Source organism: Paraburkholderia sp. GAS38, assembly GCF_050434965.1.
Classification (GTDB): Bacteria; Pseudomonadota; Gammaproteobacteria; order Burkholderiales; family Burkholderiaceae; genus Paraburkholderia; species Paraburkholderia phenazinium_A.
Window position 1 is genome coordinate 285,915 of the sequence record NZ_JBNDJO010000003.1, and the last position, 365,457, is coordinate 651,371.

Below are 365,457 nucleotides of genomic sequence, written 5' to 3' on the forward strand. Positions count from 1 at the left end.
GCTCGGCCGTCGCCGCGGGTGCTTCGGCTAGCACTTTGCCAGTGGCCGGATTGATGACATCGAAGCTGTCTTTCGATTCGACGAGCTTGCCGGCGATGCTGAGATAGTACGGGCCGTCAAAAACGCCGTTGGGTTGAGTTGTTTGAGGTAATGCAGACATGTACGATTCTCCGGTGAGTACTTTCCGTTGATTCCCGCGGTCGGGAACTGACCGCTCGGGAGATAAGCGCGGCGCGCAATACGCGGCGCCGCTGCGACTGATTGGTGTGCTGCGCGACGTTCGCCTCCTCTGGCCATCCTGCATCGACGACGGCTGGCCAAGGTCGCGATTTCACGCAAACGCCGGTTGGTTCTTGACGCTCGGACGTTCCCGCATTTTCGTGTACCAGGCTAGAAGTGCTTCGCACTCCTCAGGCACCGGCAGCTTCACGATCGACGCGAAGACCAGGCCGCCAATGACGGTGATGTCGGCCATCGAGAAAGCATCCCCTGCGACAAACGGCTGCTTTTTCAAAACGTCATTGAAGTAGTGCATGCCTCTCAAGGCTTTGTCGCGCTGACGAAACCCCCATTCGGCGTTCTGATAGCGCTCGACGTTGGGCCCGAGCCCTGGCGTGGCGTGGTGGAAATAGACACTGATGGCGTCGAGCAACTCCAGCTCGGCTCGCTTGCTCATCATGTGGATCACGCCCTTTTCGAACGGTGTTCTGCCGGTCAGCGTGGGTGCACCATCGAGCGTATCGAGGTATTCGGTAATGGCGGTGCATTCCGCGATACAGGTTCCGTCGTTGAGTTCGAGGACCGGCAGCGTGCCTGAGTAGTTTTTCCCGGAGATGAACTCGGGCGTTTTGTGCTCACCCTTGTAAAGATCGACCATCACGAACTCGACATGCGATTGCAGATTTTTCTCGGCGAGAGCGATACGGACGCGTGTCGGATAAGGCCCTTTGGGGAAATCGTAAATCGTCATGATTGGGAGTTTGGCTAAATCGAAATTGATGCTGCTGGTTGTCATGTTTGCCTCTCTAAGCGGTCTGTTACATGCGTCCGGACGTATGGGAGGCATGGATCGTCTCTCTACCTAACGTTCGTTAGGTTTACGATAGGGGGTATAATTGCATCTGTCAACAGTCATTCCAGCTTGCGGAGGCGGTAGCAGTGAAGAACAACTCGGGCTTGAGTTCCAGGGAGCAAATCCTGATGGCCGCCACAAAGATTGCGCAGGCGCACGGCTATGGCGGCTTGAATTTTCGTGATCTCGCTGAAGATGTCGGCATCAAGGCTGCGAGCATCTACCATCACTTCGCAAGCAAGGCCGATCTCGGCGCAGCGGTAGCGAGGCGCTATTGGGAGGACTCAGGAGCTACTCTGGATGCACTTTTGGCCGGATCCGCAAATCCGATCGACTGCCTGCGCCACTACCCCGATACGTTTCGCAAGGCGCTTGAGAGCGGTAATCGCATATGCCTCTGCAGCTTCATGGCCGCGGAAACTGATGACCTGCCAGAAATGGTGACGAGAGAAGTCCAGACCTTTGCGGATGTGAATGTTGCGTGGCTGAGTAAGGTGCTATCCGCTGCGGGCGTCGTCAGCTCCGAAGATAGCGAACGGCGTGCTCGCGCCATCTTCGCGGCCGTGGCAGGCGCTCAGCTTATTGCCAGGAGTCGCTCGGATATTTCTCTATATGACGGCTTAATTGAAAGCTATCGCGTTGCGGGTCTTCTGCCGGCTTAACAGTGGCGAGAAAATCGGTCCATGTGGATTTTCGGATCCACGAAGTGCGGACGACCGCTTTTTCCGCAGGAGCAGACCCACGAACGTCGGATCAGGTGTCAGCCTCAAGGTCGCCTCATGCTGCGAAGCCGAGTTCGACAAATGTCCGAATCTGCGGCAACTCGCGATAACGGCCGACCTTCGGGCGGTCTTGCGGATCGGGCGGACTACCGTGACTCAAAACGATCAACGGAAACGGTCCGGGGCCATCAGGCATATAGGTGGTCGCGACTATGTCACGTTCGTGATCGCCAAAGAGTCCGTGCTCGGTCATCGGCACCTTGACGACCGTTTCGTGGAGGTCCGTTGCGATAGGTTGGGACTCGTCGGCAGCGCGCGCAAGACTTGAAACAGAAGTGATCAATGCGCCTGAGATCATTAATTTGATCAGACGGACGCGAATCTGATTTCGGCAAGTGATTGGTCCCATGTGTTATTTCTGATTAACCTTGCGTCAAGATTTTTGTTGTCGCGGCGTAAGGCAGGTGCGGATTCCAAGCCTTTTTGTACTATAAATCCCCTAGGCAGGTTTCTCCGGTACTGGGCGCATTGGTGGTGCGCCTGCGCGCGAGACCGCGCTTCGGGTGCATTCCCCACGCCGGTCGATGTATGCGTTTTGGTTCACGCGCCGAGAGCGAAGGGGGACAAAATGGTAGCAAACGATGGTACGCGGGCGGTCGATCCCTCGCAATACGTCGCTCAACATCTGCAGCATTTCACCGCGTCCGGGCCGACCGCTTTTGCTACCGGAGATTACGCGCGAACCTTCATGTGGAGTGCCAACGGGCTCGTTGTGGCGAGCGTACTGCTTGTCGTCGTCACGGGCCTCACGTTGCTTACGGACCGATGGCCTCTGTTCAGGCTCAACCCGGTCATGGGCTTCGGCAAGCGCCTGTACCTATGGTGGTCCTGCGCCTGGCGTCAATGGCTTGCGAGCACGCTGTTTGTCGTCATCGGCTTTTTCGCCTTCCACTCTCTGGTTGCGACGGCAACTCTGCCGCTCATGGCATTCGCGACGCATCTGATGACGTCTGGTGCAACGAGGACGGCGTTCGCATGGCCGTTTACGCTCATGGAGATACCGGTCGTTCTGGCCATCCTGATCTACCTTCTGCTGAGCCTGCCGCTCGCGGGATACATGGTACGAAGTGGACTCATTGCGCACGCCATTTCCGGCACTGAACCATTCGGCCTCTGGCGAGCAACGTTGCTAGGCGTGACCACCTATGTGTGGTCCGTCCCAGGCAGTCTGCTGATCGCCGAACTGGCCATCTGGTTTCCCCATCATGTCGCCGAGATACTTCGCGGGCTAGGCCTCGTGGCGTGGGGCATGTACATCGTGTTGCCGCGCCAACTGCGCAGGATGACGCGCTCTATCCAACCCGGGTAGCAGGGCCGGCCAGGAGCGGGGCGCCGTTCCACCGCCGCAAGTCGTTGAGAGACTAGCGATAGTTCACGAGGTTGATGATGTCGTTGAGGAACCACGGCAGAATCAATTGAGTATTGGGATCGCTGACACCGACGGTGAGCCTCGGTGGCCTTGACGCGGAATCGCCGGATGTTGCGCCGTCGGGCGAATGCAGGATGTAGCTATCCGTTTCGGCTGAACCCGGCTGGTTGGTCTGGCTGGTCGCGGGCGACGATGTCGAGGCGCAGCCGGCGGTGAGCACGACGAGGGTCGCCGCGAGGTAAAACGACTTCATGATGGTCAACTCCAGCACGTCACTTTGACAATATGACCGGTGACGAATGCGTCCACGGTACGTGGCTAGATTCTGCGGAACATTGGAGGCGCAGTCCGCCCCTGCAGCGAGCTTCGAAATTACCACAAGCGCCGGTTCAAAACGCTGTCGTATGGTCGCTTATCGCGTGTTTTTGCTTTCGAATTCCAACAGCGTGACGCGCTTCCGGTTCTGCGCGGTCTGCGTGACTCCCGAAACTCGATCAAGGCGGACGGTTTCAAGCGGCATGGTCAGTGTTGGGTCCGATCGTTAAGAAGAGGCTTTTCGTAGTTGACCCGCGGGCAGTAGCGGCACGCGCCACTACCCGCGGGTCAGTTGCAGAAGTATCTTGCACCGTCTCGTCAGGTCTCGCAGAACTCAGTGAGCCACGAGCCCGCTAGCCGAGGCATTTCAAGGCCCGCGCGCCAGGTGGAACAAGCGCGTCGCACAATCGTGCAACCACGCGAGAACGATCACCGGCCGCGTGAAGCGCCTGCCCTGGATTGCTCGGCCATGATGTGAGTCAGTCGGGACATCTTCCGCGGCATGTCGAGTTCCCGCCGGTTCCTGCACCCAGTATTCGAATGGATGGAAAATCCGTGTCCGCGCCACCGGCATGGTTTGTCCGGTCGCATATCGATCGTGGATGTCCTCGTCGATTTTCGATTCGGTGGGATGCCGAGTCGGGTAGATCGTTTGGACGGGCTGGCCGTGCAGGGCGCGGGGCGATGCTTTCTTGTTCATAGTTATCTCCGTTAGTAAGACCGGAAACGGAGACGCTAAAAACAAAACAGGCCTCATCCGTTTCCGGAGAGGCCTGTTGATTAACACTTCCTGAATCTAACGCGAACGGGCCCCCCGCAGTGCATCCTGATGGATGTACGTGCCGCCTTGCTCCGCGAATGAGGGGAAGTGGTTCGTCAACATAGCGTGAAGTGTCTATGTGAACGCGTCGTCTGTCAATCGACGCCATGTTGTTCCTGCACGACATTTCATCAGATTGCGATAGATGCCGCGGGACAATTGCCCCGCATCGCACACACCGGTTTCTCAACTAAAGGGCGGCTAATCGGTACGTCACAAAGTGCTCATCTTTTGACACGATGGAGAAGCCGAGCTTCTGATAGAAGCGCATCGCCCCTTGATTGCACAAGAAACATGACAGCGTCAGTGGCCGGCCGGATTCGGACGCACGTGCCATCAACGTTTGCATCACCTGTCGACCGATCCCTCGACCGCGATAGTCTGGTTGCAGGAGCAAGAGCGACAAGTGAACTTCCTCGATCTCATCCTTGAGCGCGACATACCCCACCGTTACCGATCCGAAGGTTATCGAAATGAATTCCGGATCTCGATAGGAGGTGTTGAATCGCTCTTGCTGGAAGCTCTCGTCCCAACCGAATGTCTGCTCGATATGTTCGTGCAGCGACAGTTTGTAGAGCGCAAATAGCGCTTGTCTATCCACAACACCTTCGGACATCTGACGCAATCGAATTGCGCTCGCGTCAGAGGTATCCGGTCGTAGTGTGATACTCATCGTGCCGTCCGGCTGACTGATGCGCTCATCCTCCGGCTCGCTTCGCCCGGTGGCCGTATTTTTTGAGCGTTTCGATGACCTGCTCGCAGTGGTCGCCCTGTACTTCAATCACGCCATCCTTGACCGTGCCACCAGAACCGCAGGCCGTGCGTAGTTGCTTGCCTAGCAAGGTCAAGGCTGGAGGATCGAGCGCCAGTCCCTTGACGATCGTCACGCTCTTTCCACCTCGGCCTTTAGTCTCGCGAGTCACTCGCGCCACGCCATCGCCTACCGGTAGTTTCGCGCCAACCGCTTTGCAGACACATGCCGCGATCGCCTGCCTGCATTCGGGACACATCTGCCCGCCGTCGGTGGAATAAACAAGGCCGCCTTTTGAACTGCTCTTCATGATTGGCTTACTCAAAGAAACTAAGGTCGGGGATGCAGGCGAGTTTAGCAGGTACGCCTTGGCAGCCGCTTCTGGCGGCGCGCCGGCTCTCTCGATCGACATGAGCCCTTCTGGCAACCTACAGGCTACAAAGGAGTTCCGGAAGGAACGACAGGCTGTCGATCGTATGCAGAGGGATGGGGAAACGCCCCGATGCAGATTGCACGTGTGCCCACGGGCCGCGGCGGAGAAAAACCGGAGTCATTCCGGCACGCCGCGCCGGTTCGATATCGTTGTCGAGTCGATCGCCGACATATGCAATCTCGGCTGGGTCTAATCCATGGGTAGAGGCGATGATGCGCTCAAAAAATGCCGGCGCCGGTTTCTGCACGCCCCATGACGCGGAGGACGCGACAAGGTCAGCCGGAGCGCCGAGAGCATGCAGTGCCCGTTCGATTTCAAGCGGCTGGTTTCCCGCGATCCCAACAAGGACTCCCTCATTCCGCAAGCGGCTCAAACATGGGATGGCGTCGGGATAGAAGTCGTCCGCTGCGAGTGAAAAGGCGCTGCCAGACAACTCGCGTTGGCGCTTCAATTCCGCAAAGTCGGCATCCGGCCGAAAGAGCTTAAACACAGTTCGGTGATGTTGGCCGCGTTCGATGGTCGCGCCCAGCGCGGCAAAAAACGAGAGCCGCGATACGCCCAAATAGTCGGCCCAGTCGCCCCAATCGCGACTCTCGTCGATCAAGGTCTCGCCGACATCGAAGAACACCGCTCTTATTCTCATGACTGAAGGAGGAGAATGGATGTCAAAACCCGATTGTCGTCCACAATCTTGCTGCTTCGCTAATATAATTTTCGCCGGACCACCGTGTGGAGACCCCATGCATATCCCAACCAGATGGCGTAAGAAATTCGCAGGGGCGCGGGTCGAACGACAAGTGATTGGAGAATCAGGCGCGGAAGTATTGCGCATCCGCTGCCGCAGTGGAGAGTATTTGTTCCTGAAGTCCGAGCCTACCGGCTTGCCCAGTGAGCTTCCTGGGGAGGTTGAACGCCTTCGCTGGATGAAACGGCTAGACCTGCCGGCACCTACCGTGCTTGATGACGCGGTGGAAGACAACCGCCACTGGCTGCTCATGACGGCGGTCCCCGGGTTCGATCTGGCCAGTGCTAAAGACCTGTCTCCATCCCAGGTCGTCGGCATTCTGGCGATGGCATTACGTAGCCTGCACCAGGTACCGATTGCGGAATGTCCCTTCAATCACCGCATCGAAGAGCGTATAGCCGCCGCCAGCAATCGTGTCGACGCTGGGCTCGTTGATAAGGCAGACTTCGACACTGAGCGGCGAGGGCGAACCGCCACGGATGCGCTCGCTGAGCTGCTGTCGACGCGCCCGGAGACGTATGACCTTGTCGTGACCCACGGGGACGCATGTCTGCCGAATTTCATGGCTGAAGGAAGTGGCTTCACCGGCTTCATCGACTGCGGTCGCCTCGGCGTTAGCGACCGCTATCAAGACCTTGCTCTGACCGCGCGAAGCATTGCGCGCAATCTCGGCCAGGCGTGGGTGGAGCCTTTCTTTCGCGACTATGGTGTAGAGCCGGATCACCGGCGCATGGCGTTCTACTGCTTGCTGGACGAGTTCTTCTGATTGCCGCCATCAGGCATGAGCGAAGCGACTAATTCCGCCCAACGTCGTTCGACACATGCCGGAGAATCCGCGTTGCGCACTGACCCGATGAAGCAAGCGGATCCCAAACGTACGCCACGCTCCCATTACGTACCTCAATGATTATCGGGCGGTTTCGCGGGACTCGGCCTCGATATGTCGTTGGCAGTTGCAACTGCTGACACACAGTCCGCTGCGAGTCGCTCAACAATGGAAACGGCAGCGCCAGTATCTCGACGACCAGTTTCTGTACAAGTGGCGATTGAGTCGTAATGCCAAACAGCCGGATGTCTCGCGATTCGAACTGCTCATACAACCTCGCAAAGCCAATGAGCGCCTCGAGTCCCGCGATGGCGGACTCGTCTCCCTCCCAGGGGCACGCCATCGACTCGTCCTGCGGAAGGACGAAGGGCGTGAAAATCAGGAGCGCGTGGGGTAATTCCGTGAGTTCACAGATACTCCCCGCCGTGGACGTCAAGTGCATGGCCGGCAGACGCAGGCCCGCCAGATGTGGGATGTTCACGTTCTGATCCTGTTTGATCTATGCGGAGTCATCGAAATCCGTGCACCTGAAGCAGAGCAAACATGTACATGAACATTAGACCTCCGAAGAATCCAATCACCATCCCAACGAGCAACATCGTCGTCTTCCTGTTCAGAGCCCGGTCGCCGACCGTGACGCGCATCGCCTTAGAGAAAAACTACCCACGACCACTGTCCACTCGTACGGGAACCAATCCCGGAAATTATGAGGGAGGAACATTGCCGGAACATTAACGCTCGCCAGGGGCGCCGCAAGCCCGCTCAAGAATGTTGCAGGGCGACAACCGATCCGTTCCGATGATGCGGGCAGGCGCGGCGCGCAATGTTTGCACAATGTAGGGTCCATAGAATCCGGGTCGTCGTCGAACTCTTACCCTCAGAAGCCGACTGTCGATGCTTCGCGACGTGTCGTCGCGGACACGCCCATCAACGCGCGGTGAGTGGCTTTACCGTTTCCGGATCCCTCGAATGAAGTCAAATTTTGCTTTCTACCTCGCTTCGGCGGTGGTTGGTTTTACTGTTTCGTCTGTTGCATTTGCCGACGGGTACGACGTCACTGTGGGCGCCGGCATTGACCTCGCACCGCGATATCTCGGGAGCAACGAGTACTACTTCTTGCCGGTCCCGCTCCTCAATGTGACGACGCCGTCTGGCGTCTATATCGGCACGACAAGCGGTGTCGGATACAAGCTGGATTTGCCGCACAACTTTTATATCGACAGCTCGCTGAACTACGCCGTCGGCCGCAAAGATACGAACGAGACCTTCGAAAGCGGGTCCGACGCGCTGCGCGGCATGGGCGACGTGCCGAATGCGCTGGTCGCGACTGTGACGGCGGGATACCGCTTCGCGAGTGTCGGCTCGGTAAGCGTCGCCGCAGACGTGCCGTTGAGCAATCGCAGCATCGGCGACTCATGGCGCGTTGCTTTCGAGGTGCCGATGCTGGTAACCGCGTCGGATGTGCTGACGACGAAAACCGCGGTGCATCTCGGGTCGGCGACTTACAACCAGACGCAGTGGGGCGTGAACGCGTCGCAGAGCGCAGCCTCCGGATTCCGGCAATACAGTCCCGGAGGCGGCATCAATGCAGTCGACCTGGGCCTGACCTGGGTGCACCTGTTGAATCGCAAATGGTCGGTTACAACGTCGGGTCAGGTGACACGCCTCGTCGGCGATGCGGGGGGAAGCCCGATCGTGCAGCGTCGTGTGTCATTGAACGTTGCAACGATCGTCGGCTATAAATTCTAGACGTAGTGGACGTCTGCGCATCGCTACGCGTCTGCCGTGGCTCCAATGCGCGGCAGGCTCACGCGAATACCCGTGCCATGCGTCGGCGGTTCGAAATAACTCGCACGACCACCGTGCATCGTGGCGATCTCGCGCACGATACTCAGGCCGAGACCGGCGCCGGCTCCATGGCGCGTGTAGCGCGAGAAGGACTCGAAGATCTGGTCTCGCCATGCAGGCGGTATGCCTGGACCGGTGTCGACGAACTCCATGAGAACGTAGGCGGCATCGGCTTTCACGGTGACGGTGAGCATCGTTGCATTGCCGCCGTGTTTGATTGCGTTCTGCACGAGATTGACGATGACTCGCTTCAGCGACGCGGCGTCGCCTGAGACGTCGAGTTGCTCGGTGTCGCAGACGAACTCGACGTCGTGTCCCGCGGTCAGGACAACGGGCGCGAGATCGCCCAAAGTGTCGCGGACCAAGGCGACGAGATTCAGCACTTCCATTCGCAGCGTCGTGCTTTTGAGTGCCTGGAGGTCGAGTAGGGCGTCGCTCAGTTCACTGAGACGCTCTACGTCCTGCTCGAGTTTTGCCTTCAGCGGCCCGCTCTCCAACGCATCGAGACGTGCCCGGATGACGGCGACCGGTGTGCGCAGTTCGTGCGCCGCGTTCGCAATGAAGCGGTCCTGCTGGGTCCTTCCGGCGTCGAGGCGCTCGAGGGCCGCATTGAACGCGCGTACAAGCGGCGCAATCTCGCGTGGCAGGCCTTCCTCCGGTAAGCGCAGGCCGCGACGGTCGATGTCGACATAGCGCGCGAGTTGCACGACGTCCTTCAGTCTGCGCAACGCCAATGCCACGACAACCGGGATAGTTACGATATTGACGAGCAGCAGGGGCAGAAAAAACGGTGCTTCAAGATATTGAAGCACCGCGAGGCCGACACCTTTCCACGCCGGTATCAATGGGCCGCCGCCATACGCGATCTGTACTTCGCCGAGATCGGTACGCATCGTCTTGATTCTGCACGAGAGGTTGTCGTACTGATTATTGTCTGTGATATCAGCGCTGTAAATACGAGGCAGCGAGGCGACCGCGGATGCACAAGGCGCGGAGACGCGACCGACGCTGACCTGTTCGCCCTCCTGGTCGCGCACGATAAACCACAAGCCAGGCGCCGCACGCTCGAGCGAGTCGAGCTGCGCGGAGTGTTGCAGGGCGAGATGGCCGTCGGATGTGCGCGCCGCCGCTGCGACGATGATGTGATCGAGGCGAGTATCCATCACATAGCCGGTGACGTCCCAGTGCAGAAAATCGGTAACTAGCAGCAGTCCCGATGCAATGGCAACCGTTAGCAGGGTCCCGACCAGCGATAAGGAAATGCGCTGAGAGATGGACAGGTTCCGGAGATAGCTCATTCAGTGGTGGAAAGCAGATAGCCAATGCCGCGGACGGGCCGAATCTCGATCCCTGCGTCATGCAGCGCAAGCTTGCTGCGCAGCCGGGAGATATGAGCGTCCAGCGCGTTCGATTGAATGTCCTCGCCGAGGCCATAGACACGCGCGATCAACTGGTCACGCTGGACGGTTTTGCCCGCTCGCTCAACGAGGGCCTGCAGTGCCAGCAGTTCGCGCCGCCGCAAGCCGAGCGGCTCGCCACGAACGGTGGCCGTGAGCGAAACGAGGTCGATTTCGAGCGCGCCCACGCTGACTTTGTGTGTCTGCATGGTCGGCGCACGTCGCGCCAGAGCGCGCAGACGAGCGGTAAGCTCGTCCATCGAAAATGGCTTGGCGAGGTAGTCGTCGGCGCCGGCATCGAGCCCTTCGACGCGCGCCGCAATTTCGCCTGCGGCGGTCAACACGATCACCGGAATGCCCGGCGCTGCCGCGCGCAGATCGGGGATGACGGTGAGTCCGTCGCCATCGGGCAAGAGCCGGTCTAGCAGCACCACCTTGTATTGACACTCGCGGATTGCATAGCGCGCCTCGCTCAGGCTGGACACGCAATCGACAGCGATGTTGCGCTTGCCTAGCGCGCTCTCAATTGCCGAAGCCAGTTCCAGTTCGTCTTCGATCAGCAGGATGCGCATGATTTCATGGTGGTGACGCTTACGGGCAAGCGTTCAGTTCAGTATACCTTGGTCGATCCGGCCGGCGCGCTATGCAAAAGCAAGGTTGCTCCGTGCCTGATTCATCACGGACGGTGTTGTTGAGGCTCGCCATGATGCGCCTCAGGACGGGGCGCAGACGGATGCGGCGCGGGTGCCGGGGGATGAGGCTGCGTACGCAGCGGTTGTTGTTGTGACTGCGGGTGTGTGAAGTGTTGCCCATCCTGTCGCAGTCCGGCCGGATGCACCTGTGTCGCGTCTTCGTGAACTGCCTGCAGATGGGGTTCAGCGTTTTCCCGATGCTGCACGGCTTGCGGCTGTGGTGGGTGGTCAGGTGCTTCGGCCTGCCGCTCGCGTCCGAGGTGTTCCGCATATTGCGACGTGGGGTGTGGCACCTGCTGATGTTCGACCTGCATTGAATCTTCAAGGTGTCCTTGAGATCGCGTTTGAGTCGTCACGGGGTTGCCGTGCGTGACTGATGTCCGCGTGTGTTCCATTGCCACCGCGCTCGAATGGTTGGGGACGAACTGCGGAGACGAATGTGTGCCAGGACGGGCGTCGTTCGGCCTGAAACGCGGGATCGTCATGGGCGTGGACGAACGTGTGCCGAAGCCGGGTTGCTGCGCGTGCATTTGCGCCATCGCAGGCTGCTGCGGCGCGCCGTTGCGCACGAGTGAGCGACTTACCGTGCCGTTGTAGTTGTCGCTGATGTGCGTGTTGTTGATCCGGTTGATCACCGTGGTCGACCGGGAGATGTAGGTATTGTTGTTATAGACCACCGCCGGACGCTGCCATCCATCCCGTGCACCGTGGGGCGAGCCACCCCAGTGCATGCCCCAGGCGTGCCAACCCCATCCTACGTGCCCGAAGACTGCGCCGATCGCGACGCCGACGCCAAACGTGATCACGCCTGCGGTCACCACGGCGCCTGGCCCATAGACCGGCGGACGATAGAGGTACCCAGGATAGGCGGCGACCGGTGCGCCATAGACGACCGCAGGGTTGTAGACGGGAACATAGACGACATCCGGCTGTGCCGGCGCGATCACGATGGTCTGGGGCGGCGGCGGGATGATAGCCGGCCCCTCGTACACGGGAGTGGCGGACGGCGCCGGCGTCTGGTCTGCCGGTGCCGAACTCCGTTTTGCGCGTGTGACCCGTATCTCGCCGGTCGTGCACAGGTTGCCGGAGGCCTGCGCACGCTGGCGCATGACCTGAATCGCGTTCAGCACATCAGTCGGATCGTTGTAGTACGCCTGTCCGAGCGTCGTGGTCCATGCGATGTTCGTCGCCATCTGTGACAGCACGGCGGGAAATGCCGTCAGCGCTTTAACCGAGGGATCCCAGGACTGCTGGTCGGCGGACGTGACAAGCGCCTGCCCCTTGAGGTTTGGATTCTGCGCAAGCCACGTGTTTGCCGCGGCGATCTGGTCCGGATAAGTAGAACCTGCCAGCACCAGTGCGACGAGCTTGTCCGGAAAGAGGGCGATCGGCGCAACCATCTGGTAGAGCTGATCTGCGCCAGGCGGTGTGTAGGCGACAGGTGTGGCAGAGGCCGCCTGGGCGATGGACGCCGCGGTCGCCGCACCGGTTGCGGACGCGTCGGCGGGGGCCGGCTGCCCGGGTTCCTCACGGTTCTTCCCGCATGCACTTAGGCCCAACAGCGACAGCAGCAGCGACGAAGCGATGAGCCTTTGAGCGAGCCGGTGGTTTTCATTCATGGTCTTTCTGCGTTGTCGGTATGCATTGTTGCCAGGTGCCCGGCCCATGCCGAACGTGCCGATAGCGTCGAGACGCGCCCGGACAGCACGGCGCGGCAACGATGCTCACGAGCGTTCGAGGTCGGATGCGAGTAAGGCCGCTTATCGCGCGTCGCCGGCGGTACCGGGAACGACAGGTCGCGAAGCGGAGAAAGGTGGGGTCTGAGGGTGGAGGTCCGACGCCGATCCGGATTCTACGGACCGTAGATTGTGCGAACATTGCGTGCCATACCGGATCGTGGGTTCGGTATGGGGGGCGTCACTCATGCGCTCGTGCATGTTTCCAGCACGGAAACGCAGTGGCGTCTTCTAGTTGCCGTTTCACGACGAGCTACCCAGCCAGGCTCGTCGACGCTCGGAGGGATGGCGCCGGATGTTCGCGCGCTCCTGCATTCGGGACGCAGGAGCATCCAGGCTTGCGATCAACTTCCGTGAATATCGATGTCGAAGTACTTCTGCTCGATGCGCTGGTACGTGCCGTCTTTCAGCATCGAATCAATGGCCTGATCGATTTTCTGGCGCAGGGCAACGTCGTCCTTGCGAAAGCCGATACCCGCCCCTTTGCCGAGTGTTGTCGGATCGCTAACATTTTGACCGGCAAAGCCGTAGCCGCTGCCCTGCGGTGTCTTTAGAAAGCCGTTGATGCCTGCAAGCACATCCGTGAACGTCGCATCGAGGCGACCGGAGCGCAGATCCGGATATACCTGTTCCTGATTCGCGTACGACACGACGTTGATGCCCGCTGTCGCCCAGTTCGCCTTCGCGTACGCTTCCTGTGTCGAACCCTGAGCGACGCCAACGGCCTTACCCCGCAACGACTGAACGGTAGGCTGCAAACCGGAGCCATCCTTGGCGATCAGACGGCTCGGCGTGTTAAAGAGCGGCTGGGAGAATGCAACCTGCTCTTCGCGCTTCGGCGTAATCGACATCGCCGACAGGATTGCGTCGAATTTTCTGCCTTGCAGAGCAGGAATGATGCCGTCGAAGCCTGTTTCAACCCATACGCAATGCATCTGCAAGCGTCTACAGATTTCGTTGCCCAGGTCGATCTCAAAGCCGACGAGTTGCCCTGAAGGCGATTTCGACTCAAACGGCGCATAGGTCGGGTCGACGCCGAAGCGTAACTCCGTCATATCCTTTGCCTGCGTGGCCAGCGCGGCGATTGCCAGCACGGCACCCACAATGATGCGTTTCATATGCGTTCCCGTTCGTGTGTTACGCCGCGGACGTGTGCCGCCGGTGCGTGGGGTGAAAGAACCGTGTCGTAAGAACGTCTTCGCCGACTACCTCTTCGTCAGTGCGTCGAGTGCCCGCTGCCAGATCTGCCGCGTGCGCAGCGCGATCAAGGCGCGCCAGTCGGCATCGGCGGGATAGTAGTGTTCCAGCAGCGCGGCCTTGATCCGCCGCCCCGTCGCGTCGAAAGGATCGCCGTGCAGATGCAGCCAATGGTCGTCGCGCAGCAATGTGTGTCCGCGCGCGCCGTCGTAGGTGCCGCATTCGATCACAAGCGGCATCAGATCCACCTCGGGAAGCTGATCGATTAGTGCCTGCGAGGTATAACCGGTCGCCGTCGCTGCGACGCCGCTGTCGGACGACGCGTCCGCCGCGGTGAGAATCCTGTACAGCCAGGGCCCATACAGCGATTGCGCGGCGTCGTGCGCGGACACCTTGCGCTCGGCAATGGCCATCAGCATTGGATGTCCGTACGCGCCCGCGCCGGTGTGCAGATCGAAGGCGATGGCAGTGCGAGCACCTGAAACATGTGCCTGCATGATCTGACGCACCGTGCGGTTCGTCCATGTCTGCTGCGTGCCGCCAAAAAAGACGCCGTCCGGATGCCGGTACTGTCCCGCTTCGATGATATTGCGCACCCGTGCTTCCCCGAGATGGCGCATGTGCATGGCGAGTTGCTCGTCCGCACGCCGACGCGCCGGTCCGTCGAGATCGCGGCATAGATAGATTTCGTGCAGCGTTTCGTATGCCGAGTTCGCCGGTGGTGCGTGAGTAAAGTCGATGTAATTGCGGTTGACGTCAGCGTTGTCTTCGTTCACCCGGCGCAGCCACGCCGTGCCCCACGGGTTGACGAGGTGCACGAGCACGACACAGGTATCTTCCGGTAAGGCGTGGTCCCGCAGATTATCGAGTAACGCGATCTGACTGTCGGAGCCGTAATAACCCTCGACGCCGTGGGTTCCCGACAGCAGCACGAGGCGCTTTTGCGCGCCGGCGGAGCCGACGATCGCGACGTCTGTGGACAGCGCCTCGCCGCGTGGTCCTTGCAGCGGGTGAGGATAGACGACGTGCGTCGCCTTGACGCTCGCAGCGGCCTCGAGAAAGCGCTCGCGCTGATTGGCGAAACTCGGCGTGTCGAAAATAGTTGCGCTCATTATCGCTCCTGTGTCTTCGTTGCCGGGGGCGACACGCGCACAAGCGGCGCCTGTTCCAACGCGGCATACTCGGCATCGATTAGCCGCTGCACACCGCGACGGAACCTGAGTGGTCCGGCGTCGATTCCAAGGTCGAGATTCGGCGTGCGCCGGTTTGACATGCCTTCATGCACGGCTTCAAGGATGACGCGGTCCTCGTCGAATGCGTGGCGCACGTCCTCGTTGAACTGTTGCGACACGGCTTCGTTTTGCTGGTCGAAATTGCGCATCTGAAACCAGAAGTAGCGCGTATGCGATTCGTCGATCGGCGTCATGAAATTGTATGAATTCATCAGGAACACGTGATCGTGCTGCGCGCCGTCGTCGGCGCCTGTACCCGCCGGCGTGAAGACTGCCTTGATGATCGCGTGTGAAGGAAACCGGACCTCGTAGTGCTGCTTGCGGTCGCAGCGTCCCGAGAATTTGACGAACTTCGCATAGAACGGTGCGACGTCGACATCGCGCATCCAGCGCGAGACGGTCACGCCGACATCGCTTGCAACGGTTTTCAAGGGCTCGGCTTCACACGCGGCGTTGCCGAACGAACCCGGATGCACCCACGCGACGTGCGACGGATCAAGCAGGTTGTCCGTCACGTAGAGATAGTTGCAGGCTACCGTCATCGCGTCGCCTTCGTTCAAGCCCCATGCCGGATCGCCCCACTCGGGAACATCGAAAATCTGGGCCGTATCGGCGGCTTTGGCCTCGCCCATCCAGATCCAGACGAGACCATAGCGCTCTTCGATGGGATAGCTGCGTACCTGTGCCGCCCGTGGAATGCGAGCCAGGGCCGGCGCGCGTACGCATGCACCGGCGCAGTCGAAGGTCAGGCCGTGATATCCGCATTCGATTCGATCGCCAAGCAATCGACCCATCGACAACGGCAGCTTGCGATGCGGACACGCGTCTTCGAGCGCGGCCACGACCCCATCCGGCGTGCGAAATAGCACGACCTGTTCGCCGAGCAGTTTCAACGGCATGAGGCTCTGCTGGACTTCGGCGCTGCGCGCCGCAACGTACCACGCGTTTCTGACGAACATCGCTGCTTCCTCTGTTTGCATTGCCAGCGGGCCTGCGCGTGACCCCACGCAACCTTTGCATCGACTGTAGAAAGTCAAAATAGAAAAGAACAGCAGTTAGAAAGTACGATTTAGTTTAGAATTTCTAAACCGTCTTTATCGATCAAACTCGATATGAACAGGCTTGCACCGCTTCGCGCGATCCAGATTTTCGAAACACTTGGCCGTTGCGACGGCCTTGTCGAGAGTGCGCGCCGACTCGATATCTCCGCCGGCGCGGTGAGTCAGCAAATCAAGCTGCTCGAAAATGCGCTCGGCGTGAAGCTCGTGACGAAAGAAGGGAAACGGATGCGCTTGACCGCGACGGGCCGCCGATATCATGAGAGTTGTCTCGCGGCGCTCGAAACTTTGCGCATCGCGCAGGACGACATCGAGCGCTCGAAAAACGTACGCAGCCTCAACATCAGCGCCTTGCCCTCGCTGCTATCGAAGTGGCTTGCGCCGCGCATCAATGCCTGGCAAAAGGAGCATCCGGACATCAGCGTCTATCTGGACGGCTCGCATGCGGAGCCGTCGCCGGATGCCTATGAGATGGATTTTCGAATCAGCTACGGGGATCGTATCGACGACGCAGGCACCTCTATCGAACTGTTCCGCGATAGCGTCGTGCCTGTATGCAGCCCGCGGATCTTGCCGCGCAAGGGCAAAGTTGCGCTTAAGCCGGCTGATCTCGCGGCGTTTGAGTTGATCGCGGTTGACTGGCTGCCAAAGTTCGCTTCGCCGCCGTCGTGGCGTGACTGGTTCGCCGCGAACGGTGTCGAGACAGCGACGCTGCGCGAGCCGCATCAGGTGCATTCCCTTTCGAGTGTCGCGATTCAGGCCGCGATCGACGGCCATGGTTTCGTGCTCGCCCAGTGCTCGATGGTCGCAGACGATCTGGCCGCGGGAAGGCTCTCGATGCCCGTTGTTTCGACCATTCCGTTGCCGTCGCCGTACCTTCTTACCTGGAGCGAAAGTACGTTCGATCGCCCGCAGTGCCGCGCCTTTCAGCGCTGGTTGCTCGCGAGGGCAAGGGAACAGCAGCGCGATATCGATCTGTTGGCAGGTCGCGCGTGACAGGCGTTATGCCGCATCCGGCAACACCCCCAACAACTGCAACGCACCACCCGCCACCGCACCAAACACCGGCCCGGCCACCGTACCGCCATAAAACGCCCGTCCAGCCGGATCGTCGATCATGACGGCGACGATCAAACGTGGATCGCTCATGGGCGCCATGCCCACAAACAGCGCGCGATAGCGGTTCTTCGCATACGACACACCGATCTGCTTGCGCGCGGTTCCGGTCTTGCCGCCAACCCGATACCCTTCGACCGCCGCCGCCCGCCCAGTGCCGCCCGGTCCCGTAGCCATTTCCAGCATCTCGCGGATCGCACGCGCGGTAGCCGGCGTCGTCACCGCGCGCTCGGCACCGGCGACGAGCGGCGCATCGCCCCCGTCATTCAGGATACCTGCCTGAATTCCGCCCTGATGATCCACGCCGTCCGTCAACAGCAAGCGCGCCGGATGTAGCGTGCCGTCGCCGGCGTACGCGGTGTACACCTGTGCGAGTTGCAGCAGAGATGCCGACAGCCCATAACCATAAGCCATCGTAGCCTGCTCGATCGGCCGCCAGCGCTTGAACGGCCGCACCTTGCCCGCCGCGGCGCCGGGGAACGTCAGCTCCGGCCGGCGCCCCAGTCCGTACTCCTGGTACTTGTTCCAGATCGTCTCGGCCGGCAGGTTCAGCGCGAGTTTCGCCAGCGCGATGTTGCTCGACTTCTGGACCGCTTCGGCCACGGTCATCACGCCGTGATTCGAGGTGTCGTGAATCACAGCCGGTCCGATCTTGTACCAGCCTGGAGAAGTGTCGATGAGCGTTTGCGGCCCGGCCTTACCCTTGTCCATCGACAAGGCCACCACCACGGGCTTGATCGTCGAGCCCGGCTCGAACGTATCGACCACCGCGCGGTTGCGCAACTGCCGGCCGCTTAGACGCGTGCGGTCGTTCGGATCGAAGCTCGGGTAGTTGGCGAGCGCGAGGATCTCGCCGTTGCGCGCATCCAGCACGACCACGCTGCCGGCCTCCGCGCTGTGTTTCTCGATCGCGGTCTTCAATTGCGCGTAGGCGAGCTGCTGGATGCGACGGTCGATGGTCAGGTGGATCGTCGCGCCGTTCAGGGCCGGCACGAGCGGCCGCGTGTCCGACACCGCGCGGCCCAGGCGATCGCGGATCACTTCGCGCTGGCCGGCTGCGCCGTTCAACTGCCGGTCGGCGGCGAGCTCGACGCCTTCCTGGCCCTGGTCCTCGATATCCGTGAAGCCGACCACGTGCGCCGCCGACTCGCCTTCCGGATAGAAGCGCTTCGAATCGGCGATCTGCGTGATACCCGCCAGCCCGAGTTTGTCGAGCTGGCTGGCCGTGTCCGCATCCACCTGGCGCTTGAGCAGCACGAACGCCTTGTCGCCCGCCAGACGCCGGCGCAACTCCGCGAGCGGCAACTCGAGCAGTTTGGCGAGCGGTGCGAAGCTGGCCTCGTCGAGCAGCTTCGGCGTGGCCCAGATCTCGTACGTGGCGAGGCTGACCGCGAGCATCGAACCGTTGCGGTCGACAATCCCGCCGCGGGTGGCGCCGAGCTCGATGGTGCGCTGGTAGCGCTTCTGCCCCTGCACGACATAGAAGTCCTGATTGACCACCTGGATCCAGAAGGCACGCGCCGCCAGCGTCCCAAAGGCCGCGAACACCAGCAGGATGACGAATCTCGAACGCCACATCGGCAGACGCGACGCGAGGGCAGGGTGTTGGGCGAGCGTCGCGTACGGGTCGTGCGGCTGCGATTTTTTCTGCTGGATCATGAATACGGATACGGGCAGCGAACCCGGACGGCGCCATCGAGGCTCAACCGGCCAGGCGTTGCGACGCTGCTCGAGCGTGCTCCTTGTACGGCGGCTCATGCGCTGGGCATGGGCCGGGTTAGTGTGCGCCGCCTGTATTGGCGGCGGTGAAGACCTTGAGCTGCTGGTGCAACCGCGCGGCCGGCAAGCGGACCGCGAAGCCATGATTGTAATAAGAACGTAATATAGATGCGAGGCCTATGCAAGGCGCGCGTGACGTGTGTGCGGCACGCCAAAAGAAAAAGCCGCGCGGACTGAAAAATCCGTGCGGCTGCTTCGTTCGATTAATGCGTCTTCTCCGACGCGGCGTGTTTAGGGGCGCCCGACCAGCAAGCACTTCGCAATGACGTGCCTCCCGGGCGCCCTCTTTTCAAGGACGGTGCGCGTCCTGGAGCCAGGCGTTCAGGCCGGCAGCGCGAAACTCGAGATGGCTTCGCGCAACACACCCACCTGGTCTTTCAGCGAATGCGCGGCGGCGGCGGCTTGTTCGACGAGCGCGGCGTTTTGCTGCGTGACCTGATCCATCTCGCCCACCGCGCGGTTGACCTGTTCGATGCCCGCGCTCTGTTCACGCGAGGCGTGGCTGATTTCCTCGAGAATTTCGTTCACGCGACGCACCGACTGCACGATCTCGCCCATCGTAGAACCAGCGTTGGCCACGAGCGACGCACCGGCTTCGACGGTGTGCGTCGAGGTTTCGATGAGCGCCTTGATTTCCTTGGCGGCGGTGGCGGAGCGTTGCGCGAGGCTGCGCACTTCCGCGGCGACGACGGCGAAGCCGCGGCCCTGTTCGCCGGCGCGGGCGGCTTCGACGGCTGCGTTGAGCGCGAGGATGTTGGTCTGGAAGGCGATGCCGTCGATTACGCCGATGATGTCGCCGATCTGGCGCGAGCTATGGGTGATTTCGCCCATGGTGCGGACCACGTCGTCGACGACGCGGCTGCCGCGCGTGGCGACGTCGGCGGCCTGACCGGCGAGCTGCGCGGCCTGGGTGGCGCTTTCGGCGTTCTGCTTCACGTTGACGGTCATCTGATCCATGCTCGACGCGGTTTGAACGAGCGCGGCGGCCTGTTCTTCGGTGCGTTGCGAGAGATCGGTGTTGCCGGCGGCGATTTCGGTGGCGCCCACATTGATGTTTTCGGTGCCGGTGCGCACGCGCGAGACGGTTTCGACGAGGCCGGCCTGCATCGTGTGCAGGGCGTGCAGCAGACTGCCGGTGTCGCGCTGATGGACTGGCACGCCGACGGCGAGGTTGCCGCTTGCCATGCGTTGGGCGGCGACGACGGCGACTTCGAGATCGCCGCCGAGGCTGCGGCGCACGCTACGCAACACGAGGATCATGACGAGGGTGGCGATGCCGCCGAGGATGGCGGTGATGATGAGCCACAGGACCAGATTGGCGTAGAAGGTTTGCTGGACGTCGTCCATGTACATGCCGCTGACGACGTACCAGTCCCAGGGGGCGAAGCGCAATGAGAAGCTGGTTTTGTCGACGGGCTGATCGTGGCCGGGTTTGGCCCACATGTACTGGACGAAGCCGCCGCCGTCGTGGTTACCGGCGTTGACGATGTTGACATACAGATGATTGCCGGCCGGGTCGGAGAACTGGGCCATGTTTTTGCCGTCGAGTTCGGGCTTGATGGGGTGCATCAGCACGACTGGCTGGGAGTCGTTGACGGAGACGTAGCCGTCTTTGCCGTAGCGGACGGAGGCGAGGGCGGCGAGCGCCTGTTTCTGGGCGTCGGGTTCGCTGAGGGTGTGTTGCTGGGAGAGCGTGTAGTAGTGGTTGATGACGCTGACGGATTCCTGGACGACGGCGGTGAGTTGATCACGGCGCTCGGCGATCATGGAGGCGCGGTTCTGCCACGCGCCGAAGCCGCCGATCAGGATCAGGCCGATCCATAACACGACGATCATCGACCCGAGTTTTCTGTTCAAGGTCATGGTGTGCATTGCGCGGGTTCCATCTGGGGTTGGGTTTGGTCGGTTTTCTGTGGCTGCTTTTTTTCGCCTGCGGCGCTGGGGTGCAGCAGGTGCCTGTGCTGTTTAACGGCTTCGGTGGGTTTGTTGCGTAGTAGGGGGGAACCCTAGTTTTTCGCCTTTTTTTCATTTGTCTGATTTATTGCTTTTTTTGGTTTTCTTCTGGGGTGGGTTTGCTCTTTGGTTGTTTTACTAGAATTTTGGCCTTTCCTTGTATTCTTAGTGGTCTATTGGCGTTGCCCCTGTGCGGGGCGGCACTTACTTTCTTTGCCGCCGCAAAGAAAGTAAGCAAAGAAAGCGGGCTGCAACCGCTAGCTCGTAGTGAGCCATCTAGGTCTGCTACTGGGAACGGCCCAAAACGAGACGCTCTCTCGCACCACACGTGCCGGTGACAAAGTAGTCATCCGTTCCAGCGTTGCGCTACGCGCCCCGCCGCCCGGCATAACGGGTTCGGCGAAGGCCGGAGATAATGCAACTCCACCGGTTTCCCATGCAAACCCATCCGCGACGCACGGAGTGTGGAGTGGGGTGGATGAGCCCTTTGTCACTAATGCGGGTGGTGCGATAGACGGTCTTGTCTCGGACCACTTCGGGTTATTTTGAGTGGTGGACATCTAAAAGCTGGCGGGGTGAGCCCGCTTTCTTTGCTTACTTTCTTTGCGGCGGCAAAGAAAGTAAGTGCTGCCCCGCACAGGGGCGACGCCAATAGACCACTAAGAATACAAGGAAAGGCCAAAATTCTAGTAAAACAACCAAAACAAAAAAATAAAAAACCCAAAAGCAAAACAGAATAAAACCCATAAAATAATAAAAACCAGAAAAAGCAAAAAAGCCAGATAGTGAACAACAAAAAACCCCACATTTCACCAAAAATCGCCATAAAAAGAGAGCAAAAAAGCAAAAACCAACCGCATCCGTTATAGTCACTTTTTTCGCCGGCAGGAGAGGTGCATAGGAGAGTGACACGCCCATGAAAAGTGTGCATCTCCCCAAACCGCCGAAGGCAATAAAAGAGCCCCAACCGGCAACCAAACAGCAAACAAGCAGCCAGCACCCCGACAAGCAGGAGAACCCACCCCTATGAACGCCCGCGAACCCGCCTTTATCGCCGCCTCCCGCAGCAGCCGTCTGCGCCAGATGCTCACCAGCACCCAGCTCGAATTCATGATGGAAGCCCATAACGGCCTCTCCGCTCGCATCGTCCGCGAAGCCGGCTTCAAGGCCATCTGGGGTTCCGGGCTCGCCATCTCCGCCCAGTTCGGCGTGCGCGACAACAACGAAGCAAGCTGGACCCAGGTCGTCGATAACCTCGAATTCATGGCCGATGCCAGCGATCTCCCCATCCTCCTGGATGGCGATACCGGCTACGGTAACTTCAATAACGTCCGCCGCCTCGTCCGCAAGCTAGAACAGCGCGGCATCGCCGGCGTCTGCATCGAAGACAAGCAGTTCCCCAAGACCAACAGCTTCATCAACGGCGAACGTCAGCCGCTCGCCGAAATGGACGAGTTCTGCGGCAAGATCAAAGCCGGTAAAGACTCCCAAAACGACGAAGACTTCTCCATCGTCGCACGCGTCGAAGCGCTCATCGCCGGCTGGGGGATGGACGAAGCCCTGCGTCGCGCCGAAGCCTATCGCCAGGCCGGCGCCGACGCGATCCTGATTCACAGCAAGCTGTCGCGTCCCGACGAAATCCTCGAGTTCGCCCGCGAATGGGCCGGCCGCGGTCCGCTCGTCATCGTGCCGACCAAGTACTACAGCACCCCCACCGAAGTGTTCCGCGAAGCCGGCATCAGCACCGTCATCTGGGCAAACCATCTGATCCGCGCCTCAACTTCGGCCATGCAGGCCGTCGCCAGGGAAATTCACGCCAGCGAAACGCTCGTCGACGTCGAAGACCGCATCGCCTCCGTCAACGAAATCTTCCGTCTGCAAGACGCCGATGAGTACTCGGAAGCCGAAGACCGCTACCTGTCGGCTTCGCGCGCCTCGGCTTCCGCCGTCGTGCTCGCCGCCAGCCGCGGGGTCGGTCTGGAAGCCGTGACGGCGGATCGTCCCAAGGTCATGCTGCCGATCGCCGGCAAGCCGCTGCTGCGCTGGCTCGTCGACGCGTTCAAGAAGCAGGGCGTCAACGACATCACCGTGGTCGGCGGCTATCGCGCCGACGCCATCGAAACCGCCGGCATCAAGCTGGTCGTCAACGAACGCCACGCGGAAACCGGCGAACTGGCCTCGCTCGCCTGCGCCGTCGACGCCCTCAAGTCGGACACGGTCATCTCCTACGGCGACCTGCTGTTCCGCAGCTACATCGTGCGCGATCTGGTCGAAAGCGAAGCGCCGTTCAGCGTCGTGGTCGATTCGTCGCTGACCGAGCCGGTCAACAAGAGCGTGCGCGACTTCGCATGGTGCTCGTCGCCCGACGATCGTGGCCTGTTCGGCAACAAGGTACTGCTCAAGCGCGTGTCGAGCGAACTGCAGGACGCGGATTCGAGCGAAGCCAAGCTGCCGGACGGCCGCTGGGTCGGTCTGCTGAACGTGCGCGGCGAAGGCCGTGAGCGTCTGCACGCCGTGCTGACCACGTTGCGCGCGCGCCCCGATTTCGACAAGCTCGATATGCCCGCGCTGCTCAACGCACTGATCGAAGCCGGTGAAGCGATCGAAGTGCAATACGTGCACGGCCACTGGCGCGGCGTCAACGATCTGGAAGACTTCCGTCGTGCCGGCGATTTCGCCCACGCCCAAGCGCCGCTCGCAACGGGCGCCGCCGGCGGAGAGGCGCAATGATCGAGGCTGCACAGTTTGTCGAAGCGGCGCGCGAGCGTGGCTTCGACTGGTATGCCGGGGTGCCCTGCTCGTACCTGACGCCGTTCATCAACTACGTGCTGCAGGATCCATCGCTGCATTACGTTTCCGCAGCGAATGAGGGCGACGCAGTCGCGCTGATCGCCGGCGTCACGCTCGGCGCGCAGAACGGCCGTCGCGGCGTCACGATGATGCAGAACTCCGGCCTCGGCAATGCGGTGAGCCCACTCACGTCGCTGACGTGGACGTTCCGTCTGCCGCAACTGCTGATCGTCACGTGGCGCGGCCAGCCCGGCGTCGCCGACGAGCCGCAGCATGCGCTGATGGGCCCGGTTACGCCCGCGATGCTCGACACCATGGAAATTCCGTGGGAGACCTTCCCGACCGAAGCCGACGCCATCGGCCCGGCGCTCGACCGCGCAATCGCCCACATGGACGAGACCGGCCGTCCGTACGCGCTGGTGATGCAGAAGGGCAGCGTGGCGCCGTATGAGTTGAAGCAGGGCGCGAGCGGCGCGCGCCGCACGCCGTGCGTGCCGCAAACGCAGTGGCACGGGGTGGCGACGGATGCGCTGCCGACGCGTCAGGCTGCGTTGCAGCGCGTGATCGCGCACACGCCGCCGGAGTCGACGGTGGTGCTCGCATCCACCGGCTTTTGCGGCCGTGAACTGTATGCGCTCGACGACCGTTCGAACCAGTTGTACATGGTCGGCTCGATGGGTTGCCTCACGCCGTTCGCACTGGGTCTCGCGCTCACGCGTCCGGACCTGCATGTGGTCGCCATCGACGGTGACGGCGCCGCGCTGATGCGCATGGGCGCGTTCGCGACGATCGGCGCGTACGGCCCGGCCAATCTGACGCACGTGCTGCTCGACAACGGCGCGCACGATTCGACCGGCGGCCAGGCCACGGTGTCCGCCCAGGTGTCGTTTGCCGGCGTCGCGGCGGCTTGCGGTTACGCGTCGGCAGTCGAAGGCGACGACCTCGCCACGCTCGACGAAGTGCTCACGTCGCCCAAGCTCGACGGCCCGCGTTTCGTGCGCCTTGCGATTCGCCGCGGCACGCCCGACGGTTTGCCGCGTCCCACCATTACCCCGCCGGATGTGAAGACGCGTCTGATGCGCCACATCGGCACCGCTCAAGGAGCCTAATGATGCTGCTGCTCAATCCCGGTCCGGTGACGTTGACGGAGCGCGTGCGGCAGAGTCTGCTGCAACCTGACCTGTGCCATCGCGAAAGCGAGTTCTTCGATCTGCAGGAAGAAGCGCGCACGCGTCTGCTGGACATCTACAAGCTCGACCCCGCCGAATGGCAAGCCGTGCTGATGACCGGTTCGGGTACGGCCGCGGTCGAAAGCATGATTGCCGGCCTTGTGCCGGAGAACGGCAAGCTGCTGGTGATCGAGAACGGTGTGTACGGCGAGCGCATTACGCAGATTGCCAGGCAGTACCGCATCGCGCACGAAGCGCTGAAGCACGACTGGATGCAGGGCCCCGATCTCGAGCGGATCGCCGCACGACTCGATGCCGGCGAGGGCTTTACGCATGTGGCGGTGATTCATCATGAGACCACCACCGGCCGCCTGAACGATCTGCGGTCGCTGGCGGCGGTGTGCCGCGCGCGCGGCGTGCGTCTGCTGGTGGACGGCGTCAGCAGCTTTGCGGCCGAGGCGATCGACTTCGCCGACAGCAGCATTGCTGCCGTGGCGGCGACCGCCAACAAGTGTCTGCATGGCGTGCCGGGTGCATCGTTTGTGGTGGTGCGGCGCGAGGCGCTGAAGCAGGCGGCGAGCCGGACCTACTATCTGGACCTGGGCCGTCTGGCGAAGCTGCAGGATCAGCGCAATACGCCGTTCACACCCTCGGTGCATGCTTACTACGCGCTTGTCGAGGCGTTGCGCGAACTGGCCGACGAAGGCGGTTGGACCGCGCGTCACGCGCGCTATGCGGCGCTCGCGGAGCAGGCGCGCGCGGGTCTGGCCGAGCGCGGTATCGAGAGCGCGTTGCCGCCGCAGCAGTCGTCGGTGGTATTGCGGGCTTATCGCTTGCCGGCGGGTATCAGCTATGTGCAACTGCACGATGCGCTGAAGGCGCGCGGCTTCGTGATTTATGCGGGGCAGGGTGGGCTGTCGGCGGAGCTGTTCCGGATCTCGACGATGGGCAACATTCATCCGGCGGATGTGGAGCGGTTGCTGCAAGGGTTTAGCGAGTTGACGCGGTAAACCGCGCTGCCGCTAACTCCAAACGGATGTCCCGCGCAACGGAAGGCCTCCGATTGCGCGGGGTCTTGCCGTTCTTTCCTTTAGTTAGGAAAGCGAATGCTCGCTGACCTTGCTATAGGTCAAGCGACTAGGGCGAACGCGCATTCGAACAAGGGAAACGAGGAAACTGAAGCCCGTGCGGTCTCCACGCCGCACATATCGAAGTCCGTCAGCCAGATGCCGTCAAAGCCATCCCGCTCGATGGCTTGCGCCAGTTCGACCACGGTCATACCCACATGCACCCATCAACGCGATTGAGTTTTGACGACGGTCCAGGACCGTCGACACCTGCACTGCTGGACGTATTGCGCGCGAGCGCATGTCAGGCGCTGTTCTTCGTGCTGGGAAGCAAACTGGCGCAGGCGATGGACGTGGCAACCCGCGCGGTCCGCGAAGGACACGTGCTGGGTAATCACACGTATTCGCATGGCCGGCCGGGTGCGGTGTCGGATGCCGTGTTGAGCGATGAAATCGAGCGAACCGATGCGCTGATCCGCGAGGCCTATCGGCTCGCGGGCGTGCCGGAGCCGGCCTCGATTCCGTTACGGCTTCCTTATGGTCTGGAACCGCAGGATGTGCGCAGCGACGTGCTGACGCGCCTGAAGCGCAGCCACACGGGATGGACGGCCATCCTTGACGACTGGTGTCGGCCGCCGCCGCCGCCCCATGCGCTCGCGGAGAGCATGCGTCGGCATATCGCGGACAGGATGGCGCTAGGGCAGGATGTGCTGTTTTGCCTGCACGACGGTTCACGCTTCGCGGAAGCGCGGCCCGCGACCGTCGAGGCAGTGCGGTTGCTGCTCAGCGATCCGGGCTGGCAGACCGGCCCGTTAGCGAACGGGCGAGGGGCTGGCTAGTAACTGTCGCCAGCAGGCCAGGAAGCCCATGCCGGGACCTGGCATCCAGAGGCCGCGCTGGGCGGCTTCCAGATGGATCAACAACTGGTCCGCGCAGAACAGGTCCACGAGCGCGTCGCGTTTCAGGCGTATCAGCTCAGATGCCTCGTCGTCAGGCTGCAGTGCGGCGTAGGCACGCAGGCCCGTATCCCAATGCCGGACGTCGAAAGTGAAACGGTCTTCATCGGTCGCGTCGCGCGAGAGTGCGAATAGTGCAAAGGCGGCTTCCAGCCAGTGCGCGCCTTGCCCGACGTCGTCGAAATCGAGCACACCCGTCACCGTGTCATTGGCGAACAGCAGGTTGCCGGCGTGATAGTCGCCGTGCAGCCAGCGCGCCGGTCCGCGAATCCACGCAGCCGCCGCTGCCAGATGCATGCCGATACGCCGCAGCACCCCATCGTAGTGCTCCGGAAGGATCGCGGGCAAAGGCGGCGCCGGTCGTGAAGAAACGCGTGCGTAGCGCTCGTTGAGCCACGCGAGCGGATCGGACGCGTTCGCGGAGATCGTCGCCATCGCCGCATGCAGATGGGCGAGCGTATGCATCGCGTCGGCGATGGCTGACTCCGCCCCGTCAGGCAGACCGGGCGTGCCGTCAATGTGCTCGAACAGATGCAACCAGCTTCCGTCGTCGGCTTGCGCGTACGGCTGTGCGTTCACGGTCGATTGAAACCGCGGCAGCGTGGGCAGTCGCGGCGACGAGCCGAGACGATCCAGCATCGACGCTTCGCGCTGGACCTGTTCCGCGGATTTGCCGGGCCATGAGACGCGCAGCACGGCAGCGCGCGAGCCGCAGTCGATGCGATAGGTTTTGTTAGTATGGCCCGTCGATAGCGCCTGAATCCGCGTCGGCCGGATGTCCCAGTGCTTCATCAGCAGCAGTTCGAGTCTTTCCACGTCATTCATCATTGCATCGATCATGTCCGAGCGAATTTCGTCCCGCATGCGGGACATCAATATCGAATGGCTTACGCGCGCAGCCGAGTTCGACCATCTGTTCCATACGCGCTGGCTGGGTGAGCGCTTCTTTCATCTGCCAGGCGACATGCTCGCGATCCAGGAACTGATCTGGCGCGAACGCCCCGACTGCATCGTGCAAACGGGCATCGCGGCGGGCGGTGGCGTCGTGTTCTCCGCATCGATGCTGGAACTGACGGGCAACGCGGGCCGCGTCGTCGCCATCGAGCCGCGCCTGCGCGACGAGGTCAAGGCGCGTCTGCAATCGAACCGGCTGGCGCATCGCATGGTGCTGATCGAAGGCGAATCGTGCTCGGCCGCGACGCTGGCGTCGGTCCGCGAACAGATCGACGGCTGCGCCTCCGTGATGGTGATTCTCGACCTCACGCACACGCACGAGCACGTCCTGCGCGAGCTGGAATGCTACGCGGGACTCGCGACGCCTGGCAGCTACGTGATCGTCATGGACACCATCATGGAATACCTGCCGGAGCGGATGTTTCATGGCAAGCCTTACGGAAGGGGCAACAACCCCGCCACCGCCGCGCAGGCTTTCCTCGCTCGCGACACGCGCTTCGAAGTCGACGGCGATATCGAAGACCGCGTGCTCATGACGCTGTCGCCGGGCGGCTTCCTGAAGCGAGTTCGATGACCAGGCGCGCAGCCTGCGCCGAGCCGTCGCGCTGGTAGCTCGCTGCGATCTGCGCGGCTCGCTCGCGCAGCGGACCCGGGCGTAGCAGATCGCCGAGCGCGGTGGCGATATCCTGCACCGTTGCCTGCTCCAGATCGAGGCAACGTCCCGCGCCGGCCCGTTCGACGAACCACGCGGAATGGAACTGGTCGTTGCAGAACGGCGACAGCAGCATGGGGACGCCGCATGCCAGCGCTTCCATCACCGAGTTGGCGCCGCCGTGGTTGATGAACGCGTGCGAGCGCCGCAGCAGGGCCAGTTGCGGCGCGTAGCGTACGGCGATGACCCGCTCGTCCGCAGCCGGCAGCAGGTCGGTGTCGATCAGTTCGCCGACGGACAGCACGAGCTGCGCGGAGGTGGCGCGCGTCGCCTCGATGACTTTCGCAAACAGCTCCGGCTGGTAGTACAACTGGCTGCCCAGCGACATATAGACGAGTGGACGCGACGCGTCGATGCGTTCCCACGGAAAAGGCGGCTCGTCGCCGCGCGGGCCGGCCGGCAGCGCGGGACCGACCAGCTCGACGCCTTGCGGCGGCTCGCCGACGAGATCCTCGGTGGTGAAGGCGAGCGTCAGGTGCGGCGAGAGCACGTCGCAGCAGCGAAAGCGCGCTTCGATTCCATAGCGTGCGAACAGGCGGTCGCGTTCCGGCGCGAGCCATCGCACCGTGCTGAGCAGTTCCGAGTCGAGCGAATCCGGCAGCACCGGATTCAGCGAGTTCGACATCGCGACCCACGGCAAGCCCTCCAGCTCCGCGGCGATAGCCGATGCGTAGAGCAGCGGATCGATCACCACCACGTCGGGTCGCCACTGCCGCAAGATTGCGCGCAGGCCGTCCACCTGCGCGGGCGTCTGTTCGATCAGCAGCGTGTGAATCCAGCGTCGCAGCCACGCGGCGTCGCGAATGTTCGCGGCGAAACTCGCACCGCGCGACAGATCGTGGCGCTCGGGTGTTTCGCGCGGTCCGAGAAAAGCGAAGGCGCCCGCAGCATCGAGTTGTGCGCTGATGTCGGCGGGGGCGTAGAACGCGACTTCGCAGTCCGCCGCCTGCAGATGCTGGGCGGGGCCGATGCACGGGTTGACGTGTCCCTTTTCGGGCACCACGCAGAACAGGATACGTTTCATGGTCGTTTTATAGTGGGCGCGTGATCGCGCCCAGGTGGTCCAGGGTGAGTGTCAAGGTCGTCCACAGCACGCGTTCCGTGTCGGCTTCGAGCGTGGGAGCGGGCAGCTCGAGCGAGTCGGCCAGGGCGCGGATGCGGTCGCGCTCGAGCCACTCGCCGAGGTCCATCGCAGGCGCCAGCCGGCCACGCTTCGGACCGTGCACCAGCCGCTCCGGCAGGTGCAAACGTCCGCCGAGTTCGCGCAGACACTGCTTGTTCGGATCGGGTGGAATGCTGGTCAGATGCGCGACGACGTTCGGGTCCACAAACGGCGGACACAGGCTAACCGACGCCGCCCCGAACAACGCGTTGCATAGCGGCAGATAGTTGGCGGACTGATCGCGGCGCAGCACCTGGTCGGCGCCGTCGCCGGTAATGGCGAGTTCGATGCCGTCCTCGGCCATCGCTTCGGCCAATAGCAGCTTCGCGACCGGGTGCAGGTTGAACATCGGTTCTTCGACAATGTGCGTCGCCCTGGGCAGCGCGGCAACGAAGTCGGCTTCGCTCACCCGCACGATCTTCACGTTGGCCTGCATCTGCGTCGCCAGTTCGAGCGCGGCGTCCTCCTCGCAATAGTCGGGCATGCCGGTTGCCAGAATGTACGAGGTCACGTGCCGCTGTGCGCCGAGTTCGCGCAGCAGTGCAAGCAGAAGCGCGGAGTCGAGACCGCCGCTCAAGGCGAGTGCGACGCGCTTGCCGCTTTCGAGCGCACGTTGCAGCGAATCGCGCAGCACGGTCTCCAGATCGCTGGAGACCGGTTGGTTGAATGCGTCGCGTACTTCGAGGCCGAGCGGCGACTGGAGCAGGGCATGGCCGGGCGGAACGGCCAGCACGTCGCGCAACACCGTGCGTGCGACGGGGCGAGCGCCGCTTAGATAGCCGGCGATAGCGGCCACGTCGGGTTCGCCGGCGGCATGCCCCGATGCCAGGAGTACTTGCCGGATGCTGGGCGCCCACGTGCCGCTGCGCGGATGGTAGAGCAGGCGCTGGAAGCCGAAGAGATCTCGCGCGCCGACTATCATGGATAGCGCGCCTTCAAGGCGTCCACTTCAATGCGCCGCATGATGCGGTGGGGCGCCTGCGGCGCACTGCCGCCGTAGCAATGCATGCAGGCTTCGAGCGGCGCTTCGCGTTGCAGATAGGCTAGCAGCGCATCGAGCATGCCGGCGTCGTCGCGCAGCGGCAGACCGTCGGAGCGAAAGTTGCGCTCGCCCTGGTACAAGGTCTGAAAATGCGCCGGGCGCGTACAGGTATAAAACATGCCGTCCCGGATCATGTGACATCGTTCGCGAATCCAGCAGTCGTGATAGATGCGCTTTGCCTCGGCGATGTCATCGGATGGCTGCGTGCGGGTCATGCTCGAGAACGCGTCCTGTATCTTCCAGTTCAGACGCACGTCGAAGCGTGCTGCCTGGGCTTCGATGTGCGCGATCAGAGCGGGCGCGAGCGACGGCTTCGGATAGCGCGAGATGGTCAGCGCATCGACCGCTTGCCAGAAATCGTCCGTCATGTCGCCGAGTTTCAGGCCATTGGTCGTGATGGAGACCACCGGCGCGATACCTGTCGTGCGCACGCCCCGGATCACGTCGACGAGTTGCGGATGCAGCAGCGGTTCGCCGCCCACCAGCTTGAAGACGCGCGGATTCAGCACCTTGACGGCCTTGCGCAGGTCGTCGACAACCGACTCGGGCGTCGCATACCACGTGGGCAGCAGCGGCGACAGCGAACAGCATTCGGCGCAGGTCAGATTGCAGTGATCGACGATGTGCGCCTCCAGCGAACGCGTCTCTACGCGTCCTGCGGACACGCGATAGTGACGGTCCATGGGCGGTGGAAAGACATGCGTTCGTCCATCGGGCGACGTCGTGCTCACGGGAGCGTTCAGGTTCATGGGCGTCCTGCGTCCAGACAACGGGAAAAGAAATCGATCAGGCGGCCGCGCGCGCCGAGCATCGTCGAGACCATCTTCATCGCGCCGTGCAGATGCGAGGCGAAGCGCGGTGGATCGTTCAGCCAGCCTTGCACGACCCAGCGCTTGAGGGCGTGCTGCAGACAGGCGGCATCGACGGCCCACGCGATCCGGTCGGGCTGCAGCGGCCGGACTTGCAGATAGGCGCGTACGAACGCCACGGCGAGCTCTGGCGCTTCCAGCGGCAGATGATTAAGACAACGCACCACTTCGAATTCGCGCGGCGCACCGATTGCCGCTTCCCAGTCGAGGATGACCGGCGGCAGGGCGCCGTCGAACAGATAGTTGAACTGGTTATAGTCGTTGTGGATCGGATGCTGCGGATCGTCGGCGGGAAAGGCGTCGATGCTGCCGGGGTAGTGCGCGTCGAGCATGCGCAGGCACGCATCGACATACGTGCGTAACAGCGCCGCGTCGCCCTCGGGCGGCATGCGGTCGAGGGCGTCTAGCAGGCTGCGGCGGATGTCGTCGGCGTCGATGGCAGTGAGGCGCGCGCGAATCGTGTCGAGCGCCGGCAGCGTCAGCCGGTCGAGGCTCAGATGCAAGGCCGCGAGGCTCGCACCGAGCGCGCGCCACTCGGACGGCGTGAAGGTGTTGTAAGTGCGGAATTGCCCGGTTTCCCAGCGTGTGAGCATCGCCTGACCGTCGAAGCCGGTCCATGCCGGTTCGCCCGCTGCCGTACGTTGCAGCGCCTGGACGCGAAAGCGCGCGTCGCCATGCGTCGCCAGATGCGCGAGGACGGCGGCTTCCTTGTGCGCTCGCGTGTGCTGCTCGACGGTGTAGAGCTTGACGGCGAGGTCGCCGCTTTCGGTCGGCAGATGCCAGACGCGCTCGCTGATGCGGCGCGCGGGCCCGCTTTGCTTCAGCGCATAGGACTCGCAGATCGCGTCGAAGGTGGCGCGGGGTGGCTGGTCCATTCAGATCTGCTCGGCAGGGCCGTAGCGATACGGATGGCCGCTCAGGAACGTGTTGTGGCCGACATAGCGCAGCTTGTACATCGCCGGACGGAACAGCACTGAGGGATCGTTGCGGGCGATGCCGAGGAGCGGATACAGATCGCGGCGGACGAAGAAGGCGTTATTGCCCATGTCGTCGCAACACACCAGTTCGTAGCCTTTGCGTTTGGCGAGATGATGCAGCGATTCCAGGCTGGCTCCGTAATAGGTCGAGCCGTCCCATTCGTGCTCGGGGTTGAAGCACATGACCCAGCGCTCGGGCGGCGCGTAGTACGGGTTGTATTCGACGACCACGATGCGCGGCTGGAAGGCTTCGATGCCCTGCCAGACCCAGTAATCGTTGCCGTCGATATCGATCGACAGCAGATCGAACGCTTCAGGCACGCCTGCATCGACGAGCAATCGGTCCACGCTGTCCGGCTGGACGCGTTCATGGCGAAGCTGGACACCATCGGCACTGCCGTAGTTCGCCTTGAGTTTGCCGTAACGGTAGTCGCTGCCTTCGACCAGCAGCCCTTGCCATCCGCCTTCACGCAGCAGTAACGCGGTGTTGCTGTTGCGCATGCCGTCGCTCGCGCCGATGTCCACGCAGAAGCGGTTGGTCGGCGCAATCCGCTCCATCAGGCGCGCGAGAATGGGTTCTTCGCTGCCCTGGGCGTACAGGCTTTGAGCGAGACCCGACAGGTCGAGTGGGACAGCGGAGTCCTGCATGGCTGGTTGCGCGGCAAAGAGAGTTTTTGATCGAAGGGTAATGTACCCGAAATCCACTGCAGTCACGACCTCGGCGCGACCGCGGCCGCCGCCTGTATGCCGGTTGGATAGGGTCCATCGCCGCTGCGTTACGTAACGCTCGCCTGCGCGTACCGGTTACGACGGCCGTCGCGTGGCCGGATGCCATCCATCCGGCTAGCGGTGAAAGCGTTTTCGTCGATTGGATGAGGGCGGTTGACGTTGGCACGGAGTTCGCTTACTGGGAGCGCCACTTCCATTCGACCTTGCCTTGAGAAGAGACCGTCGCCGATGCCCGACCATAGCTTCGCCAAACCGCTCCTTAAAAACGCTGTGAAGCTCGTCGTCTGGGATCTGGACGAGACCTTCTGGAACGGGACGCTATCCGAAGAGGGCATCACGCCCATCGCCGAGAATGTCGAGATGGTCAAGCAACTGGCCCGCCGCGGCATTATCTCGTCGGTCTGCTCGAAGAACGAACCCGACCGCGCGTTGGCGGCTTTGCGCGAGCTGGACGTGCTGGATTACTTCGTGTTGCCCAGCGTGAGCTTTCAGCCGAAGGGCAGGTCGATTGCCGGCATTGTCTCGGCACTCCAGCTCCGGCCGGACAACGTCGTCTTCATCGACGACAATCCGTCTGTCCTCGCGGAAGCCGGCTACTGTTGCCCAGGCATGGTCTGCCTGGAGAGTCCACATCAGCTTGCTGCGTTGATGGACAGTCCGTTCCTGCAAGGTGCGCCCGACAGCGAGCTGACCCGGCTGCGGCAATACCGCCTGCTGGCCGAGAAGCAGAACCTCAAGCAAACAGAGGGAGGCAGCGACGAGCGCTTCCTGCGCGCGAGCGAGATCCGCATCGAGATCGACTTCGCGGTTGAGGAGAACATTGAGCGCATCGTCGAGCTCATCAATCGTTCAAATCAGCTCAACTACACGAAACGCCGCATCGAAACCGAAGAGGCGCGCCGCCGTCTGCTTGCGGACCTCCGGGCCTTCGGTTTCAACGCCGGCGTCGTGCGCGTCTGGGACAAGTTCGGCGACTATGGCATCGTTGGCTTCTTCATGACGCTGGCCACCTTGCGCGAGTATCGACTGGAGCACTTTGTCTTCTCGTGCCGCATCATGAATATGGGCGTGGAGCAGTACGTTTATGAATACCTGAACCGGCCCGGCATCGAGATTGTCGGTCCGGTCGCCAATCCCATTGAAACCTTCGCGAGCGTGGACTGGATCAAGGACGGTTCGCGCAGCGCAGTGATTTCCACGCTGCGCCGGTACAAGCTGGTTGTCGTCGGCGGTTGCGACATGCTTCAACTGTCGACCTACTGCTCGGCCGACTCGAGTGAATTCACGAACCGGCAGCAAAACGGCTTCATGAAGCGCCTCGACGATCCGTTCCTCATCCTCGACGATCCCGAGCGCGTCCGGAAGAGCGAACTGCGACCGTACATCCCCGCCTTCAACGCCGACGACATGCTGGCCCTGAAGCATGCCGCGCAGGAGGGCGACCTGATTGTCCTGTCGCTCTACCGGATGATGGAAGTCAACTACTTTCGCGGTACGGACGGCTTGACGGTTCGGCTCGACGAGGACGCCGTACGCGACATCCTGAAGTCCGAGCTTGCCCTCTGGTTCGTGCGGAATTTCAACTTCGTCCCGTCGAGCAACGAGGAGCGCCACGAGATCATTCGCATGGCCCTTCACACACTCTCGTCCTGGATCAAGCCGGGTGCGAAGATCGTGGTGCTGCTCGAAAACACCCGCAAACTTGAGAACAATCCGGACGAGAAGGCGCTTCGACAGCGCTACAACGCGTTCATCGTCGACATGTGCAAGGCACTTGATAATCTGACCTATATCGACGTCAACGCCGTCACGGGCATTGAGTGGCTTTTCGACGACGGCTTCCACATGCGTCGCGAGGGCTACTACGAACTGGCTCAGGCAGTGACCGGCGTCCTGGACGAGTCCCGGCAGGAATATCAGCCGGCCATGGCTCTAGCCAGCGTCGGTTGAAGTTGGGGCGCACGTCGTACCGGTCGCCCTCAACCCCCATCCTCAAACCGGATCTTTATCCGGCGGCCCCTCGGGCCGCTGCGGCTCGTCGTTGTGATGGCCCGGCGAGGGCGGCGCGAGCGGATCGCCTTCCGGGTCGCGCGTCGGGTCCGCAATGGGGTCGGGGATCGGACTGGTATGCATGCGGTCATTCATGACATCACCTCGCGGGATGGGAGCGGCGCACGGGCGTGCGGGACACGCTCAGCTGCCAGTAGTGTTCGGCGTTAAACACATCGTCATAGCCCTGCGGCCCGAACGCGCGCAACTGGCTGGCGTACGCCGCGACCGCCTCGCGCTTGAGCGACGTCTGGCGCCCGGCGTCGATCGTGTGATCCGCCGACGGATGGGCCGGCGTCGCCACGATGCCGCGTCGCTCCAGATCATCGAGGCGCGCCGCCACGACGCCCGGCTGGCGGCGGTGGATCGCATCCTCATACGCAAACCACGCGAGGTGCGACAGCCGCGGCAGGATTTCGCAGCAGGCGTCGAACACCAGCACGTGATCCGCATGGTGCAGGCCGAGCGGCATCAGCAGCGTATTCGCGGTCGAACGGTAAATGGTTTCTTCGAGCGCCGCCGCCAGCCGGCTGATCGACGGCGAGTCGAGATACTGGCCGTCGCGAAACGGCATGCGCACCGGCACCGCATCGAACAGCTCGAGCGCACGATTGTCTTCCAGCGTACGCGCATTGACCGATTCGTGCGCGCCAGGAAAGCCGGCCTTGCTGTCCCAATCGGTCTGCATATTCTGCTCGGGCGCTGCGGCGAACACGGTGCAGACGACGGCGTCGGAATGGGTGGCGAGCAACGCGCCGCAACTAAAGACGGCGTCGTCGAAGTGGGGCGAGACGATAAAAAGACGCGGGCTGGTTTCGCTCATGGATCGAAATGGGTTCTCGGAGGCGCGCGGGCGGCTGCATCCGGTATGTCGACGGGACAGCGTCACATCAGCTTAGACCGTATTGAAGCCGCTTGCGCAGAAGCTGGCCGTCGCAAGGCGTGTGCCTGACGGCGCCGCCTGAGCTAGCGTCCTGGCTGCGCCGGCGCTGACGCCGACGCGGCGCGCCGCTCACAGGCCGTGCAGATCCTCGGGCGTATCGACGTCGCGCAAAATACCGGGATCGTCGACATCGAGCCGTGCGACCTGATGCGTGGACAGCAGGGCCCGCGCGCCGGTGTCGCCGTCGAGTCTCATCAGGGCGTCGCGATGCTCCGGGCCGAAGCCGACCGGGTGACCGCGCTGACCCTGATAGAACGGCACGACGATCGAGGCGCCGCCGTCGAGCGTGCGCGCGACCGCTTCCACCGTGGCGACCGCAATGCGCGGCATATCGGCCAGCGCGACGATCCAGCCTTCCGAGTCGGCGCTGGCTTCGATGCCCGCCGCGAGGCTCGCGCCCATGCCGCGCTCGGCGTCGCTGGAGAACACCACGTCGCAGCCCGCGTCGTTCAGCATGCGGGCGAGCGCCTCGGAGCCGGGACGCACCACCGCGAGTACGTGCGACACGACCAGCAGGAGTCGATGAGCCGCCTCATGGGCCACGATGCCGCCGTCCGGCATGCGGGCGAGCAGCTTGTTGTGCAGGCCGTCCGGGTCGAAGCGCGACCCGTAGCCGGCGGCAAGCAGCACGCCGGTGGCGAGCGAGGCGTAGGCCATGGGGCGGCACCTGGAAAGGGAATGAGGTCGATTGTGCGGCGCAACCGGCGAGCAGGCAAGCACCAATATGTCGACCCCGTGCGTTCCCGCTCACACCTCCGTCGGCCTCATCACCTTGTCCAGCGTGATGGGCAGATCGCGCACCCGCACGCCGGTCGCGTGATAGACCGCATTCGCCAGCGCGGCCACCACGCCGGTCAGGCCAATCTCGCCAATCCCACGCACCCCGAGCGAGTTGATGTGCGGATCGGGCTCGTCGATAAAGCTGACGTCGAGCGTGCCGATGTCTGCATTCACCGGCACGTGGTACTCGGCAAGATTCATATTGACGAAGCGGCCGTAGCGCGCGTCGAGCAACGTGTCCTCTTCGAACGCGGCGCCGATGCCCCAGACCATGCCGCCCATCATCTGGCTGCGCGCGGTTTTCTGATTCAGGACCCGGCCGACGTCATAGACGCCCACAATGCGCGGCACTCTGATCGTGCCGAGGTCCGCATCCACGTGGACCTCCGCGAACACCGCGCCGAACGAATGCAGTGAATAGTCACTGCGCTCCTGGCCGGGCTTCACGCTGACCACCGCCTCGATGGGCTTGCCGCCGGCGCGCGCGAGAATCGCCGCCGCGGGGTCGCGCAACGACGCGTTCGCCCGGCTGACCACCCAGCCGTTCGCCACGCTCACATCGGACGAATCCATGCCGTGCAGCGGCGAGGCGGCGTCGGCCAGCGCGAGCGAGATCAACTGGTTGCGCACCTGCAGGCAGGCGTCGCGCACCGCCGGCGACACGCTCGCGGCCGACTGCGAACCGCCCGAGCCGGGTGCTTGCGGCAGGGTCGAATCGCCCAGCGCGAAATGGATTTTTTCGGGCGGAAAGCCGAGCGCGTCGGCGGACACCTGGGTCATCACCGTGTATGTGCCGGTGCCGAGATCCTGCGTGCCGGACGCGACCATCGCGGTCCCGTCCGGCAGGATGCGCGCAATCGCCGCGGCCGGGCTACGGTTGGCGGGATAGGTGGCGGTCGCCATGCCGAGGCCGATCAGCGTGTTGCCGGAGCGCATGGAACGTGGCGTCGAAGTGCGTCGCGACCAGCCGAATTTCTCCGCGCCGATCTCGTAGCATTGCCGCAGCGCCTTGCTCGAAAACGGCTTGTTCTCCTGCGGATCGACCTCCGCATAGTTTTTCAGCCGCAGCGCGACGGGGTCCATCTTGAGTTTCCACGCGAGCTCGTCCATCGCGGATTCGAGTGCGAACGAGCCGGTGGTTTCGCCCGGCGCGCGCATGAACGTCGGCGTCCCCAGGTTCAACTGCACGAGCCGGTGCGTCGTCAACTGATTCGGCACCGCGTAGAGCATGCGCGTGACCATGCAGCAGGTCTCGGTCCAGTCCTCGAACGTCGACGTGTTCGAGAAGCTGTCGTGCCGCATCGCGGTGAGCGTGCCGTCGTGGCGCGCGGCGAGCGTGAAATGCTGCTCGGTACGCGGCCGCGCGCCGACCGAACCGAACATCTGCGGGCGCGTCAACGCGAGGCGCACCGGACGCCCGGTCTGCTTCGCGGCCATCGCGCAGAGCGCCACATGCGACCAGGACGAGCCCTTACCGCCGAACCCGCCGCCGATGAACGGCGAGATCACGCGCACGTCGTCGGGCGAGACGCCCAGCGTTTTCGCCACGGCGATGCGCGCCCCGCTCACGCCCTGGGTGGAGTCGTACAGCGTCAGTTGCGGGCCATCCCAATGCGCCATAGTGGCGTGCGGTTCCATGGGATTGTGATGTTCGACCGGGGTCGTATAAACGGCGTCGACGCGCACGCTGCCGCTCGCGAGGCCCGCTTCGAAGTCGCCGCGCTGCGTGTCGGTCTGGCGGCCCTGCGGCGTGATCGGCGCGTGCGCATTCGCCTTGGCGCTGGTGAAGTCGAGCGCGCCAGGCGTGCTTTGATAGACGATGCGCAGTTGCTGCGCGGCGTCGGTGGCGCGTTCGAGCGTGTCGGCCACCACGACGGCAACGGGCTCGTTGCTGTAGTTGATCTGATTGCTCTGCAACAGCGACAGATGACGGCCGGCCGGCGGCGTCAGCGGCGGACGCCCGCCGTTGGGCAGGCGCGGCGCGTTCTGATACGTCATCACCAGCAGCACGCCCGGCAGGGATTGCGCGCGGCTCGTGTCGATCGACGCAATGCTGCCGCTCGAGATGGTGCTCGTCACCAGCACCGCGTGTGCCAGGCGCGCCTCGGGGAATTCCGCCGCATAGCGGGCCTCGCCGGTCACTTTCAGCAGGCCGTCGGTGCGGTCCATCGGTTGACCGACCAGTGGGGCATCCAGGTTCAGGTTCATGCGACACCTCCGGTCCGGCCCGCGGCCTGATTCACGGCGCGCACAATCGAGCGTTGCGCGAGTTGCACCTTGAAGCGGTTGCCGCTGAGCGGCTGCGCTTCGCCCATGGCGGCGGCTGCAGCGGCGCGCAGCGTCGTATCGGTGAGCGGCTTGCCGCTCAGCATCTGTTCCGCGACGCTCGCACGCCAGGGCTTATGCGCGACGCCGCCCAACGCGATGTGCGCAGTCCGCACCATATGGCCGTCCATCTGCAAGGCGGCAGCCACCGAGACGAGCGCAAACGCGTAACTCGCGCGGTCGCGCACTTTCAGGTAGTGGGAGTGGTCGCTAAACAGCGGCGGTGGCAGATCGACGGCGGTGATCAGTTCGCCGGGTTGCAGGGTGGTATCTACCTCCGGACGGTCGGCGGGCAGGCGGTGAAACTCTGCAATCGGAATCGTGCGCTCGCCGCGCAGACTGCTCACGCGCACCACGGCATCGAGCGCCACCAGCGCCACGCTCATATCCGACGGGTTCACGGCGACACATTGCGAACTGGCGCCGAGAATCGCGTGCGTGCGGTTTTGTCCTTCTATGGAGGCGCAGCCGCTGCCCGGCTGGCGCTTGTTGCATTGCGTAAAGGCCGTGTCGTAGAAGTAGCCGCAACGGGTGCGCTGCATCAGATTGCCGCCCACGGTGGCCATATTGCGCAACTGCGGCGACGCCCCCGACAGAAACGCCTGCGAGAGCAGCGGATACTGTTCGCGCACCAGCGCATGATTGGCGGCGTCGCTGTTGCGCACCAGCGCGCCGATGCGCAGGCCGCCGTCAGGCAGCGTGCCGATCGTATCGAGTCCGCGCAGGTGCGTGATATCGACGAGATGCACGGGCCGCTCCACGCCGCCCTTCATCAGATCCAGCAGATTGGTGCCGCCGCCGATAAACATCGTGCCGGGTTGCTGCGCCGCGCGTAGCGCGCTGCTGACGTCGCCAGCGCGTTCATAGGAAATCGCGTCCATGGCCGTGCTCCGTCAGGCGTTGCCGGTGTTGCCGTCGTGCACGGTGCGCACGGCGGCGACGATGTTGGCGTACGCACCGCAGCGGCAGATATTGCCGCTCATGCGTTCGCGGATTTCGTCGTCGGAGAGTTGGGGCGGACGGGTACGGACGTCGGCAGTGACGGTGCTCGCGGTGCCGCTATTGAATTCGTTGAGCAGCGCCGTCGCGGAACAGAGCTGCCCGGGCGTACAGTAGCCGCACTGAAACGCGTCGTGTTCGATGAAGGCGCGCTGGATCGGACTCAGCACGCCCTGGCTCGCGAGGCCTTCGACAGTCGTGATGGTTTCGCCTTCGTGCATCACCGCCAGCGTCAGGCACGAGTTGATGCGCCGGCCTTCGACCAGCACTGTGCACGCGCCGCATTGCCCGCGGTCGCAGCCCTTCTTGGTGCCCATCAGGCCGGCGTATTCGCGCAGCGCGTCGAGCAGCGTGACGCGCGGCTCCAGTTGCAACGCGTAAGCGCGGCCGTTGATGTTGAGCGTGACCGGCTGCGGCGGCTCGGGCGCGCGCACTTCAGCGGGCGATGCAGGCGCCGGCGGAGCGGCCGGCTGGGTCTGTGCATGTAGATGCGGCGCCACGCCGACGGTCGCCGCCGCGGCGGCGGATTGCAGGAAGCGTCGGCGCGAGGGTTGATCGGCAGTGGGGGTGGGTTCTTCGTCCGAACCCGGAGGGACTCGATTCCTGGACATAACGTTCTGTTTGCTCCATGAAAGGTCGATGCAAACCCGCGACGCCTCGGCAGTCCGATGCATGCGCGTACAACGAATCAGCCAGCAATTTCAGTGCCCCGTCCGCGCGTACCACGGCGCTGGCAGGTCGCGCTTCACTATAGTCAATGTAAAACACCATCAACCGCCGTTTACCGGGGCAAAAAGGAAACACAGTGTTGTGCGATACAGGTCAAGGTCTCGCGCAACCACACCAGCGCCGGGTCGGCATGATTGCGCGGATGCCACGCGGCGAACGCCGTGAAGCCGCGCGCCTCGAACGGCAGATCGAAGACGTCGAGCCGGTCCCGATGGCGCGCTGCAAAGCGCGACGGCAGCGTCGAGACATAGTCCGTATGCGCCAGCAATTCGGGCACCAGCGTGAAATGCTGCACCGATAGCGCCACCCGCCGCGTGCGTCCGAGCGCTTCCAGATGCTCGTCCATGAAGCCGTGGAAACTGCCGCCGCTGGTGGACGCGAGCACATGGTCGAGCGCGCAGTACGTGTCGAGATCGAGCGGTGCGGTGCCGCGTGGATGCCCCTTGCGCTGGACCACGACGAAACGCTCGTCGAACAGTTTGCGGGCGCGCATGGTGGCCGGAACCATCCGCTCGGAGCCGATCAGCAGATCGATTTCGCCGCGTTCGAGGCGCTCTGTCGTCGACGGCTGGTCCGCCACGATAAAGGCGATCCGCACGCCCGGTCCCGCGAGTTCAGGCAGGCGCTCCATCAACGGCAGGCCGAGCACCGCGGTGCCGTTGTCGTTGGCGGCGATAACGAAGCGGCGCGTGTCCGTGTGCGGATCGAAGGCCGGCTGATGGCGTACCACCACTTCCAGATTTTTCAGCGCCGCATGCAAGGGCTCCATCAACGCCAGAGCCCGCGCGCTGCGCGTCATGCCGCGGCCGGTCTCAGCGGGGATCAGCAGCGGATCGCCGAAGATCTGCCGAAGCCGCGCGAGCTGCGTCGACACCGCGGGCTGCGTCAGGTGCAGGCGCTCGGCGGCGCGGGTGACGTTGGATTCGGCGAGCAAGGCGTCGAGCGACACCAGCAGGTTCAGATCGATACCGCGGAGATCAATCATATTGATGGGTCACATTCCAGTAATTGATTTCAAGAATACGTAGCCGGGCCCTAGAGTTCAAGCGTGCCACCCACTTTGAGAACCTGACTGAGGAGTCAACCATGAAAGCCTGGATGCTCGATGAACCCGGCCAGCCGCTGGCCCTGCGCGAAGTCGCGCAACCGCAGCCGCGCCGTGGCGCCGTGCTGGTGCGGATGGAAGCCGTGCCGCTGTTGAGTTACACGCGCAGTTATCTGGAAGGGAAGCTGCCCTATGCCTATCCGCCGGGACCGTTCTCGCCGGGGACCAACGGCGTCGGCGTGGTGGCGGCGGTCGGCGAGGGTGTGGTGTCGTTGCGGGCCGGTCAACGCGTGGCCGTCAACCCGTACTGGATCGCCGACGAAACAGTACGCGAGCCGGCCCAGGCGCTGATCGGCCTGACGGCCATCAGCGCCGACAGCGGTGCGCTGATGGCCGATTTCCCGCACGGCACGCTGCGCGAGTTTGCCGAATTTCCGGCTTCGACGCTGATTGCGCTGGATGGACTGGACGACCTCTCGTCCGAGCGGCTGGCCGTGCTCGGCAAGTTCGCGGTGCCGTTCGGCGGACTGCGGCGCGGCCGGCTGGCGGCGGGCGAGGTCGTGGTGGTGAACGGCACGACCGGCTACTTCGGCTCGGCGGCGGTGCTGGCCGCGCTCGCCATGGGCGCGAGCCGGGTGGTGGCGCTCAGCAGGCGCGCGCAGCCGCTGCAGCGCCTGATCGAACTCGGCAAGGGGCGCGTCGTACCGGTCCTGTTGACGGGCGACGCCGCGCAGGACGTGGCGGCGATCCGCGCCGCGTCGGGCGGCGGCGCCGATCTCGCGTTCGACATGGTCGGCCAGGCAACCGATCCGAACGCGACGCTCGCCGCGCTGCGCAGCTTGCGCCGGGGCGGCCGGCTGGTGCTGATGGGCAGCATGCAGGTGGACCTGCCGATTGCGTATCAGGAGATGCTGCTGAACAACTGGGAGTTGATCGGCAACTTCATGTACACGCGTGCCGACTATCTGGCGTTGGTCGCGTTGGTGGCGTCCGGTCAGTTGCCGCTCGATGCGGTCGAGTTGCAGGCGTACCCGTTTGCCGGGCTTGAAGCGGCGATCGATGCGGCCGGGCAGATGGCGGGCCTGCAGTGCACGATGGTGGTCGCAGGGGCCGGGGAGGGCGCGTTGGCTATGTGAGCGTGAGCATTGGCCCTGGCGTTGGCGGTTGCCAACGCCAGGCTGTTGCGTTCAATGCGAGTGGCGCGGCACCTCCGCGCCGCGGCAGCCCACCAGGAAGTCGAAGTCGCAGCCCTGGTCGGCTTGCAGGACATGCTCGACATAGAGCTGGCGATAGCCGCTCGCATCCGCCGGTATCTTCTGCTGTGTTTCCGCCCAATCGGCCAGACGTGCCGTCAGCTCGTCCGCGCCGATGTCGAGATGCAACCGTCCAGCGAGGCAGTCCAGTTCGATCCAGTCGCCTTCGCGGACCACGGCGAGCGGACCGCCGGCGCGCGCTTCGGGCGACACGTGCAGCACGACCGTGCCGTACGCGGTGCCGCTCATGCGCGCATCCGACACCCGCACCATATCCGTCACGCCTTGTGCGAGCAGTTTCGGCGGCAAGCCCATGTTGCCCACCTCGGCCATGCCCGGATAACCCTTCGGTCCGCAGTTCTTCATCACGAGGATGGAGTCGGCCGTCACGTCGAGTTCGGGGTCGCCGATGCGCGCCTTGTAGTCGTCGAAGTTCTCGAATACCACGGCGCGCCCACGGTGCTTGAGCAGGGCCGGCGTCGCGGCAGACGGCTTCACCACCGCACCGTTCGGCGCGAGATTGCCGCGTACGATGCACAGACCGCCGTCGGCGACGAGCGGTTTGTCGAGCGGACGAATCACTTCGTCGTTATAGATCGGCGCTTCCTTGTTGTTGTCCCACAGCGACTGGCCGTTCGCGGTCAAGGCATCCGGATGCGGCAGCAGGCCCGCTTCGCCGAGGCGCTTCAGCACGGCCGGCAAACCGCCCGCGTAATAGAACTCTTCCATCAGGAAGCGGCCCGACGGCTGCAGATCGACCAGCGTGGGCGTGCCGCGGCCTATGCGCGTCCAGTCGTCGAGTTCGAGGTTCACGCCAATGCGTCCGGCGATCGCCTTGAGGTGGATTGCGGCATTCGTCGAGCCGCCGATTGCCGCGTTCACACGGATCGCGTTTTCGAAGGCCTCGCGCGTCAGCAGCTTCGACAGTCGCAGGTCTTCAAGCGCCATCTCGACGATGCGCATGCCCGACATATGCGCGAGGACGTAGCGGCGCGAGTCGACCGCGGGAATCGCCGCGTTGTGCGGCAGCGTGACGCCGAGCGCTTCGGCCATGCACGCCATTGTCGAGGCGGTGCCCATGGTGTTACAAGTACCCGCGGAGCGCGACATGCCCGCTTCGGCGGACATGAATTCATGCAGCGAGATCTTGCCCGCCTTCACCTGCTCGCTGAGCTGCCAGACAACGGTGCCCGAGCCGATGTCGCGGCCCTCATGCTTGCCGTTGAGCATCGGGCCGCCGCTCACCATGATGGCGGGCACGTCGCAACTGGCCGCGCCCATCAGGAGTGCCGGGGTGGTCTTGTCGCAACCCGCGAGCAGGACCACCGCGTCGATCGGATTGCCGCGGATCGACTCCTCCACATCCATGCTCGCGAGGTTGCGCGTGAACATGGCGGTGGGGCGCAGGTTCGACTCGCCGTTCGAGAAGACCGGGAATTCGACCGGGAAGCCGCCCGCTTCGAACACCCCGCGCTTGACGTGCTCCGCGATCTTGCGGAAGTGCGCATTGCACGGCGTTAGCTCCGACCAGGTATTGCAGATGCCGATGATCGGCTTGCCCTGGAACTCGTGATCAGGAATGCCCTGATTCTTCATCCAGCTGCGGTACATGAAGCCGTTCTTGTCGGCGGTGCCGAACCACTGCGCCGAGCGCAGCGCTCGTTTTTTGTCTGGCATAGTGCCCTCCTGATCCCACATTATAGTAAGACTATTTAGAGTGTTCACTAGGGTATTCACGAATATTTGCCGCAAAACGCGCACAATATAGTGTGACTATTGAATATGGTGGGGGCCGAGACATGCCGAAGCAGATTTCGATAGGCATTGTGGGCGTGGGCAAGATCGCACGCGACCAGCATTTGCCGGCTATCGCGGCAAACGACGGATTCAAGCTTGTCGCGTGCGCGAGCCGTAACGCGCAGGTCGATGGCGTGCGCAACTACAGGACGCTTCAGGAGATGCTCGCGGCCGAGCCCGAACTGGAGGCGGTCTCGCTTTGCGCGACTCCGCAAGTGCGCTTCGAGCAGGCACGCGCCGCCCTCGTCGCGGGCAAGCATGTGATGCTGGAGAAGCCGCCCGGCGCGAGCGTCGTCGAGGTGAGCCTGCTTGCCGAGCTTGCCCGCGAACACGGTTGCAGTCTGTTCGCTTCGTGGCATTCCCGCTATGCGCCTGCGGTCGAGGCCGCCCGGACATGGCTCGCAGGACACGACATCCAGTCCGTGAAGGTCCTGTGGAAGGAAGATGTCAGGAAGTGGCATCCGAATCAGGACTGGATCTGGCAGCCGGGGGGACTGGGCGTCTTCGATCCGGGCATCAATGCCTTGTCGATCATCACACGCATCTTGCCGCACGCGTTTTTTCTGAAGTCCGCCGAGCTCTGGGTGCCGTCCAACCGGCAGACCCCGATTGCCGCCAACCTGGATTTCACCGACGAACGCGATACGCCGATCCGCGCGGAGTTCGACTGGCGCCATGGTTCCGAAGAATTGTGGCAGATCGAGGCGACGACCGGCGACGGGGTTCTGCGCCTCGCGCAGGGCGGCAAGCAGATGCATATCGACGGCGTGGCTGTGGAGATCGGTCCGGAGCGGGAATACCCCGGATTGTACGAACGCTTTGGCGAACTGATTACTGCCGGTCATAGCGACGTGGATATCCGGCCGCTCGAACACGTGGCCGACGCGCTGCTGCTGGGCCACCGGCACGCGGTCGAGCCGTTCGTCGAATAAGCGGCGCCGCTGAAACGCCGCACAGCCCATACGCAGTCAAACTCAAGTTGTTAATTTTAGGAGACCTACATGAACCAGAAGCTTCGCCGTTTGACCTTGTCCGCCATGGCGGCCGCCGTCCTCGCGGTACCGTTCGCGACCCAGATGTCGGTACGCGCAGACGAACCGCTCAAGATCGGTTTTCTGGTGAAGATGCCGGAACAGGCATGGTTCATCAACGAACAGAAGGCCGCTAGCGCGCTCGGTCAGAAGGATGGCTTCTCGGTGGTGAACATCGGCACGCCGGACGGCGAAAAAGTGCTGGCTGCAATCGATAACCTCGGTGCACAAGGCGCAAAGGGTTTTGTGATCTGCGCGCCAGACGTGCGGCTCGGACCGGCAATCGAGGCACGCGCCAAGCGCTACAACATGAAGTTCGTCACCGTCGACGATCAACTGGTCGACTCCACCGGCAAGCCGCTTGCCGATGTGCCGCACCTCGGGATGTCGGCCATCAAGATCGGCAATCAGGTGGGCCAGGCGATCTCCGATGAAATGAAACGGCGCGGCTGGAAGCCGGAAGAGGTCGGCGCGCTGCGCATCACCGACTACGAACTGCCGACCGCCAAGCAACGCACCGACGGCGCCACGCAGTCGCTGCTCGCCAACGGCTTCAAGAAGGACAACATCTTCGACGCGCCGCAGAAGACCACCGATGACGAAGGCGGCTTCAACGCCGTCTCGCCGGTGCTGGCGCAGCATCCGAACATCAAGAAGTGGGTGATCTTCGCGCTCAACGAAGAGACCGTGCTGGGTGGCGTGCGCGCGACCGAGCAACTGCACATTCCCGCTTCCGATGTGATCGGCGTCGGCATCAACGGCGCCGGCGAAGCGTTCGCCGAATTCCAGAAGAAGGAGCCGACCGGCTTCTACGGCACGATCGCCGTCAGCTCGACGAATCACGGCAAGGAGAGCACGGAGAACCTCGTCGACTGGATCAAGACGGGCAAGCAGCCGCCTGCCGACACGCAGACCACGGGCAAGCTGATGGTGCGCAGCAACTGGGAGGATGTGCGCAAGGAACTCGGTATTTAAGTCTGCAAATGAACGTGCAATGAGCGTTCGCGTGAGCGTGCCGGCACGATTGGCAACGCTCACGGCGCGGGCGGGCGGTACACCGCCGAAGGATTGAACGGTCCGGCCCGCGCGTTGTGTTCACCAGCAAGAGGCATTCGATGACGGTTTCCCAACCCGACGCAGCGCATCTGGACTCCAGCGCCGGTTCCAGTGATACAGAGGCGTATCTCCAGCTTGCCGGCATCACCGTGCAGTTTCCCGGTGTACTCGCGCTCGACCAGGTCTCGCTCGACGTGCGGCGCGGAGAAGTGCACGGCCTGATGGGCGAAAACGGCGCCGGTAAATCCACGCTGCTGAAGGTGCTGTCCGGCGTGAATCAGCCCGCTGCGGGCACGCTCTCGCTGAACGGCGTGGTGCAGCAGTTCACCACCACCAAGGCCGCGATCGAGGCCGGCGTCGCGATCATCTATCAGGAACTGCATCTGGTGCCTGAGCTGACCGTAGCGGAAAACCTGATGTTGGGCGCGTTGCCTAACCGCTTCGGTGTGCTGGACGAAAAAGCGCTGCTCGCGCGCGCCATGCGCGAACTCGAGCGGCTGGGCGAGAAGATCGATCCGGCGCAGCAGGTGAAGTATCTGTCCATCGGCCAGCGCCAGATGATCGAGATCGGCAAGGCGTTGATGCGCGATGCGCGCGTGATTGCGTTCGACGAACCGACCAGTTCGCTGTCGTCGCGCGAGACGACGCAACTGTTCCGCATCATCCGCGCGCTGAAGGCAGAAGGGCGCGCAATCATCTACGTCACGCATCGCATGGAGGAAGTCTATGAACTCTGCGACCGCGTGACGGTGTTTCGCGACGGACGCCATATCGACACCTTCGAAGCCGGTGAGGGACTCGATCGCGACCGCCTGATCAGTTGCATGGTGGGCCGCTCGATTGCCGACGTCTACGGCTACCGGCCGCGCGCGGCAGGCGACGTGCAGCTCGAAGTAAAGGGGCTGCTGGGGCCGGGTCTCAAGGAGCCCGCGTCGTTTTCCGCGCGAGCCGGCGAGATTGTCGGCTTCTTCGGTCTGGTGGGTGCGGGCCGGTCCGAATTGATGAAGCTGATTTACGGTGCGGTGAAGCCGGCTGCCGGCGAGATCGTGCTGAAGGGCCGGCGCGTGCGTTTTGCGACGCCGCGCGACGCGGTGCGAGCGGGCGTCGCACTGTGCCCGGAAGACCGCAAGCAGGAGGGCATCGTCTCGATCGCGTCGGTCTCGGACAACCTGAATATCAGTTGCCGCCGGCACTTTAGCCGCTTCAACGTGCTCAACAGCCGCAAGGAAGCGCAGACCGCGAAGGAGTTCATCGCGAAGCTGGCGATCAAGACGCGCAACGGCGAGACACCCATCGGCACGCTCTCGGGCGGCAATCAGCAGAAGGTGATCTTGTCGCGCTGGCTCGCCGAAGAGATCGACGTGTTCCTGATGGACGAGCCGACCCGCGGCATCGACGTGGGCGCACGCAGCGAAATTTACGGCCTGCTTTATGGACTGGCCGAAGCGGGCCGCACCGTGATAGTCGTCTCGAGCGATCTGGCGGAAGTGATCGGGATCGCGGATCGGGTGCTGGTGATGAAAGAAGGCCGCATCGTCGGCGATTTGCCGAAAGCCCAGGCGACGCCCGACGCGCTGATCAAGCTTGCACTCCCGCGCTGAGGCCGGATTCACCGAATGGAAACAGACACAATGCAAACTCAAGACCAACCTACCCACACGGCTGCCACGAATCCGGCGGCGAACGTCGCGGCCCGTCCGCGCGCCATGCAGGCCTGGGACTTCATCAACAAGTCCGGCATCGTGATGGTCTTCATCATCCTGTTTGGCGTGCTTTCGCTGACGGTGCCGGACTTCATCAGCGCACGCAATATTCAGGGGCTGTTGCTTTCGGTCACGCTGATCGGTTCGATCTCCGTCACGATGATGTTCGTGCTGGCGCTCGGCGAAGTGGACCTGTCGGTGGCGTCGATCGTCGCGTTCTCGGGCGTGGTGGCCTCCACCCTGATCACCGCGACGCACAGCGTGCTGTTCGGCATCGCCGGCGGCGTGCTGGCGGGAGGCGCGGTTGGCCTCGTCAACGGGGTGCTCGTTGCGCGCTACAAGATCAACTCGCTGATCGTGACGCTGGCCATGATGGAGGTAGTGCGGGGCCTGGCGTACATCACTTCGAACGGCGATGCGGTAATGATCTCCGAAGAACGCTTTTTCGATCTCGGTGGCGGCTCGTTCCTCGGCATCTCGTATCCGATCTGGAGCAATATCGTCGGCTTCGTCTTGTTCGGATTCCTGCTTAAAAAGACCGTGTTCGGCAAGAACGTACTGGCGGTTGGCGGCAATAGCGAAGCCGCGCTGCTCGCGGGGTTGCCCGTCACGCGCATCAAGATCGTGGTGTTCGTGCTGCAAGGCCTCGTCACCGGTTTCGCCGGTGTGATGCTCGCGTCGCGCATGAGCCTCGGCGATCCGAAGACCTCGGTCGGGCTCGAGCTCGGCGTGATTTCGGCATGTGTGCTCGGTGGCGTCTCGTTGACGGGTGGGGTGGCGACCATCTCCGGTGTGCTCGTCGGCGTGCTGATCATGGGTTCGGTGCAGGACGCCATGAGCCTGCTGAACGTGCCGACCTTCTATCAATACCTGATTCGCGGCGGCATCTTGTTGCTCGCGGTGCTGTTCGACCACTACCGGCGCAGCAAGCGGGTAGCGTGAGGGCGCTTTCCTCGTCCGCTCGCTTACCGACGTAATGCCGGGTAATTCCGCTTAATCAACGTTAATCATAATTCGCGTATTCTTTTGAGTGGAATAGAGCGACCTGGATTTTCAGGTGATCGAATGGCGATTCGAGGGAATGATTTAAAGGAAAGTTGGCGAAATATTAGGAGGTGTTACCGGGGACCCTGCTGGCCGATATTCATGTCACGCTAGACCGGTCTGATTTCTCCGGGAAAGGCTTCCATTCAGGCACTTGGGGTGCGCTCGCGAGAGGAGCGCACCCCATTTCATTTGGGCTGCCGCAATGGTGCGTCTCATGCGCAATGTTACAAATAAAATAAATCCGACGGCATAAATGTGAAGCGTAAGGGATTCTGAAATACAGTATTGAGAAAATTGCGATATTCTCCGCCACTCGATAACGACCGATACAAGGTTCATGGAGAAGCAATGAAGAAATTCGTACTGTCCGGCCTCTCGCTGGCGATGCTTGGCGTTGCAGGCGCAGCTCACGCGCAGAGCAGCGTCACGCTTTACGGCCTGATCGACGCGGGCATCACCTACACGAGCAATCAGGGCGGCTCGCACAACATCCAGGAAACCAGCGGCACGGTGAACGGTAGCCGTTGGGGCCTGCGCGGTTCGGAAGACCTGGGTGGCGGCCTGAAGGCGATCTTCACGTTGGAAAACGGTTTCAGCATTACGAGCGGCAAGCTCGGCCAGAACAGCCTCGAGTTCGGCCGCCAGGCGTTCGTCGGCCTGTCGAGCGACCAGTACGGCGCCGTCACGCTGGGTCGTCAGTATGATTCCGTCGTCGACTACCTGGCGCCGCTTTCGCTGACCGGCACGTCGTCGGGAGGCACCGAGGCGGCTCACCCGTTCGACAACGACAACCTCGACAACTCGTTCCGTATCAACAACTCGATCAAGTACTCGAGCGTGAACTACGGCGGCTTCAAGTTCGGCGCCCTGTACGGTTTCTCGAACGATTCGGGCGGCTTCTCCACGAACCGCGCCTACAGCCTGGGTACCTCGTATAACTACGGCCCGTTGAACCTGGCAGCCGGCTACATGGAGTTGAACAACGCAGGCGTATCGCTCAATTCGAGCGGCGCAGTGACGAACGACGCCACCTTCGCGGCAGGCACGCAACGCACTTACGGTGCGGGCCTGAACTATGCCTTGGGCCAGGCGACGCTGGGCTTCGTGTTCACGCAGACCCACCTCGACAACGCAACCGGTATTGGCGCGTCGGCCTCGGGTACGTCGTCGGGCCTGACCTTGATCGGCGGCAGCGCAAGCTTTACCAACTATGAAGTGAACGCGCGCTACAGCTTCACGCCGGCCTTGTCGCTGTCGGGCGCTTACACGTTCACCGATGCGCGTATCGACGGCGTGAGCCCGAAATACAACCAGTTCAGCCTGCAAGCGGCGTATGCGTTGTCCAAGCGTACCGACGTCTACCTGATGGGCGTGTATCAGCACGTCAGCGACACGGGCGATTCGGGCCTGACCGCCGACATCAACGGCCTGAGCGCATCGTCGACCAACAGCCAGTTGGCGGCGACGATCGGTTTGCGTCACCGCTTCTAACGCGACGTTTCGCCTCGCGCAATGCAAAGACCCGGCACGTGCCGGGTCTTTTTTCATTCGAACATGCTGTGACGCGGTGCTTCAGCCGTCCTGGTCTTCGAGATCCGGGTCGAGCCGATAGCCGACGCCATAGATCGAGCGGATCATGTCCTGCCCCGGGCGGACGACTTGCAGCTTGCGGCGCAGATTCTTGACATGGGTATCGACGGTGCGGTCCGTCACGACACGGTGATCGTCGTAGAGCTGGCGCAACAGATGATCGCGCCGGTAGATCCGGCCCGGCGTGGACTGCAGCAGCGCGAGCAGTCGCAGTTCGATCGGCGTGAGCTGCAGGTCCTTGTCGTCGAGCCGCGCGACGTGCCGTTCGACATCGACGACGAGCGGTGGCTGCGGCGCGATTTCCGGCTGCGGCGTCGCGGCCGGTTTGCCGGCTCGCCGCAGGATGGCCTTCACGCGCGCGACCACTTCGCGCGGACTGAAGGGCTTGCAGACGTAGTCGTCCGCGCCGAGTTCGAGGCCCAACAGACGATCGATCTCGTCGACACGCGCGGTCAGGATGACCACCGGTATCGTCGAAAACGTCCGCAATTCGCGGCATATTTCGAATCCACCGCGTCCCGGCAGCATCAGGTCGAGCAGAATCAGCGCGGGCGGATGGGCGTGCACGAAGGGAATCACCTGCAGGCCGTCGGCGAGCGTGGTGGTTTGATAACCCTCCGCCCGCAGATAGTCCGCAAGCAGCGCGGCGAGCTTCGGTTCATCCTCGACGATCAGGATCGGAATGGTAGGGAGCGTGTCAGTCATGGTGAGAGGATTGAAGCGGAAAGCGCAGCTTGATCCAAAGACCGCCGAGCGGCGAACGCGCGGCCTCGATGGTCCCGTCGTGGGCTTCGACGATATGGCGGCATAACGCGAGTCCCAGACCCGCGCCGCCGCTTTGCCGGCTGCGCGAGATGTCGACGCGGAACAGGCGCTCGAACAGATGCGGCAACAAGGGTTCGGGCACGCCTGGGTAAGAGTCCTGAACGTCGATATGCAATCGTTGCGCGTGCACCGATACGCTGACGCATACCTTGCCGCCGGGATCGGTGTAGCGCAGGGCGTTTTCCAGCAGATTCTTCAGCAGTTGCGTGAGGCGGTAGGGGTCGGCCACGATCACCGCCGGCCGCTCGGCGATGGCGGTTTCAAGCGCGATATGCCGCGTATTGAGCCGTTCCTCGAAGGCGTCGGCGGCGGCTTCGACGATGCCCGCCGCGTCCACCGGCACCTTTTCGAACGACAACGCGCCGATATCGGCAAGGGACAGCTCGTACAGGTCGTCGATCAACTGGCTCAGCATCGTCACCTCCGTCTGCAACGACGTCAGCGAGGCGCGATCGAGATGGCGCACGCCGTCCTCGATCGCTTCGAGCTCGCCCCGTAGCACGGCCAACGGTGTGCGCAATTCGTGCGAGATATCGGCGATGAAGTTGCGGCGCGAGCGTTCCGCTTGTTCCAGCGATACGGCTAGCTGGTTGAAGTCCTTCGCCAACTGGTTGAATTCGTCGCGGCTGCCTTCCGGAACGCGGGTCGCGTAGTCGCCGCTGGCGAGGCGGTGGGTGGCGTCTGCGAGGCGGCGGATCGGCGCGAGGAAGATTCTTGCCAGCACCATGGCCACCACGGCGGCCAGCACCGCGGCCAATGCGACGATGATCCAGGTGGCGCGCAATTGCCGGACCTGGAAGCGGCGGTCGGCCGTATAAAACATGTTCTCGGGCGAGGCGACCGACAGCCAGCCCACCACCTGTCCCGCCACCTTCAACGGTTCGAGCGATGTCTCGGGCGGGGGCAATGGCCCGTTACTCACGACGGCATGCTTGTGCACGTCATAGAGCGCGCAGGGCGGAAGCGGTCCGAAGCCGCCGTGGCCCGCCTGATCCGGCGAATCGGGCGGCGGACCGTCGGGTGGCGGCATGTCCGAGCCGGGACCGCCGGGCCCTCCCGGACCACCAGGACCACCCGGACCGTCAGGACGGTTCTCCGCTCCCCACGGGCCACGCTGCGACGAGCCGATGTGCGCATTTTCGACGAATGTCCGCCATGCATTGCGGTCGTTACGCAGGAAGTCCCAACTGCCGTGCTGCGCGTAGGCGCCTTCGAGAGCCTTCTCCAACTGGATCGCACTGCTGGTGTTGCGCTCGCCGAGGTAGTCGAAAAAGCCGTTTTCGAAGCTCACGCGCATGGCCGCACCCATCGTCACCGCAATCGCGACGCACGAGGTGGAGATAGCCAGAAACAGCTTGGACGTGATGCCTAATTTCATGTGGATTCCCTGCGGCCACTTCTTCGAATGACCGCCTGCCCAGGGTCAGTGCCCGCCAATGCCGCGACGCTGCCGCAGCGGATGCACCCATCGGAAGCGGCGTATGGTGCCTGATTTTCGCACCCGCGTGCACCCGCCAATTCGTGTGGCGAGCGTTCTTCACAGTTTCTCCTTGGTTTCCCCATTATGGATGCGCATTTCCTCCCTACTATCGGCCCTGATGGTCCCGGTGGCCGTTTTGACTGCAACGCCCAACTGCAAGGTTGAAGCAGGGTCGAACCGGGTTAATTTTCACGGCAGTGTAGAGGGTTTCGAACGTGATGAACATGCGGCTTCTTGTGGTCGAGCCAGATCAGGCGGTACGTGATGAACTGCGTGCCCATTTTCACAGTGAGCACGTCGAAATGTCCGTGCTGTACAGCGCGAGCTTCCTGGTTCGGCGGGTCGAGCAGGAAATGCCCTCTGCGATCGTGATGCGGGCCGACTTGCCGCCCTCCGAGGCGCACAAGGCGATCCGGAATCTGCGCGCCGCCGGCCATGATCTGCCCGTCATCATGATCAGCAAGTCTGCCGACGTGATCGACAAGATCATTGCCCTCGAACTAGGGGCGGACGATTACCTGGTGGAACCCTTCGATCCCCGCGAACTGTCGGCGCGGCTCCGTTGCGTGATGCGGCGCCGCACCTCGGTGGTGTATGCGGCGCCGGAAATCCGCGATCGCTATTCGTTCGGCGACTGGCAGATCGACTTTGCGACCCGGCGCCTGATCAGGGACGACGAAGACGTCGGCCTGCGTTCGAGCGAATTCGCCCTGCTTAAAATCTTCGCGGTCAATCCGTTGAAGATCATGTCGCGCTCGAGCATCATCGCCTTGCTCGGCATGCGCGATACCGGTCAGACGGAGCGCGGTCTGGATGTATTGGTGTTTCGTCTGCGCGCGGTGATCGAGCCGGACGTTGGGAGTCCGCAATATATTCAGACCGTGCGTGGCCGCGGTTATATTTTTGTGCCCTGCGGCGAGGTGAGCGAAGCAGCCGACGCGCGCGAAACGCGCTCGCGCCGCGCCAAGCTCCAGCGCGTGCAGGCCGGCGCGGACCATGTGCAGATGAGTTAGTCGCGGGGAACACGCTCGTGGGATGGCAGGGCTGCCATGCGCGGAAGTGCATTCCGCGCGCGGGCAGCCCCGCTAGCCGTTATCCCTCGGCGTGTTCAATCGATACCGTGAAACACCGCGTCGTCCGGGCCGAGGTAAGCCGGCGGACGCCATGCCGCATCGCGCATGGAATGCTGCACCAGTTTCTCGACGCCGAGCAGCACCGCGAAAATCGCCATCCGCACCGGGATGCCGTTGTCGGTCTGACGGAAGATGGCGAGACGCGAATCGTGATTCAGGTCGACGCTCAGGTCGTTGGCGCCCGGGCGGCTGTCGCGCGGCAGCGGGTGCATGATCAGCGTATCGAGTCCGCAGACGCTGTCGACCAGCGCCTGGTTGATCTGGAAGTCCGGCGTGTAGCCTTCGAACGACTCGTCGGCAAAACGCTCTTTCTGGATGCGGGTGGCGTACACCACGTCGGCGCCGCGCAAGCCCGCGTTCAGGTCGTGGGTCTGTTCGACTACGTGATCGTTGCGCGAGATCTGTTCGACGATGTAGCTGGGCATTTCCAGCGAAGGCGGCGAGATCAGTGTGAACTTGATGCCGCGATACAGCGCCAGCAGCTTGACGAGCGAGTGCACCGTGCGCCCGTATTTGAGGTCGCCGACCAGCGCGATATGCGCACCGTCGACAATCTTGCCGAGGCGCGAGAATTCGCGCTGGATTGTGTACAGATCCAGCAGCGCCTGGCTCGGATGCTCGCCGGGGCCGTCGCCGCCGTTGATCACCGGCACGTTGGTGGCGCGCGCGAATTCAGCCACCGAACCTTGCTCCGGGTGGCGGATCACCAGCGCGTCGACGTAACCGCTCATCACGCGGCTGGTGTCGTAGATCGACTCGCCCTTGGCCATCGAGGAAAACGTGAAACCCGTGGTGTCGCACACGGAACCGCCGAGCCGGCAGAACGCCGCGCCGAAACTCACGCGCGTGCGGGTGCTGGCTTCGAAGAACAGGTTGCCGAGCACCGCGCCTTCGAGCACCCGGGAGATTTTGCGGCGCCGCGCGATGGGCTGCATGATGTCGGCGACGCGGAAGAGGGCTTCGACGGAGTCGCGCGAGAACTGATCCACGGAGAGCAGTTGCGGCTTGCCCTCGAACAGCATCTGGCTGGCGAGCGATTGTGAGTCTACGCTTTGCGTATATTTTTCGCCAGGCTCGCCGTGTACGACGATCTCCGACACGAAACGCTCGACAATCTCCGGCATGGCCCGCGATTCGGCCGAATCGTCCGGCAGCAGCCAGGTGTCCAACGCCCGGCGCGATACGCCGATGCGGCTCGCGAAGGTATCGCGGGTCATATTCAGGCGGCGCATGGCGTCGCGGAGGAAGGCTTGTTGCGGGACGCTCATGCAGGTCACCTCGGTCAGGTTAATGTACGCGGTGCGTATATTAGTTCGGCGGTGGAAGAAGTCAAGCAATTTTGGCAAATCCCGCCAAGGCCGGTTACACTGCCGGACATGGAAACCGGCCGACTGCTCCGCTCAACCGCATCCCGCCTCGCGCTCGCGAGCGTGGTGTGTGCCTGCGCGGCCGCCAGCGCCAAAGCCAAAAAACAGCTGCTCATCTGACCGGAGCCTGCTGTTCCGTCAGATGTGCGACGGAACAGTCACCCAGGGCCCGCGTTTTCTTCCCGCTTTTGACCTCTCCCTCGCAACGCTGAACGGAATCGATACGGTCGCGTTCGAGGTTTAGTCATGTCTATCTTTTCGGGTATCTGGGTTCCTGTTGTCACGCCGTTCGCCGACGGCGCCGTCGATCACGTCGCGCTGCGCCGGCTGGTGCGTTTCTATGCCGATGCGGGCGTCGCGGGTCTGGTCGCGCTCGGCACCACCGGCGAGCCGGCGGCGCTCGAGGCCGCCGAGCAGGACGCGGTGCTGGCGACCATCCTCGCCGAAGCCGGCGCGTTGCCGGTGCTGGCGGGTGTGGCGGGCAACCAGGCCGCGCATCTGCGCGAGCGTATAGCGCAGTTGAACGAGTTGCCGGTGGCCGGTGTGCTGATCTCGGCGCCGTATTACATCCGGCCTTCGCAGGCGGGACTGATCGAGCACTTCACCGCGCTGGCCGATCTCAGCGTCAAGCCGGTCGTGCTGTACGACATTCCGTATCGCACCGGCGTGCGTCTCGAACTCGCAACGCTGCTGACGCTGGCGGCGCATCCGCGAATTCAGGCGGTGAAGGACTGCGCCGGTTCGCTCGACACCACGCTGGCGCTGATCCTCGACGGCCGCCTGCAGGTGCTGGCCGGCGACGACATCCATCTGTTCAATACGCTCTGCCTGGGCGGCAGCGGTGCGATTGCGGCGTCGGCGCACGTGCATCCGGAGCGCTTCGTGGCGCTGTACCGTGCGCTGACGGAGGGCCGCCTCGAAGAGGGCCGGGGGATTTTTCATGGGCTTGCGCCGTTGATCGGGGCATTGTGTTCGGAACCCAATCCCGGCCCGGTGAAGGCGGCGCTCGCGAGCCAGGGGTTGATCCGCGACGAACTGCGTGCGCCGATGACGCGGGCGACGGACGCGCTGCGCGAGCGTCTGCGCGAACTGGTGGCGGCTTGAGGGCAAACGCGTGGATGGGCTGGGTAATTGATTCGGTATCCTGTGAAATGCAGAAGCCTCTCGCTCATTAGGCTTCCGAATTTGAGATGATGTCCGGCGGGACAGAGGGATAATTTGCGCCCTTCTTTCCTCTCATGTCGGCGCTTGTCCGACTCACGTTGCATGCCGGCTAGCACCTTCTTCGCTGCTGATGTCTTCCCTCCTTCGTCTGTGTGCCGGACTCGCCCGCGCCGTTGCGGGTCCGTCAAGCGCTGCGCGCCGCGGACGGGGAGCCGCTGATGGCTTCCATCCTCGGCGCCGGCAGCCGGCTCAGCAGCGGCGAGATCCGCTTCGTCACCCGGCGCACGGCGTTGAGCATCGCCATCGCGGCGGCGGTGGGTGCGGCGGCGCTGTCGCTCGCAGCGGGCATCGCTATCGGCCTCTATCTGCCCACGCATCGTGCGGCGGGTCTGGGCAGCGAGGCCGTGAGCCGTGTCGAGCACAACTATGCGATCGATCAGCTCGGCAAGCTCGATGCGTCAGTGGCGCAGATCGAGCCGCGGATCGAGCGCTTGACGAACGAGGTCGGCGCCTTGCGCGATTTCGAAGCCCGCCTGAACACGCCGAAAGCGCCGCCACGCGCGCCTGCCAACCCGGCGGATCAGGACACTTCCGACGCCGACGGCGAAGGCGGCCCGTCGCTGCCGCCGCAGCGCTGTGTCGAAGTGGCGACGCAGTCCTCGCGCGACGATGCCGCTACCACTCGCCAGCAACTCGAGTGCATGAGCGCGACACTCGCCGCGCTCGAACATGCAACCGACCTCCACCAGGTCGCGTTCAACGCGTTTCCGGGCCGCATGCCGGCCGACGGCGCGCGCTTCGGCTCGCCGTTCGGCAACCGCGTCGATCCGTTCACGGGCAGGCTCAGTTTCCATCCGGGCGTCGATCTGGTCGCGCAAAGCGGTACGCCGATTCTCGCCGCAGCCGGTGGCCGCGTGATCTTCGCGGGGCCGAAGGGCGGCTACGGCAACGCGGTCGAGATCGATCATGGCAACGGCCTTATCACGCGCTACGGTCACGCCTCGCGCATCCTCGTGCATGAAGGCGATCTGGTGCTGCCGCGCCAGCATGTCGCCGATATCGGCACCACCGGCCGCTCGACCGGACCGCATCTGCACTTCGAAGTGCTGGTGAACGGCGCCCCGGTCGATCCGACCGGCTACCTTGCGCTGTTCGGCGCCCATCCTCATGGTTGATCTTCGTTCGACCCGCGCGGCGGGCAGTCTGACGCAGCGCGTCTACGCGTTGCAGCCGGTGCGTCCGCGTGCCGTGCGCGTCGCGCTCTGGGCTGTCGTCTGCGCATGCAGCGTGGCCGTGGGCGCCGCGGCGATGAGCGGCTACGCGACCCGGCGCGCTGCGTTGCCGGCCGCATGCGCGAGCACGCCGGTCTCGCCGGACGGCGTGCAAGCCGAACTCGAGCGCACCCGGCTTGCGCTCGCGCAGGAGTCGACGGCGCGCGCGGCCGTCCAGAAGGCCGCCGACGCCTCAGCCGCCGAAGCGGCGCGTCTGAATACCGAATTGCTGTTTCTGCGCGGCCAGAGCCAGAAGCACCGTTGACCGTGCCATTTGACGCACGGTTGAACCGGCAAGCCGGCGCGTCGCCCGGTCACGCATGCCGCGACGAATCGTTCCACTCATCAGTTAGAGACCCGTTATGTTTAGCAAGAAGAAAGCCACGAGCATCCAGCACACCAAGCTCGCCACCCTGATCGCCCACGACGTGCGCATTACCGGCGACCTCGAATTCAGCGAAGGCCTGCGCATGGACGGCCACGTGCATGGCAATGTCAGCGGCAAGGCGGGCACGCAGACATTGCTCGTGCTGAGCGACCGCGGCTCGATCGAGGGCAACGTGCATGGCTACGACGTGGTGGTGAACGGCAAGATCGTCGGCGACGTGATTGCCGATCATTTCGTCGAGCTGCAGCCCAACGCGCATGTGACCGGCAACATCCAGTACCAGCAACTGCGCATGGATTGCGGCGCGTCGGTGGACGGCAAGCTGACGCGGCGCGACCCGGCGCTTGCGCCTGTTATGGTCGGCGGTGCGGCGGTCGACTCCGAACCGCAACCGGTTTGAGCGCCCGAGTCCCTTCGCTTTAGCTCGCCCGCTGCATGGGAACGCTCCGCTCGGGCAAGTCGGCCCGATCGGGTAAATCAGGCAACTCGCGCGACTCGCGCGGCGGATCGGAGCGCAGCGCCGGATTGAGCGGATTGGGCCGCTGTGCGGCGCCCTTGTCGAGATTCGCGAGCATGCCTTGCTCGGCGATCAGATGCTGCAAGGCGAGCACGATCAGGCCGATGACCAGCAGCAGATCGCCCGCAAACACAACGGCATATACCGCCGACGTGGTCTGCGGGTTGCCGAGCAGGAGCGAGGCGTTGCCGCGATGCAGCAGCACCAGCGTCAACGGCACCGCGGCATTGAGGCTGGCAATCACACTGGCGATCGCCACCAGCATGCGCGCCGGTCCGAGATCGGGGCGGCGTCTGCGGCACACCTCGTAGAGCGTCAGGGCGCGGCACGGCAGGAAGAACAGCGTGAGGAGCGCGGCGCGATAGACCGGCGGCGCCTTCAACGCATGCGCAAGCGAAAACAACGCACAGAACAGTGCGGTGACGGCGAAGCCTTTGCGCAGCGAGGCGGATTCGCCGAACAGGACGCGCGTGCCGGTCCACACCAGAATCCGCGCCTGCAGGGCAAGGGTGGCCGTTGCGATCAGCAGCAGCGTGGACGGCCACACCGAATGCAGTCCGAAACAGGCGGCCGCCGCGCTCATCATGAAGAATGACGCCGACCACAAGCGAAACGCCGCGACTCGCGCAAGGATGCGCGAGAGTGCCGCCGTCACGATGCCGCTACAGAGGAACGTCATCAGGCAAAGCGAATTGAACGTCGCTACATCGAATTTCATGAATTCTCCAGCGGGCGAAACCTGTGTGCCGCAACGCGTCGTTCGAAAGCGGTTTGCGCCGGACTCCGGCGGCCCGATCGAATCGGCGCTCCGCCTGCCGACCTGCTGCCCATACCGTCTACACCACGGCCATCCGTGCCTTCAGTAAAGCGCTGAAGGCATCCGCCGCCAGCGGTTTGCCGAGCAGAAAGCCCTGCATCTCGTCGCACATCATGGCTTTGAGCTTGCCCAACTGCGACGCGGTCTCGACGCCCTCGGCCACCACGTCCATGTCGAGCGAATGCGCAAGCGCGATGATCGCCGACACGATTGCCGTGCCTTCCGGACCTTGGTCGTCGAGACCGCTGGTAAAGAAGCGATCGATCTTCAACTGCTTGACGCGGAAGCGCTGCAGATACGCGAGGCTCGAATAGCCGGTGCCGAAGTCGTCGATGGCGATCTCAAAGCCGCTCGTCTGAAATTCGCGGATCATCTCGATCGTGCGGGGCGCATCCTGCATGGCGACGGTTTCGGTGATCTCGAACATGATCCGGTCGCAGTCCACCTGTTCGGCCTGCACGATCTCGAGCACGTTGGCGACGAGATTCGGCTGCGATAGCTGGCGCGGCGACAGGTTGATGGCGATCTTCATCGACGGCAGCCCGGCGTCGACCCAGCGGCGGATCTGCCGGCACGTCTCGCGGACCACCCAGTAGCCGATCTGCACGATCTGGCCGGAGCGTTCGGCAATCGGAATGAACTCCATCGGCGCCAGCACGCCGAGCAGCGGATGGTTCAGGCGGATCAGCGCCTCGGCGCCCGCCAGTTCATTGCTGTCGCCGCGGAATTTAGGCTGGAAGTGCAGGGTGAAATGGCCCGCGGCGAGCGCTTCGTGCAGCGCATGCTGAATTTGCAGCGTGCGTGTGGCCGCTTCGTTCATGCTCGCCTCGAAGAAGCGATATGTGCTGCGTCCCGCGCGCTTGGCTTCGTACATGGCGGCATCCGCGTGCTTGAGCAGGGTGTCGACCGTGTCGCCGTCCTGTGGAAACAGCGCAATGCCGATGCTCGGCATGACCTGCAACGGCTCGCTGTCGCTCCATACCCCTTCGCGCATCCGTTCGAGCACGCCTTCGGCGATCATCCCGGCGTCTTGCTGCGCGAGCAGATTTTCCGACAGCACCACGAATTCGTCGCCGCCGAGCCGCGCCACCGTGTCGGTAGCGCGAACGCAGGCCTGCAGGCGTTGTCCGAAGGCGGCGAGCACCTGGTCGCCGGCCGAATGACCGAGCGAGTCGTTGATAGTCTTGAAGCCGTCCAGATCCATGAACAGGATCGCGAATATGTTGTGACGGCGGCGCGCCAGTTCGATGGCGGTTTCGATCCGCTCAGTGAGCGTCGCGCGGTTCGGCAGGCCGGTCAGCGTGTCGAGCGTGGCGAGGCGCACGATCTGGCCGTTCAGGTTCGAGACGGCGCTCACCAGAAAGGTTGTGCGCGCATCGAAGCGCGACAGCATCAGCGTGACGATCAGGATCGAGAAGGTGAAGAGGGTCACCGCCGTGGCGAGCCACTCGGTGTTGACACCCTTGGCGGCGCCGCAAATAGCGCCGACGGGAAAATCCGCCGCCATCATGCCGGCATAGTGCATGCCGCTGATCGCCACGGCCATGACCAGCGCTGCGCCGGAGCGCGTCCACTTGACGTTGCGCTCGGCGTCGTCGCGCAGCCTGCGGGCAATCAGCAGCGCGGCCATCGAGGCGGCGACCGCAATCGCAAGCGACGCGGCAAACCACGCCGGCTGGTACTGGATACCGGGTTGCATGCGCATGGCCGCCATCCCGGTGTAGTGCATCCCCGCAATGCCGATTCCCATCAGCACGCTGCCGCTCACCAGGTGAACCGGCGTGAGCCGCGCACGTGTGGTGACGAGCAACGCAAAATACGACACCACCACCGCGATGGCGAGCGAGTCGCCCGTCAGCGCGAAGTCGTAGCCGAGTGGAATGGGCAGCGACAGCGCCAGCATCGCGATGAAATGCATCGACCAGATGCCGACACCCATCGCGGCTGCGCCGCCGGCCAGCCACGCGTGCCGCAGTCGTGACGACGCCAGCAACGCGATGCGTCCGGTCAGGTCGAGGGCGGTGTACGACGCAAGCGCCGCGACGATGAACGACACCGCCACCAGCCAGAAGTTGTATGTGCCAAGCATGTTTAGTCCAGCCGTGTAAGGAGAGACGGCTCAACTGGTTATCGACCGATGGCAGGTTTTGTTTAATTAATTTGCGTGAAGCGGTGCTCGGTTTTGCGAGGAGGCCACGTGGCCGCTGCGATTTAACAATTCAACCCGTTTTTGACCGGTACCTTGCATAAACAAATAGACGCTGATACTGTCTGGCCCAGACCAAATAGGCGTTCTAGCTCCATCTATCTATTGTGCATAGCAAGGTTCCTTGCTATGCACGGCACGTCCTGCGGACAACGATGAAGACGCAGTTGAAGAAAGGGGCGCTCGATATGTGCGTGTTGGCCGTTCTGGCGCGCAGGGACAGTTACGCCTATGAACTGGCGTCGACGCTCGCGACCGCGATGGACATGGGCGAAGGCACGATCTATCCGTTGATGCGCCGTCTGCAGGCCGAGTCGTGCGTGTCGACCTATGTCGTCGAATCGACTTCGGGGCCGCCGCGTAAGTACTACTCATTGACCGGCATCGGCCGTCGCCGATTGCTGGAAATGCAGGCGGAGTGGCGCAGTTTTGTCGACGAGGTCGACGGCGTGTTGCGGCATCAAATTGAGCAGTAGGCGGCGATCGGTGGAAGGCCCCGGGGGCATCGGGGTTCGGTCGTTTTCATTCAGTCAAAAAGTAAAAGCAAGCAGGCGATATGGCTCTCTTCCAGTGTCTTGATGTGCATGGGCGATGTGCGACGCGCCCAGGTTTCTGCCTCGGCTCGATGCTCCTTCTGTTGACGCTTGCCGGATGCGCAAAACATCAGGCCGGCGGTGCGGGCGATGCGGCATCGGCAACCGAAGTCGGTGTGCTGGTCATGGCGCCGCAAAAGATCGTCGAGCGCACCGAGTTGTCCGGACGCCTGTCCGCACTCAATGTCGCCGACGTGCGTCCGCAGATTTCGGGCATCGTGCAAAAGCGGCTGTTTACCGAAGGTGCCGACGTCGCGGCCGGGCAGCCGCTTTACCAGATCGATCCGGCGGTCTACCAGGCCACCTACGATCAGGCCCGCGGCGTGCTGGCGAAGGCTGAAGCGGTGTTGTCGGACGCGAAGGCGAAGTCGAGCCGCTATGCGGAGCTGGTCAAGATCAACGCGGTGAGCAAGCAGGACTACGACGACGCCGTGGCCGCCGTGAACGAAGATCAGGCCGACGTGCTGGCCGATCATGCCTCGCTCGAGTCGGCGCGTATCAATCTGGGCTATACGCGCATCACGAGTCCGATCTCCGGGCAGATCGGCGTGTCGAGCGTGACGGCCGGCGCGCTCGTCACGGCGGAACAAACCACCGCGCTTGCGACGGTCCAGTCGATTGACCGCATGTATCTCGACGTGACCCGTCCCAGCATCGATTGGTTAAGACTCCGAAAGGCATTCAATGCGGGTCATCTGAAGCGGGTGGGCGCGCAGGGCGCGGCCGTGCATATCGTGATGGAAGACGGCTCCGATTACGCGCAGCCGGGCACGCTGGCCTTCTCGGACATCACCGTCGATCAGACCACCGGATCGGTCACGCTGCGCGTGGTGGTGCCCAATCCCGAGCACGAGCTGCTGCCTGGGATGTTCGTGCGGGCCGATCTGGAAGAGGGGGCCGACGACCAGGCCATGCTGGTTCCGCAACTGGCCGTCACCCGTACGCCGGACGGTCAGGCAACGGTCTGGCTGGCCGGCGCCGACGGTAAGGCGCACGCGGCGACCGTCAAGGCCGAGACGGCCTACGGCGACCGCTGGATCGTTTCGCAGGGCCTGAAAATCGGCGATCGCGTGGTGATCAGCGGCGCCAGCCAGCTTCAGGATGGAGCACCGGTCACGGTGACCGACACGCATGCCTCCAACGCGCCCGCGGCTAGCGGTGCAGCAGTACACGGTTAACCGGGGAAGAAATGGCACGTTTTTTCATCGATAGGCCGGTACTGGCCTGGGTCATCGCGTTCGTCATCATGATCGCCGGCGTGCTGGCCGTGCGTTCGATGCCGATCGAGCAATACCCGTCGGTCGCGCCGCCCGTCATCCAGATTGTCGCTACCTACCCGGGGGCATCGGCCGACACCGTGGCCGCCAACGTCACGCAGGTGATCGAGCAGAGCCTGAGCGGCATCGATCACCTGCTCTATATGTCGTCGACCAGCAGCAATGCCGGCCAGGCCACCATCACGCTGACGCTCGAACCAGGGGCCAACGCCGACATCGCGCAGATGCAGGTGCAAAACAAGGTGAGCCAGGTGTCCGCCTTGCTGCCGCTGGTGGTCGAGCAACAGGGCATCAACGTTTCGAAAGCGAGCAGCAGCTTTCTGATGGTGGTGTCGCTGTCGTCGCGTAGCGGGCGGCTGAACTCGATCGAACTCGGCAATCTGCTGGCGAGCCAGCTTCAGGACCCCATCACCGAAATCAACGGCGTCGGCGGCGTGAACCTGTTTTCGCCGCAGCACGCGATGCGCATCTGGTTGAACCCGCTCAAGCTGCATAGCTTCGGCTTGACGGCGAGCGACGTGACGACCGCGATCGCCAACCAGAACGTCGAGACCTCGGTCGGTGAACTGGGCGGGTCGCCGGCCACCGCATCCCAGGCGATCAACGCCACCATCACCGCCTCGAGCCTGATGCGCAACGCGGAGCAGTTCGGCGACATTCTGCTGCGCGTGAACAGCAACGGTTCCAAGGTACGGCTGAAGGACGTCGCACGCGTCGAGGTGGGCGGCGATACCTACGACATCGTGTCGCGCATGGGCGGCAGGCCGGCAGCAGCCCTCGCGATCGAGCTGGCCACCGGCGCCAACGCGATGGCCGTGGCGACCGCCGTGCGTGCACGCGTCGACGAACTGAAAGCGCAGCTACCCGCCGATGTCGAAGTCGACTACCCGTTCGACACGACGCCGTTCGTGAAAATTTCGATCGTCGATGTCATGAAGACGCTGATCGAATCGGTGGTCCTCGTGTTCCTCGTCATGCTGGTTTTTCTGCGCAGCGTGCGCACGACGCTGATTCCGGCCGTGGTGATCCCGATTGCGCTGCTCGGCACCTGCATCGTGCTGTGGGTGGCCGGCATGTCGCTCAACGTGCTGTCGATGTTCGCCGTGGTGCTGGCGATCGGCCTGCTGGTCGACGACGCGATCGTGGTGGTCGAGAACGTCGACCGGATGATGCGGGAAGAAGGATTGAGTCCGCGCGACGCCACCCGCAAGGCGATGAAGCAGATCACCGGCGCACTGGTGGGCATCACGACCGTGCTGACCGCGGTGTTTATCCCCATGGCCTTCTTCTCCGGGTCGACCGGCGGCATTTACCGTCAGTTCTCCGTGACGATTGTGGCGGCGATGGTGTTGTCGTTGCTGCTGGCGCTCACCTTGACGCCCGCCCTGTGCGCCACCGTGCTGAAACCGGCCCGTAACGACGATGCGGCCCATACCGGACGTGTGGCCCGCTTCATCGAGCACGGCATCGAGCGTTATCGCGGCTGGCTGGCGGCGTTTCTTGCGCGCCCGGTGCGCTTCGTGGTGCTTTTCGGTGTGATCGTCGTGGCGCTCGCCTGGCTGATGAGTGGGCTGCCCACCTCGTATCTGCCCGACGAGGATCAAGGCGTGGTGGTGGTGCTGGTGTCGACGCCGGTCGGCACGCCGATGTCCGTGACGGACCGGACGGTCAAGCTGGCCGAGGACTACTTCATGCATCATGAGCCGGGCACGGACAAGGTGTTGGCGATCGACGGCTTCAGCTTCAATGGACAAGGCCAGAACAATGCGATCCTGTTTGTCAGCCTGAAGGACTGGAGTCAGCGCAGCGGCGCCGATCAGCAGGCGAGCGCCATCCTGAACCGCGCGAACGCGCATTTCGCTTCGTTGCGCGACGCGCAGGTGTTTGCCGTGAACCTGCCGGCTATCCCGAGTCTGGGCAACCAGAGCGGTCTCGATTTCGAGGTCGAGGATCGCGCGGGGTTGGGACACGAGCGGCTATTGCAAGCGCGCAATATGCTGATGGGACTCGCCGCGAAAAATGCCACGCTTGCGCAGACGCATCCGGCCGGACTGGACGACACGCCGCAATTCCATGTCGACATCGATCGCGAGAAGGCCAGCGCGCTCGGCCTGTCGATCGCGGATATCAACAACACGCTCGAGATCGCTTTCGGCTCGGCCTACGTGAACAACTACGTCGACACGGGGCGAATCCAGCGTGTGTTCGTGCAGGCCGACGCACCGTACCGGATGATGCCGGACGATATCGGCCAATGGTACGTGCGAACGGTCGCGGGGGATGGGCTGGTGTCGACATCCGGTCCCGGCACGGTCAGCTATGACGGGCAGATGGTGCCGTTCTCCGCCTTCTCGACCACCCGCTGGACATTCGGCTCGCCGCAGATCGAGCGCTACAACCATATGCTGTCGATGGAAATGACCGCGCAGACAGGCCCAGGTGCGAGTACCGGCGACGCGATGAAGGCGATCGAAAAAATCGCCGCGCAACTGCCCAAAGGCTTCTCCGTGGAATGGACCGGCCAGTCCTACCAGGAGGTCTTATCCAACTCGCAGTCGCTGTATCTCTACGGCATCTCGATCGTGATTGTGTTCCTGTGCCTCGCCGGCCTGTATGAAAGCTGGAGCATGCCGTTCGCGGTGCTGCTGGTGGTGCCGCTGGGGGCTCTGGGGGCCGTGCTGGCCGTGACGCTGCGAGGCATGCCTAACGACATCTATTTCAAGGTGGGGCTGCTCACGACGATCGGTCTCGCCACCAAGAACGCGATTCTGATCATCGAGTTCGCCAAGGAGTTGCACGAGCAGGGGCGCGACCTGATGGATGCGGCGCTCGAAGCGGCGCGCTTGCGGGTCAAGCCGATCCTGATGACGTCGATCGCGTTCGTATTCGGCGTGCTGCCGCTCGTTTTCAGCGACGGCGCCGGTGCCGAGAGCCGGCGCGCGATCGGCACGGCAGTGGCGGGCGGCATGTTTGGCGCGACGGTGCTGGCGGTCTTTTACGTGCCGCTGTTTTTTATTCTGGTGCGCAAGCTATTCAAGGCGCGCAAGTTGCATTCCGATACGACTAACCCGGCGGAGTCCGAGCAATGAAGCGGCGTCTTCTTGGCAGCGTGTTATGCATCATCGGCCTGTGCTCCTGCACGCTGGAGCCTGACTACAAGCGCCCCGCTTTGCCGGTGGTGTCGGCCTGGTCCGATGCGGCGGGCGTAGCGGGCGCGTCGTCCGCCGCGGCCGCGGATGCGGCGAATCCTCCGGCGCCGCTCGCGGCCGACGTGGACTGGCGAACCTTTTTCCAGGATCCCACGTTGCAGCAGTTGATCGGCCTCGCGCTCGACAACAATCGCGACCTGCGCGTGGCTGCGCTGAATGTGGCCCAATACGAAGCGCAATACCGCATCGCGCGGTCGGCACTCCTGCCGACCATCGACGCCACAGGCGCGGTGGACAACACGCGCGCGCTCGGCCTCACATCGAAAGAAAGCAGCGTGACGCTGGGCGAGACGTCGTGGGAGCTCGATTTTTTCGGGCGTCTGCGCAGCCTCAAGCACCAGGCGCTCGAGCAATATCTGGCAACCGACGCTTCGCAAGCCAGCACGCGCATCAGCCTGATTGCGACCGTCGCGACCGATTATTTTCAATGGCTGGCCGATCAATCGCTGCTCGAGGTGGCGACCGCGACGGCCGAGGCCGACCGGCAGACGTATGAGGTCAATCTGAAAAGCGAGCAGATCGGCAATGCGTCGATGCAGGATGTGCGGCAGGCGGAATCGGAATATGCGAGCGTGCGTTCGAGCCTGATCGCCGACCGCCGCGCGGTGGCGCAGGACCTCAACAACCTGGTGGCGGTGATCGGCTGTCCTGTTCCCGACGGCCTGCTGAAGAGCGGTGCGCTCGACGCCGCACAACTGCCGCCGGTGAGCGCCGGTGTACCCTCCGACCTGTTGACGCGGCGGCCCGACATCCTCGAGGCGGAACATACGTTGAAAGCCGCCAACGCGAACGTGGGGGCGGCCCGCGCGGCCTTTTTCCCCGCGATCCAGTTGACCGCTTCGGCGGGCACGGCGAGTACCGCGCTGTCCGGGTTGTTCAAGGCGGCGACCGGCGCGTGGACCTTCGCACCCACGGTGACAATGCCGATCTTCGACTATGGGAACAATCGAGCCGCGCTCGACGTCGCGAAGATCCAGACGCAGATCGACGTTGCCAATTACGAAAAGGCGATTCAGACGGCCTTCAAGGAAGTGGCGAACGCGCTTGCCGGACGCACGACGTATGTCGATCAGGTGGCGTCGGACCGCGAATACGTATCGGCGTCGACGCATTACGACGAGCTGGCGCAGGCGCGCTATCGAGCGGGGACCGACAGTTTCCTGGTCCTGCTCGATGCCGAACGCACGCTTTATACGGCGAGGCAGCAACTGGTCAACGACCGCTTCGCGGAACTGAGCAATCTGATTACGCTCTATAAGGCCCTGGGCGGCGGGTGGACTAGTCCTGCCGCATAGGGGCAATCGCTTCGCTGCTGTCATTGGCCAATTCGAAGCCTTCGTCCAGCCAGCCGGCGATGCCGCCGATCATCAGCTTGACCGGCCGCCCCAATTGCGCGAGACGGATCGCGCCACGTGTCGCGCCGTTGCAATGCGGCCCGGCGCAATAGGTGACGAACAGTGTGTCGTCAGGGTAATCCACGAGCTTCGAAGCGACGATCTTGCCGTGCGGCAGATTGATCGCGCCGGGGATATGTCCTTGCAGATAGAGCGTGGGGCTGCGCACGTCGAGCAGCACGAAACCGGGCGTGCCGCTGGCGTACGCGGCGAACACGTCCGAGCAATCGGTTTCGAAGCGCAGCGAGGCCTCGAAGTGTGTGAGCGCGCTGGCGCTGTCCGCTGCGGCGAGGGTTGTGACGGCGTTGCTGGACGACATGGCCGGACTCCTGAATGAGCGACGAGTGAACGATAGATAAGCGATAGACGAGCCGTCATTGTTGACGATAGCCATTCCGTGCGACAGTGGCGCAATCGTCAATCTCCGGTAACATCGCGCCATGCAAGATCATCTCGTCGTCGCGCTGGTTTACGACCGGCTCTGCACCTTCGAATTCGGTTGCGTCGCCGAACTGTTCGCGCTCGAGCGGCCCGAACTGGAACTCGACTGGTACCGCTTTGCGGCCTGCGCCGTCGAGCCGGGACCGCTGCGCGCCGCGGGCGGCATCACCGTTGCGGCGCCGTACTCGCTGCGGCTGCTCGATCGCGCCGCAACGATCGTCGTGCCAGGCTGGCGCGATGCCGACGAGTTGCCGCCCGCCCCCTTGCTGAAGAAAATCCGCGCCGCCTACCAGCGTGGCGCACGGCTCTGCTCGATCTGCTCGGGCGTCTTCGTGCTGGCCGCGGCGGGCGTGCTCGACGGCAAAACGGTCACTACGCATTGGCGCTATGCCGACAAGCTGCAGCAACGCTATCCGCAACTGCGGGTGCAGCCGGACGCGCTGTACGTCGACGAAGGGCAGGTCATGACCTCGGCGGGCTCGGCGGCCGGCCTCGATATGCTGCTGCATCTGGTGCGGCGCGACTACGGCAGTGCCGTCGCCAACCGGGTGGCCCAGCGGCTGGTGGTGCCGCCGCATCGCGAGGGCGGTCAGGCGCAGTTCGTGCCGCGGCCCATGTTGCCGGACGAGGGCGGCCGGGTCGCAAGGCTAATGGACTGGATTCGGGCTAACCCTGCCTTGCCGCACACCTTGCGCTCGCTAGCCGAACGCGCCGCCATGAGTCCGCGCACGCTGCAGCGCCAGTTTCACGATGCAACAGGAATGGCGCCCTATGAGTGGCTCGTGCGTGAACGCGTGGCGCTTGCGCGCGAGTTGCTGGAGTCGCAGAACGCGATGTCCATGGCGCGGGTCGCGCAAACGGCCGGGTTCGGCTCGGAAGAGTCGCTGCGCCGTCACTTCCGCCGCATTGCCTTGACGAGTCCGGGGGCCTACCGCAAGAAGTTTGGCGTGGAGGTGGGGGGAGGGTGATTGGGGTTCGCGCAATCGTCAATTTTCTGTCAGCATCACTAGCAGCGCCCGAACCTGCGACGATGTCCTCATGGAGCGAGGCGCTGATGCAAGATGCCTGTTGTCGAGTGCGCGATTCCCAACCCGTCCACCCATGCGTGCAAACCCTTTCGCCGTTGTTGCTGTTCTCGCCGTGCTAGTGCCGTCGCTCGTTGCCGCTCAGGCATTCGAGAGCGGTTCGCGCGCCGAGTTGTACCGGCGCTACGTACTCGCCGGCAAGGATGTGCAGTGCCGCACCAATGCCTCGTGCGCGGCACTGGGCGTCGCGGCGCTCGATGCGGGGCGCATCAAGGATGCGCAGTCGCTGGTCGATATGGAATCCATGCTGGCGGATGCCACCACCTTGCAGGCCGAAGAGGACAACTCGCCGAAGGCGATCAACTCGGCGCACGCGCGGGTGGCGATGGCGCTGATCCATCAGGGCGATGTGCAGGCGAGCCTGGGTGCGTTTTCGAACGCCCGTTTGTACTACCGCACTGCCGCAAGCAGCGGCAAGGACGCGCCGGACGACGTCATGCTGAGCCGCGTCGTCGCGCTCGCGCAGCAACGTCTTGCAGGGGTCGCGGACAAGCAGGTGGTGCAGGGCTTGCCTGCCTCCGGCGTGCAGTTTGCGCGCTATCTGAAGCTGGGCGCGTGGAGCAACCTCACGTTGACGCCGCTCAAAGGGCGTCGCGGCGTGTACCGGCTCCTGGCCGAGTTTCTCTATCCGAGCGTCAGCGGCGACGGCCAGCCGGTGGCCAGTCGCGGGATCCTGCTGGCGAACGTGCGCTTTTATGGCGCGATTGCGCGGGTCGTCATTTCGGATCAGCCGCAAGGTACGCCGCTCGATGCGACCGCGAAAGTGACCAACCTCGCCGCGTACGATGGACACGCCGACAAGTGCCTCGTCGAGTTCAGGCTCGCCGAGCCGGAGACGCTCGATGTGGCGACGCACGGTTCCGCGGCGGCATGCGGATTCGGTCCCAAAGTGACGGCCGACGGCCGATATTATCTAAAGACGGGTTCCTGAACCTGGGTCTCTGACTATCGGGGTGAGCGTATGCGCAATGCAATGGACTACCCATCGGTGGTGTTCGTTTCGACGCTGGTGGCGATGTCTTTGTCGGCATGGATTGGGGCGGGCGTGCTCCGGCGCGTGAAAAGCCTGACGGCGGAATCGCGCGAGGATTTCAATGTGGTTCAGGCGGCCACGCTGACGCTGCTTGCGCTGATGATCGGCTTCAGTTTTTCGATGGCGGTGGGCCGTTACGATCAGCGCAAGAACTACGAAGAAGAAGAGGCCAATGCCATCGGCACGGAATATGTGCGGGCCGATCTGCTGCCCTCCGCGGATGCGCAGCAGGTGCGTGCGCTCTTGAGCCGCTATATCGAGCAACGCGTGTTGTTCTATCAGACGCGCGATGTTCAGGAGCTCGAACGGATCAACGCCACCACCATGCAACTGCAAGCCGGACTCTGGGCTGCGGTTCGCGACGCCGCCGCGGCCCAGCCGAATCCCGTGACCACGCTGGCGGTGGCCGGCATGAACGAGGTGCTGAACTCGCAGGGCTACACTCAGGCCGCGTGGTGGAACCGCATTCCGCTTGCTGCGTGGGGGTTGATGGTGGCGATTGCGGTGTGCTGCAATCTGCTGGTCGGTTACGGCGCGCGCACGGCCAAAGTGGGCCTGACGCTGCTGGTGGTGTTGCCGGTGGTGGTCGCCACCTCGTTTGCGCTGATCGCGGATATCGACAGCCCGCGTGGCGGCATCATTCGTGTGAGCCCGATCAACCTCGTCAGCACGGCGCAATCGCTGCGGCCGAGCTAACAGACTTCATGCGACTGCCCGCCGCATGGCGGGCAGTCGCGACGAGCTTACTTCGGATGCTCGTCCTTATGCTCAGCCTCCGGCTTGTGCTGCTGCGCCGGATGCGGCTGTTGCTGCGGGTGAGGGTGCTGCGCCGGCGCCGGATGCGGTGCCGGGTGCGGAGCGGCATGCTGCTGCTGGGCCGGATGCGGGTTCGCATGTGGAGCCGGTGCGGCTTCCTCGGCGTGCTGCTTCGGCGCCGCTTCTTCCGCGTGTTGCGCTTCGCCGCCGGGGGCCTGGCCGCGCGGCGCTTCGGCTGCGTGTTGCGCTTCGGGCTGTGCGTGCTCGCCTTCCGGTGCACGCGGCGCCGGCGCAGCGCCTTCAGCCGGCCGTGCGTCGTGCGCTTGTGCTTGTGCTTGCGGTTGGCCGTGCTCAGCTTCGCCTTGCGGACGGGGCACACCGTTCTCGTGTGCTTCGTTGGCCGGGTTAGCCTCATTCGTGCGCGGCGGCTGTTCAGCTTCCGGCTTCGGTGCCGCGGCGTTCGGCGCGTGCGCTTGCTGCTCGGCCGGGTTCGGCGCATGAGCCTCAGCCTGCGCGGCATTGCCGTGTCCCGGCGCGCCTTGCGGACCCACCGGGTGCACCTGCGCCCGGTTGATCACGCGAAAGCCTGCCGGGGCCGCGACCGCACCCGCTTTGCCCGGATGGGCCGCCGCAGCCGCAGCAAAGGCTGCCGGCGCCGCGGTGCGCACCACCGGGTCACCCGCACCCGGCACCTTGCCGCCACCCGCCGCAAAGCGTTGGGCGAGCGCGTCGTGATACGCGGCCGGTACGACAGGCGCGCGGGTCGCCACGACCTGGCGCTGTGCGAGCGCCGCCGGTGCGCCGACATGGGCCGGCCGCAAGGCGCCGGCAAAGCTCTGCTGAACCGGTGCGATGGCCGGCGCGCCGGCGCCGATCTGCGCATGAGCCAACGCCTGCGCATTGAACGGACGTGCCGCCTGCGCGACGGACTCGCCGCGCACGAAGGCATTCGCCGGCACGGCGGTGATGGCGCCCGGCGCGTTCTGATTGATGTACGTGTTGTGAATGTTGGTGACGTTGTTGATGATCGTCGTGTTGTGAACGTTGGTGATGTTCACGTTGTTGATGCGGTTGTAGTACGTCGGGCTGTAGTGATACGCCGGATGCCACGGCTCTCCCGGTCCGAGTGCGAACCACGCCACGCCTGCGCCGATTGCGCCGCCGATGGCGAGATCCACGCCCCAATGCGCGCCGCCACCGCCACCGCCGCCCACAAACGCCACCAGTGCCGGTGCATACACCGGCGGCTGCGTTACCACCACCGGACCCGGCACCCAGGCCCACGAGCGGTCGATATACGCCCAGCGGCCATAGTGGAAAGGCGCGAAGCCCCACGGCGCATCGTCCACCCATGTCCAGCCCCACGGCGCGACCCAGGCCCAGTGGCCCTCGTGATACGGCGCCCAGCCGGTCGCGACGGTGGTCGGCACCCACACTTCGCCGTAGTTCGGCTCGCTGCGCCACGTGCCGTTGGCGTCGAGGTCCTCATAGCCGGGGATTTCGCGCGACACGTAGCGGGCGGAGATCGAGTTGTCTTCCGCGCGATCGCGGGTAGCGACCCACTGGTCGAACGCGTCGAGCGCGGGAGCGGAGCCGCCGGTCTGTTGCTGCAGACTGGTGCCGACAAACTGGATCTGCTGACCGGCGCTCATCTGGAACGAACCGCCGTCGCCATACAGCGTGGCGTTGCCGGCGCGCACCGTGACGGTGGTCGAACTGCCGTCGGCCGCCACGTCGACGCGGAACAGGCCAGGCGCGGTGGCGACGAGCGCCACGTTGGGCGTGTCGATTTCGAAGTTCTGGCCGGCGGGCAGCGCGCGCACATGCGCGGACAGCGTGCCTTGCGTGACCTTCAACTGCGTGATCGTGTCGTTCAGGTTGACGATGTCGAGGGCGGTCTGCTGATCGAGCCGCAACGCGGTGGACCCGGCGTGCAGCTCGGCTCGCGCATTGGCGTCGGCCCACAACTGGTCACCCGTCGTGAGCGGCCGGTTCAGCACGGCGTAGGACCAGTCGGTCAGGCCGGCCGGTTCCAGCGTGACAGTGCCGGCAAAGTAATTCAGACGTGCGACGCGGTCAGGCGGATCGCCGGCCGCGGCAGCGGCGGGGGCGGTGGGCGACGGCACCTGAGCCAGCCCCGTGAGCGGGATCATGGCAAGAACGGCAGAGACCGAGAGCGCGGTGGCGCGGATGCGGTGGAAGGTTGTTGTCATTATCGGCTGCTCCGAAGGTTTCATTTTGGTCAGGCCCGAAGGCGGCCCTTATGCATGCGTCCAACTGGCTAACGCCGCGAACGTGGGAGCGGATGACATTCGCGTTGTAACCGGGACGCGAGTTTGCAACGAAATGTGAGCGCTGCATAGTGGGCTGTGAGCGGGCCGTAAGCGTGACCGCTACGGCAGCACGTTGCGTTCCTGTAAGGCCCGATCTCGACGCGGGCTGGATTGTAAGGACATGCAATCAATGCGTAATCGGATCGATGCAAAGATGCCTTGTGCGTGGTGTATGGCGTGTGGCGTCGCGACTCGTCTGGACGCCGCGCGATAGGCGCGTGTTGATGGTATCGTCGTTGCCCTGGCCGCATGGGCCAACAGACATCCGACACATTCATCGACGTCCTGCGACGCTCATCGAAACGCATCGAAACTCATTGAAACAGGGAAAGGAAACCGGACATGATCGACATCGCCACGGAGATTGCAAGCTTCAACACGGGGCGGGAACCCGAGCGGCTGGCGATGAAATACCAGCTTATGCGGACCTCGCCGTTCGTCTTTCTGCGCGGCACGTGCCATCTCTTCTACCATCGGCTGCCGCACGGCAGCGTGCTGGAAGCCGCGCCGCCGGTGTGGATCTGCGGCGACCTGCACCTGGAGAACTTCGGCAGCTACAAGGCCGATAACGGTCTCGTCTATTTCGACATGAACGACTTCGACGAAGCCTGTCTCGCGCCGAGCCTGTTCGAACTGATTCGCTTGTTGACCAGTGTGCTGGTGGGCGCCGCCGATCTGCATGTGAGCCGCGCCGAAGCGCTCGCGCTGTGTCACACCGCAGTCGATGCGTACGCCGCTGCATTGAGTGTCGGCAAGGCGCGCTGGATCGAAGAGGAAACCTCGCAGGGCATGGTGCGCGATCTGTTCGATGCATTGCGCAAGAGTTCGCGTGTCGACCTGTTGAACCGGCGCACGGAGTTGAAGGGCAAGAAGCGCGTGCTGCGGGTCGACGGGAAAAAGGCGCTGCCGGTCAGCGACAAGGCCCGCGCCGAGGTCACGGCGTTCATGGACGAATTCGCGAGCCATCAGGACAGCCCGGAGTTTTACCGCGTCATCGATGTGGCCCGCCGCATTGCCGGCACGGGCAGTCTCGGCGTCGACCGCTATGTGATGCTGGTGGAGGGCAAGGGCTCGCCCGACGGCAACTATCTGCTCGACCTGAAGCAGGCGCTGCCATCGTCGGTGTCGCCGCGTGTCAAGACGAAGCAGCCCGGATGGGGCACCGAAGCCGAGCGCGTGGTGGCGATCCAGCGGCGCTCCCAGGCGGTCTCGCAGGCCTTTCTGCATGCTGTCGCGTTCAGGCAGCAGCCGTATGTCCTGCGCAGCCTGCAGCCTTCGGAAGACCGCGTCGCGTTGAGCGACTGGGACGGCAAGCTGCCGCGGCTCGAAGCGGTCGTCAACAACATGGCGGAATTGAGCGCGTGGGCGCAGTTGCGCAGCGGCGGCCGCCAGGGTTCGGCGATTGCGGACGAACTGATTGCGTTCGGCTGTCGCAAGGACTGGCAGATGCCGCTAGTGGAACTGGCGGTGCAATGCGAGGCGCAGGTGATCGACGACTGGAAGGTGTATTGCGCGGCGTACGACAGCGGCGCGTTCGGCACATTGGGTGCGGCCGCGAAGACGCAGAAGGCGTAGGCGTAAGAGACGGCGAGGATGAAGCGCGCGGGACGGCAGGCCGCCCCGCGCGAACAGATCAGTTTGCGGCGTCAGTGGTGCCCGGCGCATAAGCACGCCGGCCGGTCAGGCGCGCGACAATGCGTGGAAGCGCCAGCCATTGTTGCGCGAGCAGGCCCTGGCCGTAGGAACGGCCGTCGCCATGCGGTGCCGGCAGTTGATCGCGAATGCCGGTCGGCTCGACCGTGCGGTTCCACGAAGCGGTACGGAACAGCATGTCCCACCACGGAAACAGCACGCCGAAGTTGCAGCCGTACTTCGTGCCTTCATGGCCGTAGCCCACCGCGTGGTGACGGCGATGAAAGATCGGGCTGACGATGAGGCGCTCGAGCAGCCAGCCATACGGCAAGCGTGCATTGACGTGCTGGATGCTCTGCATGAAGTTGCTGACGGCGACCAGCACGACGAACTGGTTCGGCTGCACGCCGATAAACAGCGAGATTGCCGCAAAAAACGCCGCCTGGATGATGTCGTCGAGAAAGTGGTTGCGGTCGTCGTTCCACAACGACATCTGCTGCTGGCTGTGATGCACCGCGTGCAATTCCCACCACACGCCGAACCGATGCTGCCAGCGGTGATACCAGTAGCCGGCGGAATCGAGTATGACCAGGTAGATCAGGAACGACACGATCGGCTGATCGGTGACGCCTGGCCACAGGCTGTCGATATCGATGTTCGGGACGTTGTAGATCGAGATCAGGCTCTGCCAGTGATCGAACAGCGGCTGGAGCATGAAAAAGAACGCGATATTGATGATGCCCAGCTTGGCGATCCAGGTGTAGATCACGTCGGCGCGCAGCGCCTTGCGGTCCTGCCACTGTTCGATAGGGCGCAACGCTTCGAGCGGCCGCAACGCCAGATAGGTGACGACGATCTCAAGCGCGCCGATGATCACCCAGTAGAGCGCGTCATAGGTGTCTTCGTCGTAACCCATCAGGCCGAAGCGATAGAAAAACGGCTGCACTACGTCGACATACAGCAGCGTCTGCAGCGCCGACACCATGTTGTCGAGTTGCGCGACGATTTCATGGAACATCAGAATCCCCGTGAATAGCGAGTCATGCAAGGCTTGCAACAGCCAGGCGGTTTAGTCTGGGTTCGGCGCAATGACCGGCGCACGGTTGTCGAAATAGATGCCGTGCGGCGAACGGCCCACCGCAATGGTGTCGATCAGCTTGCGCGTCGTCAGGTCGATGACGCCGACGTGCTTCGCAAAACGGAACCCCACCCATAGATAGCGCTTGTCCGGAGTAAGTTCCATGTCGTCCGGTCCGGGCATCAGGCCGGTGATGTCGCCGACGTTGGTGAGCGTGGTGTAGTCGATGATGCTGATGGTGCTTTCGACGCGATTCGAGACCACCACATGCTTGCCGTCGTCGAGATTGCGGAAGTTGTGCGCGCCGCGGCCCGTATGGATCTTCTTGACGATCTGCTGCTTGCGCCAGTCGACCACGGCCACGTCGTCTTCACCCGTCATGCCGACCAGCAGGTACTTGTCGCCAGGCGTCATCCACAGGCCTGCCGGTTCGTTGCCCACGTGCATTTTCCACAACACCGTCTGGGTGGGCAGGTCGATCGCGGCGAGCTCGCCGGAGTCCTGCAGCGTCATGAACACGGTACGGTTGTCGGAGCCGAACGTCATGTGGCTGGGCGTCTTCGCAAGCGGGATGTGCTTGACGAGCGTCATGTTGGTGCCGTCATAGTGATAGATGTCGGCGCGGTCCATGCGCAGCGCCGCGGTGACAAACCACTTGTGATCCGGCGAGAAACCGAGTTGGTACGGGTCTTCAATCCCGTCGACGGTGCGCTGCACCTGGCCCGTATGCGGGTCGATGAACATCAGGTTGTTCGAGACCGAGTCCGCGACAATTAGCGACTTGCCATCCGGCGTGATCATCAGGTGATGCGGCTCTTTGCCGGTCGGCTCGGTGCCGACGACCTTATGGGTGGCTTCGTCGATCAGCGAGAGTTCGGACTCGCCCGAGTCCAGCACGATGACGCGGTCGGCGGCGTAAGCGGTGTTCAGGTGGCCGATCAGGGAGAAGACGGCCGCGGCGGCCAGGGTTGCTCTCGAAAGGAATGTAACCGGCGAGTAAGGCATTCTGTAAAGTATCCGAAGGTGTAAAGCGACACCGAAAAGCTGTGCCTTCATGGAAGTGCAGCGGAGCTGCAGTTCATTAACGCTTCGCGCGCGGGTTTCGATGACGCACGCTCGCGGCAAATGTGAGAAATTAGCACGCATGGGCCGATTCAAAACGCCCGGATACGTTCTTTTACTCTCCGGGCGAACCGCGCGAGGCATGGATGGACGAACGGGTTCGCGACAAAACCGCTCCCGCAACGGTCACAGGGCGTACCGCGCTTGCGATCCGGGAGGTGCTGGAAGGCCGCCGCCGCGGCGCCGCGATGGTGTTGCCGTTCGCGGGACCGGCCGTGGTGGTTTCGGTCGCGTATATGGACCCGGGCAACTTCGCCACCAACATCCAGGCGGGCGCCCGCTACGGCTACGCGCTGCTGTGGGTGGTCCTGCTCGCCAATGTGGTGGCGATGCTGTTTCAGGCGCTCTCCGCCAGACTGGGCATCGTCACGGGGCGCAATCTCGCCGAATTGTGCCGCGACAATTTTCCCGCGCCGCTGGTCTACGCGATGTGGGCGGTGAGCGAAATCGCCGCCATGGCCACGGACCTGGCTGAGTTTCTGGGCGGCGCAATCGGCCTCGCGTTGCTGTTTCATATGCCGTTGCTGGCCGGCATGATCGTCACCGCCATCGTCACGTATGGGCTGCTGCTGTTCGAGAAGGCCGGCTTCCGGCCCCTTGAGCTGGCCATCGGCGCGCTGGTAGGTATCATCGGCCTCTCGTATCTGGCGGAACTCTTCATCACGCCGGTGGCCTGGCCCAGCGTCTTCGGCCATCTCTTCACGCCGCAGTTGCCGGATGCGGACGCGGTGACGATTGCGGTCGGCATCATCGGCGCCACCGTTATGCCGCACGCGCTCTTTCTGCATTCGGGTCTCACGCAAAACCGCACCGTTGCCAGAAACGAAGGCGAGCGGGTCAAGCTGCTGCGGTTCTCCAATATCGAGGTGGTGATCGCCCTCAGCATTGCGGGTCTGATCAATATGGCCATGGTCATCATGGCGTCGGGCGCGTTTCACGCAGGTCACCCGGAAGTGGCCGAAATCGAAACCGCGTATCACACGCTCGCGCCGCTGCTCGGCATCGGTGCGGCGGGGATTTTTCTGCTGTCGCTGATTGCCTCGGGCATTTCGAGTTCCGTGGTCGGGACCATGGCGGGCCAGATGATCATGCAGGGCTTCGTCGGTTTTCAGATTCCGTTGTGGTTGCGCCGCCTTATTACGATGCTGCCGTCGTTCGTGGTGGTCGCATTGGGGGTCAATGCGACGCATGCGCTCGTGCTCAGCCAGGTGGTGCTGAGTTTTGCGCTTCCGGTGCCGATGGCGGCTCTGGTATGGTTCACCTGCCGCGAGAAGGTGATGGGCCGGTATCGCAACGGCCCGCTGATGATCGTGGCGGCCTGCGCCTCGGCGGTGGCCGTGCTGGCGTTGAACGTCGTGCTGCTGCTGCAAACCTGACGCCGGAACCGCAAACACGAACCGCAAACCTTAACCGCATGAAGTTGAACTCAGACGTGATCACGCGCGCGGCGACGTCCGCGGATGTCGGGGGTGTCACCGACGTATTTCTCAGGGCCCGCAAGGAATTGATGCCGTTTGCGCCGCTCCAGCACACGGATTACGCCGTGTGCTGCTGGATCGCCGACTGGTTGATCCCAACCGGCCGCGTGACGGTCGCGGTGGCCGGGCAGGGGTTGATCGTCGGCATGGCGGCGACCTCCGAAGCGGACGGTGTGCTGTGGCTCGATCAGCTCTATGTTTTCCCCTCCAGGGTGGGCCAAGGTATTGGCACGCGTCTGCTGAGCGAAGTGTTGTCGAACGCGCACTTGCCGGTCCATCTGCATTGTTTCGCGGAGAACATAAGGGCTCGTGCGTTTTACGAGCGGCACGGGTTCGTGGCGATTGCCTTTGGCGACGGCAGCGATAACCAGGAAGGCTGTCCCGACGTGGTGTATGCGTTACAGCCGCGCGAGGTCAGGACCGATTGAGCCGCACGCGGGACGCATGAATTTTCACCTGCCTGTCACGCTGGCGACTTCTTCATATGGTCCTCTGCACGGCAGTCCTGAAACAGATGACACCGTCACAAAGCACGGTCACAATCGGCTGTCCGCCGTTCCCAAACGCCGCTTGTCCGGGCTGTCCTTCTCCCGCAATACGACGACTATTTCTATGCCATCCAGAGGTCACCGCGTTTCGTGCATCATTTGTGCTTATAACGAGGCCCCGCGTATCGCTGCTGTTCTGGCGGTGGCGTCGGTTCATCCCCTGCTGGGCGAGGTCATTGTCGTGGACGACGGTTCGACCGACGGCACCGCCGACATCGTGCGGCGCTTCCCCTCGGTACGCCTGATCGAATGCGCGGAGAACGGCGGCAAGAGCGCGGCGATGGCCGTTGGCATCGCCGCCGCCGAACACGAATGGCTCATGTTGCTCGACGCCGATCTCAAAGGGCTGGCGCCCGACCACATCACGGCGCTTGCCGCTCCCGTGCTGAGCGGCCGCGCCGACGTCAGCATGAGTCTGCGGCAAAACAGCCTGTTGATTTTCCGCTTTATCGGCCTCGATTTCGTCTCGGGCGAGCGCGTCGTCAGAAAGCAGTTGCTGGACGAAGCGCTCAAGGAGATTCACGGCTTGCCGCGCTTCGGCATCGAGGTGTTCATGAACCGGCGCATCATCGCGCGCCGGCTTTCGATTGCGGTCACGCATTGGCCGCATGTCACGCAAGCCCGCAAGACAGAAAAGCTCGGCTACTGGAAGGGCGTGCGCGCGGAATGGCGCATGATCGCCGACCTGCTGAAGGTCACGTATCCGCTTGCGCTGATTTCGCAGACGCTGCAGCTATTCGCATTGCGGGTCGATCATCCGGGCCGTGCGCGACTCTCGGTACGGATCAGGAAGCCGCGCGATACGGCCGCTTGATCGCCCGTTGTCCCGCACCGCGCGAATCGCAGGGTGAGCTGGGAGCGTGGTACGAAATGAGGTCTGCCGGATGAGCGGTAAGACCTTACTGCGCCACGGTCGAAACAGGGCGGCGCCGCCAGGCCAGCGCAATGAAACCCAGCGCACCGAGCAGCAACGGGCAATAGAGCGTCGCAAAGCGCCATAGCACCAACGCGGTGGCCATCGCCGCGCGTGGAACCCACGGCGCGAACGCGGCCGCCAACGCCAGATCTCCGCCGCCACCGCCGGCCGGCACGCCTGTCCAGAGCGCCGCGTGCAAGACGACGGCCTGCACGGCGAGCACAAAGCCAAGCGGCAAGCGGTAGCCGAGTTCATGCAGGATGAACCACAGCGCGCTATAACGCAGCAGCCATTGCAGCGTGGTCAGCAGCAGCAGGGCGGCGAGCCGCCCGCGGCCGCCGGTGAGCAGCAGCACCCATTGCTGGCGCACGCTTTGGCGAAACCGGGTCCAGCGGGCGCGCCACGCACGCAGCCAGACTATGCGGCGTCCGGCTGCGTCCAGCGCCGCCGCGGCAGGACGCCGGCACAGCCACAGCACACCCGCGAGGAGCGCGAGGCCTGCCAGGGTGCCGACGATCGCAGGCAACGGAAAGTTCGGCGTCACCTGGGTGAGCGGACCGAGCGCGAGCAGAAACGAGATCGGCACGGCGATGGCGAAGAAGGTCAGATCGAGCGCCTGATCGGCGCCGACCACCGTCGTGGCGAGCGCCCACGACGCGCCCGCCCGCTGCAGCAAACCCATGTTGACGCCATAGCCCGCCGCGCCCAGTGGCGAGACGAGAAATGCGAAATCGGTGACGACGGTCACGGTGAAGGTGCGCGCGAAGCGCAGCTTGAGTCCGAGCGCCGTTTGCATCAGGTGCAGCTTGCCGGCCTTCGCTGCGGCGCTTAGCGCGGCGCTCGCAGCCAGCACCGCGAAGATCTGCACGGAGACGCTGCGCAGTCCGGCCAGCACCGCGTGTGCGCCCAGGATGAAAGGCGCGCCCATCGCCAGTCCCACGCCGAGCACAGCCAGCAGCGTCGCCGCATGGCGCACGGGGAGGCGGGTCATGTGTTGGGCACGCTCCAAGTTGTCTTGACGGGAGTGGGTTCGTTGGGGGACGTGAGATCGCGGTTATCGGCCGGCTGCTCCGCGAATGCGAACAGTGAATGCTAGATTGCCTGGATGAATCTTTTAAGTCAACGACCGCACAGGCGCAAGTGCGCGCCGCCTGCGCCCGTTTTCCGCATTGCGTAGGGCTGCTGCGACGCACTCGCTTGCTTGCTCACTCGCTTGCGATCGAAGGCGGCGCGTGTTCGTCCATCGAATTGACCGCGACACGTTGCTCGCCTGCCTGCATGGACTGCAGCGGAAGCGCAACGAACACGCTGATGCGGCGCAGGATCTGCCGGAACACCTGCTCGAATACGCGCTTCTGTTCAGCCTCGTCGCCCGCTGCTTCCAGGGGATCCGCGAAATTCCACTGGCAAAAAACCGGCTTGCCCGGGAAAGCCGGCGCGTGCGCCTCGCCGGCTTCTTCGCACATGGCGATCACCACATTCATCACCGGGGCGTCCGCCGTCGTATAGACGTTCCAGCTTTTGGGCCTGACTTTGCCGAGGTCGCCCATGGTGGGGCGCAGTTGCGCGAGCGTGAGCGGGTGCACGTCTGCCGCGGGTTCAATGCCGGCGCTGAATGCTTCGAAGCGCTCGGCGCCCAGTTCGCGAAGCAACGCTTCGGCCATGACGCTGCGCGCCGAATTGGCGCGACACAGGAACAGCACATTGCACTTCCGGCTCATTGAACCACCCCGTAATATTCTGGTGACAAACTTTGTTGAGAATTCTCCGAGAAGAGTTTTGCGTGCCGATGACAGACATCGCGCCGCGCGACACGTTTAGAACAAAACTATCGTCTGAGGGCCGTTTGAATCACTCTGCCAAATCGATCTCCGTGCATTTGCCGATGCATCGAACCGTAGAAGAGCTGTCGTTTGCGTTTGTTGTCCTGTTGAACCAGCCGCTTGCCAGAACGGAGGCGGCAAATCGTTTCGAGCGCTTGTGGAACGAAACGAACGAAGCCGCAAGTGCGAGCCTCGGCACCGAGCATGCCGTCAGCTACATTGCGTTGCTCAAAGATATGGATGCGCGATGGCGCTGTCTCAGGGTGTTGAACTAGCGTACGACGAACACGATGAGAGACCCGTCCGAGCCGGAATGAGGGAGGAGGTTAACGGCACGATTGAATAAAACTTTAGGAGAAACTTTAGAGAAATATCGTGCATTCGGAATGCGCAACAATTACTTTCTATTTATTGCGGATTCCTCAGTTGATTTGATCGGGGACCGATCGTTGGTCATCGATCGGTCACATACCATCCCGGATAATCGTGGCGCTCGACGAAACCGACCAACATCACAAGGTCGAGCCGCTCTCATGAAGAGCAGGCCACGCACGTTACACCCGGGGAATTGCATACATGACTATCCGTCATCGCATCACGCTATTGGTCATCCTGATGTTCGTCGCACTGTCCGCGATTGGCGGCTATGCGGTCTACCAGACCCGGCACAGCGCCGCCGAGGTCAAGCAGGTGACGGAAGGGGTGGTGCCTAGCGCGCTCGCTTCGGCCGATCTGGTTTCGCAGGTCAAGGACGTGCAACTGGCCATCATGACGCTGGTCTACGCGCCGGACGGCAATGTGGTCGCGCAGGCACAGGACGAACTCAAGGCCAAGAAAGCGGCGCTGCAGCAGGCTCTCGCGCTGCAGGCACGTGACGCGGCGAGCCAGGCCCAGAAGGGTCTCGTCTCCCAGGCCGCCGACAGCATCGAAAACTACTTCTCGGCCATCGACGATACGGCCAAGATGAAGGCCGCCGGCAAGAACGAACTGGCGCAAGCGTATCTGTTCGCGAACGTGGCGCAGTATCGCGACGAGCTCGAAGGCATCGTCGAGACGCTGCGTATCGAAAAGAATCGCGAGAAGGATGAGGCGATCACCACGCTGAACGGCACGCTTTCGACCACCACCACCGCGATTGCCATCGTCACCGGTATTGCGATCATCCTGTTGACCTCGATCGGCTCGCTGCTGTACCGCCAGATCACGCGTCCGCTGACCCGCATGCAGGCCATGATGAGCGAGATCGCTTCGAGCCAGGACTTTACGCGCCGGGTGCCGGTGGGCCGGATGGACGAAATCGGCCATTCGATCGTGGCGTTCAACGGCATGATCGAAAAAATTCAGGAAAGCTCGCTCCAGCTCAAGCAGAAGACCGCCGATATTCAGGCGATGTTGCAGAACATGCAGCAGGGTATCCTGACGGTGATCGAAGGCGCGGTGATTCATTCGGAGTACTCGGCGTATCTGGAAGCCATCTTCGAAACCCGTGACATTGCCGGGCGCAGCCTGATGGATCTGGTATTCGCGGATACGGACCTCGGCGCGGACGTGTTGTCGCAAGTCGACGCGGCGAGTTACGCCTGCCTCGGCGAAGACGCCATCAACTTCGCGTTCAACGAGCATCTGCTGGTTACGGAAATCTCCAAACGCATGCCGGACGGCCGCGTGAAGATTCTCGACCTGAACTGGTCGGCGATTACCGACGATAGCGATACGATCGTGCGCCTGATGCTGTGCGTGCGCGACGTGACCGAACTGCGCAAGCTGGCCGCCGAAGCGGGCGAGCAGAAGCGCAGGCTGGAAATGATCGGCGAGATTCTCGCGGTGAGCGAAGAGAAGTTCCACCACTTCATCGAGAGCTCGGCTGGTTTTATCAACGAGAACGAGCGCATCATCCGCCAGCATTCGCAGGCCGACCGCGAAGCGATCTCCGAATTGTTCCGCAACATGCACACCATCAAGGGCAATGCGCGGACCTATAACCTGCAGCACCTGACCAACATCGTGCACGAGACGGAGCAGCGTTACCACGAACTGCGTCACGCGGAAGCCGACGAGGTATGGGACCAGGACAGCCTGATGCAGGAACTGGCGCGCGTGCGTGCCGCGGTGGAGAGCTACGCGACGATCAACGAAGTCAGCCTCGGACGCAAGGGCGCGAGCCGCCGCGAAAGCGCGGAGCGCTACCTGATGGTCGACATCGCGCATATCCAGGAGAGCTTGCGTCTGATTGAAACGGCCAGGTCCGACGATCTGCACGCGCTGCAGTCGATGCGCGAGAACGTGCGGCAAACCTTGCGCGTGCTGGGGACGGAAACGGTGGGCGAAGCGCTGTCCGGTGTACTCGAATCGCTGCCGTCGCTGGCTCAGGAGCTGGGTAAGGAAGCTCCGCGCGTCCGTATCGACGACAACGGTTACCGCCTGCGCCGCGAGGCCGGCAGCGCGTTGAAGAACGTGTTCATGCATCTGCTGCGCAACTCCGTCGACCACGGTCTCGAAGCCGCCGACGTGCGTAGCGCGCAAGGCAAGCCTGCCGCGGGTGCGATCGATATCGAAGTGGGCGTCGACGAAGGCGCGCTGCAGATCACGCTCAGCGACGATGGCCGGGGTCTCGCGCTGAAGCGGATCCGCGGCATGGCGATCGAGAAGGGCTGGATTGAAGCGGACCAGCATCTGAGCGACGAGGATATCGCCGAGCTGATTTTCCGTCCGGGTTTCTCCACGGCCGATCAGGTTACCGAAGTATCGGGGCGCGGTGTGGGCATGGACGCGGTGCGCGATTTCCTCCGGCGTGAGCATGGCAGCATCGCGCTGCGCTTTACCGACCATCACGAGGGCGCGGATTTTCGTCAGTTCCAGACCATCGTGAATCTGCCGGAAAAACTCGCGGTGGACACGCTCGGCACGCCGGCGCGCGGCGAGGCGGACGAGCTGCCGCTCGATACGCTGGCTGATTAAGCCGCTCAATGGTCTGCTAACTGAGCGACCAACTACGCGCTCATCGCTGCGATGGGCTCTCGGAAGGATGGGTTGTGATTCAACAGTATCTTTTAGGCGCATTGGCAGGCGGCGTCGTCACCGCCCTTGTGGCGCTGGCGGCGCACCGGCTGGCTAGCGCACGGGCAATGCGCCGGCTGCGTTCCGAAGCGGAGCGGCAGGTGCACACGCTGACGCAGGCAGGCGACGCGCAAAGCGAGCTGATCGGTTTGCACGAGCAGCAGACACAGGCGCTGGAAGCCTCGATCGCGCAGTTGCGTACGGAACTGACGCAGCAGTCGGCGAGCGCCGACGAAGTGCGCGCAGAACTGAAGGCGGCCCTGGAGGGTAAGGACCAGCTTGCTCACAAGGCCACTCAACTAGCCGCCGAAGCCGCACGTCTGAAAGGTCTCGCTGGTACGTTCGAGCGCTGGCACGAGCAGATGATTTCGTTGATGACGCAAAACCAGGACATGCACGCGAAGAATCGCGAGCTGTCGTCGATTGTCCGCCATGTGGTCATCGTTTCGCTGAATGCCTCGATCGAAGCGGCGCGCGCCGGCACGGCAGGGCGTGGCTTTGCGGTGGTGGCGAGCGAGGTGCGGGCGCTGGCGGCGCGCTCCGAAGAACTGTCGAAAAGCTACCGCGATAGTCTGCATCGCAACGACCTGACGACCACGGCGACCTTCCAGGACATCCAGGCGGGCGGCAAGATGATTACCGCTTCGCTCTCCAGCGTCGAGTCGTTGGCTAACCAGTTTCAATCCACGCTTCATTAGGCATCGACGTGATCAGTGCGCATGCGAAGGACAGCATCGAACGCATCGTTTTCAAGGCGGCGAAATCGCGTCTGACGATGGATGCGGGCGACGTCTGCGAGATCGTGCCGGCCGGCGCGCATGGCGCGCACAGTCTGCCCGATGCGAACCTGGTGGTGCTGACGATCTCGGGCATTGCATTCCGGCTGCTCCTGATCGTTCATTTCGACGAGGACGAGCGTACGCATCAGTACTTCGTCAAGGAAGAGTCCGAACGCGCGTTTCTCGAAGTCTTTCTGGAGATCTGCAACCTGTGCTGTGGCGCGGTGAACCAGGAACTACTGAATTATTTTCCGGATCTGGGCATGTCGACGCCCTATGTGCTGAGCGCGCGTTGCATGCCCTACCTGGAGGCGCTCAAGCCGGAGTTTCTGGCCTCGTATGCGGTCACGATCAACGATGCTATCGGTTTAGGGGCAACGGTCTGCGTGTGCGCGCATGCCCCGATCGACTTTGTTGCCGACGTAAGCGCAGTCGAAGATACCAGTGGTGAACTCGAGCTGTTTTGAATGGTGCAGGAAGCAGGGAAGCGAGATGAACGAGAACAAGCCAGTCAGCAAGGTGTTGGTCCTTGAGGATTGTCCGGCGCACGTCGAAGCGATAAGGCAGTTCTGCGACGAGAACAACCTGATTGGCGTGAAGGTGGCCAAAAGCCGGCTCGCGTCGGCATTGCGCTCGAACTTCGATCTGGGGGCGATCTTCGTTTCCGGGAGCTACGGCGGATCGAGCGAAGAGAGCGCCGCGATTGCGCGCAAGATTCACGCGGCGCGGCCTGAGTTGCCGATCATCATGCGACGCGGCACGGACGCCGGGCCCGGCGACGTGCCGGCGGCGCTGGATGCGGTGGTGTGCGGCAGCTACGTGGCGAGCGATATGGCGTCGCTGCGCAAGCTGATCGACGAATATATTTTCAACCGCGAGTATCCGAATGCGCTGGTGCGCGGCATTGCGGAGCTGACGAGTGCGGTGCTGGCGAATCTCTTCAGCGACATGGACGTCGCGGTGGATGCGCCCTGTATCGTGCGCGATCGCATTATCTTCGGCGAAGTGTTCAGCCTGATTCCGCTGGAGAGCACCTGGTGCCGCGGCTACATGATGATCCAGGCGGAAGAGGAGCCGATTCTCGATCTGCTCAACCGGCGTGAGACGTCCCAGGGCGCGGCCGATTTCCGCGATCTGAACAGTCTGCTCGGCGAGTTGACCAATCTGATCTGGGGCGCCTTCAAGAATCGCTACGTGGGCGACGCGGACGGCCTGTCGCATAGTCAGGTGCAGGTGCCGCTCCTGATCAACCATAAGCAGAAGTACATCTCATTCGGTTCGGAGAGCCCGCATTTGTGCTTTACGTACCGGTTGAAGGATGAGCAGTCGGGGCGCACGGTGAAGCTGCATCAGCGTTTTGCCTTCAGCCTGAGCTGGTCGCCGGAAGACTTTCAGGAATTCGAACAAGCTGCCGGCGCGACGATAGGCGCGGGCGAGCTCGATTTATTTTGACTGATGCCATAGGAAACAGACATGTCGAAAATTCTGGTTGTGGATGACTCGAGCACGGTGCGCGACGAAGTGGCCGGCTTCCTGAGAAAGAACGGGCTGGACGTCGATACGGCCGTGGACGGCAAGGACGGCCTCACCAAGCTCAAGGGCAGCCCGGGCATCAAGCTCGTGATCAGCGACGTCAACATGCCGAATATGGACGGCCTGACGATGGTCGAGAAGATCCGCGGCGAACTCGGCAACAGCACGGTCAATGTGATCATGCTGACCACCGAGAGCAGCCCGGCCATGAAGGAACGCGGCAAGGCCGCCGGCGTCAAGGGCTGGATCGTCAAGCCGTTCAAGGGCGAGGCGGTGCTGGAGACGTTCCGCAAGCTGGCGGGCTGATTGCGGCGGTTGGAGTGATTCGGCGCATGCACGTAAAATCCGTGCATTCTGAATCGAGGAACCCACTCCATGGTGCCGGGCGCGGATAACCGGGTGGTGGGCAGCACGCGCTTCTGGAAAATCGACCGCGGCAATCGCAAGCTCGAAATCGGTCATACGTGGCTGTCCGCCTCGGTGCGGCGCTCAGGCGTGAATACCGAGGCCAAATTCCTGCTGCTGCGCCACGCGTTCGAGGTCATGGACTGCGTGCGCGTGCAATTCACGACCGACGAACTGAACCACAAGTCCCGTGCGGCCATCCTGAGGATTGGCGCAAAGCAGGAGGGTATCGTGCGTCACGAACGCATCATGCCGGACGGGCGTAAGCGAAATTCCGTGCGCTTCAGTATCATTGACGCCGAGTGGCCCGAGGTGCGCGCCGGCTTGGAGCAGAAGATGGCGCGCCCGGAGGGCTGAAAAGCCGCTGCGAGCGACAATCCGCCACCCCCGCATGACCTGCACGCGGCTGCGATAAAAACCGGAGAACCCATTTGACATCCGAGCCAATGATCGAGACATGGCTGGCCGAGGAGGCAGAAGTGCGCAGCCGGCTGGAGGCGGGGCCTGGCCCCGGGCTGGCGAGCCCCGGCCAGTTGGCCGGCAAGACGGGGCTTGAAGTCTTGCAGGCCATGCTGCGCGGCGAAATCCCGTATGCCGCGATTGCGAAGACGCTCGACTTCACGCTGATGGAGGTCAGCGAAGGCGTGGCCGTGTTTCAGGGCACCCCGCTCGCGCAGCACCTGAACCCGCTCGGCACGATTCACGGCGGCTGGTTCGCGACGCTGCTCGATTCGGCGCTCGGCTGTTCCGTGCATACCATGATGCCGCCGGGCCGCGGCTACACCACGGCCGAACTCAGCGTGAACTATGTGAAGGCGCTCACGCCCCGCGTGGCGCGCGTGCGCGCGCAGGGCAAGGTGATTCATTGCGGCCGCCAGCTGGCGACTGCCGAGGCGCGTCTCGTCGGTCCCGACGGCACCTTGTATGCCCACGCCACGACCACCTGTCTCGTGTTCGAGATTCCCCAACGATAATCCAGCGCGCTGCGAGGCGCGTTTGCCTGCCGTCGGCCGGGCCGCTGCGTTCCTATGCGGCGCAGCCCGGACGTTCAGCGGATTCCATTTACTTTGCGAGGGTCATCATCGATTCTGGATCACCCCTCCGGGCTGCGGCCCGGCATACCCAACCGGCGTCCGCCTCTGCACCCGTGTCCTCCATGCAGCCTATCGTCTCCGTCACGAATCTCTCCAAAACCTACGCTTCCGGCTTTCATGCGCTGAAAAACATCAATCTGTCGATCCGTCGCGGTGAGATTTTCGCGCTGCTGGGACCGAACGGCGCCGGCAAGACGACGCTCATCAGCATCATCTGCGGGATCGTGAAGGCGACCGAAGGCGCGGTGCTGGTGGATGGCCGCGATATCGCCACCGAATACCGCGCCGCGCGTTCGCTGATCGGACTGGTGCCGCAGGAACTGACCACCGATTCCTTCGAAACGGTCTGGGCCACGGTGTCGTTCAGCCGTGGACTGTTCGGCAAGCCGGCGAATCCCGCCTACATCGAGAAGGTCCTCAAGGATCTCTCACTGTGGGACAAGCGCAACAACAAGATCATCACGCTCTCGGGCGGCATGAAGCGGCGCGTTCTGATCGCCAAGGCGCTCTCGCACGAACCCCGCGTGCTGTTTCTCGACGAGCCTACTGCCGGGGTCGACGTCGAACTGCGGCGCGACATGTGGCAACTGGTGCGCTCGCTGAGCGAAAGCGGCGTGACCATCATCCTCACCACGCACTATATCGACGAAGCCGAGGAGATGGCCGACCGGATCGGCGTGATCAACGGCGGCGAGATCATGCTGGTCGAAGAGAAGGCCGAGTTGATGCGCAAGCTCGGCAAGAAGCAACTGACGCTGCAACTCGAAAGCCCGCTGCAAGAGATACCGGCGACGCTCGCGGACTATCGTCTCGCGCTCTCGGGCGACGGCAACGAGTTGATCTATACCTACGACACGGAACGCGAGCGCAACAGCATCATCGCGCTGCTGAAGGCGCTGGAAGACGCAGGCATTCGCTTCAAGGATCTGCAGACCACGCAGAGTTCGCTTGAAGACATCTTTGTCAGCCTGCTGAGAGGTGACCAATGAACATTCACGCTATCAAGGCCATCTACAAGTTCGAGATGGCGCGCACCTGGCGCACGCTGATGCAAAGCATCATCGCGCCGGTGATCTCCACCTCGCTGTATTTCGTGGTGTTCGGCGCGGCCATCGGCTCGCGCATCAAGGAAGTGGATGGCATCAGTTATGGCGCGTTCATCGTGCCGGGTCTGATCATGCTGTCGCTGTTGTCGCAGAGCATCTCGAACGCGTCGTTCGGGATTTACTTTCCAAGGTTCACCGGCACGATCTACGAGTTGTTGTCGGCACCGGTCTCCTACCTGGAGATCGTGGTGAGCTATGTCGGTGCGGCCGCAACCAAATCGATCCTGCTCGGACTGATCATTCTCGCCACCGCGGGCCTGTTCGTGCCGCTGCAGGTGCAGCATCCGTTCTGGATGGTGCTGTTCCTGGTGCTCACGGCGGTGACCTTCAGCCTGTTCGGTTTCATCATCGGCATCTGGGCGGACAGTTTCGAGAAGCTGCAACTCGTGCCGCTGCTGATCATTACGCCGCTGACGTTTCTCGGCGGGAGCTTTTACGCCGTCAATATGCTGCCGCCGTTCTGGAAGATCGTGACCTTGTTCAATCCGATCGTCTATCTGGTGAGCGGCTTTCGCTGGAGCTTTTACGGCATGGCGGATGTGGACGTCGCCGTGAGCCTCGGCATGACCGCGCTGTTTCTGGCGATCTTCCTCGCAATCGTGGCGTGGATCTTCAAGACGGGTTACCGGTTGAAGACGTAGCCTTGCCTTGCCCGGCCGGCGGACCGGATGCGGCGCAACGTGAGACACTTTGGGCACTCTTAACACGATAGAAAGAGGTCCCGCCCATGTCCGTTGACGCCTCCCTGATCGACCGCTCCGCTCACGAAATCGTCGGCCTGCTGCAACGCGAAGAGGTCACGCCCCACGATCTGCTCGACACGCTGGCGTGGCGCGTCGAGCAGGTCGAGCCGCGCGTCAACGCGCTGCCCACGCTCTGCTGGGAGCGGGCGCATGCTCATGCCGACGCGTTGCTCAAGCGCCCGGTCGCCGAGCGCGGCGTGCTGTGCGGGCTGCCGGTGCCGATCAAGGACCTGACCGACGTGGCCGGGGTTCGCACCACCCGCGGCTCGACGGTTTACGCCGAGCGGATACCCGAACGCTCCGACGCCGCCGTGACCCTGCTCGAAGCACGCGGCGGAGTCGTCTACGCGAAATCCAATACGCCCGAATTCGGCTCGGGCGGTCATACCTACAACAGCGTGCTCGGCATCACGCGCAATCCATGGGACCTGTCGCGCTCGGCAGGCGGCTCGTCCGGTGGGGCAGCGGCCGCGCTGGCCTCGCGGACCGCGTGGGTGGCTCACGGCTCGGACCTGGCCGGCTCGCTGCGCACGCCCTCGGCGTTCTGCGGTGTGGTCGGCTTGCGGCCCACGCCGGGCCGGGTGGCCACCGGGCCGGCCGCCAACCCGTTCGACACGCTCGCGGTCAACGGACCCATGGCGCGCAACGTGACCGACACGGCACTGCTGCTCGACGCGATGTGCGGCGAGCTTCCCGGTGCGCCGCTGGCGCTCGCCGAGCCCACGCGGCGCTTTCTCGACTGCGCGTTGCAACCGCAGCGTCCTGTGCGCATCGCGTTTAGCGAGGGGCTTGGCATTGCGAAGCCCGAGGCGGAGATTCTCGCGGTCTGCCGCAAGACCATGGACCGCCTGAGCGCGGCGGGTATCGGCGTGGATACGCCGGACATCGATCTCAGCGCTGCGCACAAGGCATTTCACGTGCTGCGCGGCGTCTCGTATGCGATGAACTACGAAGAGGTCCTCGCGCAGCATCGCGATGTGATGAACCCGGACGTCATCTGGAACATCGAGTTCGGTCTGCAGCTTGAAGGGCGCGCGGTGTCCGCGGCCTATCGGACGCGCGGCGAGCTGTTCAACCGCACCGCGGCGCTGCTGGAACGCTATGACGTGCTGATCTGTCCGGCGACGATCGTGCCGCCGTTCCCCGTCGAAGAGCAATACGTCAAGGAAGCGGCAGGGCGGCAGTTCGACACCTATATCGACTGGCTCGCCATTACCTACGGCCTGACGATGCTCGGTGTACCCGTGATGGCGATTCCGTGCGGGATGACCGCGAGCGGTTTGCCGGTGGGCATCCAGATTGCCGGCAAGCCACGTGGCGAAGCTGCGTTGATATCGGCCGCGCGGGCGATCGAAGAGATCATCGGCACGTGGACGACAGGTCAGCCTGCGCTTTGACCGCCTGGCGTGCGAAGGCCGATGGGGCACCCGGCGCGAATCGCCGCGTGCCGGCCTACCATGCTTGCTGCATGCTTCGGCGGCAGTTATTGAAAACATCAATCGGACAGACTAGAGTTGTTCGGTCAGTCTTTGGCGAGGTCGCCCGAACCGGCCGGTGAGCGCGGGCGAAGCAAAGGCGCGTCCATGCGCGAAGCCCCCTGGAGTCACAGACGATGGAACAGAAGCACGAGAAGTACCAGCGCCTGATTGCGGCGTGTCAGGCGCTCGAACCGATGCCATGCGCGGTCGTCCATCCTTGCGATGAGAGCGCCTTGCGCGGCGCGGTGGATGCCGCAAAGCAGGGCCTGCTCCGTCCCATTCTCGTTGGCCCCGAGCAGAAAATCCGCGCCGTTGCGGCGCATTGCGAGCTCGACATCTCGGGTTACTCGATCGTCGACACCGCGCACAGCCACGCCTCGGCCGAGGCCGCGGTACGGCTTGCGCGCGAGGGCGCGGTCAGCGTGTTGATGAAGGGCAGCCTGCATACCGACGAATTGATGGGCGCTGTGGTCCATCGCGACGGTGGGCTGCGCACGGAACGGCGCATCAGCCACTGCTTCGTGATGGACGTGCCGGCGCTGAAGCAGCCGCTGATCATCAGCGATGCGGCTGTCAACATTGTCCCGACCTTGCTGGACAAGATGCACATCATCCAGAACGCGATCGATCTGGCCCATGCGCTGGGCTGCGCGTTGCCGAAGGTGGCGATACTTTCGGCAATCGAAACAGTCAACCCCAGTATGCCTACAACGGTTGAAGCCGGCGCGCTGTGCAAGATGGCCGATCGCGGACAGATCACCGGTGGACTGCTCGACGGGCCGCTCGCGCTCGACAATGCCATCGATCTGGCGGCTGCCAGGATCAAGCATATCGATTCGCCGGTAGCGGGCCAGGCCGACATTCTGATCGCGCCCGATCTCGAAGCGGGCAACATGCTCGCCAAGAGCCTGACCTTTCTGGCCGGCGCCGACGCGGCGGGGATCGTGCTGGGCGCGCGTCTGCCGATCGTCCTGACCAGCCGCGCCGACTCCTTGACCGCACGCCTCGCGTCCTGTGCGGTCGCCGCGTTGTTCGCGCAGTGGAAGCGGGAGCAGCCTGCCAAAGCGCTCGTCTGACGCGCAAGGTTGCGTTATCTTCAATCAGGGCTGCCAGGCGTTGCCGAGCGGCGCATGCCCGACTGAACCGGGTACTGAAGCCGATGCCAAACCAGGTATTGAACCGAGGCCGAGGCCATCATGGAGTTCGTCAAGACATTGCTTGAGCAGCAGCCGATGTTCGCCCTGTTCCTCACGATTGCGATCGGCTATGGCGTGGGAGAAATCAACATCAAGGGATTTTCTCTCGGCGTGGGAGCGGTTTTGTTCGTCGCGCTGGCGATTGGCTGGTTTGCACCCAGGTCGGCACCCGCGGCCATGATCGGCACGTTGGGCCTCGCGCTCTTCCTGTATGCGGTGGGGGCGCAGTACGGCAAGCAGTTCTTTCTCGGCTTCACCAGCGCCTATGGACGAAGGGCGAACCTGATCGCGCTGGTCGGCGTGTTGTTGTCCGGCGTGACGAGCCTCGTCTGCATGAATATCTATCAACTCAATCCCGGCCACGCGCTCGGGTTGTTCGCGGGTTCGGGCACGAGCACCGCCACGCTGCAGGCGGCCATTGCCGAGCTCGGCAACGACGATCCCGCGGTGGGCTATTCGGTCGCCTATCCGTTCGGCGTGGCCGGGCCGATCGTGTTGCTGTACATCGCGTTTGCTATTTTCAAGCCGAAGATCGTCGCGCCTTCGGGCGGCGGCATGGAGATACTGGAGGTCTCGCTGGGCAATCCGCAATTCGCGGGCAAAACGGTGGCCGAACTGATGAGCGGTCTGCCGGGCGACGTGCAGGTCGTGGCGCGGCGGCGCGCGCATCACAACGAACCCGCCACGCCCGATGTGGTGCTGGCCGAGCATGACGTCCTGCTGATGGTCGGCCCGAACCGCGCGACGCTCGATCTTGCGGGCAAGCGTCTCGGCGAGCCGGAGCCGGGCCGGATGCTCAAGGACCGCAAGCATCTCGACTACCTGAGGGTATTCGCGTCGCGACCGGCGATTGTGGGCCGGACGCTCGGCGAGCTCGGCCTGCCGGGCGACAACGCCGCGGTCGTCGCCCATGTGCGCCGTGGCGACACCGATCTGCTGGCACACTCGGACCTCGTGCTCGAGTTTGGCGACCGCGTGGGACTGCTCGCGAGCCCCGCGGATTTCGCGGCGTTGCGCAAGTTCTTCGGCAATTCGATCAAGGGGACCGCGGAGTTCAGCTATATCTCGATCGGTATCGGCATGGCGCTCGGCTTCCTGCTCGGCGCGCTCAGCATTCCGCTACCGGGAATCGGCAAGGTCGGGCTAGGATTATCTGGAGTGCTGATCGTCGCGTTGATTCTCGGCAAATTGCGCCGCACCGCCGGCCTGAACTGGACCATTCCGCTCTCCGCCAATCTCGTGCTGCGCAATCTGGGGCTGACGGTGTTTCTGGCCCAGGTCGGCATGACCTCGGGTCCGCGGTTTGCCGCGACCGTCTCGGAGACTGGGCTGCTGATGCTGGGGCTCGGCGCCGTGGTGCTGCTCGCGCTTGCCGTCCCGGTGATTCTGCTGGGGATGTTCGTCTGCCGCATGTCGTTCGATCAGGTGGCGGGCATCGTCGCCGGCGCCTGCGGCAATCCGGCCATTCTGGCGTACGCCAACAAGCTGGCGCCGACGGACGAGCCCGATATCGGCTACGCGATGATTTTTCCGGGGATGACGATCGTCAAGATCCTGTTCGTCGACATCGTGCCGGTTTTCTTGCAGCATTGAGAGGGGCGGTCGCTGTTGCTGCCGCTGCTGACCAACTGGCCTGACCGGCGCTGCCGAAACTGTCTCTGTCGGCTAGCGCCCCGCGCCCACAAAATGACGGCTGGCCGACCATCCCGTTCAACCTGATCAAGCGGACAGACTGCAATGACACGACTTCGAATCACCTCCTGCGGCCACGAATTTATCGCCGAGACCCACCCGGACGCACCGCAGACGGTGGCCGCCTTCCTGAAACTGCTGCCATATCGCCAGAAGCTGATCCACGTCCGCTGGAGCGGCGAAGGCTGCTGGGTGCCGCTCGGCGACTTCAAGCTGGAAAACGACGGCCAGGCCGTGGGTTTCGAGAACCATACGAGCCACCCGTCGGTCGGCGACATTCTGTTTTACCCCGGCGGCTACAGCGAAACGGAGATCATCCTCGCCTATGGCTCGTGCTGCTTCGCCAGCAAGATGGGGCAACTGGCCGGCAATCACTTCCTGACGGTCGTCGAAGGCAAGGAACACCTGCGCGAACTCGGTACCAAGGTGCTGTGGGAAGGCGCGCAAGACGTGCTGTTCGAACGGGTCTAATCACGGCCCATTTGTCTGAGGTAAGCCTCCCGGTGCGGGGCGCAAGCCGGGCGTGATACGCTGATGAAGCAGGTGATCGAGCGAGCCCCGGCCGGGTCGGCGGGGTCATTTTTTCTCCTCCTTCATGGCGGTAGGCCCCGATTCATGCCCGATACCCAACTCCGTCCGCTGCGCGCCTTTGCCGAGAGCCTTCGTCTGGACCAGGTCAATCTGACCGAGCGATGGATGCGGGCGGTGTTCCACGACACCGAACTGAGCGACGCCGACCGGCTGACCTACGAGCAGCTCTCCGACCATATTCCGGCCATCCTCGAGGAAATCTGCGGCGCGCTGGAGGAGCAGGACCTCGATCAGGTCGAGCCGGCCATCGAGCGTAACGCGCGCAAGCACGGCAAGCTGCGCTGGCGGCAAGGCTACCGGATCGACGAACTGGTGCGCGAACTCGATCTGTTTCGCCAGATGCTGGCCGGCCAGATTGTCCAGTTCAGCGAATCGCGGCCGTTTTTCACCCGGCGTCACGAGGAACGGGCCCGCCACTTCATCGACGAGGCAGTCAGCTTCGTCACGCTTACCTCGATTCGGGAAGTGCTCACCGAGCGCGACCGGAAAATCGACGAATACACCGGCCGGCTGGAACGCGCCAATCACGAACTCACCTTGAAGCAGAGGCTGGTGGGCGATCTGTACGAGTCGCGCATGCAGATCACGCGCAGCGTCGTGCACGATCTGCGCAACTTCCTGAATGTCTTTTCGATGGCGCTGCAACTGATGTCGCGCGCGCCGGCGAAGGTCGAAGCGGCGCTCGCGCTGGCGAACCGTCAGGCAGCGGACATGAAGGCGCTGGTGGACGAACTGGTCGAATATTCAGTGGTGCTTGGCGATAATCATCAAGCGGCTGTGGAGTGTTTCGACTTGCGCGGCCTGTTCGACGAACTGGTGGCTTCGTGCAGTCCCGCGGTCGAAGCCAAGGGTTTGCGCCTGACGGCTGCCTTCGACGATACATTGAGCACGATCGTGTCGAACCGGCTCAAGCTGAAGCAGGTGGCGCTCAACCTGCTGACCAACGCCGCGAAATATACCAAGGTGGGCCAGGTCGAACTGGCGATGACGGCGGCCGGCGAGGATCAATGGCGGTTGCGGGTGTCGGATACCGGCGTGGGAATCGGCGCATCGGATCGCGAACGGGTGTTCAAGGAATTCGAGCGGGCGACCGGGGACGATATTCCGGGCGCGGGTCTGGGGCTCGCGATTGTCCGCGAGTTGACGCGGGTGCTGGGCGGACAGATCCGCTTCGACTCAAATGAGGGCGAGGGGACGAGTTTTGAAATTACGTTTCCGGTGAGGCTCGAGGCGCGCGAGGGAGGGGAAGGGGGGCCTGCGTGAGCGGTTCGGTATGCTTGATAAGTTTTCGTGTTGTTGATCTGCCGTTTTTGATTGCCTGCCGGTTGCGCGTCATGGAGCCCTACGTCTTTGCCGACGTGGGGTTTTTTCTTTGGCCGACCTGATATGACCCGGCCCGGCGGGTAGTACCGGGGTATCACCTTATGACCTTCCCTTCTGACGATGATGTTGGCTGTGGGATGGGTGCTGTGTGTGCTGGGTTTGCTGTGTAGCACGCGTACGCGTTGGCCGTTTGGCCAGGCTGAAATCCTGGGCCGCGCCCGATAGACTGGAATTGGGCTGCAACTTTCGGGTTCCGGTTCTTGCGCCAGGACGGACGGCGATCGCGCCGGGATTCTCGCGGTAGTTTCCCTGGATCCTTGTGGCACTTCGATCGAATTTCGGAGTTTTCGTATGTCCTATTTGTGAAATTTAGCGTAAAAGAGATAAATTTATCTTTGTGAGGATATTTTGTCTTGATCAATCGTGTCTGCTGATTCGGTCCGTGGCGTAGAAACGGTATCGGCATCGCCAACGGTGCGTGGCGATTCTTAAGTGGTTAAAAATTTCTGCAGATAATTTCGGAATCCATAAGAAATGCGACTGCTATGCGAGTTGCATTGTTCATAAGAGGAAGGGAGGAAATCTTGAGTAAATATCGTAAGACCGTGTGGAACGCTTCGCCGGGTACCTCTGTGGTTGCCCCAGAGAAAACCCGTCGGCATGACAAAAGGTCACGCCGCAAGGTGCGCAGCGTGGCCAGGCTCGCTGCTGCCGTGGCGTCAGGCTGGTCGCTACAGATCGCTGTGCTTCCTGCGCTGTTCGCGGGTACGGCGGTTTTTGCGAACGAGGCTCAGGCGAATCCCGACGATTCACTTGCGCTTGGCAACGGCGCACAGGCAAGTGGCGCCGGTGCAGTCGCTGTCGGTTATATGGCGTCGGCGACGGACTTTGCGGCGCTGGCCGCCGGTACCCGAGCCGTCGCGGACAGTTCAGGCTCGACGGCGGTTGGAACGGACGCTGCGGCGCTGTCGACGAACGCAACCGTACTCGGTTCCGGCGCATCGACCGCCGACAATTCGGCGAATGCCATGGCGATGGGGCACAACGCCGCCGCTGCCGCCCCAAACACGCTGGCTATCGGTACGAGCAGCACGGCCGCCGGCGATAGCTCGGTTGCTTTCGGGTATGGCGCTTATACGTCGTCGGGCGCGTCCGGTTCGATGGCGCTGGGCACGAACGCGGTGGTCAATGCCCCGGATGCCGTTGCCCTGGGCGCGAATACGTGGGTCAACGCTCCAGCTGCGGTTGCACTCGGCGCGAACGCATCGGTCAGCGCGCCGGCGTCCGTTGCGCTTGGTGCGAATACGTCGGCGAGCGCTGCGGGTTCCGTTGCACTCGGTAACGGCTCGCTTGCCGATCGCGTGAATGCCGTCTCAATAGGTACGAGCTCGCAGCAGCGTCAGATTGTCAACGTGGCAGCGGGTACGCAGAATACCGACGCGGTCAACGTCGGCCAGCTCAAGGGTGTCACCACGGCAATCGGAGGCGGTGCGACCGTCAACCCGGACGGTACGCTTCAGCAACCCGCGTTCGCGGTGAACGGCCGCACTTATGCGGACATCTCCGCGGCGCTCGCGGCGGCCGGTAGCGCTTCGGATGACACGGTGCGGTACGACTCGGCGCTGCACAAAGTCGTGACGCTAGGCGGTGCCGGCGCCAAGACACCGGTGTTGCTGACCAACGTGGCAGCGGGTGCAAAGAACACGGATGCGGTGAATGCCGGTCAGTTGAAGAGTCTGGGGGCTAGCCTGGATACCGGCGGCAATGTCCTGAATAGTTTTGCTGCTTACGACACTGTGGTGCAAGATTCCATCACGCTCAAGGGAGCCGCCGGCACGAAGATAACCGGTCTCGCGGCGGGCAGCCTGGGAGCAGGGAGCACGGACGCTATCAACGGTTCGCAGTTGTACCAGACGAACCAGGATGTGGCGAATCTGGCAGGGGTGGCGGCGACTACGCGGGGTAACGTCGCGAACGTGACCAACGCGATGAATAGCATCGTCAACGGTGGCGGGGTCAAGTATTTACATGCGAATTCCACGCTGGCCGATTCGTTGGCGACAGGCTTGAACGCGGTTGCCATCGGCGGTAACGCCAGTGCAACGGCAACCAGCTCGGTGGCCATCGGAAGCGGTGCGCTGGCGGATCGGGTCAATGCCATCTCTGTTGGCAGCAGCTCACAGCAGCGTCAGATCATCAACGTGGCAGCCGGCACGCAGGATACCGACGTGGTGAACGTCAGCCAGTTGAAGAACCTTGGAGCCCAGATGGACTCCAGCGGCAATCTGGTGAACAGTTTCGTTACGTACGACGACTTGTCGAATAGCACCGTGACATTGGGCGGTACTGCTGCAACGGTGCCGGTCACGCTCACGAACGTGGCTTCCGGCGCGGTGAACGCGCGCAGCGCGGACGCCGTGAACGGCTCGCAGTTGTACGCGCATGCTGCCAGCACGGCGGCGGCTTTGGGCGGCGGCTCGAAAGTGAACGCAGACGGCACGTTGAGCGCGCCTGCCTACAGCATTGGCGGCAACACTTATGGCGACGTGGGCGCAGCACTCGCGGCTACCGTGATGTACGACTCCAGCGAGCACGGCAGTGTGACGCTAGGCCATGCCGGTACGCCTGTGCGGATCGCCAACGTCGCGGCAGGGACGCTGGCGGCCGACAGTTCCGATGCGGTCAATGGCACCCAGTTGTACGCCACCAACCAGAGTGTCGACCAGAACACCAGCAACATCACCCAAAACACGAACGACATCGCAAAGAACGCCGGCGATATCACCCAACTCGATACGCGTGTCACGACGGTCGAAGGTTCGGTCACTAACCTGACCAGCCAGATCAACACGGGGACAGTGGGTCTGCTGCAACAGGATCCAACCTCGCGCAATCTGAGCGTGGGCAAGGAGACGGACGGCGCTCAGGTCGACTTCACGGGGACAGCCGGCGCGCGTGAATTGCTAGGCGTCGCCGCGGGTACGACCGAGGGTTCCGCGGTCAACATGGGCCAACTCAAGCCGGTCGTCTCGGCGTTGGGCGGCGGCGCGCAGATCAATGCGGACGGTTCCGTGACGGGGCCCACTTACCACATGCAGGGCGGCACACAAACCACCGTAGGCGACGCCCTTGGCTCGCTCGACAACGGTCTGACGACCCTGCAGCAGAACATCGCCGCGGGCAACATCGGTCTCGTCACACAAGACGCGACGAGTCGAATCATCAATGTAGGTGGGGCGACCGACGGCACGCTGGTCAATCTGGCCGGCACCGCGGGTAACCGCGTCGTGACCGGCGTAGCGCCCGGAGCGGTCAATGCCGCCAGCACGGACGCCGTTAACGGCTCGCAACTGTATGCGCATGCCGCGAGCACGGCGGTGGCGCTTGGTGGCGGCTCGACCGTGAACGCCGACGGCACGATTACGGCGCCGAGCTATAGCGTCGGCGGAACGAGCGTGAACAGTGTGGGCGGTGCGCTTGGCAATCTGGATGGCCGCGTCACGCAGAACACTTCGGACATCGCGAGCCTGCAAACCACAGTCGGCTCCATCAGCGGAACCGTGGCGAACGCGGTGCAGTACGACAGTTCCGCCCACAACTCGGTCACGCTGGGCGGCTCGGCCAGCGCGCCGGCGGTGAAGCTAACCAACCTGCAGGCCGGGACCTTGTCGGCGACCAGCACGGATGCTGTCACCGGCGCGCAACTCTGGACCACGAACCAGCAGGTCAACGATCTCACGCAAGCGGTGCAGAACGTGCAAACGACCGGCAACACCGGTATCTCGACCAATACCGACGGCACCCCGGCGGCGGCAACCGGTAAGGATTCGATGGCGATTGGCGGCGGTGCAACGGCAAGCGGCGCGAACTCGGTTGCCATCGGCCAGGGTTCGGTGGCCGATCAGCCGAACACGGTGTCGGTGGGGGCGCCCGGCAACGAGCGGCGCCTCACCAACGTCGCGAACGGCGTGGCGCCGACTGACGCCGTCAACATGGGGCAGTTCCAGTCGGGCATGAGCGATCTGGCGCGCAACGCCTACAGCGGGACCGCATCGGCCATTGCGCTGACCATGATCCCGGATGTCGATGCGAACAAGAATCTCGCCATCGGCGTGGGTACGTCGGGATACAAGGGCTATCAGGCGATGGCGGTGGGATTGTCGGCGCGCGTCACGCAGAACCTGAAGGTCAAGCTCGGCGCCGGTATCAGTTCGGCCACGACGACGGTCGGTGCCGGTGCGGCGTACCAGTGGTAGCGCATTGAGCGACACGTCAGGCGCCGGTCTGCGCGCCCGACGCCGAATGGCGAAGGCTTAAGCGCCACCCCACACGCGTTCTCCAGTGGGGTGGCGCTCTAGCCGCCGCGATCAACCAAACAGCTTCACCGCTTGCAGCAGCGTATTCACCACGCCCCACGCAAGCGGGATCAGCACATACAACCAGAAGACGGCAAGTTTGGCCGTGGAGGTAGGCTGGTGATTTTGAATCGTGCTCATATCGATCTCCCTTTATTGGCCGCTCTTGAGCTGCGCATCGCTCATGTGGTGTTTCTCGTGCACCCCTTTGACCAGCAGATTGCAGACAAAGCCGACGACCAGCAGGACCACCATGATATGCACGGTCATCGTGTACGCGTCCGCTTTGGCTACGCCATGCGCCACTTCATAGGCACGGATGTAGTTCACCAGCACGGGGCCGGCTACGCCCGCGGCCGCCCATGCCGTCAGCAGACGGCCGTGAATGCCGCCGACGAAAGCCGTGCCGAACATATCCGCCAGGTAGGCAGGTACCGTCGCGAAGCCGCCGCCGTACATCGACAGGATCACGCAGTAGGCGAGCACGAACAGCGCAATCTGCCCCGAGGCGGCGAAGCCCGGCACGAGGTAGTACAGCACGGCGCCGAGCGCGAAGAAGATGAAATAGGTGTTCTTGCGGCCAATCCAGTCGGACGCGGAGGCCCACACAAAGCGTCCACCCATGTTGAAGAGCGACAGCAGTCCGACGAAGCCCGCGGCCGCCGCGGCCGTCACCGTGTTCTTGAAGCTCTCCTGAATCATCACCGAGGCCTGACCGAGAATGCCGATGCCCGCCGTCACGTTGAGAAACAGCACGAGCCAGATCAGATAGAACTGCGGGGTCTTCAACGCCTCGTCGATATGCACGTGATTGCGCGAGATCATCTTCTTCTGGGTGGCGACGGGCGGTGTCCAGCCGTCCGGTTTCCAGTCGGCGGGCGGTACGCGGATGGCGAGCGCGCCGATCGACATGGAGATGAAATACGCAATGCCCAGTACTACGAAGGTTTCGGCCACACCGTTGCTGGTCGCGTTGCGGAAGTGATTCATCAGCGCGACGGACAGCGGGGCGGCAATCATCGCACCGCCGCCGAAGCCCATGATCGCCATGCCGGTCGCCATGCCGCGACGGTCGGGGAACCAGCGGATCAGTGTCGAAACCGGCGACACATAACCGAGCCCCAGGCCAATGCCGCCGATCACGCCATAGCCGAGATACAGCAACGCGATCTGATGCATCCAGACCCCGAGCGCCGCGACCAGAAAGCCGCCGCCGAAGCAGCATGCGGCGGTAAACATCGTGCGGCGCGGTCCCACCCGTTCGAGCCACTTGCCCGCGAATGCCGCCGACAAACCGAGGCACACGATCGCCAGCGAAAAGATCCAGCCGAGCGTGGTGAGCGACCAGTCGTCCGGCGCGGATTGCGTGATGCCGATCACCTTCGTGAGCGGCCCGTTGAACACCGAGAACGCGTACGCCTGGCCGATACACAGATGCACGGCGAGCGCGGCGGGCGGCACCATCCAGCGCGAGAAGCCCGGGCCTGCCACGGTGGCCTGTTTGGAAAAGAATGGGGCAGAGCCTGACTTCCCCCTCGGCTCGGTAATGCTGCTCATGATCAGTCTCCGTTTGCGTGTCTTGTTTGGTTTGTTATCGGCGCTTGCTGCCAACGCTTGAGCGTCGCAGCGTGACGGGCATGCTCCGCCTCGTCGCGCGATATATGCTTCCAGGTTTCATATTGGCCCAGGAGGCGCACGCAGAACAGGTGGTAGTCACACCGTCTACCAAACGATATGTTGTGCCTCATGCATTAGCAATATGAGATAGGAGTGCATAAGGTGTTCGCCTGGTATGGGACTGGAGTTCGAGAGGCGGCCGGCGTCACCCCGTTTTGCAGCGCGCAAAAAAGCAGAATGCCGCGCAGGGCGGCATGGCGGGAGCTCAGTCAGCGAGCGGGACAAGGGGACGACGGTGTCCTCGGACACCGTCTCGCCGCCGCGCAATTCTGCGCCGCAGCATGGAGTCAGGAAACGTTGCGGCCGGTTTTCATGCGCGCGGCGACCAGCAGCGAGATCAGGCAACCGACGCCGAGATAAGCCGCCACCGGATGCCACGATCCGTCCGCGAGGTTGACCAGCCCGACGGCGATAAACGGCGTGAAGCCGCCGCCGACCACGCTCGCCACCTGGTAGCCGACGCCCGCGCCCGAGTAGCGGTACTCGGTGCCGAACAGTTCGGTGAACATCGGCTGCTGCACGCTCACCACCATGTCGTGCGCAACGTTGGCCAGCATCACCGCGAAGATCACGATCCACACCGTGGCGCGCGCCTCGAGTGCGAGGAAGAACGGCACCGCGCTCAGCATGCCGACCAGCGCGCCGACCATGTAGACGCGCCGGCGGCCGAAGCGATCGGCGGCCATCGCGAAGCACGGGATCGTCACGCAACTGAGCGCGCCGACCAGCAAGCCGATGTTCAGGAAGAAGGTGCGCGGCATGCCCAGGTTGGCGGTCGAATAGTTCAGCGCGAAAGCGGTCACGATATACATCGTGAAGAGCTCGGCGAGGCGTAGCGCGATGATCAGCAGGAACGCCTTGGGGTGCGTGAGCAACGCCTCGACGATCGGCAGCCGCGGCCGGGTCGTACCTTTTTCGACGACCTTCTCGACGAACTCCTTCGACTCTTCCATGTTCGAGCGGATCCACAGCGCGATCAGCACCAGCACCACGCTGAACAGGAACGGCAGACGCCAGCCCCACGCAAGGAAGGTGGCGTTGTCCATCGAGTGGCTGATGATCGACACGAGCCCGGTGGCGAGCACGAGGCCAACTCCGTAGCCCACCTGCACGCCGCTGCTGTAGAACGCCTTCTTTTTCTCGGGCGCGCTTTCGACGGCCATCAGCGCCGCGCCGCCCCATTCGCCGCCGACCGCAAAGCCCTGAATCGCCCGCAGCGTCACGAGCAACACCGGCGCCCACCAGCCGATGCTGAGAAACGACGGCAGCAGCCCGATCGCGGCCGTCGACAGGCCCATCATCATGACGGTCAGCACCAGCATGCGCTTGCGGCCGAGCCGGTCGCCGTAGTGGCCGAAGATGAAGCCGCCGAGCGGCCGGAACAGGAAGCCGACACCGAATGTCGCGAATGCCGCGAGTGTGCCCATTGCCGGGCTGACGTGCGGAAAGAACTGGCTGTTGAAGACGAGGGCGGCGACGATGCCGTACAGGAGGAAGTCGTACCAGTCGACCACTGCGCCGACAAAACTGCCCAGGGCTGCGCGGCGGGCCCGGCTTCCGTTGATGGTCCCGTCGGCTCGGGCCGCTGTCGATACTGCTAGGGTCATGACGTGTCTCCTTCCTGATATCTGAACTGCAGACGAGGGGTCGCGCTGAAGGCGGTGCCCGATGCCAAGTGGCCGCCGCTGTGCGTGATCTGCTGCAAGAGTCCCCGAAGAATAGTGAGGCGCGGCGCCGTCGACAATCCATGGTTAGGGCAAATTGCGCGATTGGCGCACGGAGATGCGCGCATAGCGCGCGTTTTCCGCGTTAACACCGAGACACCCGTAAGCGGCGGAGCCGGCTTACAGCGCAGCAGTGAGCACATGCTTACCGCCCTGGCTACGTGGTATTTGCTTGTGTCTGCACTGTCGGGCGGCCGCCATGGTACCTTGATGTTGCTGTCGAAGAGCATAGCGAGTTGATATACTACATACGAAATATTGATATTTGCGGCAACGCAGCATATGATTGACCGATCTACGGATTCAATCATTCGGAGTTGCAAATGGAGTGCGTTCCTCTTGCCCTGCTCGCCATAGCCGTCGTAGGTTTGGGGGCAGCCGCCACGGTGTTGTTGACCCGGTGGATTCCGCAGCCGGTTGCCGAACTGGCAGCACAACATGGCCGTTTCGCCGGCCTGGGCGAATGGGACAGCGCGGCCGCGGCGCCTTGTGGTGTCCATCCGGGCGCCACTGCGGGCGCAAACCCGGGCAGCCAGGCGGGTGCACGTGTTCAACAAGAGGCGATGAATGTCGTCAGAACTTCAAACTGAAGCAGTGGCTACCCCATTGACCCTGACCTTGCAGCCGATCGGCGCGAGCGCGAGCCTGCGCGACCAGGCTTATGCAATGCTGCGCCAGGCTATCGCCGACGCGGATATCTACCAGTCGCGCGACGAGATTCGCCTCGACGAGCGGGTGCTGAGCGAGTCGCTCGGCGTCAGCCGCACGCCGGTGCGCGAAGCGATGACGCTGCTGGAACAGGAAGGCTTTCTGCGCATGGTGCCGCGCCGCGGCATCTACATCGTGCGTAAGAGCAAGCGCGAAATTGTCGAGATGATCCAGATGTGGGCCGCGCTCGAAAGCATGGCCGCACGTCTTGCCACGCTGCACGCCACGGACGAGGAAATCGCCGGGCTGCGCCACATGTTCGACAATTTCCAGGACACGACGCCCGCTGAGCACATTGCGGAGTACTCGGACGCGAACATCGCGTTCCATCAGGCGATTGTCGAGTTGTCGAAGTCGCAGATCATCCTCGATACGATCAAGAACATCTTCATCCATGTGCGGGCCATCCGCCGGATGACGATCTCGCAAAGCGACCGCGCGTCGCGCTCGATTGTCGACCACCTGCGCATCATCGAGGCACTCGAGAAGCGCGACACCGAACTGGCCGAGCGGCTCACACGCCAGCACTCGCTGGATCTCGCGACCTTTGTCGAAGCGAATTGCGACTTCCTGGATTGAGCCGCTGACGGCTTCTCTCCGCTACTGACGTCGATGCTCAAACAAGGCCAGTGGTGGTGACACCGCTGGCCTTTCTGCATGGACGCGCGGTGCGGAACGCCTGGTATTCCTTAGCGTTTTTTCTCTCTCTACCGTCACGCCACCGCTCGCCGCGGTGCGCAACAAGTCTTCCTTGACGTTGTTAAAAATATGGTATGTGATATATCAACACAAACGGACTTGTATCGTTCATCGGTGTTTTCCCTTGATCAGCTATGCCATTGAGCGGGATTTCGCCTCAAAACCGGCTCCTGGCAAGCGTCAGGAACACGAATCTCAAGTTAATCCTCACACGGAATTTGTCCTTGATTGAATCTGATATATCACATACCGTATGGAGCAGAGCCTGCCAGACTCCCCAGTAAGGTGTCATTGAAGCGGCCGCGTCCGTCGAGCAACGTTGAACAACCGATTGACCAGGACAGGAGACGACCATGTCTGCAGTTGTTTCATCCCTCAACCCCGCCACGGGCAGCACGACGGCCGACGACACGCTCAAGCAGAAGACCCGCAATGCCGGTGTCGTCTCGGGCGGTCACCTGGTCGCGAGGGCGCTGAAAAACGAAGGGGTCGATACGATCTTCACGCTGTGCGGCGGCCACATCATCGACATCTACGATGGCTGCGTCGACGAGGGGATTCGCATTATCGACGTGCGTCACGAGCAGGTCGCGGCGCATGCGGCGGATGGCTATGCGCGGCAAACCGGCAAGCTGGGCTGTGTGGTGACGACAGCAGGACCCGGTTGCATGAACGCCGTCACCGGCATCGCCACGGCGTTTCGTTCGGAAAGCCCGGTCCTGCATATCGGCGGTCAAGGCGCGCTGACGCAGCACAAGATGGGCTCGCTGCAGGATCTGCCGCATGTGGACATCATGGCGCCTATCACCAAGTTCGCCGCCAGCGTGCCGAGCACCGAGCGGGTAGCGGACATGATTTCGATGGCGGTGCGCGAATGCTACAACGGCGCGCCAGGTCCTGCGTACCTCGAAATTCCGCGCGACGTGCTCGATCGCGAAGTCGAGTTGACGCGGGCCGTCGTGCCGCAACCGGGTCACTATCGCGCGTCGACGAAATCGATCGGCGACCCGCGCGACATCGAGAGGCTGGCCGATCTTCTCGTCGCCTCAGAACGTCCGGCGATCCTGTACGGCCAGCAGGTCTGGACGGCACGCGGCCATGAAGAAGCGGTGGCGCTGCTGCGCGGACTCGATATCCCCGGTTACTTCAACGGTGCGAGCCGCGGCTTGCTGCCGCCGGGCGATCCGCATCATTTCGACCGTACCCGTTCACAGGCATTTGCGAATGCAGATGTCCTGATCGTCGTTGGGACTCCTTTCGATTTCAGAATGGGCTACGGCAAACGCATCAGCAAGGAACTGAAGCTGGTGCAGATCGACATGGACTATCGCACGGTGGGCAAGAACCGCGACATCGATCTCGGTCTCGTCGGCGATCCCGGTGCGATTCTCGCTGCGGTGCTGCAAGCGGCGAGCGGCCGCCTGAAGGACGACAAGCGCCAGGCGCGCCGCAAGTGGATGGCGCAGTTGCAAGACGCCGAAGCCGCCGCAACGGAAAAATTGATGCCGTTGTTCAGGTCGGCCAACACGCCGATCCATCCCTATCGCGTCGCCTACGAACTGAACGAGTTCCTTTCCGACGATACCGTGTACATCGGCGACGGCGGCGACGTGGTGACGATCTCTGCGCAGGCGGTGCGGCCGCGCCGTCCGGGGCAATGGATGGATCCTGGCGCGCTCGGTTCGCTGGGCGTAGGCACCGGCTTTGCACTCGCCGCGAAGCTCGCGCATCCGCACAAGGAAGTGCTCTGCTACTACGGCGACGGTTCGTTCGGCATGACCGCCTTCGACATGGAGACGGCCAATCGCTTCGGTGCGCCGTACCTTGCCGTGATCGGCAACAACTCGGCAATGAACCAGATTCGCTACGGCCAGCTTGCGAAGTACGGCGAGGAGCGCGGCAACGTCGGCAATCTCCTGAGCGACGTGCCGTTCAGCAAGTTTGCGGAGATGCTGGGCGGCTATGGCGAAGAGGTACGCGATCCGGCGTCCATCGCGGGTGCGTTGCAACGCGCCCGTGAGGCGATTCATCGTAGCGGACGCTCGGCGGTGGTGAACATCTGGGTCGACCCGCGCGAATACGCGCCGGGCACCAAAAACCAGACCATGTACAAGTAAAGCAGCCGGATCTAAAGGAGAAACAGGACATGGGTAAAGCACTCGACGGCGTACGCATCCTCGATTTCACGCATGTGCAATCGGGTCCGACGTGCACGCAATTGCTGGCGTGGTTCGGCGCCGATGTGATCAAGGTGGAGCGGGCCGGCGCAGGGGACATCACGCGCGAGCAACTGCGCGACATCCCCGATGCGGACAGCCTCTACTTCACGATGCTCAATCACAACAAGCGCTCGGTTACGCTCGACACGAAGAATCCGGAAGGCAAGCAGGTGCTCGAAGCGCTGATCCAGAAATGCGATGTGCTGGTGGAGAACTTTGCACCGGGCGCGCTGGACCGGATGGGCTTTACCTGGGAGCGCATCCAGGAGCTCAACCCCCGCATGATCGTGGCGTCCGTCAAGGGCTTCGGTCCGGGCCCTTATGAAGACTGCAAGGTGTACGAGAACGTCGCGCAATGCGCGGGCGGGGCGGCATCGACGACGGGTTTCGACGACGGTCCGCCGGTCGTGACGGGCGCGCAGATCGGCGATAGCGGCACCGGTTTGCATCTGGCGCTGGGGATCGTGACGGCGCTCTATCAACGCACCCAGACCGGCCGTGGCCAGAAGGTGCTGGCAGCGATGCAGGACGGCGTGCTGAACCTGTGCCGGGTGAAATTGCGCGATCAGCAGCGCCTGGATCGCACCGGTGTCATGAAGGAGTACCCACAATATCCGAACGGCACCTTTGGCGAAGCGGTGCCGCGCGCCGGCAATGCGTCGGGCGGCGGGCAACCTGGCTGGATCCTGAAGTGCAAGGGCTGGGAGACGGACCCGAACGCCTACATCTATTTCATCGCCCAGGCGCCGGTGTGGACGAAGATCTGCAACGTGATCGGCAGGGAAGAATGGACCACCGATCCCGATTACGCAACACCTGCCGCACGCTTGCCGCGGCTGAAAGAAATTTTCGCGGAGATCGAGCGCTGGACCATGACGCGGACCAAGTTCGAGGCCATGCAGATCCTCAATCAATACGATATTCCGTGCGGCCCGATCCTGTCGATGAAGGAACTGGCCGAAGAGCCGTCGCTGCGCAAGACGGGAACGATCGTCGAGGTGGATCATCCGGTGCGCGGCAAGTATCTGACGGTCGGCAATCCTATCAAACTGTCGGACAGCCCGACGGACGTCCAACGCTCGCCGCTGCTAGGCGAACACACCGACGAAGTGATGGCCGAACTCGGCTATTCGCACGACCAGATCAGCGCGTTGCGCGCGGCCGGTGCGATCTGAGGGCTGCGCGGTCTACACGAGGGAGCAGGATATGGATACATGGATGCGCTTCATGTCGGGCGATGGCGGCATTGTGTTCGGCCGTGTCGAAGGCGGTTATCTGCACGAGTACGCAAGCCTCGATCAGCGGGTGCCGACCGGCGAGGTACTGTCGACGCGCGCGCTGACGCCGCTCGCACCGTGCGCGCCGGGAAAGATCGTCGCGCTGTGGAACAACTATCACGCGCTGGCCGCGAAACTCGACAAACCGGTGCCGGCGCATCCGCTGTTCCTGCTCAAGTCCGCGGGCTCGGTAATCGCTGACGGCGCAACCATCCGGCGGCCGGCGAGCTACGCGGGCAAGATCGTCTACGAGGGCGAACTTGGCATCGTCATCGGACGACGCTGTCGCGACGCGGATCTGGCTGAGGCGGCTGCGTCGATCTTCGGCTACACGATCGTCAACGACATCACCGCAGCCGATCTGCTCAACGAAAATCCGCATTTTCCGCAATGGTGCCGCGCCAAGGGCTTCGACACGTTTTGCGGTCTCGGACCGGCCATCGTCTCGGGCTTCGACTGGCAGGCGGGCCGCGTGGTCACCACGCTCGACGGCGTGGAGCGGCAGAACTACCCGTTGGCCGACATGGTGTTTTCGCCGGCGCAACAGGTCAGTTTGATTTCGCAGGATCTCACGCTGGAGCCGGGTGACGTGATTGCTTGCGGCACCTCGCTAGGTGTCGGTTCGATCAAGGACGGCGCGACGGTGGCGGTCACGATCGCGGGCATCGGTACCTTGAGCAATACTCTGGCCGCGAGGCAGGACACCGGTGATGCCACTGCTGCCGCGCGCGCAGCAGCAAACGCCGCCTGAGTGAGACCGCAGCACAGCAAGCACGAGGGGACGCAGATGCCGGAGTTACGAGGCGATACCGTATGGGTGGCAGTCAGCTTTCTGCTCTCCATTCTGCTGGCTGCGGTGCTGGCAGGCGTCGCACAACTGGCTGGCGTGTCCCGTTGCGAACACGAAAGCCAACGTAAGCCATGGCGCGCCATGGTCGCGACGGCCATGTTGGCCGGCGTGCTCGCCGCGGGCATTGGCATGGCTGCCGAGGGTGTCGTGGCCGCGGTCGCAGGCGCGGCGCTCGGCGCGCGCTTTGTCCGACTGCATGACTTTAGCGCGAGGCCGCAGCGGGTTGCGTTGCTCGGCGGCGGCGTTGGCCTCGCTGCAATGTCAGGTGGATTCGAGCGCTATCTGTCTTCGGCATCTTGCGGAGAATGGGCGTGTATCGAGGTGTATGCCGCGGTGTTTATCGGCGCATTGATCTTTGCCGTCTCGGCGATGCTCTGGTGTATGTCGCGCGGCTGGCTGGTTGCGCAGGCAGGTGTGCATCCAGGTACGGACGTGGTCAATCTGATGGCGCTCCTGCTCTGTGTCTGGATGGGCTACGGCTTCGTGACCGCGCAAGCGCAACCGTTTGGACTCGCCGTGCTGCTGGCGATGAGCTTGCTCTCAACCGCGCTGGGCGCGCATCTGATGATGAATGCGGGCACCGGCCGCGGACGTTATGCGTTCGCGGCAGGGTGGGTTGGTCAGCGTTCGACGGTTCGCTGCGGCGTCGTGCAGCGGCGCAGTGTCGTCGATGTACTGGAAGGCTTCGAATGGCCCGACGATCATATGCCTGCGCTGTTGGACGACGACTTCGCGCAATCGTGGGCGCTGCTTGACGATCCGCATGCTGTGGTCGAGACGCTGCGCGTCGGCGCTTGCCGGCGTGAGCGCAGTGTCGGTCACGCGTTAGCGCGGGGCGATCGCGGTCGCTATCGCTTGCGCTGCCGGCAAAGTCATCGCGGGGCGCGCCATGGCGCGATGCGTCAACTGAAGCACAGCGAGCCGGAAGATGAGTCGGAAGCGTAATGACCCGGCCAGCAACATGGCCGGGCGAAAGGAGAAACCCGGATCGGAGCTTGAGTCGCGTCAGAAGCCGTCGCCCAAGGACGCGAACTCGCTGAAGTACTGGGTCTTCTTGCGCAGGATGAGTTGGGCAAGAAATTCAGCGTCATAAGCTTTGTGAAGATGGGCGTGATGCCGCTCGATGTAGGCGGTGATACGCGCGCTTTCACTGTTGAATTCATTGAGCGCGTTAAGCGTGTCGCGATCCCAGCGAAACCGCAGGCCAAGGTCGCTGAAGGCTGCGTTGTAGGCGCTCAGATGAGCATCGTCGGGACTGTCTTGAGAAACGCGGGCGGTATGCATGCCGGCATGCGGGACAAACGAGGCGTGATTCATGATCGGACTCCTATGCAAGTGAGTGAGATGACTCGACTGAAGCATAGGACCGGCGATGGATTCGCAATAGTTAAAGTTTTATTGGAAATCCATAGCTCATTGCTTATGCACGCTCAACTCCTTGGCCCGCGTAATTTTCTCGATGAGAGGCGCGCCTTCCTCCATCAGGAAACGCTTGAACGCCACCGCGACAGGCGGCAAGCGTTTGTTGCGCCGATGCACGACGTACCAGTTGAGCATCACCGGGAAGGTTTCGACATCGAGCACGACGAGGTTACCCACCTGCAATTCGAGGCTGATGGTGTGCGCGGACAGAAACGCGATGCCCATGCCGGCAATCACGGCCTGCTTGATCGTCTCGGTGCTTCTGATCTCCATGGCGATCTTGAGGTTGGTGAGCCGGCCGGCAAAGCCTTCCTCCATCGAATTCCACGTATCCGAACCGCGCTCGCGAACGATAAACGCTTCGTTCGCCAACTGGCTCATCTTGATGTTGCGCTTGTGCGCGAGCGGATGGCTCGGCGCGGCGACGATCACATAGGGATGCGGGGCAAACGGCTCGTTGGTCGCGTCCGTTTCGTGCGGCGGCCGCACCATGACCGCGAGGTCGGTCTGGTTGGTGGCAAGTTGATGCAACAGTTCCTCGCGGTTATGCACCGCCAGGTTGAGCACGACGCCCGCATGGCGGCGCGTGAACTCGGCCAGCAGGCGCGGAAAGAAGTAGTCGCCCGCGCTGATGACGGCAACATTCAGCTTGCCCCCGGAGACGCCCTTCAACTGACTCATCGCTTCGTCGACTTCGTGGAACTGCTGGATGATCGCGCGACTGTAGTGAAGCATCTCGGTGCCGGCAGGCGTCAGGTAGATTTTCTTGCCCAACTGCTCGAAGAGCGGCAGCCCGGCATGCTCCTCGAGCTGACGCACCTGAGTGGAGACGGCCGGCTGCGTCAGATGCAGCTCCTCGGCTGCGCGCGAGAAGCTCAGGTGGCGCGCCACCGTCTCGAAGACCTTCAATTGCCGCAGTGTTGCGTTTCTCATCGTCATGGCCGATGTATAAACGAATGTGAATCAACATAATAACAAACTTTAATTATTCGTAATTCAGCAATGACCCTAGCATGGATTCAGATAAAGAAGCGGATTGGACAGGAGCGACTCTCGGGTTAACGTGGATTGGCAAGCGCAGCAAGGCGATGGCCGGAAAGGGTTAACGCCATTGATGCACAGGAAGACCGATTTATCTAACTAATAATTCCGATTTCCGCGTCGCCCGATTTAAATGGCTGGAATGGGCGGCGTAAATATTAAATTTACCCGATGGCGGTTTTTTCGGGGCGCAACCATAAGGTGGGCTGCATACAGCACGGCGAAAAGGCCGGCTGCTCTAAATAGATAGCGGAGACAAGGCACATGGACGATATCACTCAGCGCACGCCGGCCCACGCAGCCGGCGTGAACCGGTGGTGCCAGCTCGTCATCGGCATGCTATGCATGGCGCTGGTGGCGAATCTGCAATACGCGTGGACGCTCTTCGTGACACCGATGAGCACGCGGCATCACTGGAGCGACGCATCCATTCAGCTGGCGTTCTCGATCTTCATTCTGACCGAGACGTGGCTTGTGCCGATTGAGGGCTGGCTGGTCGATAAATTCGGTCCGCGTCCGGTGGTGGCAGGGGGCGCCGTGTGCGCCGGGCTTGCGTGGGTGATCGATTCGTATGCGACATCCTTGCCGCATCTCTATGTGGCGGCTGTCGTCGGCGGGATCGGTGCGGGTTGTGTGTACGGCACGTGTGTCGGCAATGCGCTGAAGTGGTTTCCCGACCGGCGCGGTCTTGCAGCAGGGTTGACCGCCGCGGGCTTCGGCGCCGGCGCCGCGGTGACCGTGATTCCGATTGCCGGCATGATCGTGCGCTCGGGCTACGAGCAGGCGTTCTTCTTTTTCGGCATCCTGCAGGGCGTCTGCATGCTTGGGCTCGCGATGCTGTTGAAAAAGCCCGATGCGCGTCAGGCGAAGGCGCCGAACAAAAAATTCATCGTCACCAAGGTCGACTACACGCCGGGTCAAATGATCAAGACGCCGTTGTTCTGGGTGATCTACGTTTCGTTCGTTGCCGTAGCGGCGGGCGGTCTGATGGCCACTGCCCAGCTTGGCCCGATCGCCAAGGATTGGGGGCTCGCCCGAATTCCCATGAGCTTCTTCGGTTTGACCGTGCCGCTGCTGACGGCGACGCTGTCCATCGACAATATCTGTAACGGCTTCACGCGGCCGCTATGCGGCTTTATCTCCGACAAGATAGGCCGCGAAAACACCATGTTCGTGATCTTCATCGGCGAAGGGCTTGCGTTGCTCGGCCTCATGGAATACGGCAGCAACCCGTATGCGTTCATGACCTTCGCAGCCCTGATCTTTTTGTTTTGGGGCGAAATCTTCTCGATCTTTCCCGCAATCTGCGCGGATACCTTCGGCAGCAAGTATGCAGCGGCCAACGCGGGAACACTGTACACGGCGAAAGGAACCGCTTCGTTGCTCGTGCCGCTCGCCTCGGTGCTGTCCGCAACCGGCGGCTGGAGTCTGGTCTTTACCGTCTCCGCCGTCGTGACGATCGCGGCAGCCATCGCGGCGAAGTTCATTCTCGCGCCGATGCGCGCGCGCTGGATCGGTTTGCGCAATCAGCCCGCCGTCGTCGCCAATAGTCAAACACGGCTCAATCACTGGCCGGAGCAGACCGGTGAGTAACGCAATACCCCCAAAGCAAGGAGCACCACGATGGACTCTGAACTCGACCTCAGGCGCTATGACCTTCTGATCGACGGCAAACGCGTACCGCCCAGCGGCGGCGAATACTCGGTTGACATCAACCCCGCCACCGAAGAGCCGATCGCGCTCGTCGCGCAAGGTAGTGCCGCCGATGTCGACACGGCAGTGCGTGCCGCCCGTGCCGCGCTGAAGGTGTGGAATGCGCTGCGCGCGTCGGAACGGGGCCGCATTCTCGGCCGCTTCGCGGAATTGTTGCGCACGCATCAAGATGAACTGGCGACGCTTGAAAGTCTCGATGCAGGCAAGCCGATTGCCGCCGTGCAACGTCAGGATTTACCCGCTGCAATCGACACGCTCGCCTACTACGCCGGTTGGTGCGACAAGATCACCGGGCAGGTGGTGCCGGTGCGCCCCGACGCCTTGACGTACACGATCCGTGAGCCGGTCGGTGTGGTCGCGGCAATCGTGCCGTGGAATTTTCCGTTGATGATCGGCATGTGGAAAATTGCGCCCGCACTTGCATGCGGCTGCACGATGATCGTCAAGCCCGCCGAGATCACGCCGCTGACGGCATTGCGGGTGGGCGAGCTCGCGCTGGAGGCAGGCGTGCCGCCCGGCGTGCTGAATATCGTCACAGGCAAGGGACGCGTGGTCGGTGATGCACTGGTCGCGCATCCGGGTGTCGACAAGGTGACGTTCACCGGGTCGCCTTCGGTAGGGCGCGGCATTCTGCAGGGCGCTGCGGTCAACTTCAAGCGCGTGACGCTGGAGCTAGGCGGCAAGTCGGCCAACGTGATTTTCCCCGATGCGAATCTGGACAGTGCCGTGCGTGCGGCGGCATCGGGCATTTTCTTCAACACGGGACAGGTGTGCTCGGCGGGCTCGCGTATTCTGGCGCATCGCGACATCTATGACGAAGTGGTCGAACGGTTGGCGGCGCGTGCGAAATCGATCAAGGTCGGCGATCCTGCCGCGCGCGAAACCTCGATGGGGCCGGTTGTTTCGGCTGCGCAGATGAAGACGGTGCTCGACTATGTGGACATAGGTAAGGAAGAAGGCGCAACACTGGTGACCGGCGGTGCGCGTCTGGGCCAGCGTGGTTTCTACGTCGAGCCGACCGTGTTTGCGAATGTGGAACACGAGATGCGGATCTCGCAGGAGGAGATCTTTGGACCAGTGGCCAGCGTGATCCGCTTCGATGATGAGGCCGATGCGATACGGATTGCTAACGGTACGCTCTATAGCCTGGCTGCAGGCGTGTGGAGTGCGGATATCGGACGTGTGCACCGGGTGGCGCATGCGCTCAAGGCGGGTACGGTGTGGATCAATACGTATGGCTACACCGATGTGCGCCTACCTTGGGGCGGAGCGGGCGATTCGGGATTCGGCCGTGAACACGGCGATGTGGCCATCGAGAACTTCACGGAACCCAAGGCGGTGTGGCTGTCGATCGATCAATGAGGTTTGGGTAAGCGGTAAAGAAATCGAGCCCGTTGGGCTCGATTTCTTTCGCGGCAGGTCCGTTCTTCGTGGAGAAAGCGGACCGCCCGCGCGTCGCGAATCATCCGCCCTGTAACGCAATGCGTTCGCGCAATTTGACCAGCGCCAGCACGACGTCGATTGTCGGCGTGGGTTCGCCGACGAGCCGGCCCATTTCCTGCACGACCGTGAGCAACGGGTCGATTTCCATGGGCCGGCGGTTTTCCAGATCGACCAGTGTCGAAGTCTTGTGTGCGCCCACCGCACCCGCGCCGTCGATGCGCTTCTCGACGTCGACGCGAAAATGCACGCCGAAGTGATCCGCGATCTGCTTCGCCTCGAGCATCATCGTGCGCGACACGGCACGCGTGCCGGGGTCGCTCGTGAGGACGTCGAGCGTGGCGTGGGTCAGGGCGCTGATCGGGTTGAAGCACAGATTGCCCCACAGCTTGAGCCAGATTTCATCGCGGATGTTCTCGCGAATCGGCGCATCGAAACCGGCCGCCTGCATGATCTCGTGAAGCTGCTGGATACGTGGCGTGCGCTCGCCGCTGGGCTCGCCAATGGGGAATTTCTTGCCGTACACGTGCTTGATCAGACCCGGCTCGACGATCTCCGCTGCGGGATACAGCACGCAGCCTATCGCGCGTTCAGGACCGAGCCGCGTCCATTGCGAGCCGTCCGGGTCGATACTGGACAGACGTGTGCCCGCGAATTTGCCGCCGTGCTGATAGAAGTACCAGTAAGGGATACCGTTGACGCCAGTGACGATCGCCGTGTGTTTGCCGAGCAACGGCTGCATCGACTCGACGACGCCAGGCAATGAGTGTGCCTTGAGCGTCACGATGACGTAGTCCTGCACGCCGAGTTCACGGGGATCCGACGTACAGCGCACGCGTGCGCTGAGTTCCTCGCCATCCATCAGCACGCGTGCGCCGTGTTCGCGCATCGCGGCAAGATGAGGACCGCGTGCCACGAAGCTCACGTCGGCGCCTGCCCGCGCCAGTTGCACACCCATCAACCCGCCGATTGCCCCTGCGCCGAAGATACAGATCTTCATGATTTATCGCCTCAGTCACAATGAAAAACCGCTTGCCCGTCAGCGCGCGAGGCGCGGCCGCGTGGGCTGGGCCAGCGATGAGGCCGGCGCAGCAGGACGCGGCCGGAGAGGGCCACGGTTCGAGCATAAGGTGAGGCTACGATTGGGGATAGTTAAAGTTTCTGTAGCGATGCATTAGCGATGGGTTATGGATCGTCGAGGTGAATGCGAACTGGACGGCCAGTGGAAAAGCGGCAACGCCAGCGCGGCCAGCTCCCAGGCGCATACACGGCAGTGGCTTACTTAGGAAATCTGAGGAAAGCTCGGAAAACCGGAGCCCACCCGGCGCGGCAAAGCGTCGCGTCGGTGCTCAGGCTCAAGTCGCTTAGACAGGACTAGTCCTATTTTTTCATTCCACCTCCTTCAGTAAACTGCTGTTTCCTGTTGCCGGGCTGTGCAGTCCGATGTCGTAGTCTTTCCAGGGGCTGCTCACCCATCTCTTCTGCGCCGTTGCCAAGTGTCATCGCACTACCACGTATGCCCGCAGCCTTCTTTCTGTTTCGACTGCGAGAGTTCTACGTCATGTGGCAGTACCTACGTAACATCCTCGCGCGCGAGCAGCTCACTTCCACTGATTCGAGCCGTCAGGCTCAGCTCAAACGCAAATCCTCGAAGGGTGTTGCCGCCAGTGCGGCCTTGCTGAGCAGCGCGATCGCCGCGTTGGGCACACCGGTCGCATCAGGTGTCGCGGCGAATCCGCTCAGCCGGCCTGTAGCGGCCAGCGCGAGCGGACTCGCAGTGGAGTGGGCCATGCTGGGCGCGCAACACCCTGTGTCCGGCGCCGCGAACCTGCGTGAATGGTTCGGGCGAGTCGGCGTAAGCGCGGGCAGCGACGTCGCTAGCGTCAAGCTGGCCGACCAGCGCGTCACGAATGGCGCTCGTTCCACACTGTCGGGCGCCGCGCCGTTGAACATGCGGGCCGCTGGGAGCGGCGTCTATGCCGGTCCGATCAAGCGTGATTCGCGCGCGACGTGGACGCCCGTAGGGTTGCCCGCGGACCTCGCGGCGCAACTTGCCCGCATTCTCGCGGGGCAACTGGACACCACACGGCCAGCTCAAGCCGACGATTACTACCGCATCGTCTACGAACCCGTCGCGGGCAATCAGGGCGTTACGCGCAGGCGCGTAACCGCGCTCGAAATTCGATTCGCGGGTCGCACTTATCGGGCGGTGTGGTTCGTCGCACGCGGGCAGGCCGCCGGAGACTATTACTCGTTCGATGGCCAGCGTCTCACTGCTGAGCCATTTGCCATGCCGTTGAACTACGTTCGCGTGAGTTCGCCGTTCGGTTACCGGATTCATCCCGTGACCGGAGAACGCGTGCTGCATACCGGCGTGGATCTCACCGCCGCACGGGGAACGCCGGTTGTTGCCGCCGCGGCAGGGACGGTGCAGTTCGTCGGTGTCGATAGTGGCTATGGCAAGCATGTCGTCGTGCGTCACGCGCGCGGCTACACCACTTGCTACGCGCATCTGTCGGCGTTCGCCAGTCGTTTGCGGGTCGGCACGCAGGTCAGCGAGGGACAGCCATTGGGCGCGGTCGGACAGACAGGCGTTGCGACCGGACCGCATCTGCATTTCGAAGTACGCCTGAACAATCAGCCGACTGATCCGCTCAAATTGACGAACCGCTTCAGCGCGGTGCCGCTGACTGCCAGCCAGCGTGCTGCGTTCGATCATGTGGCGAGCGTCGCACGTAATCAGCTAGCGGGATTGTCTGCCGATATCCGTACTGTATCGAACGCACCGGTCGCCGCGCACTGAGTCTTTACGGCCTCGGCAAAGCAAAACACGCCGAGGCCACGTCGCGACACACCAGGGCGCGCCATGCGCAGCATGCCGGATCAATGAGGACGACTCATTGGCCTCCACGCATGGCATAATTTGTCAGCTTTCATTTTTCTGACTACGCCGCATGTTGCGTCGCCATCTGCAGAAGATCGGCTCGATCCTCGGATTGCTTGCGATCCTGATGGCGACTCTCGCACCCACGGTTTCGCAGGCGCTGAGCGCGCACAACAGACTCGACGCGGCGCTTGCCGAGCGTTGTTCGGCGACCGCGGGCGCGACGGATGTGGGGCGCGCCGCACCGCAGCCGCTCATCTTCCATTGGCAGGCCTGCGGTTATTGCAGTCTGCTCGCGCAGGTCCCCGTCGTGCCGCCGGCCAACTTCGCATTCGCCACGCAAGCGCCGTTTGCGCACAGTGCCATCGTGCGCGTGACTGCGAGCACGCTGTCCATCTTTCCCGTCACCTCGGCGCAGCCTCGTGCGCCGCCTGTCGTTCCCTGATCCTTTCCGGTCTTGCAGTTGCAACGGTTCCGCTGATCCGCCCTGCGTTCTCATAACGCAAACGCGGACGCGCTGCGGCATGCGTTACGCATTTAGCGACGGTCCACGCCGTCTTTATCATGGAGGTCACGATGAAACGAGGTCAACGCCTGCGCCGCTGGCTCGTGCGTCACCGGATGCACCTGAACCTGGCGGCGCTGTTTGTTTGCGGTTTATGGGCTGGCGGGCTCGCATGGATGACACGTCCCGATGACATTGGCATGACATCGGTCGCGTCGCCGATCTGCTGCTTCCGCGCGGTGAAGTAGCGGCGCGGGAAGATAAGGGACGCTCGCGCCGGGGCGGCGCACGCCCCTTTGCCGTATCTGGGGGCTCGGCACTTGCGCCCGCGTTCACCAGAGGATTTAATACGGCAACGCGATGGCGCTTGCCAGCGTGGTAGTAAGGCGGTCTTCGAAGAACAACGAACAAGTGCAATCCGGCGCGCGCCCAGGTGGGGCGCATCGGCACGGTAGCGGCGCGGCGAGGCCGGCTACGGCGAGTCACCCAAAACGGAGAGAGCATGAAAGCCAGCACCATCGCGGAGCGGGAAGCCATCGGCCGCGCAGCTCGCGAGCATTCAAAGCGTTCGAGTCATCGCGCGCTGGGCGAGATCCACCGCAATCCGATCGATCTGCTCAAGCAAAGCAGCGAGGGGCGGGTTCAGAAGCTGGTGCCGTTGCGCTACGGCCGCATGTCCGTGTCGCCGTTCACGTTCTTTCGCGGCAGCGCGATCATCCAGGCTCACGATCTGAGCCGGGTGCCCGATACCGGCATCGTGATGCCGATCTGCGGCGACGGTCATCTGATGAACTTCGGCGGCTTTGCGACGCCCGAACGGCAACTGATATTCGATCTGAACGACTTCGACGAAGTGGCGCTCGGGCCGTTCGAGTGGGACCTCAAGCGCCTGACGGCCAGTCTCGTGGTGGCGGCGCGCCATATGCGCCTGAGCCGGAGCTTCGCCGGCGAGCTGGTGATGACGGCGGTGAGCGAGTACCGGGACCGCATGACGCAGTATGCGCAATGCGGGGCGCTGGAGCTGTGGTACGACCGCATTACGTTCGAACGGATGGCCGAGACGGCGTTGACGCCGGAGCGTCGCCGCACGGTCAGACGCGGCATGGAGAAGGCGGCGGGGCGCACCCAGGAGAGCATGCTCGACAAGATGTGCGAACACGACGGCGACCAACTGATCATTCGCGATGCGCCACCCGGACTCTTTCATGTGCATGGCGCCAATACGATGTTCGAGGCCGAAGACGACTGGTTCACGCTCGGCGACTGGCGCAAGCTGATCGGCCCGATGTACGGCGAATACCTGAAAACGCTGACCCATGACCGGCGCGAACTGCTCAGCCATTTTTCGATGCAGGACCTGGTGTTCAAGGTGGTCGGCGTCGGCAGCGTGGGCACGCGCTGTCTGGTGTTGCTCAGCACCGATCACATGGGCAAGCCGCTGTTTTTGCAGATCAAGGAGGCGCGCCAGTCGGTGATCTCGCAGTACTTCAAAGGCCAGACCTTGCATCACGATGGCGAACGCGTGGTGCGCGGGCAGCGGGTGTTGCAGGCGGCGAGCGACATTTTCCTCGGCTGGGCAACCGGTCCGTCGGGCCGGCATTTCTATTTCCGCCAACTGCGCGACATGAAGCTCTCGGCGAACATCGAACTGTTCGATAACGACCTGCTGCTGGGTTACGCCAAGCTGTGCGGCTGGGTCATGGCGCGCGCCCATGCCAAGGCGAGCGGCAAGGCGATCGAGATCAGTGCGTATATCGGCCGGGGCGATCAGTTCGGCGAGGCGCTGACCGAGTATGCGCACGGCTGCGCGGATCAGGTCGAGAAAGACTACGAGGCGTTTATGAAAGCCTGCCGCAGCGGCGAGCTCGAGGCGCGTAGCGATGAGGACATGGCGGCGGACTTCCGTATGTAGTCCTGTTCAACTCAACTCAGATCAGCTTACCGAGAAATGCACCCGCACGTCCTGATCGCTTTCAACCGGATGGCCGTTCTCCATGGCCGGGTAGAAACGCCAGCGGTGCAAGGTCTCCAGCAGGATCTGGTTGAGTCGCGGATTTTGCGTCGGCTTGATCAGTTCGACGTCGAAGGTGCCGTCTGCGTGTACCTTGAAGCGCGCGACGGCCGTGAGCTGATAGCCCTGTTCGCGCAGGTCGTCGGGCAAAACCGGCACCGGTTGCGAGACCAGGCGTGCCTGGGTGCTGCCGGCTGAGGCAGGTGGCGCCGAGAAGACCGTGCCGTTCGATGGCGTTGCTGTCGCGCTCGATGCGGTCTGTGTGGCGGCGGGCGCTTGCGCTGGCCCTTGTTCTTGCGATTGCGCTGCAGGTGCCACAGGTTGATCGTGCGTGGCCGGTTCTGTGGGTGAGCGCGCCTCTTCACGCGGCGGCGTTGTGGGGGCTTGACTGCTGCGCGACGGGACCGCGTGCGTAAGCGGCTGTTGCTGCGCTTGCACCTGGCTCGAAGTGCGCTTTGCAGCCTGGGGCGGCGGTGCCGCTGGTGGGTGCGTGGCCGGGACAATGGCTGCCGGTGCCGGCGTTGGCGCGAGTTCAACCAGACGCATTTCCATCGTCGTCGGCGCGTGCTGCGGCGGCGCACCGCTCGACAACCACCCCACGGATCGCGCCAGCAGTGCCAGGCACAGCACCGCAGCCAGCACGAACGTCATCGAGAACCGTACGCGCTCGCGGTCGACGAACCCCAGCAGCCGTTGCACGCTGCTACTCACGATGCACGGCGACCAGAAAGTGTTCGGCCCCGGCCGCGCGTGCGGCCAGCATGGCCTGCACGACGACGCCATGCGAAGCATGATCGTCGGCGGCGACCACCACATTGGCGTCGGGGCGCAGCAGCCGTGCGATCGTTGGCGTCACCTGATCGAGCCGCACGGCCTGCTGATTGATAAACACCTGATTGGCTTCGTTCACCGAAAGCGTCAGCGGCTTGTCCTGTGACAACTGCTGCGCGTGTCCTTGCGGCAGATTGATCCGTACCGCGTCGAGACGCTGCATCGCCAGCGAGGTCAGCATGAAGGTCGCCAGCAGAAAGAACATCACATCGATCATTGGGATGATCTCGATGCGGCCGCGCTTCGAGCGGCGTGAGCGCCGCAGTTTCATGACGACAATCCGGCGGTTTCGCTCGCGAGGCGCAGATCGCAGAGGGCTTCATTGGCGAACGATTCGAGGTCGTCCATCAACCGGTCGATGCGGCGCGAAAAGAAGTTGAACGCAAACAGCGCGACGAGGGCAATGACCAGACCGATCGCAGTGGCGATCAGCGCCTGCGCGACGCCGCCCGTGACGCCCGACGGATTGACGAGGCCATCGCCGCCGATCAGCTTGAACGAATGCATCATGCCGACGATCGTGCCTAGCAGTCCCAGCAACGGCGCCGCCGTCACGATGGTTTCGAGCAGCCAGAGGCCACGGCTCATGTCGCGTTCGATCTGCGCCGCGGCGGCTTCGACCCGCGTTTCGATGCGCCACAGCGGCGCGCGCGCGTCGCCGAGCAGACGGCCAATCCGGCTAAAGGCATGCTGTTGCGGCAAGCCGTTGGAAAGCTGCGCGAGCCCGGCCAACCCCGCCACTTCCGTTGCTTGCGGCATCCGCGCGAACCGCCAGAACGCATAGCCCCGGTCGAGCGTGATGGCGAGCGCAACGATCGCCAGCACGGTCAGCGGATAGATCACCCAGCCGCCGAGGCGCGCGGCCTCGGCGAGATTGGTCCAGTCGTTCATGCTCAAACTCCTCGTATTGCCTGGCCGTCGCCGACGCGATCAGAACCGCTTGGTGATACCGGCGTAGATGGCGCGCTGCGGACCGTATTGCGGCGCTTCGACGCCGATGCCCGAACCGTCGCGCAGTTCATACACGCTATTGATCGCATTGATCAGCACGACACGGGCTTCGAATTTGCCGACGATCGGTTCGTTGAAATGCTGGATCACGGCGAGATTGAGTTGCCCGTACCACGGCAGCTTGTCGGTGTTCGCAAAGCCGCTGCGCAGGCCGCTGCCGACGAGCGCATCGGCCGTGAAAGTGGTCTTGCCCAGGTCGTAGGCGCCGCCGAGCGAAACGGTCACGCGCTGGTCGTGATCCAGATACACCCAGTTGTTGGCGATGTACGCAAGCTCCGCCGCGCTGAAGTTGAACTGCGCCGAGTCGACGTCCTTACCCTGCGCCTTGCTGTACGCGACATTCAGATACGCGGATACGTTGCCCTGTTTATAGTTGGTGGTGAATTCGAGTCCGTAGACGCGGCCGTACTGGTAGTTGAACGGCGTGTAGATCAGCGCGGTGCCGAACTGACCTTCGTCGAGCAGGTTCCTCGCGATCTTGTAGTACGCGTCGAGCCCGACGGTCAGCGCAGGCGTGAGGCGCTGCGTCACGCCAATGTCGAAATAGTCGCTGCGCTCGGGCTGCACCGGGCTGTCCTGGGTGACTTCGCTCTGGTTGGTGGTGCCGTTAAAGCGCGTGACCGTCGAAGCCGAGACCAGTTCGAAATCCGGCGGCGTGAAGTAGCGCGAGTAGCCGGCGTGCAGCGTGGTGGCGTTGGTCGGCGTGAACACGAGACCGATGCGCGGGCTCAACTGGCTCGCATGCACGTATTCGTCCATGCCGTCGTAACGCAGACCGTAGTTCAGCGTCAGCTTGTTATTGAGCTTCCACTCGTCCTGCAGGTACGCGCTATACAGATAGCCGGTGCTCGCGCCCGAGTCGTTGATCGTGAAGGGGACGTCGGAGAGCTGGTTGCCGTTGGCGTCGGCCGGGAACACGGAGACGCTGTCGTTGAAGACGGCGCGTTCCTGCTCGAGCCACACGCCGGCGCGCAGTGTGTGCGCGTCGTTGAGCCGGAACGTCGTATCGGCCTGCGCGCCTTCTGCCTGGTTGCTGCGGAAGTCGCTCGACGCCACGCCGTTGAACATCAGATCGCCGATCGGGTCGGGATTGAACTGGGTCCGCGTATAGCGCGTGAACAGCGACACCTGGTAGTCGAGCGCACCGCCATTGGTGCCCTGCAACGCCAGCACGGCGAAGTTGTTCAACTCCGATTGCGTTTCGTTGAGGTTGGCGGAATTGAACGTCGTCTGGCCGGCGAGCGCGAAATTGGTCGGCAATCCCGGCGTATTCGGCAGTTCGAACTGATTGGCCGCGGTGCCCGCCATCAAGGTCACGCGCGTGAGCGGGTTGATGATGTACGACAGATAGCCGAAGCCGTTGCCCTGGCGCGTGTGGTCGTGCAATGGACTGCCGTCCGAGGTCGGCGCCTCGATGCCGAGGTTGTTCACGCCCAGCGTGCCGGTAAAGAAATAGCTTAGCGGTCCTTGCGAGCCGTAGACGTCGGCACTGCTCTGCAGCGTCTGATGACTGCCGCCGTACACGTCGACCGCGCCGCCGTTACCGAGGTCGCCTGATTTCGTCGTGATGTCGACAATCCCGGCGGTTTTATAGCCATATTGCGCGGGCAACGCGCCGGTGATCAGGTTGACCTGATCGACGATGTGCGTGTCGAGCGACTGCCCAAAGCCGCTGATCGGCTCGGGAATGATGATGCCGTTGATGCGGTATTGCAGGTCGGCGTGGTCGCCACGCACGTGGAGCTGACCATACGAATCGTTGGCGACGCCCGGCGCCTGCAGCAGGACCTGGTTGATCGGCGTGTTATCGCCTTGCGGCAAGGCCTGAATGTCCGCTTGCGTGAAACGGTAGACGCTCGCGCCGACGTCCGGCTGCAGGCCGTTACGCGCCACGTTGAGGCGCTGCGCCTGAACGTTGACGTCGATCGTGCCGTCTTTTTGCGGCGCTGCGCTCAACGGTTGAGGCGTGCTGCCGTCGGCGCTAGCACTTTCAGCCGCAGTCCCCTGGGTATCGGCGACGCTGCCTGTCGCGGGAGCACCCGCGGTGGCGGCGAGGACATGCAGGGAAGCTGTCTGCGCGAACAACAGCAATGCGGCACGCGAAATCAGTGTGTGATGTTTCATGTTCTTGTTGTGCGGTGGAAGATCCTCTTGTCGCACCGGGCTATCTGGCGCCGCATTGCCTGGCAGGCGAGCCCGATCTGCGAATTGTGGGATGTTATAACATAACAATTTGTTTCCGCAATCACCCATTTGCACGGGTGTGGTGGATCAGCGGGTAACGCCGACTGGCAGATGGCAGGGAACTGCCCTACATTTCCAATGCGTAGTCAGTTGACGACATCCCTCGCGAGGAGACGCCATGACAGCGGTCAACAAGGTGTGGCAACTGCTCTTCGGCAAGCCCCTCGATCCCCTCGATCCCCGCACCCGCCACGCGATCGCGGTCACACCGATACTCGCGTGGGTGGGGCTCGGCGCCGATGGTTTGTCGTCGTCGTGCTACGGGCCGGAAGAAGCGTTTCTTGCGCTCGGCCAGCACACCCAGCTCGCGCTATTTCTCGCGCTCGCCACTGCGGCGACGGTGTTCATCATCGCGCTCGGCTATAACCAGGTGATCGAACTGTTTCCGACCGGTGGCGGCGGCTACCGCGTCGCGACCGCGCTGCTGGGCCCGCGTCCGGGCCTGGTGTCCGGCGCGGCGCTGCTGGTCGACTATGTGCTGACGGTGGCGACGTCCCTGGCGAGCGGCGTCGATGCCTTCTTCAGTCTGTTGCCGATCGGCGCGCAGGCGTTCAAGCTCGCCACCGAGCTGATCCTCATCGTACTGATGACCGGTCTCAACTTTCGCGGCATGCGCGAATCCATCATGGTGCTGCTGCCTATTTTCATGGGCTTTGTCGTGCTGCACCTGGGGCTGATCGTCTACGGCGTGGCCGTGCACGGCAATCATCTGGCCGCCGTGGTGCCGGGCGCCGTGGGTGAAGCGCATAGCATGTCGCATGCGTTGGGACCGCTCGTGGTCGCGGCGCTGCTGATGCGGGCCTTTTCGCTCGGCGGCGGCACTTATACCGGCCTCGAAGCGGTCTCGAACAACGTCAACATGCTGGCCGAGCCGCGCGTGCCGGCCGGCAAGGTGACGATGTTCTATATGGCCTCATCGCTCGCGTTCACCGCGGGCGGCATCATCCTGCTCTACATGCTGTGGCATGCCCAGCCGGTGGAAGGGCAAACGCTCAACGCGGTGGTGTTCGGCAGCGTGATCGACCATCTGGGCCTCGGCTCCGCATTCGCGCGTCATGCGTTGCTGGCGGCGGTGCTCGCCTTCGAGGCGGGTCTGCTGCTGGTCGGCGCGCAAACCGGCTTTCTCGACGGGCCGGCGGTGCTCTCGAACATGGCGGCCGATTCATGGGTGCCGCGTCATTTCCGTGACCTGTCGACGCGCCTCGTGCGGCAGAACGGCATCGTCGTGATGGGCGTAGCGAGTCTCGCGATCCTGATGTGGACGCGCGGCAACGTGGACATTCTCGTCGTGCTGTACAGCATCAACGTGTTTCTGACTTTCAGCCTGTCGTTACTGGGTTTGTGCACCTACTGGTGGAAGCATCGCCACGAACGCGGCTGGGTGCGGCACTTTGCGCTGTCGGCGCTCGGGCTGGCGGTGACGAGCACGGTGCTGGTGATCACGCTGATCGAGAAGTTCACGGAAGGCGGCTGGCTGACCGTGCTGGTGACGAGCGCTGTAGTGGCGTTGTGCTTTCTCATCAAACGCCATTACAGCGATACGCGCACGCAGCTTGCCAAAGAAGATGCGCTCTTTGCCGGCGAGCCGCCTGCGCTAACCGACGAAGCGGCCCTGCTCAAGCCCGATCCGGCGCAGCCTACGGCGATCCTGCTGGTGGGCAAGCATCGTGGCGCGAGCATGCATGCGTTGCTATGGGTCAACCGGCTGTTTCCCGGCCACTTCAAGAGCATCATCTTTCTCGCGGTGGGGGAAGTGGACGCGAAGAGCTACGAGGGCGAAGAAAATCTGCAGCGCTTGCAGCAGACCATCAGCGCGTCGCTCGCCTATTACGTCGGGTTTTGCCGTCAGCATGGCATCGCCGCCGATTACCGCATGGCCTTCGGCACGCATCCGGTCATCGAGTTCATGAAGCTCGCCGACACGACCATGGACGAGTTTCCAAACAGCGTGTGCTTTGCCAGCAAGCTGATCTTCAAGCGCGTCAACTTTCTGACCGCGTGGCTGCATAACCAGACCCCCGTCGAAATCCAGACGCGCCTGCATCAGCAGGGCAGGCAGATGGTGCTGTTGCCGATGAACGTCGGCTGAGCGGCCTTCGCAGGTCGGTTAAGCTGCCTGCGGACTTCGCTGCCGTCAACGCGCAGACGTGGTACGTTGCTGGACGCGATTCATCCCGTGGATGTTGCCGGCATGCGCGGCCGTCCACCTTGAGCTGAAAACCCACCCTGAACCTTTCGCGCGCGGCGTATCCGACGTCGCCGCGCGCGAACGCCGGCCACCCGTTAGCATCGTCACGCGTGACGGGTCGTGTGCGGCGCATCCGCAAGGAGACTCGTTGTGACTGCAACAAACAAAGTGGCGCTGGTAACCGGCGCGGGCAGCGGCATTGGCCTCGCGACGGCGCGCAGGCTGCTTGAACACGGCTATAGCGTGGTGCTGACCGGACGCCGCCAGGCGCCGCTCGATGCGCTCGCCGACGAGGCGCGGCAACGCGGCGCGGACGCGCTCGCGGTTGCGTGCGACGTGAGCGACGCGGCGGGCGTCGCTGCGCTGTTCGATGCGATCCGCCAGCGCTATGGCCGCCTCGATGTGCTGTTCAACAACGCAGGGCGCGGCGGACCGCCGGTGGAGATCGACGAACTCAGCGTCGAAGACTGGCGCGCCGTCGTCGACATCAACCTGACCGGTGTGTTTCTCTGCACCCGCGCAGCGTTCGGCCTGATGAAAACGCAGACCCCGCGCGGCGGCCGCATCATCAACAACGGCTCGATCTCGGCGCATGCGCCGCGTCCGAACAGCATTGCCTACACATCGACCAAGCACGCCATCACCGGGCTGACCAAGTCCGTTTCGCTCGACGGTCGCAAGTACGACATCTGCTGCGGGCAGATCGACATCGGCAACGCGGCCACCGAGATGGCCGAGCGGATGGCGCGTGGCGTGCCGCAGGCAAACGGCGAGATCGCGATCGAGCCGTTGATGGATGTGGAACTGGTCGCCGATGCGGTGTTGCATATGGCGAATCTGCCGCTGTCCGCGAACGTGCAGTTCATGACCATCATGGCAAGCAAGATGCCGTTTGTCGGGCGTGGGTGAGGGCGGCGAAACGGCGTTGCCGCCGTTCCCGCCGCACGCCGCGTGTCGGATCAATTTATACTGACTGATCCCTGTCACCCGGATAGTGCCGTGCCTCAAGCTTCGCCGAAGGACGCACTGCGCGACCAGCCGCAGGACCACCCGCTCGACGATCCACCCCCGGTGCCGCCTGTGCGGCCCGGCCCCGACGATTGCTGTCATAGCGGATGCAGCCCCTGTGTCTTCGATCTGTACGATGACGCGCTCGATCGCTATCACGCGGCGCTCGCTGCGTGGCAAGCACGCCAGCCATCCCCGTCTAGCTCCGACCGTCCGCGCTCATGACCGACCTCCAGCCCGACACGCCCGCCCCACCCGACATGCCCACGCTCGACGAACTGCATGACTTCGTGCGGCGCCACCCGCGTCTGTTCGTGCTGTCCGGCGCGGGCATCAGCACCGACTCCGGCATCCCCGGCTACCGCGACGAAAACGGCGAATGGAAGCGCTCGCCGCCGATCACCCTGCAGGAGTTTCTCGGCTCGCTGGCCTCGCGGCAGCGCTATTGGGCGCGTAGCATGATCGGCTGGCCGGTGGTGGCCGAGGCTCAGCCGAACGCCGCGCATCGCGCGCTGGCCCGACTCGAAGCCGCCGGGCATGTGCCGACGCTGGTCACGCAGAACGTCGACGGGCTGCATCAACGCGCGGGCAGCAGCGACGTGATCGAACTGCACGGCAGCATCGGCGCCGTGACCTGTCTGGATTGCGGCACACGGCATGCCCGCGCGACGATCCAGCAGACGCTCGAAGCCGACAACCCTGCGCTGCTCGACGTGGTCGCCGAGCCCGCCGCCGACGGCGACGCGCACCTCGAATGGCACGATCTGGGCGGCTTTCGCATTCCGGCGTGTCCGAATTGCGGTGGACTGCTGAAACCGTCGGTGGTGTTCTTCGGCGAGAACGTGCCGCGGGTGACGGTCGACGACGCCACCCGCGCGCTCGAAGCCGCCGACGCGATGCTGGTGGTCGGCTCGTCGCTGATGGTCTATTCGGGCTATCGCTTCTGCGTGTGGGCGCAAAAGATGGGCAAGCCGATCGCCGCGATCAATCTCGGCCGCACGCGCGCCGACCCGCTGCTGGCGCTGAAGGTCGCCGCGCCGTGCGCCGGGACGCTGACGGCGCTGGCCGCGCGCCTGGCGCTGGATTGACGGCTCGCCAGATGGACCTCAGATCGCCGATAATGGAACGCGGCGAAACCTTCGATGCCGTCAGCCACGACCGTTCACCAGTCGAGAGACCGCGCACGAGCCCTTATCGAACATGACCCTATCCGATCCCACGCAGCGCCAGCATGCCCCCGCCGCCGAACGCAATCGCGAGCCGATCCTCGCCGTCCTGCGGCGCGTCTTGCCCGCCAGCGGCGTGGTGCTGGAAATCGCCAGCGGCACGGGCCAGCACGTGACGCATTTCGCGGCGGCGCTGCCCGGCCTCGTCTGGCAGCCGAGCGACCCCAATCCCGACGCACGCGCCTCGATCGCCGCGTGGACCGCTCATGCCGGCCTCGCCAATGTGCGCGCGCCGCTCGAACTGGACGTCGAGCGCCCGTCGTGGGGTATCGATTCGGCTGAGGCGCTGATCTGCATCAACATGATTCACATCTCGCCGTGGACGGCCACTCAGGCATTATTCGACGGCGCGAGCCGCCTGCTCGGCAGCGGCGGTGTACTGTATCTGTATGGGCCGTACCGCCGTCACGGCGCGCACACGGCGCCGAGCAACGAAGCGTTCGACCAGCAGTTGCGCAACCGCAATCCCGCCTGGGGCGTGCGCAATATGGAAGCCGTGGCGGCGCTCGGCGAGGCGCAAGGGTTTGCGTGCGGGGAGCCGGTCGAGATGCCGGCGAATAATTTCAGTCTGGTGCTCACGAAACGCTAGCGGGCGAAGCGGCTGCGAAGGAGATTCGAACGCAGGGGCCACAGCTAGCGAGCGGCAATCGGGCATTTCTTTTATGCTTTCATCCTCGACGTCCCGCCGACGGCAATTCCGGCGCGGCGTCACGACAATCTGGAATCTGGAGAATTCAAATGGGCAAACAGGCAATCGGCGTAGTGGGGCTAGCGGTCATGGGCCGCAATCTGGCACTCAACATCGAGAGCCGCGGCCATGCGGTGTCCGTGTTCAACCGCAGCCGCGAGAAAACCGATGAACTGATCGCAGAATTTCCTGACCGTAAGCTGGTGCCGACTTTCACGTTGGAAGAATTCGTCGAGTCGCTGGAAAAGCCGCGCCGCATCCTGATGATGGTCAAGGCCGGCGCCGGGACCGACGACACCATCAACCTGCTCAAACCGCTGCTGGACAAGGGCGACATCCTGATCGATGGCGGCAATACGCATTTCACCGACACGATTCGCCGCAACCAGGAACTGGCCAAGGCCGGCCTGCATTTCATCGGCACGGGCGTGTCGGGCGGCGAAGAGGGCGCGCTCAAAGGGCCGTCCATCATGCCGGGCGGCCAGCGCGACGCCTACGACCTCGTTGCACCGATCCTCACCGAAATCGCCGCCAAGGCGCCGGACGGCGAGCCGTGCGTCGCCTACATGGGGCCGGACGGTGCGGGCCACTTCGTGAAAATGGTGCACAACGGCATCGAATACGGCGACATGCAACTGATCGCCGAAAGCTACGCCGTGCTGAAGCAGGTGGTGGGCCTGTCGAACAAGGAACTGGGCGACGTCTACACCGAATGGAACAAGGGCGAACTCGACAGCTACCTGATCGAAATTACCTCGAAGATCTTCAGCAAGAAGGACGACGAGACGGGCAAGGACCTGGTCGACGTGATCCTCGACCGCGCCGCGCAAAAAGGCACCGGCAAGTGGACCAGCCAGAATGCGCTCGACCTCGGCGCGCCGCTGCCGCTGATTACCGAAGCCGTGTTTGCGCGCGTGCTGTCGTCGCTGAAGACGGAGCGTGTTGCGGCGTCCAAGGTCATCAAGGGACCGGAAACCAAAGCGTTCGACGGCGATCGCACCGCGTTTATCGAATCCGTGCGCCGCGCGCTCTACTTCAGCAAGGTGATCTCGTACGCGCAGGGCTTCGCGCAATTGCGGGCCGCGTCGCAAGAGTACAAATGGGATCTCGACTTCGGCACGATCGCGAAGATCTTCCGCGCAGGCTGCATCATCCGCGCCCGCTTCCTGCAGAAGATTACGGATGCCTATACGAAGGACAAGGCCATCGCCAACCTGTTGCTCGATCCGTACTTCAACGACATCGCGTCGAACTATCAGGCCGCCCTGCGCGACGTGGTGATCGCCGCGATCAAGGCCGGCGTGCCGGTGCCGGCGTTTGCCTCGGCGGTGGCGTATTTCGACGCTTACCGTTCCGAACGTCTGCCGGCCAACCTCGTGCAGGCGCAGCGCGACTTCTTCGGTGCGCACACCTTCGAGCGCGTCGACAAGCCGGGCAGCTTCCACGCCAACTGGTCCTGAACGCAGGACTTCGGTCCGCCAAACGTCGCAGCCCGGCCCGCCCCGTCATGGGGTGGGCCGGGCTGTTTGTTTTGGCGCCCCGGACGCGGTAAAGGATGCCCGGGCGGCATCCCACTTGTCGGGTTGCGACGTCACGGTTGCGTCAACGGCCGGGCAAATGCGGCACCCCTTCGTTGCTGGTCAGATTCAGTTGGTGGATCTGCCGGTGCGCCTTGTTCAATTGCGCCTGCGCCGCCACCCGCTGCGCTTCCAGTTGCGCGACCTCCTTGCGCACCTGATGCTGCCGTCCCGTCACCACCTGTTCCTGCGCGGCGTTGCGCTGCAGGTCGCAGCGCAAGCGTTCCGCCTGGGCTTCCGATTGCGCGATCATCCGCGCGAGCTGTTCGTTCTGGGCCGCCAGTTGCGCGCGGCGGGTTTCGCCTTCGGACAGGCGGGTGGCCTGTTCTTCGAAGTGGTGGAAAGCGGCCTCCGCGGCGTCCAGGTCTGCGGCTTTGAGCGCTCGCCATAGCGCGCTTTCCTGGTAGAGGGCCACGTAGTAGGTCAGTTCGCGGGCATGGAACAACAGGCTCACCGAGTAGTCGAAACTTCGGAAGACCCGGAACGGAATCAGCGCTTCTTCCTCGGCGAGCCACTCCACTTCAGCGGTATCGGCCATCTGCACGGGCCGGCCGCTCACCTGCGAGGGTACGACCGGCACGGGCCGCAAGGTGGTCACGGGCCGCGCGGTCTCGGTTGCCTCGGCGGAGGCGGGCGCCGGCGCGGCTGCGATGGACGTGGCCGCGTCGTCGTGCGCGTCGTGTGCGCCGCGTGACGACGCGGCGCTGTCGTGGGCCACCTGGACGAGGTGGGAGGGGCCAGTGGCAAGCAATGCACTGCGTCGGTTCAGGAGACTTTTCACGGCAGTTCCTCAGAGTGACCCGCCCGACACCGCGAGGCAGCGCCGACGTGGAACATGCCGGGGCCGCAAGGCAGTGCGTGCGGTGAACGAAAGCGGAGGGGCGCAGGGGCAGAAGCCGCCGGCCCGCAGCAGTGCGAATCAGTCCAACTCAGTCCAACTCAGTCCAACTCAGTGCAACGTGCGACGCCGGCGCGCGATATCGTCGAACAGCTCGCTGCTGGGCTCGAGTGCGAGCAGCCACGATTCGTCGTAGCCGCTCAGGTTGTCGAGCGCCTCGCGCAGCCGCTCGAGCGCGACGGCGGGAAGCTCGACGCTTGCCTCGACACCGCTCGAGAGCCGGGCAATGCTGGCTAGCTGGACCAGGGCGTCGGCCGCCTCGGCCACGTCTGCCGCGAACACGAGGTGAGTATTGAGCAGCTCGACCAGACCAGGGGATGCCGCGACATCTTCGATGTTTAACTGCACGGCCAGAAACGTGGCTTTGTTCATCCCCGAGCTCCTCACGGACAGGACATGGCGGCGAGCGGTTCGCCTGCTGTGCGTTGCGTCAGCAAGACCCAGTATAGGCGAGGCGGGGAGGGATTCAATGCTCACACGAATTGCGGCCGCGCGCGGTGGGGCTCCGCCGGGCGCGGCCCGCAAACGGCGCACCCTATAATGGCGCGAGCGGATTCGACGGCGCAGGTTGCGCCGCTGCGCTGCACAAGCCGGTCCGGCGTGGGTCTGCCGCCGCTTCTGTGCAGCGCACCATGACCTTGCCGATCAGGTCGATTCATTTGGCATACCCGGACATCATGAAGATTATCCGTAGCAAGACATTTACGGCGCAGCGTCCCTGGGGCGCGCTCGATATCGCCAACATGCGGGGCATCACTACGCGGCTGCACTGGACGGATCAGCCGTACAAGTGGCACGTCAACGACGGCGAGGAAGTGTTTGCGGTGCTCGACGGCCGGGTGGAGATGCGCTACCGCGAAGCGGGCGAGGAACGCTCCGTGCTGCTGGAGACGGGCGATGTCTTCTTTGCTTCGGTCGGGACCGAGCATGTTGCGCATCCGCAGGGCGAAGCGCGCATCCTCGTGGTCGAGTCCGAGGGTAGTGTTTGAGCGTGGCGGACGGGATTGTTTCGGAGCGCCAAGCAAAGTGCGGACCCAGGCGCCGGGCGAATGACCCGCCGGGGCGCGGACGCTTGAAGATTGATTGACTCACGTGCCGAGGATTATCAGATGACAGAAAAGTCGCAACGTGCAGCTTCGCAGGTTCTGATTGCTGTTTCGGTCGTGGCCGCGCTCAGCGGTTGCACGATGACGCCGTGGGGCGAGAACTCATCCTCGTACAACGGCACCTCCGGGAGTTATCAGACCGGCAACGTGCCTACCGGGCAGGTGGCCGCGGGCTATTACCGCGTCAACCCCGGCGACACGCTGCCGGGCATCGCGGCCGCCTACGGCCAGCATCCCCAGGATCTGGCGCGCTGGAACGGTCTGCTGCCCAACGCTAGCGTGACGGTCGGCCAGGTGCTGCGGGTGGCGCCGCCGCCGGCCGGCGTGAGCCCGCCTGCTCCGGCAGGCGGCTCGGTCGCGCAGCAGGGCGCCTTGCTGTGGCCGCTGCGTGGACCGGTCCTCAAGCCCTTCATGCCGGGTAGCAGCAAGGGCATCGTGATCGGCGGCAGGATCGGCGATCCGGTCAAGGCCGCGGCCGCGGGACGTGTCGTGTACGCGGGCACCGGTATCGAGGCCTATGGGCCGTTGATCATCATCAAGCACAGCGATTCGCTGATTACGGCGTATGGCCAGAACAGCACCTTGCTGGTCAAGGAGGGCGACGCCGTCACCCAGGGGCAGGTCATCGGCGAGGTGGGCGCGGACAGCCGGGGCGTCGGCTCGATCCAGTTCGAGGTGCGTCAGGACGGCCATCCTGTCGATCCGCTGACGTGGCTACCCAGAACGGGCGGCTAAGTGTGACGATGTGACGGGACGGGTGTCGGGACGCGCGCTTTTTTCGCCTGGTTTGCAGCGCGGTCGTAATTGAATACACTCGTTGGTTCACGCGCCGCCACCCCACGCCGGGAGCGCGCGAAAGCGACCCCGGCCCAGGCGCTCTCACACACAGGAATGTCAGATGATCGATTTGCGCAGCGATACCGTCACCCGTCCGAGTCAGGCCATGCTGGCGGCCATGACCTCCGCCGAAGTCGGGGATGACGTCTGGGGCGACGACCCGACCGTGTTGCGCCTGCAAGCCACCGTCGCCGAGCGCGCGGGCAAGGAAGCGGGCCTGTTCTTCCCGAGCGGCACGCAAAGCAATCTGGCCGCGCTGATGGCGCATTGCGCGCGCGGCGACGAATACATCGTCGGCCAGGCGGCGCACACCTACAAATACGAAGGCGGCGGGGCCGCGGTGCTGGGCAGCATCCAGCCGCAGCCGATCGAGAATGCCGCCGACGGCTCGCTGCCGCTCGACAAGATCGCCGCCGCCATCAAACCTGTCGACGACCACTTCGCGCGCACGCGGCTGCTGGCGCTGGAGAATACGATCGGCGGCAAGGTGCTGCTGGCGGGCTATGTGGCCGAGGCGGTCCAACTCGCGCGTGAACACAAGCTGGCCACGCACCTGGACGGCGCGCGCGTCTGCAATGCCGCGGTGGCGTCCGGCCAGCCGCTGGCCGCGCTGTGCGCACCGTTCGACTCCGTCTCCATCTGCTTTTCCAAGGGGCTGGGGACGCCGGTGGGGTCGGTGCTGGTCGGCAGCAAGGATCTGCTGCAGAGCGCGCATCGGTGGCGCAAGGTGCTGGGCGGCGGCATGCGCCAGGCCGGCGTGCTGGCGGCGGCCTGTATCTATGCGCTGGAGCACAACGTCGAGCGCCTCGCCGAGGATCACGCCAACGCCGCGCATCTGGCCGCGGGTCTGGCGCAGATCGATCAGGTCAAGGTGCTGTCGCAAGCCACCAATATGGTGTTCGCACAATTTCCCTCGCAGCATTGCGTGCCGCTCGAAGCGTGGCTGAAAGAGCGCGGCATCCTCACGCAGATGCTGTATGCCTCGCGTTTCGTCACGCATATGGACGTGTCGCGCGCGGACATCGACACGTTCCTCTCAGCGGTGAAGGGGTATTTCGCGGCGCATTGAGGGGCGGGTCACTTCGCCGACGTCGGCGCACTCACCGCCGCGCGATGCGACGGTGCGAATAGCCGCAAGCCGCTGGCAATACTCGCGGCCCCTGCGAACACCGCGCCGGCCGTTAGCGCCAGCGTCGGACCATGCCGGCCGGCAAGCCCGAAGCTCAGCGCCACCAGCGCCGCGCCCGTCGTCTGACCAATCAGGCGCGCGGTGGCGATGATGCCGCTCGCGCCGCCGCTACGCTCGGGCGGCGCGCTGGCCATCAACGCCTTCAGGTTCGGCGACTGGAAAAAGCCGAACCCCGCCCCGCAGACCGCCATCCGGATGCCGATGTCGAGCACGTGCGGATGCGCCGGCAATAGCGCGAGCGACGCCATGCCCGCGGACAGCACCGCCAGTCCGACTGCCCCCAGCAGACCGGGCGGATAGCGATCCGACAAGCGTCCGGCAAGGGGCGCGGCCAAGGCAACCACGACCGGCCATGGCGTCATCAGAAAGCCCGTCTCCACCTGGCTGCGATGCAGCACATCTTCGAAGTAGAACGGCAGCGAAACGAACGCGAGACCTTGTGCGGCGAACGAGCAGACGGCAGTCACCGCGGACAGCGCGAACACTGGCAGCTTGAACAGGTCGACGGGGAGCATCGGCGACGGGTGTCCGGCTTCGCGCCGCATCAGCAGCAGCCCGAACACGACGGCCACCGCCGCCGCGCCCAGCACGTATTGGGTCGGCTCGCGCTGCGCCGCCTCGCCGAGCGCGAAGATCAGCGCTGCAAACGTGATCACGTTAAGCAGGGCGGCAACCCGGTCGAAATTGTGGCCGCCGCGCGTGGTATGGGGCAGCGCAGGCAGGGCGAACGCCAGCGCGACAATGCCCAGCGGGACGTTCACTGCGAACAGCCACGGCCAGGTGGCGAGCGACAGGATCAGCGAAGCCACCGTCGGGCCGACCGCGAACGACACCCCGACCACCAGCGCATTGAGCCCGAGGGCGCGCCCCAGCCGGTGCTGCGGATACAGGTAGCGGATCAGCGCGGCATTGACGCTCATGATCGCGCTGGCGCCCAGGCCCTGCAGCACCCGCGCCGCGGCCAGCAAGGGCAGCGTGCCGGAGAGCGAGCAGGCGAGCGAGGCCACGGTGAACACCGCAATCCCAGCAATGTAAATGCGCCGGTGGCCGACGATATCGCCAAGTGCCGCGAGCGGCAGCAAGGTCGCGACCATCGCCAGCTGGTAGGCGTTGATGATCCAGACCGACGCGGCGGGCGCCGCGTGCAGGTCGGCGGCGATGGCCGGCAAGGCGGTATTGGCGATCGCGGTGTCGAGCGTGGCGAGCGCGACGGCCAGCATGATCGCCGCCATCGCGCGGCGGTTGCTGGCCGACATCGGGGCATCGCCTGGCGGCGCGTAGTCGGGGGAAAGCGGGGTCTTCGCGGACACGGGCTCGGCTCGTCGGATGGCGCGCGTCGTTCGGCGAAGCGGCTCGCGAGCGCCTCGCGGGATCGATGCAATCGCGCGGATTAAAAGGATGAAGCGGATTTGAAAGGCTGCACGCGTGGCGTGCGTGGCCAATGGACAGGCCGCACGCTCGGGCACGCCGCGTTAAACAGATTGTTACAGAGCCGGCGAAATTCTGCTGGCGGCCGGGCAGGGGCGCGGCATGACTTCGTAACGCAACTAACGGTCAAGCCCGGCCGCCGCCCCCGGACACGGGTGCTCGCGGCAAAATCAACCTCAACTAAACGAAGCCAGCAAGATCGACAGCTTGCGAATATGCGCCTTGAATGCCTCCGTCGTCTCGCGCTCGTGTCCGGCGCTCAAATGCGGTGCTTCGGCCAGTTCGACCTGCTGCTGGAATTCGTCGGCGATCCGGCGGCGCGTCTCCGGCGGCAGGGCGCGAATCAGCGAGACCAGCAGCAGTTCCTGGGCGTGGAACATTCCGAGCATGGATTGTGCGTTCATCTCGACCTCCGTCGGAGCAGGATGAAGAGGGCGGGCGCGGCGTCGGCATGCGCAGGGCAAGCGGTCGTCGAGCTGCCTTCTTCTTCCTCCATACTAGTGCAGGCAAGCGGGCTGATTGAGGCGCGCCTGCACCGTATCTGTGCTTGACGTGCATGGTGCGGGCGTTGACCCACCGCGCGAGGCACGCTGCGCGCGGCGCCGTGGGCCGAGCGTCCCGGTGACGGAGAGCCGGAAATGTCCTACTCTGCATATTTACCCGCCTGACCGGCACGCGCCTCCCGTCCGTCAACTGTGCGGTTCGCGTGTACTGTGTCGCACTTACCGGAGGCTTCAATGACAGCCGTGGATCTGGAGTTTGACCAGCTCAACAGCACTGTCGATGCGCTACGGCGCTCTATTTCCAATCGCATGATGTACGGTGTCGGTAAGGACGCCGTCACGGCCCGTCCGCATGACTGGCTGCACGCCGCGGCGCTCGCGGTACGCGACCGTCTGGTCGCACGCTGGATGAAGACCACGCGCCTGCAATACGAGCAGGACGTGAAGCGCGTGTACTACCTGTCGATGGAATTCCTGATCGGCCGCACCTTCACCAACGCCTTGCTGGCGCTCGGCATCTATGAGCCGATGCGCGAGGCGCTGGCGAGCCTTGGCGTCGATATGGAAGTCCTGACCGATATGGAGCCGGACGCCGCGCTCGGCAACGGCGGCCTGGGGCGTCTCGCCGCCTGCTTTCTCGATTCGATGGCCACGCTCGGCATTCCCGGTTTCGGCTATGGCATCCGCTACGAATACGGCATGTTCCGCCAGCAGATCGTCAACGGCGAGCAGGTGGAAGCGCCGGATTACTGGCTGCGCGCCGGCAATCCCTGGGAGTTTCCGCGCTCCGAGATCCAGTATCTGGTCCACTTCGGCGGCCGCACGGTGCAGCGCGGCGAGCATGTCGAATGGATCGACACCGAGCATGTCAACGCGATGGCCTACGACACGGTCATCCCCGGCTATGCGACCAGCGCCACCAACACGCTGCGCTTGTGGTCCGCACGGGCGAGCGAAGAGCTCGATCTGTCGGCGTTCAATCGCGGCGATTACCGCAGCGCCGTGGACGCGAAGACGATGTCGGAGAACGTCTCGCGCCTCTTGTACCCGGACGATTCCACGCCGGCGGGTCGCGAGCTGCGGCTGCGTCAGGAGTATTTCTTCGTTTCGGCGACCATGCAGGATCTGATCCGCCGCTATCAGCGCACCCACAGCACGTTCGGCCGCTTTGCCGAGAAGGTGGCGGTGCATCTGAACGATACGCATCCGGTGCTGGCGATCCCCGAACTGATGCGCCTGCTGGTGGACGTGCATCACGTGCCGTGGGACAAGGCATGGCACCAGATCCAGCAGATGTTCTCGTACACCAATCACACGCTGATGCCCGAAGCGCTCGAGACGTGGGATGTCGAGACGCTCGCGCGCCTGTTGCCGCGTCACCTCGAGATCATCTTCGAGATCAACGCGCAGTTCCTCAAGCACGTCAGCGAACAGTCCGGCCACGACGCCGAAATGATCCGGCGCATTTCGCTCGTCGACGAATACGGCCAGCGCCGCGTGCGGATGGCCTATCTGGCGATCGTCGCGAGCCAGAAGGTCAACGGGGTGTCGAAGCTGCATTCGCAACTGATGACGCGCGATATCTTCGCGGACTTCGCGCGCATCTACCCTGAGCGCTTTACCAACGTGACCAACGGCATCACGCCGCGCCGCTGGCTGGCGCAGGCGAGTCCGTCGTTGTCGTCGCTGATCGACCAGCAGATCGGCACCCACTGGCGCCGCGATCTGTTCGAGCTGGAGAAGCTGCGCGACCTGCGCAACGACAGCGGATTTGTCGACGCGTTTCGCGAAGCGAAGCGGCAGAACAAGCTGCGCCTCGCGCAGCGTCTTGCGCATCATACGAAGGTCTCGTTCGACCCCAACGCCTTGTTCGATCTGCAGGTAAAACGGATCCACGAATACAAGCGGCAACTGCTGAACGTGCTGCATGTGATCGTGCGCTACAACCAGATCCGCGCGAATCCGGAACGCGACTGGGTGCCGCGCGTCGTGATGTTCGCGGGCAAGGCGGCCTCTGCTTACCGCATGGCGAAGACCATCATCAAGCTGATCGGCGACGTCAGCGAAAAGGTCAATCACGACCCGCTGGTCGGCGATCGCCTGAAGGTGGTGTTCGTGCCGAACTACGGCGTGAGCGTCGCGGAGCTGATCATTCCGGCCGCCGACCTGTCCGAACAGATCTCGATGGCGGGCACCGAAGCGTCGGGCACCGGCAACATGAAACTGGCGCTCAACGGCGCGCTGACGATCGGCACGATGGACGGCGCCAACATCGAGATTTGCGATGCCGTGGGACGGGAGAATATCTTCATCTTCGGCCATACCGCCGACGAGGTGGACGGCTTGCGTGCAGCCGGCTACCGTCCGCGCCAGCTCTACGAAGAGAACCCTGAACTGCGCATGGCGCTCGACCAGATTCGCACAGGCTTTTTCTCACCCGACGATCCGCTGCGCTTCGCGGACATCTTCCATACGCTGGTCGACTGGGGCGATCACTACATGGTGCTGGCGGATTTCGCGGCGTTTGCCGAGGCGCAGAACGCGGTGGATGAGCGTTTTCGCAATCCGCGTGCGTGGGCCGAAAGTGCGATCGAGAACGTGGCCGGCATGGGGCAGTTCTCGTCCGATCGCACGATCGGCGAATACGCCCGCAATATCTGGCACGTGAAGCCGCTCGATATGTGAGGACATCGAGGATATCGACGATGTCGATGATGTAAAATCGCCGCCGGGCCGCATGGAGGAACATGCGGCCCGGCGGCGTTTCGCGCTTGCGGTGTCGCGCGCGGGATTACGGCGCAAGCGTTTCCGACGTTGTGGCAGCATGCAGCCCAAGCTGCCCGTGCGGGAAATCGAGCAGCACGTCGAGGTTCTGCATCGCCATCAGGCCGATCACGATGCGGTTCGCGCCGGGTTTCGACTTGGCGATCGTCACCTGCGCGCTTTCATAACGATGCCCCCACGAGCCGACGCCGAGCGCGACGTCGTAGTTGCCTTGCGCGAGCACGTCGTTTTCGTCGCCGTCGCGGGTCCAGTTCGGCGCCTTGTCGGTTTCCACACGAATCATTTCAGTGCTGCCGGTGGAGAACACCACGGGCGCGCAGAAGCGCATCTTGTCGCCTACCTGGACGCAGCCCACTGGCCACTGCGCCGCGCCGTTCTGCGCCGCCGTCATCGGCACCAGCGTGAACTCGCGCGTGAGGCCCGTCGACGGACTCAGAATCACAAACGGCTTGCCGAAATTGGCATGTACCAGATAGCGCTGACCGATGTTGCCCGGCAGCGCGCGCAGCGGCTGCGTGCAGCAGTCGTCGTTCGGTTGCGCGGCGCCTGCGCCGACGATGCCCGAGAACGCCCAGCCGAATTCGCCGGTGTAGCCGTCCATGGCCAGGCAGTGTTTCTGGCTGCGCTGGCAGCGCACGTCGTTGACGGTCTGCGCGGTGACATCCACCGGCTTCGTGCCGACCATGCTAAACGGCAGCTTGACCGACGGCCCCGACACCTGGGCGCCATTGGCGAACGTCAGCGAGGTGGCCGCGCCGGTGACGGGATAGTTCACGCCCGGCAGCACCGACGACAGCACGCGCACGCCTTGCGTGCCGGTGTCGAACGCCATGTACACGGCTTTGCCGTCGAGCTGGACAGGCAGGCCGAGCCGCGCGTGACCTTCGTCGGCGCGTTCGACATGCAGCGGAATCAGCACGCCGTCATTGCCGCCGTTGATCAGCGAGGCGGCGGGGGCGGGCGGCGTGGGAACCGGAAAGGTGACGGCGCAGCCGCCGAGCGCCGCCGCGCCGACCAGTGCGGCGGTGGTGCAGGCGCTCAAACGGCCGCGCAGGAAACGAAGGCAATATTGGGACAGCAGGAACATAGGGCCACACTTTGCAAAAGAGCGTGTCCCTGACGAAGGCGGTGTAGCGTGGACTGCAAGGCGTGCCGCAGTGGCGACAATCGCAAGGGCCGTTTGCCTTGTGGGCAGTGGAGCGGAGGCGCTTGCGAGGCCTGCGGGAGGGAACGCGGGATAAGAGAGCCGCAGACTGTACCTGCTTCGCTATACCGAATTGCAAATATGTGTAAATACTTGATCTTGATCAAAGATCGCAGGCGAGATCGAGTGGGCGGCGGATCACGCTTTCCACTGCGCGGCCGAGGATCGCCCGGTCGAGTGCGCGCGCTAGCGCGCCGATCACTTCATCGAGGGTGCGGGAGATGACTTCGACGCGGAAGGTGATGCGCTCGTTGCGTTTGTCGATGGTGACGACGTAAAGCCGCAGATTTTTGCCTAGCGCTGCATGCAACGCGCGCCTGCCGGTAGCCGAGGAGGTGCCGGGTACGGTGACGTCGAGTGTGACGAGGGGGACTCGGACGGGTGCCGAGGGCGCAAGCGAGCGCAAACCTCGGGGGACAACCGTGGCGGTGGACTGTAACATCGTGATGCGCCGCTACGGATTGGGGCGGCGTGTTGTGGAGACGAGTCCACTGTATCCGCGCGAGTCTCAAGCGAGTGCAAAAGCTCGCGGCGTTCAGGTTAATTTTGTGTTAACGCCGAAGCCGCGAGCGGCGTGGTTCTTTGGCCCGCAAGCTGGCTGGATCAGGCTTTTGGCGCTGCAGCCGGAGCGCTTGCAATGGTATCGCGGACGGTTTGCGCCACCCGTTCGACAAACTCGAGGTCGATGCTCGACAGCGCTTCGCGCTCGCCGCTGCTGGTTTCGACGATCAGGCGGTGCGTGACGTCCTGGGTGGACCACGTGAGCCAGCCCACCACCGCCAGCATGACGCCGCATACGATGCCGGCCGACGAGCGGAACACGCCGCCGACAATGGCACCCACCAGCCCGATCACCGAGATGGCAATGGGCAGTACCTTGTTCTTCTGCACGGTGACGACGCGCACGTTGAGGATCTCGCGGAGCGGGAAGACCTGGCCGGCGGCGGAAAGCGCATTGCGCGTGACCGAGACGCCACGGTCGTTGAAAGGGGTTTCCATCGGGTTCAATGCAAGCGGTGGCAAAGGGCGCAGGGTACCAGAAGCGGCGTGAGAGCAGGAAGGGGTGGGGTGACGCAGAGTGGTTGTTTGTTGCGCAAGTTGTGAATACTCCCGGCGACTGTTGACAATAAGTCACTTCGATTCGCATGACGTGCGAAATAATACGCGATAGGCGTCTGGACTTTTCGCCGGGAAGTCCGATAATCAATTGCACGAATTGGGATCTGACGAAAGTTGTTCTCTTTGGAGGTTAAATGGCCGCCATCGCGTGCAACGGCACATCTCCTCCAGCAACTCGGGTTGTTCACAACCGGCAAGGTGGGGTGCGGCGGCCAACGCGCCGGGCGTTGCCAAAGCGGACAGCGTTATCTCTATGCGTGGCGACTATGCTGACGCCGCCTGCCCATGCGCAGGTCACCATTCCCAACTCCACCGCGACCGTGCAGTTGCAGGTTCTGAGCCCGGGCTCGAGCACGTTCCAGGCGCCGGCCGGCGGCGTCATTAACGTCGCCAGTGGCAGTGCCATCGTCGGAGACAATACCCAGAACTGGCAGCTTACCAATTCCGGGCTGATTCGCTCCACCAGCGGCGGGGGAGGCTTTGGCGTCGTCCAGTTGAACTCCGCCACGTCCGGTGGCGCCCGCCTCGACAACTTCGGCAGCATAGTCTCTACAGCGGACGCTTCGAATAGCGTCGAGGGTGTTTATCTGCTTAAAGGCGGAACGGTTAACAACCATGCAGGGGCAAGCATCAGTGGCGCCAGCCAGTACGGCATCCTCGCGACGGGGGTGGCCAACGTTTCGAATGACGGCAATATATCCGCTGTCGCCGGCGGCATCCGGTTGGGATCCGGGGGCTCCGTCACACAGAGCCAGACCGGAACAATTACCGCCAGCAGTGGTCCCGGCCTGTTGAACGACAACGGGCCGCTGACAGTCAGCAATGCCGGAACCATCACGGGCACAAACGCCCCCGCCGTGCTGATTCGTGGTACGAGCACCGGCACGCTCGTCAATAGCGGTTTCATCTCGGGCCTGGTCGGGGTGCAGCTGCAAAGCAGCGGGATGGCGCTAACCAACACCGGCACGATCACCGGCACGGGCGGCACCGCCGTTACCATTAGCGGTAGTAACAATTCGCTGACGCTGGGAACGGCTTCGGTACTCAACGGCAATGCTGTGGTCACATCCGGAACCGGCAACACCCTCGTGCTGCAGGGCACCGGTAGCACAGGAAGCAGTTTCACCGGTTTTAACAGCCTGACCCTGTCCGGCTCGAACTGGACGCTGAGTGGCCCGGTCTCGACTACCGGCACGACGGCTGCGGCGACGAATGTGCAAAGCGGCACGTTGATACTCGCCGGTGCACTCGCTAACAACGGTACCGGCGGCGGTACCACCATCGGCGCAGGCGCCACCCTGCAGGTCGGTAACGGCGGCACCAGCGGCAGCGTCGCCGGTGACATGACCAACAACGGCGCGCTGGTGTTTGATCGTTCGGATAGCCTGATCTATGGTGGAACCATCAGCGGTACCGGATCGGTGACGCAGTCCGGCAGCGGCACGGTGATATTGAACGGGGTGCAGACTTATAGCGGCAAGACCGCTGTCACGGCCGGCACGCTGGCCATCGGGGAGGCTTCGCACACGGGCGCGGAACTGGCCGGAGGCGGTCAGACGACGGTGAGCGCCGGGGCGGCGTTCGGCGGCTACGGCACGGTCACCGGAACGGTGATCAACGATGGTCTGATGGGTGTCGGCAATGCGCTCCCGGCGCTCTCCAACGGGCCGGATGCGATCTTTACGGTTATCGGCAACCTCGACAATCGCGGCACGATCACCATGGCTAACGGCGTCGCCGGTGACCGTATGATCGTGACGGGAGGAACCTACACTTCCGACGGCGGACAACTCCGGATCGACACGGTACTGAACGAAGGCGGCGCCAGTTCGCAAACCGATACGCTGGTGGTTGATGCAACCGCCGTGGGCGTGGGCGGTGCAACACGTATTACGGTTCAACGCGTAGCAGGCGACGGGGCGGTCACGCAGGCTGACGGCATCCAGGTGGTCGATGTGGTCGATCCGAGCCGCTCGGCCAGCGGTGCCTTTACGCTGGATGGCCGGGTGGTTGCGGGACCCTATGAATACCGGTTGTTCCAGGGGGGTGTCAGCGATCCGGACAATGGCCAGTGGTATCTTCGCTCCGAGCAGCCGCCGACCCCCACTCCTACGCCTACACCTACACCCAACCCCACGCCGGTCCCGCCGAAGCTGCTGCGACCGGAGGCGGGGGTGTATCTGGGCAACCAGTACGCGGCGCAGACGATGTTCCTGACCACGCTGTACGACCGGCTGGGCGATCCGCAGATCCCGGACGACGATAAACCGGACGGCAACGCGAGACTCGCGGCAGGATGGGCGCGCATCGCGGGAACGAGCGTGCGCAGTCAGGGTGCCGACGGACAGTTGGAGGTGAATACGCAGGGCGAGGTATTGCAGGCGGGGGGAGATGTTGCGCAATGGTCCGCCATACAAAGTGGTGACCGTCTGCATCTTGGTGTGATGACCGCCTACGGCAACATGCGCACGAACGCGAGCGCGGCAGGTAACCCTTACGATGCGTACGGCACGGTCAATGGCTACGCGGTGGGAACCTATGCGACGTGGTTTGCCAATGAGAAGAGCCGGCTCGGCGCATACGTCGACGGCTGGATCCAGTACGGCAATTTCGACAACCAGGTGCAGGGCGATCTGCTCCCCGGTGAAAGATACAGTTCACATAGTTGGACCAGTTCGCTGGAAACAGGCTACGCGGCGAAGCCGTTCGGTAACGATTGGGTGATACAACCGCAAGGACAACTGATTTATATCGACTACAGTGCCGGCACCCACACGGAGGTCAACGGGACGCAAGTGGCGGCCGATAGCTCAGGCGGCCTGGTGACGCGTCTCGGAGCGCGCCTCTACCGGGATTTTGCAAAGGACAGCGGCAAGATCATTCAGGCGTCGTTTGAAGCCAACTGGTGGTACACCAATCGCAAGAATGCAATCGCGATGGACGGCGTGAACGTCCCGCTCGATGGTGTCGCGAAGAGTACCGGCGAAGTCAAGGCAGGCGTCCAATACCGGTTTGCTCACCGGTGGCAGACCTGGGGTAACGTGGCGTGGGCCTTTGGCGGTAACGACTTCCAGCGGCTGACCGGCATGGCCGGCGTGCACTACGCCTGGTAGCGCTCACACGGCGTCGTCAAGCTGCTGAAGACGAGCCCATGCGATGACTTGCACGCCGCGAAGGAACCCCCTTCGCGGCGTTTCCCACTTCGCGCTCCGGGAAACCAGCAGCCTCCCGAAGACGCGAATTCAGCTTAGAACTTGTGACGGATGCCCACGCGAACGGCCAACTGCGTGTCCGCACCGGCTGTCGGCAGGTAGCTGCTCGTGCTCACACCGATCTGCGACTGCAGGGCGGCGCCGTTCGAAGCCTTGCCCTTGGCGTCCTGGAACACGCCGAGCAGGTACACGTCGGTGCGCTTGCTCAGTGCGTAGTCGACGCTGGCGTCAACCTGGTTCCAGTGACCGTTGGTCAGGTCCTTGGCTTGCATGTACGTGTAGCCCAATGCGCCCGTCAGTGCCGGCGTGAAGGCGTACTTGGCGCCTGCTTCATACGCATTGAACGTCGTCATGTGGCCGACGATCTGCTCGATGTTCGTGTGGGTCCACAGGGCCCACATCGTAGCCGCTCCGATCGAGTACTTGGCGCCGACGCCTGCCGTAGCCAGATCCTTCACAACGCCAGCTGCGCCCGTGGTCGACGACGAACCCGCCACCGTCGTCGTGAAGGCTGCCGGCGTTGCCGAGGCCGGGAAACGGATGTCCGTGTACGCAGCGCCAATGCCGAACGGACCGTTCACATAGTTCAGGCCGAAGCTATAGGCAGACGAACCCGAGTTCGATGCGGTCGTCGGTGCGCCCTGGAACGCGCCAGCCGAGTTCGAGAAGCCGTACATCGCGCCGAACGTCAGGCCGTAGAAGTTCGCGCTGTTGAACTTGACGGCGTTGCTGATACGGCTCGACGTGAGCTGGTCGATATCGTTGATGTGGTAGCCGTAGTTGCCGGCGACGGTTTGGCCGCCGTTGGCATACGAGCCGCCCAGATAGTCAGTCGAGAACGAATACTGACGGCCGAGCGTGAGCGAGCCGACGCCGTCTTGCGTCAGGCCGACATAGGCCTGGCGGCCGAATTCCGAGCTGCCTTGACCCAGCGCGCCGGTACCGACGTTGAAGCCGTTTTCCAGGTTGAAGATGGCCTTCAGACCGCCACCGAGGTCTTCGGAACCGCGCAGGCCCCAACGGCTGCCTTGAGCGACGCCGTCGCCGAACTGGACGAGGTCCTTGCCGCCCGTGCCGGCGTGGTTCACATACGTGACACCCGCGTCGATCAGGCCGTACAGCGTGACGCTGCTTTGCGCGTGAGCGGCGCCTGCGAAGGAGGCGAGGATAGCGGTGGCTAAAACTTTCTTGTTCAAGAGATTCTCCGGTTTAAAAGAGGCAATCGCGTGCCTGGCTCTGTTGGCAGGTCATGCGATGGCCGCAATTTAAGGGAGCGGGGCGAAAGGAATGTGACAGCTAGATTATTTGGAGAATCTGTCGTACGAATGCGACATCTGAAACGCGGACCTAAAGAAAGTCGTGCACAGGCGCGTCGCTTATGCAGCCTGGAGAATCACGATTATTGCGTAAAACAAGGTATATAACGATTCTGCAATGCGGTTTGTTATCGAAAAATAGAGTGCTAAGTGAAGCGGGAAAATCGCGGTGTGAGACGCCCATTATTCAATAACGAATCGCAGACAACGTTTGCGCGATGCGATGAATAATGGCAAGCATGACTAATCATCTTGCGTCGATTTAATCTCATTTGAAAATGAGCGGACGGTAGCGGCGGCGGCATCTCTGCCGCCATCGCTACCGTCCGCATCGATCAGTTGGACAACAACGATCCCGAGCGGAAGGACTTTGCGCCGGCAATGCGGGCGAATTCGATGCCTGCGGTCGCGAAGCGCGTCAAATGCCGCGCATACAGCACGCCGGCGACGCTGCTCTTGAGTGTCACGACGCGATCGGTCAGCGGGTCGACGATATCGGCGATCTCGTGACCGGCGTCGACCCAGGTGCCCACTTCGGTGCGATACACCAGCACGCCGCTGATAGGCGCGACGATCGGCTCGGCGCCGGCGAGCGGGGTGGCGGCGAATTCGAGCGCGGGCATCGGCGCCGCCGTGCCGTCGATCACGCCACGATGCGTCAGATATTCGATGATGCCTTGCGCGTCGTGTTCGGCGAGTTCATACGAGACGTTGCGCTGGCCGCGCAGTTCGATTGTCACCGAGACCGAGCCGTTCGGAATCGGGAACCGCTCGCCGTAACGGCCGCGCAGATCCGACCAGCAGAAGCTGTGGATTTCGTCGAACGGATTGCCCACCGAATTCAGCGCCAGCAGCGAGGCCTTGGCTTCCAGATAGCGCGCGAGCGGTTCGACTTCCGTCCACAGGTCCGGATTGGTGTAGATGTGCATGGCCGCTTCCCAGTCGCAGTGCAGGTCGAGCACGACATCGGCGTCGTACGAGAGCTTCTGCAGCGCGAGGCGTTGCGATTCCAGCTCCGTCTCCGGTTTGATCGCCTCCAGCGCTTCGCGCATCGCCGTGCGGATGGCCTTGCGGTTCTGGTCGATGTTGTCGGTCAGGCGCGCTTCGATTACCGGCTGCACGAGGGCGGACAGATCGTGGAAGTTGCGGTTGAAATTCTGCGCCGTGCCGGTTTCGAAGCGTCCCGTGTGAAGGCCGAGAAAATGCTGGTTCAGACCGATCGGATTCGCCACCGGCACGATCACGACCTCACCCTTGATCTTGCCCGCGGCTTCGAGCGCAGCCAGCTTGTTGCGCAGCGTCCAGGACACCAGCATGCCGGGCAGCTCGTCGGCATGCAGCGAGGACTGGATGTAGATTTTTTGCCCGCCGCCGGGACCGTAGTGAAAACTCGTCAGGTTGCGTGCGGTGCCGAGTGTCGGGGAAATCAGCGGATGGGTTTGGGTTTGCATGATGTCTGAAGCGCGGCGGCCTCGCGAGGGGTCGCGCTATGTTGTTGATTTCAGATTGAAAAGTGGACTTGCTGGGACGCTTGCCGCAGCGTCGAGGTGGCTCGCGCCGCGCGGCGTAATCGTTCGATCTTAGCCGATAAGCCAGCCGGATGTGAATCGATGCGCTGAATCCATACGCGATGACGGGGCGCCAAACGAAACGGGCTCCGCGTGTTGCGGAGCCCGTCTGTGCAAGCGCAGTGGCGCGGCGAGCCGCGCCGGCCGCGCTTAGCTGCCGTACACGTCGAACGTGAAGTACTTGTTCTCGAGCTTCTTGTACGTGCCGTCCTTGATGATGTCGGCAATCGCCTTGTCGATCTTGGCCTTCAGGTCGGTGTCTTCCTTGCGCAGGCCAATGCCCGCACCGTTGCCGAGGACCTTCTCGTCGACGATGTCTTTGCCGGCAAACTCGTAGCCGGCACCGCGCGGGGTCTTCAGGAAGCCGATGTCAGCTTCCACGGCGTCTTGCAGCGAGGCATCCAGACGGCCCGACAGCAGGTCGGTGTAGACCTGGTCCTGGTTCTGGTACGAGACGACCTTGGCGCCCTTCGGCTCCCAGTAGGTCTTCGCGTACGTTTCCTGGATCGTGCCCTGTTCGACGCCCACCGACTTGCCTGCCAGCGATGCCGCCGTCGGCTGCAGCCCCGAGCCCTTCTTGGTCACGAGGCGCGTCGGCGTGTTGAACAGCTTCGCCGAGAAGGCGATCTGTTCCGCACGTTGCGGCGTCATCGACATGGACGACAGCACGCCGTCGAACTTCTTGGCCTTCAGTGCCGGGATCATGCCGTCGAAGTCGTTTTCGACCCAGACGCACTTCGCATTCAGACGCTTGCAGATTTCGTTGCCGAGGTCGATATCGAAACCGACGAGCTTGCCGTCCGAACCCTTCGATTCGAACGGGGGATAGCTGGCGTCAACGCCGAAACGGATCGTGGTCCAGTCCTTCGCATGTGCGCCAATCGAGACGGTGGCAAGCAGAGCAACCGTCAAAGCCGCTAGCAGTTTTTTCACTGTTTTACTCCTCGGAGTGGTTCGTATTACACCCGCATGCGGTTGTGCCGCTGCGAGATCGTGCCCGGCGCGACTCACGACCGGGCAGGGTTAAAAGGCTGCGGGCCGGAGCGGCCTGCAGCGCGGGCAAAGCTTATCAGGTCAAAAAGATTACGTACTCAGTAAAACACCGGATGGCGCTTGATCCCGGCGTCTAAAGTTCGCCGGCGACCCGCCGTTAAATCACCTTGACACGCCGCCGTGCGGGCCAGCCGGCGCGGGTCTCCGCCGAGTGCGTCGTCATGCTGGTTGCATAGGATGAGGGCATGAAGCGTGGCTGCGATTGACGCGGGATTGTGCGAGTTTCACCACTAAATCAACAACATTGGACCTATGAACCTTCTGATACGTGTAGGCGGCTGGCTTGCGCCGACTCTTCTCGCAACGGCCTGCTCGGTCGTGGCGCCGCCGTATACCCCTTCCATCGACAACGTGCAGGCGCTTAAAAATGCGCAGACTGCACAAGCGCACCTGGGCACGTTCGACTCTCAAGCGGGCACGTCCAACACTTACCCCGTGGCAGTGCGAGCCAACCTGATGCGCTCGCCGGTGGGCGATTCGTTTGGCCCCTACCTGGCCGATGCGATGACCCGCGAACTGACGATGGCCGGACGCCTCGCGCCGCAAAGCGACATCGAAGTCAAAGCGACCTTGCTGAAGAACAACGTGGATGCCGGCATTGCCACGGGAGAGGCTACGGTGTCGGCGCGCTTCGTGGTGACGCGAGCCGGCGCGGTGCGCTACGACCAGGTGAAGACGGCGGGCGCGAAGTGGGATTCGTCGTTCGCGGCCGCGATTGCGGTGCCGAAGGCGGTTCAGGAGTACCCGACGGCCGTGCAGAACCTGCTCGGTCAACTGTATGCCGATCCTGCCTTCATCCAGGCAATCCAGTAAACCACAACAACATACTCAAGACAGGAAGACCTACACCATGGCTATGATTCGCATGATTGCGGCGGCAAGCGTCGTCGCGGTGCTCTCGGGTTGCGCCCACCAGATTTCGCTCAGCACAGACGAGTCGAAAGTGCCGGCGCTGTCCACCCAGCCGCTCGACAAGAACGTGGCGATCGTCATCACCGAGGAGCAGTCGACCCAGGAAGTCATCACGCCGGGTGGCGGTGGCGACAAGGTCAGTTATCGTCCGTATCACGATCTCGAGCTGCCGATGTACGTGAGCCTCGGTCACGTCTTCAGGAACGTGACGAAGCTGAAGAGCGCGCCGGATGCGGCGACCATCCAGGCGCAGCATCTGGACTACGTGATCACACCGACAATCAAGACGACTTCGTCGTCGCCGAGCCTGCTGACGTGGCCGCCCACCGACTTCTCGGTGACGCTCACGTGTACCGTGACCGATCCGACCGGCCAGAAAGTCGTGACCGAAGACGTGACGGGTACGGGTCACGCCGAGTTCTCCGAGTTCAAGCGCAACTTCGGTCTCGCAGGCCAGATCGCGACCACCGATGCGGTGACGAAGCTGCAGACGGCGTTGGAGAATGCGCCTGAGCTGAAGAAGTAAACAGCAGAACCCGCTTGTTCAAGCCGCGTAAGCGGCGATCGCGCTGCGCGCGCCGTTGCCCAACACCTGCAACGCGTCGCGCAGCGCGCTTCTGAAGAGCGGCTGGGCGGCCAGCTCGGCGGGGAATACTTCGCGGACTTCGAGCAGGGCCGCAACGAGGGCGTCCGGTTCATCGTGCGCGGCGGCGGCGAGTGTCTGCAGCCGGGCGGCGAGCGGGTCTTTCACCTCAAAGCGCGTGCCGTCGTCGGCATGGCCGCGCAAAAACCTCATCCATGCGGCGACGGCCAGTGCGAGCCGGGCAAACGGCTGTCCGGCGTCGATGCGTGCCGCGATCGTGCCGAGCAGGCGCGGCGGAATTTTCTGGCTGCCGTCCATCGCGATCTGTGCGCAGCGATGTTTGAGCGCCGGGTTGGCGTAGCGTGCGAGCAATGCGTCGCGATAGCTTAGGATGTCGAATGATCTGGGCACGCTCAACGTGGGGGCGATTTCGTCGCTCATCATGGCGTGGATCAGACGCCGCATGTCGGGGTTGCCGATGGCCGAATCGATGGTGTCGAAGCCGGCCAGCATCGACAGGTAGGCAAGCGTCGAATGCGTGCCGTTCAGCATGCGCAGCTTGGCGAGTTCGAACGGCGTGACATCGTCCACCAGTTGCGCACCGACGGCGTCCCATGCAGGGCGTCCGGCCGGAAAGCGGTCTTCGATCACCCATTGCCGGAACGGCTCGCACGGCACCGGCGCGGCGTCGTAGTAGCCCAGCACGCGTGCCGCCGACTCCCGCTCGCTCTCCGTGGTGGCGGGAACGATGCGGTCCACCATCGTCGAAGGAAACGCCACGACGTCGGCAATCCAGTCCGCCAACGACGGATCGAGTTGCCTTGCGAACGAACACACCACCTGACGCAAAGCGGCGCCGTTATGCGCGAGGTTGTCGCACGACAGCACGGTGAACGGGTTGTCACTGGCGCGCCGCCCGCGCAACGCGGCGGCCAGAATGCCCGGCACGCTGCGCGGCGTATGCGGATTCGCCAGATCGTGCGCCACCAGCGGGTCGTCCAGTGCGACCTCGCCCGTCTTCGGATCGCGGCAATAGCCCTTCTCCGTCACCGTCAGCGAGACGATGCGCACCTGTGGATCGGCGAGGCGTCCGAACAACGCGTCGTGGTCGTGCGGCATCGCCAGCACTTCGAGCAGCGCACGCGCGAGCGTCACCTTTTCGCCAGCGGGGCCGCGCTCGACGACGCTATACAGACCCTGCTGCGCCATCAATGCGTCGCGTTTGCTCACGTCGCCCTGCAGCGTGACACCACAGATGCCCCATTCGCCGCCTGCGGCGAGCATCGCCTCTTCGGTGTACAGCGCCTGGTGGGCGCGATGAAAGTTGCCGATCCCGAGATGCACGATGCCGATTCGCGGTTCGCGCCATGACGTGGACAAAACGTGCGCATCGAGTGCGGGCAGGGCGTGGCGAGTCAGGCGAGGCAGGGCGGACGAGGTCATGAGCGTGAGATCCGGGAGTGAAGCAAACGGTGCAACCGAACGGTAACGCGGGCATCCCGGTCCGAAGCACGGGGGAAACCCTCATTTGACGTGTTGCTATACTTGTATGGTAGCATCGTTTCAAGCTGTTCTTCGCCGTCCCTGAACCTGCAAGGAAGCCTTCATGAAGATCGTTCGCGCCGACGTCATCGTCACCTGCCCAGGGCGCAATTTCGTCACCTTGAAGATCGTCACGGACGAAGGGGTCCACGGCATCGGCGATGCGACCCTCAACGGCCGCGAGCTGGCAGTGGCGTCGTATCTGAAAGACCACGTGTGTCCCACCTTGATCGGCCGCGATCCGGGCCGCATTGAGGACATCTGGCAATACCTGTACAAGGGCGCGTACTGGCGCCGCGGTCCGGTGACAATGACGGCGATTGCCGCCGTGGACGTGGCGCTGTGGGACATCCTCGGCAAAATCACGGGCATGCCGCTGTACCGCCTGCTGGGAGGCGCGTCGCGCGACGGCGTGATGGTCTACGGGCATGCCACGGGCCGGGATATTCCGGAAGCGCTCGATCGCTACGCGGAACATCTCGAAGCGGGCTACAAGGCGATCCGCATCCAGTGCGGCGTGCCGAACATGCGCTCGGTGTATGGCGTGTCGAAAGGCAAGGGCATGTATGAGCCGGCTACCAAAGGCGCGGTCGAAGAGCAGAGCTGGTCGTCGGAAAAGTACCTCGACTTCGTGCCGAAGCTGTTCGAAGCGGTGCGCGAGAAGTTCGGCTTCGAGTCGCATCTGCTGCATGACGTGCATCACCGTCTCACGCCGATCGAAGCGGCACGTCTCGGCAAATCCGTCGAACCCTACCGCCTGTTCTGGATGGAAGATCCGACGCCGGCCGAGAACCAGGCGGGCTTCCGCCTGATTCGCGAGCATACGGTGACGCCGATTGCGGTTGGCGAAGTGTTCAACAGCATCTGGGACTGCAAGCAACTGATCGAAGAGCAACTGATCGACTACATCCGCGCCACGCTCACGCATGCGGGCGGGATTACCCATTTGCGGCGCATTGCGGATTTTGCTTCGCTGTACCAGGTGCGCACCGGTTGTCACGGACCGTCGGATCTGTCGCCGGTCTGCATGGGCGCTGCCCTGCATTTCGACCTGTGGGTGCCGAACTTCGGCGTGCAGGAATACATGGGCTTTCCCGAGCAGGCGCTCGACGTGTTCCCGCATGCGTGGCGTTTCGATCAAGGCATGATGCATCCGGGCGAGGCGCCGGGGCACGGCGTCGATATCGACGAAGCGCTGGCCGCCCGCTATCCCTACGATCCGGCCTATTTGCCGGTGGCGCGCCTCGAAGACGGCACGTTGTGGAACTGGTGAGCTTGAGTCTGCCTGACGCCTTGCGACGTCGCTGCGCGTCCCGTCTTCTTCTTCAGTCGCGCCACCCTGAACGCGCGGCCTTACCGATTGGAGTCTCCCATGCTGGCAGCCGTTCTCCACGAACCCAAACTGATCCGCATCGACGCGCTCGATGCACCCGAACCCGGCGCAGGACAAGTACGCGTGCGGGTCCGCGCGGGCGGCATCTGCGGCTCGGATCTGTCGTACTACTTCAAGGGCAAGAGCGGCGATTTCGCGGTACGCGAGCCGTTCGTGCTGGGTCATGAAGCCGCCGGCGAAGTGGATGCAATCGGCGAGGGCGTAACGGGTCTCGCTATCGGCCAGCGTGTGGCGGTGAATCCGGGGCTCGCATGCGGCGCGTGCCGGTTCTGCGTGAGCGGCATGCCGAACCACTGCCTGCACATGCGCTTCATGGGCAGCGCGTCGACGTTCCCGCATACGCAAGGCATGTTCCGCCAGTTCATTGTCGTGACGGCGCGTCAATGCGTGCCGGTGCCGGACGGCGTCGACTTTGCCCAGGCCTCGATGGCCGAGCCGCTCGCGGTCGCATTGCACGCGGTCCGGCGAGCGGGGTCGCTGGTCGGGGCGCGGGTGCTGCTGGTCGGCTGCGGGCCGATCGGTTGCATTCTGCTCTCCGTGGCGCGGCGTGCCGGCGCGCATCGTCTCGTCGCGGTGGATATTTCAGACGCCGCGCTGAAGATGGCCCGTGCGCTAGGGGCCGACGAAACCGTCAATGCCATTGACGGCGCAACCATCAACACGTGGGCCGAGCAGCGCGGTCACTTCGACGTGGTGATCGAGGCATCGGGTAGTCCCGCGGGTCTCGATACCGCTTTGCGTTCGGTGCGAGCGGGCGGCACGGTGATTCAGGTCGGCAATCTGCCCGCCGGGCAGTCTCCGGTGGCCGCCAATCTGGTGATGGCGAAGGAAATCCGCTATCAGGGGTCGTTCCGCTTCACCGACGAATATGCGATTGCCGCCGAGGAAATCGCTGCGGGCAAGGTCGATCTGCGCCCGCTCATGACGCATGCGTTTGCCATGGAGGAGGCTAACCACGCCTTCGAAGTGGCGCTGGACCGTTCGCAGTCGATGAAGGTCCATTTGCATTTCGACTGATTGCCGCCGCGCCGCACCCCGGCAAGCTGTTCACAACGCGCGGTTCCCGAACACGCCGTCAATCATCGCCCGGCAAGAGGCGACACGTAGGAGACACTTCATGATCAAGAGCCAGCGCTGGTTCGTCGTCGCACTGTTTTTCCTCGCGGGCGTTATCAATTACCTCGACCGCTCCGCGCTTTCGATTGCCGCGCCGCTGATCCAGAAAGACCTGCACTTCTCGCATGCGCAAATGGGCATCGTGTTCAGCAGCTTTTTTATCGGTTATGCGTTGTTCAATTTCGTCGGCGGCGTGCTGTCCGACCGCATCGGCGCGAAGCGCGTGTTCGGCGCCGCCATGGGCGTCTGGTCGATCTTCTGCGGCGCGACCGCGCTGGCGGGCGGGATCGTCTCGCTGATCGTGTTGCGGGTGCTGTTCGGCATGGGCGAAGGGCCGTTCAGTTCGTCGAACAGCAAGATGGTCAACAACTGGTTTCCGCGCAAGGAAGTGGCGAGCGCGATCGGCGTGATCAGTTCGGGCACGCCTTTGGGCGGCGCGATCGCCGGTCCGGTGGTGGGCTACATGGCATTGCGCTTCGGCTGGCGCTGGGCGTTTGTCGCGATCATGCTGCTGGGTCTCGCGTGGCTGGTGTTGTGGGTGACCATGACCACGGAGCATCCGCAGGACCATCCGCGCATTGCTCGCGAGGAGGTCGAACTCATCAAGTCAGGGCAAGCCGACGAGCACGCCATTTCGCACGCGGCGGACGGCGAGCGGCTGGGCCTCGGCCACTTCATCCGCCAGCCGGTGATTCTCGCCACCGCATGTGCGTTTTTCGCCTACAACTACGTGCTGTTCTTTTTTCTGTCGTGGTTTCCCACCTACCTGACTGAAGCGCATCATCTGAGCCTGCGCGACATGAGCTTCGCCACGGTCATCCCGTGGCTGCTCGGCAGCATCGGGCTGGCTGCCGGCGGCTTCGTTTCGGACGGCATTCTGCGGCTCACCGGCAAGCCGCTGCTGTCGCGCAAGATTGTGCTCGGCGTATGCCTCGGCGCCGCTGCCGTGTGCGTGGCGCTGGCCGGACGGGTTGCCAGCACGCAGGGCGCGGTCGCGTTGATGTCGGTATCGATCTTCTTCCTGTATGTGACCGGCTCGGTCTATTGGGCGGTGATCCAGGATACCGTGCCGCGTGAACATGTCGGCGGCGTGGGCGGCTTCGTTCACCTGCTGGCGAACCTGGCAGGCGTGATCGGGCCTGCGGTGACGGGCTTCATTGTGCAGGCGACGCACGGCGCTTACGGCAGCGCGTTTGTGCTGGCCGGCGCGATTGCCGTCCTCGGTGCGCTTTGCTCGCTGGTCTGGATTCGCGAGCCCCGTCCAGCGGCTTTGATGAAACGTGCATGGTAGTATGGTGCGGTGCCTGAGGCGACTGCCTCGGGCGCCTTTCTGTCGTCTCCCACACTCTCCCGCTGTTCCGTCCGATGCCGATCAAGAACTCCCGCGCTATCGCGCCCTCCGTGCCTGTCGACGCATTGCTCGCGACCCCGCGTGGCCGCCGCCGCGCCAGTGCGGCGGCCGAGCCGCGCGCTGCGTTGCCCGATCTCACCGAAAGCGTTTCGTTCGACTCGCACGAGCCGATCAGCAAGCAGATTTTCCGTGCCTTGCGCGAGGCGATCTTTGCCGGTCAGATGGTGCCGGGCACACCGCTCTCCGAGAAGGAAGTCTCGGATATGTTTCAGGTGTCGCGGCAGCCGGTACGTGAGGCCTTTATCAAGCTGGTGGAGACCGGTGTGCTGCAGGTGCTGCCGCAGCGCGGCACGCTGGTGAAGCGGATTTCGCCGCGCAAGGTGCGCGAGGGACGCTTCATCCGCGAGGCGATCGAAACGGCGGTGGTGCGCAAAGCGGCGCTGGCGATTACCGACGCTCAGCTCCAGACGCTAGCCGACAATCTGCGCGACCAGAAACTCGCGGCGAAATCCAACGACACGGCCGCGTTCCTCGCCCTCGACGAAGCGTTTCACTACGGTATCGCGCAGGCGATCGACTGCACCGCGGCATGGGAAACGATTCAGGACATCAAGGCCCAGATGGACCGGGTGCGCTATCTGAGCCTGCCCGATGTGTCGCCGCTGGATCTGCTGATCCGGCAGCATGCGAAGATTCTCGCGGCACTGCGCATGCACGATGCCGGCGCAGCGGAAGAGGCGATGCGCCGGCATCTGCGCGAGATTCTGGTGTCGCTTGGGCCGATTGCCGCGCGCAATCCGGACTGGTTCGAAGCGGACGAGCCGGAACTCGTGCCGCTATCGGTCTGATCTCACGGGCCTGCTGCGCCTAGACGATCCGCGCCCCTTCGCGATAGGTGGCGCGCGGCACCGGCAGCGTGTCGAGCATCGTTACGCGCACGAAGTCGGCCCGCAGACCCGGCGCAATCGCGCCGCGATCGAGCAAGCCGGCGGTGCGCGCCGGTTCGGCCGACACGGTCGCCATGGCGCGCGGCAGCGTCCAGTCCGCTTTCTCCACCAGATCGAACACGGCCGTGAGCAGGCTCGACGGCACGTAGTCCGACGACAGGATGTCGAGCAGATCCGCCTTGGCGAGTTCGAGCGCGGACACGTTGCCCGAGTGCGAACCGCCGCGCACGATATTCGGTGCGCCCATGATCGTGGAGATGCGATGCGCGCGAGCCGCTTCGGCGGCGATGCGGGTGGTCGGAAATTCCGCCAGCACGATGCCCTCGGCGGCCGCCTGTTCGACGTGCTCGACGAGCGTATCGTCGTGGCTCGCCACCGGCAGGCCGAGCGTCTTGCAGCGTGCGACGATCTCGCGCCGGTGCGTGTCGGCGTAACGTTCCTGTTCGACGCTTAGTTCGGCCAGCGCCGTCGTCACATGCTCGTCGCTCAGCTTGCCGTTGCGTTCCTGGAAGCGGCGCCATTGTTCGCGGTCGTGCCATTGACGCTGGCCCGGCGTGTGATCCATCACCGAGGCAAGGCGCAGCAGTGGATGCCGGCAGAGCGAGTCGAATACTTCGACCACGTCGGCGGTGGCGATCTCGCAGCGCAAATGCAGAAAATGCTCGGCGCGCAGCAGGTGCCGTTCGGAGAAGCGGGTGAGGGCTTCGGCACACTGCGTCTGCAAGTCGCGGCCACGCAGACCGACGTTCGAGCGCGAGCCGATGGCGAGCGCGTCGAACACCGTGGTGATGCCGGCCGCAGCGACCTGCGCGTCGTGGATCACGAAGGCGGCATCCGTATTCCACTGCACGCCGGGGCGCGGCGCCAGATGCTTCTCGAGATTGTCCGTATGAAGCTCGATCAGACCGGGCAGCAGATAATCGCCGTCCCAGTCTTCGGCTTCGCGTGCCGAGGTCGTGCCGCGTTCGACGTCATGAATCTTGCCGTCTTCGATGCGCACCACGCCGGTAAATACTTCGTCTCGCGTCACGATGCGAGCGTTCCTGATCAACATCGACATGCTCCGTAGTCAGTCTGCGGTTGTACGTCAGTGCAGCGCCGGCTGACGACGCAGCGGCGGCTGGAGTTCAAGGCGGCGCGTGGCCACTTTGGTGCGGGTATCTTCATCATGAAAGATACCGACAATCGCCGCACCGCGCTCGCGTGCCTCGATAATCAGATCGGCTACCACGTCGCGGTTTTCGGCGTCGAGCGAAGCGGTGGGCTCGTCGAGCAGAAGCAGCGGATGTCCGGCGATCAGGCCGCGCGCAATATTCACGCGCTGCTGCTCGCCGCCGGAAAACGTTGCGGGTGCAAGCGACCACAGCCGTTCGGGCACATTCAGCCGCGCCAGCAGCGCGGCGGCGCGCTCGCGCGCTTCGTCTTCGGGCACACCGCGGGACACCAGCGGCTCGGCGACCAGCGTGAGTGTCGTCACACGCGGAATCACCCGCAGGAACTGGCTCACATAGCCCACCACGTTGCGTCGCAAGCGCAGCACGTCATGCGGCTCGGCGCCGGTAATGGCGACATGCTGCGCGTCGTGTGCCTGCGAGCGGATCGCAATGGAACCCGAGCTTGCCAGATAGTTGCCGTACAGGCAGCGCAGCAGCGTACTCTTGCCCGCCCCGGAAGGGCCGACCAGCACGACGCATTCGCCCTGTTCGACGTCGAGCGAGACGCCTGCAAGCGCATCGATCTGCACGCCGCCCTGGGCATGCAGCGTGAAGGTCTTGCCGATGTTGACGGCGCGCAGCATCAGCGCTGCGTTGTCGATGAAAGCGCGTTCGGACGCGCGTGATTCGATGGATGACATCGTGGACCTCAAACCGGCAGGACGGAAGAAACCAGCGTTTGCGTGTACGGGTGTTGCGGATCGTCGAGCACCTGATCGGTCAGACCCGCTTCGACGACCTCGCCACCTTGCATGACCATCAGACGATGCGCAAGCAGGCGCGCCACGCCAATATCGTGCGTGACGATCAGCACCGACAGATGCAGCGTGCTGGTGAGCGTGCGCAACAGATCGAGCAGACGGGCCTGCACGGAGACGTCGAGACCGGCAGTCGGCTCGTCCATGAATACGAGGCGCGGTCCGGTGACGAGATTGCGGGCAATCTGCAAACGCTGCTGCATGCCGCCGGAAAACGCGGCCGGCAATTCGTCGATCCGTGTGGCGTCCAGTTCGACCCGTTCCATCCATTGCGTCGCGGTATGGCGAATCTGGCCGTAGTGGCGCGCGCCGACCGCCATCAGCGGTTCGCCGATATTGGCGCCGGCCGACACGCCGCTACGCAGGCCGTCGCGCGGATTCTGCTGGACGAAGCCCCATTCGGTGCGCATCAGCAAGCGGCGGCGCGGCTCGGACAACGCTCGCAGATCGAGCCGGTCGCCGTGCGTGGCGTGGTAGTGCAGGGTGCCGCTATCGGCTTCCGTGCGCAGCGCGAGCGTGTTCAGCAAGGTGGTCTTGCCCGAACCCGATTCGCCGACGATGCACAGCACCTCGCCCGGATAGAGATCGAAGCTCACGTTTCTGCAGCCGTTACGGCCGCCGTATTGCTTCGTGATGGCGCGGGCGCTCAGAAGCGGGGTCATGCGCGCGGTCATGCGGACTCTCCTTCAGCAATGGCACCGGTCTCGTCGCCCTGCTGGTCGCGCCGGTCGTGACAATAGTCGCTATCCGAGCAGACGAACATGCGCTTGCCCGCATCGTCGACGATCATTTCGTCGAGGAAGCTCTCAGTCGATCCGCACAGCGCGCAAGCATGTTCCCAGCGCTGGATTTCGAACGGATGATCGTCGAAGTCGAGACTGCGCACTCGCGTGTACGGCGGAATGGCATGGATGCGCCGCTCGCGGCCGGCGCCGAACAACTGCAGCGCGGCGTTCATGTGCATCTTCGGGTTGTCGAACTTCGGGATCGGCGAGGGCGAACTCAGATAGCGCTCGTTGACGATCACCGGATAGTCGTACGTCGTGGCAATGCTGCCGTGATGCACGATGTCCTCATACAGCTTCACGCTGATCAGGCCGTAGTCCGCCAACGCATGCAGCTTCTTGCATTCGGCGACGCGCGGTTCGAGCCGGTATAGCGGCTCGGGCATCGGCACCTGGTAGACGAGAATCTGCTTGTCGGTGAGCGGTGTTTCGGGAATGCGGTGACGGGTCTGCACGATCGTCGCTTCGGACGTGCGGCGCGTCGTCGCCACGCCGGTGGTGCGTGCGAAGAAGCGGCGGATGTTGACCGCGTTGGTGGTTTCGTCCGAACCCTGGTCGATCACCTTCAGTGTGTCGTCGCGGCCGATGATGGCCGCGGTCACCTGGATGCCGCCGGTACCCCAGCCGAACGGCAAGGGCATTTCGCGCGAGGCGAACGGCACCTGATAGCCGGGCACCGCGACGGCTTTCAGCAGCGAGCGGCGGATCATCCGCTTGGTCTGCTCGTCCAGATAGGCGAAGTTGTAGCCTTCAGCCGCGCTATCGTACGACGCGCTGGTCAGTTGTGTGTCGGGCGCGTTCATGCGGCTTGCTCCTGCTGATCGTGGCCGTGGTCGGGTTGCGCTGCTTCTGCGGCATGCTGCGCACGCAAGCGGCGCACGAGTTCGAGCTCGGCCTGGAAGTCGACGTAGTGAGGCAGTTTCAGATGCTGGACGAAGCCGGACGCTTCGACGTTATCGCTATGCGACAGCATGAATTCGATATCCTGGGTCGGCGACCCCAGCGTTTCGCCGAGTTCTTCGGCACGCAGCGCACGGTCCACCAGGGCCATCGCCATCGCCTTGCGTTCCGAATGACCGAACGCGAGGCCGTAGCCTTGCGTGAAAGTGGGCGGCACGTCGCTGCTGCCGGCAAACTGGTTGATCATCTGGCATTCGGTAATGTCAATCTCGCCGATTTCCACCGCTTCACCGAGTTCGTCCAGTTCCATTTCTACGGTTACCGAACCGAAACGGATCTCGCCCGCGAACGGATGCGAATTCGCGTAACCGCGCTGCGTGGCATAACCCATGGCCAGCAGGAAACCTTCGTCGCCGCGGGCCAGATTCTGCAAACGGGTCGCACGGTCCGCCGGAAACGCGAGCGGCTGGCGCGTCAGGTCGCCGGGTTCCGGCGCGTCGGGCACGGGCGCTTCCTGTTCGATCAGGCCTTCCCTGTTGAGCAGCGTGACGACCCGCGGCATGGCTTCGGGCGCTTCGGGAATCTCCTGAAGCGCAGCACGCGGTGCGGCAACCTGAGCGCTGGTCGCGTCGCTGCCGTCGGACTGTGCCTCGGCCATCAGCTTGAAATCCAGCAGACGCTGCGTGTAATCGTAGGTCGCGCCGAGCAACTGTCCGCCGGGCAAATCCTTGAAGGTCGCCGAGATGCGGCGCTCGACCACCATCGCTTCGCTATCGAGCGGCTGCGTGTAGCCGAAACGCGGCAATGTAGTGCGATACGCACGCAGCAGGAAGATCGCTTCCACCAGATCGCCGGCAGCCTGCTTGATGGCGAGCGCGGCGAGATCTTCGTCGTACACCGAACCTTCGGTCATCACGCGGGCCACCGAAAGACGCAACTGCTCGCGAATCTGCCCGACGCTCAACTCGGCCAGCCGCGTATCGCCGCGGCGCGACTTGTCGAGCAGACGCCACGATGCTTCGATCGCGCGTTCTCCACCCTTGACGGCTACGTACATCAGTTCACCTGTGCATGTGTTGTGCGCGGCAGGCCGATCAACGTATTGCCGCAGACGAGATAGCAATCGATGCCGCACGGAAACAGCGGCGCGAGGCTGGCGCGTTCGCGCCAGAAATGTTCGGGCAGGCCGAGCGGCGAGATGGTGGCGGTGTGCTCGATGCCCGGGCCGCTCAGCACGACCTGCGGACCGCCGCTCAGCGCCTCGACGCGGATCAGCAAGGTCACCGACTGCTCCGGCGTTTCCGCCGCGCCGAGCGAGAAGTGTTCGAGTTCGGGCAGCAGCGCGGCGTCGTGGATATAGGCGAACGCCGCGTCATGCACCTCGTCGACGAGCGGCGCACCGGTGTGAAAGCGCAGTGCCGAGGCCAGGGCCGCGTCGGGCTGTGCGAGCCAGACCGGGGTCGAGTAGTCGCACAGCGTGAGCAGTGCCGCTAACGCAGCCAGATCGGCGCGCGAGCGATGCGTGCCGGTGGCTTGCGACGCCGGCAGAACGTTGTCCACCACACCGATCGTGCCCGGCCGCGAGAGCGCATCGAGCAGCGTGCGAAACACCGCCTGGGTGTCGTGGACCGGATCGGTAAAGCCCGGTGCGAGCGTGGAAAGGGCAATCTGTGAGGGGTTCATCGCGTTTTCGGTCAGGTTGTCCATCAGTCGCCTCGCACCATCGTGAAGAATTCGACGCGCGTCGAAGCGGCGTCGTGCCGGCGCGCGGCGCGCTGTGCCGCAAGCTGGGCGGCGAGCGGCTCGATCAGTTGATCGTGCAGACGCGCATGCTGCTCCGGCAATTGCAGCAGCGCGTCGGCGAATGCCGCCAGTTCGGCGCGGCGGCGGTCGCGGCCCAGATGGCAGGCCACGCCCACCGGTGCCGCGCCGGCCGCATTGCGCAAGCGCAGCGTGGCGCGGGTGACGGTGGCTTCACCGAGGTTGAAGGCGTCGCCGCTGCCGCCGATGCGCCCGCGCACCATGGCAAGCCCGGTTTCGGGCGGACGCAGCCAGTCGAATTCAGGCGGGCTCACACCCTCCAGCACCTGGCTCAATGCGGCTTCGAGTTCGGCGCGCGGCGTGTGCGCCAGGACGGCCATCCATGCGCGCCGCATGGCGGAGGAAGGCGAGGCGGAAGTGGCACTCATCGGGGTTCCTGTTGATCCAGCGAGTCGTCATTTGACCATCTATTCATCTAAACGTCTAGACGTTTAGAGGTAAAACGCTTGTGTCTGCGGCACGCTCGTGTTTTCATATTTCCATCACGGCTTGCGCACTACAATGCACGTCACAACGAATATTTGAACTGAAGGGAATGACAGCACCATGACATCGAACGACACCGCCACGCCAGGTACGCAGCTTGAACGGGGCGCGGGCGTTGCCGTGTGGCGGCAAATCGAGCAGATCCTCGCCGCTGAAATTGCGGCGAGCGGCTTCGGCGCAGAAGGACGCCTGCCGAGCGAAGGCGAACTGGCCAAGCGCTTCGACGTCAACCGTCACACCGTGCGGCGCGCCATGCTTGGACTGGCCGCGCTGGGCCTCGTCAGTGTGGAGCAGGGGCGCGGCACGTTCGTGCAGCCCGGCGCAATCGACTATTCGATCGGCCGTCGCACGCGCTTTACCGAGAACCTGCGTCAGCAGCATCATGCGTCGGCCGGCGCCATGTTGTCGGCGGCGCGGGTGAAGGCCGAACCGAACGTGGCCAAGGCGCTGGGCCTGCGGGCCGGTGCGCCGGTCTACCGGATCGAGACGATGCACGAATCGGACGGTGTGCCGCTCACTTTTGCGCGCAGCTGGTATCCCGCCACGCGTTTCCCGGATTTGCCCGACGTGCTGGAGCGCACCGGCGGCATCACCAAGGCGATGGCCGAAATGGGCGTGCCCGACTATCTGCGCAAGTGGAGCCGGATCGGCAGCGTGCTGCCCGAGCCCGAAGTGGCGCGGCGCCTGAATATCAACCGGCAACAACCGGTGCTGTGGGTCGAGAACGTCGACGTGGATCTGCAAGGCGTGCCGGTCAAATACGGTGTCACGCACTTCGCTGCGGATCGTGTGCAACTGATGGTGGAAAACGACGTATGAGCAGCGCGGCTAGTGTGGTGAACGAAGCAGTTGAATGGTCCGTCGAGGCGCGTTTTGCGGTGTATTACGCGCCGTCGCGCGAGTCGGCCTGGTGGCAAGCGGGTTCCGAATGGCTCGGCGGCGACGTGGAGAGCGGCGTCCCGTGCACGCCGCCGCAACCGGCCACGCTGGTTCGCGCCGTGAGCGAACTCACGCAGGCACCGCGCCGTTATGGCTGGCATGGCACGCTGGTCGCTCCCTTTCGGCTTGCTGACGGTGTGACTTCGCTTGGCTTGCTGGATGACGCGCGCGCTTGGGCGCGGCAGCAGGCGCCCTTCGATTTACCGGTGGAAGCGGCGACGCTCGGCGATTTCGTCGCGCTGCGGCCGGCCTTGCCCGCAGGCGACGCCGCCATGCGCGAGCTCGCCTCCAGCGCGCTGCGCACGCTCGGCGGCTTGCGGGCCAAACCGTCCGCGGCCGACCTGGCGCGCCGGCTCGCTGCGCCGCTCACGGAGCGCCAGCGGAGCTTGCTGATCGAATGGGGTTATCCGTACGTCTTCGACGAATTCCGTTTTCACATGACGCTTTCGAGTTCGCTCGAAGCCGCCGCCGAGCGCGCTGCGCTGGTCGCGTGGTGGCACGAAAGAGCGGCCGGGCTCGGCCCGCTCGTGGTCGACAGTGCCGCGCTGTTTGTCGAACCGGCGCCGGGCGAGCCCTTCGCGCTGTGGCAGCGTCTGCCGTTTCAAACTGGGGGAGTGGCGCAACAATGAGTGGCCGTTTGATCTATGTGATGGGCCCGTCCGGCGCGGGCAAGGATTCGCTGCTGGGTTTCGCGCGCAATCGGCTCAAGACCGAACCTATCCTGTTTGCGCATCGCTACATTACGCGGCCGAGCGGCAATGGCGAAGCGCACGTCGAACTGTCCGGCGAGGAGTTCGAGGTGCGCTCCGCGCTCGGTCTGTTTGCGCTCGAATGGTCGAGTCACGGGCTGCGTTATGGCATCGGCATCGAGCTCGACGCGTGGCTCGAACGCGGCTGTACGGTGGTCATCAACGGTTCGCGCCAGCATCTTGAGCAAACGCTCAGGCGCTATCCCGCGGCCGACGTGGTCCATATCGACGCGGCCCCTCACGTGCTGGAGGCGCGGCTCGGCGCGCGCGCCCGCGAGAGCGCGGAGCAGGTGGCGGCCCGCCTTGCGCGGCGCGCACCTTTCTCGTTGCCCGATGGGGTTCACTTCACCACAATCGACAACTCCGGCGCACTCGAAGACGCGGGCCGTGCGTTCGTCGAGATGCTGCGCGGCGCGGTGGCCTTCGGGCTGTGACGCCGTGTCCTCGCTGCTGACTGGCTTGCGCTGAACAAACCGCCGGACCGGATATTCGAGCAAAATGGCGTACCTGTAGCGCTTTCCAGTTCGCGGCGCTGGCCGCGACGTCACATTCGGAGTCCACGATGAGCGAAGCATCCCGTCCCGCCGGCCAGTTCACCGAGCTCGAGCATCTGGCGTCCGCCGCCGAACGCCTGCGCGAAATCCGCCACCACATTCACCATCACCCGGAGCTGGCCTACGAAGAGGTCGCGACCGCGGCGCTGGTGGCGGACAGGCTCGAGCAATGGGGCTGGCAGGTGACGCGCGGAGTGGGGCGCACGGGCGTGGTCGGCACGCTCAAGGTGGGCGACGGCGCGCGCAGCATCGGGATTCGCGCGGACATGGATGCGCTGCCGATCGTCGAACAGACCGGCCTGCCGTACGCGAGCGGCACTCACGGCAAGATGCACGCATGCGGCCATGACGGTCACACCACCATGCTGCTCGGCGCCGCTGAACATCTGGCGCAGACGCGGCGCTTCTCGGGCACCGTGCATCTGTATTTCCAGCCGGCTGAAGAAAGCGGCATCGACAGCGGCGCGAAGAAGATGATCGAAGACGGCCTGTTCGAACGCTTTCCTTGCGATGCCGTGTTCGGCGTGCACAACCATCCGGGTGCGGAGCCGGGCGTATTCCTGTTCCGCAAGGGGCCGTTCATGTCGGCGGGGGACAAGGCGATCATCACCATCGAAGGGGTCGGCGGCCATGCGGCGCGTCCGCAACTGACGGTGGATCCGGTGGTGGTGGCGGCCAGCATCGTGATGGCGTTGCAGACCATCGTGTCGCGCAATGTCGATCCGTCGCAGCCGGCGGTGGTGACAGTCGGCTCGATGCACGCGGGCACCGCGAATAACGTGATTTCCAGCACGGCGAGGCTCGAATTGAGCGTGCGGTCGTTCAGCCCGGAGATTCGCGCGCTGCTGAAAAAGCGCATCGTCGAACTGGCCGAGAGCCAGGCGCAGAGTTATGGCGCCAAGGCGCTTGTTGAGTACATCGAAGGTTATCCGGTGGTGGTCAACTCGGATGCGGAGACGGAGTTCGCGATTGAAGTCGCCCGCGAGCTGGTGGGCGACGACAAGGTGGTCGCGCAAACCGGCATCCTGATGGGCAGCGAAGACTTCGCGTTCATGCTGCAACAGCGGCCGGGCACGTTTTTGCGCATCGGCAACGGTGTGGGCGAGGATGCCTGCATGGTGCACAACCCGCATTACGATTTCAACGATCGTAATCTGACTGTGGGAGCGGCTTACTGGACGCGGCTGGTGGAGCGGTATTTGGGGCAGTGAGGGCGACGGGTGAAGGTGGTTGCGTGCGCAACGGACTATCGGGACGGCCCGCGACGAACAGCATGACCCATGCCGTCGATGCATCCCAACCCCCAACCCTCATCCCCGCCGCGCCACCAGATCCGACACATTCTGCGCCGCTGCCTGCAGCGGCTCCAGAAACGCCTTCACCATTTGCCTGGCCGAATTGCGCTGGGCATTGCCGCTGATATTCATCGCGGCGATTACACGTCCTTGCCGGTTGCGGATCGGCGCCGAGAGCGAGATCAACCCGCCTTCGAGTTCCTGATCGACGATCGCCCACCCCTGGCGGCGCACCTGGGCGATCGCCTTCTTCAACTCTTCCTTGTCGGTGACCGTGCGCGGCGTGTGAGCGTATAACGGCGCCGAGGCGAGCGTCGCCTCGAGCGTCTCGTCGTCGAGCGCGGCCAGCAGCACGCGGCCCATCGACGTGCAATACGCGGGCAGCCGGCTGCCGATCGACAGGTTGATGGTCATGATCTTGTGGGTCGGCACGCGCAGCACATAGACGATCTCGGTGCGGTCGAGCACGGCCGCCGACACGCTTTCGTGGACCTGCGCCGAGAGCTCTTCCATCACCGGTTCGGCGAGATTCCAGAACGGCATCGAGGTCAGATAGGCGAAGCCAAGATCGAGAATCTTGGGCGTGAGGCGGAACAGACGCCCCTCCGCTTCGACATAACCCAAGGTCTGCAAGGTCAGCAGGATGCGCCGTGCCCCCGCTCGCGTGAGGCCGGTGGCGGCGGCGACGTCGGTGAGCGTCTGCTCGGGACGCTCCGCGTTGAACGCACGGATTACCGCGAGACCCCGTGCGAACGACTGCACGTAGGAATCACCCGGTTTGTCCGGCGCGTCCATTGCCTCGGGGGCGCTGGCCGGATCGGCAGGGGACGCTTGCGGGGCTTTGCTCATGGGCCTCTTCAGGAATGCACGGGGTAACGGGGCGCGCCGCCGGCGCAGAAAGCCGTGAAGATAGCTTATGCCCCGCGTTTCGCCAACCTCGCCGATTTTGTCGCCTGCGTGAAGCCCCGGTCCGACAAGGCCTCTGCACGTATTTCGGCCCCGCGACGATTCGCTTGACGAGAGAGCGTACGCCATAACCAGGGTTTTCGTGGATGCCGAATGCAATCGAAATTTGTATGATGACCCGATCACATGATCAATTGAGAACCGCATGTTCGAGAAGATCCCCGCCCGCGCACTCAGCGACACGGTCGCGCAGCAGTTACTCAAGCAGATCGACAAGGGCACCTTTGCGCGCGGCGGCAAGCTGCCGACCGAAGCCGTGCTGGCCGAGCAGTTCGGCGTCAGCCGCACGGTGATCCGCGAGGCGATTTCGCGCCTGAAGAACGAGGGCGTGGTAGAGCCGCGTCAGGGCAGTGGGGTGTTTGTCGCCGCGCACGGTGCGATCCGGCCGCTGCGCATCGACTATGCGGAAGCGGTCGAAGCCGGCTCGGTGCTGCAGATTCTCGCGCTGCGCCGGGCAATCGAGGCCGAGGTGGCGTCCGAAGCCGCGATGCGGCGCAGCGATGCCGACATGGTGTCGATCGACGCCGCGCTCGCCAGGATCGACGAGGCCGTCGCCGAAGGCCACGACGGCGTCGCCGAGGACGTGGCGTTTCATCGCGCGATTGCCGTGGCCACGGGCAATCCGTATTTCCTCAAGACGTTGACGTTCCTGAATCAGTACCTCGAAGCGGGGACCGTCGTCACGCGCCGCAACGAAGCGTTGCGCGAAGACTTCTCGCGCCAGGTGCGCGACGAGCATGCGGCGATCGTCGCCGCAATCCGCGCGGGCGATCCGATGGAAGCGCGCAACGCCGCCCGCACCCACATGTACAACGCGGCACGCCGTCTGGCGGAAGCCGGCATTTGCTGAGGCCGCGAGGCGTTTGAGCCGGGCTGGGCCCTCATGCCTTGCCGGCGGCGGCGTGGCAGCGTGGCAACGCGGCAACCGCTACGTCGAACCTACGAATTTCATCCGGAGTAGAGCATGTCCAGAAATGTTGGAGTCATCGGCCTCGGCGCAATGGGGCTGGGCGTTGCCCGCTCGTTGCTGCGGGCAGGGTTTCGGGTGCATGCGTGCGATCTGCGCGCGGCCGTGCTGGAGAGTTTCGCGGCGGACGGCGGCATCGCCTGTGCGAGTCCGGCTGAACTGGGCGCGCAATGCGAGGTCGTCGTCACGCTGGTGGTCAATGCGGCGCAGACCGAAGCGGTGCTGTTCGGCGCGCAGGGCGCGGTGGCCAGCATGAAGCCGGGCAGTGTGGTGGTTGCGAGCGCAACCGTCTCGCCTGACTTCGCCATCGAACTCGGCCGGCGCATCGAGGCAGCCGGTCTGCAGATGCTCGACGCACCCGTCTCCGGTGGCGCGGCGCGTGCCGCCTCCGGCGAGATGACCATGATGACCTCGGGTCCGGCCGCCGCCTACGCCGCCTGCGAGGATGTGCTGGCCGGCATGGCCGGCAAGGTTTACCGGCTGGGCGCCGTGCATGGCATCGGCTCGAAAGTGAAGATCATCAACCAGTTGCTGGCGGGCGTGCACATCGCGGCCGCCGCGGAAGCGATGGCGCTCGGCCTGCGCGAGGGCGTCGACGCCGAGTCGCTGTACGACGTGATCACGCACAGCGCCGGCAATTCGTGGATGTTCGAAAACCGCGTGCCGCACATTCTCAAGGGCGATTACACGCCGCTCTCGGCGGTCGATATCTTCGTCAAGGATCTCGGCCTCGTGCTCGATACCGCGCGCCGTTCGAAATTCCCATTGCCGCTTTCGGCGGCGGCGCATCAGATGTTCATGATGGCCTCGTCGGCAGGGCACGGCGGGGAAGACGACTCGGCGGTCATCAAGATTTTCCCCGGCATCGACGTGCCGGCGGCGAAATCCTAGCCGGAGCGCCGCCATGACGACTTCATCTGCGCGCCCGCTGCTGGGCTGCATTGCCGACGACTTCACCGGCGCCACGGACCTCGCCAACATGCTGGTGCGCGGCGGCATGCGCACGGTTCAGACCATCGGCGTGCCGGCTTCCGACGAACCGGTCGAGGCCGATGCGCTGGTGGTGGCGCTGAAATCGCGCACCATCCCGGCTGCGGACGCGGTGACGCAATCGCTTGCGGCGCTCGACTGGTTGCGCGCGCAAGGATGCCGTCAGTTCTTCTTCAAGTACTGCTCGACTTTCGATTCGACGGAGGCGGGCAACATCGGCCCGGTTGCGGATGCGTTGCTCGATGCGCTTTCGGGATTGGACCTTGGCGTGGGCGCCGGCGAAGAGCGTGATGTCAGCGCCGAGGCCTTCACGATCGCCTGTCCAGCGTTCCCGGAAAACGGGCGCACGATCTATCGCGGCCACCTGTTCGTCGGCGATGTGCTGCTCAACGAGTCGGGCATGGAGAACCATCCGCTCACGCCCATGAAGGACGCAAACCTCGTGCGCGTCCTGCAGCGGCAGACGGCATCGAAGGTGGGGCTGGTGCGTTACGACAGCGTGGCGCAGGGCGCGGCCACGGTGCGTGAGCGTTTCGACGCGTTGCGGCGCGACGGCGTGCGCATGGCGATTGCCGACGCACTGTCCGATGCCGATCTGCACACGCTCGGCGAAGCCTGCGCGAATCTCAAGCTGATCACGGGCGGCTCCGGCGTCGCACTCGGCTTGCCGGCGAATTTCCGCCGTGCCGGTTTGCTCTCTGGAACGGCAGACGCGGGTCAGTTGCCGCGGGTTGAGGGCCTGTCGGTCGTCCTTGCGGGCAGTGCGTCGAAAGCGACCAACGCCCAGGTGGCGGCCTGGCGCGAAAGCCGGCCCGCATTCCGGATCGACCCGCTGGCGGCCGCGCGCGGCGAACCGGTGGTCGAACAGGCGCTCGCGTTTGCGCGCGAGCACTTCGGCGCCCGGCAGCCGGTGCTGATCTACGCCACCGCGACGCCCGACGAGGTCAAGGCGGTGCAGCGCGAACTCGGCGTCGAACAGGCGGGACACCTGGTCGAAGGTACGCTGGCGGCGATCGCACGCGGCTTGCGTGAACTGGGCGTGCGCAAGTTCGTAGTGGCGGGCGGAGAGACCTCTGGTGCGGTAGTTCAGGCGCTCGATGTGCAGACGTTGCGCATCGGCGCGCAGATCGACCCGGGCGTGCCGGCGACCGCAACCACCGGTGACGTCCCGCTTGCGCTCGCACTCAAGTCCGGCAACTTCGGCGCGACGGACTTCTTCGCCAAGGCGCTGCGCCATCTCGACGGGACGGCATCATGAGCTTGGCAATCCATAGCGGCGACGAAGCCAGGATTCGCGAGGAGATTTGCAGCACCGGCGCGAGTTTGTATCAACGCGGCTATACGGTGGGCAGCGCCGGCAATATCAGCGCCCGTCTCGACGACGGCTGGCTGATCACCCCCACCGACGCCTGCCTCGGCCGGCTCGATCCGGCCGAGATCGCCAAGGTCGATCTGGCGGGCAACGCGGTATCGGGCGGCAAGCCGTCGAAGACGCTGGCCTTGCATCGCGGCATCTACGCGCGCAACGCGCAAACGCGCGGCATCGTGCACACCCATTCGACGCATCTGGTCGCCCTCACGTTGGCCGGCGTGTGGAGCGAGGCTGATGTGCTGCCGCCGATCACCCCGTACTACGTGATGAAGGTCGGCCACATTCCGCTGATCCGCTACCGGCGCCCGGGCGACCCGCAAGTGGCGGAGCAGATCGCGGCGCTGGCGGACAGCGTGCGCGGCGTGCTGCTGGAGCGGCTTGGGCCGGTGGTGTGGGAGCGTTCGGTGGCGCAGGCATCGTATGCGCTCGAAGAGCTCGAGGAGACCGCGCGGTTGTGGCTGATGACGAACCCAAAACCGGCGCCGCTCGACGAAGCGGCGCTGGAAGAATTGCGCACCGTATTCGGCGCGCGCTGGTGAACGACGCCGCAGCGTTTGACCCCAGGCGCCGCGGCACGGTGGATACCCATAAAGCCCGACGGCTGCCGCAGGCATACCGTCGCCGGCCCATCATCAAAGGAGACAAGGCATGAGTTCTTACGAGGCGGCTTCACTCGGTCCCGATGGCCTCGCTGCACAGGCCGCAGCGGCAGCCGGACAACCCGGCGCGGCCGAAGTCGAACGCACCTACAGGAAGGTGTTCTGGCGCATCGTGCCGTTCCTGATGCTGTGCTACGTGGTCGCGTATCTCGACCGGGTCAACGTCGGCTTCGCCAAGCTGCAGATGTCGACGGATCTCGCCTTCAGCGAAACGGTATTCGGCCTCGGCGCCGGCGTGTTCTTCATCGGCTACTTCCTGTTCGAGTTGCCGAGCAACATCCTGATGCACAAGCTCGGCGCCCGTATCTGGATTGCGCGGATCATGATCACGTGGGGCCTTCTTTCGGCCGTATTCGTATTCGTCAAGACTCCTGCGCAGTTCTACATTCTGCGCTTCCTGCTCGGTCTGGCCGAAGCCGGTTTTTATCCGGGCGTGATCCTGTATCTGACTTACTGGTTCCCGTCGCATCGGCGCGCGAAGATCATCGCGGTGTTCATGTCGGCGATTCCGGTTTCGGGCATTTTCGGCAATCCGCTCTCCGGCTGGATCATGCAGTCGTTTCACAACAACCAGGGCCTGGCAGGCTGGCAATGGATGTTCCTGATCGAAGCGATTCCCGCTATCGCGATCGGCATTGCGACGATCCTGTACCTCGACAACGGCATCGCCAACGCCAAATGGCTCAGCGAGCGCGAAAAGCGCCTGCTGACCGACGACATCTGCGCACAGCAGCAGGAGAAGACCCGCACGCATTCGGTTGCCGGGGTGTTTCGCGACCCGCGCACGTGGTGGATGTCGCTCATCTACTTCGCGTTCGTCACCGGCCAGTATGGCTTGACGTTCTGGATGCCCACGCTGGTGAAATCAACGGGTGTGACGGGGGCGTTCAACATCGGCTTGCTGAGCGCGATTCCCTTCCTCGTGGCGATTGTCGTGATGAACATCATGGGCCATAGCTCGGACCGGCGGCGCGAGCGTCGCTGGCATCTGATCGGGCCGGCGCTGTGCGGCGCGGTCGGCTTTACGGTAGCCGCCTCGTTTGCCCACAATACGGCGGTGTCGATTGCGTTCCTGTCGCTCGCGGCGGCGGGCGTGCTGACCTGTGCGCCGCTGTTCTGGTCGTTGCCGACGGCGTTCATGTCGGGCGCCACAGCGGCGGCCGGTATCGCCATCATCAATTCGATCGGCAATCTGGCAGGTTTCGCGAGCCCGTACATGATCGGCTATCTGAAGGACCTGACCCACAGCACGCAGTCCGGTATGTATGTGCTGGCCGGCATGCTGGTGATCGGCGCACTCGCCGTGTGGTTGACGCCGGCCAGACTCGTCAACCGATAGATCGGGCCTGTCCCGGCCCGTCTGCCAGCGCGCGTAGGGCGGCTGGCAGTTCAATAGTAAAAGGAGTTGTTGCAATGCCTCGCTTCGCTGCCAACCTGACCATGATGTATAACGAGCACGGCTTTCTCGAGCGTTTTGCCGCCGCGGCGCAAGACGGCTTCAAAGCCGTGGAGTTTCTGTTCCCCTACGATTTTCCGGCTGCGGCGCTCAAAGATCGGCTCGCCGGCCACGGCCTGACCCAGGCACTCTTCAATGCGCCGCCGGGCGACTGGGCGGCGGGCGAGCGCGGCATCGCCTCGCTGCCGGGCCGCGAAGACGAGTTCCGCCGCAGCATCGACACCGCGCTCGACTACACGCGCCAACTGGGCAACCGCAAGCTGCATGTGATGGCCGGCCTGATTGCGGCGGGGCAGTCGCGCGAGCAGCATCGCGAGGTGTATCTGCGCAACCTGGCGTACGCCGCGCAAACCGCACAGGCTGACGGCATCACGGTGGTGATCGAGCCGATCAACACGCGCGATATCCCTGGCTTCTTTCTCAATCGCCAGGACGATGCGCAGACCATCTGCGCCGAAGTGGGCGCACCGAACCTGAAGGTGCAATTCGATTGCTATCACTGCCAGATCGTCGAGGGCGATCTCGCGGTCAAGCTGAAACGCGATATGGCGGGCATCGGCCACATCCAGATTGCCGGTGTGCCCGAGCGGCATGAGCCGGATCTCGGCGAACTGAACTACCCGTACCTGTTCGATCTGATCGACACGCTCGGCTACGACGGCTGGATTGGCTGCGAATACCGGCCGCGGGCGGGGACGTCGGCAGGTCTGGGTTGGCTCAAGCCCTATCTCCAGCAGGACGCTTGAATTCCAAATCATTGAGGCATGCCAGGCAATCGGCCATGCACGGACAGGGTTGAAGACAGGCAGCAACGACTGGCAACGATTAAGGACAACGGACATCATGAAAGTATTGATCACCGGCGGCGCGGGGTTTCTCGGCCAGCGTCTCGCACGTGAACTGCTGGCGCGCGGCGAACTGAAGGGACCGGACGGCCAGCCGCAAAAGATTACCGAACTCGTGTTGCTGGACGTCGTCGCGGCGAGCGGCTTCAGCGACAGCCGGGTTCGCGCCGAAGTGGGCGACATCGCCGAGCGCAGCGTGCTCGAACGTGTGATCGACGAGCGGACTTCGGTCATCTTCCATCTGGCCGCGATCGTCAGCGGTCAGGCGGAAGCGGATTTCGAGCTTGGCATGCGGATCAATCTCGATGCCTCGCGCCTGCTGCTCGAAACATGCCGGCTGCGCGGGCATCGGCCGCGGGTCGTGTTTACGAGTTCGGTTGCGGTCTACGGCGGCGACATGCCGGACGTGGTGCGCAACGACACGGCGCTGAATCCGCAGTCGTCGTACGGCACGCAAAAGGCGATCGCCGAACTGCTGCTGAACGACTACACGCGGCGCGGTTTCGTCGATGGGCGGGTGTTGCGCCTGCCCACCATCAGCGTGCGACCCGGCAAGCCGAATGCGGCGGCTTCGTCGTTTGCGAGCGGCATCATTCGCGAGCCGCTCAATGGCGAGGCCGCGGTCTGTCCGGTAACGGGCGGCACGCGGCTGTGGCTGTTGTCGCCGCGTCAGGCGATCGCTTGCCTGATTGCCGGGCTCGAACTCGACGCCGCCGCGCTCGGCCACCAGCGTGCGCTGAATCTGCCGGGCATTTCGGTGAGCGTCGACGAGATGGTGGCCGCGCTGCGCGAAGTCGCGGGCGAGGCGGTGGTCAAGCGTATCCAGTGGCAGCCGGATCCGCGCATCGAGAAGATCGTCGGTAGCTGGCCCGGCCGTTGGGATACGACGCGCGCGGAGCAGCTCGGTCTGTCGGGCGAGAAAAGCTTTGCGGACGTGATCCGCAGTTACATCGAAGACGAGCACATTCAACCTGTTTGAGCCGGGCGGTCCCGCATTCCTCAGACGTTCCTTGCCTTGACCGGTTCCAAGCCGTTTAACGGCGGACCGGCGGCGCGCAAGCCGCCGCAGCCCTTGCGTTCAGGCTTGCGGCGGCCATTTTCCCTTCCAGGTATTTCCCTGACGGCGGCGCGGCGCGCTTGACACGCTTTCCGGGCCACGCCTATTATCATGGCTGAATGTTCGATATACGATCCATTGTTCGTATGTAGAACAATTTGGAGCCAACCGGCCACCATTCACTGTTATTCTGCCTGGGCTGCACGGCGTCCGCGTTTGGGCCTGCGTTTTGGCCTGCGTTTGGCAGTGGCATGGGCTCCGGATATCCCTTCCGCTCGCCGTGACGGCGTGACCGGGCAAGCCGGCTGTGCTGCGCAACGCGGCGGCCGCGCGCCGGTTCGTGGAGTACGCAAGCGGCGCAGCATCCAACTGGAGACATCACATGACTGAAGCTTTCCTGTGCGACGCGATTCGCACGCCGATCGGCCGCTATGCGGGTTCGTTGTCGTCGGTGCGCGCCGACGACCTGGGCGCGGTGCCGCTCAAGGCGCTGATGGAGCGTAACAAGGACGTCGACTGGAGCGCTATCGACGACGTGATCTACGGCTGTGCCAATCAGGCCGGCGAGGACAACCGCAACGTCGCGCGCATGTCGCTGCTGCTCGCGGGCTTGCCGCAGGCCGTGCCGGGCTCCACGGTCAATCGTCTGTGCGGTTCGGGCATGGACGCCGTGGGCATTGCCGCGCGCGCGATCAAGTCCGGCGAGGCGGCGTTGATGCTGGCCGGCGGCGTCGAAAGCATGAGCCGTGCGCCGTTCGTGATGGGTAAGGCCACCAGCGCGTTTTCGCGCCAGGCCGACATCTTCGACACGACGATTGGCTGGCGTTTCGTCAATCCGTTGATGAAGCAAATGTACGGCGTCGATTCGATGCCGGAGACTGGCGAAAACGTCGCGACCGACTACAAGGTGAGCCGTGCCGATCAGGACGCGTTTGCGCTGCGTAGCCAGCAGAAGGCGGCACGTGCGCAGCGCGACGGCACGCTCGCGCAGGAGATCGTCTCCGTGACGATCCCGCAGAAGAAGGGCGATCCGCTGGTGGTGTCGCAAGACGAACACCCGCGCGAAACCAGTCTCGAGGCGCTCGCCAAGCTGAAGGGCGTGGTGCGCGCGGACGGCACGGTGACGGCGGGCAACGCTTCGGGCGTGAACGACGGCGCGGCGGCACTGCTGCTCGCCAACGAAGCGACGGCGAAGCGCTTTGGCCTGACGCCGCGGGCACGCGTGCTCGGCATCGCCACCGCCGGCGTCGCGCCGCGCGTGATGGGGATCGGCCCGGCGCCGGCCACGCAAAAGCTGCTGGCTCGCCTGAACATGACCATCGACCAGTTCGATGTGATCGAGTTGAACGAGGCGTTCGCTTCGCAGGGGCTGGCGGTGTTGCGCGCACTCGGTGTCGCGGACGACGACGCTCGCGTGAACCCGAATGGCGGCGCGATTGCGCTGGGTCACCCGCTCGGCATGAGCGGCGCGCGGCTCGTGACCACGGCGATGTATCAACTGCACCGTACGCAAGGGCGTTTCGCTTTGTGCACGATGTGCATCGGCGTCGGCCAGGGCATTGCGATCGCGATCGAACGCGTTTGAATTTTGCGGCATGGCGTAGAACAACGCGGCCATTCGCCGCAATAGTGTAGAGAAGAGCCGAAGCCCCGTTCCTTAGCGAATGGGGCTTTTTTCATTTCAGACATTGCTGTCTGGGCCGATAATCTTATATCAATGGATTTGTGAAAAAATCCATGCGTTTTTATCTGTGATCCGATAAAAATGTAAATAATAAGGATGGAATGAGGGGGTTATCGAATATTCCGCAAGAGTTCAATGCCAATTGCATCGCGGATGCGGCCTTCCTGTGCCATATGCGCCCAGAGGCCAAGCCGCCGTGCAACAGTTCTTCTATAGCGATTTAAAAACCCCTGATTTAGATCAGCGCGATTTTCGGCGCGCCATGTACAATCGTCCCGCTGGTGTTATTTGAATCCTTCGTCTGAAAAGACTTGTTTAATTCAATGATGCTGCATATCGGCAATTCATTATTTACGTTGCCGCAGCGCCGGATCAAACCATTTCAAGGAGAGCATCAATGAAAGCAGCCACGATTGGAGTCGCTCTGTTGCTGGCGGCGGCCGCCGCGCAACCCGTGTGGGCGCAGAACACGCTCTCGGACGCCACACGCGGCGTGGTCAGCGTGGTGGATCCGGTGCACGTGAAGGCGGAGATCGTCGGTATCGATCCGGGCGTACGCACGGTGACCCTGCAAGGGCCGGCCGGCAACGTTGTCACCCTGATGGTCAGTCAGGAAGTGGCCGGGTTCGACAAGCTCAAGGTCGGCGACCGGGTCGACGTCCTCTATAAGAACGCCTTGCTTGTGAAGGCGGACAAGGTGACGGGCGGCAACAAGGGCATCCGTTCGCGCGTCGATACGCAGGTCTATGCGCCGGCGTCGGGCGGCTTCGAAACGGCGCGGCAGATCGAAGTGCTCGCCACCGTGCAGAAAATCGACCACAAGAAGGGCCTCGTAACGCTGCGCGGCGCTGCGCAAACCCAGACGCTGCAGGTCGGACCGGACGTCGATCTCAAGGGCGTGAAGGTGGGCGATACGGTTCACGCGGTGTTCGTCTCGGCGGCAGCGGTGCAGATTACGCCGCAGGACGAGGCGACGCAGTAACGCTATGCGGTGAGCCTTGCGGTTCGGCTAAAAACAGTAAGCGTCGACAAACACTCCTGCGCGCAGGGGTGTTTGTCATTCAGGCGCCGCTCACGGCGTGCGCGCCGCCATCCGGTCGAAGCCGAGCCACGCCACGCGCGCCAGCCACCGGCTCACCACCCCTCGCCGCACCGGCAGACGGCTGCTCAATGCGAGGTGCGCTGGCGCGTCGCCATCGGTGCTGACCCACAGGCGTTCGCCGCGCTTCAGGCGCAGCGAATTGCCCGGCGTCAACCAGTAGTCGTAAGGGGATTGGCTGCGTGTGAGCCAGATCCGTGCGCCGTTCACGCTCAATTCGGTGGCGGCGTTCACGCGCCATGAAAACGTCGCGCCGGGTGTGACGACCACATGCACGACTACTCTGGGTAGTCGCTCGTCTTGCACACCGGTGTATCGACCGGACTCTTCATCCATGCACTGCGGGCTTGCGTCAACCATCTTGCTCTCCGTCATCGAGCCGGCAGACGGAGACGCCTCATAAAGCAAAAGGCCCCTTCCGTTTCCGGCGGGGCCTTTGGGACTTGTTTTGCAGGTTCAGACTGCTAACGCGCACACGCTCCCAAACGCCCGCCATGAATGGCGTGCATTGGGGTATTAATCGCGATGGCGATGAAGGCGTGGGTCAGCATGGATCTGAGTTTGTCTGGCGGCAGCGAGCTTGTCAACCAGAAATCCGCGCCGTTTCAGGCAGCAGTTGCGGCCAATGAGCGATCCGCCGCGTCGTGCCGCCGCGTCGAATTGACTGGTGAATTGTCGAGTTTTGTCGTCTAATTTCGGTGCGTGTGGCGCCATCCGCTATGCTGCGAGGCGCCGGGGGCTACGTGGCGTGCGCCGCGTGCCGGTATCGAAACCCTGTCAGTTCCAGACGATTCCCTCATGGCTTTCCGCATCCTGCTCGTCGAAGACGATAATCGCCTGTCCGCCCTGGTTGCGGGCTATCTGCGCAAACACGACTATGAAGTCGAGGTGGTGCTGAACGGTAACGACGCGGTGCCGGCCATCCTCAAGCGTCAGCCGGACCTGGTGATTCTCGACGTCAACCTGCCGGGCAAGGACGGTTTCCAGATCTGCCGGGAAGCGCGCGAGCAATTCGACGGCGTGATCATCATGGTGACCGCGCGCGACGAACAGTTCGACGAAGTGCTGGGCCTCGAATTCGGCGCGGACGATTACGTCCATAAGCCGGTCGAGCCGCGTGTCCTGCTCGCGCGGATCAAGGCGCAGTTGCGCCGCGTGGCGGGACGCGGCGTGGAAATCGCCGGCCAGCCGGAGCGCTATACCTTCGGCAAGTTCGAGATCAACCGCGCCACGCGCACGGTGACGTTGCCGGACGGCAGCCGCCCGGATCTGACCTCTGCTGAATTCGACCTGCTGTGGGCGCTCGTCAGTTGCGCGGGCGAAGTGGTGAGCCGCGACGACCTGATGCGGCAATTGCGCGGCATCGAATTCGACGGACTCGACCGCACCATCGACGGCGGTATTTCAAAGCTGCGCCGCAAGCTGCACGACGATTCGGGTACCCCGCAGCGGATCAAGACCGTGCGCGGCAAGGGTTATCAGTTCAGCAAAGTGGCCTGGGAATAGGCATCGGACGTTTGCTGTTGGGCCTTGGCTCTTGACCTTTGCCTGACAGCCCGCCCGCCGGCCCGCCCGTTGTGCGCCGACAAAACTCCACGGGAGTTATCTCAAATCTACAGTCGCGCGCGCGTCGCGTGGCTAGTATCGCAGGCTTGTTCACTTACGAGCTTGCGTCATGTCCGCCCGCGCCTTACCGCTTTCCAAACATGCAGTGCTGATGATTCACGGCTTGGGCGGCACACGTCACGACTTCGGTTCGCTTGACCGCAAATTCGAGCAGATCGGCTGCGACGTGTATCTGCCGTCGCTGCCTGGGCACGGCTCGCGTCCCGATCAGTTGAGCGGCGTGAGCCTGCGCGACTACATGCAGTTGCTGAGCCGCACGTATCGCGAGCTGGTCACGCGCTATGAACGGGTCGACGTCGCCGGCATTTCGATGGGCGCCTTGCTCGCTGTAATGCTGAGCGCGCGTGAACGGATGACGCATGGCCGGCTGATCCTGCTGTCGCCGCCGCTCTTCCTCGACGGCTGGGGCGGCTCGCGTCTGCGCCCGCTGCGTTACCTGATGTACTGCGTGCCGGGCCTGCGTCATCTGATTCGCGTGCCGGAGGGCGAGCCGTTCGGCATCAAGAACGACCGCATTCGCAACCTGATCCGCCGCGCGCTGCAAAAGGGCAGCGGGGTCCACTATCCGTACGTGCCGCTTGCCGCGATCGCTCAGGTGGACTGGATGCGCTTTGCCGTCAAACGTGCGCTGCCGCGCGTCGCCTGCGAAACGCTGGTGATGCATTCGGAGGAGGATGAGGTCACCAGCATTCGCTCCGCCGAATTCGTCTGCGAGCACCTCGGCAGCCGCGACGTCACGCTGGTGCGCCTGACCGACAGCTATCACATGATCACGCTCGACAACGAGCGCAATACCGTTGCCGACCGCACGCTCGCGTTCCTTCAGCGTCCCCATGTGCTAACGTAAGCCGCGCGCGGGCCAAACGAACTTGACGGGCTGAACGGCCTCTTGCGGCCGGCGCGCATTTTTCCCCGATGTTCGTGACCATGAACCCTACCGCGCAAAAACTCTCCGTTTTCCGCTATTGCAAATGGCGCTGGCTGCACTTCCGGCGTTCCTGGACCGACACGCGCGCCGACCGCATGCCGAGCTGGTCGCGCCTCTATGTGCGGGCCTATCTGCGTCTGCTGAGCCTCGCGTTGCTGGTGGCCGTGATTCCGTTGCTTGGTTTGTCGTTGGAACTGACGGCCGCTGTCGTCTGGCAGGGTTTTACGGCGTTGCCGGGCGGCGTCGTGCCGGTTTTGCTTGTGGTGTTTGGCGCGCCGGCGGTGGTCGCGTATCGCTGGATGCGTCCGGTGTGGGTCGATCTGGTGATGGTCCGCGAGCGCGCCATCGATTTCACCGGCGGCCGTTTCAACACACGGGCACGCGAATCGTATAGCACGATCATCGGACCGCTGGCGCGCACGCTCAATGCGCTCGCCGAGCGGATGGAACGGCTGATCGCCGCGCAACGCGAGTTGACCAACGGCATCTCTCACGAACTGCGCACGCCGCTCGCACGGGTGCGCTTTGCGCTGGAAGTGTTGCGCGAGCCGGCCTCTGCCGCCGAGTACGACAGTGCGCTCGCCAGCATCGACCAGGACGTCACGGAACTCGACGAGCTGATCGACATGAGCCTGACCTACGCGCGGCTCGAATACAGTTCGCTGCAGTCGAACCTCGAGCCGACCGTGCTCGCGAGCTGGTTCGACGGTCAGGTCAACGACGCCTCGCTGCTCTACACCGACAAGCAGATCGTGCCGCAGGTCGAGATCGACCCTGCACTGCGCGTGGTGATGGACAAGCGCCTGATGTCGTACGCGATGCGCAACCTGCTGCGCAACGCCAGCAAATACGCGCGGACGCAGATTCGGGTGGGTCTCGCTGTGAGGCACGGTAACGTCGAGATCTTTGTCGAGGACGACGGCAGCGGTGTGCCCGAAAACCAGCGCGAGCACATCTTCGACGCCTTCGTGCGGCTCGATCGCCACACCGGCGGCTACGGCTTGGGCCTCGCCATCACGCAACAGGTGCTGCGGGCCCACAAAGGCCGGATTGCCGCGACCGACCCGCTGACGCTACCCGGCGCGCGCTTCGAAATCAGCTGGCCAGCCGGGACGGTGTAAGCGGCGGCGGGACACGCCTGCTCAATCCTCAATACGTGTGGCCGAGCTGGATATAGAAGTTGTTCCGTCCACCCGGCGCGAACGCCACACCCAGGTAGATCGGCCCGAACGAACTCGTCACGCTGGTGAAGAACGTCACGCTGCGTTTGAGCGGGCCGCCGCCGTACTGGATATCGCCGTCCCACACGTTGCCGGCTTCGAGGCTCAACCCCGCGTAGAGCGCATGGAAGGGCGACGCGGTGAACGTCGTCAGCTGGTTCATGTACGTGACCTGGCCGTAGAGCATCGAATTGCCGGCCAGTTGATCGGCGGCATAGGCGGACAGATGCTGGAAGCCGCCGAGCGTGAAGCCGAACGGATTGACCGGGTTGGTGTTCTGGAAGTCCTTGCCGGCCTCGATGCTGGCGTTCACGCTTTGACGCCCATAACTCGCCGCCACCAGCGCCTTGCCGTACAGCTCGGTGAAGGTGTTCTGGGGCTGCGCGAACAGCGTCCGTTCCGCGCGCAACTCGAAGTAATAACCCTTGCGCGCAAACAAAGGATCGTCGAGCTGGTCGATGACAAGGCGCGCGCGTGCCGTGAACTCTCGCCCGTAGATGTCGGGATATTCCAGTTGCAGATTGCCGTTTTCGTCGTAGTACTGGCCGTTGTATTGCGGCGAGGCGAAACCGTGCGCGTAGGCTACCCCCACGCGGAAGTCCCCCAGGTTCGCGAGCGGCAGTCCGAAGTCGAGGCCGGCGCGCTCGGTCTGCTGCTGGTACTGCGTCAGCTTGATGTATGGATCGTCCTGGAAGACATTCGCATAGCTGCGCTCGAATTCCACATACGGCGCGACGTAATAGCCGAACGAATCCGAGAGCGGTTGCCGCAATTCGCCGTGGAAGGAGAGCATGTCGCTACCCACGGTGGCGTCGACGAGCCCTTCTAGCCCCGACGACGTCAGCCACGGCCGGCGATAGCCCACATGCAGACGGAAGCCGCCTTCGTCCGAGGAACTGGCCGACAGGCCGAGCCCGAACAGCAGGAAATTCGGCCCCCACGGTTTGTCGCGGGCATCGACGACGAGCGTGTTCTGGTCGCCCTCGGTGACCAGTTGCTGCGTCACGCTTTCGAAGCCCCCCGCGGTGGTGAGCGCCAGCATGTCCTTGTCGAGCGCCTTTGGATCGTAGACGTCGCCAGGGTGCACGTGCAGCGCTTCGACGATGCGCTTCTCCGGCACCGCGCCGTGCGACTTCACTTCGATGCGGGTGATGCGCACCGGCGTGGCGACCGGCGTCATGTGCGCGGTGCGCCACGCCGCATACTGTTCCGGCGACAACGCGAGATGCTGCAGCTTCGGCAATGCGGCGCGTGCCGCGGCTTCGCCCGCGGCGATGGCCTGCGGGGCGTTGGCGAAATCGGTGAAGCTCAACGGCCCGAGCGACGGCTCGATCAGCACGTCATTGGCGTCGAGCTGTTCGCGCTGACGCGCCACGTTCTGATGGATCAGGATGCCGATCATCTGCTGCATCACGTCGGCAGGCGAGGCGAGGGCGTCGAGCGGGCGCAGCGGCGAGCCGATGTCCACTGCGATCACCACTTGCGCGCCCATGTCGTGAGCGGTTTCGATGGGCAGGTTGCTGACGAGGCCGCCGTCCACCAGCGTCCGGCCGTCGACCTCTGTGGGCGCGAACAGGCCCGGCAGCGCGATACTGGCGCGGATGGCTTGCGGCAGCGAACCGTTTTCGAGCACGACCTTCTGGCCGGTCTGCAGGTCCGTGGCGATCGCGCGAAACGGGATGGGCAACTGGTTGAACGAGGCGTTGCCCGGTATCGCTGCGGTCCAGTCCTGCAGCAAGGCCTGCAAACGATTGCCTTGCACGAGCCCGGCCGGCAGCCTGAAACCGCTGCCGCTAAAACCCAGTGCAAGGCTGTTCGCGTAGAGCTGCTCGTCCTCGCGTTGCGACTGCGGCAGGTCGGCGCGCTCGACCACGTCGAAAGCGATGTCGGCCAGATTGACCTGCGCGAGCCGGGTTTCCATTTCCTGCGCGGTCATGCCGCTCGCGTACAGGCCGCCGACCACCGAGCCCATGCTGGTGGCGGCGATACAGTCGATCGGGATGCGGTTTTCTTCGAGCACCTTCAGCACGCCCAGGTGCGCATAGCCGCGTGCGCCGCCGCCGGACAGCACGAGGCCGACCGCGGGACGGCCGTCCGGTCCGGCGTGAGGCGTACAGGCCGCGTCTGCTGCATGGGCGGATTGCACGAAGGTTGCCAGTCCGAACAGCAGCAGCGCAGCGGCGCAGTGCAAGCGATGTTCTGCATGGCTGGGCCTTGTCTGTGCCGCCGTTTGTGGTTTTGTCTGGCTCGCCAACGCTCGGATCATCCGCTTCACAACTGTAGGAAAAACCGAGAGATTACCTGTTTTTACGCTCTATTACAGAGGTTGCTGCGGGGGCGCTCAAGAAAGACCAATGTGGTACGCGCAAGGCCGCTTTGATCCGGCTCGATCAGGGGGCCGCGGTGGCCCGATGCGGTGGTCCGATCTGGTGGCACAATGACTGGCCGGGAAGGGCGCCGGTTACGGAAAGCGCTCGCCGGGCAAGGGAGTAGCGGTCCATTCGACCGTCCGGGAATAAAAACACGCTGCGGACGGTCTGCTCAATGTCGGTCACAGAGAGGGGTTACCGCCGGGATACAACAATGGCCGATCCAATCATCGCGAAGCGCTTCGAGTCGCTCGTCTTGCCGCATATGAATTCGGCGTTCAACGTCGCGCGTTGGCTGACGCATAACGACCAGGACGCCCAGGACGTCGTCCAGGAGGCGTATCTGCGCGCGTTCCGTTACTTTGGCGGATTCCGCGGCGAGGATGCGCGCGCCTGGTTATTGAGCATTGTGCGTAACACGTTCTACACCTGGCATCAGCAGAACCGGGGCCATGCCGCGAATACGACGGAGTTCGAGGAAGACCTGCATAGCCTCGAGACCGATCGCGCCGGGCAGGACGACAGCCCTGAAGCGACGCTGATTCGCAGCCAGAGCCGCAAGCGGGTGCACAACGCGCTGCGCAGCTTGAGTCTGGAATACCGGGAGGTGGTGGTGCTGCGCGAGCTGGAAGAATTGTCATACAAGGAAATCGCCGTCATCGTGGGCATCCCGATGGGCACGGTGATGTCTCGCCTCGGGCGCGGCCGCCAGCAACTGGCGACGCTGCTCGCACCGACGGATGAGGGGGCGTGATGGATCACGAACAGGCGTTTGAACTACTGCCGGGCTATATCGACGAGGAACTGAGCTTGTCCGAGTCGCTCGAATTCGAGCGGCATCTGGCCGGCTGCGAGCAATGCAAGCGTGCCTATGAGCTGCAGCGTCAAGTCAGCGCGCAGTTGCGGCAGAACGATTTGCGGATGGACGCGCCGCCGGAACTGGCGGCACGCATCCGCGCGGCGCTGCCGGTGCAGCGCTCGTGGTGGCAACGCCTCGGCGCAAGCTTCGGCGGATCCGGCCGCCTTGGCGGCAAGGGTCGCGCGGGCGGCACGGGTAGCGCGGTTGGCACGCTCGGCTGGGCGCCGCTCGGCGCGATGGCGGTGAGTCTGGTGGCGCTGACCTGGAGCGCGGGGCTCTACCTTTCGATGCCGTCCGGCGATACGCGCCTGACCGAGGAACTGGTGGACAGTCATGTGCGCTCGTTGCAATTCGATCACCTGTACGACGTGATTTCGACGGACCGCCACACGGTCAAGCCGTGGTTCGACGGCAAGCTCGACTTTGCGCCGCCGGTGGTCGATCTCGCTCAGCAAGGCTACCCGCTGGTGGGTGGCCGGCTCGATTACCTGAACGGGCGTGCCGTTGCGGTGATGGTCTACCGCTACAAGCTGCATCCGATCAATCTGTATGTGTGGCCAGGCAGCGAGGCGGGTACGACGCCGCATATCTATGAGCGGCAGGGTTATCACCTGGCGCACTGGAGCGCCGCCGGGATGAACTACTGGGCCGTTACCGATGCCGGTGAAAGCGAGCTCAATGGCTTCATTACGGATCTGCGTGCGCATCCCGCTTCCTAGCGTGGGCCACGCACGGGGCACTTGCGCCGGCTAAGCGAGGCCCACTAAAAAATTCCAGTGAAGCGGGGAATAAACCGCACGACGTCGCAGTCTCCTCATTGAATCTGTTCAGGAATCCCATCGGATGATCCGGCGGCCCATCTCCTGGACCTTAATCGTGAGGTGACCATGTCGTCAGATCTTCCATCCGATCCGTCGCGCCGCGGCGCGCTGAAGTGCCTCGCTTTCGGCGGCGTGGGCACGGTGTTTGTCCTCGCCGGCGGTATTCTCACGCCGGTCGAACTGGCGCTTGCCGCTAGCACCAAAGATTCCTCCGCGGTGTCGGGCGTGCCCCTGTTCCTGCAGATCAGCGATACCCACATTGGCTTTAACAAGGAAGCCAACCCGGATGTGGCGGGTACGCTCAAGCAGACCATCGACTTCGTCAACGCCATGCCGGTCAAGCCCGCGCTGACGATTCACACCGGCGATATCACGCATCTCTCGAAACCGGAGCAGTTCGATCTGGCCTCCCAGTTGCTGTCGGGCCTGAATATCACCGAGTTGCATACGGTGCCGGGCGAGCACGATGTGACCGACGGCCCCGGCACCGAGTATTTCAATCGTTTCGGCGCGGCGTCGGACAACAAAGGCTATTACAGCTTCGACCATCAAGGCGTGCACTTTATTGGCCTCGTGAACGTCATGCATTTCAAGCCGAACGGCCTGGGCGGCCTTGGCGACGACCAGCTGGCGTGGTTGGAAAACGACCTGAAGGGCCGCTCGTCGAGCACGCCGATCGTCGTGTTCGCGCATATGCCCATGTGGACGATTTACGAGCCGTGGGGTTGGGGGACCGGCGATGCGGGGCAGGCGATGAGCTATCTGAAACGCTTCGGCTCGGTCACCGTGCTCAATGGGCATATTCATCAGATCGTGTCGAAGGTAGAGGGCAATATCACCTTCCATACGGCGCGTTCTACGGCCTATCCGCAACCGACCGCCGGCAACGGGCCTGGCCCCATGCCGCTGACGGTGGCGAGCGATCAGCTACCGCGGATGCTGGGCGTCACCAGTATCAAGGTCACGCGCCATCCGCTCAAAACGACGCTGGACGACGTTACGCTCGTCTGAGTCGGCACATTGAAATGTCATGAAGAGGTACACAAATTATGATAAGTAATCCTATTCGACGTACGTTCTCAATCGCCCTCGGAGCGATGCTGTTGACGATGGCATCGGCCGGCCTGCAGGTTGCCCAGGCCGAGGAATCGAATGCCGTCGTGATCAAGAACTTCATGTTCTCGCCGATGGCGATGACCGTCAAAGCCGGCTCGACGGTGACCTGGAAGAATCTCGATGGCGAACCGCATACGGTGGTCAACGACGCAGGGCTGTTCCGTTCCGCCGCGCTTGATCAGAACGAGACCTACCAGTTCAAGTTCGATAAGCCGGGGGTGTACAGGATTTTCTGCGGCATCCATCCGAACATGAAGGCGACCATCACCGTGCAGTAGGGTGGTTGCGCGTCGCTGCGAAGTTGCGCCATCGGTAGCCGCGTCCCGCGTGACGCGGCTACGAATGCGCGTAGAGGCTCGTCTTCTGCTTCTCTGCCAGTTCGCTTGCCCGCAATGGCCGCTGGTATAGGTAACCTTGGCCGAACGGTATGCCGGCGTCGCGCAGGGCACGATGCTGCGCCTCCGTCTCCACACCCTCGGCGATCACAAGGAGCCCAAAATGCCGCGCGACGGACACGATGCCCTTGATCAGTTCGGCACCGCCCGTATCCACTTGCGCCACGAATTGCCCGTCGATCTTCACGAAATCGAATGGAAAGCGGCTGAGCAGATCGAGGTTGCTGTGCTGCGTGCCGAAGTCGTCGATGGCGAAGCGAACGCCGCGCGCCTTGAGCGTCTCGAAGATATCCATAACCCTCGGGCTCTTGTTCAGCAGAAAGCGCTCAGTAAGCTCCAGCACCAGGCTGACACCTTCGGGCAGTGCATCGTTCACCGCCAGCACTTCCGCCACGAAGCCTTTTCGTTCGAGATCGCGCGGCGCGATATTGACGGCGATGCGCAGCGGCCGTGCCGGCATGCGCGCGCTCATTTCCGCCGCGGCCGTGCGCAGCGTGAAGCGCGTGACATCGGCGAGCAGGGCGCTCGACTCGACTTCGATCATGAATACGGCCGGACTGATGTTCCCCCACTTGGGATGGTGCCAGCGCAACAGCGCTTCGACCCCCACCGTCGCGCGGCTGGCGATGTCGACGATCGGCTGATAGACGACGTACAGTTCGCCTTGCCGCAAGCCGCGCCGCACTGCGGCGAGCAGCAGGCGGCGCGGTGCGAACGTGAGGAGATAGAGCGCGGCGAGCAGCGCATTCACCAGCACGCCTATCCCGCCGAACAGCAGCCCGTACTTCCAGCGCATCTGCGAGACGAACTCCGGCGAGGCGGACAGCACGATCGAGAGCGGCCATGTGCCGGATGCCACGCGGCTCAGGTCGGCAGGCTGCGGCTCGCTGGCCGGCTCGAACTTGCCCTGGTCGTCGAGACGCCCGTTGTCCGCGATCGACACGGCGATCTGCCGCGCGCCGTAGCGCACGCCATGCGCGAGCAGGTCGGCAATGTATTCGCCTTCGACGATGTATAGCACTCCGAGACGATTGCTTGTGGCATGGAACATGACGAGGACAGGCACCCCAGGCTGGAACTGCGTGCCGGGAAGAAGCTTGATGCTGACGGGTGTGCCGGGCGTGTGCCGATAGTCCGACAGCGGTACGTCGATCGCCCCGAGGCCGGACGAGCAATACAGGCGCCCGTCCGCGACGAGGGCGATCGCCCGCACGTAGGTCACATAGGTCTGCAACTCCGACAACTGACGCTCGACCTGCGCGCAGGGACGCCCGGCGAGCGCGGTCAACTCGGGCTCGCGCCGCGAGACGACGCTGCTGAGGATGCGGTCCACCGACGCGGCGAGTTCGCTACCGATCAAGCGCTCGCGGGCATCGACACTGCGCGCGGCGTACTGCTCGCCGGCCAGCACGGCGCCGAGCAGGATCAGGAGGCCGCAGGCGAGCGTCGCGAGTTGCCACAGACGCGGGGCGATGCCGTGCCGGCCAGGTGTAGCGGCGAATCCGGCGGGGGAGGTCGGGGCGACCGGGCCTGCGGCTTTGGACGTGTCGTACATGGCAACGCGGGAAATGTGAACGGTCGACGACGTGACTGCGTCATCGGAACAGTCGACGCGGGGCATTGCTCAGATGATATCCCACGCATGTCCGGTCGAGGTGCGCGGGAGTCGCTATGTGCGATCCGTTTAAAATCGATTTCAAGCTTGAGCTTTCAGCAAAACAAAAATGAAAGACGTCACATTGATGTCAAAAAGCCAAAGCGTTTAATCGAAACGTCGCATACCGGCTCGCAATACGAATAAGAACCGGTCAGCTATGGCGACACGGATTCAGGCGATCCCGGTTTTAACGCAAACCTTTGCGGACCCGCTGCCGGAAGGCCGGCAGGACAAGGGGTTAAGGTCATTGTTGCCGCCCGCCCGGCATTGTCCATAAATGCTGAAAATTATTAAGGGTAGGCGGGTAATCCCTTAGCACATTTGTCAGGCCAATCGATTGCAAGCTTTATAACTACCGGCTACGATGCGTTCGCATATTCGTCTCACAATTGATAAATAGCTTTCGTGAGCATTACATCCGGCCTCGACGACTCGATCATGGCAGCGCTTGAAAGCGAAGCCGAAGCACTCGAATTGCGTGCCGCGACGAATGCCGACCGCGAGTTTTTGCTGGCGGTATTTACCAGCACACGGCTTGATGAATTTGCACGCTCGGGATTGAGCGGTGAGGAAATCGCAGTTCTGCTCGAACAGCAGTTCACGATGCAGGACCGTTATTACCGGCGGCACTATCCGCAGGCGCGTTTCGATGTGGTGCTGTGCGAGGGGATGGCGGCCGGCCGGCTGTATCACGACTGGCAAGACGCCGGGTTGCGCGTGATGGATATCGCGCTGTTGCCCGCCTTCCGGGGCCGACGCATCGGCACGCGGTTGATGCGCGCGCTGATCGGGCAGGCGGCGCAACGGGGCATGGCTGCTCAGTTGTATGTCGAGAGCGACAACCCGGTGCGTTCGCTGTACCGGAGATTGGGTTTCGAGAAAACCGGCGAGAACGGCATTTACGAACTGATGTGCCGGCCCGCTGCGCCGTTCGAGGCGGTGGCAGAGTAACGGGCAGAGAGTAGAACGAAAAATACGAGCGATTTGAAGAACGCACAGGGTCGCGTTTCAGCTTCGTTTCCGGGGGGCGGGGTGTCAGCAATACCAGGTCATGCCGAGTTGACGGAGTCGCTCGGCCGCACTTTTATCCTGACGACGGCGAGCGGGCACGCGGTTCAGGCGCAGCTTGTCGGTGCGCCGGCCGGCATTCCCATGGACGACAGCTACGTCTGCTATTCGGCGCTCTTCGAGTTGCCGCCCGGCGTGCAACTTCCTCAAGACGTGTACCAGGTGCAATCGCCCGACGGGCCGAGCTGGTCTTTGCTCGCCACGCCGGTGCGGCCTTCCGAAAGCGGCGCGGCCATGCTGTGCGCGGTGATGCACTGCGTGAAGCCCGCCCTATCCCCTTCGACGGACGCGCCATGACTCTCCCGGTGTTGCCCGTTTCCTTGCGGTCCAAACACCGCGTTTCCAGGAGAAATGTATGAGCGATCCGTATCTCGGCGAAATCCGCATGGTCGGTTTTAATTTCGCCCCGCAAAACTGGGCCCTCTGTCAGGGGCAACTCATGTCCATCAGCCAGAATAACGCGTTGTTCGCGCTGCTCGGCACGTTTTACGGCGGCAACGGCACGACCAACTTCGGGCTCCCGGATCTGCAAGGCCGGTCGCCGGTCGGCGTGGGTGCGGGCAATGGTCTCTCGCCGATCACGGTAGGCGAGCTCTCCGGCAACGAGAGCGTCGCGCTGACCCTCAACCAGTTGCCGTCGCACACGCATACGGCCACGGCTACCGGTGGGACGGCGAGCGCGGCGATCAGCATACCCGCCACCACCACGAACACCGGCGAAGGCGCCACGCCCGGCAACACCACGGTGCTTGGACCGATCGCGGCGGGCGGCCGTCCCGGAACGCTCTACAGCACGAGCGCGGCGAACACCACGCTGGCGCCGTTCAACGCTTCCGTGACGGGGCCGGCGCCCACCGTGACGGTCGGGCTCACCGGCGGCAGCGCGCCGGTCGCGCTGCGTAACCCGTATCTGGGCATTACTTTCATCATCGCGCTGAGCGGTGTTTTCCCGCCGCGCGGTTAAGCGCGCCCCCTAGCAGGGCCACGCGGCGGCCCGGTGGAGTGTTTCGTCATGGACTTCGTCAAGCAAATCCTGAAACGTCTGAGCGTCGAGCGGGGAGGCAGGATTCCCGTCGTCGCACCGGCGCCGCTGCTGCTCGCACTCGAGCCGCGTGTGGTCTACGACGCATCGGTCGGTGCGGTTGCGGCACATCCGCATCTGCATGGCGTCGAAGCGGACCACGCGCATCCCGCCACCACCAGTTCGGCTCCACCGAAGCCGGTGGCCGAGCACGATGTGAAGCTCGTCGGGGCGAACGGCGTGCGCGAGCAGAAGCTCGCCGACGCCAACGCGGCGCCGGCCGTATCGCATCAGGTGGTGTTTATCGATCCGAGTGTAGTCGACTATCAGGCGCTGATTGCCGGGTTGCCGGCGGGGACGCAGTACGTTGTGCTCAATGCGAACACCGACGGCTTCGCGCAGATCGAGCAGTACCTGCAGACGCACAAGGGCGTCGACGCGATTCACCTGATTTCGCACGGCACGGATGGCGAGATTCAGGCGGGCGACGTCTGGCTCGACGCCGGCGATCTGTCGAAGTACAGCGCCGAGCTCACGCAGATCGGCGCCTTGATGAAGCCGGGCGGCGACTTCCTGATCTATGGTTGCGACGTCGCGCAGAATGCGGACGGGCAGATGCTGGTGCAGGAAATTGCCGCGCTCACGCATCTGAACGTGGCCGCCTCGACCGACGCGACCGGTTCGGCCGCGGTGGGTGGCGACTGGACACTTGAGTACCAGGTCGGCACGGTGACGACGCCGGTGATTCTCTCGGCCGCGGCCGAGCAGAGCTACGACCATCTGCTCGGCGTGACGATCGAGAACTTCACCAACGCGGACGACGTCAGTTACGACTCCGGCGAGGTGCCTTCGTTTACGCTCGACGGTCTGACCTACACCTATAACACCGGCTCTACGTCCTACGATACGCAGGTGCAGGCGGATCCCAACCTGCAAGCGCTCGCCGACGAAAACAGCGGGGACCAGTCGCTCGCGTTCGATGCGCAAGGGCAGGGCGGCGTGAACTCGATCACCATCTCGATGTCGAACGGCAAGGCGTTCAACATCCAGAGCCTCGACATCGACATCGTGGCGAACGGCAACGTCGAGATCGTTCCGGACAGCAATACGGCGGGCGAAGTCACGCTGGTCTCGAATGGCGATTTCGTCACGCAGACCGTGTCGTTGTCGTCGAGCAATGCGGCGTTCGACGAGGTGCATAGCATCACGATTTCCGGTGTCGGCGGCGATCTGATTGTGAACCTCGGGCATCTGGTGTACAGCATCGATGGGCCGACCATCACGACCGACGCCGGCAGCGCCGCATTCGTCGCCGGCGACAACGTGACGTCGACGCCGGTAACGGTAGACAGCGGCGTCAGCGTGACCGACACCTCGGCGACCACCTCGGGCAGCGGCACGGTCAGCATCACCGGCGGCTTTCACAGCGGCGAAGACCAGTTGGGATTCACCAACAGCGGTCCGGGGATGGGCAATATCACCGGCTCGTACAGTGCGTCGACGGGCGTGCTGACGCTGACGTCCGCGGGCAACACGGCGACCACGGCGGAATGGCAGGCCGCGTTCGAATCGGTGACCTACACCGACACGGCGGTCACGCCCAGTCCCACGACCCGTACCATCAGCTTCAGTCTGACCGACAGCAACGGCGACGCCAGCAGCGTCGTAACCCGCACCGTCACGGTGACCGACACCGACCAGACGCCGGTACTCACCACGAGCGGCGGCAGTGTGGGCTACGTGGCGGGCGCGGCCAGCACGTCCGTGTATAGCGGCGTTAGCGTTAGCGATCGCGACAACGGCACCTTGCCGTCGGCCACCGTATCGATCACGTCCGGCTTTCAGGCGGGCGATCAGCTCGCGTTCACGAACAACGGCTCGACGATGGGCAACATCACGGGGAGCTACAACTCGGCGACCGGCGTGATGACGTTGAGCTCCGCCAGCGATACTGCGACGGCCGCGCAGTGGGACGCCGCCATTGACGCCGTGCATTTCTCCGCGCCCGACACGGCGTCTGGCACCCGCAGTGTGTCGGTGCAGATCAGCGATGGCAGCGAAAACAGCGCAGCGGTGATGGAAACCGTCAACCTGACCGCGGTGCCGCTGGTTACTACGGACGTAGGTTCGGCTGCGTTCGTCGCCGGAGACAATACGGCCTCGACGCCGGTGACGGTCGATTCCGGCTTGACCGTGTCCGACGCGGGGCACACCACGCTCGATTCGGCGACGGTCTCGATCAGCGGCAATTTCCATGCGGGCGAGGACGTGCTGAGCTTTACCAACAACGGCACGACGATGGGCGACATCAGCGGTTCGTATGACGCCGGCACGGGTGTGATGACGTTCACGGCCGCAGGGGGCGCAACCCTCGCGCAATGGCGCTCGGCGCTGGAGTCGGTGACCTACACGGATACGGCGGTGACGCCGAACAACGCGACGCGCACCATCAGTTTCACGGTCAACGACGGCACCGAGAATAGTCCGGCGGCGACGCGTACGGTGACGGTGGTCGATACCGATCAGACGCCGATCCTCACGACCTCGGGCGGCAGCACGTCCTTTACCGCGGGCAACGACACCGCTTCGACACCGGTCGTGGTGGACAGCGGCGTCACCGTGAGCGATCTGGACAACACCACGCTGGCGTCCGGGACCGTCGCGATCACCGGCAATTTCCATTCGGGCGAGGACGTGCTGGCGTTCAACAACACCAGTTCGACGTTGTACGGCAATATCACCGCCTCATACGTTTCCGGCACCGGCGTGCTCTCGCTGACCTCGGCGGGCGCCACCGCGACGCTCGCGCAATGGCAGGCAGCGCTGGAAGCGGTGACGTACACGGATACGGCGGTGACGCCGAACAACGCGACCCGCACGATCGCCTTTAGCGTCAACGACGGCACGGATAACAGCAACGTCGGCACGAAGACCGTCACGGTGACCGATGTCGACCAGACGCCGATTGTGACCACTTCGATCGGCAACACGTCGTTTACGGAAGGCGATAACACAACCTCGACGCCGGTGGCGATCGACACCGGCATCACCGTATCGGACCGGGACAACACGACGCTCTCCCTGGCCACGGTGTCGATCACGAACGGCTTCCACGGCAGCGAGGATGTGCTGGCGTTCACCAATACCAGCGCGACGCTGTACGGCAACATCAATGCCTCGTACAACGCAGGCACCGGTGTGCTGACGCTGGAGTCGTCAGGCGCTGATGCGACGATTGCCCAATGGCAGGCCGCGCTGCGCGCGGTGACCTACACCGACCTGGCGGCTACACCCAACACGGCGACCCGGACGATCAGTTTTGCCGTCAACGACGGCACGGAGACGAGTGCCGTCTCCACCAAACTCGTCACCGTGACGGACGTCGACCAGGCGCCGGTGGTCACGGCCTCGAGCGGCAGCACGGCGTTCACGGCCGGCGACAACGTGACCTCGACGCCGGTCACGGTGGACCCCGGCGTGACCGTCTCCGATGCCGACAACACGACGCTGGCCTCCGGCACTGTCGCGATCACCGGCAATTTCCATTCGGGCGAGGACGTGCTGGCGTTCAACAATACGAGCACGACGACCTTCGGCAACATCACCAGCTTGTATGATGGGACAACCGGCGTGCTGACGCTGACCTCCGTGGGCGCCACGGCGACGGTTGCGCAATGGCAGGCGGCGCTGGAGGCGGTGACGTACACGGATACGGCGCTGACGCCGAACAACGCGACCCGCACGATCAGTTTCACCGTCAACGACGGCACCGACGACAGCGCGGTCAGCACCAAGGCCGTGACGGTCACCGATGTCGATCAGACGCCGGTCTTGAGCGGGACGGGTGGCTCTGTCAGCTATCTCGACGGCAACGCGCCGCTGGCGATCGACAGCGGCATCACCGTGTCGGACCGCGGCAGCGCGACGCTGGACTCGGCGACCGTCTCGATCGCAAGCGGTATGCAGGCGGGCGACACGCTGACCCTGAACATCGACCCGGCGACGATGGGCAACCTCACCGCTTCGTACAACGCCACGACAGGTGTGTTGACGCTCAATGCATCCGGCGCACCGCTGACGCTCGCGCAATGGGACGCGGTACTGGATGCTGTGTCGTTTTCCAGCAGCAGCTATACCGCGCCGCAGGGATCACGTGTGATTTCGTTTACGGTCAACGACGGTGTGGAGAACAGTGCGGCGCTTACGCGGACCATCGACGTGGTGAATTCCACGCCGTCGGTGACGACCAGCAATACCAGCACCACCACCTTCACGGCAGGCGACAACGTTGCATCGACGCCGGTGGCGGTTGACCCAGGTATCACCGTGGCGGATCCGGAAGCAAACATCGAGACGGCGACGGTGTCGATTGCGGGTGGCTTTCACAGCGGCGAAGACGTGCTGGCATTCACCAATAACGCCGCCTCGATGGGTAACATCACGGGCACGTACGACGCATCGACGGGCGTGCTGACCCTGAGTTCGTCCGGCAGCGCCGCGAGCCTCGCGCAGTGGCAAGCGGCTTTGAGTTCGGTCACCTACGACAACAGCGCGATTACGCCGAACACGGCGCAACGCACGGTCGAGTTTGCGATTAGCGACGTCATGCAGACGAGCGCGCTCAGCAGCAAGACCATTGACGTGCAGGATACGGACCAGACACCGGTTGTCAAAACCGGCTCGGGCAACGGCCCAACCTTCATCGCGAGCGGCAGCGCGGCGACGCCGGTGACGATCGATACGGGCATCACGGTGAGCGATCGCGACAGCAGTGCGACGCTTGCGTCCGCAACCGTTTCGATCACGGGGCACTTCGTGGCGGGCAGCGACGTGCTTGCCTTTAACCCCTCGGCCGCGACGGGCGACATCACTGCAACCTACGATGCCGCCACAGGCGTCTTGACGCTCACTTCGTCTGCCGCGTCAACAACGACGCTCGCGCAATGGCAAGCGGCGCTGTCTTCCGTGACCTATGCGGACACGGCGGTGGAATCGTCAGGCGGCAGCCGCACGATCAGCTTCAGCGTCAACGACGGGCATAAAACCAGCGCGCCGGTGACGACGACGGTGAACGTGGCGGCGACGCCGCTGGTGACGACTGTCGCGCCACCTGTAACAGAAGGCCCGCATCCCGCCACGCCTTTGACGCTACCGCCGCCCTCGACGTTCAGCGAAACGGGGAGCGGAGGGCAGGCTACAACGACCACACCGCCCACCACGCAGCCTGGCGACTACGTGTCCGAGTCGCTGCCGATGTTCCCACTCGACCTCGGCGACAGCATCTCCAACCCGCTGATCGTACTCGACGCGTTTGCGCCGGCGCCCGCGCTCGGTGGCGTGCCCGCTGTCTTCACAGCGACCTTCACGAGCGACGGCGGGCACACAACCAATGTACTGAGCGACACCGGCATCTCGTCGATGGCGCCAATCCCCACCCCCGATCTCACGCCGCCATCCATCGAGTTGCCGAAGCTCGCCGTGCACGTGGCCGTGCCGCCCAGCCATGCGTTCTCAGTCTCGCTGCCGGCCATGCTGTCAGCCGCCGAGGGCCTGCCGATCGGCTCGGACGTCCACGTCGACGTGCGCCTCGCCGACGGCCGCCCGTTACCCGCGTGGCTGCATTACGACGCGGTGCGAGGCGTGCTGAGCGGCAAGGTGCCGCCGAATCAGGGCGGCTTGCGTTTCGCGATCGTCACGCACGATGCCGCGGGCCATCAGACGCGCCGCGAAGTGGCGATCGACTTCGGCGGCGCTGCGGGGCAACGCGCCGGCGAGCCGCCCGCTCACGAGCGCAGCCACGCAACCCAGCACGCGCCGCAAGCTGCCGTCCCGCTTGCCAAACCGTCGCTCGCGCAACAGTTCGCCCAGGCTCACGCGACGCTGCACGTGGCGCGTGCGACGACTGCGCCTGCACCGGCGGCGGCCCTCGCGTCGCGAGGCAACGCATGAGCCATCACGTATTCCGAACTCCAATAACTTTGAGAAAGAGAGTCGCCGAAGTGAAATCCTCGTCCGTTGCGGTGCGCCCACCGCGTCCCGCGCTGCTTGCGCTGTCGCTCGCCGTCGTTTGGCTGGCGGGCTGCTCGATCAAACCTGTGCCCTTCACCGACGCCGAACGCGTGCAGACCGCGCAGACCGACCGCACCTCGATGTTTGCCCAACAGCAGCCGGTGACCGGACCGATTACGCTCGACGAAGCGATGGCACGCGCGATCCGCTACAACCTCGACCATCGCCTCAAGATGATGGAAGAAGCGCTTGCGCAAAAGCAGCTCGACCTCTCGAACTTCGATCTGCTGCCCAAGCTCACCGCGCAAGCGGGCTATACCACACGCAATCATCCGCTCGCCTCGTCCTCGACTGATGTGTTCACCAACGAGCAGTCGCTGGCGCCGTCGTACTCCACGGACAAGAACGACCGCACCGCGGACCTCGGCTTCTCATGGAACCTGCTCGACTTCGGCGTGAGTTACTACGAAGCGAAGGAGCAGGCGGATCACGTGCTGGTGCTCGAACAACGCCGCCGCAAGGTGGTGCAACTGATGATGCAGCAGGTGCGCGAGGCCTATTGGCAGGCCACCGGCGCGCAACGATTGCGCGACCGCATTGCGCCCCTGCTGGCGCAGGCCGGCGCGGCGCTCGACGACTCGCGCCAGGCGCAGCGCGAAAATCTGCGCTCGCCGCTCGACACGCTCAACTACCAGCATGCGCTGCTCGATCTGATGCGCCAGCTCGAAGAGATTCGCGATCAGCTTGAAGAGGCCAAGCCGCGTCTCGCCTCGCTGATGAATCTCGAGCCGGGCAAGGACTACACGCTGGCGCCGCCGACCGATTTCGCCGCTCCAAGCTTCGACATGCCGATCGACCAGATGGAGGAGACGGCGCTCGAGCGTCGCCCGGAACTGGTGGAGGCGAGCTATAACGAACGTATCAGCGTCAACGAAACCCATAAGGCGATGGCCAAGCTGCTGCCGGGGATCGAACTCGATCTCGGCACGCACTACGACAGCAACAGTTTCCTCGTCTACAACGCGTGGCGGGCGGCCGGTATCAGCGTGAGCTGGAATCTCCTGAACGTGCTGAACGTGAAGAACATCCGCGGCATGGCCGATGCGCAACTGGAAGTGGCGAAGACGCAGCGGCTCGCGTTGAGCATGGCGGTGCTGACACAGGTGCACGTCGCGCGCAGCGAACTGGCGGCGAAACAACGTCAGTTCGATCTGCTCAAGCAGATGAACGACGTCGATCAGCAGATTCTGGAGCACACCCACAACGCGACCGAGGCCACTGCGCAAGGCAAGCTCGAAGAAATTCGCGCCGCGACCGGCGCGATGATGTCGGAACTGCGCCTCTATCAGAGCTACGGCGAACTCGAAAACGCCTATGGCCAGATGCTCGCGACGCTCGGCCTCGATCCGATCCCGGATACGGTCAGCGGTCACGATCTGGGCACGCTCGAGCAGTCGATCGATGAGGAGCAGCGGCGCTGGGCAGCACTGGGCAGCGCGAACGGAGGCAAGACGCAATGAAGTGGTCGCAGTATGTAGCAGGCAGTGCAGTGGCTGTTCTGTTGTGCGCGCAACCAGTGTGGAGCGCGGCGCCGTCACCGTCACCCGCGGTGATGCCCGTTGCGGTCCCGGCTTCGGCCACCACCGATCCGACCGGCGATGCTGGCCGTATCCGCATCCAGCTTGTGTCGCGCGACGAAGTGGATCTGTCGAGCGAGATCGCCGCGAAAATCGCCACCTTGCCGTTGCGCGACGGCGATGCGTTCCATGCGGGCCAGACGCTCGTTTCGCTCGACTGTTCGCTGTACGCGGCGCAGTTGCATAAGGCGCAGGCCGAAGCCGATGCCGCGCGCGACCTGTTGCAGGTCGACCAGCGTCTCGCGCAATTGCATTCGGTAGGCGACCTCGAAGTCGAGCAGGCAGCGGCCAAGCTCAAAGCCAGTGCCGCTGAAGTGGCGTATATGCAGGCCACGGTGCGCCAATGCGTGATCGTCGCGCCGTTCGACGGCCGCGTCTCGAAGCGCAGCGCCGCGCCGCAGCAGTTCGCCGAACCGGGCAAGCCGCTGTTGACGATCGTCGACACCAGCCATCTGGAACTGAAGATGATCGTGCCGTCGAAGTGGCTCGCGTGGTTGAAGCCGGGTCATCCGTTGACCGTGCAGGTCGACGAGGTCGGCAAGACCTATCCGGCGAAAGTGGCCCGGATCGGCGCACGCGTCGATCCGGTCACACAGACCGTCGACGTGACCGCGGCGCTGACCGGCAGCGTGCCGGATCTGTTGCCCGGCATGAGCGGCTGGGCCACCTTTGCGGCGCGGTGACGGGCATGCCGTCCACGCCCGCTTCACCGCCGCCGGAAGCGTCCGACCGCACCGGCCGCGCGGCGCATGCCGATGCATCGCCGAACGTGCGCATCGACGCGCAGCAACTCGCCTTGCTCTGGCAGCTTGCCAGCCGTGCGCGTGCTGCGAAGAGCGAAGCGACGCTCGGCTTTACGATCGTCAACGAAACGCTGGCGCTAGTGCCTTACCGCCAGGCCGCATGGTGGCGCGGCACCGCACCGGGTTCGGTGGCGGCGGTATCCGGTTTGCCGCAGAGCGATCCGAATGCGCCCTACGTGCAGTGGCTCGGCGCATTGTGCCGGGTGCTCGCGCGTGCGCCTGGGGTGGGGGTCGCTGACGCCACGCTTCACGAACCCGGCGATGCAAGCGTACCGCTGCCCGAGGGACCACGTCCCTTCACTGCGGCCGACCTCGGCGATGAAGGCGCCACGCATGTCGCGCAGGAGTGGCAGGCATGGTGGCCCGCGCATGGTCTTTGGCTGCCGCTGGTGGACCGCGAAGGCCGCCGGCTCGGCGGCCTGGCATTCGCGCGCGAAGCGCCGTGGACGCCCACCGAGTGTGCGCTGCTAGGCGAGCTCGCGCAGGTATGGGGTCATGCGTTCGCGGCCTTCGGTCCGCAACCGTCCTGGTTCGAACGCGCGCGTGTGCTGTTGCGGCCGGGCCGTCAGCAACGGCGCGTGCTGATCGCGCTGGCGTTGGTTTGCGTGATTCCATTGCGCTTGTCAGTGCTCGCGCCGGCCGAGGTGACGCCGAAAGATCCGTTCGTGGTGCGCGCGCCGCTCGACGGCGTGATCGACCGCCTGTACGTGCAGCCGAATCAGCCGGTGACGGCCGGCACGCCGCTCCTCGGCCTCGACGCCACCACCTTGCAGTCGCGCTACGCGCTGGCTCGCAAAGACTTCGACACCGCGCAGGAGGAGTATCGGCAGACGGCGCAACTGGCGGTCACCGAGGACCGCGACCGGCTCGATATGGCCGAGCGCAAAGGCAAGCTCGACCAGAGCGCCGTGCAGCTCGACTACACCGCCGAACAACTGGCGCGCGTGCGCGTGAGCGCAACGCGCGCAGGCGTCGCGGTGTTCGCCGATCCGAACGAATGGACCGGTAAGGCGGTGGCGGTCGGCGAAAAGATTCTGCTGCTGGCAGACCCGGCTCACGTCGAACTGACCGCCTACGTGCCGGTTGCCGATAACGTCGACGTCAAACCCGGCATGCTGCTGACGCTGTATCCGAAGAGTTCGCCGCTCGCCACTTACGACGCGCGCATCGATTCGGTCGCCTATCGCGCGGAGCCGACGCCGGATGGCGTGCTGGCGTATCGCGTGAAGGCGAGCTTCGCGGCAAGCGGCGCGCAGCCGCCGCTCGGGGCGATGGGCACAGCACGCATTCACGGCAGTTGGGTGCCGCTCGTCTACTACGTGCTGCGCCGGCCGTTGACGCTCGCGCGTCAATGGCTGGGCTGGTAGCGTCACGCGAGCGCCGCGCCGAACCCATCATGTCCCGACTACCGCCACTTCGCCAGGAACTGACGTTGACCGCCGGCGCGCCGACCCCGGAAGGCGCGCCGACGTGGATGCTGCACGATCCCGCGGCGAACCGCTTCTTCCAGCTCGGCTGGCCTGCGTTCGAAATGCTCTCGCGCTGGCCGCTCGACGACGCGCATGCGATCGTCGCGAGCGTCAACCGCGAGACGACCTTGACGATTTCGCTCGACGACATCGAGGCACTGCTGCGCATGCTGCGTCAGCAGAACCTGCTGGTCGCGACGAGCGCAAGCGACACCGAGCGGTTGGGCGCCCATGCCGAAGCCGGCCGCCTCACGCAGGCCATGTGGCTGCTCAAGCACTATCTGATGATCCGCATTCCGCTGTGGCATCCCATGCCGTTCCTGCGGCGCGCGGCGCGCTATGCCGCGTTCGCTTACCGTCCGGCGTTTTGGGCAATCGTGGCGGCGTGCGCGGCGACCGGTCTGTTTCTCGTGTCGCGCCGGTGGGACGAATTCCTGCATACGTTTCATGGTTACGCGGACCTGCAAGGCGTGGTTGCGGTGGGCGTGGCGTTAGCATGTGCGAAGGTACTGCACGAGTTCGGTCATGCGTTTACCGCGCAACGTTATGGTTGCCGCGTGCCGACCATGGGTCTGGCCTTTCTCGTGATGCTGCCCGTGCTCTACACCGACACCACCGAGGCCTGGAAAGTGCCGAGCCGCGCGAGCCGTTTGCGCATCGGTGCGGCCGGCATGCTCAGCGAGCTGGCGTTGGCCGCGTTCGCGACGCTCGCGTGGAATCTCTTGCCGGATGGCCCGCTGCGAGCGGGTGCCTTCCTGCTCGCGACCACCACCTGGATCGGCACGCTGGCGATCAATGCCAGCCCGTTCATGCGCTTCGACGGCTATTTCCTGTTGTCCGACTGGCTCAATACGCCGAACCTGCACGACCGCGCGTTTGCGCTCGGCCGCTGGTGGCTGCGTGAATGGCTATTCGGTTTCGGCGATCCGCAGCCGGAGCCGTGCTCGCCGTCGCGGCGACGCTTTCTGATCGGCTTTTCGTTTGCGACGTGGCTGTATCGGCTAGTGGTGTTTTTTTCGATCGCGCTTGTGGTGTACCACGCTTTCTTCAAGGTGTTGGGCATGGCGTTGTTTTGCGTCGAGTTCGGCTGGTTTATCGTGCGGCCGGTGTTGCGCGAAGCGGCGGCGTGCTGGCGGCGCCGCGCGCAGTTGCGCTGGCAGCGTCAGACGCGCCGCAGTGTGCTGCTTGGCGCCGTGCTGCTGGGCTTTTTTGTGCTGCCGTGGCATGCCGGTGTTAGTGCGCCCGCGGTGTTTGGACCGCAGCAGGCGCAAGGGCTGTATGCGGTCGAGGCGGGCTATCTGGCCGCCTCGCCGGCGCCGGTGCGCGACGGCCAGACGGTGCAGGCGGGGCAGGTTCTCGCCGTGCTGGTGTCGCCCGATCTCGCGTACAAGCTGAAGGCCGCGCAGGCGGACGAGGCGCTGTTGCGATGGGAAGTCGAGCAGCAACCGTTCGACGACCGCTTGCGGCAAGAAGGCGTCGCCCTGAAACGGCGTTGGGATGCTGCGCGCGAGACGGTCAACGGCTTTAGCGCCGAGATCGATCAACTGACGATTCGCGCGCCGTTTGCCGGCATCGTCGATATGGGTGACGACGATCTGGCCGCCGGCACCTGGTTGCCGCGGGGCGAGCGTCTGTTCGATGTGATCGGTCCGCATGGGGTGAAGGGCGACGCGTTCGTCGGCGAGAACGACGTGGCGCGGGTCGTGGCAGGTCAGCGCGCGAGCTTCGTGGCGAGTCTGGCGGAAATGCGCGCGGTGCAATGCCGCGTGCTGGCCGTCGACAGGGTCAACGTCGCGACGCTCGACGAGCCGTCGGTCGCGAGCGTGTATGGCGGTCCGATTGCCGCCGAGCAGGAACCGAAGACGCATCAACTGGTGCCGCTGCAGGCAATCTGGCGGGTGCGTTTTGGGGACTGCGAAGGCTCGCAGGTGTTGAGCCGCCAGTTGACCGGCACGGTGACGTTCGGCGCCGGGCGCGAGAGCTTTGCTTCGCGTGGGGTGCGGGCGCTGGTGGCGGCGGTGCAGCGGGAGGCGGGGTTTTAGGGGGGGGGGTTACGGGAGTAGGGAGGGTGGATGGCGATGGCCCGCCGCAGTCCCGCAGTCCCATCGGATAAAATACCGCCCGTCATGCCACTTCCCGAACCCACGGAGTATTTTCAGTGATTCAACCGAGCAACGTATTCAAGGACAACCTCGCCCAACTGCCTTCTATCGACGGTATCGAGCGTATCGATCTGGTCGACGGCAAGGGCGCCGTGGTGGCCAGCATCGAGAACAAGCCGGGTAAGCAGGGCTCGCTGGCGGTGTACCACTATCTGCAGCAAAGCTTCGGCACGCTCGACGCCAAGGCGGCCGAACACGGCCTCGCCGTGTTCGCCGAGCATACGGCCGACGCTCGCAATCGTCCGGGGGCCCACCCAAATGTCGACCATCTGCTCTCGATCGTGGCCGGTGGACCCGTGCTGCGCATCGAGGTTGTTGCGGCTGCCTGAGCGCGGTGCGATTCGCACGCCGGCACTCAGGGAAGTGCGGCCGCAGCATCCCTGCTGGCCAGCAACACGGCCAGGGCCGTGTTCTGGTTTGCCTTGAGTTCTTTGCTTATCTGACCAAGCGCATGCTGCTGCCGGTCGAAGAACTCACGGGGACTGCGCAAGGTCGGGTGCCGGTGGAATGCGTCGAGGAACGCCGACAGGACGGTCTTCAGGTAAAACTCCAGGTTCGCGCAGAGCAGCGTCGCATCGACCACACGCTGCGCGCTGTGCACGATATCGCAGCGTGCCCGGTAGATTCTCTGGACGTGCCAGCGTAGCCGCCTTTCGTGATTGTTCAGCGCATCGGCGACTTTCTGGTGGGTTGAAATCATGGCGAGGAATCGCCGCGTTCGGAACCAGATGAAAGGACGCGCCTTGCACGCATCTTCGACCGCGCGCCTCATGGCACCGTCCTGCAGGAGGGCATGAAACGACGATAAGCCCATGCTACCCAGTTCCAGCGGCTCGTTCGCGGCGTTGCGCAGATCGATCTTGAGATCGACCAGCGCCGAGCGTAGCGCCACAAGGTGCTTGGGGAGATAGGACATGGCCACGGTTGGCGCCAGCGAGTTTTCAACACCGTCGCCGATGCCGCCACCACCACCGCCAATACCCTTGACCAGGAATTCTACGGCCGTCCACCAGTTGACCAGCTTGTTCTCGAAATTAGACGTCTCGGCACCCACCCGATACAGCCTGAATGTCGAATAGATGCGATCTTTTGCGTCCGCGGAAAGCGTTCCGCTGCCGACCAGTTCCTGCAGGCGGCGCATGAACTCCTCCAACTGCTCAGCGGTAAGAGACGAATCCGGATTCGGAACCGTGCCGGGTAGCGGCAGCAGCATGTGCCTGTCCGCCTTCGCCAACAGGAAACTGTTAGAGAGTTGGACGTTCTTCCGCTCATAGTCGTAGCGGACCACGTCGAGGACCTGACCGATCCGGTCCCCTGCGAGCGAACCCGCCATGCGGCCGTCCTGCGCGTGCGCAGTCGTTGTAGCGAACAGCCGTCCGCCGCGAACCGACGCATAGCGACGGACATAGTTGCTCGATTTCGGCCCGATCTCCGGGGGCTGCGTGCTGAATTCAATGTCACCCACGCGCGCGGGGAAGTGATCGGGCTTGCTGACGTTACTGATCGAAAACGTCACCGTGTAGGGCTTCGGCTGTGCCCCAAGGCGCTGGAACACCTCGTCAAGCGCTTTGCTGAATACGTATGCCGATGGTTCTGCCGCCTTCTCAACGGTGGGCAGCAACATGAGGCGATACAGCATGAAGAGCGATTCAAAACTCCAGCCCCGATTAATCAGTGTACTCAACAACGTTGATGTCACGTTTTCGATTTCGCCGAGTTTTGTCTCGATGTTTTCAAGTTCAGCAGGGTCGCCCTGCACGGATAGCTCACGCTCCAGCCATGACACGCAACGGGCGATGAAATGGTCGTCGAGCGCCTTTTCCAGTTCTCTTCCAAAGGCGTCGATCAGCGAATGATGTTTGCCAAGTGCGGCGCCCCAAGCCTTCAGCACCTTCGACTCATCTGCGTCCTGACTGTTTTGCTTTGGTTTTGCTTCCGTCAGAATGGAAACGAGGTGGCTGGCCGACGCGCGAAATGCATCGTCCGACATGATGATGCGGTCGGTGAGGATTTCTACCGCCTCGGCCGTCACCCTGCCGACATCGCTTTCGTTTGCATGCCCACCGTCGACCATGCGGAGCAGTTCACGTACGATGTTCAACGGGTTCATTGCGCGCACACGAAACGCATCCAGCGACGCCTCATGGACGAGGTTAAACCAGCACTCGCAAAAGAAGTGTTGACGTGCTGTCAGGCCATGCTGCTGCACGATCCGCTGATCAATTCGCATCGACTTGCCGCCAGGAAGGAAAGAAGTTATTCTAGCGGCTCAGTCGGCTGATGATAGCTGGCAACGAAAAAAAGGGGTCAGGGCTTGTTGGCCTGGACGTGTTCCGCAGCATTCTCCGCCCCGCCTATGTAACGGTCCGCTCAACGAGCGGACCGTTTTTTTTTGTGGTCGGAATGGTGGACGGAGGAGTCCTCTGTAAAAGCGCTCTTAACCGAGAGGGCTCAGACGAGGGCTCTCGCTACGAAACCTTTTCGCAGCGCGTGGATCCGCAAGGCGTCGTCTCACGAACCCACGTAATACCCAGGCTGGTCGATATCGTCCAGAAGCCCGGGACCGGTCGGCCGCCAACCCAGCGCGTCGCGCGTCCATTGACTGGAGGCCGGCACGTCCATGGTCGTGAATATGCCGAACCAGCCGAAGTGTTCGTGCACCTCCTCGGGCCGCTTGCTCACCACCGGCAAATTCAGGCGATGCCCGATCACGGTGGCGATCTCCTTGAACGGCACGCCCTGTTCGCCGACCGCGTGATAGCGGGCACCCGTGGTGCCCTTTTCAAGCGCCAGCCGGTAGACCGCTGCAGCATCGAAGCGATGAACGCCAGGCCAGCGGTTTAGTCCGTCACCCACATAGGCCGACACGCCTTTCTCGCGCGCGATGGCAATGAGCCTCGGAATGAAGCCGTGGTCGCCCTCGCCGTGCACCGAAGGAGCGAGGCGTACCGCGCAGGTACGCAAGCCGCGCGCCGCCAGTTCGGTCGCGGCCACTTCCGGATCGCGCGGAAACGCGGGGTTGGGCGCACGCACATCTTCCTCGTACGCGAGACGGCCCGGCGCCAGCAGCGCGACGCCGGAGGTGACGATCAGCGGCCGCTCGGAGCCTTCGAGCGCGGCGCCTATGGCATCGAGTGCGCGCCGTTCCGTCGCGCTGTTTTCGGCGAACTTCGTGAAATCGTGGTTGAAAGCCGTATGGATGACGCCGTCCACCGCGAGCACGCCGCGGCGCAGGCTGTCGAGCTCTTCGAGCGAACCGCGCTGGACATCCGCACCTGCCGCGGCAAGCGCGGCGGCTCCCGCATCCGAGCGCGCCAGACCGAGCACCTGGTGCCCCGCACCGATCAGTTCCTTGACGACCGCAGTGCCGACGAAGCCGGTTGCGCCAGTAACGAATACACGCATGCAAACCTCCAGATCAACGATGAATGGAGGCGACTCTGGGCGCATAATCTATCAGGGTAAAGTAGTGACGTTACACGGGTATACCGACTAACAGGATCAGCATGCCGGCCGCCAACGACAATCCGCTTGGAACCTACCTCAAGGACCGCCGCACGAAACTGGACCCTGCCGCTTTCGGCATTGAGTTGACGCGCCGGCGCACACCCGGGCTGCGGCGTGAGGAAGTGGCGCAGCGCGCCAACGTCAGCGCGACCTGGTACACGTGGCTCGAACAGGGCCGCGGCGGGGCGCCTTCGGCTGACGTACTGGAGCGCATCGCCCGCGCTTTGATGCTGACGGATGTCGAGCGCGAGCATCTGTTCCTGCTGGGTCTCGGCCGGCCGCCGGACGTCCGCTACCAGGCAAGCGAAGGCGTGTCGCCACGGCTGCAGCGCGTGCTCGATGCGTTGGCGTTCAGCCCGGCCGTCGTGAAGACCGCTACGTGGGATGTCGTGGCCTGGAATCGCGCGGCCGCCGCCGTGCTGACCGACTACGGCGCGCTGCCGCCGTCGCAACGCAACGCCTTGCGCATGGTGTTCTGCGACCCTCGCGTGCGCGCCGCGCAGCCCGATTGGGAGCACGCTGCGCGCTTCGTGGTGGGGGCGTTCCGGGTGGATGTCGCGCGCGCCGGGGCTTCGAGTCAGGTCGCCGAGCTGGTCGACGAACTGTCCGCGTTGAGCCCCGAGTTCGCGGCGCTGTGGCGCGACAATGATGTCCGTGCTCACGGCGAGGGCGTCAAGCATCTGCGGCATCCGATCGTTGGGTCGATCGCATTCGAGTATTCGAACTTCGCCGTCGACGGCCGGCCCGATCTCAGCCTGGTGATCTACAACCCGGCCACGCCGGCCGATGTCGCGCTGGTCCGATCGTTGACTGAAACCCGGGCCGTCGCGTTGGGGTGATTCGCCCCGTCGTCCCTTTGGGCGCCTTCACCGCCTGCCAAGGCAAGCGCAACGGCAAGCAAGCGCAATGACAACGGCTCAGACAGGAAAATCCGTGGACGCCGACAACGCCTTCCACGTTTCCGTCTCCTGCGTGACGTAGGCATTCTTGTCGGCGATCGCCTTCAGCGTATCGGTGCCCAGCGGCAAACGCAGCGGCGGGGTGGGGGCGTCGACCAGTTCGAGCATGGCTTGCGCCAGCTTCTCGGGATTGCCCGGCTGGTTGTGGTTCATCTCGACCGCTCTGCGGCGCACGTTACCCGAGGTCGCGTCGTAGTCCGCGATGATTTCCTTGGCGACCATCAGCGAAGACGCGTCGAGGAAGTCCGTGCGGAAGTATCCCGGCTCCACCACCGTTGCATGGATACCGAGCGGCGCCAGTTCCCCGCGCAATGCCTCAGTCAAACCTTCCACCGCAAACTTCGTGGAACTGTAGGCGCCGAATCCGGCGGCTGCCCGATACCCCCCGATCGACGACATGTTGATCACGTGACCGGCTCGCTGCGAACGCAGCGTCGGCAACACGGCGCGCGTGATATTCAGGAGACCGAAGACGTTGGTGTCGTACATGCGGCGCACGTCGGCGTCGCTGGATTCCTCGATGGCGCCCAGCAAGCCGAAGCCCGCGTTGTTCACCAGCACATCGATCCGGCCAAATTTTTCGAGTGCGGCTTGCACCGCGGCCTTCGCCTGGGCTTCGTCCGTCACATCCAGTGCCACGGGCAACAACGCCGGCGAATTGCCGAGACGCTCCGCGATCGCCGCGACGTTGCGACCGGCCGCGACCACCGCATTGCCGTCGGCGAGCGCCGCCTCGGCGATCAGCGCGCCCAGACCGCGCGATGCGCCGGTGATGAACCAGACCCGTTTGAAACCATTTTTCGTGACATCGACCATGATGTTGCTCCTGCGCTTGGGGTGGAAGTGAACGAATGATAGAAGCCAGGATTGACACAAACTAGGCGTCGATTGGTAGACTGATAATCAACTTTTATTTGCGAATCCGAGGCGGTCATGAACGAAGTTCGCGCGATTACGATATTCGTCCGGGCCGCGACGCTGGGAAGCCTGCGCAAGGCCGCGGTGGATCAGGGCATCTCACCGCAGGCGGCGAGCCACGCGGTGATGCAACTGGAGAAGGAACTGGGCGTCCGGTTATTCCACCGGACCACGCGCAAGCTGAGTCTGACGGAGGAGGGGCAGCGTTTGCTAGATAATGTGCAGCCCGCATTGGCTACGCTTTCTTTCGCGCTCGACGACGCGCGCCGCTCGAAAGAGGAGATCGCGGGGCCGCTGCGAGTGAACGCGCCGAGGGCCATGAGCCGCTCGTTGCTGTGGCCATTCTTCCTGGAGTTCTCGGCCTTGCATCCGAACGTGCACCTTGATGTGCAGTTCGACGATCACTTTACGGATCTGGTCGGCGAGCGCGCCGATGTCGGTTTTCGCGGCGGTTCGCCGCCCTCGGGCGGCACGATTGCACGCAAGCTGTTGCCGATTCAACTGATCGTCTGTGCGTCGCCGGCCTATATCGAGCGCCATGGCGCGCCGCAAACCATCGAGGAACTGGATGGGCACCGCTGCACGGGGTACCGGCGCGCGAATACGGGCAAGCAGGCGCCGTGGGAGTTTCTCATCGGCGACGAAATCGTCTATCGCGACATGGCGACAACCCTTTGCATCAACGACACCGATGCCGAGACCGAAGCCGTGCTCGCCGGACTCGCGGTCGGTCAACTGGGAAGCTTCTCGGCGACTTCGCCTATCCGCAGCGGCCGGCTTGTGCCGTTGCTGCTCCAGCATGTCACGCAGCGTGAGGGTTTTTATATCTACTATCGGCATCGCACCGAGCAGCCGCTGCGGGTGAGGACGTTCATCGACTTCATGGTGGCGCGTATCGCGGACAACCGGAGTTTCTTTTTCGAGCCGTCGGAGCTTCGTGCGGCAGGCGGCGTGCGTCGGGTTCGATGAATCTCCCGGACCGTGACTCTGTCCGGGAGGTCCCGTTTGATGGGTTTTTGATGGATTTGATGGTGACGCAGGACCTCGGTGAAGCGCTATGCTTGATCGAACGGACACACCACACCATGAAACACAACGATCCGCGCTCAGGCGCAAAACCCTCTCACTGGTATCGCGAGCAGGACTGTTCGCTCGACGATTTTCTGACCGTACTTCAATCGCGCGAGGAGGATGGCCTCCTGCGCTTTGCTGTCGACATACGCCAGCACATTCCGGTCTACGACTGCCGCGAACTCGGTTCAGCGCTTGACGACCCGTCCCGCCGTCTCGACCTGCAAGCCGAGTGGGCGGACGTGCTCAATGACGGCGCGGGTGTGCTGGTGCTGGAGAACGCCTTCGCCGATACCGCGCCGATCGACGCTGCAACGAAAGTGTTCGAAGCCATCATTCGTGACGAGCGCGACGCCGGCGTTGCAGTGGGAGATCACTTCGCCAAGGCAGGCGCCAATGACCGGATCTGGAACGCGCAGGAAAAGCTCTGTCTGCGCGCGCCCGAGGTGTTCGCCCGCTACTACGCCAATGCTGTTCTGGTTGCCGCGGCTGAGGCGTGGTTAGGTCCATGTTTTCAGGTCACTTCCCAGGTCAACGTGGTTCGGCCAGGCGGCGCGGCGCAGCAGGCGCACAGGGACTATCACCTCGGCTTTCAGAGCGCGGCCCAGTCCGAACGCTATCCGGCCCACGTGCATGCGATGTCGCCGTTTCTCACGCTGCAGGGTGCCGTCGTGCATAGCGATATGCCGGTCGAGAGCGGGCCCACCAAGCTGCTGCCGTTTTCGCAGCGCTACGCTGCGGGCTATCTTGCGTGGCGTCGTGAGGATTTTCGCAGTTACTTCGAGAGCCACTATGTGCAGTTGGCGCTCAAGAAAGGCGACGCGCTCTTCTTCAATCCCGCGCTGTTTCATGCAGCCGGTTCGAACCAGACCTCGTCGATTCAGCGCATGGCCAATCTGTTGCAGATTTCTTCGGCCTATGGACGGGCGATGGAATCGTTAAATCGTACGCGGATGTGCGAGGTGATGTATCCGGTCCTGCAGCGGAATCGCGCGTCGCAACAGATGAGCGACGCGGAGATAGACGCCGTGATCGCATCTTGCGCCGAGGGCTATCCGTTTCCCACCAACCTGGACCGGGACCCGCCTGTCGGCGGCCTTGCGCCTGAAAGCCAGCAGGAACTCTTTCGGCGCGCGCTCAGAGAGTCGTGGACCGCTGAGACGTTCATTGGCGAACTGCGTCGCCGGGACGAACGACGAGAAGCATAGCGGCGCGGGTTAGATCATGTGATGCCCAGGCAGGCCACGGCGCCGTGCACCCCAGGGGTTTTGGCAAACCGGCGATCTTTGTGCCATCATCTCCCGGCGTTAGTCTTTTGAACGCCGCTGGGCATCAGCCACGTCATGCAGCCGATAAGTCATGACATCGACCGCAAACCCGCTATCTAGCCACTCTCTTTGAGGCGCAGCTATGAAAAAGACACTCATCGCGCAACTTGTGATCGTTTCCCTGCTCGGCACGTCCGGTGCCGCATTCGCACAACAGCACAATGACGACCATCGCGGCGGTCCGCCGTCGCATGGCCGGCCTGGCCCGCGCGAAGCCGATGTCAGCCGTGACGGCGGCCCCATCCCCCACAGCGACTGGCATAAGGGCGAGCGGCTTCCGGCCGAGTATCGCGATCGCAATTACGAGGTGGACAACTGGCGCGAGCACGGCCTGCAAGCGCCGCCGCGCGGCTACCACTGGGTCGGCGTGAACGGGGACTATGTCCTCGCCGCGGTTGCGACCGGTGTCATCGCAAGCGTGCTGCTCTCCGGGCACTAATCCGCAATGGCCGGGCATGTTTGCCCGGCCATTGCGACACCGAGCGGCTAAAGCGCCTCTACGCCTTTAGCCTTACCGCTCATCGCGGTTGTTGCGGTTGTCGCGTATGTCGCACCCGAACGATCGAGCTCCGCCGGCAAGTCCCTTTCCAGCATCGTCACGATGGCGCGCGTCTTCGCGGGGATCGGCCGCGCGGCCGCAAACAGCGCGTGCAGGTCGAACCCCGGCACGGTGTATTGCGGCAGCACGCGCACGAGGCGGCCGCACGCCAGCGCTTCGGCGCAAGCCGGTTCCTGCAGGACGCCAATCCCCGCTCCGGCCATCAGCAATTCATACACCGGGCGCCAATGGCTCGCACTCATGGCGACCTTGATCGGCGCCTGAACGACCGCTTGCTCCGTATCGATCAACCTGAGCAGTCCGTCGCCGAAGAGATTCCTCACGCGAATGAAAGGATGCTCGATCAGTTCGTCTGCATTGCCTGGGACTCCAGATTGGTCCAGATAGGCGGGGGCGGCAACGAGGACGCGGCGCACGTGCGCGAGGCGGCGGGCGATAAAACCGCCTTCGCCGGGCTGGCCAAGACGCAGGGAAATATCGACGCCCTCGGTCACCGGATCGACGAGCTGGTCGTTCAGGATCAAATCGATGTCGAGCGCCGGGTGCAGTTCGCGGATGTGCAGCAGAATGCGCGGCAGCACCACCTCGCCGAGGCTCTGCGGAGCGGCGATGCGCAGCGTGCCGCGCAAGGCGCGGTCGTCGGGCGAGACCGCCGCACAGGCTTCTTCGGCGGCTTCGAGCACCTGCTTGCTGCGCTCATAGAACAGGTTGCCTTCGTCCGTGCACGAGACCGCTCGCGTACTGCGGCGAAGCAGTCGCACGCCCAGGTGCTGTTCAAGCCGGTCGATGCGCTCGCTGACGGCAGGTTGCCCAATACCCAGGTCGCGCGCGGCCCTCGACATGTTGCCGCGCTCAACCACCCGCACGTAGATTCGCATTGCTGCCAGTAGGTCCATGGCGAATATCGTATCAGTTTCACCGATAGAAGTTATCGGCTGCGGCTGTCTACCGGTGCCTGCATGGTCGGCGCTACTGTAGCGAGCACTTTGTGTTTGCCTACAGACCGCTCATGTCAAAACTTAACCTGAAACTTCTCGGTCCCTGCCTGCTTGCGATTGCCATCGACGCAATGGGGTTCGGCCTGGTCTACCCCATGATGTCGGCGATTTTCGGCGACCCGCAAGCGGGCATCCTGGCGCCGCACAGCAGCGCTCAGATTCGCAACTTCTATCTCGGCCTCGGCTACGGCGTCTATCCGTTCTGCATGTTCTTCGGTTCGTCGCTGATGGGCGAACTGTCCGATGGCTACGGTCGACGCAAGATCCTGCTGGTATGCGTATTCGGCCTGTCGATCAGCTACTTCCTGATGGCGGCCGGCGCCTTGTGGCCCAGCGTGTGGCTGTTGCTCCTTGGCCGCGGCCTGAGCGGTCTGATGGCCGGTTGCCAGGGCATCGCGCAAGCGGCGATCACGGACATGAGCACACCTGAAAACAAGGCGTACAACATGAGCATCATGTCGTTGGCCTTCAGTGCGGGCGTCGTTGTCGGCCCCGTGCTCGGCGGGCTGACTTCGGACCGTAGCATCGCACCGGTGTTCAACTACGGCACGCCGTTTCTGCTGGTCGGTGCGTTGTCGCTGATCTGTGGAATCTGGACGTGGCGCTCGTACCGGGATGCTGTCGCGCCGTCCGGCCATGCCCGCGTCGACCTGCTGCTGCCGTTGCGCATCGTTTATCAGGCGGCGCAGCACAGGCAGGTCGCGTTTCTGTCGGCGGTGTTCTTTCTGATGCAGGTCGGCTACGGACTCTATCTGCAGACCATCATGCTGCTGCTGCAGACGAAATTCCACTATACGAGCGCGCAGCTCGGCGTGTTCAGCGGCGTGATCGGCCTGTGCTTCGTGCTGGGCCTGCTGTTCGTGGTGCGGTTGATGCTGCGCGTATGGCGTGTCGTCGACATCGCGAAGACCGGTTTGCTGATTGCCGGTGTGTGCCAGATTCTCTCTGCGCTCTTCCCGCACGAAAAGCTGCTGTGGTGTCTCGCAACGCTGGTCGGCTGCTTCGACATGGTGGCCTACACGACGATGTACACCGCTTTCTCCGACGCAGTCAGCGAAGAGCGGCAGGGTTGGGCGTTGGGTGTCGCCGGATCGGTGATGGCGGTGGCCTGGGTCGTGACCGGCTTGCTGACGAATCTTTTGCCCGTGTTCGGAGAAACGGGTCTGCTTCTGCTGGGCGGCCTCGGTTTTTTACTGAGTTTCCTGATGATGCTGGCGTACGGTCGTTCGCGTGCAACAACGCATGGAGTTGCAACACGAGCGAACGTTCCGCCCACAACCGGAGCGTAGTGCTCCTGGAAGAGAACGGTTGATTTACCCGAACAGGCCGAATACGGTTGTTTTTACTGACTTGAACGCTACCGTACAGACTTACCGCCTGGTTCGTGGGACTCTGCTCTTTCAGCCCGTGCGTACCAGTGAGCTCCAGACCGCTCTCGCGCCGCAGGCCATGGCCAATTGCCGTCTACCGATCCAACGCTCTCACAAGGGGCGTGACTGGAGGATCAACATGTCCGCTCATTCTGGCTCTTTCCGCTGGTCCGTGGGCACGCCCACGGCGGAGCACGCACCTTTGACCGACGCGATGATGGAACCGCCGCCGCAGCGTTCCGCCAGTGCGTTCTCCATGCCCGCTTCGCAGCCGCTTCGTCAATTCGATGCCTTGCGGCTCAAGGACGAAATTCTGGCCATGGTGGCGCATGAGCTTCGCGGACCCTTGACGCCGTTGCAGCTCGCGGCGCATCTCATTCGCAGGGTGTCGACCGACCGGCCGGAGGTGCTTCGATCGGTCGACATGATCGACCGGCAAATCGCGCACATCGTACGACTGTCCGAGGATCTGATGGACGCCATGCGGGTCGAGCATGGCGCGCTACGCGTGAGCAAGGTTCCGGTGGACGTGGTGGCGGTGCTCGCCGCGCCGCTGACCGCTGCCGCGCTGGCAGCGGCGCAGCGCAGCCAGACCTTCGCGGTGCAGATCGCGGACAGGACGTTGCGCGTGGAAGGCGACCCGGTGCGCCTCGCGCAGGCCGTCAACAATCTTCTGCATAACGCGATCAAGTACACCCCCGAGCACGGGCACATCGCGGTCAACGTGCTTGCGGACCGGCATGTTCTGGTCGTATCGGTGAAGGACGACGGCATGGGCATATCGGATGCACTCTTGCCGCATATCTTCGATCTGTTCGCGCAATCCTGCAGAACGATCGGGGCGAGCGCGGGTGGTCTAGGAGTCGGGCTTGCGGTCGTGAAGGCCGTTGCCGAGTCGCACGACGGGACGGTATCGGCGGTCAGCGCAGGTCCAGGTGCCGGCAGCGAATTCACGCTTCGCCTGCCTATCGTGGTGCAAACGGTGGTGCAAGCGGTGGTGCAAACTCGCGCGCCCATGTCGTCGGTATGAATTTGATAGGGATTCCGAATGACCCATCTTAAAGCGGACCTGATGCGCACGCTGCGGGATGCCTGTGCGATGGAACGGCATGCGGAGTGGCTTCTGCGTACCCATGTGGCCGCGACGGCACGCTATCCCGAGGTCAGCGCGCGTATCGACGCGGACCTGACGGCCACGCTCGCGAACCAGAAAGCGTTGGCGGGCTGCATGGAGCGTATCGAAGGTACCGACGGCAGCGACGCCACCCTGGCGGCGCTTCCCGCTGACGTCGCGGGCGCAATCGAAACAGGGAGCATCGCGCAAACGCCGGAAGAGTTGGCCCGCAATCTGGCCATCCTGATGGCTTTCAAGCGCTACGAGATTGCGTCTTACACCTCGCTGATTGCAGCCGCCGAAGCGAGCGGCTTCTTTGAAACCAAGTTCACCTGCGAGGGCATCCTGATTCAGCAGGTCGCCATGGCGGATTGGCTGTTTGACTGTCTGCCCTCAACCGATGACGCCTCGACGGGCCGCGTGCGCCCCTCCGCGGGCGCGGCACCTCGTTCCGTCCATTGACCGATTCAGTCTCTCGGCCAGGCTGTCGCCTGGGCCGTCGTCGTCTCGGCCGATCCGGCGCACGATAACCGAGACCTGATCAGCCATGACTCCTGCGGCCACGACCTTGCCGAAAGACGGTGCACCGAACCCGCCAACGGCGCCATCGCCCGGCGGACTGAGCAGCATTCAGGCGCGTCACGAACTGACGGCGTCCGGGCCGAATACCATGCCGGACACGTCGGCGCATCCGCTGCGCATGGCGCTCGAAAAATTCTGGGCACCGGTGCCGTGGATGCTCGAGGCTGCGATCGTGCTGCAATGCGCCCTCGGCAAGTATGTCGAGGCAGGGATCATTGCCGGGTTGCTCGTGTTTAACGCCGCGCTCGGACTGTTGCAGGAAAGCCGTGCGCAGGCGACGCTCGCGGCGCTGAAATCGCGCCTCGCGCTGAGCGCGTCGGTACAGCGCGACGGCAAGTGGTCGATTGTCCCGGCGGCCGACCTGGTGCCGGGCGATGTGGTCAAGTTGTCGCTAGGCGGCGTGGTTGCCGCCGACATGCGCCTCACGTCCGGCAACGTGCTGCTCGATCATTCGATGCTCACGGGCGAGTCGGAGCCGATCGAAGCGAGTGCCGGCGTGCAGACCTTTGCCGGTGCGCTGGTGCGACGTGGCGAGGCGGTGGGTTTCGTGACGGCGACGGGCGCCCGAACGCGCTTCGGCCGCACGGCGGAACTGGTGCGCACCGCGCACGTGGTGAGTTCACAGCAAAAGGCCGTGCTGCTCGTGGTGCGCAATCTGGCTGCGTTCAACGGCGTGGTTATCGCGCTACTGATTGCCTATGCCTTTTTTGTGCACATGCCGGTTGCGGATATTGTGCCGCTGGTGCTGACGGCGGTGCTCGCCTCGATCCCCGTCGCGCTGCCGGCCACTTTCACTCTGTCTGCGGCACTCGGTGCGCGGGCCCTGGCGAAACAGGGGGTGCTATCCACGCGCCTGACCGCCGTGGACGAAGCCGGGACCATGGACGTGCTGTGCGCCGACAAGACCGGTACGCTGACGTGCAACGCGTTGAGCGTCACCTCCGTGCACGCCATGGCGGGTTTCGACAAAGGGCACGTGTTGGCGCTGGCGGCGCTGGCGAGCGCGGAGGGTGGACAGGACCCGGTCGACACCGCGATCCGTACGGCCTCCGAGGCCGGTGTGGTTGCGGACGCACCAAAGCTTGTCACTTTCACCGCGTTCGACCCCGCGAAGAAAATGTCCGAAGCGCTTGCCATGGCGCCGGGTGGCGGCACGCAGCGCATCGTCAAGGGCGCCTTCGCGGTCGTTTCCACCCTGGCGGCGCCGTCGCCGGATGCGGTGGCTCAAGCGAACACGCTCGAGCAACAGGGCTTGCGCGTACTCGCTGTCGCGGCGGGTGCGCCGGACGTATTGCAACTGGTCGGACTGGTTGCGCTCAGCGACCCGCCGCGGGCCGACTCGGCTGCGCTCGTCACCGAACTCCATGAGCTTGGCGTGCGCGCGGTGATGGTGACCGGCGATGCGCCCGCGACCGCCGCGATTGTCGCGCATGCTGTGGGTCTGGACGGCGCGATCTGCCCGCCCGGGCCGATTCCGGAAGAGGTGGCGCCGCAAGCGTTCGCGGTGTTTGCCGGCGTGATGCCGGAAGACAAGTACAAGCTCGTCAAGGCGTTCCAGCAAGGCGGGCATATCGTCGGCATGTGCGGCGACGGCGCCAACGACGCGCCCGCGCTGCGCCAGGCGCAAATCGGCATCGCGGTATCGACAGCAACCGATGTCGCCAAATCGGCGGCCGGCATGGTGTTGACCGAACCTGGTCTGGCCGGGATCGTTGCTGCGGTGAAGGAAGGCCGCATCACCTTCCAGCGCATCATGACCTATACGCTGAACTCGATCCTCAAGAAGATCGTAACAGCGCTGCTGCTCGTATTCGGTCTCATCATGACGGGACACGCGGTCCTGACCCCATTGCTGATGGTGATCCTGATGATTGCGGGCGACTTTCTCGCCATGTCGCTGACGACTGACAACGTGGACCCGTCGCCATCGCCGAATGCCTGGAAAATCGGCAACCTGACGATCGCCGGTGTCGTGATGGGCATTGCATTGCTCGCCTTCTGCACGGCGGCCCTCGCGACCGGCAAGTTCGCCCTGGGCCTCGATACGGCGGCATTGCAAACCCTCACATTTGTGACGCTTGTCTTCGGCAGTCAGGCCATGCTGTATGCGATCCGGCAGCGCCGGCGCATGTGGGGCGCACGGCCGAGTGTCTGGCTGGTCGCGTCGTCGGCGACTGATGTTCTCATTGCTTTGTTGCTTGCCATCGGCGGCATCGCGATGACGGCGTTGCCCGCCACGACGGTGATAGGTGTGCTGGCCGCCGCCGTGGTCTTTGCCGTAGTGATGAACGCAGTGAAGATTCCGGTGTTCGCTCGCCTGAGCATGACCTAGCGCGCATCGCGGGTAACTGCCGTGCCGAAGCAGGACACAACCTGGTACGCCACCGTACCGACCTCAGTGCAGGGCAGGCGCACCGTAACCCCAAGCACCTTTGCGTTTCCATTCCAAAGGTGCTCGCGACAGTCCCACGCAATGTGATCCAGCCGGATCACTCGTCAGTGCCGCCCCGCTTTAGCCAGGGAGTGGCCATCATGCCCCGCATCCGACAACCCTATCTCTTTCCGCCATGCACGTGGCGGATCGTGTCGCAGATTCATGCTCAAACCCGCATGGGAGCAAGCAATGCTAATCGATGATGTCGCTGGCGCGGTTCTTCGCGAACCGCCAATCTTCCCTCCGTCCGCTGCGTTTTCGGCGCAGGCGGCGATTTCGGGCATGGATGCCTACCGCACGCTCTGCGCCGAAGCGGAACGCGACTATGAGGGCTTCTGGGGGCGTCTGGGCCGCGACGCGCTGACGTGGAAAAAGCCGTTCTCCACGGTACTCGATGAATCGCGCGCACCGTTTTATCAGTGGTTCAAGGATGGCGAGCTCAACGCGTCGTACAACTGCCTCGATCGTCACGTCGAGGCCGGTCAGGGCACGCGCGTCGCGGTGATTTTCGAGGCCGACGACGGTACCGTGACGAACGTCACCTACCAGGATCTGCTGCAACGTGTTTGCCGCTTTGCGAATGCGCTGAAAAAGCGCGGCGTGCAAAAGGGCGACCGCGTGGTGATCTATATGCCGATGTCGGTCGAAGGCATCGTCGCGATGCAGGCCTGCGCGCGGATCGGCGCCACACATTCGGTGGTGTTCGGCGGGTTCTCGTCGAAATCGCTCAATGAGCGGCTCGTCAATGTAGGTGCGATCGCGCTGGTCACCTGCGACGAGCAGATGCGCGGCGGCAAGGCGCTACCGCTGAAAAACATTGCCGACGAAGCGCTCGCCATGGGCGGCTGCGAGGCGGTGAAGAGCGTGATCGTCTATCGGCGTACCGGCGGCAAGGTAGCCTGGCACGACGGCCGCGATGTGTGGATGCATGAGCTCATGCAGGCCGAGTCCGATCAATGCGCGCCCGCATGGGTTGGGGCCGAACATCCGCTCTTTATCCTCTACACGTCCGGCTCGACCGGCACGCCGAAGGGCGTGCAGCACTGCACCGGCGGTTTTTTGCTGTGGGCCGCGCAGACCCTGAAGTGGACCTTCGACTGGAAACCGTCGGACGTGTTCTGGTGCACCGCCGATATCGGCTGGATCACCGGACACAGCTATATCGCGTACGGTCCGCTGGCGCTTGGTGCGACCCAGGTCATGTTTGAAGGCGTACCCACCTGGCCGAACGCTGGCCGTTTCTGGCAGATGATCGAGCGCCACAAGGTGAGCCTCTTCTATACCGCGCCCACCGCAATCCGTTCGCTGATCAAGCTGGCGGAAGCCGACATCAAGGTCCACCCGGACAGCTTCGATCTGTCGAGCCTGCGCATTCTCGGCACCGTGGGCGAGCCGATCAATCCGGCGGCATGGATGTGGTACTACGAGTACGTCGGCCGTGCGCGATGCCCCGTCGTCGATACGTGGTGGCAAACCGAGACCGGCGGCCACATGATCGCGCCGATGCCGGGCGCAACGCCGCTCGTGCCCGGCTCCTGCACCTTGCCCTTGCCGGGGATCATGGCGGCCGTGGTGGATGAAACAGGGCAGGATGTGCCTGACGGGCAGGGCGGCTTGCTGGTGATCAAGCGCCCGTGGCCGTCCATGCTGCGCACCGTATGGGGCGACCCTGAACGTTTCAGGAAAGGCTATTTCCCCGACGACCTCGGCGGCAAGCTGTATCTCGCCGGCGACGGCGCTGTACGCGATAGCGAAACCGGCTACTTCACCATCACAGGACGCATTGACGACGTGCTTAACGTGTCGGGCCACCGGCTGGGCACGATGGAAATCGAATCGGCTCTGGTGGCCAATCCGCTCGTCGCCGAGGCGGCCGTGGTGGGTTGCCCGGACGAAACCACCGGCGAAATTGTCGTCGCCTTCGTGGTCCTGAAGGGGCCTCGCCCAGAAGGGACGGAAGCCGAGAGGATTGCCAACGAATTGCGCGCCTGGGTGGGCAAGGAGATTGGACCGATCGCGAAGCCGAAAGTGATCCGCTTCGGCGAGAACCTCCCGAAGACGCGCTCCGGAAAAATCATGCGCCGCTTGCTGCGTTCGCTGGCAGCGGGCGATGAGATCACCCAGGACGTCTCGACACTCGAAAATCCCGCGATTCTCGATCAGTTGGGCTAAGCGGCCACAGCACCGGCAACAGCAGCGGCATCCACAGCGGCACCGGCACGGCGCGTGGGTTGCCGCGTGCCCAGAACAGCGTACAGAAGCATTCTGCGTCAATCGACCTTGACGGTCGGGTTGGCGCCACGTCAGGAGCAGATCATGCGTACTGAAACAGTTTTACCGCGGCTTTCGAATCCTGCTCCGCTGGGGCTGGCGGGTTTTGCGTTGACCACCTGGCTGCTGAGCATGATCAACGCGGGCTGGTTTAGCGGCGACTCGATGGGGATGGTGCTGGCGTGCGCGCTAGCCTACGGCGGCACCGCTCAGGCTATCGCGGGAATCATGGAGTTGCCGCGCGGCAATACCTTTGGTGCGACCGCTTTCCTGAGCTACGGCGCGTTCTGGTGGTCGTTTGCGTTATTCGTTCTGTTTCTGCACGACAAGGTGCCGGTTGCGTTTGTCGGCTGGTATCTGTTCCTGTGGGGCGTCTTCACTTTCTATATGTGGCTGGCCACGTTTCGTTCGCCACGCGCGCTGCAATCCATTTTTCTCGCGCTGTGGATCACGTTCTTCCTGCTCGCGGCAGGTGAATGGACCGGCTCAGGCCTGCTGCACATGGCAGGCGGCTATATGGGGCTTGTCACTGCCGCGTTGGCTTTCTACCTGTCCGCGGCGGATCTGATCAACGAAGTTTATGACCGCGTCGTCTTGCCCATTGGCGAGCCGCGGAATTTCAGGCGGCACGCCGTCGTTTTGTAACACCCGGCTGCAGAAGCGCGGCGTATCGGTGAAGTGTGCGGTCCACCCGGCCGCGCGCACCGATGCAGCGTCCGCTATTTGCGGCATGCCGATTCTCAACGCCGACCACGCCAAGCAGGTGTTCGTGATCAAGCGCGGGGAAGGCGAGGGCTACGCCGGCATCGTCAATGAACTCTTCTACGCGGACAACTGCAACATGGTCTATGGCGACGCCCGGGCCGTGCTCATCAAGATGGGCGAAGCGGTCAGGGGTTCGGCTTGCCGGCCGTGGCCTAACCCGTTGAACTCATCAAAACCGAGGAACAAGCCATGACATCGAAAATGCAAGCTGCTGTTGTCGAACAGTTCGGCAAGCCGCTGGTGCTTAAAGAACTGGATATTCCCGAACCCGGTCCGGGCCAGATACTGGTCAAGACCGAAGCCTGCGGTGTCTGCCACACCGATTTGCACGCCGCGAATGGGGACTGGCCGGTCAAGCCTGCGTTGCCGTTCACGCCGGGCCATGAGGGTATTGGTATCGTCACGGCGCTGGGTTCGGGCGTCACCGCCGTGAAGGAAGGCGACCGCGTGGGGGTGCCATGGCTTTACTCCGCGTGTGGGCATTGCGAGTTTTGCCTCGCCGCACGAGAACCGGTGTGTGCCGAAGCGCAGTTTGGCGGCTACACGAAGAACGGCGGTTTCGCCGAATACATTGTTGCCGATCCGAACTACGTCGCTCACATTCCGGCCCATCTGGCGGCGCGCGAAGCGGCCCCGCTCATCTGTGCAGGGATCACTTCCTATAAAGGCATCAAGGAGACCCAGGCAAGGCCGGGTGAGTGGGTGGTGATCTCCGGCGTCGGCGGTCTCGGGCATCTGGGCATTCAGTATGCCAAGGCGATGGGCTTGCATGTGTGTGCGGTCGATATCGACGACGGTAAGCTCGCCCACGCCAAACGCCTCGGCGCGGATGCCACGGTCAATGCAAAAGACGGCGACCCCATCGCGGCGGTCATCAAAGCCACGGGGGGCGGCGCGCACGGTGTGCTGATCACGGCCCCGTCGCTGGGGGCATTCAAGCAAGGCGTCGGCATGACGCGCAAATGCGGTACCTGCGTGCTTGTCGGGTTGCCGCCGGGTGAGTTTCCGACGCCGTTGTTCGATGTCGTGGCGAACTGCATCACGATTCGCGGCTCCTTCGTCGGCAGTCGCCGCGATATGGCCGAAGCGCTCGCCTTCGCCGCAGACGGCAAGGTGAAGGCCGATTTCGAGCTTCAACCGCTGTCGGCGATCAACAGCGTGTTCCACCGTCTCGCGCATGGCGATGTGCCGTCGCGCGTGGTGCTCGAATTCGCGAAGGCTTGAGGGGTGCGCGCCAAGGGATGCTCTGTTTATACGTGGCGTGCACCACCGGATGGCAGTCGGTCTGGAGACGGTCCCGCAGCGTACAGACACGTTTCCCGGTTCAGGGGAGCATCAACGAAGTTCCGTTCCCGGATGAGGTCGTCCAGACGGTTGATGTTTGATCGCGATGCACGGCGTCGCGAGCCACTTAAAGGAATAGATATGACTGCCGCAATGTGGGGAATCGTACTAGGAATGGGCCTGATCTTCGGGACTTCGCTGTACCGCTCCAAGACCCAGCCGGTACGCGTTACCGCGACGACACCGACTCGCGCTCGAACTCGTTGAAGAGTTTGAGCAGCCTGGCCACACGTTTGGTGCCATCCGGCAAGAGGGACTGCTGGGCCTGGAGCGCGGTGACGCGATTGCGCCAGTACGGAAGCGAGAGCGGATTGCCGCGTTCGAGTAGCGGAACGACGTATTCGAGGTGTGCCAGATCTTTGGCGAATTCATGCAGTGACATTGTTTTCCTTTTGGAGGCTGGTCAATGCCTCATCTGCAAGATAGGCCGATTGAAACCGGGCGTCTGCACGTTACCGTACAAGTCCTGCATTGCCGCTCCATTACGCCAACTACTAGCGAGTTTGTACGCTGACGTACCGCTTTTCGAACCGATCGGGCGTAGCGTCGAAGCAATCTCCCCTTGGGAGGCGACGCGGCCCGCCGCGTGACGCGAAGCGGAAATGGAGCATCGAACATGTTGCGCAATATCGAGTTTTTGCAGGGGTCCACCGTCAAGGCAAGCGACGGCGATGTCGGGACCGTCACGCAACTCTACTTCGACGATGAAGCGTGGGCCGTTCGCTACCTGGTGGTCGACACGGGCAACTGGCTGAGGGACCGGCAGGTGCTGATTTCGCCGTATGCGGTGTTGCACGCCGATCCGGGTTCGACTGAGGTGCGCGTGAGGCTCACGCAGCAACAGGTGCGCGATAGCCCGAATATCGATGCGCACAAGCCGGTGTCGCGTCAGCACGAGATCGACTACCTGCGGTACTACGGTTATCCGACCTATTGGGGCGGCCCGAACGTCTGGGGGATGGGGGCGTACCCGGCCTTCGACGGACTGGATGCAACAGCGGCGCTGCCGTTGGGCGCTTATCCGTCTGTAGAACCGGATCCCGACGAGCCGCCGGCGGATACCCATTTGCGCAGCACGGAAGGCATGAAGGGCTATCACATCGAAACGATCGACGGCAGCATCGGCCACGTTTCCGGCTTCGTCTTCGACGACGAGTCGTGGGTCATCCGCTATCTGACCGTCGATACGCGCAACTGGTGGCCCGGTGGCAAGGAAGTGCTGCTGGCAACCGGGTGGATCGAACTGATCGACTGGTTCGGTTCAACCGTGTCCACGACGTTGACGCGCGATGCGATCAAACAAGGTCCCGCGTACGACGACACGATTCCGGTTACCCGCGACTACGAAACGGCACTGCACGAGTTTTACGGCAGACCGGGCTATTGGACTAAACAAAGGACGGCATTGCCGGGCGAAATCCAGGCATGACCGGGCCATGAGCGCTAGCGGCTGGGGGTATTCAGCTTTGAGAGGCCACGATCCTTCCGTGAAGGTCGCGGCCTGTTTGTCTCGCGCCTAGATGGCGCGCAGATCGGGCAACAGGCGGTCGAATTCGCGCCGCACCACGCCGTAGCATTCGCAGACACGCTTTTCCAGACCGGGCCTGTCCAGTACCTCGATATGACCATAGCTGTAGCGGATCAAGCCTGCATCCTGCAACTTCATGGCCGCCTCGGTCACGCCAGGCCGGCGTACGCCGAGCATGTTGGCGATCAGTTCCTGCGTCATCTTCAGTTCATTGGACGGCAACCGGTCGATGCTGAGGAGCAGCCAGCGGCACAACTGTTGATCGATCGAATGGTGCCGGTTGCAAACCGCGGTTTGCGCCATCTGTGTGATCAATGCCTGGGTGTACCGAAGCAACAGCCGCTGCACTGGGCCGGCACGATGAAACTCTTCCTTCAGGAGGCGGGCTTCAAGCCGATAGGCGTGCCCTGCGCTTTGCACGACCGCGCGGCTAGGGGTGGTTTCTCCGCCCATAAACAGCGCGATGCCAATGAGCCCCTCGTTGCCGACAATCGCAATCTCCGCGGAGGCGCCGTCTTCCATGACGTACAGCAGCGAGACGATGGCGGTGGTGGGGAAATACACGTGATCGAGGCGGTCGCCGGATTCGTAGACAACCTGGCCCAGCGGCATCTCGACCGGCACGAGGTGCGGTTCAATGCGTAGCCACTCTGCATCAGGTAAGACGGATAGCAGGTGATTCTGTTTCGGGTGTTGAAGGTTCGACATCAAATGTCCGCGCGTGGTGTGAAATCTGTGAGTGCCATAAAGGCGGCGCAGCGGGCTTCAGCATCTCACAGTTGCGCGGAACTGTCTGTACGGTGCCGTGCATGTGCCGCGTTGCCCGTTATCCGTTATCCCGATCTGCCGTCAACAACCGCAACTGCTCCAGCAGCCTGACCGCCGGACTCGGCAAAATGCCGCGCCGCCGGCGAAATGCCGTCAACGTCCGCCTGCCGACCAGGCCGGCAATCGGCAAGGTGTCGAACACACCCGCGGCACTTTCGGTGTCGTACATCGGCGCGGCCATCCAGCTCAGGAAGCCCGCACGCGTCACCAGGCTCTTCAGCACCGTGATCGAACGGGTCTCCACGGCAATCTCAGGCATGCCCAGGCCCTGTTCGGCGAACACCCGTTCCAGATGCTCGAAGGGCCCTGTGCCGCGTGGCGGCAAACACCATGGCAGGCCCAGCGTATCCGCGAGGCATAGATTCGCCTTGTTACGCAGCGGATGATCGAGCGCGGCGACCACATAACTCAGGTCTTCCCAGCAGCAGTCGGCGATGGCAGTGATTTCGTCCGTGTCGGGCACCGCCATGCTGAGCGCGAGGTCGATCTCCTGCTTGAGCAGGCTGTCCGCCAGGCGGTCCCACACGCCCTCGATAATCTGCACGCGCAGGTTCGGCCAGCGCGCCAGCACGCCGCTCACCGCCAGCGGCAGAACGAGCGTCGCGATACTCGCCACCGCGCCCACCCGGATCGTGCCCTTGGCGAGGCCGCGCATTGCGTCGATTTCTTCGCGGGCGTTGTCGGCTTCGCGCAGCAGCAGGGTAGCGTGCGGCAGCAGCGTTTCGCCAATCGCCGTAAGCTGCATGCCTTTGGAGTGACGCTCGAACAGCGGTGCGCCGAGTTGGGCTTCGAGCCGCTTGATCGAACGGCTGAGCGCCGGCTGGGTCACATGAAGCAGTTCCGCCGCCCGGCCGAGGCTGCCGCTCTCGACGATGGTCGTGAACGCATGAAGTTGTTGCAGATTGAAAGTCATGCGCAAAAGTAATGCCTTTTCTCAAAAAAGGCAATTTTCAATCAAGGGGCGGCTTTCGATAATGCGCCATCAAGATAGGAGACACGAGCATGACCAGCAGCGCGCCCCGTTCCTCAGACGTTTCGGGCACTCCGACCCCTTCCTGCACCACCCCGGCCGCGCCGTTCACCGTGCGTCACGCGGTCATCGACCTGATGCGCCGCTTCGGCATGACCTCGGTCTTCGCCAATCCCGGCTCGACCGAACTGCCGCTGTTCCGCGATTTCCCCGCTGATTTCCGCTATGTGCTGGGCCTGCAGGAGGCCGTCGTGGTCGGCATGGCCGACGGTTATGCCCAGGCCACCGGCAATGCCGCGTTCGTGAACCTGCATTCGGCGGCTGGCCTCGGTAACGCAATGGGCAACATCTTCACGGCTTTCCGTAACCGCACGCCGCTCGTGATCACGGCCGGCCAGCAGGCCCGCTCGATTCTGCCGTTCGATCCGTTCCTCGCCTCCACGCAGGCGACCGAGTTACCGAAGCCCTATGTCAAATGGAGCATCGAACCGGCGCGCGCCGAGGATGTGCCGCTGGCGATTGCGCGGGCCTACCACGTGGCGATGCAGGAGCCGCGCGGCCCGGTGCTGGTGTCGATTCCGGTCGACGATTGGGATCGCCCGGCCGAGCCGGTGCCGGCACGCGTGGTCAGCACCGTGACGCGGCCCGAGCCACAGGTACTCGAGCAGATCGGCGCCGCGCTCGATGCGAGCGAGCGTCCTGCGCTCGTGGTCGGCGGTGCGGTGGATCGCGCCGGCGCCTGGGACGCCGTCGTGCGTCTCGCCGAACGGCACAACGCTCGCGTCTACGTGGCGCCCATGTCGGGACGCTGCGGCTTTCCTGAAGACCACCGGCTGTTCGCCGGTTTCCTGCCGGCGATGCGCGAGAAGATCGTCGACCAGCTCGCGGGACACGACCTGATCTTCGTGGTGGGCGCCCCGGCTTTTACGTATCACGTGGAAGGCGCCGGTCCGCATGTGCCGCAAGGCGCGGCACTGTGCCAACTGATCGACGATCCGGGCGTGGCCGCGTGGACGCCGGTCGGGATCGCTGCGGTGGGCAATATCCGGCTTGGCGTGACCGATCTGCTGGAGCGTCCTGCGCCCCGCTCGCGGCCGTTGCCCGAGCCGCGTGCGCCACGGCCGCGCGCCGAGCCGTCGCCGCGCATGTCGGTGGCCTTCGCGCTGCAAACGCTGGCGGAGGTGCGCGACGCAGCCGATATCGTGGTCGAAGAAGCACCGAGTTCGCGTCCGGCGCTGCAGGCCTACCTGCCCATCACGCGCAGCGGCACGTTCTATACGATGGACAGCGGCGGCCTCGGCTACGGCATGCCTGCCGCGGTCGGGGTGGCGCTGGCGAAGCCGGGCACGCGGGTGATCGCCGTGATCGGCGACGGCTCCAGCATGTATTCGATTCAGGCGCTGTATAGCGCGGTGCAACTCGATGTGCCGATTACCTTCGTGATCCTGAATAACTCGCGTTATGCCGCGTTGCAGGAGTTCGCGCCGGAGTTCGGTTTTGCCGACACCGACCCGGTGCAAGGCACCGATCTGCCCGGCCTCGATTTCGTCTCGCTGGCTGCGGGGATGGGCTGCCAGGGCGAGCGCGTGAGCGACGCGAACCGCCTGCACGAGGTATTGCGCGCGGCATTGCGCTCGCCGAAGCCGAGGCTGGTCGAAGTCGTGGTGGCCTGATCGCCAATAAGAATGGCAGCCCTGCGGTGGTGTCGCTGCCGGCAGGAGACAACGTTCCAACGGAGACAAAACGATGCAGTCCATTTCGATGTTGATCGACGGCGAAGCGGTTCAGGCCAGTAACGGCGCGACCTTCGAACGCCGCAATCCCCTTGATGGCGAGGTCGCCACGCGAGCCCCGGCGGCGACCGTGGCCGATGCCGTCGCGGCCGTCGATGCGGCGGCTGCCGCCTTTCCCGCCTGGGCGGCAATGGGGCCGGGCGCGCGGCGCGCGCTGCTGATGAAAGCCGCGCATGCGCTCGAAGCGCGCGGTGAAGACTTTGCCGCCGCAATGGCCGCGGAAACCGGCGCATCCGGCATGTGGGCGGGCTTTAACGTGCATCTGGCGGCCGGCGGTTTGCTCGAAGCCGCCGCGCTGACGACCCAGGTCGGCGGCGAACTGATTCCCTCCGATGTGCCGGGCAGCCTCGCCATGGGCGTGCGTCAGGCGGCGGGCGTCGTGCTCGGCATTGCGCCCTGGAATGCGCCGGTGATCCTGGCCGTGCGCGCCATCGCCTTGCCGCTGGCGTGCGGCAACACTGTGGTGCTCAAAGGCTCCGAGATCTGTCCGGCCACGCATGGGCTGATCGTCGAGGTGCTGCAGGAAGCGGGCTTGCCGAAGGGCGTGGTGAACTTCGTGACCAATGCCCCTGCCGATGCGGGTGCCGTAGTCGAGGCGATGATCGCGCATCCGAAGGTGCGGCGCGTCAACTTCACGGGCTCGACGCACGTCGGCAAGATCATTGCCGCGACGTGTGCGCGTTATCTGAAACCAGCCGTGCTCGAACTGGGCGGCAAGGCGCCGTTGATCGTGCTCGACGACGCGGATCTCGACGCGGCAGTCAACGCCGCGGCCTTCGGCGCATTCGCCAACTCGGGGCAGATCTGCATGTCGACCGAACGGATTATCGTCGACCGGCGCGTGGCCGATACCTTCGTGGCACAACTGGCCGCCAAATCGCGTGGCCTGCCGCTGGGCGATCCGCGCAAGGGGCCGGTCGTGCTGGGTTCGGTCGTGGATATGAGCACGGTCGAACGCTGCAACGCGCTGATCGACGACGCGCTGGCCAAAGGCGCCACGCTGGTGTGCGGCGGCAAGGCGGACAGCACGCTGATGCCCGCGACGCTGCTCGATCACGTCACGCCTGCGATGCGCATTTATGCCGAGGAATCGTTTGGGCCGGTGAAGGCCATCGTGCGGGTAGACGGCGAGGAAGAGGCGCTGGCCTGCGCAAACGACAACGAATACGGTTTGTCGTCCGCAGTGTTTAGCCGCGATGTGGCGCGGGCGATGAATCTCGCGCGACGCATCGAATCCGGCATTTGCCATGTCAACGGTCCTACTGTGCACGACGAAGCCCAGATGCCGTTTGGCGGAGTGAAGGGTAGTGGCCTCGGACGTTTTGGCGGTCAGGCGGGGATTGCGGAATTCACCGATCTGCGCTGGATCACGGTACAGACGACGCCACGTCACTATCCGTTCTGAGCGTAGCGGCCGGCATTGCGCCGGGCAGGTGCGGTGCCGGTTCCATATGGAGTACCAGGTAGTAGAAAACGCGAATCGAAGAACGCGCAAATACAAAACACAGGAGACAGTTCGATGACCCGTTATTCCCTGCCGGCCGCGGTTGCCGGCGCACCGCCTGGCGACTATAGCGCGCGCCCGGCGAGCGAGCCCGCGCAGACCGCGGTGGATATTGGCAGCGTGCTCGACGATGGACCCTATACCGTGGTTCAGAAGGTGGTGGTGTTCCTCGCGGCGCTTTCGATTATCGTCGACGGCTTCGACAGCCAACTGATCGGCTTTGCGATTCCGGTGCTGATCAAGGAGTGGGGCATCGCCCGCACGGCGTTCGCGCCGGTGGTGGCCGCCGGCCTGACCGGCATGGGGATAGGCAGCGCCTGCGCCGGGCTGTTCGCGGATCGCTTCGGGCGGCGTTGGGCGGTGATCGGCAGCGTGCTGCTGTTCGGCGCGGCCACATGCGCGATCAGCTTCGCGCCGAACATCCTGACGATCGCGGTGCTGCGCCTGATCGCGGGGTTCGGCATCGGCGGAGCGCTGCCCAGTTCCACCACCTTGACGGCGGAGTTCACGCCGTCGCGGCGCCGTACGCTGGCGATCACGGCGACGATCGTGTGCGTGCCGCTCGGCGGCATGGTGGCCGGCGTGTTCGCTCACGTGATCCTGCCGGCGTACGGCTGGCGCGGCCTATTTCTGACCGGCGGGATCCTGCCATTGGTGCTTGGCGTCCTGTTGCTGTTCACGTTGCCGGAGTCGCCGCGTTTCCTCGCACGTCGACCGCAGCGCTGGGCGGAATTGAGCCGCTTGCTCGCGCGCATGTCGCGCCACGTCGCAACGGATGCGGTGTTTACCGATAAGCGCGAGCAGGCCGCCGAACAGCATACTGGCTTCACGGCGCTGTTCCGCCAAGGCCGCGCGGCCGACACGGTGGCGATCTGGTGTGCGTTCTTCATGTGTCTGCTGGCGGTGTATAGCGCATTCAGCTGGCTGCCGACCATGCTGACCACGCAAGGTTTGTCCGTCTCCGTGGCGGGGTCGGGGCTGACCGCGTACAACCTCGGTGGCGTGGTGGGCGCACTGGTTTGTGCGGTGGCGATTGCCCGCTCGGGATCGCGCTGGCCGCTCCTGATCTGCAGTGCCGGCGGCGCGCTGAGCGCATGGTTTCTGCTCGGCGTGGACGTATCGCAGCACACCGGCTGGTTGATCTTCGGGCTGGGCGTGCATGGCCTGTTCGTGAACGCGGTGCAATCGACGATGTATGCCTTGTGCGCCTACGTTTATCCGACCGGCGTGCGGGCAACCGGTACTGCTTCGGCGCTGGCGTTTGGACGCATCGGTGCGATTCTGAGCGCCTTCGCGGGAGCCATGGTGATCACCACCGGCGGCGCTTCGTCGTACCTCACGATGCTGGGTGCAGCGATGCTGGTCGTGATGATCGCGCTGATGGTGGTCAAGCGGCATATCCCTAAGCCCGGCGTTTGAGGGGGGCGAGTGTCGTAGTAGTACGGAACGGCGTCGGCGAAGCGCAGCGAAAGTGGACACCGCTGCGCTGTGTCGACGCTGGGTAGGGGCAGCACGGATGGAGTGATGTTCAAGCCAGATGGTTCGCCGAATGGTCTGGAGAATCACGTCATTACTTAGTATGACTATATAAAATATGCCGATAGAACGGATACGGATGGTTCTTCTCCGAAGCAACGGGGACGACTATGCGCGCCATTCTGAAGACCTGACCACGGAGAAGCGGAGACAATGAAATATCGGATCGCATTGGGCAGCGCCTTGCTGGGCGTCAGCGCCACGTCGTTTGCACAGAGTAGCGTGACCCTGTACGGGATTCTCGACACCGGCGTGGAATACGTCACGCATGCCAATGCGGCAGGCGACAGTGTCGTGCGGATGCCGGGCGTGACCGGCGAATTGCCGTCGCGCTGGGGGCTGCGCGGCAAAGAGGATCTGGGGGCCGGCTGGTCGGCGATCTTCACGCTGGAGAGCGGCTTTAACGTGAAGAACGGCGCGCTGAACCAGGGCGGCCGCCTGTTCGGACGCCAGGCGTGGGTTGGGCTGATGGGTCCATACGGCAGCCTGACGTTCGGCCGCCAGTACACGATGACCTATTGGGCCTTGAGCGACTCCGACCTGCTCGGGCCGGACATCTACGGCGGTACCGGCTCATTCGACCAATACCTGCCGAGCGCTCGCAGCGACAACACGGTGGTCTACAAAGGCACATTCTCGGGCATCACGTTCGGCGCGACCTATTCGTTTGGCCGCGATTCGACCGGTACCGGCAATTCGGCGGGACAGGGGACCTGCGCGGGGCCGGTGCCGGGCAGCTCGCAAACCTGCCGTGAATGGTCGACGATGCTGCGCTATGACATGAACGGCTACGGGGTAGCGGCCGCGTACGACGAACAACGCGGTGGCCCAGGCGCGGCGGCGGACTTTTATGACGGCACCACGCCGTTCGCACTGACCAATTCGGGCGACAAGGACGTGCGCATGCAGTTGAACGGCTACGGCCATATCGGCCCGGTGAAGATTGGCGGGGGTTGGCTGGGACGGCATGTCGAAACGGTGTCGCCGGACATTCCCGATGTCCGTTCGAATCTGTTCTACGTGAGCGCTGCCTATAACCTGAATCCGGCGCTGGTTCTGGACGGCGGCGTGTACCGGATGCTCAATCGCCAGGACGACACGCGCGGTACGATCGCCGTGGTGCGCACGACGTATCTGCTGTCGAAAAGCTCAGCGGTGTATCTGCAAGGCGGGTATCTGTTTAACAGCGCGCACGCGGCCTATACCATCAGCCAGGGTGGTGGTGGAACCACGCCGGGGTTTGGGATGGGGCAGCTTGGTGTGATGGCGGGGGTACGGCATGCGTTTTGAAATGGGTCACGCGGGGTATCCCGCGTGACCGGCGATGCCGTGCTACCTCAAATTCCACCGATGCACAGATACTTGATCACGACATAGTCGTCGATACCGTAGTGCGAGCCTTCGCGACCGAGGCCGGACTGCTTGACGCCGCCGAAGGGGGCGACCTCGTTGGAGATGAGTCCGGTGTTGATGCCGACCATGCCGTACTCGAGCGCTTCGGCGACGCGCCACACACGGCCGATATCGCGGCTATAGAAGTAGGACGCGAGGCCGAATTCCGTATCGTTGGCGAGGGCGATGACTTCCTCGTCCGACGAGAAGCGGAACAGCGGCGCGAGCGGGCCGAAGGTTTCGTCGCGCGCCACTTTCATTGCGGGGGTGACGTCGGCGAGGACGGTGGGTTCGAAGAAGCCGTGGCCGAGCGCGTGACGCTTTCCGCCGGTGACGATGCGCGCGCCTTTGGCGAGTGCGTCTTCGATATGCGACTCGACCTTGAGGACTGCGGCTTCATTGATGAGGGGGCCCTGGCTGACACCGTCATCTGTACCGCGACCGACCTTCAACTGTTCGACGGCGTCGCGCAGTTTGGCGGCGAAGGCGTCGTAGACCTTGTCATGCACGTAGAAGCGGTTGGTGCAGACGCAGGTTTGCCCGCTATTGCGATACTTGGAGGCGATAGCACCGGCAACGGCCGCATCGAGATCGGCGTCTTCGAAGACGATGAAGGGGGCATTGCCGCCGAGTTCGAGCGAGACTTTCTTGACCGTGGGTGCACATTGCGCCATCAACAGACGGCCTACGGTGGTCGAGCCTGTGAACGACAGCTTGCGCACGATCGGATTGGCGGTCATTTCAGCGCCGATGGCTTTTGGGTCGCCGGTGACGACGCTGAAGATGCCGGCGGGCACGCCGGCGCGTTCGGCCAGCACGGCGAGTGCGAGGGCGGAGAGCGGTGTGGCTTCGGCGGGTTTGACGATGATGGGGCAACCGGCGGCGAGAGCGGGGCCGACTTTGCGGGTGATCATCGCGGCGGGGAAATTCCACGGGGTGATGGCTGCGCAGACGCCGATGGGTTCTTTGGTGACGACGATGCGTTTATCGGCTGCGGGCGTGGGGATGGTGTCGCCGTAGACGCGTTTGGCCTCTTCGGCAAACCATTCGAGGAAGGACGCGGCGTAGAGGATTTCGCCTTTGGCTTCGGCTAGGGGTTTGCCTTGTTCGGTGGTGAGGATGAGGGCGAGGTCGTCGGCGTTTTCGAGCATCAGGTCGTGCCAGGCACGGAGGATGGTCGAGCGTTGTTTGGCGGTTTTGGTTCGCCATGCTGGCCAGGCTTTGTTGGCTGCTTCGATCGCGCGGCGGGTTTCGGATGTGCCCATTCGGGGGATTCTGGCTAGCTGTTCGCCGGTGGCGGGGTTTCGGACTTCTATGGTTGTTTCGTCGTCCGACGGGGTCCATTCGCCTGCGATGTAGGCCTTTGTTTTTAATAGCGTGGGGTCATTCAGTTTTATCTGCGATGCTGAGGTGGACGCTGCTTTTTCCATTTTCTGTTTTCCGTTTAGTTAGTGAGGTTTTTGCCTGCGGAGCCTTGTATTTGGCTGTGGTCTTAGGGTGTTGGCCTTTCCTTGCATTCTTAGTGGTCTATTAGCTTCGCCCCTGTGCGGGGCGGCACTTACTTTCTTTGCCGCCGCAAAGAAAGTAAGCAAAGAAAGCGGGCTGCCACCGCTAGCCCGTAGTGAGCCATCCCGGTCTGCCGCCGGGAACGGCCCAAGACGAGACGTGCCCTTGCGCCACCCACGTTAGTGACAAGGCCGTCATCCGTTCCAGCGTTGCGCTGCGCGCCCCGCCGTCGGGCATAACGCCTTCTGCGGAGGCTGGCTTGGCACCGCCGCCGCGATACTCGCAAGCAACTCGCCTTCCCATGCAGACCCGACCGCGACGCACGTAGTGCGGAGTGGGGTGGATGAGTGCTGTGTCACGAGTGGTGGAAATGCGAGGGCGGGTCTCGTGTTGGGCCGTTTCCGGAGGTAGACCTAGATGGCTCACTAAACGCTGGCGGTGTGAGCCCGCTTTCTTTGCTTACTTTCTTTGCGGCGGCAAAGAAAGTAAGTGCCGCCCCGCACAGGGGCGAACCTAATAGACCACTAAGAAAGCAAGGAAAGGCCAACACCGCAGGAACACAGCCAAAGCACCGCACAGGCAAACCAAATGAACTAAACCCCACCGGCAGCGCCAAAGAAGCCACCAAAGAGCCGCCAGCAGGGCAAAAAAAACTAAGCTACGACGCCAACAGTCTCCTTAAGCACATCTTCAAGAATGGCAACAGCCTCGTCGAAGACATCCTCTTGAATAGTGAGCGGAAAAAGAAACCGAACAACGTTCGAATAAACCCCACAGACGAGCAACAACAACCCGCGCTCAAGCGCACGAGCCTGCACCCGCTTGGTAAATTCGGCATCCGGCTCATGCGTCCCAGCCTTGCAGAATTCAACCGCCACCATGCCCCCCGGCCCGCGCACATCAGCAATCTGCCCAACCTCACCCTGCAAGGCAACCAGCTTCGCCTTAATCCGATCGCCAAACAAAACCGCCCGCTCGCAGAGCTTCTCCTCATCGATGATGTCCAGCACAGCATGCGCAGACGCCACAGCAAGCGGATTGCCCGCATACGTTCCACCCAACCCGCCAGGCGCCGCCGCATCCATAATCTCCGCACGCCCCACCACGCCCGACAACGGCATGCCCCCCGCCAGGCTCTTGGCAATCGTCATCAAATCCGGCACCACGTCGTAGTGATGCATCGCAAACAACTTGCCGGTACGCGCAAATCCTGTCTGCACTTCATCCGCAATCAGCAAAATGCCATGCTCGTTGCACAGCTTGCGCAACGCCCGCACAAACTCCGCCGGCGCCGGATAAAAACCACCCTCACCCTGTACCGGTTCAAAGATGATCGCCGCAACACGCTTCGGATCGATGTCCGCCTTGAACAGAAACTCAATCGCCTTCAACGAATCCGCCGTCGTCACACCATGCAGCGGATTCGGGAACGGTGCATGGAACACGTCCGCCGGGAACGGTCCAAAGCCAATCTTGTACGGCGCCACCTTGCCCGTCAGCGCCATCCCCATCATCGTGCGGCCATGGAAACCACCCGTGAACGCAATCACGCCCGGTCGGCCCGTCGCCGCGCGCGCAATCTTGATCGCGTTTTCCACCGCTTCAGCACCCGTCGTGAAGAACGCCGTCTTCTTCAGATGGTCGCCCGGCGCGCGCGCATTGATCTTCTCCGCCAGCGAAACATACGACTCGTACGGCACGATCTGATACGCGGTATGCGTGAACTGATCCAGTTGCGCGCGGATCGCCTCGACAATCTTCGGATGGCGGTGGCCCGTGTTGCACACCGCAATCCCCGCCGCAAAATCAATGAAGCGCCGCCCCTCGACGTCCCACAACTCAGCGTTCTCGGCGCGCGCAGCATAGAAATCGCACATCACCCCAACCCCACGCGGCGTGGCGGCATCCTTGCGGCTCTTCAGTTCAGCATTCTTCACAGTCATCTCCTTCACTCCCGGTTTGGCAGAAGCCGTCCACACGGCGCGGCACATGCAACGACTATAATGAGATTTGGCTCCGACGTTCAGAGCCATTTAAATAAAAATGTAGGAGCCAATTATGCGTGCAAGCGTTTTGTCAGACTGGCTGGCGCAGCGTCTCGACCGCGGCAACGGTCAGCCGATCTACCGGCAACTGCATCGCTTGCTGCAGCAGGCCATCCTGTCGCGCGAGCTGCCCGCCGGCAGCAAGGTGCCGTCCTCGCGCCTGCTCGCCAATGAACTCGGCATCGCCCGCAACACCGTGACTCAGGTCTACGAGCAGCTCGCGCTCGAGGGTTACGTCACCTCCACCACCGGTCGCGGCACCTTCGTGGCCGATAGCGCGCCGGACGAAATCGTCGGCGCGCCCGATGCCGCCGCGCCGGCCGCCGCCCCGCAGCCGCTCTCGGCGCGGCGCGCGCTGTCCACCCGAGGTACGCGGCTGATCGCCGGGGCAGGGGTGTCGAAGCGTCAGTGGGGAGCGTTCATGCCCGGTGTGCCGGATGTCTCGAAGTTTCCGGCGCGCGTCTGGAGCCGCCTGCAGGCCAAGTACTGGCGCCGCTTGCGCCCCGATCTGCTGACCTATGCGCCGGGCGGCGGTCTGTCGTTGCTGCGGCACACCCTGGCCGACTATCTGCGCACCTCGCGCTCGGTGCGCTGCACGCCCGAGCAGATCATCATCACCACCGGCATTCACCAGTCGGTCGATCTGGCCGTGCGTCTCCTGTCCGATCCCGGTGACGTCATCTGGACCGAGGATCCCTGTTATTGGGGCGTGCGCAGCGTGCTGCACGTCTCGGGGCTGCAATCGCGTCCCATCGCCGTCGACGCCGAAGGGATCAACCCCTCCGCCGAGGATCTCGCCCAGCCGCCCAAGCTGATGCTGGTCACGCCCTCGCATCAGTATCCGCTCGGCATGGTGATGAGTCTCGCGCGCCGCCGCATGTTGCTCGAATACGCGCGCCAGCATCAATGCTGGATCATCGAGGACGACTACGACAGCGAGTTTCGCTACGGCAGCCGGCCGCTGGCATCGCTGCAGGGGCTGGATACGGCGGGGCAGGTGATCTATGTGGGCAGCTTCGGCAAGACGCTGTTCCCCGGTTTGCGGATCGGTTATCTCGTGGTGCCCGAGGCGCTCGCCGAAAGTTTCGCTACGGCCAGTGCCGAGCTGTATCGCGAGGGGCAACTGCTGCAGCAGGCCGTGCTCGCGGAGTTCATCGCCGAAGGGCATTTCACGTCGCACATTCGCAAGATGCGCACGCTCTACGGTCAACGCCGCCAGACCGTGCTCGATGCCGCCGCGCGCCGCTATGGCGATGCGTTGCCGGCAGTGGGCGGCGATGCGGGTCTGCATCTGGTGATGCAATTGCCCGAAGGTGCCGACGATCGCGCGGTGGCAGCGGCGGCGCTCGAGCGCAATATCGTGGTGCGGGCGTTGTCGGGGTATTACGCGCAGCCGCAGCGTGCGCCTTCGGGTCTGTTGATCGGCTATGCCTGCGTGCCCGATGAGGAGATCGCGCCGGCCTTCAATACGCTCGCCGACGCGATCGATGCCACGCTGCTGCAGTTCGCCTGAGGCCGCGCGTTTCATGCATGAAGATCCAGCCGATCGGCACCGCGAAAATCGAACTCAGATCACTTTTTCGCGCAGCCAGGCAGAGGCCAGGTCGATGGCCGTGACCACCACAATCACCATGATCAGCACCGCCGCGGTGGACGCGTAGTCGAACGAGCGGATCGCCTCATAGAGCACCACGCCGATTCCGCCCGCGCCGACCATGCCCACCACCATCGCCGAGCGCACGTTCGATTCGAAGCGGTACAGCGCATACGAGATCCACAACGGCAGCACTTGCGGCAACACCGCATAGACGATCTCGTCGAGACCGGTCGCACCGGTGGCGCGCACACCCTCGGCGGGCCGCGGGTCGATCGCTTCGACGGCTTCCGCGAACAGCTTGGCCAGCACGCCGGTGGTGTGTACCCACAACGCCAGCACGCCCGCGAACGGGCCGAGCCCGACCGCGACGATGAACAGCATCGCGAAGACCATTTCGTTGATCGCGCGGCAGGCGTCCATCAGGCGGCGCACCGGCTGCACGACCCATTGCGGCGCCATATTGCGCGCGCACATCAGGCCGCACGGCACGGCGCACACCAGCGACAGCACCGTGCCCCACACCGCCACCGACAACGTCACGTACATTTCGTGCGCATAGGTGCGCCACTCGGTGAAGTCCGGCGGGAAGAAGTCCTTGGCGAACTGGCCCATGTTGCCGGCGTCCGACCACAGATCGAGTGGCCGCATATCCGCGCCGTGCCAGCCGACGCCCAGCACGGCAATCACGACGATCCAGCCGAGCAGCGACGTCCAGCTTCGCTTGCCCGCAACGGCCGCCGCCGGTGCGCCGCTCGCGGCGGCGGGGCGGGCGCCGGTCAGGTCGGCGGCGCTCATTGCTTCGAGGTCGCGGCGTTCAGCGCGCTCAGCTTCGCATCGAGCGCGGCGATCTGGGTCTTGCGATCGTCGTCCGAGAGATGCGTGTCGGACTGGATCTTCTGCTTCTGCTGGAACAGGGAGATCTGGCGGACCGGCAGCAACTGCGCATCGGACGACGCCACGAAGCCGCTATAGCCGGTAATCGCCGCCATCACGGCTTTCTCGTGCGGATCGGTCTTGCCGTAGTTCAGGAAGAACGTGCGCACCTTGTCCTTGGTGGCCTGCGGCAGATCCTTGCGCCACACCAGCGGGTCCGAATCGATCAGCGGCGAGGTCCACAGCACGCGCACCTGGGCGAACTTGTCCGGATGATCTTTCTTCAGCGTGTCGAGCATCTCGGTGTTGTTGGTCGCAATGTCGATCTTGTTGTTCACCACGGCCAGCAGATTCGCTTCATGGCTCGACGGCAACACCGCCTTGAACGACGTGTTCACCGGCGTATTGTGCCTGGCGAACAGGTAGTAACCGGGAACCAGCGTACCCGAGGTGGAGTTCGGATCGCCGAAGCCGAGCGTGACATCCTTCGTATTCTTGAATACATCGTCGAGCGTCTTGAAGCGGCTGTTCACATTGGTGATCAGCACCGACTTGTAGCCGGTGTCGCCGTTCGCGTACGTGATCTTGGCGAACACTTCGCCGTTGGCGCGGTCCACGGCTTCCATCGCCGAGGCATTGCCGAAGTAGCCCACCTGCACCTTGTTAAAGCGCATGCCTTCGATGATGCCGGCGTAGTCCGTGGCGAAAAAGGCTTTGACGTGCAGGCCGGTTTGCTTGCTCATGTCGTCGACCAGCGGTTGCCAGCGCTGCGAGAGCACGGCGGACGAATCGGTCGAGATGATGCCGAGGTTGAAGTCTTCGGCGTGAGCGGCGACGCAGGCGAGCGCAGCCGCGCCGGCGATCAGTGAGCGCAGGAATGTCATCGGGTTAAATCCAGTTAACTAAAGAGGGCTGTCAGAAGATAAAAGGGCGACGCTGTGTATCAGGCAGTGTGCGCAGGATCCAGTGCAAACGCATAGCGCTGCGGTCTGGTTGCATCCGCATCCATATTCATATCCGCAGGAGATTGCGCCACGCTGCTCCCGGTTTCGTCGAGCAGTTCGCGTGCGTCGTCGCCGTAGAGCTTCTGCAGGAGCTCGGGCGTGAGCGCGGCGGACGGTCCGTCGTAGACGATCTTGCCGCGACGCAGGGCGACGGTGCGCGGGCAGTACTGCACGGCAATGTCCACCTGGTGCAGCGAGACCAGCACGGTCAGGCCATGGTCGCGATTCAGGTTGCGCAGCATCTCCATGACGCGTCGCGACGACTCGGGATCGAGCGAGGCAATCGGTTCATCAGCCAGCACAATGCGAGCGTGCTGCACCAGTGCACGGGCCAGCGCCGCGCGTTGCTGCTGGCCGCCGGAGAGCGTTGCCGCGCGTTCGCGCGCATGTTCCGCAATGCCGACTTCGCCGAGCGCGGCCAGCGACAACTCGCGTTCGCTGCGCGGAAAGCGTCCGGTGATGCGCCGCCAGAACGGCAGCCGCGCCAGCGCGCCGATCAGCACGTTGGTCTCGACGGAGAGCCGGTTGACCAGATTGAACTGCTGGAACACGAAGCCGATATCGCGGCGAATCCGCCGCACTTCGCGCACGAGGCGGCCGTTCTGCTGGATCGGCCGGCCGAGAATCGCGATCTGCGACGGCTGCGGATCGGAGACGGTGAAGCCTGCGATATGCCGCAGCAGGGTCGATTTACCCGAGCCCGAGGCGCCGATCAGCGCCACCATCTCGCCGGACGCGACGCGCAGGTCGATCTCGTCGAGTGCCTTGCGGCCGTTGGTGAACGTCTTGCTCAGCCGTTCGATACGAATTGCTTCCATGCTTGTCCCGTTGATGCATCCGGCCAGTGCCGGAACGTGTGGCACATTCTAGGAAGGCTCTGTGACGGTTGAGTGAACCTATCTCAACGTCTAGACGACTATATCTTTCCAGACGGCTTCACGAGGAATGCGTGCCGGAACGCAAAGCCTTGAACGGGCCGCGATATGTCAGCCAGATGACACAAACTGCGGAGGGTGCACGCCGTCATCTAATATGTGCCGCGACAGGCTATATTGCTGAAATAGTGCGTGTGCCGTCCCCAATAACCTTGCCCATCTCATTCGGCGTCCCATGCAGGCTCTCAGCTTTCTACCCGACAGCTTTGCGGAATACGAGGATTTGAAGGCGATTCTCGACGCCGGCAGTGCCAACTTCGACATTCGCACGCTGTGCGAGGCGCGGGTGCACGGCCGGACCTTTCCGGTGCTGACCGCGAGCATCGGTTCGAGCGATCCGCTGGCGCCGGCCATTGGTTTCTTCGGCGGCATTCATGGGCTCGAACGTATCGGCACGCAACTTGTGCTCGACTACATGCGCTCGCTGCTGTCGAGGCTCGAATGGGACGAGCTGCTGGTGCGGCAGTTGCAATCGATTCGTCTGATTTTTATGCCCATCTGCAACCCGGGCGGCATGTGGGCGGCGACGCGCGCCAATCCGAACGGCGTCGACCTGATGCGCAATGCCCCGCAGGACGCCGACGAACGCGTGCCGCTGCTGGCGGGCGGCCAGCGCCTCGGCGCCTGGCTGCCCTGGTATCGCGGACGGCGCGGCGCACCCATGGAGGTGGAGGCCGCGGCGCTGCTGAAGCTGGTCGAAACCGAACTGGCCTCGCGGCCGCTCAGCTTCGCGCTCGATTGCCACTCGGGTTACGGCTGGGCCGACAGCATCTGGTTTCCGTATGCGCGCACTCGCAAGCTGATGCCGCATCTGCCCGAGATGTACATGCTCAAGACCATGTTCGAGCGCGCTCATCCGCATCACGGCTATGCGTTCGAACCGCAGAGCCATCAATATCTGCTGCACGGCGATCTATGGGATTGCGCGTACGATCGCGCGCCGGCGGAAAACGTGTTTTTGCCGATGACGCTCGAGCTCGGCTCGTGGCTGTGGATCAAGAAGAATCCGCGCCAACTGTTTTCGCGCCAGGGCATGTTCAATCCCGTGAAAGCGCATCGCACGGCGCGTGTCTTGCGACGCCATGCCAACCTGCTCGACTTCCTGACACGCGCCGCGTTTGCCTCGCAGCGCTGGTTGCCGCAAGGCAGCGGCCGCCAGCAACTGCTGCATCACGCGATTCAACATTGGTATCGGACGGCCGGTGTATGAGTACGTGGATCCTGTTGCGTGGACTGACGCGCGAGACGCGGCACTGGGGCCGGTTTCCGGCTATCCTGCATGACGCCGTCAAGACCGACAGCTTGTTGCAGCTCGATCTGCCGGGCAACGGCGCGCTCGTCGAGCAACGCGCGCCCGCTGAAGTGGCGGCGATGGTCGGCTTCGTGCGGCTCGCGGTAGCGCAAAGCAGCGTGCCCGGTCCATACCGCGTGTTGGCGATGTCGCTGGGCGGGATGGTGGCGACGGCGTGGGCGCAACAATACCCTGACGAGATCGAGCGGCTGGTGCTGATCAATACCAGCATGCGGCCGTTCAGCAGCATGACCGAGCGCCTGCGTCCGCAGGCATGGCCGGGACTGCTGCGAGTGGCGTTCGACTGGCGAAGCGCACGCGAAGCCGAAACTGGCATTCACCGGTTGACCTGCAATAATCCGGCAGGACTCGCGGACGATCTCGCGGCGTGGAGTGCGATTCGCGAGAGCGCGCCGGTGAGCCGGCCCAACGCGCTGCGTCAGTTATGGGCAGCGGCGCGTTTTAACGCCGGTGTTGAGGTGCCGCGCTGTGCGACCTTGATTCTGTCGTCCGCCGCCGACCAGCTGGTGAACCCGGTCTGTTCGGCGCGGCTCGCGGCGGCGTGGGGCGCGGCGCATCTGCAGCATCCGTGGGCCGGACATGATTTGCCGCACGACGACCCGGTGTGGACGAGCGAGGCGGTTGGCGCGTGGCTGCCGCAAGCAGCGGATACGACCGGGACACTGTTTTGACACTAAGGAGATGACTGCATGTATTCACGTTTTGCCTCGCGCCGCTCGCTGGCGCGTGTTGTCACCGGCGCGTCGCTTGCGCTTGCCTGCAGCGCCGCCTGGGTTAGCAGCGCGTTCGCGCAAAGCGCTGTGCCCGCTGCACTCACACCCAGCGACGCAACCCACGTCATTGCCACGCTCAAGGCGAGCGGCACGCAGATCTACCTCTGCAAGCGCGACGCCAACAACAAGCTGTCATGGGCTTTCAAGGCGCCAAGCGCCGAACTGTACGACGCTTCGGGAGAGCTGATCGTCACACATAGCGCGGGCCCCTCGTGGGCCGCCGCGGACGGCAGCAAGATCACCGGCGAGGTCCTGCAGCAGGCGCCGAGTGCCGATCAACCCGGCAGCATCCCGCTTCTGCTGCTGCGGGCAACCAACGCCGCCGGCCCCGGCTTGCTCTCGCCGGTGCGCTACGTGCAACGGCTCGACACGCACGGCGGCGTTGCGCCCACCGGTCCTTGCACGCAGGAAGGGCAAGAAGGCCGCAGCCCTTATATCGCCCGCTACGTGTTCCTCGGCTGAGGCCGATCAGCGAGCGCAATGCTGCGCTGATCGGAGGTCCAGTTGAAAGTCGATGTGCGGATGCACATTGACTTTCAACTATCGGGCGCATAATTCTCTTCTAAACGATGCAGTCGATTGCCGCCCGTTGTGGAGGAGATCATGCAAGCGAAGAACGAAGAATCCGTTGCGCACCTGCTGAACGACGTCGTCGAATTCGCTCGTGGACGATTGCCGGAACCGGCATTCGCTGTCGTCGAACCTTTCCTGCGCCATTACTACGACTTCGTCGACGCCGACGATCTGCAAAGCCGCGCGATCGCCGACCTGTATGGCGCCGCGCTGGCGCATTGGCAAACGGCCCAGCGTTTCGTGCCCGGCAGCGAACGGCTGCGCGTCTATAACCCGATCCTCGAGCAGCACGGCTGGCATTCGGACCACACGGTTATCGAAATCGTCAACGACGACATGCCGTTCCTGGTCGATTCGGTGTCGATGGCGGTCAACCGCCTGGGGCTCGCGCTGCATTCGGTCGTGCATCCGGTGTTTCGCATCTGGCGTGGCGCCGACGGCAGTATTGTGCGTGTCGGGCAGGGCGCCGAAGACGCGGCTGACACGCAATCGCAACTGGCCTCGTTCATCCACTTCGAAGTCGACCGTTGCGGCGACGCCGCCAAGCTCGATGGGCTGCGCGACGATATCGCCAAAGTATTAGGCGACGTGCGCGCGGCGGTGGAGGACTGGCCGAAGATCGTCGAGATTGCGCGCACCACGATCAAGGACATGAAGGGGCGCGAAACCGGTGCGGAAGGCGCTGAGGCGCGGGCCTTCCTCGAATGGATGGTGGACAACCACTTCACCTTCCTCGGCCAGCGCGACTATGAACTGGTTTCGCATGACGTCGGCTTCGGCTTGCGTGCGCTGCCGGAATCGGGTCTCGGCATTCTGCGCGACACGCTGCGGCCCGTGGGCGCCGCCGACGTCACACCGTTGCCGGCCGCCGCCGCGCAGATCATCACCGGCGCCTCGCCGATCTTCCTCACCAAAGCGAACACGCGCGCTACCGTGCATCGCCCCGGTTATCTCGACTACGTGGGCATCAAGTTGACGGGCGCGGATGGCAAGACCATCGGCGAGCGGCGTTTTATCGGCCTGTATACGTCGACGGCGTATCTCGTGTCGGCGGCGGAGATTCCAATCGTGCGCCGCAAGTGCGCCAACATCGTGCGGCGTGCCGGCTTCCTGCCGAAAGGGCATCTGGCGAAATCGCTGGTGACGGTGCTCGAAACCTATCCGCGCGACGAACTGTTCCAGGCCGAAGAGGACCAGCTTTACGACATCGCGCTTGGCGTGCTGCGTCTCCAGGAACATCAGCGCACGCGCCTGTTCGTGCGGCGCGATCGCTTCGACCGCTTCGTGTCGTGTCTGGTGTTCGTGCCGCGCGACAAGTACAACACCGACTTGCGGCGGCGCATCGCCAATCTGCTGACCGAAGCGTTCAACGGCGCGAGTGTCGAGTTCACGCCCTTGCTCTCGGAGTCGACGCTCGCACGGATTCACTTCGTCGTGCACGCCGAACCGGGCGCGATGCCGGATGTGGACACCCGCGAACTCGAAGCGCGGCTCGTGCAGGTGACGCGCCGCTGGCAGGACGATCTCGCCGATGCGTTGCTCGACGCGTTCGGCGAGGAGCAGGGTAACCGGCTGCTGCAGCACTACGCCGATTCGTTCCCAGCCGGCTACCGCGACGACTATCCGGCCCGCACGGCCGTGCGCGATATCGAGCTGATCGAGCGCTTGCAGAGCAACGAGCGGATTGCGATGAACCTGTACCGGCCCATCGAATCCGGCCCGCGCGCGTTTCGCTTCAAGGTCTACCGCGCGGGGCATCCGATCGCCCTGTCGCGCAGCCTGCCGATGCTCGAACATCTCGGCGTGCGCGTCGATGAAGAGCGGCCGTACCTGATCGAAGCGCTCGACGCGACCCCGGCATGGATCCACGATTTCGGCCTTGAACTCGCGGACGACGCCGAATTCGATATCGAGCGCGTGAAGAATCTCTTCGAAGACGCCTTCGAGCAGGTCTGGACCGGCGAGATCGAAAGCGACGACTTCAATCGCCTCGTGCTGCGTGCCCAGCTTGCGGCGCGCGAGGTGACGATCTTGCGCGCCTATGCGAAGTACCTGCGGCAAGTCGGCTCCACGTTTAGCGATGCCTATATCGAGCGTGCGTTGACCGGCAATCCCACGATTGCCCGCAAGCTCGTCGAACTGTTCGTGGCGCGCTTCGATCCGCGGGTGGACGACAGCCGCGAAGCGCGCGTGGAACTGCTGCTCAAATGGATCGACACCGCGCTCGACCAGGTGCCGAATCTCGACGAGGACCGCATCCTGCGGCAGTTTCTCGGCGTCATCAAGGCCACCGAGCGCACCAACTACTACCGGCTCGATCAGGAGGGGCATCCGAAGCCGTACCTCTCGTTCAAGTTCAATCCGGCGCGCGTGCCGGGCCTGCCTGAGCCCAAGCCGATGTTCGAGATCTGGGTGTACTCGCCGCGTGTCGAAGGCGTGCATCTGCGCGGCGGGCGCGCGGCGCGTGGCGGCCTGCGCTGGTCGGATCGGCGCGAGGACTTCCGCACGGAAGTGCTCGGCCTGATGAAAGCGCAGATGGTGAAAAACGTGGTGATCGTGCCGGTCGGCTCGAAGGGCGGCTTCGTGGTGAAGAACCCGCCGCCGCCCAGCGACCGCGAAGCGTGGCTGCGCGAAGGCATTGCCTGCTATCAGACCTTCCTGCGCGGCCTGCTCGATCTGACCGACAATCTGGTCGGCAACGAGATCGTGCCTCCGCCCGATGTGGTACGGCACGACCCCGACGATCCCTATCTGGTGGTGGCGGCGGACAAGGGCACGGCGACGTTTTCCGACTACGCCAACGCCATTTCGCAGGAGTACGGCTTCTGGCTCGACGACGCGTTTGCTTCGGGCGGCTCGGTCGGCTACGACCACAAGAAAATGGCCATCACCGCGCGCGGCGCATGGGAGTCGGTGAAGCGGCATTTCCGCGAGATGGGTGTCGACACCCAGACCACGGATTTCAGCGTGGTCGGCGTCGGCGACATGTCGGGCGACGTGTTCGGCAACGGCATGCTGCTGTCGCCGCATATCAAGCTGGTGGCCGCATTCGATCACCGGCATGTCTTCCTCGATCCGCAACCCGATCCCGCCGCCAGTCTGGCGGAGCGTGGGCGCATCTTTATCCTCGAACGCTCCAGTTGGGCCGACTACGATCCCGCCTTGATCTCGGCCGGCGGCGGCGTGTTTCCGCGTACGGCGAAAACGATTCCCGTGTCGTCCGCGATGCAGGCCGTGCTCGGCATCAATGCCGCTGCACTCGCGCCGAACGAACTGATTCGCGCGATCTTGCAGGCACCGGTGGATCTGCTCTACAACGGCGGCATCGGCACCTACGTCAAGGCGAGCCGCGAAACGCACGCGCAGGTCGGCGACCGTACCAACGACGCGGTACGCGTGAACGGCGCGGATCTGCGCTGCAAGGTGGTGGCGGAGGGCGGCAACCTGGGACTCACGCACCTGGGACGCATCGAATTCGCGTTACGCGGTGGGCGCATCAATACCGATGCGATCGACAACTCAGCCGGCGTCGATTGTTCGGATCACGAAGTGAACATCAAGATTCTGCTCGGCCTCGTGGTGGCGGACGGCGAGATGACCGAGAAGCAGCGCAATGCCTTGCTCGCCGATATGACCGATGAAGTCGGCCTGCTGGTGCTGCAGGACAACTACTATCAGACCCAGGCGCTGTCGATTGCGGGGCGCTACAGCGTCGAACTGTTCGATGCGGAAACGCGCTTCATGCGCTGGCTCGAACGGGCCGGGCGTCTGAACCGCGTGATCGAGTTCCTGCCGACAGACGAGGAAATCGCCGAGCGCCAGGCTGCGAAGCAAGGGCTGACCTCGCCGGAGCGCGCGGTGCTGCTCGCCTACAGCAAGATGTGGCTCTACGATGCGCTGGTCGCATCCGACATGCCGGAAGACCCCCTGGTCAGCAGCATGTTGATCGACTATTTTCCGAAGCCGCTGCGGCAGCGCTTTCGCGAGCCGATGCATCGTCATCCGCTGCGGCGCGAGATCCTCGCCACCTATCTGACGAACGCGCTGGTCAACCGGGTGGGCTGCGAATTCATCCACCGGCTGATGGAGGAGACTGACGCCCAGCCGGGCGAGATCGTGCGGGCCTGCATCATGGCTCGCGATGTGTTCGATCTCGACGAGGTGTGGCACAGCATCGACGCGCTCGATAACCGCGTAGCCGACGACGTGCAGGCGCGCATGTTCGTCGAGGTGGCGCGGCTCGTCGAGCGTGCGGCGCTGTGGTTCCTGCGGCAACTGCAAACGGGTGCCGTCAGCGACGTGACGGATCTGCTGACGCGTTGCCGCGATGCGGCCCAGCGGCTCGCGTCGCAATGGCCGTCGCTGTTGCCCGCCGCGGACCTGGAGGCGCTCTCGGAACGCCAGCGGGTCCTCGTGGATGCAGGCGTGGATAGCGAACTGGCGGTGCGCGTGGCGAGCGGCGAAATCTCCGCGGCGGTGCTCGATATTGCCGAGGTGGCGGCCAAGTGCGGCAAGGATCTCGAACGGGTGGCGGGGGTGTATTTCGCGCTCGGCACGCAGCTCAACTACGGCTGGATCGGCGAGCGTGCGAATGCGCTGCCCACGCCGACGCATTGGGACACGCTGGCGCGCGCCGCCGCGCTTGCCGAGCTGGCGCGCCTGAAGCGCGCCTTGACGACGAGCGCGCTGATGGGTGCGGAGGAAGCATCGACGCCGGAGGAGCTGGTCGAAACATGGCGTGAACAACGGGCGGCGCCGCTCGAACGTTATGCGCGCCTGCTGGCCGATCTGCGCGCCTCGGGCGGTGCGAGCCTGTCCGTGCTGCTGGTGATCGTGCGTGAAATGGCGTTGCTGGAGCGGGCTTGAAGTCGAGTGCGCAGGTGACGGCTTCGAACCCGTCGTGACGGGCCGTCGTGGTGCCGGTTGGACGGATGGGCCCCGGATTGCCCATAATGCTGACTATAGCCTTGCAAGGTCAACCCGAACTTCAACCCGAACCGGCAACCGCGCCCTGACTCATCCATGACCGATCACGTTGCTTTGAATTCTGCTGCTTCACATCCCGCTGTGCCGCGGCTCACAAGTCTTTCGCACGGCGGCGGCTGCGGCTGCAAGATTGCGCCCGGCGTCCTCTCCGACCTGCTCAAGCGCAGCGTGCCGCTGCCGGTCTTTCCCGACTTGCTGGTCGGCACGGAAACCGCCGACGATGCAGCCGTCTACCGTCTGAACGACGAGCAGGCGATTATCGCCACCACCGATTTCTTCATGCCGATCGTCGACGATCCGTACGACTTCGGCCGCATTGCCGCAACCAACGCACTCTCCGACGTCTACGCGATGGGCGGCAAGCCGATCCTTGCGCTGGCCCTGGTCGGCATGCCGATCAACGTGCTGCCGCACGACGTGATCGCGGCGATACTGCGCGGCGGCGAAGACGTGTGCAAGGAGGCGGGCATCCCGGTTGCGGGCGGTCATTCGATCGATTCCGTCGAGCCGATCTACGGTCTTGCCGCGCTGGGCGTGGTTCATCCGCAGCGGATCAAGCGGAACGCAGACGCTCGGGCCGGCGATGTGCTGGTGCTCGGCAAGCCGCTCGGCGTGGGTGTGCTGTCGGCGGCGCTGAAAAAGAACCAGCTCGACGACGCGGGCTACGCGGCGATGATTGCCAACACAACCAAACTCAATCGTCCGGGTACGGATCTCGCCGCCTTGCCGGGCGTGCATGCGTTGACCGACGTCACGGGCTTTGGCCTGCTCGGGCACACGCTGGAACTCGCGCGCGGCGCGGGCCTGAGCGCCCATCTTCGTTACGCGGATCTCCCCTGGCTCGCCGGCGTGGAAACCTTCGCGGCTGCCGGCGTAATCACCGGAGCGTCAGGCCGCAACTGGGCTTCGTACGCAGAGAGCATTAGCCTGGACGCCGGATTGCCTGCCATTGCCCAGGCGCTGCTGACCGATCCGCAAACCTCGGGAGGGCTGCTCGTGTCCTGTGCGCCGGATAGCGTCGACGACGTGCTGGCGATTTTCCGCGCGGACGGCTTCGATCGTGCGGTGGTGATCGGCGAAATGCGTGACGGTGCGCCGCGTGTCGAGGTTGCGTAAATGACGGAGATGAAAGAAGAATCGCCGAAGGCCATCTTTTACGCGCTCGCCGCCAACCTCGGGATTGCGGTGTTCAAGTTCGCCGCGGCGACCTTTACGCAGTCCGGCTCGATGTTCGCGGAGGCGATTCACTCCACCGCCGACTGCGGCAACCAGCTTCTGCTGCTATTCGGCCTGCGTGAGGCCAGGAAACCGCCTAGCCCGCTGCATCCGATGGGCGCGGGCCGCGAGATCAACTTCTATTCGCTGCTGGTGGCGCTGCTGCTGTTCTTCGTCGGCGGGGCGTTCTCGGTGTACGAAGGCATACACCGCCTGTTTGCGCGCGAGCCGCTCTCGCATGCGTACGTGGCGCTGGCCGTGCTGGGTGTCTCTGTGGTGCTCGAGACGTTGTCGCTCATGGGGGCCGTCAGGGAGATTCGCAAGACGCATCCCGACAAGTCCATGTGGCGCTGGTTTCGCGAAACGCGCGAATCGGATCTGCTGGTGGTGGCGGGCGAAGACATTGCGGCGCTTGCCGGCCTCGCCATCGCTTTCGTCGCAGTGCTGCTGACGATGATCACCGGCAACCCGATGTTCGATGCGCTCGGTTCGATCGGCGTCGGCCTGCTGCTGATGGTGATTGCGTGGCTGGTGGCGCGTGAAGTGAAGTCGATGATCGTCGGCGAATCGGCCGGCCCGGACGTGCGGCGCGCTATCGAAGCGCATTTGCTGGCGCGTGCCGAGATCCGCAGCATCATCAATATGATCACGCTGCAGTGGGGCCGCGATGTGGTGGTCGCGGTGCAGGCGGAGATGATCGATTATCCCAGCGGCCGCGCGATGGTCGACGCCATCAACATCGTGGAAGCCGATTTGCAGGCGACCTTTCCGCAGGTCCGCTGGGTGTTCTTCGAACCGGACGTGCCGCGCGATCAACGCGGCGGAGCGTCATATACCTGAATGACGATGCCGGGCCCCGCATCGACACGGGGCCTCTTGCATTGCGCGCGGTGCCGCGCTTATTTGAAGCCCGTCACCGCGTGCGGCACGTACAGTTCTTCGAGCTGCTTCACTTCGTCTGCGCTCAGCTTGAGCGACAGCGCCGCCACGGCATCGTCGAGATGCTGCGCTTTGGTTGCCCCGACAATCGGCGCGCTGATCACGCTCTTTTGCAGCACCCACGCCAGCGCAACCTGCGCGCGCGGCACGCCGCGGCTGGCCGCAATCTGACCCACCCGTTCGACGATCTGGCGGTCCGCGTCTTCGGTCTGCGCATACAGCGTGCGGCCGAATTCGTCGGTTTCCGAGCGTGCGCTGCTGGTGTTCCAGTCGCGTGTGAGACGGCCGCGCGCAAGCGGGCTCCACGGAATCACGCCGATGCCTTCGCTTTCGCACAGCGGCAGCATCTCGCGTTCTTCTTCGCGGTACAGCAGGTTCACGTAGTTCTGCATCGTTACGAAGCGGGTCCAGCCGTGCTGCTCGGCCACATGCAGCGCCTTCGAAAACTGCCACGCATACATGGACGACGCGCCGATATAACGTGCCTTGCCCGCTTTCACGACGTCGTGCAGCGCTTCCATGGTCTCTTCGATCGGCGTGGCATAGTCCCAGCGGTGGATCTGATACAGGTCGACGTAGTCGGTGCCGAGACGCTTCAGGCTCGCATCGATTTCCGCCATGATCGCCTTGCGCGACAGGCCCATGCCATTAGGACCCGCGTGCATGCGGCCATGCACCTTGGTTGCAAGCACGATCTCGTCACGCTTGGCCAGATCTTTCAGCGCGCGGCCCACGATCTCTTCACTGGTGCCGTCGGAATAGACATTGGCCGTATCGAAGAAGTTGATGCCGTGATCGAGCGCCTGCTTGATGAACGGGCGCGAGTCGCTCTCGCTGAGCGTCCACGGATGGTTGCCGCGATCGGACGCGCCGTAGCTCATGCAACCCAGACAAAGTCGAGAGACATCGAGGCCGGTGCGGCCCAGTTTCACATAGTCCATGCTCATGCTCCTGTGAGTAATGCCGATTGCGCAAGCGGAAGGCTCTTCGTTGATCGAACGTGCTTTCGCGTCGCTGATCAGCCAATGCGCATACCGTGTTGAAGCATATTCGATATTGGCGCAGACTTCACGGGCCGAGACATGGACGCCGCTGCGCTTGACCCCGTTTGACCTCGCTTGACCCCCGTTCGACCCTTCAGCGAGTCCGTCTCAGGCAGTAGCGCCCTCCCAATCCGCATGACAGAAAAAAGGAAGGACACCGATGCTGACTCGTATTCTCGCGGCAAGCGCTGCGTTGACTTTCGCGGCGTGTGCGGCTGTTTCGACAGTCCCGGCGCGCGCCGATGACGACGCCGCCACGCAAAGCGCCGACGCTTCGCACGGACGCCCCGTCAAGGTGATGATCATTTCGATGTTCGGCCCCGAAGGGCAGGTCTGGCTCGATCATCTCGGCCCCTGGCAGGAGATCCCGGTTGACGGCCTCTCGCCCGATTATCCTTCGGTCCACTGCAACAAGCAGGACGTGTGCGTGATGACCACCGGCATGGGGCACGCGAATGCCGCTGCGTCGATCATGGCGCTGACTTTCTCGCAGCGCTTCGATCTGCGGCATACGTATTTCATGGTGGCCGGTATTGCCGGTATCGATCCGCAGCGCGGCACTGTGGGGTCTGCGGCATGGGCGAAGTATCTGGTCGACTTCGGCATTCAGTGGGAAATCGACGCGCGCGAAATTCCCGCTAACTGGAACACGGGCTATCTCGGCATCAATACGCAGAACCCGACACAGAAGCCCTCGCTCGACTATCGCACCGAAGTGTTCCAGCTCAATTCGCAGCTTGCCGACGCGGCGTTTGCGTTGTCGCGCAACGTTACGTTGACGGACAACGCCCAGGCGCAAGCGGCGCGTGCCCGCTATGGCTATGCGCCGGCGGATTTGCCGCCCACGGTCATCCAGTGCGATACGCTCGCGGGCGACACGTGGTGGTCGGGCACATTGCTCGGCGAACGGGCACGCGACTGGACCAGGATACTGACCGACGGCAAAGGCGTGTACTGCACGACGCAGCAGGAAGACAACGCTACTTATGAAGCGCTCAAGCGCGCGGCGAGCGCGCATCGGGTGGACCTGAACCGCGTGGCCGTGCTGCGCGCCGGATCGGATTTCGACCGGCCGTATGCGGGCCAGACGAGCGCCGATAATCTGTTGAACTATGCAGCGCAGGGCGGCTTCACGATTGCGATTGCCAATCTGTTTCTCGCCGGCAACCCGCTGGTCCAGCAGATTGTGACGCACTGGAGCCAGTGGCGTGAGGGCGTGCCTCAGCAATAAGACGCACAGAAACGTGCGCGCGCAACGATCCGCGATCGCCGCGCGCGCCGCGTCGTGCAGTGCGGGGTGGGGTGGCTCAGGCGACCCACTCCGTCATCACCGGCGTATCCAGCACCGGCGACGATTCGCGCTGCTCGAAGGTGCGCTTCGTGCAAGGCGTGTCGAGACTGCAGCGGCCGCTCAGCAACGGGCAGCGGTCGAATAACTCCGCAATCCAGTCGACGAACACGCGCACCTTCGGCGACAGATGGCGGCTGTGCGGATAGACCGCCGAAATCGGCATGGGCAGCGGCTTGAGTTCGGGCAGCACTTCGACCAGTTGGCCCGACTCCAGATGCGGCAGCACCATGAAGAGGGCCGGCTGGATCAGGCCGAAACCCTCCAGACCGCAGGTGACATAGGCGTCCGCGTCGTTGACCGACACCGTGCCCTTCATTTTCACCTCGACTTCCTTGCCGTCCACCTTGAAGGCCCAGTCGATCACCCGCCCCGTGCGGCTCGAAAAATAATTCACCGCGCAGTGGGTCTCCAGATCGTCGAGCGTGTGGGGCATGCCGTACTTCTGCAGATATTCGGGCGCCGCGCACGTGACGCCTTCGAAAATGCCGATGCGGCGCGCCACCAGCGACGAATCCTGCAGCGCGCCGACCCGCACCACGCAATCCACGCCCTCTTGCAGCAGATCGACCGGGCGGTCGGTCAGACCGAGCTGCAGGTCGATATCCGGGTAGCGCGTGTGGAATTCACACAGGGAAGGGATCACCAGCAGGCGACCGATCGAGCCCGGCATGTCGATGCGCAGCTTGCCGTGCGGCTTCTTGTTGCCGCTCTGGAAGCTGGCTTCGGTCTCCTCGACGTCCGCCAGAATGCGCACGCAGCGCTCGTAGTAGGCGGCGCCGTCCGGCGTGAGCGACAGGCGGCGCGTCGTGCGATGCATGAGGCGCGTGCCGAGAAACGATTCGAGGTTCTGGATGATGGTGGTGACCGAGGCGCGCGGCAGATCGAGCGTTTCCGCGGCACGGGTGAAGCTGTTGGTGTCGACGACACGGGTGAACACCTGCATGGCCTGAAGACGGTCCATGGCTAACCTCCAAAAGGGGCCGGCGGCCCGCAACGCCAGTCGAATAGGCAGGATTAGCCCGGTTTGGCCGGGGTGCGAATTCGATTGTTTGGGCATGCCGAATTGTGTTGCCGGATTATAGGCATTTATTTAGGAGTCTGCCGAACCCACAATTCACACCATTCCAGTTCTATGCGTATTGCGCTGTTCGATATGAATGCATTCAAACCGCCGTACTCCTCCTTTGTGCCGCCTGACGTTGCGCAGGTGGCCGATGCACCGTCGGCGCGCACGGCACTCGATGTGACCGACGTGACGATCGAGGGGCACGCGCAGGACATCACGTTGCGTTTGTATCGTCCGGGCGGCAAAAGTGCGCTGCCTGTGCTGCTTTATTTTCACGGCGGCGGCTTCGTGCGCGGCTCGCTGGGCGAGGCCGACTTCGCCGCGCGCTATTTCGCAGAACACTTACCGGCGCTGGTCGTCTCGGTGGGCTACTCGCTCGCGCCACAGTTTCCGTTTCCCGCCGCGCCCGAAGATGCGCACCGCGCGGCGCTGTGGGTGCAGACCCGCGCCCGGGCGTTCGGCGGCAACACCAAACATATTGGCGTCGCGGGGCACGACGCGGGCGGCCAGCTCGCCAATTGCCTCGCCTTTATCGCGCGCGACCGCGGCGATGTGCGGATCGGCGCGCAGGCGCTGTTCGGCCCGATGCTGGACCCCAGCCTGACGCGCCTTGGCGACGAACAGCGGCTCGGCTCCGACATCACCGCCAAGGAGTGCGCGGCCTGCTATCGCGCGTATCTGCCGCAAGCCTCGCAGCGCATGCATCCGTATGCCGCGCCGCTCGAATCGGCGCGTCTGGCGGGTTTGCCCGCCACGCTGATTGCGACCGCGCAAAACGACGTGTTGCACGTCGAGGCCGAGAAATATGCCAGCAACCTGATCGATGCGGGTGTGCTGACCCAGGTGGTCCGTTATCCGAGCGTCTCGCACGCCGCGCTGGCCGACCATCCGGCCGCGTTGCAGGAAGCGGTGCGCTTCTTTCAGTGGCGCTTCGACGCGCGCGCCCACCGATAAACCGATTTCAATCCAACTAACTAACAACGACGGGAGCCGTACATGTCTATTTTTTCTACCAAGCGCCATCGTCTGGCGCTAGCCGTTCTGACTGTTGTCGTGATTGCCGGGCTCGGCACGTTCGGCGCGATTCGCGTCGATGCGAGCTCGCCCGCGCAGGCCACGCCGACCATCGTGCCGGAAGTGGACGTGGCGGCCGTGATCGAAAAAACCATCACTGACTGGCAATCCTATTCGGGGCGCCTCGAGGCGGTCGAGAAGGTCGAGGTGCGCCCGCAGGTGTCGGGCACGATCGTGTCGGTGAATTTCAAGGACGGCGCGCTCGTGAAGAAGGGCGACACGCTGTTCGTGATCGATCCGCGCCCGTACCAGGCCGAAGTGGATCGCGCCGCGGCGCAACTGGCTGCTGCGCAGGCGCAAGCCGGTTATACGCAGAGCGATTGGGAGCGTGCGCAACGCCTGATCGGCGATAACGCCATCGCCAGGCGCGACTACGACGAGAAGCAGAACGCCGCGCGCGGCGCGAGCGCCAACGTCAAGGCCGCGCAGGCCGCGCTCGAAACCGCGCAGATCAACCTGGGCTACACCAAGGTGGTCGCGCCGGTGTCGGGCCGCGTCTCGCGCGCCGAAATCACCGTGGGCAACGTGGTTTCCGCGGGTGCCGGTGCGCCGGCGCTGACGTCGCTGGTGTCGGTTTCGCCGATCTACGCCTCGTTCGATGCCGATGAGCAGACCTACCTGCAATACATCGGCCGCGAGAAGGACGGCACCAAGGTGCCGGTCCAGCTCGGGCTTGCCGATGAGTCGGGTTATTCGCGCACCGGTGTGATCGATTCGGTCGACAACCAGCTCGATACCTCGTCCGGCACGATCCGCGTGCGCGCGCGCTTCGACAATCAGGACGGCACACTGATTCCGGGTCTGTACGCCCGCGTCAAGGTGAGCGGCAGCGCGCCGCATCCGGCGCTGCTGATCGACGATGCCGCGGTGGGCACCGATCAGGACAAGAAGTTCGTGTTCGTGGTCGACAAGAGCGATCAGGTGGTCTACCGCGAGGTGTCCCTCGGGGCGATGCAGGGCAGTCTGCGCGTCGTCAAGTCGGGCCTGCAGAGCGGCGACCGGATCGTCGTCAACGGGACGCAGCGTGTGCGTCCCGGCGAGACGGTGCGTGCCCACGCCGTGCCGATGAGCGGCGACGACGATGCGGACAGCGCCTCGGTCGCACAGACGCAGGGACATGCGAAAACGCAGAAGAGCTCGTGAGCCGCGTGCTTAACGGTTGCTTCCTGCGCGCCGCTTCCCAGCGCTTTAATTTTCAGAGCCTCTCATGAACATATCCAAATTCTTCATCGACCGGCCGATCTTTGCGGGCGTGCTATCAGTCCTGATCCTGCTGGCGGGCATCATTTCGCTCTTCAGGCTGCCGATCTCCGAGTACCCCGAAGTCGTGCCGCCCTCGGTGGTGGTGCACGCGCAGTATCCGGGCGCAAACCCGAAGGTGATCGCCGAAACGGTGGCTTCGCCGCTCGAAGAGCAGATCAACGGCGTGGAAAACATGCTGTATATGCAGTCGCAGGCCAATAGCGACGGCAACCTCACGCTGACGGTGACGTTCAAGCTCGGCACCAATCCGGACCTCGCGACGCAGCTGGTGCAGAACCGCGTCAACCAGGCGCTGCCGCGCCTGCCGGACGACGTGCAGCGTCTCGGCGTGACGACCATCAAGAGCTCGCCGACGCTGACGATGGTGGTCCACCTGATCTCGCCGAACAACCAGTACGACATGACGTATCTGCGCAACTACGCGCTGCTCAACGTCAAGGACCGGCTGGAGCGTATCCAGGGCGTGGGCGAAGTGCAGTTGTGGGGCTCGGGCGACTACGCGATGCGTATCTGGCTCGATCCGCAGAAAGTCGCGCAGCGCGGCCTGACGGCCACTGACGTGGTCAACGCCATCCGCGAGCAGAACATTCAGGTGGCAGCCGGTCAGATTGGTTCGTCGCCGTCGTTGCCGGGCACGCAGTTGCAGTTGTCCGTGAATGCGCGTGGCCGTTTGCAGACCACCGGCGAATTCGGCGACATCGTCGTCAAGACCGCGCCGGATGGTGCGGTGACGTATCTGCGCGACATTGCCCGTATCGAACTGGCCGCGTCGGAATACGGCCTGCGTTCGCTGCTGGACAACAAGTCGGCGGTGGCGCTCGCAATCAACCAGGCGCCGGGCGCGAACTCGCTGCAGATCTCGGATCAGGTGCGTGCGGCAATGAAGGACCTGAAGGAAGACATGCCCGCAGGCGTGGACTACCAGATCGTCTATGACCCGACGCAGTTCGTGCGCTCCAGTATCGAGGCCGTGATTCACACGCTGCTCGAAGCGATTGCGCTGGTCGTGATCGTGGTGATCGTGTTCCTGCAGACGTGGCGTGCGTCGATCATTCCGTTGATCGCGGTGCCGGTGTCGATTGTCGGGACGTTCTCGCTGCTGCTGGCGTTCGGCTTCTCGATCAACGCGTTGTCGCTGTTCGGCATGGTGCTCGCCATCGGGATTGTGGTGGACGATGCGATCGTGGTGGTGGAGAACGTCGAACGCAATATCGAAGCGGGGCTGAGTGCGCGCGATGCGACGTACAAGGCCATGCAGGAAGTGAGCGGGCCGATTATCGCCATCGCGCTGACGCTGGTGGCCGTGTTCGTGCCGCTCGCGTTCATGACGGGTCTCACGGGTCAGTTCTACAAGCAGTTCGCGGTGACCATCGCGATCTCGACGGTGATCTCGGCGTTCAACTCGCTGACGCTCTCGCCGGCGCTGTCCGCGATGCTGCTGCGCGGCCATGGCGCCAAGGAAGACTGGCTGACGCGGGGGATGAACGTCGTGTTCGGCCGCTTCTTCAAGGGCTTCAACAAGGTGTTTCATCGCGGCTCGACTGCGTATGGCAAGGGCGTGCAGGGCGTATTGCGCCGTAAGGGCGGCATGCTGGCGGTCTACGCCATCCTGCTCGGCGCGACGGTGCTGATCACGCGTATCGTGCCGGGCGGCTTCGTGCCGGCGCAGGACAAGGAATACCTGATCGCCTTCGCGCAGTTGCCTAACGGCGCCTCGCTCGACCGCACCGAAAAGGTGATCCGCGATATGAGCGCGATTGCGCTGAAGCAGCCGGGTGTCGAAAGCGCGGTGGAGTTTCCGGGCTTGTCGGTGAATGGCTTCACCAATAGCTCGAGCGCGGGCATCGTGTTCGTCACGCTCAAGCCGTTCAAGGATCGCGGCAGCAAGGCGCTCTCCGCCGGTGCGATTGCGGGCGCGCTGAACCAGCAGTATGGCGCGATCAAGGATTCGTTCGTGGCCGTGTTCCCGCCGCCGCCGGTGTTGGGTCTCGGTACGCTGGGCGGCTTCAAGATGCAGCTGGAGGATCACGGTGCGCTTGGCTACGCGGAGCTGAACAAGGCGACGGAAGCGTTCATCAAGAAGGCTGCCACGACGCCTGAACTGGGGCCGACCTTCTCCAGCTATCAGATCAACGTGCCGCAACTGAATGTGGATCTGGACCGCGTCAAGGCCAAGCAATTGGGCGTGCCGGTGACGGACGTGTTCGACACGATGCAGATCTATCTGGGCTCGCTGTATGTGAACGACTTCAACCGCTTTGGCCGGGTGTATCAGGTGCGGGTGCAGGCCGACGCGCCGTTCCGTCAACGTGCCGACGACATCGGGCAACTGAAGACGCGCAATGCCGCGGGCGAAATGGTGCCGCTGTCTTCGCTGGTGACGGTGACGCCGACCTTCGGTCCGGAAATGGTGGTGCGCTACAACGGCTACACCGCGGCCGACATCAACGGTGGACCGGCGCCCGGTTATTCGTCGGGCCAGGCGCAGGCCGCGGCGGAGCGCGTGGCGGCGGAAACCTTGCCGCGTGGCGTGAAGCTCGAATGGACCGACCTGACGTATCAGCAGATCATCGCCGGCAATGCGGGCATGTGGGTGTTCCCGATCAGCGTGCTGCTGGTGTTCCTGGTGCTGGCTGCGCTGTATGAAAGCCTGACGCTGCCGCTCGCGGTGATCCTGATCGTGCCGATGAGCTTGCTGTCTGCGCTGACCGGGGTCTGGCTCACGCACGGCGATAACAACATCTTCACGCAGATCGGCTTGATGGTGCTGGTGGGGCTGGCCTCGAAGAACGCGATTCTGATCGTCGAGTTCGCTCGCGAACTCGAACACGACGGACATACGCCGCTGTCGGCGGCGATCGAAGCGAGCCGCATGCGGTTGCGCCCGATCCTGATGACGTCGATCGCTTTCATCATGGGCGTGGTGCCGCTGGTGCTGTCGAGCGGGGCGGGTTCGGAGATGCGTCATGCGATGGGTATCGCGGTGTTCTTCGGCATGCTGGGTGTGACGCTGTTCGGCCTGATGCTGACCCCTGTGTTCTATGTGGTGCTGCGTACGCTTGCCGGCGGCAAGATTCACGTCGCGCAAAAAGACTCGCCGCACTACGCGTTGCCGGTCACGGACGCTTGAGGAGAAAAACAATGAAACGGTTTGAATCATTACCAGGGTGGGGCCGGGCGGCAGCCAGTGGTTTGCTGGTAGCGCTGCTTGCAGCCTGCTCGGTGGAGCCGACCTATAAGCGTCCCGATGTCGATACGTCGGCAGCGTTCAAGGAAGCGCCGGTCATCGCACCGCAAGACGCGGGCACGTGGAAAACGGCTCAACCGGCCGACGACGCGCATCGCGGCGAATGGTGGCGCATCTTCGGCGACCCGGCGCTCGACGATCTGGAACAGCAGGCGGCTGCCGCTAACCAGGACCTGAAGGCCGCGGCGGCGCGCGTGCAGCAGTCGCGGGCGTCGTTGAAGGCGGCCCGCTCGGACTGGTTCCCGAAGCTCGATGCGGGCTTCGGACCGACGCGCGAAACGGTCTCGCCGGCCTCGCAGTTCCTGCCGCAAAGCAACGGCCCGGAAACCACGACGTTGTGGCGCGCGGATGGCACGGTGTCGTACGAAACGGATCTGTTCGGACGGGTCGGCTCGAATGTGAACGCCACCCAGGCCGATGCGCAGCAGAGCGAAGCATTGTTCCGTTCGGTGCAGCTCGCGTTGCAGGCGGACGTCGCGCAGAACTACTTCCAGTTGCGCGAGCTCGATACCGACCAGAACCTGTATCGCCAGACGGTGACGCTGCGTGAAGACACGCTCAAGCTGATCCAGCGGCGTTTCAACGAAGGCGACATCAGTGAACTGGATCTGGCGCAGGCCCGCAACGAACTGGCTAGCGCGCGTGCGGATGCAGTGGGCGTGGCGCGTCAACGGGCCGCGTCCGAGCATAGCCTCGCGATCCTGCTCGGCAAGGCGCCGGCGAACTTCTCGTTCCCGGAAACGCCGCTCGTGCCGGTGACGGCGAAGGTGCCGCCGGGGTTACCGTCGGCCTTGCTGGAACGCCGTCCGGACGTGGCGGCCGCCGAGCGTGCGATGGCCGCGGCGAATGCGCGCGTCGGGCTGGCGAAGTCGGCGTTCTTCCCGAAGCTCGACATCACCGGTGCGCTTGGGTATGAGTCGGCTACCTTGGGCGATCTGTTCATGTGGTCGAGCCGCACCTTCCTGCTCGGGCCGTTTGCCGGCACGGCGTTGACGTTGCCGCTGTTTGACGGTGGCCGTCGCAAGGCGAATCTGGCCCAGGCGCGCGGCAAGTACGACGAAGATGTGGCGCAGTATCGTCAGCAGGTGCTGGTGGCGTTCAAGGAAGTCGAGGACAACCTCTCCGATCTGCGACTGCTCGACGACCAGATCCAGGCGCAGGACGATGCGGTGAACGCATCGCAACGGGCGTCGCATCTGTCGCAGACGCAGTACACGGAAGGGCAGGTCAGCTATCTGGATGTGATCGACAGTCAGCGGCAGGTGTTGCAGTCGCAACTGCAGGCGAGTCATCTGGAGGGCACGCAGGCGGTGTCGACGGTCAATCTGATTCGCGCGCTGGGCGGTGGATGGGGTGAAGCAGGGGCGTCGGATGTGCCGGTGGCGGGGGCTGCTTCTGCTCCGGTTGCAGGTGCTGGGGCCGTTGCCCCGGTTGTCACCACTGCATCTGCTGCTGCGAAGGATGCGCCGCAGCAGGTAGCGAAGCAGTGAGCTTTTAGGCGGTAAGTAGTCAAGCGGCAAGGGGCGGCCAGTCGATTGCGCCCCTTGCCGCAGTTCGTTGCGTCTTCCTTTGCGTGGATGGCCTTTGCGCCTCGCGTGCCTTTCTCCGGCTCAGTCCCACCCTCGGTGCGGCCCTCGCCGCATATCGCGTTTGCCACTTTCCTTTCCAACATCCCTTGGTAGACCGCCGATTTTCAGCGGTTTATCATCTTCCGCTTGTCATCTGGAGACTCCATGAACGAACCGGGCCATCCAGCGTCGTTCGACGGGCAAGCGTCAGCGGCGATTGGCGATCTGACCGGGCTGCTCGACGCATTGCGCGCCACTGCAGCCGAGCGCGATCGCGACGGCGGCCATGCCGCTCAGGAAAAACAGTGGATCGCCGATGCGGGCCTGCTCACGCTTGCCGTGCCGCGCGAGTTTGGCGGTGCGGGTGCGCCCTGGCCTGCGATCTACGCAACGATTCGCGCAATTGCCCGCGTAGATAGCGCGCTCGCCCATCTGCTTGGCTTCCAGTGCCTGCAAGTGGTGAGCGTCGACGTGTGGGGCAATCCGGCGCAACGGGCCCGTTATCTGCGCGGCACCGTCGAGGCGCGCTGGTGGTGGGGCAACGCCGTCAATCCGCTCGACACCCGCCTGGTTGCGACCGCAACCTCCGACGGCGGCTTCCGTCTGAACGGGCAGAAGGGCTTTTGCTCCGGCACGCGCGGCTCGCAGATGATGACTGTCTCGGCGCACGACCCGCAGACCGGTAAGCCGATTTTCGCCGTGGTGCCGACCACGCGTGACGGCATCACCGTGAACGAAGACTGGAATCCGATCGGCCAGCGGCAGACCGACAGCGGCAGCGTGTCGTTTGCCCAGGTCAAGATCGAAGCAGACGAAGTCCTGCACCGTTCCGAAGCGCCCCCCACGCCGCACGCCACGTTACGCACGCTGGTGTCGCAACTGGTGCTGACCAACCTGTTCGTCGGCATTGCGCAGGGGGCGCTGGAAGAAGCGCGCCGCTACGTGACGCAGAATGGGCGGCCCTGGATCAGCTCCGGCGTGGAGAAGGCCACGGACGATCCGTATCTGATCCAGCGCTTCGGCGAAATGCGTCTGCAGACGGTGAGCGCGGAAGCGTTGACCGAGCGTGCCGCGCAAGCCCTCGAGAACGCCTGGCAAAAGGGCGCCGCGCTCAGCGCCGAAGAACGGGCGCACGTGGCGCTCGCCACCTCCGAAGCGAAGATTCTCGCGCACCGGGCGGCGCTCGAAGTCAGCCAGAACCTGTTTGATGCCTGCGGGGCGCGTGCCACGCACGCACCGCTTGCACTCGACCGATTCTGGCGCAATGCCCGCGTCCATACGCTGCACGATCCGCTTGACTACCGCGTGCGTGACGTAGGCCGCTACGCGCTAAGTGGAACATTGCCGGACGTTTCTTTGTACACTTGAGGCCGTCTGCGGCGCCCGAAACTGGGCGCCGCTGCTACGTCTACCTCAAGAGGTCACCGGCTTGCCATTCAATCTACCGACTACCGCTACCGCACCGTTTTGCCCATCCGAGGTTCAGGGCACGGTCGCCGTCCCGCAGGGCGCGCCGTTATGGAAGCGGATCATGCAGTTCGCCGGCCCCGGCCTGCTGATTTCGATCGGCTACATGGACCCCGGCAACTGGGCCACCGATATCGAAGCCGGCTCGCGCTACGGCTATAGCCTGCTGTTCATCGTGGTGCTGTCGAGTCTCGCGGCGATCGCGCTGCAGTGCCTGAGCATGCGGCTCGGCATCGCAACCGGCCAGGATCTCGCGCAACTGTCGCGCAGCCGCTACTCGCCGGCCGTCGCCCGCGTGCAATGGCTGCTTGCCGAAGTGTCGATCATTGCCTGCGACCTTGCCGAAGTGCTCGGCGGCGCACTCGCGTTTCACTTGCTGTTCAAGTGCTCGCTGACCACCGGCGTGATCCTGACGGCGTTCGATACGCTGATCGTGCTCGGCCTGAAGGGCAAGAATTTCCGCGACCTCGAAGCGATCATTCTCGGGCTGATCGCCACCATCGGCATTGGTTACATCGTGCAACTGGTACTCGTGCATCCGCACTGGCCGTCCGTGATGGCGGGACTCGTGCCGTCGTGGCACGCCGTCAGCGCGCGCGAGCCGCTCTACCTGTCAATCGGCATCCTCGGTGCGACGGTGATGCCGCACAACCTGTATCTGCATTCGTCGATCGTGCAGACCCGCGCGGTGAAGCGCGATTCGCGCAGCATTGCCTCGGCCATTCGCCTGTCGCGTCTCGATACGATCGTCTCGCTGGTGATTGCCCTGCTGATCAACGCGGCGATCCTGATTCTCGCGGCGGCCGCGTTCAACGCAACCGGGCACAACCAGGTCACGGAAATCGAAGACGCTTACCGGCTGCTGGCGCCGATCGTCGGCACCGGCTTTGCGGCCGTGCTGTTCGCCATCACGCTGCTGGCGTCGGGGCAAAGTTCGACGTTCACCGGCACAGTGGCTGGCCAGGTCATCATGGAAGGCTTTTTAAAGCTGAAGATTCCGTGCTGGCAGCGCCGCTTCATCACGCGAGCGCTTGCGCTGATACCCGCCTTGATCGGCGTGCAGACGCTCGGCAACGGCGCGGTGGGCACGCTGCTGGTCGCAAGCCAGGTGGTGCTGAGCCTGCAATTGCCGTTCGCCCTCTATCCGTTGATCCGTATGACTAACGACCGTGCCCTGATGGGCGAATTCGCCAACCGCCTGCCGACGCGCTTGATCACGTGGGCGCTGTTTGTTGTGATTACAGCGGCGAACCTCTGGCTGGTCGTGCAGACAGTGGGGTGGTTGGGCTGAGCGCGATCCGCTCTTGGAGAGCGGCGCCGGAAGCCGGCTTCGAATGAGCCAACCGGACAACGGTCGGCTCAGGCGGCTTCCGCGATCTGCGTAGCTTCGAGCGCTTCTTGCGCTTCCAGCCTGGCCGCTGCGGCGGCCTTCTTGGTCTTGCCGGCGCGCGACGGCGGCTGGCAGGCACCACATACGACGTTGTGCTGCAAGTCGTGCTTGTGTGCGACGAACTTGCCGGTGCAACGGCAGCACGGCGTCAGTTGCAGGATATCGGCGTCGAAGAAACGTACCAATGTCCATGCACGCGTCAGGTCCAGCACCGGTTCCGTGTCACTGTGCTTGCAGTGCTCCAGATACAGCCGGTAGCCTTTCGTCAGCGCGTCCAGATGCGAACAACGCGCTTCCTTCTTGAGGAACAGGTACGTGTTATAGAACAGCGAGGCGTGGATGTTAGCCAGCCACGTCATGTACCAGTCCGCCGAGAACGGCAACATTCCCTTGGGCGGCGAAACGCCCTTCACCTCGCGATAGAGGCGAATCATGCGGTCGCGCGACAGCGTCAATTCGCTCTCGAGCACTTGCATGCGCGCGCCGAGCTCGATCAGAGCAATGGCGCGAAACACTTCCTGCGCGTCTTCCGTCAGGCTTCGCTTGAGCATCGCAGTCACCTCGTTAAGCGAATTGCTCTGCTGGCTGGCCGGCCAACAGGATAGCCGCATGCGTCGGCGCTACTTCTGCGTGCTTGCTCGTCTGCGTCAACGCCGACAACATGGCGTGATCGTTGAAACGGAAAAAGCACAGAAGCTGATCGGAAGAGGCCAGTTTGACGATTTGCGCGAGCGACAGCCCGGCAAGCAAATCGGCCAGTTCCGACGACAGGCCCAAGCGGAACATCCCGACAGGCTTGTCCTCGCGCAACATACGTTGTGCGAGCATGATGTAAGACAAATTAATCTCGCGGATAGACTCCCGCGTCTCGCTGCTACGGTCCATTTTTGTGTTTCCGAAGCCCCGAATTGCTATGTCGGCTTTTTTGCGCCGTTATGCTTTTTGTACCCTAGCCGGACACTGATGACCTCCGGCTACATTCACTTCTTGATACCGGTCCTGACTCTTTGATACAAGGTGTTACAACTCGTAACACCTTGGAAGCAATTGTATGAAGTGGATTTCAGGAAATCAATACCTTCTCAAAAAAATATCTCACAAAAATACAACATTTCCCGGTAACTCTTTCACGGTGCCGTAATAGAAGCTGCGGCGTCGGCTTCCCGGCGCGTGCGAACCGCGCGCAGTGGGCCTCAGGCCTTGTGTGGCGGCTTTCTTTGAAATGATCTGAGGAAATTGCCTTGATTGCCTGTGATAACCCTAATAGGCAATTCAAATAGAAAGCTAAAAGAAAGGATTTGAGATTTTCAGTAATAACTACTGCTCGCCGGGAGGCTTACGGGGACAAATGAAGCTGTAACACTTCGGTGCGGCCCCAGTTACAAACTCGGGCCGCAATTGTAACTCGTAGCAGGTTTGCACTGACGGTCAGCCCGACCGGTCGGTCGGGCTGACGGCGGGTGAGATTACATGTGGGGCGAGTGGGGCGACTGACCGATGCGTTTGCCCCGTTTGATCGGGCATCCTCTGAGGACAGGCAGGCTGCCTGACACGAGGACCCCATGTTAAGAATGGATATGACAACTCCAGACGGGACAGGCGTTGCAGCGGACCTGGTGGGCGCAGTTGTCAGTGCAGTTGTCAAATAAACCGAGCCATCAGGTCCAGATCGCTGAATACGCCGTTGACGCACAGCCCCTCGATTTCCCGTCCGTAGGGGCGGAAACCGACGGATTCATAGAGACGGCGAGCCGCGTCGTTTTTGCTGGCGACGACCAGCTGGATTTGCCGCAAGCCCTCGACGCGATCGGCGCGCGCCAGCAGTTCGGTGAGCAGCGCGCGTCCCACGCCGCGACCCGCCGCTTCAGCCGCGACATACATGCCGACGACCGAAGCCTTGTGCAGGTCCTTGATCGGTTCTTGTCGCGTGAGCCCCACCATGCCGATCAGCGCTTGATCCTCCGCCGTGAATGCGCCGAGCACGAAATTGCCTTCAGCTGCTCGTGCGCCTTGCAGTACGGCGTCGTAGTGCTGCGGGCCTCTCTCGAGCGCCTCCTGATGACTCTGACCGAACGACTCGGGGTGCGCCAGCAGGGCGCGCAGACGTAACTGGAAGAAAGCGTCACGGTCGGCCGGGTTGAGTTGGCGGATCAGCGGGGCAGGCGCCATCGGAGTGTCTCCATGTGCAGGGTGTTGGGGGAGCTCGCATGTTACCAGGGCGGCAAGGTGCGCGGCGCGTGGCCGTTCATCACGGCTCGCCGGTTTTCGGCTGCGGTTTGGTTACGCGGCCTGATCTTCTGCGTAGGCGCGCAGGGCAGCGGCGGTTTGCGGATCGGCAGGGAAAAACGCCTCGATCGCGAGCTCTGAGAGCGTGACGTCCACGGGGGTGCCGAACACGGTCGTGGTGCTGAAGAACGACAGCACGCCGAGCGGCGTACGCAGACGCAGCGGTACGGCGATCTGGTTGAGGATGGCGTTGCTGTCTTCGTCGGCGCTTTGTGCGCCGGGCGGCGTCGGGTAGGCGGCCAGTTCGTCGCGCAGGGCGGCGAGCGTGTCGTCGGCACTGACTTCGACCTGGCGCTGCAGGCGCGCCAGCACATGAGCGCGCCAAGCATGCCAGTTGACGATGGTCGACGCGATACCCTCCGGATGCAGGCTCAGGCGCAGGGCGTTGACGGGCGCTTCCAGCAAGGCCGCGCTCGCCGCGCCGACCAGCGGCGCGAGCGAGCGGTTGGCGGCGACGATCGTCCAATGGCGGTCGATCGCGAGTGCCGGATACGGCTCGTGTCCCTTCAATACCAGTTCCACCGCTTCGCGTGCGGCGCTCAGTTGCGGATCGGTCAATGGCCGCTCGCGGAACAGCGGTGCGTAGCCGGCCGCGACCAGCAGCGCGTTGCGGGCGCGCAGCGGCACCTCGAGACGCTCGGCGAGGTGCATCACCATTTCGCGGCTCGGCAGCGCGCGGCCCGATTCGACGAAGCTCAGATGGCGGGTCGAGATATCGGCTTCTGTTGCCAGCAACAACTGGCTCATCCGGCGCCGCTGCCGCCATTCGCGCAGCAATTCGCCGACGGTGCGGCTGACCGACGATGTGCCGGGCGGGATGGTCTGGGGGAGGGAGAGGGTGCTCATGGAGGGATGATAGCCAAGGCTGGCCGGGAATCCATTACCTGGGGGGTAATGGCGGGAGGTTGGCCGTCGTTGGCGCTCGGTCCGATTGTCAACGTGCGGCGCTGCGAACGGCGCCAGATGTCGAACGATGGCTTTTTGGAATGGGCTTTTTCACGGCTCACTTAAACTTATATGGGGACTTGATATAACTTATTTTTGACTTATAATTTAATCGATGACTGCGATAAACTGGACGCAAAAGGCCGTTAAACAGTTGCGCAAGCTGGATCGCCAGCAGCAGATTGCGATTCGTGACGGGGACGGCACAATCAAGGTCGTCGAAATCGAAGAAGTGAGGAAGCGCGATGAACGGACCTACTAACATTCAGGTCATCAATGGGCTGGATGGGAAGCCCGCCTTCGTGGTCATTCCGTACGAGGACTACATTGCCGAGCGAAACGTGGAACGTGAGCTGATTCCGCACGACGTCGTGAGCCGCACGGTCGATGGCGCGACACCGGTACGTGCGTGGCGGGAACATCTCGGTCTCACCCAGGCTGAGGTCGCGAAGCGCCTCGGTATCAGCCAGTCGGCGTATGCGCAACAGGAAGTCAGCGAACGTTTGCGTAAGGTGTCGCGGGAGAAAATCGCTGCAGCGCTTGGCATCACGCAGGAACAGCTTGACCTGTGACGATTGCCGAATAGAACCCTCCGCCCCAATTCCATTACGTCTTAGGTAATCGACTCACGCCTCCCCAACGTCGATTCTTCAGTCCGAGCCCGCCGCAAACACACGGTTTGCCGAGCGTAGCGCTCACTCAAGCGACTGAAGGAATCTGCGATGAACGCCCATACCGAACTGATCGACCGCTATTTCGCCGCGTGGAACGAAACCGACACGGCGAGCCGTCGCAAACTGATCGCCACCACCTGGAGCACCGACGCCGCCTATCTCGACCCGTTGCTTTCGGGCGACGGCCATGACGGGATCGACGCGATGATTCGCGCCGTGCACGAACGCTTCCCCCGCCACACCTTCCGCCGCACCACGGATGTGGACGGCTTCGCCAACCGCCTGCGTTTTTCGTGGGAACTGGCGTCGCCCGACGGCACGCCGGTCGTCAAGGGTTCGGATTTTGGTGTCGTCGATCCGAGCGGCCGCCTGCAGGCCGTCACCGGCTTCCTCGACGCCATGCCGGGCGCTGCCTGACCCACCGCCCATCAACCGGGGCTGCCAGCCTTCCCGCCTTCAAGGAGACGATCATGCACGAGCCTCGTGCCGCTGGTTTTGCCGTTGCGCTCGCGTTCGCGCGGGTGTTCGGCGCTCTTGACGCAGCCAGCACCGCGATTGCCGGTTTCGCACTGTTGGCCGGCACGCGGGCCTTCACCTTTACCGCGCTGCTTGCATGGCGCGAGCCCGTGCTGGGTGGCGCTGGACTCGTGCTGCTGGGGCTGGTGGGCTGGCTGCGCTGGTGCTGCGACCGTGGCCGCTGTCGAGCTAAGCCGTCGTGGAACGGTTAGTTACCCGAAGCGAGTCGCCACTCGTCGTGGCTTCGACCTGCGACAGCACCCACCGGCGGAACTGAGCCAGCGGCGGCCGCGTCTCGATACGTTCGGGGAAATAGCAGAGGTAGTGACCCTGATCGACCTCGATGGGCGCCGCGATCGGTTCGATCAGCGTCCCGGCGGCCAGGTTGTCCGCGACGAGAAATGCCGGGACAAGCGCGAGTCCTAGGCCGGCTTGCGCAGCCTGAAACAACACCGAATACTGCTCGAAGCGTGGGCCGCCGAGCGCATGCAGGCCACGCACGCCATAGCACTGCGCCCATTGGGCCCAAACCTGTTCGGCTTGCCCATGCAACAGTCGTGGCGCATGCGCCGTGTCTTCCGGTATCCGCAGCGGATGCCGACGGTGATAGTCAGGTGAGCAGACCAATATGAAGTGCCGACCGTCGATGTAATCGCACACCACGCCCTCCCAATTGCCGTCGCCATAGCGGATCGCCGCATCGAGGTCGAGCGGAAACGGGTCGCCCTGCGCGAGATGCCGGCTAAAGCTGATCGTCGCTCCCGGCGTGCTGGAGAGGAAGTCGGGAAGCCGCGGAATCAACCATTTGGTTGTGAAGGTCGGCACGCTGGCAATGGTCAGCAGGTCGCTCTGTCCGGCTGCGCTCATCAATTCCAGCGACGCATTGCCGATGTCGCGCAAAGGCCCCGCCACGCGCGACAGGTAGACGCTGCCGGCGCGGGTCAGCACGAGGTTGCGGCCGTCGCGAATGAAAAGCTGCACGCCGAATGCGGCTTCAAGGCTGGCGATCTGCCGGCTCACCGCGCTGGGCGTCAGGCCGAGGGCGCGCGCCGCCCGCGAAAAATTCAGATGCTTTGCCGAACTCGTGAAGGCAAGCAGTTCCGCAACGTTGGGATAGTGGTGTTTCATCGGCAAGGTGGCATCGAAGTGTGGCGCGAACTGTTCCGATCAGGCACAGCGCAATGCGTGTTTTGTACGTTTTTTTCATGACGACGCCATGTCGTATCCGCACACTTGCAAGCAATTCGAAACCCGCACCGGTTCGTCGCATGGTGGGCGGGTTTCATTTTGCTCATCGAGGAACACCTGCATGCAGACCCCCGCCACCCCCGCTATCCAGCCGCGCCTCCCCGCCCGCCGCGGGGCGCCGCGCGCCGTGCCGGCCGGGCGCATCGCGCTGCAGATCGTCGTGGTGCTGTTTGCGTGCTACATGCTGTTGCCGATCGCGCTGCTCCTGATCGGTGCATTCGGCAAGACGTGGACCAATACCGTGCTGCCGGCCGGCATCACCGGACACTGGTTCGCGGAGCTGGCCGCCAACCCGGGCTTGCGGCGCGCCTTCGGCGTCAGCCTGCTGGTGGCGCTGGCCTGCTGCGGCGCATGTTCCGCACTCGGTTTGCCGCTCGCGTATGCGTTGCATTACCGCTCGCGCTCGGGACGCGGCATGAGCGCACGGCTGATCGCGCTGCTGCCGGTGGGCGTCCCGGCGTTGACGCTCGGTTTCGGCTACATCGCGGTCTTCAGCGGCGACACCTTGCCGTGGCTCGGCTCGCTGCCGCTGCTGATCGCCGCTCATACCGTATTGACGCTGCCTTATCTGACACAAACGCTGCTCAGCGATTTGCGTCACCTCGACATCGAGCGGCTCGAAGCGTGCGCCGCCACGCTCGGCGCCACGCCGCTGCGGCAGTTCCTCACGGTTGCGCTGCCCAACCTCCGGCAGAGTGTGCTCTCGGGACTGGTGATGGTGGCTGCGTTGTCGATTGGGGAATTTCAGGTTTCCAATCTGATCGCCGGCTTTCGCTACCGCAATTATCCGGTGGTGCTGCTGCAGGCGTTCTACGGCGCGACCGGCCTGGCGTGCGCCGCCACCGTGGTGCTGCTGGGCCTCGCGGTGATCGCGACGCTGGTCTCGGTCAATACGGTTCAACGGTTCAAGTAAAACGATGAGTCTTCATTTCGACAACGTGAGCTTTGCTTACCCGGGTGCGCGGCACGGCATCGAATCCGTGACGCTGACGGTCGCGCCCGGGGAGTTGCTGGCCGTCATGGGCCGCAGCGGCTCGGGAAAATCCACGATCCTGCGGTTGACCGCAGGACTGCTAAACGGTTATCGCGGCCGCATCGCCATCGGCGGAACAGATGTCGCCGGCGTGCCGGTGTGGCGTCGCGAAACCGGCATGGTGTTCCAGCAATATGCGCTGTTTCCGCATCTGAGCGTAGTGGATAACGTGGCCTACGGGCTGCGCATGCGAGGTGTCGACCGGGACCGGCGCCGTGCCCGCGCACTCGAGATGCTCGAACGGGTAGGGCTCACCGAACACGCAGCGCGCCGCCCGGCCTCGCTCTCGGGCGGACAGCAACAGCGCGTCGCGCTGGCGCGCGCGCTTGCCTTCGAGCCGAAAGTCCTGCTGCTCGACGAACCGCTCGCGGCGCTCGACGCCGGCATCCGCCAGCAATTGCGCGACGAAATCCGCACGCTGCAGCGCGCCTGCGGCGCGACCACGCTGCTGGTGACGCACGACCAGGACGAAGCGCTGAGTCTTGCCGACCGGGTCGCCGTGGTCGACGGCGGGCGGGTGTTGCAGGTGGATACGCCGGAGCGCCTCTACACGCAGCCGGTATCGACGCAGGTCGCGCGTTTTGTGGGCCATTCGAGCGTGATGCCTGGCCGCGTGATCGGCGTGAACGCCGTCGATGTGTCCTTCGCAGTGCTATTCGCCGACACCGGCGCGTTCCGTCCCGGCGAGCGTGTCAGCGTGCTGCTGCGGCCGGAGCACGTGCAGCCCGATCCGCCGGCGGACGCGCTCAACCGGCTGGGCGGCCGTCGCACCGAGGTGCGCTATTTCGGCGCGACTTGCCGCTACGACTTCGTTCCCGAGCACGCGCAAGCGCCGCTGCTATGCGAAGGGCGGTGTCTTGCCGAACACGCCATCGCCATCGCCCCCGAGGACTTGCGCGTCCTGGCCGCGTAGTTCAACTGATTTCCATTCATGCAGTTTGACGGAGTGTCACCATGGTTGCAGGGTTTCGTCTTGTGTCGCACGTGCGCCGTGCGGCCGGATTCGTTTGCGCATTGACGCTGCTGGGCGGCGCGTGCAGCGCGCAGGCCGCGCCGCTGTATCCCGGCGAGGACGCGTTGTATGAGAAGGCCGCTGACGAAGGACTCGTCGTTTCGTTCGACACGGGTCCGGAATGGGCCAACTGGAAGTCGCTGTTCGCCGAGTTCAGGAAGCGCTATCCGAAGGTCGAGATCACCTACAACGACATCGGCTCGGCCGCGACCGTGGTCGCCCTCGACAAGGCCCGCCGCCGCCCGCAGGCCGACACTGCCTACTACTTTGCCGCGTCGGCGCTCGACGCGGTCAACAAGGATGTCGTCGCGCCGTTCAAGCCGTTGAACTTCGACAAGTTGCCGCCGGTATTCCGCGATCCCGACGGCCGCTGGTTCACGGTCCATTCGCTGAATATCGCGCTGCTCGTCAACCGCAAGCTGGTCAAGGATGTGCCGACAGGCTGGGCCGACCTGCTCAAGCCGGAATACCGCAACTCGGTGGTCTATCTCGACCCGCGTTCGACGGGCCAGGGGCAAGTCGACGTCTTCGCCGCCGCCTATGCATTCGGCGGCAGCGTCGACAATCCGAAGCCGGGCGCCGACTTCTTCGGCAAGCTGCGCGAAGCCGGTAACGTGATGCGCGTCGAGGGCACCACGCCGTACGCGAAGTTCCTCAAAGGCGAAATTCCGATCCTGATCGGCTACGAGAACGACGGGCTGAAAGCGAAATACGTCGACGGCATGGGCGACGCGGCCGAGGTGGTGATTCCGAAGGAGGCCAGCGTATCGGCGCCGTATGCGATGAGCCTGGTAAAGAACGCACCGAATTCCGATGCGGCGCAACTCTGGTTGAACCTGGTGATGAGCGACGTCGGTCAGGCGTTGTTTGCGCAAGGCTATGTGCGTCCGGCCGTGCCGGGTGTGCCGCTCTCGCCGGAGATCCGCGCGAAGATGCCCGATGCACCGCAAGTGCATCCGCTCGATGTGGTCAAGGCCGCCGCGAAGAAGGCCGAGGTGGACCAGTTGTGGGCGCAGGCTGCGCTCGCGAAGTAAGGGGCCCGGCAAGATGGATGCATCGTCAACCCACGGCGCCGACGACAACGCCGACGACAACGCCGGCCTCGTGAGACGCTTCGGCGCTGTGCCGGCCGGGCTCGTTCTCGCGTTGTTTTTCGCGCTGCCACTGGGCGCGCTGATGGTATCGGCGGCGGACGATCGCGGTTCGGCTTTCGTGCGGCTCGTCCGGGATCCGCTGGTGTCGAGCGCGCTGGCGAATTCGCTGGTGCTGGCGGTGAGCGCTGGCACCGTCTCGCTGGCGGTGGGGGTGCCGCTTGCCATGGCGCTGGCTGCGCAAGCGCCCGGCCGCCGCCGCTGGTTGCTCGCGCTGCTCGGCGTGCCGCTGGCGTTCTCCGGGCTCGTGATCGCTTACGGCTTCATTCTCGCTTTCGGCCGCGCTGGATTTGTCACGAGCCTTCTCGCAGGCATGGGCGCGGATCCCGCTAGCGTGGGATCGCTGATCTACACGAGCGCAGGCCTGGTGCTGGCTTACGCGTACTACCTGATCCCGCGTGTGGCGCTGATGGTGTATCCGGCTATCGCCAACCTGGACCGCCGGCCGCTCGAAGCCGCGTTGACCTTGGGCGCTTCGCCGCTGCGGGCGTTGTTCGATGTGGCGCTGCGCGAGCTTTGGCCTTCGATCGCGGCCGCCTGGTGTCTCGTCAATTCGATCGCGCTCGGCACCTACGGGACGGCGCTCGCGCTAGCCGGCACGCAGATCAATATTCTGCCGCTCCTGATGTATCTGAAGCTGTCCGATGGACAGACCGATTTTCCACTCGCCGCAGCGCTGTCGCTCGTGCTGATGGCCGTTTGTACCTGTGTCCTTGCGCTGGGGGAATGCCTTGCACGGCAACGAAGAGATTGATTGGTCGCATCACGCGTATCTTGCGCTGCAAAAACTGGCCGCCCGTCAGACGAGTGCGAGACGCCATGTCACGCCGGTCGGCCTGATTGGTCCGCGCGAGGCGACTGCGGAGCAGTTGTCGTCGGCGCGAAGCCTGGCGTACGCATTGGCCGGTGCCGGCATGGCGCTTCTATGCGGCGGCAAAGGCGGCGTGATGGAAGCAGCCGCCTGCGGTGCAAAGGCAGCGGGCGGCGTGGTGATCGGTTTGTTGCCCGAAGACGACGCGGCTGAGGCAAACCCGTATCTGACCGTGGCGTTGCCGACCGGACTGGGCATCACCCGTAACGCGTTGATTGCGCGTGCCTCGGTGTGCCTGATTGCGGTGGGCGGCGGACTGGGCACGCTCTCCGAGATGGCGTTGGGCCTGCAGTGGGGCAAGCCGGTGTTCACCACATGCGGCGCCCCGCATGTGCCAGGCGTCGAACGGTTCGACGACATCGATCAGCTTGTCGTGACGGTCGCGAACTGGCTCGCCTCGGAGGGCGGGACCGTCACCATGAACGATTGAATCTGGCGCCGTACGCCAGCCCTGGAGTGAATCCGCTCCGAGTCCGGTAGGAAGTGTGCTTCAACAAGGCGGTCGGTATTTCATTAACATATAGGTATCCTAATGATGATTAAAAAGTCGCTTTTCGCTCTCGTCACCCTGAACGGTTTGTGTGCCGCAGCCCACGCGCAGAGTAGCGTCACCTTGTACGGCATCGTCGATGCCGGTCTGGGCTACACCAGCAATCAGGCCGTCGTCCAGACGGCGGGTAAGGCCGGCACGCCCGCCGTGCTGGTCGGCAAGTCGAACTACGCCTTCGCGAGCGGTACGTGGTACGGCAGCCGCTGGGGCCTGAAGGGCAAGGAAGATCTGGGCGACGGCCTGGCCGCGATCTTCCAGCTCGAAAACGGCTTTAACATCGGCACCGGCCAGTTGGGGCAGAGCAGCCGCGAATTCGGCCGGCAGGCATTTGTGGGCCTTTCCAGCACGAAGTTCGGCACGCTGACGATGGGCCGCCAGTACGACCCGATCGTCGACTTCGTCGGCTCGATTGGACCGACCAGCTTTCTGAGCGGCATGGCCGCGCACCCGGGCGACCTCGACAACATCGACAACCAGTCGCGCGAGAACAACTCGTTCAAGTACGTGACTCCGTCGTTCCGCGGCCTGCAACTGGGCGCCCTGTACGGCTTCGGCAATCAGGCGGGCAGCCTGAAGAACCAGAGCACGTGGAGCCTGGGTGGCCAGTACACGAACGGCCCGTTCGCGCTCGGCGCGGCGTATCTGCAGGCGAACAACACCTATGGCCCGACGGGCGGTACGTGGACCAGTTCGTATGACGGCACCTTCTCGTCGTCGATCAATCAGGGCTTTGCGACGGCGCAGAACATGCAGATCGTCGCCGCGTCGAGCTCGTACCTGGTCGGTCCGGTGACCCTCGGCCTGTCCTATAGCAACACGCAGTACAAGGCGAGCAGCTTCTCGCTGTTCAAGGGCAAGGAGACGTTCAATTCGGCAGGGGCGACGGCATCGTGGCAGATCGATCCGGAACTGCGTGTCGCCGTGGGCTACGACTACACCGCGGGCAGCTCGATCGAAGGCCAGTCGGCTCCGAAGTACAACCAGTTCAATCTGTCGTCGTTCTACTTCCTGTCCAAGAGCACCTCGCTGTACGCCATGGTCGGCTATCAGAAGGCCAGCGGCAAGACGCTTGACCAGTACGGCAACGTGGTGAACGCCACCGCGTCGATCGGCGACGTGGCGAACGGCATCTCGTCAGCGGGCGATACGCAGACGCTCGTGCGCGTCGGTGTCCGCCACAACTTCTAGGCCCCGGGCAGCGGCCGGCCGCCGCGAGTGTTTTCGACTCGGTGCTGCCGGCCCGATACCGCTCAATTGACGCCTTCAGCCGTCTGGATCGTCTCGATCAACTGCTTGAGTCCTGGCGCGGGCTGCCGGCGGCTCGTGTAGTACATCATCAGCGGCTCGCCGAGCGCGGCCCAATCGGCCAGGACGATTTCGAGCTGTCCGGTGCGGACAAAATCCCGCGCGTGCCGTTCGAGACAATAGCCGAGGCCGATGCCGTTCGTCACAGCGTTCAGGACCGATTGCGTGTTGTTGACGCAAATCGGTCCCGGCACGTCGATCCTCTCGAACTCGTTGCCTTTCTCAAGCTCCCATTTATACAGCGTCTTGTCGCCTAGGCGCATGCGTACGCAGGCGTGGCTGCGCAGGTCCGCCGGCCGCAGCGGGCGTCCGCGTCGCGCCAGGTAGGCGGGAGACCCCACCACGACCCAGCGCAGCGGTTGCGTGAGCGGCACGGCGACCATGTCGCGCGGCACGGAGTTGCCATAGCGGATGCCCGCGTCGAAGCCGTCCGCGACGATATCCACAATGCGGTCGTCGACGGCGATGTCGAGATCGATTGACGGATAGGCGGTCACAAACCCGGCCAGAACCGGGTGCAATAACAGCACGGACGCATCGTAGGGAATGTTGAGGCGCAAGCGTCCAACCGGGAAGTTACGATGCTGTTCAAGCGCATCGAGCGCCGTACCGATCGATTCAAAGCCGACCTCCAGTTGCTTGGCGAGCGTTTCGCCCAACACGGTGGGGACGACCGAGCGGCTGGTTCGGTTCATCAGTTTGACCCCCAGCCGGTTCTCCAGATTGCGAAGGGAGTGGCTGATCGCGGAAGAGGACACGTCCAGTTCGAGCGACGAGACCCGAAAGCTTCGGGACCGTGTCAAACTTAAAAAGACATTTAATTCCGTCAGATCGGAACGGGTCAAATTGCGCATAGCGGTCTATTGAGGAAAAATTGAGAATTTTTACAACATTTTCATTGTGCCGATGGAATCGGCTGGGCTGTGCGGATGCAGAACAGGGCTAGCGCGCGATTGTGATTGTAATGGGTGCGCGTCAGGTCTTTGGAGTGCCGATGGCGTTGCGTGGACGGATGCGGTGACGGCGCCGGGAGCTCTGATCACCTCGTCTGCCGGCAGGCAGGATGAATGGATTTCACTGCCGCGCTGAGTTGCCATTGATAGGCTGTTAGGTATTATTCCGGATATTTTTTATTAAATTGTTACCTTGTCGAATGCGGATGGATGGACTTTTCAATTAAAATTGATGCAATCTTAACGGGTAAAGAGAATAAGATGAGTCCGCGCTTTTGCTGGCTCATGTTTCGTCGAGGCAGATACATTGAATGAAAAGTCGAGTGTCGACGGGGGCCGGGGTGGGTGACTGGATCGAGGTCATCATTGGCGTGCTGATCCTGAACTTTGTGCTGTTCATTGTTTCCTGCCTGCTGGAGCTTCTCTCTATCAACAAGGAATCGAGGCGGCTCGACGAACTCCTTGAAGGTCAACGAAGAGCCGCCGGGCTCGAGAGCCGGAAGCCCTCCGACCCCTCAAGCCGCTGGCGTCGCTAGGTGGGTTGTTGCGCGGACCGAATAGGACTATTGTGCTCGCAAAGCGTCTGCGGGGCCGGACGCTGGTGAGTTAACGGCAGAGCGTTCCGGGGCCGCGTGCAATGAAACCTTCAATGCTGGTGATATCCGCATGTCTCATCCTTACGTGTTCGATCGTGCGCGCGGTTGAAGCCGGCGCGCCTGTGGCGCCCGCGGTCTACACGCTCGATCCCGCATCCCTTGCATTCGCGAAGCAGCGCATCCAGGCGGGCGACCCCGCGTTACTGCCGGCGTATCGGCAGCTCATTCGCGACGCCGGCGAGGCGCTCGTCGCCACGCCGTTTACGGTCACGGCCAAAGGCGTGACGCCGCCGAGCGGCGACAAGCACGACTATCTGAGCATGGCGCCGTACTGGTGGCCCGATCCGTCCAGACACAACGGTCTTCCGTATGTGCGACGCGACGGCCGGATCAACCCGGCAACCAAGAACGACGAGACCGACTCGAAGCGCATCGCGCAGTTTTCGCAAGCGGTGGGCGATCTCGGCACGGCCTACTACCTGTCCGGCGACGAGCGTTACGCGCAGCGCGCGGCGCTCCTGTTGCGCACGTGGTTTCTCGACCCCGCCACGCGGATGAATCCCAATCTGAACTACGGGCAGGCCTTGATGGGCGTGGCGCACGGGCGCGGTACCGGCATTATCGATACCCGTTATTTCTGGCAGATCGTCGACGCGATTGGTTTGATCGCACCCTCAGGTCAACTAAGCGAAGCGGACAGGGCGGGCTTGCGTCAATGGTTCGCCGACTATACGCAATGGCTGCTGACCAGTCCGGCCGGTCACGACGAAGCCGCTGCGCGCAACAACCACGGCTCGTACTTCGACGAGCAGGTGATCGACTATGCCTTGTTCACGGGCGATCGCCCGCTGGCTGGGCAATATTTGCAGAAGGCGCTCACCGCGCGCCTCGATACGCAGATCGCGGCGGATGGCCGGCAGCCGCTCGAGCTCGAACGCACGCGGTCGTTTCACTACAGCACCTTCAATTTGCTGGCGCTGTTTCGAATTGCCCGCTATGGCGAGCAACTCGGCGTAGACGTCTGGCATTACCCGAATGCGAGCCGCCCGGCGTTACGCATCGCGAATGCTTACCTCGCGGCGTATGCGGCGGATCCATCGAGCTGGCCGTACAAGGACATTGAGGGCGTGAGTCTCGCAGACTATCTGCCCCTGATGCTGATGGCCGAACGTGTCTACGGCGCCGGTACGGAGGCCGCCGCACTTCGGCAGCAAATGCAGGACCGCTTGCCCACCGCGCGTGACTGGCTCTGGTGGCCGGGTGTTGGTTTGAATGCGCCGGAATCTCAGCCGACTGGCGCTGCGTCGCAAGGCTGACTGACAAAACGATCATAAAACAGAGGGGAACCTCATGATACGGGGTGGTGTAGTGATGTTGACTGTCGCAGCGCTTGTCGGGCTCGGCGGTTGCGGGAACAAGGAAGGCGACGAATTCGTCGGCAAATGGCAAAGCACTAAAAGCGCGCAGAGCGTCGAGATCACGCGGAACGACGATGGGTTTATCATCGCCAATACCACCCGTGGCGCCATGAAGGGCGCGGTGATTTCAGCCGCTTACCGGGATGGCGCGCTGGAGGTCAGCACGGGCGGCGGGACCGAAAGCATCGCTTACGACAAGGCACACGATGCGATCGTCTTGCCGACCATGGCGGGCGCCACGCCGTTCAGCCGGGTGAAGTGAGACTCGCGGCGCGGCGCGCGCTTTGCCGGATCCTGGCAAGACACCTGCTAACATGCGAGTCGCCGGGCCGGACCATGGGACCATGATTGCGGCCCCGCAGTCCCGCCGTTACCGTTGAATTCGCCATGTCGCTGATTAGTCTGCTTGATCCGTGGGAGCCGTCGTTCGCGCTCGTCGCCGTTTTCGTCGCCGTTGCGGTGCTGTTCGCGCGCGGTTCGCGCCGCGTTCGCATCAGCCTTGCGCGGCAGGTGGCGTTCTGGGTCGGCCTCGGGCTGTTCTATATCGCGCTGCATACGCGGCTCGATTACTACGCCGAGCACCAGTTCTTCGTCCATCGGCTCCAGCATCTGGTGCTGCACCACCTGGCGCCGCTGATCCTGATGGCGGCCTATCCAGGCAGTGCGCTGCGCGCCGGCTTGCCGTTGCGCTGGCGCAGCGCGCTGCGGCGCTGGCAACGGACGCGGCCCGCGCGTATCGCGGCGGCGGTCGTGCTGAATCCGGCCTTTATTTCGGCGGCCTTCGTCGTGTCGGTGGTCTTCTGGCTGATTCCGTCCGTCCAGTTCGTCGCAATGCTCGACTGGCGCATCTACACGTTCATGAACTGGTCGGTGGCCGTCAGCGGCCTGCTGTACTGGTGGATGCTGCTCGACCATCGGCCCAGTCCGCCGAGCCGCACCCGGCCGGGCCTGCGCGTGCTCTCGCCGGTCATCACCATGACGCCGCAGATTCTGGTGGGCGCCATCATCACGTTTTCCTCGCGTGACCTCTATCCGATCTTCACGTTATGCGGCCGCGCGTTCACGTCGGTGCCGGCCTCGCTGGATCAGAGCCTGGGTGGCCTGATCATGTGGGTGCCGGCCGGCGTGCTCGAAGCGATCGGCGCCATGATGGCGTTGCGCCATCTGATGCGCCTGTCCACCTTGCCGTCGCGTGTGCCGCCGAAGGCGAGGCGGGGTGGGGCGCAGGCTGCGAAATTCGAATCCATCGTGCCGCCGGCGGCAGCCGTCCCGAAGGAGCGGTTGTGAGCCGGCGGCAACCGCAGCCGCAGTCAGCGTTCAATCGCACGCGGCCTGCGGACGGTCACACCCTCGCCGACGCATGCCCATCCACGCGGAAGATCGCCACCGCCTGCTTCAACGACTTCACCTGATCTTCCAGCGATTGCGCCGCCGCCGCGGCTTCTTCAACGAGCGCGGCATTCTGTTGCGTCACTTCGTCCATCTGGGTGACCGCGCGTGCGATCTGGTCGATTCCGCCGCTCTGCTCTTCGGATGCCGCTGAGATTTCGCCCATGATGTCGGTCACGCGTTGTACCGCGGTCGTGATCTCGCTCATCGTCTTGCCGGCCTGATTCACGAGGCTTGCACCGGCTTGCACGCGGTTCACGGACGTGTCGATCAGCGCCTTGATCTCCTTGGCCGCTGCCGACGAACGTTGCGCGAGGCTGCGCACCTCGCCCGCAACCACGGCAAAGCCTCGACCATCCTCGCCTGCGCGCGCCGCTTCGACGGCTGCGTTGAGCGCGAGAATATTGGTCTGGAACGCAATGCCTTCGATGATCGTGATGATGTCGGCGATCTTCGCCGAGCTCTGGTTGATCTCGTCCATCGTGCCGATCACGTTGTTCACCACGGCGCTGCCCTGGCCCGCAATCTCCGATGCGTTGAGCGCAAAGGCACTCGCCTGACGCGCGTTGTCGGCGTTCTGTTTGACCGTGCCGGTGATCTGTTCCATGCTCGCCGCCGTTTCCTGCAGCGAGGCCGCCTGTTGCTCGGTTCGCGCCGACAGGTCGGCATTGCCCGAGGCAATCTCGCTTGCCGCGACGGTGATCGATTCGGTGGATGCGCGGATATGGCGCACGGTGCCTGCGAGTTCCATCTGCATGCGGCGCAAGGCGACTTGCAACTGGCCGATTTCGTTGGTGCCGCGCGCGACGATGTCGCTTTGCAGATCGCCCTTCGACATGCGCTCGAAGTCCTGCGCCATTTCGTTGATCGGCTCGACCACCACGCGCGTGAGCGCCCGGCGCACGAAGATGCCGATCGCCACCGCCAGCAGCGCACACGCCACAAGCACCAGATTCATCACATGCGCGCGCGCCTGTGCATCGGCGAAGCGCTGTGCCGCGCGCGAGACGGCATAGTCGAGCAGCGGTTGGGACAGTTTGTCGAACTCGTTATAGAGCGGGCTGCTGAACTGCAACTGGATCCGGTGATAAGCGTCGAAGTCCTTGGCCTTGAGGGCATCGAACTCCGGCATGATGCCCTTGCTCATCATGGCGGCGTGCTTGTCCGCTGCGTCGTTGACGAGCGATTGCGCGTCCGGCGAAACCGGCACTGCGAGAAAGGCGTCCCATTGCTTCTGCGATTCGCTGCAGTAGGTGGTGGCGAGTTGCAGTTGCCGCGCCGCGTCGTCATCCTTTTGCTGGCCTGTGAGCGATTCGTAGCGATTCTTCGCGGAGCGGCAGCGCAACAGCAGTTCGGAGCTGCGCGACAGCGCATTGGTAGCCGTCATGTCGTGCTGATACATGTGGCTGAGCGCTTCGTTGGTCGAGGCGAGCGACGTAAAGGCACAGGCGCCGACCGCCAGTACCAGCAGCACAAAGATGCCGGTGGCGAGAGTCAGACCCGTTCTGACCGATAGATTATTGAACACGTTGGTCTCTTGGTTGAGCGTAGCGAAAAGCGATTGTTGTTGTGTCCGGTGACGCCCGTTCAAACAAACTGAAAGAGCGAGGCCGGTGTATCGATCAGCACGGCACGCAACTGATCGGGTTGGTTCACGAAGGCGCCCAGATGATCGCGGACGAGGCGCGCGTTCTGGACGTCTTCGAACTGCGTATGCGGCCAGTCCGTTCCCCACACCAGACGATCCACGCCGAATTCGCGAAGCAATGCCGGCCATGCACGGGCGGCGATCGCGAGCGCTGCGTCCGGATCGCGCGGATCCGGACTCACGCGGTACGCCGCCGATATTTTCACCCACACACGCCGCGTGGCGCCTAGCGAGAGCAGGCTGGCAAAGCCTGGATCGGCGAGGCCGAGCGCCGGCTCGAAGCGTCCAAAGTGATCGACGACAATACGCACGCCGCTATTGAGCAAAGCCGGTGCGATGTCAGGCAGGCGGGCCGCTTCGATCTGCACTTCGAGATGCCAGTCCAGCGCCGTCATGCGTTCGAGAAACGGCGCCCAGAGCGGATCGCCGAAGTCGGGTAAGGCCTTGCCGATCAGATTGGCGCGTACGCCGACCACACCACGGGCATGCCACGCGTCGATCTCACCGAGATCGCGGGCGGGATCCACGACGACGATGCCGCGCAACTGCCCGGGATGCGCGGCGAGACAGGACAGCAGGAAGCCATTGTCGGTGCCGAGGAAGCTCGGCTGGACCAGAACGCCGTGCGATAGCCCGAGGCTCGCGAGCATCTTGCGATAGTCGTCGAGCGTCGCATCGTAGGACGGCGCATAGCGGCGTCCCGACGCAAGCGGAAGACCGCGCACGAATACATGCGCGTGGCTGTCGATGCCGGTGATCGGCTGTGCGGTGTGAAGGGCGGTCGTACCGTGAGAGAAGGTCATGCGTCGACGTCAGGCTGCGGGTTCATCGGCAAGTGTACGGCCGCGGGTTTCCGGCAGCATCAAAATCGAAACGACGACGATGGCATAGGCGAAGGCCGCGGATGTCCCGATCGCAAAGCCCAGCGAAAACTGGCTCGCAAGATGCCCGACCAGCACCGGGAAGCCGGCGGAGACCACCCGTCCAAAGTTGTAGCAAAAGCCCACGCCGGTGCCGCGCGTGCCGCGTGGATAGAGTTCGTTGAAGAGGGCGCCCATGCTTGCCGGAATGCCGGCGGCGAAGAAGCCGAGCGGAAAACCTAGCGCGAGCATGGCGTGGTTCGACATAGGCAGGAACACGTACAGGATCACGGTCGCCACGCAGCACACCGAGAACAGCAGGATGGTCTGCCGCCGTCCGATCGCGTCGAGCAACACCGATGCGGCCAGGCAGCCGCAGAAAAACGCGAGGATGATCACGGCCAGGTAGCCGCCGGTGCCGAGCACGGACAAGTGTCGTTCCGTCTTCAGGAACGTGGGCAACCAGGTCGTCAGCGCGGAATAGCCGCCATGTGCGCCGACGCCGAGCAGACCGCCGATCAGCGTCATGCGCAGGACATCCGGTGCAAAGATGGACAGAAGCGGCATGCGTTCGACGGCGCCGCCATCCTTCTTTATTTTGGCAGCGGGTGCTTCGGGCTCCTTGATATGGCGCCGGATGTAGATGACGAGCAGGGCGGGCAGCATGCCGACCGCGAACATCACGCGCCAGCCCATGGCCGGCGGCAGGAACGAGAACACCGCGGCATAGAGCAGCACAGCCGCGGCCCAGCCCACGGCCCATGCGCTTTGCACGGCGCCCATGGCCTTGCCGCGATGCTGGTTGCGGATCGTCTCCGCCATCAGCACGGCGCCGGCCGCCCATTCGCCGCCGAAGCCAAAACCCTGCAAGGCCTTGAGAACGATGAATTCAGGGAAGTTCTGCGCGAATGCCGACAACAGCGTGAAGACGGAAAACCATGCAACCGTAATCTGCAGGGTGCGCACACGGCCAATGCGGTCCGCCGCCGCGCCGCAAATCCAGCCGCCCAGCGCCGAGGCAATCAGCGTGACGCCGCTGACGAGACCGGCCTCGGTTTTGCTGATGCCCCATTCGGCGATGATCGCCGGAATCACGAGGCTGAACATCTGCACGTCGAGCGCATCGAGCGCCCAGCCACCGAAGCACGCCCAGAAGGTGCGCCGCTCGTTTTTGGATACTTCGCCATACCAGGAAAACATCTGGACTCCACGCGCCTGATGCCGGCGCTGCTACTGGTTAAACCCCGAAAACTGCGCGGCGCACAGGGCGCCATTTAACTGTGCCGGCAATGGCAAGCCGTCGCTGCGCGCCGCGATGGGCGCGCAGAACGCGACTGCGGCGCCTAGCGAATTTCGATTTCGTATGCGAAGTGTTGGGCGGCGCCACGCGAGAGGCGCCATTCGAGCGGCGCGCCGTCGTAGCCGAAGGCGACCCGTTCGATGACGACGATCGGGCTATGCTCGGGTACGCCCAGCGCGGCGACGTCTGTTGCGTTGGCGGTTTCGACAGTGAGGCGTTCGTCGGCGCGCGCCACCACACGGGCACAGCGTTTCTCGTAGAACGGATACAGCAGTGGGCCGAATTCCTCGACCGGGCAGTCGGCTAACGCCGCGAAGGGCTCGTACGGCAGCCAGATCTGTTCGGCCACGATGGGTGTGTCGTCGATCAGACGCAAACGGGCGAGCCGGATCGCTTTAGCGCCGGATTTCAGGCTGAATCGGGCCACCACCGCCTTGGGCGCTTTGTTGACCACACGCTCGAGAATGCGGCTCTCGGGGACGCGGCGCTCGCCGTTAGGCGCATGAAAACGGAAGAAGCGGAACAGCGAGCGATCGAAGGTGGCGCGGCGCACGAAGGTGCCGCGGCCCTGGAAGCGTTCGACCAGCCCCTCGCGCTCCAGCAGGTCGACCGCCTTGCGCACGGTGCCCACGGCGAGGTCATATGCGAGCGCCAGTTCCTGCTCCGTCGGCAGCGGATCGTGCGGCTGCCATTCAAGCGCAGCGATACGCGCGGCCAACTGGTCGCGCAGGCGGTGATAGCGGGGAATGCGGTCGTCCACGATCGTATGGGCCAATGGCCGGGTAAATTCATATATATGATTGTATGAATTCTGTGCGCTGAGGATCGGGGTTTTCCCTGGACGAAGGTATGATCGCGAATATCGTCAACTGCTGAAGGAGAGGCTGTGTCTGAAGAGCGATGCGATGTTGCAGTAGTTGGGCTGGGCGCGATGGGCGCGGCGACGCTTTACCAACTCGCGAAAGCCGGGGTAAAAGCGGTGGGCATTGACCGGTTCGCTCCGCCGCACGATCAGGGATCGAGTCACGGCGATACGCGTATCACGCGTCTGGCAGTGGGCGAAGGGGCTGCTTATGTGCCGCTGGTGCGCAGGTCGCATCAGATCTGGCGCGAGCTGGAAGCGCAGAGCGGTGAAGCGCTGTTCGAGCAATGCGGGGTACTCGTCATGAGCTCGAGCGCGACGACGACGTCGCATCATGGCGCGGCCGATTTCACCGCGAACACCATTGAGCTGGGGCGTACCTATGGCATTGCGCACGAGGTCCTCACATCGTCGCAGATCCGCGAGCGCTTCCCTCAATTCGGACCGATCCGCGATGGCGCGGTGGGGTACTTCGAACCTGAGGGAGGCTTTGTGCGTCCGGAGCGTTGTATCGCGACGCAGCTAGAGGCGGCGCAAGCGCTTGGCGCCACCCTGATCACCGGTACCACGGTTTCCGCATTGGAATCGCACGGTGGTGGGGTTCGCGTCAAAGCGGGCGAACGGACGCTCGTGGCCGACAAGGTCATTGTCTGTGCCGGCATGTGGTCCGCCAACCTGTTGGGCGAGCCGTTTAGCGCCTTGCTGAAGGTCTGCCGGCAAACGCTGTACTGGTTCAGGCTGGCCGAGCCGACGATTTTCCCGGAAGTGTCGCCGAGTTTCATTCTGGCCCATGGTCCCGGGGAAGCCGATATTTGCTATGGCTTTCCGCCTATTCCCGGTGAAGGCAGCATGAAGATCGCGACCGAGCAGTATGTGGCGCTGAACTCGATCGACGCGCTCGATCGCACGGTCTCCGCCGCCGAGGTGGACGAGATGTATCGCAAGCAGGTGGCGGGCAATATCGCCGGTGTGACCTCTGAGTTGGTCAAGGCACGCGTTTGCACGTATACGGTGACCCCTGACTTCGGCTTCATCATCGACGATCATCCGACGCTCGACAATGTGACCGTGGTGTCAGCCTGTTCGGGGCATGGCTTCAAGCATTCGGCGGCGATTGGCGAAGCGGTGGCGCAGCGCTGCGTGAGCGGCGCAAGCCAGATTGATCTGTCCGCGTTTTCGTTGAGCCGCTTTGCGTGAAAGGGTGCGGTCCGAAGGGCGTGCTGTTGGCCCTTCTTCGGACCTATGGGTGAAGACGGTCTTGCGCTTCGCCATACGTCTGTGGGTTCAGGCTGCAGGCGAGACCGTTCCAGTTGAAGTCGCCCGCTTGCCATCGTGTTTCGTTATCGCGTGCGATACGTTGATAGAGCTGCAGCGCGGACACGTCGTCGAGGTGACGCGTGTCTTCTCCCAGATGTTCGAGGAAGAGTTGGCAACGCAGCTCGCGCACCGCATCCGGGTCCCAGACCGTCGCATTCATCTCGCTGTGACCGAACAGCGAATTCGCATGCAGGTTGCACGAGCCGATCGTCATCCACGCATCGTCGACGAGCATGAGTTTGGCGTGGACGTAAACGTAGCGCCGGCCGCCGGATCGCGTCGGCCCCGCAATCCCCGCCAACGTGAAATTCGCGTAGCGGCCGAGTGCTTCGATCTGATCGAAAAACGGCTTGCTCTCCGGTTTCAGTCGCCACTGCGCAACATATCCCTCGGGCTCGCCGGGTAAGAGCAGGACGACGGCTACCCCGCGTTTCAAGGCATCTTCGAGCGCGCTGGCAATAGTGGGCACAGGCAGCGCCTGGTTTTCCAGGTAGATCGAACGGCGCGCAGCCTGAATGGCCAGCAAGTATTGATCCGTGATGGAGCGTTCGCCGGCCGCGATGGGGTAAGCCTCGCTGTCAGCAGCAGCGTGTGCCTCACGATAGCAATCCGCGTGGACGTTGCGCTGAATCTGCACGACGCTCGGGCCGCATGGCTCGGATGAACACATCGGGAAAGCGAGCGCGGAATGGCCTTGCGGGCCGTAGACCCCAAGGGCCTGCGTCCGTTCGCTGGTTTCGTTCCAACGCTGCACGAAATTGTGATGCACGTCGCTTGCGCACGGACCCGTAATCTCGACATACACATCGTGGCGTGGCTCGCCGTCTACATGACCGGGTTCGACAATCGCAAAGGTCGGATTGATACCGCCGACAAACGTGGTCTCGGCCGGCTGACCCGCATCGATTAGCCAGCACTTCTGGTGATGACAAAAGGCGCGCGGCGCGCGGTCCCAGCGGGCGCTAAAACGCGAACCCCGCGCAGCGAGCCACTCGAAGTCCGCGGGCGTGCCGGCGAAGGTCTGTCCGTATCCGCTGCTCTCGGGATTGGGGCGCCAAAAAATCACGCGGACGTCGAGACCTCGCTCGACGGCGCGATCCAGCACATCGAACAGCGTGCCCCGGCCATCCGGCATCTGAAAGTCCGTGGCGATGAAGGTCACGGTGAGCCAGACACTGTGCTGCGCATGCTCCACCACTTCGCAAATGCGGCGAAAAGCCGGCCCGCTGTCGACGAGCGGATGAACCCGATTGCCCACGCGTCGCGGATAGGACCCATGCGTGATGAATGGGATGGTGTGCGGCTCGGCTGCGTCGCCGGCTGTCTGGTCGCTGTGACTCATCGAAGGTGTCGGATCCGGGTTGTCGGGCGGCTTGGGAGAACCGCGGATCATGATACGGTAGATCGATGACAGGGATGCAACGTCACGTAGCGCTGTTCAGCTCGTACTTCATGATGTTGCCGTGCCGCCCATGAATGTCGCGTTCGACGCTATACACGTCCCCCTCGATCGTCGAACTTTGCGCCAACACCTGCGCGATCGCCGAACGATCCTCTGCATCCAGTGCGACCGCCATGACCTTCAGATGCTCCGGCAGATGATCGCCGCGGCGCACGCCGACAATGGCGCCCGCGACCTGCTCCTGGTCGAGCACCCAACGCGTCGCGATGGTCGCAATCGACACGTCGTGCTTAACCGCAATGCGCTCGAGCGTTTGCAGCAGCGTCTGGAACAGATCCCAGCCGCCGAAATCGTCGATGATCAGCTTGTACTTGATGAGCGAGCGGTTGGCGATGTCCTGTCCCGGTTCGGCGGCGCCGAGCCATCGCCCGGACAGAAACCCGCCCGCTACGGTGCCGTAGCAAAACAGATGAATGCCGTGCTCGCGCGCATATGCGCCGAGTTGCCGCGCCGGACGCCGGTCCAGCAGGGAGTACTGCACCTGCATGCTGGTTAGTTCGATGCCTGCATCTACCAGCTCCTTCGTGCGCTGTGTGTCGAAATTGGTGCCGCTCAGGCGGTCGATCTTGCCCGCCTGCTGCAATTCGCGCAGCCATTGCGCGACTTCGAGGTAGCGCGGGACCGAATAGTCCCACCAGTGAAACTGCACCAGGTCGAGTCGCTCGACGCGCAAACGCGAGAGCGAGCGGTCGATGGTTTGCTGAACTAACCGATGGTCGATCGTCTTGAGCGCGGACAGATCGGGGACGAACTTCGTATGAATCTTCAACTGATCGAGACTGTCCGCGCCGCGGCGATTGCGGTAGTCGTCACGGAATTCGCCGATCATTTCCTCGACACCCGTGTAGATGTCGGCACAATCGAAAGCGGTCACGCCGGCGTCGTAGTAAGCGCCCATGTCCGCAATCGCTGTGGCGCGATCGACGCTGCCATGGTCCCCGGCAAGTTGCCAGCCGCCTTTGAGAATACGTGAGATCGAGTAGCCGGGCGCCAGCTCGACGCGCTGCATCTGTGTCATTCAAAGTCCTTTTCGATGAGTTTGACCGCGGTCGTATCCGCATGCCGGAATCGGCGTTTGCCGAGCCGGGTGATGCGAAAGCGCGAGGGGCAATTGGGATCGGGGCAGGCCACTTCGGCGTCCGTGGACATCCAGTCATGCGGGTCGGTGGCACGTTGCTTGGCGGGCAGCAGCGGCAGCAATGCCGCGAGCGAGTAAATCGAGAACGCCTGGCCCGGCGGCAGATGTAGCATCTCGCCGTGCAATTCGAAGGAGTCGCCGACCTGCGCGCCGCAATACAGCTTGGCGCCCTCCGGTGCAACGACTTCGACGCGCAGATCGTAAAGCTCGAACGAGGGCGCTTCTGCGCGCTCGTCGTGGGTGTGAGAAGTCATGTTCAAGGATTCGGTGGCGTGACCGACAGGATGATTTCGGTGGGATGGGCAGAGCCGTTGCGATAGCGGTGCGGCAGCCGCGAGTCGAACGAAATGCTCTCGCCGGCCGCCACCTGGTACTCGATGCCGTCGATCTGTGCGATCAGCTCGCCGGCGATCACATACACGCATTCCGACGACGCGTGGCCGCGCGGTTCGTCGGCAGACACTTCGCCCGGTTGCAGCACGGCGCGTAGCACTTCAAGCTGACCGTTGCCGGCCGTCAGGCGTTCGTAGCCGACGCGCCCCTTTGGCGCAATCAGTCGCGAGCGATTGCCTGGCCGGCTGATCCAGACCGAAGGCGCGATTGTCTGGGCGAACAGTGAGGCGACCGATTCGCCGAATACGCCGGCGAGGCGCCGCATGGTTTCAAGGCTCGGGTCCGTCACCGCCCGCTCGATCTGGCTGAGCAGCGTAGGCGAGACATCCGCGAGACTTGCCAGTTGGCGCAACGACATGCCGCGCGCGGTCCGCAATTCCTTGAGTCGTTCACCAATCAATTTGTGGCCTCGTGTCGTGCAGCTCGATCGAACATTGGTGTGTAGTATAGGTGCACGATATTGTGTCGTCAACGTGGTGTCAATGCGCCTCGTCCTGATTCGCCTCGAACTGGGTTATAGCCAAAAATACCCGATAAACCAGGGTTAACCTGATCCGTCCGCGCCACAAATTATTTTTGACCTGCTTGAAATGATGTGCACTACAGGTGCACACTCTGCCTCCATTAGTGCAGTCCAACTTCACGTGGAGCAAAGGTCATGGCGCAAGGTCAGGCGGCGGGCGGCAGTGCCCGTCACGCGTATCGGTGGTTGCTGGTCGTTCCTTTTGTCTGGCAGGCGGGGCTTGCCCCCGTCGTCAACGGCGTGTCGTGGTCGCCGCTCGGTCTGCCGTTTCCGATGCTGTGGCAGGTGGTGGGAATCGTGCTGACGAGCGTGCTGATCGCAATCGTGTTCCGGCTCGACCGTGCGCATGGCGTCGAGCGTGAAGAAGAGGCCTTCATTGCGGCGACCTCCGGGTCCACGGGAGAGCCGCGATGAAGCTCGCCATTGTGATCGTGATCCTGCTTGCCACGCTGACCGGCGCGGTGGGATATGGCCGGCGCACCCGCAAGGGACACACGTTAGCGGACTGGGCAGTGGGCGGCCGCAGTCTGGGCGCGGTGATCTTCTGGTTCATGAACGCAGGGGAGGTCTACACGACTTTCGCTGTGCTCGGCATTTCCGGCTACGCGTGGGCGCTAGGGGCGCCGGCTTACCTGGCATTCTGTTCGGTGTCGCTGAGCTATGCGATCGGCTACTGGCTGATGCCGAAGATCTGGCGAGCGGGGCGTACCCGTCAGCTCGTCACACAGGCCGATTTTTTCGCGGCCCGCTACGACGCCACCTGGCTGGGTGTCGTGACCGGCGTGATCGGCATTGCCTCGTTGATTGTCTATGTGCAGATTCAACTGGTGAGCCTGGGATTGATCGTTCAGTTGACGCTCGACGATCTGATCTCCACCCAGGCGGCCACCTTGATTGCCGGCTTGCTGATGATCACCTTCGTCTTCGTCGCCGGGGTGCGTTCCGCGGCGTTTGCGGCGGGCGTCAAGGACGTGCTGATGATCGTGGTGGTCGTGTTGTTGAGTGCGACGGTGGCGGGCAAAGTGGGCGCGGCGTCCATGCTGGATATCTTCCACATGGCCGAGGTGCAGCATCCGGGCATCGGCAAATTCCCGGGGCTGGATCCGACGTCGCCGACGACAGCCATCTGGTTAATGACCTCGTCGATCAACATCGCGCTCGGCAACTGGGTGTTCCCGCATCTGTTCCAGATGTCGTACACGGCGCAAAGCGCGACCGCGATTCGACGCAATGCCATCTGGCAGCCGCTCTATTCGCTGGCGTACTTCTTCATCATTCTGCTTGGCTTCGCGGCACTGCTTGCCGGTACCCATCCGCCGGGCAACAACCTGAACGCCGCGCTGCTGCAATTCATCTCCGAGCGTTATGCCGCACCCATCGTCGGTCTCGTGGCAGGGACGGGATTCCTGTTGGCGCTCGCGCCCGGCGCGTTGCTGTTGCTGACCGCGGGTTCGATCTTTAGCCGCAATGTCGTCGCGCCGTTCATGCCCAATCTCAAGGACAGCACCTCCTTGCTGATCTCGCGCGGTTCGCTGACCGTGTTTGCCGCGATTGCCGTCTGGCTGTCGATCAGTCAGAAAGGCTCGCTCGTGAAGATTCTGCTCGACGCGTATTCGGCAATCGGCATGCTGGCGCCAGCTGTCTTCCTCGGATTTCTCTGGAAGCGGACCACCGCGGTGGGTGTGCTGGCGGGTCTCGCGGCCGGCTTCGTTGCGCTGCTGGCGCCGTTTGCCGCGCACTACTGGGCTGCGGTGGCCCCTCAATGCGAGCCGGGACTGATCGCCATGGCGATCAACGCCGCGACGGTCGTGCTCGTCAGCCTGGCCACGCCATTGCCGACGCGGCATGCGGTGTCGCTCGGCGTCGCGTCTGAGTCTATTGCCGGCAAGCAATCGGCGGCCTGAACAAACTTCATTCGAATAGCCGTGCCCCTTACCTGGAGATCCTGATGAAAAAGAGCAGTATCTGTATGGCTGTGCTACTCGCGCTGCCGGCGCTGGCCGAGGCCCAAAGCAGCGTGACGCTGTATGGCCTTGTCGATGCGGGTATCACGGTCGTCAACAATACCGGCAAAGGTCATGTGGTCGAATCGGACACTTGCGGACCGCCGAGTTGCAACCTGTGGGGGCTGAAGGGCAAAGAAGACCTCGGTGGCGGTACGTCGGCGATCTTCACGCTCGAGAACGGTTTCAACATCCAGAACGGTAAGCTCGGGCAGGGCGGCACGGAGTTCGGGCGGCAGGCCTTTGTGGGGCTGAGCAACGATCAGTGGGGCACGGTCACGCTGGGACGTCAGTACGATCCGCCTTCGTTGACGGTGGGCTATTTCCCGTCGAGCAATAACTTCGCCACCGGCTACGGCTCGCACTTCGGCGACCTCGACAACCTGAACCAGTCGATCCGCTTCAACAACGCGGTCAAGTACGTCAGCCCGACCTGGGGCGGCTTGCATGTGGAGGGGATGTTCAGCTTCGGCGGTGTGGCAGGCGACTTCTCGACCAATCGCGTCTGGTCCCTGGCTGCAGCCTACACGCGGGGACCTTTCTCGGTGGCGGCGGGCTACCTGGACATCCAGAATCCCGCTACCAATTCGGGTGGGACCGGCGGTGTGTACGCGTCGAATGGCAACTATGTCGGGTCATTGAACGACTATGTCGGACTGCAGGACGCCAATGCCATGAAGGTGTTCACGGTGGGCGGTTCGTACACGCTTGGGCCGGCCACTTTCGCACTGAACTACTCGCATACGGACCTTGAAAACAGCCAGTATTTTGTCGTCAACGGCTTTGCCGGCGCCGGTGGCGGCAATGACTTCAAGATGGACGCCTACGAAGCCAGTGCGACCTACAAGGTCACCCCCGAACTACTTCTGGGTGCGGCCTACATCTATAACGCAGGCAAAGCCGACTATCAGAATCTGAAGCCGGATTTCCAGCAGGTAAACCTGGGCGTCAACTATGCGCTCTCCAAACGCACCAGCCTGTATGCGCTTGCGATCTTCCAGAAGGCGGGCGGCGATGGCATCGCACCGGTGTTCGACGCGGATGGCGCAGTAGTGGGGCGCACGGCGATTGCCGAAATTCCGGGGGCCGGTTACGACTCCAGCACATCGAAGCAATTGCTGATGTCGGTGGGGGTGTATCACGCGTTCTGAGCGGTGCAACAGGCCGTCGTCGGTTGTGACGGCGGCCGGCAGATATGCGGCCACTTCGTGCTAGTTGTGTGTTTTGCCGATTCGCCACCGCTTGCAATGACGCTCGTGCCCAGTAAAAATGCCGAGGTGGCTGCGGCGACCACAGTACCTGAGCCCGTATGTTCGAATGCCGCGAGACGTGACAGAAGACGAAACAGGAGACTGCTGTGAAACTCGCGGCCATGATCGCCACCGTGCTTACCCTCTTCGCTGCGCCGGCCTTTGCCGCCAATGTAGGTTTCGAGGAAGTCAGGATAACGAATGGGGACGAACCGCCGCTAACGGTAGGGATCTGGTATCCGACCGATGCGCCCGCGACCCAGCACCCCCTGGGCTATTTCACCCAGACGGTGGCGCCCGGCGCTCCGATTGCGGGCCGTGACCTGCCGCTGGTGGTGATGTCGCACGGTGGCGGAGGTTGGTACGACGGTCATTACGACACGGCGCTCGCCCTCGCGCACGCGGGCTTCGTGGCCGCCGCGGTCAGCCATGCGGGCGATACGTTCGACGATCAAAGCAAGGTCTTGCAACTGTGGCGCCGTCCCGCCCAGCTTCGCCGGCTGGTGGACTATATGCTCGGCGAGTGGCCCTCGCACGAACGGCTGGACGCGGGCCGTGTCGGCGCGTTTGGATTTTCCAACGGTGGCTTCACCGTGCTGGTGGCGGCCGGTGGTGTTCCGGATCTTGCGGCGATCGCGCCGTATTGCGAAGCGCACCCCGATCACAACCTGTGCCAGGTCCTAACGCATGCCGGCGTCGATCTTCATTTGGGCCAGGGCATTCCCGCCGATGCCTGGGTGCACGACGCCCGCATCAAAGCCGTGGTCGTCGCCGCGCCGGCATTCGGCTTTAGCTTCGGCCGCGCGGGCTTAAGCGGCGTGCGTGTGCCGGTGCAGCTCTGGCGGGCGGCGCAGGATCATCGCCAGCCTGATCCCTACTATGACGAAGCGGTGCGCGCAGACTTGCCCCGGGCGCCGGACTATCACGTGGTCGAAAACGCGGGCCACTTCGATTTCCTGCCACCCTGCAGTGCACGCATGTCCCAGACGATGCCGGAAGTTTGCGCCAGCTTGCCGGGCTTCGACCGCGCGGCGTTTCATGAACGATTCAATGCGGACGTGGTGCGTTTTTTTCAGGCGAGGCTAGATTCATCGCGATCTGCCGAAACTGACACGCCGTAAGCGCATTCACTCCCCGCACTGCACGTCTTTCTTTTGCACGACGATGATCGCCGGGTAAGTCCCCCGGTCGAGTTCCACACGGGTGACGACGGCCATTGTTACGCTGTCGCTGTCGTCGTACACGCTGATTTCTTCATGCCGAAGGTTGGTGACCCCAGTGCAGCCAGTCGCGCGACCGTCGTCCGAAACATCGCATTGGATCGCGTGGTCTGCAAGGAAGCGAAACCTGTCTCTGTCGGGCGTAGCAAGATAGTCGTGCATGCTTTGCGCCGCTCCGCCCACGCCGGTGACATACCCCATGGTGCACGACTGTTTAGGGGCGGCGGCGTTGCTGGGTGTCTGGGCGATGGCTGCGGTGCTTGCGGCCGCGATGACCGCCGCGAGTGTCGATGCAAGGAGGTATTTCATGGGCAAACCACGGTTGACGGAACGTAGTGCTGGATTGTAGTGGCATTTTGCCCAAGGGGTCGGGGAGCGGGACGAAATCAATCTCGACCCGCGCCCCAACGACATGCCACCCGCGTCATGCGGCTTCGCGAGCTTGCACAGCTCAAGCCGCGTCCATCATCCGAAATTCCGCGTCGATCGCTTCGCCGTGATCGCGCCAGCGATGGAACTGCTCGCGCTTCTGGCGCCCCGAGGCCACGCTCTGCTCGACGGCGTCCACGTTGCCGCGCAACTCGACGAGTTCCGGGAAGAACTGATCTTCGAACCGAGGCCCGTCGATCAGTTCGAGCAATTCCGCGCGCTGCTTCGTAAAGTTGTCGACCATCTTCGCGATCACCTCGCGGAACGCCCGCTCGCGGTTGGCCTGCTCCCACGAGTCCCAGATTTCAAGCGCGAGCCCAAGCACCGATAGCATGCCGTTGAGCCCCTTGGCAAGATTGACCGCGCCCCACGGCTTGAACTTCAGCAACTTGCCGAGATCGAGCCCGACCACCTTCGCAACACCGAGAACGCCATCGCGCGCGGCCAGTATCGACGTGTTGTTGATCATGCCGCTCTTGACCACGTAATCGATGCCCTGTTTGCCGTACACGCGCACGGTGGCGTTGAAGTGGTTGACCTCCGCGTCGAAACCAACGGCCATCTTGCCGACCTCGAACTTCACCGAGCGCAGTTGCTGGTCGAACGCGTTCTGCAGGTTCGCGCTCAACACCGCGCCGTCCGCGCCCACGTTGCGCTCGAAGAACTCCGAAAACGTCTGCATGGACTGCTTGTGGGTCTGCAGGATCAGGTCGGTGAAGAACTCGGAGACGAAGCGCCGCAGGCCGATTCGCACGTCGACAATGCGCGCGTCGGCCGTGACCATCTGTTTCTTCAACTGGTTGCTCATGGTTTCGAGCCGGTCGACTTCCTGGGCAATCTTGTCGTCGTTGTGCACGGCGATCGGCAACTGTTTGCCGAGCACATCGCGGACGATGCTGCGCTTGGTTTCATCGACGACCGCCGCGACGCCGCCCGCCGCCGATACCTTCTCCGACGTCGCGCGCTGCAGCAGCCCGATGCGCGACAGCGCGCGGAATCGATCGAGATCCGCCAGCCAGTACTCGGTGCCCATCTCGAACGGGTCGGCAGCCACGGCCACCACCGCGAGCTCGCGCGCTTCGGCGTCGCTCAGTGCGATCAGGTCGCGCAGGCGGCCGACAACATTCTCCTTCTTGATGTTCAGGCTCTGCGCATATTCGTGTTCGTCCTCGACGTCCGCCACCGCGTCGAAGCGGCTCAGCACGAATACCGTACGCGGCAGCAGGTTCAGCGTGCGGAACAGCCACGTCAGATCGTCGCGGTGACTCTCCTTGATCGGATTGGTCGGGTCCATCACGTACACGACAAGATGCGCTTCGCTCACATACTTGCGCGTGAGCTCCTTGTATTTTTCGAGCGTGTTGGTTTGCGCGTCGAATTGCTCCTTGAAGCCGAACAGCCCGGGCGTGTCGATCAGCACGCAGTCCGGGCCGGCCTCGTAGACCGTGACCGCATTCGACGACTCCTGATGGCTGATCTTCATCGTCGACTTGTCGAGCCGCTCGAGCCACGCGGCCGCAATCGCAGTCTTGCCTTCGGAAAAGCCGCCGATCAGCACGACACGCAGCTTGTCGTCTTCGATGCTGCGGATCGCGCCGTCGAGCTTCGCCTTGACGTTCGGATCGGCGTCGATCCCGAACGCCTCACCCTGCGCGAGGAACGCCTGAAGTTCATGCAGCACCTTCAACGTTCCCGCTTGCCGTTCCTTAAAAGACTCCAGCGTCTGTTCCATTACACCGCCTCTGTTTCGGACATCGTTTTAGACAAATGCGCGAGATTCGCGCAGACCCGCAGCAGCGCCGAGTTGACGTGCGCGGCTTGCTGGACCGAGCGCTCCACTTCCGTCGCGATCTCGTCGATACGCGCGGTCACGTTCTCGATCACTTCGTTGTAGCTTCGCTTCATGGCGTCGCCCATCCCGTCGACGACGCGGTCGAGATTCTCGTTGACGGCTTTGCGCTGTTGCGACTTCTTGTAATCGCTGTCAAATAGCCCCCAGACCGCCTTCGCGATGCTCACCACGAGCGTCACGCCGCCAATCGCGAGCGTCACCCAGCCCACCGGATTCCACAGCATCATCAGGCCGCCCGCGAGCGCCGCGACGAGCGGCATGTATTTCACGCCGCTGTCGAAGGTCATGTTCAGTTCGAAGCCGCCGAGCGTGGGCGCGCCGATCGAGCGGTACGCGTCCTGAAGCTGCTCGACGCGTTGCTGGAAGCGTTCGAGAATATCGCCCACTTCCTGCTGGAAGCGCTCGAGTTGCGCCTTCATCTGCTCCGGCAGCTCGGCTTCCAGGGTCGCCTGCTCGCCCCGGATCGCGAGCCCTAACGCATGCTTCAGATCGTCGTTACCGATGCCGTCGTCGATGCGGTTGTAGACGCGCCGGCGCACGCTCGTCTCGAACGTTCGGATCGCGCCGTCCGCGAGCGTTTGCAGCGCGGGGCCGAGGCTGCGGACTGTCAGTTCGAGCTGCTGGCTGACCAGTGCCCAATCGCGCTTCAGTTGCGCGGCGAGCGGCGCGACCGTATCGCGCTGGATCAGGGTGATGGTCCCCGTCGCTGCCTGCACCGCGCTGCGCACCTTGTTCACGTTTGCGGTGCGGATGCGCGCGTCGCAATCGGTCACCATGCTGCCGGTCAGCCAGTCGACGAACGGCTGGAAGCCCGACTTCGACAGCAGCTCGGCGGCGCTCGCCTTGGCGAGAAACTTCGCGCGGCTGCGCGCGACGTCCGAGAACGGCACGAGACAGTCGGCCGCCGCGAGAAAGGCCGGTTGCGCGCTCAACGCAATATGGCGCTGATAACGTTCGCCCAGATGCTCATGCATCGTCTCGTCGAGCACGGCAAGGCTGTCGCGTTCGCCCTGACTCAGCAACTCGTCCTTGTCGAGCTGGATCGGATTGGTGATGCGTTTGTTGTAGATGGTCCAGACTTCGCTCTGGTCGCCCAGATGCGTGCGAATTTTTTCGAGCGTGCCTTGCCCGTTTTCGTCGCCGGTCTGCGGCGCGGCGGCCTTGCCGGTCACGTAAAACACGGCGTGCGCGGCCTTTACCGCGCCGAGAATGCTGTCGAGCACGCGCGCTTCCTTGCCCTCGATGCCCGGCACGTCGAGCAGTTCGAAATGCTGCTGGTTCGCGTCGAACCCGTAGCCGTGCGCATCGAGCGTGTAGTCGGAGCGGCCGGTGCCGACGATCTGCCCGTCGGCGAGCGGCGCAAGGCTGTCGAGTGCGGCATGCGCACTCGTTTGCCGGGCTTCGAGCGCCTCATGCGCGGCCTGAGCGCGTTCACGCTGCGTGTCGAGCTGTTCGCGTTCGGCCGCATGCGCTGCGCCAAGCGCGAGACGTTGCTGCTCGCCCTGTGCGAGCGCCACTTCTTCCGGTCGCTTGCGGAACAGATGCATCAGCTTTTGCCAGAACGACGCCGCCTGTTTCTGCGCGACGATCAGGTGCCGCAGGCGGCTCAGTTCCTGTTCGAGCGCATCGCGGTCCGCATCGAGCTGCGCGCTGCGTTCGACGGCTTGCGCCTGCAGTGCGTCGAGCTGTGCGCGGCTGTCGTCGATCGCTTGCTTCAAAGTCGACAAGGCGGCTTCGCCAAGGCCGAACTCCGCCTGCTTCGCGCGAAACGCGGCGCGCGCGTCGGCTTTGCTGCGTTCGCCGAGCAGAATGCGCAGCGTTTCGATGATCGTCGATTTGCCGGCATTCGTTTCGCCGTAGAACGCGATCGTGAACGTGTCCCAACGCGCGTGACGCTGTAGCGCTTCGATACGCTGCACGAGATCTGCGTGAATCGGGGCGACGAGATTTTCGACCTGCGCCATCGTTTGCGCGACGCGCGTATCGGTCGCATCGAGATCGAGCTGCTTCAGCAGATCGTCGATTTCATTCAGTACGGCTTGGTGGAGATCGTTCGATGAGGCCCCGGCGGTTGGTCGCATACGGATTTGTTGTTAGGTTTGTAGTTTGGAGAGACGAGATCGATCCGTGCGCGAACGAGTACCGGATTCGCGCGCGCATCACGATGCCATGGTTTTCGGCAATTCAGCCCAAAAATTTAGGGCGATTTTCCGAAATGAACCTGTGAGCGGAATGCAACGATCGTCACGGCAAAGTCACGCCGATAGCGAAGATAGATGCGCACGCGGACATTTCATGTCCCAATGCGGCAAGCGTGGACCACCAGGCTCAAAGCCCCAGACAAACCGCACCGGCTGCGACGACGATGCACGCGAGCCAGCGCTTTCCACTGACCGCCTCGCGCAGAAACACGCGCCCGATCAGCACCGCGAACACCACGCTGGTCTCGCGCAGCGCCGATACCGCACCCATCGCGCCCGACTGCAGCGCCCAGATGACGATGCCGTACGCCGCGATCGACACGAGCCCGCCCACCAGCGACGAGCCGAGCGCCATAGGCGCCGTCCGCAGCGGTGCCCACAGCGCCGCTAGCCCGCGCTTCGCGACGAACAGCAGCGGCATCAGCCAGTAGAACAGGAACATCCACGCGGTGTAGGCGAGCGCTTCGCCGCCGGACAGGCGCACGCCGATGCCGTCGATCACGGTATAGAGCGCGATGGTGGCGCCGGTCGTCAAGGCGGCTAGCGCACCCGCGCGCGACACATGCTGCCCCTGCAGCGCGAGCGCGATGATGCCGCCCGAGATCATCACGATCCCGAGCGCGTGCAACGGACCGATCGTCTCATGCGCGAAGAGCGCGGCGCCGAGCGTGACGAGCAAGGGCGACGAGCCGCGTGCGATCGGATAGGCCTGCGCCAGATCGTTGCGCCGATACGATCGCACGAGGCTTACGTTGTAGACGATATGCACGAGCCCCGATGCGACGATATACGGCCACGCCGGAGCGGCCGGCCACGGCGTGACCAGCACCACGAGTGCGGCTACCGCGCCGATGGCGATGCTCATCCACGTCATGGACAGGAGGCGGTCGGCATTGCCGTGCAGCATGGCATTCCAGCTCGCGTGGAGCAGGGCGGCAAGCAGGACGAAGCCGCCGGTATAACTGAGCATGCGGATTCCGGAGCGACGGTGAAGTAAGTAGGGTATCTATCTTGTGGCCCACTCACAAACCAGATAAATTGCCGGTTCGCGTTAGACAAACTCTTGCGGATGAAGCGGCTATTACCTCCACTCAATGCCTTGCGCGCTTTCGAGGCCGCAGGCCGCCTCGGCAGTTTCAAGGAAGCCGCCGCGGAACTGCACGTCACGCACGGCGCGGTGAGCCAGCACGTGCGGCTGCTTGAAGAGTGGCTTGAGTCTTCATTGTTCGAGCGGCACAACCGGCGTGTGGTGCTGACGCCGGCGGCGAAGGCCTACCTGGCGGAAATCGCTCCGCTGTTCGAGCAGCTCTCGCAGGCCACTGCGCGATATGGCGTTTCCGAAACGGTGGCGCGGAGCTTGTCCGTGAATGCGCCGGCCACCTTCACATTGCGCTGGCTGGTGCCGAGGCTGGCGAAATTCCGCGCGGCGTATCCCGAGGTGGACGTCAACGTGGAGACGTCGAACGAACCGGTGGAGAGTCTGCAAGCCAGCTATGACGTCATCATCCGCGGCGGTCCGGATACGTTCTATGGCTACGCGATGCGGCCGTTCCTGTCCGAGGAACGACTGCCGGTCTGCAGTCCGGCGCTTCTGCAGCGACTGCCGCTTCGCACACCGGACGATTTGCGGCGGCATACATTGCTGCACACATCAAGTCTTCCGCGACTGTGGCCGGACTGGCTGGCTAGCGCAGAGACGCCCGCGCTCAAACCCGCCGCCACGCTGACCTTCGACCACTTCTATCTGACGTTGCAGGCCGCCATCGACGGCATAGGCGTTGCCATGGGGCCGACTGCGCTGGTCTCCGACGATCTCGCTACCGGCCGGCTTGTCGCGCCGTTCGCGGGTCCTCGTCTGCCGTCGCGCAGCTACTGCACTTACGTCGCGGATGGCAACGCCATGGATGAGCGGGTCGTGCTGTTCCGCTCATGGCTCGAGCGCGAGGGGATGTCTTCGCAAACCGAGCCGGTCCGCAAGAAGCGAACTCGCTGAGCGCTGGCGGAGCGGCTTCGCCTGCAAACGGGGCGGCTTGCATAAAGCTGGCTGACGGTCGAACCGGGCGTGCTAGAACATCGGATGCGCGTCCGGATAGAGCGCCGTTCTCAAGGCGAGTCCACCGAGTACGACAAAGATGATGGCGGCCAGAATGTGCACGGCCTTGGTCGGCAAGCGGTCGGCGAACTTGTGCCCGAGATAGATGACCGGCACGTTCGCCAGCATCATGCCCAGCGTCGTACCCGCGACCACGCCGAAAAATTCGTGGAAGCGCGCGGCAAGCGCGATGGTGACGATCTGCGTCTTGTCGCCCATCTCGGCGAGAAAGAAGGTCACGGCCGTCGTGCCGAAGACGCCCATTGTGTTCTTGGTTAGCGCTGCATCGGCGTCGTCCAGCTTGTCCGGAATCAGAATCCACACAGCCATTACCGCAAACGATGCGACCACGGCCCAGTTCAGGATGCCCGGCCTGAGCACGCTCGCGAGCCACGCTCCCAGCGCACCGGATGCCGCATGGTTGATCAGCGTGGCGGCCAGCACACCGAGCACAATGGGAATGGGTTTGCGATACCGCGCAGCCAGTACGAGGGACAGTAGTTGGGTTTTATCGCCGATTTCGGCGAGGCCGACGACACTGGTCGCAACGAGAAAGGATTGCATGGGATGTTGTACCCGGGCCGCGCTGAAAAAACGCGATGACGCGCATTCCGGCGACCCGGTTAGGTCGGAATGCGAGTCATCGGTCTTGCCAGGCATTTCGCTGCGTACGCCATGGCGAGTCTTGCGACTGGCCAAGTATGTTGACGTGCGCCCTCGAACATCGCGTTCGAGGCGGCTACTCCCCAATGAGCAGGCGCGATTCTATCGCGCGGCCCATTACAAATGCAACCTTCCCGTCTAACCGCTTCCTGCGAAGCCGGGCGCCTTGACGAGCGGACGACATTACATAGGCCTTTCAGTCATGGTATGCTCGCCCCTGTCTTTGGGGAGTAGCCGGCTTCTACCCAGAAGCGCCTGCATCAACATTCTCGGTCGCGCAGACCGTGGTGCAGGTAGCCGTTTCGGTTGGCAAGACCATCGACACACCACGCGACCGGTCGGGCGCGGCGGTGTGTCGTGGTTTTCAGCCCGACCTCGAGCGCCTACTCTGATGAATCCTGTCGCAACGCTATTCCTGGCTTTTGCCATGTCCACCGACGCCTTTGCAGCCGCTATCGGCAAAGGCGCCACGCTCCATCGTCCCCATTGGAGCGAAGCCATCAGGACGGGGCTGATCTTCGGCGTGATCGAAGCGCTGACCCCTTTGGCCGGATGGTTCCTCGGCAAGGCCGCCGCCCAATACGTCTCCGCATGGGATCACTGGATCGCGTTTGCGCTGCTGTTGGTCCTCGGCGCCCGCATGGTCTTCAACAGCTTTGCCGCTAAAGAAGTCGAGGAGAGCAGGCCGGCGGCCCATTCGTTCTGGCTGCTCGCCTTGACCGGCTTCGCCACGAGTATCGATGCGATGGCGGTTGGCGCGGGCCTCGCCTTTGTCGACGTCAACATCTATTCGACGGCTGCCGCGATCGGTCTCGCCACTATGGCGATGGTCACACTCGGCGTCATGCTCGGCCGTGTCATCGGCCACGTCGCGGGCCGGCGCGCCGAGATGGCGGGCGGCGTCGTGCTGATCGGCATCGGCAGCACCATCCTTGTGGAACATCTGCAGCTATTCGGCTAACGCCGACCGCGCATTGACGCTCTCCGTCACGCCGCCTGACGCGTCGTGCGAAGGAGCATGACAGCCGACGCGAGCGTCAGCACGGCGAGCGTGACCGGCCCGATCGTCTTCATGACGTTATGTGAAGACCATCCGATATGTTGAGCAAGCTCGGCCAGGCAACGATCGAGCAGTTCGCTCAACGTCTGCGTCCGCTCGGGATTCGTCCGAAGCATTGCGGCTTGCTGGCGGCGATCCGTCATATGCCCATGACGTCTCAACTGGCGCTCGGACAGGCCTTGAATGTGGTGCCGAGTGCGATCGTCACGATGATCGACGATCTGGAAGCGCTGGGTGCAATCAATCGGGTTGCGGATGAAGCGGACCGGCGTCGATACGCAATCGAACTGACCGAAAAAGGCGCGGCGATGCTGCAGCAGGCAACAGCCATTGCGCAACAGGTCGACGAGTCAATCCTCGCTCCCCTTGGGAAAAGCGAGCGGGATACGTTGCGTCAACTCCTGAAGAAATTGAGCACGGGTTTGTCGCAAGCGTGAGAGGGGTGTGCGTTCGCTATTTGAATTCGCCGCACCTGGAGGATGACGCCATTCCGCCTGCCTGGTGATGAGCGCGGCAATACGGATTGGCGCCAGCCATAATCAATTCACCTGCAGAGTGCCGCCGTTGCCGAGGCCGCCCTTCACGTTTTGCGCTTTATATTGCTTCACCGACACCACGAGATTATTCAGCGAGTCGGTAAACGCCGCGACGACGACCTTGCCCTGCGCCGTATTCGCATATGCGCCGCCCGCACCGCCACCTGCACCGCCAAAGCCACCCGCGACGACGCCGGCGAGCATGCCATAGTCGACGTTCTTGGCCGAGCCTTCTGCGGCAGCCAACTGGACGCTCGAACGGTTGTCGACCAGCGTGAGCAGGGTGGATGCTTCCTGCGTCTTCATGGTGCCGGCAACCCCCGCGAGCGCACCGCCGACCACCGGCACAAAGGCCAGAAGCCCCGCTGCGCCGCCACCCGCGTTGTTGTTGCTGAAGGTGATGCTGGGGCTGATGGTGTAGTCGGCAGCGACCATCTGGCCTTTATGCATCTTCGACGTCTTGCGCAGTTCGCCGGATTCGTTCAGTGCGCGCTCGTCCATGGCGGCAGCGAGGCCGCGGCCACGATCGACCACTACGAAGCAGTTCGACTGCTGCACCAGCAGTTTCAGAACCGGCACCGTGCTGCCAAGCTGATATTGGCCGGTCAACATGCCATACCAGGGTGCAGTGGTGTCCTCGACAATCGAAACCGTCCCGAGCGGCGCCGTGCAGTGCTGCAAGCCGACGTTGGCGTTCTGGGATGTCCCGCCGGCCGCCGAACCGGTTGCGGTGGTTTTTGCCGACGTAGCGCCCATCTGCATATCCGAGCAGGCAGTCAGCATCAGCAGCGACAAGGCTGCAGCCCCTGTTAATTTAATGTTCACGTTTCCTCTCGCGTTTGAAGTTGTTACGTTTTTTGCCCAGCTAGCGCTGGGCAGTCAGGTCTGGACCTTCTGCATTAACGCAATGGGAATAACGGCAATGGGGTGCGAAAACTTAATAGAATCAGCTTGGGTTTTTTATTTTATGCTGAATGGATAAAATCGCGATGGATAGTCCATCCGAAATATCGATCTATTGGCTCGCGTGAAAGCGGAGCGGTTTAATCGTCAATTCGATTCAGTAAAGCGGATTTGGTTTGCGGCAAACGTTTTCGCGGTTAAACACCGGAAGGTTTTATCGTCGCTTGGGGGTATCGGGCGTCCTGGATTTTGATTGCGGACGCAACCAGTTCGGGGTCGTTCGGAGCGGTGCTGCCAAGGTGAGGCGTCGAGAACCGGCCAACCTGCGTCCGCGATGGTTCGGGCGCAGGTTGGGGTGTAGAGGTGGGGTTCGTTACGTCGGAAGCGAATTCAGGCTGTAGTTGCCCGCCGCGGCGGTGTTGCGCCACCACCGTTCGCCGCGATGGGGCGCGGCCAGATCCAGCCGCTCGCCCATTCGCGGCGTGGCGAGCGGAATGCCGCGCGCCGTAGTGAGGCCCGTCACGCGCTCGAACGGTTCCTGCCAGCGATGCATCGCCAGATCGAAGGTGCCGTTGTGCACCGGCATGAGCCAGTGGCCGCGCAGATCGACGTGTGCCTGCACGGTGTCTTCCGGTTGCATATGGACGTACGGCCATTGTGCGTCGTAGGCGCCGGTTTCGAGGAAGGTCACGTCGAACGGACCAAACCGCTCGCCGATCGCCTTGAATCCGTCGAAGTAGCCCGTATCGCCGCTGAAGAACACCCGCAGATCGTCGTCGACGATCACCCACGAGGCCCACAAGGTGCTGTTGCCGTCGAACAGGCTGCGGCCGGAGAAATGCTGGGCCGGCGTGGCCGTGAATGCCAGGCCGTCGATCTCCGTACCCTGCCACCAGTCGAACTGGCGCACCTTTGAAGCGTCGATACCCCACTCGATCAGCCGGTCGCCGACACCCAGCGGCGTCAGAAACACACCTGTCTTGCCGGCGAGTGCCAGCACCGTCTCGCGGTCCAGGTGGTCATAGTGGTCGTGCGACAGAATCACGCCGGCGAGCGGCGGCAAATCGGCAAGCGCGATGGGCGGCGCATGAAAGCGTTTGGGGCCGAAGCGCCGGAATGGCGACGCGCGTTCGGCGAACACCGGATCGGTGAGCCAGAACCGACCACGCAGCTTGAGCAGCAGGGTCGAGTGTCCGAGGCGAAACAGGCTGCGGTCGGGTGCGGCGTCGAGCTGGGCGCGCGTCAGCGGATCGACGGGCAGCGGGCTTGCCGGCGCCGTGCCGTCCGGCTTTTTGAACAGCAGATTCCACGCGATGCTCAACGTCTTGCCGAACCCTTCGACAGGACGCGGTTTGACGTTGCGAAAGCGCTCGCTGTCATGCTGGGCCGACGAGCCAAACGATTCGCGCCCGCGTTGAGCCGCTGTCAGGCCCAACGTGCGGCGCAAGGATTCGGTGAACGAGGTCATGTAGAGCGTTCCAGGACACAAAGTAGACTGTCCAGTGTAGTTTATCCTGGAAAAAAGTAAACTGCATGGTGTAAAATTTTAGCTATGGATGCCATTGATACCCGTCTCCGTCTAACCGACCGCAAGCGCGCCGCCATCATCGGCGCCGCGATTGAAGAATTTCTCGCGGCCGGTTTCGACGCCACCAGCATGGACCGCGTCGCAGCCCGCGCGAGTGTCTCCAAGCGGACGGTCTACAACCACTTTCCGAGCAAGGAAGCGCTGTTCGCGGCGATTCTGCGGCAGTTGTGGGACTCGAGTGACGCGGGGCAGGTCTTTGCTTATTCCTCGTCGCAACCGTTGCGCGACCAGTTGCTCGAGCTGTTGCGCAAAAAGCTGAGTCTTCTGAACGACGAAGCTTTCCTCTCGCTCGCACGCGTGGCGATCGCGGCGGGCATTCATTCGCCGGAGCGCGCGCGCGACATGGTGGCGCGCATGGGCGAGCGCGAAGAGGACCTGACCGTGTGGATTCGCGCCGCCGCTGCCGACGGCCGCCTCAAGACCGAGGACCCGGTGTTCGCCTCGCTGCAATTGCAAGGCCTCGTGAAAGGCTTCGCGTTCTGGCCGCAGGTGACGATGGGCCAGCCGTCGCTTAGCAAGGCCGAGCAAAAGCACATCGCCGAATCCGCCGCCGATATGTTTCTGGCGCGCTACGCCTGACTGGCGCCGTCACCATGACGCCGTCACGAGGCGGCAAGCACGGATTTCGGTTCAAGAAACGCCTCCAGACCGAACGTGCCGTACTCCCGACCGATCCCCGATTGCTTGAAACCGCCAAACGGTGCGGCCGGTTCGTGCGCGAGCGTGTTGACGAGTACGCGGCCGGCGTCGATCCGCGCCGCGACTTCGCGCGCCCGCTGCGCATCCGCTGAAAATACGTAGGCCTGCAAACCGTATTGCGTGTCGTTGGCAATCGCGATGGCTTCCTCTGTATCGCGGTAGGTGAGAATCGACAGCACGGGGCCGAAGATTTCTTCGCGGGCAATCGTCATGTCGTTTGTCACGTCGCTGAAGACAGTCGGGCGGACGAACCAGCCAGCCTCGACGCCATCCGGCCGGCCAGGGCCACCTGCGATCAGCCGCGCGCCTTCGTCCGTGCCGATGCCGATGTAGCGTTGCACGCGCTCCCACTGCTTCTGGCTGACCATGGGACCTACGGTTGTTTGCGGATCGCGCGGATCGCCGGCCTGCGTGCGGGCCACTTCCTCCTGCACGCGTGCTTCGAACTCCGCCAGCCGGTGTTGCGGTACGAGGATGCGCGTGCCCGCGATGCAGGCCTGGCCGCTGTTCATGAAACCGGCCTGAATCGCCAGCGGCACTGCCTGGTCGAAGTTCGCATCGTCGAGCACGATCACGGGCGACTTGCCGCCCAGTTCGAGCGTGACGCGCTTCAAGGTCTCGGCGCCGGCGCGCAGGATCGCCTTGCCGACCGCCGTGGAGCCCGTGAAGGAGAGCTTCGCGACATCGGGGTGCGTGCTGATCTGGGCGCCGACAGTCTCGCCCCGTCCCGTGACGATATTGAACACCCCTGCCGGCAAGCCCGCTGCATGCAGCGCTTCGGTGACGACGCGGGTCTGGATGGCGCTCATCTCGCTCGGCTTGATGACGGCCGTGCAGCCCGCGGCCAACGCGGCGGCCAGCTTGCCGCAGATGAAGCCCGCGTCGCTATTCCATGGGGTAATCAGTCCGGCGACACCGAGCGGTTGCATGACCACGTCAGCGGTGCCCGCACGGCGCGTGAAGGCGTAATCCTCCAATACTTTCGCCGCTTCGAGCAGCACGTTGCTCGCGTGCTGCGCCATCCACCGGCCGCGCGACACCGGCGCGCCATATTCCTCGGTGATGGCCTCGTAAAGCTCGTCTTCTTTCGCAACGACGGCTTCGTGCATCCGCTTCAGCATGTCGATGCGCTCGCGCTTGCTGGTGTGCGAAAACGCGGGAAAGGCCCGCTTCGCGGCGGCGATCGCGTCGCATGCGTCTTGCGCATCGGCGAGGCGCACGCGGCCGATCACCTGTTCGGTGGCGGGATTGAAGAGGTCAAAGAGTTCGTCGCCGTGAGGCGTGACGAACGCGCCGTCGATATAAATCTTGTCGATCATCTGCATGGTGGCTACCCGGAAGCGGTTCTGGAGCACACACGATAGATCGGCACGATTGCGTTGACTAGCCGTACAATCTGGCATGAAACATTGAGCGATTTGGGATAATGAACACTTCAGGCCTGAGCGAACTGGAAGCCGTACTGGCCGTCGCCCGTCAGCGCAGCTTTCGCGCGGCGGCAACCGAACTCGGCGTTTCGACGTCTGCGCTCAGTCACGCGGTGGCGGCGCTCGAGTCGCGCATCGGCGTGCGGCTTTTCAATCGCACGACCCGCAGTGTGTCCTTGTCGGAGGCGGGCGCGCAATTCGTCGACAGCGTGGCGCCGGCGCTTTCCACCATCCGTCTCGCGCTCGAACAGGCGGGCAGTTTTCGCGACACGGTGTCGGGCACGTTGCGCATCAACACGTCGGCGGGCGCCGCGAGGCAGGTGATGCCGCTCTTTATCGCATTCCTGCAGCGCTATCCGGAACTGAAGCTCGATATCGTCACCGAGGGCCGCCTGATCGACATCGTCGTCGAGGGCTTCGATGCCGGCATCCGTCTCGCGGAAACGGTGCCGCGCGACATGATCGCGGTGCCGTTCGGCGAGCCGCAGCGCTTCGCCGTCGTGGCCAGTCCAGGCTACTTTGCGCAGCACATGCCGCCGCGCACGCCGGCCGATTTGCACGCGCATCGCTGCATCCGTGCGCGGATGCCGAGCGGCGCGATCTATCAGTGGGAGTTCGCGCGCCACGGCGAAGCGCTGCGTATCGACGTGCAAGGCGCGCTGACGCTCGACGAGCCGGGTTTGATGCTGCAAGCCGCGCGGGCCGGTCTTGGCGTGACCTATCTGACCGAGTGGAACGTCGCCGCGGATCTGCAGGCCGGCACGCTGGTGCGAGTCCTGGAAGACTGGACGCTGCCGCTCGACGGTCTCTGTCTCTACTATCCGGGTCGCCGTCATGTGCCGGCCAGCTTGCGCGCGCTGATCGAGATGATTCGCGAGCATGCCGAAGCGCAGCGCACGCGACCCTCCTCGAAGGGCAGGGCGCGCCGCCCCCGGCGTTCGTGAGACATCGGCGGTCAGTTCAGGCTGGGTAGCATGCCCGGCGTACGTGGCAGGCATGCTGCTCGGCCAGCACTGCCGGTGGCGCCGTCGGCACGTCAATCAACCTGTTATTTGACGTTTACGTAATAATTGCGATGCACGGCTGTTTCGATCCACTAACCATCAAAAATGTGCGGGTCATGGCTTTCAGCGAACCAAGGTCTCCATTTTTCAAGTGGGTCGTCTCTTCCGCCCAGCACCTGAGCGCGGAAAATCGGCAAATCTTGCTCGCCAATCTGTTCACGCGAACCGCGTCAATCGTGTTCGCGTCGATCTGCGAAATCAGTGTCTGCGCCACCGCGTACTACCTCTATCCGAACCGCGGCATCTACGCCTTGTGGGGCGGCGCCGTCGTCGCGCTGCTGGTCGCCCGTCTGACCTTGATCCGGGTGTGCTGCACGCAGAGCGCGCGCGGCCAGCCGACCCCTACCTCGGCGTTCCTGCTCGCCAGCATCCTGTGGAGTGCGCTGTTCGGCTTCGGTAGCCTGCTCTGCAATACCAGCGGCGACAACACGCTGTTTCTGCTCGGCAACGTTTGCGCCGTCGGGGTGATCGGCGGGCTGGCAGGGCGCAACGCCGGCACGCCCCGCCTCGTACTCATTCAGATCACCTTGATTCTCGGGCTATTGGGTCTGGGAGCGGCACTGTCGCCCGGTTCGGGCAAGCTTGTCCTGCTGTTTCAGGCGCCGTTCTGCGCGGCCGGTTTTTTCACGGTTGCCCTGCGCAGCAATCGCGATACCGTCGCGTTGCTGATGGCGCGCGAAAGCAGCCATCGCCTGGCGCGCCACGACAGCCTCACGGGTCTGCCCAATCGCGCGCGTATCAGCGAGCTCCTGCTGGAGCGCACCGGGGCCGGCTTTGCCAAAGCGGATCGATCGTTCGCAGTTCTGCTGATCGATCTCGACGGCTTCAAGGCCATCAATGACAGCCTGGGTCATGCGGCCGGCGATCAGATTCTTCAGGAAGCGGCGGTGCGCTTGCGTGAAATACTGCCGGCCGGTGGCCTGGTCGGCCGTCTGGCCGGCGACGAGTTCGTCGCCATTGCCGACGATACCGCTGCCCAGGCCACCGACGTCCGTGCGCTGGCCGGCCGCATCGTCAAGACCTTGGCGCGCCCATTTGCGCTGAGCGAAGCACGCGTGCATATCGGCGCGAGCGTGGGCATTGCGCTCTACCCGGAGCATGGCAAAACCGGTCCGCAGTTGCTGATCTGCGCGGACCGCGCCTTGTACGCGGTCAAGCGTAACGGCAAGAGTGCGTTCGCCGTATTCGACGCTGACAAGCACGCGTCCGACGAGAGTCTGAGTCTTCTGCGCAGCGACCTCGAAGGCGCGATGCAGTCGTTCAGCGGTTTGCGGATGGAATACCAGCCTATCTTCGATCTGAGCGACGGCACCATCTCCGGCCGCGAGGCCCTGCTGCGCTGGACGCACCCGACCCGCGGCGAGCTGTCTCCGGTGGCCTTCATTCCCACTGCCGAACGGACCGGTCTCGTGCTTCCGTTGGGGGAGTGGGCGCTGCTGCAATCCTGCACGGAAGCGGCCGCATGGCGCGACCCGGTGGCCGTCGCGGTGAATGTATCGCCCGTGCAGTTGCGCGAGGAAGCGTTCGCGGCGAGTGTCGCCTCGATCCTTCGGAAAACGAATTTACCGCCGGAGCGCCTGACTATCGAGGTCACGGAATCGGTGCTGCTGAGCGACGACATCGCGACCCGGCGTAACGTTGCGCAACTGCGCGCGCTGGGCGTCGCGCTCTCGCTCGATGACTTCGGCACCGGATTTTCGACCATGTCGACGCTGGTGCGCTTCTCGTTCGACAAGCTCAAGATCGACAGTTCCTTCGTCATGGACGCGGTGCATCGGCGCGAATCCGCGGCGGTGGTGCGGGGCATCGTGGCGTTGGCGCGGGAAATGGGCATGCCCACCACCGCGGAAGGCATCGAGACGCCGGAGCACCTGGAATTCGTGCGTGCCTGCGGTTGCACTCACGCGCAAGGCTTCCTGCTCGGCAGGCCGGAACGGGCAGACGAGATTGCCCGTCTTGACGAGACGTTCGCGGAGCCGGGCGTCGACAAGGGGCAGGCGGTCGGCTAGCGGCATGAACACTGCCGGCGCAACACGCTCCAGAGTGTTTCGCCGCACCGCGTACCGATCTACAGCGTTCCCACCCACTCGAGCGCATCGTCGGCGAACTTGCGCAGCAGACGCGCCAGCACGCGCACGTCTTCGGCCTCCCAGTCGGCCAGTAACTTTTCGATGATCTTCTGGCGCGCAGCGTCCAGCGCGCTTGTCATGACCCGGCCCTTGTCCGTGATGATCGCCGCACGAACCCGCCCGTCTGCCGGGCTCGGACAACGCGCGACCAACTCCAGGCTCTCCAGCTTCGCGATCTGCCGGCTGACGGTGGTGTAGTCGCGTCCGACCAGTTCGGCCAACTCCACAATCCCAAGCGGTCCCTGCCGGGCCACGCGGGCCAGCAGCGGAAACAGCGCCCGGTCCAGGTCCACACCGGCCGCATCGATTAGCGCGGCATCGGGCTGCGGCCGATTCAGCACGCCCGTCAAATCCAGCAGTGCTCCCCGCAGTTCGCGGATCTCCTTCTTCATCGTCACCTCGTTTTTGTCGATCTCGACATATGTGTATAATACACGTATATTCAGTCATCCAATCCCGGATGATGCCGGTGCCCACCACTCGGCAAAGGAGAGCAGAGATGAAAGCAGCACTCGTCAAGCAACCCGGCGCAACGCCGGTTTACGCCGACTTCGCAGAGCCGCCCGTCACCGAGGGCCTGGCACGCGTTGCGGTGATAGCGTCCGCGCTGAGCCATGTTACGAAAAGCCGGGCGTCGGGCAAGCACTATAGCGCTTCGGGCGCATTGCCTCTGGTGCCGGGGATCGACGGCACCGGCGTTCTCGCAGACGGCACGCGGGTTTATTTCGTACTCCCTGAGGCTCCGTTCGGCGGCATGGCGGAGTACTGCGTTGTCAACGCGGCGCATTGCATCCCGTTGCCGGCAGAGCTGGATGCGGTGGTCGCCGCGGCGATCGCGATTCCCGGCATGTCGTCATGGGCGGCGTTGGTCGAGCGTGCCAGACTGGTCAAGGGAGAAACCGTCCTGATCAATGGCGCAACGGGCGTCTCGGGTCGGTTGGCTGTGCAGATCGCCAAATATCTCGGCGCGGGTAAAGTCATCGCGACGGGACGCAACGCGGAAGCGCTGCAGTCTCTGCGCGCGCTCGGCGCGGATGTGACGATCAGCCTCGCGCAGGACAGCGCGACGCTTGAAAGCGAGTTCAAGACGCAGTTTCACCAGGGTATCGACGTCGTTCTCGACTATCTCTGGGGCGCAAGCGCGGAACTGTTGCTGGTGTCCGGCGCCAAGGCAGCGCCGGAGGCCGTGCCCATCCGCTTCGTTCAGATTGGCGCGATCAGCGGGCAGGCGATCAACCTTCCGGGCGCCGTGCTGCGTTCGTCGTCCATTGAACTGATGGGCAGCGGGATAGGCAGCATTCCGATGCCGCGCATCCAGCACGCAATCGGGCAATTGTTGAACGCCACGGTTCCGGGCGGCTTCAGGATCGCAACGAAGCCGGTGCCGCTGGCGCAGGTGGAAGAACACTGGGCGGATGACGGCAGTCAGGCGCGGGTTGTATTCACCACGGGGTTGCGGGGCTGAGGCAGCGCGTTGTGCCGATGGTGGCACAATGTGTTCGGCAGACTCACACCACTGATGGAGATGATTGCAATGACGACGCAAACCGAAACCGCCCTGCTGGCCGGCGGGTGCTTCTGGGGCATGCAGGACCTGTTGCGGCGCTATCCCGGCGTGCTGTCCACGCGGGTCGGCTATACGGGCGGTGACGTGCCCAATGCCACGTACCGCAACCATGGCACGCACGCAGAGGCGATCGAGATCGTGTTCGATCCGAGCCAGATCAGCTATCGTCAGATCCTCGAATTTTTCTTCCAGATTCACGACCCGACAACCAAAAACCGCCAGGGCAACGACGTTGGAACGAGCTACCGCTCGGCCATCTTCTATCTCAACGACGCGCAGAAGAAAGTGGCTCTCGACACCGTGGCGGACGTCGACGCATCCGATCTCTGGCCCGGCAAGGTCGTCACCGAGATCGCTCAGGCGGGCCCGTTCTGGGAGGCTGAGCCGGAGCATCAGGATTATCTGGAACGCCTTCCCAACGGCTACACGTGCCACTTCATCCGGCCGGGCTGGAAACTGCCCGCTCGCTGAACCACAGGCGTGCCGTTGAAAAGCGCGGCCGCGGCGCACGTCGCCCGGCCACGCGCCCGCTTATCCGCGCAGCAGCCTCAGTTTTCCGCCAGCAGGGCTTTGATCTCCGCCTCGGTCTGATCGTAGTCACCCTCGCCGAAGTGCGTGTAGACCACCTGACCTTTCTTGTCGACCAGATAAAACGCAGGCCAATACTGGTTGTCGTAGGCGCTCCACGTTGCATAGTGGTTGTCCTGCGCCACCGGGTACGTAATGCCGAAGCGCTTGATGGCCTTCTGAACGTTGTCCGTGTCGCGCTCGAACGAATACTCGGGCGTGTGGACACCTACCACCACCAGTCCCTGGTCCTTATATTTCTGATTCCATGCCTTGACGTAGGGCAGCACGTGAATGCAGTTGATGCACGTGTAGGTCCAGAAATCGACCAGCACGACCTTGCCCCGCAACTGCTGCACGGTCAGGGGATCGCTGTTGAGCCATTTATCGATGCCGGTGAATTCCGGCGCGGCATGGCTGCCGTTTGCCTGCTTTGCGCTGGGGCTAGCGTTATTCATGGGCGCGGAGCTTGCATCGAGGCTGGCGATTGCCGCGGCGCTGCTGGCCGCGGCTGCAACCAGCAGAGCGATGAGCGCGGGCGTTCTGAGTCGGGTGAACATGTCGGAGTCCTTTTGGCGAGGGGAATCGAGCGGGCATTCCAGTGGTGAACGATGACTGCATTGGAACGCCTGTCCGTATCTGGCATGTGTCGCCAAAGCGGCCTGGATGAAACGTTTTGTGTCGGGAGCCCACTCAGACACACTGCGATACAAAGCGTCGCGCGTACTGGGCTATAACGCAGCCTTTACAACTGCGGAGCTCACCATGAGTACCGAACTGCTGCGAGGATCCTGTCATTGCGGGACCGTCAAATTCGAAGTCCGTACCGCCGTCGTGCCTGCGGCGCGCTGCAATTGCAGCCTGTGCCGACGCAAGGGCGCGCTGATGACGCCGCCGTTCGCTGCGGGCGAACTGAAGATACTGAGTGGCGAGGAATCGCTGACGCTTTACCAGTTCAATACACGCGTGGCGAAACACTACTTCTGCAAGCACTGCGGCATTTATCCGTTTCACCAGACGCGTAAAGATGCGCAACTTTGGCGCGTCAACATCGGTTGTCTCGAAGGCGTCGACCCGTATGCGCTGGAGGCCGACTTGTCCGATGGGGCCAGCCTGTCCGTCGTGGAAGACGCGTGAAACGGCGAGTGCCGATCTCTGTCTGGCACAGCGTCTTTGTATCCCAATGTATCCGCAGCGCCGGTCAATACACAACGTTGCATTGCGGCTCTTTGCGGACACAAGCCAGATACGTCCACGGGTTCTAATGGTTTCAGGCCAGACGTTCTGGCTTCGCAAGCCAGATATCCAACCGGACGTCTGCATGAAAAATCCTTTTCGAGGTGGAAATCATGAAAGTCATTCAATCGCTGCTGGTCGCTGCTGTTGTCGCTCTTCCCGCGTTGTCGTTCGCACAATCGAATCAGAATCAACCGCTGACCCGCGCCGAGGTCCGTGCGCAACTGGTCGAACTGGAACAGGCCGGCTACAACCCGACCAGCGATCAGGCGCAATATCCGCAGAATCTCGAAGCCGCCGAGGCGCGTCTGAACGCGCAGCATGGTGTGGCAGTGTCGTCGTACGGGCCGTCGGCTGCGGGCACTTCCGCCGCGGGCTCGCGCGTGGCCGGTTCGGATGTGATCGGCCTCGGTCCGATCTATGCGAAGCCGTAAGCTGAATCGACATTCATCAAGAGCCCGTGTCAATCGGGACTGCGTAGCGTTGGCTAATCTTTGAGGAGTATCTGCAATGACGGATCAGATCAATACACGACGTCGCCGTCTGCTGGGGACAACCGTGGCGGGCATCAGCTTGCTGGAGTTGGGCCTGAGCGGACTTGTCCACGCACAGTCGAACGATGCTGCGGCCGGCTTGAAGGGGACGACGCGCGCTGCTTCGTTCGACACCATCCGGCAGATCAACGCGGGAACGCTCAGCATCGGATACGCGGAAGCGGGGCCGGCGAACGGACCGGTCGTCATCCTGCTGCACGGCTGGCCGTACGACATCTACAGCTTCGCTGACGTGACGCCGCTGCTGGCGTCCGCGGGTTATCGGGTGATCGTGCCGTATCTGCGCGGCTATGGTTCGACGCGCTTCCTGTCCGCGGATACGCCTCGTAACGGGCAGCAGTCTGTCGTCGCAGTCGACATCATCGCGCTGATGGACGCCCTGAAGATCGACCAGGCCATTCTTGGCGGCTTCGATTGGGGCGCGCGCACGGTCGACATCATTGCCGCGTTGTGGCCGCAACGGGTCAAGGCGCTGGTGTCGGTGAGCGGCTATCTGATCGGCAATCAGGCGGCCGGCAAGACGCCACTGCCACCGAAGGCGGAGCTGTTGTGGTGGTATCAGTTCTACTTCGCAACGGAGCGCGGCCAGGCGGGCTATGAAGCGAACCGCCACGACTTCAACAAGCTGATCTGGCGTCTCGCATCGCCCAAATGGAATTTCGACGACGCGACGTACGACCGTTCGGCCGAGTCGTTCAACAATCCTGATCATGTCGCAGTGGTGATTCACAACTACCGCTGGCGTCTGGGACTGATCCAGGGCGAGCCGCAATACGATTCACTCGAAGCGCGCCTGGCGACGGCGCCGACCATCTCCGTGCCCGCCATCACGATGGAGGGCGACGCCAACGGTGCGCCGCATCCGGAGCCGGCCGCGTATGCGAAGAAGTTCACCGGCAAGTATCAGCACCGCAATATCGACGGCGGCATTGGACACAACCTGCCGCAGGAAGCACCGAAGGCATTTGCCGATGCGATCCTCGATGTCGTTCGGCTCTGACGGGACGGGAAGAGGGTGGTTGACGCGTTAGCTCGACATCGTCAGCGGCAGGCTTCGATGCACTGCACCAATTCGCCCGGCACAGTGCATCCTTCCACGCCGCGCATGCCGCCGCGGCGGGTTTGACGCTTCAGCGGCCGTTTTGCGCGGCGCTCGTGTAAGGGGCAGCCCGGGGTAGATAACTGTCTAAAAGCGGGATAGATTGAGCGTCGGAATAGATGCGGTCCTATGATCGACAGGGGCGCGTGAGGCGTGGCAGGCGATCCAGCATGATGACAATGCGTCTTCAGGAGCGGAGCAAACCATGGGCACACAACTAAGCCATCGCTGCAGGACCTCGCTGTACCGGCTGATGTTCGGCCACGCGCAGGACGAAAGCATCGTGTTCCTGATGGCCGCCAGCCGCGACGCCGCGCGCAAGGAAGCCACCGACGCGCTCGCCGCGATCCATGGCATCGCGCCCGACAATGTCTGTCTCTACAATCTCTCCTCGTTTCGCGAGCTGCTCGATAGCGGCGTCAGCGAAGACGAAGATCTCCGCATCTTCGAGGTGGCCTGGGAAGGCCCGAACGTCAGCGCGTGGGCAGAACACCCGCTGTTCCTGACCGATGACGCGACCTTGCTCGGCAAGTGGGCCGAGCTCTACGCGGAGCTCGCGCAGAATCTGGCGACCCACGCCATTAATCGGGCGCGGAGCTAGGGGCCAACCTTCCTGCCGCTAGCGTTTGCTGGCAAAGCTAGAGGACCGTCGAAGCCTGCCCATGACATTGATGAGTTCAATTCATGGGTCTTTGCCGTTTTCACCGGCTAGTCAAGCCGGGACGCATCCAGCATGCTGGTTGCCCGCTCAACCATTCCCGTCGTGTCCGGCTACGTCGCGCTGATGTGTAGCGCCGCGCGCCAGCATGCGCATCTCACTCAAGGAAAAACACCATGAACCCCGTCTACGATTTCAAAGGCCAGATAGCGCTCGTCACGGGCGCCAGTTCAGGCATGGGGCTGGTGACCGCGCAGGCATTTGCCGAGGCCGGCGCGAGCGTGGTACTGGTCGACCGGAACGCAGCGAAGCTGAATGCCGCGGTCGAGACGCTGACGGCCGCGGGGTATCGGGCAATCGCGATCGTGTGCGATGTGTCCGACGAAGCGCAGGCCAAGGCAGCGGTCGAGCGCACGGTCGCCGAGTTCGGCCGGCTCGACATGGCTTATAACAATGCCGGCATTCTGGGCCCGATGTGTGAGATGTCGTCGGAAACCGCAGAGGGTTATGACGAAGTGCAGGCGGTCAATCTGCGCGGCATCTGGACCTTCATGAAGCACGAACTGCTGCAGATGAAGAAGCAGGGCAGCGGCGCGATCGTGAACTGCTCGTCATTGGGCGGTCTGGTGGGTTTGCCGGGACGCGCGGCTTATCACGCGAGCAAACATGGCGTGATCGGCCTCACCAAGAGCGCGGCACTCGACGTCGCGGCGCAAGGCATTCGCGTGAACGCCGTATGCCCTGGGTGCATCGACACGCCCATGGGCGAAGAGATCGATCCGGCGGCCATGAAAGAGTTTCTCAAGGGCCAGCCGATCGGCCGCTTCGGCAGGTCCGACGAAGTGGCGGCGGCGGTGCTGTGGCTGTGCAGCCCGGGCGCCAGCCTGATTGTCGGCGTGGCGCTGCCGGTCGACGGTGGGTTCGTCGCGCATTGAGATTTCATGGAGACAACCCATGAGAACAATCACGGCAGCGATCGCGGTGTTGTGCCTCGGCCTCGCTGCCTGCTCGTCAATCGGAAGGAAAACGGATATGGAAAGCTCGGAATCCCGGCATATCGTCAGCATGACTGACGATATGCATGCGGTTTCGCCCGCCCTTGAGCGGTATACGAACGGCGTGCTGCTCGGCGATTTGTGGAAGCGCCCGCAACTGTCGGCACGCGACCGCAGCATTGTGACGCTGTCGGTGTTGATTGCGCGCAATCAGAGTTCGGAGATGCCGTATTACCTTAACGTGGCCCTCGACAGCGGTCTCAAGCCCAGCGAGATTTCGGAGATCATTACGCATCTCGCGTTCTATTCGGGCTGGGCCAATGCCACCGCCGCCGCCCGGGCGACAAAAGCGGTGTTCGAGCAACGCGGGATCACGGCGGATCAGCTCCCGCCGACCGCCGGTAATCGGCTGCCGCTCGACGCGGCTGCCGAGGCTCAGCGCGATGCCACCGTTGCGCAAAACTTCGGGGCAGTGGCGCCGGGCGTGGTTCAGTTCACGCGAGATGCGCTGTTTCTGGATCTCTGGCTGCGTCCGGGCCTGGCTCCGCGCGATCGCAGTCTCGTCACAGTCAGCGCGCTGGTCGCCAGCGGGCAAGTCGCGCAACTGACCTATCACTTGAACAGGGCGATGGATAACGGCCTGACGAAGGCGCAGGCTTCGGAAGTCATGACGCAACTGGCGTTTTATGCAGGCTGGCCTAATGTCTTTACGGCGCTGCCTGTTGTTAAGGATGTCCTCGAGAAGCGACCCGATTGACGATAGGACGCCGGCGTGGAATCGGATAGCATAGTGGCGCTCGCCGATCCGCCGCTTCGGTTCCTCCTCGTCCTACGTCCTTCTCTTCAATGAAAAAGTCCCGTTGCCTTGTTTCGACGCTCTGTGCCACGACGCTTGTCCTGTCGGCCGCCTTTGGCGTCCCCTCGGCATTCGCACAGACCCAAGGCGCGAACCTCGCTCCCGCCGCGGTTTCACCCGCTGCAAGCGAGGTAAGTGAAACCGTGGTGAAAGCCTTTGCGCCGAGCGGTACGCTGCGCGCTTCCATCAACCTGGGCAACCCGGTGCTGGCGAGCCTCGATCCGGCAAGCGGCAAGCCGGTCGGCGTATCGGTCGATCTCGCCGCTGAACTCGCCCGCCGTCTCGGCGTACCGCTGCAACTGGTCGCGGTTCGATCGGCGGGCGCCTCCGTGGACAACGTGAATCAGGACAAGGCCGACGTCGGCTTCTTCGCCGTCGATCCGAAGCGCGGACAGGAAATCAGTTTCACGAAACCGTATGTGCTGATTGAAGGCTTTTATCTGGTGCGCGACGCATCGCCGATCACCACCAACGCCCAGGTCGATCAGGCGGGTGTGACGGTCGCCGTCGGCAAAGACAGTGCCTACGATCTGTTCCTCTCGCGCGAATTGCATCACGCGACAATCGTGCGGATTCCGACCTCGCCGGCCGTGGTGCAAGGCTTTCTGGATCAGCATCTGGACGTGGCCGCCGGCGTCAAGCAGCAACTGGAACGAGATGCGGCGAAGGCCGGCGGATTGCGGATCCTCGATCAACGCTTCATGGTGATCCGTCAGGCGATGGGCGTGCCCAAGGCAAAGGGCGCTGATGCGGCTGCGTACCTGGCGAAGTTTGTCGAGGACATGAAAGCATCGGGTTTTGTGGCGGCGTCCCTGGCGCGTCATCAGATCGAGGGCGCGGCCGTGGCAAAAGACAACGACTAGCCACGATGGCCGACCTGGCTGTATTAAAACAGCTTCTGCCATTGCTCCTGCTTTTGCATGTCCTCACGCGTGTTGACTTCGATCAGGACGCCACCCGGCGAGCGGCAAAAGAACCGCGATCCGCGCGAATTGTTGAAGACCGCCGTTTCCATAAGAACCCCACCTTCCAGGAATTCCGTGTAGAGGGTATGGACGTCGTCGAGGCTCTCGACCTCCAGGCCGAAGTGGAAGTTCGTCGGCCAGACCGGCGCTTCCTCCTTGACGTGGTCCAGAACGATGTCAAAACCGTTCCGTTTCAGCAGGCAGCTCTCGCCGACCGCGACGATCTCGCAGCCGAGGTATTTTTCAAAGAACGCAGCCGTCTCGGCGACGTTGGTGGTGGGGAAGCTCAGGTGGTTCAGTTTCGCTTCTTTATGAAGATTCATGAGGTTCTCGCAGAAAAGTTGAAATGTGCCGTCGTGGGAGCGGTCACAGAGCCGATCCTGTGCAATCTCAGCAGCTCGTGTGACATCCCACGGAGTCAATTTTGCGAGTAATTGCTCGATTTTAAAACTCGCATTGGACAGCAGCTTTTCGTGGGGTGCCTGGCCCAGTATTGGCGGGGGTTTGAAGTGTCGGTCACAGTCGCAATGCGAATCATTGCTCGCATTTGTGAGGCTGCGCGGCCAGCGGAATATCGTCTATTTCCTGGCGCGTGACTTTTCGGGCTGCCGATCCACAATCCCAAGGTATCCGAACAAGGCACGGCTGACGCGCGATTCCAGCGCTCCGCGGTTCACTTCGCCGCGCTCTCCCGCCGCGTCGACCATGGCGCGCAGAATGGCGACGAGGTCGTCGATCGCGATCTCGATGTCCGGCTGCGGCGGAATATCGTCATGCGCCAGAATCTGCCTAACCAACTCGCCAAAAGGAGCCTTGCATGTCGCGAGCTCTTTGCTGATAGCCGGCCGGTTTTCCTCGAAATCGAGCGCACGCGCAAGCAGAGGACGGCGCAGTTGCTGGTGAACCGAGACGGTAATCATGTACTTCAACGCGCTCTGACCGGTTGGCTGGCTCAGCGCGCCTTGGGCCTCGGCGTAGAACACGGCATGCTCGCGCTTGCTCAGGGCAACGATAATCGCGTCCTTGCCGGGGAAGTACTGATACAGGGTGCCGACGCTGACGCCCGCGCGCTGCGCGACGAGATTGGTATTCAGGCCGTCCATGCCTTTGCTTTCGAGCACGCGCGCCGCGGCCTCCAGAATCGTCGCAACGGTCTGTTCGGCACGGGATTGCTGGGGGATCTTGCGCGGCTTGACGGAGGGGTGCCGGGTTTTCGTCATGATGCGGTCTGGTCCTGGTAAGAAGCGAGCATTGACTCGGATTCTACCGCGTAGACGACAACACGCCCTCCGGTCAGGCGTGTCACCACGTTTCCCGCACATTGGCGCAAAATATCGCGAGCCGTACCACGGCCGATCCGCTGCCGTGTGCGGACTTCCCATCACGAACGCAGGAGACACCCATGACGTTTGACGGTTCGGCCATCAAGGCGCTGCTGGACAAGGCAGTTTCGAAGGGCGCGATTCATGGCATTGCGGCAGTAGTGGTCGACCGCAACGGCCCGCTGTTTCATCACGCCGCCGGCGAGGCCGGCCCACACACGCTGTTCCGCAACGCGTCGATGACGAAGGCTGTTGCCACGACGGCGGCACTGCAGCTCGTAGAGAAGGGGCTGCTCAGCCTCGAGGCCAGCGTCGAATCGATTTTGCCGGAGTTCGGCCAGTTACAGGTGCTGGACGGCTTCGACGGCGACCAGCCACGGCTGCGCCCGCCTGCCAGCAAGGCCACGGTGCGCCAACTGATGACCCACACAGCCGGCTTCGGCTACTTCTTCCTCAACGAAAAGCTAAAGCGCTACCACGAGGTGACGGGTGAACCCCATCCCCTCACAGGCCTGAAGCGCAGTCTCTCGGTGCCGCTCGTCAACGACCCCGGCACCGCCTGGGAGTACGGCACCAACGTCGACTGGCTTGGGCTGGTGGTCGAAAAGCTCTCGGGGCAAAGTCTCGGCAGCTATCTCAAGCAGCATGTGTATGGTCCGCTGGGAATGAACGATTCCACCTTCACGCCCAGCGCCGAGCAACGCAGCCGCTTGCTGCGCGTGATGCAGCGCCAGGCCGACGGTACGCTGGCGCCTTCGGGCATCGATCTGCCGCCGGCCTCCGAATGGGACGCGGCCGGCCACGGCTCGTACGGGACGGTGCAGGACTACGGCCGTTTCCTGCAGGCGTGGCTTGACGATGGCGCCGGCATCCTCGACCCGGCGACCGTGCAACTGGCGCTGCAGGACCACCTTGCGCCGATCGTCCTTCCGGGAGCGGTGAAGCCCACGGTGCCGGAGTTGTCGAACGAGGTGCCCACAGGGCTGGTGCCGCAGAGTTGGGGGCTGGGCTTCTGCCTCACGCTCGCCGATCTGCCGGGCATGCGCAGCAGCGGCACCGCCGACTGGGCCGGCATCTTCAATTCGTACTACTGGATGGACCGCGCGAAAGGCATCGGCGGGGTGCTGATGACGCAAATCCTGCCGTTCTTCGACATGCCGGTCGTCGAGACGCTCATTGGCTTCGAGGCCGCGGTCTACCAGCAGGTGGGGGCGGCCGTACCGGCTGCATGACGCGACTCTGAGAAGGAAACGGAAGGGAAAGCGGCCGCCTTCCCGCTCCCTTCCTGCATCCGAACCTAAATATTTCTTTAAACCTGTCGTAAACACCTAGGTAGATTGTCCAATTCCATGGTGACGCTGGAGCTGGACCCCGGCACGCGTGCTCATCCCGTCTGAGCATCGCTTCTGAACCCCGCGCATCCGACGCGGCAAGCGGCAAGCGTGAAGTGTCCAGCCGGGCCAGTCCGTCACAGCAAACAAGGGAATCATCGTGCCGTTTCTTAAGAACATGCGAGTGGTGACGCAGCTCGTTGCAGGTTTTGCGCTTGTCATCCTCCTGCTGGTGGGCCTGGGTGTGTTTTCGCTCTATGAGGTCAGCGCCGAAAACGATCATGTCGCGGCACTGCGCGACAAGTGGGCGGCCAGCGTCAGCAGCAGCCTGCGGATGCAGAACGCGCTGAACCAGATGCGCCTCTCCGAATTCCGCATGGCCTCGACCGACAAGGCCGCCGAGGTACAGGCGGTCGATTCGCGCATGGAGCCGCGTATCGAGGCCTTCCGTAGCGCGAGCGCGGAATACGAAAAGCTCATTTCCGAGCCGGAAGAGAAGACGGCCTTTGCGGACATCCAGGTTCTGATGCCCCAGTACATGGATCTCGATCAGCAGGTTCGGACGGCGGCGAAGGCCGGCAATCCGCAGCAGGCCATGAGCATCCTGACGGGGCAATCCGGGACGGTGCGGGATGCCGTCGCGAAGGACATCGACAAGATCGTCGCCATCAACGAGCAGGGCACGGCGCGCGAAGGCAAGGCGGCCCGCGACGCCTATCACGCGGCGATCGCGCTGGTGGTCGGCTTGATCGCCGCCGCAGCCGCCGTGGCGCTGGCCGTGGCGCTGTTCATCGCGCGCGGCTTCGCGCGGCAGCTCGGCGGCGAGCCGCGCGAAGCCGCCGCCATGGCCAGTGCGATCGCAGCCGGCAACCTGCGCGTCACGGTGCCGCTGAAGGCCGGCGACAACGCCAGCCTGATGTATTCGCTTGCCGCCATGAAGGAACAGTTGACGTCGATCGTGAGCGGCATCAAAAGCTCGAGCGAGTCGATTTCAGTGGCCGCAAGCGAGATTGCGCAAGGCAACACCGATCTGTCGCAGCGCACGGAAGAACAGGCCGCTTCCCTGGAGGAAACGGCGTCGAGCATGGAGCAGTTGACCAGCGCCGTGCGCCAGAATGCGGACAACGCCAAGCAGGCCAGCACGCTCGCCACCTCGGGTTCGAGCGTTGCACAACGCGGCGGCGCGGAGATTGGCCGCGTGGTCGCGACCATGCACGAGATTGCCGAAAGCTCGGCGCGGGTCGCCGAGATCATCAGCGTGATCGAGGGGATCGCTTTTCAGACCAACATCCTGGCGCTCAACGCGGCAGTCGAGGCGGCCCGCGCCGGCGAACAGGGACGCGGCTTCGCCGTGGTGGCGGGCGAGGTGCGCACGCTGGCCCAGCGCAGCGCCACCGCCGCCAAGGAGATCAAGGACCTGATTACCGAATCGGTGAGCCGCATCGATGCCGGCTCGAAGCTGGTCGAAAACGCCGGCCGGACGATGGACGAGATCGTGACCTCCGCCGGGCGCACGACCGATATCATGAACGAGCTCGCCGCAGCCTCCGAGGAGCAGAGCACCGGCATCGGCCAGGTCAATACCGCCATCACCCAGATGGACGAAGTCACGCAGCAGAACGCCGCGCTCGTCGAGCAGGCCTCGGCCGCGGCGCAGGCGCTGGCGCAGCAGGCGCAAGCCCTGCGCGATGCGGTGTCGGTCTTCAGCGTCGAGAGCGACGCGCCGCGTGCTGCGGTTTCGGCACGAGGGGCATCGGGGGCATCGGCGTCATCCGCGTCGCCGAGAAGCGCACAGCCGGTTGCCCGTAGCGCGAAGACGCCGGCACGGGCTACGCCCCGCCGAACCACTGTGCGTGCCGAGCCGGCGGGCGGCAGCGCGCCGTCCACAGCCACCGCCGCAGCCGCGAACGAAGCGGATAATTGGCAGACCTTCTGAGCGAAGCGGGCAAGCTCCCGGCAAGACCCGCGGTCCCGATGACATGATGCGGTTCGTCCGTTCCAGCGGCAGCGCCAGGGCCACGGCCATGCCACGGAGTAGGCTGACGCGCGTCCCGCGAGACGTGTTCACATTACGGCAGCCGTCATCGGGCTTTCAACGGAGACCGCGCGGGACGTAGTAAGGTATTGGGGACTCGGTCTTCCGCCCGCTCACATTGATTTTTGAGGCGCTTATGTCCAAAGACGCAGACTTGATCACCGACGAGCAGGTCGCTGCCATCGCCGATCGCATGGTCGGAGAAGGCAGACGGGTTTCCCCAGTGACGATCTGGTCGGAGGCGCGCGGCGGTTCGCTGGTGGCGATTGTGGCGGCGCTGGAGCGCTGGCGCGAGGCCCGCCAGCCCAGAACGCCGGATTTGCAGATACCGGGCGGATTGCCGGAAGGGCTTGCCGAGACCCTCATGAGCGCCGCGGGCCAGATCTGGACGACTTCCCAGGGCGAGGCGGAAAAGGCCTTCAGCCAGCGCCTCACGGCGGCGAGCGAGCATGCCGACGCCGCGCTGGCGGATCGGGACGAAGCGCTAGCCGAGTTTCAAAAGCTCGCGGACGAAATCGACGCCGGGCGCGAGCGGCTCGCTGCGCTGACGGAGGCGTTGGGCGCCTCGGAACAGACTGCCGCGCAGCTTGGAGCGGAACTTGCCACGGCGACCGGCCGCGCGGATGCCGCTGAGACACGTATAGAGGAACTCACGCAGCAGGTGTCGGCGGCGGCCGCCAATCTTGAGACCGCGCAGGCATCGCTCGAAGCCGAGCGCCAGGCGCGTGAAGAACTGGCCGCGACGGTTTCAGCCAGGAACGATGAAATCGCCCAACTGACCCAGCAGCGCGACGACTCGCGGCAGGAGGCCGCCACGCTGAGCGCCGAGTGCCAGGCGAAGTCGGACGAGGTGGAGAAGTGGTCGCAGGCGTCGAGCGCGCTCACGTTGCGCGCGCAAACGGCCGAGGCGCGGATCGAGGAACTGGTGCAGCAGGCGTCGGTGGCGGACGCCACGCTGGAAACCACCCAGGCATCGCTCGAAGACGAACGCCGGGCGCATGAAGAATTGACCGCGGTTGTCGCGAGTAAAGACGGCGAGATCGCGAGCCTCAACCAGGCGCTCGATGGCGCGCGGCAGGAGGTCGCGTCGTTGCGCGCCGCCGGTGAGGCGAAGTCGGAAGAAATCGACAAGTGGTCGCAGGAAGCCAGCGCGGCTACCTCGCGTGCCCAGGCGGCCGAGGCGCGTGTCGAGGAACTCGTGCAACGGGCGTCGGTGGCCGATGCGAGTCTGCAGGCGACCCAGGCATCGCTCGAAGAAGAGCGCAAGGCGCGTGACGAATTGGCCGCGCTGGTCGCGAACAGGAATGACGAGGTAGCGCGGCTCGCTCAGGATCTCGATGGCGCACGGCAGCAGGTTGCGACTTTGGACGCGGCCGGTCAGGCGAAATCGGAAGAAGTCGCCAGGTGGTCGCAGGAAGCCGGCGCGGCCACCTCGCGTGCGCAAGCGGCCGAGGCCCGTGTCGAGGAACTGCTGCAGCGTGCGTCGGTGGCCGATGCGAGTCTGCAGGCCACCGAGGCCTCGCTCGAAGAAGCGCGCAGAGCGCGAGAAGCATCGGCGCTGGCGCTCTCCGAGAAGAACGATGAGGTGGCACGACTCACTCAGGAGCGTGACGACTCGCAGCAGCAGATCGCCGCGTTGAACGACACGGGCCTGGCGAAGTCGGAGGAGATCTCGAAGTGGTCGCAGGAAGCCGGCGCTGCCACCTCGCGCGCGCAAGCCGCCGAGGCGCGGGTAGAGGAACTCCTGCAGCGCGCATCGGTGGAAAATGCCAACCTGGAAACCACCCGGACATCACTTGAAGAAGAGCGCAAGGCACGTGACGAGCTAGCCGCGCTTCTTTCGGATAAGAACGATGAGATCGCGCGCCTCACCCAGGAGCGCGACGACTCGCAGCAGCAGATCGCCACGTTGCGCGATACGGGCGAGGCGAAGTCGGAAGAGGTCTCGAAGTGGTCGCAGGAAGCCGGCGAGGCCACTTCGCGCGCGCAAGCCGCCGAGGCACAGGCGAACGAGAGCCTTACGCGGCTTGCCGCTCTGCAGGCTGAACTGGATGAGGCCCGCCAGGCGCTGGAGACAGAGCGCCACGCAACCGCGACGCGGCTCGACGCAGAGTCGGATCAGCTCAACGAAGTGCAGCGTATCACCCAGGAACTCGAAGCAGCCCGCGAGCAGGTCGGCGCCCTCACGGAGGCGAAAACGTCCGCGAGCGCCGAATTGGCCCGCGTTTCGCAAGACGCCTCCGCCGCGAAGGAGCGCGCCGATACAGCCGAGCGCTATGCAGCCCAGTTGGCGCAGCGCCTCGCAGAGCTCGCTGAGACCGCTGAAACCGCCGGCCAGGAGGGCCAGCGCGGCCAGCATCCCGGCACTCGCGCGGACGAGCCGGAGAGCGCAGAGCAGGTGGCCGCCTTGCAGCGTCAGATATCGGCTCAGGCCAAAGCCCACGAAAAGGCCCTCAGCGATCTGCGCACCAATGCCGAACAATGGGTGGCGCATGCCAGGGATCTGAAACAACGGCTAGGCCAGGCCGGCGAAAAGATCTTGTTCATCGATGCACGCAGCACGGGAGAAGTCGCGCTTGTCCGCAGGCTGGCATCGGAACTGGAGCGGCTTAAGCCCGATCATGAATTGATATCCCGGGACGCGCAGCAAAAGCTGATTGGCGCGACCATGAGTCTGCAACTCGCCCAGAAGGGTTACCAATACGATCCGGCTACGGCGGTGATGTCGAAGATAAATGGCTAAGGTTTGCCGGCGAGGGCGCCCGTTCGACATGGCCATGCAAATCACTGACAATCGAAGATGCAGTGGGCGAGCGTCACGCATGGCGCGCCCACTGATTATTCAAAGCCATCTTCGATAAAAAGAACCGATGAAAAAATATCTCGCCATTCCGGTTGTTTTGCTGGCCTGCGGTTTCGCGCACGCGCAAGGGAATTCCCAAACTCCGAGTCCGTATTCCAAGGAATATGCGGCTTGTATAGCGAAAGCCGGTCCACCTGGTTTCTACGATCAATCGGCGGCGTCCAATTGCGATGTCGCGGAAATCAAGTTTCAGAAGAAGCGGATTAACACGGCGTACAACAAGATTCTGAAGTTGTGGCAAGACAATCCCGATGCGATCGCCAGACTCAATAATGCGCAAAAGGCCTGGGTGCAGTGGCGAGACGAAACCTACGGTTTGCTGTCGGAGGATGGCGGCATGAATGGCCAGGTTGTCTACATCGTCAGTTCGAGTTTCATGCTCAAATCCCTGGCCGATCAGGCGAACCTGCTGGAGGGCATTCTTTCTGCGAATGGCGGCGATTAGATCGCCCAGGGCTTGCTTGCTCACTCACGTAGCGGGAGGCCGGCATCGGCTTCGGAGCCGCGCGGCATGGATCGTGCTGACAGAAAGGCGTTAAGGACGTCGAAGACGTCAAGCTTCTGGAGCCGGTCATGCCTATCAAGCCTGTCGCCCCTTCGCCGACTGACGAACTCGGCACCGTCCCGGATACAGCGAGCCCCGCGTATGCCGGGCGTCATCCGATTACGCGTCTGTTCGACCGGTTTGCCAGCCTGGTGACCCGATGGACCGGCTCGCCCACGGCCTTCACGCTCGCCGTATTGACGGTTCTGATCTGGATCGTGACGGGGCCGATTTTCCATTACTCCGACGGATGGCAACTGGTCATCAACACCGGCACCACCATCGTCACGTTTCTCATGGTCTTCCTGATCCAGCAAAGCCAGAACAAGGATAGCGTCGCATTGCATCTGAAACTGAATGAGCTGCTGTCCTCGCATCGGGCCGCGAACAATCAGCTGATCGGTATCGAGGATGCGTCGGAAGAAGAACTGCGCAGGCTGGCGGCGGCTTATCTGCGCCTGTCCACGCAGCCTAATTCCGGAGAGGTGTCCGCAAGAGAGGGGGCGGAGCCAGCGCCGCCGGTCGGGGCAATGGTGGACCGTCAATCGTGAAGCGATGGCGCGGGTGTTGGCCGGAGCGTTGAGCGTCGCGGGCTGTGCATCGGTCAAGGCGCGGGCCGCGCCGCCGCACGGAAGAACGGCCGAGCCGGCAACTATCTCGCCAGATGCGCATCGACGAAAGAGGCAATCTCGTTTACCGAATCGATGAGGCCCACTTCGAAGTCGACCTCGGCGAAGTCGATTCGAAACGATTTTTCCAGGTAGACGATGAGCGTCATCATGCTCAGGGAATCGAGTCTGCCGCTGATAAACAGCGAATCGCTATCCGTAACGTCGCTGTCGTCGCCACGATTCGTCAACGTAGTCTTGATGAAATTGCGTAAATCGGCTTTAGCGTGGTGATCCATCAGTTGACTCCAACAAGACTGGCCATGAACGAGAGGCGTTGATCCAAGGTATAAAAACGTGTTTCGTTACCGAAAACGTGCAGGCACACCACGAAAGTCCAGATCCACAGGAATGCGCCGAATCTGCCGGAAAACGTGCTCGGAAGACGCGCTCCCGCGCTGCTTCGGGCTTGAGAGAGTCCGATGCCGGTGGCGAGAACGGCACAATAAAACAGATAGCTCGTGAAGCTTTCGATTGTGGCGGACAGCCCAATGGTTGCGACGAGACTGATGTCGCGAATGAAGTGATAGAGCGCGTTACCCACGCCCGCGGCCATGAAGGTCGATAAGAAGACGCGCAAGCGCGGGTGGTTCCGGAAGGTGCGGAGGAAGGTCGGCAAAAAGAAGAATTCGACCAATAGCTCCTTGAAATAGTAGTAGTACCGATTCCAGAATTCCGCGAGCGTCCGCGACTCGAGCGGCCGCCAGGTATTGCGGGGCAATCTGAATCCTGCCAGCCGTGCCACGGCGATGGCGCGGTGGCCCCAGACCGCCAGCCACAAGGCGTCGAAGGTGGTGTCCAGGATCAACGACGCCCAGGCAACCGGCAGCGGATAGGGGTGATGCCTGAATTGCGCGGCCTGGACGCTTTCCAGGTTGGGGATATGCAACCAGGACGCACATACCCAGGCCAGGCCGCTCGTCAAATCCAGCAGTACACAAGACCACGTCAGCAGTTTGATGGCCTTGAGCTGGGTAACGGCGAGTTCTGCCGGGGTCTTCGCCAGCGTCTTGCGTAGAAACGCCGCGCCCTTGCCCCACGGCGTCGCAGTCGATCCCCAGAACGGATGGAAGAGACCAAGCTGGAAAAGCACCGGGCTGCGCTCGCGTGAACGCTGATCGACCAGCGCATAAGAGAAAAACCAGATGTTGGCTGTGAAGACCGTCAGATACGACCACAGCAACACACGCGGCAAGCCGTGTACGACAGGCATGCAGACAAGCCCGCATAGTGCCGCCTCGATCAGAAGCAAGGCGATCACCGGCCTGCGCGCGATCAACAGTGTCTTGTGACGGCGCACGAGTACGAGCGCGCCCCATGCCGTGAAGGTGTACACCACGACCGCGATGCAGGCGAACGTTCTGGCGGACAGGACGTCGACGTGCTCCTGCCGCATCGCCGCGTCGATGCCATTCAGCGGAAACCACAGCGCGTGGAACAGCAGCGCGAACGTTGCTACGAAGACGGTGAGCGCGCGATATCTCGGCACATAGGCGCAGGCTGCCGCGGCAACCCCGATCAGTAGAGACTGCCACCGCGCGGCCCCCTGGCCGGTCATCAGCAGTCCTGTGAACACCGTCACGATCAGGAGCTTGCCGCGGCTCGTCTGTGCAAATTCGACGAGATGCTCCCGCTCGTCTATCGCCAGGATGCTGCGCAGCGTCGGCCTGTCGGGAGGCGTGCCGGCTGCGGCCCTTTTTTGCGGACCGGCTCCGGTGATCGCTTCGTTTCCCTCGTTCACGCCGACTCTCGTTCCAGAAGGTCACGAAGCGATCGCCGGTCGACTTTCCCGCTGTGATTCAGCGGCATGTTCGCGAGGGCGAACACCTTGCCCGGAATCATGTAAGCAGGGAGCCGGGTTCTCAGCTCCCTGCAGATTCGCTCGGCGTCGACCGCCTCGCCGCCGACAAAGGCGACGATGCCTCGCGCGGAACCTTCCACCATCGGCCAGGGTACGGCGCCCACCAGGTCGACATCGGCGACCACGCGCAAATGTGCCTCGATTTCCTCCAGCTCGACGCGATGGCCCAGCACCTTCACCTGATTGTCGATGCGGCCGAGATAGTGGAACTGGCCGGATTCGTCGCGTAGGGAGAGGTCGCCGGTCAGATACCAGCGTTTGCCCAGGCGTGTCGGAAAACGTTGCGCGGTCAATTCGGGGGCATCGAGGTAACCGTCGGCCAGTTGCGGTCCGGCTATCGCGAGTTCGCCCGGCCGGTTGTCGATGATCGCGGCGCCATGTTCATCGAAGATGGCGGCCTCGCTGCCGACAAATGCGGTACCGATCGGCACGGCGTCGCGGCCAGGGGTCAACGGCGTGGGGAGCTCGACTCCGCGGCCCAGACAGTAAATGGTGGTCTCAGTCGGGCCGTACAGGTTGTAGATGAGACTGTTCGGGGCGGCGGCACGCCACGCGGCAACGGCGGCGTCAGTCAACTGCTCGCCGCCGAAGTGGGAAATGCGCAGGTCCGGCAGAACGTCCGGCTTGAGCGCCTTGGTCTGGCGCAGCATGCCGACCAGCGACGGGACAGAGTTCCAGACAGTCAGGCCGCTTTCACGGGCGAATCTGACGGCGTTCATGACCTGGGTCGCGGGAAGGATATGCAGCGATGCACCGGCTTCCCAGCTTGAAAACATGTTGTGCACCGAGACGTCGAAACCAAGCTCGCAAGTCTCGACGGTACGATCGCTGCTTCTGAGTCCGAGCAGGTCGGACATCGCGCCGATGAAATGCCGGATCGCGCCGGCGGAGATCATCACACCCTTCGGCACGCCAGTAGTTCCCGAGGTGAAGATGATGTACGCGGTGTCGTTCGCATCGACGTGCGTGGGTTCGCTCACTGCGACGTGCGGGAGCGAAGCGAAGTCCGTCAGTCTCTTCCGCGTGTCTTCCGGAAAGTGCGACGCATGGGCGTCCGGCACGATCACGAGCGGCGGGCATGCGCCGAGCACATTTTTGCTGAGCCTTTTTGCGCCTTGCTGATCGGCGATGACTGCGGAAAGACGGCAGGCGGCGAGTATCTTCAGTAGCCGCTCTTCGGGCAGGCCGGGACCGATTGGGACATAAGTGGCGCCGGCCCAGCATGTACCCAGCACGGCGAGACAGGCCTCGATGCTGCGCGACGCCAGAATACCCACCCGCGGCAGGGCTCCGTGCCGGCGCGGCCAATCCTCGCTCTGCGTCAGGCATTGCGCGAGTTGCGCCGCGCGTTGAGCCGTCTGCGCGTAGCTCAGGGAGCGTCCCTCGCAGGCGACGGCGAGCGCGTCCGGGGTGGTAAGGCTATGACCGTATACCGGACACGCCAGATTGTGATTCATTTGCGCTCCGCGATCATATCCCGCATTCGAGAAGGTCTTTTTTGCCTTGGGTTCAAAGACCGCGTGTATTCAACCGGTGGCCCCGCGCGATGCCAATGGAAGCCACCGCGGAATACGAAAATAGTGAGCACGCCGAGCAATATCCCCGCCAATACATCCGCGAGATAATGCCCCCCTTGTGTCGGCGTCGAAGCAATCATAGTGAGATTCAGTAAAACCGCAAGCGGGAATAGCCCTCGAATATGTCGAAGCGCATAAGCGGAAAGAATCGCGACTACCGTGTGAAACGAGGGCAAGGATATGAGGCCTTGCGATGGCGGCATGTTGAACATCCGTAGCTTGCCGTTGCGGAGTAAATAGAAATCCGAGTAACCGGATGCAGTGCCGGGGTCGGCAATGCCAAAATGCAGGAAAGCGCTCGATGCGGGAATAGGCGTCGAAATCACAAGAAGCAGGGTTCCGGAGAGCATGAAGAGCAGCACGAATTCCGATAGCTCGTCGCGGCGGCCGGTCAGCCCAAGGACGATGGGAACCGCGAGCACTTGCACGAAGAAGCTGAGATACGCGAGTTGAAGCACGGTTTGAAGCGCACGGTGGGCGTGCACCCAGCGATAAAACGGCAACCAGTGAAAGCCGAAAGCGCTATCGAGCCGTATGAGATTGTCGTCGACGAGCGGCGCGTTTAGCGTCACGCTCAGGTATTGCAGCAAGTCGTCAGAGGCAATGAAGCAAAGCAATAAGACAAGCCAGCTTAGCGTATAGGCTGCTGCTCGAAAGCGCAGCGCTTCGCTTATCACCGCGCAACGGCGAACGCGCGCGAGCCAGAATAGGCCGCCCGCCACGCAGAGCAGATTCATAGCGAACCGTGCAATCCGCAACACCTCTCTTTCGGCAACCGAATAATCGCAGACCGAAACCCAGACGTAGTCAATCGTCGCGACGAGCGCCACGATGAGGCAGCCTGAAACGTATCGGTTCAGGAATAGCCGGCTGGTTTGTTCTCCCACTCCAGATAGCGGCTTGCGATAGCCCCCCGTCATGCCCGCTCCTTTTTCTATTCGACGCGTTTGTCGTTCAACGCTGCGCGCTGCATCAAGCATGAGCCATGCCATTGGCCGTGCGTCGGCGTCGTAGAGGGTTCGGCGATGAGTGGGCGGACGTATGCTGCGAAGCGCGCTGGACGGAATGCCTCAGATCTGAGACGGAGACGAATGCAAAGGGGCGCACAGCCGATCGACGCGAGGCGCGCTAAGCGCGGAGTCGTTCGATAAACGCTCGGTGTTCGGGTCTGTGGCCTCGAACCTGGCTTTTCGGGGCGGTCCAATCTGTCTCACATCTGAACGCCGCAACGCCAGGCTTCGCCTCCCCGCATCCTTCGCCCAGCGGCTAAACTCAAGCGGTCAAGCTGCCATTGTGTCGAACCGTGCCTGTCAAGCGAGCGAGGAAACCGCATCGCGTTCTTGACCGCTTGCGTTGCCACCATCCCAGGAGCCCCCATGTCCACGCCAACAACCGACAACGGCATCGTCACCCTACCCACGCATCGCTCAGTAGCGGAAGCCGCCGACCGACTCGCCGCGCTGATCGAAGCGAAGCAGATTCTCCTGTTCGCCCGCATTGATTTCGCCGCGGACGCACAGCGCGCGGGCCTGACGATGAATCCGTCGCAGTTGCTCGTATTCGGCAATCCGCGCGCCGGGACGCCGCTGATGCAAGCGGTGCCGACGGCGGCGCTCGATTTGCCGCTCAAGGTTCTGGTGTGGCAGGACGGCGACGGCCGCGTCTGGTTCTCGTATAACGCAACGAGCTACCTGCAGGCGCGGCATGGTGCGCCTGCGGATCTGATGAAGGCCATTGATGGCGTCGTCGCGCTGGTGCAGGCGGCAGCGGCCGACTAAGCCGCGGCCACGCTCAAACGCGCGCGGTCGCCGCGTCGGCGCCCCGAGCCGCTAGCGACGGCCGCTGCGGCCCCACACATAGCGCACCCAGCGCTGCCACCGGCTTTGCGGCGGCGCGGCAGCGTGATGGGCGGCCTGTTCCTGCCGGTCGCGCTGGACGCTCTTTTGCACCTGTTCGTGAATCTGGCGCAAGGTCATGCCGCCGGGGCCTTTCAGTTTGTCGGGATCGGCGTTGGGATCGGGATCATCGGTCATGGGAAGGGGGATTCCAGATGAGTCGATCTGATCTTGATACAGATGGCGAGTCGCGGCAAGCACGCCCGAGCCGCATCCAGGCAAACAGGAACCCAACGGGAACCCACCAACGGACCGGCCGCCCGCTTTCATCATGTCACGCCGTCGAATCCGCAAGACTGGCACAATCGGATGATCTTCGACCCGCCCGGGAATCCCGATGTCAGACCCCGTCTCACCTGCGCCGCGCATCGCGCCCCTCTTCGCGCTGTTTCCGTTCCTGCGCCCGTATGCCGGACGCTGGGCGCTCGCGTTCCTTGCGCTGGTGACATCGGCGGGGGCCACGCTGGTGCTGCCGGTGGCGTTCAAGTACCTGATCGACCGCGGGTTCGCCAGCGGCGAGCGGGCGCATATCGACCGCTATTTCCTCGCGCTCTTCTGCGTTTCGCTGGTGCTGGCCGGCGCCACGGCGCTGCGCTTCTACCTGGTGTCGTGGCTGGGCGAGCGGGTTACGGCCGATTTGCGGCGCGCGGTCTACGACCACGTGCTGGAGATGAGTCCGCAGTTCTTCGAGACCACGCAAACCGGCGAGGTGCTGTCGCGGCTGACCGCCGACACCACCCTGATCCAGGCGGTGGTGGGCACCAGCCTGTCACTAGGGCTACGCAACTTCTTCCTGCTGATCGGCGGTGTCGCGATGCTGGTGGTGACAAGTCCCGTGCTGTCCGGGTACATCATCGCCACGTTGTTCGTGGTGGTGGCGCCTATCGTCATCTTTGGACGACGCGTGCGGCGCCTCTCGCGTGCCAGCCAGGACAAGGTAGCGAACGCGAGCGCGCTGGCGGGCGAGGTGCTCAACGCCATGCCGACCGTGCAGTCGTTCACGCAGGAGCCGTTCGAGTCGCGGCGCTTTGCGGGTGCGGTGGAAACCGCCTTCGACACGGCGCTTACCCGGATTCGGGCGCGCGCCTGGCTGACCGCGGTGGTGATCGTGCTGATATTCACGGCTATCGTGTTCGTGCTGTGGCTCGGGGCGCAGGCGGTGCTGGCCGGGCGCATGACGGCCGGCCAGTTGTCCCAGTTCATCCTGTACGCGGTGTTTACTGCCGGCGCGGTGGGGGCGGTCGCCGAGGTGTGGGGCGATCTGCAGCGCGCCGCCGGCGCGACCGAGCGTTTGCTGCAACTGCTGGCGGCGCGCTCGCCGGTCGTGCAGGCGGGGACGACGGTCGCGCTGCCGGCGCGTGGCGACGGCATCCAGTTCGACGACGTGAGCTTCTCGTATCCGTCCCGCTCCGGCATTGCCGCGCTTTCCGGTCTGTCGCTCCATGTTCGCGCGGGCGAGCATGTCGCATTGGTGGGCCCATCCGGTGCGGGCAAGACCACGCTGTTCCAGTTGCTGCTGCGCTTTTACGATCCGCAGTCCGGCACCATTCTGATTAACGGCGTCCCGACGCGGGATGTGCCGCTGGTCGAATTGCGGCGGGAAATCGGCGTCGTGCTACAGGAGTCGGTGATCTTTTCGGGCAGCGTGCTCGACAATATCCGCTATGGCGCGCCCGAAGCGACGCTTGCAGACGTGCAGCGGGCCGCCGGCATGGCCGCTGCAGCCGGCTTTATCGAAGCCTTGCCGCAAGGCTACGACACGTTTCTCGGCGAGCGCGGCGTACGCTTGTCCGGTGGACAGCGTCAGCGCATCGCAATCGCGCGCGCGATCCTCAAGAATCCGCCCATCCTGCTGCTCGACGAGGCCACCAGCGCGCTCGACGCAGCCAGCGAACGGCTGGTCCAGACGGCGCTCGACAATGCCGCGCAGAACCGCACCACGCTCGTCATCGCACACCGCCTCGCGACGGTGCAGCAAGCCGACCGCATTGTCGTGCTGGAGCATGGGCGCATCGTCGCGCAGGGCCGTCATGCCGAGCTGCTGCTGAGTTCGCCGCTCTACGCCCAGCTTGCCGCGCTGCAGTTCGGCGAGCCGCTCGCGCAGACCGTGCCGCGCGATGCGGTGCGGGATCACATGGATTCGGCGTGAAGTGCGTGTGGCGCAGCCGCTTCGGGCGGCTACCGTCGCCGTCGTCGTCAGCGCCGCTTGTCGTCACGGGATAGGTGAGACTAGAACCGCTCTACCCTGAACGACCGCGCATCCACTATGGTCTCCTCACCGGTCATCATCTCGGCGATCAGGCGGCCCGTGATGGGGCCGAGCGTCAATCCGTGATGCGCATGGCCGAACGCAAACCACAGTCCGCGGTGACGCGGGGCCGGCCCGATGATGGGCAGCATGTCGGCTGTGCATGGGCGCGCTCCCATCCAGGCCTGTTCGTCGAGACGCTCGCCCAATGGAAACAGCGTGCGCGCAACCGGCTCCACGGCTTCAAGCTGGATGGGCGTCCTGGGCGCATCGCGAAGGGCGATTTCCGCGCCCGTGGTCAAGCGGATGCCGCGTGCCATAGGCGCCAACACGTAGCCCACTTCTACGTCCAGCACCGGATGATGCAGGCGGGCCCCTGCGTGGGCCGCATAGTGCATGTGGTAGCCGCGTTTGACGCCAAGCGGCAGACGGTAACCGAGCCGCGAACTCACGCGATCCGACCACGGACCGAGCGCCACCACCGCCGATGGCGCCGTGATCGTGCCGTCCTGCGTATCGACCTCCCAACCCGCGCGAAGCGAGTCGGCATCGCCGATGAAAAACCGTCCACCGAGCGCTTCGAAATATTTTGCGTAGGCGGTGACGAGCGCGTTCGGGTCGCTCACGGAATCGGATGCCGGATAGCGCAAACCGCCGGACAAGGTTGTGGCGAGATCGGGTTCGGCCTGGTGCAGGGCGGCCGGGTCGAGCGATTCGAAGGCGACGCCATACTCGCGTTGCCACCGTTCGGCGAGCCGGTTTTCCGCGTCGCGTGCCGCTTCGGTGCGAAACACCTTGATCCAGCCGATTGGCCTTAACAACGCGCTCGCATCGGCATCTGCCGCCAGCGCCCGGTGCTCGCTGACGCAATGTTCGATCAACGTCGAGTAGGACTTCGCAATCGCCGCATGTTTTGCCGGATGCGAATTGCGCCAGTATTGCCACAGAAACGGCGCTACCTTGAGCAGCGCATCGGCATGGTAGCGAACGTCAGGCGACTGGTTGCGCGCGTAGCGAAGCAGGGTGCCAAGTCCGCGCGGAAACGCATAGGGATAGACGCCTTCACGCTGGATCAGGCCGGCATTGCCGAACGAGGTTTCGTTGCCGGGCAGCTTGCGGTCCACCAGTGCGACCTGGCGGCCGCGCTTTTGCAGATGCACGGCAACGCTCACGCCGACCATACCCGCGCCGAGTACGACGGTATCGAAGTTCAATCTGCTCATGAGCTCATGGTGACCGGTCAGGCGAGACTTGCCGCGACGTACGGCGGAAGACGGAATCGACGTAAGTTATCACATGGCCCGCAGCGGGCAGATCTCGTCTCAATGCCGTTCGTCTCGTGCCTTGCCGCTCAGTAACGACTCGGGATGCTGCTCGAGATAGTCCGCAAGCTGGTTCAGCGTCTGCAACGTCCGCGTCAATTGCGTGAGCGCCAGGTGCAGATCGGACTGCAGAGGTGAGTCCTGCTGCAAGGTCGCCTGCGCGGCGCTGAAGGTCTGTTGCGCGCTCTGCAGCGTGTCGCGCGCCTGCGGCACGAGTTGCGTATCGAGTTGGTCGAACAGGTGAGCGGCGTTCCCTAGCGTCTTGTTGAGGTTGTTGCCTATCTCCGCGAACGGCACCTGATCGAGCCTGGTTGCGATGTCCCCGATCTGCACCTGCAGTTCTTCTAGCGTGTTCGGTACGGTCGGCAATACGAGCGGCGTCCGGCTCATGTCGACGGAGACGGGGCGCGCACCGGGAAACATGTCGAGCGCCACGTAACGCTGATTCGTCAGCAGATTGCCGGTGCGCAACTGTCCGCGCAAGCCGCGCGCCACGAGCTTGCGCAGCAGCGCCTTGCCTTCTTGCGGGTCGCCGTGGCCGACCGATTCGCGATAGCTGCGGCCCAGCCGGTCTGGAAACAGATTCATCGTCACCGGCATGGTGAAGTCGCCGCGCTTCGGGTCGTAGGCGACATCGATCGCGGTCACATAACCCAGTTCGATGCCATGGAAGTCCACCGCCGCGCCGACCGACAACCCGCGCAGCGACTGCTCGAACTTCATGATCACCTGAGCCGGGGGACCGTCCGGCTTCTGCATCGCGTTGGCCTCGTCGTCGGCGAGACTGAAGCCGGCGCCGTCCGGCGCCGCTTCGCCGACCGACTGATCCGGCGGCGGCTGCTGGAAAGCGATGCCGCCCAGCAGGACCGTCGCGAGCGATTGCGTGTTGAGCTTGAGCCCGGCCGAGTCGATCCGCAGATCGACGCCGCTCGCGTGCCACCAGCGCGATTTGACGTCGACGTAGCGGTCATAGGGCGCATCGACGAACACATCGATGGTCACGCCGTTGCCGTCCCGATCGAGCGAAAACCCGGTCACCTGTCCGACCTGCATGTGGCGGTAATACACCGGCGAACCGATATCGACCGAGCCGAGCGAACTGCCGTGCAGGACATAACGACGCCCGTTGCGCTCGCTGGTGACGGTGGGCGGCGTCTCGAGCCCGGCGAACTGCGAACAGCGTTCGCGCGAACGGCCCAGGTCCACACCGATGTAGGCGCCCGATAGCACGGTTTCGAGCCCGGAGATGCCGCTCGAGCCGATGCGGGGGCGCACCACCCAGAAGCGCGTGTCTTGCACTGCGAACGGCTTGGCCGTGCCGGTCAATTGCGCGTCGACCAGCACGCGCGCGTGATCGTTCGACAGGCGGATCGCCTTGACCGAGCCGATATCGAGGTTCCGGTAGCGGAGTTTTGTCTTGCCGGGTTCCAGACCTTCGGCGCTGACGAAGCTGATCGTCACGTTCGGTCCGCGGGCGTTGAACGACTCGATAAGGAATGCGATACAAATCGCCGCCGCGGCAAACGGGACGAGCCAGATGAAGTACCGCAGTGCTTGCCTGCTGGACACGGCGGTCTCCGGATCCGCGACTAGTTCAGTTGGGCGGCGAGCGCGTCGGCGCCCTTGTCGATACCGGTCTTTGCAGCACTGAGCGAGCCGAAGGTAGCGCCGATATTCATGGCGTTCGGATACTGCTTCGAGACATAGGCATGAAGCAGGCGGTTGGTCGACGCATCGTAGATCTCCACGGCATACGTAGCCGAGCCGGTAAATGCGCCGTTACCGCCGCGGATGGCCTGGACGCCGTTGTAGAGACCGCCTGCGATATCGAATCGCGACACGGTTGAGAGGAACGCCGTGCTGGTCTCGGCGCCGGTGAGCGTCAGTTTCAGGCGCAAGGTGTCCGGCGCGGCCGTGTTCGCCAGTTCGAAATGCTTGCCCAGTTTCTGCGCGAAGGTGGTCTGCATGTAGCTGGCAAGGGTGGTTTTGTCCGCGTCGTGCATTGTGCCGAACTGATTGTCGGGGCCGCGATAGACGATCACAGGGTCGATGATCAGCTTGCGGTACCGCCGCCAGTCCGCGAGGGTCGCGTAGCGGTAGGGGATCCGTGCAGCGTCGCGCTGCGAGTTGGGTTGCAGGTAGCTCGACGAATCGATCCCCGAATAAGCGACCGGCTGCACGCTCGAACAGCCGACCAGCGCTGCGCATGCGATCGCGATCACGAGTAGCCGTGTGTGATTGGATTTGTCCATTTGAAGCTCCGTTGAGTGTGCCTTGCGATGAGGGCGCCCGGGCCTGATCCGGCTTGCCCGTGATGCGAGACCGAAGCGTAGCATCGCCAGTTTAGAATGTAAACCGGATGTACGGTTTGTTTTTGGATGGCTGTGAATGTGCCCAAAAATCGGCGGTCATCTCGTCAGGCGTTGAGACGGGCGGGGCGGTATCGCACCCCTGAAGCTCCGCCACCGCGCTCAAACCGGCGATAATGGCGGGATTTTTCTGGCCTCGTGCGCGCGGCCGGTCTTGCGGGACCGCGGTCTGCGCGTGCAATCGCTACTCTCTTTGCTGGAGCTCATGGACAATCCCACTCGCTCGGAACGATCCCGTAACGCCGCCATTCAGGCGGCGCTCGCCATTCTTGCCCGCGACGGTCCGGGTGAACTGACGTTCGAGGCGCTGTCGCGCGAGAGCGGCATCAGCAAGGGGGGGCTGCTGCATCAGTTCGGCAGTAAGAACGGCATCCTGAAGGCCCTGCTGGCGCATCAGGTCGAACACTTCGAGCAGTTCTCGCAGCAGTATCTGGCCGCATCTGACCCGGCGACGCCGGAGCTCACGTTGCTGTCGCAGATCGCGACGGCGCGCGAAGCCGTGAACCAGCATCACTCGGTCGCGCTGGCGGTCATTGCGGCGATGGTTGAAGACCCGGAGTTGCTTGCCAGCACCCGCAAGCTCGACAACAAGAAGATCGACGCCATCAAGGCGGAGGCCGCCGATCCGGATCTCGCCCTGCTGCGCTGGGCGGCCGCGAGAGGGCTGATTTTCACCGAACTGCTCGGACTGTCGCCGTTGTCGAAGAAGGACCGCGACCGCCTGTTCGATTGCCTGCTCGACGCGAAGCGCTGGGGCGCCGGCAAGGCGAAGTGAATCGAACCGCGTTGCGGCCCGGAGCGTCATCGGGCCGAGAACTTTCCTAAGCGGCCTAGTCCGCTTCCTGCGGCCCTGAGTGCTTACGCTGGGGCCGCCGACGGCGCCGCACGGTCTTCGCTCGCGCCCCGGCCATCGAGGAATCGCCAGATGCAATCGCAACTGGCGCCGATCAGCACGCGCGAAAACGATGAGCCGCAGGCGACGCAGCGGTAATGCTCGACGGCGGGAACACCGCACAGCTCGCCTACGCCAAGCAGCGCCATCTCACACAGTTGGGTGGTCGAAGCAGGGCGACCATGTAGGTCCGAACACGATTTGCAGGTCTGCATTCTGCGCTCCGTGGGGGCTGTCCATTCGAGACTAGCACGCGCTCGGAATGCTGCAAAGATTTTGCTGCGTTTGATTTGAGGGTCGGTCGGATTTGTTGGCGATGGCGTCGTGGGATTGATATGGCACTGACCCGATAAGCATGCATGCGAATGCGCGCGCATAAATAAGCATGGCTGGCGCATCTTAAGCTCGGCGACACATCGAACCTCGCTCGCTTATTGGGCTTCGTTGCTTTGGATCGGCCACACCATCTTCGCGTTTTCGCCGTTTGCTTCGCTAGCGGTGCGACGAACCGGCGCTGCGATTCATATGATGGCTTTGCGCCGCGGGCAGCCGAAGGTAGCCGCGTGCTTTCGCCGAACCCATCGCCGACGAGATATCGCATGCTGAACACCCAGAAGATGGCCCCGTCTACGGCGGGACCCGCTAACAGCAGCCCCGTCGATACCGGGCACAAGCCGCAGGGAAAAAAGCCGGACGGGCAGCCGTCGGCGAATCCGAATTCGGTCGCGCCCGAGATTGCGCGGCTAAGCGGACACCCGGCTTCAGCGGTGCAAAATGACACGAACCCGCCGCGCAAAACGGTGACCTTCGCGGTGGGCACCGCTGGCGCGCAGGGCAGCAAGGATGCAACGCGTGGACAGGGTTCGAGTAATTCAACCGCGTTGCGGGACAAGGCTTTGCCCGCGCTGCCGCCTGGCGCGGCGACGCCAGGCAATATCCCCGCGGGAAGGCCGCCGATTCCAACCAGGCGGTTGCCGTCGCTACCCACCGCGGCGAATGAAAGCGCACAGGGCGTTGCGTTGAACGCTACCGTGCAGACGCCAACTGTCGGCACGAGGCCGGCTGCTCCGACGAGACCGCCGCCGCCCGTGCCGGGCGCGTCAACCGCGACCGCGGATGCATCGCCGCCGCCGTCGCGCGCAGGCTCGATCAAGGCCGACGCCGAGCCTGCCGCAAAAGCAGGCCCCGAAGATCCCGGCTTCCGCATGCCGCCCCGCGCGCAACGCTTCGGCCAGCCGGTCGATCGCGACAAGCCCGGCTTTTCGCTGCTCGAAACCAACAAGCTGCGTCCGGGCGCGTCGGTGGCGGCGGCGGTCGGCATCGGCACGCATACGACAGCCGGCACGGTCGACGCCGCGTTGGTCGGCGGCAGCCTGACGGCAGCCCACGAAACCGTCGGCGCGGTAGTCAACAGTCATGCGTTCTTTGCCGCGACCCAGCGCAAGAAACGCTACGGTGCACAGCTCGACACCATGCTGAAGGACGACGTAGCGAAGTTCCATGGCCGCGATCCCAGTGTGAAAATGCGGCCAGAGGCGTTGATCTTCAAACGCAAGAACGCCATCAAGAAACTCGACGATGTCTACGACGCGAAGGCGGCCGATACGAAGGGCAAGCAGCGCGCCGACGGCAATCAGGACGCTACATCCCCCGCCAAACCCGCCGAGCTCGAATACGACATGGAAGCCGTGAAAAAGCTCGCCGCCTCGGACGATCCCGAGTTGAAGAACGAGAGTGCCCATGCGAAGAACGTGCTGCTCACCGCGTTCCTGAAAGACGACGTCGCCGCAAAGCAGGGCAACCGCGCCGCGTACGAATTCATCCGCAATACCGTGTCCATCAGTGCCGCGACGGCGACGGCCATCGGCACGCACGGCGCGTCGGTGGCCCTGGCCGGATCGCACGCGGCAGCGGTTGCGGGACACACCCGCATTGCGGGCAGCGCGCTTTCAGCGGCCGGTTCGCTCGACGTCGCGAAAGGCATCCGCGGACTCAAGCAGCGCATGCGCAACGACAAGGCGGAAGTGGTCTGCAGCTATGCCTTGCAACGACGCCAGGCTTTTGCCAACGAGTACGCCGGGCCGGGCGCGTCCGACGACAAGAAGAAGATCATCAGCGACCTCGGCGATTCGCACGACAAGGCAATCAAGGACATTCATTCCGCATTCACCGCGCAGGCTCGCGTGCAAGCGGGCAACGAGCGTTTCGGACGGATCTTCAAGGGCTCGAAGATCAATGACACCCGCTCGACCGCTGCGAAGAAGGAAACGCGCGACCTCGTCGGCAAGCACGCGTATGCCGTGGTGGACTATCACATGGGCACGAGCGACCCCGTCAAGTCGGAGAAACTTGCGACCGAGTGGGACAAGATCATGAAGGAGCCGAACGGCACGCGCAAATCGCGCCAGAAAAAGTTCGCCGAACTGTTCGACAAGGATCCCGGCACCAAGACCGCATATCACCTGTTGCGCGATACGGGCATGGGACGGGGAGAATCGATCTATACGATGCAGCGGATGATCGAGATGTCGATCGAAACGAAAATGGCGAGCGACCCGGAGATGTCGAAGGTCGGCGGCTCACCTGACTTCGCCAAGGACGACGCGGCACAGAAGGCGACCACGAGCCGTCTGACGACGGCCTTTGCGCGCCGCTGATCTTTACACCGCTACGCCTTCGAGCGGATTCGGATACGCACGCGACTGCATTTCGGCTAGCCGGCTCAGCGTACGCGACAGATCGTGCGCACCTTCAAGACCGTTGAGCGCGGCAGCGATGGGCTGATCGGAAGCGATGAACAACGCGCGCTTACGGTCGTAGAAAATATCGACCAGCCACACGAAGCGCTGCAGCGTATGCGGTGTCGCGAGCCAGTGCGTCTCCAACTGGTCGACGATCAGCCCTTGCCAGCGCTCGGCGAGATCCAGATAGTCGAGATGCGAACGGCTCGCGATGCACAGTGCTTCGAAATTCGCCCATAGGAGCGACGCGCCGGCGGCCTGCGCGTGGAGCGGCCGTCCCGCTGCAGACAGCGTCTGTGCACATAGCGCATCTTCACCTTCGTACTGCAGAAAGATGCGCTGCAGTTGATCGTGCGTCGCCGCATCGAGCGGTGCGAAAAAGCGTGGACGTTGCGCCGGTTCGGCGCTGAAACGATAGTCGCGCGCGCCGTCGAAATGCACCACGGTGAAATGCTGTTCGAGCCGCTCGATGGTCGGCTCGAAACGCTCGTGATATTCCGGATTCGGCAGCAGGTCTCGCGGCGCATAGTTCGAGGTGAGCACGATGCGCGTGCCGAGCTCCAGCGCGACGTCGAGGAAGCGGCCGATCAGAAACGCATCGGCAATATCGTGCACGTGGAATTCGTCGAAGCACAGCAACGCGATGCCGTCGAGCCATTGCCGCGACACCGAGCCGAGCCGGTCGTCGCCGCGCGGTTCGTTGACGAGCCGCCGGTTCATCTCGCGCAGGAACTCGTGGAAATGGATGCGCCGCTTGGTGCAGGCGGCCAGTTCGAAGACGGTATCGACCACTAGGCTCTTGCCGCGTCCCGGCAAGCCGTAGCAATAGACGCCCTGGGCTGCTTGTACGGCGCCGGAGCGTTGGCGTTGCATCGTCGTGCTGCTGAGCAGGTCCATTAGCGCGGCGATTGCATGGCGCTGGCTGGCGTCCGGCACGATCGCACGGGCCGCAAGGGCGCGCACGACGTGAGCTTCGTCGATCATGGTGCTGCGACTCCACGAGGGATATCCGCAAGGGATAGAGAGGGTTGAGGGGCAGGACGCTCATCGTGCCACAGCTTGATCCGTGCGCGCTTCGCCGCAAGCACCCCCTCGCACGCACGCCGCACCCTCTTGCCTGGTGAAAACACCGATGGGCAAACCAGGATGGACCAAGCGGTCGGCGCGCCGCGCCACTCCCGCAAACCGCACGTAAGGAAATGATCGTAACGCCACTTGTTACGATCCTATCATTCGATGTACGATGGTTGCGAATAAACCATCAGCCGTTGCTGTGCGCTGCACAAAATCACGGACGTCCCATGCCTGAAGCTCCTTCTTCGTCTTCCTCGGTCATCGCGTTGCGGCGCGATCAGGCCATTCATCCGGAACGCAATCCCGGCGTACCGTTCGACGCCGCCTGGCTCGACGGTTTGCGGGTCAACCAGTCGGCCGTCGAGCGGCGCACGGCCACGCTCGGCACGCGGCGCACCGTCAAGAAAGATGCGCAGGCGGCGTGGCTATTGAAGGCCGTCACCTGCATCGACCTGACCACGCTGAGCGGCGACGACACCGAAGGCCGCGTGCGGCGCCTCTGCGCGAAAGCGCGCCAGCCGGTGCGGGCCGACATCCTCAGCGCGCTCGGCATTGCGCCGCAGACCATCACTACTGGCGCGGTGTGCGTGTATCACCGCTTCGTCGCCGCTGCGGTCGATGCGCTGCAAGGCAGCGGCATTCCGGTCGCGGCGGTGTCCACGGGTTTTCCGGCGGGCCTGATCCCGCATCCGCTGAAGCTGAAAGAGATCGAGGCGTCGGTGGCGGACGGCGCGCAAGAGATCGATATCGTCGTCACGCGCGAACACGTGCTGACCGGTAACTGGCAGGCGCTCTACAACGAAGTGCGCGATTTCCGCGCGGCCTGCGGGCCGGCGCATCTGAAGGCGATTCTCGCCACCGGCGATATCCGCACGCTGTCGAACGTGGCGCGTGCGTCGATGGTCTGCATGATGGCGGGTGCCGATTTCATCAAGACTTCCACAGGCAAGGAAGGCGTGAATGCGACGCTCGACGTCTCGCTGGTGATGGTGCGGATGATCCGCGACTACCAGGAGCGCACTGGCGTCCTGATCGGCTTTAAGCCTGCCGGCGGCGTCTCCACTGCGAAATCCGTGCTGACCTATCAGATCCTGATGAAAGAGGAACTGGGACGCGCCTGGCTCGAACCGGAGTTGTTCCGGATCGGCGCATCGAGTCTCCTCGCCGACATCGAACGCCAGCTCGAGCATCACGTGAGCGGCCGTTATTCCTCCTTCAATCGTCACCCCGTTGCTTAAGCAGACCGATCCCATGAGCGTAGCCGAATATTTTTCTTCGATGGAGTACGGTCCCGCACCCGAGGACGATCAGCCCGCGCGGGCCTGGCTCGCGCAGCACGAGGCCGGCTTCGGTCATTTCATTGGCGGCGCGTGGCGCGCACCGGCTTCGGGCGAGCGCTTCGAATCGCGTGAACCGGCCACGGGTGAGTTGCTCGCGCAGCTTGCCCAGGGCGATGCGGCTGATGTCGACGCAGCGGTCGCCGCGGCCCGCGCCGCGCAGCCTGGTTGGCTGGCGCTGGGCGGCGCGGGGCGCGCGCGTCATCTGTATGCATTGGCGCGCATGGTGCAGCGGCATAGCCGGCTGTTCGCCGTCCTCGAAGCGCTCGACAACGGCAAGCCGATTCGCGAGACGCGCGACATCGACGTACCGCTTGTCGCGCGTCACTTCTTGCATCATGCGGGTTGGGCGCAGTTGCAGGACAGCGAGTTCGCCGACTTCGCGCCGCTGGGCGTCGTCGGGCAGATCGTGCCGTGGAATTTCCCCTTGCTGATGCTTGCGTGGAAGATCGCGCCGGCCATCGCAACCGGCAATTGCGTCGTGCTGAAGCCCGCGGAATACACGCCGCTTACCGCCTTGCTGTTTGCCGAACTGGCGCATCGCGCCGGTTTGCCGGCGGGCGTGCTGAACGTCGTGACGGGCGATGGCCGCACCGGCGCCGCCCTTGTTGAGCATCCTGAAGTCGATAAGCTGGCCTTTACGGGCTCGACCGAAGTCGGTCGGCAGATCCGCTCGGTCACTGCAGGCTCGGGCAAGTCGTTGACGCTCGAACTCGGCGGCAAGTCGCCGTTTATCGTGTTCGACGATGCCGACCTGGACGGCGCGGTCGAAGGTGTAGTCGACGCGATCTGGTTCAACCAGGGGCAAGTGTGCTGCGCCGGTTCGCGCCTGCTCGTGCAGGAGGGCATCGAAGCGCGTTTCATCGACAAGCTGAAGCGGCGCATGGAGACCCTGCGTGTCGGCTCCTCGCTCGACAAGAGCATCGATATCGGCGCGATTGTCGATCCGGTGCAGCTCGAACGGATTGAATCGCTGGTGGAAGCCGGCCGCCGCGAAGGCTGCGCGGTGTGGCAGTCGCCGGATGCCACCGTGCCTGCACACGGCTGCTATTACCCACCGACGCTCGTGACCGGTGTCGCGCCCGCTTCGATGCTCGCCCAGGAAGAAATTTTCGGCCCCGTGCTGGTGACGATGAGTTTCCGCACGCCGGACGAAGCGGTGGCGCTCGCCAACAACACGCGTTATGGCCTGGCCGCGAGCGTGTGGAGCGAAACGATCGGCCGCGCGCTCGACATCGCACCGCGTCTCGCATGCGGCGTGGTCTGGATCAATGCAACCAATCTGTTCGATGCCGCGGTCGGCTTTGGCGGCTATCGCGAGTCGGGCTATGGCCGTGAAGGCGGTCGCGAGGGCATTTACGAATATCTGAAGCCGCGTGCGTGGCTTAAGCTCGCCGAGCGTCCTGCGCGGGCTGCGGCAACGGGTTCGCTTGAGGCGCTGTCGAACGCGAGCGGCTTGAACGTGACGGCGATCGATCGCACAGCGAAGCTCTTTATCGGCGGCAAGCAGGTTCGCCCCGACGGCGGTTATTCGCTGCCCGTCCATGGTGCAGACGGTGGACTCGTCGGCGAAGTGGGCGAGGGCAACCGCAAGGACATTCGCAACGCCGTCGAGGCGGCGCGCGGCGCAGGCAAGTGGTCGCAGGCCAGCACGCACAATCGCGCCCAGGTGCTGTACTACCTCGCGGAGAATCTCACGGTACGGGCCGACGAATTCGCGCGGCAACTGGTGGTGCGCACCGGCGTCGACGAGACCGCCGCACATGCGGAAGTCGAAGCTGCCGTGACGCGGCTCTTCACGTACGCCGCGTGGGCCGACAAGTTCGACGGCGCGGTGCATACGCCGCCGTTGCGCGGCGTCGCGCTGGCCATGCACGAACCGCTGGGCGTGATCGGCATTGCCTGCCCGGATGAAGCGCCGCTGCTGGCCTTCGTCTCGCTGGTGGGACCGGCGCTGGCAATGGGTAACCGCGTGGTGGTCCTGCCGAGCGAAGCCTGCCCGCTGACGGCGACGGACCTGTATCAGGTGGTCGAAACCTCGGATGTGCCTGGCGGCGTGTTGAACATCGTCACGGGCGAGCGCGCCGCCTTGCTGCCGGCGCTCGCGAAACACGACGACGTCGACGCGCTCTGGTGCTTCGGCGGCGCGGCGGATTCGGCGCTCGTCGAACGCGCCTCGGTGGGTAATCTGAAGCGCACCTTTGTCGATCATGGGCGCCAGTTCGACTGGTTTGACCGCTCGACAGAAGGACCGGCCTGGCTGCGTCAGGCTGTGCAAGTGAAGAACATCTGGATACCTTACGGAGACTGACCGTCCGATTGTGGACGGGTAGCAGGCCGATCGAACATGGAGGAGACACCGTGCTGAAGAATCTGGACCCGCTGTTGAATGCCGATGTGTTGCACGCGCTGCGCGCGATGGGCCACGGCGACGAAGTGGTGATTTGCGACGCGAATTTCCCCGCCGACTCCGTTGCGCGCGCAACGGTGCTGGGCAAGCTGCTGCGTTTCGACGGCGCGGATGCGGCGCGCGCGGTTCGCGCGGTGCTGTCCGTGCTGCCGCTCGATACCTTTGTCGAGCATCCGGCGCAGCGCATGGAAGTAGTCGGCGAGCCGAACACGATTCCTGCTGTGCAACGCGAGGCGCAGGCCGAAGTGAATGCGGCCGAAGGGCGCGATCTGCCGTTTGCTTCCATCGAGCGTTTCGCGTTTTATGAACGCGCCAAGAAAGCGTATTGCGTGATCGCCACCGGCGAGCGGCGCGGTTACGGCTGCTTCGTGTTCACCAAGGGCGTGTTGCTGGCACCGGACGCGCCGAGTGCCGGGGAGCAGCAAAAATGAGCACGCAGTCCCAACAGAGCGGACGCGTCGTCATTCTCGGCATCTATGTGACCGATCTGACGTTTCGCGCCGAACGCATGCCGCTGATCGGCGAGACCATCGCCGGCTCGGCCTTCGCGATGGGCCCGGGCGGCAAGGGTTCGAATCAGGCGGTCGCCGCAGCGCGGGCCGGTGCGCAAGTGGTCTTCTGCACACGCATCGGTAACGATGCCTTCGGCGCGATCGCGCGCTCGACGTGGACCGCGGAAGGCATCACCGCGCGGGCCACGACGGTGGAGGGTGTTTCGACCGGCGCCGCACACATCTTCGTCGACGACACCAACGGCAAGAACGCCATCATCGTCGCCTCGGGCGCGGCGGGCACGATGAACGCGGCCGATGTCGACGCGATCGAAGTGGATATCGCTGCCGCGCAGGTGTTCGTCACGCAACTGGAGCAACCGCTCGCAGCAGCGCGACGCGGTCTTGAAGTGGCACGGCGGCACGGCGTCATCACGGTGTTCAATCCCGCGCCTGCGTTACCGCTCGACGACGACATTTTCCCGCTGTGCGATTACATCACGCCTAACGAAACGGAGGCCGCCGCCTTGACGGGCGTGCCGATCCAGAACGCCGACGACGCGCGGCGCGCAGCCGACGTGCTGCTTGCCAAAGGCGTGGGCACGGTGATCGTGACGCTTGGCGAAGCGGGGGCGCTGCTTCATTCCGCCAGGCAGTCGGTGCTGGTGCCGGCGTTCCAGTGCGGCCGCGTCGTGGAGACGGCCGGTGCGGGCGATGGTTTCACGGGCGGGTTTGCCGCAGCGCTGGCGCGCGGTGCGGATCCCGTGGAGGCGATGCGCTTCGGTTGTGCGCTGGCCGGTATCTCCGTGACACGTCCGGGCACGGCGCCGTCGATGCCGACGTTAAGCGAAGTGAACCAGCTATTGAGTCAGGCGGGCCAGCCGGTGTCTGCGCACTGAAGGTGCACTGCAGATACACGCAGGGCGCGTTCACTGCTCGTTGAGGTCTCATGGATCGCACCTCAACGGCCCGCTGAAGTTTCATGCAGTCTGAAGGAGTTTCTCTTCACCATGAAGTCCTCGTTCGCTGTTGGAAAACTGTTCGCCGACCGGCAACTGAATTTCTTGCTGGCCGTCAACGTGCTGGTCGTATTGGTGGCGACAGCGCTGTCGCACGGCCAGTTTGTCGATGTCGACAATCTGCAGTCGATGGGCAGCCAGTTGCCCGAACTCGGCCTGCTTGCACTCGGCATCATGCTTTCGATGATCTCCGGCAACGGCGGTATCGATCTGTCCGGCGTCGGCCTGGCGAATCTGTCGGGCATGATCGCCGCGCTGATCGTGCCGAAGTGCCTCAGCGCCGACGTCTCGCCGGTCGCTTACACGGCCTTGTTTTGCGCGATCGTCGTGGCGATAGGGCTGCTCGGCGGCCTCTTGAACGGCGTCGTGATTGCGAAGCTGCGGCTCACGCCGATTCTCTGCACGCTGGGCACGCAGTTGCTGTTTACCGGCATCGCCGTGGTGTTGAGCAACGGCGCATCGGTGCCGGTCGAGTATGTCGACCAGCTTTCGGATATCGGCAACGGCACCGCGTTTCAGGTGCCGATCTCGTTCATCATCTTCATCGCCGCCATCGTCGTGCTGGGCTGGTTGCTCAAACGCAGCCCGTTCGGCTTGCGCCTATATCTGATGGGCACCAATCCCAAGGCCGCTTTTTATGCGGGCATTCCGCGCGCGCGGATGCTGATTCTGACCTACACGATGTGCGGCGTGCTCGCCTCGTTGGCCGGCCTGATCAGCGCGACCCATACGTCCAGCGCGAAATGGGACTACGGCAACTCGTATCTGCTGATCTCGATCCTGATTGCCGTGATGGGCGGCGTGAATCCCGCCGGCGGACGCGGCCGCATCATCTCGGTGTTCTTCGCCGCCACGGTGCTGCAGTTCCTCGCGAGCCTGTTCAATCTGCTGGGTGTGTCGCAGTTCTTCGGCGACTGCGCGTGGGGTTTTCTGTTGCTGTTGTCGCTGGCTTTCGCGGGTGGCGAGCGGGTTAGCGCGATCTTCGGTTTCACGCGCTCCGATCCGGCGGCGCGAAGGTAGCGCTCGCGTTTAGCGCGAGCGCGCGCATGTAGGCAAGGTTTAGTACGCGGCGGACATCGGGGCCCTGGATGTCCGCAACCGTGAAGCAGGGCGACATCGAAAGAAAAAGGAGACATGGAATGAAACTGACTCGATTGGGCGCCGCACTGGCAGCAGGCGTGCTCACGGTAGGCGTGATCGCCGCAGCGCACGCGGCGGACAATGTGACGATCGTCACGGTGGTGAAGGTGACCGGCATCAACTGGTTCAACCGCATGGACGAAGGCGTCAAGGAATTCGCCAAGGACAACCCGGGCGTAACGGCCTATCAGACTGGACCGGGTCAAGCCGACGCGGCGCAGCAACTGAAGATCATCGAAGATCTGATCGCCAAGAAGGTCGATGCGCTGGCCGTGGTGCCCTACGATCCGCCCACGCTCGAACCCGCGCTGAAGAAGGCGATGGACCGCGGCATCAAGGTGGTCACGCATGAGGCGGACAACGAAAAGAACACCATGGTCGACATCGAAGCGTTCGACAACACGGCGTATGGCGCGAACCTGAACCAGCGGCTCGCCGGCTGCATGCACGACGAAGGCAAATGGGCCGTGCTGGTGGGGTCGCTCGGCAGCCGCTCGCAGGTGCAGTGGGCGGATGGCGGGATCGGCAACGCCAAGGCCAGGTATCCGAAGATGGATCTGGTCGAACCGAAGCTCGAAACCAATAACGACGGCGAACGCGCCTATGAAGTCGCCAAGGAAGTGTTGCGCAAGCATCCGGACCTGAAGGGCTTCCAGGGGTCGTCGTCGCTCGACGTGATCGGCATTGGCCGTGCGGTTGAAGAAGCGGGCCTGCAGGGCAAGATCTGCGTGTACGGCACGGGTCTGCCGACCGAAGCCGCCAAGTTCCTCGAAAGCGGCGCCATCAACGGCATTTCGTTCTGGGATCCGAAGCTTGCCGGCATAGCGATGAACAAGATCGCGCTGATGCTGATCCACGGCCAGACCGTGCATGACGGCGACAACCTCGGCATTCCGGGCTACACGAAGGTGACCGTGACCAAGGGTCCGGGCAAGGGCATCATCGTGCGCGGCCAGGGCTGGGTCGACGTCGACAAGTCGAACTACAAGAACTACGCGTTCTAACGGCTGTCGCTTCCTGAGTGGAGGTGTGCTCGCTTGCGGGCACACCTTTGAAGAAGAAAACGCAGGCTGCTCCTAGGTCTTAAAGATTGCAATCGGACTATGAATACAGACGCTGCTTCCGTGCCGTTTCTGCAAGTGGTTGGCGTGCACAAGCGTTTCACCGGCGTGCATGCGCTGCGTGGCGTGAGCCTGTCGTTTCAGCGCGGACAGATCTATCACCTGCTCGGCGAAAACGGTTGCGGCAAGAGCACGCTGATCAAGATCATCTCCGGCGCGCAGCCGCCCGATGAGGGCGAGCTCATTATCGAAGGCGAGCGGCACGCCCGCCTCACGGCGCTGGAATCGCTCGCGGCGGGGATCGAGACGGTGTATCAGGACCTCTCCTTGTTGCCGAACATGAGCGTGGCCGAAAACGTCGCGCTGACCTCGGAGCTGGCTACGCACAATGGCCGCCTGACCCGTACCTTCGACCGCCGCGCATTGGCGAAGACGGCGGAGCGTGCGCTGGCGGCTGTCGGCCTGCCTGGCGACGCGGAGTTCCAGTCCACGCTCGTCGAAGAATTGCCGCTCGCGACCCGCCAGCTCGTGGCGATTGCGCGCGCCATTGCGAGCGAGGCGAAGTTCGTCATCATGGACGAGCCCACCACCTCGCTGACGCAGAAAGAAGTCGACAACCTGATCGCAGTACTAGGCAATTTGCGCGCGCAGGGCGTGACGGTGCTGTTCGTCAGTCACAAGCTCGACGAATGCTATGCGATCGGCGGCGAAGTAATCGTGTTGCGCGACGGCCAGACCATGGCGCAAGGGCCGATCGCGAACTACACCAAGTCCCAGATCAGCGAACTGATGACGGGCCGGCATCTGTCGAGCGAGCGCTATCGCGAAGGCGGTTTCGGCGCCGAAGTGGTGCTCGACGTGAGCGGCCTCACGCGCACCGGCCAGTTCGCCGATGTCTCGTTTGCGCTGCACCGTGGCGAGATTCTCGGCGTCACCGGACTGCTCGACTCGGGACGCAATGAACTGGCGCGCGCGCTCGCGGGCGTGGCGCCTGCGCAGCATGGCGAGATCGTGCTGGACGGCAAGCGCATTGTTTTGCACACGCCGTCCGATGCGAAGAACCACCGGATCGGCTATGTACCGGAAGACCGCCTGAACGAAGGGCTGTTCCTCGACAAGTCGATTCGCGACAACGTCATCACCGCGATGATCTCGAGCCTGCGCGACCGCTTCGGCCAGATCGACCGCACGCGTGCGCAAGCGCTCGCCGTCGACACCGTCAAGGAGTTGCAGATCGCGACGCCCGACGTCGACAAACCCGTGCAGTCGCTGTCCGGCGGTAATCAGCAACGCGTGCTGATCGGCCGCTGGCTCGCCATCGATCCGCGCGTGTTGATCCTGCACGGTCCGACGGTCGGCGTGGATGTCGGCTCGAAGGACATCATCTACCGCATCATGCAGCGCCTGTCGCAGCGGGGCATCGGCATTATCCTGATCAGCGACGACCTGCCCGAGCTGCTGCAGAACTGCGACCGCATCCTGATGATGAAGAAGGGACGCGTTGCGAACGAATATCAAGCCGACCAGTTGCAAGAAGCCGACCTGTATCACGCGCTGCTGTCGGAAGCCGCATAGAGTACGCTGAGAGGACGTGACCCGCATGAACCCGCGCATCAACCAGACCATGACCACGCCAACTGTCATCGACATCGCACCGCAGGTGAAGCCGCTCAGCTTGCGGGCCAAGCTCGCGCGCAACCCCGAGTGGTTCACCGCCGGGCTGATCGTGGTGATGTGCATCATCGTCGGCGCGATCAATCCGCGCTTCTTTCAACTGGCGACGCTGTTCGACCTGCTGCATTCGGCCACTACCGTGTCGCTGTTTGCGCTCGGCACGCTGGTGGTGCTGGCCTCGGGCGGCATCGACGTGTCGTTCACCGCGATCGGCGCGCTCACCATGTATGGGATCACGAAGGCCGTGTTCGCGTGGTGGCCCGACGAGCCGTTCGCGTTGATCCTGATCACCGGCGCGCTCGGCGGCATTGTGCTCGGCCTGATCAACGGCGTGCTGGTGCACCGGCTGAAAGCGCCGTCGCTGATCGTGACGATCGGCACGCAGTATCTCTATCGCGGCATCCTGCTGACCTTCATCGGCACGACGTTCTTCATGAACATTCCGCACAGCATGGATCGCTTCGGCCGCATCCCGCTGTTTTTCTATCAGACCGCCGACGGCTTGCGTGCTGTGCTGCCGGTTTCGGTGCTGGCCCTGCTGGTGGCGGCGGTGGTGACATGGTGGCTGCTGAACCGGACCATGATGGGACGCGGCGTTTACGCCATGGGCGGCAGCCTCGCGATTGCGGAGCGCCTCGGCTACAACCTGCGCGCAATCCATCTGTTTGTGTTCGGCTATACGGGCATGCTGGCAGGCATCGCAGGGATTCTGCACGTAGCCAATAACCGGCTCGCGAATCCGTTCGACCTGGTCGGCTCGGAACTCGATGTGATCGCGGCGGTGATTCTCGGCGGCGCGCGCATTACGGGCGGCACCGGCACCGTGGTCGGCACGCTGCTAGGCGTGGTGCTGGTCACCCTGATCAACAACGTGCTGATCCTGGTGGGCGTGCCGAGCACGTGGCAGAAGGTCATTATCGGCGCGTTCATCCTGCTCGCCGGCACCCTGTTCGCCCTGCAGCGCAAGGCGTGAGGGGCAACGTGTACGGCGTTACAGCGCGTACTGCAACGCCAGGTCGAAGCCGAGCACCACGAAGGAGCAACCGATCCCCACCAGAACATTCGAGACCCGATGTTCGAAGTCCGGATGTTTGGTGATGCCTGCACCCGCGAGGAACACAATCTCCACCAGGATCTGCAGCGCGACGAACGTCAGCATGAGCAGGAATTCATAGCCCATGTAGCGGAAGTTCGCGAAGTTCATGCCGTAATCGAAGATCCAGTGCCCAACCCGCCACGCCTCGTAGGCGAGCAGCAGAATGGGAAACAGGTAGCTCGTCACGTAGGTGGGTACCGTTGCGTGGCGTAGCTCGAGGTGGAAATGGTGAGGTTGATGAGCGGTCTGCATGTCTCCTCCGTTTTCACATCAGTCTGGGACCTATGCTACTCGTTTGACTGGAGATTCGCAGAATGGTGCGATTCGACACGGGCCGCTGCAAACGCCGCGTTCACTGAACTGCCGGTCGTTTTTTCTTGAGCCTGAAGCGATCGGTAAGTTTGACGCACGAGGCATCGCCGTCGCGTGCCTCGCGCAGTGCTCTCATGTCGCCTCAGCGCAACACTCGCGCACTTGGGACATTCACCTGGCAGATCTTACGAACCTGCGGTGACGGGTTCGTCTTCATGGCCTAGCGTGCGGACCCGGCGAAGCTCGGGAAACAGCTTCATCCACAGCAGTGCAACGGCGATGGTTGCCACGCCGCCTATCAGCACCGCAGGCTGGGCACCCCACCATCCGGCAGTCAGACCCGACTCGAACTCGCCAAGCTGATTCGACGAGCCGATGAACAACGCGTTGACTGCGCTCACGCGTCCGAGCATCTCGTCAGGCGTGCGAAGTTGCACGAGCGAGAGGCGCACCACGACGCTGATCACATCCGATGCGCCAAGCACGGCGAGCGCCAGCAGCGAGATCACGATCTGATGTGAGAGCCCGAACACCAACGTGGCGAGGCCGAACGCGATGACCCCACCAAACATCGCAGCACCGGGCCGCTTGCGCAGCGGAAAGTGCGCCAGCCAGATCGTGCCGGAGAGCGCGCCGACCGCCGATGCCGAGCGCAGCAAGCCGAGTCCCAATGGCCCGGCGTGCAGGATGTCGCGTGCAAACACCGGCAGCAGGGCAGTCGCGCCACCGAACAGGACAGCGAACAGATCGAGCGAAAGCGCCCCGAGGATGACGGGCTGTTTGCGGATGAAGCCGATCCCCGAGAAGACCGATGTCAACGTCACCGGTGCGCGGGTAGCGGGCCGTGCCTGTAGTGGAATACCCCACACGAGTGCGGCGGCCGTAGCAAACGTGAGCGCGCACACGAGATACGCCGGCCCGGCACCCACGCCATACAGCAGGCCGCCGAGCGCGGGACCGACGATCTGCGCCGTCTGGCCGGCCGAGGTCGCCCATGCGGTCGCCTGAGGCAACTGGCTGCGCGGCACCACACCGGGCAGCAGCGACGACACGGCGGGCGATTCGAAGGCGCGGGCAGCGCCGAGACAAGCGGCGAGTCCATAGATCACAGGCGCACTCAGCCAGCCACCGAAGGTACCCCATGCAAACACCAGCGCAGCGGCGGCTTCGGCGCTTTGACAGACGGCGGCGATACGCCGGCGGTCGTAGCGGTCGGCGACCTGGCCTACGACGAGGGTCAGCGTGAACATCGGCAGGAATTGCGCGAGGCCGAGAAGGCCGAGCGCGAAGGCACTGTGCGTGAGCCCGTAGATGTGCCAGCCCATTGCGACCGCCAGCATCTGGAACGAAAGGGACGAGAACACGCGGGTACACCAGAAGCGCTGAAACGGCCTGCTGCGCGGCAGGCTGCGATGCAGTGCTTCGCTAGTGAAGGTCTCGTCGCCAGGGGCAGAGGAGGGCGGAGGTCGGGGCTCGTCGGAGGTGTCGGCGGATTGAGCGGTCATGAGTTCGCGAAGCGCGATTTAGCAAGGCGCGATGTTGTTGAAGGCCGCAAGTTTAGTGCAAGCGCAACGATCTGGCTTGCGCCGGGCGATGCGCGTTGCCGGGCGTGCCTTTGCGAGGAGGTGGAAGCCCACGGCTGCAATGGCTTGGCGTCCTCACTAAGACGTTAATTATTAAGAAATATTAGATAGGACTCACCCGTAAATTTCAGTTCGTGAGAGGCTAGATTTGTCGTACTGAAGCGCGGAATTCTGGAGTGCCAGGTGCGATGGTTTCCTTTCTCTATTAGCCAACTGGGGTTATAAAATGGATCGCCTAAATCCTTCAGTATTAGTTTCCGAACTCCATCACGAACACGCCGCCAACCCGGAGATCGCAGAGACGATTCCACTCAGGAAAACGGAGAGACTGCCGTTTACCATTCGTATAGCCGCCGATAGCGATTCCCTTCAAAAAGCTGTCATGATGCGACAAATGGCTTACGGCCGGCATTTGCCGGACTTTGCCAGCAAGATGACGATTGAAAAGGGGGACTGCGAGCCCGGAACGGCCGTGTTGCTGGCCCAGTCGAAGCTGGACGGCGGTCCGCTCGGCACCCTGCGGATTCAGACGAACGAGTTCGCACCACTGGCCGTCGAGCAGTCGGTGCAGTTGCCGGACTGGTTGCAGGGCACGCGCATGGCGGAAGCCACGCGGCTGGGCGTGGCCGGCGGGACGATTGGGCGGATGGTCAAGATCGGCCTGTGCAAGGCATTGTTTTTGTATTGCCAGCAACAGGAGATCGACTGGATGGTCATTACCGCGCGTTCGCCGCTGGATCGCGAGTATGAAGCCATGCTGTTCGACGACGTTTTCGGCAAGAACCAGTTCCTGCCCATGGCGCACGTCGGCGGCCTGCCGCACCGGGTGATGGCCAAGCCGGTGGCCGTGGCGCGCGAGCGCTGGGCGGCGGCCGGCCATCCGCTGCTCAAGTTTATGATCCATACGTATCACCCGGACATTGATTTGTCGCCCGCAGATTTATCTTTCAACCGGGAAACTGTAGGATGCTTGGAAGCTACTCAAATTGGATATGGCAAGTAAAACAAAGTGCTCCGGCAGGCCAACGAACGTGTCACGCTGTAATGGGTAACGCGGTGGTGGCGGGGCCTCTCGGCTCCGTCATCGTTTACGTTGAGGGCTTTGCCGCATAAGGGGAATTCCGGGTATGGAGTCGGCGACGTTCTTTTCGCGGTCGAAATACATGCGCGCGGGGTCGTTTATCGACTGGCTTCTGTACGCATTCGCGGTCTACGTCGTGCCGGCGCTTATTACGCTCGCCACGGTCGCCACGTTATTCTGGGCACCCCGGCAATTTCAGTCGGCGGGTGCCGTCACGCTCGCGCTGCACATCGTGCCGGACAAGCGCGCATCGCTGCGGCCGGCCGAGGCGCTCGCCACCTTGAAGAGCCTGCAGCAGGCGCCCACCACCAGGCGCTACAGCACGCGGCTTGCCGAATCGCCCTTCTGGTTCCTGTTCGACGTGCCGCCGGTCAATCCGGGGCATCCGACCGTAGTTGAATTTCCCTCGCGCCACGCGCAAACCCTGGCTTGCTGGAATGCCGCGACGCTGGCGCCGCTCGGCCAGGCCGATCGCCATGGCACGAGCGGCAAGCTCAGTCCCGTCAAGGCGGGTTTCGAGTTGCCGGTCAATGCCGCCGCCGAGCCCGCACAGGTATTGTGCCGCGGCACATTTTCGGGCCCCGCGTACCTGAATGTGCTCGCCTGGGATGGCGCGGCGCTCAGCGACTCGGCGCTCGACTTCCACGAAAACGCGGCGCTGATTGCCGGCGGCCTGCTGACGCTCGCCATCTTCGTGTTCGTGACGGCCCTCATCAACCGCGAGTTGACCTATGTGATCTTCGCGGCCTGGCTGATCGGCAATCTGCGGCTCTGCTCGAATGCGATGGGCTGGGACATGGAATGGATTGGCCGCGTCATTCCACCCGACTACATGCCTTTGCTGCGCCAGTACACGTTTGCCGTGTACTACCTGCTGACGGGGGCCCTGTTCAATCAGTTGTTCCGCCGCGAACTGAAGGTGGTGGGGTATCGCTGGCTGCTGCGCACGGTGCTGTACGCCGGCCTGTTGAACCTCGCTGCGGCGGCGGTGCTGCCATACGCGAAGTTCATTCCGGTGATGTGGACCTTCAGCAGCATCGGCATGGCCGTGCTGGTCTTCCTGCTTGCGCGGCTGGTGTGGATGACCGGTTCGCGCACCGTGCTGTGGTACGTGGCGTCGATGGTCGTCGTGCTGTTTTCGATCTTCTCCGAAGTGCTGGGCGCGGCGTTCGGCATCAAGCTGCTGTTCGGCGGCGTGAATCCGGTGGTGGCGGCGCTGTCGTCGAGCATGATGGCCGCCTTTGCGATTGCCGAGCAGATGCGCGCCGAGCGCGAGCGCCGCCGGCGGATGCAAACGGAGTTGCGCAACACCTATGACGTCACGCCGATCGGTCTCTTCACGCTCGATGAGAACGGCCATTTCGTGCGCGCCAATCCCGCCTTGCGTGCGATGCTCGATCTGCGCAAGGCCGAATACAAGGTGCGGCTCTGGAAGGATTACTTCGAGCCGGGCGCGTGGGGCTCGTTGCAGGCGCTGGCGCAGAAGGGCAGCGAGGGCGAGCTCGAACTCGGCGGTTCGGCGGAGTGGGGCACGGCCGAGCGGCGTTACTCGCTGAAGGCGACGCGCTCGAACGGCTGGATCGAAGGCTCGTTGCAGGACGTGACGGAGCGCGCCAAAGCGATCGAGCGTCTGCATTTTCTCGTCGACCATGATCCGCTGACCGCCTCGTTGAATCGCCGCGGGGTGGAACGGGCCATCGCGGCGCAAAGCGAGGAGCACACGCCGTGGGCGCTGGCCTATATCGACCTCGACCGCTTCAAGCTCGTCAACGATCTGTTCGGGCATCGCGCTGGCGACGAGGTGCTCAAGCAGGTCGCCGCGCGTGCCCGTTCACTGTTCCGGCCTGAGTATGCGGTGGGACGCATCGGCGGCGACGAGTTCATCTGCGTGATGAGCAACACCTCGATCGACGATGCGATCGAGCAGTGCCGCGAACTCGTCACCTTGCTCAGCGCCGCGCCGTATCAGGTCGGCAATTGCGCGTTTCAGGTGAAGGCGTCGATTGGCCTCGTGGAATGCTCGCACGGCGTGCGGGTGCAGGACGCGCTGTCCAACGCGGACGGCGCCTGCCGTGAGGCGAAAGGCGTGGCGCACGGGCATCTCGTCACCTATCGCAAGGGCGCGGCGGCCTTCGAGGAGCGCGCCAAGGAACTCATGCTGGTCGAGACGCTCGGGCAAAACCGCTTGCCCGGCGGACTGTTCCTGGTGATGCAGCCGATCATGTCGCTCGCCGCACCCACCGCGTCGCTCGACTTCGAAGTGCTGCTGCGCTGGCGTGCGCCGGACGGCGCGATACTGCCGGCCGGCAAGGTGATCGTGGCGGCGGAGGAGTCCGGCAACATTGCCGCCATCGACAGATGGGTGCTGACCACGGTGCTCGAATGGATCGAGCGGAACCGGCATGCGTTGCCGAAGACGCGCTTTGTGTGCGTCAACCTGAGCGGTGGGTCGCTCAACGACGAGCAGTTCATGGAAGACATCTTCGCGCTGTTCGCGCGCTACCGTCCGATTATCCGTTACCTGTGCCTCGAAATCACCGAGAGCGTCGCACTGCACGATCTGGAAAACACGCAGCGGTTTATCGCGCGCGTTCACGATATGGGCGGCAAGATCGCGCTCGACGACTTCGGCGCGGGCTATACCTCGTTCAAGTATCTGAAGGACCTGTCGGCCGATGCCTTGAAGATCGACGGCGAGTTCATTCGCACGATGTGCGAGCACCCCGCCGATACGGCGATCGTCGAGGCAATCGTCGCCCTTGCGCGCAACCTCGGCATGCGCAGCATTGCCGAGTGGGTCGAAGATGCGAACACACTGCGGGCGCTCAAGGAAATCGGCGTGGACTATGTGCAAGGCTTCGTCGTTGCGCGACCGCAGGAGTGCGAGGCGATCCTGACGGCCGGTTCGGCCGCCAGCTTCATTAGCGATCCGGCCACGCAATGCTTCGTCGACAGTTTGAGCGAACCCGCGCCGAATCTGGAAGAGGTGTACGAAATGCGCGCGCGGGCCGACCTGCATTGAGCGGTTGCGTTCGGTCGAGGTGTTGTGCCGTTTCACTTCGTGCGGAAAGATTCGTCAAAAGCAGATTTCTGTCTTACTATCTGTCGCCGCGAATTCCATTTAACGCATCGGAGGTCTGGATATGAAAGTTGTGTGCCACTCAGGTTTTATCCATCTTTCATCCCACCTCTCCATGCAATGGAATCATGTCCGGTACATCCGCAAATCCCTTTCGCTTCTCGACGATCGCGCATCGCGATCATCACTATCTCAGCCCGCTCTCGCCATCTAAGGCACAGCAACTCTTAGGCAGTCTCGGCGACGGCCTGACCGCGCACGACGTCCTACTCGACGCAGGGTGCGGCAAGGCCGCCTTGTTGCGCGAACTGCTTGAACGATGTCCTGCGCGCGGCGTGGGCGTCGATATCAACGCGGCGTTTCTCGATCGCGCGCGCCTCGAATGGCGAGGCGCTGACGATCGTCTGCAGTTGTTCGACTGTCCGCTGCTGGAGCATCCCCGCGAGGCCGAGGCTTATGCCGCGGTGCTATGCGTCGGTTCGGTCCATGCGTTCGGTTCGTTCGACGCGTGTCTGCGAACCTGCTTCGACTGGCTCAAACCCGGTGGACGCCTGCTTGTCGCAGACGGGTATTGGAAACAGCCGCCGTCAAGCGGCTATCTCGAGGCGATCGACGGCACGCTTGATGAGTTCGCGACGCACGCGGACAATGCGGAGCGGGCACGGACCTGCGGATACGTGGTGCTGCGCACGACAACGAGCAACGATGACGAGTGGGACGATTACGAAGGCAAGTACTGCAACGCGATGATGCGCTACCTCGCCGATCATCCCGACGACCCCGAGGCCGAGGCCTTTAGCGTGCGCATGCAGAAGTGGCACATGGCGTACCTCAAGTGGGGACGCGCAACGCTAGGCTTTGGCTACTACCTCTTGATGAAACCTTAAGTCCGATTGGGGCGGCATGATTCAGCGGCCGCCCCCAAGCTGAACTGCACACTATGGACGATCCTCAATACAACATCGAATCAGTCGATGTCCCACCCTGGCTTGCCGTTGCACGGAGGGAAACCGGCATCGCGCAATATCCGCCAGGGCAGAGCAATCCGCGCATCACCGAGTACCACGAACACACGAATATTCGCGGCTACGACGACAAGGCCTCGTGGTGTTCGTCGTTCGTGAACTGGTGTTTAGCGCAGTTCGATATGCCAGGTACGGGTTCGGCGCTGGCCCGCTCCTGGCTCGAATGGGGCGAGCCGCTCGCGCAACCGGCTTTAGGATGCATTGCCGTGCTGTACCGCGACGAGCCGGAGAGCTGGAAGGGGCATGTTGGCTTCTTCCTGCGCGCCGATAGCGAATCGGTTTACCTGTTGGGCGGCAACCAGCTTGGCCAGGTCTGCGAGAACGCTTATCCGCGCGAATCGGTGCTGGGTTATCGCTGGCCTGTGGGTGGCGTCCGTCCGCAAGGCGATATTCAGGCAGCGTGCGAAGCCATCCTGCGCAGCGTGCCTGAATGGTTCGGCATTGAAGAAGCGTTAATGCAGTACGTCCGCGATACGGCCACGTTGCCCACCTTTGTGATGCGTCATGAATGCCGGATTATCGGCTTCTTGACGTTACGCGAACACTTCCCTCAAGCTTGGGAAATTCACTGCGTGGCGGTGCATGCCGAAGTGCGAGGCCAAGGTGTCGGCAAGAAGCTGTTGATGCACGTGGAATCCTGGCTCGCCGAACACGGCGCACGCTTCCTGCAAGTGAAGACCATCGCGGCGACGAGTCCCAATCCGCATTACGCCTTGACGCGCGGCTTTTATGAGCGGATGGGATTTGCTCCTGTCGAGGTGTTCCCCGAGCTTTGGTCGCCGAGCAATCCCTGCCTGCAGATGCTTAAGATCGTCGGCCGGCCGGCGGTTGAACGCGCTTAAAGAGATGCCGCTTGAATGACGTGTTCTCTAATTGAGGAATCAGCACGATGACGATCGCAGACGAACTTGGCCTGTTGATGCAGAACCACGACGACGAGCCGCAAGCGGCAGCCGAAAAACTGCGCCAGCTAGCAGACCTTGCGTTACCCGCCGACCAGCTTGCGCGCTTCAGCTGGCTGTCGAATCACGTGGTCGGCGAACTGAACCAGCGCTGGCAGGAGGCTTACGAACTGATTGCCAAGAGCACATCGAGCCACGAGTCGTTGCCGCTGGCGGTGTTGCGTAACGCGGCGGTGTCTGCGCATATCAGTGGAAATCTGCTGGCGGGCGTCGCGCTGGAGCGCCGGATGTCGAAGCTGGGTCTACGGGCCGAGCAGGCAACGACGGTCGTGCGCGCGGCGGCGATCAGCTTTCTGCTGACGCCTGGACGTGCGCTGGACGTCGCCGTGGCGCTGCAGGGTGTGGTGGAGGGTGTCGAACGCTGGAACGAATCGAGCGAGGCCGATGCGCTCGTTGCGCCCAGTCTCAACAATATCGTCTCGGCGCTGCTTGAGCAGGATGACGAAACGCTTGCCCATCCGCAGGTCCGCGAGGTGATGATCGAGGGCGCGTCCGCGGCGCGCGAGCTTTGGCAGCGCGCGGGCACATGGGTCAATCTGGAGCGGGCAGATTACCTCTGCGCGATGGTGTTCAATCGCCTGGGCGAGTTTGCCAAGGCACTGGAAGCGGCCGAGCGCGGCACGCATTTGATCGAGACCAACGGCAGCGAAGACGTCGACCGTGCCTTCCTGATGCTTGAGGCCGCTCAGGCACTGTTCGGCCTTACACGGCAGAAAGAGGGCACCGCGTTGCTGCAGGAGGCAGCGGGTATTGCCGGGAGCTGGGACGACGCGTCGCTGCGGGACTGGTTTGCGGGCAAGGCCAAGCCGCTATACGGCCTGAGCGTCTAAACAAACCAAACACGCTATGCCATTCTTCGAACCCATTACGTTAAACACGCCGCGTCTGGTGCTGCGCCCGTTGCGCGAAGACGATGCGGCTGTGCTATTCGCGATGTACTCCGATCCGCAATTCATGCGCTATTGGTCATTCGCTCCCATGACCCAACTGGAACAGGCGCGCGAATATCTATCGCGTCTGATGACGGCGAGTGCATCCGGCAAGGACCTGGTGTGCGCCATCGACCTGCGTGAGACCGGGCAAATGATCGGCACTTGCACGCTCTTCAGTCTTTACGAACCTTCGTTGCGGGCGGAGATCGGCTTTGGCGTGTCCCGCGAGTTCTGGCGGCAAGGCTACACGCAGGAAGCGGTTCATACGTTGATCGGACATGCGTTCTCGACGTTGTCGCTGCGGCGCCTCGAAGCCGATATCGACCCGCGCAACAACGGGTCGGCGCGCGTGCTGGAACGCGCCGGCTTTGTCCGCGAAGGATTGCTTAGGGAGCGCTGGGTTGTCGCCGGCGAGGTGTCGGATACCGCGCTGTATGGTTTGTTGCGCAGCGATCGCTAGCGTTGTGTACAGACTGGAGACATGGTTGACACATGTGCGAGGACATCGTTGACACATCATGGTCAGCGTTTTGCTCCTCCGAGGTCAAGTTTTGCAACG

At 63.5% G+C, this 365,457-nt stretch carries 323 protein-coding genes, 1 pseudogene and 2 riboswitches (1 of these 326 cut by a window edge); of the genes and pseudogenes, 196 read left to right on the forward strand and 128 right to left on the reverse strand.

The genetic code is table 11. From position 1 onward, the window contains the following. Together P3T42_RS08830 and P3T42_RS08835 are read right to left on the reverse strand one after the other, a co-directional pair. Positions 1-160: the start of an aldehyde dehydrogenase family protein gene (locus P3T42_RS08830; protein WP_429305770.1), read on the reverse strand. The gene continues 1,295 nt to the left of window position 1, outside the view; the window shows 160 of its 1,455 coding nt (coding positions 1-160); its start codon is at positions 158-160; its stop codon lies beyond the left edge, outside the window. Between the two features lie 171 nt (positions 161-331). Beyond that, entirely contained in the window at positions 332-1,015 is a 684-nt protein-coding gene (locus tag P3T42_RS08835; RefSeq protein WP_429305771.1) for a glutathione S-transferase, read from the reverse strand. 185 nt (positions 1,016-1,200) lie between these two features. Here P3T42_RS08835 and P3T42_RS08840 point away from each other — a divergent pair, with 185 nt between their 5' ends. After that, complete coding sequence (locus tag P3T42_RS08840) at positions 1,201-1,734, forward strand: TetR/AcrR family transcriptional regulator (protein WP_429305963.1); 534 nt, start codon at positions 1,201-1,203, stop codon at positions 1,732-1,734. 115 nt (positions 1,735-1,849) lie between these two features. Here P3T42_RS08840 and P3T42_RS08845 read toward each other — a convergent pair whose 3' ends face one another. After that, the gene (locus tag P3T42_RS08845; RefSeq protein WP_429305772.1) at positions 1,850-2,203 is read right to left on the reverse strand and encodes a hypothetical protein; all 354 of its coding nucleotides are present in this window, start codon (positions 2,201-2,203) and stop codon (positions 1,850-1,852) included. A 219-nt stretch (positions 2,204-2,422) separates the two neighbouring features. Here P3T42_RS08845 and P3T42_RS08850 point away from each other — a divergent pair, with 219 nt between their 5' ends. Next, a complete protein-coding gene (locus P3T42_RS08850) occupies positions 2,423-3,163 on the forward strand; it encodes a hypothetical protein (protein ID WP_429305773.1) in 741 nt (246 codons plus the stop codon). Positions 3,164-3,215: 52 nt separating this feature from the next. Here P3T42_RS08850 and P3T42_RS08855 read toward each other — a convergent pair whose 3' ends face one another. From P3T42_RS08855 to P3T42_RS08875, 5 genes are all read right to left on the reverse strand, one after another. Beyond that, entirely contained in the window at positions 3,216-3,476 is a 261-nt protein-coding gene (locus P3T42_RS08855) for a hypothetical protein (RefSeq protein WP_429305774.1), read from the reverse strand. A gap of 429 nt (positions 3,477-3,905) precedes the next feature. After that, positions 3,906-4,238, reverse strand: a complete 333-nt coding sequence (locus tag P3T42_RS08860; RefSeq protein WP_429305775.1) for a hypothetical protein — start codon at positions 4,236-4,238, stop codon at positions 3,906-3,908. A gap of 310 nt (positions 4,239-4,548) precedes the next feature. After that, on the reverse strand, positions 4,549-4,974 hold the full coding sequence (locus tag P3T42_RS08865) for a GNAT family N-acetyltransferase (protein WP_074294490.1): 426 nt from the start codon (positions 4,972-4,974) through the stop codon (positions 4,549-4,551). A gap of 82 nt (positions 4,975-5,056) precedes the next feature. Then, positions 5,057-5,419, reverse strand: a complete 363-nt coding sequence (locus tag P3T42_RS08870; RefSeq protein ID WP_429305964.1) for a translation initiation factor Sui1 — start codon at positions 5,417-5,419, stop codon at positions 5,057-5,059. Between the two features lie 118 nt (positions 5,420-5,537). Continuing rightward, positions 5,538-6,170, reverse strand: coding sequence for an HAD family hydrolase (locus P3T42_RS08875; RefSeq protein ID WP_429305776.1), 633 nt, complete (start codon positions 6,168-6,170; stop codon positions 5,538-5,540). Between the two features lie 112 nt (positions 6,171-6,282). On the opposite strand from P3T42_RS08875, the gene P3T42_RS08880 reads away from it, so the two are divergent. Further along, positions 6,283-7,053, forward strand: a complete 771-nt coding sequence (locus tag P3T42_RS08880; RefSeq protein WP_429305777.1) for an APH(3')-II family aminoglycoside O-phosphotransferase — start codon at positions 6,283-6,285, stop codon at positions 7,051-7,053. A 28-nt stretch (positions 7,054-7,081) separates the two neighbouring features. Here P3T42_RS08880 and P3T42_RS08885 read toward each other — a convergent pair whose 3' ends face one another. Next, positions 7,082-7,555, reverse strand: a complete 474-nt coding sequence (locus tag P3T42_RS08885) for a redoxin domain-containing protein (protein ID WP_429305965.1) — start codon at positions 7,553-7,555, stop codon at positions 7,082-7,084. Between the two features lie 452 nt (positions 7,556-8,007). On the opposite strand from P3T42_RS08885, the gene P3T42_RS08890 reads away from it, so the two are divergent. Then, the gene (locus P3T42_RS08890) at positions 8,008-8,862 is read left to right on the forward strand and encodes a MipA/OmpV family protein (protein WP_083640247.1); all 855 of its coding nucleotides are present in this window, start codon (positions 8,008-8,010) and stop codon (positions 8,860-8,862) included. 23 nt (positions 8,863-8,885) lie between these two features. Here the strand turns inward: P3T42_RS08890 and P3T42_RS08895 are convergent, their stop codons facing one another. The 6 genes from P3T42_RS08895 to P3T42_RS08920 form a co-directional block, all read right to left on the reverse strand. Further along, a complete protein-coding gene (locus tag P3T42_RS08895; protein ID WP_429305778.1) occupies positions 8,886-10,259 on the reverse strand; it encodes a sensor histidine kinase in 1,374 nt (457 codons plus the stop codon). Next, positions 10,256-10,930, reverse strand: coding sequence for a response regulator transcription factor (locus P3T42_RS08900; RefSeq protein ID WP_074294496.1), 675 nt, complete (start codon positions 10,928-10,930; stop codon positions 10,256-10,258). The genes P3T42_RS08895 and P3T42_RS08900 overlap by 4 nt, the downstream gene beginning before the upstream one ends. A gap of 104 nt (positions 10,931-11,034) precedes the next feature. Next, complete coding sequence (locus P3T42_RS08905; protein WP_429305779.1) at positions 11,035-12,669, reverse strand: DUF3300 domain-containing protein; 1,635 nt, start codon at positions 12,667-12,669, stop codon at positions 11,035-11,037. A gap of 461 nt (positions 12,670-13,130) precedes the next feature. Next, positions 13,131-13,904, reverse strand: a complete 774-nt coding sequence (locus tag P3T42_RS08910) for an ABC transporter substrate-binding protein (RefSeq protein ID WP_429305780.1) — start codon at positions 13,902-13,904, stop codon at positions 13,131-13,133. Positions 13,905-13,991: 87 nt separating this feature from the next. Next, positions 13,992-15,095, reverse strand: a complete 1,104-nt coding sequence (locus P3T42_RS08915) for a DUF2817 domain-containing protein (protein WP_074294499.1) — start codon at positions 15,093-15,095, stop codon at positions 13,992-13,994. Then, positions 15,095-16,174, reverse strand: a complete 1,080-nt coding sequence (locus P3T42_RS08920; RefSeq protein ID WP_429305781.1) for a Rieske 2Fe-2S domain-containing protein — start codon at positions 16,172-16,174, stop codon at positions 15,095-15,097. The genes P3T42_RS08915 and P3T42_RS08920 overlap by 1 nt, the downstream gene beginning before the upstream one ends. 153 nt (positions 16,175-16,327) lie before the next feature. Here P3T42_RS08920 and P3T42_RS08925 point away from each other — a divergent pair, with 153 nt between their 5' ends. Beyond that, entirely contained in the window at positions 16,328-17,269 is a 942-nt protein-coding gene (locus tag P3T42_RS08925; RefSeq protein WP_074294501.1) for a LysR substrate-binding domain-containing protein, read from the forward strand. A gap of 6 nt (positions 17,270-17,275) precedes the next feature. Here the strand turns inward: P3T42_RS08925 and P3T42_RS08930 are convergent, their stop codons facing one another. From P3T42_RS08930 to P3T42_RS08940, 3 genes are all read right to left on the reverse strand, one after another. Continuing rightward, positions 17,276-19,048, reverse strand: a complete 1,773-nt coding sequence (locus tag P3T42_RS08930) for a peptidoglycan D,D-transpeptidase FtsI family protein (protein ID WP_429305966.1) — start codon at positions 19,046-19,048, stop codon at positions 17,276-17,278. 441 nt (positions 19,049-19,489) lie between these two features. Then, a complete protein-coding gene (locus P3T42_RS08935) occupies positions 19,490-21,031 on the reverse strand; it encodes a methyl-accepting chemotaxis protein (protein ID WP_074297104.1) in 1,542 nt (513 codons plus the stop codon). Positions 21,032-21,715: 684 nt separating this feature from the next. Continuing rightward, complete coding sequence (locus tag P3T42_RS08940; RefSeq protein ID WP_429305974.1) at positions 21,716-22,246, reverse strand: hypothetical protein; 531 nt, start codon at positions 22,244-22,246, stop codon at positions 21,716-21,718. Here P3T42_RS08940 and aepX point away from each other — a divergent pair. From aepX to P3T42_RS08955, 3 genes are read left to right on the forward strand one after another with little or no spacing between them, the layout of a single operon-like run. Beyond that, positions 22,148-23,851, forward strand: coding sequence for a phosphoenolpyruvate mutase (gene aepX / locus P3T42_RS08945; protein ID WP_429305782.1), 1,704 nt, complete (start codon positions 22,148-22,150; stop codon positions 23,849-23,851). The genes P3T42_RS08940 and aepX overlap by 99 nt on opposite strands. Further along, positions 23,848-25,020, forward strand: coding sequence for a phosphonopyruvate decarboxylase (aepY, locus tag P3T42_RS08950; protein WP_429305783.1), 1,173 nt, complete (start codon positions 23,848-23,850; stop codon positions 25,018-25,020). The genes aepX and aepY overlap by 4 nt, the downstream gene beginning before the upstream one ends. A 2-nt stretch (positions 25,021-25,022) precedes the next feature. Continuing rightward, positions 25,023-26,090 carry a 2-aminoethylphosphonate aminotransferase gene (locus P3T42_RS08955; protein WP_429305967.1) on the forward strand — a complete coding sequence of 356 codons (1,068 nt, stop codon included), beginning with the start codon at positions 25,023-25,025 and terminating at the stop codon, positions 26,088-26,090. Between the two features lie 119 nt (positions 26,091-26,209). On the opposite strand, the gene P3T42_RS08960 is transcribed toward P3T42_RS08955, so the two are convergent. Next, complete coding sequence (locus P3T42_RS08960) at positions 26,210-26,359, reverse strand: hypothetical protein (protein WP_253190009.1); 150 nt, start codon at positions 26,357-26,359, stop codon at positions 26,210-26,212. Positions 26,360-26,365: 6 nt separating this feature from the next. Here P3T42_RS08960 and P3T42_RS08965 point away from each other — a divergent pair, with 6 nt between their 5' ends. Then, complete coding sequence (locus P3T42_RS08965) at positions 26,366-26,986, forward strand: polysaccharide deacetylase family protein (protein WP_429305784.1); 621 nt, start codon at positions 26,366-26,368, stop codon at positions 26,984-26,986. Here P3T42_RS08965 and P3T42_RS08970 read toward each other — a convergent pair. Beyond that, the gene (locus P3T42_RS08970) at positions 26,960-27,967 is read right to left on the reverse strand and encodes a phosphotransferase family protein (RefSeq protein ID WP_429305785.1); all 1,008 of its coding nucleotides are present in this window, start codon (positions 27,965-27,967) and stop codon (positions 26,960-26,962) included. The two genes, P3T42_RS08965 and P3T42_RS08970, sit on opposite strands and share 27 nt — an antisense overlap. On the opposite strand from P3T42_RS08970, the gene P3T42_RS08975 reads away from it, so the two are divergent. Further along, positions 27,942-28,631, forward strand: a complete 690-nt coding sequence (locus P3T42_RS08975; protein WP_429305786.1) for a cephalosporin hydroxylase family protein — start codon at positions 27,942-27,944, stop codon at positions 28,629-28,631. The genes P3T42_RS08970 and P3T42_RS08975 overlap by 26 nt on opposite strands. Here P3T42_RS08975 and P3T42_RS08980 read toward each other — a convergent pair. Genes P3T42_RS08980 through P3T42_RS09000 form a run of 5 tightly spaced genes read right to left on the reverse strand, consistent with a single transcriptional unit; the run spans position 28,588 to position 33,467 of the window. Continuing rightward, entirely contained in the window at positions 28,588-29,793 is a 1,206-nt protein-coding gene (locus P3T42_RS08980) for a glycosyltransferase (RefSeq protein ID WP_429305787.1), read from the reverse strand. The genes P3T42_RS08975 and P3T42_RS08980 overlap by 44 nt on opposite strands. Before the next feature lie 7 nt (positions 29,794-29,800). Continuing rightward, entirely contained in the window at positions 29,801-30,853 is a 1,053-nt protein-coding gene (locus P3T42_RS08985; protein WP_429305788.1) for an asparagine synthase-related protein, read from the reverse strand. Continuing rightward, the gene (locus P3T42_RS08990) at positions 30,850-31,722 is read right to left on the reverse strand and encodes a radical SAM protein (RefSeq protein WP_429305789.1); all 873 of its coding nucleotides are present in this window, start codon (positions 31,720-31,722) and stop codon (positions 30,850-30,852) included. The genes P3T42_RS08985 and P3T42_RS08990 overlap by 4 nt, the downstream gene beginning before the upstream one ends. Continuing rightward, positions 31,719-32,717 (reverse strand): phosphotransferase enzyme family protein, encoded by a 999-nt coding sequence (locus P3T42_RS08995; RefSeq protein WP_429305790.1) that lies wholly within the window; start codon positions 32,715-32,717, stop codon positions 31,719-31,721. Before P3T42_RS08995 ends, P3T42_RS08990 begins: the two co-directional genes overlap by 4 nt. After that, positions 32,718-33,467 carry an FkbM family methyltransferase gene (locus P3T42_RS09000; protein ID WP_429305791.1) on the reverse strand — a complete coding sequence of 250 codons (750 nt, stop codon included), beginning with the start codon at positions 33,465-33,467 and terminating at the stop codon, positions 32,718-32,720. A 309-nt stretch (positions 33,468-33,776) separates the two neighbouring features. Between P3T42_RS09000 and P3T42_RS09005 the strand changes: the two genes are divergently transcribed. Then, positions 33,777-35,498: a hypothetical protein gene (locus P3T42_RS09005; RefSeq protein ID WP_429305792.1), complete on the forward strand. Its 1,722-nt coding sequence runs from the start codon at positions 33,777-33,779 to the stop codon at positions 35,496-35,498. Between the two features lie 42 nt (positions 35,499-35,540). Here the strand turns inward: P3T42_RS09005 and P3T42_RS09010 are convergent, their stop codons facing one another. The 7 genes from P3T42_RS09010 to P3T42_RS09040 form a co-directional block, all read right to left on the reverse strand. Continuing rightward, on the reverse strand, positions 35,541-35,693 hold the full coding sequence (locus P3T42_RS09010) for a hypothetical protein (RefSeq protein WP_171991595.1): 153 nt from the start codon (positions 35,691-35,693) through the stop codon (positions 35,541-35,543). Between the two features lie 4 nt (positions 35,694-35,697). Then, positions 35,698-36,420, reverse strand: coding sequence for a PIG-L deacetylase family protein (locus P3T42_RS09015; RefSeq protein WP_429305793.1), 723 nt, complete (start codon positions 36,418-36,420; stop codon positions 35,698-35,700). A gap of 189 nt (positions 36,421-36,609) precedes the next feature. Next, positions 36,610-37,197, reverse strand: a complete 588-nt coding sequence (locus P3T42_RS09020) for a nucleotidyltransferase family protein (RefSeq protein ID WP_429305794.1) — start codon at positions 37,195-37,197, stop codon at positions 36,610-36,612. Positions 37,198-37,287: 90 nt separating this feature from the next. Continuing rightward, the gene (locus tag P3T42_RS09025) at positions 37,288-39,528 is read right to left on the reverse strand and encodes a xanthine dehydrogenase family protein molybdopterin-binding subunit (protein ID WP_429305795.1); all 2,241 of its coding nucleotides are present in this window, start codon (positions 39,526-39,528) and stop codon (positions 37,288-37,290) included. Beyond that, entirely contained in the window at positions 39,525-40,526 is a 1,002-nt protein-coding gene (locus P3T42_RS09030) for an FAD binding domain-containing protein (RefSeq protein ID WP_074294518.1), read from the reverse strand. Before P3T42_RS09030 ends, P3T42_RS09025 begins: the two co-directional genes overlap by 4 nt. A gap of 12 nt (positions 40,527-40,538) precedes the next feature. Then, positions 40,539-41,255 carry a 2Fe-2S iron-sulfur cluster-binding protein gene (locus P3T42_RS09035; RefSeq protein WP_074294519.1) on the reverse strand — a complete coding sequence of 239 codons (717 nt, stop codon included), beginning with the start codon at positions 41,253-41,255 and terminating at the stop codon, positions 40,539-40,541. 170 nt (positions 41,256-41,425) lie between these two features. After that, complete coding sequence (locus tag P3T42_RS09040; protein ID WP_074294520.1) at positions 41,426-42,358, reverse strand: LysR family transcriptional regulator; 933 nt, start codon at positions 42,356-42,358, stop codon at positions 41,426-41,428. 101 nt (positions 42,359-42,459) lie between these two features. Between P3T42_RS09040 and P3T42_RS09045 the strand changes: the two genes are divergently transcribed. Beyond that, entirely contained in the window at positions 42,460-43,554 is a 1,095-nt protein-coding gene (locus P3T42_RS09045; RefSeq protein WP_074294521.1) for an MDR/zinc-dependent alcohol dehydrogenase-like family protein, read from the forward strand. A gap of 51 nt (positions 43,555-43,605) precedes the next feature. Here the strand turns inward: P3T42_RS09045 and P3T42_RS09050 are convergent, their stop codons facing one another. Further along, positions 43,606-45,348 carry an IlvD/Edd family dehydratase gene (locus P3T42_RS09050; protein WP_074294522.1) on the reverse strand — a complete coding sequence of 581 codons (1,743 nt, stop codon included), beginning with the start codon at positions 45,346-45,348 and terminating at the stop codon, positions 43,606-43,608. Positions 45,349-45,470: 122 nt separating this feature from the next. On the opposite strand from P3T42_RS09050, the gene P3T42_RS09055 reads away from it, so the two are divergent. The 5 genes from P3T42_RS09055 (at position 45,471) to P3T42_RS09075 (ending at position 51,796) form a co-directional block, all read left to right on the forward strand. Continuing rightward, entirely contained in the window at positions 45,471-46,400 is a 930-nt protein-coding gene (locus P3T42_RS09055) for a Gfo/Idh/MocA family protein (RefSeq protein WP_429305796.1), read from the forward strand. 69 nt (positions 46,401-46,469) lie between these two features. Then, entirely contained in the window at positions 46,470-47,474 is a 1,005-nt protein-coding gene (locus P3T42_RS09060; protein ID WP_074294524.1) for an arabinose ABC transporter substrate-binding protein, read from the forward strand. A 140-nt stretch (positions 47,475-47,614) separates the two neighbouring features. Then, a complete protein-coding gene (gene araG, locus P3T42_RS09065; protein WP_074297109.1) occupies positions 47,615-49,156 on the forward strand; it encodes an L-arabinose ABC transporter ATP-binding protein AraG in 1,542 nt (513 codons plus the stop codon). A 105-nt stretch (positions 49,157-49,261) separates the two neighbouring features. Further along, positions 49,262-50,200, forward strand: a complete 939-nt coding sequence (gene araH / locus P3T42_RS09070) for an L-arabinose ABC transporter permease AraH (protein WP_429305968.1) — start codon at positions 49,262-49,264, stop codon at positions 50,198-50,200. A 453-nt stretch (positions 50,201-50,653) separates the two neighbouring features. Next, positions 50,654-51,796, forward strand: coding sequence for a porin (locus tag P3T42_RS09075; RefSeq protein WP_074294526.1), 1,143 nt, complete (start codon positions 50,654-50,656; stop codon positions 51,794-51,796). An 81-nt stretch (positions 51,797-51,877) separates the two neighbouring features. Here P3T42_RS09075 and P3T42_RS09080 read toward each other — a convergent pair whose 3' ends face one another. Then, a complete protein-coding gene (locus P3T42_RS09080) occupies positions 51,878-52,600 on the reverse strand; it encodes a response regulator (RefSeq protein ID WP_074294527.1) in 723 nt (240 codons plus the stop codon). Continuing rightward, the gene (locus P3T42_RS09085) at positions 52,593-54,098 is read right to left on the reverse strand and encodes an ATP-binding protein (protein ID WP_429305797.1); all 1,506 of its coding nucleotides are present in this window, start codon (positions 54,096-54,098) and stop codon (positions 52,593-52,595) included. Before P3T42_RS09085 ends, P3T42_RS09080 begins: the two co-directional genes overlap by 8 nt. A gap of 326 nt (positions 54,099-54,424) precedes the next feature. Here P3T42_RS09085 and P3T42_RS09090 point away from each other — a divergent pair, with 326 nt between their 5' ends. After that, the gene (locus P3T42_RS09090) at positions 54,425-55,213 is read left to right on the forward strand and encodes a winged helix-turn-helix domain-containing protein (protein ID WP_253190011.1); all 789 of its coding nucleotides are present in this window, start codon (positions 54,425-54,427) and stop codon (positions 55,211-55,213) included. 95 nt (positions 55,214-55,308) lie between these two features. On the opposite strand, the gene P3T42_RS09095 is transcribed toward P3T42_RS09090, so the two are convergent. Further along, positions 55,309-56,601, reverse strand: a complete 1,293-nt coding sequence (locus P3T42_RS09095) for an aspartate carbamoyltransferase (protein ID WP_429305798.1) — start codon at positions 56,599-56,601, stop codon at positions 55,309-55,311. A 345-nt stretch (positions 56,602-56,946) separates the two neighbouring features. On the opposite strand from P3T42_RS09095, the gene dapA reads away from it, so the two are divergent. The 4 genes from dapA to P3T42_RS09115 all read left to right on the forward strand — a co-directional run bounded on the left by dapA (position 56,947) and on the right by P3T42_RS09115 (position 59,923). After that, the gene (gene dapA, locus P3T42_RS09100; RefSeq protein ID WP_429305799.1) at positions 56,947-57,804 is read left to right on the forward strand and encodes a 4-hydroxy-tetrahydrodipicolinate synthase; all 858 of its coding nucleotides are present in this window, start codon (positions 56,947-56,949) and stop codon (positions 57,802-57,804) included. 278 nt (positions 57,805-58,082) lie between these two features. Continuing rightward, entirely contained in the window at positions 58,083-59,039 is a 957-nt protein-coding gene (locus P3T42_RS09105) for a M23 family metallopeptidase (protein WP_429305800.1), read from the forward strand. After that, positions 59,032-59,400, forward strand: coding sequence for a hypothetical protein (locus tag P3T42_RS09110; RefSeq protein WP_429305801.1), 369 nt, complete (start codon positions 59,032-59,034; stop codon positions 59,398-59,400). Before P3T42_RS09105 ends, P3T42_RS09110 begins: the two co-directional genes overlap by 8 nt. A 97-nt stretch (positions 59,401-59,497) precedes the next feature. Beyond that, entirely contained in the window at positions 59,498-59,923 is a 426-nt protein-coding gene (locus P3T42_RS09115) for a bactofilin family protein (RefSeq protein ID WP_074294533.1), read from the forward strand. A gap of 19 nt (positions 59,924-59,942) precedes the next feature. On the opposite strand, the gene P3T42_RS09120 is transcribed toward P3T42_RS09115, so the two are convergent. Continuing rightward, positions 59,943-60,758 carry a hypothetical protein gene (locus P3T42_RS09120; protein ID WP_429305802.1) on the reverse strand — a complete coding sequence of 272 codons (816 nt, stop codon included), beginning with the start codon at positions 60,756-60,758 and terminating at the stop codon, positions 59,943-59,945. 118 nt (positions 60,759-60,876) lie between these two features. Then, positions 60,877-62,946: a putative bifunctional diguanylate cyclase/phosphodiesterase gene (locus tag P3T42_RS09125; RefSeq protein WP_429305803.1), complete on the reverse strand. Its 2,070-nt coding sequence runs from the start codon at positions 62,944-62,946 to the stop codon at positions 60,877-60,879. A 272-nt stretch (positions 62,947-63,218) separates the two neighbouring features. On the opposite strand from P3T42_RS09125, the gene P3T42_RS09130 reads away from it, so the two are divergent. The 4 genes from P3T42_RS09130 to P3T42_RS09145 all read left to right on the forward strand — a co-directional run bounded on the left by P3T42_RS09130 (position 63,219) and on the right by P3T42_RS09145 (position 69,437). Further along, entirely contained in the window at positions 63,219-63,539 is a 321-nt protein-coding gene (locus P3T42_RS09130; RefSeq protein ID WP_429305804.1) for a PadR family transcriptional regulator, read from the forward strand. A gap of 149 nt (positions 63,540-63,688) precedes the next feature. Then, entirely contained in the window at positions 63,689-64,834 is a 1,146-nt protein-coding gene (locus P3T42_RS09135) for an efflux RND transporter periplasmic adaptor subunit (RefSeq protein ID WP_253190012.1), read from the forward strand. Between the two features lie 11 nt (positions 64,835-64,845). Beyond that, positions 64,846-68,022, forward strand: coding sequence for an efflux RND transporter permease subunit (locus tag P3T42_RS09140; RefSeq protein WP_074294537.1), 3,177 nt, complete (start codon positions 64,846-64,848; stop codon positions 68,020-68,022). Continuing rightward, positions 68,019-69,437, forward strand: coding sequence for an efflux transporter outer membrane subunit (locus tag P3T42_RS09145; protein ID WP_429305805.1), 1,419 nt, complete (start codon positions 68,019-68,021; stop codon positions 69,435-69,437). Before P3T42_RS09140 ends, P3T42_RS09145 begins: the two co-directional genes overlap by 4 nt. On the opposite strand, the gene P3T42_RS09150 is transcribed toward P3T42_RS09145, so the two are convergent. Further along, entirely contained in the window at positions 69,421-69,855 is a 435-nt protein-coding gene (locus P3T42_RS09150) for a rhodanese-like domain-containing protein (protein WP_429305806.1), read from the reverse strand. The genes P3T42_RS09145 and P3T42_RS09150 overlap by 17 nt on opposite strands. Before the next feature lie 121 nt (positions 69,856-69,976). Here P3T42_RS09150 and ftrA point away from each other — a divergent pair, with 121 nt between their 5' ends. The 3 genes from ftrA (at position 69,977) to P3T42_RS09165 (ending at position 72,791) form a co-directional block, all read left to right on the forward strand. Beyond that, a complete protein-coding gene (gene ftrA, locus P3T42_RS09155; protein WP_429305807.1) occupies positions 69,977-70,945 on the forward strand; it encodes a transcriptional regulator FtrA in 969 nt (322 codons plus the stop codon). 133 nt (positions 70,946-71,078) lie between these two features. After that, entirely contained in the window at positions 71,079-71,993 is a 915-nt protein-coding gene (locus tag P3T42_RS09160; RefSeq protein WP_429305808.1) for a hypothetical protein, read from the forward strand. Between the two features lie 42 nt (positions 71,994-72,035). After that, positions 72,036-72,791 (forward strand): hypothetical protein, encoded by a 756-nt coding sequence (locus P3T42_RS09165; RefSeq protein WP_429305809.1) that lies wholly within the window; start codon positions 72,036-72,038, stop codon positions 72,789-72,791. A gap of 47 nt (positions 72,792-72,838) precedes the next feature. Here P3T42_RS09165 and P3T42_RS09170 read toward each other — a convergent pair whose 3' ends face one another. Then, positions 72,839-75,088: a DUF6600 domain-containing protein gene (locus tag P3T42_RS09170; protein ID WP_429305810.1), complete on the reverse strand. Its 2,250-nt coding sequence runs from the start codon at positions 75,086-75,088 to the stop codon at positions 72,839-72,841. A gap of 438 nt (positions 75,089-75,526) precedes the next feature. Here P3T42_RS09170 and P3T42_RS09175 point away from each other — a divergent pair, with 438 nt between their 5' ends. After that, positions 75,527-76,759: a DUF2252 domain-containing protein gene (locus tag P3T42_RS09175; RefSeq protein WP_429305811.1), complete on the forward strand. Its 1,233-nt coding sequence runs from the start codon at positions 75,527-75,529 to the stop codon at positions 76,757-76,759. 58 nt (positions 76,760-76,817) lie between these two features. Here P3T42_RS09175 and P3T42_RS09180 read toward each other — a convergent pair whose 3' ends face one another. Next, complete coding sequence (locus P3T42_RS09180) at positions 76,818-77,834, reverse strand: sterol desaturase family protein (protein ID WP_429305812.1); 1,017 nt, start codon at positions 77,832-77,834, stop codon at positions 76,818-76,820. Positions 77,835-77,885: 51 nt separating this feature from the next. Beyond that, a complete protein-coding gene (locus P3T42_RS09185; RefSeq protein WP_429305813.1) occupies positions 77,886-78,899 on the reverse strand; it encodes a beta-propeller fold lactonase family protein in 1,014 nt (337 codons plus the stop codon). 203 nt (positions 78,900-79,102) lie between these two features. Between P3T42_RS09185 and P3T42_RS09190 the strand changes: the two genes are divergently transcribed. From P3T42_RS09190 to P3T42_RS09200, 3 genes are all read left to right on the forward strand, one after another. Beyond that, positions 79,103-80,392, forward strand: a complete 1,290-nt coding sequence (locus P3T42_RS09190; RefSeq protein WP_074294546.1) for an Nramp family divalent metal transporter — start codon at positions 79,103-79,105, stop codon at positions 80,390-80,392. Between the two features lie 38 nt (positions 80,393-80,430). Then, positions 80,431-80,922, forward strand: a complete 492-nt coding sequence (locus P3T42_RS09195) for a GNAT family N-acetyltransferase (RefSeq protein WP_074294547.1) — start codon at positions 80,431-80,433, stop codon at positions 80,920-80,922. A 184-nt stretch (positions 80,923-81,106) separates the two neighbouring features. After that, complete coding sequence (locus P3T42_RS09200; RefSeq protein WP_074294548.1) at positions 81,107-81,856, forward strand: glycosyltransferase family 2 protein; 750 nt, start codon at positions 81,107-81,109, stop codon at positions 81,854-81,856. A gap of 85 nt (positions 81,857-81,941) precedes the next feature. Here the strand turns inward: P3T42_RS09200 and P3T42_RS09205 are convergent, their stop codons facing one another. Both P3T42_RS09205 and P3T42_RS09210 read right to left on the reverse strand, forming a co-directional pair. After that, positions 81,942-82,949, reverse strand: a complete 1,008-nt coding sequence (locus P3T42_RS09205; RefSeq protein ID WP_429305814.1) for a flippase-like domain-containing protein — start codon at positions 82,947-82,949, stop codon at positions 81,942-81,944. A 214-nt stretch (positions 82,950-83,163) separates the two neighbouring features. Continuing rightward, positions 83,164-83,679, reverse strand: a complete 516-nt coding sequence (locus P3T42_RS09210) for an arsenate reductase ArsC (RefSeq protein WP_074294550.1) — start codon at positions 83,677-83,679, stop codon at positions 83,164-83,166. 62 nt (positions 83,680-83,741) lie between these two features. Between P3T42_RS09210 and P3T42_RS09215 the strand changes: the two genes are divergently transcribed. The 16 genes and pseudogenes from P3T42_RS09215 (at position 83,742) to P3T42_RS09290 (ending at position 103,034) form a co-directional block, all read left to right on the forward strand. Next, positions 83,742-84,056 (forward strand): hypothetical protein, encoded by a 315-nt coding sequence (locus tag P3T42_RS09215; RefSeq protein WP_429305815.1) that lies wholly within the window; start codon positions 83,742-83,744, stop codon positions 84,054-84,056. A gap of 301 nt (positions 84,057-84,357) precedes the next feature. Beyond that, positions 84,358-86,739 carry an ATP-binding protein gene (locus P3T42_RS09220; RefSeq protein WP_074294551.1) on the forward strand — a complete coding sequence of 794 codons (2,382 nt, stop codon included), beginning with the start codon at positions 84,358-84,360 and terminating at the stop codon, positions 86,737-86,739. Between the two features lie 74 nt (positions 86,740-86,813). Further along, positions 86,814-87,536, forward strand: coding sequence for a methyl-accepting chemotaxis protein (locus P3T42_RS09225; protein WP_074294552.1), 723 nt, complete (start codon positions 86,814-86,816; stop codon positions 87,534-87,536). An 8-nt stretch (positions 87,537-87,544) separates the two neighbouring features. After that, entirely contained in the window at positions 87,545-88,084 is a 540-nt protein-coding gene (locus P3T42_RS09230; protein ID WP_429305816.1) for a hypothetical protein, read from the forward strand. A 25-nt stretch (positions 88,085-88,109) separates the two neighbouring features. After that, positions 88,110-89,069, forward strand: coding sequence for a chemotaxis protein CheX (locus P3T42_RS09235; protein WP_429305817.1), 960 nt, complete (start codon positions 88,110-88,112; stop codon positions 89,067-89,069). Positions 89,070-89,090: 21 nt separating this feature from the next. Continuing rightward, on the forward strand, positions 89,091-89,456 hold the full coding sequence (locus P3T42_RS09240; protein ID WP_074294555.1) for a response regulator: 366 nt from the start codon (positions 89,091-89,093) through the stop codon (positions 89,454-89,456). Between the two features lie 90 nt (positions 89,457-89,546). Continuing rightward, positions 89,547-89,912 (forward strand): annotated as a pseudogene (locus tag P3T42_RS09245) (GNAT family N-acetyltransferase); the annotation flags it as partial. 89 nt (positions 89,913-90,001) lie between these two features. Further along, positions 90,002-90,529: a PaaI family thioesterase gene (locus P3T42_RS09250; protein ID WP_083640252.1), complete on the forward strand. Its 528-nt coding sequence runs from the start codon at positions 90,002-90,004 to the stop codon at positions 90,527-90,529. Between the two features lie 182 nt (positions 90,530-90,711). Continuing rightward, on the forward strand, positions 90,712-91,638 hold the full coding sequence (locus P3T42_RS09255; RefSeq protein WP_074294557.1) for an ABC transporter ATP-binding protein: 927 nt from the start codon (positions 90,712-90,714) through the stop codon (positions 91,636-91,638). Then, entirely contained in the window at positions 91,635-92,396 is a 762-nt protein-coding gene (locus tag P3T42_RS09260) for an ABC transporter permease (protein ID WP_074294558.1), read from the forward strand. Before P3T42_RS09255 ends, P3T42_RS09260 begins: the two co-directional genes overlap by 4 nt. An 86-nt stretch (positions 92,397-92,482) precedes the next feature. Beyond that, positions 92,483-93,895, forward strand: coding sequence for an amidase (locus P3T42_RS09265; protein WP_429305818.1), 1,413 nt, complete (start codon positions 92,483-92,485; stop codon positions 93,893-93,895). Between the two features lie 200 nt (positions 93,896-94,095). Further along, a complete protein-coding gene (locus P3T42_RS09270) occupies positions 94,096-95,052 on the forward strand; it encodes a phosphate acetyltransferase (protein WP_429305969.1) in 957 nt (318 codons plus the stop codon). A 120-nt stretch (positions 95,053-95,172) separates the two neighbouring features. Then, positions 95,173-96,765: an aspartate:alanine exchanger family transporter gene (locus P3T42_RS09275; RefSeq protein ID WP_429305819.1), complete on the forward strand. Its 1,593-nt coding sequence runs from the start codon at positions 95,173-95,175 to the stop codon at positions 96,763-96,765. Between the two features lie 144 nt (positions 96,766-96,909). Continuing rightward, the gene (locus tag P3T42_RS09280; protein WP_074294562.1) at positions 96,910-97,335 is read left to right on the forward strand and encodes a DUF3830 family protein; all 426 of its coding nucleotides are present in this window, start codon (positions 96,910-96,912) and stop codon (positions 97,333-97,335) included. A gap of 144 nt (positions 97,336-97,479) precedes the next feature. Beyond that, entirely contained in the window at positions 97,480-98,718 is a 1,239-nt protein-coding gene (locus P3T42_RS09285; RefSeq protein WP_074294563.1) for a sensor histidine kinase, read from the forward strand. A 605-nt stretch (positions 98,719-99,323) separates the two neighbouring features. Continuing rightward, positions 99,324-103,034, forward strand: coding sequence for a YadA family autotransporter adhesin (locus P3T42_RS09290; RefSeq protein ID WP_429305820.1), 3,711 nt, complete (start codon positions 99,324-99,326; stop codon positions 103,032-103,034). Between the two features lie 111 nt (positions 103,035-103,145). Here the strand turns inward: P3T42_RS09290 and P3T42_RS09295 are convergent, their stop codons facing one another. The 3 genes from P3T42_RS09295 to shiA form a co-directional block, all read right to left on the reverse strand. Then, positions 103,146-103,274: an MFS transporter small subunit gene (locus tag P3T42_RS09295; RefSeq protein WP_074294565.1), complete on the reverse strand. Its 129-nt coding sequence runs from the start codon at positions 103,272-103,274 to the stop codon at positions 103,146-103,148. 12 nt (positions 103,275-103,286) lie between these two features. After that, positions 103,287-104,690: an L-lactate MFS transporter gene (locus P3T42_RS09300; RefSeq protein WP_074294566.1), complete on the reverse strand. Its 1,404-nt coding sequence runs from the start codon at positions 104,688-104,690 to the stop codon at positions 103,287-103,289. 407 nt (positions 104,691-105,097) lie between these two features. Beyond that, positions 105,098-106,417 (reverse strand): shikimate transporter, encoded by a 1,320-nt coding sequence (gene shiA, locus P3T42_RS09305; RefSeq protein ID WP_074294567.1) that lies wholly within the window; start codon positions 106,415-106,417, stop codon positions 105,098-105,100. A gap of 440 nt (positions 106,418-106,857) precedes the next feature. On the opposite strand from shiA, the gene P3T42_RS09310 reads away from it, so the two are divergent. The 6 genes from P3T42_RS09310 (at position 106,858) to P3T42_RS09335 (ending at position 113,232) form a co-directional block, all read left to right on the forward strand. Next, positions 106,858-107,124 carry a hypothetical protein gene (locus tag P3T42_RS09310; protein ID WP_074294568.1) on the forward strand — a complete coding sequence of 89 codons (267 nt, stop codon included), beginning with the start codon at positions 106,858-106,860 and terminating at the stop codon, positions 107,122-107,124. Then, on the forward strand, positions 107,102-107,821 hold the full coding sequence (locus P3T42_RS09315; RefSeq protein ID WP_074294569.1) for a GntR family transcriptional regulator: 720 nt from the start codon (positions 107,102-107,104) through the stop codon (positions 107,819-107,821). The genes P3T42_RS09310 and P3T42_RS09315 overlap by 23 nt, the downstream gene beginning before the upstream one ends. 473 nt (positions 107,822-108,294) lie before the next feature. Continuing rightward, on the forward strand, positions 108,295-110,058 hold the full coding sequence (locus P3T42_RS09320) for a thiamine pyrophosphate-binding protein (protein WP_074294570.1): 1,764 nt from the start codon (positions 108,295-108,297) through the stop codon (positions 110,056-110,058). A gap of 29 nt (positions 110,059-110,087) precedes the next feature. Continuing rightward, positions 110,088-111,335 carry a formyl-CoA transferase gene (gene frc / locus P3T42_RS09325; protein WP_074294571.1) on the forward strand — a complete coding sequence of 416 codons (1,248 nt, stop codon included), beginning with the start codon at positions 110,088-110,090 and terminating at the stop codon, positions 111,333-111,335. A gap of 31 nt (positions 111,336-111,366) precedes the next feature. Beyond that, positions 111,367-112,188, forward strand: coding sequence for a fumarylacetoacetate hydrolase family protein (locus P3T42_RS09330; protein WP_429305821.1), 822 nt, complete (start codon positions 111,367-111,369; stop codon positions 112,186-112,188). Positions 112,189-112,224: 36 nt separating this feature from the next. Next, positions 112,225-113,232: an NAD(P)(+) transhydrogenase (Re/Si-specific) subunit beta gene (locus P3T42_RS09335; protein WP_429305822.1), complete on the forward strand. Its 1,008-nt coding sequence runs from the start codon at positions 112,225-112,227 to the stop codon at positions 113,230-113,232. Between the two features lie 60 nt (positions 113,233-113,292). On the opposite strand, the gene P3T42_RS09340 is transcribed toward P3T42_RS09335, so the two are convergent. Both P3T42_RS09340 and P3T42_RS09345 read right to left on the reverse strand, forming a co-directional pair. Continuing rightward, entirely contained in the window at positions 113,293-113,604 is a 312-nt protein-coding gene (locus P3T42_RS09340; RefSeq protein ID WP_429305823.1) for a hypothetical protein, read from the reverse strand. Between the two features lie 96 nt (positions 113,605-113,700). Next, a complete protein-coding gene (locus tag P3T42_RS09345) occupies positions 113,701-114,648 on the reverse strand; it encodes a LysR family transcriptional regulator (RefSeq protein ID WP_429305824.1) in 948 nt (315 codons plus the stop codon). Positions 114,649-115,014: 366 nt separating this feature from the next. Between P3T42_RS09345 and oxlT the strand changes: the two genes are divergently transcribed. Both oxlT and P3T42_RS09355 read left to right on the forward strand, forming a co-directional pair. Then, positions 115,015-116,343, forward strand: coding sequence for an oxalate/formate MFS antiporter (gene oxlT, locus P3T42_RS09350; protein WP_074294576.1), 1,329 nt, complete (start codon positions 115,015-115,017; stop codon positions 116,341-116,343). 30 nt (positions 116,344-116,373) lie between these two features. Beyond that, positions 116,374-117,825 carry an aldehyde dehydrogenase family protein gene (locus P3T42_RS09355; protein WP_074294577.1) on the forward strand — a complete coding sequence of 484 codons (1,452 nt, stop codon included), beginning with the start codon at positions 116,374-116,376 and terminating at the stop codon, positions 117,823-117,825. Between the two features lie 100 nt (positions 117,826-117,925). Here P3T42_RS09355 and P3T42_RS09360 read toward each other — a convergent pair whose 3' ends face one another. Beyond that, positions 117,926-118,903 carry a 2-dehydropantoate 2-reductase gene (locus tag P3T42_RS09360; protein ID WP_074294578.1) on the reverse strand — a complete coding sequence of 326 codons (978 nt, stop codon included), beginning with the start codon at positions 118,901-118,903 and terminating at the stop codon, positions 117,926-117,928. A gap of 561 nt (positions 118,904-119,464) precedes the next feature. Between P3T42_RS09360 and P3T42_RS09365 the strand changes: the two genes are divergently transcribed. The 4 genes from P3T42_RS09365 (at position 119,465) to P3T42_RS09380 (ending at position 123,204) form a co-directional block, all read left to right on the forward strand. Continuing rightward, the gene (locus tag P3T42_RS09365) at positions 119,465-120,706 is read left to right on the forward strand and encodes a M23 family metallopeptidase (RefSeq protein WP_429305825.1); all 1,242 of its coding nucleotides are present in this window, start codon (positions 119,465-119,467) and stop codon (positions 120,704-120,706) included. Between the two features lie 151 nt (positions 120,707-120,857). Continuing rightward, the gene (locus P3T42_RS09370; protein ID WP_429305826.1) at positions 120,858-121,232 is read left to right on the forward strand and encodes a DUF2946 domain-containing protein; all 375 of its coding nucleotides are present in this window, start codon (positions 120,858-120,860) and stop codon (positions 121,230-121,232) included. A gap of 131 nt (positions 121,233-121,363) precedes the next feature. Continuing rightward, positions 121,364-121,540 carry a hypothetical protein gene (locus tag P3T42_RS09375; RefSeq protein WP_171991597.1) on the forward strand — a complete coding sequence of 59 codons (177 nt, stop codon included), beginning with the start codon at positions 121,364-121,366 and terminating at the stop codon, positions 121,538-121,540. Positions 121,541-121,794: 254 nt separating this feature from the next. Next, complete coding sequence (locus P3T42_RS09380) at positions 121,795-123,204, forward strand: DUF2252 domain-containing protein (RefSeq protein ID WP_074294580.1); 1,410 nt, start codon at positions 121,795-121,797, stop codon at positions 123,202-123,204. Between the two features lie 21 nt (positions 123,205-123,225). Here P3T42_RS09380 and P3T42_RS09385 read toward each other — a convergent pair whose 3' ends face one another. Genes P3T42_RS09385 through P3T42_RS09400 form a run of 4 tightly spaced genes read right to left on the reverse strand, consistent with a single transcriptional unit; the run spans position 123,226 to position 127,269 of the window. Further along, the gene (locus tag P3T42_RS09385) at positions 123,226-124,014 is read right to left on the reverse strand and encodes an energy transducer TonB (RefSeq protein WP_429305827.1); all 789 of its coding nucleotides are present in this window, start codon (positions 124,012-124,014) and stop codon (positions 123,226-123,228) included. Further along, positions 124,007-124,405 (reverse strand): ExbD/TolR family protein, encoded by a 399-nt coding sequence (locus P3T42_RS09390; RefSeq protein ID WP_074294581.1) that lies wholly within the window; start codon positions 124,403-124,405, stop codon positions 124,007-124,009. The genes P3T42_RS09385 and P3T42_RS09390 overlap by 8 nt, the downstream gene beginning before the upstream one ends. Beyond that, on the reverse strand, positions 124,402-125,025 hold the full coding sequence (locus P3T42_RS09395; RefSeq protein WP_429305828.1) for a MotA/TolQ/ExbB proton channel family protein: 624 nt from the start codon (positions 125,023-125,025) through the stop codon (positions 124,402-124,404). The genes P3T42_RS09390 and P3T42_RS09395 overlap by 4 nt, the downstream gene beginning before the upstream one ends. Positions 125,026-125,064: 39 nt before the next feature. Next, entirely contained in the window at positions 125,065-127,269 is a 2,205-nt protein-coding gene (locus tag P3T42_RS09400) for a TonB-dependent receptor (protein WP_429305829.1), read from the reverse strand. 238 nt (positions 127,270-127,507) lie between these two features. Between P3T42_RS09400 and P3T42_RS09405 the strand changes: the two genes are divergently transcribed. The 6 genes from P3T42_RS09405 (at position 127,508) to gndA (ending at position 133,959) form a co-directional block, all read left to right on the forward strand. Next, on the forward strand, positions 127,508-129,478 hold the full coding sequence (locus tag P3T42_RS09405) for an APC family permease (protein ID WP_429305830.1): 1,971 nt from the start codon (positions 127,508-127,510) through the stop codon (positions 129,476-129,478). A 249-nt stretch (positions 129,479-129,727) separates the two neighbouring features. Next, on the forward strand, positions 129,728-130,486 hold the full coding sequence (locus tag P3T42_RS09410) for an SDR family oxidoreductase (protein ID WP_074294585.1): 759 nt from the start codon (positions 129,728-129,730) through the stop codon (positions 130,484-130,486). Positions 130,487-130,576: 90 nt separating this feature from the next. Further along, positions 130,577-130,810, forward strand: a complete 234-nt coding sequence (locus P3T42_RS09415; protein ID WP_429305831.1) for an oxidoreductase-like domain-containing protein — start codon at positions 130,577-130,579, stop codon at positions 130,808-130,810. After that, positions 130,807-131,673, forward strand: a complete 867-nt coding sequence (locus P3T42_RS09420; RefSeq protein WP_429305832.1) for an NAD-dependent protein deacetylase — start codon at positions 130,807-130,809, stop codon at positions 131,671-131,673. The genes P3T42_RS09415 and P3T42_RS09420 overlap by 4 nt, the downstream gene beginning before the upstream one ends. Before the next feature lie 112 nt (positions 131,674-131,785). Beyond that, entirely contained in the window at positions 131,786-132,400 is a 615-nt protein-coding gene (locus tag P3T42_RS09425) for a DUF938 domain-containing protein (RefSeq protein ID WP_074294587.1), read from the forward strand. 149 nt (positions 132,401-132,549) lie between these two features. Beyond that, on the forward strand, positions 132,550-133,959 hold the full coding sequence (gndA, locus tag P3T42_RS09430; RefSeq protein ID WP_429305833.1) for an NADP-dependent phosphogluconate dehydrogenase: 1,410 nt from the start codon (positions 132,550-132,552) through the stop codon (positions 133,957-133,959). 142 nt (positions 133,960-134,101) lie between these two features. On the opposite strand, the gene P3T42_RS09435 is transcribed toward gndA, so the two are convergent. Both P3T42_RS09435 and P3T42_RS09440 read right to left on the reverse strand, forming a co-directional pair. Further along, entirely contained in the window at positions 134,102-134,857 is a 756-nt protein-coding gene (locus P3T42_RS09435; RefSeq protein ID WP_429305834.1) for a DUF2968 domain-containing protein, read from the reverse strand. A gap of 168 nt (positions 134,858-135,025) precedes the next feature. Continuing rightward, the gene (locus P3T42_RS09440; RefSeq protein WP_429305835.1) at positions 135,026-135,346 is read right to left on the reverse strand and encodes a hypothetical protein; all 321 of its coding nucleotides are present in this window, start codon (positions 135,344-135,346) and stop codon (positions 135,026-135,028) included. A 305-nt stretch (positions 135,347-135,651) separates the two neighbouring features. Here P3T42_RS09440 and P3T42_RS09445 point away from each other — a divergent pair, with 305 nt between their 5' ends. From P3T42_RS09445 to ltaE, 3 genes are all read left to right on the forward strand, one after another. Next, entirely contained in the window at positions 135,652-135,963 is a 312-nt protein-coding gene (locus P3T42_RS09445) for a cupin domain-containing protein (RefSeq protein ID WP_074297130.1), read from the forward strand. 120 nt (positions 135,964-136,083) lie between these two features. Further along, entirely contained in the window at positions 136,084-136,815 is a 732-nt protein-coding gene (locus P3T42_RS09450; protein WP_429305836.1) for a peptidoglycan DD-metalloendopeptidase family protein, read from the forward strand. Positions 136,816-136,978: 163 nt separating this feature from the next. After that, positions 136,979-137,986, forward strand: coding sequence for a low-specificity L-threonine aldolase (gene ltaE, locus P3T42_RS09455; protein WP_429305837.1), 1,008 nt, complete (start codon positions 136,979-136,981; stop codon positions 137,984-137,986). A gap of 8 nt (positions 137,987-137,994) precedes the next feature. Here ltaE and P3T42_RS09460 read toward each other — a convergent pair whose 3' ends face one another. Continuing rightward, positions 137,995-139,362, reverse strand: coding sequence for an MFS transporter (locus tag P3T42_RS09460; protein WP_429305970.1), 1,368 nt, complete (start codon positions 139,360-139,362; stop codon positions 137,995-137,997). Between the two features lie 348 nt (positions 139,363-139,710). Next, on the reverse strand, positions 139,711-139,938 hold the full coding sequence (locus tag P3T42_RS09465; protein ID WP_074294593.1) for a hypothetical protein: 228 nt from the start codon (positions 139,936-139,938) through the stop codon (positions 139,711-139,713). A gap of 333 nt (positions 139,939-140,271) precedes the next feature. Here P3T42_RS09465 and P3T42_RS09470 point away from each other — a divergent pair, with 333 nt between their 5' ends. Continuing rightward, positions 140,272-142,722, forward strand: a complete 2,451-nt coding sequence (locus P3T42_RS09470; protein WP_429305838.1) for a glycogen/starch/alpha-glucan phosphorylase — start codon at positions 140,272-140,274, stop codon at positions 142,720-142,722. A gap of 106 nt (positions 142,723-142,828) precedes the next feature. On the opposite strand, the gene P3T42_RS09475 is transcribed toward P3T42_RS09470, so the two are convergent. From P3T42_RS09475 to P3T42_RS09485, 3 genes are all read right to left on the reverse strand, one after another. Then, complete coding sequence (locus tag P3T42_RS09475; protein ID WP_429305839.1) at positions 142,829-143,908, reverse strand: hypothetical protein; 1,080 nt, start codon at positions 143,906-143,908, stop codon at positions 142,829-142,831. A gap of 220 nt (positions 143,909-144,128) precedes the next feature. Further along, positions 144,129-144,467: a hypothetical protein gene (locus P3T42_RS09480; RefSeq protein WP_429305840.1), complete on the reverse strand. Its 339-nt coding sequence runs from the start codon at positions 144,465-144,467 to the stop codon at positions 144,129-144,131. A 161-nt stretch (positions 144,468-144,628) separates the two neighbouring features. Beyond that, the gene (locus tag P3T42_RS09485) at positions 144,629-145,024 is read right to left on the reverse strand and encodes a DUF6232 family protein (protein WP_074294597.1); all 396 of its coding nucleotides are present in this window, start codon (positions 145,022-145,024) and stop codon (positions 144,629-144,631) included. A 386-nt stretch (positions 145,025-145,410) separates the two neighbouring features. On the opposite strand from P3T42_RS09485, the gene P3T42_RS09490 reads away from it, so the two are divergent. Further along, positions 145,411-148,257 (forward strand): autotransporter outer membrane beta-barrel domain-containing protein, encoded by a 2,847-nt coding sequence (locus tag P3T42_RS09490; RefSeq protein ID WP_429305841.1) that lies wholly within the window; start codon positions 145,411-145,413, stop codon positions 148,255-148,257. 134 nt (positions 148,258-148,391) lie between these two features. Here the strand turns inward: P3T42_RS09490 and P3T42_RS09495 are convergent, their stop codons facing one another. The 3 genes from P3T42_RS09495 to P3T42_RS09505 all read right to left on the reverse strand — a co-directional run bounded on the left by P3T42_RS09495 (position 148,392) and on the right by P3T42_RS09505 (position 152,173). After that, on the reverse strand, positions 148,392-149,552 hold the full coding sequence (locus P3T42_RS09495) for a porin (RefSeq protein ID WP_074294599.1): 1,161 nt from the start codon (positions 149,550-149,552) through the stop codon (positions 148,392-148,394). A 455-nt stretch (positions 149,553-150,007) separates the two neighbouring features. Next, on the reverse strand, positions 150,008-151,123 hold the full coding sequence (locus P3T42_RS09500) for a succinylglutamate desuccinylase/aspartoacylase family protein (protein WP_429305842.1): 1,116 nt from the start codon (positions 151,121-151,123) through the stop codon (positions 150,008-150,010). Positions 151,124-151,390: 267 nt separating this feature from the next. Next, positions 151,391-152,173: an ABC transporter substrate-binding protein gene (locus tag P3T42_RS09505; RefSeq protein ID WP_074294601.1), complete on the reverse strand. Its 783-nt coding sequence runs from the start codon at positions 152,171-152,173 to the stop codon at positions 151,391-151,393. A gap of 372 nt (positions 152,174-152,545) precedes the next feature. Between P3T42_RS09505 and P3T42_RS09510 the strand changes: the two genes are divergently transcribed. Then, complete coding sequence (locus P3T42_RS09510; protein ID WP_074294602.1) at positions 152,546-153,106, forward strand: hypothetical protein; 561 nt, start codon at positions 152,546-152,548, stop codon at positions 153,104-153,106. Between the two features lie 37 nt (positions 153,107-153,143). Further along, on the forward strand, positions 153,144-153,731 hold the full coding sequence (locus P3T42_RS09515; protein ID WP_429305843.1) for a hypothetical protein: 588 nt from the start codon (positions 153,144-153,146) through the stop codon (positions 153,729-153,731). Between the two features lie 18 nt (positions 153,732-153,749). Here P3T42_RS09515 and P3T42_RS09520 read toward each other — a convergent pair whose 3' ends face one another. Beyond that, positions 153,750-155,231 carry a mannitol dehydrogenase family protein gene (locus tag P3T42_RS09520; protein ID WP_429305844.1) on the reverse strand — a complete coding sequence of 494 codons (1,482 nt, stop codon included), beginning with the start codon at positions 155,229-155,231 and terminating at the stop codon, positions 153,750-153,752. Positions 155,232-155,394: 163 nt separating this feature from the next. On the opposite strand from P3T42_RS09520, the gene manD reads away from it, so the two are divergent. From manD to P3T42_RS09540, 4 genes are all read left to right on the forward strand, one after another. Next, positions 155,395-156,603 carry a D-mannonate dehydratase ManD gene (gene manD / locus P3T42_RS09525; RefSeq protein WP_074294605.1) on the forward strand — a complete coding sequence of 403 codons (1,209 nt, stop codon included), beginning with the start codon at positions 155,395-155,397 and terminating at the stop codon, positions 156,601-156,603. 99 nt (positions 156,604-156,702) lie between these two features. Further along, positions 156,703-157,740, forward strand: a complete 1,038-nt coding sequence (locus P3T42_RS09530; RefSeq protein ID WP_429305845.1) for an L-idonate 5-dehydrogenase — start codon at positions 156,703-156,705, stop codon at positions 157,738-157,740. Positions 157,741-157,840: 100 nt separating this feature from the next. Beyond that, positions 157,841-159,130 (forward strand): MFS transporter, encoded by a 1,290-nt coding sequence (locus tag P3T42_RS09535; RefSeq protein WP_429305846.1) that lies wholly within the window; start codon positions 157,841-157,843, stop codon positions 159,128-159,130. A gap of 74 nt (positions 159,131-159,204) precedes the next feature. Then, the gene (locus P3T42_RS09540) at positions 159,205-160,038 is read left to right on the forward strand and encodes a GntR family transcriptional regulator (protein ID WP_074294608.1); all 834 of its coding nucleotides are present in this window, start codon (positions 159,205-159,207) and stop codon (positions 160,036-160,038) included. A gap of 19 nt (positions 160,039-160,057) precedes the next feature. On the opposite strand, the gene P3T42_RS09545 is transcribed toward P3T42_RS09540, so the two are convergent. From P3T42_RS09545 to phnG, 7 genes are read right to left on the reverse strand one after another with little or no spacing between them, the layout of a single operon-like run. Then, entirely contained in the window at positions 160,058-161,191 is a 1,134-nt protein-coding gene (locus P3T42_RS09545; protein ID WP_429305847.1) for an alpha-D-ribose 1-methylphosphonate 5-triphosphate diphosphatase, read from the reverse strand. 33 nt (positions 161,192-161,224) lie between these two features. Continuing rightward, positions 161,225-161,992: a phosphonate C-P lyase system protein PhnL gene (gene phnL, locus P3T42_RS09550; protein WP_429305848.1), complete on the reverse strand. Its 768-nt coding sequence runs from the start codon at positions 161,990-161,992 to the stop codon at positions 161,225-161,227. An 8-nt stretch (positions 161,993-162,000) separates the two neighbouring features. Then, entirely contained in the window at positions 162,001-162,771 is a 771-nt protein-coding gene (gene phnK / locus P3T42_RS09555; protein WP_074297136.1) for a phosphonate C-P lyase system protein PhnK, read from the reverse strand. A gap of 8 nt (positions 162,772-162,779) precedes the next feature. Beyond that, positions 162,780-163,697 carry an alpha-D-ribose 1-methylphosphonate 5-phosphate C-P-lyase PhnJ gene (locus tag P3T42_RS09560; protein WP_429305849.1) on the reverse strand — a complete coding sequence of 306 codons (918 nt, stop codon included), beginning with the start codon at positions 163,695-163,697 and terminating at the stop codon, positions 162,780-162,782. Further along, complete coding sequence (locus P3T42_RS09565) at positions 163,694-164,851, reverse strand: carbon-phosphorus lyase complex subunit PhnI (RefSeq protein ID WP_074294611.1); 1,158 nt, start codon at positions 164,849-164,851, stop codon at positions 163,694-163,696. The genes P3T42_RS09560 and P3T42_RS09565 overlap by 4 nt, the downstream gene beginning before the upstream one ends. Continuing rightward, on the reverse strand, positions 164,851-165,477 hold the full coding sequence (gene phnH / locus P3T42_RS09570) for a phosphonate C-P lyase system protein PhnH (protein WP_429305971.1): 627 nt from the start codon (positions 165,475-165,477) through the stop codon (positions 164,851-164,853). The genes P3T42_RS09565 and phnH overlap by 1 nt, the downstream gene beginning before the upstream one ends. A gap of 23 nt (positions 165,478-165,500) precedes the next feature. Beyond that, positions 165,501-165,983: a phosphonate C-P lyase system protein PhnG gene (gene phnG, locus P3T42_RS09575; protein WP_074294612.1), complete on the reverse strand. Its 483-nt coding sequence runs from the start codon at positions 165,981-165,983 to the stop codon at positions 165,501-165,503. 178 nt (positions 165,984-166,161) lie between these two features. On the opposite strand from phnG, the gene phnF reads away from it, so the two are divergent. The 4 genes from phnF to P3T42_RS09595 all read left to right on the forward strand — a co-directional run bounded on the left by phnF (position 166,162) and on the right by P3T42_RS09595 (position 169,554). After that, a complete protein-coding gene (gene phnF / locus P3T42_RS09580) occupies positions 166,162-166,920 on the forward strand; it encodes a phosphonate metabolism transcriptional regulator PhnF (protein WP_074294613.1) in 759 nt (252 codons plus the stop codon). Beyond that, positions 166,917-167,669 carry a DUF1045 domain-containing protein gene (locus P3T42_RS09585; protein WP_429305850.1) on the forward strand — a complete coding sequence of 251 codons (753 nt, stop codon included), beginning with the start codon at positions 166,917-166,919 and terminating at the stop codon, positions 167,667-167,669. Before phnF ends, P3T42_RS09585 begins: the two co-directional genes overlap by 4 nt. Continuing rightward, the gene (phnN, locus tag P3T42_RS09590; protein WP_429305851.1) at positions 167,666-168,223 is read left to right on the forward strand and encodes a phosphonate metabolism protein/1,5-bisphosphokinase (PRPP-forming) PhnN; all 558 of its coding nucleotides are present in this window, start codon (positions 167,666-167,668) and stop codon (positions 168,221-168,223) included. Before P3T42_RS09585 ends, phnN begins: the two co-directional genes overlap by 4 nt. Before the next feature lie 128 nt (positions 168,224-168,351). Further along, positions 168,352-169,554, forward strand: a complete 1,203-nt coding sequence (locus tag P3T42_RS09595) for a M20 aminoacylase family protein (protein ID WP_429305852.1) — start codon at positions 168,352-168,354, stop codon at positions 169,552-169,554. 99 nt (positions 169,555-169,653) lie between these two features. Here P3T42_RS09595 and P3T42_RS09600 read toward each other — a convergent pair whose 3' ends face one another. Then, a complete protein-coding gene (locus P3T42_RS09600) occupies positions 169,654-170,433 on the reverse strand; it encodes an IclR family transcriptional regulator (RefSeq protein WP_171991656.1) in 780 nt (259 codons plus the stop codon). A gap of 316 nt (positions 170,434-170,749) precedes the next feature. Here P3T42_RS09600 and P3T42_RS09605 point away from each other — a divergent pair, with 316 nt between their 5' ends. From P3T42_RS09605 to P3T42_RS09645, 9 genes are all read left to right on the forward strand, one after another. Beyond that, on the forward strand, positions 170,750-171,454 hold the full coding sequence (locus tag P3T42_RS09605; RefSeq protein WP_429305853.1) for a FadR/GntR family transcriptional regulator: 705 nt from the start codon (positions 170,750-170,752) through the stop codon (positions 171,452-171,454). A gap of 114 nt (positions 171,455-171,568) precedes the next feature. After that, on the forward strand, positions 171,569-172,462 hold the full coding sequence (gene ltnD, locus P3T42_RS09610) for an L-threonate dehydrogenase (protein ID WP_074294619.1): 894 nt from the start codon (positions 171,569-171,571) through the stop codon (positions 172,460-172,462). Between the two features lie 13 nt (positions 172,463-172,475). Beyond that, positions 172,476-173,819 carry a 3-oxo-tetronate kinase gene (gene otnK / locus P3T42_RS09615; protein WP_429305854.1) on the forward strand — a complete coding sequence of 448 codons (1,344 nt, stop codon included), beginning with the start codon at positions 172,476-172,478 and terminating at the stop codon, positions 173,817-173,819. Continuing rightward, positions 173,816-174,472, forward strand: coding sequence for an aldolase (locus P3T42_RS09620; protein ID WP_429305855.1), 657 nt, complete (start codon positions 173,816-173,818; stop codon positions 174,470-174,472). The genes otnK and P3T42_RS09620 overlap by 4 nt, the downstream gene beginning before the upstream one ends. Positions 174,473-174,581: 109 nt before the next feature. Next, positions 174,582-175,931, forward strand: a complete 1,350-nt coding sequence (locus P3T42_RS09625) for an MFS transporter (protein WP_429305856.1) — start codon at positions 174,582-174,584, stop codon at positions 175,929-175,931. A 74-nt stretch (positions 175,932-176,005) separates the two neighbouring features. After that, a complete protein-coding gene (otnI, locus tag P3T42_RS09630; protein WP_429305857.1) occupies positions 176,006-176,794 on the forward strand; it encodes a 2-oxo-tetronate isomerase in 789 nt (262 codons plus the stop codon). A gap of 97 nt (positions 176,795-176,891) precedes the next feature. Then, entirely contained in the window at positions 176,892-177,872 is a 981-nt protein-coding gene (denD, locus tag P3T42_RS09635) for a D-erythronate dehydrogenase (protein ID WP_074294624.1), read from the forward strand. A 460-nt stretch (positions 177,873-178,332) separates the two neighbouring features. Next, positions 178,333-179,535 (forward strand): 3-oxoadipyl-CoA thiolase, encoded by a 1,203-nt coding sequence (gene pcaF, locus P3T42_RS09640; protein WP_429305858.1) that lies wholly within the window; start codon positions 178,333-178,335, stop codon positions 179,533-179,535. Between the two features lie 496 nt (positions 179,536-180,031). Further along, positions 180,032-180,616, forward strand: coding sequence for a hypothetical protein (locus P3T42_RS09645; protein WP_074294626.1), 585 nt, complete (start codon positions 180,032-180,034; stop codon positions 180,614-180,616). A 90-nt stretch (positions 180,617-180,706) separates the two neighbouring features. Here the strand turns inward: P3T42_RS09645 and P3T42_RS09650 are convergent, their stop codons facing one another. Then, entirely contained in the window at positions 180,707-181,093 is a 387-nt protein-coding gene (locus tag P3T42_RS09650) for a DUF2917 domain-containing protein (protein ID WP_074297141.1), read from the reverse strand. 189 nt (positions 181,094-181,282) lie between these two features. Between P3T42_RS09650 and P3T42_RS09655 the strand changes: the two genes are divergently transcribed. From P3T42_RS09655 to P3T42_RS09670, 4 genes are all read left to right on the forward strand, one after another. Next, complete coding sequence (locus P3T42_RS09655) at positions 181,283-181,426, forward strand: hypothetical protein (RefSeq protein ID WP_429305859.1); 144 nt, start codon at positions 181,283-181,285, stop codon at positions 181,424-181,426. Positions 181,427-181,531: 105 nt separating this feature from the next. Then, on the forward strand, positions 181,532-182,239 hold the full coding sequence (locus P3T42_RS09660) for a response regulator (RefSeq protein ID WP_074294627.1): 708 nt from the start codon (positions 181,532-181,534) through the stop codon (positions 182,237-182,239). A 169-nt stretch (positions 182,240-182,408) separates the two neighbouring features. Continuing rightward, positions 182,409-183,206, forward strand: coding sequence for an alpha/beta hydrolase (locus P3T42_RS09665; RefSeq protein ID WP_083640254.1), 798 nt, complete (start codon positions 182,409-182,411; stop codon positions 183,204-183,206). Between the two features lie 68 nt (positions 183,207-183,274). Continuing rightward, positions 183,275-184,408 carry an ATP-binding protein gene (locus P3T42_RS09670; RefSeq protein ID WP_429305860.1) on the forward strand — a complete coding sequence of 378 codons (1,134 nt, stop codon included), beginning with the start codon at positions 183,275-183,277 and terminating at the stop codon, positions 184,406-184,408. A 28-nt stretch (positions 184,409-184,436) separates the two neighbouring features. On the opposite strand, the gene P3T42_RS09675 is transcribed toward P3T42_RS09670, so the two are convergent. Then, on the reverse strand, positions 184,437-186,773 hold the full coding sequence (locus P3T42_RS09675; RefSeq protein ID WP_083640255.1) for a patatin-like phospholipase family protein: 2,337 nt from the start codon (positions 186,771-186,773) through the stop codon (positions 184,437-184,439). A gap of 317 nt (positions 186,774-187,090) precedes the next feature. On the opposite strand from P3T42_RS09675, the gene P3T42_RS09680 reads away from it, so the two are divergent. From P3T42_RS09680 to P3T42_RS09695, 4 genes are all read left to right on the forward strand, one after another. Next, positions 187,091-187,630, forward strand: coding sequence for a sigma-70 family RNA polymerase sigma factor (locus P3T42_RS09680; RefSeq protein WP_429305861.1), 540 nt, complete (start codon positions 187,091-187,093; stop codon positions 187,628-187,630). Further along, positions 187,630-188,454: an anti-sigma factor family protein gene (locus tag P3T42_RS09685; RefSeq protein ID WP_429305862.1), complete on the forward strand. Its 825-nt coding sequence runs from the start codon at positions 187,630-187,632 to the stop codon at positions 188,452-188,454. Before P3T42_RS09680 ends, P3T42_RS09685 begins: the two co-directional genes overlap by 1 nt. Before the next feature lie 168 nt (positions 188,455-188,622). Continuing rightward, complete coding sequence (locus P3T42_RS09690) at positions 188,623-189,567, forward strand: metallophosphoesterase family protein (protein ID WP_429305863.1); 945 nt, start codon at positions 188,623-188,625, stop codon at positions 189,565-189,567. A 38-nt stretch (positions 189,568-189,605) separates the two neighbouring features. Next, positions 189,606-189,950 carry a cupredoxin domain-containing protein gene (locus P3T42_RS09695; protein WP_429305864.1) on the forward strand — a complete coding sequence of 115 codons (345 nt, stop codon included), beginning with the start codon at positions 189,606-189,608 and terminating at the stop codon, positions 189,948-189,950. A gap of 58 nt (positions 189,951-190,008) precedes the next feature. Here the strand turns inward: P3T42_RS09695 and P3T42_RS09700 are convergent, their stop codons facing one another. After that, positions 190,009-191,622 carry an EAL domain-containing protein gene (locus tag P3T42_RS09700; RefSeq protein ID WP_429305865.1) on the reverse strand — a complete coding sequence of 538 codons (1,614 nt, stop codon included), beginning with the start codon at positions 191,620-191,622 and terminating at the stop codon, positions 190,009-190,011. Positions 191,623-192,129: 507 nt separating this feature from the next. Here P3T42_RS09700 and P3T42_RS09705 point away from each other — a divergent pair. The 9 genes from P3T42_RS09705 to P3T42_RS09745 all read left to right on the forward strand — a co-directional run bounded on the left by P3T42_RS09705 (position 192,130) and on the right by P3T42_RS09745 (position 206,222). Next, the gene (locus P3T42_RS09705; protein ID WP_429305866.1) at positions 192,130-192,675 is read left to right on the forward strand and encodes a GNAT family N-acetyltransferase; all 546 of its coding nucleotides are present in this window, start codon (positions 192,130-192,132) and stop codon (positions 192,673-192,675) included. 81 nt (positions 192,676-192,756) lie between these two features. Further along, positions 192,757-193,089 (forward strand): DUF6916 family protein, encoded by a 333-nt coding sequence (locus tag P3T42_RS09710; protein WP_074294634.1) that lies wholly within the window; start codon positions 192,757-192,759, stop codon positions 193,087-193,089. A gap of 58 nt (positions 193,090-193,147) precedes the next feature. Then, entirely contained in the window at positions 193,148-193,756 is a 609-nt protein-coding gene (locus tag P3T42_RS09715; protein WP_429305867.1) for a phage tail protein, read from the forward strand. Between the two features lie 48 nt (positions 193,757-193,804). Then, a complete protein-coding gene (locus tag P3T42_RS09720; RefSeq protein WP_429305868.1) occupies positions 193,805-199,762 on the forward strand; it encodes a DUF4347 domain-containing protein in 5,958 nt (1,985 codons plus the stop codon). Continuing rightward, a complete protein-coding gene (locus P3T42_RS09725; RefSeq protein WP_429305869.1) occupies positions 199,759-201,342 on the forward strand; it encodes a TolC family protein in 1,584 nt (527 codons plus the stop codon). The genes P3T42_RS09720 and P3T42_RS09725 overlap by 4 nt, the downstream gene beginning before the upstream one ends. Further along, entirely contained in the window at positions 201,339-202,142 is an 804-nt protein-coding gene (locus P3T42_RS09730) for an efflux RND transporter periplasmic adaptor subunit (protein WP_074294637.1), read from the forward strand. Before P3T42_RS09725 ends, P3T42_RS09730 begins: the two co-directional genes overlap by 4 nt. 5 nt (positions 202,143-202,147) lie before the next feature. Then, on the forward strand, positions 202,148-203,629 hold the full coding sequence (locus P3T42_RS09735; protein ID WP_083640258.1) for an efflux RND transporter periplasmic adaptor subunit: 1,482 nt from the start codon (positions 202,148-202,150) through the stop codon (positions 203,627-203,629). A gap of 29 nt (positions 203,630-203,658) precedes the next feature. Beyond that, positions 203,659-205,773 (forward strand): HlyD family efflux transporter periplasmic adaptor subunit, encoded by a 2,115-nt coding sequence (locus P3T42_RS09740; protein WP_429305870.1) that lies wholly within the window; start codon positions 203,659-203,661, stop codon positions 205,771-205,773. A gap of 116 nt (positions 205,774-205,889) precedes the next feature. Beyond that, a complete protein-coding gene (locus tag P3T42_RS09745) occupies positions 205,890-206,222 on the forward strand; it encodes a DUF2322 family protein (protein ID WP_429305871.1) in 333 nt (110 codons plus the stop codon). A gap of 26 nt (positions 206,223-206,248) precedes the next feature. Here P3T42_RS09745 and P3T42_RS09750 read toward each other — a convergent pair whose 3' ends face one another. Together P3T42_RS09750 and P3T42_RS09755 are read right to left on the reverse strand one after the other, a co-directional pair. Then, on the reverse strand, positions 206,249-208,123 hold the full coding sequence (locus P3T42_RS09750) for a hypothetical protein (protein ID WP_429305872.1): 1,875 nt from the start codon (positions 208,121-208,123) through the stop codon (positions 206,249-206,251). A gap of 281 nt (positions 208,124-208,404) precedes the next feature. Further along, positions 208,405-209,298: an SDR family oxidoreductase gene (locus P3T42_RS09755; protein WP_429305873.1), complete on the reverse strand. Its 894-nt coding sequence runs from the start codon at positions 209,296-209,298 to the stop codon at positions 208,405-208,407. Between the two features lie 101 nt (positions 209,299-209,399). Between P3T42_RS09755 and P3T42_RS09760 the strand changes: the two genes are divergently transcribed. Further along, positions 209,400-210,239, forward strand: coding sequence for a helix-turn-helix transcriptional regulator (locus tag P3T42_RS09760; protein WP_429305874.1), 840 nt, complete (start codon positions 209,400-209,402; stop codon positions 210,237-210,239). Positions 210,240-210,317: 78 nt separating this feature from the next. Here P3T42_RS09760 and P3T42_RS09765 read toward each other — a convergent pair whose 3' ends face one another. Beyond that, positions 210,318-211,175: an oxidoreductase gene (locus P3T42_RS09765; protein ID WP_429305875.1), complete on the reverse strand. Its 858-nt coding sequence runs from the start codon at positions 211,173-211,175 to the stop codon at positions 210,318-210,320. A gap of 117 nt (positions 211,176-211,292) precedes the next feature. On the opposite strand from P3T42_RS09765, the gene P3T42_RS09770 reads away from it, so the two are divergent. The 3 genes from P3T42_RS09770 to P3T42_RS09780 all read left to right on the forward strand — a co-directional run bounded on the left by P3T42_RS09770 (position 211,293) and on the right by P3T42_RS09780 (position 214,115). Continuing rightward, positions 211,293-212,246, forward strand: a complete 954-nt coding sequence (locus P3T42_RS09770; protein WP_074294644.1) for a LysR family transcriptional regulator — start codon at positions 211,293-211,295, stop codon at positions 212,244-212,246. A gap of 116 nt (positions 212,247-212,362) precedes the next feature. Then, positions 212,363-213,556 (forward strand): phytanoyl-CoA dioxygenase family protein, encoded by a 1,194-nt coding sequence (locus tag P3T42_RS09775; RefSeq protein ID WP_429305876.1) that lies wholly within the window; start codon positions 212,363-212,365, stop codon positions 213,554-213,556. 202 nt (positions 213,557-213,758) lie between these two features. Then, a complete protein-coding gene (locus P3T42_RS09780; RefSeq protein ID WP_074294646.1) occupies positions 213,759-214,115 on the forward strand; it encodes an RcnB family protein in 357 nt (118 codons plus the stop codon). A gap of 47 nt (positions 214,116-214,162) precedes the next feature. Here P3T42_RS09780 and P3T42_RS09785 read toward each other — a convergent pair whose 3' ends face one another. Then, positions 214,163-215,131 carry a LysR family transcriptional regulator gene (locus P3T42_RS09785; RefSeq protein WP_429305877.1) on the reverse strand — a complete coding sequence of 323 codons (969 nt, stop codon included), beginning with the start codon at positions 215,129-215,131 and terminating at the stop codon, positions 214,163-214,165. A 113-nt stretch (positions 215,132-215,244) separates the two neighbouring features. On the opposite strand from P3T42_RS09785, the gene P3T42_RS09790 reads away from it, so the two are divergent. The 8 genes from P3T42_RS09790 (at position 215,245) to P3T42_RS09825 (ending at position 224,993) form a co-directional block, all read left to right on the forward strand. Next, on the forward strand, positions 215,245-216,522 hold the full coding sequence (locus P3T42_RS09790; RefSeq protein ID WP_429305878.1) for an MFS transporter: 1,278 nt from the start codon (positions 215,245-215,247) through the stop codon (positions 216,520-216,522). Between the two features lie 220 nt (positions 216,523-216,742). Beyond that, entirely contained in the window at positions 216,743-217,633 is an 891-nt protein-coding gene (locus P3T42_RS09795; protein WP_429305879.1) for a sensor histidine kinase, read from the forward strand. 18 nt (positions 217,634-217,651) lie between these two features. Continuing rightward, the gene (locus P3T42_RS09800; protein ID WP_074294650.1) at positions 217,652-218,179 is read left to right on the forward strand and encodes a DUF892 family protein; all 528 of its coding nucleotides are present in this window, start codon (positions 217,652-217,654) and stop codon (positions 218,177-218,179) included. A gap of 85 nt (positions 218,180-218,264) precedes the next feature. Further along, entirely contained in the window at positions 218,265-220,631 is a 2,367-nt protein-coding gene (locus P3T42_RS09805; RefSeq protein WP_429305880.1) for an HAD-IC family P-type ATPase, read from the forward strand. A gap of 291 nt (positions 220,632-220,922) precedes the next feature. Further along, positions 220,923-222,905, forward strand: a complete 1,983-nt coding sequence (gene acs / locus P3T42_RS09810; RefSeq protein ID WP_429305881.1) for an acetate--CoA ligase — start codon at positions 220,923-220,925, stop codon at positions 222,903-222,905. A gap of 144 nt (positions 222,906-223,049) precedes the next feature. Next, positions 223,050-223,649 (forward strand): acetate uptake transporter, encoded by a 600-nt coding sequence (locus P3T42_RS09815; protein ID WP_429305882.1) that lies wholly within the window; start codon positions 223,050-223,052, stop codon positions 223,647-223,649. Between the two features lie 85 nt (positions 223,650-223,734). Next, a complete protein-coding gene (locus P3T42_RS09820; protein ID WP_429305883.1) occupies positions 223,735-223,962 on the forward strand; it encodes an NAD(P)(+) transhydrogenase (Re/Si-specific) subunit beta in 228 nt (75 codons plus the stop codon). Then, positions 223,959-224,993 carry a zinc-dependent alcohol dehydrogenase gene (locus P3T42_RS09825; protein WP_074294654.1) on the forward strand — a complete coding sequence of 345 codons (1,035 nt, stop codon included), beginning with the start codon at positions 223,959-223,961 and terminating at the stop codon, positions 224,991-224,993. The genes P3T42_RS09820 and P3T42_RS09825 overlap by 4 nt, the downstream gene beginning before the upstream one ends. A gap of 289 nt (positions 224,994-225,282) precedes the next feature. On the opposite strand, the gene P3T42_RS09830 is transcribed toward P3T42_RS09825, so the two are convergent. Next, positions 225,283-225,495 (reverse strand): hypothetical protein, encoded by a 213-nt coding sequence (locus P3T42_RS09830; protein WP_074294655.1) that lies wholly within the window; start codon positions 225,493-225,495, stop codon positions 225,283-225,285. A gap of 234 nt (positions 225,496-225,729) precedes the next feature. On the opposite strand from P3T42_RS09830, the gene P3T42_RS09835 reads away from it, so the two are divergent. Beyond that, the gene (locus P3T42_RS09835; protein ID WP_429305884.1) at positions 225,730-226,542 is read left to right on the forward strand and encodes a PRC-barrel domain-containing protein; all 813 of its coding nucleotides are present in this window, start codon (positions 225,730-225,732) and stop codon (positions 226,540-226,542) included. Positions 226,543-226,629: 87 nt separating this feature from the next. On the opposite strand, the gene P3T42_RS09840 is transcribed toward P3T42_RS09835, so the two are convergent. Further along, a complete protein-coding gene (locus P3T42_RS09840; protein ID WP_074294657.1) occupies positions 226,630-227,349 on the reverse strand; it encodes a Crp/Fnr family transcriptional regulator in 720 nt (239 codons plus the stop codon). A gap of 118 nt (positions 227,350-227,467) precedes the next feature. Then, complete coding sequence (locus tag P3T42_RS09845; RefSeq protein ID WP_429305885.1) at positions 227,468-228,382, reverse strand: LysR family transcriptional regulator; 915 nt, start codon at positions 228,380-228,382, stop codon at positions 227,468-227,470. A gap of 89 nt (positions 228,383-228,471) precedes the next feature. Between P3T42_RS09845 and mdlC the strand changes: the two genes are divergently transcribed. From mdlC to P3T42_RS09865, 4 genes are all read left to right on the forward strand, one after another. Next, positions 228,472-230,112, forward strand: a complete 1,641-nt coding sequence (gene mdlC, locus P3T42_RS09850; RefSeq protein ID WP_429305886.1) for a benzoylformate decarboxylase — start codon at positions 228,472-228,474, stop codon at positions 230,110-230,112. 73 nt (positions 230,113-230,185) lie between these two features. Then, the gene (locus P3T42_RS09855; RefSeq protein WP_429305887.1) at positions 230,186-231,637 is read left to right on the forward strand and encodes an aldehyde dehydrogenase; all 1,452 of its coding nucleotides are present in this window, start codon (positions 230,186-230,188) and stop codon (positions 231,635-231,637) included. 114 nt (positions 231,638-231,751) lie between these two features. Beyond that, positions 231,752-233,155, forward strand: coding sequence for an MFS transporter (locus tag P3T42_RS09860; protein WP_429305888.1), 1,404 nt, complete (start codon positions 231,752-231,754; stop codon positions 233,153-233,155). A gap of 270 nt (positions 233,156-233,425) precedes the next feature. Further along, positions 233,426-234,562 carry a porin gene (locus P3T42_RS09865; protein ID WP_429305889.1) on the forward strand — a complete coding sequence of 379 codons (1,137 nt, stop codon included), beginning with the start codon at positions 233,426-233,428 and terminating at the stop codon, positions 234,560-234,562. 47 nt (positions 234,563-234,609) lie between these two features. Here P3T42_RS09865 and gabD read toward each other — a convergent pair whose 3' ends face one another. Both gabD and gabT read right to left on the reverse strand, forming a co-directional pair. Continuing rightward, positions 234,610-236,094: an NADP-dependent succinate-semialdehyde dehydrogenase gene (gene gabD / locus P3T42_RS09870; protein WP_429305890.1), complete on the reverse strand. Its 1,485-nt coding sequence runs from the start codon at positions 236,092-236,094 to the stop codon at positions 234,610-234,612. A 729-nt stretch (positions 236,095-236,823) separates the two neighbouring features. Further along, positions 236,824-238,113: a 4-aminobutyrate--2-oxoglutarate transaminase gene (gene gabT / locus P3T42_RS09875; RefSeq protein WP_074294666.1), complete on the reverse strand. Its 1,290-nt coding sequence runs from the start codon at positions 238,111-238,113 to the stop codon at positions 236,824-236,826. Positions 238,114-238,228: 115 nt separating this feature from the next. Between gabT and P3T42_RS09880 the strand changes: the two genes are divergently transcribed. Further along, on the forward strand, positions 238,229-239,728 hold the full coding sequence (locus tag P3T42_RS09880) for a PLP-dependent aminotransferase family protein (protein WP_429305891.1): 1,500 nt from the start codon (positions 238,229-238,231) through the stop codon (positions 239,726-239,728). Between the two features lie 54 nt (positions 239,729-239,782). On the opposite strand, the gene phnE is transcribed toward P3T42_RS09880, so the two are convergent. From phnE to phnC, 3 genes are read right to left on the reverse strand one after another with little or no spacing between them, the layout of a single operon-like run. Then, a complete protein-coding gene (phnE, locus tag P3T42_RS09885; RefSeq protein ID WP_074294668.1) occupies positions 239,783-240,607 on the reverse strand; it encodes a phosphonate ABC transporter, permease protein PhnE in 825 nt (274 codons plus the stop codon). Beyond that, positions 240,604-241,569 (reverse strand): phosphonate ABC transporter substrate-binding protein, encoded by a 966-nt coding sequence (gene phnD, locus P3T42_RS09890; protein ID WP_074294669.1) that lies wholly within the window; start codon positions 241,567-241,569, stop codon positions 240,604-240,606. Before phnD ends, phnE begins: the two co-directional genes overlap by 4 nt. A 59-nt stretch (positions 241,570-241,628) precedes the next feature. Next, complete coding sequence (gene phnC, locus P3T42_RS09895; protein WP_074294670.1) at positions 241,629-242,507, reverse strand: phosphonate ABC transporter ATP-binding protein; 879 nt, start codon at positions 242,505-242,507, stop codon at positions 241,629-241,631. Positions 242,508-242,799: 292 nt separating this feature from the next. On the opposite strand from phnC, the gene P3T42_RS09900 reads away from it, so the two are divergent. The 6 genes from P3T42_RS09900 (at position 242,800) to P3T42_RS09925 (ending at position 252,323) form a co-directional block, all read left to right on the forward strand. Beyond that, a complete protein-coding gene (locus P3T42_RS09900) occupies positions 242,800-243,834 on the forward strand; it encodes a M14 family zinc carboxypeptidase (protein WP_074294671.1) in 1,035 nt (344 codons plus the stop codon). Beyond that, positions 243,831-244,607: an alpha/beta fold hydrolase gene (locus P3T42_RS09905; protein WP_429305892.1), complete on the forward strand. Its 777-nt coding sequence runs from the start codon at positions 243,831-243,833 to the stop codon at positions 244,605-244,607. Before P3T42_RS09900 ends, P3T42_RS09905 begins: the two co-directional genes overlap by 4 nt. 18 nt (positions 244,608-244,625) lie before the next feature. After that, positions 244,626-245,171, forward strand: a complete 546-nt coding sequence (locus tag P3T42_RS09910) for a DUF3455 domain-containing protein (protein ID WP_429305893.1) — start codon at positions 244,626-244,628, stop codon at positions 245,169-245,171. 141 nt (positions 245,172-245,312) lie between these two features. Continuing rightward, positions 245,313-250,148 carry an NAD-glutamate dehydrogenase gene (locus P3T42_RS09915; RefSeq protein WP_429305894.1) on the forward strand — a complete coding sequence of 1,612 codons (4,836 nt, stop codon included), beginning with the start codon at positions 245,313-245,315 and terminating at the stop codon, positions 250,146-250,148. Positions 250,149-250,304: 156 nt separating this feature from the next. Then, positions 250,305-251,384, forward strand: a complete 1,080-nt coding sequence (gene selD, locus P3T42_RS09920; protein WP_429305895.1) for a selenide, water dikinase SelD — start codon at positions 250,305-250,307, stop codon at positions 251,382-251,384. 9 nt (positions 251,385-251,393) lie between these two features. After that, positions 251,394-252,323, forward strand: coding sequence for a cation diffusion facilitator family transporter (locus tag P3T42_RS09925; protein ID WP_074297156.1), 930 nt, complete (start codon positions 251,394-251,396; stop codon positions 252,321-252,323). A 59-nt stretch (positions 252,324-252,382) separates the two neighbouring features. On the opposite strand, the gene P3T42_RS09930 is transcribed toward P3T42_RS09925, so the two are convergent. Beyond that, complete coding sequence (locus P3T42_RS09930) at positions 252,383-253,363, reverse strand: aldo/keto reductase (RefSeq protein ID WP_074294676.1); 981 nt, start codon at positions 253,361-253,363, stop codon at positions 252,383-252,385. A 262-nt stretch (positions 253,364-253,625) separates the two neighbouring features. Between P3T42_RS09930 and P3T42_RS09935 the strand changes: the two genes are divergently transcribed. Further along, entirely contained in the window at positions 253,626-254,696 is a 1,071-nt protein-coding gene (locus P3T42_RS09935; RefSeq protein WP_429305896.1) for a purine-nucleoside phosphorylase, read from the forward strand. A 76-nt stretch (positions 254,697-254,772) separates the two neighbouring features. On the opposite strand, the gene P3T42_RS09940 is transcribed toward P3T42_RS09935, so the two are convergent. Continuing rightward, positions 254,773-255,777: a LysR family transcriptional regulator gene (locus P3T42_RS09940; RefSeq protein ID WP_074294678.1), complete on the reverse strand. Its 1,005-nt coding sequence runs from the start codon at positions 255,775-255,777 to the stop codon at positions 254,773-254,775. A 192-nt stretch (positions 255,778-255,969) separates the two neighbouring features. Here P3T42_RS09940 and P3T42_RS09945 point away from each other — a divergent pair, with 192 nt between their 5' ends. From P3T42_RS09945 to P3T42_RS09970, 6 genes are all read left to right on the forward strand, one after another. Next, a complete protein-coding gene (locus tag P3T42_RS09945) occupies positions 255,970-256,836 on the forward strand; it encodes an alpha/beta hydrolase (RefSeq protein WP_074297158.1) in 867 nt (288 codons plus the stop codon). 42 nt (positions 256,837-256,878) lie between these two features. Continuing rightward, entirely contained in the window at positions 256,879-258,099 is a 1,221-nt protein-coding gene (locus P3T42_RS09950; RefSeq protein ID WP_074294679.1) for an efflux RND transporter periplasmic adaptor subunit, read from the forward strand. 64 nt (positions 258,100-258,163) lie between these two features. Then, positions 258,164-261,349, forward strand: coding sequence for an efflux RND transporter permease subunit (locus tag P3T42_RS09955; RefSeq protein WP_429305897.1), 3,186 nt, complete (start codon positions 258,164-258,166; stop codon positions 261,347-261,349). A gap of 11 nt (positions 261,350-261,360) precedes the next feature. Next, complete coding sequence (locus P3T42_RS09960; RefSeq protein ID WP_074294681.1) at positions 261,361-262,956, forward strand: efflux transporter outer membrane subunit; 1,596 nt, start codon at positions 261,361-261,363, stop codon at positions 262,954-262,956. 243 nt (positions 262,957-263,199) lie between these two features. After that, complete coding sequence (locus P3T42_RS09965; RefSeq protein ID WP_429305898.1) at positions 263,200-264,402, forward strand: acyl-CoA dehydrogenase family protein; 1,203 nt, start codon at positions 263,200-263,202, stop codon at positions 264,400-264,402. A 61-nt stretch (positions 264,403-264,463) separates the two neighbouring features. Continuing rightward, positions 264,464-265,792, forward strand: coding sequence for an Nramp family divalent metal transporter (locus P3T42_RS09970; RefSeq protein ID WP_429305899.1), 1,329 nt, complete (start codon positions 264,464-264,466; stop codon positions 265,790-265,792). Between the two features lie 68 nt (positions 265,793-265,860). Here the strand turns inward: P3T42_RS09970 and flhC are convergent, their stop codons facing one another. The 4 genes from flhC to P3T42_RS09990 form a co-directional block, all read right to left on the reverse strand. Continuing rightward, complete coding sequence (gene flhC, locus P3T42_RS09975) at positions 265,861-266,442, reverse strand: flagellar transcriptional regulator FlhC (RefSeq protein WP_074294684.1); 582 nt, start codon at positions 266,440-266,442, stop codon at positions 265,861-265,863. 13 nt (positions 266,443-266,455) lie between these two features. Further along, positions 266,456-266,776: a flagellar transcriptional regulator FlhD gene (gene flhD, locus P3T42_RS09980; protein WP_074294685.1), complete on the reverse strand. Its 321-nt coding sequence runs from the start codon at positions 266,774-266,776 to the stop codon at positions 266,456-266,458. Between the two features lie 756 nt (positions 266,777-267,532). Continuing rightward, positions 267,533-268,060: a GNAT family N-acetyltransferase gene (locus P3T42_RS09985; RefSeq protein ID WP_429305900.1), complete on the reverse strand. Its 528-nt coding sequence runs from the start codon at positions 268,058-268,060 to the stop codon at positions 267,533-267,535. Positions 268,061-268,171: 111 nt separating this feature from the next. Further along, positions 268,172-269,023 (reverse strand): helix-turn-helix domain-containing protein, encoded by an 852-nt coding sequence (locus P3T42_RS09990; protein ID WP_429305901.1) that lies wholly within the window; start codon positions 269,021-269,023, stop codon positions 268,172-268,174. Positions 269,024-269,237: 214 nt separating this feature from the next. On the opposite strand from P3T42_RS09990, the gene P3T42_RS09995 reads away from it, so the two are divergent. The 4 genes from P3T42_RS09995 (at position 269,238) to P3T42_RS10010 (ending at position 270,524) form a co-directional block, all read left to right on the forward strand. Continuing rightward, on the forward strand, positions 269,238-269,384 hold the full coding sequence (locus P3T42_RS09995; RefSeq protein ID WP_429305902.1) for a hypothetical protein: 147 nt from the start codon (positions 269,238-269,240) through the stop codon (positions 269,382-269,384). Continuing rightward, a complete protein-coding gene (locus P3T42_RS10000) occupies positions 269,368-269,694 on the forward strand; it encodes a helix-turn-helix domain-containing protein (protein WP_074294689.1) in 327 nt (108 codons plus the stop codon). The genes P3T42_RS09995 and P3T42_RS10000 overlap by 17 nt, the downstream gene beginning before the upstream one ends. Positions 269,695-269,844: 150 nt before the next feature. Further along, on the forward strand, positions 269,845-270,213 hold the full coding sequence (locus P3T42_RS10005) for a nuclear transport factor 2 family protein (RefSeq protein WP_429305903.1): 369 nt from the start codon (positions 269,845-269,847) through the stop codon (positions 270,211-270,213). A 53-nt stretch (positions 270,214-270,266) separates the two neighbouring features. Beyond that, a complete protein-coding gene (locus P3T42_RS10010) occupies positions 270,267-270,524 on the forward strand; it encodes a hypothetical protein (protein WP_429305904.1) in 258 nt (85 codons plus the stop codon). Here the strand turns inward: P3T42_RS10010 and P3T42_RS10015 are convergent. Further along, entirely contained in the window at positions 270,502-271,440 is a 939-nt protein-coding gene (locus P3T42_RS10015) for a LysR substrate-binding domain-containing protein (protein WP_074294692.1), read from the reverse strand. The two genes, P3T42_RS10010 and P3T42_RS10015, sit on opposite strands and share 23 nt — an antisense overlap. A 181-nt stretch (positions 271,441-271,621) precedes the next feature. On the opposite strand from P3T42_RS10015, the gene P3T42_RS10020 reads away from it, so the two are divergent. The 6 genes from P3T42_RS10020 to P3T42_RS10045 all read left to right on the forward strand — a co-directional run bounded on the left by P3T42_RS10020 (position 271,622) and on the right by P3T42_RS10045 (position 277,365). Then, positions 271,622-272,473 carry an ABC transporter permease gene (locus tag P3T42_RS10020; protein WP_074294693.1) on the forward strand — a complete coding sequence of 284 codons (852 nt, stop codon included), beginning with the start codon at positions 271,622-271,624 and terminating at the stop codon, positions 272,471-272,473. A gap of 4 nt (positions 272,474-272,477) precedes the next feature. Then, positions 272,478-273,506, forward strand: a complete 1,029-nt coding sequence (locus tag P3T42_RS10025; protein ID WP_429305905.1) for an ABC transporter ATP-binding protein — start codon at positions 272,478-272,480, stop codon at positions 273,504-273,506. A 41-nt stretch (positions 273,507-273,547) separates the two neighbouring features. Continuing rightward, positions 273,548-274,639 (forward strand): extracellular solute-binding protein, encoded by a 1,092-nt coding sequence (locus P3T42_RS10030; protein WP_429305906.1) that lies wholly within the window; start codon positions 273,548-273,550, stop codon positions 274,637-274,639. A 13-nt stretch (positions 274,640-274,652) separates the two neighbouring features. Next, entirely contained in the window at positions 274,653-275,510 is an 858-nt protein-coding gene (locus tag P3T42_RS10035) for an ABC transporter permease (protein WP_429305907.1), read from the forward strand. Then, positions 275,488-276,057 carry an LOG family protein gene (locus tag P3T42_RS10040; protein WP_074294697.1) on the forward strand — a complete coding sequence of 190 codons (570 nt, stop codon included), beginning with the start codon at positions 275,488-275,490 and terminating at the stop codon, positions 276,055-276,057. Before P3T42_RS10035 ends, P3T42_RS10040 begins: the two co-directional genes overlap by 23 nt. A gap of 108 nt (positions 276,058-276,165) precedes the next feature. Continuing rightward, complete coding sequence (locus P3T42_RS10045) at positions 276,166-277,365, forward strand: porin (RefSeq protein ID WP_074297161.1); 1,200 nt, start codon at positions 276,166-276,168, stop codon at positions 277,363-277,365. Positions 277,366-277,427: 62 nt separating this feature from the next. On the opposite strand, the gene P3T42_RS10050 is transcribed toward P3T42_RS10045, so the two are convergent. After that, the gene (locus P3T42_RS10050; RefSeq protein WP_074294698.1) at positions 277,428-278,336 is read right to left on the reverse strand and encodes a LysR family transcriptional regulator; all 909 of its coding nucleotides are present in this window, start codon (positions 278,334-278,336) and stop codon (positions 277,428-277,430) included. Positions 278,337-278,746: 410 nt separating this feature from the next. Between P3T42_RS10050 and P3T42_RS10055 the strand changes: the two genes are divergently transcribed. The 4 genes from P3T42_RS10055 to P3T42_RS10070 all read left to right on the forward strand — a co-directional run bounded on the left by P3T42_RS10055 (position 278,747) and on the right by P3T42_RS10070 (position 281,736). Continuing rightward, positions 278,747-278,971 carry a hypothetical protein gene (locus tag P3T42_RS10055; protein WP_429305908.1) on the forward strand — a complete coding sequence of 75 codons (225 nt, stop codon included), beginning with the start codon at positions 278,747-278,749 and terminating at the stop codon, positions 278,969-278,971. Between the two features lie 113 nt (positions 278,972-279,084). Then, on the forward strand, positions 279,085-280,347 hold the full coding sequence (locus P3T42_RS10060; protein WP_429305909.1) for an alginate lyase family protein: 1,263 nt from the start codon (positions 279,085-279,087) through the stop codon (positions 280,345-280,347). 55 nt (positions 280,348-280,402) lie between these two features. Beyond that, on the forward strand, positions 280,403-280,711 hold the full coding sequence (locus P3T42_RS10065; RefSeq protein ID WP_083640264.1) for a hypothetical protein: 309 nt from the start codon (positions 280,403-280,405) through the stop codon (positions 280,709-280,711). A gap of 125 nt (positions 280,712-280,836) precedes the next feature. Beyond that, positions 280,837-281,736 carry a cytochrome c oxidase assembly protein gene (locus P3T42_RS10070; protein ID WP_074294701.1) on the forward strand — a complete coding sequence of 300 codons (900 nt, stop codon included), beginning with the start codon at positions 280,837-280,839 and terminating at the stop codon, positions 281,734-281,736. Between the two features lie 55 nt (positions 281,737-281,791). Here the strand turns inward: P3T42_RS10070 and P3T42_RS10075 are convergent, their stop codons facing one another. The 4 genes from P3T42_RS10075 to P3T42_RS10090 form a co-directional block, all read right to left on the reverse strand. After that, on the reverse strand, positions 281,792-283,366 hold the full coding sequence (locus P3T42_RS10075) for a methyl-accepting chemotaxis protein (protein ID WP_429305910.1): 1,575 nt from the start codon (positions 283,364-283,366) through the stop codon (positions 281,792-281,794). A 59-nt stretch (positions 283,367-283,425) separates the two neighbouring features. Beyond that, complete coding sequence (locus P3T42_RS10080) at positions 283,426-284,289, reverse strand: amidohydrolase family protein (RefSeq protein WP_429305911.1); 864 nt, start codon at positions 284,287-284,289, stop codon at positions 283,426-283,428. 9 nt (positions 284,290-284,298) lie between these two features. Further along, a complete protein-coding gene (locus tag P3T42_RS10085) occupies positions 284,299-285,546 on the reverse strand; it encodes an MFS transporter (protein WP_074294704.1) in 1,248 nt (415 codons plus the stop codon). A 143-nt stretch (positions 285,547-285,689) separates the two neighbouring features. Continuing rightward, positions 285,690-286,421: a GntR family transcriptional regulator gene (locus P3T42_RS10090; RefSeq protein ID WP_429305912.1), complete on the reverse strand. Its 732-nt coding sequence runs from the start codon at positions 286,419-286,421 to the stop codon at positions 285,690-285,692. A gap of 111 nt (positions 286,422-286,532) precedes the next feature. Between P3T42_RS10090 and solA the strand changes: the two genes are divergently transcribed. Then, positions 286,533-287,705 carry an N-methyl-L-tryptophan oxidase gene (gene solA / locus P3T42_RS10095; protein WP_429305913.1) on the forward strand — a complete coding sequence of 391 codons (1,173 nt, stop codon included), beginning with the start codon at positions 286,533-286,535 and terminating at the stop codon, positions 287,703-287,705. Between the two features lie 43 nt (positions 287,706-287,748). Here solA and P3T42_RS10100 read toward each other — a convergent pair whose 3' ends face one another. Genes P3T42_RS10100 through P3T42_RS10115 form a run of 4 tightly spaced genes read right to left on the reverse strand, consistent with a single transcriptional unit; the run spans position 287,749 to position 291,218 of the window. Beyond that, on the reverse strand, positions 287,749-289,218 hold the full coding sequence (locus tag P3T42_RS10100; RefSeq protein ID WP_429305914.1) for a phospholipase D-like domain-containing protein: 1,470 nt from the start codon (positions 289,216-289,218) through the stop codon (positions 287,749-287,751). A gap of 31 nt (positions 289,219-289,249) precedes the next feature. Further along, entirely contained in the window at positions 289,250-290,305 is a 1,056-nt protein-coding gene (locus P3T42_RS10105) for an aldo/keto reductase (RefSeq protein ID WP_429305915.1), read from the reverse strand. After that, positions 290,302-290,679 carry a TIGR04076 family protein gene (locus P3T42_RS10110; protein ID WP_074294708.1) on the reverse strand — a complete coding sequence of 126 codons (378 nt, stop codon included), beginning with the start codon at positions 290,677-290,679 and terminating at the stop codon, positions 290,302-290,304. The genes P3T42_RS10105 and P3T42_RS10110 overlap by 4 nt, the downstream gene beginning before the upstream one ends. Before the next feature lie 2 nt (positions 290,680-290,681). Next, a complete protein-coding gene (locus tag P3T42_RS10115; protein WP_074294709.1) occupies positions 290,682-291,218 on the reverse strand; it encodes a cupin domain-containing protein in 537 nt (178 codons plus the stop codon). Between the two features lie 258 nt (positions 291,219-291,476). Here P3T42_RS10115 and P3T42_RS10120 point away from each other — a divergent pair, with 258 nt between their 5' ends. The 4 genes from P3T42_RS10120 to P3T42_RS10135 all read left to right on the forward strand — a co-directional run bounded on the left by P3T42_RS10120 (position 291,477) and on the right by P3T42_RS10135 (position 295,715). After that, positions 291,477-291,755, forward strand: coding sequence for a DUF3311 domain-containing protein (locus tag P3T42_RS10120; protein ID WP_429305916.1), 279 nt, complete (start codon positions 291,477-291,479; stop codon positions 291,753-291,755). Further along, positions 291,752-293,245 carry a sodium:solute symporter family protein gene (locus P3T42_RS10125; RefSeq protein WP_429305917.1) on the forward strand — a complete coding sequence of 498 codons (1,494 nt, stop codon included), beginning with the start codon at positions 291,752-291,754 and terminating at the stop codon, positions 293,243-293,245. Before P3T42_RS10120 ends, P3T42_RS10125 begins: the two co-directional genes overlap by 4 nt. Positions 293,246-293,289: 44 nt before the next feature. Next, entirely contained in the window at positions 293,290-294,495 is a 1,206-nt protein-coding gene (locus P3T42_RS10130) for a porin (protein ID WP_074294712.1), read from the forward strand. Positions 294,496-294,701: 206 nt separating this feature from the next. Next, positions 294,702-295,715: an alpha/beta hydrolase family protein gene (locus tag P3T42_RS10135; RefSeq protein ID WP_429305918.1), complete on the forward strand. Its 1,014-nt coding sequence runs from the start codon at positions 294,702-294,704 to the stop codon at positions 295,713-295,715. 6 nt (positions 295,716-295,721) lie between these two features. Here P3T42_RS10135 and P3T42_RS10140 read toward each other — a convergent pair whose 3' ends face one another. The 4 genes from P3T42_RS10140 to P3T42_RS10155 form a co-directional block, all read right to left on the reverse strand. Next, positions 295,722-296,123 carry a hypothetical protein gene (locus P3T42_RS10140; protein WP_074294713.1) on the reverse strand — a complete coding sequence of 134 codons (402 nt, stop codon included), beginning with the start codon at positions 296,121-296,123 and terminating at the stop codon, positions 295,722-295,724. Positions 296,124-296,265: 142 nt separating this feature from the next. Next, a complete protein-coding gene (locus P3T42_RS10145; RefSeq protein WP_074294714.1) occupies positions 296,266-297,975 on the reverse strand; it encodes a LeoA/HP0731 family dynamin-like GTPase in 1,710 nt (569 codons plus the stop codon). Further along, positions 297,975-300,176, reverse strand: a complete 2,202-nt coding sequence (locus tag P3T42_RS10150) for a hypothetical protein (RefSeq protein WP_429305919.1) — start codon at positions 300,174-300,176, stop codon at positions 297,975-297,977. Before P3T42_RS10150 ends, P3T42_RS10145 begins: the two co-directional genes overlap by 1 nt. A gap of 247 nt (positions 300,177-300,423) precedes the next feature. Further along, positions 300,424-301,266, reverse strand: a complete 843-nt coding sequence (locus tag P3T42_RS10155) for an EamA family transporter (protein WP_429305920.1) — start codon at positions 301,264-301,266, stop codon at positions 300,424-300,426. A gap of 99 nt (positions 301,267-301,365) precedes the next feature. Between P3T42_RS10155 and gcvA the strand changes: the two genes are divergently transcribed. Then, positions 301,366-302,289, forward strand: coding sequence for a transcriptional regulator GcvA (gene gcvA / locus P3T42_RS10160; RefSeq protein WP_429305921.1), 924 nt, complete (start codon positions 301,366-301,368; stop codon positions 302,287-302,289). 72 nt (positions 302,290-302,361) lie between these two features. Here gcvA and P3T42_RS10165 read toward each other — a convergent pair whose 3' ends face one another. After that, on the reverse strand, positions 302,362-302,952 hold the full coding sequence (locus P3T42_RS10165) for a TMEM165/GDT1 family protein (protein WP_074297169.1): 591 nt from the start codon (positions 302,950-302,952) through the stop codon (positions 302,362-302,364). Positions 302,953-302,965: 13 nt separating this feature from the next. Beyond that, a riboswitch (yybP-ykoY riboswitch) is annotated at positions 302,966-303,148 on the reverse strand. Between the two features lie 116 nt (positions 303,149-303,264). Beyond that, positions 303,265-303,436, forward strand: a riboswitch (yybP-ykoY riboswitch). Between the two features lie 6 nt (positions 303,437-303,442). Here P3T42_RS10165 and mntP point away from each other — a divergent pair. Together mntP and P3T42_RS10175 are read left to right on the forward strand one after the other, a co-directional pair. Next, positions 303,443-304,012: a manganese efflux pump MntP gene (gene mntP / locus P3T42_RS10170; RefSeq protein ID WP_429305922.1), complete on the forward strand. Its 570-nt coding sequence runs from the start codon at positions 303,443-303,445 to the stop codon at positions 304,010-304,012. A 137-nt stretch (positions 304,013-304,149) separates the two neighbouring features. Continuing rightward, on the forward strand, positions 304,150-304,548 hold the full coding sequence (locus P3T42_RS10175; RefSeq protein WP_429305923.1) for a MarR family winged helix-turn-helix transcriptional regulator: 399 nt from the start codon (positions 304,150-304,152) through the stop codon (positions 304,546-304,548). A 102-nt stretch (positions 304,549-304,650) separates the two neighbouring features. Here the strand turns inward: P3T42_RS10175 and P3T42_RS10180 are convergent, their stop codons facing one another. Both P3T42_RS10180 and P3T42_RS10185 read right to left on the reverse strand, forming a co-directional pair. Then, positions 304,651-305,472, reverse strand: coding sequence for a CsgG/HfaB family protein (locus P3T42_RS10180; RefSeq protein ID WP_216352695.1), 822 nt, complete (start codon positions 305,470-305,472; stop codon positions 304,651-304,653). A gap of 451 nt (positions 305,473-305,923) precedes the next feature. Then, positions 305,924-307,018 carry an MBL fold metallo-hydrolase gene (locus tag P3T42_RS10185; protein ID WP_429305924.1) on the reverse strand — a complete coding sequence of 365 codons (1,095 nt, stop codon included), beginning with the start codon at positions 307,016-307,018 and terminating at the stop codon, positions 305,924-305,926. A gap of 84 nt (positions 307,019-307,102) precedes the next feature. Here P3T42_RS10185 and P3T42_RS10190 point away from each other — a divergent pair, with 84 nt between their 5' ends. Further along, positions 307,103-307,717: a TetR/AcrR family transcriptional regulator gene (locus P3T42_RS10190; protein ID WP_074294722.1), complete on the forward strand. Its 615-nt coding sequence runs from the start codon at positions 307,103-307,105 to the stop codon at positions 307,715-307,717. Between the two features lie 23 nt (positions 307,718-307,740). On the opposite strand, the gene P3T42_RS10195 is transcribed toward P3T42_RS10190, so the two are convergent. Continuing rightward, a complete protein-coding gene (locus tag P3T42_RS10195; protein WP_429305925.1) occupies positions 307,741-309,162 on the reverse strand; it encodes an aldehyde dehydrogenase family protein in 1,422 nt (473 codons plus the stop codon). Positions 309,163-309,263: 101 nt separating this feature from the next. On the opposite strand from P3T42_RS10195, the gene P3T42_RS10200 reads away from it, so the two are divergent. Then, complete coding sequence (locus tag P3T42_RS10200; RefSeq protein WP_074294724.1) at positions 309,264-310,208, forward strand: LysR family transcriptional regulator; 945 nt, start codon at positions 309,264-309,266, stop codon at positions 310,206-310,208. Between the two features lie 176 nt (positions 310,209-310,384). Further along, positions 310,385-312,337, forward strand: coding sequence for a putative bifunctional diguanylate cyclase/phosphodiesterase (locus tag P3T42_RS10205; protein ID WP_429305926.1), 1,953 nt, complete (start codon positions 310,385-310,387; stop codon positions 312,335-312,337). Between the two features lie 59 nt (positions 312,338-312,396). Here the strand turns inward: P3T42_RS10205 and P3T42_RS10210 are convergent, their stop codons facing one another. Continuing rightward, a complete protein-coding gene (locus P3T42_RS10210; protein ID WP_143788269.1) occupies positions 312,397-312,849 on the reverse strand; it encodes a MarR family winged helix-turn-helix transcriptional regulator in 453 nt (150 codons plus the stop codon). A gap of 107 nt (positions 312,850-312,956) precedes the next feature. On the opposite strand from P3T42_RS10210, the gene P3T42_RS10215 reads away from it, so the two are divergent. Next, entirely contained in the window at positions 312,957-313,922 is a 966-nt protein-coding gene (locus tag P3T42_RS10215) for a quinone oxidoreductase family protein (RefSeq protein ID WP_429305927.1), read from the forward strand. 69 nt (positions 313,923-313,991) lie between these two features. Then, positions 313,992-314,495 (forward strand): peptide-methionine (S)-S-oxide reductase MsrA, encoded by a 504-nt coding sequence (gene msrA, locus P3T42_RS10220; RefSeq protein WP_074294727.1) that lies wholly within the window; start codon positions 313,992-313,994, stop codon positions 314,493-314,495. A gap of 77 nt (positions 314,496-314,572) precedes the next feature. On the opposite strand, the gene P3T42_RS10225 is transcribed toward msrA, so the two are convergent. Then, positions 314,573-315,151, reverse strand: coding sequence for a thioredoxin family protein (locus P3T42_RS10225; RefSeq protein ID WP_074294728.1), 579 nt, complete (start codon positions 315,149-315,151; stop codon positions 314,573-314,575). A gap of 205 nt (positions 315,152-315,356) precedes the next feature. On the opposite strand from P3T42_RS10225, the gene P3T42_RS10230 reads away from it, so the two are divergent. From P3T42_RS10230 to P3T42_RS10260, 7 genes are all read left to right on the forward strand, one after another. Continuing rightward, the gene (locus P3T42_RS10230; protein ID WP_429305928.1) at positions 315,357-315,728 is read left to right on the forward strand and encodes a GFA family protein; all 372 of its coding nucleotides are present in this window, start codon (positions 315,357-315,359) and stop codon (positions 315,726-315,728) included. 212 nt (positions 315,729-315,940) lie between these two features. After that, complete coding sequence (locus P3T42_RS10235) at positions 315,941-316,261, forward strand: DUF4148 domain-containing protein (RefSeq protein ID WP_074297175.1); 321 nt, start codon at positions 315,941-315,943, stop codon at positions 316,259-316,261. Positions 316,262-316,337: 76 nt separating this feature from the next. Further along, the gene (locus P3T42_RS10240) at positions 316,338-317,381 is read left to right on the forward strand and encodes an alpha/beta fold hydrolase (protein WP_429305929.1); all 1,044 of its coding nucleotides are present in this window, start codon (positions 316,338-316,340) and stop codon (positions 317,379-317,381) included. A gap of 304 nt (positions 317,382-317,685) precedes the next feature. Continuing rightward, a complete protein-coding gene (locus P3T42_RS10245; RefSeq protein ID WP_074294731.1) occupies positions 317,686-318,081 on the forward strand; it encodes a hypothetical protein in 396 nt (131 codons plus the stop codon). Positions 318,082-318,314: 233 nt separating this feature from the next. Beyond that, the gene (locus P3T42_RS10250; protein ID WP_429305930.1) at positions 318,315-319,073 is read left to right on the forward strand and encodes an SDR family NAD(P)-dependent oxidoreductase; all 759 of its coding nucleotides are present in this window, start codon (positions 318,315-318,317) and stop codon (positions 319,071-319,073) included. Between the two features lie 97 nt (positions 319,074-319,170). Next, positions 319,171-319,890: a carboxymuconolactone decarboxylase family protein gene (locus tag P3T42_RS10255; protein WP_429305972.1), complete on the forward strand. Its 720-nt coding sequence runs from the start codon at positions 319,171-319,173 to the stop codon at positions 319,888-319,890. Between the two features lie 89 nt (positions 319,891-319,979). Next, the gene (locus P3T42_RS10260) at positions 319,980-320,852 is read left to right on the forward strand and encodes an ABC transporter substrate-binding protein (protein ID WP_429305931.1); all 873 of its coding nucleotides are present in this window, start codon (positions 319,980-319,982) and stop codon (positions 320,850-320,852) included. Between the two features lie 23 nt (positions 320,853-320,875). Here P3T42_RS10260 and P3T42_RS10265 read toward each other — a convergent pair whose 3' ends face one another. Further along, the gene (locus tag P3T42_RS10265; RefSeq protein ID WP_074294735.1) at positions 320,876-321,277 is read right to left on the reverse strand and encodes a VOC family protein; all 402 of its coding nucleotides are present in this window, start codon (positions 321,275-321,277) and stop codon (positions 320,876-320,878) included. Positions 321,278-321,532: 255 nt separating this feature from the next. Next, positions 321,533-322,174 (reverse strand): TetR/AcrR family transcriptional regulator, encoded by a 642-nt coding sequence (locus P3T42_RS10270; RefSeq protein WP_429305932.1) that lies wholly within the window; start codon positions 322,172-322,174, stop codon positions 321,533-321,535. 182 nt (positions 322,175-322,356) lie between these two features. Between P3T42_RS10270 and P3T42_RS10275 the strand changes: the two genes are divergently transcribed. The 5 genes from P3T42_RS10275 to P3T42_RS10295 all read left to right on the forward strand — a co-directional run bounded on the left by P3T42_RS10275 (position 322,357) and on the right by P3T42_RS10295 (position 329,600). Continuing rightward, positions 322,357-323,508, forward strand: coding sequence for a serine hydrolase domain-containing protein (locus P3T42_RS10275; RefSeq protein WP_429305933.1), 1,152 nt, complete (start codon positions 322,357-322,359; stop codon positions 323,506-323,508). 259 nt (positions 323,509-323,767) lie between these two features. Then, entirely contained in the window at positions 323,768-325,543 is a 1,776-nt protein-coding gene (locus tag P3T42_RS10280) for a methyl-accepting chemotaxis protein (RefSeq protein WP_429305934.1), read from the forward strand. A gap of 235 nt (positions 325,544-325,778) precedes the next feature. Next, complete coding sequence (locus tag P3T42_RS10285) at positions 325,779-328,385, forward strand: DNA-binding protein (RefSeq protein WP_429305935.1); 2,607 nt, start codon at positions 325,779-325,781, stop codon at positions 328,383-328,385. Positions 328,386-328,512: 127 nt separating this feature from the next. Continuing rightward, complete coding sequence (locus P3T42_RS10290) at positions 328,513-328,950, forward strand: lysozyme inhibitor LprI family protein (protein ID WP_074294743.1); 438 nt, start codon at positions 328,513-328,515, stop codon at positions 328,948-328,950. A 128-nt stretch (positions 328,951-329,078) separates the two neighbouring features. Next, a complete protein-coding gene (locus P3T42_RS10295; RefSeq protein ID WP_429305936.1) occupies positions 329,079-329,600 on the forward strand; it encodes a low affinity iron permease family protein in 522 nt (173 codons plus the stop codon). A gap of 101 nt (positions 329,601-329,701) precedes the next feature. On the opposite strand, the gene P3T42_RS10300 is transcribed toward P3T42_RS10295, so the two are convergent. Genes P3T42_RS10300 through P3T42_RS10315 form a run of 4 tightly spaced genes read right to left on the reverse strand, consistent with a single transcriptional unit; the run spans position 329,702 to position 334,135 of the window. Continuing rightward, positions 329,702-329,956, reverse strand: a complete 255-nt coding sequence (locus P3T42_RS10300; RefSeq protein WP_429305937.1) for a phosphopantetheine-binding protein — start codon at positions 329,954-329,956, stop codon at positions 329,702-329,704. Continuing rightward, on the reverse strand, positions 329,956-331,458 hold the full coding sequence (locus P3T42_RS10305; RefSeq protein WP_429305938.1) for a hypothetical protein: 1,503 nt from the start codon (positions 331,456-331,458) through the stop codon (positions 329,956-329,958). The genes P3T42_RS10300 and P3T42_RS10305 overlap by 1 nt, the downstream gene beginning before the upstream one ends. Continuing rightward, on the reverse strand, positions 331,455-333,035 hold the full coding sequence (locus tag P3T42_RS10310) for an amino acid adenylation domain-containing protein (protein WP_429305939.1): 1,581 nt from the start codon (positions 333,033-333,035) through the stop codon (positions 331,455-331,457). Before P3T42_RS10310 ends, P3T42_RS10305 begins: the two co-directional genes overlap by 4 nt. Further along, positions 333,032-334,135, reverse strand: coding sequence for a phosphatase PAP2 family protein (locus P3T42_RS10315; protein WP_429305940.1), 1,104 nt, complete (start codon positions 334,133-334,135; stop codon positions 333,032-333,034). Before P3T42_RS10315 ends, P3T42_RS10310 begins: the two co-directional genes overlap by 4 nt. 396 nt (positions 334,136-334,531) lie before the next feature. On the opposite strand from P3T42_RS10315, the gene P3T42_RS10320 reads away from it, so the two are divergent. Continuing rightward, positions 334,532-334,933: a DUF302 domain-containing protein gene (locus tag P3T42_RS10320; RefSeq protein WP_074294747.1), complete on the forward strand. Its 402-nt coding sequence runs from the start codon at positions 334,532-334,534 to the stop codon at positions 334,931-334,933. Positions 334,934-334,984: 51 nt separating this feature from the next. Here the strand turns inward: P3T42_RS10320 and P3T42_RS10325 are convergent, their stop codons facing one another. Next, complete coding sequence (locus P3T42_RS10325) at positions 334,985-335,188, reverse strand: hypothetical protein (RefSeq protein WP_074294749.1); 204 nt, start codon at positions 335,186-335,188, stop codon at positions 334,985-334,987. Between the two features lie 199 nt (positions 335,189-335,387). Between P3T42_RS10325 and P3T42_RS10330 the strand changes: the two genes are divergently transcribed. Next, the gene (locus tag P3T42_RS10330; RefSeq protein ID WP_429305941.1) at positions 335,388-337,199 is read left to right on the forward strand and encodes an ABC transporter transmembrane domain-containing protein; all 1,812 of its coding nucleotides are present in this window, start codon (positions 335,388-335,390) and stop codon (positions 337,197-337,199) included. Between the two features lie 80 nt (positions 337,200-337,279). Here P3T42_RS10330 and P3T42_RS10335 read toward each other — a convergent pair whose 3' ends face one another. The 3 genes from P3T42_RS10335 to P3T42_RS10345 form a co-directional block, all read right to left on the reverse strand. Further along, positions 337,280-338,512 (reverse strand): NAD(P)/FAD-dependent oxidoreductase, encoded by a 1,233-nt coding sequence (locus P3T42_RS10335; protein ID WP_429305973.1) that lies wholly within the window; start codon positions 338,510-338,512, stop codon positions 337,280-337,282. A 108-nt stretch (positions 338,513-338,620) separates the two neighbouring features. Then, positions 338,621-340,189, reverse strand: coding sequence for an intermembrane transport protein PqiB (locus P3T42_RS10340; RefSeq protein ID WP_429305942.1), 1,569 nt, complete (start codon positions 340,187-340,189; stop codon positions 338,621-338,623). A gap of 20 nt (positions 340,190-340,209) precedes the next feature. Beyond that, the gene (locus P3T42_RS10345; RefSeq protein WP_429305943.1) at positions 340,210-340,872 is read right to left on the reverse strand and encodes a DUF3313 domain-containing protein; all 663 of its coding nucleotides are present in this window, start codon (positions 340,870-340,872) and stop codon (positions 340,210-340,212) included. 322 nt (positions 340,873-341,194) lie between these two features. Here P3T42_RS10345 and P3T42_RS10350 point away from each other — a divergent pair, with 322 nt between their 5' ends. Continuing rightward, a complete protein-coding gene (locus tag P3T42_RS10350; protein ID WP_429305944.1) occupies positions 341,195-341,764 on the forward strand; it encodes a TetR/AcrR family transcriptional regulator in 570 nt (189 codons plus the stop codon). A gap of 83 nt (positions 341,765-341,847) precedes the next feature. Here the strand turns inward: P3T42_RS10350 and P3T42_RS10355 are convergent, their stop codons facing one another. Beyond that, positions 341,848-342,096 (reverse strand): hypothetical protein, encoded by a 249-nt coding sequence (locus P3T42_RS10355; RefSeq protein WP_143788270.1) that lies wholly within the window; start codon positions 342,094-342,096, stop codon positions 341,848-341,850. Positions 342,097-342,480: 384 nt separating this feature from the next. Here P3T42_RS10355 and P3T42_RS10360 point away from each other — a divergent pair, with 384 nt between their 5' ends. After that, positions 342,481-344,538, forward strand: coding sequence for a hypothetical protein (locus P3T42_RS10360; protein WP_429305945.1), 2,058 nt, complete (start codon positions 342,481-342,483; stop codon positions 344,536-344,538). A 3-nt stretch (positions 344,539-344,541) separates the two neighbouring features. On the opposite strand, the gene zapE is transcribed toward P3T42_RS10360, so the two are convergent. After that, entirely contained in the window at positions 344,542-345,606 is a 1,065-nt protein-coding gene (gene zapE / locus P3T42_RS10365; protein WP_429305946.1) for a cell division protein ZapE, read from the reverse strand. A 317-nt stretch (positions 345,607-345,923) separates the two neighbouring features. On the opposite strand from zapE, the gene deoC reads away from it, so the two are divergent. The 8 genes from deoC (at position 345,924) to P3T42_RS10405 (ending at position 355,801) form a co-directional block, all read left to right on the forward strand. After that, a complete protein-coding gene (gene deoC / locus P3T42_RS10370) occupies positions 345,924-346,934 on the forward strand; it encodes a deoxyribose-phosphate aldolase (protein ID WP_074294762.1) in 1,011 nt (336 codons plus the stop codon). 13 nt (positions 346,935-346,947) lie between these two features. Next, the gene (locus P3T42_RS10375; protein ID WP_429305947.1) at positions 346,948-349,344 is read left to right on the forward strand and encodes an aldehyde dehydrogenase family protein; all 2,397 of its coding nucleotides are present in this window, start codon (positions 346,948-346,950) and stop codon (positions 349,342-349,344) included. Between the two features lie 50 nt (positions 349,345-349,394). Further along, positions 349,395-349,874 (forward strand): RbsD/FucU family protein, encoded by a 480-nt coding sequence (locus P3T42_RS10380; RefSeq protein ID WP_074294766.1) that lies wholly within the window; start codon positions 349,395-349,397, stop codon positions 349,872-349,874. After that, the gene (rbsK, locus tag P3T42_RS10385; RefSeq protein WP_429305948.1) at positions 349,871-350,833 is read left to right on the forward strand and encodes a ribokinase; all 963 of its coding nucleotides are present in this window, start codon (positions 349,871-349,873) and stop codon (positions 350,831-350,833) included. Before P3T42_RS10380 ends, rbsK begins: the two co-directional genes overlap by 4 nt. Positions 350,834-350,944: 111 nt before the next feature. Next, positions 350,945-351,973: an ABC transporter permease gene (locus tag P3T42_RS10390; protein ID WP_429305949.1), complete on the forward strand. Its 1,029-nt coding sequence runs from the start codon at positions 350,945-350,947 to the stop codon at positions 351,971-351,973. A gap of 119 nt (positions 351,974-352,092) precedes the next feature. Next, positions 352,093-353,097 (forward strand): substrate-binding domain-containing protein, encoded by a 1,005-nt coding sequence (locus P3T42_RS10395; RefSeq protein ID WP_074294772.1) that lies wholly within the window; start codon positions 352,093-352,095, stop codon positions 353,095-353,097. Positions 353,098-353,196: 99 nt separating this feature from the next. After that, positions 353,197-354,729 (forward strand): sugar ABC transporter ATP-binding protein, encoded by a 1,533-nt coding sequence (locus tag P3T42_RS10400; protein WP_074294774.1) that lies wholly within the window; start codon positions 353,197-353,199, stop codon positions 354,727-354,729. A 25-nt stretch (positions 354,730-354,754) separates the two neighbouring features. Next, complete coding sequence (locus P3T42_RS10405) at positions 354,755-355,801, forward strand: ABC transporter permease (RefSeq protein ID WP_074294776.1); 1,047 nt, start codon at positions 354,755-354,757, stop codon at positions 355,799-355,801. Between the two features lie 18 nt (positions 355,802-355,819). Here the strand turns inward: P3T42_RS10405 and P3T42_RS10410 are convergent, their stop codons facing one another. Both P3T42_RS10410 and P3T42_RS10415 read right to left on the reverse strand, forming a co-directional pair. After that, entirely contained in the window at positions 355,820-356,176 is a 357-nt protein-coding gene (locus tag P3T42_RS10410) for a hypothetical protein (protein ID WP_074294778.1), read from the reverse strand. A gap of 245 nt (positions 356,177-356,421) precedes the next feature. Continuing rightward, positions 356,422-357,741 carry an MFS transporter gene (locus P3T42_RS10415; protein ID WP_083640269.1) on the reverse strand — a complete coding sequence of 440 codons (1,320 nt, stop codon included), beginning with the start codon at positions 357,739-357,741 and terminating at the stop codon, positions 356,422-356,424. A 304-nt stretch (positions 357,742-358,045) separates the two neighbouring features. Between P3T42_RS10415 and P3T42_RS10420 the strand changes: the two genes are divergently transcribed. The 6 genes from P3T42_RS10420 (at position 358,046) to P3T42_RS10445 (ending at position 365,358) form a co-directional block, all read left to right on the forward strand. Continuing rightward, a complete protein-coding gene (locus P3T42_RS10420) occupies positions 358,046-358,822 on the forward strand; it encodes a hypothetical protein (RefSeq protein WP_074294779.1) in 777 nt (258 codons plus the stop codon). A 124-nt stretch (positions 358,823-358,946) separates the two neighbouring features. After that, positions 358,947-361,922: a putative bifunctional diguanylate cyclase/phosphodiesterase gene (locus P3T42_RS10425; RefSeq protein WP_429305950.1), complete on the forward strand. Its 2,976-nt coding sequence runs from the start codon at positions 358,947-358,949 to the stop codon at positions 361,920-361,922. A gap of 185 nt (positions 361,923-362,107) precedes the next feature. Further along, the gene (locus P3T42_RS10430; RefSeq protein ID WP_429305951.1) at positions 362,108-362,866 is read left to right on the forward strand and encodes an SAM-dependent methyltransferase; all 759 of its coding nucleotides are present in this window, start codon (positions 362,108-362,110) and stop codon (positions 362,864-362,866) included. A gap of 53 nt (positions 362,867-362,919) precedes the next feature. Continuing rightward, positions 362,920-363,846 (forward strand): TIGR02594 family protein, encoded by a 927-nt coding sequence (locus tag P3T42_RS10435; protein ID WP_429305952.1) that lies wholly within the window; start codon positions 362,920-362,922, stop codon positions 363,844-363,846. 47 nt (positions 363,847-363,893) lie between these two features. After that, complete coding sequence (locus tag P3T42_RS10440) at positions 363,894-364,796, forward strand: hypothetical protein (protein WP_429305953.1); 903 nt, start codon at positions 363,894-363,896, stop codon at positions 364,794-364,796. A 16-nt stretch (positions 364,797-364,812) separates the two neighbouring features. After that, positions 364,813-365,358 (forward strand): GNAT family N-acetyltransferase, encoded by a 546-nt coding sequence (locus P3T42_RS10445; protein WP_429305954.1) that lies wholly within the window; start codon positions 364,813-364,815, stop codon positions 365,356-365,358. Positions 365,359-365,457: the final 99 nt, after the last annotated feature.

Excerpts from the sequence above, each read along its gene's own strand:
- P3T42_RS08835 (WP_429305771.1), bottom strand. The coding sequence starts at position 1,015 with ATGACAACCAGCAGCATCAATTTCGATTTAGCCAAACTCCCAATCATG.
- P3T42_RS08840 (WP_429305963.1), top strand. The coding sequence starts at position 1,201 with ATGGCCGCCACAAAGATTGCGCAGGCGCACGGCTATGGCGGCTTGAAT.
- P3T42_RS08845 (WP_429305772.1), bottom strand. The coding sequence starts at position 2,203 with ATGGGACCAATCACTTGCCGAAATCAGATTCGCGTCCGTCTGATCAAA.
- P3T42_RS08850 (WP_429305773.1), top strand. The coding sequence starts at position 2,423 with ATGGTAGCAAACGATGGTACGCGGGCGGTCGATCCCTCGCAATACGTC.
- P3T42_RS08855 (WP_429305774.1), bottom strand. The coding sequence starts at position 3,476 with ATGAAGTCGTTTTACCTCGCGGCGACCCTCGTCGTGCTCACCGCCGGC.
- P3T42_RS08860 (WP_429305775.1), bottom strand. The coding sequence starts at position 4,238 with ATGAACAAGAAAGCATCGCCCCGCGCCCTGCACGGCCAGCCCGTCCAA.
- P3T42_RS08865 (WP_074294490.1), bottom strand. The coding sequence starts at position 4,974 with ATGTCCGAAGGTGTTGTGGATAGACAAGCGCTATTTGCGCTCTACAAA.
- P3T42_RS08870 (WP_429305964.1), bottom strand. The coding sequence starts at position 5,419 with ATGAAGAGCAGTTCAAAAGGCGGCCTTGTTTATTCCACCGACGGCGGG.
- P3T42_RS08880 (WP_429305777.1), top strand. The coding sequence starts at position 6,283 with ATGCATATCCCAACCAGATGGCGTAAGAAATTCGCAGGGGCGCGGGTC.
- P3T42_RS08885 (WP_429305965.1), bottom strand. The coding sequence starts at position 7,555 with ATGCACTTGACGTCCACGGCGGGGAGTATCTGTGAACTCACGGAATTA.
- P3T42_RS08890 (WP_083640247.1), top strand. The coding sequence starts at position 8,008 with ATGCTTCGCGACGTGTCGTCGCGGACACGCCCATCAACGCGCGGTGAG.
- P3T42_RS08895 (WP_429305778.1), bottom strand. The coding sequence starts at position 10,259 with ATGAGCTATCTCCGGAACCTGTCCATCTCTCAGCGCATTTCCTTATCG.
- P3T42_RS08900 (WP_074294496.1), bottom strand. The coding sequence starts at position 10,930 with ATGCGCATCCTGCTGATCGAAGACGAACTGGAACTGGCTTCGGCAATT.
- P3T42_RS08905 (WP_429305779.1), bottom strand. The coding sequence starts at position 12,669 with ATGAATGAAAACCACCGGCTCGCTCAAAGGCTCATCGCTTCGTCGCTG.
- P3T42_RS08910 (WP_429305780.1), bottom strand. The coding sequence starts at position 13,904 with ATGAAACGCATCATTGTGGGTGCCGTGCTGGCAATCGCCGCGCTGGCC.
- P3T42_RS08915 (WP_074294499.1), bottom strand. The coding sequence starts at position 15,095 with ATGAGCGCAACTATTTTCGACACGCCGAGTTTCGCCAATCAGCGCGAG.
- P3T42_RS08920 (WP_429305781.1), bottom strand. The coding sequence starts at position 16,174 with ATGTTCGTCAGAAACGCGTGGTACGTTGCGGCGCGCAGCGCCGAAGTC.
- P3T42_RS08925 (WP_074294501.1), top strand. The coding sequence starts at position 16,328 with ATGAACAGGCTTGCACCGCTTCGCGCGATCCAGATTTTCGAAACACTT.
- P3T42_RS08930 (WP_429305966.1), bottom strand. The coding sequence starts at position 19,048 with ATGATCCAGCAGAAAAAATCGCAGCCGCACGACCCGTACGCGACGCTC.
- P3T42_RS08935 (WP_074297104.1), bottom strand. The coding sequence starts at position 21,031 with ATGACCTTGAACAGAAAACTCGGGTCGATGATCGTCGTGTTATGGATC.
- aepX (WP_429305782.1), top strand. The coding sequence starts at position 22,148 with ATGAACGCCCGCGAACCCGCCTTTATCGCCGCCTCCCGCAGCAGCCGT.
- P3T42_RS08940 (WP_429305974.1), bottom strand. The coding sequence starts at position 22,246 with ATGGGCTTCCATCATGAATTCGAGCTGGGTGCTGGTGAGCATCTGGCG.
- aepY (WP_429305783.1), top strand. The coding sequence starts at position 23,848 with ATGATCGAGGCTGCACAGTTTGTCGAAGCGGCGCGCGAGCGTGGCTTC.
- P3T42_RS08955 (WP_429305967.1), top strand. The coding sequence starts at position 25,023 with ATGCTGCTGCTCAATCCCGGTCCGGTGACGTTGACGGAGCGCGTGCGG.
- P3T42_RS08960 (WP_253190009.1), bottom strand. The coding sequence starts at position 26,359 with ATGACCGTGGTCGAACTGGCGCAAGCCATCGAGCGGGATGGCTTTGAC.
- P3T42_RS08965 (WP_429305784.1), top strand. The coding sequence starts at position 26,366 with ATGCACCCATCAACGCGATTGAGTTTTGACGACGGTCCAGGACCGTCG.
- P3T42_RS08975 (WP_429305786.1), top strand. The coding sequence starts at position 27,942 with ATGTCCGAGCGAATTTCGTCCCGCATGCGGGACATCAATATCGAATGG.
- P3T42_RS08970 (WP_429305785.1), bottom strand. The coding sequence starts at position 27,967 with ATGCGGGACGAAATTCGCTCGGACATGATCGATGCAATGATGAATGAC.
- P3T42_RS08980 (WP_429305787.1), bottom strand. The coding sequence starts at position 29,793 with ATGAAACGTATCCTGTTCTGCGTGGTGCCCGAAAAGGGACACGTCAAC.
- P3T42_RS08985 (WP_429305788.1), bottom strand. The coding sequence starts at position 30,853 with ATGATAGTCGGCGCGCGAGATCTCTTCGGCTTCCAGCGCCTGCTCTAC.
- P3T42_RS08990 (WP_429305789.1), bottom strand. The coding sequence starts at position 31,722 with ATGAACCTGAACGCTCCCGTGAGCACGACGTCGCCCGATGGACGAACG.
- P3T42_RS08995 (WP_429305790.1), bottom strand. The coding sequence starts at position 32,717 with ATGGACCAGCCACCCCGCGCCACCTTCGACGCGATCTGCGAGTCCTAT.
- P3T42_RS09000 (WP_429305791.1), bottom strand. The coding sequence starts at position 33,467 with ATGCAGGACTCCGCTGTCCCACTCGACCTGTCGGGTCTCGCTCAAAGC.
- P3T42_RS09005 (WP_429305792.1), top strand. The coding sequence starts at position 33,777 with ATGCCCGACCATAGCTTCGCCAAACCGCTCCTTAAAAACGCTGTGAAG.
- P3T42_RS09010 (WP_171991595.1), bottom strand. The coding sequence starts at position 35,693 with ATGAATGACCGCATGCATACCAGTCCGATCCCCGACCCCATTGCGGAC.
- P3T42_RS09015 (WP_429305793.1), bottom strand. The coding sequence starts at position 36,420 with ATGAGCGAAACCAGCCCGCGTCTTTTTATCGTCTCGCCCCACTTCGAC.
- P3T42_RS09020 (WP_429305794.1), bottom strand. The coding sequence starts at position 37,197 with ATGGCCTACGCCTCGCTCGCCACCGGCGTGCTGCTTGCCGCCGGCTAC.
- P3T42_RS09025 (WP_429305795.1), bottom strand. The coding sequence starts at position 39,528 with ATGAACCTGAACCTGGATGCCCCACTGGTCGGTCAACCGATGGACCGC.
- P3T42_RS09030 (WP_074294518.1), bottom strand. The coding sequence starts at position 40,526 with ATGGACGCGATTTCCTATGAACGCGCTGGCGACGTCAGCAGCGCGCTA.
- P3T42_RS09035 (WP_074294519.1), bottom strand. The coding sequence starts at position 41,255 with ATGTCCAGGAATCGAGTCCCTCCGGGTTCGGACGAAGAACCCACCCCC.
- P3T42_RS09040 (WP_074294520.1), bottom strand. The coding sequence starts at position 42,358 with ATGATTGATCTCCGCGGTATCGATCTGAACCTGCTGGTGTCGCTCGAC.
- P3T42_RS09045 (WP_074294521.1), top strand. The coding sequence starts at position 42,460 with ATGAAAGCCTGGATGCTCGATGAACCCGGCCAGCCGCTGGCCCTGCGC.
- P3T42_RS09050 (WP_074294522.1), bottom strand. The coding sequence starts at position 45,348 with ATGCCAGACAAAAAACGAGCGCTGCGCTCGGCGCAGTGGTTCGGCACC.
- P3T42_RS09055 (WP_429305796.1), top strand. The coding sequence starts at position 45,471 with ATGCCGAAGCAGATTTCGATAGGCATTGTGGGCGTGGGCAAGATCGCA.
- P3T42_RS09060 (WP_074294524.1), top strand. The coding sequence starts at position 46,470 with ATGAACCAGAAGCTTCGCCGTTTGACCTTGTCCGCCATGGCGGCCGCC.
- araG (WP_074297109.1), top strand. The coding sequence starts at position 47,615 with ATGACGGTTTCCCAACCCGACGCAGCGCATCTGGACTCCAGCGCCGGT.
- araH (WP_429305968.1), top strand. The coding sequence starts at position 49,262 with ATGCAGGCCTGGGACTTCATCAACAAGTCCGGCATCGTGATGGTCTTC.
- P3T42_RS09075 (WP_074294526.1), top strand. The coding sequence starts at position 50,654 with ATGAAGAAATTCGTACTGTCCGGCCTCTCGCTGGCGATGCTTGGCGTT.
- P3T42_RS09080 (WP_074294527.1), bottom strand. The coding sequence starts at position 52,600 with ATGACTGACACGCTCCCTACCATTCCGATCCTGATCGTCGAGGATGAA.
- P3T42_RS09085 (WP_429305797.1), bottom strand. The coding sequence starts at position 54,098 with ATGAAATTAGGCATCACGTCCAAGCTGTTTCTGGCTATCTCCACCTCG.
- P3T42_RS09090 (WP_253190011.1), top strand. The coding sequence starts at position 54,425 with ATGCGGCTTCTTGTGGTCGAGCCAGATCAGGCGGTACGTGATGAACTG.
- P3T42_RS09095 (WP_429305798.1), bottom strand. The coding sequence starts at position 56,601 with ATGAGCGTCCCGCAACAAGCCTTCCTCCGCGACGCCATGCGCCGCCTG.
- dapA (WP_429305799.1), top strand. The coding sequence starts at position 56,947 with ATGTCTATCTTTTCGGGTATCTGGGTTCCTGTTGTCACGCCGTTCGCC.
- P3T42_RS09105 (WP_429305800.1), top strand. The coding sequence starts at position 58,083 with ATGGCTTCCATCCTCGGCGCCGGCAGCCGGCTCAGCAGCGGCGAGATC.
- P3T42_RS09110 (WP_429305801.1), top strand. The coding sequence starts at position 59,032 with ATGGTTGATCTTCGTTCGACCCGCGCGGCGGGCAGTCTGACGCAGCGC.
- P3T42_RS09115 (WP_074294533.1), top strand. The coding sequence starts at position 59,498 with ATGTTTAGCAAGAAGAAAGCCACGAGCATCCAGCACACCAAGCTCGCC.
- P3T42_RS09120 (WP_429305802.1), bottom strand. The coding sequence starts at position 60,758 with ATGAAATTCGATGTAGCGACGTTCAATTCGCTTTGCCTGATGACGTTC.
- P3T42_RS09125 (WP_429305803.1), bottom strand. The coding sequence starts at position 62,946 with ATGCTTGGCACATACAACTTCTGGCTGGTGGCGGTGTCGTTCATCGTC.
- P3T42_RS09130 (WP_429305804.1), top strand. The coding sequence starts at position 63,219 with ATGAAGACGCAGTTGAAGAAAGGGGCGCTCGATATGTGCGTGTTGGCC.
- P3T42_RS09135 (WP_253190012.1), top strand. The coding sequence starts at position 63,689 with ATGCTCCTTCTGTTGACGCTTGCCGGATGCGCAAAACATCAGGCCGGC.
- P3T42_RS09140 (WP_074294537.1), top strand. The coding sequence starts at position 64,846 with ATGGCACGTTTTTTCATCGATAGGCCGGTACTGGCCTGGGTCATCGCG.
- P3T42_RS09145 (WP_429305805.1), top strand. The coding sequence starts at position 68,019 with ATGAAGCGGCGTCTTCTTGGCAGCGTGTTATGCATCATCGGCCTGTGC.
- P3T42_RS09150 (WP_429305806.1), bottom strand. The coding sequence starts at position 69,855 with ATGTCGTCCAGCAACGCCGTCACAACCCTCGCCGCAGCGGACAGCGCC.
- ftrA (WP_429305807.1), top strand. The coding sequence starts at position 69,977 with ATGCAAGATCATCTCGTCGTCGCGCTGGTTTACGACCGGCTCTGCACC.
- P3T42_RS09160 (WP_429305808.1), top strand. The coding sequence starts at position 71,079 with ATGCGTGCAAACCCTTTCGCCGTTGTTGCTGTTCTCGCCGTGCTAGTG.
- P3T42_RS09165 (WP_429305809.1), top strand. The coding sequence starts at position 72,036 with ATGGACTACCCATCGGTGGTGTTCGTTTCGACGCTGGTGGCGATGTCT.
- P3T42_RS09170 (WP_429305810.1), bottom strand. The coding sequence starts at position 75,088 with ATGAAACCTTCGGAGCAGCCGATAATGACAACAACCTTCCACCGCATC.
- P3T42_RS09175 (WP_429305811.1), top strand. The coding sequence starts at position 75,527 with ATGATCGACATCGCCACGGAGATTGCAAGCTTCAACACGGGGCGGGAA.
- P3T42_RS09180 (WP_429305812.1), bottom strand. The coding sequence starts at position 77,834 with ATGTTCCATGAAATCGTCGCGCAACTCGACAACATGGTGTCGGCGCTG.
- P3T42_RS09185 (WP_429305813.1), bottom strand. The coding sequence starts at position 78,899 with ATGCCTTACTCGCCGGTTACATTCCTTTCGAGAGCAACCCTGGCCGCC.
- P3T42_RS09190 (WP_074294546.1), top strand. The coding sequence starts at position 79,103 with ATGGACGAACGGGTTCGCGACAAAACCGCTCCCGCAACGGTCACAGGG.
- P3T42_RS09195 (WP_074294547.1), top strand. The coding sequence starts at position 80,431 with ATGAAGTTGAACTCAGACGTGATCACGCGCGCGGCGACGTCCGCGGAT.
- P3T42_RS09200 (WP_074294548.1), top strand. The coding sequence starts at position 81,107 with ATGCCATCCAGAGGTCACCGCGTTTCGTGCATCATTTGTGCTTATAAC.
- P3T42_RS09205 (WP_429305814.1), bottom strand. The coding sequence starts at position 82,949 with ATGACCCGCCTCCCCGTGCGCCATGCGGCGACGCTGCTGGCTGTGCTC.
- P3T42_RS09210 (WP_074294550.1), bottom strand. The coding sequence starts at position 83,679 with ATGAGCCGGAAGTGCAATGTGCTGTTCCTGTGTCGCGCCAATTCGGCG.
- P3T42_RS09220 (WP_074294551.1), top strand. The coding sequence starts at position 84,358 with ATGACTATCCGTCATCGCATCACGCTATTGGTCATCCTGATGTTCGTC.
- P3T42_RS09235 (WP_429305817.1), top strand. The coding sequence starts at position 88,110 with ATGAACGAGAACAAGCCAGTCAGCAAGGTGTTGGTCCTTGAGGATTGT.
- P3T42_RS09240 (WP_074294555.1), top strand. The coding sequence starts at position 89,091 with ATGTCGAAAATTCTGGTTGTGGATGACTCGAGCACGGTGCGCGACGAA.
- P3T42_RS09250 (WP_083640252.1), top strand. The coding sequence starts at position 90,002 with ATGATCGAGACATGGCTGGCCGAGGAGGCAGAAGTGCGCAGCCGGCTG.
- P3T42_RS09255 (WP_074294557.1), top strand. The coding sequence starts at position 90,712 with ATGCAGCCTATCGTCTCCGTCACGAATCTCTCCAAAACCTACGCTTCC.
- P3T42_RS09260 (WP_074294558.1), top strand. The coding sequence starts at position 91,635 with ATGAACATTCACGCTATCAAGGCCATCTACAAGTTCGAGATGGCGCGC.
- P3T42_RS09265 (WP_429305818.1), top strand. The coding sequence starts at position 92,483 with ATGTCCGTTGACGCCTCCCTGATCGACCGCTCCGCTCACGAAATCGTC.
- P3T42_RS09275 (WP_429305819.1), top strand. The coding sequence starts at position 95,173 with ATGGAGTTCGTCAAGACATTGCTTGAGCAGCAGCCGATGTTCGCCCTG.
- P3T42_RS09280 (WP_074294562.1), top strand. The coding sequence starts at position 96,910 with ATGACACGACTTCGAATCACCTCCTGCGGCCACGAATTTATCGCCGAG.
- P3T42_RS09285 (WP_074294563.1), top strand. The coding sequence starts at position 97,480 with ATGCCCGATACCCAACTCCGTCCGCTGCGCGCCTTTGCCGAGAGCCTT.
- P3T42_RS09290 (WP_429305820.1), top strand. The coding sequence starts at position 99,324 with ATGCGAGTTGCATTGTTCATAAGAGGAAGGGAGGAAATCTTGAGTAAA.
- P3T42_RS09295 (WP_074294565.1), bottom strand. The coding sequence starts at position 103,274 with ATGAGCACGATTCAAAATCACCAGCCTACCTCCACGGCCAAACTTGCC.
- P3T42_RS09300 (WP_074294566.1), bottom strand. The coding sequence starts at position 104,690 with ATGAGCAGCATTACCGAGCCGAGGGGGAAGTCAGGCTCTGCCCCATTC.
- shiA (WP_074294567.1), bottom strand. The coding sequence starts at position 106,417 with ATGACCCTAGCAGTATCGACAGCGGCCCGAGCCGACGGGACCATCAAC.
- P3T42_RS09310 (WP_074294568.1), top strand. The coding sequence starts at position 106,858 with ATGGAGTGCGTTCCTCTTGCCCTGCTCGCCATAGCCGTCGTAGGTTTG.
- P3T42_RS09315 (WP_074294569.1), top strand. The coding sequence starts at position 107,102 with ATGTCGTCAGAACTTCAAACTGAAGCAGTGGCTACCCCATTGACCCTG.
- P3T42_RS09320 (WP_074294570.1), top strand. The coding sequence starts at position 108,295 with ATGTCTGCAGTTGTTTCATCCCTCAACCCCGCCACGGGCAGCACGACG.
- frc (WP_074294571.1), top strand. The coding sequence starts at position 110,088 with ATGGGTAAAGCACTCGACGGCGTACGCATCCTCGATTTCACGCATGTG.
- P3T42_RS09330 (WP_429305821.1), top strand. The coding sequence starts at position 111,367 with ATGGATACATGGATGCGCTTCATGTCGGGCGATGGCGGCATTGTGTTC.
- P3T42_RS09335 (WP_429305822.1), top strand. The coding sequence starts at position 112,225 with ATGCCGGAGTTACGAGGCGATACCGTATGGGTGGCAGTCAGCTTTCTG.
- P3T42_RS09340 (WP_429305823.1), bottom strand. The coding sequence starts at position 113,604 with ATGAATCACGCCTCGTTTGTCCCGCATGCCGGCATGCATACCGCCCGC.
- P3T42_RS09345 (WP_429305824.1), bottom strand. The coding sequence starts at position 114,648 with ATGACGATGAGAAACGCAACACTGCGGCAATTGAAGGTCTTCGAGACG.
- oxlT (WP_074294576.1), top strand. The coding sequence starts at position 115,015 with ATGGACGATATCACTCAGCGCACGCCGGCCCACGCAGCCGGCGTGAAC.
- P3T42_RS09355 (WP_074294577.1), top strand. The coding sequence starts at position 116,374 with ATGGACTCTGAACTCGACCTCAGGCGCTATGACCTTCTGATCGACGGC.
- P3T42_RS09360 (WP_074294578.1), bottom strand. The coding sequence starts at position 118,903 with ATGAAGATCTGTATCTTCGGCGCAGGGGCAATCGGCGGGTTGATGGGT.
- P3T42_RS09365 (WP_429305825.1), top strand. The coding sequence starts at position 119,465 with ATGTGGCAGTACCTACGTAACATCCTCGCGCGCGAGCAGCTCACTTCC.
- P3T42_RS09370 (WP_429305826.1), top strand. The coding sequence starts at position 120,858 with ATGTTGCGTCGCCATCTGCAGAAGATCGGCTCGATCCTCGGATTGCTT.
- P3T42_RS09375 (WP_171991597.1), top strand. The coding sequence starts at position 121,364 with ATGAAACGAGGTCAACGCCTGCGCCGCTGGCTCGTGCGTCACCGGATG.
- P3T42_RS09380 (WP_074294580.1), top strand. The coding sequence starts at position 121,795 with ATGAAAGCCAGCACCATCGCGGAGCGGGAAGCCATCGGCCGCGCAGCT.
- P3T42_RS09390 (WP_074294581.1), bottom strand. The coding sequence starts at position 124,405 with ATGAAACTGCGGCGCTCACGCCGCTCGAAGCGCGGCCGCATCGAGATC.
- P3T42_RS09395 (WP_429305828.1), bottom strand. The coding sequence starts at position 125,025 with ATGAACGACTGGACCAATCTCGCCGAGGCCGCGCGCCTCGGCGGCTGG.
- P3T42_RS09400 (WP_429305829.1), bottom strand. The coding sequence starts at position 127,269 with ATGAAACATCACACACTGATTTCGCGTGCCGCATTGCTGTTGTTCGCG.
- P3T42_RS09405 (WP_429305830.1), top strand. The coding sequence starts at position 127,508 with ATGACAGCGGTCAACAAGGTGTGGCAACTGCTCTTCGGCAAGCCCCTC.
- P3T42_RS09420 (WP_429305832.1), top strand. The coding sequence starts at position 130,807 with ATGACCGACCTCCAGCCCGACACGCCCGCCCCACCCGACATGCCCACG.
- P3T42_RS09425 (WP_074294587.1), top strand. The coding sequence starts at position 131,786 with ATGACCCTATCCGATCCCACGCAGCGCCAGCATGCCCCCGCCGCCGAA.
- gndA (WP_429305833.1), top strand. The coding sequence starts at position 132,550 with ATGGGCAAACAGGCAATCGGCGTAGTGGGGCTAGCGGTCATGGGCCGC.
- P3T42_RS09440 (WP_429305835.1), bottom strand. The coding sequence starts at position 135,346 with ATGAACAAAGCCACGTTTCTGGCCGTGCAGTTAAACATCGAAGATGTC.
- P3T42_RS09445 (WP_074297130.1), top strand. The coding sequence starts at position 135,652 with ATGAAGATTATCCGTAGCAAGACATTTACGGCGCAGCGTCCCTGGGGC.
- P3T42_RS09450 (WP_429305836.1), top strand. The coding sequence starts at position 136,084 with ATGACAGAAAAGTCGCAACGTGCAGCTTCGCAGGTTCTGATTGCTGTT.
- ltaE (WP_429305837.1), top strand. The coding sequence starts at position 136,979 with ATGATCGATTTGCGCAGCGATACCGTCACCCGTCCGAGTCAGGCCATG.
- P3T42_RS09460 (WP_429305970.1), bottom strand. The coding sequence starts at position 139,362 with ATGTCGGCCAGCAACCGCCGCGCGATGGCGGCGATCATGCTGGCCGTC.
- P3T42_RS09465 (WP_074294593.1), bottom strand. The coding sequence starts at position 139,938 with ATGAACGCACAATCCATGCTCGGAATGTTCCACGCCCAGGAACTGCTG.
- P3T42_RS09470 (WP_429305838.1), top strand. The coding sequence starts at position 140,272 with ATGACAGCCGTGGATCTGGAGTTTGACCAGCTCAACAGCACTGTCGAT.
- P3T42_RS09475 (WP_429305839.1), bottom strand. The coding sequence starts at position 143,908 with ATGTTCCTGCTGTCCCAATATTGCCTTCGTTTCCTGCGCGGCCGTTTG.
- P3T42_RS09480 (WP_429305840.1), bottom strand. The coding sequence starts at position 144,467 with ATGTTACAGTCCACCGCCACGGTTGTCCCCCGAGGTTTGCGCTCGCTT.
- P3T42_RS09485 (WP_074294597.1), bottom strand. The coding sequence starts at position 145,024 with ATGGAAACCCCTTTCAACGACCGTGGCGTCTCGGTCACGCGCAATGCG.
- P3T42_RS09490 (WP_429305841.1), top strand. The coding sequence starts at position 145,411 with ATGCTGACGCCGCCTGCCCATGCGCAGGTCACCATTCCCAACTCCACC.
- P3T42_RS09500 (WP_429305842.1), bottom strand. The coding sequence starts at position 151,123 with ATGCAAACCCAAACCCATCCGCTGATTTCCCCGACACTCGGCACCGCA.
- P3T42_RS09510 (WP_074294602.1), top strand. The coding sequence starts at position 152,546 with ATGAACCTTCTGATACGTGTAGGCGGCTGGCTTGCGCCGACTCTTCTC.
- P3T42_RS09515 (WP_429305843.1), top strand. The coding sequence starts at position 153,144 with ATGGCTATGATTCGCATGATTGCGGCGGCAAGCGTCGTCGCGGTGCTC.
- P3T42_RS09520 (WP_429305844.1), bottom strand. The coding sequence starts at position 155,231 with ATGACCTCGTCCGCCCTGCCTCGCCTGACTCGCCACGCCCTGCCCGCA.
- manD (WP_074294605.1), top strand. The coding sequence starts at position 155,395 with ATGAAGATCGTTCGCGCCGACGTCATCGTCACCTGCCCAGGGCGCAAT.
- P3T42_RS09530 (WP_429305845.1), top strand. The coding sequence starts at position 156,703 with ATGCTGGCAGCCGTTCTCCACGAACCCAAACTGATCCGCATCGACGCG.
- P3T42_RS09535 (WP_429305846.1), top strand. The coding sequence starts at position 157,841 with ATGATCAAGAGCCAGCGCTGGTTCGTCGTCGCACTGTTTTTCCTCGCG.
- P3T42_RS09540 (WP_074294608.1), top strand. The coding sequence starts at position 159,205 with ATGCCGATCAAGAACTCCCGCGCTATCGCGCCCTCCGTGCCTGTCGAC.
- P3T42_RS09545 (WP_429305847.1), bottom strand. The coding sequence starts at position 161,191 with ATGTTGATCAGGAACGCTCGCATCGTGACGCGAGACGAAGTATTTACC.
- phnL (WP_429305848.1), bottom strand. The coding sequence starts at position 161,992 with ATGTCATCCATCGAATCACGCGCGTCCGAACGCGCTTTCATCGACAAC.
- phnK (WP_074297136.1), bottom strand. The coding sequence starts at position 162,771 with ATGACCCCGCTTCTGAGCGCCCGCGCCATCACGAAGCAATACGGCGGC.
- P3T42_RS09560 (WP_429305849.1), bottom strand. The coding sequence starts at position 163,697 with ATGAACGCGCCCGACACACAACTGACCAGCGCGTCGTACGATAGCGCG.
- P3T42_RS09565 (WP_074294611.1), bottom strand. The coding sequence starts at position 164,851 with ATGTACGTAGCCGTCAAGGGTGGAGAACGCGCGATCGAAGCATCGTGG.
- phnH (WP_429305971.1), bottom strand. The coding sequence starts at position 165,477 with ATGAACCCCTCACAGATTGCCCTTTCCACGCTCGCACCGGGCTTTACC.
- phnG (WP_074294612.1), bottom strand. The coding sequence starts at position 165,983 with ATGAGTGCCACTTCCGCCTCGCCTTCCTCCGCCATGCGGCGCGCATGG.
- phnF (WP_074294613.1), top strand. The coding sequence starts at position 166,162 with ATGACATCGAACGACACCGCCACGCCAGGTACGCAGCTTGAACGGGGC.
- P3T42_RS09585 (WP_429305850.1), top strand. The coding sequence starts at position 166,917 with ATGAGCAGCGCGGCTAGTGTGGTGAACGAAGCAGTTGAATGGTCCGTC.
- phnN (WP_429305851.1), top strand. The coding sequence starts at position 167,666 with ATGAGTGGCCGTTTGATCTATGTGATGGGCCCGTCCGGCGCGGGCAAG.
- P3T42_RS09595 (WP_429305852.1), top strand. The coding sequence starts at position 168,352 with ATGAGCGAAGCATCCCGTCCCGCCGGCCAGTTCACCGAGCTCGAGCAT.
- P3T42_RS09600 (WP_171991656.1), bottom strand. The coding sequence starts at position 170,433 with ATGGACGCGCCGGACAAACCGGGTGATTCCTACGTGCAGTCGTTCGCA.
- P3T42_RS09605 (WP_429305853.1), top strand. The coding sequence starts at position 170,750 with ATGTTCGAGAAGATCCCCGCCCGCGCACTCAGCGACACGGTCGCGCAG.
- ltnD (WP_074294619.1), top strand. The coding sequence starts at position 171,569 with ATGTCCAGAAATGTTGGAGTCATCGGCCTCGGCGCAATGGGGCTGGGC.
- otnK (WP_429305854.1), top strand. The coding sequence starts at position 172,476 with ATGACGACTTCATCTGCGCGCCCGCTGCTGGGCTGCATTGCCGACGAC.
- P3T42_RS09620 (WP_429305855.1), top strand. The coding sequence starts at position 173,816 with ATGAGCTTGGCAATCCATAGCGGCGACGAAGCCAGGATTCGCGAGGAG.
- P3T42_RS09625 (WP_429305856.1), top strand. The coding sequence starts at position 174,582 with ATGAGTTCTTACGAGGCGGCTTCACTCGGTCCCGATGGCCTCGCTGCA.
- otnI (WP_429305857.1), top strand. The coding sequence starts at position 176,006 with ATGCCTCGCTTCGCTGCCAACCTGACCATGATGTATAACGAGCACGGC.
- denD (WP_074294624.1), top strand. The coding sequence starts at position 176,892 with ATGAAAGTATTGATCACCGGCGGCGCGGGGTTTCTCGGCCAGCGTCTC.
- pcaF (WP_429305858.1), top strand. The coding sequence starts at position 178,333 with ATGACTGAAGCTTTCCTGTGCGACGCGATTCGCACGCCGATCGGCCGC.
- P3T42_RS09645 (WP_074294626.1), top strand. The coding sequence starts at position 180,032 with ATGAAAGCAGCCACGATTGGAGTCGCTCTGTTGCTGGCGGCGGCCGCC.
- P3T42_RS09650 (WP_074297141.1), bottom strand. The coding sequence starts at position 181,093 with ATGGTTGACGCAAGCCCGCAGTGCATGGATGAAGAGTCCGGTCGATAC.
- P3T42_RS09655 (WP_429305859.1), top strand. The coding sequence starts at position 181,283 with ATGGATCTGAGTTTGTCTGGCGGCAGCGAGCTTGTCAACCAGAAATCC.
- P3T42_RS09660 (WP_074294627.1), top strand. The coding sequence starts at position 181,532 with ATGGCTTTCCGCATCCTGCTCGTCGAAGACGATAATCGCCTGTCCGCC.
- P3T42_RS09665 (WP_083640254.1), top strand. The coding sequence starts at position 182,409 with ATGTCCGCCCGCGCCTTACCGCTTTCCAAACATGCAGTGCTGATGATT.
- P3T42_RS09670 (WP_429305860.1), top strand. The coding sequence starts at position 183,275 with ATGTTCGTGACCATGAACCCTACCGCGCAAAAACTCTCCGTTTTCCGC.
- P3T42_RS09675 (WP_083640255.1), bottom strand. The coding sequence starts at position 186,773 with ATGATCCGAGCGTTGGCGAGCCAGACAAAACCACAAACGGCGGCACAG.
- P3T42_RS09680 (WP_429305861.1), top strand. The coding sequence starts at position 187,091 with ATGGCCGATCCAATCATCGCGAAGCGCTTCGAGTCGCTCGTCTTGCCG.
- P3T42_RS09685 (WP_429305862.1), top strand. The coding sequence starts at position 187,630 with ATGGATCACGAACAGGCGTTTGAACTACTGCCGGGCTATATCGACGAG.
- P3T42_RS09690 (WP_429305863.1), top strand. The coding sequence starts at position 188,623 with ATGTCGTCAGATCTTCCATCCGATCCGTCGCGCCGCGGCGCGCTGAAG.
- P3T42_RS09695 (WP_429305864.1), top strand. The coding sequence starts at position 189,606 with ATGATAAGTAATCCTATTCGACGTACGTTCTCAATCGCCCTCGGAGCG.
- P3T42_RS09700 (WP_429305865.1), bottom strand. The coding sequence starts at position 191,622 with ATGTACGACACGTCCAAAGCCGCAGGCCCGGTCGCCCCGACCTCCCCC.
- P3T42_RS09715 (WP_429305867.1), top strand. The coding sequence starts at position 193,148 with ATGAGCGATCCGTATCTCGGCGAAATCCGCATGGTCGGTTTTAATTTC.
- P3T42_RS09720 (WP_429305868.1), top strand. The coding sequence starts at position 193,805 with ATGGACTTCGTCAAGCAAATCCTGAAACGTCTGAGCGTCGAGCGGGGA.
- P3T42_RS09725 (WP_429305869.1), top strand. The coding sequence starts at position 199,759 with ATGAGCCATCACGTATTCCGAACTCCAATAACTTTGAGAAAGAGAGTC.
- P3T42_RS09730 (WP_074294637.1), top strand. The coding sequence starts at position 201,339 with ATGAAGTGGTCGCAGTATGTAGCAGGCAGTGCAGTGGCTGTTCTGTTG.
- P3T42_RS09735 (WP_083640258.1), top strand. The coding sequence starts at position 202,148 with ATGCCGTCCACGCCCGCTTCACCGCCGCCGGAAGCGTCCGACCGCACC.
- P3T42_RS09740 (WP_429305870.1), top strand. The coding sequence starts at position 203,659 with ATGTCCCGACTACCGCCACTTCGCCAGGAACTGACGTTGACCGCCGGC.
- P3T42_RS09750 (WP_429305872.1), bottom strand. The coding sequence starts at position 208,123 with ATGCGAATTGATCAGCGGATCGTGCAGCAGCATGGCCTGACAGCACGT.
- P3T42_RS09755 (WP_429305873.1), bottom strand. The coding sequence starts at position 209,298 with ATGCGTGTATTCGTTACTGGCGCAACCGGCTTCGTCGGCACTGCGGTC.
- P3T42_RS09760 (WP_429305874.1), top strand. The coding sequence starts at position 209,400 with ATGCCGGCCGCCAACGACAATCCGCTTGGAACCTACCTCAAGGACCGC.
- P3T42_RS09765 (WP_429305875.1), bottom strand. The coding sequence starts at position 211,175 with ATGGTCGATGTCACGAAAAATGGTTTCAAACGGGTCTGGTTCATCACC.
- P3T42_RS09770 (WP_074294644.1), top strand. The coding sequence starts at position 211,293 with ATGAACGAAGTTCGCGCGATTACGATATTCGTCCGGGCCGCGACGCTG.
- P3T42_RS09775 (WP_429305876.1), top strand. The coding sequence starts at position 212,363 with ATGAAACACAACGATCCGCGCTCAGGCGCAAAACCCTCTCACTGGTAT.
- P3T42_RS09780 (WP_074294646.1), top strand. The coding sequence starts at position 213,759 with ATGAAAAAGACACTCATCGCGCAACTTGTGATCGTTTCCCTGCTCGGC.
- P3T42_RS09785 (WP_429305877.1), bottom strand. The coding sequence starts at position 215,131 with ATGGACCTACTGGCAGCAATGCGAATCTACGTGCGGGTGGTTGAGCGC.
- P3T42_RS09790 (WP_429305878.1), top strand. The coding sequence starts at position 215,245 with ATGTCAAAACTTAACCTGAAACTTCTCGGTCCCTGCCTGCTTGCGATT.
- P3T42_RS09795 (WP_429305879.1), top strand. The coding sequence starts at position 216,743 with ATGTCCGCTCATTCTGGCTCTTTCCGCTGGTCCGTGGGCACGCCCACG.
- P3T42_RS09800 (WP_074294650.1), top strand. The coding sequence starts at position 217,652 with ATGACCCATCTTAAAGCGGACCTGATGCGCACGCTGCGGGATGCCTGT.
- P3T42_RS09805 (WP_429305880.1), top strand. The coding sequence starts at position 218,265 with ATGACTCCTGCGGCCACGACCTTGCCGAAAGACGGTGCACCGAACCCG.
- acs (WP_429305881.1), top strand. The coding sequence starts at position 220,923 with ATGCTAATCGATGATGTCGCTGGCGCGGTTCTTCGCGAACCGCCAATC.
- P3T42_RS09815 (WP_429305882.1), top strand. The coding sequence starts at position 223,050 with ATGCGTACTGAAACAGTTTTACCGCGGCTTTCGAATCCTGCTCCGCTG.
- P3T42_RS09820 (WP_429305883.1), top strand. The coding sequence starts at position 223,735 with ATGCCGATTCTCAACGCCGACCACGCCAAGCAGGTGTTCGTGATCAAG.
- P3T42_RS09825 (WP_074294654.1), top strand. The coding sequence starts at position 223,959 with ATGACATCGAAAATGCAAGCTGCTGTTGTCGAACAGTTCGGCAAGCCG.
- P3T42_RS09830 (WP_074294655.1), bottom strand. The coding sequence starts at position 225,495 with ATGTCACTGCATGAATTCGCCAAAGATCTGGCACACCTCGAATACGTC.
- P3T42_RS09835 (WP_429305884.1), top strand. The coding sequence starts at position 225,730 with ATGTTGCGCAATATCGAGTTTTTGCAGGGGTCCACCGTCAAGGCAAGC.
- P3T42_RS09840 (WP_074294657.1), bottom strand. The coding sequence starts at position 227,349 with ATGTCGAACCTTCAACACCCGAAACAGAATCACCTGCTATCCGTCTTA.
- P3T42_RS09845 (WP_429305885.1), bottom strand. The coding sequence starts at position 228,382 with ATGACTTTCAATCTGCAACAACTTCATGCGTTCACGACCATCGTCGAG.
- mdlC (WP_429305886.1), top strand. The coding sequence starts at position 228,472 with ATGACCAGCAGCGCGCCCCGTTCCTCAGACGTTTCGGGCACTCCGACC.
- P3T42_RS09855 (WP_429305887.1), top strand. The coding sequence starts at position 230,186 with ATGCAGTCCATTTCGATGTTGATCGACGGCGAAGCGGTTCAGGCCAGT.
- P3T42_RS09860 (WP_429305888.1), top strand. The coding sequence starts at position 231,752 with ATGACCCGTTATTCCCTGCCGGCCGCGGTTGCCGGCGCACCGCCTGGC.
- P3T42_RS09865 (WP_429305889.1), top strand. The coding sequence starts at position 233,426 with ATGAAATATCGGATCGCATTGGGCAGCGCCTTGCTGGGCGTCAGCGCC.
- gabD (WP_429305890.1), bottom strand. The coding sequence starts at position 236,094 with ATGGAAAAAGCAGCGTCCACCTCAGCATCGCAGATAAAACTGAATGAC.
- gabT (WP_074294666.1), bottom strand. The coding sequence starts at position 238,113 with ATGACTGTGAAGAATGCTGAACTGAAGAGCCGCAAGGATGCCGCCACG.
- P3T42_RS09880 (WP_429305891.1), top strand. The coding sequence starts at position 238,229 with ATGCGTGCAAGCGTTTTGTCAGACTGGCTGGCGCAGCGTCTCGACCGC.
- phnE (WP_074294668.1), bottom strand. The coding sequence starts at position 240,607 with ATGAGCGCCGCCGACCTGACCGGCGCCCGCCCCGCCGCCGCGAGCGGC.
- phnD (WP_074294669.1), bottom strand. The coding sequence starts at position 241,569 with ATGACATTCCTGCGCTCACTGATCGCCGGCGCGGCTGCGCTCGCCTGC.
- phnC (WP_074294670.1), bottom strand. The coding sequence starts at position 242,507 with ATGGAAGCAATTCGTATCGAACGGCTGAGCAAGACGTTCACCAACGGC.
- P3T42_RS09900 (WP_074294671.1), top strand. The coding sequence starts at position 242,800 with ATGCAGGCTCTCAGCTTTCTACCCGACAGCTTTGCGGAATACGAGGAT.
- P3T42_RS09905 (WP_429305892.1), top strand. The coding sequence starts at position 243,831 with ATGAGTACGTGGATCCTGTTGCGTGGACTGACGCGCGAGACGCGGCAC.
- P3T42_RS09910 (WP_429305893.1), top strand. The coding sequence starts at position 244,626 with ATGTATTCACGTTTTGCCTCGCGCCGCTCGCTGGCGCGTGTTGTCACC.
- P3T42_RS09915 (WP_429305894.1), top strand. The coding sequence starts at position 245,313 with ATGCAAGCGAAGAACGAAGAATCCGTTGCGCACCTGCTGAACGACGTC.
- selD (WP_429305895.1), top strand. The coding sequence starts at position 250,305 with ATGACCGATCACGTTGCTTTGAATTCTGCTGCTTCACATCCCGCTGTG.
- P3T42_RS09925 (WP_074297156.1), top strand. The coding sequence starts at position 251,394 with ATGAAAGAAGAATCGCCGAAGGCCATCTTTTACGCGCTCGCCGCCAAC.
- P3T42_RS09930 (WP_074294676.1), bottom strand. The coding sequence starts at position 253,363 with ATGGACTATGTGAAACTGGGCCGCACCGGCCTCGATGTCTCTCGACTT.
- P3T42_RS09935 (WP_429305896.1), top strand. The coding sequence starts at position 253,626 with ATGCTGACTCGTATTCTCGCGGCAAGCGCTGCGTTGACTTTCGCGGCG.
- P3T42_RS09940 (WP_074294678.1), bottom strand. The coding sequence starts at position 255,777 with ATGGACCGTCTTCAGGCCATGCAGGTGTTCACCCGTGTCGTCGACACC.
- P3T42_RS09945 (WP_074297158.1), top strand. The coding sequence starts at position 255,970 with ATGAATGCATTCAAACCGCCGTACTCCTCCTTTGTGCCGCCTGACGTT.
- P3T42_RS09950 (WP_074294679.1), top strand. The coding sequence starts at position 256,879 with ATGTCTATTTTTTCTACCAAGCGCCATCGTCTGGCGCTAGCCGTTCTG.
- P3T42_RS09955 (WP_429305897.1), top strand. The coding sequence starts at position 258,164 with ATGAACATATCCAAATTCTTCATCGACCGGCCGATCTTTGCGGGCGTG.
- P3T42_RS09960 (WP_074294681.1), top strand. The coding sequence starts at position 261,361 with ATGAAACGGTTTGAATCATTACCAGGGTGGGGCCGGGCGGCAGCCAGT.
- P3T42_RS09965 (WP_429305898.1), top strand. The coding sequence starts at position 263,200 with ATGAACGAACCGGGCCATCCAGCGTCGTTCGACGGGCAAGCGTCAGCG.
- flhC (WP_074294684.1), bottom strand. The coding sequence starts at position 266,442 with ATGCTCAAGCGAAGCCTGACGGAAGACGCGCAGGAAGTGTTTCGCGCC.
- flhD (WP_074294685.1), bottom strand. The coding sequence starts at position 266,776 with ATGGACCGTAGCAGCGAGACGCGGGAGTCTATCCGCGAGATTAATTTG.
- P3T42_RS09985 (WP_429305900.1), bottom strand. The coding sequence starts at position 268,060 with ATGGCGCCTGCCCCGCTGATCCGCCAACTCAACCCGGCCGACCGTGAC.
- P3T42_RS09990 (WP_429305901.1), bottom strand. The coding sequence starts at position 269,023 with ATGAGCACCCTCTCCCTCCCCCAGACCATCCCGCCCGGCACATCGTCG.
- P3T42_RS09995 (WP_429305902.1), top strand. The coding sequence starts at position 269,238 with ATGACTGCGATAAACTGGACGCAAAAGGCCGTTAAACAGTTGCGCAAG.
- P3T42_RS10000 (WP_074294689.1), top strand. The coding sequence starts at position 269,368 with ATGAACGGACCTACTAACATTCAGGTCATCAATGGGCTGGATGGGAAG.
- P3T42_RS10005 (WP_429305903.1), top strand. The coding sequence starts at position 269,845 with ATGAACGCCCATACCGAACTGATCGACCGCTATTTCGCCGCGTGGAAC.
- P3T42_RS10010 (WP_429305904.1), top strand. The coding sequence starts at position 270,267 with ATGCACGAGCCTCGTGCCGCTGGTTTTGCCGTTGCGCTCGCGTTCGCG.
- P3T42_RS10015 (WP_074294692.1), bottom strand. The coding sequence starts at position 271,440 with ATGAAACACCACTATCCCAACGTTGCGGAACTGCTTGCCTTCACGAGT.
- P3T42_RS10020 (WP_074294693.1), top strand. The coding sequence starts at position 271,622 with ATGCAGACCCCCGCCACCCCCGCTATCCAGCCGCGCCTCCCCGCCCGC.
- P3T42_RS10025 (WP_429305905.1), top strand. The coding sequence starts at position 272,478 with ATGAGTCTTCATTTCGACAACGTGAGCTTTGCTTACCCGGGTGCGCGG.
- P3T42_RS10030 (WP_429305906.1), top strand. The coding sequence starts at position 273,548 with ATGGTTGCAGGGTTTCGTCTTGTGTCGCACGTGCGCCGTGCGGCCGGA.
- P3T42_RS10035 (WP_429305907.1), top strand. The coding sequence starts at position 274,653 with ATGGATGCATCGTCAACCCACGGCGCCGACGACAACGCCGACGACAAC.
- P3T42_RS10050 (WP_074294698.1), bottom strand. The coding sequence starts at position 278,336 with ATGCGCAATTTGACCCGTTCCGATCTGACGGAATTAAATGTCTTTTTA.
- P3T42_RS10055 (WP_429305908.1), top strand. The coding sequence starts at position 278,747 with ATGAAAAGTCGAGTGTCGACGGGGGCCGGGGTGGGTGACTGGATCGAG.
- P3T42_RS10060 (WP_429305909.1), top strand. The coding sequence starts at position 279,085 with ATGCTGGTGATATCCGCATGTCTCATCCTTACGTGTTCGATCGTGCGC.
- P3T42_RS10065 (WP_083640264.1), top strand. The coding sequence starts at position 280,403 with ATGTTGACTGTCGCAGCGCTTGTCGGGCTCGGCGGTTGCGGGAACAAG.
- P3T42_RS10070 (WP_074294701.1), top strand. The coding sequence starts at position 280,837 with ATGTCGCTGATTAGTCTGCTTGATCCGTGGGAGCCGTCGTTCGCGCTC.
- P3T42_RS10080 (WP_429305911.1), bottom strand. The coding sequence starts at position 284,289 with ATGACCTTCTCTCACGGTACGACCGCCCTTCACACCGCACAGCCGATC.
- P3T42_RS10085 (WP_074294704.1), bottom strand. The coding sequence starts at position 285,546 with ATGTTTTCCTGGTATGGCGAAGTATCCAAAAACGAGCGGCGCACCTTC.
- P3T42_RS10100 (WP_429305914.1), bottom strand. The coding sequence starts at position 289,218 with ATGATCCGCGGTTCTCCCAAGCCGCCCGACAACCCGGATCCGACACCT.
- P3T42_RS10105 (WP_429305915.1), bottom strand. The coding sequence starts at position 290,305 with ATGACACAGATGCAGCGCGTCGAGCTGGCGCCCGGCTACTCGATCTCA.
- P3T42_RS10110 (WP_074294708.1), bottom strand. The coding sequence starts at position 290,679 with ATGACTTCTCACACCCACGACGAGCGCGCAGAAGCGCCCTCGTTCGAG.
- P3T42_RS10120 (WP_429305916.1), top strand. The coding sequence starts at position 291,477 with ATGGCGCAAGGTCAGGCGGCGGGCGGCAGTGCCCGTCACGCGTATCGG.
- P3T42_RS10125 (WP_429305917.1), top strand. The coding sequence starts at position 291,752 with ATGAAGCTCGCCATTGTGATCGTGATCCTGCTTGCCACGCTGACCGGC.
- P3T42_RS10130 (WP_074294712.1), top strand. The coding sequence starts at position 293,290 with ATGAAAAAGAGCAGTATCTGTATGGCTGTGCTACTCGCGCTGCCGGCG.
- P3T42_RS10140 (WP_074294713.1), bottom strand. The coding sequence starts at position 296,123 with ATGAAATACCTCCTTGCATCGACACTCGCGGCGGTCATCGCGGCCGCA.
- P3T42_RS10145 (WP_074294714.1), bottom strand. The coding sequence starts at position 297,975 with ATGGAACAGACGCTGGAGTCTTTTAAGGAACGGCAAGCGGGAACGTTG.
- P3T42_RS10150 (WP_429305919.1), bottom strand. The coding sequence starts at position 300,176 with ATGCGACCAACCGCCGGGGCCTCATCGAACGATCTCCACCAAGCCGTA.
- P3T42_RS10155 (WP_429305920.1), bottom strand. The coding sequence starts at position 301,266 with ATGCTCAGTTATACCGGCGGCTTCGTCCTGCTTGCCGCCCTGCTCCAC.
- gcvA (WP_429305921.1), top strand. The coding sequence starts at position 301,366 with ATGAAGCGGCTATTACCTCCACTCAATGCCTTGCGCGCTTTCGAGGCC.
- P3T42_RS10165 (WP_074297169.1), bottom strand. The coding sequence starts at position 302,952 with ATGCAATCCTTTCTCGTTGCGACCAGTGTCGTCGGCCTCGCCGAAATC.
- mntP (WP_429305922.1), top strand. The coding sequence starts at position 303,443 with ATGAATCCTGTCGCAACGCTATTCCTGGCTTTTGCCATGTCCACCGAC.
- P3T42_RS10175 (WP_429305923.1), top strand. The coding sequence starts at position 304,150 with ATGTTGAGCAAGCTCGGCCAGGCAACGATCGAGCAGTTCGCTCAACGT.
- P3T42_RS10185 (WP_429305924.1), bottom strand. The coding sequence starts at position 307,018 with ATGACCTCGTTCACCGAATCCTTGCGCCGCACGTTGGGCCTGACAGCG.
- P3T42_RS10190 (WP_074294722.1), top strand. The coding sequence starts at position 307,103 with ATGGATGCCATTGATACCCGTCTCCGTCTAACCGACCGCAAGCGCGCC.
- P3T42_RS10195 (WP_429305925.1), bottom strand. The coding sequence starts at position 309,162 with ATGCAGATGATCGACAAGATTTATATCGACGGCGCGTTCGTCACGCCT.
- P3T42_RS10200 (WP_074294724.1), top strand. The coding sequence starts at position 309,264 with ATGAACACTTCAGGCCTGAGCGAACTGGAAGCCGTACTGGCCGTCGCC.
- P3T42_RS10205 (WP_429305926.1), top strand. The coding sequence starts at position 310,385 with ATGGCTTTCAGCGAACCAAGGTCTCCATTTTTCAAGTGGGTCGTCTCT.
- P3T42_RS10210 (WP_143788269.1), bottom strand. The coding sequence starts at position 312,849 with ATGAAGAAGGAGATCCGCGAACTGCGGGGAGCACTGCTGGATTTGACG.
- P3T42_RS10215 (WP_429305927.1), top strand. The coding sequence starts at position 312,957 with ATGAAAGCAGCACTCGTCAAGCAACCCGGCGCAACGCCGGTTTACGCC.
- msrA (WP_074294727.1), top strand. The coding sequence starts at position 313,992 with ATGACGACGCAAACCGAAACCGCCCTGCTGGCCGGCGGGTGCTTCTGG.
- P3T42_RS10225 (WP_074294728.1), bottom strand. The coding sequence starts at position 315,151 with ATGTTCACCCGACTCAGAACGCCCGCGCTCATCGCTCTGCTGGTTGCA.
- P3T42_RS10230 (WP_429305928.1), top strand. The coding sequence starts at position 315,357 with ATGAGTACCGAACTGCTGCGAGGATCCTGTCATTGCGGGACCGTCAAA.
- P3T42_RS10235 (WP_074297175.1), top strand. The coding sequence starts at position 315,941 with ATGAAAGTCATTCAATCGCTGCTGGTCGCTGCTGTTGTCGCTCTTCCC.
- P3T42_RS10240 (WP_429305929.1), top strand. The coding sequence starts at position 316,338 with ATGACGGATCAGATCAATACACGACGTCGCCGTCTGCTGGGGACAACC.
- P3T42_RS10245 (WP_074294731.1), top strand. The coding sequence starts at position 317,686 with ATGGGCACACAACTAAGCCATCGCTGCAGGACCTCGCTGTACCGGCTG.
- P3T42_RS10250 (WP_429305930.1), top strand. The coding sequence starts at position 318,315 with ATGAACCCCGTCTACGATTTCAAAGGCCAGATAGCGCTCGTCACGGGC.
- P3T42_RS10255 (WP_429305972.1), top strand. The coding sequence starts at position 319,171 with ATGGAAAGCTCGGAATCCCGGCATATCGTCAGCATGACTGACGATATG.
- P3T42_RS10260 (WP_429305931.1), top strand. The coding sequence starts at position 319,980 with ATGAAAAAGTCCCGTTGCCTTGTTTCGACGCTCTGTGCCACGACGCTT.
- P3T42_RS10265 (WP_074294735.1), bottom strand. The coding sequence starts at position 321,277 with ATGAATCTTCATAAAGAAGCGAAACTGAACCACCTGAGCTTCCCCACC.
- P3T42_RS10270 (WP_429305932.1), bottom strand. The coding sequence starts at position 322,174 with ATGACGAAAACCCGGCACCCCTCCGTCAAGCCGCGCAAGATCCCCCAG.
- P3T42_RS10275 (WP_429305933.1), top strand. The coding sequence starts at position 322,357 with ATGACGTTTGACGGTTCGGCCATCAAGGCGCTGCTGGACAAGGCAGTT.
- P3T42_RS10285 (WP_429305935.1), top strand. The coding sequence starts at position 325,779 with ATGTCCAAAGACGCAGACTTGATCACCGACGAGCAGGTCGCTGCCATC.
- P3T42_RS10290 (WP_074294743.1), top strand. The coding sequence starts at position 328,513 with ATGAAAAAATATCTCGCCATTCCGGTTGTTTTGCTGGCCTGCGGTTTC.
- P3T42_RS10295 (WP_429305936.1), top strand. The coding sequence starts at position 329,079 with ATGCCTATCAAGCCTGTCGCCCCTTCGCCGACTGACGAACTCGGCACC.
- P3T42_RS10300 (WP_429305937.1), bottom strand. The coding sequence starts at position 329,956 with ATGGATCACCACGCTAAAGCCGATTTACGCAATTTCATCAAGACTACG.
- P3T42_RS10310 (WP_429305939.1), bottom strand. The coding sequence starts at position 333,035 with ATGAATCACAATCTGGCGTGTCCGGTATACGGTCATAGCCTTACCACC.
- P3T42_RS10315 (WP_429305940.1), bottom strand. The coding sequence starts at position 334,135 with ATGCTTGATGCAGCGCGCAGCGTTGAACGACAAACGCGTCGAATAGAA.
- P3T42_RS10320 (WP_074294747.1), top strand. The coding sequence starts at position 334,532 with ATGTCCACGCCAACAACCGACAACGGCATCGTCACCCTACCCACGCAT.
- P3T42_RS10325 (WP_074294749.1), bottom strand. The coding sequence starts at position 335,188 with ATGACCGATGATCCCGATCCCAACGCCGATCCCGACAAACTGAAAGGC.
- P3T42_RS10330 (WP_429305941.1), top strand. The coding sequence starts at position 335,388 with ATGTCAGACCCCGTCTCACCTGCGCCGCGCATCGCGCCCCTCTTCGCG.
- P3T42_RS10345 (WP_429305943.1), bottom strand. The coding sequence starts at position 340,872 with ATGGACAAATCCAATCACACACGGCTACTCGTGATCGCGATCGCATGC.
- P3T42_RS10350 (WP_429305944.1), top strand. The coding sequence starts at position 341,195 with ATGGACAATCCCACTCGCTCGGAACGATCCCGTAACGCCGCCATTCAG.
- P3T42_RS10355 (WP_143788270.1), bottom strand. The coding sequence starts at position 342,096 with ATGCAGACCTGCAAATCGTGTTCGGACCTACATGGTCGCCCTGCTTCG.
- P3T42_RS10360 (WP_429305945.1), top strand. The coding sequence starts at position 342,481 with ATGCTGAACACCCAGAAGATGGCCCCGTCTACGGCGGGACCCGCTAAC.
- zapE (WP_429305946.1), bottom strand. The coding sequence starts at position 345,606 with ATGATCGACGAAGCTCACGTCGTGCGCGCCCTTGCGGCCCGTGCGATC.
- deoC (WP_074294762.1), top strand. The coding sequence starts at position 345,924 with ATGCCTGAAGCTCCTTCTTCGTCTTCCTCGGTCATCGCGTTGCGGCGC.
- P3T42_RS10375 (WP_429305947.1), top strand. The coding sequence starts at position 346,948 with ATGAGCGTAGCCGAATATTTTTCTTCGATGGAGTACGGTCCCGCACCC.
- rbsK (WP_429305948.1), top strand. The coding sequence starts at position 349,871 with ATGAGCACGCAGTCCCAACAGAGCGGACGCGTCGTCATTCTCGGCATC.
- P3T42_RS10390 (WP_429305949.1), top strand. The coding sequence starts at position 350,945 with ATGAAGTCCTCGTTCGCTGTTGGAAAACTGTTCGCCGACCGGCAACTG.
- P3T42_RS10395 (WP_074294772.1), top strand. The coding sequence starts at position 352,093 with ATGAAACTGACTCGATTGGGCGCCGCACTGGCAGCAGGCGTGCTCACG.
- P3T42_RS10400 (WP_074294774.1), top strand. The coding sequence starts at position 353,197 with ATGAATACAGACGCTGCTTCCGTGCCGTTTCTGCAAGTGGTTGGCGTG.
- P3T42_RS10405 (WP_074294776.1), top strand. The coding sequence starts at position 354,755 with ATGAACCCGCGCATCAACCAGACCATGACCACGCCAACTGTCATCGAC.
- P3T42_RS10410 (WP_074294778.1), bottom strand. The coding sequence starts at position 356,176 with ATGCAGACCGCTCATCAACCTCACCATTTCCACCTCGAGCTACGCCAC.
- P3T42_RS10415 (WP_083640269.1), bottom strand. The coding sequence starts at position 357,741 with ATGACCGCTCAATCCGCCGACACCTCCGACGAGCCCCGACCTCCGCCC.
- P3T42_RS10420 (WP_074294779.1), top strand. The coding sequence starts at position 358,046 with ATGGATCGCCTAAATCCTTCAGTATTAGTTTCCGAACTCCATCACGAA.
- P3T42_RS10425 (WP_429305950.1), top strand. The coding sequence starts at position 358,947 with ATGGAGTCGGCGACGTTCTTTTCGCGGTCGAAATACATGCGCGCGGGG.
- P3T42_RS10430 (WP_429305951.1), top strand. The coding sequence starts at position 362,108 with ATGTCCGGTACATCCGCAAATCCCTTTCGCTTCTCGACGATCGCGCAT.
- P3T42_RS10435 (WP_429305952.1), top strand. The coding sequence starts at position 362,920 with ATGGACGATCCTCAATACAACATCGAATCAGTCGATGTCCCACCCTGG.
- P3T42_RS10440 (WP_429305953.1), top strand. The coding sequence starts at position 363,894 with ATGACGATCGCAGACGAACTTGGCCTGTTGATGCAGAACCACGACGAC.
- P3T42_RS10445 (WP_429305954.1), top strand. The coding sequence starts at position 364,813 with ATGCCATTCTTCGAACCCATTACGTTAAACACGCCGCGTCTGGTGCTG.